435 protein-coding genes, 7 tRNA genes and 1 riboswitch (1 of these 443 only partly in view) are annotated in these 461,373 nt (G+C 33.4%); of the genes, 241 read left to right on the forward strand and 201 right to left on the reverse strand.

Annotation, left to right across the window (positions count from 1 at the left end):
- From N7277_RS02445 to N7277_RS02460, 4 genes are all read right to left on the reverse strand, one after another.
- On the reverse strand, positions 1–39 hold the 5' end (the start) of the coding sequence (locus N7277_RS02445) for a hypothetical protein (protein ID WP_274780176.1). 450 nt of this gene lie to the left of the window's left edge; the window shows 39 of its 489 coding nt (coding positions 1–39); its start codon is at positions 37–39; the stop codon falls past the left edge of the window.
- Between the two features lie 67 nt (positions 40–106).
- On the reverse strand, positions 107–1,306 hold the full coding sequence (gene lysA, locus N7277_RS02450; RefSeq protein WP_274780177.1) for a diaminopimelate decarboxylase: 1,200 nt from the start codon (positions 1,304–1,306) through the stop codon (positions 107–109).
- A gap of 98 nt (positions 1,307–1,404) precedes the next feature.
- Positions 1,405–2,625 carry a 3'-5' exonuclease gene (locus N7277_RS02455; RefSeq protein WP_274780791.1) on the reverse strand — a complete coding sequence of 407 codons (1,221 nt, stop codon included), beginning with the start codon at positions 2,623–2,625 and terminating at the stop codon, positions 1,405–1,407.
- Between the two features lie 70 nt (positions 2,626–2,695).
- Positions 2,696–4,231, reverse strand: a complete 1,536-nt coding sequence (locus N7277_RS02460; protein ID WP_274780178.1) for a helicase HerA-like domain-containing protein — start codon at positions 4,229–4,231, stop codon at positions 2,696–2,698.
- A gap of 130 nt (positions 4,232–4,361) precedes the next feature.
- Between N7277_RS02460 and N7277_RS02465 the strand changes: the two genes are divergently transcribed.
- The 15 genes from N7277_RS02465 to N7277_RS02535 all read left to right on the forward strand — a co-directional run bounded on the left by N7277_RS02465 (position 4,362) and on the right by N7277_RS02535 (position 14,797).
- Positions 4,362–4,730, forward strand: a complete 369-nt coding sequence (locus N7277_RS02465; RefSeq protein ID WP_274780179.1) for a hypothetical protein — start codon at positions 4,362–4,364, stop codon at positions 4,728–4,730.
- A gap of 93 nt (positions 4,731–4,823) precedes the next feature.
- Positions 4,824–6,824: a TonB-dependent receptor domain-containing protein gene (locus N7277_RS02470; RefSeq protein ID WP_274780180.1), complete on the forward strand. Its 2,001-nt coding sequence runs from the start codon at positions 4,824–4,826 to the stop codon at positions 6,822–6,824.
- A 179-nt stretch (positions 6,825–7,003) separates the two neighbouring features.
- Complete coding sequence (locus tag N7277_RS02475; RefSeq protein WP_274780181.1) at positions 7,004–7,447, forward strand: hypothetical protein; 444 nt, start codon at positions 7,004–7,006, stop codon at positions 7,445–7,447.
- Positions 7,448–8,065: a Crp/Fnr family transcriptional regulator gene (locus N7277_RS02480; protein WP_274780182.1), complete on the forward strand. Its 618-nt coding sequence runs from the start codon at positions 7,448–7,450 to the stop codon at positions 8,063–8,065.
- A gap of 62 nt (positions 8,066–8,127) precedes the next feature.
- A complete protein-coding gene (locus N7277_RS02485) occupies positions 8,128–8,913 on the forward strand; it encodes a sulfite exporter TauE/SafE family protein (protein ID WP_274780183.1) in 786 nt (261 codons plus the stop codon).
- Between the two features lie 154 nt (positions 8,914–9,067).
- Positions 9,068–10,480, forward strand: coding sequence for an MBL fold metallo-hydrolase (locus N7277_RS02490; RefSeq protein WP_274780184.1), 1,413 nt, complete (start codon positions 9,068–9,070; stop codon positions 10,478–10,480).
- Positions 10,480–10,776, forward strand: coding sequence for a cupin domain-containing protein (locus N7277_RS02495; RefSeq protein ID WP_274780185.1), 297 nt, complete (start codon positions 10,480–10,482; stop codon positions 10,774–10,776). The genes N7277_RS02490 and N7277_RS02495 overlap by 1 nt, the downstream gene beginning before the upstream one ends.
- Before the next feature lie 2 nt (positions 10,777–10,778).
- The gene (locus N7277_RS02500; RefSeq protein ID WP_274780186.1) at positions 10,779–11,372 is read left to right on the forward strand and encodes a methyltransferase; all 594 of its coding nucleotides are present in this window, start codon (positions 10,779–10,781) and stop codon (positions 11,370–11,372) included.
- A gap of 11 nt (positions 11,373–11,383) precedes the next feature.
- On the forward strand, positions 11,384–11,587 hold the full coding sequence (locus N7277_RS02505) for a YgaP family membrane protein (protein WP_213197254.1): 204 nt from the start codon (positions 11,384–11,386) through the stop codon (positions 11,585–11,587).
- A gap of 58 nt (positions 11,588–11,645) precedes the next feature.
- Positions 11,646–11,849 (forward strand): DUF6132 family protein, encoded by a 204-nt coding sequence (locus N7277_RS02510; protein ID WP_274780187.1) that lies wholly within the window; start codon positions 11,646–11,648, stop codon positions 11,847–11,849.
- 4 nt (positions 11,850–11,853) lie between these two features.
- Complete coding sequence (locus N7277_RS02515; RefSeq protein ID WP_274780188.1) at positions 11,854–12,165, forward strand: rhodanese-like domain-containing protein; 312 nt, start codon at positions 11,854–11,856, stop codon at positions 12,163–12,165.
- Between the two features lies 1 nt (position 12,166).
- Complete coding sequence (locus N7277_RS02520) at positions 12,167–12,364, forward strand: hypothetical protein (RefSeq protein WP_274780189.1); 198 nt, start codon at positions 12,167–12,169, stop codon at positions 12,362–12,364.
- Positions 12,365–12,419: 55 nt separating this feature from the next.
- Entirely contained in the window at positions 12,420–12,719 is a 300-nt protein-coding gene (locus tag N7277_RS02525; protein ID WP_274780190.1) for a thioredoxin family protein, read from the forward strand.
- 9 nt (positions 12,720–12,728) lie between these two features.
- Positions 12,729–13,610, forward strand: coding sequence for a helix-turn-helix domain-containing protein (locus tag N7277_RS02530; RefSeq protein WP_274780191.1), 882 nt, complete (start codon positions 12,729–12,731; stop codon positions 13,608–13,610).
- Positions 13,611–13,891: 281 nt separating this feature from the next.
- Positions 13,892–14,797, forward strand: coding sequence for a DUF4476 domain-containing protein (locus tag N7277_RS02535; RefSeq protein WP_274780192.1), 906 nt, complete (start codon positions 13,892–13,894; stop codon positions 14,795–14,797).
- A gap of 79 nt (positions 14,798–14,876) precedes the next feature.
- On the opposite strand, the gene N7277_RS02540 is transcribed toward N7277_RS02535, so the two are convergent.
- On the reverse strand, positions 14,877–15,455 hold the full coding sequence (locus N7277_RS02540) for a Tll0287-like domain-containing protein (RefSeq protein ID WP_274780193.1): 579 nt from the start codon (positions 15,453–15,455) through the stop codon (positions 14,877–14,879).
- A gap of 77 nt (positions 15,456–15,532) precedes the next feature.
- Here N7277_RS02540 and N7277_RS02545 point away from each other — a divergent pair, with 77 nt between their 5' ends.
- A complete protein-coding gene (locus N7277_RS02545; RefSeq protein WP_274780194.1) occupies positions 15,533–15,946 on the forward strand; it encodes a YybH family protein in 414 nt (137 codons plus the stop codon).
- On the opposite strand, the gene N7277_RS02550 is transcribed toward N7277_RS02545, so the two are convergent.
- A complete protein-coding gene (locus N7277_RS02550) occupies positions 15,924–16,682 on the reverse strand; it encodes an amidohydrolase (protein WP_274780195.1) in 759 nt (252 codons plus the stop codon). The two genes, N7277_RS02545 and N7277_RS02550, sit on opposite strands and share 23 nt — an antisense overlap.
- A gap of 132 nt (positions 16,683–16,814) precedes the next feature.
- Between N7277_RS02550 and N7277_RS02555 the strand changes: the two genes are divergently transcribed.
- From N7277_RS02555 to N7277_RS02570, 4 genes are all read left to right on the forward strand, one after another.
- Positions 16,815–17,246 carry a DUF6646 family protein gene (locus N7277_RS02555; RefSeq protein ID WP_274780196.1) on the forward strand — a complete coding sequence of 144 codons (432 nt, stop codon included), beginning with the start codon at positions 16,815–16,817 and terminating at the stop codon, positions 17,244–17,246.
- Between the two features lie 116 nt (positions 17,247–17,362).
- The gene (gene rseP, locus N7277_RS02560) at positions 17,363–18,706 is read left to right on the forward strand and encodes an RIP metalloprotease RseP (protein WP_274780197.1); all 1,344 of its coding nucleotides are present in this window, start codon (positions 17,363–17,365) and stop codon (positions 18,704–18,706) included.
- A gap of 77 nt (positions 18,707–18,783) precedes the next feature.
- A tRNA-Asn gene (locus tag N7277_RS02565) sits at positions 18,784–18,857 on the forward strand.
- Positions 18,858–19,228: 371 nt separating this feature from the next.
- On the forward strand, positions 19,229–20,803 hold the full coding sequence (locus tag N7277_RS02570; RefSeq protein WP_274780198.1) for an IS1182 family transposase: 1,575 nt from the start codon (positions 19,229–19,231) through the stop codon (positions 20,801–20,803).
- Between the two features lie 110 nt (positions 20,804–20,913).
- Here the strand turns inward: N7277_RS02570 and N7277_RS02575 are convergent, their stop codons facing one another.
- Positions 20,914–21,546 carry a hypothetical protein gene (locus N7277_RS02575; RefSeq protein WP_274780199.1) on the reverse strand — a complete coding sequence of 211 codons (633 nt, stop codon included), beginning with the start codon at positions 21,544–21,546 and terminating at the stop codon, positions 20,914–20,916.
- Positions 21,547–21,940: 394 nt separating this feature from the next.
- On the opposite strand from N7277_RS02575, the gene N7277_RS02580 reads away from it, so the two are divergent.
- Positions 21,941–23,023: a leucine-rich repeat domain-containing protein gene (locus tag N7277_RS02580; RefSeq protein ID WP_274780200.1), complete on the forward strand. Its 1,083-nt coding sequence runs from the start codon at positions 21,941–21,943 to the stop codon at positions 23,021–23,023.
- A gap of 330 nt (positions 23,024–23,353) precedes the next feature.
- The gene (gene menD, locus N7277_RS02585; protein ID WP_274780201.1) at positions 23,354–25,021 is read left to right on the forward strand and encodes a 2-succinyl-5-enolpyruvyl-6-hydroxy-3-cyclohexene-1-carboxylic-acid synthase; all 1,668 of its coding nucleotides are present in this window, start codon (positions 23,354–23,356) and stop codon (positions 25,019–25,021) included.
- A gap of 13 nt (positions 25,022–25,034) precedes the next feature.
- Here menD and N7277_RS02590 read toward each other — a convergent pair whose 3' ends face one another.
- Together N7277_RS02590 and N7277_RS02595 are read right to left on the reverse strand one after the other, a co-directional pair.
- On the reverse strand, positions 25,035–25,661 hold the full coding sequence (locus N7277_RS02590) for an aminotransferase class IV (protein WP_274780202.1): 627 nt from the start codon (positions 25,659–25,661) through the stop codon (positions 25,035–25,037).
- Positions 25,645–26,622, reverse strand: coding sequence for an aminodeoxychorismate synthase component I (locus N7277_RS02595; RefSeq protein ID WP_274780203.1), 978 nt, complete (start codon positions 26,620–26,622; stop codon positions 25,645–25,647). The genes N7277_RS02590 and N7277_RS02595 overlap by 17 nt, the downstream gene beginning before the upstream one ends.
- Positions 26,623–26,738: 116 nt before the next feature.
- On the opposite strand from N7277_RS02595, the gene N7277_RS02600 reads away from it, so the two are divergent.
- The 4 genes from N7277_RS02600 (at position 26,739) to N7277_RS02615 (ending at position 29,749) form a co-directional block, all read left to right on the forward strand.
- Positions 26,739–27,470: a hypothetical protein gene (locus N7277_RS02600; protein ID WP_274780204.1), complete on the forward strand. Its 732-nt coding sequence runs from the start codon at positions 26,739–26,741 to the stop codon at positions 27,468–27,470.
- Between the two features lie 58 nt (positions 27,471–27,528).
- Complete coding sequence (locus tag N7277_RS02605; protein ID WP_274780205.1) at positions 27,529–28,314, forward strand: hypothetical protein; 786 nt, start codon at positions 27,529–27,531, stop codon at positions 28,312–28,314.
- Positions 28,315–28,391: 77 nt separating this feature from the next.
- A complete protein-coding gene (locus tag N7277_RS02610) occupies positions 28,392–29,483 on the forward strand; it encodes an AI-2E family transporter (RefSeq protein WP_274780206.1) in 1,092 nt (363 codons plus the stop codon).
- Between the two features lie 14 nt (positions 29,484–29,497).
- Positions 29,498–29,749, forward strand: a complete 252-nt coding sequence (locus N7277_RS02615) for a DUF3820 family protein (RefSeq protein ID WP_274780792.1) — start codon at positions 29,498–29,500, stop codon at positions 29,747–29,749.
- Between the two features lie 12 nt (positions 29,750–29,761).
- Here the strand turns inward: N7277_RS02615 and uvrB are convergent, their stop codons facing one another.
- Positions 29,762–31,753, reverse strand: coding sequence for an excinuclease ABC subunit UvrB (uvrB, locus tag N7277_RS02620; protein WP_274780207.1), 1,992 nt, complete (start codon positions 31,751–31,753; stop codon positions 29,762–29,764).
- Between the two features lie 72 nt (positions 31,754–31,825).
- Positions 31,826–33,310, reverse strand: coding sequence for a S41 family peptidase (locus N7277_RS02625; RefSeq protein WP_274780208.1), 1,485 nt, complete (start codon positions 33,308–33,310; stop codon positions 31,826–31,828).
- A gap of 40 nt (positions 33,311–33,350) precedes the next feature.
- Between N7277_RS02625 and N7277_RS02630 the strand changes: the two genes are divergently transcribed.
- Positions 33,351–33,725, forward strand: coding sequence for a hypothetical protein (locus tag N7277_RS02630; protein ID WP_274780209.1), 375 nt, complete (start codon positions 33,351–33,353; stop codon positions 33,723–33,725).
- Positions 33,726–33,784: 59 nt separating this feature from the next.
- Entirely contained in the window at positions 33,785–34,291 is a 507-nt protein-coding gene (locus N7277_RS02635; RefSeq protein WP_274780210.1) for a DUF6646 family protein, read from the forward strand.
- 46 nt (positions 34,292–34,337) lie between these two features.
- On the opposite strand, the gene N7277_RS02640 is transcribed toward N7277_RS02635, so the two are convergent.
- The gene (locus N7277_RS02640) at positions 34,338–35,714 is read right to left on the reverse strand and encodes a tryptophanase (protein ID WP_274780211.1); all 1,377 of its coding nucleotides are present in this window, start codon (positions 35,712–35,714) and stop codon (positions 34,338–34,340) included.
- Positions 35,715–35,812: 98 nt separating this feature from the next.
- Positions 35,813–36,442, reverse strand: a complete 630-nt coding sequence (locus tag N7277_RS02645) for a DUF502 domain-containing protein (protein ID WP_274780793.1) — start codon at positions 36,440–36,442, stop codon at positions 35,813–35,815.
- Positions 36,443–36,577: 135 nt separating this feature from the next.
- Between N7277_RS02645 and N7277_RS02650 the strand changes: the two genes are divergently transcribed.
- Positions 36,578–36,784 carry a hypothetical protein gene (locus tag N7277_RS02650; RefSeq protein ID WP_274780212.1) on the forward strand — a complete coding sequence of 69 codons (207 nt, stop codon included), beginning with the start codon at positions 36,578–36,580 and terminating at the stop codon, positions 36,782–36,784.
- Between the two features lie 49 nt (positions 36,785–36,833).
- Here the strand turns inward: N7277_RS02650 and miaE are convergent, their stop codons facing one another.
- Together miaE and N7277_RS02660 are read right to left on the reverse strand one after the other, a co-directional pair.
- Complete coding sequence (gene miaE / locus N7277_RS02655) at positions 36,834–37,412, reverse strand: tRNA-(ms[2]io[6]A)-hydroxylase (RefSeq protein WP_274780213.1); 579 nt, start codon at positions 37,410–37,412, stop codon at positions 36,834–36,836.
- A 28-nt stretch (positions 37,413–37,440) separates the two neighbouring features.
- Positions 37,441–38,553 (reverse strand): acyltransferase family protein, encoded by a 1,113-nt coding sequence (locus tag N7277_RS02660; protein WP_274780214.1) that lies wholly within the window; start codon positions 38,551–38,553, stop codon positions 37,441–37,443.
- 126 nt (positions 38,554–38,679) lie between these two features.
- Here N7277_RS02660 and rplU point away from each other — a divergent pair, with 126 nt between their 5' ends.
- The 3 genes from rplU (at position 38,680) to N7277_RS02675 (ending at position 41,647) form a co-directional block, all read left to right on the forward strand.
- Positions 38,680–39,105 (forward strand): 50S ribosomal protein L21, encoded by a 426-nt coding sequence (gene rplU, locus N7277_RS02665; RefSeq protein WP_274780215.1) that lies wholly within the window; start codon positions 38,680–38,682, stop codon positions 39,103–39,105.
- Between the two features lie 30 nt (positions 39,106–39,135).
- Positions 39,136–39,393: a 50S ribosomal protein L27 gene (gene rpmA, locus N7277_RS02670; protein ID WP_069800488.1), complete on the forward strand. Its 258-nt coding sequence runs from the start codon at positions 39,136–39,138 to the stop codon at positions 39,391–39,393.
- Positions 39,394–39,532: 139 nt separating this feature from the next.
- Positions 39,533–41,647, forward strand: coding sequence for a prolyl oligopeptidase family serine peptidase (locus N7277_RS02675; protein ID WP_274780216.1), 2,115 nt, complete (start codon positions 39,533–39,535; stop codon positions 41,645–41,647).
- A 63-nt stretch (positions 41,648–41,710) separates the two neighbouring features.
- Here the strand turns inward: N7277_RS02675 and N7277_RS02680 are convergent, their stop codons facing one another.
- Complete coding sequence (locus N7277_RS02680) at positions 41,711–42,505, reverse strand: DUF2797 domain-containing protein (protein ID WP_274780217.1); 795 nt, start codon at positions 42,503–42,505, stop codon at positions 41,711–41,713.
- 180 nt (positions 42,506–42,685) lie between these two features.
- Between N7277_RS02680 and N7277_RS02685 the strand changes: the two genes are divergently transcribed.
- The 7 genes from N7277_RS02685 to N7277_RS02715 all read left to right on the forward strand — a co-directional run bounded on the left by N7277_RS02685 (position 42,686) and on the right by N7277_RS02715 (position 50,924).
- Positions 42,686–43,711, forward strand: coding sequence for a GDP-mannose 4,6-dehydratase (locus N7277_RS02685; RefSeq protein ID WP_274780218.1), 1,026 nt, complete (start codon positions 42,686–42,688; stop codon positions 43,709–43,711).
- Positions 43,712–43,831: 120 nt separating this feature from the next.
- Entirely contained in the window at positions 43,832–44,053 is a 222-nt protein-coding gene (locus N7277_RS02690; protein ID WP_002662059.1) for a DUF2795 domain-containing protein, read from the forward strand.
- A 107-nt stretch (positions 44,054–44,160) separates the two neighbouring features.
- Positions 44,161–47,235 (forward strand): preprotein translocase subunit SecA, encoded by a 3,075-nt coding sequence (secA, locus tag N7277_RS02695; RefSeq protein ID WP_274780219.1) that lies wholly within the window; start codon positions 44,161–44,163, stop codon positions 47,233–47,235.
- Positions 47,236–47,360: 125 nt separating this feature from the next.
- Positions 47,361–47,855 carry a DUF3575 domain-containing protein gene (locus N7277_RS02700; protein WP_274780220.1) on the forward strand — a complete coding sequence of 165 codons (495 nt, stop codon included), beginning with the start codon at positions 47,361–47,363 and terminating at the stop codon, positions 47,853–47,855.
- A gap of 42 nt (positions 47,856–47,897) precedes the next feature.
- Positions 47,898–48,536, forward strand: a complete 639-nt coding sequence (gene msrA / locus N7277_RS02705; protein WP_274780221.1) for a peptide-methionine (S)-S-oxide reductase MsrA — start codon at positions 47,898–47,900, stop codon at positions 48,534–48,536.
- Between the two features lie 78 nt (positions 48,537–48,614).
- Entirely contained in the window at positions 48,615–50,258 is a 1,644-nt protein-coding gene (locus tag N7277_RS02710; protein ID WP_274780222.1) for a tetratricopeptide repeat protein, read from the forward strand.
- A 3-nt stretch (positions 50,259–50,261) separates the two neighbouring features.
- Positions 50,262–50,924, forward strand: a complete 663-nt coding sequence (locus N7277_RS02715) for a response regulator (RefSeq protein WP_274780223.1) — start codon at positions 50,262–50,264, stop codon at positions 50,922–50,924.
- A gap of 607 nt (positions 50,925–51,531) precedes the next feature.
- Here N7277_RS02715 and N7277_RS02720 read toward each other — a convergent pair.
- The 3 genes from N7277_RS02720 to N7277_RS02730 are packed head-to-tail and all read right to left on the reverse strand — an operon-like array spanning position 51,532 to position 53,449.
- Positions 51,532–51,981, reverse strand: a complete 450-nt coding sequence (locus N7277_RS02720) for a GNAT family N-acetyltransferase (RefSeq protein ID WP_274780224.1) — start codon at positions 51,979–51,981, stop codon at positions 51,532–51,534.
- A gap of 33 nt (positions 51,982–52,014) precedes the next feature.
- Positions 52,015–52,635, reverse strand: coding sequence for a ribosome biogenesis GTP-binding protein YihA/YsxC (gene yihA, locus N7277_RS02725; RefSeq protein WP_274780225.1), 621 nt, complete (start codon positions 52,633–52,635; stop codon positions 52,015–52,017).
- Between the two features lie 52 nt (positions 52,636–52,687).
- Entirely contained in the window at positions 52,688–53,449 is a 762-nt protein-coding gene (locus tag N7277_RS02730; RefSeq protein WP_274780226.1) for an alpha/beta fold hydrolase, read from the reverse strand.
- Positions 53,450–53,694: 245 nt separating this feature from the next.
- Here N7277_RS02730 and mraZ point away from each other — a divergent pair, with 245 nt between their 5' ends.
- The 17 genes from mraZ to N7277_RS02815 all read left to right on the forward strand — a co-directional run bounded on the left by mraZ (position 53,695) and on the right by N7277_RS02815 (position 73,061).
- The gene (mraZ, locus tag N7277_RS02735; RefSeq protein WP_104792944.1) at positions 53,695–54,159 is read left to right on the forward strand and encodes a division/cell wall cluster transcriptional repressor MraZ; all 465 of its coding nucleotides are present in this window, start codon (positions 53,695–53,697) and stop codon (positions 54,157–54,159) included.
- Between the two features lie 40 nt (positions 54,160–54,199).
- Entirely contained in the window at positions 54,200–55,093 is an 894-nt protein-coding gene (gene rsmH, locus N7277_RS02740; protein ID WP_274780227.1) for a 16S rRNA (cytosine(1402)-N(4))-methyltransferase RsmH, read from the forward strand.
- A gap of 19 nt (positions 55,094–55,112) precedes the next feature.
- Entirely contained in the window at positions 55,113–55,481 is a 369-nt protein-coding gene (locus N7277_RS02745; protein ID WP_274780228.1) for an FtsL-like putative cell division protein, read from the forward strand.
- Positions 55,468–57,483 carry a penicillin-binding transpeptidase domain-containing protein gene (locus N7277_RS02750; protein WP_274780229.1) on the forward strand — a complete coding sequence of 672 codons (2,016 nt, stop codon included), beginning with the start codon at positions 55,468–55,470 and terminating at the stop codon, positions 57,481–57,483. Before N7277_RS02745 ends, N7277_RS02750 begins: the two co-directional genes overlap by 14 nt.
- A gap of 1 nt (position 57,484) precedes the next feature.
- Complete coding sequence (locus N7277_RS02755; RefSeq protein WP_274780230.1) at positions 57,485–58,945, forward strand: UDP-N-acetylmuramoyl-L-alanyl-D-glutamate--2,6-diaminopimelate ligase; 1,461 nt, start codon at positions 57,485–57,487, stop codon at positions 58,943–58,945.
- A gap of 51 nt (positions 58,946–58,996) precedes the next feature.
- Positions 58,997–60,235 (forward strand): phospho-N-acetylmuramoyl-pentapeptide-transferase, encoded by a 1,239-nt coding sequence (gene mraY / locus N7277_RS02760; RefSeq protein ID WP_274780231.1) that lies wholly within the window; start codon positions 58,997–58,999, stop codon positions 60,233–60,235.
- 92 nt (positions 60,236–60,327) lie between these two features.
- Positions 60,328–61,668, forward strand: coding sequence for a UDP-N-acetylmuramoyl-L-alanine--D-glutamate ligase (gene murD, locus N7277_RS02765; RefSeq protein WP_274780232.1), 1,341 nt, complete (start codon positions 60,328–60,330; stop codon positions 61,666–61,668).
- A gap of 23 nt (positions 61,669–61,691) precedes the next feature.
- Positions 61,692–62,921, forward strand: coding sequence for an FtsW/RodA/SpoVE family cell cycle protein (locus tag N7277_RS02770; RefSeq protein ID WP_274780233.1), 1,230 nt, complete (start codon positions 61,692–61,694; stop codon positions 62,919–62,921).
- A 67-nt stretch (positions 62,922–62,988) separates the two neighbouring features.
- On the forward strand, positions 62,989–64,089 hold the full coding sequence (murG, locus tag N7277_RS02775) for an undecaprenyldiphospho-muramoylpentapeptide beta-N-acetylglucosaminyltransferase (protein WP_274780234.1): 1,101 nt from the start codon (positions 62,989–62,991) through the stop codon (positions 64,087–64,089).
- Positions 64,086–65,438 (forward strand): UDP-N-acetylmuramate--L-alanine ligase, encoded by a 1,353-nt coding sequence (gene murC, locus N7277_RS02780; protein WP_274780235.1) that lies wholly within the window; start codon positions 64,086–64,088, stop codon positions 65,436–65,438. Before murG ends, murC begins: the two co-directional genes overlap by 4 nt.
- A gap of 27 nt (positions 65,439–65,465) precedes the next feature.
- The gene (locus N7277_RS02785; protein WP_274780236.1) at positions 65,466–66,287 is read left to right on the forward strand and encodes a cell division protein FtsQ/DivIB; all 822 of its coding nucleotides are present in this window, start codon (positions 65,466–65,468) and stop codon (positions 66,285–66,287) included.
- Positions 66,288–66,306: 19 nt separating this feature from the next.
- Positions 66,307–67,662, forward strand: a complete 1,356-nt coding sequence (ftsA, locus tag N7277_RS02790; RefSeq protein WP_274780237.1) for a cell division protein FtsA — start codon at positions 66,307–66,309, stop codon at positions 67,660–67,662.
- A gap of 52 nt (positions 67,663–67,714) precedes the next feature.
- A complete protein-coding gene (gene ftsZ, locus N7277_RS02795; protein WP_274780238.1) occupies positions 67,715–69,634 on the forward strand; it encodes a cell division protein FtsZ in 1,920 nt (639 codons plus the stop codon).
- Positions 69,635–69,655: 21 nt separating this feature from the next.
- Positions 69,656–70,102 carry a GatB/YqeY domain-containing protein gene (locus tag N7277_RS02800; protein ID WP_213197203.1) on the forward strand — a complete coding sequence of 149 codons (447 nt, stop codon included), beginning with the start codon at positions 69,656–69,658 and terminating at the stop codon, positions 70,100–70,102.
- Between the two features lie 193 nt (positions 70,103–70,295).
- Positions 70,296–70,706, forward strand: coding sequence for a BrxA/BrxB family bacilliredoxin (locus N7277_RS02805; protein ID WP_069797407.1), 411 nt, complete (start codon positions 70,296–70,298; stop codon positions 70,704–70,706).
- Between the two features lie 101 nt (positions 70,707–70,807).
- Positions 70,808–72,322: a GH3 auxin-responsive promoter family protein gene (locus N7277_RS02810; RefSeq protein WP_274780239.1), complete on the forward strand. Its 1,515-nt coding sequence runs from the start codon at positions 70,808–70,810 to the stop codon at positions 72,320–72,322.
- A 106-nt stretch (positions 72,323–72,428) separates the two neighbouring features.
- Positions 72,429–73,061 (forward strand): nitroreductase family protein, encoded by a 633-nt coding sequence (locus N7277_RS02815; protein ID WP_274780240.1) that lies wholly within the window; start codon positions 72,429–72,431, stop codon positions 73,059–73,061.
- Between the two features lie 53 nt (positions 73,062–73,114).
- Here N7277_RS02815 and hemE read toward each other — a convergent pair whose 3' ends face one another.
- The 5 genes from hemE to N7277_RS02840 form a co-directional block, all read right to left on the reverse strand.
- A complete protein-coding gene (hemE, locus tag N7277_RS02820; RefSeq protein WP_274780241.1) occupies positions 73,115–74,140 on the reverse strand; it encodes a uroporphyrinogen decarboxylase in 1,026 nt (341 codons plus the stop codon).
- A 23-nt stretch (positions 74,141–74,163) separates the two neighbouring features.
- Positions 74,164–74,841: a uroporphyrinogen-III synthase gene (locus tag N7277_RS02825; protein ID WP_274780242.1), complete on the reverse strand. Its 678-nt coding sequence runs from the start codon at positions 74,839–74,841 to the stop codon at positions 74,164–74,166.
- A 7-nt stretch (positions 74,842–74,848) separates the two neighbouring features.
- A complete protein-coding gene (gene hemC, locus N7277_RS02830; protein ID WP_274780243.1) occupies positions 74,849–75,757 on the reverse strand; it encodes a hydroxymethylbilane synthase in 909 nt (302 codons plus the stop codon).
- 55 nt (positions 75,758–75,812) lie between these two features.
- Positions 75,813–77,090, reverse strand: coding sequence for a glutamyl-tRNA reductase (hemA, locus tag N7277_RS02835; protein WP_274780244.1), 1,278 nt, complete (start codon positions 77,088–77,090; stop codon positions 75,813–75,815).
- Between the two features lie 68 nt (positions 77,091–77,158).
- Positions 77,159–77,575 (reverse strand): GNAT family N-acetyltransferase, encoded by a 417-nt coding sequence (locus tag N7277_RS02840; RefSeq protein ID WP_274780245.1) that lies wholly within the window; start codon positions 77,573–77,575, stop codon positions 77,159–77,161.
- Positions 77,576–77,775: 200 nt separating this feature from the next.
- On the opposite strand from N7277_RS02840, the gene N7277_RS02845 reads away from it, so the two are divergent.
- Genes N7277_RS02845 through rodA form a run of 5 tightly spaced genes read left to right on the forward strand, consistent with a single transcriptional unit; the run spans position 77,776 to position 83,395 of the window.
- The gene (locus tag N7277_RS02845; RefSeq protein ID WP_274780246.1) at positions 77,776–78,801 is read left to right on the forward strand and encodes a rod shape-determining protein; all 1,026 of its coding nucleotides are present in this window, start codon (positions 77,776–77,778) and stop codon (positions 78,799–78,801) included.
- Between the two features lie 19 nt (positions 78,802–78,820).
- Positions 78,821–79,672 (forward strand): rod shape-determining protein MreC, encoded by an 852-nt coding sequence (gene mreC / locus N7277_RS02850; protein WP_274780247.1) that lies wholly within the window; start codon positions 78,821–78,823, stop codon positions 79,670–79,672.
- Positions 79,662–80,168, forward strand: coding sequence for a rod shape-determining protein MreD (locus N7277_RS02855; RefSeq protein ID WP_274780248.1), 507 nt, complete (start codon positions 79,662–79,664; stop codon positions 80,166–80,168). The genes mreC and N7277_RS02855 overlap by 11 nt, the downstream gene beginning before the upstream one ends.
- Positions 80,165–82,162 (forward strand): peptidoglycan D,D-transpeptidase FtsI family protein, encoded by a 1,998-nt coding sequence (locus tag N7277_RS02860; protein ID WP_274780249.1) that lies wholly within the window; start codon positions 80,165–80,167, stop codon positions 82,160–82,162. Before N7277_RS02855 ends, N7277_RS02860 begins: the two co-directional genes overlap by 4 nt.
- Before the next feature lie 3 nt (positions 82,163–82,165).
- Positions 82,166–83,395, forward strand: a complete 1,230-nt coding sequence (gene rodA / locus N7277_RS02865; RefSeq protein WP_274780250.1) for a rod shape-determining protein RodA — start codon at positions 82,166–82,168, stop codon at positions 83,393–83,395.
- Between the two features lie 64 nt (positions 83,396–83,459).
- Here the strand turns inward: rodA and N7277_RS02870 are convergent, their stop codons facing one another.
- The 3 genes from N7277_RS02870 to N7277_RS02880 form a co-directional block, all read right to left on the reverse strand.
- On the reverse strand, positions 83,460–84,122 hold the full coding sequence (locus N7277_RS02870) for a C40 family peptidase (RefSeq protein ID WP_274780251.1): 663 nt from the start codon (positions 84,120–84,122) through the stop codon (positions 83,460–83,462).
- Positions 84,123–84,426: 304 nt separating this feature from the next.
- Positions 84,427–84,885, reverse strand: a complete 459-nt coding sequence (locus N7277_RS02875) for a GNAT family N-acetyltransferase (protein ID WP_274780252.1) — start codon at positions 84,883–84,885, stop codon at positions 84,427–84,429.
- Positions 84,886–84,932: 47 nt separating this feature from the next.
- Positions 84,933–87,128 (reverse strand): glutamine synthetase III family protein, encoded by a 2,196-nt coding sequence (locus N7277_RS02880; protein ID WP_274780253.1) that lies wholly within the window; start codon positions 87,126–87,128, stop codon positions 84,933–84,935.
- A 312-nt stretch (positions 87,129–87,440) separates the two neighbouring features.
- On the opposite strand from N7277_RS02880, the gene N7277_RS02885 reads away from it, so the two are divergent.
- The 3 genes from N7277_RS02885 to N7277_RS02895 all read left to right on the forward strand — a co-directional run bounded on the left by N7277_RS02885 (position 87,441) and on the right by N7277_RS02895 (position 91,910).
- A complete protein-coding gene (locus N7277_RS02885; protein WP_274780254.1) occupies positions 87,441–89,129 on the forward strand; it encodes a DUF6909 family protein in 1,689 nt (562 codons plus the stop codon).
- A gap of 105 nt (positions 89,130–89,234) precedes the next feature.
- Positions 89,235–91,076, forward strand: a complete 1,842-nt coding sequence (locus N7277_RS02890; RefSeq protein ID WP_274780255.1) for a M1 family metallopeptidase — start codon at positions 89,235–89,237, stop codon at positions 91,074–91,076.
- Between the two features lie 75 nt (positions 91,077–91,151).
- On the forward strand, positions 91,152–91,910 hold the full coding sequence (locus N7277_RS02895) for a type III pantothenate kinase (protein ID WP_274780256.1): 759 nt from the start codon (positions 91,152–91,154) through the stop codon (positions 91,908–91,910).
- Positions 91,911–91,913: 3 nt separating this feature from the next.
- On the opposite strand, the gene N7277_RS02900 is transcribed toward N7277_RS02895, so the two are convergent.
- The 3 genes from N7277_RS02900 to N7277_RS02910 form a co-directional block, all read right to left on the reverse strand.
- The gene (locus tag N7277_RS02900) at positions 91,914–92,345 is read right to left on the reverse strand and encodes a nucleoside deaminase (protein ID WP_274780257.1); all 432 of its coding nucleotides are present in this window, start codon (positions 92,343–92,345) and stop codon (positions 91,914–91,916) included.
- Positions 92,346–92,466: 121 nt separating this feature from the next.
- Positions 92,467–92,541 (reverse strand) — tRNA-Val (locus N7277_RS02905).
- A 52-nt stretch (positions 92,542–92,593) separates the two neighbouring features.
- Positions 92,594–93,778, reverse strand: a complete 1,185-nt coding sequence (locus tag N7277_RS02910; protein WP_274780794.1) for a bifunctional folylpolyglutamate synthase/dihydrofolate synthase — start codon at positions 93,776–93,778, stop codon at positions 92,594–92,596.
- 179 nt (positions 93,779–93,957) lie between these two features.
- On the opposite strand from N7277_RS02910, the gene N7277_RS02915 reads away from it, so the two are divergent.
- Positions 93,958–94,239 carry a GNAT family N-acetyltransferase gene (locus N7277_RS02915; RefSeq protein ID WP_274780258.1) on the forward strand — a complete coding sequence of 94 codons (282 nt, stop codon included), beginning with the start codon at positions 93,958–93,960 and terminating at the stop codon, positions 94,237–94,239.
- Positions 94,240–94,268: 29 nt separating this feature from the next.
- Here the strand turns inward: N7277_RS02915 and N7277_RS02920 are convergent, their stop codons facing one another.
- From N7277_RS02920 to N7277_RS02940, 5 genes are all read right to left on the reverse strand, one after another.
- Complete coding sequence (locus tag N7277_RS02920; protein WP_274780259.1) at positions 94,269–95,138, reverse strand: ferric siderophore ABC transporter substrate-binding protein; 870 nt, start codon at positions 95,136–95,138, stop codon at positions 94,269–94,271.
- A gap of 36 nt (positions 95,139–95,174) precedes the next feature.
- On the reverse strand, positions 95,175–95,570 hold the full coding sequence (locus N7277_RS02925) for an ExbD/TolR family protein (RefSeq protein WP_274780260.1): 396 nt from the start codon (positions 95,568–95,570) through the stop codon (positions 95,175–95,177).
- A gap of 33 nt (positions 95,571–95,603) precedes the next feature.
- Complete coding sequence (locus N7277_RS02930) at positions 95,604–96,287, reverse strand: MotA/TolQ/ExbB proton channel family protein (RefSeq protein ID WP_069797457.1); 684 nt, start codon at positions 96,285–96,287, stop codon at positions 95,604–95,606.
- A gap of 160 nt (positions 96,288–96,447) precedes the next feature.
- Positions 96,448–96,906, reverse strand: coding sequence for a hypothetical protein (locus N7277_RS02935; RefSeq protein WP_274780261.1), 459 nt, complete (start codon positions 96,904–96,906; stop codon positions 96,448–96,450).
- A gap of 155 nt (positions 96,907–97,061) precedes the next feature.
- Positions 97,062–99,755: a TonB-dependent receptor gene (locus tag N7277_RS02940; RefSeq protein ID WP_274780262.1), complete on the reverse strand. Its 2,694-nt coding sequence runs from the start codon at positions 99,753–99,755 to the stop codon at positions 97,062–97,064.
- A gap of 206 nt (positions 99,756–99,961) precedes the next feature.
- Here N7277_RS02940 and glmM point away from each other — a divergent pair, with 206 nt between their 5' ends.
- Together glmM and N7277_RS02950 are read left to right on the forward strand one after the other, a co-directional pair.
- The gene (gene glmM / locus N7277_RS02945) at positions 99,962–101,344 is read left to right on the forward strand and encodes a phosphoglucosamine mutase (protein ID WP_274780263.1); all 1,383 of its coding nucleotides are present in this window, start codon (positions 99,962–99,964) and stop codon (positions 101,342–101,344) included.
- Between the two features lie 83 nt (positions 101,345–101,427).
- Positions 101,428–102,798, forward strand: coding sequence for a tetratricopeptide repeat protein (locus tag N7277_RS02950; protein WP_274780264.1), 1,371 nt, complete (start codon positions 101,428–101,430; stop codon positions 102,796–102,798).
- 29 nt (positions 102,799–102,827) lie between these two features.
- Here the strand turns inward: N7277_RS02950 and N7277_RS02955 are convergent, their stop codons facing one another.
- The 5 genes from N7277_RS02955 to N7277_RS02975 all read right to left on the reverse strand — a co-directional run bounded on the left by N7277_RS02955 (position 102,828) and on the right by N7277_RS02975 (position 109,886).
- Positions 102,828–104,093, reverse strand: coding sequence for a DUF6080 domain-containing protein (locus tag N7277_RS02955; RefSeq protein WP_274780265.1), 1,266 nt, complete (start codon positions 104,091–104,093; stop codon positions 102,828–102,830).
- A 92-nt stretch (positions 104,094–104,185) separates the two neighbouring features.
- A complete protein-coding gene (locus N7277_RS02960; RefSeq protein WP_274780266.1) occupies positions 104,186–105,730 on the reverse strand; it encodes a protein adenylyltransferase SelO in 1,545 nt (514 codons plus the stop codon).
- Positions 105,731–105,795: 65 nt separating this feature from the next.
- The gene (locus tag N7277_RS02965; RefSeq protein WP_274780267.1) at positions 105,796–108,159 is read right to left on the reverse strand and encodes a penicillin-binding protein 1A; all 2,364 of its coding nucleotides are present in this window, start codon (positions 108,157–108,159) and stop codon (positions 105,796–105,798) included.
- Positions 108,160–108,166: 7 nt separating this feature from the next.
- Positions 108,167–108,634: a gliding motility lipoprotein GldH gene (locus N7277_RS02970; protein WP_274780268.1), complete on the reverse strand. Its 468-nt coding sequence runs from the start codon at positions 108,632–108,634 to the stop codon at positions 108,167–108,169.
- Positions 108,627–109,886 carry a PSP1 domain-containing protein gene (locus tag N7277_RS02975; RefSeq protein WP_274780269.1) on the reverse strand — a complete coding sequence of 420 codons (1,260 nt, stop codon included), beginning with the start codon at positions 109,884–109,886 and terminating at the stop codon, positions 108,627–108,629. The genes N7277_RS02970 and N7277_RS02975 overlap by 8 nt, the downstream gene beginning before the upstream one ends.
- A gap of 406 nt (positions 109,887–110,292) precedes the next feature.
- Here N7277_RS02975 and N7277_RS02980 point away from each other — a divergent pair, with 406 nt between their 5' ends.
- From N7277_RS02980 to N7277_RS03025, 10 genes are all read left to right on the forward strand, one after another.
- On the forward strand, positions 110,293–111,534 hold the full coding sequence (locus N7277_RS02980) for an OmpP1/FadL family transporter (RefSeq protein ID WP_274780270.1): 1,242 nt from the start codon (positions 110,293–110,295) through the stop codon (positions 111,532–111,534).
- Positions 111,535–111,545: 11 nt separating this feature from the next.
- Entirely contained in the window at positions 111,546–113,084 is a 1,539-nt protein-coding gene (locus N7277_RS02985) for an SGNH/GDSL hydrolase family protein (protein ID WP_274780271.1), read from the forward strand.
- 91 nt (positions 113,085–113,175) lie between these two features.
- Positions 113,176–114,114 (forward strand): ribose-phosphate diphosphokinase, encoded by a 939-nt coding sequence (locus N7277_RS02990; RefSeq protein WP_274780272.1) that lies wholly within the window; start codon positions 113,176–113,178, stop codon positions 114,112–114,114.
- A 54-nt stretch (positions 114,115–114,168) separates the two neighbouring features.
- The gene (locus N7277_RS02995) at positions 114,169–114,810 is read left to right on the forward strand and encodes a 50S ribosomal protein L25/general stress protein Ctc (RefSeq protein ID WP_274780273.1); all 642 of its coding nucleotides are present in this window, start codon (positions 114,169–114,171) and stop codon (positions 114,808–114,810) included.
- A 139-nt stretch (positions 114,811–114,949) separates the two neighbouring features.
- Positions 114,950–115,501, forward strand: a complete 552-nt coding sequence (locus tag N7277_RS03000; RefSeq protein ID WP_274780274.1) for an RNA polymerase sigma factor — start codon at positions 114,950–114,952, stop codon at positions 115,499–115,501.
- A 22-nt stretch (positions 115,502–115,523) separates the two neighbouring features.
- Positions 115,524–116,027 (forward strand): hypothetical protein, encoded by a 504-nt coding sequence (locus tag N7277_RS03005; protein ID WP_274780275.1) that lies wholly within the window; start codon positions 115,524–115,526, stop codon positions 116,025–116,027.
- 7 nt (positions 116,028–116,034) lie between these two features.
- Positions 116,035–116,556, forward strand: coding sequence for a hypothetical protein (locus N7277_RS03010; protein ID WP_274780276.1), 522 nt, complete (start codon positions 116,035–116,037; stop codon positions 116,554–116,556).
- Between the two features lie 88 nt (positions 116,557–116,644).
- Positions 116,645–118,441 (forward strand): translation elongation factor 4, encoded by a 1,797-nt coding sequence (gene lepA, locus N7277_RS03015; RefSeq protein WP_274780277.1) that lies wholly within the window; start codon positions 116,645–116,647, stop codon positions 118,439–118,441.
- A 79-nt stretch (positions 118,442–118,520) separates the two neighbouring features.
- A complete protein-coding gene (locus N7277_RS03020; protein ID WP_274780278.1) occupies positions 118,521–120,218 on the forward strand; it encodes a hypothetical protein in 1,698 nt (565 codons plus the stop codon).
- Positions 120,219–120,776: 558 nt separating this feature from the next.
- Positions 120,777–121,277, forward strand: a complete 501-nt coding sequence (locus N7277_RS03025) for a ferritin (RefSeq protein WP_213197166.1) — start codon at positions 120,777–120,779, stop codon at positions 121,275–121,277.
- Positions 121,278–121,308: 31 nt separating this feature from the next.
- Here the strand turns inward: N7277_RS03025 and feoB are convergent, their stop codons facing one another.
- Complete coding sequence (gene feoB, locus N7277_RS03030) at positions 121,309–123,351, reverse strand: ferrous iron transport protein B (RefSeq protein ID WP_274780279.1); 2,043 nt, start codon at positions 123,349–123,351, stop codon at positions 121,309–121,311.
- Between the two features lie 32 nt (positions 123,352–123,383).
- Positions 123,384–123,638 (reverse strand): FeoA family protein, encoded by a 255-nt coding sequence (locus N7277_RS03035; protein ID WP_069799908.1) that lies wholly within the window; start codon positions 123,636–123,638, stop codon positions 123,384–123,386.
- 206 nt (positions 123,639–123,844) lie between these two features.
- Here N7277_RS03035 and N7277_RS03040 point away from each other — a divergent pair, with 206 nt between their 5' ends.
- Positions 123,845–124,357, forward strand: a complete 513-nt coding sequence (locus N7277_RS03040; RefSeq protein ID WP_274780280.1) for a methylated-DNA--[protein]-cysteine S-methyltransferase — start codon at positions 123,845–123,847, stop codon at positions 124,355–124,357.
- 60 nt (positions 124,358–124,417) lie between these two features.
- Here N7277_RS03040 and N7277_RS03045 read toward each other — a convergent pair whose 3' ends face one another.
- A complete protein-coding gene (locus N7277_RS03045) occupies positions 124,418–126,538 on the reverse strand; it encodes a carboxy terminal-processing peptidase (protein ID WP_274780281.1) in 2,121 nt (706 codons plus the stop codon).
- 321 nt (positions 126,539–126,859) lie between these two features.
- Between N7277_RS03045 and surE the strand changes: the two genes are divergently transcribed.
- From surE to guaC, 3 genes are all read left to right on the forward strand, one after another.
- Positions 126,860–127,627, forward strand: coding sequence for a 5'/3'-nucleotidase SurE (gene surE / locus N7277_RS03050; protein ID WP_274780282.1), 768 nt, complete (start codon positions 126,860–126,862; stop codon positions 127,625–127,627).
- Positions 127,628–127,782: 155 nt separating this feature from the next.
- Positions 127,783–128,607, forward strand: coding sequence for an alpha/beta hydrolase (locus tag N7277_RS03055; RefSeq protein WP_274780283.1), 825 nt, complete (start codon positions 127,783–127,785; stop codon positions 128,605–128,607).
- A gap of 565 nt (positions 128,608–129,172) precedes the next feature.
- Entirely contained in the window at positions 129,173–130,216 is a 1,044-nt protein-coding gene (gene guaC, locus N7277_RS03060; RefSeq protein WP_274780284.1) for a GMP reductase, read from the forward strand.
- Positions 130,217–130,444: 228 nt separating this feature from the next.
- Here guaC and N7277_RS03065 read toward each other — a convergent pair whose 3' ends face one another.
- The 6 genes from N7277_RS03065 to N7277_RS03090 all read right to left on the reverse strand — a co-directional run bounded on the left by N7277_RS03065 (position 130,445) and on the right by N7277_RS03090 (position 135,636).
- Complete coding sequence (locus N7277_RS03065; RefSeq protein WP_274780285.1) at positions 130,445–131,023, reverse strand: 5'-methylthioadenosine/S-adenosylhomocysteine nucleosidase family protein; 579 nt, start codon at positions 131,021–131,023, stop codon at positions 130,445–130,447.
- 61 nt (positions 131,024–131,084) lie between these two features.
- Complete coding sequence (gene fabG / locus N7277_RS03070; RefSeq protein ID WP_274780286.1) at positions 131,085–131,828, reverse strand: 3-oxoacyl-[acyl-carrier-protein] reductase; 744 nt, start codon at positions 131,826–131,828, stop codon at positions 131,085–131,087.
- A gap of 104 nt (positions 131,829–131,932) precedes the next feature.
- Entirely contained in the window at positions 131,933–132,511 is a 579-nt protein-coding gene (locus N7277_RS03075; protein WP_274780287.1) for a YdeI/OmpD-associated family protein, read from the reverse strand.
- 11 nt (positions 132,512–132,522) lie between these two features.
- Entirely contained in the window at positions 132,523–133,197 is a 675-nt protein-coding gene (rsmI, locus tag N7277_RS03080) for a 16S rRNA (cytidine(1402)-2'-O)-methyltransferase (RefSeq protein WP_274780288.1), read from the reverse strand.
- Positions 133,194–134,561, reverse strand: a complete 1,368-nt coding sequence (locus N7277_RS03085; RefSeq protein ID WP_274780289.1) for a UDP-N-acetylmuramate--L-alanine ligase — start codon at positions 134,559–134,561, stop codon at positions 133,194–133,196. Before N7277_RS03085 ends, rsmI begins: the two co-directional genes overlap by 4 nt.
- A gap of 67 nt (positions 134,562–134,628) precedes the next feature.
- On the reverse strand, positions 134,629–135,636 hold the full coding sequence (locus N7277_RS03090) for a hypothetical protein (RefSeq protein ID WP_274780290.1): 1,008 nt from the start codon (positions 135,634–135,636) through the stop codon (positions 134,629–134,631).
- Between the two features lie 59 nt (positions 135,637–135,695).
- On the opposite strand from N7277_RS03090, the gene N7277_RS03095 reads away from it, so the two are divergent.
- The 6 genes from N7277_RS03095 (at position 135,696) to N7277_RS03120 (ending at position 144,300) form a co-directional block, all read left to right on the forward strand.
- The gene (locus N7277_RS03095) at positions 135,696–136,280 is read left to right on the forward strand and encodes a thymidine kinase (RefSeq protein WP_274780291.1); all 585 of its coding nucleotides are present in this window, start codon (positions 135,696–135,698) and stop codon (positions 136,278–136,280) included.
- On the forward strand, positions 136,280–138,727 hold the full coding sequence (locus N7277_RS03100; RefSeq protein ID WP_274780292.1) for a bifunctional UDP-N-acetylmuramoyl-tripeptide:D-alanyl-D-alanine ligase/alanine racemase: 2,448 nt from the start codon (positions 136,280–136,282) through the stop codon (positions 138,725–138,727). Before N7277_RS03095 ends, N7277_RS03100 begins: the two co-directional genes overlap by 1 nt.
- A 35-nt stretch (positions 138,728–138,762) precedes the next feature.
- Positions 138,763–140,919: a patatin-like phospholipase family protein gene (locus tag N7277_RS03105; RefSeq protein ID WP_274780293.1), complete on the forward strand. Its 2,157-nt coding sequence runs from the start codon at positions 138,763–138,765 to the stop codon at positions 140,917–140,919.
- 12 nt (positions 140,920–140,931) lie between these two features.
- Positions 140,932–141,342, forward strand: a complete 411-nt coding sequence (gene ybeY / locus N7277_RS03110; protein ID WP_274780294.1) for an rRNA maturation RNase YbeY — start codon at positions 140,932–140,934, stop codon at positions 141,340–141,342.
- A 203-nt stretch (positions 141,343–141,545) separates the two neighbouring features.
- Positions 141,546–143,411, forward strand: coding sequence for a tRNA uridine-5-carboxymethylaminomethyl(34) synthesis enzyme MnmG (gene mnmG, locus N7277_RS03115; protein ID WP_274780295.1), 1,866 nt, complete (start codon positions 141,546–141,548; stop codon positions 143,409–143,411).
- Between the two features lie 70 nt (positions 143,412–143,481).
- Positions 143,482–144,300, forward strand: coding sequence for a class I SAM-dependent methyltransferase (locus tag N7277_RS03120; protein ID WP_274780296.1), 819 nt, complete (start codon positions 143,482–143,484; stop codon positions 144,298–144,300).
- Between the two features lie 179 nt (positions 144,301–144,479).
- Here the strand turns inward: N7277_RS03120 and N7277_RS03125 are convergent, their stop codons facing one another.
- The gene (locus N7277_RS03125) at positions 144,480–145,670 is read right to left on the reverse strand and encodes a phosphoglycerate kinase (protein WP_274780297.1); all 1,191 of its coding nucleotides are present in this window, start codon (positions 145,668–145,670) and stop codon (positions 144,480–144,482) included.
- Positions 145,671–146,329: 659 nt separating this feature from the next.
- Between N7277_RS03125 and N7277_RS03130 the strand changes: the two genes are divergently transcribed.
- The 7 genes from N7277_RS03130 to tsaB all read left to right on the forward strand — a co-directional run bounded on the left by N7277_RS03130 (position 146,330) and on the right by tsaB (position 152,631).
- Positions 146,330–146,761: an RpiB/LacA/LacB family sugar-phosphate isomerase gene (locus N7277_RS03130; protein WP_104793017.1), complete on the forward strand. Its 432-nt coding sequence runs from the start codon at positions 146,330–146,332 to the stop codon at positions 146,759–146,761.
- 68 nt (positions 146,762–146,829) lie between these two features.
- On the forward strand, positions 146,830–148,977 hold the full coding sequence (gene rnr / locus N7277_RS03135) for a ribonuclease R (RefSeq protein ID WP_274780298.1): 2,148 nt from the start codon (positions 146,830–146,832) through the stop codon (positions 148,975–148,977).
- A 110-nt stretch (positions 148,978–149,087) separates the two neighbouring features.
- Positions 149,088–149,774, forward strand: a complete 687-nt coding sequence (locus tag N7277_RS03140) for a LysE family translocator (RefSeq protein ID WP_274780299.1) — start codon at positions 149,088–149,090, stop codon at positions 149,772–149,774.
- Positions 149,771–150,700 carry a S66 peptidase family protein gene (locus tag N7277_RS03145; RefSeq protein ID WP_274780300.1) on the forward strand — a complete coding sequence of 310 codons (930 nt, stop codon included), beginning with the start codon at positions 149,771–149,773 and terminating at the stop codon, positions 150,698–150,700. The genes N7277_RS03140 and N7277_RS03145 overlap by 4 nt, the downstream gene beginning before the upstream one ends.
- A 19-nt stretch (positions 150,701–150,719) precedes the next feature.
- The gene (locus tag N7277_RS03150) at positions 150,720–151,091 is read left to right on the forward strand and encodes a YraN family protein (RefSeq protein ID WP_274780301.1); all 372 of its coding nucleotides are present in this window, start codon (positions 150,720–150,722) and stop codon (positions 151,089–151,091) included.
- 23 nt (positions 151,092–151,114) lie between these two features.
- The gene (locus N7277_RS03155; protein ID WP_274780302.1) at positions 151,115–151,864 is read left to right on the forward strand and encodes an SDR family NAD(P)-dependent oxidoreductase; all 750 of its coding nucleotides are present in this window, start codon (positions 151,115–151,117) and stop codon (positions 151,862–151,864) included.
- Positions 151,865–151,947: 83 nt separating this feature from the next.
- A complete protein-coding gene (gene tsaB, locus N7277_RS03160; RefSeq protein WP_274780303.1) occupies positions 151,948–152,631 on the forward strand; it encodes a tRNA (adenosine(37)-N6)-threonylcarbamoyltransferase complex dimerization subunit type 1 TsaB in 684 nt (227 codons plus the stop codon).
- Positions 152,632–152,673: 42 nt separating this feature from the next.
- Here the strand turns inward: tsaB and porW are convergent, their stop codons facing one another.
- The 8 genes from porW to N7277_RS03200 form a co-directional block, all read right to left on the reverse strand.
- Positions 152,674–155,160 carry a type IX secretion system periplasmic lipoprotein PorW/SprE gene (gene porW, locus N7277_RS03165; protein WP_274780304.1) on the reverse strand — a complete coding sequence of 829 codons (2,487 nt, stop codon included), beginning with the start codon at positions 155,158–155,160 and terminating at the stop codon, positions 152,674–152,676.
- A 77-nt stretch (positions 155,161–155,237) separates the two neighbouring features.
- On the reverse strand, positions 155,238–155,798 hold the full coding sequence (locus N7277_RS03170) for a Maf family nucleotide pyrophosphatase (protein ID WP_274780305.1): 561 nt from the start codon (positions 155,796–155,798) through the stop codon (positions 155,238–155,240).
- Between the two features lie 24 nt (positions 155,799–155,822).
- Positions 155,823–156,341, reverse strand: a complete 519-nt coding sequence (locus tag N7277_RS03175; RefSeq protein WP_274780306.1) for a KdsC family phosphatase — start codon at positions 156,339–156,341, stop codon at positions 155,823–155,825.
- Between the two features lie 51 nt (positions 156,342–156,392).
- Positions 156,393–157,142, reverse strand: coding sequence for a Rossmann-like and DUF2520 domain-containing protein (locus N7277_RS03180; RefSeq protein WP_274780307.1), 750 nt, complete (start codon positions 157,140–157,142; stop codon positions 156,393–156,395).
- Positions 157,143–157,178: 36 nt separating this feature from the next.
- Positions 157,179–158,084 carry a glycosyltransferase family 9 protein gene (locus tag N7277_RS03185; RefSeq protein WP_274780795.1) on the reverse strand — a complete coding sequence of 302 codons (906 nt, stop codon included), beginning with the start codon at positions 158,082–158,084 and terminating at the stop codon, positions 157,179–157,181.
- Between the two features lie 44 nt (positions 158,085–158,128).
- Positions 158,129–158,548, reverse strand: coding sequence for a SufE family protein (locus N7277_RS03190; RefSeq protein ID WP_069799841.1), 420 nt, complete (start codon positions 158,546–158,548; stop codon positions 158,129–158,131).
- A gap of 9 nt (positions 158,549–158,557) precedes the next feature.
- A complete protein-coding gene (locus N7277_RS03195) occupies positions 158,558–159,661 on the reverse strand; it encodes a glycosyltransferase (protein WP_274780308.1) in 1,104 nt (367 codons plus the stop codon).
- Between the two features lie 12 nt (positions 159,662–159,673).
- Complete coding sequence (locus tag N7277_RS03200) at positions 159,674–159,892, reverse strand: uroporphyrinogen decarboxylase (protein ID WP_274780309.1); 219 nt, start codon at positions 159,890–159,892, stop codon at positions 159,674–159,676.
- A 160-nt stretch (positions 159,893–160,052) separates the two neighbouring features.
- On the opposite strand from N7277_RS03200, the gene N7277_RS03205 reads away from it, so the two are divergent.
- Entirely contained in the window at positions 160,053–162,569 is a 2,517-nt protein-coding gene (locus tag N7277_RS03205) for an ATP-dependent Clp protease ATP-binding subunit (protein WP_274780310.1), read from the forward strand.
- Between the two features lie 44 nt (positions 162,570–162,613).
- Here N7277_RS03205 and N7277_RS03210 read toward each other — a convergent pair whose 3' ends face one another.
- Entirely contained in the window at positions 162,614–163,138 is a 525-nt protein-coding gene (locus N7277_RS03210) for a hypothetical protein (protein WP_274780311.1), read from the reverse strand.
- A 108-nt stretch (positions 163,139–163,246) separates the two neighbouring features.
- On the opposite strand from N7277_RS03210, the gene mnmA reads away from it, so the two are divergent.
- Positions 163,247–164,434, forward strand: coding sequence for a tRNA 2-thiouridine(34) synthase MnmA (mnmA, locus tag N7277_RS03215; protein ID WP_274780312.1), 1,188 nt, complete (start codon positions 163,247–163,249; stop codon positions 164,432–164,434).
- Between the two features lie 137 nt (positions 164,435–164,571).
- Positions 164,572–165,801 (forward strand): DUF6051 family protein, encoded by a 1,230-nt coding sequence (locus tag N7277_RS03220; RefSeq protein ID WP_274780313.1) that lies wholly within the window; start codon positions 164,572–164,574, stop codon positions 165,799–165,801.
- Positions 165,802–165,889: 88 nt separating this feature from the next.
- Here N7277_RS03220 and N7277_RS03225 read toward each other — a convergent pair whose 3' ends face one another.
- The 8 genes from N7277_RS03225 to N7277_RS03260 all read right to left on the reverse strand — a co-directional run bounded on the left by N7277_RS03225 (position 165,890) and on the right by N7277_RS03260 (position 170,774).
- A complete protein-coding gene (locus N7277_RS03225) occupies positions 165,890–166,117 on the reverse strand; it encodes a hypothetical protein (protein ID WP_274780314.1) in 228 nt (75 codons plus the stop codon).
- Positions 166,118–166,125: 8 nt separating this feature from the next.
- Positions 166,126–166,866 carry a LytR/AlgR family response regulator transcription factor gene (locus tag N7277_RS03230; protein ID WP_274780315.1) on the reverse strand — a complete coding sequence of 247 codons (741 nt, stop codon included), beginning with the start codon at positions 166,864–166,866 and terminating at the stop codon, positions 166,126–166,128.
- A complete protein-coding gene (locus N7277_RS03235; RefSeq protein ID WP_274780316.1) occupies positions 166,863–167,174 on the reverse strand; it encodes a 2TM domain-containing protein in 312 nt (103 codons plus the stop codon). The genes N7277_RS03230 and N7277_RS03235 overlap by 4 nt, the downstream gene beginning before the upstream one ends.
- Before the next feature lie 2 nt (positions 167,175–167,176).
- Entirely contained in the window at positions 167,177–167,485 is a 309-nt protein-coding gene (locus N7277_RS03240) for a 2TM domain-containing protein (protein WP_274780317.1), read from the reverse strand.
- The gene (locus N7277_RS03245) at positions 167,476–168,819 is read right to left on the reverse strand and encodes a 2TM domain-containing protein (RefSeq protein WP_274780318.1); all 1,344 of its coding nucleotides are present in this window, start codon (positions 168,817–168,819) and stop codon (positions 167,476–167,478) included. The genes N7277_RS03240 and N7277_RS03245 overlap by 10 nt, the downstream gene beginning before the upstream one ends.
- A gap of 23 nt (positions 168,820–168,842) precedes the next feature.
- Positions 168,843–169,136 carry a 2TM domain-containing protein gene (locus tag N7277_RS03250; RefSeq protein ID WP_274780319.1) on the reverse strand — a complete coding sequence of 98 codons (294 nt, stop codon included), beginning with the start codon at positions 169,134–169,136 and terminating at the stop codon, positions 168,843–168,845.
- Positions 169,137–169,260: 124 nt separating this feature from the next.
- A complete protein-coding gene (locus N7277_RS03255) occupies positions 169,261–169,731 on the reverse strand; it encodes an AraC family transcriptional regulator (protein ID WP_274780320.1) in 471 nt (156 codons plus the stop codon).
- Between the two features lie 155 nt (positions 169,732–169,886).
- Positions 169,887–170,774 (reverse strand): GLPGLI family protein, encoded by an 888-nt coding sequence (locus N7277_RS03260; protein WP_274780321.1) that lies wholly within the window; start codon positions 170,772–170,774, stop codon positions 169,887–169,889.
- A gap of 127 nt (positions 170,775–170,901) precedes the next feature.
- Here N7277_RS03260 and N7277_RS03265 point away from each other — a divergent pair, with 127 nt between their 5' ends.
- Both N7277_RS03265 and N7277_RS03270 read left to right on the forward strand, forming a co-directional pair.
- On the forward strand, positions 170,902–171,399 hold the full coding sequence (locus N7277_RS03265) for a DinB family protein (protein ID WP_274780322.1): 498 nt from the start codon (positions 170,902–170,904) through the stop codon (positions 171,397–171,399).
- 95 nt (positions 171,400–171,494) lie between these two features.
- Positions 171,495–173,285, forward strand: coding sequence for a DUF885 domain-containing protein (locus N7277_RS03270; protein WP_274780323.1), 1,791 nt, complete (start codon positions 171,495–171,497; stop codon positions 173,283–173,285).
- Between the two features lie 30 nt (positions 173,286–173,315).
- Here the strand turns inward: N7277_RS03270 and nth are convergent, their stop codons facing one another.
- Positions 173,316–173,936 (reverse strand): endonuclease III, encoded by a 621-nt coding sequence (gene nth / locus N7277_RS03275; RefSeq protein WP_274780324.1) that lies wholly within the window; start codon positions 173,934–173,936, stop codon positions 173,316–173,318.
- 30 nt (positions 173,937–173,966) lie between these two features.
- On the opposite strand from nth, the gene bcp reads away from it, so the two are divergent.
- Positions 173,967–174,413: a thioredoxin-dependent thiol peroxidase gene (gene bcp, locus N7277_RS03280; protein ID WP_069799804.1), complete on the forward strand. Its 447-nt coding sequence runs from the start codon at positions 173,967–173,969 to the stop codon at positions 174,411–174,413.
- Between the two features lie 3 nt (positions 174,414–174,416).
- Here bcp and N7277_RS03285 read toward each other — a convergent pair whose 3' ends face one another.
- The 4 genes from N7277_RS03285 to N7277_RS03300 all read right to left on the reverse strand — a co-directional run bounded on the left by N7277_RS03285 (position 174,417) and on the right by N7277_RS03300 (position 178,794).
- The gene (locus N7277_RS03285) at positions 174,417–174,929 is read right to left on the reverse strand and encodes a GNAT family N-acetyltransferase (protein WP_274780325.1); all 513 of its coding nucleotides are present in this window, start codon (positions 174,927–174,929) and stop codon (positions 174,417–174,419) included.
- Between the two features lie 5 nt (positions 174,930–174,934).
- Complete coding sequence (locus tag N7277_RS03290) at positions 174,935–176,002, reverse strand: calcium:proton antiporter (protein WP_274780326.1); 1,068 nt, start codon at positions 176,000–176,002, stop codon at positions 174,935–174,937.
- A 17-nt stretch (positions 176,003–176,019) separates the two neighbouring features.
- Positions 176,020–176,496, reverse strand: coding sequence for a YdeI/OmpD-associated family protein (locus N7277_RS03295; protein WP_274780327.1), 477 nt, complete (start codon positions 176,494–176,496; stop codon positions 176,020–176,022).
- Between the two features lie 165 nt (positions 176,497–176,661).
- Positions 176,662–178,794 (reverse strand): S46 family peptidase, encoded by a 2,133-nt coding sequence (locus N7277_RS03300; RefSeq protein WP_274780328.1) that lies wholly within the window; start codon positions 178,792–178,794, stop codon positions 176,662–176,664.
- Between the two features lie 200 nt (positions 178,795–178,994).
- Between N7277_RS03300 and N7277_RS03305 the strand changes: the two genes are divergently transcribed.
- The 5 genes from N7277_RS03305 to N7277_RS03325 all read left to right on the forward strand — a co-directional run bounded on the left by N7277_RS03305 (position 178,995) and on the right by N7277_RS03325 (position 181,968).
- Positions 178,995–179,297: a SemiSWEET family sugar transporter gene (locus tag N7277_RS03305; protein ID WP_274780329.1), complete on the forward strand. Its 303-nt coding sequence runs from the start codon at positions 178,995–178,997 to the stop codon at positions 179,295–179,297.
- A 70-nt stretch (positions 179,298–179,367) separates the two neighbouring features.
- Complete coding sequence (locus tag N7277_RS03310; RefSeq protein ID WP_274780330.1) at positions 179,368–179,634, forward strand: SemiSWEET family sugar transporter; 267 nt, start codon at positions 179,368–179,370, stop codon at positions 179,632–179,634.
- A gap of 48 nt (positions 179,635–179,682) precedes the next feature.
- Positions 179,683–180,894, forward strand: a complete 1,212-nt coding sequence (gene hflX, locus N7277_RS03315; protein WP_274780331.1) for a GTPase HflX — start codon at positions 179,683–179,685, stop codon at positions 180,892–180,894.
- Positions 180,895–180,909: 15 nt separating this feature from the next.
- Positions 180,910–181,626, forward strand: a complete 717-nt coding sequence (locus tag N7277_RS03320; RefSeq protein ID WP_274780332.1) for a DNA alkylation repair protein — start codon at positions 180,910–180,912, stop codon at positions 181,624–181,626.
- Positions 181,627–181,680: 54 nt separating this feature from the next.
- Positions 181,681–181,968, forward strand: coding sequence for a DUF6122 family protein (locus tag N7277_RS03325; protein WP_446715120.1), 288 nt, complete (start codon positions 181,681–181,683; stop codon positions 181,966–181,968).
- Here the strand turns inward: N7277_RS03325 and N7277_RS03330 are convergent.
- A complete protein-coding gene (locus N7277_RS03330) occupies positions 181,963–182,349 on the reverse strand; it encodes a group III truncated hemoglobin (RefSeq protein WP_274780334.1) in 387 nt (128 codons plus the stop codon). The two genes, N7277_RS03325 and N7277_RS03330, sit on opposite strands and share 6 nt — an antisense overlap.
- Positions 182,350–182,428: 79 nt before the next feature.
- Between N7277_RS03330 and N7277_RS03335 the strand changes: the two genes are divergently transcribed.
- On the forward strand, positions 182,429–182,917 hold the full coding sequence (locus N7277_RS03335) for a YkgJ family cysteine cluster protein (protein ID WP_274780335.1): 489 nt from the start codon (positions 182,429–182,431) through the stop codon (positions 182,915–182,917).
- A gap of 71 nt (positions 182,918–182,988) precedes the next feature.
- Here the strand turns inward: N7277_RS03335 and gdhA are convergent, their stop codons facing one another.
- The 3 genes from gdhA to N7277_RS03350 form a co-directional block, all read right to left on the reverse strand.
- Positions 182,989–184,347 (reverse strand): NADP-specific glutamate dehydrogenase, encoded by a 1,359-nt coding sequence (gdhA, locus tag N7277_RS03340; protein WP_274780336.1) that lies wholly within the window; start codon positions 184,345–184,347, stop codon positions 182,989–182,991.
- A 185-nt stretch (positions 184,348–184,532) separates the two neighbouring features.
- Entirely contained in the window at positions 184,533–185,636 is a 1,104-nt protein-coding gene (dprA, locus tag N7277_RS03345; RefSeq protein ID WP_274780337.1) for a DNA-processing protein DprA, read from the reverse strand.
- 24 nt (positions 185,637–185,660) lie between these two features.
- Positions 185,661–186,431: a rhomboid family intramembrane serine protease gene (locus N7277_RS03350; protein WP_274780338.1), complete on the reverse strand. Its 771-nt coding sequence runs from the start codon at positions 186,429–186,431 to the stop codon at positions 185,661–185,663.
- Between the two features lie 165 nt (positions 186,432–186,596).
- Between N7277_RS03350 and N7277_RS03355 the strand changes: the two genes are divergently transcribed.
- Positions 186,597–187,700, forward strand: coding sequence for a DUF3078 domain-containing protein (locus N7277_RS03355; protein ID WP_274780339.1), 1,104 nt, complete (start codon positions 186,597–186,599; stop codon positions 187,698–187,700).
- A gap of 166 nt (positions 187,701–187,866) precedes the next feature.
- Positions 187,867–188,649, forward strand: a complete 783-nt coding sequence (locus tag N7277_RS03360) for a DUF4382 domain-containing protein (protein ID WP_274780340.1) — start codon at positions 187,867–187,869, stop codon at positions 188,647–188,649.
- 94 nt (positions 188,650–188,743) lie between these two features.
- On the opposite strand, the gene N7277_RS03365 is transcribed toward N7277_RS03360, so the two are convergent.
- The 3 genes from N7277_RS03365 to N7277_RS03375 all read right to left on the reverse strand — a co-directional run bounded on the left by N7277_RS03365 (position 188,744) and on the right by N7277_RS03375 (position 194,369).
- Positions 188,744–190,279, reverse strand: coding sequence for a YifB family Mg chelatase-like AAA ATPase (locus N7277_RS03365; protein ID WP_069799771.1), 1,536 nt, complete (start codon positions 190,277–190,279; stop codon positions 188,744–188,746).
- Between the two features lie 398 nt (positions 190,280–190,677).
- A complete protein-coding gene (locus N7277_RS03370) occupies positions 190,678–191,859 on the reverse strand; it encodes a hypothetical protein (RefSeq protein WP_274780341.1) in 1,182 nt (393 codons plus the stop codon).
- 383 nt (positions 191,860–192,242) lie between these two features.
- Positions 192,243–194,369, reverse strand: a complete 2,127-nt coding sequence (locus tag N7277_RS03375; protein WP_274780342.1) for an elongation factor G — start codon at positions 194,367–194,369, stop codon at positions 192,243–192,245.
- Positions 194,370–194,709: 340 nt separating this feature from the next.
- Between N7277_RS03375 and N7277_RS03380 the strand changes: the two genes are divergently transcribed.
- The 4 genes from N7277_RS03380 to N7277_RS03395 all read left to right on the forward strand — a co-directional run bounded on the left by N7277_RS03380 (position 194,710) and on the right by N7277_RS03395 (position 199,323).
- Complete coding sequence (locus N7277_RS03380; protein ID WP_274780343.1) at positions 194,710–196,110, forward strand: nucleoside recognition domain-containing protein; 1,401 nt, start codon at positions 194,710–194,712, stop codon at positions 196,108–196,110.
- 96 nt (positions 196,111–196,206) lie between these two features.
- Complete coding sequence (locus N7277_RS03385; RefSeq protein ID WP_274780344.1) at positions 196,207–197,556, forward strand: TolC family protein; 1,350 nt, start codon at positions 196,207–196,209, stop codon at positions 197,554–197,556.
- A 95-nt stretch (positions 197,557–197,651) separates the two neighbouring features.
- Complete coding sequence (locus N7277_RS03390) at positions 197,652–198,257, forward strand: SprT-like domain-containing protein (protein WP_274780345.1); 606 nt, start codon at positions 197,652–197,654, stop codon at positions 198,255–198,257.
- On the forward strand, positions 198,244–199,323 hold the full coding sequence (locus N7277_RS03395; protein WP_274780346.1) for a mannose-1-phosphate guanylyltransferase: 1,080 nt from the start codon (positions 198,244–198,246) through the stop codon (positions 199,321–199,323). The genes N7277_RS03390 and N7277_RS03395 overlap by 14 nt, the downstream gene beginning before the upstream one ends.
- A gap of 37 nt (positions 199,324–199,360) precedes the next feature.
- On the opposite strand, the gene N7277_RS03400 is transcribed toward N7277_RS03395, so the two are convergent.
- From N7277_RS03400 to N7277_RS03435, 8 genes are all read right to left on the reverse strand, one after another.
- On the reverse strand, positions 199,361–199,885 hold the full coding sequence (locus tag N7277_RS03400) for a DUF6973 domain-containing protein (RefSeq protein ID WP_274780347.1): 525 nt from the start codon (positions 199,883–199,885) through the stop codon (positions 199,361–199,363).
- Positions 199,886–199,994: 109 nt separating this feature from the next.
- Entirely contained in the window at positions 199,995–200,846 is an 852-nt protein-coding gene (gene accD / locus N7277_RS03405; protein WP_274780348.1) for an acetyl-CoA carboxylase, carboxyltransferase subunit beta, read from the reverse strand.
- A gap of 55 nt (positions 200,847–200,901) precedes the next feature.
- Positions 200,902–201,972, reverse strand: coding sequence for a class II fructose-bisphosphate aldolase (fbaA, locus tag N7277_RS03410; RefSeq protein ID WP_274780349.1), 1,071 nt, complete (start codon positions 201,970–201,972; stop codon positions 200,902–200,904).
- Positions 201,973–202,046: 74 nt separating this feature from the next.
- Positions 202,047–202,913: an NAD kinase gene (locus tag N7277_RS03415; protein ID WP_274780350.1), complete on the reverse strand. Its 867-nt coding sequence runs from the start codon at positions 202,911–202,913 to the stop codon at positions 202,047–202,049.
- A gap of 30 nt (positions 202,914–202,943) precedes the next feature.
- Positions 202,944–203,597 (reverse strand): CBS domain-containing protein, encoded by a 654-nt coding sequence (locus tag N7277_RS03420; RefSeq protein WP_274780351.1) that lies wholly within the window; start codon positions 203,595–203,597, stop codon positions 202,944–202,946.
- A gap of 185 nt (positions 203,598–203,782) precedes the next feature.
- A complete protein-coding gene (locus tag N7277_RS03425; RefSeq protein ID WP_274780352.1) occupies positions 203,783–204,658 on the reverse strand; it encodes a DMT family transporter in 876 nt (291 codons plus the stop codon).
- Positions 204,659–204,764: 106 nt separating this feature from the next.
- On the reverse strand, positions 204,765–205,427 hold the full coding sequence (aat, locus tag N7277_RS03430; protein ID WP_274780353.1) for a leucyl/phenylalanyl-tRNA--protein transferase: 663 nt from the start codon (positions 205,425–205,427) through the stop codon (positions 204,765–204,767).
- Between the two features lie 64 nt (positions 205,428–205,491).
- On the reverse strand, positions 205,492–205,872 hold the full coding sequence (locus N7277_RS03435) for a DUF3127 domain-containing protein (protein ID WP_213197088.1): 381 nt from the start codon (positions 205,870–205,872) through the stop codon (positions 205,492–205,494).
- A gap of 164 nt (positions 205,873–206,036) precedes the next feature.
- Here N7277_RS03435 and N7277_RS03440 point away from each other — a divergent pair.
- From N7277_RS03440 to N7277_RS03450, 3 genes are all read left to right on the forward strand, one after another.
- Positions 206,037–206,118, forward strand: a tRNA-Leu gene (locus tag N7277_RS03440).
- A gap of 14 nt (positions 206,119–206,132) precedes the next feature.
- Positions 206,133–206,205, forward strand: a tRNA-Gly gene (locus tag N7277_RS03445).
- A gap of 9 nt (positions 206,206–206,214) precedes the next feature.
- Positions 206,215–206,298, forward strand: a tRNA-Leu gene (locus N7277_RS03450).
- 58 nt (positions 206,299–206,356) lie between these two features.
- On the opposite strand, the gene N7277_RS03455 is transcribed toward N7277_RS03450, so the two are convergent.
- The gene (locus tag N7277_RS03455; RefSeq protein ID WP_274780354.1) at positions 206,357–207,100 is read right to left on the reverse strand and encodes an NUDIX hydrolase; all 744 of its coding nucleotides are present in this window, start codon (positions 207,098–207,100) and stop codon (positions 206,357–206,359) included.
- Positions 207,101–207,114: 14 nt separating this feature from the next.
- On the reverse strand, positions 207,115–208,233 hold the full coding sequence (locus tag N7277_RS03460; protein WP_446715121.1) for an MFS transporter: 1,119 nt from the start codon (positions 208,231–208,233) through the stop codon (positions 207,115–207,117).
- A gap of 273 nt (positions 208,234–208,506) precedes the next feature.
- On the opposite strand from N7277_RS03460, the gene N7277_RS03465 reads away from it, so the two are divergent.
- From N7277_RS03465 to N7277_RS03550, 18 genes are all read left to right on the forward strand, one after another.
- Entirely contained in the window at positions 208,507–211,287 is a 2,781-nt protein-coding gene (locus N7277_RS03465) for a SusC/RagA family TonB-linked outer membrane protein (RefSeq protein WP_274780355.1), read from the forward strand.
- 21 nt (positions 211,288–211,308) lie between these two features.
- On the forward strand, positions 211,309–212,760 hold the full coding sequence (locus tag N7277_RS03470) for a RagB/SusD family nutrient uptake outer membrane protein (protein ID WP_274780356.1): 1,452 nt from the start codon (positions 211,309–211,311) through the stop codon (positions 212,758–212,760).
- Between the two features lie 96 nt (positions 212,761–212,856).
- Entirely contained in the window at positions 212,857–214,269 is a 1,413-nt protein-coding gene (locus tag N7277_RS03475; RefSeq protein WP_274780357.1) for a glycoside hydrolase family 30 protein, read from the forward strand.
- An 11-nt stretch (positions 214,270–214,280) separates the two neighbouring features.
- Entirely contained in the window at positions 214,281–216,500 is a 2,220-nt protein-coding gene (bglX, locus tag N7277_RS03480; RefSeq protein ID WP_274780358.1) for a beta-glucosidase BglX, read from the forward strand.
- A gap of 49 nt (positions 216,501–216,549) precedes the next feature.
- Positions 216,550–218,472, forward strand: coding sequence for a sialate O-acetylesterase (locus N7277_RS03485; protein ID WP_274780359.1), 1,923 nt, complete (start codon positions 216,550–216,552; stop codon positions 218,470–218,472).
- Positions 218,473–218,492: 20 nt separating this feature from the next.
- The gene (locus tag N7277_RS03490) at positions 218,493–219,332 is read left to right on the forward strand and encodes an endonuclease/exonuclease/phosphatase family protein (RefSeq protein WP_274780360.1); all 840 of its coding nucleotides are present in this window, start codon (positions 218,493–218,495) and stop codon (positions 219,330–219,332) included.
- Positions 219,333–219,856: 524 nt separating this feature from the next.
- Positions 219,857–222,766 (forward strand): SusC/RagA family TonB-linked outer membrane protein, encoded by a 2,910-nt coding sequence (locus tag N7277_RS03495; protein WP_274780361.1) that lies wholly within the window; start codon positions 219,857–219,859, stop codon positions 222,764–222,766.
- Between the two features lie 12 nt (positions 222,767–222,778).
- Positions 222,779–224,281: a RagB/SusD family nutrient uptake outer membrane protein gene (locus N7277_RS03500; RefSeq protein ID WP_274780362.1), complete on the forward strand. Its 1,503-nt coding sequence runs from the start codon at positions 222,779–222,781 to the stop codon at positions 224,279–224,281.
- 10 nt (positions 224,282–224,291) lie between these two features.
- Positions 224,292–225,431: a hypothetical protein gene (locus tag N7277_RS03505; protein WP_274780363.1), complete on the forward strand. Its 1,140-nt coding sequence runs from the start codon at positions 224,292–224,294 to the stop codon at positions 225,429–225,431.
- Between the two features lie 8 nt (positions 225,432–225,439).
- Positions 225,440–226,408: a hypothetical protein gene (locus N7277_RS03510; RefSeq protein WP_274780364.1), complete on the forward strand. Its 969-nt coding sequence runs from the start codon at positions 225,440–225,442 to the stop codon at positions 226,406–226,408.
- Between the two features lie 67 nt (positions 226,409–226,475).
- Entirely contained in the window at positions 226,476–227,537 is a 1,062-nt protein-coding gene (locus N7277_RS03515; RefSeq protein ID WP_274780365.1) for a glycoside hydrolase family 16 protein, read from the forward strand.
- 11 nt (positions 227,538–227,548) lie between these two features.
- Positions 227,549–228,991, forward strand: a complete 1,443-nt coding sequence (locus N7277_RS03520; protein WP_274780366.1) for a glycoside hydrolase family 30 protein — start codon at positions 227,549–227,551, stop codon at positions 228,989–228,991.
- A gap of 19 nt (positions 228,992–229,010) precedes the next feature.
- A complete protein-coding gene (locus tag N7277_RS03525) occupies positions 229,011–230,438 on the forward strand; it encodes a glycoside hydrolase family 30 protein (RefSeq protein ID WP_274780367.1) in 1,428 nt (475 codons plus the stop codon).
- Positions 230,439–230,522: 84 nt separating this feature from the next.
- Entirely contained in the window at positions 230,523–231,239 is a 717-nt protein-coding gene (locus N7277_RS03530) for a class I SAM-dependent methyltransferase (RefSeq protein ID WP_274780368.1), read from the forward strand.
- A gap of 74 nt (positions 231,240–231,313) precedes the next feature.
- Positions 231,314–233,092, forward strand: coding sequence for a DNA mismatch repair endonuclease MutL (mutL, locus tag N7277_RS03535; RefSeq protein WP_274780369.1), 1,779 nt, complete (start codon positions 231,314–231,316; stop codon positions 233,090–233,092).
- A 15-nt stretch (positions 233,093–233,107) separates the two neighbouring features.
- Positions 233,108–233,815: a rhomboid family intramembrane serine protease gene (locus N7277_RS03540; protein WP_274780370.1), complete on the forward strand. Its 708-nt coding sequence runs from the start codon at positions 233,108–233,110 to the stop codon at positions 233,813–233,815.
- A 3-nt stretch (positions 233,816–233,818) separates the two neighbouring features.
- Complete coding sequence (locus N7277_RS03545) at positions 233,819–234,808, forward strand: endonuclease/exonuclease/phosphatase family protein (RefSeq protein WP_274780371.1); 990 nt, start codon at positions 233,819–233,821, stop codon at positions 234,806–234,808.
- A gap of 4 nt (positions 234,809–234,812) precedes the next feature.
- Positions 234,813–235,187, forward strand: a complete 375-nt coding sequence (locus N7277_RS03550; RefSeq protein ID WP_274780372.1) for a hypothetical protein — start codon at positions 234,813–234,815, stop codon at positions 235,185–235,187.
- A gap of 92 nt (positions 235,188–235,279) precedes the next feature.
- Here N7277_RS03550 and N7277_RS03555 read toward each other — a convergent pair whose 3' ends face one another.
- Complete coding sequence (locus N7277_RS03555; protein ID WP_274780373.1) at positions 235,280–235,873, reverse strand: hypothetical protein; 594 nt, start codon at positions 235,871–235,873, stop codon at positions 235,280–235,282.
- Positions 235,874–236,042: 169 nt separating this feature from the next.
- Between N7277_RS03555 and N7277_RS03560 the strand changes: the two genes are divergently transcribed.
- Positions 236,043–236,915 carry an AraC family transcriptional regulator gene (locus N7277_RS03560; RefSeq protein WP_274780374.1) on the forward strand — a complete coding sequence of 291 codons (873 nt, stop codon included), beginning with the start codon at positions 236,043–236,045 and terminating at the stop codon, positions 236,913–236,915.
- An 86-nt stretch (positions 236,916–237,001) separates the two neighbouring features.
- Here the strand turns inward: N7277_RS03560 and N7277_RS03565 are convergent, their stop codons facing one another.
- Positions 237,002–238,228: an aminotransferase class V-fold PLP-dependent enzyme gene (locus tag N7277_RS03565; RefSeq protein ID WP_274780375.1), complete on the reverse strand. Its 1,227-nt coding sequence runs from the start codon at positions 238,226–238,228 to the stop codon at positions 237,002–237,004.
- A 99-nt stretch (positions 238,229–238,327) separates the two neighbouring features.
- Positions 238,328–239,482, reverse strand: coding sequence for a serine hydrolase domain-containing protein (locus N7277_RS03570; RefSeq protein WP_274780376.1), 1,155 nt, complete (start codon positions 239,480–239,482; stop codon positions 238,328–238,330).
- A 141-nt stretch (positions 239,483–239,623) separates the two neighbouring features.
- On the opposite strand from N7277_RS03570, the gene N7277_RS03575 reads away from it, so the two are divergent.
- Positions 239,624–240,244, forward strand: a complete 621-nt coding sequence (locus tag N7277_RS03575; protein ID WP_274780377.1) for an OmpW/AlkL family protein — start codon at positions 239,624–239,626, stop codon at positions 240,242–240,244.
- 77 nt (positions 240,245–240,321) lie between these two features.
- Here the strand turns inward: N7277_RS03575 and N7277_RS03580 are convergent, their stop codons facing one another.
- Positions 240,322–241,863, reverse strand: a complete 1,542-nt coding sequence (locus N7277_RS03580; RefSeq protein WP_274780378.1) for a glycine--tRNA ligase — start codon at positions 241,861–241,863, stop codon at positions 240,322–240,324.
- A gap of 298 nt (positions 241,864–242,161) precedes the next feature.
- On the opposite strand from N7277_RS03580, the gene N7277_RS03585 reads away from it, so the two are divergent.
- On the forward strand, positions 242,162–243,184 hold the full coding sequence (locus N7277_RS03585; protein ID WP_274780379.1) for a quinone-dependent dihydroorotate dehydrogenase: 1,023 nt from the start codon (positions 242,162–242,164) through the stop codon (positions 243,182–243,184).
- Positions 243,185–243,217: 33 nt separating this feature from the next.
- On the opposite strand, the gene N7277_RS03590 is transcribed toward N7277_RS03585, so the two are convergent.
- Positions 243,218–243,724, reverse strand: coding sequence for a hypothetical protein (locus N7277_RS03590; RefSeq protein ID WP_274780380.1), 507 nt, complete (start codon positions 243,722–243,724; stop codon positions 243,218–243,220).
- A gap of 34 nt (positions 243,725–243,758) precedes the next feature.
- A complete protein-coding gene (locus tag N7277_RS03595; RefSeq protein WP_274780381.1) occupies positions 243,759–245,003 on the reverse strand; it encodes a DUF445 domain-containing protein in 1,245 nt (414 codons plus the stop codon).
- Positions 245,004–245,099: 96 nt separating this feature from the next.
- Between N7277_RS03595 and msrB the strand changes: the two genes are divergently transcribed.
- A complete protein-coding gene (gene msrB / locus N7277_RS03600) occupies positions 245,100–245,618 on the forward strand; it encodes a peptide-methionine (R)-S-oxide reductase MsrB (RefSeq protein ID WP_274780382.1) in 519 nt (172 codons plus the stop codon).
- 133 nt (positions 245,619–245,751) lie between these two features.
- Positions 245,752–246,492 carry a murein L,D-transpeptidase catalytic domain family protein gene (locus N7277_RS03605; protein ID WP_274780383.1) on the forward strand — a complete coding sequence of 247 codons (741 nt, stop codon included), beginning with the start codon at positions 245,752–245,754 and terminating at the stop codon, positions 246,490–246,492.
- 54 nt (positions 246,493–246,546) lie between these two features.
- On the opposite strand, the gene N7277_RS03610 is transcribed toward N7277_RS03605, so the two are convergent.
- The 3 genes from N7277_RS03610 to N7277_RS03620 form a co-directional block, all read right to left on the reverse strand.
- Complete coding sequence (locus tag N7277_RS03610; RefSeq protein ID WP_274780384.1) at positions 246,547–248,928, reverse strand: TonB-dependent receptor domain-containing protein; 2,382 nt, start codon at positions 248,926–248,928, stop codon at positions 246,547–246,549.
- Between the two features lie 73 nt (positions 248,929–249,001).
- The gene (locus N7277_RS03615) at positions 249,002–249,373 is read right to left on the reverse strand and encodes a hypothetical protein (RefSeq protein WP_274780385.1); all 372 of its coding nucleotides are present in this window, start codon (positions 249,371–249,373) and stop codon (positions 249,002–249,004) included.
- A 78-nt stretch (positions 249,374–249,451) separates the two neighbouring features.
- Complete coding sequence (locus N7277_RS03620) at positions 249,452–250,279, reverse strand: GLPGLI family protein (RefSeq protein WP_274780386.1); 828 nt, start codon at positions 250,277–250,279, stop codon at positions 249,452–249,454.
- A 143-nt stretch (positions 250,280–250,422) separates the two neighbouring features.
- Between N7277_RS03620 and N7277_RS03625 the strand changes: the two genes are divergently transcribed.
- Genes N7277_RS03625 through sufD form a run of 4 tightly spaced genes read left to right on the forward strand, consistent with a single transcriptional unit; the run spans position 250,423 to position 254,282 of the window.
- The gene (locus N7277_RS03625; RefSeq protein WP_274780387.1) at positions 250,423–250,752 is read left to right on the forward strand and encodes a HesB/IscA family protein; all 330 of its coding nucleotides are present in this window, start codon (positions 250,423–250,425) and stop codon (positions 250,750–250,752) included.
- Positions 250,753–250,754: 2 nt separating this feature from the next.
- Positions 250,755–252,203 carry a Fe-S cluster assembly protein SufB gene (gene sufB / locus N7277_RS03630; RefSeq protein ID WP_274780388.1) on the forward strand — a complete coding sequence of 483 codons (1,449 nt, stop codon included), beginning with the start codon at positions 250,755–250,757 and terminating at the stop codon, positions 252,201–252,203.
- A gap of 24 nt (positions 252,204–252,227) precedes the next feature.
- Positions 252,228–252,971, forward strand: a complete 744-nt coding sequence (gene sufC, locus N7277_RS03635) for a Fe-S cluster assembly ATPase SufC (RefSeq protein ID WP_104793115.1) — start codon at positions 252,228–252,230, stop codon at positions 252,969–252,971.
- An 18-nt stretch (positions 252,972–252,989) separates the two neighbouring features.
- The gene (sufD, locus tag N7277_RS03640) at positions 252,990–254,282 is read left to right on the forward strand and encodes a Fe-S cluster assembly protein SufD (protein WP_274780389.1); all 1,293 of its coding nucleotides are present in this window, start codon (positions 252,990–252,992) and stop codon (positions 254,280–254,282) included.
- A gap of 108 nt (positions 254,283–254,390) precedes the next feature.
- Here the strand turns inward: sufD and N7277_RS03645 are convergent, their stop codons facing one another.
- From N7277_RS03645 to N7277_RS03660, 4 genes are all read right to left on the reverse strand, one after another.
- Positions 254,391–255,554: a M20 aminoacylase family protein gene (locus N7277_RS03645; protein ID WP_274780390.1), complete on the reverse strand. Its 1,164-nt coding sequence runs from the start codon at positions 255,552–255,554 to the stop codon at positions 254,391–254,393.
- Between the two features lie 42 nt (positions 255,555–255,596).
- On the reverse strand, positions 255,597–257,057 hold the full coding sequence (locus N7277_RS03650) for an MFS transporter (RefSeq protein WP_274780391.1): 1,461 nt from the start codon (positions 257,055–257,057) through the stop codon (positions 255,597–255,599).
- 68 nt (positions 257,058–257,125) lie between these two features.
- Positions 257,126–257,896: a hypothetical protein gene (locus N7277_RS03655; protein ID WP_274780392.1), complete on the reverse strand. Its 771-nt coding sequence runs from the start codon at positions 257,894–257,896 to the stop codon at positions 257,126–257,128.
- Between the two features lie 19 nt (positions 257,897–257,915).
- The gene (locus N7277_RS03660; RefSeq protein WP_274780393.1) at positions 257,916–258,716 is read right to left on the reverse strand and encodes a hypothetical protein; all 801 of its coding nucleotides are present in this window, start codon (positions 258,714–258,716) and stop codon (positions 257,916–257,918) included.
- A gap of 402 nt (positions 258,717–259,118) precedes the next feature.
- Between N7277_RS03660 and N7277_RS03665 the strand changes: the two genes are divergently transcribed.
- Together N7277_RS03665 and N7277_RS03670 are read left to right on the forward strand one after the other, a co-directional pair.
- Entirely contained in the window at positions 259,119–259,817 is a 699-nt protein-coding gene (locus tag N7277_RS03665) for a 3'-5' exonuclease (protein ID WP_274780394.1), read from the forward strand.
- 35 nt (positions 259,818–259,852) lie between these two features.
- Positions 259,853–260,182 (forward strand): SUF system Fe-S cluster assembly protein, encoded by a 330-nt coding sequence (locus tag N7277_RS03670; protein ID WP_274780395.1) that lies wholly within the window; start codon positions 259,853–259,855, stop codon positions 260,180–260,182.
- 76 nt (positions 260,183–260,258) lie between these two features.
- On the opposite strand, the gene N7277_RS03675 is transcribed toward N7277_RS03670, so the two are convergent.
- Both N7277_RS03675 and N7277_RS03680 read right to left on the reverse strand, forming a co-directional pair.
- Positions 260,259–261,098 carry a sulfurtransferase gene (locus tag N7277_RS03675; protein ID WP_274780396.1) on the reverse strand — a complete coding sequence of 280 codons (840 nt, stop codon included), beginning with the start codon at positions 261,096–261,098 and terminating at the stop codon, positions 260,259–260,261.
- Between the two features lie 225 nt (positions 261,099–261,323).
- Positions 261,324–262,169 (reverse strand): hydroxymethylglutaryl-CoA lyase, encoded by an 846-nt coding sequence (locus N7277_RS03680; protein WP_274780397.1) that lies wholly within the window; start codon positions 262,167–262,169, stop codon positions 261,324–261,326.
- A 146-nt stretch (positions 262,170–262,315) separates the two neighbouring features.
- Here N7277_RS03680 and pepT point away from each other — a divergent pair, with 146 nt between their 5' ends.
- Positions 262,316–263,566, forward strand: a complete 1,251-nt coding sequence (gene pepT, locus N7277_RS03685; protein ID WP_274780398.1) for a peptidase T — start codon at positions 262,316–262,318, stop codon at positions 263,564–263,566.
- A 133-nt stretch (positions 263,567–263,699) separates the two neighbouring features.
- Positions 263,700–264,551 carry a UDP-2,3-diacylglucosamine diphosphatase gene (locus N7277_RS03690; RefSeq protein WP_274780399.1) on the forward strand — a complete coding sequence of 284 codons (852 nt, stop codon included), beginning with the start codon at positions 263,700–263,702 and terminating at the stop codon, positions 264,549–264,551.
- Between the two features lie 31 nt (positions 264,552–264,582).
- Here the strand turns inward: N7277_RS03690 and thiL are convergent, their stop codons facing one another.
- Both thiL and N7277_RS03700 read right to left on the reverse strand, forming a co-directional pair.
- Entirely contained in the window at positions 264,583–265,635 is a 1,053-nt protein-coding gene (thiL, locus tag N7277_RS03695; RefSeq protein WP_274780400.1) for a thiamine-phosphate kinase, read from the reverse strand.
- Positions 265,636–265,695: 60 nt separating this feature from the next.
- A complete protein-coding gene (locus tag N7277_RS03700) occupies positions 265,696–266,196 on the reverse strand; it encodes an acyl-CoA thioesterase (protein ID WP_274780401.1) in 501 nt (166 codons plus the stop codon).
- A gap of 147 nt (positions 266,197–266,343) precedes the next feature.
- On the opposite strand from N7277_RS03700, the gene N7277_RS03705 reads away from it, so the two are divergent.
- Entirely contained in the window at positions 266,344–267,552 is a 1,209-nt protein-coding gene (locus N7277_RS03705) for an NAD(P)/FAD-dependent oxidoreductase (RefSeq protein ID WP_274780402.1), read from the forward strand.
- Here the strand turns inward: N7277_RS03705 and N7277_RS03710 are convergent.
- Together N7277_RS03710 and mutS are read right to left on the reverse strand one after the other, a co-directional pair.
- Positions 267,549–268,904, reverse strand: a complete 1,356-nt coding sequence (locus N7277_RS03710) for a DUF4403 family protein (RefSeq protein WP_274780403.1) — start codon at positions 268,902–268,904, stop codon at positions 267,549–267,551. The two genes, N7277_RS03705 and N7277_RS03710, sit on opposite strands and share 4 nt — an antisense overlap.
- An 8-nt stretch (positions 268,905–268,912) precedes the next feature.
- Positions 268,913–271,492: a DNA mismatch repair protein MutS gene (mutS, locus tag N7277_RS03715; RefSeq protein ID WP_274780404.1), complete on the reverse strand. Its 2,580-nt coding sequence runs from the start codon at positions 271,490–271,492 to the stop codon at positions 268,913–268,915.
- Between the two features lie 221 nt (positions 271,493–271,713).
- Here mutS and N7277_RS03720 point away from each other — a divergent pair, with 221 nt between their 5' ends.
- A complete protein-coding gene (locus N7277_RS03720) occupies positions 271,714–272,250 on the forward strand; it encodes an RNA methyltransferase (protein ID WP_274780405.1) in 537 nt (178 codons plus the stop codon).
- Between the two features lie 70 nt (positions 272,251–272,320).
- Here N7277_RS03720 and ypfJ read toward each other — a convergent pair whose 3' ends face one another.
- From ypfJ to N7277_RS03785, 13 genes are all read right to left on the reverse strand, one after another.
- Positions 272,321–273,169: a KPN_02809 family neutral zinc metallopeptidase gene (gene ypfJ, locus N7277_RS03725; protein WP_274780406.1), complete on the reverse strand. Its 849-nt coding sequence runs from the start codon at positions 273,167–273,169 to the stop codon at positions 272,321–272,323.
- A 45-nt stretch (positions 273,170–273,214) separates the two neighbouring features.
- Positions 273,215–275,299, reverse strand: coding sequence for an LTA synthase family protein (locus tag N7277_RS03730; RefSeq protein ID WP_274780407.1), 2,085 nt, complete (start codon positions 275,297–275,299; stop codon positions 273,215–273,217).
- Between the two features lie 36 nt (positions 275,300–275,335).
- On the reverse strand, positions 275,336–275,824 hold the full coding sequence (gene ribH, locus N7277_RS03735) for a 6,7-dimethyl-8-ribityllumazine synthase (RefSeq protein ID WP_069799988.1): 489 nt from the start codon (positions 275,822–275,824) through the stop codon (positions 275,336–275,338).
- A gap of 9 nt (positions 275,825–275,833) precedes the next feature.
- The gene (locus tag N7277_RS03740; RefSeq protein WP_274780408.1) at positions 275,834–276,544 is read right to left on the reverse strand and encodes a tetratricopeptide repeat protein; all 711 of its coding nucleotides are present in this window, start codon (positions 276,542–276,544) and stop codon (positions 275,834–275,836) included.
- A gap of 99 nt (positions 276,545–276,643) precedes the next feature.
- Positions 276,644–277,555, reverse strand: a complete 912-nt coding sequence (locus N7277_RS03745; RefSeq protein WP_446715122.1) for a potassium channel family protein — start codon at positions 277,553–277,555, stop codon at positions 276,644–276,646.
- A gap of 235 nt (positions 277,556–277,790) precedes the next feature.
- A complete protein-coding gene (locus N7277_RS03750) occupies positions 277,791–278,327 on the reverse strand; it encodes an adenine phosphoribosyltransferase (protein WP_274780410.1) in 537 nt (178 codons plus the stop codon).
- 16 nt (positions 278,328–278,343) lie between these two features.
- Complete coding sequence (locus N7277_RS03755) at positions 278,344–279,492, reverse strand: DUF6694 family lipoprotein (RefSeq protein ID WP_274780411.1); 1,149 nt, start codon at positions 279,490–279,492, stop codon at positions 278,344–278,346.
- Positions 279,493–279,567: 75 nt separating this feature from the next.
- The gene (locus tag N7277_RS03760; protein ID WP_274780412.1) at positions 279,568–280,902 is read right to left on the reverse strand and encodes a quinol:cytochrome C oxidoreductase; all 1,335 of its coding nucleotides are present in this window, start codon (positions 280,900–280,902) and stop codon (positions 279,568–279,570) included.
- Positions 280,903–280,917: 15 nt separating this feature from the next.
- The gene (locus tag N7277_RS03765; RefSeq protein WP_274780413.1) at positions 280,918–281,610 is read right to left on the reverse strand and encodes a c-type cytochrome; all 693 of its coding nucleotides are present in this window, start codon (positions 281,608–281,610) and stop codon (positions 280,918–280,920) included.
- The gene (locus tag N7277_RS03770) at positions 281,603–282,124 is read right to left on the reverse strand and encodes a DUF3341 domain-containing protein (RefSeq protein WP_274780414.1); all 522 of its coding nucleotides are present in this window, start codon (positions 282,122–282,124) and stop codon (positions 281,603–281,605) included. Before N7277_RS03770 ends, N7277_RS03765 begins: the two co-directional genes overlap by 8 nt.
- On the reverse strand, positions 282,111–283,508 hold the full coding sequence (gene nrfD, locus N7277_RS03775; RefSeq protein WP_274780415.1) for an NrfD/PsrC family molybdoenzyme membrane anchor subunit: 1,398 nt from the start codon (positions 283,506–283,508) through the stop codon (positions 282,111–282,113). Before nrfD ends, N7277_RS03770 begins: the two co-directional genes overlap by 14 nt.
- 20 nt (positions 283,509–283,528) lie before the next feature.
- On the reverse strand, positions 283,529–286,564 hold the full coding sequence (locus N7277_RS03780) for a TAT-variant-translocated molybdopterin oxidoreductase (RefSeq protein ID WP_274780416.1): 3,036 nt from the start codon (positions 286,562–286,564) through the stop codon (positions 283,529–283,531).
- A 22-nt stretch (positions 286,565–286,586) separates the two neighbouring features.
- On the reverse strand, positions 286,587–287,930 hold the full coding sequence (locus N7277_RS03785) for a c-type cytochrome (protein ID WP_274780417.1): 1,344 nt from the start codon (positions 287,928–287,930) through the stop codon (positions 286,587–286,589).
- Between the two features lie 180 nt (positions 287,931–288,110).
- Here N7277_RS03785 and N7277_RS03790 point away from each other — a divergent pair, with 180 nt between their 5' ends.
- The gene (locus N7277_RS03790; RefSeq protein ID WP_274780418.1) at positions 288,111–288,626 is read left to right on the forward strand and encodes an SPOR domain-containing protein; all 516 of its coding nucleotides are present in this window, start codon (positions 288,111–288,113) and stop codon (positions 288,624–288,626) included.
- A gap of 55 nt (positions 288,627–288,681) precedes the next feature.
- Here the strand turns inward: N7277_RS03790 and N7277_RS03795 are convergent, their stop codons facing one another.
- The 6 genes from N7277_RS03795 to N7277_RS11940 all read right to left on the reverse strand — a co-directional run bounded on the left by N7277_RS03795 (position 288,682) and on the right by N7277_RS11940 (position 295,023).
- Positions 288,682–289,368, reverse strand: coding sequence for a response regulator transcription factor (locus N7277_RS03795; protein WP_274780419.1), 687 nt, complete (start codon positions 289,366–289,368; stop codon positions 288,682–288,684).
- A gap of 25 nt (positions 289,369–289,393) precedes the next feature.
- Complete coding sequence (locus N7277_RS03800) at positions 289,394–290,938, reverse strand: sensor histidine kinase (RefSeq protein ID WP_274780420.1); 1,545 nt, start codon at positions 290,936–290,938, stop codon at positions 289,394–289,396.
- A 138-nt stretch (positions 290,939–291,076) separates the two neighbouring features.
- On the reverse strand, positions 291,077–291,436 hold the full coding sequence (locus tag N7277_RS03805) for a hypothetical protein (protein WP_069800021.1): 360 nt from the start codon (positions 291,434–291,436) through the stop codon (positions 291,077–291,079).
- A complete protein-coding gene (locus tag N7277_RS03810) occupies positions 291,423–293,474 on the reverse strand; it encodes a S9 family peptidase (protein ID WP_274780421.1) in 2,052 nt (683 codons plus the stop codon). Before N7277_RS03810 ends, N7277_RS03805 begins: the two co-directional genes overlap by 14 nt.
- Positions 293,475–293,613: 139 nt before the next feature.
- Entirely contained in the window at positions 293,614–294,357 is a 744-nt protein-coding gene (locus N7277_RS03815) for a uroporphyrinogen-III synthase (RefSeq protein ID WP_274780422.1), read from the reverse strand.
- 21 nt (positions 294,358–294,378) lie between these two features.
- Entirely contained in the window at positions 294,379–295,023 is a 645-nt protein-coding gene (locus N7277_RS11940; protein ID WP_446715123.1) for a DUF4271 domain-containing protein, read from the reverse strand.
- Between the two features lie 113 nt (positions 295,024–295,136).
- Between N7277_RS11940 and N7277_RS03820 the strand changes: the two genes are divergently transcribed.
- The 4 genes from N7277_RS03820 (at position 295,137) to N7277_RS03835 (ending at position 298,521) form a co-directional block, all read left to right on the forward strand.
- The gene (locus N7277_RS03820; protein ID WP_104793148.1) at positions 295,137–295,853 is read left to right on the forward strand and encodes a polyprenol monophosphomannose synthase; all 717 of its coding nucleotides are present in this window, start codon (positions 295,137–295,139) and stop codon (positions 295,851–295,853) included.
- Positions 295,854–295,942: 89 nt separating this feature from the next.
- The gene (locus N7277_RS03825; protein ID WP_246501385.1) at positions 295,943–296,221 is read left to right on the forward strand and encodes a DUF4296 domain-containing protein; all 279 of its coding nucleotides are present in this window, start codon (positions 295,943–295,945) and stop codon (positions 296,219–296,221) included.
- A 26-nt stretch (positions 296,222–296,247) separates the two neighbouring features.
- Entirely contained in the window at positions 296,248–297,381 is a 1,134-nt protein-coding gene (gene tgt / locus N7277_RS03830; RefSeq protein WP_274780424.1) for a tRNA guanosine(34) transglycosylase Tgt, read from the forward strand.
- Positions 297,382–297,423: 42 nt separating this feature from the next.
- Positions 297,424–298,521 carry an LptF/LptG family permease gene (locus N7277_RS03835; protein WP_274780425.1) on the forward strand — a complete coding sequence of 366 codons (1,098 nt, stop codon included), beginning with the start codon at positions 297,424–297,426 and terminating at the stop codon, positions 298,519–298,521.
- On the opposite strand, the gene N7277_RS03840 is transcribed toward N7277_RS03835, so the two are convergent.
- Positions 298,515–299,225: a biotin--[acetyl-CoA-carboxylase] ligase gene (locus N7277_RS03840; RefSeq protein ID WP_274780426.1), complete on the reverse strand. Its 711-nt coding sequence runs from the start codon at positions 299,223–299,225 to the stop codon at positions 298,515–298,517. The two genes, N7277_RS03835 and N7277_RS03840, sit on opposite strands and share 7 nt — an antisense overlap.
- A gap of 79 nt (positions 299,226–299,304) precedes the next feature.
- On the opposite strand from N7277_RS03840, the gene rsfS reads away from it, so the two are divergent.
- The 5 genes from rsfS (at position 299,305) to N7277_RS03865 (ending at position 304,007) form a co-directional block, all read left to right on the forward strand.
- Positions 299,305–299,667, forward strand: a complete 363-nt coding sequence (gene rsfS / locus N7277_RS03845) for a ribosome silencing factor (protein WP_069800040.1) — start codon at positions 299,305–299,307, stop codon at positions 299,665–299,667.
- Between the two features lie 66 nt (positions 299,668–299,733).
- Positions 299,734–301,713: an ATP-dependent zinc metalloprotease FtsH gene (gene ftsH / locus N7277_RS03850; RefSeq protein WP_274780427.1), complete on the forward strand. Its 1,980-nt coding sequence runs from the start codon at positions 299,734–299,736 to the stop codon at positions 301,711–301,713.
- 134 nt (positions 301,714–301,847) lie between these two features.
- Complete coding sequence (locus N7277_RS03855; protein WP_274780428.1) at positions 301,848–302,429, forward strand: LUD domain-containing protein; 582 nt, start codon at positions 301,848–301,850, stop codon at positions 302,427–302,429.
- Between the two features lie 26 nt (positions 302,430–302,455).
- On the forward strand, positions 302,456–303,328 hold the full coding sequence (locus tag N7277_RS03860; RefSeq protein WP_274780429.1) for a phosphatidate cytidylyltransferase: 873 nt from the start codon (positions 302,456–302,458) through the stop codon (positions 303,326–303,328).
- A 25-nt stretch (positions 303,329–303,353) separates the two neighbouring features.
- On the forward strand, positions 303,354–304,007 hold the full coding sequence (locus N7277_RS03865) for a phosphatidylserine decarboxylase family protein (RefSeq protein WP_274780430.1): 654 nt from the start codon (positions 303,354–303,356) through the stop codon (positions 304,005–304,007).
- Between the two features lie 60 nt (positions 304,008–304,067).
- Here the strand turns inward: N7277_RS03865 and N7277_RS03870 are convergent, their stop codons facing one another.
- From N7277_RS03870 to N7277_RS03880, 3 genes are all read right to left on the reverse strand, one after another.
- Complete coding sequence (locus tag N7277_RS03870; RefSeq protein ID WP_274780431.1) at positions 304,068–304,367, reverse strand: hypothetical protein; 300 nt, start codon at positions 304,365–304,367, stop codon at positions 304,068–304,070.
- 1 nt (position 304,368) lies between these two features.
- Complete coding sequence (locus N7277_RS03875) at positions 304,369–306,201, reverse strand: ABC transporter ATP-binding protein (protein WP_274780432.1); 1,833 nt, start codon at positions 306,199–306,201, stop codon at positions 304,369–304,371.
- A 136-nt stretch (positions 306,202–306,337) separates the two neighbouring features.
- Positions 306,338–306,727 (reverse strand): DUF4293 domain-containing protein, encoded by a 390-nt coding sequence (locus N7277_RS03880; protein ID WP_274780433.1) that lies wholly within the window; start codon positions 306,725–306,727, stop codon positions 306,338–306,340.
- Positions 306,728–306,872: 145 nt separating this feature from the next.
- On the opposite strand from N7277_RS03880, the gene rho reads away from it, so the two are divergent.
- Complete coding sequence (gene rho, locus N7277_RS03885) at positions 306,873–308,666, forward strand: transcription termination factor Rho (protein WP_274780434.1); 1,794 nt, start codon at positions 306,873–306,875, stop codon at positions 308,664–308,666.
- 178 nt (positions 308,667–308,844) lie between these two features.
- Positions 308,845–309,444, forward strand: a complete 600-nt coding sequence (locus N7277_RS03890) for a superoxide dismutase (protein WP_274780435.1) — start codon at positions 308,845–308,847, stop codon at positions 309,442–309,444.
- Positions 309,445–309,514: 70 nt separating this feature from the next.
- Here N7277_RS03890 and N7277_RS03895 read toward each other — a convergent pair whose 3' ends face one another.
- Positions 309,515–309,934, reverse strand: coding sequence for a DUF6146 family protein (locus N7277_RS03895; RefSeq protein ID WP_274780436.1), 420 nt, complete (start codon positions 309,932–309,934; stop codon positions 309,515–309,517).
- Between the two features lie 94 nt (positions 309,935–310,028).
- The gene (locus N7277_RS03900) at positions 310,029–311,234 is read right to left on the reverse strand and encodes an endonuclease/exonuclease/phosphatase family protein (RefSeq protein WP_274780437.1); all 1,206 of its coding nucleotides are present in this window, start codon (positions 311,232–311,234) and stop codon (positions 310,029–310,031) included.
- A gap of 252 nt (positions 311,235–311,486) precedes the next feature.
- Here N7277_RS03900 and N7277_RS03905 point away from each other — a divergent pair, with 252 nt between their 5' ends.
- On the forward strand, positions 311,487–314,324 hold the full coding sequence (locus N7277_RS03905; protein WP_274780438.1) for a carboxypeptidase-like regulatory domain-containing protein: 2,838 nt from the start codon (positions 311,487–311,489) through the stop codon (positions 314,322–314,324).
- A gap of 18 nt (positions 314,325–314,342) precedes the next feature.
- Positions 314,343–316,391, forward strand: coding sequence for a DUF5689 domain-containing protein (locus N7277_RS03910; protein ID WP_274780439.1), 2,049 nt, complete (start codon positions 314,343–314,345; stop codon positions 316,389–316,391).
- 234 nt (positions 316,392–316,625) lie between these two features.
- Here the strand turns inward: N7277_RS03910 and N7277_RS03915 are convergent, their stop codons facing one another.
- The 5 genes from N7277_RS03915 to N7277_RS03935 form a co-directional block, all read right to left on the reverse strand.
- A complete protein-coding gene (locus N7277_RS03915) occupies positions 316,626–317,096 on the reverse strand; it encodes a DUF6702 family protein (RefSeq protein ID WP_274780440.1) in 471 nt (156 codons plus the stop codon).
- Between the two features lie 79 nt (positions 317,097–317,175).
- Positions 317,176–317,895 carry an LOG family protein gene (locus N7277_RS03920; protein ID WP_274780441.1) on the reverse strand — a complete coding sequence of 240 codons (720 nt, stop codon included), beginning with the start codon at positions 317,893–317,895 and terminating at the stop codon, positions 317,176–317,178.
- A gap of 10 nt (positions 317,896–317,905) precedes the next feature.
- The gene (locus N7277_RS03925) at positions 317,906–318,625 is read right to left on the reverse strand and encodes a nucleotidyltransferase family protein (RefSeq protein WP_274780442.1); all 720 of its coding nucleotides are present in this window, start codon (positions 318,623–318,625) and stop codon (positions 317,906–317,908) included.
- A gap of 29 nt (positions 318,626–318,654) precedes the next feature.
- Positions 318,655–319,068 carry a RapZ C-terminal domain-containing protein gene (locus tag N7277_RS03930; RefSeq protein ID WP_274780443.1) on the reverse strand — a complete coding sequence of 138 codons (414 nt, stop codon included), beginning with the start codon at positions 319,066–319,068 and terminating at the stop codon, positions 318,655–318,657.
- The gene (locus N7277_RS03935; RefSeq protein ID WP_274780444.1) at positions 319,058–320,080 is read right to left on the reverse strand and encodes an aminoglycoside phosphotransferase family protein; all 1,023 of its coding nucleotides are present in this window, start codon (positions 320,078–320,080) and stop codon (positions 319,058–319,060) included. The genes N7277_RS03930 and N7277_RS03935 overlap by 11 nt, the downstream gene beginning before the upstream one ends.
- 55 nt (positions 320,081–320,135) lie before the next feature.
- Between N7277_RS03935 and xrtF the strand changes: the two genes are divergently transcribed.
- Both xrtF and N7277_RS03945 read left to right on the forward strand, forming a co-directional pair.
- A complete protein-coding gene (gene xrtF / locus N7277_RS03940) occupies positions 320,136–320,663 on the forward strand; it encodes an exosortase family protein XrtF (protein WP_274780445.1) in 528 nt (175 codons plus the stop codon).
- On the forward strand, positions 320,647–321,081 hold the full coding sequence (locus tag N7277_RS03945) for an exosortase F system-associated membrane protein (protein ID WP_274780446.1): 435 nt from the start codon (positions 320,647–320,649) through the stop codon (positions 321,079–321,081). Before xrtF ends, N7277_RS03945 begins: the two co-directional genes overlap by 17 nt.
- On the opposite strand, the gene N7277_RS03950 is transcribed toward N7277_RS03945, so the two are convergent.
- From N7277_RS03950 to N7277_RS03990, 9 genes are all read right to left on the reverse strand, one after another.
- Positions 321,078–322,085: a cation diffusion facilitator family transporter gene (locus tag N7277_RS03950; RefSeq protein ID WP_274780447.1), complete on the reverse strand. Its 1,008-nt coding sequence runs from the start codon at positions 322,083–322,085 to the stop codon at positions 321,078–321,080. The genes N7277_RS03945 and N7277_RS03950 overlap by 4 nt on opposite strands.
- Positions 322,086–322,147: 62 nt before the next feature.
- Positions 322,148–323,155 carry an aspartate-semialdehyde dehydrogenase gene (locus tag N7277_RS03955; RefSeq protein ID WP_274780448.1) on the reverse strand — a complete coding sequence of 336 codons (1,008 nt, stop codon included), beginning with the start codon at positions 323,153–323,155 and terminating at the stop codon, positions 322,148–322,150.
- 194 nt (positions 323,156–323,349) lie between these two features.
- A complete protein-coding gene (locus tag N7277_RS03960) occupies positions 323,350–323,787 on the reverse strand; it encodes a hypothetical protein (protein ID WP_274780449.1) in 438 nt (145 codons plus the stop codon).
- 78 nt (positions 323,788–323,865) lie between these two features.
- A complete protein-coding gene (locus tag N7277_RS03965; RefSeq protein WP_274780450.1) occupies positions 323,866–326,301 on the reverse strand; it encodes a TonB-dependent receptor in 2,436 nt (811 codons plus the stop codon).
- A gap of 175 nt (positions 326,302–326,476) precedes the next feature.
- Positions 326,477–327,349 carry a carboxylating nicotinate-nucleotide diphosphorylase gene (nadC, locus tag N7277_RS03970; RefSeq protein WP_274780451.1) on the reverse strand — a complete coding sequence of 291 codons (873 nt, stop codon included), beginning with the start codon at positions 327,347–327,349 and terminating at the stop codon, positions 326,477–326,479.
- A gap of 35 nt (positions 327,350–327,384) precedes the next feature.
- Positions 327,385–328,959, reverse strand: coding sequence for an L-aspartate oxidase (gene nadB, locus N7277_RS03975; RefSeq protein WP_274780452.1), 1,575 nt, complete (start codon positions 328,957–328,959; stop codon positions 327,385–327,387).
- Between the two features lie 116 nt (positions 328,960–329,075).
- The gene (gene rnhA / locus N7277_RS03980; RefSeq protein ID WP_274780453.1) at positions 329,076–329,552 is read right to left on the reverse strand and encodes a ribonuclease HI; all 477 of its coding nucleotides are present in this window, start codon (positions 329,550–329,552) and stop codon (positions 329,076–329,078) included.
- 57 nt (positions 329,553–329,609) lie between these two features.
- Positions 329,610–331,175: a replicative DNA helicase gene (dnaB, locus tag N7277_RS03985; RefSeq protein WP_274780454.1), complete on the reverse strand. Its 1,566-nt coding sequence runs from the start codon at positions 331,173–331,175 to the stop codon at positions 329,610–329,612.
- A gap of 164 nt (positions 331,176–331,339) precedes the next feature.
- Positions 331,340–332,575 (reverse strand): MFS transporter, encoded by a 1,236-nt coding sequence (locus N7277_RS03990; protein WP_274780455.1) that lies wholly within the window; start codon positions 332,573–332,575, stop codon positions 331,340–331,342.
- 59 nt (positions 332,576–332,634) lie between these two features.
- Between N7277_RS03990 and N7277_RS03995 the strand changes: the two genes are divergently transcribed.
- Complete coding sequence (locus N7277_RS03995; protein WP_104793176.1) at positions 332,635–332,970, forward strand: DMT family transporter; 336 nt, start codon at positions 332,635–332,637, stop codon at positions 332,968–332,970.
- On the opposite strand, the gene N7277_RS04000 is transcribed toward N7277_RS03995, so the two are convergent.
- The gene (locus tag N7277_RS04000; RefSeq protein WP_274780456.1) at positions 332,971–334,473 is read right to left on the reverse strand and encodes a GH3 auxin-responsive promoter family protein; all 1,503 of its coding nucleotides are present in this window, start codon (positions 334,471–334,473) and stop codon (positions 332,971–332,973) included.
- Positions 334,474–334,609: 136 nt separating this feature from the next.
- Between N7277_RS04000 and mfd the strand changes: the two genes are divergently transcribed.
- Both mfd and pth read left to right on the forward strand, forming a co-directional pair.
- Positions 334,610–337,963: a transcription-repair coupling factor gene (gene mfd / locus N7277_RS04005; RefSeq protein ID WP_274780457.1), complete on the forward strand. Its 3,354-nt coding sequence runs from the start codon at positions 334,610–334,612 to the stop codon at positions 337,961–337,963.
- Positions 337,964–338,016: 53 nt separating this feature from the next.
- Entirely contained in the window at positions 338,017–338,580 is a 564-nt protein-coding gene (gene pth / locus N7277_RS04010) for an aminoacyl-tRNA hydrolase (RefSeq protein WP_274780458.1), read from the forward strand.
- 63 nt (positions 338,581–338,643) lie between these two features.
- Here the strand turns inward: pth and N7277_RS04015 are convergent, their stop codons facing one another.
- The 14 genes from N7277_RS04015 to N7277_RS04080 all read right to left on the reverse strand — a co-directional run bounded on the left by N7277_RS04015 (position 338,644) and on the right by N7277_RS04080 (position 351,859).
- Entirely contained in the window at positions 338,644–339,768 is a 1,125-nt protein-coding gene (locus N7277_RS04015) for a hypothetical protein (protein ID WP_274780459.1), read from the reverse strand.
- Entirely contained in the window at positions 339,752–340,621 is an 870-nt protein-coding gene (locus tag N7277_RS04020) for a phosphatase PAP2 family protein (RefSeq protein ID WP_274780460.1), read from the reverse strand. Before N7277_RS04020 ends, N7277_RS04015 begins: the two co-directional genes overlap by 17 nt.
- A 128-nt stretch (positions 340,622–340,749) precedes the next feature.
- The gene (locus tag N7277_RS04025; protein WP_274780461.1) at positions 340,750–341,385 is read right to left on the reverse strand and encodes a carbonic anhydrase; all 636 of its coding nucleotides are present in this window, start codon (positions 341,383–341,385) and stop codon (positions 340,750–340,752) included.
- Between the two features lie 99 nt (positions 341,386–341,484).
- Positions 341,485–343,074, reverse strand: coding sequence for a SulP family inorganic anion transporter (locus N7277_RS04030; RefSeq protein ID WP_274780462.1), 1,590 nt, complete (start codon positions 343,072–343,074; stop codon positions 341,485–341,487).
- A 148-nt stretch (positions 343,075–343,222) separates the two neighbouring features.
- The gene (locus N7277_RS04035) at positions 343,223–343,516 is read right to left on the reverse strand and encodes a hypothetical protein (RefSeq protein WP_069800120.1); all 294 of its coding nucleotides are present in this window, start codon (positions 343,514–343,516) and stop codon (positions 343,223–343,225) included.
- A 13-nt stretch (positions 343,517–343,529) separates the two neighbouring features.
- Positions 343,530–344,207 carry a carbonic anhydrase gene (locus N7277_RS04040; protein WP_104793183.1) on the reverse strand — a complete coding sequence of 226 codons (678 nt, stop codon included), beginning with the start codon at positions 344,205–344,207 and terminating at the stop codon, positions 343,530–343,532.
- A gap of 125 nt (positions 344,208–344,332) precedes the next feature.
- Positions 344,333–344,884: a serine O-acetyltransferase gene (locus tag N7277_RS04045; RefSeq protein ID WP_274780463.1), complete on the reverse strand. Its 552-nt coding sequence runs from the start codon at positions 344,882–344,884 to the stop codon at positions 344,333–344,335.
- Between the two features lie 68 nt (positions 344,885–344,952).
- Complete coding sequence (locus N7277_RS04050) at positions 344,953–346,122, reverse strand: glycosyltransferase (protein ID WP_274780464.1); 1,170 nt, start codon at positions 346,120–346,122, stop codon at positions 344,953–344,955.
- Position 346,123: 1 nt separating this feature from the next.
- Entirely contained in the window at positions 346,124–347,038 is a 915-nt protein-coding gene (locus N7277_RS04055; RefSeq protein WP_274780465.1) for a glycosyltransferase family 2 protein, read from the reverse strand.
- A 64-nt stretch (positions 347,039–347,102) separates the two neighbouring features.
- Positions 347,103–348,269 carry a glycosyltransferase gene (locus N7277_RS04060; RefSeq protein ID WP_274780466.1) on the reverse strand — a complete coding sequence of 389 codons (1,167 nt, stop codon included), beginning with the start codon at positions 348,267–348,269 and terminating at the stop codon, positions 347,103–347,105.
- A complete protein-coding gene (locus N7277_RS04065; protein ID WP_274780467.1) occupies positions 348,269–349,234 on the reverse strand; it encodes a glycosyltransferase family 2 protein in 966 nt (321 codons plus the stop codon). Before N7277_RS04065 ends, N7277_RS04060 begins: the two co-directional genes overlap by 1 nt.
- Before the next feature lie 47 nt (positions 349,235–349,281).
- Entirely contained in the window at positions 349,282–350,085 is an 804-nt protein-coding gene (locus N7277_RS04070) for a glycosyltransferase family 2 protein (protein ID WP_274780468.1), read from the reverse strand.
- 8 nt (positions 350,086–350,093) lie between these two features.
- Positions 350,094–351,206: a glycosyltransferase family 4 protein gene (locus N7277_RS04075; protein ID WP_274780469.1), complete on the reverse strand. Its 1,113-nt coding sequence runs from the start codon at positions 351,204–351,206 to the stop codon at positions 350,094–350,096.
- Between the two features lie 98 nt (positions 351,207–351,304).
- Positions 351,305–351,859 (reverse strand): acyltransferase, encoded by a 555-nt coding sequence (locus N7277_RS04080; protein ID WP_274780470.1) that lies wholly within the window; start codon positions 351,857–351,859, stop codon positions 351,305–351,307.
- Between the two features lie 82 nt (positions 351,860–351,941).
- Between N7277_RS04080 and N7277_RS04085 the strand changes: the two genes are divergently transcribed.
- Positions 351,942–352,940 (forward strand): glycosyltransferase, encoded by a 999-nt coding sequence (locus N7277_RS04085; protein ID WP_274780471.1) that lies wholly within the window; start codon positions 351,942–351,944, stop codon positions 352,938–352,940.
- Here N7277_RS04085 and N7277_RS04090 read toward each other — a convergent pair.
- The 4 genes from N7277_RS04090 to N7277_RS04105 are packed head-to-tail and all read right to left on the reverse strand — an operon-like array spanning position 352,937 to position 356,462.
- On the reverse strand, positions 352,937–353,614 hold the full coding sequence (locus N7277_RS04090; protein WP_274780472.1) for an NAD-dependent epimerase/dehydratase family protein: 678 nt from the start codon (positions 353,612–353,614) through the stop codon (positions 352,937–352,939). The genes N7277_RS04085 and N7277_RS04090 overlap by 4 nt on opposite strands.
- Positions 353,611–354,414: a glycosyltransferase family 32 protein gene (locus tag N7277_RS04095; RefSeq protein WP_274780473.1), complete on the reverse strand. Its 804-nt coding sequence runs from the start codon at positions 354,412–354,414 to the stop codon at positions 353,611–353,613. The genes N7277_RS04090 and N7277_RS04095 overlap by 4 nt, the downstream gene beginning before the upstream one ends.
- The gene (locus N7277_RS04100) at positions 354,411–355,451 is read right to left on the reverse strand and encodes an acyltransferase family protein (RefSeq protein WP_274780474.1); all 1,041 of its coding nucleotides are present in this window, start codon (positions 355,449–355,451) and stop codon (positions 354,411–354,413) included. Before N7277_RS04100 ends, N7277_RS04095 begins: the two co-directional genes overlap by 4 nt.
- Positions 355,452–355,460: 9 nt before the next feature.
- Positions 355,461–356,462 (reverse strand): glycosyltransferase family 2 protein, encoded by a 1,002-nt coding sequence (locus tag N7277_RS04105; protein ID WP_274780475.1) that lies wholly within the window; start codon positions 356,460–356,462, stop codon positions 355,461–355,463.
- A gap of 69 nt (positions 356,463–356,531) precedes the next feature.
- On the opposite strand from N7277_RS04105, the gene glf reads away from it, so the two are divergent.
- Positions 356,532–357,641 carry a UDP-galactopyranose mutase gene (gene glf, locus N7277_RS04110; protein ID WP_274780476.1) on the forward strand — a complete coding sequence of 370 codons (1,110 nt, stop codon included), beginning with the start codon at positions 356,532–356,534 and terminating at the stop codon, positions 357,639–357,641.
- Here glf and N7277_RS04115 read toward each other — a convergent pair.
- The 4 genes from N7277_RS04115 to N7277_RS04130 form a co-directional block, all read right to left on the reverse strand.
- A complete protein-coding gene (locus tag N7277_RS04115) occupies positions 357,638–358,720 on the reverse strand; it encodes a glycosyltransferase (RefSeq protein WP_274780477.1) in 1,083 nt (360 codons plus the stop codon). The genes glf and N7277_RS04115 overlap by 4 nt on opposite strands.
- Positions 358,720–359,745, reverse strand: a complete 1,026-nt coding sequence (locus tag N7277_RS04120; protein ID WP_274780478.1) for a hypothetical protein — start codon at positions 359,743–359,745, stop codon at positions 358,720–358,722. Before N7277_RS04120 ends, N7277_RS04115 begins: the two co-directional genes overlap by 1 nt.
- Positions 359,742–360,593, reverse strand: coding sequence for a glycosyltransferase family 2 protein (locus N7277_RS04125; RefSeq protein WP_274780479.1), 852 nt, complete (start codon positions 360,591–360,593; stop codon positions 359,742–359,744). The genes N7277_RS04120 and N7277_RS04125 overlap by 4 nt, the downstream gene beginning before the upstream one ends.
- Before the next feature lie 134 nt (positions 360,594–360,727).
- Positions 360,728–361,363, reverse strand: a complete 636-nt coding sequence (locus N7277_RS04130; RefSeq protein ID WP_274780480.1) for a DUF6266 family protein — start codon at positions 361,361–361,363, stop codon at positions 360,728–360,730.
- A gap of 653 nt (positions 361,364–362,016) precedes the next feature.
- Here N7277_RS04130 and N7277_RS04135 point away from each other — a divergent pair.
- A complete protein-coding gene (locus N7277_RS04135; RefSeq protein WP_274780481.1) occupies positions 362,017–362,577 on the forward strand; it encodes a helix-turn-helix domain-containing protein in 561 nt (186 codons plus the stop codon).
- Positions 362,578–362,615: 38 nt separating this feature from the next.
- On the opposite strand, the gene N7277_RS04140 is transcribed toward N7277_RS04135, so the two are convergent.
- From N7277_RS04140 to N7277_RS04175, 8 genes are all read right to left on the reverse strand, one after another.
- Positions 362,616–363,554 carry a glycosyltransferase family 4 protein gene (locus tag N7277_RS04140; protein WP_274780482.1) on the reverse strand — a complete coding sequence of 313 codons (939 nt, stop codon included), beginning with the start codon at positions 363,552–363,554 and terminating at the stop codon, positions 362,616–362,618.
- Between the two features lie 188 nt (positions 363,555–363,742).
- Positions 363,743–364,585, reverse strand: a complete 843-nt coding sequence (locus N7277_RS04145; protein ID WP_274780483.1) for a glycosyltransferase family 2 protein — start codon at positions 364,583–364,585, stop codon at positions 363,743–363,745.
- Positions 364,586–364,588: 3 nt separating this feature from the next.
- Entirely contained in the window at positions 364,589–364,759 is a 171-nt protein-coding gene (locus tag N7277_RS11945) for an alpha-1,2-fucosyltransferase (RefSeq protein WP_446715124.1), read from the reverse strand.
- Positions 364,760–365,252: 493 nt separating this feature from the next.
- On the reverse strand, positions 365,253–366,563 hold the full coding sequence (locus tag N7277_RS04155) for an ABC transporter ATP-binding protein (RefSeq protein WP_274780484.1): 1,311 nt from the start codon (positions 366,561–366,563) through the stop codon (positions 365,253–365,255).
- A 170-nt stretch (positions 366,564–366,733) separates the two neighbouring features.
- Positions 366,734–367,582: an ABC transporter permease gene (locus N7277_RS04160; RefSeq protein WP_274780485.1), complete on the reverse strand. Its 849-nt coding sequence runs from the start codon at positions 367,580–367,582 to the stop codon at positions 366,734–366,736.
- A 116-nt stretch (positions 367,583–367,698) separates the two neighbouring features.
- Complete coding sequence (gene rfbA / locus N7277_RS04165) at positions 367,699–368,556, reverse strand: glucose-1-phosphate thymidylyltransferase RfbA (protein WP_274780486.1); 858 nt, start codon at positions 368,554–368,556, stop codon at positions 367,699–367,701.
- A 1-nt stretch (position 368,557) separates the two neighbouring features.
- The gene (rfbB, locus tag N7277_RS04170) at positions 368,558–369,637 is read right to left on the reverse strand and encodes a dTDP-glucose 4,6-dehydratase (RefSeq protein ID WP_274780487.1); all 1,080 of its coding nucleotides are present in this window, start codon (positions 369,635–369,637) and stop codon (positions 368,558–368,560) included.
- 2 nt (positions 369,638–369,639) lie between these two features.
- Positions 369,640–370,950, reverse strand: coding sequence for a UDP-glucose dehydrogenase family protein (locus N7277_RS04175; protein WP_274780488.1), 1,311 nt, complete (start codon positions 370,948–370,950; stop codon positions 369,640–369,642).
- Positions 370,951–371,140: 190 nt separating this feature from the next.
- Between N7277_RS04175 and rimP the strand changes: the two genes are divergently transcribed.
- The 7 genes from rimP to N7277_RS04210 all read left to right on the forward strand — a co-directional run bounded on the left by rimP (position 371,141) and on the right by N7277_RS04210 (position 385,141).
- Positions 371,141–371,608: a ribosome assembly cofactor RimP gene (gene rimP, locus N7277_RS04180; protein ID WP_274780489.1), complete on the forward strand. Its 468-nt coding sequence runs from the start codon at positions 371,141–371,143 to the stop codon at positions 371,606–371,608.
- A gap of 57 nt (positions 371,609–371,665) precedes the next feature.
- A complete protein-coding gene (nusA, locus tag N7277_RS04185; protein WP_104793187.1) occupies positions 371,666–372,901 on the forward strand; it encodes a transcription termination factor NusA in 1,236 nt (411 codons plus the stop codon).
- Positions 372,902–372,961: 60 nt separating this feature from the next.
- Positions 372,962–375,835 carry a translation initiation factor IF-2 gene (gene infB / locus N7277_RS04190; RefSeq protein WP_274780490.1) on the forward strand — a complete coding sequence of 958 codons (2,874 nt, stop codon included), beginning with the start codon at positions 372,962–372,964 and terminating at the stop codon, positions 375,833–375,835.
- Positions 375,836–376,128: 293 nt separating this feature from the next.
- Entirely contained in the window at positions 376,129–379,017 is a 2,889-nt protein-coding gene (locus N7277_RS04195; protein WP_274780491.1) for a SusC/RagA family TonB-linked outer membrane protein, read from the forward strand.
- A 12-nt stretch (positions 379,018–379,029) separates the two neighbouring features.
- Positions 379,030–380,625 (forward strand): RagB/SusD family nutrient uptake outer membrane protein, encoded by a 1,596-nt coding sequence (locus N7277_RS04200; RefSeq protein WP_274780492.1) that lies wholly within the window; start codon positions 379,030–379,032, stop codon positions 380,623–380,625.
- Between the two features lie 302 nt (positions 380,626–380,927).
- Positions 380,928–383,726, forward strand: coding sequence for a SusC/RagA family TonB-linked outer membrane protein (locus tag N7277_RS04205; protein WP_274780493.1), 2,799 nt, complete (start codon positions 380,928–380,930; stop codon positions 383,724–383,726).
- A gap of 11 nt (positions 383,727–383,737) precedes the next feature.
- The gene (locus N7277_RS04210; RefSeq protein WP_274780494.1) at positions 383,738–385,141 is read left to right on the forward strand and encodes a RagB/SusD family nutrient uptake outer membrane protein; all 1,404 of its coding nucleotides are present in this window, start codon (positions 383,738–383,740) and stop codon (positions 385,139–385,141) included.
- 56 nt (positions 385,142–385,197) lie between these two features.
- Here N7277_RS04210 and N7277_RS04215 read toward each other — a convergent pair whose 3' ends face one another.
- Positions 385,198–385,893 (reverse strand): hypothetical protein, encoded by a 696-nt coding sequence (locus N7277_RS04215; protein WP_274780495.1) that lies wholly within the window; start codon positions 385,891–385,893, stop codon positions 385,198–385,200.
- Positions 385,894–386,070: 177 nt separating this feature from the next.
- On the opposite strand from N7277_RS04215, the gene N7277_RS04220 reads away from it, so the two are divergent.
- From N7277_RS04220 to pckA, 6 genes are all read left to right on the forward strand, one after another.
- Positions 386,071–387,990, forward strand: coding sequence for a putative porin (locus tag N7277_RS04220; protein ID WP_274780496.1), 1,920 nt, complete (start codon positions 386,071–386,073; stop codon positions 387,988–387,990).
- Between the two features lie 9 nt (positions 387,991–387,999).
- Complete coding sequence (gene bshC, locus N7277_RS04225) at positions 388,000–389,568, forward strand: bacillithiol biosynthesis cysteine-adding enzyme BshC (protein ID WP_274780497.1); 1,569 nt, start codon at positions 388,000–388,002, stop codon at positions 389,566–389,568.
- Positions 389,569–389,605: 37 nt separating this feature from the next.
- Positions 389,606–391,504, forward strand: coding sequence for an amino acid ABC transporter substrate-binding protein (locus N7277_RS04230; RefSeq protein WP_274780498.1), 1,899 nt, complete (start codon positions 389,606–389,608; stop codon positions 391,502–391,504).
- Positions 391,505–391,564: 60 nt separating this feature from the next.
- On the forward strand, positions 391,565–392,440 hold the full coding sequence (gene fabD / locus N7277_RS04235; protein ID WP_274780499.1) for an ACP S-malonyltransferase: 876 nt from the start codon (positions 391,565–391,567) through the stop codon (positions 392,438–392,440).
- Between the two features lie 66 nt (positions 392,441–392,506).
- Positions 392,507–393,409: a GYDIA family GHMP kinase gene (locus N7277_RS04240; protein ID WP_274780500.1), complete on the forward strand. Its 903-nt coding sequence runs from the start codon at positions 392,507–392,509 to the stop codon at positions 393,407–393,409.
- A gap of 129 nt (positions 393,410–393,538) precedes the next feature.
- A complete protein-coding gene (gene pckA / locus N7277_RS04245) occupies positions 393,539–395,143 on the forward strand; it encodes a phosphoenolpyruvate carboxykinase (ATP) (RefSeq protein ID WP_274780798.1) in 1,605 nt (534 codons plus the stop codon).
- Positions 395,144–395,195: 52 nt separating this feature from the next.
- On the opposite strand, the gene aroQ is transcribed toward pckA, so the two are convergent.
- The 5 genes from aroQ to N7277_RS04270 all read right to left on the reverse strand — a co-directional run bounded on the left by aroQ (position 395,196) and on the right by N7277_RS04270 (position 397,499).
- The gene (gene aroQ, locus N7277_RS04250) at positions 395,196–395,615 is read right to left on the reverse strand and encodes a type II 3-dehydroquinate dehydratase (protein WP_274780501.1); all 420 of its coding nucleotides are present in this window, start codon (positions 395,613–395,615) and stop codon (positions 395,196–395,198) included.
- Between the two features lie 59 nt (positions 395,616–395,674).
- Positions 395,675–395,749: transfer RNA gene (locus N7277_RS04255), tRNA-Glu, on the reverse strand.
- A gap of 12 nt (positions 395,750–395,761) precedes the next feature.
- On the reverse strand, positions 395,762–396,016 hold the full coding sequence (rpsT, locus tag N7277_RS04260) for a 30S ribosomal protein S20 (protein WP_069800821.1): 255 nt from the start codon (positions 396,014–396,016) through the stop codon (positions 395,762–395,764).
- 80 nt (positions 396,017–396,096) lie between these two features.
- Positions 396,097–396,168: transfer RNA gene (locus N7277_RS04265), tRNA-Glu, on the reverse strand.
- Between the two features lie 59 nt (positions 396,169–396,227).
- Entirely contained in the window at positions 396,228–397,499 is a 1,272-nt protein-coding gene (locus N7277_RS04270; protein ID WP_274780502.1) for an N-acetylmuramoyl-L-alanine amidase family protein, read from the reverse strand.
- A gap of 44 nt (positions 397,500–397,543) precedes the next feature.
- On the opposite strand from N7277_RS04270, the gene N7277_RS04275 reads away from it, so the two are divergent.
- From N7277_RS04275 to N7277_RS04285, 3 genes are all read left to right on the forward strand, one after another.
- A complete protein-coding gene (locus tag N7277_RS04275) occupies positions 397,544–400,135 on the forward strand; it encodes a putative LPS assembly protein LptD (protein ID WP_274780503.1) in 2,592 nt (863 codons plus the stop codon).
- Between the two features lie 75 nt (positions 400,136–400,210).
- Complete coding sequence (locus N7277_RS04280; RefSeq protein ID WP_274780504.1) at positions 400,211–400,591, forward strand: RidA family protein; 381 nt, start codon at positions 400,211–400,213, stop codon at positions 400,589–400,591.
- A 3-nt stretch (positions 400,592–400,594) separates the two neighbouring features.
- A complete protein-coding gene (locus N7277_RS04285; protein ID WP_274780505.1) occupies positions 400,595–401,038 on the forward strand; it encodes a hypothetical protein in 444 nt (147 codons plus the stop codon).
- A 58-nt stretch (positions 401,039–401,096) separates the two neighbouring features.
- Here N7277_RS04285 and N7277_RS04290 read toward each other — a convergent pair whose 3' ends face one another.
- Complete coding sequence (locus tag N7277_RS04290) at positions 401,097–402,623, reverse strand: trypsin-like peptidase domain-containing protein (protein WP_274780506.1); 1,527 nt, start codon at positions 402,621–402,623, stop codon at positions 401,097–401,099.
- Positions 402,624–402,883: 260 nt separating this feature from the next.
- Here N7277_RS04290 and N7277_RS04295 point away from each other — a divergent pair, with 260 nt between their 5' ends.
- From N7277_RS04295 to N7277_RS04305, 3 genes are read left to right on the forward strand one after another with little or no spacing between them, the layout of a single operon-like run.
- A complete protein-coding gene (locus tag N7277_RS04295; protein ID WP_274780507.1) occupies positions 402,884–404,179 on the forward strand; it encodes a peptidase U32 family protein in 1,296 nt (431 codons plus the stop codon).
- A gap of 10 nt (positions 404,180–404,189) precedes the next feature.
- Positions 404,190–404,420 carry a ferredoxin gene (locus tag N7277_RS04300; RefSeq protein WP_069800836.1) on the forward strand — a complete coding sequence of 77 codons (231 nt, stop codon included), beginning with the start codon at positions 404,190–404,192 and terminating at the stop codon, positions 404,418–404,420.
- A gap of 1 nt (position 404,421) precedes the next feature.
- Positions 404,422–405,003 carry a 5-formyltetrahydrofolate cyclo-ligase gene (locus N7277_RS04305; RefSeq protein ID WP_274780508.1) on the forward strand — a complete coding sequence of 194 codons (582 nt, stop codon included), beginning with the start codon at positions 404,422–404,424 and terminating at the stop codon, positions 405,001–405,003.
- Here the strand turns inward: N7277_RS04305 and N7277_RS04310 are convergent.
- Both N7277_RS04310 and N7277_RS04315 read right to left on the reverse strand, forming a co-directional pair.
- Positions 404,943–405,524 (reverse strand): hypothetical protein, encoded by a 582-nt coding sequence (locus tag N7277_RS04310; protein ID WP_274780509.1) that lies wholly within the window; start codon positions 405,522–405,524, stop codon positions 404,943–404,945. The two genes, N7277_RS04305 and N7277_RS04310, sit on opposite strands and share 61 nt — an antisense overlap.
- On the reverse strand, positions 405,508–406,677 hold the full coding sequence (locus tag N7277_RS04315; protein WP_274780510.1) for a hypothetical protein: 1,170 nt from the start codon (positions 406,675–406,677) through the stop codon (positions 405,508–405,510). The genes N7277_RS04310 and N7277_RS04315 overlap by 17 nt, the downstream gene beginning before the upstream one ends.
- Positions 406,678–406,848: 171 nt before the next feature.
- Here N7277_RS04315 and N7277_RS04320 point away from each other — a divergent pair, with 171 nt between their 5' ends.
- Both N7277_RS04320 and N7277_RS04325 read left to right on the forward strand, forming a co-directional pair.
- Positions 406,849–407,061 (forward strand): hypothetical protein, encoded by a 213-nt coding sequence (locus N7277_RS04320; RefSeq protein ID WP_274780511.1) that lies wholly within the window; start codon positions 406,849–406,851, stop codon positions 407,059–407,061.
- A gap of 314 nt (positions 407,062–407,375) precedes the next feature.
- Positions 407,376–407,624, forward strand: a complete 249-nt coding sequence (locus N7277_RS04325) for a hypothetical protein (protein ID WP_274780512.1) — start codon at positions 407,376–407,378, stop codon at positions 407,622–407,624.
- Between the two features lie 51 nt (positions 407,625–407,675).
- Here N7277_RS04325 and N7277_RS04330 read toward each other — a convergent pair whose 3' ends face one another.
- The 3 genes from N7277_RS04330 to N7277_RS04340 form a co-directional block, all read right to left on the reverse strand.
- Positions 407,676–408,446 (reverse strand): TrmH family RNA methyltransferase, encoded by a 771-nt coding sequence (locus N7277_RS04330; protein ID WP_274780513.1) that lies wholly within the window; start codon positions 408,444–408,446, stop codon positions 407,676–407,678.
- A gap of 3 nt (positions 408,447–408,449) precedes the next feature.
- Entirely contained in the window at positions 408,450–409,835 is a 1,386-nt protein-coding gene (gene rmuC / locus N7277_RS04335; RefSeq protein WP_274780514.1) for a DNA recombination protein RmuC, read from the reverse strand.
- 95 nt (positions 409,836–409,930) lie between these two features.
- Positions 409,931–410,407 carry a Dps family protein gene (locus tag N7277_RS04340; RefSeq protein WP_274780515.1) on the reverse strand — a complete coding sequence of 159 codons (477 nt, stop codon included), beginning with the start codon at positions 410,405–410,407 and terminating at the stop codon, positions 409,931–409,933.
- Positions 410,408–410,668: 261 nt separating this feature from the next.
- On the opposite strand from N7277_RS04340, the gene rpsL reads away from it, so the two are divergent.
- The 5 genes from rpsL (at position 410,669) to N7277_RS11950 (ending at position 414,353) form a co-directional block, all read left to right on the forward strand.
- On the forward strand, positions 410,669–411,073 hold the full coding sequence (gene rpsL / locus N7277_RS04345) for a 30S ribosomal protein S12 (protein WP_274780516.1): 405 nt from the start codon (positions 410,669–410,671) through the stop codon (positions 411,071–411,073).
- 23 nt (positions 411,074–411,096) lie between these two features.
- On the forward strand, positions 411,097–411,573 hold the full coding sequence (gene rpsG / locus N7277_RS04350; protein ID WP_213196900.1) for a 30S ribosomal protein S7: 477 nt from the start codon (positions 411,097–411,099) through the stop codon (positions 411,571–411,573).
- A gap of 7 nt (positions 411,574–411,580) precedes the next feature.
- Positions 411,581–413,698 carry an elongation factor G gene (gene fusA / locus N7277_RS04355; protein WP_274780517.1) on the forward strand — a complete coding sequence of 706 codons (2,118 nt, stop codon included), beginning with the start codon at positions 411,581–411,583 and terminating at the stop codon, positions 413,696–413,698.
- A gap of 17 nt (positions 413,699–413,715) precedes the next feature.
- Positions 413,716–414,021 carry a 30S ribosomal protein S10 gene (gene rpsJ / locus N7277_RS04360; protein WP_069800872.1) on the forward strand — a complete coding sequence of 102 codons (306 nt, stop codon included), beginning with the start codon at positions 413,716–413,718 and terminating at the stop codon, positions 414,019–414,021.
- A 119-nt stretch (positions 414,022–414,140) separates the two neighbouring features.
- Positions 414,141–414,353, forward strand: coding sequence for a DUF1294 domain-containing protein (locus N7277_RS11950; protein WP_446715133.1), 213 nt, complete (start codon positions 414,141–414,143; stop codon positions 414,351–414,353).
- Here the strand turns inward: N7277_RS11950 and N7277_RS04370 are convergent, their stop codons facing one another.
- Together N7277_RS04370 and pta are read right to left on the reverse strand one after the other, a co-directional pair.
- Complete coding sequence (locus N7277_RS04370) at positions 414,354–415,559, reverse strand: acetate/propionate family kinase (protein WP_274780519.1); 1,206 nt, start codon at positions 415,557–415,559, stop codon at positions 414,354–414,356.
- Between the two features lie 33 nt (positions 415,560–415,592).
- The gene (gene pta / locus N7277_RS04375) at positions 415,593–417,680 is read right to left on the reverse strand and encodes a phosphate acetyltransferase (RefSeq protein WP_274780520.1); all 2,088 of its coding nucleotides are present in this window, start codon (positions 417,678–417,680) and stop codon (positions 415,593–415,595) included.
- Between the two features lie 392 nt (positions 417,681–418,072).
- Between pta and rplC the strand changes: the two genes are divergently transcribed.
- From rplC to rplQ, 28 genes are all read left to right on the forward strand, one after another.
- The gene (gene rplC / locus N7277_RS04380) at positions 418,073–418,699 is read left to right on the forward strand and encodes a 50S ribosomal protein L3 (RefSeq protein WP_104793859.1); all 627 of its coding nucleotides are present in this window, start codon (positions 418,073–418,075) and stop codon (positions 418,697–418,699) included.
- Positions 418,690–419,319, forward strand: a complete 630-nt coding sequence (gene rplD / locus N7277_RS04385) for a 50S ribosomal protein L4 (RefSeq protein ID WP_274780521.1) — start codon at positions 418,690–418,692, stop codon at positions 419,317–419,319. The genes rplC and rplD overlap by 10 nt, the downstream gene beginning before the upstream one ends.
- Before the next feature lie 3 nt (positions 419,320–419,322).
- Positions 419,323–419,613, forward strand: a complete 291-nt coding sequence (rplW, locus tag N7277_RS04390) for a 50S ribosomal protein L23 (RefSeq protein WP_274780522.1) — start codon at positions 419,323–419,325, stop codon at positions 419,611–419,613.
- A 23-nt stretch (positions 419,614–419,636) separates the two neighbouring features.
- Positions 419,637–420,458 (forward strand): 50S ribosomal protein L2, encoded by an 822-nt coding sequence (gene rplB / locus N7277_RS04395; RefSeq protein ID WP_069800887.1) that lies wholly within the window; start codon positions 419,637–419,639, stop codon positions 420,456–420,458.
- Positions 420,459–420,460: 2 nt separating this feature from the next.
- Positions 420,461–420,739, forward strand: a complete 279-nt coding sequence (gene rpsS, locus N7277_RS04400; protein WP_069800889.1) for a 30S ribosomal protein S19 — start codon at positions 420,461–420,463, stop codon at positions 420,737–420,739.
- A gap of 2 nt (positions 420,740–420,741) precedes the next feature.
- A complete protein-coding gene (gene rplV, locus N7277_RS04405; protein ID WP_274780523.1) occupies positions 420,742–421,146 on the forward strand; it encodes a 50S ribosomal protein L22 in 405 nt (134 codons plus the stop codon).
- Positions 421,147–421,154: 8 nt separating this feature from the next.
- Entirely contained in the window at positions 421,155–421,850 is a 696-nt protein-coding gene (gene rpsC, locus N7277_RS04410; RefSeq protein WP_069800893.1) for a 30S ribosomal protein S3, read from the forward strand.
- Between the two features lie 96 nt (positions 421,851–421,946).
- A complete protein-coding gene (gene rplP, locus N7277_RS04415; protein ID WP_069800895.1) occupies positions 421,947–422,372 on the forward strand; it encodes a 50S ribosomal protein L16 in 426 nt (141 codons plus the stop codon).
- A 10-nt stretch (positions 422,373–422,382) separates the two neighbouring features.
- Complete coding sequence (gene rpmC, locus N7277_RS04420) at positions 422,383–422,568, forward strand: 50S ribosomal protein L29 (RefSeq protein ID WP_069800897.1); 186 nt, start codon at positions 422,383–422,385, stop codon at positions 422,566–422,568.
- A 9-nt stretch (positions 422,569–422,577) separates the two neighbouring features.
- Positions 422,578–422,835 carry a 30S ribosomal protein S17 gene (gene rpsQ / locus N7277_RS04425; RefSeq protein WP_104793860.1) on the forward strand — a complete coding sequence of 86 codons (258 nt, stop codon included), beginning with the start codon at positions 422,578–422,580 and terminating at the stop codon, positions 422,833–422,835.
- Complete coding sequence (gene rplN, locus N7277_RS04430; protein WP_069800901.1) at positions 422,835–423,203, forward strand: 50S ribosomal protein L14; 369 nt, start codon at positions 422,835–422,837, stop codon at positions 423,201–423,203. The genes rpsQ and rplN overlap by 1 nt, the downstream gene beginning before the upstream one ends.
- Positions 423,204–423,223: 20 nt before the next feature.
- Positions 423,224–423,544, forward strand: a complete 321-nt coding sequence (rplX, locus tag N7277_RS04435; protein WP_274780524.1) for a 50S ribosomal protein L24 — start codon at positions 423,224–423,226, stop codon at positions 423,542–423,544.
- 2 nt (positions 423,545–423,546) lie between these two features.
- The gene (gene rplE / locus N7277_RS04440; RefSeq protein ID WP_069800905.1) at positions 423,547–424,098 is read left to right on the forward strand and encodes a 50S ribosomal protein L5; all 552 of its coding nucleotides are present in this window, start codon (positions 423,547–423,549) and stop codon (positions 424,096–424,098) included.
- A 3-nt stretch (positions 424,099–424,101) separates the two neighbouring features.
- Complete coding sequence (rpsN, locus tag N7277_RS04445; RefSeq protein ID WP_069800908.1) at positions 424,102–424,371, forward strand: 30S ribosomal protein S14; 270 nt, start codon at positions 424,102–424,104, stop codon at positions 424,369–424,371.
- Positions 424,372–424,481: 110 nt separating this feature from the next.
- Complete coding sequence (rpsH, locus tag N7277_RS04450; RefSeq protein WP_069800910.1) at positions 424,482–424,880, forward strand: 30S ribosomal protein S8; 399 nt, start codon at positions 424,482–424,484, stop codon at positions 424,878–424,880.
- 19 nt (positions 424,881–424,899) lie between these two features.
- Entirely contained in the window at positions 424,900–425,445 is a 546-nt protein-coding gene (gene rplF / locus N7277_RS04455; RefSeq protein ID WP_274780525.1) for a 50S ribosomal protein L6, read from the forward strand.
- Positions 425,446–425,456: 11 nt separating this feature from the next.
- Positions 425,457–425,810: a 50S ribosomal protein L18 gene (gene rplR / locus N7277_RS04460; protein ID WP_274780526.1), complete on the forward strand. Its 354-nt coding sequence runs from the start codon at positions 425,457–425,459 to the stop codon at positions 425,808–425,810.
- Positions 425,811–425,823: 13 nt separating this feature from the next.
- Positions 425,824–426,345 carry a 30S ribosomal protein S5 gene (rpsE, locus tag N7277_RS04465; RefSeq protein ID WP_069800916.1) on the forward strand — a complete coding sequence of 174 codons (522 nt, stop codon included), beginning with the start codon at positions 425,824–425,826 and terminating at the stop codon, positions 426,343–426,345.
- An 11-nt stretch (positions 426,346–426,356) separates the two neighbouring features.
- Entirely contained in the window at positions 426,357–426,536 is a 180-nt protein-coding gene (rpmD, locus tag N7277_RS04470) for a 50S ribosomal protein L30 (protein ID WP_069800918.1), read from the forward strand.
- 15 nt (positions 426,537–426,551) lie between these two features.
- Positions 426,552–426,998 (forward strand): 50S ribosomal protein L15, encoded by a 447-nt coding sequence (gene rplO / locus N7277_RS04475; protein WP_213190004.1) that lies wholly within the window; start codon positions 426,552–426,554, stop codon positions 426,996–426,998.
- Positions 426,999–427,007: 9 nt separating this feature from the next.
- Positions 427,008–428,387 carry a preprotein translocase subunit SecY gene (gene secY / locus N7277_RS04480; RefSeq protein WP_069800922.1) on the forward strand — a complete coding sequence of 460 codons (1,380 nt, stop codon included), beginning with the start codon at positions 427,008–427,010 and terminating at the stop codon, positions 428,385–428,387.
- Positions 428,388–428,396: 9 nt separating this feature from the next.
- Positions 428,397–428,612 (forward strand): translation initiation factor IF-1, encoded by a 216-nt coding sequence (infA, locus tag N7277_RS04485; RefSeq protein WP_004917349.1) that lies wholly within the window; start codon positions 428,397–428,399, stop codon positions 428,610–428,612.
- Between the two features lie 11 nt (positions 428,613–428,623).
- Positions 428,624–428,740 carry a type B 50S ribosomal protein L36 gene (ykgO, locus tag N7277_RS04490; RefSeq protein ID WP_004917354.1) on the forward strand — a complete coding sequence of 39 codons (117 nt, stop codon included), beginning with the start codon at positions 428,624–428,626 and terminating at the stop codon, positions 428,738–428,740.
- A gap of 9 nt (positions 428,741–428,749) precedes the next feature.
- Positions 428,750–429,127, forward strand: coding sequence for a 30S ribosomal protein S13 (gene rpsM / locus N7277_RS04495; RefSeq protein ID WP_274780527.1), 378 nt, complete (start codon positions 428,750–428,752; stop codon positions 429,125–429,127).
- Positions 429,128–429,143: 16 nt separating this feature from the next.
- Entirely contained in the window at positions 429,144–429,533 is a 390-nt protein-coding gene (gene rpsK / locus N7277_RS04500) for a 30S ribosomal protein S11 (protein ID WP_069800926.1), read from the forward strand.
- 18 nt (positions 429,534–429,551) lie between these two features.
- Entirely contained in the window at positions 429,552–430,160 is a 609-nt protein-coding gene (gene rpsD, locus N7277_RS04505) for a 30S ribosomal protein S4 (RefSeq protein WP_213190001.1), read from the forward strand.
- A 31-nt stretch (positions 430,161–430,191) separates the two neighbouring features.
- On the forward strand, positions 430,192–431,187 hold the full coding sequence (locus N7277_RS04510) for a DNA-directed RNA polymerase subunit alpha (RefSeq protein WP_213196882.1): 996 nt from the start codon (positions 430,192–430,194) through the stop codon (positions 431,185–431,187).
- A 9-nt stretch (positions 431,188–431,196) separates the two neighbouring features.
- Entirely contained in the window at positions 431,197–431,715 is a 519-nt protein-coding gene (rplQ, locus tag N7277_RS04515) for a 50S ribosomal protein L17 (protein WP_274780528.1), read from the forward strand.
- Between the two features lie 59 nt (positions 431,716–431,774).
- Here rplQ and N7277_RS04520 read toward each other — a convergent pair whose 3' ends face one another.
- On the reverse strand, positions 431,775–432,206 hold the full coding sequence (locus N7277_RS04520) for a DUF1655 domain-containing protein (protein ID WP_274780529.1): 432 nt from the start codon (positions 432,204–432,206) through the stop codon (positions 431,775–431,777).
- 203 nt (positions 432,207–432,409) lie between these two features.
- Here N7277_RS04520 and eno point away from each other — a divergent pair, with 203 nt between their 5' ends.
- Together eno and N7277_RS04530 are read left to right on the forward strand one after the other, a co-directional pair.
- A complete protein-coding gene (gene eno, locus N7277_RS04525) occupies positions 432,410–433,702 on the forward strand; it encodes a phosphopyruvate hydratase (protein WP_213196879.1) in 1,293 nt (430 codons plus the stop codon).
- 203 nt (positions 433,703–433,905) lie between these two features.
- Positions 433,906–435,192, forward strand: a complete 1,287-nt coding sequence (locus N7277_RS04530; RefSeq protein WP_274780530.1) for a citrate synthase — start codon at positions 433,906–433,908, stop codon at positions 435,190–435,192.
- A gap of 96 nt (positions 435,193–435,288) precedes the next feature.
- On the opposite strand, the gene N7277_RS04535 is transcribed toward N7277_RS04530, so the two are convergent.
- Positions 435,289–435,735: a hypothetical protein gene (locus N7277_RS04535; RefSeq protein WP_274780531.1), complete on the reverse strand. Its 447-nt coding sequence runs from the start codon at positions 435,733–435,735 to the stop codon at positions 435,289–435,291.
- A 191-nt stretch (positions 435,736–435,926) separates the two neighbouring features.
- On the opposite strand from N7277_RS04535, the gene N7277_RS04540 reads away from it, so the two are divergent.
- Positions 435,927–436,841: a dimethylarginine dimethylaminohydrolase family protein gene (locus N7277_RS04540; RefSeq protein WP_213189980.1), complete on the forward strand. Its 915-nt coding sequence runs from the start codon at positions 435,927–435,929 to the stop codon at positions 436,839–436,841.
- 81 nt (positions 436,842–436,922) lie between these two features.
- Here the strand turns inward: N7277_RS04540 and N7277_RS04545 are convergent, their stop codons facing one another.
- Positions 436,923–439,184 (reverse strand): glycoside hydrolase family 3 C-terminal domain-containing protein, encoded by a 2,262-nt coding sequence (locus N7277_RS04545; protein ID WP_274780532.1) that lies wholly within the window; start codon positions 439,182–439,184, stop codon positions 436,923–436,925.
- A gap of 243 nt (positions 439,185–439,427) precedes the next feature.
- Positions 439,428–439,537: riboswitch (SAM riboswitch) on the forward strand.
- A 137-nt stretch (positions 439,538–439,674) separates the two neighbouring features.
- Between N7277_RS04545 and N7277_RS04550 the strand changes: the two genes are divergently transcribed.
- From N7277_RS04550 to ctlX, 7 genes are all read left to right on the forward strand, one after another.
- Positions 439,675–440,970, forward strand: a complete 1,296-nt coding sequence (locus N7277_RS04550) for an O-acetylhomoserine aminocarboxypropyltransferase/cysteine synthase family protein (protein WP_274780533.1) — start codon at positions 439,675–439,677, stop codon at positions 440,968–440,970.
- Positions 440,971–440,999: 29 nt separating this feature from the next.
- Positions 441,000–441,938 (forward strand): homoserine O-acetyltransferase family protein, encoded by a 939-nt coding sequence (locus N7277_RS04555; protein WP_274780534.1) that lies wholly within the window; start codon positions 441,000–441,002, stop codon positions 441,936–441,938.
- Positions 441,939–441,980: 42 nt separating this feature from the next.
- Positions 441,981–443,171 carry a homoserine dehydrogenase gene (locus N7277_RS04560; protein ID WP_274780535.1) on the forward strand — a complete coding sequence of 397 codons (1,191 nt, stop codon included), beginning with the start codon at positions 441,981–441,983 and terminating at the stop codon, positions 443,169–443,171.
- A gap of 124 nt (positions 443,172–443,295) precedes the next feature.
- Positions 443,296–443,625: a hypothetical protein gene (locus tag N7277_RS04565; protein ID WP_274780536.1), complete on the forward strand. Its 330-nt coding sequence runs from the start codon at positions 443,296–443,298 to the stop codon at positions 443,623–443,625.
- A 17-nt stretch (positions 443,626–443,642) separates the two neighbouring features.
- On the forward strand, positions 443,643–444,116 hold the full coding sequence (locus N7277_RS04570; RefSeq protein WP_274780537.1) for a DUF6705 family protein: 474 nt from the start codon (positions 443,643–443,645) through the stop codon (positions 444,114–444,116).
- Positions 444,117–444,341: 225 nt separating this feature from the next.
- Positions 444,342–444,824 carry a hypothetical protein gene (locus N7277_RS04575; RefSeq protein ID WP_274780538.1) on the forward strand — a complete coding sequence of 161 codons (483 nt, stop codon included), beginning with the start codon at positions 444,342–444,344 and terminating at the stop codon, positions 444,822–444,824.
- A gap of 114 nt (positions 444,825–444,938) precedes the next feature.
- Positions 444,939–445,859 carry a citrulline utilization hydrolase CtlX gene (gene ctlX / locus N7277_RS04580; protein ID WP_274780539.1) on the forward strand — a complete coding sequence of 307 codons (921 nt, stop codon included), beginning with the start codon at positions 444,939–444,941 and terminating at the stop codon, positions 445,857–445,859.
- 102 nt (positions 445,860–445,961) lie between these two features.
- Here the strand turns inward: ctlX and N7277_RS04585 are convergent, their stop codons facing one another.
- The 5 genes from N7277_RS04585 to N7277_RS04605 form a co-directional block, all read right to left on the reverse strand.
- Positions 445,962–448,139 carry an outer membrane beta-barrel family protein gene (locus N7277_RS04585; RefSeq protein WP_274780540.1) on the reverse strand — a complete coding sequence of 726 codons (2,178 nt, stop codon included), beginning with the start codon at positions 448,137–448,139 and terminating at the stop codon, positions 445,962–445,964.
- A 423-nt stretch (positions 448,140–448,562) separates the two neighbouring features.
- The gene (locus N7277_RS04590; RefSeq protein WP_274780541.1) at positions 448,563–448,904 is read right to left on the reverse strand and encodes a DUF3817 domain-containing protein; all 342 of its coding nucleotides are present in this window, start codon (positions 448,902–448,904) and stop codon (positions 448,563–448,565) included.
- 54 nt (positions 448,905–448,958) lie between these two features.
- Complete coding sequence (gene nadD / locus N7277_RS04595) at positions 448,959–449,543, reverse strand: nicotinate (nicotinamide) nucleotide adenylyltransferase (RefSeq protein WP_274780542.1); 585 nt, start codon at positions 449,541–449,543, stop codon at positions 448,959–448,961.
- A gap of 53 nt (positions 449,544–449,596) precedes the next feature.
- Positions 449,597–451,306: a single-stranded-DNA-specific exonuclease RecJ gene (gene recJ / locus N7277_RS04600; RefSeq protein WP_274780543.1), complete on the reverse strand. Its 1,710-nt coding sequence runs from the start codon at positions 451,304–451,306 to the stop codon at positions 449,597–449,599.
- Positions 451,307–451,437: 131 nt separating this feature from the next.
- A complete protein-coding gene (locus N7277_RS04605; RefSeq protein ID WP_069800965.1) occupies positions 451,438–453,063 on the reverse strand; it encodes an ABC-F family ATP-binding cassette domain-containing protein in 1,626 nt (541 codons plus the stop codon).
- Positions 453,064–453,436: 373 nt separating this feature from the next.
- Here N7277_RS04605 and smpB point away from each other — a divergent pair, with 373 nt between their 5' ends.
- The 3 genes from smpB to N7277_RS04620 all read left to right on the forward strand — a co-directional run bounded on the left by smpB (position 453,437) and on the right by N7277_RS04620 (position 456,230).
- Positions 453,437–453,895, forward strand: coding sequence for an SsrA-binding protein SmpB (gene smpB / locus N7277_RS04610; protein WP_274780544.1), 459 nt, complete (start codon positions 453,437–453,439; stop codon positions 453,893–453,895).
- A gap of 67 nt (positions 453,896–453,962) precedes the next feature.
- Complete coding sequence (locus N7277_RS04615) at positions 453,963–455,396, forward strand: OmpA family protein (RefSeq protein ID WP_274780545.1); 1,434 nt, start codon at positions 453,963–453,965, stop codon at positions 455,394–455,396.
- Positions 455,397–455,489: 93 nt separating this feature from the next.
- On the forward strand, positions 455,490–456,230 hold the full coding sequence (locus N7277_RS04620) for a YebC/PmpR family DNA-binding transcriptional regulator (RefSeq protein ID WP_274780546.1): 741 nt from the start codon (positions 455,490–455,492) through the stop codon (positions 456,228–456,230).
- A gap of 35 nt (positions 456,231–456,265) precedes the next feature.
- On the opposite strand, the gene N7277_RS04625 is transcribed toward N7277_RS04620, so the two are convergent.
- The gene (locus tag N7277_RS04625) at positions 456,266–456,556 is read right to left on the reverse strand and encodes a GNAT family N-acetyltransferase (protein ID WP_274780547.1); all 291 of its coding nucleotides are present in this window, start codon (positions 456,554–456,556) and stop codon (positions 456,266–456,268) included.
- Positions 456,557–456,652: 96 nt separating this feature from the next.
- Between N7277_RS04625 and N7277_RS04630 the strand changes: the two genes are divergently transcribed.
- From N7277_RS04630 to N7277_RS04645, 4 genes are all read left to right on the forward strand, one after another.
- Positions 456,653–457,909: a 3-phosphoshikimate 1-carboxyvinyltransferase gene (locus N7277_RS04630; RefSeq protein WP_274780548.1), complete on the forward strand. Its 1,257-nt coding sequence runs from the start codon at positions 456,653–456,655 to the stop codon at positions 457,907–457,909.
- Positions 457,910–457,935: 26 nt separating this feature from the next.
- The gene (locus N7277_RS04635; protein WP_274780549.1) at positions 457,936–458,724 is read left to right on the forward strand and encodes an SDR family oxidoreductase; all 789 of its coding nucleotides are present in this window, start codon (positions 457,936–457,938) and stop codon (positions 458,722–458,724) included.
- Between the two features lie 37 nt (positions 458,725–458,761).
- A complete protein-coding gene (locus N7277_RS04640) occupies positions 458,762–460,366 on the forward strand; it encodes a hypothetical protein (RefSeq protein ID WP_274780550.1) in 1,605 nt (534 codons plus the stop codon).
- Between the two features lie 272 nt (positions 460,367–460,638).
- Positions 460,639–461,355, forward strand: a complete 717-nt coding sequence (locus N7277_RS04645; protein WP_274780551.1) for a hypothetical protein — start codon at positions 460,639–460,641, stop codon at positions 461,353–461,355.
- Positions 461,356–461,373: the final 18 nt, after the last annotated feature.

The following is a 461,373-nucleotide window of genomic DNA, read 5'->3' on the forward strand; positions in this document are numbered from 1 at the left end:
AGAAAACAGTACCATTACTAATAATAAAAACTTTTTCATTACTTAAAATTTGAAAGTAAATTTACAAAAAAAAGGTTGTAAATGAATTACAACCCTTATTTAAAATTTATAAAACTTCGATTTGATTTTTCAATAAATCATCGAATTCTTCTCTTTTTCTGATGAGATGAGCTTTCCCGTCTAAGAATAAAACTTCGGCAGGTTTCAATCTAGAATTGAAATTAGAACTCATTTCGAAACCATAAGCTCCTGCATTTCTGAACACTAAAACATCTCCTTCTCTTACTTCGTGTAGTTTTCTATCCCAAGCAAAGGTATCTGTCTCACAGATATTTCCAACTACGGTGTAAATTCTTTCAGTTCCTTTCGGATTGGTCAGGTTTTCGATGATGTGATATGAATCATAGAACATAGGTCTGATTAAATGATTAAAACCAGAATTTACCCCTACAAAAACCGTAGCGGTAGTTTGTTTAATCACATTAGATTTCACCAAAAAATGCCCAGATTTAGAAACCAAATATTTTCCTGGCTCAAACCACAATTCAAATTCTTTACCAGTTTCTTTTTTGAACTGAGCCACTGCTTTTTCTACTTTTTTCCCTAGTGCTTTTACATCTGTTTCTAATTCACCTTTTTGGTAAGGAACTTTGAAACCGCTTCCCATATCAATATATTTAAGATTTGGGAAACTTTCTGAAAGCTCAAACATAATTTCTAAACCTTGTAAGAATACTTCTGGGTCCTTAATCTCGCTACCAGTATGCATGTGCAAACCTTCAATGTTAAGATTGGTAGATTTCATCACACGTTCTATATGACGCATTTGGTGAATAGAAATCCCAAATTTAGAATCAATGTGTCCCGTAGAAATTTTATAATTTCCTCCTGCAAAAATATGTGGATTAATTCTTAGAAAAACCGGGTAAGAATCACCATATTTAGTCCCGAATTGCTCTAAAATAGAGATATTATCAATATTAATATGAACGTTTAGAGACATTGCTTCTTCTATTTCGGCAAGGTCTACACAATTGGGCGTAAATAAAATTCTTTCTGGCGAAAAACCAGCTTTCAAGCCTAATTTTACTTCGTTTATAGAAACACAATCAAGATTAGCTCCTAATTTTTCTACATATTTTAGGATGTTGATATTGGTGAGTGATTTACAAGCGTAGAAAAACTTAGTGCTCTCTGCAAAAGAAGTGGTGAGTTTCTCGTACTGAGATTTTATAGAATCGGCGTCATAAACATAAACTGGTGTTCCGAATTCTTCCGCAATCTGAAGCAAATCTTGATTTGTCATAATAAAAATTTTACTGCAAAAATATAAATTTTAGATTTTAAAACCAAGCAATAATTTTATTTAGTAAAAATTATCTATTTTAATGCGTTTTTTTAGATTTATTTAGGTAATTTTTCTATTTTATACTCGTTTTTCAGTAAAGATAGTTTTAAATCGTTGATGATTTCTGGCGAAACTTTCTTCACTTCAATCTGCAATTTATTTAATTTCTTCCTAGACTGAATCTGATGGAACAATTCATAATACCCGAATGAAATCAATTTTCCTTCTTCTATGATGAGAAAAGATTTCTCGCCGAGATTTCTGCCTTTTCCTATCCAAAGTTCATTTCTACCTTTCAGCGTAATAAGCTCTTTCAGCGTTTTATAATCGCTAAGCAATTCATTTTCGGTGATATAATGCTTCACTTTGCTGCCTTGAGAAAAGTTTTTGAATTTCAACAAAGGTTTTTCAGTGTGAAGAGAATTTTTTTCAACCATAAATTTTCCATCAATGTAGTACAAACCATATGGTAAAAACTGCTTCTTCGATTTATTTTGATTCAACAACATTAGTCTCGCAATCGTATCTGTTCCCGTAAGTTCGTAGTTAATTTGGGCAACTTCTTCCTGAATATTTTGCCATTTAACAGATTTAGAATTGAATAATTTTTTAGAAACTCTAAAAATATCATCTACATAATCTTCAAAAAGAATGGCTCCAGAAGCATTTTGAAAATACACAAAACCTTTCTCTGAAGGTAAATCTTGCGTAAGTTCTTTTATTTTATTGATATAAGATTTTGCGTTGCTTTCTTCGTGGTGCTGCTGAATAATTTCGTGGCTGTTGTCTTTGGTTTTTAATAATTTAAAAAGTTCCAAAGTAGCTCTTGCATCACCAGAAGCTCTGTGTTCATCTACCAAAGGAATCCCAATAGATTTACATAATTTCCCCAGAGAATAACTCTTTTCATGAGGAATCAGTTTTTTTGCCAAAGGAATGGTATCTAAAGTATTGATTTTAAAATCAAAACCTAACCTTTTAAAACTTTGACGAAGCATCCTGTAATCAAAATCTATATTATGTCCTACTAAAATGGTTCCTTCTGTAATTTCTATGATTCTTTTCGCGATTTCATGAAATTTTGGGGCGGTTTTTACCATTTTTGGGGTAATTCCTGTCAGTTTTTGTACAAATGGAGATATTTCACTTTCTGGATTGACAAGTGAAATAAATTGGTCTGTGATAACGTGGCCATCATATCTGAAAATCGCAATTTCTATAATGCTTTCTTTTCTATAAGGCGCTCCGTTTCCTTCTATGTCTATTATGGTATACAAAACGAAAAATAAATATCCCACAAATTTACGGTTTATAAATTGGTGGGATTTATAAAATTATAAGATTTTTTTACCTTCTCATCTTCAAACCAAACATTCCGAGGACAAATTTGGCGCCTTCTCTGGCTAAAGTGGTAGTGAATGTTCTTCCAGCTCTAGACTTCATCACTTGCTCGAACATTCCTGGTTCTTCTTTGGGTTGTCTTGCCGTAGATTTTTCTTGTGCTACTTCTTTTTCTACTTCCGCAGCTTGTTCCATGCGTTTCGCTAAAATTTCGTAGGCAGATTCTTTGTCTACCTCATTTTTATATTTTTTAACCAAATCAGAAGAATTAACAAAATCATCTATTTCTTCAGAAGTCAAAACATCCATTCTAGACTCTGGCGAAATCAAATAAGTATGAACCAATGGAGTTGGAATTCCTTTCTCATCAAGCGCTGTGACGAAAGCTTCACCAATTCCTAAATTCTGAATTAAATTGGCTGCGTCATAATATTCGGTAATCGGATAATTTTCTACTGCTTTATCAATTTCTTTTCTGTCTTTTGCTGTGAAACCACGCAAAGCGTGCTGAATTTTAAGCCCTAACTGAGAAAGCACATTTTCTGGAACATCTCCTGGAATTTGAGTAATAAAATAAATTCCTACTCCTTTTGAACGAATAAGTTTCACCATCGTTTCTATCTGCGAAAGCAAAGCTTTACTCGCTTCATTGAAAATCAAATGCGCTTCGTCTATAAAAAGAACTAATTTTGGTTTTCCGCTGTCTCCTTCTTCTGGAAAAGTCATGTAAATTTCTGCAAAAAGCGAAAGCATAAACGTAGAAAACAATTGCGGTTGGTTTTGAATATCTGAAACTCTCAAAACGTTTACTACGCCTTTTCCGCCTCTGGTTTGCAGTAAATCTTCAACATCAAAACTTGGTTCACCGAAAAAATTCGTTGCTCCTTGTTGCTCCATCGCTACAATCGAACGAAGAATCGCACCTAAAGAAGCTGGTGAAATAGAACCGTAATTGTCTGCTAATTCTTTTTTGCCATCAGCATTATCGGTTACATATTGCAAAACTTTTTTCAAATCATCTAAATCAATGAGCGGCAATGCTTTATCATCTGCATATTTGAAAACGATAGACATAATACTTGACTGCGTTTCATTCAATCCTAAAATTTTAGAAAGTAAAACTGGACCAAATTCTGTAACGGTAGCTCTCAGTTTCAAGCCTTTCTCCGCAGAAATAGTCATGAGTTCTACTGGAAAAGATTGCGGCTGATATGGCAATTGCGTTTTCGCATATCTTTCGTTGATTTTATCATTTTGTTCGCCTTCTACAGCAATTCCAGAAAGGTCACCTTTTATGTCCATCACTAAAGTTGGAATGCCTTTATGCGAAAGTTGTTCTACAAAAACTTGTAGCGTTTTGGTTTTTCCTGTACCTGTTGCTCCCGCAATCAGACCATGTCTATTGACTGTTTTTAGAGGAACTGTAACATCTACTTCAGTAATTACTTCTCCGTCTAACATTCCCTTTCCTAGAACGATATATTCTCCTTTTGGTTGATATCTAGAGTTAAGTTCTTCTATAAATTTTGATTTGTTAGCCATTTTTACTTTTTTAATTTTTAAATTTAAAAAATTTTCGAAATACTTCTGCGAAATTATTTTTTAAATGTATTTTTGCCCTGATTAAAATCATTTGCTTAATAAGACAAATTTGTCCTATTTTTGCAATGCAATGAAAAGTGCGATTTCTTTCATATTATCTTCTATCATATTTCTGGCAAGTTTCCAGAACTCACTTTTCTATGTAGATTATCAAATCAATACAGAATTCTACGAAACATATTGTATTAACAAACAAAAACCAGAATTAGACTGTAACGGTAAATGTCAGGTAAAGAAAGCAACAGAGCAATCTCAAAATCCAGCTTCACAGATTAAATACGCTTTTGAACTGAACATTCTCCCTTCTAAACCGATAGAAACGGAAATAAAAAATCCTTTTTCTTTGGAACTCAAATCTAAAAAGTTTTCATATCACCATATTTTCACTTTAGATGGTTATACTCATATTTTACCGGATCCTCCGAAAAATTTAGCTTAAACTTAATCACTTTTTTCGCTCAGAACATTTCTCTTTATCATGATTTGATGAAGTGCAGTGACACATGATTATTTAATCTAAATTTTAAAAACAATGAATATTAAACTTTATAGCATTGCTGCAATATTTTTTGCAACAACCCACACTTTATTCGCTCAACAAGAACAAGACAGCACTTACCGAAATATAGAAATTGTAAAAATTACCAAAGTTTTACCTAAATCTCAAAACAAACAAAACTTAGAAACCAAGCAATCTGATTTACTGAATCACGATGCTGGAAAATTCCTGAATTCTATTCCAGAAATTAACGGAATTAAAAAAGCAGGGAATTATGCTACAGACCCTGTTTTGAGAGGGTTCAAATATGAGCAGTTGAATATTGTTATTGACGGTGCAGCTCATGCCGTAAATGCGTGCCCAAGTAGAATGGATCCTGCAGTTTCTCAAGTCAATATGAACATGGTTCAAGAAGCTGAAATTTACAAAGGTCCTTATCATTTTCGATACGGAAATTCTTTCGGAGGAACCATTAATTTCGTAACCCTTGCTCCTGAATTTTCAGAAAATTTAAAATTAGGAGGTAGGATTTCATCAGGCTACGAAAGCAATGGAAACGTTTTTAGAAATGAATTGTTTTCTCAACTTTCACACAAAAAAATTGTTTGGGATTTATTCGGTTCTTATCAAAAAGGAGACCGTTACAAAGACGGAAACGGTGACGAAGTGCGTTCTGCTTTTCTAAGATACAACATGGGAACCAAAGGAAATTTCAAATGGAATGACCAAAATGTAACCACATTACAAATCAATACCAACCAAGGAAGAGATGTAGAATTTGCTGCACTTAACATGGATTTAATTTATGACAAAACATGGATGTTCCAGCTAAAACATTTGGCAGAATTCAACCAAAAATATTTAAAACATTTAGATTTTAATTCTTACTACTCTTTCGTAGACCATTCTATGGGAACCCCTGATAGAAAAATGATTTCTGACGTACAATCTACCACTTATGGAGCCCGATTAGAATCTAAATTCGCTTTCGGGAAAAACATTTTCTACACTGGCTTAGATTATAAACATGAAGGCGCAGAAAATATCAGAATGATTATGCCTGCCATGATGCCAATGAGAGACGGAACTTCTTGGCAAGATTCTTCTATTGACCAAATCGGTTGGTTTAATGAATATCAAATGAATTTTAAAAATTCAAAATTAGTAACTTCTCTTCGTTTAGATTACAATAAAGGTGATGCGAAAGCACTTTCTAATCTATTCAAAACACTTTACGGAGACGGAAAAGCAGAAAACTTGAACCACAGCTTAAGTTTAGGATATAATAAAAATTTGTGCAACCATAATCAGCTGGGAATTTGGCTAGGAAGAGCACAACGAAGTGGAAGTTTAACCGAAAGATATATCAATAGATTTGCTGTAGGAATAGACGCTTACGAATTGGTAGGAAATCCTGATTTAAAACCTGAAACCAACAACCAAATCGACCTTATTTTCACCCACAAAAAAGATAATATTTTCTTCCAAGCAGACGTTTTCTATTCTTACTTAGAAAATTATATTTCTGGAGTGATTGTTCCCATCAAACCGTATTCTATGACGGCACCAGGAACCAGACAAATCCAAAATATAGAAAAAGCATTCAAAACAGGAGTGGAAACCAGATTTAATTGGCAATTTTCACCAAAATTCCGCACAGAATTGGCGGCAGCTTATACCTATGCAGAAGACTTGAGCACTAATAGTCCTTTGCCAGAAATCGCTCCGCTAGATTTCCGTTGGAATGTGTTAGCAGATTTTTCACCAGTAAGTTTGGGACTTCATTACAGATATTCTGCAAAACAAAGTAGAATCAATCCAACTTTTGGTGAATTTACCACTCCAGAATTTTCTGTGTTTGATTTCACCTCAAAATATAATGTTTTCAAAAATGCTACTTTAAGTTTTGATGTTTTAAACATCTTTGACCGTGCATATGCAGAACATTTAAACAGAACACTTTCTACCAATAAAAAGCAAAGAATTTTAGCCGTTGGTAGAAGCTTCAACATTGGTTTTAGCTATAATTTTTAATTTTTTTCTTTTGTGTTTAAATATTCTTAGACACAAAAGTTTTATTTTTTTTGTCCCATAAAGCCTAGCCAATATCCCTAGGCTTTATTTTTATAAGATTGACAAACCTCATCTCTTTTTACGCATGGGAATGTCAATATTTTTGCTTAAATTTGTTTATCATCAAAAATCCAAAAATCATGGATAAAGCATTTATTTTATCTAGCATTATAGATGAGTATCAAAAAGTTATTGACAACCTAAAATCTTCTGTAGAACGCTATAAGCATGAATCTGATATTGACGAAGATAACACGTTAGACCCAGAAGATTATGCCAGACAAACAGAAGCTAAAGACATGCAGCTTCGTTTTGAGAAAATGCTGAATGAGGCCAAACAAAATTTGAAATTCTTAGAAGATTCTATTTCAGAAACCAAGGAAATTGCAGAAGCTGGTGCTGTTTTAGAAACTGAAAAAAATTATCTATTCATAGGTGTTTCTGTTCCAGCATTTAAATTAGGAGACAAAGATGTAATTTCGTTCTCAGATGACGCTCCTATTTATCAAAATGTAAAAGGCAAAAAATTAGGCGAAATCATAGAAATGGGCAGTAATAACTTTGAAATTAAAAATATTTTTTAAATGTCAAAAACTACAGAATTTAGTGCAACACCAGAACTTCTTAATCAATTATACGAATACAGCACTGTAAAAAATTACGAAGCTGGCGATGTGATTCTAGACGAAAACGCAAGAATTCGCTCTATCCCTATCGTTACTAAAGGAAGCATAAAAGTAATGCGAACTGAAGAAGACGGTAGAGAAATTCTACTCTATTATATAAAAGCTGGTGAAAGTTGCGTAATGTCTTTCCTTGGCGGTTTACACGGAGAAACCTCTAAAGTAAAAGCCGAAGTAGAAGAAGATGCAGAAATATTATTCTTGCCTACTGAAAAAGTAGCGCAACTCATTAAAACGCATCCAGAATGGCTAGACTATATTTTCAAATTATACCATAAACGTTTTGAGGAATTGCTAGAAATGGTAAATGAAGTAACTTTCAAAAAAGTAGATGATAGACTACTCTCTTTGCTTCAAAAAAAATCAGAACTTACCGATTCTAAAATTATTCATACCACACACGAACAGTTGGCCAATGAATTAGGAACTGCCAGAGTAGTGGTTTCCAGACTACTAAAATCTCTGGAAGAAGACGGCAAATTGAAATTAGGCAGAAATAAAATTGAACTTTTATCATAAAAATGCAACTTAAGTTGCATTTTTTTATTTTTACAAAACAGAACTTTGCAAAAATTTGATTAATGGAAATCTTAGGATACTTTTTCGCACTTATCATCGGGCTAATTATGGGAATAATTGGCGGTGGTGGCAGTATTTTAGGCGTTCCTATTTTTGTATATTTGTTTGACATGAACGCATTAACCGCAACAACTCTTTCTCTTTTTGTAGTAGGTGTTGCGAGTGCAGTAGGTGCTACAGGAAACGCCAGACAAGGAAATGTAGATTTTAAAACCGCTTTATTATTCGGGATTCCTTCTGTATTTTCTGTGATTTTTGTTCGCAAAATCATTTTACCTCATCTTCCTGATCCTATTATCAGTATAGGAACATTTCATATTGAGAAAAATCTATTCATTTTAGTTCTTTTTGCTGCTTTAATGCTCATTTCATCCATTAAAATGATTGTAGGAAACCAAAAAATAGAAACTACGAATCAAAACCCGCAATATCCTATGCTTGTCACCCAAGGAATTGCTGTAGGTATGATTACAGGCATGATTGGAGCTGGTGGTGGTTTTCTCATTGTTCCCGCATTAGTCATGCTGCTTAATTTAGAAATGAAAAAAGCCATCGGAACTTCTATGATGATTATTTCTATGAATTCTCTTTTGGGTTTTTTAAGCTCTCAAAAAACAGAAATTAATTGGCAATTTCTTTTGATTTTCACTTCAATTGCTGTCGTTGGAATGCTCATTGGAATTCAATTAGCTAAAAAAATAGATGGCAAAAAACTGAAACCTATTTTCGGTTGGTTTGTTTTGATCATGGGAATTTATATCATCATCAAAGAAGTCTTTTTTCACTAAATCTCCTTAATAGTGATTCTCTATCGAACTATGTGATTTTTGTTACAGAAATCTATTAAAATTTACCCCATTTTTGTACTACAAATTACGAAGAAAAAAAGTCATAGATTTTTTGTTGTAACTTCGTAGTGTAGTAACATATAAAAATATTAAGATGAAAATAGAACAAATTTATACCGGTTGTTTAGCTCAAGGAGCTTATTACATCGTTTCTGAAGGAGAAGCAGCCATCATTGATCCATTAAGAGAGGTACAACCTTATCTTGATCGATTAGCAAAAGACAATGTAAAACTCAAGTACATTTTTGAGACACATTTCCATGCAGATTTTGTATCTGGTCATGTAGATTTATCTAAAAAAACGGGAGCTCCTATTATATATGGACCAACTGCCGCGCCAGAATTTGAAGCCATCGTAGCAGAAGACAATCAAATTTTTGAAATTGGAAAAATAAAAATCAAAGTTCTTCACACACCTGGCCACACCATGGAAAGTTCTACCTATTTGTTGATAGACGAAAATGGTAAAAACCATGCTATTTTCTCTGGTGACACTTTATTCTTAGGAGATGTAGGAAGACCTGATTTAGCTCAAAAAGCAGCAAATCTTACACAAGAAGAATTAGCAGGTTTGCTTTATGATTCACTGTACCACAAAATTCTTCCTTTAGAAGATGACATTACAGTTTATCCAGCTCATGGTGCTGGTTCTGCATGTGGAAAAAATATGCAAAAAGAGACTGTAGACACTTTAGGAAATCAAAAACAAACCAATTATGCTCTAAAACAAACCTCTAAAGAAAGTTTTATCGCTGCAGTTTTAGACGGTTTAACCGCTCCACCGAAATATTTCGGTATGAATGTAGCGATGAATAAGAAAGGTTATACCAGTTTTGATGAGGTTTTAGCAAAAGGTAAAACAGCGCTTTCTGTAGATGAATTTGAAACTGCTGCCGAAGAAACTGGAGCTTTAATATTAGACACTAGAAATGCTGCAGAATTCCATAAAGGATTCATTCCTCAATCGATTAATATCGGGTTGAAAGGAGATTTTGCACCTTGGGTTGGAAGTATGATTGTAGATGTACAACAGCCTATTCTTTTGGTATGTGATGATTGTACCGAAGAAGAAACCATTACCAGACTTTCTAGAGTTGGGTTTGATAATGTTTTAGGATACTTAAAAGGTGGCTTTGAAAGCTGGAAAAATTCAGGAAAAGAAATAGATACTGTTCATAGAATTTTACCAGAAGAATTTGCGGAAAAATTCAATGAAAACAGTAAGGTTATAGACGTAAGAAAAGAAGGAGAATATGCGGCAGAACATGTAAATGATGCTTATAGCAAACCATTAGCTTACATTAATGATTGGGTAGGAAACATCAATCCAGATGAACACTTCTTCTTGCATTGTGCAGGTGGTTACAGAAGCATGATTGCCGCAAGTATTTTGCAAGCAAGAGGTTATAGAAATTTCACAGAAGTAGAAGGTGGTTTTAACGGAATTAAAAAAACAGAAAAAGTTCCTACTACAGATTTTGTGTGTCAAAGTAAAACTGCATTGTAATGAATATTTTCGAAAAAACAGGCTTCACAGGAGATAAACCTTCTGTAGTAAGCATCAAAAAAACGGATAAAGTCAACCTTTTTACCGTTGGCTTATCAGAAAAACAAGTGTTAGCAAAGCATATCACAACTATTCCTGCGACTTTAGTTTTGCTAAGAGGGAAAGTAGACTTTAACATCTCTGGAGAAACCATCGTTTTAAGAGAAGGAGATGTTTACGAAATCCCAGTAAATGTAGAACACGAAGTGGTAGGAAGAGATATAGAAAATGTATTCTTAATTATAAAAGAGTTATAAAATTGAATCAATTCGATCAAAATTTTTGGAATTCTCGTTGGGAAAATGGCGAAACAGGTTGGGACATAGGCGAAGCCTCTTCACCTATCGCAGAATATTTTTTGCAAGTAGAAGATAAAGAGGTTAAAATATTAATTCCCGGTTGCGGAAATGCTCACGAAGCAGAATTGCTTTTAGAAGAAGGGTTTACAAACATCACGCTTCTAGACATTGCTCAGAAAGCTTGCGAAGTGATTTCTCAGAAATTTTCTCACCACGAAGTAGAAGTCATCTGCAAAGATTTTTTCGAACACCAAGGAAAATATGACATCATTGTAGAACAAACATTTTTCTGTGCACTTGACCCAGTGTTAAGAGCAAAATATGTAGAAAAAATGCACGATTTACTTGCCGAAAATGGCAAAATCATTGGGGTAATGTTCAATAAAGATTTTGGGAATCCGTTTCCTCCATTTGGTGGAAATATAGAGGAATATAAATCTCTTTTCAGCGAAAAATTTGAGATTAAAACAATAGAAAACTGCCACAACAGTATAAAACTGAGACAAAACACTGAAGTATTCATTAACTTCACTAAAAAACAAAACTCACCATAAAACAAAAAAATATGAAAAAAAACATGGGAGCAACAGACAAGTACATTAGACTTTTCGTTGCATTAATTTTAGCCGTTTTGGTTTACCTAAAAGTAATTGAAGGAACTTGGGGAATCGCAGCAACCGCAGTTGCATTCGTTTTTCTATTAACTGGAGCCATCGGCTTTTGTCCGCTTTATACTTTATTTGGCATTAACACTTGCAAAAAAGAGTAAAAATTAAATTTTTGCCAAAGTTAACTTTTAAAAACTTTGGCAAAATTCATCAAAAATTATGGAAAATTTTATCAAAAAATACAAACTAGGACTCATCGGAATCGTATTAGGCGGCATTTTAGGTTATGCTTATTACCATTTTATTGGGTGCAATACAGGAACTTGTGCCATCACTTCTAAACCATTCAACAGTTCAGTTTATGGTATGGTAATGGGCTATCTTATTCTTTCAACTTTCGAAAAAACAAAAGAAAATAAATAAAAACATGTTAGGATTTTTAAAAAACTTATTCGGCGGTAAAAGTGTAGACTACGCAGAGTTAGTAAAAAATGGTGCACAAATTATAGACGTAAGAACACCTGCAGAATTTAATGGTGGTCATGTAAAAGGGGCTAAAAACGTTCCGCTACAATCATTAAACCAAAATCTGGGGAAAATCAATAAAAACAAACCTGTAATCACATGTTGTGCAAGTGGCGCAAGAAGTGCTGCCGCAAAAAGCATTTTACTCAATAGCGGATTTACAGAAGTTTATAACGGCGGCGGCTGGATGAGCCTTAAAAACAAATTATCATAAAATGAGAAATTTCTTTAACGATTGGAATCTGAGAAGAATTGTTTATCTGATTGGTGGTCTGTGGATTATTGCACAATCATTTATGGATAAAATGTGGTATCTAATTCCATTTGGGTTATATTTTGTTGCCATGTCTGTGTTTAAATTTGGTTGCGCATCAGGAAATTGTACTGTCAGAAATCATAAAAACTCAGCATAGTTTCTCTTTCTTTTTTTAGTAAATTTGTTTTTAACATTTTATAAAACAAAGAGATATGTCACAAAAATTTCAAGAAATCATCAGTTCTGAAAAACCAGTGTTAATAGATTTTTTTGCAGTATGGTGCCAGCCATGTAGAGTACAATCCTCTGTATTAGTCACTGTAAAAGAACAAGTAGGAGATAATGCCAGAATTATAAAAATAGATGTAGACCAATATCCAGAAATCGCTTCTCAATATAATGTAAGAGGAGTTCCTACCCTTGCTCTTTTTAAAAAAGGTGAAATGCTTTGGAGAGAAAGTGGCGTACATGATGTAAATACATTGGTTAGTCTTATCAATCAACATAGCTAATTCATTTTAATGAATAATTTTCCTGTTTATAGCGCTTGTGATTTAATTTCTACTGAAAATTCAGAAAGTGAAATAGTAGTTCATGAATTGCAAGATTTATTGACAGAAAAAAGCTTTATTCCAGAAAAACCACACCGTCACACTTTTCATCAGATTTTGTATGTAGAAGAAGGCGCAGGAATTCATAAAATAGATTTCGAAGACTATAGCATGAATGCACCAATTATCTATTTCATTTCTGCGGGACAAGTACATAATCTGGAATTCAAAAAACAATTTGCCAAAGGTTATTTAATTAACTTCAATGCAGAGTTTTTCACCTCATTTCTTGCAAAATCTCACTGTATAGACCAGTTACCATTTTTCAGAATTAATGGAAACTTCACTTCTTACCAAATCAAAAAAGAAAAAGCTGAAGAACTACAAGAAATTTTTGATAAAATTAATTTTGAATACAAACAACAAAAAAGAAAATCCGAAGATTTAATCAGGATTTATCTTCTCGAACTGTTTTACTTCATCTTAAATGACGAAGAAAACACAGACGAAAACGTAAATATTACCAATCAAAGAATTTTAATCAATAAATTCCAAAAGCTAGTAGAAGAAAACTACTCTGCCGAACATTATCCCAAATTTTATGCAGACAAGCTTGCTATTACCGCAAATTACCTCAATTTCGTGTGTAGAACCTTTTCCGGCAAAAAAGCTGGAGAAACCATCAGAAACAGGATTATTCTAGAAGCTAAAAGACTGCTCATCAACTCAGAATTAAGCATTTCACAGATTTCATTTCAATTAGGTTTTGAAGACAATTCTTATTTTACAAAGTTTTTCAAAACCCACGCTAAGATTTCGCCTTCCGAATTCAGACAGCATATTAATAAATAAAAATTACCATTTTCCGAAGATTTTTTACAAGAATTTATTGCAATTCTTAGCATACCTTTGTACTGTAAAATTACACACAAGACAAACGCAAAACTTTTCATATTTTTATAAAAACGCAACTAAAATCATAAAATTTTGTTGCGTTTTTCCTTTACAAACCCCTTCTATAAAGCGTTTTCTGACTTTGGCACGGAAATAGAATACCTCATAACAGCAACCCTAAGTTTTTCAATGCAAGACTTTAGAAGCAGCCAAGAAAAACTTATTTAAACATATATAATATGAGAAAATTTTATTTTTTATTAGCCGCTTTCATCGCATTAGGATTTAGTGCACAAGAAGCAGGAAAAGCTGGAGAATTATTAAAAAACGAAGCGAGCAAAACCGAAACTTCTGCAAAAAATGAAGCTTTCGGCAGAAATAACTCTCAAGATAAATCTTCAGTTTTTAGAAATGATAATGGTTTTAGAAATTCTACAGAAAAATCAAGACCTAATTATAATTGGAACCAAAATTACGCTTATGGTTACGCCGAAGTTTTCTTAAGAATTCCAGAGCAAGGTTACTTTAGCATAGAAATTGGTGACCAAAAAATTTCTAACGCATCAGGTAAATTTAGATTTTTTGACTTGATGCCAGGAAACAACGTCATTTCTATCTATGAAAGAAATTTCCTAGTTTACAGAACCAGAATCAATATTAAAAATAATACCAGATTGGTTTTAGACTATTTCACACATCAAGGTTTATATCTTCTAGGAACTTACAACCTAAGAAACAACCACGGAAATGTTTGGAATGACACTTGGAACAGTCCTTACGGAAATGGAAACGGAAATTCTTGGGATCCTTATGATGATTATCAAAACGATTACGGATACGGAGATGCTTACGGAAATGTAATGAGCGATAGAGAATTTTCTTCTTTCATACAAATGTTGAAAAAACAAAGTTTTGATGACAGAAGATTAGATTTTATAAAAAGCCAACTCAATAAAACTGATTTCAACACAAGACAAATCAAAGCGATGATGAAAGAATTTAGTTTTGATAAAAACAGATTAGAATTTGCAAAAATGGCGTATAGAAATTGTGTAGACAAAAGAAACTATTTTGAATTATACGACGCATTTGACTTTGAAAGTTACGCCAGAGATTTGAACAAATTTGTTCAAAACCAAAGATAACCCAATCATTCATTCATATATACAAAAAGTCGGTTTCAGAAACTCTGAAGCCGACTTTCTTTATAGGGAAATACTTCATTTAGTTCGGTTTAATCACCATCAAACCTCGCATTTCATTCTCTTGATATCCTGTTGCTTTATCATTAGGATAGAGTGATTTTATTTTCGCTAAGGTTTCTGGTTTTATATCTTTTTCAGAGCCATGACATTGCAAACACATACTGTTTGTGGTAATTGGCGCATAAAAAACTCCATTATCAAATTTTGCTTCTAATTTTTGTTTCAAAACAAGTTGTTCTTTAAAAAAATCAATATATTTTCTTTCTGTTTCATTTGCTGCATTATCAGGATTTCTATTTTTATCAGAAACTCTTTTTATCGTGACATTATGCTGGTCTTCCAACTGTTTGGTGAGCGGAATGGCGTTTACATTACAAAATTCTAAAGCATTTTCGGCTCCTTTTTCAGAAATTTTCTGCGTAAGATTGGTCACCAAATTCTTTTTGGTTTCTTCGGCGATTTTTTTAAAATCAGCTTTCGTTAATTGTTTTTGCGGAATAATTTCCTTGGGCAAAACACCTTTATTTCCCGTTTCTTTGGAACATTGAATCAAAAACATTCCTGAAACAGCGAGCGTTAAGTAAATTCTGGTTTTCATAATTGTTTTTTCAAATTTGTGAATTTAATGTTTTATTGAGCGTAACTTTTGTTACTTTTACCCAAAGTTAATGAATTATGAAAAATTTTTTTACAATTATTTTGTTATCAAGTTTCGGCATCTTTTTCTCTCAAGAAAAAGACATGTTGAAAGTTTTACATGAACAACAAACCGCTTGGAACAATGGTGACATTGAGGGCTTTATGAAAGGATACTGGAAAAATGATTCACTGCTTTTTATCGGCTCGAAAGGCCCGACTTACGGTTGGCAAAAAACATTAGACAACTACAAAAAAACTTATCCCAATAAAGAAATGATGGGTATTCTAGAATTTTCTGACATTCAAGTGAAAATGCTGGGCAAAAAACATGCTTATGTTTTTGGAAAGTGGAAACTCATCCGTGCAAATGACACTCCTAATGGAATTTACACTTTGGTTTTTCAGAAATTTAATGACGGCTGGAAAATTATTTCAGACCATACAAATTAAATTCATCTGCATCATTTAAAAAAGGAAACTCTTTTCTGAAAGCTTCTAATTTTTGCAAATCTAATTCTGCAAAGATTAAATCTCCATTTTTAGTAGAAACATCTGTTCCATCTGCAAAAAAACAATGGCTACTTTCTTGATATTTCAAGTTATTTCCGTCTTCACCAGTTCTATTTAAGGCAAAAACATAGGCTTGATTTTCGATTGCTCTTGCTCTATTTAATGTTTCCCACGCAAGAACTCTGGTTTCTGGCCAATTCGCGACATTTAGAACTACATCATAGTCTTTTCTGTTTCTCGCAAAAACAGGAAATCTCGCATCAAAACAAACTTGTAATAAAAATCTGAATCCTAAATATTCTACCACTACTCTTTCCGTTCCTGCAGTGTATACTTTATCTTCACCAGTGTAAGAAAAAAGATGTCTTTTATCGTATTGATGGTAAGTTCCGTTTGGTTTTACATAATAAAATCGGTTATAGAATTTGCCATTATCCTTTACAGAAACGCTTCCGCCAATTGCAGCATTTTTAGATTTCGCAAAATTCTTCATCCAAGTCAGTGCAAGTCCTTCTTCGTCTGCTACTTCCTGAGCTTTCATGTAGAAACCAGTGGTAAACATCTCTGGAAGCAAAAATAAATCTGCTTCTAAATCTTTAAATTTTTCTTCTATCAAAAGAAAATTTTCTTGTTTTTCTTTCCAAATAATATTTTGACTTAAACCGATGATTTTCATAATGCTTAGGTTTCAGAATTTTTAAAATGTTTTACAAAATTACCACAAAAGTCTTTTCATAAGGCAACATTACTATAAATTTGTCGTTAGAAAAAACAGAAATTCAAATAAAACTTAAAAATAAATATTCTTATGAAAAAATTAGTATTAGCATTCGCAATGTTGTTCGCAGGACAATTAGCATTTGCTCAAGCATGGCAAGGTAAAGGCGACCAAAAATTACAAATTGGTTTTAATGGTTACGGTAACGGAACTGGCATTACAGGGACTTATGACTACGGAATTTCTAACGTAGTTTCATTAGGAGCTGGAGCTAATTTTTACTTCGATGGTTATGAAGATGACCACAAAGCTTTCGTTTTCGGTAGAGTAAATTTCCACCTTCAAGATGCTCTTAATATGCCAAGCAAATGGGATTTATACCCTGGTTTAGATGTAGGTGTATTAGGAAACACATTCGGTCTAGGTGCACACTTAGGGGTGAGATATTTCTTTAACAACAATGTAGGTGCATTTATAGAAGCTGGTAATAATGGTAGCATAGGTTTATCATTTAACTTCTAGTAAAAACTTAACAATATTTAATGTAAAAGACGCTTTTTGGCGTCTTTTTTTATTTGGTACAGTTTTAGTGAGAGAGAATTATTACATTTGCATAACTTTAAAAAAATTAAAATTTAATGGAATTAGCAACACAGATATTTCAGTTTATATTAAGTATTTCAATTCTCGTTATTTTACACGAACTAGGCCATTTTTTACCCGCAAAATGGTTTAAATGTAGAGTAGAAAAATTCTACTTATTCTTTGACCCATGGTTTTCTTTGGCAAAGAAAAAAATTGGTGAAACCGAATACGGAATCGGTTGGTTACCATTTGGTGGTTATGTAAAAATCGCAGGAATGGTAGACGAAAGTATGGATACAGAACAACTGAAACAACCCGCTCAACCATGGGAGTTCAGAAGCAAAACTGCTTGGCAAAGACTTATCATCATGCTAGGTGGTATTTTCGTGAATCTTATTTTGGCTTGGGCTATTTACACAGGGTTGAACTTATCTGTAGGCGAAAAATACCATGATTTAGCAAAGTTTGAGAATGGAATTGCGGTTTCTGAAGAAGGCGCAAAAATGGGATTGATGAACGGCGACAAAATCTTAAAAATAGATGGAAAACCTGCCGTAAGAATGGAAAATTCTATGATTAATATGCTTCTTGCAAATGAAATCACGGTACTTAGAAATGGTAAAGAAGTTGCTTTTGCACCAAAAGAAGACGGAATTGCCCATATTTTAGGTTCAAAAACGGCTAAATTATATATTACCAACAGATTTGCTCCAGTAGTAGATTCATTGACAGAAGGCCCAGGAAAACAAGCGGGCTTACAAAAAGGAGATCAAATTGTAGCACTTAATGGCAAAAACATTAGATTTTATGATGAATTGACTGACGGATTGGCGGGAAAGAAAAACCAACCCATCACGATAGATGTTCTTAGAAACAATGAGGTTAAAACATTTAGCTTAAATACAGACAAAGACGGGAAAATAGGTTTCAGACCAGATTTTAAACCAGCTGAAGCTGCTTTTGAAAAAACAGTTACCAATCAAGAATACAGCTTTTTACCAGCAGTAGGTAGGGGTTTTGAGAGAACTGTAGAATCTCTTACGATGCAGATTAAGCAATTTAAATTAATGTTTAACAAAAAAATTAAAGGTTACAAAAATGTTGGCGGACCAATTGCAATTGTGAAAATGATGCCTAAAGAAATCGATTGGGTTGCATTTTGGAGTTTTACCGCTATGTTTTCTGCTTGGTTAGCGTTCCTTAACCTGTTGCCAATTCCTGGATTAGACGGTGGTCACGCGTTATTTACGACTTGGGAAATCATCACAGGGAAGCCAGTTCCGCAAAAAGTTTTAGAAAATGCACAAATGATTGGAGTTATCTTTTTAATGGGACTAATGCTATTAATCTTTGGTTCAGATATTTACAAATTTATCATTTCACCATTTTTAAAATAATGTAAATTTTTTCAAAAAATATTTTGCGCAAATAGAAAAAACGTATTATATTTGCACCACTCAAAACAACAAGAGTAGCCTTTTTAGCTCAGTCGGTTAGAGCATCTGACTGTTAATCAGAGGGTCGCTGGTTCGAGCCCAGCAAAAGGCGCCCATCACAAGAGAGTTTTCGATTAGTTTCGAAAACTCTTTTTTTATTTGAGCATGTTTTGAGCAAGGTTTTGGGAGAAGTTCCTGTAAATTTAAAGGAGGGTTAAGTTTAAATAATAAAACCCTATCATTTTTTGACAGGGTTTATTTTGTTTTATTATTAGTATTGAATACCTAGCTGATATTTCTTTTATTAGTGTCTAAAAATATACTTAAAATGAGTTGTAGAAAGAAACGGATTAGAAATCTGAGGCATCGGGGGCTTTTCAATTCAGAGGTAAAACCCGCCTTTTGCAAATACTATGTGCATGTTGCACAACTCAAATATACAAATAAACTTGTATAAAAACGGGGTATTTCGTAAATTTATGTATGCAAGGCAAGAAGAGTTTTAGACCACAATTATTTGTATCGGTCAATTTATTAGACCTAGTTCCCGAGGATAATTTTTACAGAAAATTGCAAACCGAACTCGATTTAGATTTCATTTATAAAGCAACTCAAAAGTATTATGGTAAGGAAGGACAGGAGAGTATAGATCCTGTAGTTTTCTTTAAGATATTGTTGGTGGGATATTTAAACAATATCAATTCAGATAGACAATTAATTGCTTTTTGTAGTGATAGCTTATCGATACGCTTGTTTTTAGGTTATGATGTACATGAGCAACTTCCTTGGCACAGTACCATTAGCCGAACTCGCGGTTTATATGGCGAAGAAGTGTTTTTAAACTTGTTTAAAGAAGTCTTGAAAATGTGCGTTTCTAAAGGCATGGTTCGTGGAAAACGACAAGCGGTGGACAGCGTTTTCATCAAAGCCAACGCCAGTATGGATAGTTTAGTAGAGAAGGAAGTTTTGGAAGATGTTAGTGCTTTTGTAAACGAATTAGAAGAAAACAGCGAATTTAAAACCACCAGTGCAAGGAAGAAGTTGGTAGAGCAGCACCACGCTTGGAAAGCAGAAGCGTATAAAGGAATGCCTAACGCTACAGGAAAAGACAAAATAGATGAATTTGGGAACATCATTCGTCCAAAATATGTATCGAATCATACGCATTATTCACCTACAGATAGCGATGCTAGAGTGAGTGTAAAACCAGGCAAAGCGCGACAATTAAATTATTTTGGACAAATCGTAGTAGACGATGCGCACCATGTCATTACAGGAGCGTGTTCAGATTTTGCGGATAAAAGAGACAGTCAGTGTTTAGAACAAATTGTAGAACTCACAGAAGAAAACCTAAAGGAAAACGGAATAAAGTTACAAGAACTTTTAGCCGATGGTGGTTACAGCAGTGGAGAATCGTTGGCGTATTTACACGAAAAAAATATCAACGCCTACATACCCAACTTTGGACAATACAAACCCGAGCGCGAAGGATTTACCTTCCACAAAGAAGAAAACTATTACCAATGCACAAAACCCGAAGGCAACCAAGCCAAACTGCTTTTCAAAGGCGAAAAAACCGATAGTAAAGGCTACACCAAACGCACCTACCGAAGCAGTGAAACAGATTGTAAAAACTGTCCACTAAGAGAACCTTGTTGTGGTAAAAGCACCAAGTTCAAAAAGCTAGACGACAGCATCCATAAAGAACATTACGACCGCATGCATCAAAAGCTTACACAGAATGAAAAATATGCCAAAAAAATGTCGAGAATAAGAAGTAAAACAGTCGAACCTGTGATTGGAACGTTAGTCAACTTTACGAACATGAAGAGAGTCAATACACGAGGAATCAAAAACGCAAACAAACACGTATTAATGGCAAGTTTAACGTACAACTTGAAAAAATACTTGCGCTTTACCATCAAAAAATCGAGTATTTTAGCTCAAGTTATTTCCCTAAAACAAGGGAAGTGCTTTGCTTTTATGAAAACAGTCTTTCAAAGCATCAACAACTCAATTTTAAGCACCCCAAATTTTATAATTTTGACCGTTAACTAAAAAACAAACCTCTCTAAAATTGCTTCTAAAGAGGTCAAAATTTTATGTTTTTGAAATAGTATTTCTAAAAATGGGAGTTGTGCAACAGTTACCTATGTTATACGCAGTTTTTATTCAACTTTTTCTACTATTCCAAACTGAACTTGATTTTCCTCTATTTTTTCGTATAAATATTTATTATTTTCTATTTTTAAAATTCTGGTTAAAAATTTTGGATTTTCAGTCATCATTTTTTCAGTGTCTTCCGTTGGAATTATAGTGTAGTCGCCGTTTTTATACCAAATGATTTTACCACTGTAAACTTTGCCTTCAAAATTCTCATATTGAACATTATTTCTGCGCTCAAATTCATATTTTGTTGAGTCTTTTGTCTTGTCATCTAAAATTTGGAGAGTAAATTTCCCTGTTTTGAAATTTTGAGGATTTAATTTTGGATCATAATTGATGCATTTTTCCGCATAAACTTTTTTAGGATAATCATTGCCACCAAAAAATATTGAATTAATTAAATTTTGGCAACCTTTTTTATCTTCTCCAATTATAATTTGAGAATAGCCTTTAAAATAAAGTGCACTCCAATTGTTTGGAACAATTTTTAAGGATTTGTCAAGGTTTATAATTGCATTTTTAAAATCTTGATTTTGAATATTTTTCATTGCGGTTTGCATCGCATTTGACCAATCGTCTTTTTGTTGGCTAAAATACAAGAGTGGAAAAAATATAAAAATTAAAATCTTTTTCATTTTTGCGGTATCTGTTTATAAAATTGCGTACAACACTCAAATAGACGAAGTATAAATGTAACACACTTATAACCAATTAAATATTAGTTTGTAAATGATTGTAAGTATTTTGTTCGGTGATTGAGTTTCTGCTTATTAGTTTCTAACAAATTTAATTAAAATAAATGATTTAAGTTTTGGAGACTACTCATCATTGGAATTTAACCAATATTTTATTAAATCGGTAAACTTTTTTGAACACAAGTCTAGGACAACTTCCTGTAAATTTAAAGGAGGGTGAAGTTTAAAATTTACTATTTAACGAATAATAAATCGTTCATTAACAACCTTTTATGTTTTTTATCATGTTTTTTTTCCTGCTGAAAACACGTAAATTTATAGAAACAAAACTTTTATGAAAACAAAACTACTTAATTCTTTTATCCTGTTTCTATTCTTGTTTTTCATCAATGGATTAACAGCACAATATTTCACTGAAAATAATATCTATTATCAAATAACTTCTTCTACTGCGCCTCTTAAAGTAAAGGTAATGAACCCCAATGGAACTAGTGGTGGTGGTTACACAGGAGATATAACAATCCCATCTACTGTTTCCAATGGAGGCAACACATACATTGTCACTGAAATCGGTTATCGAGCATTTTATGCTTGCGCAGGATTAACATCTGTTACCATTCCCAATTCGGTTACTTTTTTTAATTCGGAAGCATTTTCTAATTGCACAGGATTAACATCTGTTTCTATTCCTAATTCTGTTACTTCTATTTGGGATTGGGCATTTTACAAATGTTCAGGATTAACAACTATTACTATTCCTGATTCGGTTACATTTATTGGGGATTATGCTTTTTCTGCTTCAGGATTAAGCTCTATTTCTATTCCTAATTCTTTTACTTCTATTGGTAGAGGCATATTTAGATATTGTACAGGATTAACATCTGTTTCTATTCCTAATTCTGTTACCTCTATTGGTAATGAGGCATTTAATGGTTGTACTGAATTAACCTCTATTTCTATTCCTGATTCAGTTACCTCTATTGGGAATTTAGCATTTTATAATTGCAATAAATTAACATCCTTTACATCTTTGGCAACAACTCCTCCAAGTCTTGGAAGTAATGTGTTTTACGGGACATGGCAGAAAAATTGCGCCCTTTTTGTTCCTGAGAATTCTAAAACAGCTTATGCTGCAGCCTCTCAATGGAATGGTTTTAAAAATGTAAACACTTATCTATCAACAACAGAAACAAAGAATAATCTTTTGAAAGTTTATCCTAATCCTGCAAAAGACTATGTGGTAATTTCTAACATTTCAAAAGGAGAAAATATTAGTGTTTACGATTTATCTGGTAAAATATTGTTTCAAACTAAATCTATCGGAAACTCTGTAAACATTAATACATCAGCTTACAAAAATGGAATTTACTTGGTTAAAGTAGGAGAAAACACAACAAAAATAATGGTGAGCAAGTAACAAAACTTTAAAAATATCAACAATAAAAAAAGATTTGCCGATTTATCTGGTTAGAGCCCAGCAAAAGCACCAAAACCATCACAGTAATGTGGTGGTTTTTTGTTTTTATTTAATTCTCAGTATTATATATAATTATAAAATATAGAATTCGTCATTTAAGAAGACTTTTTGGTTAAAAAAGGTATACTTTTCGGTAAACTCAAAATAGCTTTTTAAAAATTATTTTTCTTCCCAGAATTTGAGAAAATTAATCTCAGATATAGCAAATATCATCTGCTGAACTTGCTTCGAAATTTAAAAAACTCCAAAAAATCTCATACCTTTGTAACTATGAAACAATTCTCATCAAAACGCAGCATTCAGATTTTAGGGCACGTTCTTCAGCAATATGGTATAAACAAAATGGTAATTTCGCCAGGAAGCAGAAATGCTCCACTTGCTATTCATTTTTCAGAGCTAGATTCTTTTGAATGCTTCAGCATCGTAGACGAAAGAAGCGCTGCTTTTGTAGCGATGGGAATGGCAAAATCGCTTAAACAACCTATTGCAATTTCTTGTACCTCTGGTTCTGCTGCTACCAATTATTATCCTGCTGTGGTAGAAGCATTTTATCAAAACGTTCCTCTTCTAGTACTTACTGCAGACAGACCTACAGATTTTGTGGATTTATTTGATGGGCAAACGATTCGTCAAAAAGATTTGTTTCAACAGCATTCTTACGGAGATTTTCAGCTTTTGGAAGATGACAAAGAAAATGCTGAAGAAGAGAACTTAAAAATCGTAAAAACAGCGATAGAACTGTGTTTCGAGAAACAAGGGCCGGTTCATATCAATATTCCGCTTACAGAACCATTATACCAGTACGCTACAGAATTGCCTGTCTTTCCTAGCATAGAGAAAACCATTCAGAAAAGAGATTTCGAGATTTCCTCTACCCTAGTTTCTGAATTTAATGTAGCTAAAAGAATTTTGATTTTAGCAGGAACGCTTGACAAAAATCCTAAACTCCAAAGTTTATTGTCGCAATTCGTGAAAAATCATTCTGTGGTAGTGCTTACAGAAGCGAATTCTAATCTCTATCACGACAAGTTTTTCAATCATATTGACCGATATGTCTTCAACTACAGCGAAGAAGATTTCAAAACCTACGCTCCAGATTTACTCATTACGATTGGTCAAAACGTAGTTTCTAAAAAAGTGAAAGAATTTTTGAGAAAAGCAAAACCTCAAAATCATTGGCATATTGATGAATTTTGGCAACCGAATACGTATTTTGCTTTAACTCAAGAAATCAAAACAAAACCAGAAATTTTCTTCAGTCAGTTGTTGAAATTTGCCAAGTTAGAACCTTCAGCTTATTTCAATCTTTGGGATGTTCTTCGTGATAAAAAAGATGCAAAACACGATGAATATTGCAAAACAATAGATTTTTCAGATTTTAAAATTTTCCAAATTTTAGAACAAAAAATTCCGAGTAATTACAATATTCATATTTCTAATTCTTCGGCGATTCGCTATGCAGAATTGTTCCCATATTCACAAAATCACAACATTTATTGCAACCGTGGAACCAGCGGAATAGATGGTTCTACTTCTACTGCGATGGGTTTTGCGATGATGAACGAAAATCCTACGATTTTGATTTCTGGCGAACTTGGATTTTTCTATGATATTAATGGACTTTGGAACAATTACATTCCGCCGTACACTAGAATTATCGTGATGAATAACGGTGAAGGAAATATTTTTAGAATTATTCCCGGACCTACAACTTCTAATGCAATAGACGAATTTATTGCGACCAAACATCAGAAAAACTGCGAAAATCTAGCTAAACATTTCGGTTTTGGATATTTTAAAGTGGAAGACGAAGATACTCTGTTAAGAGTTTTAGACAATTTCTTTAAGCCAGAAGCTAAACCAAAAATCTTAGAAATCAACACTGCCGATATTCAAAACGCAGAAGTTTTGAAAGAATATTTTAAGTTCTTGAAGTAAGGTTTCCTGAAGTTTAAACGTCTAGATAATCAGAACTTTCTGGTAAATTTACAATTCTTTCGATGGGATAAATAAACATATCATCGAAATCATTCATGGCGTTAATCAACTGAAAGTGAGAAAATTCCTTAATGTTTTGAAGCGTAATTTCGGTTTCTTTTATCTTCTTTTCGTGAAGCAAATGTTGGCGCATCACACCGTTTAACAGATAAGTAGTCGGCGTGAACCATTCTTTACCTTTCAAAAAAAGAATATTGGTATAAGAAGTATCCGTAATGTGATTATTCTTCACCACAATGATTTCTTCTGTTTTAGCTTTGGTTTTCATTCGTTCAAATTCCTTTCTATCTTCAAATTTGAAAGAATAATCGTAAGAATTATTTTCCACCAACTGAAAATTTTCTATTTCGGGAATCGCATAAGGAATGAGTTGTGTAGTGAATTTTTTATCTAAATCATACACGATGCGCAGTTTGTACAAACCATCTTCATCATGTTCTAAATTTTTAAAAATTTTAGCCAAATCTATAGAACCTTCTTTGCCAAAATGCGCAAAAGTTTGGTTCACTCGTTTTTGATGTAAGTCTAGCAAAAAGGCTTTTTGGTCTTCTATTTTAATGCTTTCAATGAATCGGGACATAAATTTTGTTTTTCATTTCTTGGTATTCATCTGCTAATTTACTCAAATGTGTAATTCCACCGCCACTTCGGAATGTTAAATTTCCACCATTTTGTTGAATAAACCGAATCATCACACAAGAATCTAAATTCTCCCCATCAAAATAACCGCAAACTCCTGTATAAAAGCCTCTTTCATAAGTTTCGGCTTCTAATATAATTTCTAAGGTTTTGGGTTTTGGAGCGCCCAAAATACTTCCTGCAGGAAGTAAGGTTTTCATCAAACTTCCTATTTTATTTTGAAATTCTGGCTTTACTTTTCCCGAAATTTCAGAACTCATCGCATAGAGATTTTTGTTTCGGGTTTTTAAGAAATCTATCCTCTGGAATTCATCTAATTTTACCCATTCTGCAACCATGCTCAAATCGTTTCTAAGCAAATCTACTACAGTGTAATGTTCTGCTTTTTCCTTCACCGAATTTTTTAGTTCATATACAGCATTTGGAACAGAAGCTTCAATAGTTCCTTTCATAGGATGAGTAAAAATCTCATGATTTTTAATTTCTACAAAAGTTTCTGGCGAAAAAAAAGTAAAATTCTCTGGGAATAAAATTTTGTACTTTGCTTCAGATTGATAAAAAATTTCTTCTAAAGAAAGATTAGTCTCAATTGCCGTTTCACAAGTGTAATTAATCAAATAAGAATCTCCTAATTTCAAATGATTTTGCACGATTTCGAAGCCTTTTTGGTAATCTTCTTTGGATTGAGGAAAAGATTTCCACGAGACTTCTTTTGGTTCAAAAGTTGATTTTTGAACATTTTTAAAACTAGGAAAATCCACTAAAATTTTCTTGGCTCTCAAATCTTCTTCATTGAAAATGAGCACATTCTCCATTAAAAAATCAATCACAAAAAAGAAAGGAACTTTCTGCAGAGAAAGCTCATCCATTTCTGAAAATTTCTGTTTGTTGATTTTTAACATCGCGCAAATTTACAAATTAGAACTTGAGATTTTAGATTTTTAAAAAAATAAGCCGTTTCTCTTTTTACGATTTTACGATTGCTCTACTTTACATCAAAAAACATTACTTTTGCAGCATGAATCAAGAAAATTTACCAAAGGCAAAAATCACTTTAGACGAGGTGATCAATCAGTCTTTTAGATATTGGAAAGCTACGCTTTCGTTTCAGTTTGTGGTGACCGTTTTATATTTTGGGATAATTTTTATTTCAGGATTTCAGTTAGTGCAGTATTATTTCGGAGATCAATTACACATTTTCACGCCAGAACTTTTACAAGATCCTATAAAATTTAATGTGAAAATAAGAGAACTTCTCGCAACGGAAAACGGAAGTTATTTCCAAATTGTTCTATCATTGTTAAAAGCATCACTTTTCCCATTATTTATTGGGCTTTTAAGAGTATATACTTTAATTGATGAAGGCAAAAAACCTAGTATATCAGAAGTTTTAGATGGTTATAAAGGAAGTAATTTCTTTAAACTTTGGGGTTATGCAATTTTCTGGAATGTTATTTTCAGTTTTGGAGTTTCATTCTTTTTCATTCCTGGTGTTTTATGGGTATTTCTTACTGTTTTTGTAGGTCCGTTACTCTATTTCACGCCTATGAGAATGCTAGAAGCCATCAACATCAGCGCAAAAGTAGCTTGGGCAAACTGGACTATCGTTTTACCTTGTGCCATCATCGCATTTTTATTCAGTTATAGCGGATTTATCTTGTTTTTCGTAGGATTTTTATTCACTTATCCTTTTTGGAATGCTATTATTTATACTTTATTCAAAAGATTCTTCAGCATTAAATTTGTATAAAATGTAACGAAACTTTGAGAAAATTAACTAATTTTGGTAGAACTCAATTGAAAAAACTATGGAAAATTTTACCGAAGTAAACCAACCTATTACACCCAAAAAGGAAATAGGAAGTATTCTTTCTCATGCATTCGAAAATTTTACGGGAACTTTTTTATATGCATTAGTCTTTGTAGTCATTTATCTTTTAGCGTATTTCATTTTTAATGGCGCACTGTCTTTATTGATTCCAGGCGGTAGCGATTATCAAAATGAAGTCATGAAGGTGATGAATGATTTCGTAGAGAAACAAAAATATGACCTCAACGCTATTACTGAGCTACAAAATAGTTTAGATGCTGCCAAAACTACTGCAGTAATGATTTCTGAAGTGATTTCTAAAAGTATTACTTCGGCATTATTAGCTCCTTTAGTGGTAGGAATTATTTACATTTCTTATCAGTTCAGCGCTAAAAAAGAGGTAGAATTTGGAGATTTATTCATCGGTTTCAGACAGAATACCGTACAAATCATCATTTATGGATTCATTACTACAGCGCTTATTCAAACTGGTTTAGAAATCAACATGCTGATTGGTGTATACCTTTCTTTTGCATTCTTTATAGGATTACCGATTGTGTTTTTCGAAAACACCTCAGCAGTAGAAGGTATTAGAAAATCATTTTCTCTGGTTCATGCTAATTTTATAACCGTTTTGGTATTGTGGATTTTAGCAGGAATTATAGCTTGTGCAGGTGTTTTATTTTGCTTGGTTGGGATATTATTTACTTACCCATTCTTCTTTACAGCAAGATATTCTATCTATTCTGCAATTTGCGGAGCGCCATACGAAGTAAAATCTTAAAATTTTATAAACAATTTACAGAAAGCAACAGATTTTACTGTTGCTTTTTTTATTAAATTCGCATTAAAACAAAACAAATGCACCCAGACCAAATCAGCAATAACAAAATCCGTCAAGTTTTCATGTTGGCGGTCATTATAATTCTTTCAGCGATAATATTATACAATCTCAGTGATTTTTTGCCATCATTATTAGGAGCCATCACATTGTATATTATTTCTAGAAGTTGGAATTTTAAACTCGTAGAAGAAAAAGGCTGGAAACCTTGGGTTGCTGCATTGGTCATTATCTTAATTTGTCTAGTCATCATCGTGATTCCCACGTATTTCACTATTGAAGTTTTAGTCAATAAAATAAGTGATGCAAAAGCTTATACAGAGAGTATTACAGATTTCTTTTTAAAAATAGAAAGTTATATTCGTGCCAAAACAGGGTTTGAAATTTTAAGTGGCGGAAATCTAGAAAAAATCACAGGATTTGCTACGCAAGCTTCCACTGCTATTCTGAATACTACAGTTAATATGATTAGTATAATTGTAGGTATGTTTTTCATTTTGTACTTCATGCTTACTAAAGGAAGATTATTCGAAAGAATTCTTACCTCTATTTCTCCTCTAAAGAAAGCGAATGACCAAAAAATTGGCGAAAAATTTACGAAAATGGTAATTGCTAATGCGGTAGGAATTCCAGTTGTAGCACTTGTTCAGGCAATAGTTGCATTGATTAGTTATTTTATTTTTGGCGCCCCAAGTCCTTTATTGTTGTTTATCCTTACTTTTATTGGCAGTATGATTCCGATTGTAGGAGCTGCTATTATTTATGTACCAGTCGGTTTATTTATGCTTGCAAGTGGTGATACTTTTGGCGGACTCGGCATTCTAGCTTATGGATTTTTAGTAGTGGGATTGGTAGATAATGTTTTCAGATTTACTTTTTTGAAAAAACTAGAAAACATCCATCCATTAAATACCGTTTTTGGAATTATTTTAGGACTAAAGATTTTCGGCTTTTTTGGTTTAATATTTGGGCCGATTTTAGTTTCTATCACTATTCTACTGATGCAAATTTATGGAGACGAATTTTCTGAAGAAACAGAAGATTCTCCGAATGACATCGTTCTTCCCGAAAGCGAAAGCCCACTTCAATCAAAAATTGATATTGATATTTAAAAAAAATGCAAGGAATTAACCCCGAAATATTAAAAGAAATCTGCGAGGTAAAAATGCCTTTCGGAAAACATGCTGGAATCGTTTTGGCAGATTTGCCTATTTCTTACTTAGAATGGTTTCACCGACAAGGAATGCCAAAAGGAAAACTCGGCATGCAACTTTCTACGATTTATGAAATAAAAATCAATGGTTTAATGGATTTACTTACTCCAATTCGTGATGAAGTGAATTATGAAAAATCAAAGAAAAGAGTTTATAAATTTTAGATTGAATCTTTTTTAAGTTTTCAACGCAGCAATCTCATCTCGCAATTTTGCAGCGGTGATGAAATCTAGATTTTTCGCAGCCGCTTCCATCGCTTTTTGTTTTTCGGCGATGAGTTTTTCTACATCTACGCTTCCGTAAGCAGCACGTTCTTCAGCAACTTGACGAATAATTTCTTTTTGGGTATAAGAAGTATCAGGGAAATCTTTGGCTCTTCCCACCAAATGTTCAGAAATTTTCTTGTTAAGTGCAGTCGGAACTTTATTGTGTTCTAAATTGTATTGTGTTTGTTTTTCACGGCGATAATTGGTTTCATCAATCGCTTTTTGCATAGAATTGGTAATTTTATCGGCGTACATAATTGCTTTTCCGTTGATATTTCTCGCGGCTCTACCAATGGTTTGGACCAAAGAACGACGAGAACGCAACATTCCTTCTTTATCCGCATCGAGAATTGCTACCAGTGAAACTTCCGGTAAATCTAAACCTTCTCTCAAAAGATTTACGCCCACCAAAACATCAAATAATCCCGTTCTTAAATCTTGCATGATTTGGATACGCTCCAAAGTTTCTACATCTGAGTGAATATAACGAGTTCTAATACCAAATCTGGTAAAATATTTAGTGAGTTCTTCTGCCATTTTCTTGGTTAAAGTCGTCACCAAAACACGTTCGTCTTCTTCTACCCTTTTTTGAATTTCTTCGATTAAATCATCGATTTGATTCATGGTAGGCCTTACTTCGATAATTGGGTCAAGAAGTCCAGTCGGTCTTATAATTTGTTCGGTATAAATTCCTCCAGATTTTTCCAATTCATAATCAGCAGGAGTCGCAGAAACGTAAATCACTTGATTCTGCATTTCCTCAAATTCTGGAAATTTCAGCGGTCTGTTATCCATTGCAGCGGGAAGTCTGAATCCGTACTCCACCAAAGCCTCTTTTCTGCTTCTATCACCACCATACATTGCGTGAACTTGCGGAAGTGTAGCGTGAGACTCATCAATCACCATCAAATAATCTTTCGGAAAATAATCTAACAAGCAGAACGGTCTAGAACCAGGCATTCTTCCGTCCATATAACGAGAATAATTCTCAATTCCAGAGCAATAACCGAGCTCTTTTATCATTTCCAAATCCAATTCGGTACGTTCTTGCAAACGCTTGGCTTCAATTGGCTTATCAATAGAATTAAAAAAGTCGACTTGTTTTACCATGTCGTCCTGAATCTCTCTAATTGCCGAATTTAAAGTTTCTTTGGAGGTAACAAATAAATTGGCTGGATAAATATTTATTTGGTCAAAACTAGAAGTTACGTTTCCTGAAATGACATCAAAACTTTGAATTTTTTCGATTTCATCTCCGAAAAATTGCACTCTAATTCCGTTATCAGCATATGCTGGATAAACATCTATCACGTCTCCTTTTACTCGAAATGTACCTCTCGCAAATTCATTTACACTTCTAGAGTACAACGCATTTACCAATTTATGAAGAAAATCTGTTCTAGAAATTTTAGAATTGACTTCTAATTCTATCAAAGATTTATTGAACTCTGTAGGATTTCCAATACCGTAAATACATGAAACTGAAGCAACTATTAAAACATCTCTCCTTCCGGAAAGTAAACTTGCCGTAGCCGAAAGCCTTAGTTTTTCTACTTCTTCATTAATAGACAAGTCTTTTTCTATGTAGGTCCCAGACGAAGCAATGTAAGCTTCTGGCTGATAATAATCGTAGTAAGAAACGAAATATTCTACCGCATTATCTGGAAAAAACTCCTTGAATTCCATAAAAAGTTGAGCCGCCAAAGTTTTATTATGCGCTAAAACTAAAGTCGGTTTTTGAACTTTTTCAACCACATTTGCAATGGTAAAAGTCTTACCAGAACCAGTAACACCTAGCAAAGTCTGATATTTCTCTCCGTTTTGTAAACCTTCGGAGAGTTTTTCAATAGCTGCGGGCTGATCACCTGTTGGTGCAAATTCTGAGTGAAGTTTGAAATTCATGAGTGTGAATAAAGAGCAAAGATAACAAGAATAGAAAGAAAAAAAGAGCAGAAATTTCTGCTCTTTTAAAAATTATCTAAAATTTTGAAAATCTTGAATATATAGTCCTTTTGCAGCATTCGTAGGATTAAATCTTTGCAGATTTTTATTTTCAAAACTGCTGGTAGCAGTATTACTCATTCTGAATGTTTGACCTGTAATAAGCTCTAAGGCTTTTTTCAAAAATGGGTCTCTTACATCACCAAAAGCGGTCAGGTTGTTAAAAATAGAATAAGGATTGATGGCATAATCTGGATTAATGTATGTGGGATTTACATCTTTATCTTTGTTATAATAAGAAAAAGTAATTGGCTGTAATTGCCAGTTATGCTTCGTATTTCTGTTTGCATAAGAAGTATAATCTTGAGAAGGTGAATCATATAATGTAATAGAACCTACAAATTTCCCTACTGTATCATAACCAATAGTTACCACATTTACGTATTTTTTAAGACACTGAACAGTAAGCTCGCTTGCTGATGCTGTTTGAAAATTCACCAATACATACACCTTGGTAAGATTAAGACTGTTTATAGCTTGTGTTCCAGATTTTTCTGGCCTGTTATTAACCAGGCTATAAGTATTTACTTGATTGCTCAGATAATCAAAGCCGTCCTCGCTATTATGTTTATTATTAAAATCTAAATAAACATACGGACTGCCGCTAAAATTATTATTAATCATTCCTGCTAACGCTATCGCAGTTTCTAGAGAACCACCTCCGTTATATCTTAAATCTAGAACCAATTCATTGATTCCATCTGTTTTCATTTGTGCAAAAGCAGCATTTAATTCGTCATTATAATCTGCTTTGAAGGCATTAAATACTAGATAACCAATATTTTTAGTGCCGTAAACTTTTTTCTCGTAATAAGCGACAGGATTTTCATCTATGTCAGCTTGAGTAATGGAAATAGAAGAGGTTTTATCTGTAGTAATAATCCCTGTGCTTAACAATTGTACAGTAGCAGCAAGTGTAATATTTACTTGACTATTATATAGTAAACTTGAATTACTAAGCGTTAAAGGAGAACCGTTTACTTTAGTAATTACATCACCTCGTTTTAAACCAGCTAAAGCTGCAGGTGAATTAGGCACCACGTAATTTACAAGAGCAACAGCATTAGTATTGGTATTGTCTTTAGGGTAAATTCCTATATCAAATCCTCCACTTTTCTCTACTTCAGCAATTTTAGAAGAATATACAATTTCATTATTATTTTCAATCCAAGAAAATCTATCGACTGTCTCTCTCTGATAAAGTAAAGAATAAAACAACTTGTCTGGAGTCTTTCCATTTAAAAAATTAGCATATGAGGTGAGATTATCATCAAAAGAATCTGCTAGATTAGGAACATTGGGTTGCCAATAATACCAAGAGTTCATTGCCTTCCAAACAAAATTATTAATTTCATCAGGCTTAGTAGTAGTAGAACCAGAGTCATTATTGTCATCTCTAGAACAAGAGATAAATACTAATGTCAAAAATAGTGCGTTAAATAGGTATTTAAGTTTCATTTTTTTGAATAGATTTGTAAATTAATTAAACGATAAATTTATGAAAATTAGTATAATAAAAACATTTTTAGCCGCAATCTTTATCACAATTATAGCAACTTCTTGTAAATCAAGTGCTTTACCAAAGGTGAAAAATGCTACATACTCTTCTTATTCTAATGCTGATCAAAAAGGGTATTGGGTAGAATTTGAACTAAGTCATGATTCTATTGCTCCTAAATCAGTAGTTCTTAATAATATTTTACAAGAAATAACTCCAGAAAACAAAACAAATAAAAAATTCAAAGTCAATGTAATAGCTCAATCTACCGCAATTTTTGGATTCAAACCTAAGTTAGTAGAAAAAGAAAATGGCATTTATTTTGTTACAGATACGGCAGATGTTTTTAAACCGGTAAATTTTAAACTAAAATAATTTTTTTTTAAAATAGATTATTTTTGCGCCCGTTTAAATTACATGTAAAAAGTATTATTATGAAAAAAATTTTAGCAAGCGCGATGATTTTAGCAATAGGTTCTGCAAGTGCTCAAACTGTTGCTTACAAAGGAACTGGTGATGTAAAAGTGAATATTGGAGCTAATTTACAAGATGGAGGAACAGGAATAGTTTCTTCTGTAGATTATGGCTTAGGAGATAGTTTTTCTGTTGGCGCACAGGCCGGATATCTTCTAGGTGTTAAAGAAATCGGTGGAGAAATCCCAAAATTCGGTGCTAGATTTGATTTAAAGGTAAGATTAAACGCTAATCTTGGAAGTGTAATGAAATTGCCTTCAAATGTAGATGTATATCCAGGATTAAACCTTGGAGTTAAAAATTTCGGCGGACATCTTGGAGCAAGATATTTCTTCGATAAAGGTTTTGGACTCTATACAGAAATGCAATTCCCAATCGCGAAATACAAAAAATCTGAAACCGTTTTCGATGATTTAAACAATCAATTTGCTGTAAATATTGGAGTATCTTTTGATATTGACAACTAAAAAACTTTATAAAAAATACAAATGCCGAGAAAAATCTCGGCATTTTTTATGCTTGTTCTAGCTTTACTGTAAAATGTCTTAAAATTTCTGATTCCCAAGTGATTTTGTACCCTTTTGTAATCTCATCTCTTCGGTCAAAAACATTCTTAAGCGCTGCTGCAATATACTGAATATGATTATCGGTATACGTTCTTCTTGGCAATGCCAATCTTACCAATTCTAGTTTTGGATAACGATTTTCTCTGGTTTCTGGGTCTCTATCTGCTAAAATAGTTCCTATTTCCACCCCTCTAATTCCTGCCTCTTTATAGATTTCTAAAGCCAATGTTTGCGCAGGAAATTCTTCTCTTTTTATATTCGGAAGAAACTTCAGCGCATCTAAGAAAACAGCGTGACCGCCAATTGGTTTCTGAACAGGAATTCCGTATTCTATCAAGAGATTTCCCAAAAGTTCTACTTGAGAAATTCTACTTTCTAGGTATGGAAATTCAGTTGCTTCGTCTAAACCTTGCGCAAGTGCAGCCATATCTCTTCCCGCCATTCCACCGTAAGTGATAAAACCTTCATAAATAATAGTGAAATTAGACGCTTTTCTGAAAATTTCCTCGTCATTTAAAGCGATAAAACCACCAATATTTACCAACCCATCTTTTTTAGAACTCATGGTCATCCCAATTCCGTAAGAAAACATTTCTCTACAGATTTCTTTGATGCTCCAATTTTTGTAATTTTCTTCTCTTTGCTTAATGAAATAAGCATTTTCGGCAAATCTTGCAGCGTCAAAAATCACTGGAATCCCATATTGATCCGAGAGATTTTTAACCGCTTTTATATTTTCCAAAGAAACGGGTTGTCCGCCAGAAGTATTACAAGTAATGGTAATCAAACAAAACGGAATTTGTTCTTTTGGATAAGATTGATAAACTTTTTCTAATTTTTGAATATCTAAATTTCCTTTGAAAGGATGAAGGTTTTCTATATCAAAAGCCTCATCAATCGTACAATCCACTGCATGAGCTTTTCTGAATTCTATATGCCCTTTGGTGGTATCAAAATGAGAATTTCCAGGAATAATGTCATTTTCTTTAATCATCGTAGAAAAAAGCACATTTTCTGCAGCTCTACCTTGATGAACGGGTAAAAGAAACTGAAATCCCGTTAATTTTTCGACTTGTTTTTGGAGTTTTTCGAAGGAGCGAGAACCGGCATAAGATTCATCTCCAGTCATGAGTTCTCCCCATTGTTTATCACTCATTGCTCCCGTTCCTGAATCGGTAAGCAAATCGATAAAAACCTGAGAAGATTTTAAATTAAATAAGTTATAGTGCGCTTCTTGAAGCCAAAGCTCTCTTTGTTCGCGTGTAGATTGATAGATTTCTTCCACCATTTTTATGCGGAAGGGTTCTGCGTAAGGAAGTTTCATTAAATGAATAATTTAAAATTAAATAATTAAATTTTGAGAATTCTAAAAATGAAAAGCAACCATTGACTCTTTCATTTTTTAATTATTTAATTTATAAATCATTCCGGTGCTTTGAAAACGTTTTTATCACTGTGGAAGCCTGCCACTCCACCAGAAACTGCAAATTTCATAGCTTCGGCAGCGTTCATTCCCACTACAGGTTTTATGTTTTTTTCTTCGGTGACAATTACCCAGCCAGAAATAGCGTAAGAATGAGGCAAATACACCGCCACAAAATTGTGTTTTTCTACTTCGCCCATTTCTTTTTGAGTCAAAAATCCAATTCTCCAGATTTCTGGATTTTCATTGGTTTTTACCCAAACTGGCGTGTTAAATTTTTTCTTATCTCCTACAAATGAAGACATTACATCTTTAGTAGGTGTGTAAATATGTTTTACTCCTGGTGTTTTTTCTAAAAAATGGTCTAAACTTTCGAAAACTACTTTACCAAAAACAAATTTGTTAAAGAAATAACCTACTCCAGAAATAAATAGAATTAATGACAAAAAGCCAACACCTGTTCTATTGAGATAGGGAAAGAATTTTTCAAACGGAATGATATTATCAATGGTGTCAAAAACCAAAAAAATGAGATACAAAGTAGCCGCGATAGGACCAATGATAATCAGCCCTTTCAAGAAAGATTTCACGAAAAGATTTAAGTAGTCTTCGGGTTTTGGCTTTTTAATTCTCACTTTCTTAAAAATATCGCAGTAAAGATAATAATTTCATAAACTTTCTGATAAAAAATGTAAACTAAATTTTAATGTTTCATTCTACTTTTACCACACCAAAATATTAACAACTATTAAATCACAAAACCTATGAAAAATTTACAGAAAATGAGTGCAAGTTTATTTGCATTATTGGTAAGCTTTTTAGCATTTGCTCAAGAAAAAGCAGTAGAGGTAACCACTTCTACCACTACCACCACAGAAGAATGGTACACTAATCCGCTATATTGGGTTATAGGAGCAGTAGCTCTTATTGCAATTATCGCGATTGTATCAAGAGGTAGCAACAAAGATTAATCTCCTTTGATTAAAAAAGCTCATCAAAATTTGATGAGCTTTTTTATTTTTAACCATGAATGGTTTCTTTATTTCCGTAAGATTTTATGATTTCGCCTTCATATTGCAACCATTCTTCCCAGCGTTTGTTTACTTTTTCTGGGTCGCCTAATTGTCTTGCAAAACTGATGAAAGTAGTGTAATGATTGGCTTCAGAAATCATCAATTCTTTGTAGAATTCTTTCAGTTCTTCGTCTTTTATGTTTTCTGTCAAAACTTTAAAACGCTCACAACTTCTCGCTTCAATCATCGCTGCAAAAAGCATTTTGTCTATAATTAAATCTTCTCTACTTCCTTGAATAATGAATTTAAAAAGTTGATTTACATAATCGTCTTTTCTGGTTCTTCCTAAAATATAACCTCTCTTTTTGATGATCTCGTGAACTTGATTGAAATGGTCCATTTCTTCTTGTGCGATTGCCAAAAGTTCGGTCACAATTTCTGTATGTTCAGGAATCATTGTGATTAAACCAATCGCATTGGTGGCAGCTTTTTGTTCGCACCAAGCGTGATCTGTAAGGATTTCTTCTAAATTTCCTTCTGCTATATTTGCCCAACGTGGATCTGTAGGTAATTTTAATTTGAACATTTTATTTCTAATTTTTTGCAAATTTACATTAATTCTCGGCAGTTTTCTTTCTTAGAAACTCTAAAACTTTCCAGCCATAATCGTCTACTTTCTTCAAAACTTCTGCGAAAAGGATGGCTAAAATTACATTCAAAACATAAACAATCACCATCAAAACCCAAATATTTATGCTGTCTTTGAGTGGCGGTATTAAAAAATACACTACTGAAGAGCTCATTCCTTGCGCAAAATAATAGAAAATGGCGTTTTTACCAATGTAGTTAATGAAATTGTCTTTAGTGATTTTCAATCGGTTATACAATACAAAAATGGTCACCAAAGAAAGTAAACTCCACACGATGTAAGGGATTTTTGGCGGAAACTTTTGCTTATTAAATTTATAGAAAACTTCGTTCCCGAAATACCAGAAAACCAAAACCAAACTCAGTGCAACTAAACCATACAACATTGGAACGAAAACATTTTTAATTCTTTTTCCTTTCAATTGAGTAGCGATTAAGAAAATGGCCAGATAAAAAGCAACGTAACCTACTTGTCCGCTAGGATAATACGGCGCAAAGTTTTTCATCACATCATTATCAATATTGAAATAAACCGTGAGCGCTAAACAAACTCCTATTAACCATTTGATATGTTTAGGGAAAAATTTCAAGGCTAAAACTCCAAAAACGGTTACGATGTAATAGACTTTAAGATACCAGAAGCTCCCCATCACTACAGGAAAACTATCACAATTGCTATAGCTGTGAAGCCACCAATTACCGAGCATATCCCAATTAAACGCGGAATCTAAATTTGGCACACCATATTTAGTCCCGAAAACCGTATAATAGGACTGCATTCCTTCTGCTCCAAAAATATTGAAGATTCCGAGCTTCATAAATCCATCAAGGAAAAACAAGAACGTCACGAAAATCATATACGTCACCTGAAGTTTCAGTAATCTGTACAAAGTTTTCTCTACATTATTCCCAGAAGTTAAGCCACTTAAAGCAAAAAATACGGGAACGTCTATGAGTAGGCTGAGCGTTCTCACTTCCGAAGGAAGGTAGAGCTGACCGCTCCAAAAAGCAGTATGAATAAAAATAATAGAAAGAGTAGCCAAACCTTTGGCAAAATCAATGTAGAGGTCTCGTTTCATATAGTTTATTAAGTAATTTCAAATTTACAATTTATCAGTGTAAATAAAAAATTTTAGCATTATTGTGGATAACTCAAAAATATTTCTTACTTTTGCACCCTGAATTAACTAAAAAAATTATAAACAATGTTAGCAATCGTAGAGATAGCAGGGCTTCAATACAAAGTTGAGCAAAACCAAAAGTTGTTTGTAAACCGTCTAAAAGGAGAAAAAGGAGACAAAGTTTCTTTTGATAAAGTTCTTCTTACTATTGACGGAGCAATCACTGTAGGTGCCCCAGCTGTAGAGGGAGTTTCTGTACAAGCAGAAATCCTAGACCATGTACAAGCAGATAAAGTAATCGTTTTCAAAAAGAAAAGAAGAAAAGGTTACAAAGTGAAAAATGGTCACAGACAACAATTAACTCAAATTCAGATTGTATCAATCGGTGGTGCTGAAGCTCCAAAAGCTAAAAAAGCTACCAAAAAAGAAACAACTGAAGAAGTAGTAGCAGAAGAAAAACCAGCTAAGAAACCAGCTGCTAAAAAAACTGCTAAAAAAACAGAAGAATAATTTTTAAAAACCAAAAAACCTTAAAATAAAATGGCACACAAGAAAGGAGTTGGTAGTTCCAAAAACGGTAGAGAATCTCACTCTAAAAGATTAGGTGTGAAGATTTTCGGTGGACAAAGCGCTATTGCTGGTAATATTATTGTAAGACAAAGAGGTACTCAACACCACCCAGGTGAAAACGTGGGAATGGGTAAAGACCATACTTTGCATGCATTAGTAGACGGTAAAGTAGTTTTCACTAAGAAAGCAAACAACAGATCTTTTGTATCTGTAGAACCAAACGCATAATTTAAGCGTTATAAAAATTTAGAAACCTCAGCTTTTCGCTGAGGTTTTCTTTATCTATTTCATTTAATAAAAAATAATTCAATACAAACCGAAGAAGTTCTTCGGTTTTTTTATTTATTTTTGGGAAAATTCCCAACAAATGAAAATTATTACATTCACCATGGCATTAGCAGGTTTATTCCTTGCCTCGTGCTCATCTCAAATTATGAAGAATTCATTCAATTATCCTGAAACCAAAAAAGTAGAACATACTGACGAATATTTTGGGACTAAAGTAGCAGATCCTTACCGTTGGTTAGAAGACGATCGTGCAGAAGACACTAAAGATTGGGTTCAGCGTGAAGTGGCTTTTACACAAAATTATCTTAATCAAATTCCTTTTCGTGAAGAAATTCGTGCACAGTTAAAAAACATTTGGAATTACGAGAAAATTTCTGCTCCTTTTAAAGAAGGAGATTACACGTACTTCTATAAAAATGATGGTTTACAAGCACAATCTGTACTGTATAGAACTGATAAAAATTGCAACACCGAAGTTTTCCTTGACCCTAATAAATTTTCAGAAAAAGGAACTACTTCTATGTCTGGCTTAGCTTTTAACAAAAAAGGAACGCTTGCTGCTTACAATATTTCTGAAGGAGGAAGTGATTGGCAAAAAATTGTCATCATCAATGCGATTACCAAAGAAAAAATAGACGAAACCATTACCGATGTTAAATTTTCTGGAGCTTCTTGGCTAGGAGACGAAGGTTTCTTCTACTCTACTTATGGAAAAGTACAAGGCTCTGAACTTTCTGTAAAAACGGATATGCACAAAGTATATTTCCATAAATTAGAAACCAAGCAGTCTGAAGACAAACATATCATCGGCGATGAGAATTTTAAACGCAGATATATGAACATTGGCGTTTCAGATGACGAAAGATTCTTGATTCTAAATGCTTCAATTGCAACTAACGGAAATGAATTATACATCAAAGACCTTAAAAATAACACCGATTGGATTGCTATTCAAAAAGGATATGATTACAATACAGATGTTTTAGACACCAAAGGAGATTTTATCTACATTATGACAGATAAAAATGCTCCAAATATGAAATTGCAGAAATTTGACATTAAGAACCCTTCTGTTTGGACAGACGTTATCCCAGAAACTGAAAACGTTTTAAGCGCTTCAACTGGTGGTGGTTATATCTTCGCTAAATACATGAAAGATGCTGTCTCTTATATGAAACAGTTCGATTATAACGGTAAATTAATTAGAGAAATCACTCTTCCTGGAATTGGCACCGCTTCTAATATTGGCGGTAAAGAATCTGCAAAAGAATTGTATTACTCTTTCAGCAATTATATCACGCCGGGAACTACTTATAAATTTAATGTAGAAAATGGAACTTCTGAAATTTACCAAAAACCAAACGTAAAATTCAATCCAGAAGATTATGTTTCTGAGCAAGTATTTTTCACTTCAAAAGATGGAACAAAAGTACCGATGATGATTTCTTACAAAAAAGGAATTAAACTAAACGGTAAAAACCCAACCATTTTATACGGTTACGGCGGTTTCAATATTTCTGTAACCCCAAATTTCTCTGTAGTGAATGCAATCTGGATGGAAAACGGCGGAATTTATGCCGTTCCGAATCTTAGAGGAGGCGGTGAATATGGCAAAAAATGGCACGTAGCCGGAACACAAATGCAAAAGAAAAATGTTTTTGAAGATTTTATAGCTGCAGGTGAATATTTACAGAAAAACGGTTACACTTCGCCAGAATTTATGGCACTTTCTGGCCGTTCAAACGGTGGTTTATTAGTAGGCGCAACCATTACGATGAGACCTGATTTAGCGAAAGTAGCCTTCCCAGGAGTTGGCGTTCTTGATATGCTCAGATACAATAAATTTACAGCAGGAGCTGGTTGGTCATTCGACTACGGAACAGCGGAAGATTCAAAAGAAATGTTCGAATATTTAAAATCATATTCACCTGTTCACAATGTGAGAAAAGGTGTTTGTTATCCTTCTACGATGATTATTACGAGTGATCATGATGACAGAGTAGTTCCGGCTCACTCTTTTAAATTCGGGGCAGAATTACAAGAAAAACAAAGCTGCAACAACCCTGCTTTAATCAGAATCGAGGTAAACGCAGGCCACGGAGCTGGTAGAAGTACAGACCAAGTCATCGGCGAAAACACAGATTTAATGAGTTTTGCACTCTATGAAATGGGAATTAAAGAACTGAAAAAATAATTTCTAATCTACCATAAAATGAAACCGCAGAAATTTCTGCGGTTTTTTTATTTGAATTACATATCAATTAATTTCCAACTCAATCACATACCCTTCGTGACTTCTTACATTGATGAAATCTCCTTCATTAAAATACAAATACTGTCCTTTAATTCCTTTTAAAACCCCTTCAAACTCTGGTTTAGAATCTAGCGTGAAAGAATTAATTTTCGCAGGCGCTTCATACGGAAAGTCTAAACGTACCATTTCTTGACCATCAATCGCAAAATTTTTAAAATCTTTAGGAAAAAGTTCCGCAATCTGATTTCGAAAATCCAATAAATCTACATCGCTTTCTCTGTCGTCTTGAAGCATTTTTCTCCAATTGGTTTTATCCGCAATATGTTTTTTGAGTTCCACTTCTATCATTCCCGCTTCGTAGCGGTTTTCGGTCTTTGCAATCGGCAAGGCAAAAGTTGCACCTTGATCAATCCAACGAGTTGGAACTTGACTTTCGCGCGTTACGCCAACTTTTACATCACCAGTGTAAGCCAAATAAACAATATGCGGCTGCAATTGTATCTCTTTTTCTACTTCTAAATCACGCTCTTCAATCCCGAGATGTGCTGTAGAAAGTTCTGGCTTCAGAATCGTATCACTAGCATAAGGACTTTCGAAAAAACATTTTTTACAAAATCCCATTCTATAGATTTTTTCATCTTTACCACACTCTACACACTGATAACCAATATGTTTTATGGTGAATTTTTTACCAAAAAGCTGATTCATAGAGATTAAATCTCCAGAAAGATTAAGGTAATACTGAATTGGATTTCCGAGAACGGAAGACATTTTGAGAATTTGTCCTTTAAATTGCATTGCGAAAATTTTGAGTAAAAATAAGGAAAAGATGTTAAACCTCTCGTTGATTTTTCTTAATGAACAGATATAAATTAGAATCTTCCTTATATGCGTTATCTGGCAATAAAATTTATTTTATATTTGATTTGTAATCAGTTTCAAATTCTTAAATTTGCTCTTCTTTTGAAAATTTCACAAATGAATTATTTAGTTACTGGCGGTTCCGGATTTATAGGTTCACATTTGGTAGAACATTTGTTGAAAGATGGACATTTTGTCATTAATATTGACAATTTTGATGATTTCTATGATTATAAAATCAAAATAAAAAATACACTAGAAAGTGTAAATCAGCTTACAAATTTTGAGTTTTCTGATAAAGAAAATGACATTCAAAAACTGGTAAAACAAACCCAGTCAGAAAATTACATTCTTTACTATACCGACATTCGTGATAAAGAAGCTTTATCTAAAATTTTTAAAAATCACAAAATAGATGTTTTAGTTCATCTTGCAGCTTTGGCTGGAGTTCGCCCTTCTATAGAAAGACCTATGGATTATGAAGAAGTGAATATCAAAGGAACCATGCATCTTTGGGAATTATGCAAAGAATACAGCGTAAAGAAAAACGTAATTGCATCATCATCAAGCGTTTATGGAAACAACGAAAAAATTCCGTTTTCTGAAACAGATAATGTAGACAGACCTATTTCGCCTTATGCTGCAACCAAAAAATGCACAGAAATTCTAGGTCATGTTTATCATCATTTGTACGGAATAGACATGATTTTCTTAAGATTTTTCACGGTTTTCGGCCCAAGGCAAAGACCAGATTTAGCGATTCACAAATTCACGAAACTGACTTCTGAAAACCAAGAAATTCCTTTCTACGGAGATGGTTCTACAGCTAGAGATTATACTTTTATAGACGATATTATCGATGGCGTAGTAAAATCTGTAAAATATGTAGAAGGTCATCATAACGTATACGAAACCATCAACTTAGGAGAAAGCGAAGTGGTAAACCTAAACGAAATGGTGACAGGAATAGAGCAAGAACTTGGAAAATCTGCCATCAAAAAAAATCTGCCAATGCAGCCTGGAGATGTAGAAAAAACCAACGCAGATATACAAAAAGCGAAAAATCTCCTCAATTATTCCCCCAAAACAAAATACCAAAATGGCATAAAAATTTTTGTGGAATGGTTTTTGAGAAACAGATAAAACAATTATATTAGAACATTATTAAAAATTAAGTTTAGATTTTATAAATCTGTTGAAAATCAGATAGAAAAATTTTGAAATCTCACCTAATTTTATACTTTTGCAAAAAATTTAAATATTATGTATTGGACATTAGAATTAGCTTCATATTTAAGCGACGCACCTTGGCCGATGACTAAAGCAGAGCTTATCGATTATGCTATTAGAACAGGTGCACCAATGGAAGTAGTAGAAAATCTTCAAGCCATTGAAGACGAAGGAGAAATCTATGAAAGCATAGAAGAAGTCTGGAGTGATTATCCTACAGACGAAGACTTCCTCTGGAACGAAGACGAATATTAAAAAATGCAGTCGGCTGTCGGCAATCGGCAATCGGCTTTTTTTTGAATTTCTATAAATTTAACATTAATATGGCTGAAGCGCATTGCTAGTAGCCAAAAGCAATTATTATGAGTTTTTTAAATAAAATTCTTCAAGGATTCTTGGGCGACAAAAATGCTAAAGACCTAAAAGAAATCAAAAAAGTTGTAGACAAAATTAAGAAAGTAGAGCCAGCAATTGCCGAGCTTTCGGATGATGAATTGAGAGCAAAAACTCAAGAATTCAAAGATAAAATTGATGCAGCTACAGAGCACATTACCAATCAAGTAGTAGAAGTTCATGAGCAAATTGCAAAATCTTCTGACATAGACGAAAAAGAAAAACTTTTTGGGCAAATAGAAGCACTGAAAAAGGATTCTTATCAAATTGAGGAAAAAGTATTAAACGACATTCTTCCAGAAGCTTTTGCAGTAGTCAAAGAAACTGCAAGAAGATTGGCTCAAAACGGTGGACTTACCGTTACAGCAACTGAGCATGACCAAGAATTAGCTGCTGCTAAAGATTTTGTTGAAATTAAAGGAGATAAAGCTTTCTGGAAGAACAAATGGGATGCTGCTGGTAAAGAAGTAGTTTGGGACATGGTTCACTATGACACCCAATTTATCGGCGGGGTTGCGCTTCACAGTGGTAGAATTGCCGAAATGGCGACTGGTGAAGGTAAAACTTTAGTAGGAACGCTACCTATTTACTTAAATGCACTTCCTGGTCGTGGTGTTCACGTAGTTACGGTGAATGATTACTTGGCAAAAAGAGACTCCGCTTGGATGGGGCCTATTTATCAGTTCCACGGTTTAAGCATAGACTGTATTGATTTGCACCAGCCAAATACAGATGCAAGGAGAAAAGCTTATCAAGCAGATATCACTTATGGAACCAATAATGAGTTCGGTTTTGACTATTTAAGAGATAACATGGTTTCTTCGCCTGAAGAATTAGTTCAAGGTGAATTAAACTTTGCGATTGTAGACGAAGTAGACTCTGTATTAATTGATGATGCTAGAACGCCACTCATTATTTCTGGACCAATTCCTCAAGGTGACAGACAAGAATTCGATGTTTTAAAACCATCTGTAGACAGAATTGTAGCCGTACAGAAGCAAATCGTTTCTAATTTATTAACCGAAGCAAAGAAACTAATTGCAGCAGGTAATAAAACAGACGGCGGGTTTAAACTTTTACAAGCATACAGAGGTTTGCCTAAAAACAAACACTTAATCAAATTCCTTTCAGAAGAGGGAATAAGAGTACTTTTACAAAAAACAGAAGGGGAATATATGCAAGACAATAGCAAGAGAATGCGTATTGTAGATAAAGACCTTTATTTTGTAATCGACGAGAAAAATAATCAAATAGACCTTACAGACAAAGGTGTAGAATATATGTCTCAAGGTAACCAAGATGCTAATTTCTTCGTTTTAGAAGATATTGGAACTTTGATTGCTGAATTAGAGGCAAAAAATCTTACTAAAGAAGAAGAATTTGCTCAAAAAGAAGAACTTTTCAGAAATTATGCAGTAAAATCTGAAAGAATTCACACTTTAAGCCAGTTATTAAAAGCATATACATTATTTGAAAAAGATGATGAATATGTAGTAATCGACGGAGAAGTAAAAATCGTAGACGAGCAAACCGGTCGTATCATGGAAGGAAGACGTTATTCAGACGGACTTCACCAAGCGATTGAAGCTAAAGAAAATGTAAAAATCGAAGCAGCTACTCAAACTTTCGCTACCATTACGTTACAGAATTACTTCAGAATGTATAACAAATTAGCCGGGATGACGGGTACTGCAGAAACTGAAGCAGGAGAATTCTGGCAAATTTATAAATTAGATGTAGTAGTAATTCCTACCAACAGACCAATCATCAGAGATGATAGACAAGATTTAGTTTACAAAACCAACAGAGAAAAATTCAATGCGGTAATTGATGAAATCGAAAGACTTACTGCAGCAGGAAGACCAATACTTGTAGGTACTACTTCTGTAGAAATTTCTCAGTTCTTGTCAAAAGCGCTTCAATTAAGAAAAATTCCGCATAATGTATTGAATGCGAAATTGCACAAGAAAGAAGCAGACATCGTAGCTGAAGCTGGTAGAGCTGGTGTAGTAACCATTGCTACCAACATGGCTGGTCGTGGTACAGATATTAAACTACAAGGTGAGGTAAAAGAAAACGGAGGTCTTGCCATCATCGGTACAGAAAGACATGATTCTAGACGTGTAGACAGACAGTTAAGAGGTAGAGCTGGTAGACAAGGAGACCCAGGAAGCTCACAATTCTACGTTTCTCTGGAAGATAACTTAATGAGACTTTTCGGTTCTGAAAGAATCGCAAAAATGATGGATAAAATGGGACACAAAGAAGGCGAAGTCATTCAGCACTCTATGATTACCAAATCTATCGAAAGAGCTCAGAAAAAAGTAGAGGAAAACAACTTCGGTATCAGAAAAAGATTGCTAGAATATGATGATGTAATGAACAAACAACGTGATGTAATCTACAAACGTAGAAAAAATGCATTGTTTGGTGACCATTTAAAATATGACATTATCAATACCATTTATGATGTAGCAGCATCTATCGTAAGCAATACAAAAGGTGGCAACCAATTCAAAGAATTTGAATACGAAATCATCAAATTCTTCACGATGGAAGCTCCACTTACTGAAGCTGAATTCAAGGTAAAAACTGAAAGAGAAATCACAGATATCGTTTTCAAAAAAGCAGAAGAAGATTACAAAAACAGATTGGTTTTATTAAAAGAAAACTCATTCCCAATCATAGAAAATGTGTTTAAACAGCAAGGTCACATGTTCAAAAACGTACAAGTACCTTTCTCTGACGGAACCAAAACACTTACCATCGTTACTGATCTTAAGCAAGCTTATGAAACTCAGTGCGAATCTATGATTAATGATTTTGAGAAGAATATCTGTTTAACCATTATAGACGAAAACTGGAAACATCATCTTAAAGAAATGGATGATTTACGTAAATCTTCACAAGGTGCAGTTTATGAGCAAAAAGACCCATTGGTAATCTACAAACAAGAGTCTTTCCATTTGTTCAGCGAAATGATGGATAAAGTAAACAAAGAAATTATTTCTTTCCTATTCAAAGGAGAAATCCCAACTTCTTAGTCCACTTAACATTATATACATTAAAATCCGAAGAGCTTTTCTTCGGATTTTTTTTATGAAATTAATTGTAATCAAGATATTCTGAGAAAAATTTTAATACTTTAGCAGTAATTAAAAACAATACAATGAAAAAACTGATTACAATTTTAGCTTTTATATGTAGCACCTTTGCATTTTCTCAATCAGAAAACAATGAATTTAAAGTAAACATTCTTTACACAGCTATCGGAATGCCTGAACTATCTTACGAAAGACTAATTTCTGACAATTCGTCTCTTGGTGCGTCTGTAGCATTTTCTCTTGATAAAAAAGAAGATATGGATTTGAGATTCAGTTTCACTCCTTATTATAGAATGTTTTTTGGACAAAAGAAAGCAGCAGGTTTCTTTATAGAAGCTAATTCTATCGTTGTAAATTATGTAGACACTATTTATTACAATGGAAGCACAAATACTTATGAGACGAAGACTGGTTTCGGTTTAGGAGCAGCAGCTGGAGCTAAATTTCTTACCAAAAACAATCTAATCGGAGAAGTTTATGGCGGAGTAGGAAGAGTTTTCGGAGATAATTCTTTAGGTGCTTATCCAAGATTCGGGATTACTCTCGGCAAAAGATTTTAACTATTATTAAAATAAAAATTAAAACAACAACGTTATTTCTAAATGAAAAAGTTTTTTATATTTTTGATGAGTATTTTACTGATTTCTTGCAACGGACAAGAAAACAAAGTTTCAAAGAAAAAAAATCTTAAAATGGAAAACAAAAATCTAGAATATGCTACGTTTGGTGGCGGGTGTTTTTGGTGTGTAGAAGCATGTTTTGACATGTTAAAAGGCGTAGAATCTGTAACTTCTGGCTATTCTGGCGGTCATAAAGAAAACCCTACTTACGAAGAAGTTTGTACAGGAGAAACTGGTCATGCAGAAGTGGTACAAATCGCTTTTGATCCTTCTGTAATCTCTTATTCACAATTGTTAGAATCATTTTGGTTCCTGCACGATCCTACACAATTAAACAGACAAGGTGAAGACATCGGCACACAATATCGTTCAGTGATTTTCTATCATTCTGAAAAACAAAAAGAAGAAGCACAAGTTTCTATGGAAAATTCAGAAAAATCTGGAAAATGGAATGGTAAATATGTAACTCAAATCGTTCCGTTTGAAAAATTCTGGGGCGCAGAGAAATATCACCAAAACTATTTTGAAATCAACCCAAACCAGCCCTATTGTAGTGCTGTAGTAGGGCCAAAAGTAGCCAAATTCAAAAAACATTTCGGTGAACTTGGTTTATTAAAATAAAAAATAGAAAAAATACTTATGGAGCAGACTTTTTTTGTCTGCTCTTTTTTTTGTAATTTAGGATAAAAATTTTATCCATTGAAAAAACTAATTCCATTTTTAATTTTAACCATTATACTTTCGTGCACCAAAAAAAATTCAGAATCAGACTCATCTAAAAATAAAATTTATTTAAAAGCCTCAGACTATAGAGATGCTGGTGAAAAAGATTCTGCATATGTTTATTATGCCCTTGCTAAAAGTGAGTTTTTGAGAAAAAACGACTCGCTTTTTGCTGCAAAATGTTTAATAAACATGGCCATTATCCAAACAGATCAAGGAGATCATTTTGGTGGAATAGAAACTTCCCTAGAAGCCGAAAAAATGCTGAAAAAAAATGACAGCATTACCAAACAGCTTAAATCATCTAATTATAATAACTTGGCTTTGGCTAGCGCAAAACAAGAAAACTATAAAAACGCTGAAAAATATTATGATTTAGCCCTTCAAAATTCCTCCGAGCAAGAATCTCAATACATCTATTATAACAATATTGCGAATAACTATTTGGATTTAAAGAACTTCGCAAAGGCAAAAGAATTTTACAACAAAGCTTTAAAAACAAAAGATAGTCTTTCTTACGCTAGAACGCTCAATAATCTTGGCAGGTGTTTGCTCATCGAAAATAAAAACATTAATGTCTTAAACTATTTTTTACAATCACTTAAAATCAGAGAATCTAAAGAAGATTACTGGGGGCTGAATTCTAGCTATGCCACTCTTTCTGATTATTACAAAGAAAAAGACCCTCAAAAAGCACTTTTCTACGCAGGAAAAATGTATACAATTGCTCAAAAAATAAAAAGTCCTGATGATAGATTAGAAGCTCTAGAAAAATTAATTTTCCTAGAAAAGTCAGACCATTCAAAAAAATATTTTTCGGAATATCAAAAACTCAATGACAGCCTGCAAACCTCAAGAGCAAAAGCTAAAAACCAATTTGCACTGATTCGCTACGAAACCGAAAAAGCCAAAACCGAAAATATAGAAAACGAGAATCACATCTTTAGACAAAAAGTAGCGATTACATTTCTTATTATAGGTTTAATTACAGGATTATTTTGGTACATGAGAAGGAAAAAAAGATTAGAACAAGAAAAAGAAATTGAAATAAAAAACACGCAGATAAAATATTCTAAAAAAATACATGATGTAGTAGCCAATGGACTTTACCAAACCATGATTGAAGTAGAGAATCAAGATAAACTAGACAAAGAAAAGCTACTCAACAAATTAGAAAAAATGTATGAAGAGTCCAGAGATATTGCACATGAAGAACTCTACGAAAAAGCAGAGAAAGATTTTTCGGTAAAACTTTTTGAAATGATTTCTTCTTATTCTTCACCACAGCAAAAAGTTCTAGTTATAGGAAATGAGCAAAATATTTGGCAGAATATTTCTAAGAATGCACAATCAGAGATTTTTTATTCAATCAGAGAGCTTATGATTAACATGAAAAAACACAGTCAAGCTACCCTAGTTTCCGTTAAATTTGAAAAATCTGAAAATATTTTGAAAATAAAATACAGTGACAATGGCCTTGGAATGGACAATATAGAAAACAAAAAAATTTCCGGGATTAAAAATACGGAAAACCGTATTGAATCCATTGGCGGAGATATTAACTTTGAGAAAAATATAAATAAAGGATTACTGGTAAATATTTCTATTCCAATACTTTAAAAAATGTTTAGCAAAATACTAATAGCCGAAGACCACGAAATTAGAAATCTAGGAGTCATCAAAACTCTAGAAGAATTACAAATTAAAAACTATGAATTTGTAAGCTACTGTGATGACGCAATTACTAAATTAAAAACTGCAATTTCAGAAGAAAACCCATATGATTTACTGATTACCGATTTATCTTTTGATGGGGATTCTCGCGTACAAAAACTCACTTCTGGTCAGGAGCTTATCACCGAAGTAAGACAATTACTGCCCGATATTAAAATCATCGCTTTTTCTATCGAGAAAAAACCTTCAATCATTGATGAACTTTTTAAAAAACACCATATCAATGGCTTTGTGAGCAAAGGTAGAAATGACGCCAAAGAATTAAAAAACGCCATCAAAAAAGTATATGAGGATAAAATTGTTATTCCTCAAGAAATTATTAATTCTATTAGGAATAATTCATTTGAATTTACCAATTATGACGTGCATTTAGTAGAGCTTTTGGCTAAAGGATGGCGTCAACAAGAAATAGAAGATCATTTTAAAAGCAACCATATAAAGCCTGATAGCAGAAGTTCTATAGAAAAACGTTTGAGTGAATTGCGTGAAAATTTAGATGCCAAAAACAATATAGAAATGGTAGTGATTTGCAAAGATTTAGGGATTATTTAGCTTCATTAAATACAATCCTTTAATTTATTAATCTGATAATGATAATAAAAATATAGAAGGAATATGAAATTCTCAAAAAGCCACATATTAAAATTTTTTGCTTCATTTATTTACTTCGTTTTTATGATGTCTAATTTTGCATTAGTTGCAGAAATTATCTTGAATTTGGTTATTAGGAACAAAGTTTTTAATGCTAACATTCTCTATTTTTTCTTTATTGCTTTGAGCTTTCTACTCATCATTTTACAATACAGAATTCAATTAGAGAAAAAAACTTCACCATAAAGTTCTATTAACTAATTAACTAATTTATACTTTAAAAATATAATTTATTGAAAATTACGGAAAACCGTAATGAAATAAATTTTAATCAGAATATCTTTGCAGGAGTAATCTTCTTTATACTCGATTTTAACGGATGCAAAAAAAATTACTTATTAGACTAATAACTATTTTTTATATTACAACACATTTGCATTCTGAGTAAAGTAAGTTTTAAACGGGGAATGGTGGGAGCAATCTCACCATTTATTTTATAGCTTATGTTTTGGAGATTTTAATCTAAAGCAAAAGAAGAAAACACGAACGAAAAAAGAATGGCGAGAAATTATTTTCTCGCCATTTCTGTATGTGGAATATCATCTTCCAAATATTTTTTCCCTGTATCTTGGAATCCAAAATCACTATAAAATTTAATGAGATAATCTTGTGCAGAAATTCTGCATTCTGTAGTATTAAATCTAGTTTTTATAGCTTCTAAAGCAAAACTGATAAGGGTTTTTCCTAGTTTTAAATTTCTGAAATCAGGATGCGTCAGAACTCTTCCAATAGAAGTTTCTGGATATTTTATCCCTTCGGGGAAAATCCTGCAATATGCAACCACTTTTCCTTCTTTTTCAGCAAAAATATGAAGCGCTTTCTGGTCATAACCATCAGCATCTAAGTAATAACAAGTTTGCTCTACCACGAAAACCTCTTGTCTCACTTTCAAAATTTCATACAACTCATGAATAGATAACTCTTCGAATGATTTTATTTTCCAGATAATGTCTTTCATTTTAATAGAAATCTTTAAGCTTATAAACTCTTTTTAGGAGAACTTCACTTTATTTTTAACCAAATAAACATTAGTTTTTTCGATGAATTTCAGAATTTCATCACCACCCATTTTCTTTTCGGCAGAAGTAATATAAATATCAGGTAAATCTTCCCAAGTTTCTAGAAGTTTGGTTTTATATACTTCTACATTTCTGTCGGCAGCTCCAGGTTTTAGCTTATCTTGTTTCGTGAAAACAATAGAAAACGGCACGCCATTTTCTCCGCACCATTCCATAAATTCTAAATCTATTTTTTGGGGAGTATGTCTTATATCAACTAAAACAAAAAGGTTTACCAAATTTTTTCTATTCAGAATATAATTGGTGATGAGTTTTTCAAAATCTTTTCTCAAACTTTTAGAAACTTTAGCATAACCATAGCCAGGTAAATCGGTAAGATACCAATTTTCATTTACCAAAAAATGGTTAATCAGCTGTGTTTTCCCAGGAGTTTGAGAGGTTTTTGCCAAATCTTTATGATTCATAATGGCATTGATTAACGAAGATTTCCCCACGTTACTTCTCCCGATAAAAGCATATTCAGGAATCGTAGGTTCTGGGCACTCTTGCCATTTCCCACTAGATTTTACAAAGTTTACAGTCTTTACTATCATATTCAAAAAATGGAAGCTTTTCAACTTCCATCATTATTTTTTCAACTTAATTCTAAATTTTATCTTTTAACCAGTTGTAAAGAATTTCATTAAACTCTTCTGGTTTTTCCATCATCGCAGCGTGACCGCATTCATCTAACCAGAACAAGTCTGAATTAGGAATTTGCCTATCCATTTCTTCTGCCACATCTGGTGGAGTTACTCCATCTTGTTTTCCCCAAATAATACAAGTTGGCTGTTTTATTTTTGGCAAATCATGGAGCATGTTATGCTTAATAGCACTTTTCGCTAAAAGCACTGTTTTAATGCCTTTCATTCTATCATTTACCACTGCGAAAACCTCATCTACTAATTCATCTGTAGCTACTTTCGGGTCAAAGAAAACTTCTTCTGTTTTCTTTTTGATATAGTCTCTGTCACCTCTTCTTGGAAAGGTTTCTCCAAAACTTTTTTCGTATAAACCAGAACTTCCTGTTAAAACTAAAGAATGGACTAACTCTGGATTAGCTAATGTTAGAATAAGGCCAATATGGCCTCCCATAGAATTCCCCATTAAAGTTACGGGTTGTCCTATTTTATCTTTTATAAATCTTGCTACATATTTTGCAATGCTGGTAAGATTAGTATTCAGCACTGGCAAATCATAAATAGGAAGCTGCGGAACATAAACTTTGTAACCTTTTTCTGAGAAATAAGTAATCATTTTATCAAAATTACTTAAGCCTCCCATCAATCCATGTAGAAGTACCATAGGATGACCTTCTCCGCTTTCTATAAATGTATATTTCTTCTCCTTTTTGGTATTAAAAATCATATAAAGTATCTGTCAAACGCAAAAATACAAAAAAAATAGAATTTTGACCCGTTTTTATCATGTTAATTTCATTTAATACATATCAATTACCCTTACATCTAGCCTTATATAACATCCTTTCATTAACATTTTACTAATCAATCAGTTAGCTACAAAAAGCTCTGCGATTAAAAAGTTATCAACATTAAGTTAAAAAGTGGGAAAAAGTGGGAAATTTTAGAAAATAATAAATAAATTTGCTCCAAATGATTCATTTCTACGAAACATATGAATGCAAGATTGATGACAAAGGCAGAATAAAGCTTCCTTCGTCATTAGTAAAACTATTGCAAAGTTCTGAAGATAAGAACTTTGTAATTAAGCGTGCTGTGTTTCAGAATTGCTTAGAAGTTTACCCGATGCAGCCTTGGGAAAAACTGATGAAAAAGATAAACGGACTGAACCGTTTCGTGAAAAAGAATGCAGATTTCATCAGAATGTTTACCGCCGGTGTAAAAAACGTAGAGCTAGATTCTTCTGAGAGAATTCTTATTCCAAAAGATTTAAAACAATTTGCCAACCTTCATAAAGAAATCGTGATTTCTGGGGCGGGTGAACTGTTTGAAATTTGGGATAAAGAAGCGTATGAAAAAGTAATTGCTACCAACGAAGTTGATTTCGGGAAACTAACCGAAGAGGTGATGGGCGAAATCAATTTTGACGAAGAATAATCTCTACACCTCAATTTTATAATTTTTTAAATCTAATAGAATGTATCACAATCCTGTATTATTAAAGGAAAGTATAGACGCTCTCATCACTAATCCTGATGGAGTTTACGTAGATGTAACTTTCGGAGGAGGCGGGCATTCTCGTGAAATATTAAAAAGACTTTCCAGCAAAGGAAAATTATACAGCTTCGATCAAGATTTAGACGCACTCAACAATTCAATTGATGATGAGAGATTTACATTAATCAATCAGAATTTTAGATTTTTAGAAAACTCACTATTGATGTACGGAGTTACCGAAGTAGACGGAATTTTAGGAGATTTAGGCGTTTCTTCTCATCAATTTGATGCTGCAGAACGTGGTTTTTCTACCAGAAGTGATGCGCCTCTAGACATGAGAATGAACGTGATGCAACATCTAGATGCCAAAAAAATAGTAAATGAATATGAAGAAGAACATTTGGCAGATATTTTCTACTACTATGGTGAAATAAGAGAAGCCAGAAAACTGGCGAGAGAAATTGTACACGCTAGAAAATCAAAGGAAATTGTAACGACTCAAGATTTAAAAAATGTGTTCAGTTATATTCCACAATTTAAGCAAAATAAATTTTTTGCACAGTTATTCCAAGCGATTAGAATAGAGGTAAACCAAGAGCTAGAAGTTTTAAAAGAAATGTTGCTACAATCTTATAAAATCTTGAAAAAAGAAGGAAGATTAGTGGTGATTTCTTATCATTCCTTAGAAGACAGACTGGTAAAGCGCTTTCTAAAAAACGGAATGTTCGAAGGCGAACCAGAACGCGATATTTATGGAAATTATGCTAAAGCTTTTGAATTGTTAAAAAGCAAAGCCATCATTCCAACAGAAGAAGAAATAGAAGAAAATTCTAGAGCAAGAAGCGCTAAAATGCGAGTAGGAATTAAATTATAATTAAAATCAGACAAAGTCTGTGGCAAAAAGAGTAACATATAATAAAAAACCGAAGAAACTTACTTTCATGGATATCATGAAGGGGAATTTCTTAAACCGTGATGAAGTAAAAGTTCATTACAAATATTTTTTACTCATTTTTTCCTTGTTAATGATTATGATTTATAGCAATCACTTGGTCAACAAAAAAATAGAAACCGTAAATCAACTTAAAGAACAGGCAGAAGAATATAAATCTAGAAATGCTTACGCACAGAGTAGATTGATTAAAGTAAGAATGGAAAGTGAGCTAAGCAAAGAAATGGAAGAAGATTCTCTGATGTCTTTAGAAAACCATCCACATAAACTTTTAATAAAAGTAGACAGTTTAGAAAATGGCAATGAATAGTAATGAATATGATATCAAACGCGGCAGAGCGTTAAAATGGGGTTACCTTTTTGCAGGGGTAGCTTTCATCGTATTTGTTATGTTTCTGACAAGAATTATTTTTTTACAAAATACCAATGTAGAAGAATTTGAAGACAATTATATCAGTAAGAATTACAGAGAAGCCACTTTAAAAGCTGCTCGTGGAAACCTTTTTGCGTCAGATGGTTCTATTTTAGCAACCACTGTAATGAGATACGATGCATATATCGATTTTAAAACCATCAAGGATTCTGTTTACGATAATAATATTGGCGCATTAACTGATTCTTTGAGCCAAATGTTTGGTAAACCAAGGGTTCATTACAGAAAAATCTTTGACGAACAAAAAAAGAAAAAAAATCAATATTTTTCTTTGGTAAGAGGTTTAGACTTCGACCAATATGACAGAATTAAAAAATTCCCGATTTTCAGTAAAAAAGATAAAAAAACAGGGAAATTTAAGAAAAACAGATGTTTAATTATCGATAGAAAATTCCGCAGAGAACTGGCAACTGCTCAAATTGGTGCAGGAACAATAGGAATGGATAACGAGATTGGAAAATCTGGACTTGAAGGCGCTTTTTCTAAATATCTTTCCGGAACAGACGGAAAAAGATTAGAGCAAAGAATCAATTCATCTCAGTGGAAACCAATTGATTATTGGAAAGTACAAGATCCTATAGACGGTCAAGATGTTTACACCACAATAGATTTAAGAATTCAAGATATTGCCCATTCTGCTCTAGAAAAACAATTGTTACACTATGAAGCAGATCATGGTTCAGTTCTCGTAATGGAAGCTGCCACTGGCAAAGTAAGAGCCATGGTAAACCTTAGAAGAAATGAAGAGGGAAATTATATAGACGCTTACAATTACGCGCTGAAAGATGCTACAGAACCAGGTTCTACATTTAAGACGGTTTCGCTTTTGGCTGCAATGGACGATGGTTTCATAGATGAAAATACCAAAATCAACATTGGTGGAATTTCTTGGACTTATTATAGTCAGAGAATTACAGATTCTCACGCAGGTGGAACGTATGACATCAGTGATATTTTAGCACAATCAAGTAACATTGGTGCGGCAAAAATCATCACCCAGCATTATGCAGATAAACCAGATGTTTTCTTAAAACATTTGAAGAGATGGAAACTTTTTGAAAAATTAGAAATCGAACTTCCAGGTGTTACCAAACCTTCAATTGTAACACCAGAAAATAAAAGATGGAACAAGGCAACATTGGCTTCTCTAGGATATGGTTATAGCGTGAGCCTCAATTTATTACAGCTTACCACTTTCTATAACGGAATTGCCAATAAAGGAAAAATGGTGAAACCGCTTTTCATAGAAAAAATCATGAAAGACGGTAAGGTTTCTTATCAAGCAGAACCTCAGGTTTTAGTAGATAAAATGGCTTCTACTGAGGCTATTAATCTAATGACTGCGATGCTTACCAAAGCGGTAGAAAAAGGAACAGCAAAAAGTATTTTCACTCCAAACATCAAATTGGCAGGAAAAACTGGAACCGCAAGGTTTGAATATTGGAAACCAGGACCAACAAAATATCAGGCGAGTTTTGCAGGGTTTTTTCCAGCTGATAATCCTAAATATACTTGTATAGTAATGGTAAACCAACCAAACACTTCAAAAGGATATTATGGATCCGTGGTTTCGGCGCCAGTTTTTAAAGAAATTGCAGGAAAAGTGTTCCTTAAAACACCGCTGAATGTAGAAAAAGAGCTTTTAGTAGATAAAAAGGTGAACCTTAATAAAATGCTAGAACCCAATGTAAAGGTAAATGTGAAAAACGGAGTTCTGCCTAATCTAAAAGGTTTAATGGGGAAAAACATTATTCCTCAATTAGAAAACCAAGGATACCGAGTTGATTATAAAGGTGTTGGGAAAATAAAAAATCAGTTCCCAATGGCTGGAACTGTCATTAATAAAAACCAAAGAATTTATTTGGAATTACAGAATTAAAATGATTTTATCAGAATTATTACATAAAATTCCCGTTTTAGAAACTTTTGAAAATTTAAATTCTGAGGTTTCAGAACTCGTTTTCGATAGCAGAAAAGTTACCGAAGGTTCGCTCTATGTTGCTATAAAAGGAACCGTTTCAGACGGACATTCTTATATTTCTTCGGCGATTGAAAAGGGAGCGAAAACAATTGTTTGCGAAGTTTTACCCGAAAATTTAATCGATGGAATTAACTATATTCAAGTTAAAAATTCATCTAAAGCTTTAGGCAAACTTGCTTCTAATTTTTATGGAAATCCTTCTGAAAATCTAAAGTTAATCGGAATTACAGGCACCAACGGAAAAACCACCGCTTCTACTCTACTTTTTGATATTTTCAAAAATTTAGGTTACCAAAGCGCACTCATTTCTACCGTAGAGTACAGAATTGGAGATGAAATCATTCCATCTACACATACCACTCCAGATGTAATTCGTTTGAACCAAATGTTGGCAAAAGCTGTAGAAAACGGTTGCGAATATGCTTTTATGGAAGTTTCTTCACACGGAATTCATCAAGACAGAATTGAGGGTTTACACTTTGCTGTAGCGGGTTTCACCAATCTTACTCATGATCATCTTGATTATCATAAAACGTTTGAAGAATATCTTAAAACCAAAAAAAGATTCTTCGATGAGTTGCCAGAATCTGCAGTAGCGATTACCAATGCTGATGATAAAAACGGTGATGTAATGCTACAAAATACCAAAGCGAAAAAGAAAGATTACGCTTTGAAAACTTTGGCAGATTATCATGGGAAAATTTTGGAAGTAGACTTCAATGGAATGCTTCTGAATTTCAACGGAAAAGAATTTTGGACGACTTTAACGGGGAAATTCAATGTTTATAATTTACTTCTAGCTTTTGCTATTTCAGTGGAATTAGGATTCAATGAAGAAGAAGTTTTACAAGCGATTTCAACTCTAAAAAGAGTAAACGGAAGATTTGAAACCATAAAATCTGATGGCGGAATTTTCTTCATCGTAGATTATGCTCACACTCCAGATGCTTTGGAAAATGTATTAGATTCTATCAACGAAATCAGAACCAAAAACGAAAGATTAATCACTGTTTTCGGTTGTGGCGGAGACAGAGATCAAGCAAAGAGACCAGAAATGGGAAAAATTGCAACCAGAAAATCTACTTTGGCCATTATTACCACAGACAATCCGAGAACTGAAAATCCTCAAGATATTATCAAAGAAATTGAGGCGGGTGTAGAACCGCAGAATTTCAGCAAATACACTTCTATTCCAGACAGAAGAGAAGCGATAAAAATGGCGATAAAATTCGCTGAGCCTAAAGATATTGTTCTCGTAGCAGGAAAAGGCCACGAAACGTATCAAGAAATCAATGGAGTGAGACATCATTTTGATGATAAAGAAACGATTGTAGAGTTATATAAATTAATGAGTAAATAATTTTAAAGGCAAAGAAAAATTCAAAGCGTTTAAAATCTAAAACTAGAAAATATGTTGTACTATCTATACGAATATCTTACCAATCACGGAATTCACATTCCTGGATTAAACTTACTGAAATACATCTCTTTCAGAGCGGCTTTTGCTGTGCTTTTTTCATTGCTGATTGCTCTGGTTTATGGTAAAAAAATCATCAATTATCTGCGTAACAAACAGATGGGAGAATTGGTAAGAGATCTCGGGTTAGAAGGACAAAAACAAAAAGAGGGTACACCAACTATGGGAGGCTTAATCATCATTTTTGCCACCATTATTCCTGTACTTTTATTTACAAAATTTAATATTTACGTTCTTCTGTTGATTGTTTCCATGCTTTGGATGGGCGCCATCGGCTTTATAGACGATTATCTCAAAAAAGTAAAGAAAAATAAAGACGGCTTAAGCGGAATTTTTAAAATTATAGGACAAGTTGGTTTAGGATTAATCGTAGGAGTAACCATGTATTTTCACCCAGACATTACCATCAAAAGAAAATATGCTGATGCTCACGAAATCAACAGAACAAGCGTTTCTCAAAACTTTGCTCCAGCAGAAAGAGAAACCATTTCCACTGTTCCATTTATGAAAAACAATGAGTTTGATTACAGCAAAATTCTTTTCTGGATGGACGAATCTTCACAAGAAGAATGGGCTTGGATTATTTTTATCCCACTGGTAATTTTCATTGTGACAGCGGTTTCTAATGGAGCCAATATTACAGACGGAATTGATGGACTTGCTGCAGGAACAAGTGTGGTGATTTTAGGAACACTTGCATTTTTTGCCTATCTATCTGGAAACATCATTTTCGCTGATTATCTGAATATTATGTTCCTACCAAACATGGGAGAAACCACCATTTTCGCAGTTGCTTTAATTGGAGCAACCATAGGATTTTTCTGGTACAACACTTATCCAGCTCAAGTTTTTATGGGCGACACTGGTAGTTTGATGTTAGGAGGTGTAATTGCTGTTTTGGCAATTATTTTAAGAAAAGAATTATTGATTCCAGTTTTATGTGGAATTTTCTTAATCGAAAATCTTTCAGTAATGCTGCAAGTAGCGGTTTTTAAATACAGAAAGAAAAAGTACGGATTAGAGTACGCTCAGAATAACAGATTGTTTAAAATGTCTCCACTTCATCACCATTATCAGAAAAGTGGTTTCCATGAAAGCAAAATTGTTAACAGAATGATTATCATAGGAGTTATGTTGGCGATTATTTGTTTAATAACACTGAAAATTAGATAAAAATTAAGTTCCACAGGAACGAAAGATATTATAACGTTGGTTTTTAATCCAACAAAATAAAAAGGTTTGAAATAAAAATCGAAATGGAAAAAATGAAAGTCGTAATTCTAGGAGGAGGAGAAAGTGGAGTGGGCGCTGCAATTTTGGCTAAAACTAAAGGTTTGGAAGTTTTTCTTTCAGACAAAGGCGAAATTAAAGAGAATTACAAAAAAGTTTTGGTAGAAAACGGAATCGAGTTTGAAGAAAAAAACCACGATGAAGAAAGAATTCTTGCTGCAGATTGGGTCATAAAATCTCCGGGAGTTCCTAAGAAAGCTGAAATGGTTCAAAAAATCAAAGCGAAAGGAATCAGACTTTCTTCGGAGATAGAATTCGGTGCAGAATTTACCAACGCCAAAATCATCGCCATCACAGGAAGTAATGGGAAAACCACTACTACATCGCTCATTTATCACATTCTGAAAAATGACAACTTGAATGTAGGTTTAGGTGGAAACATCGGCAAAAGTTTCGCAATGCAAGTTGCGCAAGAGAATTTTGATTATTATGTACTGGAAGTTAGTAGCTTCCAACTGGATGATATTCAGAATTTTAGACCATATATTTCTTTATTATTGAATTTGAGTCCAGACCATCTTGACCAATACAATTACAATTACGAAGAATATGCTTTGGCAAAATTCAGAATTGCCGAAAATCAAGAAAATGACAACTATTTCATCTACAATAAAGATGATGAAATGAGTCAAAAACTGCTTCAAAAATTAGATTTAAGAGTGAAGCAAATTCCATTCTCTATGAAGGAAAAATTTGATGAAGGAGGTTTTACAGAAGAGGAGAAAATTGTGGTAAAACTTCACGATGAGTTTTCTATGAAAATAGAAGATTTATCTCTGATGGGAACGCATAATGTTGCCAATAGCCTAGCAGCATCTATCGCTGGTAAACTATTGAATATCAGCAACGAAAGCATTAGAAATTCTCTGATGACTTTCCAAGCGGTAGAACACAGATTAGAAGGTGTGGCAGAAATTAATGGTGTGAAATTCATCAACGATTCTAAAGCAACCAATGTAAACGCTACCTACTATGCTTTAGAAAGCATGAAAACCCCAACGATTTGGATTGTTGGTGGAACAGACAAGGGAAATGATTACACAGAAATAGAAGATTTAGTAAAAAGAAAAGTAAAAGCGATTATTTGTTTAGGGCTTGACAATGCTAAAATCATTAATTTTTTCAAAGACAAAAAAGATATTATCGTAGATACTTCTAGCATGGAAGAAGCGGTGAAAACTGCGAAATCTTTAGCAGAAAAAGGCGATACCGTTTTACTTTCTCCTTGTTGTGCAAGTTTTGATTTATTCAATAACTATGAACATAGAGGACAATTATTTAAAGAAGAAGTTTTAAAAACAGAAAATTCAAAGTAAGGATTTGAATTTTAAATTATAGAATGGAACAACAAGAAAACAAATTTGAACTTTTAAAAGGCGACAAAGTGCTTTGGATGGTGATTATTTTAATCTCCTTCTTTTCCGTGTTCCCTGTATATTCTGCAAGTTCTAACTTAGAATACATTGTGCAGAATGGTACAACTACGGGACACGTTATCAAGCACATGTTTTTTGTTTTCTTAGGTTTAGCCATTATGAGAGCTGTAGGAACAGTAAAATACGAACACATCGGAAAACTAAGCAGTATCCTTCTCGGAATTATGGTGATTTTACTTTTTGTAACCATGTTTACAGGACAAAAAATCGACGGAGCGTCTGCTTCTCGTTGGTTAAAAATCCCAGGAACCCCTATTTCTTTTCAGCCATCAAGCTTTGCATACCTCATGTTAATTATTTATTTGTGTAGATATTTAACTAAAAAAATTAAAAGAGAAAGACTTCCGATAGAGAACATATTTTACATTTTCGGACCTGTTTTATTGGTTTTCGGATTAGTTGCCAAAGATAATGGGTCTACTGCATTGATGATTCTAATGGTTTCATTAGCAGTAATGTTAATAGGTCAACTTTCCTCCAAATACATTCTGGGATTTTTAGGAATATCAGGGCTTTTTGTGGGAGTTTTCTTGTTTTTGGCTTTAAAAACAGATTTAATTGGCAGCAATCGTGTTCATACTTGGGTAAGTAGAATAGAAACTTTTGCCAATTCTAAGAAAAACGAAAATGTAGAAGACGAAACAGTTAAAGCAAAAAACTATCAGGTAAACCAAGCAAAAGCAGCAATAGTTCACGGCGGAATTACAGGAATGGGACCAGGGAAATCTGCCTTAAAACAGATGCTTCCACAGTCTGCTTCGGATTTTATTTTCGCCATTATTGTAGAGGAATATGGTTTTTTTGGAGCATTAGTTCTTATCACTTTATACATGATTATGATGATAAGAATTGTGATGATTGCCAGTAAAATGCGGGCATTTTTTGGAAGTTTATTGGTGCTCAGTTTAGGAATTATGATTTTCGTGCAATTGGCAGTAAATATTGCTGTAGCGGTAAATCTTATTCCAGTAACAGGACAGCCACTTCCTTTGATTAGTTATGGAGGAACTTCAATGCTGGTTACTTATCTTCAATTAGGAATTATTCTGAATGTAAGTTCAAGAATTCTCACTTTCGAAGAAGAAGGAATGGGCAAAAAACAAAATGTAGAAGAAATAAATGATATAGCGTAAAATTAAACGATTGAACGAGTTGTAATCTTTAAATATTTCAATTCTTAAATCTTTAAATCAAGATAATATGAGCAAAAAATTAAAAGTTTTAATGAGTGGTGGTGGAACAGGTGGTCACATCTTTCCAGCTGTTGCCATTGCGCAGGAAATACAAAAACGTTTTCCTGATGCAGAGTTTTTGTTCATGGGTGCCAATGGAAAAATGGAGATGGAAAAAGTTCCGCAAGCTGGTTTCAAGATTGAAGGATTAAACATCGCAGGATTTGACAGAGGAAATCTTTTGGCTAATATTAATTTACCGTTTAAGGTAATTTCTAGTTTGCTTAAAGCTAGAAAAATCATCAAAGAATTCCAGCCAGATTTTGCTGTGGGAACAGGAGGTTTTGCAAGCGGGCCAGCTTTATTCATCGCTGCGAGAATGGGAATCCCTACTTTTATCCAAGAGCAGAATTCTCTTCCTGGGAAAACCAATATTTTCAATGCTAAAAAGGCAAAAACTGTTTTCACCGCCTATCCAAATATGGAAAAATTCTTCCACGGAACGAAAACATTATTTTTAGGAAATCCTATCAGAAAAAACATTATTACTGATATCATTGACAGCGATTTAGCCAAAGAAAAATTAGGTTTAGAAAAAGGGAAGTTAACGATACTTTCAGTAGGCGGTTCATTAGGTTCTAGAACTTTGAATAACGGCTGGAAAGAAAACATTAATCAAGTTTTAGAAAAAGATTACCAACTCATTTGGCAAACAGGTAAACTAGATTATAAAAATATTTTAGAAGAAACGAAAGACATTCACAGCAGAAACATTCAAATAGTAGAATTTATTAAAAACATGGAAATGGCTTATTCTGCGGCAGATGTAATTGTTTCTAGAGCTGGAGCGATAGCGATTTCGGAATTGGCAATTGCTAAAAAGCCAGTTTTGCTAGTTCCTTTTCCGTTTGCAGCAGAAGATCATCAAACCAAAAACGCTCAGACTTTGGTTGAAAAAAATGCTGCTAAAATGGTGAAAGACACAGAGATGAAAGATAAATTCTGGAACACGCTTTCAGAAATTTGCGAAAACGAAGATTTGAGAACGGAAATGGCTCAAAATTTAGAATTTTTTGCAAAACCAAAAGCGACAGAAGAAATTGTAGATGAAATATTAAAGACATTATGAAAAACTATCAAAACTTTTACTTCGTAGGAATCGGTGGAATCGGTATGTCTGCTTTGGCAAGATATTTCCATGCTGCCGGGAAAAATGTTTTGGGCTATGATAAAACCGAAACCAAACTCACTACAGAGCTTCAGAAGGAAGGAATTTCTATCACTTTTGAAGATATGGTAGATGAGAAAATTTCGTCTTTGAAGAAAGAAGAAACATTAGTGATTTATACACCTGCGATTAAAGTTTTAGGAATTTTAGATTATTTCAATGAAAATGGTTTTGAAGTTTTAAAACGCGCAAAAGTTCTCGGCATGATTACCGAAGATACCAATTGTATCGCGGTAGCTGGAACGCATGGCAAAACAACTACCTCTAGTTTGGTAGCACATCTTTGCAAAGTGGCTGATCTTCCATTTTCAGGATTTTTAGGTGGAATTGCAGAAAATTATAAGTCAAATTTCATCTTTAACGGAACAGAAATGTCTGTTTTAGAAGCAGATGAATATGACAGAAGTTTCCTCAACCTTTCACCAGATTGGGCAATTATTACATCTATTGATGCAGACCATCTTGATATTTATGGAGATACTGAAACCATAGAACAAGGTTTCAGGGATTTTGCAGATTTAGTGCCAGAAAACGACCAGCTTTTCGTGAGAAAAGGAGTAAATATTGGCAGACCGTGTAAAACATATGCGGTAAATGAAGAAGCTGATTATTATTCTGATAATCTGCATATTGTAGATGGTTGGATGATGTTTGATTTTCATGCAGGCGAACAAACAGTAGAGTTTGCATGGCAAATTCCGGGAACGCATAATGTAGAAAATGCAACTGCTGCTATTGCTGTTTTGCACAATTTAGGAGCAGATTTTACAGCTTTACAAGAGGGGATTTCTAGTTTCAAAGGAATTAAAAGACGTTATACCAAACATATTTTTGAAAACGGTAAGATTTATGTAGATGATTATGCACACCACCCTACAGAACTGAATGCGGTAATGGGTTCTATCAGAACTTTTAACCCAAATAAAAAACTGTTGGTTGTGTTTCAGCCACATTTATTCAGCAGAACCAGAGATTTTGCAGATGGTTTTGGAGAAAGTTTAGCTGCAGCAGATGAATTGTTATTATTAGACATTTATCCAGCAAGAGAATTACAGAAAGATTTTGACGGTGTAACTTCTGATTGGTTGTTAGAAAAAGTACAGTTAGAGAAAAAAGAAGCGTGCAGTTTAAGCGAAGCTTTTGAAAAAATCAAAGAAAAAGATTTTGACATTTTGCTTACAGTAGGTGCAGGAAACATAGACACTTTGTATGACCCAATTATGAATTGGATTGGTACATTGAAAAATTAAAAATAGAAAAAACTCGGAAGTAAGTTTATGAAAAACAAGTGGAGAATTCTCAAAATTTTTGTCACAGTAGTCATCTTCGGATTTCTATTGAGCTTCTCTTTGAAGAGATTCAATGACAGAAAAATTGATGAACAATCTATCATTGTTAAGTTAAATGATAGCTCAACACCTGTTTATTTTGTAGACGAAAAAGACATTAGAACCATTGTAGAAAGGTATAATTCTACAAAAAAAGTGGGCGATGTAGACATCCCGAGTTTAGAAAAAAAATTAAACGAATTGCCTGCTGTGGATAGTGCAAACGTATACCTCAATCTGAACGGAAAACTGAATGTAGATATCAAACAAAGAGTTCCCGTTTTTAGATTAAATAATGGTGGAAAAGGATTTTATGTAGACAAAAAAGGAATAGAATTCCCAATTTCTAAAACATACTCTCATCCTTGCATGCTGGTTTCTGGCGATGTAAAGAAGAAAGAGTATAAAAAACTCATTGAGTTAATAGAAAAAATAAACAAAGATAGTTTCTGCAAAAATTTCTTTGTAGGAATCACAAAAGAAAACGGAAACTACAATCTTGCAACAAGCGACGGAAACTATAAAGTAGAAATCGGTGATTTAGATAGAATAGATTTTAAAGTAAAAGGTTTTAAAACATTTGTAGAAAAATATTTGGTCTATCAAGCTCCAGAAAAATATTCTAAAATTTCTGTAAAATATGATAACCAAATCGTAACCACTCTTAATTCCGGTTATAAACCCGAAGAAGACAGTTTACAAACAAATGAACAAACCACAATAAACACCGTAACAGGAACACAAAAAACCGAAGAAAAAACAATTAATTAAAAAAAGAGAACAGCAATATATGGAAACACATGATTATTCAGTAGGTTTAGACATTGGTACCACGAAAATTGTTGCCATTGTAGGCAGAAAAAATGCCCACGGAAAAATTGAAGTTTTAGGCGTAGGTAAAGCCAAAAGTTTGGGCGTTCACAAAGGAATTGTGAATAATATTTCTCAAACGATAAGCTCTATCAAAGCTGCTATTTCAGAAGCAGAAAAATCTTCAGGAGTTCCTATTCATAGAGTAACCGTAGGTATCGCAGGCAAACACATCCGTAGTCTGCAACACTCAGATTACATTATGAGAGAAAACCCAGATAAATATATCACAGATGAAGATATAGAAATCTTAAAAGACCAAGTAAAAAAACTGGTCATGCTTCCTGGCGAAGAAATCATACACGTGCTTCCACAAGAGTACAAAGTAGATTCTGAAGGCGAAATCCAAGAACCAATCGGCATGCACGGAAAACGTCTGGAAGCAAATTTCCATGTGGTAGTTGGTCAAATGGGAAGCATCAGAAATATCGCACGCTGCGTTCGCGAAGCTGGTTTAGAAATGGAAGCCCTTACTCTAGAACCTCTTGCCTCTTCAGAAGCTGTTCTTACTACTGAAGAAAAAGAAGCAGGAGTTGCCATCGTAGACATCGGTGGTGGTACTACAGATATTGCTATTTTTAAAGATAACATCATTCGTCATACTTGCGTCATTCCTTATGGTGGCGGAATTATCACAGATGACATTAAAGAAGGCTGTTCTATTATAGAAAAACACGCAGAGCAACTGAAAGTAAAATTCGGGTCTGCCGTTCCAGATTTAGAAAAAGATTCTACGTTTGTTACCATTCCAGGTTTACACGGAAGACCAGACAAAGAAATTTCTCTTAAATCATTGGCAAGTATTATCAATGCAAGAGTAGAAGAAATTCTCGAAATGGTAAATACAGAATTAAAAGCCTATGGAGCTTATGAACAAAAACGTAAATTGATTGCAGGAATTGTTTTAACGGGAGGCGGTTCTAATCTTAAAAACCTTCGCCAGTTAGCCAATTATGTAACAGGATTTGATGCGAGAATTGGTTTCGCCAATGAATATATTGCCAATGACAAAAACCAATATCTGAAATCTCCTGAGTTTGCTACCTCAATTGGTTTATTGATGGAAAGTTTAAAAATTCACGACAAAAAACCTGTTGAAAAACCTGTAGAAGAGCCAAAAGTAATAGAAATTCCTCAAACAGAAAATACAGTAGAAGATGTAAAAACCGAGGAACAAGAAATTGCAAAACACATCGAAGAGGTGAAGAAAAACAAACCTACTTTTGGACAATCAATCCTTGAAAAAGTAAAAAAATTCTTCGAAGAAGTAGAATAATTAAAACGAATAACACTAAAATAAGTAAGTAACTTTTATACATCGAAAATATATGGAAAATACATTAAATACAGGGTTTTCATTCGATTTACCAAAAGGGAATTCATCTATCATAAAAGTAATTGGTGTAGGTGGTGGAGGTAACAATGCGTTAAAACACATGTACGAAAAAGGAATACATGGAGTAGATTTTGTCATTTGTAACACCGATGCACAAACACTAGATAATAACCCAATTTCTACAAAAGTTCAGTTAGGAGCTGCAATCACAGAAGGTTTAGGCGCTGGAGCAGACCCAGAAGTTGGAGAAAAATCTGCCTTAGAAAGTATTGATGAAATCAAAGCTGTTCTAGGTCATAATACTAAAATGGTTTTCATTACCGCAGGAATGGGTGGCGGAACAGGTACTGGTGCTGCTCCTGTTATTGCAAAAATTGCCAAAGAAATGGGAATTTTAACCATTGGTATTGTTACCGTACCTTTTAGTTTTGAAGGTAAAAGAAGACTAGAACAAGCTGAAATTGGTCTAGAAAAACTTCGCAATAATGTAGATTCTTTGATTGTAATTAATAACGATAAACTTCGTCAGCAATTTGGTAACCTTGGCTTCAAATCTGGTTTTGCTAAAGCAGATGAAGTGTTAGCCAATGCTGCTAAAGGTATGGCAGAAGTAATTACAGGATATTTCGATGTAAATATAGACTTCCGTGATGCACGTTCAGTTTTACAAAACTCTGGCACCGCACTCATGTCTACAGGAACGGCTTCTGGCGAAAACAAAGCAGAAGAAGCAGTGAAAAAAGCACTAGACTCTCCATTATTAAATGATAATAAAATTACAGGAGCTAAAAACGTGCTTCTACTCATCAGAAGTGGAAACGAAGAAGCTACTATGGATGAAATCGGCTTAATTAATGACCACATACAGCGCGAAGCAGGTAACACAGCAGATATTATCTTCGGCGTGGGAACAGATGCAGAATTGGGAGATTCTATCAGCGTATTGGTTATTGCCACTGGTTTTGCAGCGGATGATCAAAAATATGCAGGTCCTACCGAAAAAATTAGATATTCATTAGAAGACACTCCTTCTTCTTCTAAAGCTAAGAGAGAGTCTCCATTTGGGAAAACTTCTTCTGAAAAATTTCAAGAAAACCCAATGCAAAACTCATCAAAAAGCATGTTTTTCTTAGATGATTCTAATGATAGCAGCACTCCAGACTTCCCTAGTAATTCTGTGAATCAATTTGCAGAAACACAAGCAGCTGTAATGGAAGAAAGAATTGAGGAACTTAGATTTTTTGAAGACGAAAGTTTAAGCATCGAAAGCAGTCATCAAACTTTTGAAGTAGAAGAACAAGAAAATAATGTTTTAGAATTATTTTCATTTGATGATGAAGATGTCTTAGAATCTCAATCTTTCACTTTTGAAACAGAAGAAAAGAAAACAACTATTATAGAAGAAACTCAGTTTAATGCTGCGCAAGAAGTAGAAAATGTAAAACTTTCTGTGGAAGAAACCAAAGAAGAAATTTCATTCATTGTAGAAGTAAAAACAGTTGAAACTTATAGACCAAAAGCAGAAACGAAAACTTTAGTTGAAGAAAAACCTATTGAATTTACCTTTAAAATTGCAGAAGAAATAGAAGAAGTAAAAACCGTTTTTGAAAATCACACTGAAGAAAAAATCACTTTTACAGAAACTAAAATTGAAGAGGAATTTAAATTTATAGAAAAAAATACCGCTTCAGATAAAGTTCAGGCAAGAAGAGATAAACTGAAAGAGTTTAACTCTCGTTATCAAACGATAGAAAACGAAAATGAATTCGAAAATATTCCTGCTTTCAGAAGAAAAAACATCAATATAGGTCACGAAAATGCTTCTCAACAGCAAATTTCTAGTTTCCTTTCTGAAAACAACGGAAGAGTACAACTCAGAGAAAACAAGTTTTTAAACAAAGACGTAGATTAAAATTTTTAAAATTTAGAAAAAATGAGTTTAGAACTTACCATAAACGAAGCGATTAAAACCGCAATGAGAGAAAAAGACAAAGTAGCTCTTGACTCTCTAAGAGCAGTAAAATCTCAAATTCTCTTGCTTAAAACTGAAGCAAAAGGAGCTGATGTTTCTGCAGAACAAGAAATTGCCATTCTCCAAAGAATGATTAAGCAAAGAAAAGATTCTTACGAACAATTTGTTGCTCAAAATAGAAATGATTTGGCAGAAGTGGAAATGGCACAAATGAAAGTGATTGAACAATTTTTACCTGCTCAACTTTCTGCGGAAGAATTAGAAGCAGAAATTAAAAAAATCATTGCCGAAGTAGGCGCAGAATCTCTAAAAGACTTAGGAAAAGTTATGGGAACTGCTTCTAAAGCTTTGGCAGGAAAATCAGATGGAAAATCCATCTCAGAAATGGTGAAAAAACTATTATCATAATTAAATTTTCATATTAACGATAAAGAGCCGGTGAAAAATTCATCGGCTTTTTTTCTCTTTAAAAGGAGTCATTTTGTCTTAATAGATTTTTGGCATATTTTTGATAATAGAATTAAATAGAATTTTCCAAATTTTAATTATAAATTTGCATAGAAATAAAAAATTATACTTTAATCTTAAAACTATATATATTATGTATCCAGCAGATTTAGTAATGCCAATGAAGGCAGAACTCACAGATAAAGGTTTCCAAGACCTTACCTCAGCAGAACAAGTAAATGATGCCCTTAAACAACCGGGAACTACCCTAGTAATGGTAAATTCGGTTTGTGGTTGCGCAGCAGGAGCAGCAAGACCAGGTGTTATTTATTCTTTAACTGGTGATAAAAAACCAGACCATTTAACTACTGTTTTTGCAGGTTTTGATACAGAAGCTGTAGCAGAAGCTAGAAAACACTTTGCGCCATTCCCACCAAGTTCACCTTGTGTAGCACTTTTCAAAGATGGAGAACTAGTTCACATGCTAGAAAGACACCACATCGAAGGAAATCCTGCAGGTGCTATTGCAGCAAATTTACAAGCAGCTTACGAAGAGTTTTGCTAAATTTTTCTCTAAAAATAATCCTCAATCCGTTCTAAATTTTTAGAGCGGATTTTTGTTTTCATTAGGTATAAGATTCTCAAAAAAATTATTAAATTTGAGCAATGGCAACAAAGGCTCTCTTCAATATGGCTGTAAACTGGTTTATTCGACAAAGAATAGACCAAATTCAGAATTTCATGAAACATCCTATTGAAACTCAAAACGGAGTTTTATTTTCTCAGCTTTTTCATGCAGAAGAAACAGAATACGGCAAAAAATTCGGTTTCAAAGACATTTCTTCTTACCGAGATTTTCAGCAACAAGTTCCTATCCTAAACTATGAAGAATTTGAACCCTACATAGAAAAAGCAAGACAAGGTCAAAAAGATGTTTCTTGGCCGGGAGTTATCCGTCAATTTGCGAAATCTTCCGGAACGACCAATGCCAAAAGCAAATTCATCCCTATTTCAGACGAAAGTTTAGAAGAGTGTCATTACAAAGCGGGAAAGGATTTAATTTCCATTTATGCAAACAATCACCCTGATAATCAATTATTTCTCAATAAAAATTTAAGATTAGGGGGAAGCGCAGAATTGTACGAAAGTTTCAATACCAAGTTCGGTGATTTATCTGCAATTTTGATAGAAAATCTTCCTTTTTGGGTAGAAATTACCACGGTTCCTAGCAAAAAAACTTCCCTAATGTCAGAATGGGAAACCAAACTGAAAGCCATCGTTTCAGAAGTTAAAAACCAAGACGTAGGAAGTTTAACCGGCGTACCAAGTTGGATGATGGTTTTACTTCAAAGAATTTTAACCGAAACAGGAAAAGGCAATATTTCTGAAATTTTCCCAAATTTAGAAGTGTTTTTCCACGGTGGAATAAGTTTTAAACCGTATAGAGAACAGTATAAAAAAATCATAGGCAAAGACATTAATTACTACGAAATTTATAATGCTTCTGAAGGTTTCTTCGGGATTCAAGACAGAAGTGGCAGTGACGAAATGCTTCTGATGCTAGATTACGGAATTTTCTATGAATTTATTCCGATGGATAAATTTGACAGAAACCATCTAGAAGCGATTCCTTTGGAAGAAGTAGAACTCGGCAAAAATTATGCTGTAGTTATTTCTACCAATGGTGGACTTTGGCGCTATTTAATCGGTGATACCGTAAAATTTACTTCTCTTTCTCCGCATAGAATTCAGATTTCTGGCAGAACCAAACATTATATCAATGCCTTTGGCGAAGAATTAATGATAGACAATGTAGAAACAGCCCTTAAAAAAGCTTGTGAAGCTACTGAGGCGCACGTTTTAGATTACACAGGAGCACCAGTTTTTATGAGCGAAGGAAAATCTGGAGCACATGAATGGCTGATTGAATTTGCCAAACATCCAACTAATTTCGAAGCGTTTTCTAAAATTTTTGATGATACTTTGAAATCAATCAATTCTGATTACGAAGCGAAGCGTTACCTCAATATGACACTGAATCCGCCAATTATTCACACCGCTAAAGAAAAACTTTTCTATCAATGGATGGAATCTAGAGGAAAACTGGGCGGACAAAACAAAGTGCCGCGATTGAGCAACGACAGAGAATACATCGATCCTCTTTTGGAGTTGAATAAATAAAACCGTTCTATTTTTTGAATGGTTTATTTTTTCTATGCTTTTCTTAACATAAATCAATGATAAAACCGATCACCATAGCTTATCTTTGCAAAAAAATTTTTATAAAATGGATTTATTAGATAAATTAAAATGGAGATACGCTGCAAAAGCGATGAACGGAGAAAAAGTAAGTGATGAAAAACTTGAAAGAATTTTAGAAGCAGCTCGTCTTGCTCCTACTTCTAGCGGTTTACAGCCTTTCGAAATTTATGTAGTGTCTAATCAAGAGGTTAAAAATCAATTAAAAGAAGCAGCAAATAATCAACCACAAGTTGCAGATGCTTCTCATGTTTTGGTTTTTGCAGCTTGGGATACTTACACTGCAGAAAGAATCAACTACATGTTTGATTTAACGAATGAAGTAAGAGGTTTTACAAATGATGGTTGGGAAAACTACAGACAATTTTTATTGAACACTTATGTTCCTAAATCTGCTGAAGAAAACTTCGTACACATTGCAAAACAAGCTTACATTGCATTCGGTGCTGCGATTATTGCAGCTGCTTTCGAAGGTGTAGATGCTACACCAATGGAAGGTTTCAACCCAGAAAAAGTAGATGAAATTCTTGGTTTAAAAGAAAAAGGATTAAGAAGCGTTTTACTTTTACCAATCGGTTACAGAGACACTGAAAAAGACTGGTTAGAAAAACTTGAAAAAGTAAGAAAACCAAAAGATAAATTTATCACAGAAGTGAAATAATAAAAAAATCCTCAGAACATTCTGAGGATTTTTAGTTTATATAAAGAAGGATTTTAACCTTTCCATTCTACTACTGCTCTAATAAAAGCTTCGGCATTTTCTAAAGGAATGTTTGGCAAAATTCCGTGACCTAGATTTGCAATATATTTATCTTTGCCAAATCTGTTAATCATTTCATGAACCATTTTTCTAATCACTTCTGGCGAAGAGTGTAATCTTGCAGGATCAAAATTTCCTTGAAGGGTAACAGAATTATTGGTGAATTTTCTTGCCAATTCTGGAGTAATCGTCCAGTCTACACCAAGCGCAGAAACTTTCGATTTTGTCATTTCTTCTAGAGCATACCAACAACCTTTCGCAAAAACTACAACGTGAGCTTCTGGAGCCAAAGCTTCTACAATTTGGTTAATGTATTTCCAAGAAAATTCTTGATAATCTTCAGGAGAAAGCATTCCGCCCCAAGAATCAAAAATCTGTACCGCAGAAACTCCACTTTGTACTTTTCTCTTTAAATAAGCGATGGTTACATCTGTAATTTTTTGTAAAAGCAAATGTGCTGCTTCTGGTTGAGTAAAGCAAAATGACTTCGCAATGTCAAAAGATTTAGAACCTTTTCCTTCAACACAGTAGCAAAGCAAAGTCCAAGGTGAACCAGCAAAACCAATCAAAGGAATTTCGTTTTCTAATTTCTGTAAAGTGATGTCTATCGCATCATAAACATATTTCAAATTTTCTTCTGCTCCTTCTACTTGCAGATTTTGTACTTGCTCTAGGCTTCTAATTGGTGTATCTAGCCATGGCCCAACGGATTCTTTCATTTTGAAATCAATTCCCATCGCTTGTGGAACTACCAAAATATCAGAAAATAAGATTGCTGCATCTAGCGGAAATCTTCTAATCGGTTGAACAGTAATTTCAGCTGCCAATTCTGGAGTTTGACAACGCGTGAAGAAATCATATTGGTCACGAAGTGCAATAAATTCTGGTAAATATCTACCTGCTTGTCTCATCATCCAAACGGGTGGTCTTTCTACAGATTCGCCTCGTAATGCTCTTAAATATAGGTCGTTTTTTATCATTTTTTTCTATTTGCAATAAGCTTTTATAAAATAGCGTTTTGCTTTATAATGGTTAACAAATCTTCTAAATTGCTTTCTTTACTAGTGTAAATTTTATTTTGTGTAAATTTTCTCAGTTCATTTTCTGTAGTTTGTCCGATAGAAAAGATTTTTAAATTTTCTAAAGAATTAAACTTCGCAAAACTACGAACTCCACTCGGACTAAAAAAAACTACAGCCTCATATTTTTCATGAATTTCTGGATGGAGAATTTTGGTATTGTAAAGCACTACTTTTTTATACGAAATATTCTGTAGTGGCAATGCTTTATCTAAAATATCAAGTGCTAAATTTCCGCAGAAATGAATAAATTTTTCTTTTTGGCTATGTTTGAGAATAAATTCAGACAATTCATTGAGATGTCTTTTTACCTTAAAGGTTCCAAAGCCATTATTTCTCAATTCTTTTTTTGTTTTAAGACCTACTGCGTAGATTTTATTATAATGGGCTTCTTGAAAGTTTTCATTCGGCTGAAAGCCATTTTCAAAGAAAGATTTTACAGCGTTTACGCTTGTGAAAATGAGTGAAGAATTCTTAAGCGGAAAAGGTTTAGTTTTAATTTTTTCAATGGCGATAAAATCCTTAAAATCACAAGAAAAACCGGTTTCTAATTTCTCTGATACCTCATGTTCGATTCCTGTTTTCGTGAAAAGGATTTTCATGATTACTCTATTCCTTTATTTGTTTCTTAATCTCCTCCATCATTTCTTTTCCTCCGTTTTCTAGCACAAATTCTGCAAATTTTTTCCCGTAGTTTTTAGAATGGTCATATTCAAATTCTTCAACTACATTTATCGTTTTACTTCCGTCTAAAGAATTTAATCTTCCAGAAAATTTGATTTTATTTTCTTCAAAAACCGCGATGGCTCCAATTGGCGCAGTACACCCACCTTCTAAAGTTCTGAGGAAATTACGTTCTATTTCAACGCAAATTTGAGTGGTTTTATGATTTATTTTTTGCAAAATTTCTTTGGTTTCCTTATCATCTACCCTACTCGAAATCGCCACAACTCCCTGACTAGGAGCAGAAATCATAAAATCTAGTGGTTCATACTCCAACTCCATTTCCATTCTTTTAATGCCTGCCAAAGAAAAAAGTGTAGCATCAAAATCTCCTTCTTCTAATTTCTTTAATCGCGTTTGTACGTTTCCACGGATGTCTGAAAACTGTGTGTTCGGAAATTTTTCTGACCAAAATGCTCTTCTTCTCAAACTGCTGGTTGCGATTTTAAGTTCTGATAAATCTTTATTTTTAGAAGAAGATTTTCTCACCAAAACATCTTGCGGAAAATCTCTTTCCAAAACCGCAGAAACTTCTATATTTTGAGGTAAAATGGTAGGAACATCTTTTAGGGAATGCACCGCAATATCTATTTCATTGTTAAGTAAAGCGATGTCTAAATCTTTGGTAAAAACGCCAGTAATTCCTAGGGAATAAAGTGGCTGATTAAGGTTTTTATCCCCAGAAGAAAGCACAGGAACCAGCAATGTTTCGTAGCCTAAATTTTGTAATTTTTGTTCTACTTCTTTTGCTTGCCACATTGCAAGAGGCGAATTTCTGGTACCTATTCTAATCATTATAAAAATTTATTTTCTTGAAAACTTCGTAAATCCCCAATCGTAAATCCTAAATTTACTGATGTTTTTTGTTGAACTCTTCTTTGGGTTGTTCTACCAAAATTTCGTTCATCAGTTTAGTAACTTCTTCAGCACGAAGCGGATTTTCGATGATATATTTCGCAAATCTATTGGTGATTTTTTGAATCAATTTTTCGGTGAGCTCCATGTCTTCTATATCCACATATCTGTGTTTTCTGTGGAAATTATGCATTTCATGGTCTTCTATGTGTTTCAGCGCAGCTTTGAACTGATGAATATTCGGTGCGAATTTTCTTTTTCTTTCCCAAGCCAAAAATTCTTTGGTCATTTCCTTGATGATTTTCTCCGCTTTAGGAATTTCTTTCTTGCGTTGCTCAATGGTTTCTTGGATATGCTTAGACAATTCGTCTACATCTACCAATTGTACCGCTTTATTTTCCGCCACTTTTTTATCAACATTATTCGGAATAGAAAGGTCTATCACCAATGTTTCTTTTCCGTTTGGAAAATGTTTCTGATGAATGATCGGATGCGAAGCGCCAGTTGCAACGATAAGAATGTCTGTAGATTTCAGTTCTTCTTCAAAATTTTCAAAAGCAATTTGCGGAATGTTATACTTTTCTGCAATTTTCTCTGCTTTTTCATAAGAACGGTTGGCGATTTTTACTTTTGGCTGATAAACATGTTTCACCAAATTTTCTACAGTATTTTGACCGATTTCGCCAGTTCCCAAAAGAAGAATATTCTTTTCTGAAATCTGTTTTTGAGTTTTTAAGATATAATGAACCGCTGCATAAGAAACAGAAGCTGCTCCGTTTGAAAGTGCGGTTTCGTTTTTAATTCTTTTAGAAATTTGAATCGCCGAGTTGATGGCTCTCTCTAAGTAAGGATTGCTAAAACTTTTATGTTTTTTGAATCGATGGTAAGCATTTTTTATCTGACCGATGATTTCGAAGTCTCCTAAAATCTGACTTTCTAAACCTGCAGAAACTCTGAAAAGATGATAAAGTGCTTCTTCGTTTTTCTGAACATTTACAAACTGCATAAAATCCATCAAACTTACTTCTACACTCTTGCAATACATCTCTGCAATGGCCATGTAATTACTTGAAGTTGTGTAAATTTCGGTTCTGTTACAAGTAGAGACTACAAATGCATCACCCAGTTTCTTTTCATGAATTTCTTTTACAAAGTGTTTTACGTGTTCATCAAAAAACGCGAATTTTCCTCTGATTTCGGCATTGGCTTTTTCAAAACTAATGCTTAAAACAGTGAAGTTCTGTGTATTATATGTTTTTGCAAGAGAATTCATTTCAAGTCTGCAAATTTAATCATTATTATGATATAAAATTTCTAATTTTCATCATATTTTAATAGATGTTATGAATGGAAATATTTGGTCATTACATAATGAAAACCGATGGGTTTTATATTAAACAATTCACCTTCAATTTTATACCCTAATTTTCTGTAAAATTCTGATGCAGTTTCTCTGGCATTCATCCAAATTTTTTGAATTTGAGCTTCCCTAAGAATTTCCTCAGCTTTTTCTACCAATTTTTTTCCTATTCCTTTTCTTTGATAATCTTCTGAAACTGCCATTCCTCTAATTTGAGCGATTTGGCCATTTTGCAAGACCGTGATAATGCCCACAATTCTATCTTCTACGAAATAACCTAGATGAAAAGTTTGGTCGTCAAAATCACCACTGAACTCATGAGATTCTTGCGGAAGGTTTTTTCTGAGGATTTCTCTCCTAAGAAAATAAGTCTCTTCTGGAGTAATTCTATTAATCATTTGAAAATCTGAATATTAAATTATTTTAAGAATTGAAATTAATTAAATTCTCAACAGAGAAAAATAATTTTTAAAGTTTCGAGTTTAAAGTTACAACAAGCATTTAAAAATTTATAAAATTTTAACGATATTTTTTGTTTTTCATTATTTTTAAATGCTATGAAATTTATATCTTTGTCACTTAAAATTTATAGAAGAAAATGGGGTTATTTGATATGTTCACGCAAGAAATTGCGATAGACTTAGGAACAGCGAACACACTTATCATACATAATAATAAAATCGTGATTGACCAGCCGTCAATCGTGGCGATTGAGCGTTCATCTGGAAAAGCAATTGCTGTGGGAGAACAAGCAAAACACATGCAAGGAAAAACGCACGAAGATATTAAAACGATTCGTCCGCTAAAAGATGGTGTAATTGCAGATTTTGCTGCATCAGAACACATGATTAAGGAATTTATTAAACAAATTCCTGGCATCAAAGGAAAATTAATTCAGCCTTCTCTCAGAATTGTTATCTGTATCCCTTCAGGCATTACAGAGGTAGAAAAAAGAGCAGTAAGAGATTCTGCTCAAAAAGTAAATGCTAAAGAAGTAAGATTAATTTTCGAACCTATGGCTGCAGCAATCGGTGTAGGCATTGATGTACAAAAACCTGAAGGTAATATGATTATCGACATAGGTGGTGGTACTACAGAAATTGCAGTGGTAGCTCTTGGAGGTATTGTTTGTGATAAATCTGTAAAAATTGCTGGTGATGTTTTCACGAATGATATTGCTTATTACTTAAGAACTCATCACAACTTATACATCGGTGAAAGAACAGCAGAAAGAGTAAAAATAGAAGTAGGTTCTGCCGTGGAAGATCTAGACCTAGACATAGAAGACATACCAGTACAAGGTAGAGATTTAATTACCGGAAAACCAAAAGAAATTATGGTAGGTTATAAAGAAATCGCTAGAGCTCTAGATAAATCTATCATTAGAATAGAAGATGCAGTAATGGAAACGCTTTCTCTTACTCCGCCAGAATTAGCAGCAGATATATACAAAACTGGTATTTATTTAGCTGGTGGTGGTGCTTTATTAAGAGGGTTAGCAGATAGACTTCACAAGAAAACAGGATTACCAGTTTTCGTAGCAGAAGACCCATTAAGAGCTGTTGTTCGTGGAACAGGCATTGCTCTTAAAAACATGGATAAATTTAACTTCCTTATAAAATAAGTAAAAACCTAGTTATAAAATGGGGTTTTTGATAAGATTATTTAGCAAGAACGGATTATTTCTGTTCTTTCTTTTTTTACAAATAATTGCCGTGACTTTGATTTTCAGTAGAAACTCAATGCAGCAGTCTTTTATTGCTGCACAGACTACTGCGTTTAACGCATGGGTTTCTGGTTACATAGACGAAGGAACCAGCTACTTAAAACTGAAGCAAATTAATGAAGAATTAGTTGCTCAGAACAAAACACTGATGCAGGAATTATACGGTAAAGAAAAAATTAAAAATCCTAGTTTTGTAAGAGTTACGGATACCATCGGTGGTGGACAGATCTACACTTTCGTAGATGGTGAAATTGTAAACAACTCTATCATTAGAAAAGATAATTATTTTACCATTAACAGAGGAAAAAGACATGGGGTTTTCCCTAAAATGGGGGTGATTGCACCACAAGGAATTGCAGGAATTGTCATCAATACCACTAATAACTATGCATTGGTACAATCTGTACTTAGCATGAACAAAATTAGAATTAATGCGGCGCTCAAAGATTCTGGATTTTTCGGAACGCTTACTTGGAGAGGCGAAAATTCTAGAACCATGCATTTATCAGACATTCCTAAATATGTGCCGATTAAAGTAGGCGACACTGTAGTTACAGATGGTAAATCTGCAATTTTCCCTCAAGGAATTATGATTGGTAGAGTTGCGGGCTATGAGGTAGATTCTAAAACAGGATATTGGGATATTTCTGTAGAGTTAAGCCAAAAAATGGGGCAACTTAACAAAGTTTATGTTGTAAGAAATTTAAAAAAATTAGAAGTAAAACAAATTCAAGATACCCTTGATGCCACAATAAACAATGATCAGTAGAAATTTATTTACAGATTTTTTATCAATCGCAGTGTTAGTCACATTGCAAATATTTTTATTTAACAGAATAGATATTGCTGGTAAATATACTCCTGTCATCTACATTATTTTTGTTTTGTTTTATCCTTTTTACAGAAATCTCTATATTTTCCTATCGGCGAGTTTTATTTTAGGATTATCTATAGACGCATTTTTAGGAACTTGGGGTATCAATGCATTTGCTACTACACTTATCGCCTATTTTAGAACCATTATTTTCAAAACTTCCACAGAAGTCTCTTCGGATGTATTTTCTTTCCATAATCTTCAGTGGTCACAGTTTCTATTTTATATTTTTTCAAGTATTTTTGTGCATCAACTATTAGTTCAGAGTATAGAATTTTTTAAATTCGACAGGTTTTTTGAAGTAATACTTAATATTTTAGTAACCAGTGTTATTTCTATAATATTTGTACTCCTCTATTCGTTAGCATTTAAAATCAAAGAAAAAGTTTGAAAACAGCCTATTATAAAATTACCTTATTTCTCTTTCTCATTGCCGCAATTTTTGTGGCAAGATTGGTCTATTTACAGTTGCTTACAGATAGATATGCGCTCAATGCCGCCAATACTTCTATCAAAATAGACTATGTCATTCCTCAACGCGGAATTATCTTTGACCGAAACGGAAAAATTTTAGTAGGTAACCAACCTTCTTATGAAATTTCTTTTACCCAAAGTCAAATGACTCCAGATTTTGATACCCTAGATTTTTGTAACTTATTGAAAATAAGCAAAAAAGATTTCATCAAAAAAATAGAGTCTATTAAAAAAGAAAAATATTACTCTAAACTCACTCCTATGACTTTCAAAAGTGATATGAGTAGAGAAGAAATCGCTAGAATTCAAGAAATTATATTCAAATATCCCGCTTTTAACATTGTAGAAAGACCTCAGCGTAAATATGAAGTTTCTACCTCTGGGAATTTACTTGGTTACACCAATCAGGTCAACGAAAATTACATCAAAAAAGATTCTCTTTATTATTTGCCTGGTGATATTGCTGGGATTACAGGAATAGAACGTGCTTACGAAAAACAGTTACGCGGTGAAAAAGGAATGCGCTACATTCAGAAAGACATTAAACTGAGAAATGTAGGCCCTTATAAAAACGGCGAACTAGACAAAGAGGTGGTTTCTGGTAAAGATTTAACCCTTACCATAGACTATGATTTGCAAAAAATTGCCGAAGAAATGCTCGTAAATAAGCATGGCGCAATTGTAGCACTTGACCCCAATAATGGAGAAATTTTAGCTCTCGCAACTGGTCCAGACATAGACCCAAATCTTTTTACAGGTCCTAACAAAAAAAGAAATATTTATAGATTGGCAAATGACACCATCTATGATAATAAACCTACTTATGACCGTTCAGTTCAGGCAGCTTATCCTCCAGGTTCGCCTTTTAAACTGTTGACCGCATTAGCTGGTTATCAAATGAAAGTCATCAGTGATTCTACCAAATTTACTTGTAGACACGGTTATAGAATGGGAAGACATACAATCGGTTGTCACTGTGGAACTTTTTGGCCTATTGGAATGGAAAAAGCCATAGAAAAATCTTGTAACAACTATTTTTCTAGTGTTTATTATAAAATCACCGAAAAATACGGTCCAAAAGGAAGAAACAGAGCTATAGATGAATGGAAAGAAATCATGAACAGCTTCGGTTTAGGAGAGTTTATGAATAACGACTTAGCAGTTGGGGCAAGAGGGAAAATTCCTTCTGGAGAATTTTACACAAAAAGATTAGGGGAAAAATGGCATCCATATCAATCTGCTATTTTTAATGGAATGGGACAAGGAGACGTTTTACTTACTCCGCTTCAAATGGCCAATTTTACTGCAGCTATTGTAAATAGAGGTTGGTATTTCACCCCACACATTGTAAAATCTATTGACGGAAAACCCAATCCCGACGAAAGATTCAATAAAAAACATGTTACCAAGGTAGAGCCCAGATATTTTGATGTTGTTCTAAAAGGAATGAAAGACGTTTTCATCGGCGGAACTGCAAGAGGCCTTGCTTCTAAAGAATTCACACAACTAGGAAAAACAGGAACAGCGCAGGTTCCAGGCGGAAAAGATAATTCTATTTTTGTAATGGCAGCACCTGCGGACAAACCTAAAATTGTAGTCGTTGCGGTAATAGAACACGCTGGCTTTGGGGCAACTTGGGCGGGACCCGCTTCTACTATTATTGCAGAAAAATATTTATTGGGAGATATTAAGAGGCCTCATCTTTATGATAGAATGATAAAATCTAGTTTCATGGGAGAGTACAAGCGAATGTATATCAATCATCTTACGAAAAAAGGTTGGTATACTGCGCCAAAACCAGACCCCATTCAATTGAAAAAACTAGAAGACAGCCTTCGATTACTCAATGAAAAAAAGGCAGCACAAAACCCTCAAAAATTAAAAGATACCACTAAAAATAATAAAACGTAAAAGATGAAATGGGCAGAAGGAATTGATAAACTTGGCATTTTTCTATACTTAGCTATTTCACTTTTTGCAATAGCAAATATTTATAGTGTAGATGAAGGATTAGGAACCAAACAATTTATATTTTTTGGGATTTCGCTCATGGTAGGACTTCTAATTTTCACTATGAGAACAAAGTTTTTTGAAAACTTTGCAGGCATCTTTTTCATATTGGGAGTGCTTTCATTAGCAGGATTACATGTTTTTGGAACTGAAATTTTGGGTCAAAAAAACTGGTACAAGTTTGGTGGTTTTACTATGCAACCCGTAGAATTTGCAAAAATCGGAACAGCACTTATGCTCGCCAATTACGTTTCTGGACCAGATTTTAACCTGAAAATGAGAAAATCACAATTGACGGTTTTAGCGATTGTAGGTTTACCTGCATTAGTTGTTTTATCTATTCCAGATGTAGGTTCATTATTGGTTTTTACAGCATTTGCGATTGCTTTATACAGAGAAGGATTAAATGGTTGGTTATTTATAGTAGGATTTGTTTTAGCAGCTGTTTTTCTTTTGTCAATCGCTTTTAACCCTCTATACATTACTGGAGCTTTAGTAGTTTTAGTACTAATTTTCATCCTGTTTAATTATCAAAAAATTCATTGGAGTATTCCTACTATTATCACCATAGTAGGAAGTTTGGGGATTTTAGCAGGAATAAGTTTTGGGACACCAAAAATTATGGAAAAGCTGCCAAAACACCAGCGCGAAAGAATAGAAGTTCTATACAAAGGCGAAAAAGCCTTCAGGGATACTTCTGGTTACAATTTACTGTATTCTAAAACAGCTATTGGCTCTGGCGGATTTTGGGGAAAAGGCTATAAACAAGGTTCTGTAACTCAGGGAAAATTCGTTCCTGAACAAGAGACAGATTACATATTCTGTACCGTAGGAGAAGAATGGGGCTTTTTCGGGAGTTTTCTTTTGGTGTTATTTTATGCTATTTATATTGGTAGAATATTTTATTTAGCCGAAACCCAAAAAAATACATTTAATAGAGTTTTCGGTTATTGTTTTGCTGGGATATTGTTAATGCACTTTTCCATCAATTTAGGAATGGTAATGGGATTATTTCCTACAGTGGGTATTCCACTGCCGTATTTCAGTTACGGAGGGAGTTCATTTTTAGCTTTCTCTATTATGACTGCTATTTTCTTTAAATTAAATTACGCAGATAAGAATTCACTCGTATAAATAAAAAAACCTCCGCAACTAGTTGCGGAGGTTTTTTATCACTATTTAATTTAATTAATCTATATTAATTCGTTGCTTCTGCTGTAGCAATATTTTGATCTTCTTTTAGAATTCTTTTAGCAAATCTATATTTTGGTCCCCAATAAGAATCGTTAAGTGAAGAAACCATAACGCCTTTAGATGTAGCTGCGTGAATAAATTTAATTTCTCCTTCTGGTGTAACTTCTTGTACTATTCCAACGTGAGAGATTCTTCTGTTGTGTGCAAAGAAAACTAAATCTCCTTTTTGCAATTGCTGTCTCTCTACTCTTTCTCCTAACTCAGCTTGTTCTGCAGCAACTCTCGGTAATTCTAAACCTGTAGTTTCTTCGTAAACATTTAAAACAAAAGCAGAACAATCTATTCCACTTCTGGTAGACCCACCAAATCTATATGGTGTTCCTAAATAAGTGTTTGCTTCACTTAGAATATCATCTATTGCCTTAGCATGAGAAATCGCTCCTGTAATCAAAGCAGCCATTTCTGATTTTTTTGCCATTTCAAAAGTTGCATTATAGCTATCATACGAACTTTTGCTTGCAGAATTTAGATTTCTAGTATTAATTTTATCTAGTTTGGTACTAGATTTGTATTTTGTAGGTGTAGAAACAACGTAGTTTGTTACACAAGATTGCAACGAGAAGATGGAAATAATTGCAACCAAACTTAGCAAAACTCTTTTCTTCATATTTATTTGATTATCTGTGTAGATTTCTTTTTTAGACAAGACAAAAGTATATCATACAAGTTTTTTAGGACTTGATAATTGTCAGCTAATCAAAAAATTTAACATTTTTTAACATTTGTCTCTCATATGTTAAAAAAAAATTTCCGCGAGGCTCCTATTTTGGAAATCCTGCGGAATTTTTTTTTAAGACTTTTTAACAAAATATTGTCAGAATCTATAAATTATATAAGACTCGTCTATAATGATGTAAACTTTAACGGAGCAAATTCTTTATCATTAAATTTTCTTTGTAAATTTCTTAAAATCAGTACACTAACTGTTTTAAGAAACAAATACTGTCTTCTACATTTTCATAAGGTTCATAATTTGGAATACGAGAATAGCCGGACTTTTCATAAAGATGAACCGCCGAAACTTGCTGAACTCCAGTTTCTAAAACAGAAAAATTGTAACCTTCTTCTTTTGCCCATTTTTCTAGAAGCAATAGAACCATTTTAGCATAGCCTTTTCCTCTATATTTTTCTTTGGTAAACATTCTTTTAACTTCGATGGTTTGGTCATCATATTTTTTATAAGCACCACAAGCAATGGGTTCTTTGTCTATATAAATAATAATACAGTTTTTTATAGCGTCTAGCTTATTATATTGAGCATAAAAAGAATGGTCTTCTCCGTCTATTTCTGCAAGATAAAGATCTAATTCGTAGACTAATTTTTGGAAATCTTTGTGATGGGATTCGGTTTTTAGGATGTCTATTTTCATATTAATATTAAAAAAAATCCCTCTCGAAATGGAGAGGGAAGTTGTGATTATCTAGTGAATAATAATTCTCTGTATTTTGTGAGTGGCCAAAGCTCATCATCTACCATCATTTCTAATGCGTCTGATGCTTCCCTAATTTTATCAAACAATGGCTTCACTTCGTTACAATAGGCTTCTGCCTGTTTCTGTGAGCTAGAAATTGATTTTGCTTTATCTTTTGCTTTTAACAATTCTTCTACTCCCAATTTAATTACTGAAACATTATCTGAAATCTGTGTAATTAAACTCATTTGTTCTTTTGCTAAAGCCTTGAATTCTTTTTCTCCGAAGATTTCTTTTAACCCTTTTACATTGTCTATCAATCTGTTCTGATAGTTTAATGCAGCTGGGATGATGTGATTTCTAGCGATGTCTGCCAAAACTCTAGCTTCAATATCAATTACCGTAGAATATTTTTCTAACTTAATTTCGTTTCTTGCTTCTACTTCTACATGAGAGAAAACGCCCATTTCTTCGTAAAGTTTCACGAATTTTTTGTCCATTTCTCTTTCTAAAGCTTCTGGAGTTGTTTTAAGGTTGGATAAACCTCTTTTCTTAGCTTCTTTCGCCCAGTCATCAGAATATCCATCACCTTCGAACATGATGTTTTTCGATTGTTTGATGTATTCTCTTAACACATTGAAAATAGCTTCATCTTTTTTAAGCCCTTTTTCAATTAAAGCATCTACTTCTTTTTTGAACTCTTTTAATTGTTTTGCAGCGATGGTGTTCATAACTGTCATAGATTCTGCGCAGTTTGCAGAAGAACCTACTGCTCTAATTTCAAATTTATTTCCTGTAAATGCGAAAGGCGAAGTTCTGTTTCTATCTGTATTGTCTAATAAAATTTCTGGAATTTTACCTACTACATTTAGTTTTAATTCGGTCTTTTCTTCTGGAGAAAGTTTACCATTAGTCACTTTTTCTAATTCAGAAAGCACACTGTATAATTGTGAACCAATGAATACAGAGATAATTGCTGGTGGTGCTTCGTTTGCTCCTAATCTGTGGTCATTACTTGCAGAAGCAATGCTTGCTCTTAATAAATCTGCATATTCATGAACCGCCTTAATAGTATTTACGAAGAAGGTCAAAAACTGTAAGTTTTTCTTAGGGTTTTTCCCTGGGCTCAATAAATTTTCGCCAGTATCTGTAGAGAGTGACCAGTTATTGTGTTTCCCACTTCCGTTTACTCCAGCAAATGGCTTTTCGTGGAATAAAATATGAAAATGGTGTTTATGAGCTACTCTAGCCATTACATCCATTAATAATGAATTATGGTCTACTGCTACGTTTGCTTCTTCATACATTGGAGCCAACTCAAATTGATTTGGAGCCACCTCATTATGTCTTGTAGTAACAGGAATTCCTAATTTCATACATTCTATTTCTAGCTCCTTCATAAAATTCATTACTCTAGTAGGAATAGAACCGAAATAATGATCATCTAACTGTTGACCTTTTGCAGGAGAATGTCCCAATAATGTTTTACCTGTTAATACTAAGTCTGGTCTTGATTGGTATAATGCAGAGTCTACTAAAAAGTATTCCTGTTCCCAGCCTAAAGTAGGGATCACCTTCGTTACATTTTTGTCAAAATATTGCATTACTTCTGTTGCGGCTTCGTCTACTGCATGTAAAGCTCTTAATAATGGTGCTTTGTAATCTAATGTTTCACCAGTATAAGAAATAAAAATGGAAGGAATACAAAGTGTAGTTCCCATAATAAAAGCTGGAGAAGTAGGATCCCAAGCGGTATAACCTCTCGCCTCGAAAGTATTTCTAATTCCTCCATTCGGGAAAGAAGAAGCGTCTGGCTCTTGCTGAATAAGCATTCCTCCGCTAAATCTTTCGATTGCTCTTCCTCCTTCTATTGGAGTAAAAAATGAATCATGCTTTTCTGCGGTAGCACCTGTTAATGGCTGAAACCAGTGAGTGTAGTGAGTCACTCCTTTAGACAAAGCCCAATCTTTCATTGCTACAGCAACTTGATCTGCAATATGTCTTTGGATTTTTGTTCCTTTTCTTATAGCATCTAATATAGACTGAAATGCTTCTTTGGTTAAATATTCTCTCATTGTTTCTTCTGAGAAAACATTTTCGCAATACAATTCTGATAATTTCGAAGGTATTTCTACGTGATTATCTTTTCTAAAGTTTTTAAAAGGAAGCGTTTCTAACGCTTTAAATCTTAATGTTGACATATAGGTGTTGAAATTTTGAGCAAATTTAAGAAAAAAAAATGAATTTTAAACAAAACACCCCTAAAATTTTAGGGGTTAATTAAATTTTATATAGATTTTTGAATAGTAAATCGATAAAACCGATAACTTAAATCTATTTTAATGTAAAATTAACTCTACAAGAATGCTTTTATCTTATCTTAGAAAAAAATTGTCATCGGGTATAAAATAAAAACACACTAAACAACTCAAAATCAATACAATTACACCACCACATCTCTAAATCAAAATAAAAATTGTATCTTTGTAGACTTTTTTAAAAACAAAATATATATGGCAAATTCTAGAGCAAGAGAAACAACAGAAGCGATCGAAAGAATTTATGTCTCTATGAGACATTTGTTTTACAGAGGATTTTTTAAACCTTCAGGAGTTTCGGGTGATAGCATTAGAAGCCTTCTAAAAATCATCAATCCAGAAATTTACGGAACCATGAACGTTCCTAATAAGGTAGAACTAGATGGTTTATTATATGTATTAGATAGATTACCAGAAGGCATAGAAGAATGTGCATTTATTCACCTTACTTCAGACGAAGGTTTTGACAAGGGAAGTTTTGAACCTATAGTACCAAAAAAACGTAGAAGAAATTGCTATAGAATAGATGAACACCAGATGAACATAGAAGTTCTACTTGGCCGTTCAGAAATTTATGATATTCTTACTCACCTTACTTTCTTATATATAGAAGCAGATAAAATAAGAAACATTGCCTTCTTAATAGATGAAGACGGAGAACCAAAACGCTCTTGGAAAATTATAGAACAAGTAGCAAAAGGCGAGAAAAAATTCAGCAGAAAAGAAAAAGAAGTTGCGCTTATTCATCTTTCTTCACTCTTAGGAAGAACTTTCGAAGAAACGCTTAATGCTTATAATAATTTCGGCGAAGACAATAATCCTGATAGACTTTTCAAAATCATTTATCACTTAGGAAAAGTAAGTTTTGACGACTTGAAACAAGTGAGAGAAAGAGAAATTCATTTCAGTGCAATTCTAAAAGAAAGAGTTGGTCACCATTATTTCGGCGAAAAATGGGCAAATCACGTAAAACAAGTTTTAGGAGATAACAATTTATTAAACAGACCTTTACATATTATTTCTGCCAATATGCACTCGGTGAAAAATATGCTCTTCGCCAATGATGCACTGAAGAAAAAGAATACTAAAGAAGTAGATTATTCACTTTACGAAGAAATTTCTAACAAGAAAGAACTTAGAGATAAAGTTCTAGACTATGCTATTTCTAAAGAAATGATCTACATAGATGATAATTCTGGTAGTAATATAGATGTACAGCTGATTGATTTATCAAAAGTAGACCTTAAAAACTCTCCATTTACCAATTCTGGATACAAAGGAGATGATGTTCTAATGGTTTTCGATTACGCTTTTGGTGAACAAGCTTATGAAGTGATGGATGAGTTGTTAAGACCATTCGAATACGAAGGAAATGTGTACACCATGAATGTAAAATCTGTTTCTATCATGGGCAAAGCAGGTATTCTTACCGGTGAAAAAGGAGACATCATGATTCCTACTTCTCACATTTTCGAAGGAACTGCAGATAATTATCCATTTGAAAACGCATTGAAATTAGAAGATTTCCAAGACGACGAATTAAGAGCTTTCGAAGGAAGCATGATTACCGTTCTAGGAACTTCTCTTCAGAATAAAGATATTTTAACCTATTTCATGACCACTTCTTGGAAATCAATCGGTCTAGAAATGGAAGGGGCACATTATCAAAAAGCCATTCAAGTAGCTTCTAAAATCAGAAAACACATTTCAGAAGATTTATTTGTAATGTATGCGTATTATGCTTCTGATAATCCATTAGAAACAGGTTCTACACTTTCTTCTGGTGGATTAGGTTTAACCGGTGTAAAACCTACTTACTTAATCACACTAAGAATTTTAGAAAAGATTTTACAATCTTCTTCTAAAAACAAGACAAAGAAGTAAAAATCATAAACTTTTAATAAAATCCTTCCAAACTTTGCTTTTGGAAGGATTTTTATTTAATATAGCAGTCTAAAAATTTGATTTATATTTGAAAAAATTTATGATATGAAGAATAGACTCGTTGCTATATTTTCTTTAATCGTAGGATTAATTACAGCACAACAGCAAGCTTACTACCAACAAGAAGCTTCTTACAAAATGGAAATCGATGTAGATGCTGCTAATTACTCTTATCACGGTAACCAAGAAATAAAATATACCAATAATTCTCCTGATGAACTTTCAGTAGTGTACTTTCACTTGTATTGGAATGCTTTTAAACCCAATTCTTTGATGGATCAAAGAGTGCAAAACCAAGGAAAAAATGCAGACGGAAGATTAACTGAATTCGGAAATTCTAAATTAGCTTCTATTCCTAAAAACGAAGAAGGTTCACAAACCATAAATTGGATTAAACAAAACGGAAAACTTCTAAAATTTGAAGTTCAAGAAACCATTATGAAGGTTTACCTCAATGAAAAAATAAAACCAAACTCTACCACCTCCTTCACGATGGATTGGGATTCTGTAGTTCCTAAACAAATCCGAAGAAGCGGCAGAAATAACAGAGAAGGTGTAGAAATGACCATGACGCAATGGTTCCCAAAACTAGCCGAATATGATTATGATGGCTGGGCAACTTTTGATTATGTAGGTAGAGAATTTCATGCTCCTTTTTCCAATTTTGATGTAAGCATCAAGATTGATAAAGAATATGTAGTTGGTGCAGGTGGCGTTTTAGAAAACCCTACAGAAGTAAAAGGCTACACCGAAAATCCTACGATAAAAACAGATAAAAACGACAAAGCAACTTGGCGTTTTACAGCAAAAAACATTTTAGATTTTGCTTGGGCCGCAGATAAAGACTATTCCGTAGAAACCTTCATCGTTCCAGATGGCCCAAAAGTGAATTTTGTATACCAAAAATCGGAAAAAACACAATTCTGGAGTGAGGCACAACCTTACATTACCAAATATTTCCAACTGATGAATGCCACTTTTGGCAGATACGTTTACCCTACTTATAGCTTTATACAAGGTGGAGATGGCGGAATGGAATACGGAATGTGTACTATGATTCTGGGCGAAGCTAGAAGTTTAGAAAATTTATTAGGATTAATGATTCATGAAGGAGCGCACTCTTGGTATCAGCAAATGCTTGCCACTAACGAAAGTACAAAACCTTGGTTAGATGAAGGCTTTACCAGTTATGCAGAAGATTTCGTGATGAATGCACTTTTCCCAAAAGAAGATATGCCAAATCCTTTTTACAATGCAATTCAGTCTTATGTAAGATTCGTAAAATCTGGCAAAGAAGAACCTGCAGTTTGGTTAGCAGACCATCATGATAACGGCACCGCTTACACCGTAGCTTCTTACACCAAAGGCGAATTGTTCTTAGTAGAATTAGGATACATTGTTGGCGAAGAAAACCTATCTAAAATTTTGAAAAAATATTACCAAGACTGGAACCTTAAACATCCTACAGACCGAGATTTTCTCCATATTGCACAGCAAATTTCTGGCATGGACTTGAAATGGTTTCACCATTATTGGATTAACACGACCAAAACCATAGATTACGCTATAAAAGATGTAAAATATAACGAAAACTCTACCACAATTACCCTAGTAAACAACGGTGAAGTTCCTATGCCAATTGATTTTAGCATTTTTACAAAAGAAAAAAAAACGGTGAATTATCACATTCCGCTCAATATGATGAGAGCTCCTAAAACCAAAGATTATTTTGGAGACTTCCAAACCTTAAACTATTGGAACTGGACTACCAAAGAATACACTTTGACCATTCCTTACAAAAAATCTGATTTACAAATTTTAGGAATAGACTTCTCTCAAAGATTAGCAGATGTAAACCCCGAAAATAATTTTTTAGAAGTAAAATAAAAGTTGAGAAATTTCTCAACTTTTTTTATGCAGAAAATGCTTAACTTTCGGCTCTAATTTTTCTTTTAAAAATCAATGACGAGCATTGTAATAAACATTGGCAATACCAATATTAGATTTGGCCATTTTATTGATGGCAAATGTGATGTATCTTGGATTATTAACACCAAACCTTACGGAACTAGAGACGAACTTTTCGCTCAATTTTCTATGCTGTATCAAACCTACAATATAGATATAGAAAAGGTAGATAAAATCATTATTGGCTCTGTGGTTCCCCAGCTTACACACATTATCAGCAGTGCTTTGTATAAAATTCATGGAATAGACGCTATAGTAGTAGATAGAAAAACACACTCTCCTATTCATCACAAGTCTAATCAAATGGGAACTGATATTTTTGCCAATTTAGTAGCGGCTCATTTTCTCTACCCCAACAAAAAGAAAATTATTTTGGATTTCGGAACTGCACTTACCGCAAGTTGTGTAGCCGAAGATGGTGAAGTTATGGGGGTTATTATCGCTCCAGGAATTATTACTTCTCTCAACTCTTTAGTGAAACAAACCGCACAACTTCCTGAAATAGAACTCACTAAACCAAAATCTGTTTTGGGACATGATACGGTTTCTTGTATGACTTCGGGGATGGTTTATGGATTTTTAGGAATGGTAGAAGGTTTTATTGACCGTATAAACGAAGAAGTAAACGATGAATGTTTCGTTATTGCAACAGGTGGCGTTTCTCATGTTTATCAACCTTTGACCAATAAAATAGACATCGCCGATAAATTACACACTTTAAAAGGTCTTTATTTCCTAGGAAAAGACAAATAAAGGTTATCTTTTTTCTTTAAAGAAATTTTTAATGATTTCTGAGCATTCGTTTTCTAAAATTCCTGAAACAATTTCTGTTTTAGGGTGAAGTTTTACGTTTTGATTGATAAAACCTCGGTTTTCATCTCTCGCTCCGATAACTAATTTAGAAACTTGTGACCAAGTTAAAGCGCCAGCACACATTACACAAGGCTCGAGTGTAACATACATCGTACAATCTTTTAAATATTTCCCTCCCAAAAAATTAGCAGCAGAAGTAATCGCCTGCATCTCTGCATGTGCTGTCACATCATTTAATTGTTCTGTGAGATTATGCCCCCTCGCAATAATTCTATCTTTGAAAACAATGACACAACCAATAGGAACCTCGTCTTTTTCCTTGGCAATTTCGGCTTCTTGCAAAGCCTGCTTCATAAAATATTCGTGAGAAAACATATTTAATCTACACTTTTTTAATTGGTAGAACACAAAAATAAGAAGAAAAACTACAACTCTTTAATGGTAAGAATCTTTTAAACAAAAAAAATCTCACATTTCTGTGAGATTTCTATTTCTGTGGGTCCTGAGGGATTCGAACCCCCGACCCTCTGGGTGTAAACCAGATGCTCTGAACCAACTGAGCTAAGAACCCTCTTTACGATTTCTCGTTTTGAGTGGTGCAAATATACAACTTATTGCGATTACTACAAATTTTTTTCTAAAAATTCTCCCACCACAAAGTTACTTCCGCCCACAAAAATCATTTCTTCGGGTTTACATTTTATTTTAGCTGCCTGAAAACCAGCATCTACTGTTTCAAAAATTTGAAAACCTATTTTTGCTGAAACCAGTAAACCTTCATACTCTTTTGGGCTTCTTCCTCTGCTAATAGAGGGCTTTACAAAGTAATATTGAGCATTTTTAGGTAAAATTTTCAATACCTCATCTATTTTTTTATCATTCACAAAACCAAGGACTATATGTTTATACTTTTCAATGGCATTCAATTGGGCAAAAACCATTTCTAAACCAGCTTGATTATGAGCGGTATCACAAATAATCAATGGATTTTCTGAAAACTGAAACCATCTTCCAATAAATTTAGTGTTTTGGTGAACTTTCATCAAGCCATTTTCAAGAGAACTTTCAGAAATTTCTATGTTTTGTTTCCTCAACTCATCTACCAAAGCCTGAACCACTCTTATATTTTTCTTTTGATAATTTCCCTTCAAATCAGTTTCTAAATCAGTAGAAATTACGGTTGCATCTATAAATTCTGACTTATTTTCGATGGCTTTTTGTTGAATAATATTTTTAACCAAATCTCTTTCATCACCAGAAATAATGGGAATATTGGGCTTTACAATACCTGCTTTTTCTGTGGCAATTTCTTCCAAAGTTTCTCCCAAAATATTCTGATGATCCAAATCTACATTCGTAATGGCTGCAACCAAAGGTTTTATAATATTGGTAGAATCTAATCTACCGCCCAAACCTACTTCAATAATGGCATAATCTATCTTTTTTTGATAAAAATATTCAAATGCCATAATCGTGGTAAATTCAAAAAAAGAAGGAAGAATTTCTTCTGGGATATCCCTCAATTTTTGAATAAAATCAAAGACAAATTCTTTCTCACAATTGTCTCCATTAATTTTAATTCTCTCTGTAAAATCAATTAAATGAGGAGAATTATACAAACCTATTTTGTATCCTTGTTCTTGTAAAACTGAAGCAAGCATATTACTGGTAGAACCTTTTCCATTAGTTCCGCCAATATGAATCATCTTCAGTTTTTCCTGAGGATTCCTGAAAAAATCACAAAGCTTTGTAATATTTTCTAAGCCTGGTTTATAAGCTTTTTGACCATCAATTTGGTAATTAGGCATTTGTACAAAAAGCCAATCTAACGCTTCTTGGTAAGCGTCTGGAGTAAAAGGAATTGGAGTATTTTTTGACACAAAAAATTTTTGTTCAAAGATAGGGAAACCCCATTTTATTTTGAAGTTTTAAAAATAAAAACTCAATATTTTTTGTTACATTTGAATAAACCACAAAATATTAAAAAATGGAAATTCAACATCAAGATAATGGTAAAAAGGGTGTTTTTTTCATAGAAGAAAACGGAGAAATCATTGCAGAAATGACCTATGTTTGGTCTGGTGAAGACAAAATCATCATAGACCACACTGAAGTTTCAGAAAAATTAGGAGGAAAAGGAATCGGGAAACAATTAGTTCATAAGGCAGTAGAAATGGCTCGTGAAAAACACATTAAAATCCTTCCACTTTGTCCATTTGCGAAAAGAGTTTTTGATAAAATCGAAGAATATCAAGACGTACTTTTTTAAATTTTTAAAAACTATACGCAAATAATTTGTTAGAACGTAATTTTATACGTTCCTGTAGAATTGGTGCTTGCTTTTTCGGCTTTTACGTATTTTTTCACCCAAATTACCGCAGCAGTAACTACACATGGATCAGAAATCCCACTGCTTCTGCGCGCTGAAATCACGTTTCCAGCTTTGTCAACCGTATAAGAAATGGTAATGGTCCCGTTTGCTGTACAGTTATGAGAGGGCTGTTCGCCACCTTTTCCCATGGTTCCAGGAATATAAGAAATAAGTTTTCTGTCAACACCTATTTTGCTGTCGCCATCTCCTTTTCCACCAAGAGGATCGCCAGCATTTCCGTCGGTTCCATTGGTTCCTTGCGTTCCGGTTTTAGTCCCTCTTCCTTTGATAAGATTGCCAATTGCAGCCGTTCCTTTTCCATCACCTTGAGCATTTTTGGTAGTGGTATTGCTGGTAGATAATGTTTTAGAAGTAGTGGTTTTAGACGCTGTAGTTTCGGTAGTTTTTGTAGATTTTTTTTCGGTTTTCTCCGTTTTTACTGCAGTAGTTTTTTCAGATTTTCCTGTGATGATTTTTTCTGTAGGTTTTTCTACAGCTTTTGGAGTTTCTACTATTTCTTGAGGTTGTGGTTCAGGAGCTTTTAATTCTTCAGGGATATAAATATCTGCAGAAGCTAAACTTCCTTCTTGATTAACAGGTTCTTCTGCTCCGTTTCCGTTTCTATTATCTCCGAAATTAATGAGCATAGTGGTCACTTTCTCTTCTTTCGGGATTTCTCTCACGAATTGGTAATAAAAAATCAACAAAAACAGCAATGCCGAAATCAGCGCAGTGAGTGTTGCACTTTTTAGCTTGTCTATTCTTTCGTCTCGTTTATGTTGAGTTATAGTTTCCAAATTTTTTAACGCTAGATGCGTACTCTTTTATTCGTTTTATTCTTGAACCGTAGCAATTGCTAAACCATATTTGTGCTTTTCTGCGATTTCCATTGCATAAACTACGTCTTTATGCTTGCAATTTTCGTCTGCTCTAATCGTGAAAGTAGGATTAGGTGAACCCTCTACCAATTTTACAATATCTTGTTCTAATTGTTCTTTTGGCGTTTCTAAATCATTTACAAAATACTTGCCATCTGCGTTTATTGTAACAGTTGTAGGATCTGTAACGCTAGGATCTTGAGCTGCAGCTTTTGGTAAATTCACATCTATTGCGCTTTGGCTGATGGCAGAACTAGTAATCATAAAGAATATCAATAACAAAAAGATAATATCTGTCATCGAAGCCATACTGAACTCGGCGCTTACTCTATTTCTTCTTTTCAATTCCATACTTAAAAAGTTTGAGGTTAGGTTTTAGAAGAATTAAAGTGGTTTGTTTAGCGTATCTAAAAACTCATTCACATGGGTTTGAATTTTCAGAACCAGTCTGTCTACATTAGTCACCAAAATATTATAGAAAAAATAGGCTGGAATTCCAACAAATAAACCAACTGCTGTAGTAGCCATCGCAGTATAAATTCCCGATGCTAATAGTTTAGGAGAAACCGCTCCCGTAACATTAGAAATCTCGAAAAACGCCATTATCATTCCCACTACCGTTCCCAAGAAGCCTAACATAGGCGCTGCTCCAGAAGCTGAAGCAAGAATATTCAGGTTTTTCTCCAGTTTAGAAACTTCTAACTGACCTTGGTTCTGCATTGCATTTGAAATATCAGAAATGGGTCTTCCTATTCTGGTTAAGCCTTTTTCTATCATTCTGGCTTCTGGCGAATCTGTTCTTCTGCATAAATCGATAGCAGATTGTATTCTTCCGTCATGAATGCAGTCTTTAATATTTTCTAAAAAATTAGGAGTTTCTTTAGAAGCTCTTTTGATGAAAAAATATCTTTCGAAAAAAACATACAATGCTAAAATTCCCAAAAGGAAAATGGCAATCATAATTGTATTTCCTATAATTCCTCCGCTGAAAAGTACATCCCAAAGTGAAAATACTTGTTTCTCTGTCACTTTATTGTTAATGATAGTAGTCGTGGCTTGTAAAAACATAATGAAAAATGTTAAGTTCGAATTTCTAAACGATAAATTTAGTGAAAAATTGTAGAATTCTTCGCTGCAATGAATGTTTTTTGAAAAATACTTTTCAAAAAAAATCTAAAAATAAAATAAGATTCTGATGGTTTTAAATGGAAAAGAAAACAGAAGAAAGTTACTCTTCTATTTCTATATCATCTGCTTTGAAATGACATTTCAATTTAAAAGGGATTGGCTCATCAGAACCTGTATAGAAATCATCTATTTTCCCTTGCCAGAATAATTGTAGCTCTCCTTCGTCATCTTTAGAAAAAGAAAGTTCATTCTCGTAGAGATAGGCTTCTTCGTCGTCATAAAGATCTACTTCTGTATAGGTTTCTTCGTCTGTATCTTCTATACGGAATGTTTTTCCTTCTAATTCATTAGAATCTATAGGAAATTCAAATACGTCTAAGGATAGCTGAGGAAAGTTATATTGTAGAGAATCGTCTTCTACATGGTCTAAAGAATCATCTGTAATGATTTCTACTTCCAGAAAATTTTTTGAATTGAGATAAACCGCCTTGCAATATGTGCTAGAAATATGGTATTTAAGGGTTTCTTCTGGGTGATAGATTTTTAAAATCCCTTTCATGATGGTGTGTTAAAAAGAATGTTTGTTTTTAAGTTTTTTAAAATTGTAATTGTCTTCGAACAAAGATAAAAAATTTATAAAACCACGAAAGATTTTTCGTTAAAAATCATAAAAAACGCAGTAAAAAAATTACTGCGCTTATTATTTTGAAAAATTTATTTGAAGTTAAACTTCAGCGTGAGTACCACTTGTCTTGGTCTAATGTTTACTGTGGTGTAAGAAGTTTGATTAAAGGTAGAGTTAAAAGTTACATTTTCGAATACGTTATTATTGGTAATATTCAGCACTTTTAGTTCTAAATCTATTTTTTCTTCCGACATAGAATATTGGTAAGAAAGGTCAAAGAAAGCATTTTTAGCAGTTCTTTCTCTGTTGCTAGAGTGCAATTCGTCCCAAGTGAATCCTAGTGTGTGATTTTTGAAAGGATAAACATATGCAGAAAGTGCGTGGTTAAATGAATTGGTCTTGTTATTAAATCTTGCATCGTCTGGAGATTTTGTATTATTAAAACTCCAATTGGCATTATAATCTAAACTTAACCAAGAGAAATAATTATTATTAAACTTAACACTTACTCCTTGATTTACGCCTTCTACATCTATAAAACTAGATTCTGTAGGGGTAGAATTGGCTGGTAATTGCTGATAATTACTTAATGAATAATTATATCCTACAGACGCATTGGTTTTTAACTTAGGGAAATATTTTCCGAGTTCTGTTTTTGCAGAATTGGTTTTGCTGTTGTTTTCTAAATTGTATCCTTTTATAATAAATTGTTGACTGTTCTCATCTAACTGATTAAGGAAAGTTACGTTATTTGTTCTGTCATTAAAGTTATAACTTACATTAAAGAAAATGTTATTCAATGGATTTCTGTACTCTAATCTTGAACCCACATAATTAGACCTTGTTTGCTGAATATCAGTATCTCTGGAAGACAAATTCTTAGCAGACAAAAGAATAAAACCATTATAAACATCATTGATGCTTCCGAATGAATTAGTAATTCCCGCGAAAGTTGAAAATTTCCAGAATGAGGTTAAATCATATCTCATGAATAATCTTGGTTCATAAGTCACTTTATTCAGAGTTTTGTCTAAATTATTGGTTCCATTTGCAGAAATATTATTAAAATTCACAGGGAAACTTAAATTTACATCTAAACCTTCTCTCTTATAGTTCACCATCATTTGTGCATAAGGCTTTAGATTTTTAAAATTAATGTCATTTTCTAGTGCAGTTCCATTAAACTGATAATCCTGAATAGAGTTTCCTGTAACACCATTTACATCTGTAAGTAGCTTATTATTGGTGTAATTAAGACCAACTTCTGGTGTAAAAGTCCAATTCTTTTTTGATAAACCAATTGATGCAGAATGTACCGCTTCGAAAGTTTTAAGATTAAGGAATTGATGTACCAATTCGCTATTATTTCCTCCATCTACATTTTGTAAATTCACCACATAACTCGCTGGATTGATGAATAAATCTTGCTTGTCATCTCTATAGCTGATGAAAGACATTGCGTTTACTAATCTTTCTTTCCAAGGAATAATAGCACTTAATGAGTTTTGGAAACTATTAGATGGCGTTTTAGTTCTTTGGTTAGAAGCATTATTATTATTTTTAGTATTCGCTAAATCTCCATTCCAAAGTCCGTTATAAGTAGTGGTATTTTTAAAGAAACTTTTATTGGCGTTTTTAGAGAAAATAATTTCACCTTTTGCTTGGTTAGTATAGAAATTATTAGACACTAAAGAAGTGTTGCTCAAATCATTATTCGCATTGAAGGTTTTCACCGTACTTTCTCTTTCTATGGCGTTATTACTATAACTTGCGTTGGCTTTAAATTCCCATTGCTTCGAGAGATTGGTCAAAACATTTGCAGATAAATAATGTACATTATTAAATAAATATCTTTTTACAGGAACGTTTTGAGGAGTAGAAGCATTTTCTACAGAAAGCCAAGAATTTTCAGAAAAATTTCTTCTCATTCCTTCAAATCTATTCCCAAAAGCCAAAATATTATTCTCTTTTTCTACTTCTTCTCCCATATTATTGGTTTTGTAATTTAAAACCCATTGGTATTTTTGAGTAAAGAGCATCGGAGAAAGTTTTACATTCCAAAGAGAAGGCGCTACGCCAAGTGAAGTTTCTCCTCTTCCTGTCATGGTAATAGATTTTTTGAGCTGTACATTAATCGCCGCATTTTCCGAAGAAAGTTTATCCTGTAGAATTTTTACAGGTTGATGGTTTTCAAGCACTTCTACTTTTTGCACAGCATCTTTTGGGAGAGAATTATTGATTACACCGTAACTTCCTTCCATTAAATCTTTTCCGTTTACATAGAATTTATTAATCGGTTCACCTTGATAGAGAATAGAACCATCTTTATTTACTTCAATCCCAGGAATTTTTTTCAAAACATCGGCTAAACTTCTATCTGCTTTGCTTTCGAAAGATTTTAAATCATATGAAATGGTGTCACCACGTTTGGTAATAAGTTTAGTTTTCAGTTTTACTTCTTTAATTTCTGTGGCTTTTTCTTGAAGCACAAAATTCAAAGTCTGAGTTGTGTTATTATAATTTTCGGTGATGGTTTGATGGTTAAAAGCTTTTACCTTCACTAGAATTTTTTCGTCACTACTTGTAAAAGTCACTTTATAATTTCCTTTGGCATCGGTAATTGCATATTCTAAAATGACATTTTTCCCTATTTCTTCTATGGTTACACTTGCACTTGCAAGCGGTTTTCCATCATCATTTTTTACAGTACCAGAAATGGTTTTTTGAGCAAAAATTACAATTGAAAATAATAAAATAAAGATAAATGAAAGTGTTTTTTTCATGTTTAAAAGTTTATCACTAAAGTATTAGTAAAAGAAAAGGATATTGTGTTACAAAATTTTTAGATAATCATTTCGGAAAAATGTTAAAGCGAACTTTTTTGCCTATTTAAATTGGTTTATTTTTCCACAAGAAACGTATTCCTGTTGCTAAATTCAGTAATTTTGCAGAAATTTAATTTTCAAATAAAAATTTATCTCAACATCATATGTCTTTAATCAAAAGTATCTCAGGAATCCGTGGAACAATCGGTGGTAAAGTAGATGATAATCTTACACCTGTAGATGTGGTAAAATTTACTGCAGCTTTCGGAACTTGGCTTCAAAAAAATAAAAATAAAAAAGATTTAACCTTAGTTATTGGTCGTGATGCCAGAATTTCTGGTGCTATGGTTAATTCATTGGTCACCGCTACTTTACAAGGATTGGGAATTCATGTAGTAGATTTAGGACTTTCTACTACGCCAACCGTGGAAGTGATGGTTCCAGAACTCAATGCTGATGGCGGAATTATCTTAACCGCTTCTCACAACCCAAAACAATGGAACGCTCTGAAATTGCTCAACGAAAAAGGAGAATTTATCAGCGGAAAAGATGGTGTAGAAATGCTAGAAATAGCCGAAAAAGAAGATTTCAACTTTGCCGAAGTTGACGATTTAGGAAAATACGAAACCCGAACAGACGCTTTTGACATTCATATTCAGAAAATTCTAGATTTACCAATGGTAGATGTAGAAGCTGTAAAAGCTAAAAAATTCAAAGTAGTCTTAGACGCTGTAAATTCAACAGGAGGGATTTCTCTTCCGCCACTTCTAGAAAAATTAGGCTGCGAAGTGGTAAAACTATACTGCGAACCAAACGGACAATTTCCACACAATCCAGAACCTTTGAAAGAGCATTTGACAGACATTTGTGATTTGATCAAAAAAGAAGGTGCAGATGCAGGAATTGTAGTAGACCCAGATGTAGACAGATTGGCACTTATTGACGAAAATGGCGAAATGTTCGGTGAAGAATACACTTTGGTAGCTGTGGCAGACTATTTGCTGAGGCATAAGAAGGGAGTTGCTGTTTCTAACCTTTCTTCGAGCCGAGCTTTGAGAGATGTTGCTAGAAATCTAGGTTCAGAATATTTTGCAAGTGCTGTAGGAGAAGTAAATGTGGTGACTTTAATGAAGGAGAAAAATGCAGTCATTGGTGGAGAAGGAAACGGCGGAATTATTTATCCAGATTTGCATTACGGAAGAGATTCTTTAGTTGGCGTTGCATTATTTTTAACACATTTGGCTAAAGAAAACAAAACCGTTTCTGAGTTAAGAGCTACATATCCAGCTTATTACATGGGTAAAAAGAAGATAGAACTTACTCCAGAAATAGATGTAGATGCATTATTAATAAAAATGCAGGAAGAATATAAAAATGAAGAAATTTCTACTATAGATGGTGTGAAAATTGATTTTCCCGAAAATTGGGTTCACCTCAGAAAATCAAACACAGAACCTATTATTAGAATTTATACAGAAGCCTTTTCTCAGCAAGAAGCAGATGAACTGGCAGACAAAATGATAGCAAAAATTAAAAGTTTAATTTAGAATCAAGAATTAAGAACCGAGAATCAAGAATTTTTTAAAAATCTTGTTTTTTGAATCTTGTTTCTAAAAATCTATAAAATAATTTGGAAGAATTTTTTGAAAATGAGCTTGCTAAAAAGTTCGAAGACATGATAGAAAATAACGAACAGTTCTACTTTGACACAGAAGAAGTAGAAGACATTGTTATTTTTTATTTAGAAATGGGAGACATTAATTTTGCAGAAATGGCTGTGAATTATGGCTTAAATCTTCACCCTAATTCTATCGAACTGAAAGTTAAGCAATTAGAAGTCTTTTTAGAACTCGAAAAATATGTTCAAGCTCGCCAATTAATTGAAGAGTTGAAACCTTCATGTTCAGAAAGCACCGACTTTTTGGTTTGTTGTGCCAAATATTATTCCAACAACGGAAATCCTAGAAAATCAATAGAATTTTGCGAAAAAGCATTAGAACTTGAAGAGGAAGAAAGTTTCCTGCATAATTTCATTGCAGATGAATATTACAACCTCCAAGACCCTTTTAATGCATTGAAAAACTACAAATTAGCATTAAAACACGATCCTCAAGATGAATATGCGCTAGAAAGTGCGATGATGTGTTATGGCGAAATGAATCGTCATGCTGAAGCAGAAGAATTTTTGCAAAATTATATCAATCAGTTTCCTTTTTCAGAAACCGCTTGGTTTGAAATGGGACAATTCTATTTCAACCGAAAAAACTACGAAAAAGCGATTCAGTCTTTTGATTATTTACTAGCTATTAATTCTGATTCGGCTGGAGTTTATGCAAATAAAGCAGCGTGTTATGAAGCTATGGAACAATGGCAAAAAGCGATTGAGGTTTATCAGGAACAGCTAGAATTAGAATATACCAAAGCTTTTACGTATTACAAAATTGGATTGTGCTATAAAGCGGCCAAAAAAAATATGGAAGCGCTTCGTGCTTTTCAGAAATCTTTAAGAGAAGACCCTCAGTTTTATCTTTCGATGATGGAGCAAAGCGACATTTATTTGGAAATGGGAAGCATGAAAGAAGCTTTACACTTTGCTAAAGAAGCAGTTGCGCTGAATGAAAATAACCTAGAATTCCAGAAGAAATTAGCCTTTCTTTACATAGATTCTGGCAGATTCGAAGAATCGCTTTCTTGTCTGAAAAAATTAGTAGATGTAGAGCCAAAAAGATTCTACAATTGGTATGCATACAGCGAAGTGATTATGCTTATCGGAGAATATGAAGATGCGATTACCGTTTTAGAACAAGCCACTAAAATTCACCAAAGGGCAGAATTGTATTATCAGCTCAGCAATTCTTATCTTCACTTAAATGATGTGGAAAACGGACAAAAAGCATTGCAAAAAGCCCTAGAATTAGATGAAAGTCTTTCTAGCGATATGCAAGAAAAATATCCTTTTATTAAGGAGCAAATTTCTAAAGAAAAGAGTAAAAATAAATAGCAAATCCCGAGAAATTCTCGGGATTTTTTTTATTTATAATTCTGCTCTAAAAACCAAATAAATTCCTCCATTCTGTAAACATTATTCGCAACCAAGAAAACGAATAAAATTCCCACAAAAACCGTCAGAAAAGAAAGCGTTTTTGGAGAATTTTTATACCCGAAAAACAACCATCCCAACATCATCGGAACTACAAAAATGAAATGCCCACCATAAATATAAGAAGTATGCAAACCAAACTTCAAAACGCAATGAATGATGATATCTACGAAAAATGAAAGCATTAAAATCTGTACAAATTTGTTTTTGAAGTTTTTAAAATAACTCCAAAAAACAAGAACCAGAACTGCGCCAACGAAAATATACGGAGCTACTGATGTGAAAACATCCATAAATAGGGCGTTGTAATGGAAGCCTTTTTTATTGTGATAGTCTCTCACCACAAAATTAGAAAAAATCATATTTCCCCCTAAAAACCAAGACGAAATCATGTCCCAAAGTGGTGTAACCTTCGGTTTTGAGAATTTCTCGTATTGTTCACCTGTTTTAGTGAAAATCCTCATGTAGTCCCAATCTAATCGGTATAAAAATAACAACACGAAAACCGCTGCTGAAATCACAACTCTAATCGCGGCATTGAAAAAGTTTTTAAAATTCTTGAATAAACCTTTCTCAAAAAGGATAGGAATGTAGACTTTTACAATATTCGTAATGGTTAAACCACCTACTAAAACCGAAGCAAAAGTGAGCGGAAATAGAGAAATTTTCTTTTCTTTTTTGAGTTTTGCCGCTGCGTAATAATTAAAAGCTACCAAAAACAGCAAAGTATAAGTATAAGTTTCTGGCGTGAACGAAAGCAGAATTGGAGTTGTAAAAAAAGCAAAGAAAAAGGTAATTAATACATTGATTTTCAAAGGAATCCTTACAATATTTCTTAAATATTTAAACAACTGAACCAAAGCCAAACTCACAGCAAAATTACTGCACCAAGCCAAAACCAAACGGAAAATTTCATTCTTTTTACCATCCGAAATCCAAAGAGCAAATTCTCTGATAAAATCGAAGAAATAATTAGAAAGCGGATGTCTCTCGAAACCACCACCTGTCATTACAATCGAGCGATTATCAAAACTGAAATAAGCGTCCCAAGGAATTCTATCATCATATATAATTCTATAATTCAGGGCGATATAGCTTCCTAAAATTCCGTAAGAAGTGAGGAAAATAACAAACAAAACCCATTCTACCCCATTGCTTGGGAATATCAGTTTTAAAGTGTCTTTGAATTTTTTCAAGGATAAAATTTTTGCAAAAATATGGTTTTTAAATGCAAAGAGCGCAAAGAATATTTTACAAATCAACTGTTTTGATGTTCGCAAATATACTTCTACGAAGAACAAGAAAGTGAACTGCAACCCACTACTCCTTCATATTTTTCTGGTCTTTTCACTGAAAATTCTGGGTAGATTTCTTTATAAGGTTTTTGTAAAGCTTTCCAAAGTTTGTCAAAAAGTTCTGTTTTGCCTTCTTCCATTTCTGCAATGCAATCGTAAAGCAGATAGTTTCTCAAGACAAATTTCGGATTGGCTTTTTGCATGATTTTTCGGCTTTCTTCTTTGGAAATTTGATTATAAGAAAGTCTTTGTCTGTAATTTTCAACAAATTCTATAACCAAAGTTTCTTGTTCTTTATTCAAGTTTTGATAGAAAGATTTTTTGAAATGCTCATCGATATTTGTACCTTCTTCAAGGCTTTCTAACTGACTGAAAAACAACGTATAGTCTATAGAAATTTCTTCCATTAATTTTTGCCAAGAAGTAAAGAAATCTGCATCGTATCTTTCTAATTTTTCAAACCCGAATTTCTTCGCCATCATTTCATCATGCTTTTTCCAAAACATTTCGCTATAATCAATTAAGATTTTTTCCAGCGCTGCTTCATCTTTAATTAATGGGAAAAGTGCATTCGCCAATTGAATTAAATTCCAATGGGCTATGTGTGCTTGCTTACCGAAAGCGTATCTTCTTCCTGGTAAATCGGTTGTATTTGAAGTGAAATTCAAATTATATTCATCTAAAAATGAGAATGGGCCGTAATCTATCGTATTACCAATAATGCTCATATTATCAGTATTCATTACGCCATGTGTAAATCCTACTCTAATCCATTCTACAATCATATCGGCGGTTTTTTCGCCCACTATTTTGAAAAATTCCAGATATTTTTCGGTTGAGTTTTTATCAATTTCTGAGAAATAATTTTCGATGGTAAAATCTGCTAATTTTTGTAAAGTATCCAATTCATTTCTTGCTGCTAACAACTCAAAATGCCCAAAACGAAGAAACGTTTCCGAAGTTCTGATGACAACTGCTCCTTGCTCGAAATCTACATTTCCGTTGTACATGATATCTCGAGCCACTTTTTCTCCAGAAAGCGAAAGAGAAAGCGCTCTTGTAGTAGGAATTCCCAAGTGAAACATGGCTTCACTCATGAGATATTCTCTGATAGATGAACGCAACACGGCTCTACCATCAGCATGACGAGAGTAAGGAGTTGCGCCCGCACCTTTCCATTGAATTTCTGTTGATTTTCCTTCAGAATTTTGGATTTCTCCGGCATAAATGGCTCTTCCGTCACCTAATTGACCAGCCCATTGTCCGAACTGATGACCTGCATAAGCGGTAGAAAAAGTTTTCACGTTTTCTGAAAGTTTGGTAGCATTCAAAAAGTCTGTATCTTCTTGGTTTTCAATTTTTCCTAAGCCTATTTCTTCGGCTAGATTTTCGTTAAAGTGCAATAACTGCGCTTTTTTGAATCCATAAATATCGGTAAGTGCAAAAAAGAAATTGGGAGTTTGTCTTTGCGCAGGATTTCCTGAAAAGTCTCCTGGAAAAAGATCTAAATATTTCTGTGTAATTTTATCTAAATTCATTTTGCAAAACTAAATGATTTTCAAGAAAAAACCGCTTCAAATAAGATTGAAACGGTTTATAAGTTTTATTGATTGAAATCTACTTCGTCTTTGTTCAGATTTTCGTTGAGATTTTCTTCTTTTGGTTTATTGCTTTTAGGCTGATTGTCTTTTGGTTTAGGATTTTTTATTTGGTCTATGGTTTGTAATCCGCCATCATCTCCATAACCTCCAAGTCCCTGTAAATCTGCACAATCACCCGTCCAATTAGAAGGTTTGGCAAATTTATCATCTGGTGTAATTCCCAGTTTTTTATCTGCCCAAATTTTCTTCATGAAAATTCCCCAAATCGGCAATGCCATTCTAGCACCTTGACCTTCACCTGTACTCCAGAAGTGGGTTGCTCTGTCTTCCCAGCCTACCCAAACTCCTGTTGCTAGATTAGGTGTAATTCCCATGAACCAACCATCTGAGTTGTTCTGAGTAGTTCCTGTTTTACCAGCTATTTCTACAGTATCAGGAATTCCCATTCTTCTTAACTGCCCAGAAGCTGTACCGAATCTTGTAACGCCTTTCATCAAGTCTATCATGGTATAGGCGTACATTTCGTTCATGACTTCTTTGGTTTCGTTTTTCACCTCTTTAATCACTCTACCATTTGCATCTTCTATACGCCAAACCATTTCTGGTTTTATGTAATTTCCATAATTTGCAAAAGTACTGTATGCTCCCAACATTTCATAAATGGTAATATCTGTAGAACCTAGAGCGATTGCATATTCATTAGGCATTTCTTCTGTTACTCCTAAATCTCTAGCCAATTGGATTACTTTTTTAGGACTTACAGATTCTATTAGTCTTACTGCAACTGGGTTTTTAGAATGTGCCAATGCGTCTCTCAAAGTAAGATTACTGCCGTTACCTTCTACTACCCAATCTCCTTTAGTGTATCTAGCATTAGACACGGTAGAACAAGGGGTCATTCCTAAATTCATAATGGCAGTAGCGTATACAAACGGTTTAAATGTAGAACCTACTTGTCTTTTTCCTTGCTTTACGTGGTCATATTGAAAATGTTTCCAGTCGATTCCTCCTACCCAAGCTTTAATATCACCTGTTGCCGGTTCCATAGACATTAAACCTGCTTGTGCAATTTGCTTATGATATCTGATTGAATCATATGGAGACATTTCGGTTTCTTTTTCTCCTTCCCAAGTAAAGATGGTGGTTTTGGTTGGCGTTTTGAAATCCATCATAATAGAATCTTCTGAAACACCTTCTGCAGCCAATTGTTTATATCGACCTGTTCTTTTCATTGCAGCCAACATAATGCCGTCAATTTGATCTTTTTTCAAGAAATAGAAAGGTCTATTAGGATTTCTGCGTTGTTCTTCGTCAAAGCTTTTCTGAAGACTAGTCATATGTTCCTTAATGGCTTCTTCTGCATATTTCTGCATTTTAGAATCTAAGGTTACAAAGATTTTAAGACCGTCTCTGTAAATATTTACATCTTTACCTGTCTCTTTTTCGTATTCTTCTAGGTAATTATTGATTTCTTTTCTTAAATAATGCTTATAGTAAGCAGAATATCCTTCGTCTACAGATTCTACAGGATGGAAATCTACTACAATGGGTTCCGCCACCACTTTGTCATAAGTAGCTTGGTCTATATAGTTGGTTTTAAGCATTTGCTCTAGAACCACATTTCTTCTGTCTTTGGCCTTTTCAGGATATTTTATCGGGTTATTTCTTACTGGATTTTCGAGCATTGCTACAAAAGTAGCTGCTTCTGAAAGCGTAAGTTCTTTGGTTGATTTATTGAAATAAATTTTAGAAGCGAGTTCTATTCCATTTGCATTGTGCAAGAAATCAAACTTATTAAAATAAAGCGTGATGATTTCTTCTTTGGTATATCTTTTCTCCAAACTTACTGCAACAGACCATTCTTTTAATTTTTGGAAAGCTCTTTGAAATTTATTTTGAGAAGCTCCTTTAGTAAACAACAATTTTGCCAACTGCTGAGAAATGGTAGAACCTCCTCCTCTTTTCCCACCATAAGCTACCGCTCTTGCAAAAGCCTGTAAATCAATTCCTGAGTGCTCACGGAAACGTTCATCTTCTTTTGCCATTAATGCATACACTAAATGCGGTGGTAAATCTTTATAAGTAACCGGAATGGTTTTTTCTTTCTCGAATTTTCCTAAGGTAACGCCATCAGATGAAATGATTTCTGAAGCTACGTAAATATCTGGATTTTCTAGTTCATTTACATCTGGCATATCTCCCACAATTCCTTGAGATACAGCAAAAAACAAAAATGCTGTTCCTAGAATTATTCCTCCTAAGCCAAGCCAAATGAATTTCACCCATTTTTTATAACCAAAGTTTTTTTGCTTTTTGGGTGGCAACGGAAAATTAAGTGTGCTGCCTTGTTTTACAGTGTTTTCCATATAATGATTATGGTTGTGTTGAATTTTCTAATTTTACGCCCAAATCTTCAATCCCTACCAGACTATTGGTTCTCATTCCTTGTTTTACACCAATAATATATTTCCCTTTTTTCGGAAATTTATATTGGTTTTTATATTGAAACAATATTTCTTTAGTCTCGCCAAAACCTTTTCCTAACCATTCTCCATTAGGTTTTGCTATGATGTAGTTAAGCGTATCTATTTTAAAATTTTTCTCATTTTCAGCTTTGAGGTAAGTAATTAAAAACAGATTACTGTATGGATAATCGTTATTATTTCTTACAACAAATATAATGTTTTTAGGAGTGCTGATGTCTTCTATATTCATAGTGAACAGCAGTTCCTTTTTCTTATCCCAAGTTCCGTTTACTTCATTCATAGAAACCACTTCATTATTATAGGAACATGAAATAAGCATTATAGAAACGAAAAATATTTGAAAATATTTAATCATTATTATTTCTTTTTGGAGGAAATCTTTTTTTGTTTTTATTAAACTTTTTAGGAGCATTGGTTTTTTCAGGTCTATTATTATCCTTTTGAGCTTCTGGCTCTTTGGTTACCTGCTCTGCTCTATTATTTCCTGTATTTTTATTTCTATGCTTGTTTGGTTTCTTTTTCTCAAATCTATCCAGATTATTCTCTTGAATCAAATCTACAGTTTCTACCTTGTCTGCTCCTGTGAAGGATTTCAACTCTTCTAATGGAATTGATTTCTGACCTTTGCTATTGATTTTCATCATTTTTTTAACCTCAGCTACGTCTAAATCATACCAAGCCATAGAATTATCTACATAGGCAAACCACATTTTCTTTTTGAAAACGTCTATTTTAATGCAAAAAGCTCTTCCTTTTTCGGTTTCTAGAATAGTATTAGAAGAAGGAAAATCTGATAATGCATCTACATAACTGTCTAATTCAAAATTAAGACAGCATTTTAATTTACCACATTGTCCTGCTAGCTTCAGCGGATTGATACTTAACTGCTGGTATCTTGCCGCATTGGTATTTACTGAACGGAAGTCTGTGAGCCAAGTAGAACAGCATAATTCTCTACCACAAGAACCTATTCCGCCTACTTTGGCAGATTCTTGTCTGTAGCCTATTTGCTTCATATCAATCTTTGTTTTGAAAGATGAAGCGTATTCTTTAATCAATTGGCGGAAATCTACTCTACCTTCTGCGGTATAATAAAAAGTAGCTTTCGAACCATCTCCTTGATATTCTACATCAGTGATTTTCATTTCCAAACCTAGATTTTTAGCAATTTTTCTTGCCTGAATCTTTGTTTGATCTTCTTTTTTTCTAGCATCTTGCCAAATCTCTACATCTTTTTGTGTAGCGACTCTATAAATTTTAAGGGCAGCGTCTTCAGAAAAATGTTTCTTTTTCATCTGAATTTTAACAAGTTCTCCTGTTAAACTTACTACTCCTATATCGTGACCCGGATTAGATTCTACTGTAACTACGCTACCAATGTGAAGTGGTAACTGGTTTACATTATTGTAATAGCATTTTCTATCATTCTTAAATCTTACTTCTACAAAATTGCACTTATTCTGTTTAGGTGCTTGTATTGTAGATAGCCAATCAAAGACGCTTAATTTATAACTATTCCCACAGGTATTGACATTTTCGCAACCTGTAGTGCTCTTAGTAGCACAAGAATGTTTAGAATCTCCGGATGAATTACATCCACAACTCATAATAATATTTTAATTCTTGCAAATTTAGTATAATTTTTAAACTATGTAACATAAAACAATAAGTCTATCATCACGAAGTCTAAATTATCATATTTATAAACGATATTTATTTTTAACATAAAAATAATAAATTTTAAATAATATTATTATATTATTCATATTTTATTTTTTGAGCTTTACATGCAATACATAATTATTGTTTAATATTATTTTAATTAAACAATTGTTTAAATGCTATTATTCATCTTTTCTTTAACTAACTGTTTATCAATGTTTTATTTTTTTTTAAAAAAAATAAAAATTATAAACATTATTTAATTTCACATTTTCGTTTAATTTTTTTAATAAAATTTTAACATTTATATTTAAATAAATTCTATATTTGACCCAATAATTATTAATTAACATGAAAAGAATTTTAATAACTACAGCTCTTTTAGCTGGCGTATTTTCTTACGCAGGAGGTTTTAGAGTTTCATTACAAGGGGTAAAACAACTTGCAATGGCTCATACAAGCGCGCATACAGACGATGCGAGTGTTGCTTTTTTTAACCCTGCAGGTATCTCTTTTATTCCTAGCAAATTGAGTGTTGCAGTGGGCGGTTTTGGTGCTATTTCAGAAGTAGAGTACCAAAGTCTAGAAACTTTACAATCTTACAAGACAGAAAACCCAGTGGGAACTCCACTTTATGCAGCGATTGCATATAAAGTTACAAATAATGTTTCTGTAGGTTTAAGCGTAACTACTCCATTCGGTAGTACCGTAAAATGGGCAGATGATTGGACAGGTAGAGAAATTGTTCAAAAAATGGAACTGAAGAGTTTCTTATTCCAGCCTATGATTTCATATAAATTTAACGATTGGGCTGCTTTTGGTGTGAGCTACATTTATGCAAAAGGTATGGTAGATTGGGACAAAGCGGTTACCAACCTAGGCGGAACTCTTAATATTAATGACGAAAAAGCTACAGGATCTGGATTTGGAGTTGGTTTTTATTTAAAGCCATCTAGTAATTTAGATTTCAGCGTTGCATACCGTTCGCCTGTTATCATGAAAGCAGATAATGGTATAGCTACATTTACTGGAGTTCCTGCAGCAGTACTTTCATCTCCTCAATTAAATGTAGGAGCAGATGGTCAAGATGCTTTCAAAGCAAAATTACCTCTAGTTGATGAATATACCGTTGGTATAACTTATAAAATTACACCAAAATGGTTAGTCTCAGCTGATTTCAACTATCATGGCTGGGAAAGATACAGCAAGTTAACATTAGACTTCGAAAACGCTCTTGTAGGAAACCAAGCAGACAAAACGATTCTAGTATCTCCTAAAAACTTCAAAAATACTAAGACATTTAGAGTGGGTACTCAGTACATGTTAACAGATAAATTCGCTGGTAGATTAGGTTATTATTATGACGAATCTCCTTATACTGATAAGTATTTTATTCCTGAAACGCCTTCATTTGATGCAAGTGTAGTAACTGCAGGTTTTGGATATAAATTTGGTAAGTTAGGAGTAGATTTAGCAGCTGCGCTATCATTCCCTGAAGCAAGAAAAGTTGATAACTCTTATCTGAACTTCTACGGACAAGCTAAAGCTAAAGCAATGTATCTAGGTTTAGGTTTCACTTACAATGCATTTTAATTAAAAGAATTATGAAAAAAATAATATTATCAGCTTTCGCAATTTCAGCTTTAACTCTTGTAAGCTGTAACACAGATTTCGAAAGAGACGTAAATAACGTTACGGTTTCTGCAGGAAATGCAGATTTTTCAAAATTTGTTTCAATAGGAAACTCACTCACTTCAGGATATAGAGACGGTGCATTATACCTAGATGGGCAAAAAGAATCTTTTCCTTCTATGATTGCTAAACAAATGGCTCTTGCAGGAGGTACACAAACTTTTACACAACCATTAATGCCAAATAACGTAGGTGGATTCACTGATTTATTTGCCGCTTCTGGTAACAAAGAGTTTTATGGAAAATTAACGCTAAGCGCAACCCTTTCTCCTACACCTTCAGCTCCAGGTGCTAACCTAGACATTATTGGGGGTACAGGAAAATATTTTAATAACATGGGGGTTCCTGGTGCTAAATCTTTCCATTTAGTAACTCCTGGTTATGGTAGTGCTGCTAATTTAGCTACAGGAAAGGCTAATCCTTACTTCGTGAGATTTGCAACATCTGCAACCACTACAGTTCTAACAGATGCAGCGGCACAGCAACCTAGTTTCTATACATTATGGATTGGGAATAATGACGTTCTTTCTTACGCAACTTCTGGTGGTTCTGGAGTAGACCAAAAAGGAAACTTAGATCCATCTACTTATGGTTCTAACGATATTTCTGACCCTAACGTTGTAGCAAATGTAATTAAAAACGTTATCTTAGGTTTAAAAGGTGCAAATGCAAAATCTAAAGGAGCAATTGCAAATATTCCGTATGTTACCACAATACCTTATTTTACAACCGTTCCTTACAATCCATTAACCCCTACATTATTAGGATCAAATCTTGCTACTCTAAACGCAAGTTTATATGGCCCGCTTAAGCAAGCGCTTACAGCATTTGGAGCTGGAAGCAGAATTAATTTACTTTCTGCCACATCTACAAACCCTGTTTTGATTAAAGATACATCTTTAACAGATTTATCTGCTCAGCTAACTGCAGCCTTAACTCCATCATTAGGATTAGCAACAGCTACTGCATTTGGGCAAATTTTTGGTCAGGCTAGACAAGCTACAGCAGAAGACTATATTCTTCTTACTACAAGTACAGTTATTGGGTCTACCAATTCTAGTGCTCCTGCACCAGTAAATGTATATGGTATTTCTTACCCACTAGAAAACAAACATGTTTTAACTAAAACCGAGGCTGCTACTGTAAAAACAGCTGTAGATGCTTATAACGCTTCTATTTCAAGCTTAGCAACAACTTACGGCCTTGCATTAGTTGACGCCAATGCAAAAATGAGAGAGTTAGCAACTGCATCAGGAATTCAATACAATGGAGTGAAGTATAGCGCATCATTTGTAACAGGAGGTACTTTCTCTTTAGATGGAGTACACCCTAATGGTAGAGGTTATGCATTAATTGCAAATACTTTCATCGCTGCAATTAATAATACATTCTACTCTACACTTCCATTCGTAGATGTTAATGCTTATTCTGGGGTAACTTTCCCAAAATAGTAATAATAAAAAAATAATTTTTATAAAAACCACCTGATATTTTTCAGGTGGTTTTATTTTTTTTAAATTTGCAAAACCAAAAAAAGTAAAAATGGCTGATCAAGCAACCTATTTGTTTTGCACCAGAACAAGTCGAGATTTAGCAGAAAAAATCGCTAATCACTATGGGCAAGAATTAGGGAAAATTAATTTCCAACAGTTTAGTGACGGGGAATTCGAACCCGTATTAGATCAATCTGTAAGAGGAGGAAGAGTTTTTCTTATCGGCTCTACCTTTCCGCCAGCAGACAATCTTTTAGAACTTCTTTTAATGATTGATGCTGCAAAAAGAGCATCAGCAAAAAGCATTACCGTAGTGATTCCATATTTTGGATTGGCTAGACAAGACAGAAAAGATAAGCCTAGAGCACCAATCGGAGCAAAATTAGTAGCTAATCTATTAACTGCAGCTGGCGCTACAAGAATCATGACTATTGATTTACACGCAGACCAAATTCAAGGTTTCTTCGAAATTCCTGTAGACCATCTTTATGCTTCTACAATCTTTGTAGACCACATTAAGTCTTTAAACTTAGATAATCTTACCATTGCTTCACCAGATATGGGAGGTGCAAAAAGAGCGAAAAATTACGCGGGTTACCTAGGTGCAGAAGTAGTAATTGCCTACAAAGAAAGAAAAAAAGCAAATGTAGTAGAGGAAATGTTCTTGATTGGCGATGTAAAAGACAGAAATGTTATCCTAATTGATGACATGATAGACACTGCAGGAACACTTTGCAAAGCAGCAGAAATTTTGATGAAAAACGGAGCAAAATCAGTAAGAGCCATGGCAACTCACCCAGTTCTTTCTGGTAAAGCCTATGAAAATATAGAAAACTCACAGATTAGCGAAGTAATTGTAACTGATACTATTCCAGTAAAATCAGAGCTTTCTTCTAAAATTAAGGTCTTATCATGTGCCAAACTATTTGCAGATGTAATGAAGATGGTACACGAGCATAAATCAATTAGTGATAAGTTTATTATATAAATTTTTTCACTATATTTGCAGCCTGAAAAATTTAACACACTTAAATATTTTTAAATGAAATCTATTACAATTCAAGGTACAAAAAGAGAAAGCGTGGGCAAAAAGTCTACCAAAGCTCTACGTGATGCTGAATTAGTTCCTTGTGTTGTTTATGGAGGTGAGCAACCAATCAATTTCTCTACTACAGAGAAATCTTTCAAAGACTTGGTTTACACTCCAGATGCACACACGGTAGTAATTGAGCTAGATGGTCAAAAAATTGATGCTGTTTTACAAGACATCCAATTTCACCCAATTACAGACAAAATTCTTCACGCAGACTTCTATCAATTAAGCGCTGATAAACCAGTAGTTATGGAAGTTCCTGTAAGAATTACCGGTCGTGCAAAAGGTGTTTTAGCGGGAGGTGTTCTAAGACAATCTTTCAGAAAATTAAGATTAAAAGCTATTCCTTCTAATCTACCAGACGAAATCGTAGTAGATGTTACTCCACTTAGAATTGGTAACAAATTATATGTAGGAGACATCAAAAACGATCAATACACTTTCTTACATCCAGATAACGCAGTAGTAGCTGCTGTGAAGATGTCTAGAAATGCTATGAAAAATGCTGGTGCAATGGTAGAAGATGATGAAGATGAAGAAGAAGTTGCAACTGATGCAGCTCCAGAAGCAGAAGCTCCTGCAGCAGAATAATTAGAGAATCTTTATTCTACATATAAAACCATTCCGATGTTCGGGATGGTTTTTTTTTATTTTTAAAACTTTTGTAATTTTTTTATTTTTAAATTTAACTTTCCTTAAAAAGAACAATCAAACCACTGAAAACTAAATTATGAACTGTAAAGACGACGAAATCATCAGCTTGATGTTACAGCCCAATTCTTTGGAAAAAGGACTTCGTGCGATGATGGATACGTATCAAAGTCGGCTTTATTGGCATATCAGAAGGTTAATTGTGCAACATGACCTTGCGCAAGATGTGTTGCAAGACACTTTTATTAAGGCTTATAATAATTTTGGTCAGTTTAAGAGAGACAGTAAACTGTACACTTGGCTTTATAGAATTGCTACTAATGAAGCGCTTCAACAATTGGCAAAACTGAAAAAAATGCAAAAAACAGACGAAGATGCAGAATATTACATGCAAAACTTAGTCGCCCAAAATGCAGAGCGTGATGCAGAAGAAATTCAGATTTTATTGCAGAAAGCCATTCAAACATTACCAGAGAAACAAAAATTAGTTTTCAATATAAGATATTATGATGAATTGCCTTTCGAAGAAATAAGTAACATTCTAGAAATGAGCGTAAGTACTTGCAAAACCAATTACCACTACGCCAAAGAAAAAATAGAAAACTACATCAGAGAAAACTACGAATCATAAGAAAATTTAAAAAAATTAGAAAATGAAAGATTTTAATATAGAACAATTAGCTAAAAAAACACCCTACAAAATTCCCGAAAACACTTTCGAGGAAATACAGGAAAACGTGCTTAATAAAACTGTAAGAAAAAAAGAACATCAACCGAAGATTTTTAAAATTAATTTTTCAATGGTAACTTCTATTGCCGCAGCTTTAGCATTAATTTTTGGCTTTACTTTCTTATGGAAAACGAACCAAACTGAAATTTCAAAGCCTAATCAAGATTCTGCACAAATCATTACCAAAGTAGAAACTACACAACCAAAACTAGAACAAAATAACACCCAAAATTCATCACAAAATATTGCCAAAGAAAACAATACAGAAGTTGCTCATACCCAAACTCCAGAAATTACAGAACAGATTGTGAATTCTAAAAACACTGATGAAAATTATGAGCAACTTCTTAATTCTTTGACTCAAGAAGAATTGGCAGAATTATCAAAAAACACCAGTCACGACATCTATTTAGACCTTTATAACTAAATCAATTATGAAAAATTTTATCTATATCTTTCTGTTTTTAGGCACTTTTATGAGTTTTAAAGCCCAAGAAAAGCCTAATTTTAGAAACATGACACCAGAACAGCGCAGAGAATACATGAGACAAATGTCTCCTGAGCAAAGAAAACAATTGATGGAAGACGCAGCTACCATGATGGCCATCAAAAATTTACAAGTTCCCGCAGAAAAGCAAGAAGTTTTTAAAAACCTTCTTAAAGAATATATTGAAAGTCAAAAAACCATCAAGAATAAGTTCAGAGCAGATTTCTCTCAAGAAAACCTTTCTGATGCAGAAGCTAAGAAAATGCTGAACCAAAGCTTTGATTTAGGCCAACAATTGTTAAACAACAGAAAAGTTTATGCTGATAAATTTCTCAAAATTTTAACACCTCAACAAGTACTTAAACTTTTTAGTCAAGAAGGCAGAATGCGCGAAAAATTTATGGAACGCAGACAACAAATGGGGCCACCAAAAGGTAGAGGGCCAATACCAAACCACGAAAATCCTTAAAAATATACTCCGAAATTCAATTCGGAGTTTTTTATTTTTAGGATTTTACCTTAAAATCAATATCTTTGCAAATCATTGAAAAAGAAGAATGAAGAACATTAGAAATTTTTGCATAATCGCACATATCGACCACGGGAAATCTACCCTTGCAGACAGGCTTTTAGAATATACCAATACGGTTTCTCAAAGAGAGTTGCAAGCGCAAACCCTTGATGATATGGATTTGGAAAAAGAGCGTGGAATTACCATAAAATCTCACGCCATCCAAATGGATTATGAATATAAAGGCGAAAAATATATTCTCAACCTTATCGATACACCGGGACACGTAGATTTTTCTTACGAAGTATCTCGTTCTATCGCTGCTTGTGAAGGAGCACTACTTATTGTAGATGCTGCACAAAGTATTCAAGCACAGACTATTAGCAACTTGTATTTAGCGCTAGAAAACGATTTGGAAATTATTCCAATTCTTAATAAAATAGACTTGCCTTCTGCTAATCCAGAAGAAGTTACAGATGAAATTGTAAATCTTCTCGGTTGTAAGCCAGAAGATGTTTTGCGTGTTTCTGGAAAAACTGGAGAAGGTGTTCATGAATTGCTTGAACAAATCGTAGAAAGAATTCCTGCTCCAAAAGGTGATGAAAACGCGCCACTTCAAGCATTGATTTTTGACTCTGTTTATAATCCTTTCCGTGGAATTGAGGCTTACTTTAAAGTAGTAAACGGTAAAATTTCTAAAGGAGAGAAAGTAAAATTCATGGCGACTGATAAAGTCTATGAAGCAGATGAAGTAGGAACGCTGAAACTAAAACAAGCTCCAAAATCTGAAATCAAATGCGGAGATGTAGGCTATATTATTTCGGGGATTAAAGATGCTAGAGAAGTAAAAGTAGGTGATACCATTACTTCGATGGTAAATCCTGCAAACGAAGCTATTGATGGTTTTGAAGATGTAAAACCAATGGTTTTCGCGGGAATTTATCCTATTGAATCAGAAGATTTTGAAGAATTAAGATTTTCTCTAGAAAAATTAAGACTGAATGATGCTTCTTTGGTTTTCGAGCCAGAAAGTTCTGCAGCACTTGGTTTCGGTTTCCGTTGTGGTTTCTTAGGAATGCTTCACATGGAAATTGTACAGGAACGTCTAGACAGAGAGTTCAACATGAACGTAATTACTACGGTTCCTAACGTTTCTTACTATGGTTATTCTAAAAAAGAACCGAATGTTCCGATTTTGATTAATAACCCGTCAGAAATGATGGATCCTATTGCTCTAGATCGTGTAGAAGAACCTTACATCAAAGCTACAATTATTACAAAATCTGATTTCGTGGGTGCGGTAATGACGCTTTGTATCGAAAAACGCGGCGAAATTGTAAACCAATCTTATTTGACTTCAGACCGTGTAGAGCTGGTATTTAACATGCCGCTTTCAGAAGTTGTTTTTGATTTTTATGACAGATTAAAATCTATTTCTAAAGGTTATGCTTCATTTGATTACCATCCAATTGGCTTTAGAGCTTCTAAATTGGTGAAAATGGACATTTTAATCAATGGAGATATGGTAGATGCACTTTCTTCATTAATTCACGATAGCAACGCGTATTACATTGGTAAAAAAATGTGCGAGAAACTGAGAGAATTAATTCCTCGTCAACAGTTTGATATCGCGATTCAGGCAGCTCTTGGTGCAAAAGTTATTGCCCGTGAAAACGTAAAAGCGTTGAGAAAAGACGTTACCGCAAAATGTTACGGAGGTGATATTTCCAGAAAGCGTAAGCTCCTAGAAAAACAGAAAGAAGGAAAGAAAAAAATGAAGCAAATTGGTAGAGTCGAAGTTCCACAATCTGCATTTATGGCAGTTTTGAAATTGAATGATTAAGCATCAAAGATGCATTTATTAATACAAATCCACAGAGTTTTCTGTGGATTTTTTTATATTCGTTTAAATTTTCCTCTCAATGAAAAAAATCACGCTACTTTTCCTCGTTCAAACCGTATTTTCTTTTGCTCAAGATTTTAAAACACCTTACGAAAAAGGCAACGGAAATCAAACCACCACTTACGAAGAAATGGTGAAATTCTATGACGATTTAGATAAAAATTTCGAAAGTATTTCCGTAGCAGAAAAAGGAAAAGATGACAACGGAGAACCAATTAGAGTAGTGATTTTTGATAACTCTAAAAATCAAAATGCGTCTGTAATTTTCATCAATAACGGAATTCATCCTGGTGAACCAGACGGAATAGATGCTACTATGATGCTGATACGTGATTTAGCTTTAGGAAAAATAAAAGTGCCACAAAATACCAAAGTTGCCGCGATTGAAGCCTATAACATTTCGGGGATGTTGAGAAGAGGCAAATTTTCAAGAGCCAATCAAAACGGACCAGAAGAATACGGTTTTCGGGGTAATGCCAGAAATTTTGATTTGAATAGAGATTTCATCAAAAATGATACAGAAAATGCCAAAGCTTTTCAAGAGATTCTCCATTGGTTAAAACCTATTTATTTCATTGATAATCACGTAAGTAATGGTGCAGATTATCAGTACACTTTTACCTATATTTCTACCAATAAAGAAAGATTAGGAAATTCTCTCGGAACATACTTGCATCAAGAAATGCAGCCGAAATTGATTCAAAATATGGAGAAATCTAAAATTTTGAGTGTTCCTTATGTGAATATTCACGGAGATTCTCCAGATGAAGGTTTCCCAGCGTTTATGGATTCTCCACGTTATGCAACGGGTTACACTACCCTTTTCAACATTCCGGGAACGGTGGCAGAAACGCACATGCTAAAACCTTACAAAGACCGCGTAAAAGCAACGTATGAATACATGAGACATTCCATCAATTTTGTAGATGAAAATTACACAGAAATTTCTAAAAAAATGATGGAAGAATTCACGAATTATTTGCCAAATAAAAAATACGCAATTCGTTGGAAATTAGATAGTACCAAATACAGTTATATTGATTTCAAAGGTTATGAAGCAGGGAAAAAACCAAGCGAAATTTCAGGAAAACCAAGACTTTTTTACGACAGAAATAAACCTTTCACCAGAAAAGTGAAATTCTTTGATACTTATAAATCTGATAAGGAAATTACAATTCCAACTTATTACGTGATTCCAAAATCTGAAGGGAAAATCATAGAAAATTTAAAACGCAATCAAATCAAAATCAAAGAATTACAATCTGATTCTTTAATCACAGTTGAGTCTTATAAAATCGTAGATTTTAAAACCGTAAAAAATCCTTATGAAGGTCATTACTTGCATTTCGATACTCAAGTTTCATCAGAATTAAAGACTAAAAAATTCAGAAAAGGAGATTATTTGGTTTCTACAAAACAATCTGGCGTTAAATTTCTTTTAGAAACGCTAGAACCAGAAGCAGTAGACTCTTACTTCAACTGGAACTTTTTTGATGGAATTTTGGGACAAAAAGAGTATTTTTCTGACTACGTTTTCGAAGATACTGCCGCAGAATTATTGAAAACCAACAAAGCGTTAAAAACCGCTTTTGAACTGAAAAAAGCTTCGGATGCTAAATTTGCAAAAGATGGAGCAGCACAATTAGATTGGGTATATAAAAATTCAGAATATTACGAAGGTACTGTAAATCAATATCCTATTTATAGAATTCGGTAATTTAAAAATAGATTTTAAAACCATTAAGCAAAAATTAAGAGATTAAGTTTATTAAGAAAAAAACTCGAAGAATTAAAACTTATTTTTCTTAATTCCTTAATAAACTCTTAATGTTAGAAAAAGGTTTTCAATGTTTTAAAAATCATGAACAGCCACAATCTTTATCGCAATGCGTTCTTTTACTAGCAAATTTTTTTGGAGAAAAAGTTTTTTTAATGATTTTATAAATAGAATAAGATGCTGCTAATAAAGCTGCAAAAATGATAACGTATTGAAGGACTAAACTTTCCATGACAAAAATCTTATTACAAAATTACATAATTATTTTGAACTATTCTAAATAAAGATTAATTTTGTATCATGGATTTCAGAACTAACCCTTATTTCAATCTTGTTGTTCCAACTTTGGAGAGCAAAAACTACGAACAATATTGTGGTAAAAAGAAATGTTGCAAGAAATTTAAGAAAGGGAAAAGATGTAAAAAATGCCCAGGAAGAGATAAAATTTCATAAACCTAAATCACATTTCTTTCTTATCTTTGAATAAATTCATTTATTATGAACAGAGATTATATATTTGATTTGCTGAATCAGCAAATTGCAAAAGAACAATATGCGGCGCAATTGTATCTATCTATGAGCGCTTGGTTTTTAGAACAAGATTTAGACGGAATTGCCAATTATTTCAGAGTTCAATCTAAAGAAGAACTGATGCATTCAGAAAAATTCTTTGATTATTTGAATGATATCGGTGGAAGAATTGTACTACAAGAAGTAAAACAACCTCCTCATGATTTCAAAGATGCTTTAGAAATTTTTGAAAAAGCTTTAGAGCACGAAAAATTAGTAACCAAAAGTATTTTTGACATTGTAAAAGCTGCTAATGATGCAGGAGATTACTCTACTGCTGCTTTCTTACAATGGTTTGTAAATGAACAGGTAGAAGAAGAAGCCAATGCTTCTCAATTGATTTCGAAAATTAAAATGGTGAAAGACAATCCTTCTGCTTTGTATCTTTTTGATCAAGAACTGGCGAAACGCGTTTTCGTAGCTGAATAAAATGAAAAACTGCTTTTAAAAGCAGTTTTTTTTATTTGAAAAATTGGTAAACCAACATGGAAGCTAGATAAGCTAAACCAGACATGCAAACCAACTGAATAGCCGTCCATTTCCAAGATTTTGTTTCTCTGTAGACTACAGCAATCGTAGAAATACATTGCATCGCAAAAGCGTAGAATATAAGTATGGAAAGTCCGGTTGCAAAACTGAAGACTTTTTCGCCATTCGGTTTTACATCACTTCTCATTTTTTCGATGACCGATTTTTCTGGAGCATCATCATCAAGACTGTAAAGCGTTGACATTGTGCCAACAAACACTTCTCTCGCTGCAAAACTGGTAAGAATTCCCACTCCCATTTTCCAATCGTAACCCAATGGTGAAATCACAGGTTCCATTTGTTTCCCGATTTTAGCCAAATAAGAATTTTCTAACTTCACATCTGAATGATGTTCTAAAATATGGAAATCATCTTTCGGTCCGAAATAACTTAAAAACCAAAGAATTACACTTACTGCCAAAATAATTTTTCCAGCGCCTGTAATAAATTCCCAAACTTTACCTAAAACCAATTTGAAATCATATTTCCAAAGCGGCATTTTATAAGTCGGTAAATCCATTACCAAGAAGGTTTTTCCTTTATTTTTAATGAAATATTTTAAAATAAATGCAGCTAAAAGCGAAGTCGCAAATCCTAAGAAATACATTCCCAGAAGCGCAATCGCTTTATATTTTACACCAAAGAAAGTTCCATCAGTAAAAATAAGCGCAATAATGATACTGTAAACCGGAAGTCTTGCAGAACACGTCATAAAAGGTGTAATGAGAATCGTGATGAGTCGCTCTTTTACGTTTTCGATGTTTCTGGTACTCATAATTGCAGGAATGGCGCAAGCTGTTCCCGAAACGAGCGGAACAATACTTTTTCCGTTTAAACCAAACGGTCGTAAGAATCTGTCCATCAAGAAAATAACTCTTGCCATGTAACCAGAATCTTCTAATAAATACAAGAAATATAAAAGAATCCCGATTTGTGGGGCAAAAATCACAATTCCGCCAATTCCTGGAATAATTCCGTCAGAAATTAATGAATTCAATGGACCTTCTGGAAGCCAAGTTCTAGAAGTTTCAGACAACCAAGCAAAAGCGGCTTCAATCCAATTCATAGGATATTCTGCGATGAAAAATACACTTTGGAAAATGGTAAGTAAAATAATCCCAAAAACCAAATATCCTAAAACAGGATGTACTAAAACTTTGTCTAATTTTTCGGTGAGAAGTTCCTTGAACTGAGGTTTTTTAGAAATCGTTTGAGAGATAATTCCGTCAATTTGCTGGTATCTTCTGATGGTTTCCTGCACTTGTAAACGCTTCGGAACCATACATTTTCTGTCTTCTTGATTCAATTGTGTTTTTACACTTTCTAATTTGCCGAGATAAGTATCTGCAGCAATAAGCGTCCAAACTTTATAGAAATTTTTCTCTTCGATTTGTCTTGAAATCTTGAAAACCAATCCTAAATTTTCCGAAGGAATATCAAAATAAGGCTTATCCGAAACCGAAAATTCATCTTTAAAAATTGATTCTCTTATTTCATCAATCCCAATATTCTTTTTGGCATTGGTTTCCAGAATATTTTGACCTAGGAGTTCGCTCAGTTTTTTAGAATCGATGTGTAAACCTCTTTTTTCCGCCAAATCTACTTGGTTAATCACCATCAAAACAGGAATTCCCAAATCTTTAATTTGCTGATAAAGCAGTAAGCTTCTTTTGAGATTCAGCGCATCTGCAATATAAATAACACCGCTATATTTTTCTTGTTCTTCAATCAAATATTTGGTGAAAATAGCTTCGTCTTCTGAAGTGGGATAAATGCTGTAAGAACCTGGCAAATCTACAATTTCTACTTCTTCGTCTTTGTAAAGGTAAGTTCCTTCGTGTGAAGCAACAGTAACGCCAGCGTAATTGCCGGTTTTTTGGTTTTTGTTACAAAGCAAATTGAAGATGGTAGATTTTCCTACATTGGGATTTCCTACCAAAAGAATATGTTTTTGTTTTTTTGCTGAGTTCGGCATATAATTTTCCAAATTTCAGTAGAAATTTTGGTTTAATTTTCTGGTTCTACGAAAATAAATCTCGCTTCTTCTTCACGAAGGGCAACTCTCGTTTTTTCTTCTCCGTATTCTATGTACAGAGGACCGCTAAAAGGCGCTTGATGTAAGATCACGAATGATGTTTCTGGCAATAATCCCATTTCGATAATCTTATTGGGCATCTGCAAGTTTTCGTTATCATAACCTTTGATTTTCCCCTTTTTATTTCGAGGAAAACAGCACAATTTATTTGAAATATTTGTCTGCAAGATTTCTATAATTAATTGAGGAGCAAATATACTTTATTTATTTTAATTCTAAATAAGACTTCCATAGTTTTTTTCAAAAGAATTGCTGATTAAAAACATATTCTCACGAAAAACGATTCTCAAATTGATGAAATGAAAAAGTATTTTAAAAATTAAACCTTCTTTTCGCAAAAATTCTTCCTAAATTTGTTGAAAACTACTTCGTTATGAATATGCTGTACACCAAATCATTCGAAACTCCTCTGGGTAAAATGGTGGCTTTTGCCAATCAAAATGCCTTGCTTCTTCTCGATTTTGAAGATTCTAAATATTTTGAAAAGCACATGGAAGAAATTTCGCAAGGTTATGGCGTCATCAAAACATCTAATAACAGAGTTTTGAAACTTCTGGAAAAGGAATTGAGCCAATATTTCAAAGGAAAATTGACAAAATTTACCGTTCCTGTAGAATTTACCGGTACAAATTTTCAGAAAAAAGTTTGGGAAGAATTGCAGAACATCAATTTTGGAGAGTACAGAAGTTATCAATCTCAAGCCGATGCTATGAAACGCCCAAAATCGGTAAGAGCAGTTGCCAATGCCAATTCTAGAAATAAATTATGCTTAGTGGTTCCTTGTCACAGAGTAATTGGCAAAAACCTTTCGCTTACTGGTTATGCTGGTGGTGTAGATAGAAAAGCCGCCCTTTTAAAACTTGAAGGAATAGAATTGACGTTTTAAATAAAAAAACTCCTCCAAAAATTTGGAGGAGTTGTAAAGTTATAAATACATCAAAGATGTTTATTTTAGTTCAGAGATAATATTTACGGTTTCTTGCAGGTAAATATCTCTTTTCAGATTTTTCATCCAGTTTTCAGATTTTTTAGCAAAAACCTCATCGGTTTTTCCTCTGGCAACTTCGTCTGCGTGAAGCGCGAAGTTCAATCCGTTATTGTATTTAATCAATGGTTTGAATTTATCAATCTGTGCTTTTCTGGTTTTCATTACTGCTTCAAAATCTTTTAGATTAAGAGAAATCTTTTCTTCTTTGTCTAATTTTTCTCTCCACTGTGCAGATTCTAGCAACAATTGATAAAATTTATTTTGAGCCATTCTTGACTGACTATTTTTCGCCAAACCTGCTACATTTATCGGGTTGTTAACTGTAAAACTGCTAGAGTTTACTTGATCCCAAGGTAAAGCATAATTATCAAATCTTTCGCCAATTTCTTCATAAGAGAATACATCTTTCATCGGGATATCAGAATCTACACCTTTTAACTGCGTAGATTTTCCGTTGATTCTATAGAATTTCTGAATGGTTAATTTCAGTGAGCCGAAATCATCCGTACTGTTTAAAAATCTATTCAGTTCTACGAAAGTTTGCACCGTTCCTTTCCCGAAAGAATTAGGCGAACCAACAATTACTGCTCTTCCGTAATCTTTCATCGCACCTGCTAAAATTTCAGAAGCAGAAGCTGAAAGTTCGTTTTGCATGATTACCAAAGGCCCAGTCCAAATTGGGTCATTTTGTTTGTTTCTCATCACCTGAACTCTACCGTTTCCGTCTTTTACCTGAACAACAGGTCCGTTATTCATGAAAAGTCCCATAATATCTACCACTTCGGTAAGAGAACCGCCTCCGTTATTTCTTAAATCAAGGATAATTCCTTCTACATTTTGTGCTTTTAGTTTAATGAGTTCTGCTTTTATATCGTCTGAAGCATTTCTTCCTTTAGCATCTTCAAAATCTGCATTGAAACTTGGCAAATTGATGAATCCATATTTTTTACCATTCGCTCCATTGATGATGATACTTCTCGCAAAAGTATCTTCTATCGCTACTTCTTCACGAATCATTTTCACTTCTTTGATGGTTCCGTCTTTTTTCTTGAGCGTAAGAACTACTTCTGTTCCTTTTTCGCCACGGATAAAACGCACCGCTTCATCTACCAACATTCCCGTTACATTAATGGGTTCTTCTCCTTTTTTAGACTGAACTTTTAGAATTTCGTCTCCTTCTGAAATCTGTTTCGATTTCCAAGCTGGAGCGCCAACTACCAATGTTCCGATTTTTATTTTTCCTTTGCTTTCTTGAATCGTTGCCCCAATTCCAATTACTTTTCCAACGAAATTCACATCAAAATCTTCTTTGTCTTGAGGTGAAAAATAATTGGTATGCGGATCAAAAACTTCGGTGTAAGCGTTCATGTAAACAGAGAACCAATCCATTTTTTTACGTTTTTGGAATCTCTTAAACATAGAAGTCATTAAATCTTTTACTTCTTCCGTCGCTTTTACTTGTTTTTGCGCTGGTGTAAGAATTTCTAACTTAATGGTATCTTTCAGTTTCAGACGGTTTACACTGTCTTTTTTCTCACGTTGCGTTTCTTCTTTCGCATTCAGTGTTTCTATTTCTTGAAGAATATTGTACTTGATGAATTTTTTCCATTCGTTTTTTAATTCTTCTTGATTCTGAGGATATTTCTTCAGTTTTGGTTCCAGAATTAATTCATCATTTTCTTCAAAATTAATCGGTTTGCTCAAGATTTCCTGAGAATATTTTTCAATTTCTGCGGTTCTGTCGTATAATTTATCAACCGTCAACTTATAAAAAGTTAGGTCGCCTCTGTTCAGATAATCATCTAATTTGGTTCTGTGTTTGCTGAATTCATCTACTTCTGACTGCAAGAAAAATCTTTTTCCTGGGTCTATCATTTCCATGTATTTATCATAAACATCAGCAGAATAAGCATCATTAATCGGCTTAGGTGAATAATGCAGATAAGAAAGCGTATTTTTTACACTTATCATAATCGTTTGCATCTTCTCGTCATCATTCTGTGGTGCATTAAAACAGAACATGAGCGTGATTAATGGTGCGAAAAATAATAATTTATTGAGTTTGAAATTTTTGAACATATTGTTAAAAGTATTATTGGGTATAAGTTATATATTGATAAAGTTTGTTACAATGATTTAATGAGCATTCTATTTTTTTACACATAAGTCACATAAAGATTTAACATTGAAAATATACAATAGAACAAATAAGAAGAAAATCAAAGATTTTCAAAAACTAATGTGTTCTTATGTTTCTTTATCCAGTTTTTTTAATCTACTTACGTGTTAAGAAATAAATTTTTGACTGGTAAATTTATAACAAAATAAGCACCAAATTTAATGCCTTATTCAAAAATAGCGCTAATTTTTTAATTAAATTTGTCTAAAATTAAAATTTATATGAAAAAACCTTTGATATTGGTAACCAATGATGACGGAATTACCGCTCCCGGAATTAGAAATTTGGTGAATTTTATGAACGAAATAGGCGAAGTAATTGTAGTAGCGCCTAATTCACCTCAATCTGGAAAAGGACATGCCATTACCATCAATTCTACCCTTACTTTCGAAGAAATCAATTTAGAAGGACCTCAGCGTGATTATTCACTGAGCGGAACTCCTGTAGATTGCGTAAAATTTGCCTTAGATAAAGTCTTGACCAGAAAACCAGATTTAGTGGTTTCGGGAATTAATCATGGTGCTAATTCTTCGATTAATGTCATTTATTCTGGTACCATGTCTGCCGCAGTAGAAGCAGGTGTAGAAGGTTTACAGTCTATAGGATTTTCTCTGCTGGATTTTGCGTGGGACGCAGATTTCTCACAATGCAAAGACTATATCCAGAATATTGTAAAAAAAGTTTTAGAAAATCCATTGCCAAAAGGAATTGTGCTGAATGTGAACATCCCGAAACTGAAAAAAGAAGAAATAAAAGGCATCAAAGTTTGCAGACAAGCCCAAGCAAAATGGGAAGAGAGTTTTGACGAACGTATAAATCCTCATGGCAAAAAATACTATTGGCTTACTGGTTATTTTAACAACCAAGACGAAGGAAAAGATGCTGATGAAAACGCACTTGCCGATGGTTACATCTCTGTAGTTCCCGTGAAATTTGATTTAACTGCTCATGAATATTTACAGGAATTGGGAGAGGTTTTGAATGGGTAAATAAAGGTTTTTCTAAGCGAAAATTTTGTATATTTGGATGATATGAGAAAATCCCAAGAACGGAAGTAAACTTCATTCTCGGGACTTCGCAAATCCGCCGAACCGTTGGCTGCAAGTTTAACGCAGAATCGTAAATTCAATAACTTAATCAATAAATGAGAATACTAATTTTACTTTTATTTTTTATTAATTTTTTATTTTCACAAGAAATTGATGAAAATAAATATTATGCTGAAACCAAAACTGTTTATCTAAATTCTTTAGTTTTTAATAAATCAAGAGAGTTACAAATATTTTTACCTGACGAATACTTTAAGCAACCAGAGAAAAAATTTAAAACTATATATTTATTTGACTCACAGAACCAAAGAATTTTTAATTATGTAAAAGGCAATATTGAATTATTATCAATGAATCATATTGAACCTTTGATAATTGTTGGTATAGTAACAGAAGATAGATGGTTTGAATTTTTACCAGTGAATAATAATCCTGAAACGTTAAAAGAATACGAACCACCAATAGGTGGAGCTGATACTTTAATTAATCATATTAAAAATGAAGTTGAACCATATTTAAAAGAAAATTATAGAATTGAAAATTCAAAACTTGGAATTGGTCATTCATTAGGCGGAACTTTTTTAATGTATTTTAACATAAAAGAACCAACTTTTTTTGAATCAAATATATTATTAAGTCCTAACTTCACTTATGACAACGAACAACTAATTAAACTTACAAAAAAGTTCTATATTGAAAATAGTAAAGTGAGTAAAGAGTTTTTTATTTATAGTGGATATAAAGATAGTTATGAAGAAAAGTTTAATAAATCTCTATTCAAAATAAACAATTGGATTAGAAAAAATGAAAATGAAAACATAAAATGGGAATATGAAAAACTAAAGATAGATAATCATGGTAAAATATGGTTTGAAGGAATTTATAAAGGATTATTAAAAATAAAAAGTATAAAAACCTGACAGCCAACAGGCGTTGCTGTTGCACAACTCCACTTTTTAGAAAATAATCATTAAAAAAGATAAAATACAACCTCGTTTAAGTACTTTTAAGCGAGGTTTGTTTTTTAGTTAAAATTAAAAATGCTAAAAGTTTAGGTGCTTAAAATGGAGTTATTGAAGCTTTGAAAGACTTTTTTTACAAAAGCAAAGTTCTTCCCTGTCTTAGGAAAATAACTTGGTGCTGATATTTCAGATTTGTAATCCGTTACTTAGAAAAATATAAACTCTAAAATCCGCAAAAAGCGGATTTTTTTATGGGCAATCCTTTGAGTTTTCAAGCAGTCAAATTAGAGTTTTGCTTGGGGTTTGCTCGTGGTTTGTTCGTGTTTCCTTCGAATCAGCCTCGGAAAAGTACCATAAATTACGAATAAACCACGAACAAACGTAAAACTTGAGTCAACTTTAACCCAAATGAAACTCCAGAGAATTGCTCTGCTTTCTAAATCATTTTGAATTATACATTTGTCTAATTTTTCTGCTCATGAAATCCAAAAATTCCTTATTTTTAACAAAATAATTTTACCAAATGCGCATAGAATATGATATAAAATTGGGCTTCAAAGACGTGATGTTTCGCCCAAAACGTTCTACTCTTAAATCTCGTTCACAAGTAAGTCTAGAAAGGGAATTTATCTTTAGAAATTCTAAAAAAACTTGGCGTGGTGTTCCCATTATCGCTGCCAATATGGATACGGTAGGGACTTTTGAAATGGCAACGGCTCTTGCAGAAGAAAAAATCATTACCGCCATTCATAAGCATTATACGCTAGAAGAATGGTCGGCATTTCTAGAAAATTCGCCAGAAAGCATTTATCAATACATCGCCATCAGCTCTGGAACAGGAAGCAGTGACGAAGAAAAAATTAAAGAAATCATCAGTAAATTCCCAAAAATAAACTTCATCTGCATCGATGTAGCCAATGGTTATTCGGAACATTTTGTGAATTTTGTAAAAAAAGTTCGCGCAGATTTTCCAGATAAAACCATCATCGCAGGAAATGTGGTGACTGGCGAAATGGTAGAAGAACTCATTTTAGCCGGTGCTGATATTATAAAAGTAGGAATTGGGCCAGGTTCTGTGTGTACTACTCGAGTGAAAACTGGAGTGGGTTATCCTCAGCTTTCGGCGATTATAGAATGTGCAGATGCAGCGCATGGTTTGGGTGGACATATCATTGGTGATGGTGGTTGCAAAGTTCCGGGAGATGTAGCCAAAGCTTTTGGTGGAGGCGCAGATTTCGTAATGCTGGGCGGAATGTTTGCTGGTCACGACGAAAGTGGCGGTGAAATGGTGGAAGAAAACGGCAAAAAATTCAGATTGTTCTACGGAATGAGTTCTAAAACGGCCATGGAAAAACACAGTGGTGGCGTTGCAGAATATCGTGCTTCTGAAGGGAAAACTGTAAAAGTAAAATACAAAGGACCAGTTGTGGAAACGGTGAAAGATATTTTAGGCGGGGTACGCTCTACTTGTACGTATGTTGGCGCTTCTCAACTGAAGGAATTATCGAAAAGAACCACCTTTATCAGAGTGCAAGAACAGCATAACGAAGTCTTTGGCAACGAATAGCTTAGATAAAAAAACTTTTTATTCGCGCTAATGCAATTATTTTATTTGCAGCGAATTACGAAATGGTAATTATTATCTAAACAGCTGTTAATCAAAGGATTTCTAATCATTTTTTTTGGAGATAAAAAATATTCTTTTTATATTTGCACCCGAAAACACAAGTGCTCCAATAAAATATAATTCTTTGAATTATAACACCTTAATCCTCGATTAATTCGAGGATTTTTTTTATTTTAAAAGCGTTTCTCTCAATTTTTTCGCTGCTTTTTTTACTTCTGTGCTCCAATCGTCTACTGCGTTTCCATCTGCACCATCAGAAATATATTTAAGACACAAAAATGGTAATTTTTCTTCTTTGCACACTTTTGCCAGAGCATAAGCTTCCATTTCTATCACGTTGTATTCAGAATTACAGTGCTCCATTTCGAACTGGTCTCCACTTCCGCAAATTCCATTCGGAACTTCTTCTAAAGCAACGCCGTGTTCTAGAATAATTTCACCATTAGCAAATGGTGTTTCAAACTTTTGAAAACCAAGCGCCATCACCTCCATATCTCTTTGGATAAATTGCGTACAACACACCACATTTCCCTTATTAAAAGCCGTGCTTCCTGCGGTTCCCAAATTAATGATAATATCTGGATTGTATTTTTCTATACCTTTAAAAAGATGATACGATGCATTAATCTTCCCTACTCCAGTAAAAACTTTCTGAAAATCATTAAATTCTTCTTGTGCTTCTACTTCTAAGGCAAAAACTAAAAGCGGATTTTGGTAAATGGTTCCGTTGATATTTATTTCTTTCATAGCTAAAAATGAAAAGACTTCCGAAGAAGTCTTTTGTATTTATTAATTGATTTTCAATGTTTTAAGTAAGCATTCCGCCATCTACGTTCATAACTTGACCTGTAATATAAGCAGACATTTCACTTCCGAAGAACACACAAGCGTTTGCTACATCTTCTGGAGTTCCACCACGTTTTAAAGGAATGGCATCTCTCCAACCTTGTACGGTTTTCTCGTCTAAAACGGCAGTCATTTCAGTTTCTATAAATCCAGGAGCAATCGCGTTACATCTGATATTTCTAGAACCTAACTCCAAAGCTACAGATTTCGTGAAACCGATTACCCCAGCTTTAGAAGCTGCATAATTCGCTTGTCCTGCGTTTCCTTTTACCCCAACCACTGAAGTCATGTTGATAATAGAACCGCTTCTTGCTTTCATCATTGGTTTAATCACCGCTTTTGTCAAGTTGAAAACAGAATCTAGATTTACTTTGATAATGGTGTCCCAATCTTCTTTTGACATTCTGAGCATCAAATTATCTCTGGTAATTCCTGCGTTATTGATTAAAATATCGATTTTTCCAAATTCTGCCATTACATCATCTACCAATTTCTGAGCTGCTTCGTGGTCTGAAGCATCTGATTGATAACCTTTGATTTGGGTAACAGAACTTAATGATTTTTCTAATTCTTGTGCTTTTTCTACAGAACCAGCATATGTAAAAGCCACTTTCGCACCTTGAGCTGCAAAAACTTCTACAATTCCTTTTCCGATTCCGCGAGTTCCTCCTGTGATAAGAGCCACCTTTCCTTCAAGTAGTTTCATTTTATATCAAGTTTAATATTTCAATATGAATTTCTGCAAATGTAAGAGAATTTATTTATTCTGTATTTACTGCATAATGATAAGACTTTAAATTGCGTTATTGACTAATCATTTAAACCTTTTCCCTCAAAGATTTTTGGTTTTAGTTTTTCCATTCTTGAAATTCTAGTCGCTGCCTGTTTTGCAGACGAAAAATGCAGTAAATATGCGCGTTGTCTACCAGGAGTTAGAGATTTAAACGCCTTTTCAAAATCTTTATCTTGGCTAAAAATTTCTTCTAATTCTTCGGGTAATTTTTGTTCTTCTATTGTTTTGAAAGTAACTTTTGCTCCAGATTTTTCGAGGGCAATCATTTCTTTAATGTACTCTTTCAAAATAGACTCTAAATCATTGATTTGATGTAAATTAGTAAACTTTATGATTTTCGCAGATTGTGTGTTTTGACCTGCAAATTCTAAGATTTTATGTTCGTCTTTCAGCAAAACTCCTTTGAAAAAACTAAATGTACAAAACTCTTTGAAACTCCCCAAAATAATGAGATTGCTTCCATTAAAAGAATAACATGGTTGATACCATTTTACCTCCTCCGTTAAACCACACTCCAAAACAATAGAACGAAGTTTTGTAAGTTCTTCTTTCCAATTTTTATTTTTGACAATAAGTTCTTCTACGGTGGGTTTCATGTCAGAAAAATTTACAAAGCGTTATTCACAACCAAAACAATTTCGCCTTTCAGCGTTTTACTTTTAGAAAAAGCAATGAGTTCATCAATTGTTCCGCGCTTGGTTTCCTCGAATTTTTTAGAGATTTCTCGGCTTAAACTTACTTTGGTATTTTCTCCGAAAAATTCTTTAATTTGTTCTAAAGTCGTATTAATTTTATGCGGACTTTCGTATAAAACGATGGTTTTTTTCTCTTCAGCAAGTTGTTTTAGTTTGGTTTGTCTGCCTTTTTTTTGAGGCAAAAATCCTGCGAAATAAAAATCGTTATTTGGCAAACCCGAAACTACCAAAGCCGGAACAAAAGCAGTTGCTCCCGGCAAACAAATCATTTCCAAATCTTCATCTGCACAAGCTTTCCCAAGCAAATATCCAGGATCTGAAATTCCGGGAGTTCCTGCGTCAGTAATAATCGCGATGTTTTGTCCAGATTTTAAATCTGCAATTACTTTTTCCGTTGCAGTATGTTCATTATGAAGATGATACGATTTTAGAGGTTTTGAAATTTCGTAATGCTTTAACAAAATTCCCGAAGTTCTGGTGTCTTCACAAAGGATATAATCTACTTCTTTCAGCACTTTTATTGCTCTGAAAGTCATATCTTCTAGGTTTCCAATCGGTGTTGGAACAAAATATAGGATTCCGCTCATAACTTCTCATACAAATCTTTACAAAATTCCTCCAAGCTGGGATCTCTCGCTCCCATTAGAAGTAAAACTGAATTTTCTGATAATGAAGGTCTTACCGTTTCTAAAAACTGGTTTCTATCTTCCACGAAATACGCCTTTTTGCCTTTCGCTTTTATATCTTCAATTAAATCATTTGCAGAAATATCTTTCACAGCAGTTCCGCCAGCGTAGAAAATTTCGCTCATCCAGATTTCATCATTTTCACGCAACATATTCGAAATTTCTTCTACAAAATCTTGTCTCAAAAACCTTGTTGGCCCATAACCATGCGGTTGAAACCAAGCCACCACTTTCTCTGCCAAAGGTTGACAAGCCTTAATACTTGCAGCACATTTTGCAGGATTGTGAGCATAATCATCAATCACCCAAACTCCATTTTTTTGACCAAGAATTTGATGACGACGATAAATTCCTTCATATTTTAATAAACTTTCGGCGCAAGTTTTTAAATCTACACCAATTTGATTGGCCACGGCAACTGCAGCTGTAGCATTTTCTACGGTGTGCTGCCCAATTGCGTTCATTGTAAATTCTTGATTATCAATCTTAAAGCTTAATTTAAAACCTTCTTGTTTGAAATTTTTTGCAGTAAATCCTGCCTCGGTTTCAAAACCGAAATCGTTATTTACATTCGCCGACAAAGTTTTCGCCAATGCATTCGATTGATTTACAACGAACAGTCTTTGACTGTTCTTTTTAAAAGTTGTAAATAAATCCATTAACTCTTCTATTTCTTGATGGTCTTTATCTACGTTAAGTAAAAGTCCAATTTCTGGTTCATATTGAACAACCGAACCATCACTTTCATCAGCTTCTATAATGAGCCAATCTCCTTTCCCAACATAAGCGTTGCCGATTTTTCCTTGTTTGATAATACTCGTTAAACCCGCTCCAGAAATAATGGACGGCTCTAAACCTGCATCCAACAAAATTTGAAATAGCATTGCCGAAGTAGTTGATTTTCCAGAAGTTCCCGCAACTGCAACCGTTTTTTTGCTTTTCGCAATTATAGCGAGAAGTTGGCTTCTTTTAATAATAGGAATTCCGAGTTCCTTGGCTTTTTTTACTTCGTAAACGGTGTCTTCAATCGCAGTAGAAACCACTACCAAATCGGTTTCAGTAGTAATTCCGCTTCCATCTTGTAGAAAACACTTTATTCCTTCATTTTCAAGTTGTTCCTTGGTTTTATTGTATTCATCAGGATGAAAATATCTGTCGCTTCCCGATACATTTTTACCAATTCCCTGCAAGTATTGAGCAATAGCACTCATACCAACTCCTGCAACACCTATGAAAAAAGGATTTTTAAAATCTGAAATATTCATTATTTGTTAGATGTTAAATGTTAGATGTTGGGTGTATTTCAATTCAATCACCAACATCCAGCAATTTCTATAAAAATTTATTTTCTACTAAGCTCCACAATCTCTGTGCATATTCGTCTACATTTTCCCAACCTCTATCATAATAAACTTCGCTGAGATATTCTTTGGCTTGTTCTAAAGTAGTATAAGAATTCAGACGATTCACCATTTGATTGAGTTCTACCTGACTTCCGTTAAAAAGAACTTTTGTAAAAGCAATTCTGTCATTAATATCTAATTTAAAATCAGGAAGTGTTTTTTCGGCTTCCATATAATCAGTAGGAAGATTAGATTTTAGTAAACTCGGTGCTTTTTTCTCTTCTGGAAGGTGAGTAACGTCTATTTTTTCTTGAATATGTTCTAAAGGATCATCATCAAAAAGGCTTTGAACAGTTGCTTTCAGTCCTTTAATATGTGCCAATTTAAATTTCTTCTCGTGATGTTCCTTGGTTTCGTGATGAGATTCTTCTTGGCTCACAAATTTTTCTTCAGAAGTTGGCTCAGGTTTTTCTTCGGTATGATGAATAGGAACGGGAATGTCTATAATTTTTCTTCTTTCTTCATGAATTCTTTCTTCCTCTTCTTTTTTATCCATTTCCTCTTTAGCCAAAGTAATTTCAGAAATTTCTTTCTCTTTTTCTATTTCTATATTTTCTGCTAATTCATTAATATTCTGTTCTTTTTCAATGAAATATTCTTCGTCTATTTTTTCTGCCACAGCATTTTCTTCAACTGCAGGTTCCTCTTCTAATTTTTCTTCAATATCTACAACTGGTTGACTGAAATCATCTACTTTTTTAGTATCAATTTCAAAGTTTATAACCTGTCTTTCAACATCTTGTTCTACATTATCTTCGGCACGAATAACAGAAAGCATCTCTGAATAATTTTTCAAAGAAATAACCTTTTCCTGAAGCTCTGTGAAAACTCCTACTTCTACTATAAAATCTTCTTCATTTGAAAAAGATGAAATCTTTGAAATCAATTCTTTAATTTCAGCGAATAATCTTTCTTGTGTTTCTTGTAATTTTTGCATGGCAAATCTTTTAATTTTTGCGTAAATTTGAAACTTATTTATATCTGCTAATTTAGACAATGTTTTTAGAAAATACAATAAACCACTCAAAACAAAGTGGATGGATGGAAGTAATTTGTGGCTCAATGTTTTCGGGGAAAACCGAAGAATTGATTCGCAGATTGCGCAGAGCTGAAATGGCTGGACAAAAAGTAGAAATTTTCAAACCGAAGATAGATACTCGCTATGATGAGGAAGAAGTTGTTTCTCACAATCACAACAAAATTAGAAGCACTCCTGTAGAAAGTTCAAACGAAATTTTACTACTGGGTTCTACTTGTGATGTGGTAGGAATAGATGAAGCACAGTTTTTTGATGAAGGAATTATAGAAATAGCTAATCAATTGGCTAATAACGGAATACGAGTAGTAATTGCAGGTCTAGATATGGATTTTTTAGGAAGACCTTTCGGACCGATGCCTTTTTTAATGGCAACCGCAGAATACGTGACAAAAGTGCACGCCATTTGTAAAACCACAGGAAACTTGGCCAACTATTCTATGAGAACTTCTAGCAGCAAAGACTTGGTACAACTTGGGGAAACCGATAGTTACGAAGCCGTAAGCAGAAGAATTTTTATAGACGAAGTTTTGAATAAAAAATAATGAATTACACCACAAAAGAAATAGCAGAAATTACTCAATCTCAAATTATTGGGGATAAAAATCTGCAAATTCATCATATTGCTTTTGACAGCAGAAATATTTATTCTACCCTCAAAACTGCTTTTATCGCCATCAATACTCACAAAAATTCTGGTGAGAAATACATTTCGCAAGCGATAGAAAAAGGAATTAAAGTCATTATTTCTGAAAATTTTTATTCAGAATACGACGGAATTACATGGATTATTGTAGAAAATTCTGTAAAATTTCTACAAGATTTAGCACATTATCATATTGAAAATCAACCTATTAAAACCATAGGAATTACGGGAAGTAACGGAAAAACCATCGTAAAAGAATGGTTATACCAATGTTTATGGAATGAATTTCCAACCGTGAAATCCCCGAAAAGTTTCAACTCACAGATTGGTTTACCGATTTCTCTGTTACAAACTTCAGAGAAACATCAAGTAGGAATTTTCGAAGTGGGAATTTCTAAACCAAATGAAATGAAGACTTTAGAAAAAATTTTTTCTCCTAAAATTGGAATTTTAACTCACATTGGAACTGCTCACTCTTCTAATTTCGAAAATGAACTTCAGCTGATTAAAGAAAAACTGATTCTTTTTAAAAATTCAGAAATTATTATCTATAATGGTGATAATGAGCAAGTTTGTAAAGAAATAAAAACACAATATTCTGATAAAAAACTGATTAGCTTTGGTCTAAAAACTCATAATGATGTAAAAATTATCTGTGATTATAAAGATAGAAATCAAGAAATTTTAGTTCAGTATTTCTCGGAAAAATTGAGTTTTCCTGCGAACCAAAGAGACGAAGCTACATTGACCAATGCTTTGGCAGTAATCTGTATTTTAAAAGAATTTGGTTTTACCAACGAAAAAATAGTTGAAAAAATCAACAATCTGAAAGCGGTAGAAATGCGATTAGAAAGTGTAAATGGAGTTCGTAATAATCTGATTATCAATGACTCTTTTAACTTAGATTTAGACTCGCTCATTATTGCATATCAGTTTATTAATCAGTATAATAGAGATGAAAAAACCTTAGTTCTTTCGGATATTTTTGATGTAAAAAATGATGATGTTTCGCTGTATCATAAAGTGGCAGAAATTACCAATCAGCAAAATTTCAAACAGATATTTTTAGTTGGCAATCAAATTTCTAGATTTCAAGAAAAATTTAATGCTAAAACCTATACTTTTTCTACCACAAAAGAATTATTGGAAAGCCAACAACTCAATTCCCTTGAAAATCAATTGATTCTACTTAAAGGAGCTAGAATTTTTGAATTTGAGAAAATAAAATCACATTTAGAACTTCAAAAACACGATACTGTTTTAGAAATAAATCTCAATGCCATTCTGCATAATATTAACGTTCATAAGTCATTGCTAAAACCAGAAACCAAAATGTGTGCAATGGTAAAAGCCTATTCTTACGGACTTGGCGGTTATGAAATTGCAGAGTTTTTACAACATCATCATATTGATTATCTGGGAGTTGCATACGCAGATGAAGGAGTAGACCTTAGAAAAAATGGAATCACTACGCCTATTTTGGTCATGAATCCCGAACAAGGCAGCTATGATGTGATTATAGATTACAATCTCGAGCCAGAAATTTACAGTTTAAGAGTATTAGAACTTTTTGCTAACCAATTACAATTGAAGGGAATTCAGCAGAAGTATCCTATTCATATCAAGGTAGAAACTGGGATGCATCGTCTTGGTTTTAAGGAACATGAAATTGATGAATTGGTTGAAAATCTTAAAAAATACAATGTAAAAGTTGCCAGTATTTTCAGCCATCTTTCTTCTGCAGACGTTCCAGAGGAAGATGATTACACGATGGAGCAAATTCACACGTTCCAAAGAGTTTCTTCTAAAATTTCTGAAGCTTTGGGCTATCAACCTATCAGACACATTTTAAATACTGCTGGAATTACCCATTATGCTGATTATCAATTTGAAATGGTAAGAATTGGAATTGGAATGGTAGGAATTTCTGCCAATCCAAAAGTGAAAAAACAATTACAAAGTGCCGTAACTTTTAAAACCGTAATTTCACAAATTTCTGAGGTAAAAGAAGGAGATTCAATTGGTTACAACAGAAAATACAAGGCAGAAAAAGACACCAGAATTGCTACTATTCCCGTAGGTTATGCAGACGGAATTCCTAGATTAATTGGCAATAAAAAAGGATTTGTAGGCATTCAAAACCAAAAAGTATCCATCGTAGGAAATATTTGTATGGATATGTTAATGGTTGATTTACAGAATATTAAAGCCAAAGAAGGAGATGAAGTGATTATTTTTAACGGTAATCCTACTTTGGAAGAATTCTCTGGATATTGCCAAACCATTCCTTATGAGGTTCTTACTTCTATTTCCAGAAGAGTCAAAAGGATCTACATAAAAGATTAAAACACCACACCAAAACACCCAAATATTACCCACCAATGAAAAAATTAATATTCTATATATTATTGATTTTCTTCAATTTACACGCAAATGCTCAGGTGAAAGAAAATCTAAAAATTCCCAAAAATCCAAAAATTGGATTGTCACTTTCTGGAGGCGGAGCCAAAGGATTTGCGCATGTAGGCGTTCTAAAAGTGCTGGATTCACTCGGTGTAAAAGTAGATTACATCTCTGGAACTAGTATGGGAGCAATTGTAGGCGGTTTATACGCCTCTGGTTACACCGGAAAAGACATTGAAAAAATTATATTAGACACCGATTTTTATAATTTGATTTCTAATCAAAATAACCGTGCAGAAAGTTCTTTTTTCAATAAATCTGTAGATAAATATCTGCTAAAAGTTCCCATAAAAAATGGAAAAGCCACATTACCCTCTTCTATTTCTTCTGGTCAAAAAAATCTATACTTGCTCAAAGAATTATTCAAAAATGTATCTAATATAAACGATTTCAGCAAGTTACCAATACCTTTCATGTGTGTAGCGACCAATTTAGAATCTGGAAAAATCAAAATTTTTGAAAACGGAGATCTCTCAGAATCTATTTTGGCAAGTTCTGCATTTCCCTCATTAATGGATCCTGTGAAAATTGGCGATAGTATCTATGTGGATGGAGCTATGACGGTAAATTATCCTTCAGAATTTCTAAAGAAGAAGGGAATAGACATTGTAATCGGTGTAGATTTGAATCAAGGACTTAATAAAAGGGATAAAATCAATAGCATTGTAGATATTTTGAATCAAATCATTGATTTTGGGATTGTAGAAGAAACCAAAAATCAAATAAAATTTACGGACGTAAATATAAAACCTAATCTAGAAGGTTTAGGAGTAACCAGTTTTGATGATAAAGCCAAAATTCTAAAATCTGGCTACACAGAAGCGATGAAATATGTAGAAGTTTTTGACAAACTTCCTAAGAAAAGTTATGAATATCTTAGAATTCCTGTAAATCCAATCTATTCTAATATCTATAAAATTGATGGATTAGAATTAGAAAATAATAAAATTTACAGTAAATATTATGTACAAGGAAAGATGAATCTCTTGATTCCATCGGTACAAACCTATGGAAAGATTAATAAAATGGTTGATAAACTCTACGCTACCAACAATTATAAAATCATCAATTATGACATCATACAGCGTGATAATCGAAATATTTTAAAACTTAATGTAAGTGAAGATGACACTAGATTTTTCTTAAAATTAGGTTTGCACTATGATGAGATTTTCAAATCTGGATTATTGGCCAATATCACCATTAAAAGACTCGTTTTTAAGAATTCTAACATCTCTATAGATGGTGTTTTCGGGGACAGACCTAGATATTACGTCAATTATTTCATTGATAACGGCTATATTCCAGGATTTGGCTTCTATGCTTCTGGAATGAGCTTTGACACAGAAAATGCAAACGGAACCGCGGTCAACAAATGGAATTGGTACAGAAATGAAGCATTTATACAATCCATTTGGAAAGATAAATTTGCTTTTGGTCTAGGTTTAAGCCATGATAATTTTTCTACTACAGAAATTATCACCAATAATGAAAAATTCGGGAATTATTTCAACCCTTTCATGTTTATGAGAGCGGATAATCAAGACAGTAAATCTTTCCCAAAAAGAGGATTTTATACCAATATAGAAGCCAAAATTTATAATATTTTTGATGACGAACAGAATAAAAGAGCCTTTCAAATCAAAGCAGATTTACGAGGAAATTTCCCTATCACCAAATGGTTAACTTATCGTTTGTCTACTTTTTATGGAATTTCTATCAATCCTGTTAATGATTTTTACCAATATCATTTAGGAGGAGTTTTTGACCAAAGAATTGTTAATTTTGTAAGATTTAACGGGTATAATCTTGGCGAAGAAAAAGGAAATAATATTTTTACGGTTTCTAATAACTTCCAATTTAATTTTTACAGAAATTTTTATATGATTGCAGGAATTAATTCGGCCAATATTTTTGAAAACTTTGATGATTCTAAATTCCTTGATTTAAAATATAATTCAGCTGCAATTACACTAGGATATGACTCACCATTTGGTCAGGTGAAACTTAATTACAGTCACGCATTTAAATCTAAACCAGGAATTTTCACTGTAGTTCTTGGTCACTGGTTCTAAAAATATAAATTAATGATACACTTTTTTTACGAAAATATAGACGAAAATATAGACGAAAATCTTAAAAATTGGATCGAAAATATCATTGTTTCTGAGGGAAAAAAACTCGGAGAAATCAATTATATTTTCTGTGATGATGAATATTTGCTCAAAATCAATCAAGATTTTTTAGACCATGATTATTATACAGACATCATTACTTTCGACCAAGTTCGTGGAAAAACCATTTCAGGAGAGATTTTTGTATCTTTGCAGCGAATTAAGGACAATGCTAGTCTTATTTCAAAAAATTACGAAGAAGAAAAGAAAAGAGTAATTGCACACGGCATTCTCCACCTTTGTGGTTATAAAGATAAAACCTATGAAGAACAAAAAACAATGCGTGCAAAAGAAGATTTTTATTTGTCATTAAAAACAGAATAAAATTTTTAGAAGCTATTCCCGCTTTCCGCACTCGCTTTTTTATATTTTCCACACGCTTTTTGCCTATTCAAAAATATAAAAAGAGCTCAAAAAAAATGCTTCAATCGGGGCTAGTTACACTCCGTAATTTGTAGAAAAAATATATAATGTTTCACGTGAAACATTTAAAAGAAAAAAGAAAATTTATAAATAAATAGATATAAATGTTATTTAACGAAACATATGATGTAATCGTAGTAGGAGCTGGTCACGCTGGTTGCGAAGCTGCTGCTGCTGCTGCTAATCTAGGTTCTAAAACCATGCTTATTACGATGAATATGCAAACCATCGGACAAATGTCTTGTAATCCAGCAATGGGTGGTATTGCAAAAGGTCAAATTGTAAGAGAAATAGATGCAATTGGCGGTTTTAGCGGAATTGTAGCTGATAAATCTGCCATTCAATTCAAGATGCTTAACCTTTCAAAAGGACCTGCAATGTGGTCTCCTAGAACACAAAATGATAGAATGAAATTCGCAGAAGAATGGCGATATGTTCTAGAAAATACTCCAAATCTTGATTTTTTTCAGGATATGGTGAAATCTTTAATCATTAATAATGGAAAAGTAGAAGGCGTAATTACTTCTCTAGGTATAGAAATCAAAGGAAAATCTGTGGTTTTAACCAATGGAACTTTCTTAAATGGACTCATTCACGTAGGTGATAAACAGTTAGGAGGAGGAAGAATGGGCGAACCAAAAGCCTACGGAATTACTGAGCAATTAGTAGATTTAGGCTTTGAAGCTGGAAGAATGAAGACTGGAACACCAGTTCGTGTAGACGGAAGAAGTCTTGATTATTCTAAAATGGAAGAACAAGCAGGAGACAAAAATCCTCAAAAATTCAGTTATTTAGATACCCCTAAATTAACGAAACAACGCAGTTGTTACATTACTTATACTAATGATACTGTACACGAAATTCTAAGAACTGGATTTGATAAATCTCCTATGTTTAATGGTACTATCCAAAGTATTGGACCAAGATATTGCCCAAGTATTGAAGATAAAATCAATCGTTTTGCGGAAAGAAACCGTCATCAATTATTTGCCGAACCAGAAGGTTGGAATACAGTAGAAGTATATGTAAATGGCTTTAGTTCTTCATTACCAGAAGATGTACAATTGAAAGCTTTACACCATGTTCCTGGCTTTGAAAAAGCTAAAATTTTCAGACCTGGTTACGCTATTGAATATGATTACTTCCCTCCTACACAATTAAAGCATACTTTAGAAACTAAATTGATAGAAAACCTATATTTTGCTGGTCAAATTAATGGAACTACTGGTTACGAAGAAGCAGCTGGACAAGGTTTAATGGCAGGAATTAATGCACATAACAAAGTTCATGAAAAAGATGAATTTATACTCAGCAGAGATGAAGCGTATATTGGTGTTTTAATAGATGATTTAATTACCAAAGGAACCGAAGAACCATACAGAATGTTTACTTCTAGAGCAGAATATAGATTACTTTTAAGACAAGATAATGCAGACATTAGATTAACTGAAAAAGCATACAATCTTGGTTTAGCTAAAGAAGAAAGGCTAAAAAATATGGAAGAAAAAGTATCTAAATCTTCTGAACTTGAAGAATTTTTAAGAGAAACTTCTTTAAAACCTGGTATTATCAATCCTATTCTTGAAGCTAATGAAAGTTCACCTGTAGACCAAGCATACAGAGCAGCACAAATCCTTACAAGACCTAACCTTTCTTTAGAAAAATTAACTGCAATTGATTTCATCAAAGAAAAAGTAGAACAGTATAATGAAGAGCAGAAAGAACAGGCAGAAATCAATATCAAGTATAAAGGTTATATAGAAAAAGAAAGAGATAATGTAGCCAAATTACAAAGATTAGAAACCATTAGAATACCGGAAGATTTTGATTTTTCTAAAATTTCTTCTCTCTCTGCTGAAGCAAAACAAAAGCTCAATAAAATTCAACCTAAAACCATTGCACAAGCAGGAAGAATTTCAGGAGTATCTCCTGCAGATATTAATGTACTGCTTATATTTTTAGGAAGATAGTAGCAAAATGTTTCACGTGAAACATTCTAGAATTTTGTATCAAATTTAGATTGGACTTAGCAAATTATATATGAAAATTAAAGATCATTTTTTAAGCAAAGAAATTTTTGAAATTAAAGAAACCGAAATAGAAGGAATTTTTAAAACCTATCCAATTCCCGAAAATTTAGGTAAATATTATGAGAGTAAAGATTATATTTCTCATCACCAAGATTCTAATTCTTTAAAAGAAAAAATTTACAAATTTGCCCAATCTTTTAATTTAAATTATAAAAGAAATATTCTTTCTTCTGTAAGTTTTGAAAATGCTAAGGTTCTAGATTATGGCTGCGGTGCTGGTGAATTTTTGAAACATATAGAAAATGATGTTCAAACTTTCGGATATGAACCGAGTGACGCTGCCAGAAATTTTGCCAAACAAAAAACTACCAAAACAAAGTTTATAGAAAACTTAAATGAATTAGAAAACGGTAGTTTAGATGTTATTACGCTTTGGCATGTTTTCGAACATATAGAAAATCAGACTGAGATACTTTCATTATTTTATGACAAATTAAATCCAAACGGTCATTTAATTATTGCAGTTCCTAACTGTACTTCTTATGATGCAAACTATTATAAAGATTTTTGGGCAGCTTATGACGTTCCTCGTCACTTATTTCATTTCTCAAAAAAAGGAATGGAAAAATTTTTCAATACCGAAAATTGGAAATTAGAAAAAATAAAACCTCTCCTACTCGATTCTTATTATATTTCAATTTTGAGTGAAAAATATAAGAAAAATCCATTTTTTTGGATTTTTGGAGGAATTGTAGGAGCAATTTCGAACATAAAAGCATCAAAAAACGGAGAATTTTCAAGTTTGATATACATTATCAAAAAAATCTAGAAAATCGATTTTTAAACTATTTATGAAAGTCAATTTTCAGCTATTTTGATTAAAATTTCTAGTTTTTGGAAATTTTATACTTAAAAAATCTACCCTATTATAAAACAAAAAATCTTCAGAAAAATTTCTGAAGATTTTTTTTGGTCTTTAAACTTCAATAAAGTTTAAACTAAAATTTTTTAATTATTTATTGCAGCAACTCCTGGAAGTTCTAAACCTTCTAAAGATTCTAACATAGCACCTCCTCCAGTTGAAACATAAGAAACTTTATCTGCATAACCATTTTGTTTTACAAAAGCTACAGAATCTCCTCCTCCAACTAAAGAGAAAGCTCCTAATTGAGTTGCTTCGTCTATACTATCTCCTAATGCTTTAGTTCCAGCTGAGAAATTCTCCATTTCGAAAACTCCAATCGGTCCGTTCCAAAGAATTGTTCTAGAATTCATAATCACATCGTGGAAGATTTCTCTAGATTTAGATCCAGCATCCATTCCCATCATGTTTTCTGGAATGTGATAAATATCTACCTCTTCTCTATGCGCATCATTATTAAATTCATCTGCAGCAATTACGTCTACAGGCAAATAGACTTTTACATTATTATGTTTAGCTTTTTCTAAAATTTCTAAAGCCAAATCCATTTTATCAGCCTCTAATAAAGAAGTTCCGATGTTACCTCCTAAAGCTTTAATAAAAGTAAAAGACATTCCTCCACCGATAATTAAATTATCAACAGCTGTTAAAATATTTTCGATAATAGTGATTTTAGTAGAAACTTTAGAACCACCCAAAATAGCAGTAACTGGTTTTTCACCGCTTCCTAATACTTTATCTATCGCTTCTAATTCTTTAGCCATTAATAAACCGAAAAATTTAGTTGAAGGGAAAAATTTAGCTATAACAGCAGTAGAAGCATGTGCTCTGTGAGCAGTACCAAACGCATCATTTACATAAACATCTCCTAATTTTGCTAATTTTCCTGCAAATTCTTCATCACCAGCTTCTTCTTCATTATAAAATCTAAGGTTCTCTAGCAATAGAATTTCACCTGGATGAAGCTCTGCAGCTGCTTTTTCAGCAACTTCTCCTATACAATCAGAAGCAAATTTCACTTCTTTTCCTAATACTTTAGAAACTTCATCTACTATCTGAGAAAGAGAAAACTCTGGATTTACTTTACCTTTTGGTCTACCAAGATGCGTCATGATAATTACAGAACCTCCATCATTTAAGATTTTATCAATCGTAGGTTTAGCAGCAACTATTCTGGTATTATCGGTTACTTTTTTATTTTCATCTTGAGGTACGTTGAAATCTACTCTAATTAATGCTTTTTTTCCAGCGAAACTGATATCATTAATGGTTTTCATAAATTTTTTTCTTTTTAAAGTTTTTAGATTATTCTGCTTTTTTTAAAGCTTTACAAATTTAAGATTTCTAAAATGGCAAAAAGAAAAATCATGAGAAAAATTTCCACAAACTGACGAAAAACATTTTATAACATATTTTCTTCTTTTTAATAAAAAAAGAAATGAATACTATTGTTGTAGTTGTGAATAATGGGGAAAACTATTTTCTAATTTTTTTACGGAAAGAGTTGTAGTGCAATTCATAAGTTTTCCATATTGTAATATTCTCATAATCATATAAATAAATGCTTTACTAACAATTGTGAATAACTCTTATTTCATACATATATTGAAAAACTTGTTATGGAAAAACTAAAGAATTTGACCTCAAAAAAATATATAAACAAAATCTATAATATTGCAAGTTTTTTTCTATTACACAAAAATTCTTTAACTTTTTATTTTATTTAGCAGAAGTTTTAAACATAGTAATTAACATTCTGTTAATAATTGTGTAACATTCTATTAAAATACTGTAAATTAGTAGAATACAAATTAAAGTAATTTGCTGAGATTTTCTTAAACACTTGATTTTAAAGCCTATTAAATAATTGGATTTTAAAAATTAATCCACAATTCACATTTAAAGTGTTAATTTTGTAGAAATAATAAGAAATAAAATGAAAAAAATAGCAATCGCCGCAGATCACGCAGGCTATGAATACAAGGAATTTGCAAAGAAACAATTAGAAGGAAAATATGAATTGGTAGATTTTGGAACTCATGGTTTAGATTCTGTAGACTATCCAGATTTTGTACATCCTGCTGCAAGTGCTGTAGAAAACGGAGATTGTGAATTTGGAATTTTATTTTGTGGGAGCGGACAAGGAGTACAATTAAGTGCCAATAAACACCAAGGAATAAGATGTGCATTAGCTTGGATGCCAGAAATTGCAGAATTATCTCGACAACACAATAATTGTAATATGGTTGCAATGCCAGCCAGATTTATTGCCAAAGAATTGGCGCTAGAAATCATAGAGAAATTTCTCACCACCGATTTCGAAGGAGGAAGACATCAGAACAGAGTAGATAAAATCACTTGTAAATAAAGCCATCTCCGACGAAAGTTGGAGATTTTTATTTAAATTTATAAAAATTAAAAAACACTAAAACATATATGAAACAACAACATAAATCACAAAAACAAGACCAGAAACTTCGCGATATTGGGAAGCTCATTCTGCGTTTTATGAATAAAAAAGCTTCTAAAATCTACAATTACAAACAGATTGCAGACGGAATAGAATATAAAAATCCGAGACAAAGAGAACTCGTCATTCAGGCACTTCATAAACTGAAAGCCGAAGATAAAATTAAGGAAACAGAGAAAAATAAATACATCGTTAATCTATTGATTACTGATACTTTAACCGGAGTTATAGATTTTGCAGCCAATGGAAATGCCTACGTAAAAGTAGAAGATATAGAAGATGACATTTTTATTCATCAAAAAAATGTAAAAGATGCTTTACAAGGTGATACGGTTCTTATCGTAACCTATCATTTCAAAGGAAAAAAATTAGAAGGTTCTGTTTTAGAAGTTTTAGAACGTGCTAATGATACTTTTGTAGGGACTTTTCAGTTTGTTCCGCATAAAGATTTTGGATTTGTAGTCATTGATAAAAAACAAATCAATAATGACTTTTTCATTCCAAAAAATAAAATAAACGGTGCTAAAGATGGAGAAAAAGTAGTGGTAAAAATGCTGAATTGGGATGCAAATTCTAAAAATCCTGAAGGGGAGATTATCCAAGTTTTGGGACTTCCTGGTGAACATGAAACAGAAATCCACTCCATTTTAGCAGAATATGGTTTACCTTATGAATTTCCACCAGAAGTAGAAGCAGAAGCAGATAAAATTGATAGAAAAATTACTGCTGCAGAAGTGAAAAAACGAAGAGATATGCGTGAAATTCTCACATTTACCATTGACCCAAAAGATGCGAAAGATTTTGATGACGCCCTTTCTTTACAGAAATTAGAAAATGGAAACTGGGAAATTGGTGTTCACATTGCAGACGTTTCGCATTATGTAAGACCTGGGACTATTTTAGATGATGAAGCATATAACAGAGCAACTTCAGTTTATTTGGTAGACAGAGTGGTTCCTATGCTTCCTGAGGTTTTGAGTAATGATGTTTGTTCGCTTCGTCCAAATGAAGATAAATTCACATTTTCTGCAGTTTTTGAATTGAATGATAAAGCTGAAGTTCAAAATCAATGGTTCGGAAGAACGGTTATTCATTCAGACAGAAGATTTACCTATGAAGAAGCGCAAGAACGAATTGAAACGAAAACAGGAGAATTGGCAGAAGAAATAATGGTATTAGATAAACTCGCTAAAATTCTAAGGAAAAATAGAATTAAAAATGGAGCAATTACTTTTGACAGAAGTGAAGTAAGATTCAATTTAGACGAGAATAATGAACCTATTGGTGTTTATTTTAAAATCAGCAAAGATTCTAATCATTTGATTGAAGAATTCATGCTTTTGGCTAATAGAAAAGTATCTGAATTTGTTTCACTAACTAGAAAAGGGGAAACTACAGGAAATACTTTTGTGTATAGAGTTCACGATGATCCTAATCCTACAAAATTAGAAGCATTGCGAGAATTTGTAGGAACTTTCGGGTACAAAATGAATCTTGCCAATTCTAAAAAAGTGGCAGAATCACTCAATAAATTATTGAACGATGTAAAAGGAAAAAGCGAAGAAAACATGATTGAAACTCTTGCCATGCGAAGCATGAGCAAAGCAGTTTATTCTACCAATCCTATTGGACATTACGGATTAGGATTCGAATATTACTCTCACTTTACCTCTCCTATTCGTAGATATCCAGATTTAATAGCTCACCGTTTGTTACAGCATTATTTGGATGGAGGAAAATCTCCTTTTGCTGCAGAATACGAAGAATATTGCAAACATTGTAGTGATATGGAACGTCTCGCATCAGATGCAGAAAGAGATTCTATTAAATTCATGCAAGTAAAATTCATGGAAAAACATGTAGGAGAAGTTTTCGAAGGGGTAATTTCTGGAACTGCAGATTTCGGATTCTGGGTAGAAATTCCAGAAAACGGCGCAGAAGGTTTAATTAAATTGCGCGATTTAATGGATGATTCATACTTCCACGAACCAAAAACACATTCTATTGTAGGAATGAGAACAGGTAAAACTTATCAATTAGGGGACACTATAAAAATTAAAGTAATAAAAGCGAATTTGGTGGCTAAACAATTAGATTTTAAAGTGGTGGATTAAATTTAAAATCCCAAGGCTAAACAATAAAAATTATTGAAATTTCAGTTCAAACAATAAGCAAAATTTTAAAAAATATTAATCTTTAAATTGTAATTTCTTACCTTTGTTAAATGCTTGAACTTATACTTTCGGCAATCGGATTAGGATTTATGTTGAGTCTTGTTTTTATAGGACCAATATTCTTTTTATTGATTGAGACTAGTTTTTGTAGAGGTCATCGTCATGCATTGGCATTAGATTTAGGCGTGATTACTGCAGATATTTTGTGTATTGTTGCCGCTTATTTTGCCAGTGCAGATTTGGTAAATCTTATAGACAAACATCCAGGATTTTATAGAATCACAGCACTTATTATTTTGGTTTATGGAATCTTCATGATGGTTACCAAAACTCAAATGCATGTGGCTAATGAGAAAAAAATCATCAATCAAAATTATTTCAAAACCTTTGTGAATGGCTTCTTATTCAATATTCTAAATGTGGGTGTCATATTATTTTGGCTAGTTACTGTAATTTCGGTGAGAAATGAATATCCAGATTTGCAGAATTTCATGCTCTATATCGGTTTAGTAATTGCGACTTATCTTGCAATAGACTTACTCAAAATATTATTAGCCAAGCAATTTCACTATAAATTGACTCAAAACTTAGCCAATAAAATCCGAAAAACTGTAGGAATTATCCTTATCATTTTTAGTTTTTTCATCTTTCTGCAGAGTTATAAAAAATTCAATCAGTTTGACAAGCGTTTAGAAGAAGCAGAAAGCAAAGAAATACTCTATCAAAAAGCAAAATGAAAAATATTATTTTTCCTAAAACTTTAAAAAAAGGTGATCAAATAGCCATTATTTCTCCTGCAGGATTTGTAGAAGAAGCATCACTTCAGAGCACTATCAGTTTGATAAAATCAAAAGGCTACGAACCTATTTTAGGAAAATATACCCTTGGAAAATTTGAAAACGGTTACAACTATTCAGGAACCGAAAAAGAAAGAATTCAGGATTTAAATTGGGCTTTAAATAACCCAGAAATTTCAGCAATTTGGGCTTCAAGAGGTGGGTATGGTTGTCAGCATTTATTGAGACATCTCAAACTTTCAGAATTTAGAGAAAATCCGAAATGGTATATTGGTTATTCTGATAATACAGTCATTAACAGTTATTTACTGAAAAATAATTTTGCTTCTATTCACGGACAAACCATTAAAACAGCTAGTTTCGGGGTTTCTGAAGGTAGCTATGAAGATATTTTCAAAATTTTAGAAGGAAAGAAAATCCATTATTTCGTAGAAAAACATCAACTCAATAAAAACGGAAAAGCAGAAGGAGAAGTCATTGGCGGAAATTTAGCCTTGATTTATGCCCTATTAGGAACTCCTTATTCATTTGATTTCAAAGATAAAATTCTTTTCATAGAAGATATTGGCGAGAATTTTTATGCGCTCGATAGAATGTTGATAAGCCTTGATTTAGCAGGAGTTTTCAGAAAAATCAAAGGATTAATAATTGGTGGAATGACCAATATGGGCGATGCAAAAGAAAACAAAAACTATGATGAACCTTTCGATGAATTTGCTTACGAAATCATAGCTCAAAGAATAAAAAAATACAACTTCCCTACTCTATTTGGCTTTCCAAATGGGCATATTTTTGACAATAGACCTTTAATTATTGGTGCTAGAATAAAAATGGAAGTTGAGGAAAAAATAAAGATTGAATATTAAGTTATAAAACTTAAACTTCATGGCAGAACACAATGAATTTGGAAAACTTGCAGAAGAATTGGCAGAAAAATTTTTAGTTGAGAAAAATTATAAAATCTTAGCCAAAAACTTTCGTTTTCAAAAAGCGGAAATAGATATCATTGCAGAGTTTAATAACCAAATCATCATTGTAGAAGTAAAAGCTAGAGCTACAGATGCTTTCATGCTTCCACAAGAAGCCATTAACAAAAAGAAAATCCGACTTCTAGTGGCTGCAGCCAATCAATTTTTAGAAGAAAATAATATTCATCTAGATACCAGATTTGATGTGATTTCTGTCTTGCCAAACGATGATGGAAAATTAGAAATCAGTCACATAGAAGATGCTTTTCAAAGCTTTGATGCCAATTAAGAACATAAATCTATAATTATAAAATGAAAACAGTATTCATAACCGGAGCGACTTCAGGAATAGGAAAAGCTTCCGCAGAAACTTTTGCTAAACAAGGTCATAGATTGATTATTTGTGGTCGTAGAAAGGAGGTTTTAGAAAATTTACAAATCGAATTAAGCAATTTCACAGAAGTGTACAGCTTGGTTTTTGACGTAAGAAACCAGCAAGAAGTAGAAAATGCCATCAATTCGCTTCCAGAAGAATGGAAAATTATAGATGTTTTGGTAAATAATGCAGGAAATGCTCACGGATTAGAACCTATTTCCGAAGGAAATATTGCAGATTGGGACGCTATGATGGACGGAAATGTAAAAGGATTGCTCTATGTTTCTCAACCAATTATTAAAATCATGAAAGCGAGAAATACAGGTCATATCATTAATATTTCTTCGGTTGCTGCGAGACAAACTTATGCAAATGGTGTGGTGTATTGTGCATCAAAACGCGCTGTAGACGTTATTTCCGAAGGAATGCGTTTGGAACTTACAGAATTTGGAATCAAAGTCACCAATATTCAACCGGGAGCTGTAGAAACTGATTTTTCTAAAGTAAGATTCAAAGGAGATGAACAACGTGCTGCAACTGTTTATGCTGGTTATGATGCACTAAAAGCAGAAGATATTGCAGATGCGATTTCGTATTGTGTAAATGCACCAGAAAGAGTTTCTATTGCAGAATTATGCATTTATCCAAAAGCACAAGCAGAACCAAGAACTATTTTTAGAAAATAATGTTATAATTAGGTAATTAGATAATGTGATAATATCTTTGCAGAATTATCTAATTACCTTATTAGCAAATTATCTAAATTAAAATGAAAATCCTCCATATAGAAACCTCTTCTAAAAACTGTTCAGTTGCTATTTCTGATGGCGAAGAATTATTATGTCTTTGCGAAGAAGTTTCAGAAAACTATAAGCAATCAGAATCGCTACACACTTTTGTAGAATGGGCTTTAGAAGGCGCAGAAATTTCTTTGAAAGATATTGAAGCCGTTTCATTAGGAAAAGGTCCGGGTTCTTACACTGGACTCAGAATTGGCGCAGCTTCGGCAAAAGGGTTTTGTTATGGACTGAAAGTTCCTCTAATTGCTGTAAATTCTCTAGAAACGAAGATAGAGCCGTTTTTAGGTCAAAACTACGATATAATCATTCCATTAATCGATGCAAGAAGAATGGAGGTTTATTGCGCCGTTTTTGATGGAAATTCAGGTAAAATGTTGACGGAGACAGAAGCAAAAATCTTAGATGAACAATCTTTTAAAGAATTAGAAGGCAAAAAAATCCTTTTCGTAGGAGATGGAGCCAAAAAAGCACAAGAGATTTTACAGATTTCAGGAGCAGATTTTAATGAAAATGTGTATCCATCTGCGAAATATCTCATCAAAAAATCGGTGGAGAAATTCAACCGACAAGATTTTGAAGACGTGGCGTATTTTGAGCCGTTTTATTTAAAAGATTTCCATAGTGTAAAGAAAAAATCATCAGAAAATGCATAAATAAAAAGCGGAATTGATTATTTCAATTTCGCTTTTTATTATCTATTTTTTAGGATTAAGTGGTTGTAGACCCGGATCATTACTTTCCCAATTGGTCTTTAATTTTACTGGAGGTGTCTTTGGATTTTTTTGTGAAGAAGAATTTTCTAATGAATTGCCTCTTTGTGCTTCTGGATTTTGAATTTCCATTTTTGGTTTATTCAAAGCATTATTATTAATTAGGTTTCCATTAGAGTCGAATTGTTCCACTTTTAAATCGCTTTTCATATATTGTAACATTTCCTTCGCTTTTACTCCTTCAGGAGTTTTTGCATAATTCAGCATTAATTGTTCTAGTTGAAGAATCATGATTTCTTTTCCTGCAGTTTTTCCTGTGTTAAAAGCATTTAACAAAGTAAATTTAGGAACCAAAACATCTTTTGGATACTTCAGCAATGTTTCTTCAATCATTTTCCTAGAATCGTCATATTTTTCTTCTGCGTAAAGAGCAAAAGCCTGTGTATAGATTTTTTCTACCTCAGAATCAGAAGTGGTAAAATCTGCTTTTTTAGGATTTTTTACAAATTCTGCATAAGAAGTATAAGGGTATTTTTCTAAAATCAATTGTTTCGCACGTTCAGCAGCACTAGGCGTTTTTTCATAATTCATAGAAAAAATCTGATACAGTGCTTGTAATTCTGTTTCTTCATCGGTTTTAGAATCTACCAAATCGTAAAGTGTTTTGGTGGCTAAAGAAGTATTAGAAAAGAAGTTTTCGTACATTCTTCCCAAACCAAGACTTGCCGTATCTCTGTCTTTTTTGAGCGCTAAAATTTCTTCTGTTTTGGTCGGGATTTTCTCTATGTAGAAATCAGGTTCATATCTTCTAGGATCTGGAGCAGCCGTAATTCCGAGTGCTTCATTTTTAAGATCTTCTATAGAGTTCATCTTGGTAGAAGTTCGCCAATTGTCCGTAAGCGCTCTATTTCCCCAGATTTGTTTAAATTCTCTTTCACCTTTAGAAATCGTAGTTTGATTGGCAAAATAAAAGCCTTTGCTTGCATTGAAATCTAAGAAAGAATTGTTGTTATCTGTATTTCCTAGCAAGGCAAAATCTACGGTTTCTACTCTATTTTTGCTTTCTTTTTCTGCTTTTTTTCGTTCGAGTTCTTCCTTAGCTTCTTTGGCTTTTATGCCTTCAATATGTTTGTTAAAAAAGGCAATTCGCTCATCATTAGACATTTTGGTTAGTTTTAGAATGCTGTCGTTCTTTTTGATGAGATAATAATTTTTAGAAATGTCTTTTATGTTTTCGGTAAGCGATTTCAGTTCTTCTTTTGCAGGTGTATAATTCATCGCAGCATAAGCAGAATCATAGTAAACACCAGCGCTTAGATAGTCATTATCTTCGAAAAACTTTTTCCCGATTTCATAGTAAGCCAAACCTCTAACTTGAGGATCTGATATTTTTTCTTTGATAGATTTCTGGAAAAATTCTTGCGCTTCTTCCTTTTTACCAGCTTTTTTTGCCATTAAGCCCAGTGCATAATAGAATTCATTTTTTCTAGAAGCATAGGTTCCTTTTTTGCTTATTTTTTCTAGATATTCTTTTGCACCTTCGTAATCATCGTCTTTTCCGTTGAAAGTTTTGGCGATTTCTACTTGAGATTTTACTTCAAATTCAAAATTTCTGGCATTTTTATAAGCAGTCACGAAGCTTTCTCTTGCTTCTTCATTTTTGCCAAGATTGGCAAGTATTTGTCCACGAAGAAAAGCAATTCTGCTTCTTAATTTTTTGTTTTTATTGAGTTGGTAAGCACTTTCTAATTCTGTTACTGCTTCTTCTTTTTTACCAGCGTTTAAAAGCATTTCTGAATAGAAAATACTGAGTAATTTTTTTTCAGATTTTTTAAGTTTTTTATTCTCTTTCAGTTCACGGAAGGTTTCATCTGCACGGTAATAATCTTTCATTTTTCCGTAAGTGTACGCTTCGTAAACTTTGGCTAAAGAAAGTCTCTTATCTTTTTTATAAATTTTTTGAACTGTATTAAGCGCGTCAAGAGCTTCCAAAGGCTTATTTTGGAACAATCTGGCTTTTGCTAATACAAGATAAGCGTCAAAAATAGTTTTGTTTTTTTCTTCGCCTTTAAATAACATAGAATGCTTTTCAATCGCTTTTTGAGCCTTCATTTCTGCAATTTCTAAAGTACTAACTCTAGAGCCAGAAGACAAAGAATTTACATTTATATCATCATTATAAAACCCAGCAGGGGGGATTACACTTTCATCATCAGACATTCCTAAACTTTCCATTTGAGATGAAGAAATTTGCTCATCATATGTAAGTAATTTAATGTAAGGCGCATGAAAATTATCTCGGTGAGATTTATCTCTCTGTTTCAGTTCGGTATTGAGCGCTTCTTCCCCATTAAATAAAACATTGTAAAAAGTGGTGAAACCTTGATATTTGCGGTTCAAATAGCCATCTTTTCTTGGCGAACAAGCCAAAAAAATGAAGAAACCTAATGCAAGAAGTATATTTTTTTTCATGGAGTGTTTTAATAACTGAAATTGCCACAATTTATTGTGATTGAGGCTAAAAACATTCAGTAAAAATAAGGATTTTTTTAGAAACCTAAATCTTTTAGAGTTCCGTAAACCAAATGTGTAGGCAATCCCATAATTGTGTAAAAACTGCCATTGATTTTTGAGATTTTTGCCATGCCCAGCCATTCCTGAATTCCGTAGCTACCTGCCTTGTCAAAAGGATGATAATTTTCGATGTAAAAATTAATTTCTTGGTCATCAATTTCTGAAAATTCTACATTTGCTACATCAGTTTTAGTGATGATTTTTTCATCTGTTTTAAAAGAAACAGCGGTGTAAACTTGGTGTGTTTTTCCTGACAAATGTTGAAGCATTTCTACAGCTTCTTCCCTATTTTTAGGCTTTCCCAATGCTTTTCCTTCAAAGGTGACAATGGTGTCAGAGGTGAGTAAAACGTCATCTTTTTGTAGATTTTTGTAAGCATTTGCTTTAAGCTCAGAGAGATATCCTGCAATATTTTCTACGGGTAAATTTTCTGGAAAAACTTCGTCACAATCTATAGAAACCACCTCAAAATCAAAGCCTAAACTTTGTAAAAGTTCTTTTCTTCTAGGTGAATTAGAGCCAAGTAATATTTTCATTTTTTTTAAGTAGCTATAAGTTTTTTAAATAGACTGCGTATCATCATCAATCCAAGCTCCTTGTACTTTCATGACCTGTTCTATAACGTCTCTTACAGCGCCTTTTCCACCGTAAATAGGAGAAATATAGTCCGAAATTTCTTTTACTTCTGCTACAGAATTTGGCGGACAAGCTGCAATTCCAGAAATTTTCATCATTTTGATGTCTGGAATATCATCTCCCATCGTAAGAATTTCTTCGTTTTGAAGATTATATTTTGCTTTAAACTCTTCGAATTTTTCTAATTTATGATGCACTTTTGAATAATAATCAGTGATACCCAAATAATGTATTCTGTGACGAACCATTGGGTCATCTCCGCCTGTAATAACACAGATTTTATATTTCTTTTTCAATGCTTTTACCACTGCAAAACCATCTAAAACATTCATCACTCTGCACATGTTTCCTTCTGGCAATAGATAAACGCTACCGTCTGTGAAAACACCGTCTACATCAAAAACAAAGGCTTTTATATTTTTTAATTTTTCTAAATGACTCATAAAATTTACGATTTCTAACAAATTAACATCTTATATCTTAAGTCTGAAAATCTATCTATACATTTTCAGAATAGATTCGTTTAAGGTTTTATAGATTTTTAGTTTTTCTTCATCGGTTAATAAAGATTCATGAAGTTTCAGCACTTTTTCATCATTTCTGATGGCTGGTCCGGTTTGTGCTAATTTCGGTTCTAATTCATGAATTTTTTGGGTAGTTTCGTCAATTAATGGTAAGAAATAATCAAAAGGAATTCCCTGACTGTCAGAAATTTCTTTAGCTCTTGTGTACAAATGATTCACGAAATTACAAGCAAAAACCGCCGTCAAATGAATGTATTTTCGTTTTTCATCATTGGCAAGCATTACGTTTTTAGAAATCTTTGATGCTAAATTTTTCAAAATTTCTTTGTCATTTTTGTTTTCTGCATCTATGAAAAATGGAATTTTAGAATAGTCTAAATTTTTTGATTTTGAAAACGTTTGAAGCGGATAAAAAACTGATTTTCTGAAATTTCCACTTAATGCTTCACGTGAAACAGAACCAGAAGTATGCGTTACCAAAACATTTTCATTTTTGATGAGAGATGAAACTTCAGCAATCGAAGAATCACTTACCGAAATAATGTACAAATCAGCAGTAACTAGAGTTTCAGTAGAAAAAGGAATGGAAAATTGCTCTGAAATTTTCTGAAGCTCGGTGGTATTTCTTCCAAAAATTTGAGAAATAGGAATTTTAGCTTCTGTAAAAGCTTTTGCTAGGTGAAATGCCACATTTCCAGAACCGATGAGTACAATTTGCATAGAGCAAAGATAAGAAATAGTTATTTTCGGAAAATTTTAAATTTTCTTCAAGATTTCAGAAATTTCTATTTGATTAAGACAAGCATAATCCCCACGGAAACAAGGTTTATTGCCAAAAACAGAACAAGGCCTGCATGCTAAATCTGTAATTTCTACAATGTCATTTTCGGACTGTCCGTATCCTAAAAATCCAGCGAAATAATGGGTAGCTCCCCAAACCGAAACCACTCTAGTTCCCACCAAACTTGCCAAATGCATATTGGCAGAATCCATAGAAATCATGAGTTCTAATTTAGAAATTTTCTGAAGTTCTTCTTTTAGCGAAAGTTTCCCAGCGAGAGAAGTTACATTTTCTAACTCTTGCTCCCATTTTGATAAAACCGCTACTTCTTTTTTTCCGCCACCAAAAAGATAAACGGGATTATTTTTAGAAAGCGTTTTTACCAATTCTAAAGATTTTTCAATGGGAAGCATTTTCCCTGCATGTTGAGCAAAAGGAGCAAATCCAATTCCAGATTTTTGTTGAGATTTTGGGAATAATTGATGAGAAAGTTTTAGTTTAAAACCTAATTTTCTGAAAACATCTGCATAACGTTCTGTAGTTGGCTTCAGCGGGTTTTTAACCTTATTTTCCTTTCTCGTAAGTAATTTTTTTTCGGTTCTTCCTTTGTCAAGCGTTGCCGTTTTTTTGAAGAAAAAACTCAGAATTTTAGTGCGCAAAACATTGTGCAAATCGGCTACAAAATCTGGCTGAAATTCCTTTTTCAGTTCTAAAGCCAATTTTCTTAACCCGAAAAATCCTTTGTAATCATCTAGATTTACGCCACGAAAAGTCAATCGCTCTACTCCATCGAATAAATCGGCAAAGTTTTTTCTAGAAACGAAAACAATTTCTGTGTCAGGATTTTGTGCCAAAAATTCTTTCAAAACAGGCACAATCATTGCCACATCTCCAAAAGCGGAAAAACGATATGCTAAAATTTTTTTCACGATTTTAACTGAAATGCAACCGCGTAAAACTTAATTTGTTTGGTCATTGCCATCAAACCATTGGCTCTAGAAGGCGATAAAAATTCTTGCAAACCGATTTTTGAGATAAAATCAAAGTCAGAATCCAAAATTTCTTGGGTAGAATGACCGCTGTAAATTCTCACCAAAAGTGAAACAATTCCTTTCGGTAAAATCCCATCAGAATCTGCATTGAAGAATAATTTTCCGTCTTTAAATTCGGCGTCTAACCAAACTTTTGACTGACAACCTTTAATCAGATTTTCTTCTGTTTTTTTGTCTTCAGGCAAACCTTTCAGTTCTTTTCCAAGGTCTATTATGTATTCGTATTTCTGCTCCCAATCGTCTAGAAACTCGAATTCTTCTATGATTTCTTGTTGTTTTTCTTGAATTGTCATGGTACAAAATTAGTGAAAGTTTTCTATAATCACTTTTTGATAAAGTTCCAGAATTTTTGGAGCTTCATTTTCCCAACAAAGTTCTTGGGAAGCAATTTCCAGTTGAGGCAAATAAGAACTTCTCCCCTTTTCTAAAACAGTTTTTACTTTTTCTGCCAAATGTTTTGGTTCGTGAGAAGTGATAAATTCGCCTACATGATAATTTTCTATAATTTTCTGCATTTCGGGGAATTTAGAAACTACCACAGGAACTCTGGCTTGTATGTAATCTGAGATTTTATTCGGAAGTGAGTAGTAATAACTTAAGCCTTTATTTTCTTCAATGCTTATACCTACATCTGCTTTTTCGGTGATTTTTCTTAAATCATCAGGATGAAGATTTCCTAAGAATTTTACTTTATTTTCTAGATGCAAAGTTCTCGTAAGTTGTTGATATTCTTCTAAAAAAGGACCTCTTCCTGCAATGTGGAACTCTGCATTTTCAATAAATTGCATCGCTTCAATCATCTTATCAATTCCTCTAGAATAATTGATGGCACCTTGGTAAAGAATTACTTTTGGATGGTTTTCAACGAAATTTTTCGGTGATTCTGATTTTTGAGGGAAATTTCTAATGACAATAGGTCTCTTAGTCTTGTAAGTACCCTCAAACCAATTGGCATAAGAATCATTTGCCGTGATAAAATATTTGATTTTTCTAATCAAAGCATTTTCCAGAAGTCTCCAAACATACTGAACCCAACGGTTGGTTACGGTTGGCATTTCGGTAAAAATCTCGTGACTATCCCAAACTAAAGGAATTCCTTTGATTTTTGAAACCAGATAATTGGGTAAAAGTGCGTCTAAATCGTTGGCGTGAAGAACCGTTTTTCGGTCGGCTTTTTTCAGCAATTCAAAGAATAATTTCCAATGAAATTCTAAATAAGCGAAACGTAATTTTTTGGAATGTAAAGAAATTCTTGAAAATGGATAAGGTCTTTGCATTTCGGGATTTCCGCCCCAATTATTCCCTATTACTTCTATTTGGTAAGCATTTTCGTGCAAGGTTTTGCAGAATTTTTCCACACGCTGATCGGTGTATAAATTATTGAAAACGCTTACCAAAATTTTCATTATAAAAAACTTTTAATCGTGTTTTAATAAATGATAAAGTTGTATAACGCAAAGAATTGCGTTAGGAATAATGATAGGCCACAACATTCCGCTGAAAACACCATAAATTACAAAAGCAATACAACCGATAAGATTAATTACTCTGATTTGTTTAATGTTTTTAAGCATAAAGCTCAGCACTACAAAGAATGATGCAGCATAACCTACATAATTTGCCCAATTCGCGTCCATTTCAAAAAAATTTAAGACGACAAAATTACTAATTTCCTGCTATTAATTTTGTAAAATAATGTCATAAAGTCATAATATGAGTTTGGTAAAGTATTTGTAACTTTGATTTACGAAATCAATTCATATTGACTTCATTAGAATTTTATTGAGAGAAATTATCATGGAAAATAAATTTTCAGAAGGCTTAACCAAAGTCTTCAAACAAAGTAAAAGCGAAGCAAAACGTTTGCATAGCGAATTTTTATCTACAGAGCATTTCTTGCTGGGAATTATTCAAACGGATAATTCTGCTAAAGAAATTTTAGAAAATCTTCAGGCAGATCTTACTCAGATTCGCAGAAAGATTGAAAATATGAACGTAAATACTAATCCTTTTTCAGAAGAAAAGGAGAATATTTCTTTCACCAAATTAGCAGATTATGCTGTAAAAAGAGCAGATTTAGAATGCAGACAATATAGAGCTTCAGAAATTAATACTGTTCATCTTTTGTTAGGAATTCTCTATAAAATGGAAGATCCTACTACCAATATTTTAAGTGCTTACGAAATTGATTATGATAGCGTAGCCAGAGAGTATCAATCTATGCTTAAAAATACAGGTCAGTTGCCAAAAAGTTCTGCATATGATGATGACGAAGAACGTGAAGAATACGGTCAAATGAAAAAACCTACTGGAAATCTAGGAACAGGAAAAAGCAAAACACCAACTTTAGATAATTTTGGTAGAGACCTTACTGCACTAGCTTCTGAAGGTAAATTAGACCCTGTAATTGGTAGAGAAAAAGAAATTGAAAGGGTTTCTCAGATTTTATCAAGACGTAAGAAAAACAATCCGCTTTTGATTGGGGAGCCAGGCGTTGGTAAATCCGCTATTGCAGAAGGTTTAGCGCTTAGAATCATGCAGAAAAAAGTGTCTAGAGTTCTTTTCGGGAAAAGAGTAATTACTTTAGATTTAGCAAGTCTAGTTGCTGGAACTAAATACAGAGGTCAGTTCGAAGAGAGAATGAAAGCGATTATGACCGAGCTGGAGAAAAATAGAGACGTCATCCTTTTCATAGATGAATTGCACACGATTGTTGGCGCAGGAAGTTCTACAGGAAGTTTAGATGCTTCTAATATGTTTAAACCTGCTTTAGCAAGAGGCGAAATTCAATGCATCGGAGCGACTACTTTAGACGAATACCGTCAGTATATCGAAAAAGATGGTGCTCTTGAAAGACGTTTCCAAAAAGTAATGGTAGAACCTACTTCTGTAGAAGAAACCATTTTGATTTTGAATCAAATTAAAGACAAATACGAAGATCATCATAATGTAACGTATACAGACGAAGCGATTGCAGCGTGTGTAAATCTTACTTCGAGATATATTACCGATAGATTCCTTCCAGACAAAGCGATTGACGCGATGGACGAAGCAGGTTCTAGAGTGTATATCAAAAACATGAAAGTTCCTACTGATATTATTGAGTTTGAAAAGCAAATTGAAGAAATCAAGGAGCAGAAACAAAAAGCAGTAAAAGCCCAAGATTATCTAGAAGCGAGAAAGCTAAAGGATGAAGAAGAGCGTTTACAACTAGAATTGGCAGTGGCTCAAGACAAATGGGACAAAGAAGTGAAGGAGAAAAAAGAAGTGGTAACCGAAGAAAATGTAGCTGAGGTAGTTTCGATGATGTCTGGAGTTCCTGTAACAAAAGTGGGCAAAAACGAGATGGATAAATTAGCCAATATGGATAATTTACTCAACGGAAAAGTAATTGGCCAAGAAGATGCAGTGAAAAAAGTTGTGAAAGCCATCCAAAGAAATAGAGCAGGTCTTAAAGATCCAAACAGACCGATTGGAACATTTATTTTCTTAGGAACAACAGGTGTTGGTAAAACAGAATTGGCAAAAGTAATGGCTCGTGAATTATTCGATTCTGATGATGCATTGATTAGAATAGACATGAGTGAATACATGGAGAAATTCGCGGTTTCTAGACTAGTTGGAGCGCCTCCAGGATATGTAGGTTATGAAGAAGGCGGTCAATTAACCGAAGCGGTTCGTAGAAAACCTTACGCGGTAGTTTTATTAGACGAAATAGAAAAAGCACACCCAGATGTTTTCAATATTTTATTGCAAATTTTAGATGAAGGTCACGTTACTGATTCTTTGGGTAGAAAAGTAGATTTCAGAAATACAATTATCATCTTGACTTCTAACATCGGAACCAGAGATTTAAAAGATTTCGGTGATGGAGTAGGATTCGGAACTTCTGCTAAAAAATCGAATACAGATGCAAGAGCAAGAGCAACCATAGAAAACGCTCTGAAAAAAGCTTTTGCGCCAGAATTCTTGAACAGAATAGATGATATTATCATCTTCAATTCTCTTGAAAAAGAAGACATTAAGAAAATTATTGACCTTGAGTTAAATAAATTATACAAACGTCTAGAAAAACTAAACTACAAAGTAGAATTAACAGACGAAGCTAGAGATTTCATCGCAGAGAAAGGCTGGGACAAAGATTTTGGAGCAAGACCTCTAAAACGTGCCATCCAAAAATATATAGAAGATTTATTGGCTGAAATGCTTGTAAACAAACAATTCTCTGAAGGCGAAACCGTAATTCTAAAATTGAACGAAGCCAAAGATGCTTTAGAAGGCGAAACCCAAAAGAAATCTAAACAAAAAGCATAAACAAAAACCTCCGAATTTTCGGAGGTTTTTTATTTTTTTAAAGTTTACAACCCAAAAACCACTCCAATATTAGGTACAAAACCACTGCTGAAAATACTGCTGTTTTGTTTCCAAAGTACGTTGTACATTCCGCCAATCTGCAAATAAGAATTGTTGCCCATTCTTTGCATGTAACCGCCACCAATGTAAAGTGCAGCTTCGTTTGAACTATATTTTTCTTCTGAAGATTTTATTTTTTGACTGATAAAATATTCCTGAAATTGAGAACCCAAATAGAAATTTCTGCCCAAATAATAATTCACAAATGGTCCAATTCCAAACAAAGTGGAGTAAGAATAAGATGAGTTTTGCCAATTGAGACTTCCCATTAAACCTGTTTCTAAATTTTCAGAAATTTTATAACCTACTCTTGGTGCAATATGTACTGCAATACCGCTATTACTACCAAAACCGCCAGTTAAACCAGCATAACCACCAAAAGTCCATTTAGAGTTTTGTGTAGGAATTTCCACCTGTGAAAATGCCGAAAAAGACATCAAAGTCAGAAAGAATAGAGATAATTTTTTCATTTTTAGAAAATTTCTATGATTCAAATTTAGCAGAAAAATTTCAAATGAGTTTTTAATTCGTAATTTTGCAGTCGTAAAACTTTCCCTTAACGAAAGCGTAACTCAATTATGAAAATAGTAGTCGGTTTATCAGGAGGTGTAGACTCCAGTGTTGCAGCGTATTTGTTGCAGAAACAAGGTCACGAAGTCATCGGACTTTTTATGAGAAATTGGAATGATGCTTCGGTAACTTTAGAAGATGAATGTCCTTGGATTGAAGACAGTAATGATGCCCTTTTAGTGGCCAAAAAACTAGGAATTCCGTTCCAAGTGATTGATATGAGCGAACTCTACAAAGAACGCATTGTAGATTATATGTTTTCCGAATATGAAAAGGGTAGAACACCCAATCCTGATGTTCTGTGTAACCGAGAAGTAAAATTCGATGTTTTTCTAGAAACAGCACTTTCATTAGGTGCAGATAAAGTAGCAACAGGACATTACGCCAGATTAGATTCTTTTACCAATGAAAATGGGGAAGAAGTGTATCAACTTTTGGCAGGGAAAGATAATAACAAAGACCAAAGTTATTTCTTGTGTCAATTGAATCAAAAACAGCTTTCTAAAGCGCTTTTCCCAATTGGTGAACTCACTAAGCCAGAAGTAAGAGAAATTGCCAGAGAAATGGAATTGGCAACTGCGGATAAAAAAGATTCTCAAGGTCTTTGTTTCATCGGGAAAGTAAGTTTGCCTACTTTTCTTCAGCAACAATTAAAAGCCAAAGAAGGTGAAATTGTTGAAATTTTCAGTGATTTTGCTGAATATCACAAAGAAAAACCTGAATTTTCTTCAAAATTAGAAGAGTTAGAATATTTGTCTGCAAAAATCCATTACAAAAAATCAGACGGAAAAGTGATTGGTAAACATCAAGGTGCACAATTTTATACGATTGGTCAAAGTAAAGGCTTGGGAATTGGTGGTCATAAGGAGTCTTGTTTCCTCATTTCCAGAGATATGAAAAATAATTTGGTGTATGTAGGGGAAGGAAGAAATTTCCCAGGATTATTTAGAAAAGCTTTGAAAATTGATAATTCAGAATTGCATTGGGTTCGTGAAGATTTACGTCTTAAAAACGGAGAATCTATGGAAGTAATGGCAAGAATTAGATACAGACAGCCTCTAGAAAAAGCCACGCTTTATCAGTTTGAAGAAGGATTTTTCATAGAATTTGAAAATCCACAATCTGCTATTGCAGAAGGACAATTTGCAGCTTGGTATGTAGGGGAAGAATTGTTGGGAAGTGGAGTAATTTCTTAGAAATTTTAAAAATATAAAGGAAAAGCAGCCTATTACAGTCTGCTTTTTTTTATGTTTAGAATAAGAAAAAACCTTATCAATAAAAGCTTTTAAGCAATAAATACTTTTATTTTGAAGTTATAATTAAAATGATGCTTATGAATTACAATGAACTCTATGAAATTTTAAAAGAAAACTTTGAAAAAGAAGGAAATTTCAAAATAATTGAAGACTTAAATGTAACGATAGAAACCATTCATTTTCATTCTAAAAAAGCAGATTTACTGAACGGTTCTTTTTCTACCACATCCTGCGAAAAACACCAAACACAATTCAAGGAAAGTAATCAAAATAAAATACTTTACGGGTTTTCCAGCATTGATGTGAAAGATTTTGACATCGAAAGAAATAAGCATTTTGACTATTATATTCTCAAAAGAGCAGATGTAGAAATCGCCGAAGGCACCCTCATTTTTTTCCATGGATTGAACGAGAAAAAGTGGGATAAATATTTACCTTGGGCTTATGAATTGGCTCAAAAAACCAAAAAAGTCATCATTCTTTTTCCGATTGCTTTTCACATGAACAGAGCCGAAGAAATCTGGAGTGACAGACGCACAATGGTAGAAGTAGCAAAGTTCAGAAAGAAAAATTATCCCGAAAATACCAATTGCTCTTTTGTAAATGCTGCAATAAGTTCTCGTTTAGAAGCGCATCCTCAGAGAATTTTTTGGTCTGGTTTTCAGACGTATTCAGATGTAATACAAGTGGTTAAAGATATTAGAAATCAGAAGATTAAAAGCATTTCTCCAGAAACCTCTATTGATTTATTTGGATATTCTATTGGTTCATTTTTATCGATGATTCTAAAAATGGCAGATCCAGAAGGAATTTTTGAAAATTCAAAACTTTTTTGCTTCTGTGGTGGAATGACGATTGATAGAATGTTCCCAATTTCTAAATACATTATGGATGCAAGAGCAGCTATAAAAATGCAAACAGTTTTTGCAGAATTATTGAGTTCTGATTTCCAGTCAGATGAAAGATTAGGTCATTTTCAGGACGAGAAATTACATCCGCAGGAAAGTTGGTTCAAAATGATGTTGAGGTATAATTATTTCCAAAAAGAAAGGGAAGAAAGAATTAAAAAATTGCATCATCAAATCAAACTCTATGTTCTTGAAAAAGATGAAGTTGCACCACCAATGGAAGCACTCAATACTTTGCAAGGCGGTTACAGAAATATAAAAACTGAGATAGAAATTCAGGATTTTCCTTATGAATATTCGCACATGGTTCCTTTTCCTTTAACCAATAAAATTCAGAAAGAGGTTACGGAAGCTTTTCAGCATTTTATCAATTCTGCGAGTGCGTTTTATAATGGTTGATATTAAAAAGCATTAATAATAACCGCTCCACGTTTTTCTACGCCGTAAATTGTTTTTGCGCCACTTTCATTCAAAAGATTTACAGATTCTATTCTAGATTTTTTAAAGGAATTTTTATAGTGTCTAGATTTTCATCATATTTAAAGACTCCTCCGTTAATAATGATAAGGGGATTTTTAGATAAAATTCCTTCTGAATAGCCTCTTTTTACTTCTTGGTTGAGGAAAAATTTGTCATCATTTTTTTCTTCTATAACAAAGGTTTTTGGATGACAACTCATTAAGAATAGAACAACAAAAGCAGTCAATTTTTTCATATTTTCAATTATTTTACCAACCAATCTTTAAAATCTTTCACACGTTCTCTACTCACTGTAATTTCCTCGGCAGGTTGCGCTTGCAATTCTACTTTGTAATTCGGTGAAGTATGAATGTTTTTGATGCAATCTGAACTGATGATAAACTGTCTGTTTACCCGGAAAAACGATTTTTCGTCTAACACTTCTTCCAGTTCATCTAAGGTAAAATCTGTTGGGAAACTTCGCTCTAGAGTCTGTGCGTAAACAATTTTGTTTTCGGAATAGAAACAGCAAATTTCTTCAGTTTTGATGACCTTCAAATTATAACCAATTTTCACCAAAATTCTAGATAATTTCGGTTGATCTTCTTTGATTAAATATTTCATTTCCAAAGCATTGTGTGTTTCTTCGGAAGGCAAAAAACTTTTGAATTTTTCAATCGATTTGGCTAAATCTTCCTCTGAGATGGGCTTGAGAAGATAATCTATGGAATTGAGTTTGAAGGCTTTTAAAGTATATTGATCAAAAGCAGTCGTGTAAATAATGAAACTGTTGGTAGGAATTTTTTCAAAAATATCAAAAGACAAACCATCTCCCAAAACAATATCTGAAAATATGAGTTTAGGATGTTCGTTTTTACTGAACCAATCTACAGCATCTTCCACAGAATGGAGTGTTGCAACCATTTGTAAATCAGTGAAATTACTCAATAATCTTTCTAGTTTTCTAGCGGCTGGTTTTTCGTCTTCTATAATTACTACTTTCATACTTTCAAATTTCTATTTCTTTCCATCAATTCACGGATTTTCTTTTCTTCCCAGTTTTTTCCGAGGATAAAATTAGGTAAGAAAACGGATAAACCATGCGCAAAAAGTCCAATTCCCCAAAGTCCAATTCCCCAGAATTGATTTTGCTGGAAAAACGTTTCAAAAGAATCGTATTTAATGGATTTCGCGAGAATTAAAAACAAGTTGACCAAAACATAAACCAAAGCGTGAATATAGAAACCTTTAATCTCTTTCACTCTTTTTCTGGCTCTTTCGTATTGAATATTTTTATCGTTTACAGGTTCCATTTTTAATTTTTTTGTTTGTATTTCTCCATTAATTCTTTGGTTTTTCTTTCTTCCCAATTTCTGAAATAAGCCGTGAATAAATAAATTCCGTAACCCAAAAGAAAAATTCCCCATAAGATCACCATCCAAACGCTGTAATTTCTAGAAATATTAAGAAGATTTCCGTCATAATTTCGGCTAATAATGATATAACCTACCGCTAAATATCCCAAAACCATGTAATAATACGTTCTGATATCTTTTACTCTTTTTTGTGCTTTTTTGTAAGCAATTTCGTTGAATTTATCTTGATTTTCCATAGTTATTTCCATTTTCTAGCGTTTTCTTCTTCTTTTTCCATGTATTTTTTGATTTGGCGTTCTTCCCAATCTGTTCCGATACCGAAAGTCTTAATTCCGTGAGAAATTACGCCAATTCCCCAGCCTAACATCGGCCACCAAAACCAATTATATTTAGGTGAAGTTTGGAAATTAATAAAAATTAAGAATGGGATAAAGATGCAGTAAGAAATTAAGTTTCCGTAGAAACCTTTGAGTTCTTCTACTCGTTTTGCGGCTTTTTCGAAAGCCAATTGTTCTTGTGATGGAGTATATGGATTCATGGAGTTCAATTTTTCTGTTAAAATAGGGAGTTTCACGCGAAAGAAAGTTTCTGATTTTTCTACAAAGACATTCCTTTCGGTTAATAAATTATATCTCGAAACAATGTTCGCTAAACCTACGCCTGTAGATTTATTCGGCAATTCTCTGGTTTGCAAATTATTTTCGATGATAAGGTTTCCTTTTTCTGTAAATATGTTGATATTCAATGGTTTAGATGAGGTAGCAAAATTGTGTTTAATAGAATTTTCGAGCAAAAGTTGCAAAGAAAGTGGCACTACAAAACCTTTTTTGTCTTCCTCTGAAATGTTGAATTCAAAGGTTACTGCGTCTTCAAATCTGGTTTTCAGCAGTTCGCAATACATTTTGGCAAAGTCTATTTCTTCTTCCACCGAAACCAGTTCCTTGTCTTTTTGTTCCAAAACATAGCGATAAATCTTCGACATAGAATTGGTAAAACGTTGCGCTTGAACAGGATTTTCCTCAATCAAAGAGTCTAAAACATTCAGGGAATTGAATAAAAAATGCGGGTCTAATTGATTTTTTAAACTTTCGAATTGTGCATTGGCAGATTTGGCGATGATTTTTTGTTCTACTACTTCTTTTTTGGTAGAGTTTTTCCAAGCGGCCATAAAACCTCGAACGTGACCAATTGCCGAAATCATAATCGCAAAATTGATAAAAAACCAATTGATGAAGTTCATCTCACCGTTGAAGAATTTTTCTGGATTTTTGCCTTGTATAATAATGAAATTCAAATAATTACAAAAATAAACCAGCGCAATGTTCATCACCAAAGTTCCTACAATAGCAGCGATGGTTCTTTTGCGCGTTTCCTCTGTCCACGAGAATTTAGAATCTAGATAATCGTTTAAAAAACCGTTTCCTAAACCTATGAAAAACGTATACATTCCAGAAATAAGGAAAGTAACAGAGTACCTTTCGAAGGTTTTTTCTCCACCATCAATTAAGAAGATAAAAAGACTTACTATAATATTGATGTAGAGTAGGTTAAGCGCCGTTTTTTTGATTACCTCGAGTTTCATTTTCTAAAAATAATATTTTAAAATTATTTTTCGTTTAAAATTTCTTGGATTTTTCTTTCTTCCCAGTTTCTGCCTAAAAACAGCTCACCACCAAAAACCGATAAACCATGAGCCAATAAGCCGAAACCCCAGAAAAAAGCCGTGTAATAATTATCAATATCATTAAAACCTTTTCCGTCTACAATTGCATTAGAGAAAATAATAAATACGTTTACCAATACGAAAACCAAAGTGTGCGTGTAAAAACCTTTGATTCTTTTTACGTGCTTTCTAGCGTTTTCTAGTTTCTGTTCTTGTGTTGTTTTGTACGTTTCCATAAGTGTGAAATTTTATAAATTAATAGGGTATTTCTTTTTTGATGGAACAAAGGTATCTCTGCTCACTTCTGAAAAGAAATAAGTTTTACTGAACTGTAAAAAATAGAAACTGAATCGTAGAAAATTACAAAATAGGAATACAAAAATCTACCAAACACTTTTTCTGAGGGTGTTCTCGGTAATCATTATGGTAAATTTTATAAGGACATTCTTTTCTAAACTGATGCCCGTTTTCGTTCATCCAAAGGAAAAGTGCGTTCCAGGCAGTTTCGAATTCGGGGAGCGTAATTTCTTGTCGTGAAACGATATATTTCCCTTTTGGCAAAATTTCTAGGAAAACTTCGCCTTCATTTTTGATGGCTTCTTCTAGCAACATTCCTGCATGAATTCTCACTTTATTGGGAGCAGTAACTTTGAAACTATCGTGATAAACGGTAATCATTTTCACATTTTCTCTAGGGAAAATATTTTTAGAAATAGCCCAAGAAATAAGTGTGTTGTAAGCGTTTCCTATATTCTGCACACCTATGCTTAATACTGATGCAATCTGCATTTCTGGCATTTCTTTTATTTGGATATTGGCTTTGTTTTCCATAAAATTAGGCTAAAAATAATCTTCGTAAGTCAAGCAATTACTTTTACAAATATAGGGTTAAAAACCAATCAGAAGCCTCTTATTATAAAAACCAAAAAACTCGAAGACGAATCCTCGAGTTTTCTGTTACAAAAGTTTAATATGAATGGAAATTTTTATTTTTTTGCTTTTTCTGAAGTGTAGATTTCTACGGTATTATTACTTGCGTTGTAGAAATCTTTAATTGATTTTTCTTGATCATTCATCATTTCGCCCATCGTTTTATCATTTCCAGGCATCTTCATCGCTTTCATTTCTGGAGTGATTTGCGCTCTTATTGATGCAAAAGGATCTTTTTTATATTCCTCAAAAGAAGATTCAAATTTATCTCTGTTGATTATCGTTACATCATTTCTCGCACCGAATTGTGCCGATAGTTTTTCGCTGTAAGAAAGTTCTTCAAATTCTTTTAGCGGTTTATTAGCTGTTAAAAGCCAAGAGAAATTTTTCTCAGCATCTTCTATTTTTACAATTAATCCTGGCAAACCAGAGAATTTATACGGCCCATCTGGGAAAGGAATAGATTCTGTAAACCAAGCCGTCCATTTTCTACCACCGAACTCTGTGGTTGCTTTTTGAGCTTCGTATTCTCCTATTTTTTGTTTATCGTTAGATATTTTCCAGTTGAATTTTGGCTCTTCATTATATCCAAAAACAGAATTCAGCATTCTTTCACTAAAGTTTACCTTCATGGTAGGATATTCTTTCGTGATTTTATAAGCAAATTTTGGCATTTGGAAAGATTTTGATAAATCTTTGAACACACCTGCTTTTTGCATTTTTTCAACTTCAATTTTTAGGACAGAATCCTGTGAAACCGTCAAGTAATCTCTATAAAGTGATTTTTTATCGGCTACGTCTAGAATCATTACTGTTTTTTGTAAAGAGTCTATTCCTTTTTTGGGTTTAAAGGTCAATTCATAAAAAAATCTATTAGCAGACTGTGCATTTGCAAGAACTACTAAAAACAATAAAGCAAAGCTTAAAGATTTATACCATTTCATTTTTTAAATTTTATTAATTAGTAAGGGATTTTATACTTTGTTACAAAAATTTATGAAAAATTTAATAGCAACTCTTAGAAACGATTCTCTAAGTTGATGTAACTTCGTTCTACCAAACTCAAAAATTATGGACACCTTATCACAACTTAGACAAGAACTCGAACAAGAGTATCAAACCACTAAAAAGTTTTTCGAAAGATTTCCTGAAGGGAAAAATGATTATGCGCCGCATGAAAAAAGCATGAAGATGATGCCTCTTTCAGCACACATTGCCGAAGTTTTCGGTTGGCCAGATTTCATTGTCAAAACTTCTGTTTTAGATTTTGCAGCAGGAGATTATCAACCTACTTTTCTAGAAACTAGAGAGCAGCTTTTACAAAAATTAGAAGAAGATTATCAAAAAAGCAAAGCTACACTTCATGAAATTTCAGAAGACAAACTGAATGAAAGATGGCAAATGAAAATGGGCGAACAAGTTCTCGCAGATTGGGATAAATACGGAGCAATTCGTCATTCATTAAATCAAGCTACGCATCACAGAGCTCAATTGGGCGTTTATTATCGATTATTAGATATCCCAGTTCCTGGAAGTTATGGACCTTCTGCTGACGAGCAAGAAATGTAAATAAAACTCCGAAATTTTTCGGAGTTTTTTATTTTTTATGATTTTAAAATCCACATTTACAGATAATTTATATTTTTGTTTAAAATTTAAGACAAATGAGATTCTTTAGAACGCCTATTTTAGGAATATTTGCAATGATGCTTTTCGTAATCAGTTGTAAAAAAACAGACATTGCTTTGCCAAAATCCGAAGCCAATATAGACAGCATTGCTTCTAAATATTATGAAGGTTACCTAAAAATGTTTCCTCTAGAAGCCACTATGCAAGGTGATAATAGATATAATGACCAATTGCCAAATGCCATCAGTCAGGATTTTATTTCTAAGGAAATTGGATTTTATACCGAAACTCAAAAAAAGTTGCAAACTCTTGATTATGAATCTCTTTCTGATAAAGATAAAACCGTTTATGATGTTTTAGATTTTACCTTAAAAGATAAGATTGAAAAGTATGCGTATCATCCAGAACTGATGCCTTTTAACCAATTTGAAGGTTTGCCATTAGATTTTCCATTGTTAGGAAGTGGAGATGGAAATCAACCGTTTAAAACGACTAAAGATTATGATAATTTCTTGAAAAGAATAGATGCTTTTGCCGTTTGGATGAATACTGCCGAAAAGAATTTCAGAGATGGAATGAAACAAAATGTGGTGCTTCCAAAAAAATTGGTGGTGAAAATGATTCCTCAAATGAGAGGTGAAGAAATTATTTCTGAAAACTATGATAAAAATATTTTCTACGGACCTATCAAAAAAATCCCAGCCAATTTTTCTGCTGCGGATAAACAAAAGTATACCGTACTTTATCAAAACGCCATCAAAACGAAAATTATTCCTGCTTATAAAAGAATGGGTAATTTTCTAGAAAAAGAATATTTGCCAAAAGCGAGAAATACAGACGGAATTAATGCCATTCCTAATGGAAGCAATATTTACACGTATCTCGCAAAATCTTGGACAACGACTAATCTTACTCCCGAAGAAATCAATAAAATTGGGTTGAGAGAAGTAGCCATGTTAAGAGCAGAAATGGAGAAAGTAAAAACTCAATTAGGTTTCAAAGGAACACTCGAACAATTCTTAGTAAGCCTAAAAACGGATAAAAAAGCAATGCCTTATAAAACGCCAGAAGAAGTAATTGGTGCTTTTAATGGGATTTTAAAGAAAATAGAACCTAAGCTTCCAACGATGTTTAGTCAATCTCCTAAAACACCGTTTGAAATCAGAAGAACCGAAAAATTTAGAGAAGCAAGTGCAAGTGCAGAATACAAACCAGGTTCTGCAGACGGAAGTAGACCGGGAATTTTTTATACACCCATTCCAGATGCTACAAAATATAATGTAACCAATGGTTTCGAATCTTTATTCCTACACGAAGCTATTCCAGGGCATCATTATCAAGTTTCGCTTCAACAAGAAAATATGGAGATTCCTAAATTCATGAGATTTGGTTGGTTCGGAGCTTATGGCGAAGGTTGGGCGCACTATACCGAAACCTTAGGTCCAGAGTTTGGTTTGTACACCGATCCTTATCAAAAAATGGGTTATTTAAGTGATCAAATGTTACGTGCAGTTCGTTTGGTAGTAGATACAGGAATTCATACAGGTAAAATGACCAGAGAAGATGCAATTCAATATTATCTGAACAATATTTCTGATTCTGAAGAAGGCGCAACTGCCGCAATTGAGCGTTATATGGCAATTCCGGGACAAGCATTAGGCTACAAAATCGGTTCGCTTAAATTTTTAGAATTAAGAGCCAAATATCAAAAAGAACTAGGTAAGAAATTCAGTTTGGCTAAATTCCATGATGAAATTCTGAACCAAGGATGTCTTCCATTATCCGTTTTAGAAAGAAAGATGGAACTTTGGGTAAAGAAACAGTAAAAATATAAACCGCAGAATTCTGCGGTTTTTTTATTTCTCAAAAAGCATTTTCGTGAGGTAATCTTTCTCCTGATTTCCTCTGGCTGGAGAATATTCTCTGCCGTAGAAAATAATTTGAAGGTGAAGTTTATTCCAAGTTTCTTTTGGGAAAAGTTTTTTAGCGTCGTTTTCCGTTTGAACCACGTTTTTTCCTTCGGTTAATTTCCATTGTTTCATCAATCGATGAATGTGAGTATCCACTGGAAATGCAGGCACACCAAAAGCCTGACTCATCACTACACTAGCTGTTTTATGACCTACTCCTGCTAAATTTTCTAAATCTTCAAAATTAGAAGGAACTTCGCCGTTATGTCTTTTCAGAAGCTGATTGGCCATAATTTTTAGATTTTTGGCTTTGGTGGTAGAAAGTCCTATTTCTTTAATCAATTCCTTGATTTCTGGTTCTTCCAATACTGCCATTTTTTCTGGATTGGGAGCTACAGAAAACAATTTAGGAGTTACTTCGTTTACTTTTTTATCAGTAGTTTGTGCAGAAAGTGCAACTGCAACCAATAGTTCATAAGCATTTCTATGGTTCAGTGGAATAGGAACTTCGGGATAGATTTTTTCTAACTCAGTCATTACTATTTTTGCACGCTCTTTTTTAGTCATTTTCTGTAAATTTGAACAAAAATAAGCATTATGTTAAAAATAGGTGATACACTTCCTACGTTTCAATTGGATAATCAAGACGGAAATCTGGTAAAATCTTCAGATTTCAAAGGAAAAAAATTGGTGGTTTTCTTTTACCCGAAAGCCAATACGCCAGGTTGTACAGCAGAAGCTTGTAACCTTAATGAAAATATAGAATACTTAACGAAACAAGGTTTTACGATTTTGGGAATTTCTGCAGATCCTGTGAAAAATCAAAAGAAATTTCATGATAAATTCGGGTTTAAATATGATTTATTAGCCGATGAAAACCATGAAGTTTGTGAAAAATTCGGGGTTTGGCAACTCAAAAAATTCATGGGCAAAGAATTCATGGGAATCGTGAGAACTACCTTTTTATTTGACGAAAATTCTGTTTGTACAGAAGTCATCGAAAAAGTAGAAACCAAAAATCACGCAGCTCAGATTTTGAAGTAATCTTTATAAATCAGTTTCGAAATATAATAATTCTTCTGGATCACCATCCATGAAGAATTTTTTTTGGAATTTTAAACCTAGCTTTTCTAATAATTTTCTGGAAGCGTGGTTGTATTCTACCGTAATTCCGCCCAATTTGGTAATGTTGAAATCATTTTTAACCAAATTTTTTAGAAAACTAGCACTTTCATAGCCATAACCTTTTCCTTCAAATTCTGGTAAAAAAGCAAAGCCAATATCAGGAGCATTATCTGTGTTTTCTCTAGCGTAAACTCCACAAGTTCCCATTTTAGAAGAATCTTCCTTTAGAATTACGGTAAAACTTCCGTAACCTAGTCTTTCAAACTGAGGAAAACATCTATTGCGAATGTAGTTTTCGGTGTCTTCTATGGTTCTTACGTTTCTGTCACCAATATATTTGATGAAACTTTCAGAATTTAAAAGCTGAAGAATAAATTCGGCATCATCTAAATCTGTAGGTTTGAGTAAAAGTCTTTCGGTTTCGTAGGTTTTCATATCTATTAAGGATAAATTACAGTAAAAATATAAGCTGCTAAGTTCACAAGTAAAACCACACCATAAAGAATGTTGGTTTTTCCTCGACTTAGTGAAAGCATGGTGATAAAAATAGATAATCCCAGCAAAACCATCGATTTATAATCTAACCCTAAAACAAGGTCTAAATCAAAAATACTGCACACAACTGCAACTGCAGGAATGGTAAGTCCAATAGAAGCCAATGCGGAGCCTAAAGAAAGATTGAGGCTGGTCTGTAAATCATCTTTTCTGGCTGCTTTAATGGAAGCGATTCCTTCTGGTAATAAAATCACTGCTGCAATAATTACTCCGACCAAAGATTGTGGCAATCCTGCGTTTCTAATGATGGTTTCTATAGGTGTAGATAGTTTTTTTGCCATTAATACTACTATTCCGAGACAGACCAATAAGGTAATAAAGCTCAGAATACTTTCTTTCGCAGTAGGAACAGAAATGACTTCTTCTTTGTTATTGGGTAAGAAATAATTTCTGTGTCTCACGGTTTGAACCAATAAAAAAGTGCTGTAAATGGTAAGGCAAGCTATAGAAACAAAAATCAATTGAGGTTGTGTATAAACAGGACCATTTGCACTGGTGGTAAAATTAGGAAGAATAAGTGTAAGAACTAAAATAGCAATCAAAGAAACGAGTAGGGAATTGGCAGAGGTTCTTGCAAAAAACTGTTCGTGAAATTTCACACTTCCTACCAATAAACTTAAACCTAAAACACCGTTTAAAATAAGCATTACCGCTGCGAAAACAGTATCTCTGGCGAGATGTGAGGTTTCTTTTCCTCCTGCTGCCATGAGCGAAATAATAAGTGCTACTTCTATAATTGTAATGGAAATCGCCAAGACAATAGTTCCAAAAGGTTCGCCAATTTTATGTGCGATGACTTCTGAATGGTGTACTGCAGAAAACACACTTAACATTAAAAAAACACCACAAAGCATTAAAATAACTGTACTGTCTGAATCGGGGGTTAAAAAATAAATGGCCCAAGCTAGGATGGGAGCAATAACCGTCCAATGGAAAAGTTTTTTTAATTTCATACGTGTTTATATTTAAGTTATATTCCTTTTTTACCAGCTAAAATCATTTCTATCAATTTTACCTTTCGGTTTTCTCTGGTTTCTGGTTTTTTGGCATCGGTAATCCATCTCATATATTCTTTCCGATGGGTGTAAGACATTTTTTGATACATTTCAAAAGCCTCTTTGTTCTTTTCGAAAACTTCTAAAACATCATCAGGAATTTCTACAATTCTTTCTTCTTGGTCTTGCCAGAGTTTCACCGTAACCTTATCACCAAAAGTTTTCCCGAGTTGTTTTCTTACCTCTTGTGTTAATCCCAGTAGATGACAATCACTTTTCATTTTGGCAAGACTTCCTCTGTATTCTACTTTTTCGTCAAGCAAAGCTTTGATTTTTACCTGACCTTTTTTGCCAAATAATTCTTCTGTAGAGAAAGGAAAGTCTACAAAGGCAGCATTCATAGTGCCGTTTTGCTTAATTTCTGCTTCAAAAGTGATGTAATCCGTTGTCATTTATGTGAATTTTGAGGAAAAAAGAATGTTTAAAAATTATGATTTCCTAAAAATAAGAAAATTTGAGTTTTTATAAAAGTTTTTTAAAAACTAAACGGAGTAAAAAGTAATAAAAAACCTCGAAGAAATTTCTCCGAGGTTAATGTTAGAAGCAACAAAGTTGCCTTATTTTCTGATAGTCATTTCGTTTAATAAATAACCAGCTCCGTGATATTTATCCATTACCCAAAGTAAAAATCTTACATCTAGGTTGATGGTTTTTTGCCATTGTTTTTCGAAAACGATATCTCCTGAAAGTGCTTCAGAGTTACCATCGAAAGCAAGACCAATTAATTCGCCATTTCCGTTTAAGATAGGAGAACCAGAGTTTCCACCTGTAATATCATTATCTGATAAGAAGTTTACAGGCATGTAACCTTTTTTGTCTTTGTATGGACCGAAATCTTTTTTCTTGTATAGATCTAACAATCTTTGTGGTAAGTCAAACTCTGCGTCGCCTTTTTTGTATTTAGCCACCATACCTTTCATATCAGTATAGAAGTTATCTTTTACGCCATAATATTGTCTGTCTTTTCTGATTGGTAACCTATCTACTTTACCGAAAGTTACTCTCATAGTAGAGTTAGCATCTGGATAGAATTCTTTTTCTGGCATAGATTTTCTAAGACCGTCAAAGTATAATCTTGTGTTTTTAGCAAATTGGTCATCAGCTTTTACATATTTGTCTCCAAACATCATAGCTTCTGCTACCATAATTCCTGAGAATTTGTAAAGCGGATCATTTTCTAAAACAGCTAAACTAGGATTTTCGATGAATTTAAGTAGAGATTCTTTGGTGCTGAAAATAGAAGCGTCTGCTTGGTTAGCTAATTCTGCTGGATTAGAATATTTCATCACCGGAAGTTGATAATCAAACGGTACTTTGTTCTTATAAAGAGAAAGTAAAGTTTGTAACATATCTTTTTCTACTACTGGGTGAAACCCGTCGTAAGAAGCTTCTACACCAGCAAGAAGTCTAGCTTTCATAGCGGTTTTACCTGCTTCGTTTTGCTCAATATAAGATTTAAGAGCAGCGCCAATTCTGTAAGGAAGAACTGCATATTTAGCATTTCTTTGGAATTGAGTAGCGTAGTTTCTTTCTAAATTTCTATCAGCAATTAATTTGTAATATGCTTCGATTTCTGAAAGGACATTGCCATAAGTAGCTTTGTTTTCTGCTAAGTTTGCCCATTCTTGGAATTTAGCTTCTACTTTTTGTTTGTCTGCAACTGTTCCGTTTTTGTTTACAGATTCTATGGTTCCAGCTCTGTTTTTCCAGTAGTTTGCTACAGAAGCGTATTGAGAAGCGTAATCTAATCTGATTTGAGTGTCTTTGTCCATGTACTTCTTCATCACATCCATTGCAGATTTAGAAGCATCTACCCAACCGATATAATCTTTAGTCACCAATTGATTGATTCCATAAGAAGTTAAATATCTGTTAGTTCTACCAGGGTAACCCATAATCATGGTGAAATCACCAGGTTTTACACCTTTCATAGAAACAGGAAGGTGATATTTAGGTTTTAATGGAACGTTGTTTAATGAATATTCTGCAGGATTTCCGTTATCATCACCATAAATTCTGAAAACAGAGAAGTCACCAGTATGTCTTGGCCATTCCCAGTTATCGGTATCACCACCAAATTTACCAATAGATTCTGTAGGAGTTCCTACCAATCTTACGTCTTTATAATCTTGATATACGAAATAGTAGAATTCGTTCCCGCTGAAGAAATCTCTTACTACAACAGTATATTTACCATTTTCTGAATTTTCTTTTTGGATGGCTTTGTATTCTGCATCGATTACTGCTTTTCTTTCGTCAGCAGACATTTGAGGATTAAGTTTCCCATTAATTCTAGCCGTTACATCATCCATTCTTACTAAAAATCTCACATAAAGATTTTTTGCAGGAAGCTCTTCTTTGTTGCTCATGGCGAAGAAACCATCTTTTAAATAATTTTTTTCTGGAGTAGAAAGTGTTGCAATTGCATCATAACCACAGTGGTGGTTTGTGAAAAGCAAACCTTCTTTAGAAACTACTTCTGCAGTACAACCACCATTAAACTGTACGATGGCGTCTTTTAGGCTAGAATTGTTTACAGAATAAATTTCTTCTGCAGTTAATCTAAGCCCTTGTTTTTGTAAGTCTTTTCCGTTTAATCTCTTTACGAGCATCATCAGCCACATTCCTTCGTCTGCACGCATTTGTGCAAAGCTCAATAGAAATGTGAATAGTAAAAATATTCTTTTCATTGATTTAAAAAATTTTATGTGTAAATGTATGAATTAAAAGCGATTTTTGAAAATTGGTATCTGTTTTAGCCTTTCTGTTACAATTTAGAGATTATAAAATTCTAATTTTCTAACATTAGTATTTGTTTTAAAAAAAAAAATGAGGAAACCATAAAGTCAGTAGCTAAATATTGATACTGATAACGATCGATATTTAATAAATGATTTTTACATTTGTTATCAATTATTATCCAAATATTATGAATTTTAACCCAGAAATTCTCGGCTTGATTGCAGGAACACTGTCTTGTATTACCTTCGTTCCGCAAATTTTTAAAACTTGGAAGTCTAAATCTGTAAAAGATATTTCTGTAATGTCTTTTTTAATTGTAGTAACCAGTACTTTAATTTGGTTGGTTTATGGCATTATAAAGCAATTACCTTCTGTAATTCTCACCAATGTAGTGGTCTGTATATCTGCGATTATCATGCTTTTGCTCAAGTGGAAATATTCTGAAAAGTAAATTCTATAAAAGATTCTTTAAACCTTGAAATGTTCTTTTGGAGAAAAGAAATTTTCTTTGAAAGAAAAACATGAATATCAATCCAGAAGTGTTTGGATTTATAGCTGGTGGAATTTCCTCTGCGCTTTTTATCCCTCAAATTGTTAAAATTTTCAAGGAAAAATCAGCCGAAGAAATCTCTTTGCTCACTTGTATTATAGGAATAATCAGCAGTGTGCTTTGGTTGTATTATGGTGTGGTAAAAGACAGCATTTCTATGATGGCGACCAACAGTATTTCTATCGCCATCACCGTTTTTTTATTGATTTTAAAATGGAAATTCTCAAAATCTCTATGATAGGTGAATATATATTACCTTTGTAAAATAATGTAGTCAGTAAACCTTATGCTCGAAAAAAAAGAACATCAATACGAAAAAGCCGTTTTAGTAGGCTTAATTACACAACATCAAGACGAAGAAAAACTTACAGAATACCTAGATGAGTTAGAATTTCTCGCCTATACTGCAGGTGCAACTGTAGAAAAACGCTTTACGCAGAAATTATCTCAACCAGATTCTAAAACCTTTGTAGGAAGCGGAAAAGCAGAAGAAATCAAAAATTTTGTAAAAGAAAACGAAATAGGAACCGTTATTTTTGATGACGAACTTTCGCCTTCTCAGCTCAAAAATTTAGAGCGTGAAATGGAAGTGAAAATCCTCGACAGAACCAATCTTATCCTCGATATTTTTGCACAAAGAGCCCAAACTTCTTATGCAAGAACTCAAGTAGAACTCGCACAATACGAATATCTTTTGCCGAGATTAACCAGAATGTGGACGCACTTAGAGCGTCAGCGAGGTGGTATCGGAATGCGTGGTCCTGGTGAAACCGAAATTGAAACCGATAGACGTATCATTCGTGACCGAATTTCTTTGCTCAAAGAAAAATTGAAAACCATTGATAAACAAATGGCAACGCAGCGAAGCAATCGCGGAAAAGTAGTGAGAGTAGCTTTAGTAGGGTATACGAACGTAGGAAAATCTACACTCATGAATGCGCTTTCTAAATCAGAAGTTTTTGCAGAAAATAAACTCTTTGCAACGCTAGACACAACCGTTCGTAAAGTGGTGATTGGAAACTTACCGTTTTTGTTGACAGATACGGTTGGTTTCATCAGAAAATTGCCTACGCAGTTAGTAGAATCTTTTAAATCTACGCTAGATGAGGTAAGAGAAGCAGATTTACTCATTCACGTGGTAGATATTTCTCACGAAAGTTTCGAAGACCACATCGATTCAGTGAACCAAATTCTCATGGAAATTAATGCGCATCAGAAACCTATGATTATGGTTTTCAATAAAATAGATGCTTTTGCTTATGAGAAAAAAGACGAAGATGATTTAACTCCAACTACCAAAAAGAATATTTCTTTGGAAGAATGGAAAAAAACTTGGATGGCAAAATCTAAATATCCTACGGTTTTCATTTCGGCTTTGACTAAAGAAAATTTCTCAGAAATGAAGAAGATGATTTATGATGAGGTTCACAAAATACATATTTCAAGATTCCCATATAATGATTTCTTGTTTGAGTATTTTGAGGATGAAGAACGTTAATTTGAAAATTTAAAAATGACATTCCACAACCAAATCCTTGAAGCCTTACAATTTCTTTCCACACCAGAAAAGAGAGATTTTTTGCCGTATTTTTTTAAAACGGGAAAAGGTCAATATGCAGAAGGTGACCAATTCATTGGTGTAGTGGTTCCAGATTCTAGAAAGTTGGTGAAGGAGTATTGGCAAAAAGCCACTTTAGAAGATGTTCAAGAAATTTTGAAATCAGAATTTCACGAGATGAGATTAGTGGCACTGTTGATTTTGGTAACTCAATTTGAGAAATCCAAAGACGAAAAAGAGAAGAAAACTCTAGTAGATTTTTATCTGAAAAATACAAAATATATCAACAATTGGGACTTGGTAGATTTATCTTGTTATAAATTATTAGGAAGATATTGCTTTGAAAATCAGAAAGATGATATTTTGAAAAAGTTATCGAATTCTGAAAGCATGTGGGAAAAACGCATCGCAATTGTAGCTACGATGTATCATATTAAAAAAGGAAGTCATGATTTAACCATAGAATTGGCACTGAATAACTTGAATCATTCGCATGATTTGATGCACAAAGCAAACGGGTGGCTTCTAAGAGAAATAGGCAAAAAAGATGAAGAAAAATTATTGAATTTCTTGAAAACTCATTACCAGAATATGCCCAGAACTTCACTTCGCTATGCGATTGAAAAACTAGACGAAGATTTACGCCAAGACTTTTTAAAAGGAAGAATTTAAACTTTGGAAGTTGCAAAAATCATAACGCACTATTTTTTACACTTGATATTTCCAGTGTTTATAGCGCTTGTTTTCTATAGAGAAAATTGGAAAAAGGTCTATTTCATTATGTTAGCCACCATGTTGGTAGATGTAGATCATCTTTTTGCTACGCCAATTTTCCAAGAGGGAAGAAGCAGCATCGGTTTTCATCCTTTGCATACTTATCCCATGATTTTTTTATACTTTTTAGGCGTTTTATTTCTGCGAGGAAATTACAAAATCATAGCAATAGGATTGCTATTTCATATGTTTACAGATTTTCAGGATTTTTATTTCTGGAGATGGTTAATGAGATTATGATTTTCTCAACTTGGTATCCATTTCCATTTTATAGGCCATTAAATTAGCAATATTTTCGGCTTTAGATTTTGCAGATTCTGCGATTTCGCCTGAGAATAATTGGTCTACAGTAGATTTCCAAAGGTTCAACCATGTTTCAAAATGGCGTTTTTCCATAGCCATTTTTTCGTTGATAGGGAAGTGAGCTCCCATAGGGTTTCCGTCAAATTTTACATCAGCAAACAATAAGGCTTGCCAGAATAGATACATTTTTGGCAAATGCTTTTCCCAGTTTACCGGCACAATTTCTTCAAAGAAAAAACCGATTTCTGATTGTCTAACGCTGTCGTAAAAAGTATTGACGAGTAATTGTATGTCTTGAGTGTTGGTTATGTCTTTCATTTCACAAAAATAGGGCTTTATATCATGAAAAATTTATGATTTCAATCAATTAGTTTAATTTTGCAGGATTAACGATAAGATGGATTTAGAGTTTTATAAAAATCAAGCTTTACAGAAGCAAAAAGAATACAAAAAGTTTCTTGAAAATCTCAAAAAAAAACCGCCTAAAAATTTAGATTATGTGGTTCAAGAAGTGCATGATGAGGTTTTCGATGAGGTTGATTGTTTGTCTTGCGCCAATTGTTGCAAAACTACAGGTCCGCTTTATACTGAAAAAGACATCGAAAGAATTTCTAAACATCTTAGAATGAAACCAGCAGATTTTGAAGCAAAATTTCTAAGAATAGACGAAGATAATGACAAAGTTCTGCAAAATTTACCTTGCTTTTTCCTTAATGAAGATAACGCGTGTTCTATCTACGAAATAAGACCAAAAGCATGCAGAGAATATCCTCATACTGATAGAAAGAAAATTTATCAAATTAACAGCCTCATGCTGAAAAACACGGTGATTTGTCCTGCTGCATTTACGTTTGTAGAAAAAATGATGAAAAACCTTACCAAATAAAAAAGTCTCGAATATAATCCGAGACTTTCTACCGTTTTATGGGTCTTTATTTTGAAAAAATCATCAATTATTTATACTACACCTTGTGCAAGCATCGCTTCAGCTACTTTCACGAAACCAGCAATATTAGCACCTTTTACATAGTTTACGTATCCATTTTCTTCTTTACCGTATTTTCTACAAGCATTGTGAATACCAATCATAATTTCTTTCAGTCTAGCGTCTACTTCTTCAGAACTCCAGTTTAATCTGATAGAGTTTTGAGTCATTTCTAGACCAGAAGTTGCTACACCACCAGCGTTAGAAGCTTTTCCTGGGCTGAATAATACTTTATTATCTAAGAAATAGTTTATTGCATCTAGTGTAGAAGGCATGTTTGCAGCTTCAGTCACACAGATTACACCATTAGATACCAATTTTTGAGCATCTTCTAGGTGAAGTTCGTTTTGTGTAGCTGCTGGAATTGCCACGTCACATTTTACTTCCCAAGGACGTTTTCCTGCGTGGAATTCTGCAGAAGGGAATTTTTTAGCGAAATCTTCCGCTCTGTTGGTTCCAGAAGCTCTCATTTCAAGCATGTAATCAATCTTTTCACCAGAAATTCCGTCTTTATCGTAGATGTATCCGTCTGGACCTGAAATGGTAAGCACTTTTCCACCCAGTTCATTTACTTTTTTCACTACTCCCCAAGCTACATTTCCGAAACCTGAAACAGTGAATGTTTTACCTTTAACTTCTTCCCCAATAGTATGAAGCATCTGCTCGCAGAAGTAAACCACACCATAACCAGTAGCTTCTGGTCTGATTAATGAACCACCGTATGCTAAACCTTTACCAGTAAGAACTCCAGTAAACTCATTTCTGATTCTCTTATATTGACCGAAAAGGTAACCAATTTCTCTAGCACCTACTCCTATATCTCCTGCAGGAACATCGGTTTCTGGACCGATGTGTTTACACATTTCTGTCATGAAAGATTGGCAGAATCTCATGATCTCATTATTGGATTTACCTTGTGGATCGAAATCTGAACCTCCTTTTCCACCACCCATAGGTAAAGTAGTCAAAGAGTTTTTGAAAACTTGTTCAAATGCTAAAAATTTTAGCACTGATAGGTTTACCGTAGGATGGAATCTGATTCCTCCTTTATATGGCCCGATTGCAGAGTTCATTTGAATTCTGAAACCTCTATTCACCTGAATTTCACCTTTATCATCCACCCAAGGAACTCTGAAGATGATTACTCTTTCAGGCTCCGCCATTCTCTCTAGAAGCTTCATTCCTCGGTATTCTTCTTTAGTGGCAATAAAAGGAATAACTGTAACCGCTACCTCCTTTACTGCTTGTAGAAATTCTGGCTCATTTGGGTTTTTTGCTTCAATTTTTGCAACGAACTCTTGTATTTTTTGTTCGATAGTATTTTGTTCCATAGATGTTATGAATTATTACAGACAAATATAAATTTTTTTTCTATTCTCACAACAATTATTTTAACTTTAATGAAAATTATATAAATTATGCTAAAAATTTTATTAAATTCATAATTATAATGTTTCTATTAAGGAAAACATGATGTTATGTGAAAAATAATGAAATATTAAAAAATCATGAATTTTTAAATTACAGAATATTGCTTTCCAGAAAGTGCTTTGATGTATCCTTTTAACTCAAAATCAAGCAAAACGGGCAACAATTTGTAAGGAGGAATGTCTAATTTTTCACTCAAGTCGTCTAACGAAATTTGAGGCTGAGAAGCAATCGTGTTATAAATGGGTTGCAGCTCTTTATTCAACTTAATTTCTTTTGCTTCAAAAAGACTTCCTATCTTTTCTTTTTCTTTACCCAATTGCAATTCAACTAATATTTCTTCAAAATTTTGTAAAATTCTGGCTTTGTTCTGTGCGATAAGCAGATTACAACCTTGGCTGTACTTATCATTGATTTTTCCAGGCAGCGCAAAAACCTCTCTGTTATAATCATTGGCATAACTTACTGTACTCAAAGAGCCGCCACCAAAAGCGGTTTCTACCACAATGGTAACAGGCGAAAATCCTGCTACAATTCTGTTTCTTTGCAAAAAATGTTCTCGGTTTGGTTTATCATGAGAATTAAATTCTGTGAGCAAAGCGCCATCTTCTTCTAAAATATCTGCAGCTAATTTTTTATGCTGAGAAGGATAGATAAGATGCAAACCATGGGCTAAAACGCCCACTGTTTTGAGTTTGTTTTTCAAGGCTTCAGCATGAGCGCAGCCATCTGTTCCGAGTGCCAAACCACTTACTATGAGAACTTTTTTATTTTTTAAAATTTCTAAAAATTCTTCAATAAAATGTTTACCATAACCCGTCATGTTTCTAGTTCCTATAATGGAAACCGGAGTTAAACTTTCGTCTAAACTTCCTTTTTGGTAAAGTATTGCTGGAGCATCATCACAGTTAGAAAGCAGTTTTGGAAGTTCTTTTAGATGGCGAAGATTAATTTTAATGTTATTTTTTTGACAGAAATCAATTTCTTTTTCTGCGAATTGCAGATATTTTTCGTTACCAATTTCTTGAGTGATTTTCGAGCCAATTCCCGGAATTTCTTTCAGCAATTTCTTAGAAAGACGCCAAGTTTCTTTGGCAGAACCTGTAATTTCTACCAACTTCATAAAATTCACATCGCCAATGAGCGGAGTAGCGCGTAACGCTATGGAATAAAGATGTTCTTCATGTAACATTCTCAAAAATAAGAAAAAATCGCTTTACTTTTTTCTAAGTTTATCTAAATGTTCCCAGATTTCTTCTTTCTTTTTCTGCGGCATTTCTAGAAAATGCTCAGGGTGATTTTCGATGTACTCTTGCCAGAGTTTATCATCTTTTTCGCTATAATAATTCGGGAATTCCCAAATGAATTTTTTCTTTTTTTCTTGATGTTTTTTTCTAAAAATCAGTGCTAGAGAAATGCCTACCACAGCTCCAGAAAGGTGTGCTTGCCAAGAAATACGACTGGGTTCTTCTAATCGATAGAACAATTCTTCTGGAAAAATCCCCCAGATTAAACTTCCGTAATACAATGCCACTAAAAGTGAAACGGTAAGCAGTTTTTTATCTTTTCTGAAAATTCCACTGAAGAATAAGAAAAATGCAAGCATGTATACAATTCCGCTCGCTCCGATGATGCAGGTATAAGCTGCTTCTTGTCCGAAAAAATTCATAGGAGGCAGTAACCAAACTACGAGTCCCGTCACAATCCATCCATAGAAAAATACTGGATTGGCTAATTTAGGATAAAACTGATAGAGCAAGAAAAGCAATGCTGCAATGGGCACAGAATTACTGGCAATGTGTTCTAAATTCCCGTGTAAAAGCGGAGAAAATATTACGCCTTTTAAGCCTTCTGGAACCAAAGGAATAAGGGAGCCTTCACAATTTTCTACAAAACCAATATGTTGTAAAAAGAAACCTAACCACATGTCAGAGAGCATGAAGAGAGGAATTAAAAGCGCTTTGATGTGGATGGTGTTTTTTAGCATAAATAAAATGTGACTAAATAAATGCCATGACAATTTTATGGAAAATTTGACTATAAATTCCCGAATTTTTTAAAAATTATAGACAAAAAGTAAGATTTTTTCGTTTTCAAGACTTCCATTCGTTTTACAAATTGTATTTTTGGACTGGTTTTTTAAATTTTGAAAATGAAGAAGTTGTTAATTTTTGTGTTCGGTTGTCTATCTATACATGTGTATTACTCCCAAATTGAGAGTAAAAAAATACTAGATTCCATAAGCGCAGAAAACTGGAAAAAAAACATTCCTAACTTAGATTCTTTGGCAGAAATTAATTTACAAAAAATAGATGTAAAGCACAAAGACACCATTATTCTAAAAACCGATAAAATCATTGCAGAACTCGGCACAGAGATTCCTATTACACCGTTTCAATTGATTAAAACTAAGGAAGAAAAAAAATGGTATTTCTATGGTCAAAACAATATGGTTTTTAACCAAGCGAGTTTCAGCAACTGGAATTCTGGAGGAAATAACAACATAGGTGTTTTGGGAAAGATTAATTACAATATAAGTTTTAAAAAACGCAAACATTACTTAGAAAATAATTTCCAGATAGGATATGGGATTGTAGCAGCAAGTGGACAAACCACCAGAAAAACAGAAGATTACATTAATATCATGGCAAATTATGGTTATGATTTAGGAAGAAATTATTATTTGTCTTCTGGTTTGCAGTTTATTTCTCAGTTTGCGCCAGGTTATAACTATGTGAAAACCCCGAGCCCGAATTTTGATGACAGAATTTCTAAATTTTTAGCACCAGCATACATCAATACGGGTATTGGTATTTCGTATAATCCCAATGAGAATTTCCAAGTGATTTTTAGACCTATTAATGGTAAGTTTACCATTGTAGCCGATAAGCATTTGCAAAAAGTAGGTTTTTACGGTTTGGAAAAAGATGGGCAAAGCCTCAGAAAAGAGTTAGGAGCCATGGTGAATATTTTGTACAGACAAAAAATTTATAAAGACATTAATCTGGTGAATCAATTGAATTTCTTCACCAATTATTTATATCATACAGAACGAGTAGATTTCTCGTACAATGGTCAATTGAACTTTAGAATTAATAAATTGATTTCTACCAATGTAAATGTAGATTTATTGTACGATCATGACCAAATCAAAAGAATGCAGTTTAAGCAAACGCTTGGGATAGGTTTTACCTATAATCTTGGTATCGAAAATCAAGATAAACCCAAAATTAAAAAAGTAAAGCCTTTTTTATAATAATTGTCCGTAAACTTCGTTAATAAAATAGAAATTAGACTTTTTTATATATGGTGCAAAATTACGCTCAGTAATCAAAATGTTATAAGATTTTCAGATAATTCTATAAATTTTCTTTAGGAATGATTTTGAAAATTTGTACTATCAAAAAACAAAAAGTTTAATTGTGAAAAATTTATTTTTATCTTTCGCTGCCATCGCAGCTTTATCGTTGGTTTCATGTAATTCTTCAGATGATTCAGGAAACACAGCAAAGTTGAATGTTAAGTTAACAGATGCTCCCGCAAAATATGATGCGGTAAAAATCGACATTAAAAGCGTAGAAATTAACTCAGACCAATCTGGTTGGAATACTTTCTCTGTTATAAAACCTGGCGTATATAATCTTCTAGATTTCAGAAACGGAATGGATATGCTTCTAGCAGAAGCAGAATTGCCTGCTGGCACCATTTCTCAGATGAGATTGGTTTTAGGAACTAATAATTCTGTAGTTATAGACGGCGTAGAATATCCACTATCTACTCCTTCTGCAATGCAGAGTGGACTAAAATTTAACTGGCATCAAACACTTGCAGCTGGTGGCGCTTATAATGTTTGGATAGATTTTGACGCAGGCCGTTCTATCGTAAAACAAGGAAACGGAACCTATGCTTTAAAACCAGTAATCAGAACTTTTTCTGAATTAACAGACGGACAAATCAAAGGATATGTTTTACCACAAGATGCTAAATCATTAATTCATGTGATTAATGTAAATGACACCATAGCTACTGCTTTGCCGAATGCAGATGGTTTTTTCATGTTCAAAGGTTTACCTTCTGCTACGTATAAAGTTTCTTATGATGCAGATGCTTCTACAGGTTATGGAGATGTAAACAAAGAAAATGTATCGGTAACTTATGGTCAAGTAACTAATCTAGGTACTACTACTTTAGTAAAACCAAATTAATAAAAATACTAAAAGAGAAATCCACCAAATTTTTGGTGGATTTTTTATTTGATAAGTTAATAACAAGCAGAGACCTTCTTATAAGCCCTGAAAATTAAGCATTCCAAAATTCTCTATCCAGACTTCTGTATTGTATCGCTTCAGAAATATGATGAGAAAGAATATGTTCTGATTGTTCTAAATCTGCAATAGTTCTAGAAACCTTCAAAATCCTGTCATAAGCTCTCGCCGAAAGATTTAGTTTTTCCATGGCGTTTTTGATGAGATTTTTAGAATCTTCATTCAGTTCACAGTATTTTTCTAATTCTTTAGGGCCGATTTGAGCATTGTAACTGATGTCTAAATCTTGGTAGCGAACATTTTGCATTTCTCTGGCTTTCAAAACGCGTTCTCTTATTGCAATACTGCTTTCACCTTTTCTTCTGTCTGAAAGTTGCTCGAATTCTACTTTTTGAACTTCGATGTGAATATCAATTCTATCCAACAAAGGTCCAGAAAGTTTATTCATGTAGCGTTGCATTTCAAATTGAGACGAAGTATTATTAGGATCATCAGGGAAATAACCACTTGGTGAAGGATTCATACTTGCCACCAGCATAAAACTTGCAGGATAATTCACCGAAAATCTCGCTCTGGAAATCGTCACTTCTCGGTCTTCCAACGGTTGACGCATTACTTCCAGAACTGTTCTTTTAAATTCTGGCATTTCATCCAGAAATAAAACTCCATTATGCGCCAAAGAAATTTCGCCAGGTTGAGGATAACTTCCGCCACCAACTAGAGCCACGTCAGAAATCGTGTGATGAGGTGAACGAAACGGACGAACTGTCATCAAAGAATTATTGGCGCCCATTTTTCCTGCCACAGAATGAATTTTGGTAGTTTCCAAAGCTTCTTTCATGGTTAATGGTGGCAAAATACTCGGAACGCGTTTAGCGAGCATGGTTTTTCCACTTCCGGGAGGACCGATGAGAATAATATTGTGACCACCAGCTGCGGCAACTTCCATCGCACGTTTTGCGGTTTCTTGTCCTTTCACTTCAGAAAAATCAAAAGGAAAATGGTCTATTTTTTCTTGAAACTCTTTTCGGGTGTCAAATTCTGTTCTTTCCAGCGGAATATCTTCGTTAAAGAAATCAATAACTTGTTTAATGTTTTCTACGCCGTAAACTTCCAGATTGTTGACAATAGCGGCTTCTCTTACATTTTGCTTTGGTAAAATAATGCCTTTGAAACCTTCTTCTCTGGCTTTTATGGCAATCGGCAGAACGCCTTTTATCGGTTGCAAACCTCCGTCAAGGGAAAGTTCGCCCATGATGATATATTTTTCTAAATTTTCGGCTTTTATTAAGTCTGAAGCAGCCAAAATCCCAATAGCAATGCTTAAATCATAGGCAGAACCTTCTTTGCGCAAATCTGCAGGAGCCATGTTGATGGTGATTTTCTTACCCGGAATTTTGTAGCCTACATTTTTGAGTGCGGCATTAATTCTATAGCTGCTTTCTTTAATGGCATTATCTGGTAAGCCTACAAGATGATAGCCTACTCCGCCTGTGTCTACATTAACTTCTATAGTGATGGTTTGCGCCGATACGCCATGAATAGCGCTCCCGAAAATCTTTACTAGCATTTTGGTTATTAGTTTTTTACAAAAGTAAAAGTAAGGATTTTTTTGAAAAAGAAATATCACATTTTTAAATTTTAGGTTTTATTAAAAAATATCATTTCCTAATAAAACGAAAAAAAGGAGGAATTGTTCACTTATTTTTTATACAGATTTGCACAACTCATATTCGGGTTAAATTTGACTTAAGTTTTAGGTTTGTTCGTGGTTTGTTCGTAATTTATGGTACTTTTCCGAGTCTGATTCGAAGGAAACACGAACAAACCACGAGCAAACCCCAAGCAAAACTCCTATTTGACTGCTAGAAAACTCAAAGGATTGCCCATAAAAAAATCCGCTTTTTGCGGATTTCTAGAGTTTATTTTTTTGTTATAGTTACGGATTAGAAATCCGCCTATCGTTAGTTAAAATTTGTAAGCACGGAATCCATCAATTGATAATCCTCCAGTTAAATTGTTATAGGGCTGGGCTTCAGCCTCATTTCCCCATCTTTGTAATCTAGGAGAAGCGCCAGGGGTACATCCTCCGCTTGTAAACAAAATAGGATTTAAAGTTAAGTAAATATCTGTTGCTTGTGTTATGTTTAATATAAAAGAATTTGTAATAGTAAAAGAGCCCATACCGTTTTTTATTGCGTTGTATAGAGTATTCCATGTTCCAGGGATAGCCCTTCCACCACTTAGATCAGTGTTATTGCTGTATTGTTTAGTGGTTACTAATAATTCTACAGCTCCTGTATTACATGTGCCTGTATCTATAAGTCCATAGTCCCCTGATATGTATACACTATATGTTCCCACTTCTGTCAATGTTAATTTAGCAATGCTGTTATATCTAGAAACAGGAATGCTATTGTTTGTTGCTGCAGTAGCGTTATTCAATAACCAAGTACTTTCAACGATTGTTTTTGGTGCTTTGTCTTGCCATGTTGCCACCCCATTGGCATCAGAAGTCAATACTCTACCATTCGCTTCTGTACCATCTTTAATCTGCAGAGCGCCATTGGTGGTTCCGTTATTTACAATCAGTCTAGAGTTGGTTCCGCCGGTGGGAACTGTTGTGGCTCCTATAAGCACTTTACCTGTATTGGTAACTCTAGTACGTTCGGTATTATTGGTCTTGGTAACGAAGTCTACATTATCGGTAGTGCCAATAAAATTGGTAGTTGCAGAGGTTCCTGTATTTCCACTCGTTTTCCAAAAGTTACTGGCGCCTGAGCCTACCTTTTGCCATAAGCTTCCATCAAAAAAATAGTAGCCAGTATCAGTAATATTAGGGGTTTGTGTATTAGCAGCAGCTGCAGTAATCTCTGCTGCCGTAGCTGAGGTAATGTATACTAATGTACCTTTTTGGTTTGTTCCGTATAGGGCGGTTCCTTTGGCATTAAGCTCTGTAAGGGTGAGGCGTGGTGCCTGTATTCCTGTAATATCAGAAGTGAGTAGATTACCAAAAGCATCTTTTTTGCCACTTACATCTAGAGTAGAAGTAGGGGTGTTAGTGTTTACTCCCACTCTGCCATCTTGTGCATAAGCTTGTGTGGTAAATGACACAAGTAAAAATGCTGTTAAAAAAATATTTTTTCTCATTATTTGTACTTTTTTAGGTTTAGATTCATTATAAGTAGGGGCTTGCCTTACCATAAATACATCTGTTTTCAGATGTTTTTTTATAGCACAAATTAAAGATTTTAAGATGAGATGTGCAAACTACATATTTGTAGTTTGCATGTCTATATGTCTATGATTTTTGTCATAGAATGTGATATCGGGGTACGTAATTGATGGTACTTTTCCGAGTCTGATTCGAAGGAAACACGAACAAACCACGAGCAAACCACGAGCAAGACTCCTAAAAGACTGCTTTTTGAGTGCTACTTACTTGGTGAAATTTTTATCAAGAAAAAAGAAAATGCACCCAACAAAAAACCCCAACTTGCGCTGAGGTTTTCTTCGAAATTATATTAGAAAAACTATGCTTCTACTTTTTCAGCAGCATGTTTTTTCACGAGGTCTTGTTGTACATTGGCAGGAACCAATTGGTAGTCACTAAATTTCATTGAGAATTTTGCTCTACCTCCTGTTAATGAACGTAGTGTAGAACCGTAATCGTTCATTTCAGCCAATGGAACTTCGGCCATAATTTTTTGATAATGACCTTCGCTATCCATACCAGAAATCATGGCACGTCTGGTTTGTAAATCTCCCATTACATCACCAGTACATTCGTCTGGAGCTAGAATTTCTACATGATACATAGGTTCTAGCAATTGAGGATGCGCATTGTGGAACGCTTCTTTAAACGCGCCAGAAGCTGCCAATTGGAAAGAAATATCATTAGAGTCTACACTGTGCATTTTTCCGTCATATACAGAAACTCTGATGTTTTGGCAGTGTGAACCAGTTAATGGACCTTCTTTTAACTGTTGCATAATTCCTTTTTTAATTGCGCCGATGTATCGAGAATCTATCGCTCCACCTACGATACACCAGTAGAATGCAAATTTTCCGCCCCAAGGTAAATCTTCGAATTCTTTGCTTCTAATGTTTACACCTTCTGGTTCTGGCATTCCTTCGTAGTAGTTTTCTACTCTCATGTGAATTTCACCAAATTGTCCAGCTCCACCAGATTGTTTTTTGTGTCTGTAATCTGCTTCTGCTTTTCCAGTGATGGTTTCGCGGTAAGAAATTTTAGGATTTTTCATTTCCATTTTTACTCCGAAATCTTTTTCGAGACGATATTTTACCAAGTCTAGGTGCAACTGACCTTGTCCTCCTAAAATGGCTTCGTGAGTATCATGGTCTATTTCTACTTTTAATGTAGGATCTTCTTCTTTAAGTTTATTAAGTGCAGCAAAAAGTTTTTCGGTTTCTGCTGTATTTTCTACGAAAACAGCTTTTCTAAGTCTGCTTTCTGGGAATTTCATAGATTCTATTTTTCTATCAGTCCCTTTAGAATTAAGGGTATTGTTAGAATGTCCGCTTTTAAGTTTTACGGTAACGCCCAGGTCACCAGCAACTAATTTATCTACGGCGGTTCTCTCTTTTCCTTCTGCTACGAAAATTTGAGAAATTCTTTCGAGTTCACCATTATTGGCATTGATGAGTTCATCACCTGGTTTTATTTCACCAGAGAATACTTTGAAATAAGAAACTACACCAACTTGCGGTTCAGATTGAGTTTTGTATATGAAAATAGTGGTTTTGTCTGCAGAATTACAAGTTAAAACTTCTCCATTTTCTAGTTTGCTACCAAAACGGTCAGCTGGAGATGGAGCGATATCATCTATAAATCCCATAATTCTACCAGAACCCATATCTTTAGCACCAGATGCTACAAATACTGGGAAGAAATCATGTTTAGCTAGACCGATGGTTAAGCCTTTTGCTAATTCTTCTTCAGAAAGATTTCCTTCTTCGAAATATTTTTCCATTAATCCTTCTTCGTTTTCGGCAGCCATTTCTACTAGTGCATTGTGCATTTCATTGGCTCTAGCCATTTCAGATTCAGGGATTGGTTTTTTCTCTGGTTTTCCACCAGTTGCAGGAAACTCATACATTACCATTCTTAAGGCATCCACAATTTGGTTAAAACCATCACCAGAATTAAGTGGATATTGAATAGGAATAACTTTGCTTCCAAATCTATTTTTAAGTTGTTCTAGAGTAGTATCATAATCAGCTTTTAGGTGATCCATCTGATTAATCACGAAAATAGCAGGGGTTTGATAATCTTCTACATATTCCCAAACCAATTCAGTTCCTACTTCTACACCAGCAGAAGCATTTACCATAATAAGTGCGGTATCTGCTACTTTTAAGTTGGCAATAACTTCACCTACGAAATCGTCAAAACCAGGGGTATCTAAAATGTTGATTTTATTTTTTTTCCAATTCACGAACATTTGATGTGAGAAAATCGTGTTTTCGCGTTCGTGTTCTAGGTCGGTATTGTCGGAAACGGTGTTGTGTTGTTCTACAGTTCCTCTTCTTTTGATAGCTCCACCTTCGTAGAGCATGGTTTCTATAAATGTAGTTTTACCGCTTCCTGAATGCCCGAGTAAAACTACGTTACGGAGGTCTTTAGTGTTAGTGCTCATATCTTTTGATATTTTAAAATTATTTTCATCTATAATGTCTGATTTTTATTAAAATTCAGACGGAATGCACAATGCAATTCCTTATGAGGCGAAAATTTTTAAAATCAAGAATGTCTTAAAAGGCACTTTGAATGTAAAAATTTAGGTTATTAAAATTACAAAAGATTTTAATACAATGTAAATTTTGTAACATGATTTTTGAAAGGTTGAGAATTGCTGGGTGATGGAAGTTGGGTGCAAGGTGTTTAAATAAGGAAAATATATTTTCAAGAAAACATCCATCACCCATCTTCTAACTTCCAGCAAAATTTTACTACTTTTATCAAAATTTTTAAAGAAAATGGTTTTAAGTAGAATTTGGAGCGCATTTATTATTGTGGCCATTGTAGTGGCAAGTATTAAATATTTATTTAGCGATAACTACAAAGCAATTTATAATGATTTGGTGGTAGGAAAAAGTGGAGACACGGTTCAAATTGCCAAAGTTCCTGTTCAAAAACTTTCTGCGGAAATACAGAAATCTTTAACCGAAAATCCAGACACAGAAATTGCGAGAATTAATTACAAGAAAGATTCTATCAATCAAGTGGCAGTGTATAGAGTTCAAAAAGCAGATGGTGTAATCTCTACTAGTAAAACTGCGGTAGAAATTTCCCTTGGTTTAATAGGAATTATGACGCTTTTTATGGGTTTTATGAGCATCGCCGAAAAAGCAGGAGGAATCAATTTTCTTTCAAGAATGATACAGCCGTTTTTCTCAAAATTATTCCCAGAAATTCCGAAAAATCACCCTTCTTTCGGTCACATGACGCTTAATTTCGCAGCTAATTTATTAGGATTAGATAATGCTGCAACGCCTTTTGGTTTAAAAGCTATGGAAAGTTTACAAACCTTAAACCCTGATAAAGACAAAGCTTCTAATGCACAAATTATGTTTCTGTGTCTTCACGCAAGTGGATTAACGCTGATTCCGGTTTCCATTATTGCGATTAGAGCTTCCATGAATTCTGCAACGCCTACAGATATTTTCTTGCCGACTTTAATTGCTACTTTTTGTGCAACCATGGCTGCGATGATTATTGTTTCCATCAAACAAAAAATAAATCTTTTTCAACCTACACTTTTGGCTTTCGTGGGGGGAGTTTCGGCACTCATTGCATTGTTGGTTTGGTTTTTAGTAAGATTGAGCAAAGAAGAATTAGATGATGTAAGTAAGTTGATTAGTAACGGAATGATTCTGTTGATTTTCTTTGCAATTATCGCAGGAGCTGTTTACAAAAAAATCAATGTTTTCGATGCATTTATAGATGGTGCAAAAGAAGGTTTCCATGTCTGTGTGAAAATTATTCCGTATTTGGTAGGAATGCTGATTGCGATTTCATTACTAAGAACTTCTGGTGTTTTTGATGTGATTATAGACGGAATGAAATGGTTTGCCCAAATTGCTAATTTAGATACCCGATTTGTAGACGGTTTACCAACGGCTTTAATCAAACCGCTTTCTGGTTCTGGAGCAAGAGGAATGATGGTAGACACAATGAATGTTTTCGGGGTAGATTCTTTCCCTGCGAGACTTTCTGGGATTCTACAGGGTAGTTCAGATACTACTTTTTATGTAATTGCAGTGTATTTTGGAGCTGTTGGAATTAAAAATACTCGTTACACAGTTGGCGCGATGCTTTTGGCAGATTTGGTAGGAATTGTGGTTTCTATTTTGATGGCGTATTTGTTTTTTGGGTAGTATTTTTTCTAAATAAATGAACAAGAGAAGCAGAAATGCTTCTTTTTTTGTAACAAAAACCACCAATCTTCGTCTAATTGAGAAACTTTTCATCTTATGAAAAAAATATTTTCACTCGTATTGCTATCAGCATTTTCTTTAGGGTTTTCTCAAAAGAAATGGAGTTTACAAGAATGTGTAGATTATGCGGTTAAAAATAATTTACAAGTTATTAGCAATCAATATAATGCAGATATTCAGTCTAAAAATTTAGACATTTCAAAAAGACAAAAATTGCCTTCAGTTTCGGGTAGTTTTAACAATAATATGAGCTTTGGAACCACACAAGGCTTTCAAGGAAGTATCGGTAGAAATGATAATTTCAATAATAGTGCCTCAGTAGGCGCAAACATGCTGATGTATAATAACGGAAGACTGCAAAAATCTGCCGAAAAATCTCAGTATGATTTAGAAGCGAGTATGCTAGACGCAGAGCGCGTAAAAAACGATATTTCACTGCAAATTGCACAGCAATATTTACAAGTTCTGCTGAATAAAGAGGTAAAAAAGATAACCGATGAAGCAGTAGCAAATGCGGAAAAAGTATTAAGCAGAGCAAAAATTACTACAGAAGTAGGAACTACGCCTAAAACCGTAGAAGCAGAAGCCACTGCTGGTTTAGCAAGAGAAAAACAACGCCAGAAATCTGCCGAAATAGACATTCAGCGCTCACTTTTTTCATTAGCAATGTTGTTGCAACTAAAAGACTATCAAGATTTTGATGTGCAAGAAGTTCCTCTGCCAAGTTCTTTAGAGGCACCATTGAATTCTACCGAAAATATTGTAGAAAAAGCCTTCGAAAATCAACCACAAGTAAAAGCTGCTGAAACCAGAATTCTTTCTGCACAGAAACAAACCGAAATCGCAAAAACAGCTTTTTATCCTACAGTTTCTGCATTTGCAGGCTTAAATACCTTCTATTATTATAAAATATCACCTACGCTCAATCCTGCTACAGGAGAAGAAGTAGATGTGAAATACGATAGTTTTTTCCAGCAGTACAAAGATAATTTTGGTCAAAATGTTGGAGTAAATGTAAATATTCCAATCTTTAACAAAGGCATCACCAAATTGCAAGTAGAACAGGCTAAAATTTCTGAAAGCATTGCTAAAAATACTCTGGAACAACAAAAAGTAGAAGTTCAGCAAAATGTTCAGCGCGCTTACTTTGACGCCAATGCCAATTACGAAAACTATTTGGCTGCTTTAGAAGCAGAAAAATCAACTAAATTATCGCTTGAGTTTGCCGAAAAAAGTTATGAAGCAGGTAGAGCTACCATTTATGACTTGAACAATGCGAGAAATAATTACATCAATGCGCAAGGCTCTGTTTCTCAAGCAAAATACAATTTTATTTTCAGCACGAAACTGTTGAATTTCTATGCCGGGATTCCGCTTTCTTTGTAATCGTGATATGAGAGAAGGGTTTCGAGGTGTGATAAGTTTAATTAATTTGATTATTTTAGCATAAATTAACTCGTAGCACGCTCTTAGAAACTAAAATGTCTGTAACGGTTTTAGAAAAATTTTTGCCAGAAAATGCTCTTTCTTATCTCAAAGTTTGGTTTGGGAGTTATCCTTGTCATCTTAAGATTACCAAAAACAGAAACAGCAAACTAGGAGATTACCGAAAATTGCCCGATAAATCTCACCAGATTACAGTAAATGGAACCCTAGAACCGCAATTGTTTTTCTTTGTGCTTACACATGAGTTGGCGCACCTGATTGCTTTTGAAAAATATGGCAGAAGAATCTCTCCTCACGGAGCAGAGTGGAAGCAAACTTTTAGAGAGATGCTACTAGAAAGCATTACAGTTTATGCAGAAGATTTGCGCCCCATAATTCAGAAATTTTCAAAATCTCCGAAAGCTAATTTTATGGCTTCGCCAGATTTGGTAAAGTATTTCCATGTGCCAGAAGAAGATGAGTTGCTCTACCTAGAAAGCCTTATGGTAGGGGATGTTTTTGTCCTTAAAAATAAAGTTTTCGTAATAGAAGAAACAACAAAAAAGCGCTATCTTTGCCGTAATTTAAAATCAGGGCTTAGGTATAAGGTAAATACATTAGCTCGGGTAAAAAAAATGAATAATCATTATGAAAAAAAATAACTACTGCGTAATTATGGCGGGAGGTATTGGCAGCAGATTTTGGCCGATGTCTACTCAGAAATTTCCGAAGCAGTTTCAAGATATTTTAGGAACGGGAAGAACCATGATTCAGCAAACTTTTGACCGAATTAAGCAAATTGTTCCCACTGAAAACATATACGTTATTACCAATCAAGAGTACGTAGAACTGTCACATCATCAGTTGCCAGAGATTCCCCTAGAAAATATTGTTGGCGAGCCTGTAATGAAAAATACAGCAGCCTGTAATATCTATATGGTTAATAAAATTGCAGATAGAGACCCACAAGCAAATGTGATTGTTTTACCGGCTGATCATCTTATTTTAAAAGAAAATACTTTTTTAGAAAAGGTTGAATTGGCTTTTGATATAGCAAGCAAGCATGATTATCTTATCACACTAGGAATTACACCAACTCGTCCTGATACAGGGTATGGTTACATACAGTTCATGGAGAAAAAAGAGGATGATTTTTTCAAAGTAAAAACCTTTACCGAAAAGCCTAGTTTAGAAATTGCCAAAGCTTTTTTAGAAAGTGGAGATTTTCTTTGGAATGCAGGAATTTTTGTATGGAATGTAAAATCTATTCACAAGGCTTTCCAAGAGTTTTTACCAGAAATGACACATGAATTTGACACATGTGAATATAATAATGATAAAGAGTCTGTTTGTATAGAAACTATTTATCCAAAAGTAGAAAAAATCTCTATAGACAATGGAATTTTAGAAAAAGCGAAAAACGTATACGTAATACCAGCTGATTTAGGGTGGAGTGATTTAGGAACTTGGACTTCTGTATACGAAAACGCAGAAAAAGATGAGAACAATAATGCGGTAAAATCTAAGCATGTTCTTACCTATAATTCTAAAGGAAACATCATAAGACTTAGAAATAACAATAAAGCAGCTATTATTGACGGTTTAGAGAACTATATTGTGGTAGATACTGAGAAAGCTCTTCTGATTTGCCCAATTAGTAATGACCAGTTGATTAAAGACTACGTTTTAGATTTGAAAAACTTTAAAAAAGGAGAAAAATTCATGTAATTTTATTCTTTAACCCGATAAAAACTAAAAGAGAAACTTATACTAAAGTTTCTCTTTTTTCGTCTATCATAATCAGTTCAAAACCGAAAGTTTCGTCTACACTTTTTACAGTTTTAATCTCCTGAGTTAGTGCCAACAGTTGGTCTACAAAAAAACTGGTCTCAAAAAACTGGCGGTGAATAGTAGGTAATAATTGCATAAAATAATCACGCCCCACTTTATTATTATGCAAATCCATTTTGCGCTGCAGAGGTTCATTAGGAAATAAATCTTCGTGCATGAGCGTAATTTTTTCAGTCCAAATAAGCGCTTTTTTTGGGGAAGAAACCTTGCAACAATACATCATGATTAAACTGTTCCAAAGCGCATGTCTAAAGGCATTTCCTGCGCCTTGCAAACCATGGGTGTGCGGAAATAACTTTTCCGAAATTTTGTACGTTTTATAGGTTGCAAAAAAAGTGAGAACAGAAAAAATAGGATGACTAAACCCAGTGAAAAATAATTTCAAAAGGCTTTTTAGACTTAAGCTTTTCAAGACATTAAAAACAAGTTTAGGCGTCATTCTAACAAGTTATTCTAAAATTAGTAAGTGTTTTTTTGAAAATGTTTCAAACAAAAATCGTAAAACAATTAAGTTTTACGATTTAAAATTATTTCAGTGAATAAATATTCTATTTATTCATCAATAGTTTCACTGTTTTAGAAACCGTTTCTTTAATTTCAGTTCTTTTTACAATAAAATCTACAAATCCTTTTTCCTGAATAAATTCAGACGTTTGGAAACCTTCTGGTAAATCTCTACCAATGGTTTCTCTAATTACTCTAGGACCTGCAAAACCAATTAATGCGCCAGGTTCTGCCATGATTACATCTGCAGTCATTGCAAAAGATGCGGTAATTCCACCAAAAGTAGGGTCGCATAAATAAGCAATGTAAGGCAATTTTTTATCAGAAAGTTGAGCCAACTTAGACTGTACTTTTGCTAATTGCATAAGAGAGTAAGCCGCTTCTTGCATTCTAGCACCACCAGATTGGCAGATAATCATGTAAGGAAGTTGATGTTCTATACAATAATCTATAGCTCTTCTGATTTTTTCGCCCATAACAGAGCCTAATGAACCCCCGATAAACGCAAAATCCATACAAGAAATCACCATGTCTACACCATTTACATTTCCTCTTGCATTTCTGATGGAATCTTTAAGTTTTGTTTTAGATTTTACTTCTTTTAATCGGTCTGTATATGCTTTTGTATCTTTAAATTTAAGCATATCTACACTTTCTACATCAGGATGTAATTCTGTGAATTTCCCTTCGTCAAAAAGTATATCGTAGAACTCTTCGCTTCCTATTCTTACGTGGAAACCGTCTTCTGGAGAAACGTAATTATTTCTCTTAAGCTCGTCATGTTCTACAATCTTACCAGAAGGAGTTTGATGCCAAAGACCTTTTGGAACGTCTTTTTTCTCTTCGGTTCCTGTGGTAATATTTTTTTTCTTTCTTTTAAACCAATCAAAAGCCATAGTTATCTAATTTAAGGTTAAAATTGAGGTTTCGAATTTAGTGAAATCTTTGATTTTAGCCTAATGTATTTACGTTATTTAAATCTTCGAAGGCTTTTACTAATCTAGTAACGAAAGTTTCTTCCCCTTTTCTAATCCAAACTCTTGGATCATAGAATTTTTTGTTTGGTTTTTCTTCACCTTCAGGATTACCAATTTGAGTTCTTAAATACTCGATGTTAGAAGTCATGTAATCTCTAATTCCCTCTGTGTAAGCAAACTGAAGGTCTGTATCGATATTCATTTTGATAACTCCATAAGAAATCGCTTCTCTAATTTCTTCTAATGTAGAACCAGAACCACCATGGAATACGAAGTTTACAGGTTTTTCAGAAGTTCCGAATTTTTCTTGTACATATTTTTGAGAATTGTCTAAGATTTTCGGAGTTAATTTCACGTTTCCTGGTTTGTAAACACCGTGAACGTTACCAAAAGCTGCTGCAATTGTAAATTCTGGAGAAATTGCTTTTAATCTTTCATAAGCATATGCTACTTCATCTGGCTGAGTGTATAATTTAGAAGAATCTACATCAGAGTTATCTACACCATCTTCTTCGCCACCAGTTACTCCTAATTCTATTTCTAGAGTCATGCCCATTTTAGCCATTCTTTCGAAATATTTAGTAGAAATATCTAAATTTTCTTCAATTGGTTCTTCTGATAAATCTAGCATATGAGAAGAGAATAATGACTTACCATATGCTTTGAAGTGTTCTTCGCTGGCATCTAATAATCCATCAATCCAAGGAAGTAATTTTTTAGCACAGTGGTCTGTGTGAAGAATTACGGTAGCTCCATAAGCTTCTGCAAGGGTATGAATATGTTTAGCTCCTGCAACTCCACCTAGGATTGCAGATTTTTGATTTTCAGTAGTAAGACCTTTTCCTGCGTTAAATGCAGCTCCTCCGTTTGAAAACTGAATAATTACTGGAGCATTTAATTTAACTGCTGTTTCCATAGTAGCGTTTATGTTACTAGAACCCACTACGTTTACTGCAGGAAGTGCGTAATTATTTTCTTTTGCGTGTGCAAAAATTTCTGATACTAATGAACCTGTGGCAACACCTGCCGGAAATTTTCTGCTCATTTTCTTTTGTTTTATTATTGATTGTTAAGTATAAATTTCGAGATGTAAATTTAGTGAATTTTATGCTATTAATACTAATTTCTTTTGTCTTTACCCCAAAGGAGTTTTTGTCTTAAAGTTTTGAAAAAACTCAAGTCTTTTGGGTGCATTAAGATCAGTTGGAAGTCTGCTTTTTTTACCGTAATCACATCATCATTTTTCATATGATAGAGTCTAGAGTCTAGAGAAAGAGAATATTGTGGCACTCTGCTTTCTACTTTTAATGTAATTTCTATGTCATCTCTTAAAACAATAGGTCTTACGTTGAGATTATGTGGTGCGATAGGCGTAAGCGAAAGGATTCCGTTTCCTGGCGAAATGATAGGGCCACCACAGCTCAGTGAATATGCTGTAGAACCAGTAGGTGTAGAAATAATTAGACCATCTCCCCAATAATAGGTAAGAAACTGCTCATTAATATGCGTTTCTATAGTAATCATAGAAGTGGTTTCATTTCTAGAGATAGTAAGGTCATTTAGTGCATAAGGAAAATCAATAGGAGTGCCAGAAGAAGTCACTTTCAGAACGCTTCTCTTGCTCAAATTCATTTCTTTGGTGATGATTTCGTCTATGTGACTGAAGATTTCTTCTTTAGAAAAACTTGCCAAAAATCCTAATCTACCTGTGTTTACACCAATGATGGGAATTTCTAATTCCTTGATAAAGTTAAGGGCATTTAAAATGGTTCCGTCTCCCCCGAAACTGAAGAAAAAATCTATTTTTTGTTGTTTTACATCTTCATAGTTAGAAAAAGTGGAAAACTCTTTTGAAAATTCTAAATCTTTGAAGAGCTGTTCATATATAATGGCCTTTACACCTCTTTTGTTAAGTTCTGATATAAACTTACTTAAGTATAGAAATGTATCTAAGTCTTTTTTCTGTGAATAAATTGCAGCTTTCAAAATAAATCTTTTTAGAAACTCAAAAATACATTAAAATTCTAAATATTTTTGAAAATATTGATATCGGTCTTTGATGAGGTCTTCTTTTTCGTCGTTATAAAATTTATGAACTACGTGATATCCAAATCGGTCGAATGTTTCGTCTATTGAGCTTAGATTGTCATGGTTAATTTTCATGGTAACCTGTATTAGGTCTTCATTTACATGACTAATGAATGCTCCGTAAAATTTAGAGTTATTGCTCTCTACAATTTTGGCAATTTCGGTCATTGAAAACGATTTTAGGTTGTTTTCTACTGTTAAAACCGCTCCGTTTTCAGAAAACAAAGGATATTTCGATAGTTCATTAAAAACATCATCGTAAGCAATGTATCCTAGATATTCTTCGTTTTTATTGATAATAGGAATAATATTAGCATTAAAAGTATAGAATAATTTTACAGTATCTAATACGGTTCCGCCTTCTAAAATAGCAAATCGCTCTATATGAATAAGGAGTTCTTCTAAATTTTTATCAGGATTTTCTTCCAAAAATTCTTTGCAGATTCCTCCCAAAAAAAGGTTGTTTTTTTGTACAAATACATGGGTGAAACCAAATTCCGCTGCTATTTCTAGTGCTTCTTCTGCTGATGAATTGGCTTCAAAAGCGGGAAAATCTTTGGATATATATTCAGAAATTAACATGTTGCAAAGGTAATTAATTCTTATCAATCAGCTAAATGACGGAAATCATGAAATTTTTTCAAACAATTTTAAATTTTATTGAAAAAAAATTTTATCTTTGTCACCTTTCATTTTTACTTTTTATTAGATTTATTTCAAACTGCATTGCTTCTTAAGGAGTTATGCAGTTTTTTTATGCTAAAACATCAGCTTTTTTTCTTTCGTAGAAAAATTAATCCTCCCAGAATAATTGCACCACCTATTCCTTGTAAAAAAGTAAAACTTTCTCCGTCTATAATCCCCCAAGTTACCGCAACAATTGGCATTAATAAGGTAACGGTAGAAGCAAACAGCGGATTTGAAACGCTCATTAATCTATATTGCAACATCATGGCAAGTCCGGTTCCGAAGATGGATAAAGTAGCCACAAAGCCTAGTCCTATCATGTTTTCTCTTGTAAAAGAAAACTCGTGGAAGAAATTTGAGAAATATAAAGCCAATAAAGACGGCAAAAATAAAACATAGAAAAAAACAAAAGATGATAACAGCTTTGCGGGAATATAAGTAAGTTTAGCGCCTACGGTTGTGGTGCTTACGGCATACAAGAAAGCAGCGAAAAGCAATAGCGCTATATAAAATAAGTGCTCTATGTTATTATCATGCCCAGAACTCATCAATAAGACTACCCCGAAAAAACTGATGACAATTCCTAAAATTTGTCGAGTAGTAGTTTTAGTTTTCCAAAATGCAGCGCCTACGATAATCACAAAAAGCGGCATCGTAGAATTGATAATTCCGGCAATACTGCTGCTGACTTTGGTTTCCGCAATTGGGAATAAGAACATAGGAATAAAATTTCCACATAGTGCTGCAATAATCAGCCATTTTAGATGTGATTTAGGAAATTTTTTGATGTTCAATAAAGCAATCGGCGAGAGTAAAACCCCAGAAATAAGAACCCTAAGCGCTCCTACTTGATAAGGGTTAAAATGTTCTAGCGATTTTTTTATCAAGATAAACGAAGAGCCCCAAATCAGAGAGAGCAATACTAATAAAATCCATTTTTCTTTTTCAGGGTTCATACTTTTTTGATTTTTTTGGGCGCCAATTTCCTCGTTCCGCTCTCGCTTTTTTAAAATTGATGAATTTTAAAAAGAGCTCCGCTCAACTCGGGGCGCAATTTCTTTATTATTTTACGTTCTCGTTTGAGAAACTTTGTTTTAAAATTTTGAGAAACTCCTTTTTAGAAATTTCTGTAGCACCTAAAGAAGCTAAATGCTCAGTATAAACCTGGCAATCAATCAGCTGATAAAGATTTATATATTTTTCTACAAAATAAATAAAACCCGCTTTACTCGCATTGCTCACTTTGGCAAACATGCTTTCTCCGCAGAAGATGTGTCCTAAATCTACTCCATAAAAACCACCTACTAATTCATCATTTTCCCAAACCTCTATGCTTTTGGCTTTTCCATAGCGGTGAAGAGTGCTGTAAGATTTTATCATTTCATCTGTAATCCAAGTACCGTCTTGACCCTTTCTTTCAGCTGCTTGGCAGTTTTTCATCACTTCTTCGAAATATTTATTTTCAGTAAAAGTAAATTTCCCTTCTCGCAGAATTTTCTTCATGGATTTAGAAATTTTCAAATCTCTCGGAAATAATACGAATCTAGGATCGGGACACCACCATAAAATTTCGTCTTCGGGATTAAACCAAGGGAAAATCCCGTTCTGATAAGCAAACCAGATTCTTTCTGGAGATAAGTCTCCGCCCATTGCCAGTAATCCTCCTTCAAAATCATATAAAGCAGGGTCTGGAAAAGAAACTTCATCTGAATCTAGTAGAAACATATCTTTTTAAAAACGAAATCCTACTTATAAAGCAGGATTTCAAATGTATAAAATTTCTATTATTTTAGAAAGGTAAATCGTCATCTCCTTCGTCTGCGAAAGGATTTTCATTTGTAGTAGCTGGAGTAGCCACTGCAGATGGAGCAGCATAAGTAGGTTGAGCACCGTTATCTGCTACTTTTTCTAATCTCCAAGCGGTAATAGAATTGAAATATTTTACTTCACCTTGTGGGTTAGTCCACTCTCTACCTCTTATATTGATTCCTAATTTTACAGTTTCGCCTTCAGAAACATTATCTAATAAATTAATTTTATCTGATAAAAATTCTATTGAAATAGGCTGAGGATATTGTTCCTGAGTCAATAAAACCATTTCTCTTTTTTGAAAACCGCTTGCAAAAGTCTGGGTATCAAATATTTTCTTAACCGTTCCTTGTAATTCCATATCTATTAATCTTAAAGTTGTAAAAGTAATAAAAAGAGAAACAAAAATCTAATTTCTAAGTTTTTTTTTCAAAAAATTAAATTTTTCAAAAAAAAGTTGTGAAGATTAGGAAAAAGTTTCTATATTTGCACTCACAAAAAACGAACAAAGTTCTTTAAATACTAGCGGATGTGGTGTAATTGGTAGCCACGCCAGACTTAGGATCTGGTGCCGTGAGGCGTGGGGGTTCGAGTCCCTTCATCCGCACACGAAATAGAAATGCGAAAATAGCTCAGCTGGTAGAGCACAACCTTGCCAAGGTTGGGGTCGCGGGTTCGAATCCCGTTTTTCGCTCTCCATTTTGCCCTGGTGGTGGAACTGGTAGACACGCAGGACTTAAAATCCTGTGTCCGCAAGGACGTACGGGTTCAAGTCCCGTCTGGGGTACATTAAGAAGCCTTCTCAAAAGAGAAGGCTTTTTTGTTTTATAATATTTTCAAAAAAATTATTTTTTCTTAAAGGAATATAGGTAAGGTGCTTTATTTGCAGAGCCACTAAAAAGTTTTTCGTGTCTGTCTAATATGTTTAAACTGAGCATCTTACGCTGAAAATTGTTTCTTCTAAATGTTTCTCCTAAAATGGCTTCGTAAAGATTTTGTAAATCTTTCATCGTAAATTTCTCTGGCAGTAGGTTGCTTCCTACTATGTCATAGTCTAAGGTTTTTCTAAGATGTTCTAAGCCTTTTTCAATGATTTCTTTATGGTCAAAAGCCATATCTGGTAAATCATGTACATCAAACCAAGCGCATGTTTCATTAAAAGCATCTGGGAAAGTGTGTGAAAGTGTGTAATCTATTAGAGCATAATAGCCTATGGTAACGAATCGTTTATTGATCCAGTGGTCTTTACTAATTTCTATTCCTTTATTGGCTAATAATTGACGGTGAGGGTTGTTTTTTTCAGTTCTGTCTATTGCTCCGAATGCATAGAATTGTTGTAAATACACGTCTTCCAAATGGGTTCTTTCGTATAAAATTCTATGTGCAGCATCATCTAGGTGCTCATCTTCGAAAATAAAACCACCAGGAATTGCCCAGAGATTTAGTTCGTGATATTTTAGTAATAAAATTTTTAAAGATTTGTCGTGGAAGCCAAAGATGGCACAGTCTACAGATAATTGATTAATAAAGTTTTTGGTATTAATCAATTCTTGAAGGGTCATCTTATTTTTGGAGTCATCAAGTTTCATGATCGTTTTTTTATTTAATTCGAATGTTCTTTAATAGAAAAGAATGAAGAAATAACTAAAATCAAAATTAAGGGAATTGAAGCAAATAACAAGTAATAATGTTCTAAATTTTTTTGAAAAATATATGCAGTACTTATAGAACCTATAGAACCCCCTAAAGAAGTAAATAAAATGATGAAAGAAACCATTCTGCTTATTTTTTTTTCGGGGTACTTTGCTAGAAATTTAGAATTTAGCATAGGGTAAAGTGGCGCCATAAAAAACCCGATGAAAGGAAAGATGAACATCAATATTTTTGCTCCTATGTCATTTTCCTGACTAATGAAATATGCAGAAATAATTAAAATAATCCCTGAAACTAAACTAGCGAAGAAAATTTTCATGGGACTAAATTTATGTATGAACTTAGTCGTGACGATTCTTCCTAAAAATGAAAAAAAAGCTAAAAATGCAGAAGATTGTAATGCAAAAAAAGAAGAGGAGTTAAGAGATTTTTTATAAAAAGTAGGAAGCCAAGAGTTAAATATTTGTTCTGCAAAAATGATTAAAGATATTAGGAATAAAAAAAGTAAAGCATTTCTATCCGTCAATATTCTGAAATCTATTTTTGAAGACTTTACATCTGCTGGTTTATCGTTATTATGTCTTCTATGATGCTTGATGAATTGTACAGCACTCCACAAAGAAATGATGCCCACTAGCCAGAACCCAAATCTCCAAAATTCTTGATAATCACTGCTTAGAATAAGTGCAAACTCCATGTTCACAATGAAAATCCCGAGCATAAAAGCAGCTTCGGTTCGGCTCATGGTGATAGAAAATTCTTTTTCAGTATCTGTAGTGTTTTTGATTATACTAAAAACACAGATTTTGCCAATAGAAAACGAAATCCCGATAAGAACGAACCAAATTTTTAAAAACCAGAATTCAGTTAAAAATGGTATACTAAAACTACATACAGCGCAAATAAGCAGTGCAAAACCCAGTGAGAGGTAATAACTTTTCTTCTTGATATAATCTACCAAAAAAATAGAAACTAAAGCTACGGGAATATCTTTGAAAAACTCTAAGATACCTAGTCCTGTGTAGGTATGCTGTGCGTTTTGAGAGAGCTGCAGTATGATAATGCTCATAGAATTAAGCAGCATAGAAAAGACCATAAAACTTAACATTAAGTTAACATTAAGTGTTTTATTTTTCTTGTTTATTAACATAATGTTAAAACTTGACTCCTTTTTTAGTTAAAATTTTTTTGAAAAAATAAGAGTTTTTTCTCCTAAAATGGGTTTTATACCTCCTCAAAAGTACCTCAAATAAACGAAAAATTAAAATTATCTAGAAAAATTTTTTTTCTTAACTAAATTCATTTAAATTTATTGTCTCAAAATGAGATAAAAAAATGTATTATGAACATGAATATTAAAAAAGGGTTAGGGCTGATTGCGGTTCTTTATTTTACCTCAAGTTTTCAGGCTCAAATTAAAAGTGATTCTTCAGCGATTAAAGAGAAGAAAATTGATGAGGTAGTTCTAATTGGTTATGGTTCTGTAAAAAAGAAAAATGCCACGAGTGCAATTGAAAATATCAAGGCAGATGTTTTTGAAGACAGACCGATTTACAACGTTACACAAGCCTTGCAAGGGACTGCAGCGGGCGTGAGTGTAGTACAAAACTCTGGTAAACCAGGACAAGCTTTAAACATTAAAATTAGAGGGAATAACTCAATTTCTTCTGGTGTAGATCCTCTTTATGTAGTAGATGGAATCCAGACCAAAGATATCAGTGGGATTAACCCAGATGACATCGTAGATATTACAGTTCTTAAAGATGCAACCTCTACTGCAATCTATGGTATTAATGGTTCTGCTGGTGTTGTAATTGTTACTACTAAAAGAGGTAAAACAAATAAATCTCAACTTAACTTTAATGCATATTGGGGATTCTCTAAAATTTCTAATAATGTAGATGTACTTAATATTGACCAATATAAAGCATTAATGGCAGATATTAATGCAAATGGAGGAAATGATTATTTGCCAACGATTAATAATCCTAGATATGCAGGAATTAGTACAGATTGGGAAAAAGAAGTTTTCAAAACAGGTTTTGACCAAAACTATAATGTAAATTATTCTTTTGGTAATGAAGCTATAAAAGGGTATTCGGCTTTAGGATATCAAGGAATTGATGGTACAGTTGCTCCTTCTAGATTTGATAGAGTTTCTGCAAAAATTAATCTAGATGCAAAAGTAACGAACTGGTTAAAAGTAAATACTACTTTAAACTATTTTAATACCGATTTTAAAAATACCAACGATAATGCAGCGGGTGCTAGAGCAGGAGTTATCTTGAGTACTCTTACTACTCCTACATTTATGCCAGCTTACGCTAACCAGCTTAAAGTAAGAGACATAGATGGTTCTGGGAACTATATAGATGGTTATAAAGATGGTCAGTTTGCAATGAACCCATTCACTGCTGGTTGGGAAAACCCAGTGGCGTTCCAATACAGAGGGTATGATGATACTAATACTCAAAGATTTTTATCAAATATTGGTTTAGAGGTTAACATTCTTAAAAATTTAGTGTATAAACCAAGCGTTTCATTAGATTACATAGATGTAGAAAACGAAACGTTCATCGATCCTTTCAAATCTGTTTATGGTAGACAAGAAAAGGGTACAGGAAGTAGAACGAATAGTAAATTCAAAGATTTCAATGTTGAAAATACTTTAACTTATACTTTTAAAACAGGGGCTCATGATATTAACCTTATTGGAGGTCACCAAATGCACGAGCGTAACAATCAAGTGCAATATTATTGGGGTAATCAATTCCCTTCAGATGTAACTACATTTGAATTTGAAAAATCTCAAAACGGTAATAAAGTATACAGAGAAGAAACCCTAAGAGAATTATCTTTCTTCGGAAGAATGGTCTATACTTATGATAATAAATATACCTTAATGGGAGTATTCCGTCAAAACGGAAGTTCTGCTCTAGCTCCAGGGAAAAAATGGGGATTCTTCCCAGGTGTTTCTGGTTCTTGGTTAGTGTCTAACGAAGATTTCTTAAAAGATAACAACTCTATTTCTGAGCTTAAATTAAGAGGAGGTTGGGGTAAAACAGGTAACGCATCTGGTATTCCTTTCTATTCTTCATACAATTTAGAGAGATTAAATCAAGATGGAGGTAGCTGGTCTACTTATCAATGGGGAACAGACACAGGTTGGGAAGTTACAACAGATACCAACTTTGGTTTAGATCTAGGATTTATGAACAATAGAATTAAATTCTCTGCAGATTTCTATAAAAGAATCACTGATGATTTAATTATGCCAATTGAAATGGGTAGTACTATTGGTAACATCCTAAGAAACGTAGGTTCTATGGAAAATAAAGGGATGGAATTCACCCTTAATACTACCAATATTAAGAATGAAAACTTTACTTGGAATACTAATTTCAACATTTCATTCAATAAGAATAAAATTAATGAGTTAAAATATATGCCTACCATTAATAAAGTATTTATTGAAGGTATGGATAATTTAGTGAGATTCGCTGCAGGGCAACCAGTAGGTTCTTTCTATGGTTACCAAATGCAAGGAGTAGATCCACAAACAGGAGATATTGTATATAATGACCTTAATGGTAATGGAAACTTTGATACAGGTGACCGTACATTCATAGGAAATCCAAATCCTGATTATACATTTGGGTTCAGTAATAACTTTACTTACAAAAACTGGTATTTAGACACGTTAATTACTGGTTCTGTAGGAAATGATATCTACAATGCTTCTAGATTTGAATTAGAATTAATGAATGACTTCAAAAATCAATCTACAGCAGTACTTGATAGATGGACCACAGTAGGACAAGTGACAAATGTACCAAGAGCAAACTCTCTTTCTGCTATGGTAATTTCTGATAGATTCGTAGAAGATGGATCTTATGTGAAATTAAAAAGCATTACTCTAGGATATAATTTCAAAAATCCATTTAAAGGAGTAAGTAAATTAAATGTATACGCTACAGGACAAAACTTATATACCATTACAGATTACACAGGCTTTGATCCAGAAGTAAATGCTTTCGCTAGTTCTAATGGAATCTTAGGTATTGACTATGGTACATATCCACAAGTGAGAACAATTGTATTAGGACTAAAAGCTAATTTTTAATCATTATTAATATAAAATATTATGAAACTTAATAAAACCATAAATTATATAATTTTAGGCGCAGGTCTGTCTTTTGGAGCGGTTTCTTGTTCAGATTATTTAGATACTGAACCAATTACAGACAAACCGATAGAGTTAAGCGATACTCCTTATAAAACTGCTGCTGATGCAGAGGATTTAATGAATACTATCTATAATGATTTAGGGAATGAATATTGGCAGCTAGATTACTTCTTTAATGGGGATGCACAAACTGATATTGCTTATCAAGGTGGTGATAACCCTCAAAATGCACAACAGTCAGAATACAGAATTCTTGCTACCAATAGTAATGTAAGCAGAGACTGGAACTACATCTACGGGCGTATTAACAACTGTAATAAAGTAATCAACTATGTAGATAAAATTCCGGATACATCTCTTTCTACACAAAGAAGAAAAGAAATGATAGCAGAAGCTTCAGTAATGAGAGCCCTTTATTATTTCCATGCTGTACAACTTTGGGGAGATGTGCCATTAGTTACACAAGCTGTAATTGGAGTAACTGCTGAAAATTTTGAAGAAGTATATTCACAAGTATACCCAGCAAGAAAGTCAGCGAGTGAAGTATACTCACTTATCATTTCAGACCTAGAAGGTGCTTTGCCTAATGTACCTGCAAGTTCTAATAAATATAGAGCTTCTAAAGGTGCTGCACTATCACTTTTAGCACAGGTTTATGCTACTAAACCAAGCCCTGATTTTGCTAAAGTAGTATCTTACACAGATCAATTAATGACCCAAGGTTATAGTTTATTACCAGATTATGATCATTTATTTGACACTACACACGAAGCAAACGCAGAATCTATTTTCGAAATCAATGGAAATGGAAGCAGTGTTTGGTGGTGGGGAACTTTTATGTTCATCGGTACAGACTGGAAAAAATTCAATACACCATCTAATGATTTAATTAAATCTTTTGATGCTCAAGGAGATGCAATCAGAAAAGCTTCTACTGTTAAGTTTGAACCAGTTGGTTGGTCTGATAAATATTGGAGCAGCTCTAGCTATCCATTTGCATGGAAACAAAGAGAGCAAAGTGGTAATCAAAATGTGTATATTTTCAGATACGCAGATTTACTTCTTCTAAGAGCAGAAGCTAAAGTTAGACTAGGTGATTATACAGGAGCCGCAGCTTTAGTAAACCAAGTAAGAGCGAGAGTAAACTTAGCACCTATCACAATTACTGGAGAAACTGATGGTATAAACAAAATACTAGAAGAAAGAAAGTTAGAATTAGCATTCGAAGGACAACGTTGGTTTGACCTTAAGAGAACAGGAAAAGCTATTGAAATTATTAAAAATAGAAAAGATGCTAGCGGAAACCCTCTAGGTTATGCTGCTAACATTACAGAACAAAAATTACTTTGGCCTATTCCTCAATCTCAGATTGATAATAATCCTAATTTAACTCAAAACGCTGGTTATTAATCTTATATCAAATTAGAATTTATATAACCTCATTCTAAAAAAATTGCTGCGCATATTATCGTGCAGCAGTTTTTTTGAATATCAAAAATAAATGTTATGGTTCTAAAAAAAATTATCCCCGCCTTAGTTTTAGGCTCTATAGCTTCTCTTATCTCATGTAATTCTTTTACAAAAATAGAAGCTCCACAAACAATAGAATATTGGCAAACTAATGCTGATGAAACTTTAAAACTTCAAAAACAAAACAATCTTGTTTTTGACAATCCCCAAAATAATTTCCAAAACATTCTCATCAATCCTTCAGAAAAATTCCAAACTGTAGATGGTTTTGGCTACACCCTTACCGGAGGAAGCGTAGAGGTAATCAATCAATTATCTCCAGCGAAGAAAAAAGAACTTCTTCAAGATATTTTCGGAAAATCAGAACAATCCATAGGCGTAAGTTATCTTAGATTAAGCATTGGCGCATCAGATCTTAACAGTTCTGTCTTTTCTTATGATGATGTTCCCGCAGGTCAAACAGACGAAGACCTGAGCGAATTCAGCTTAGCAAAAGACCAGTTTGTGATTGATATGTTAAAAGAAATTTTAGCGATTAATCCAGATATTAAAATTATTGGCGCGCCTTGGTCACCACCTGTTTGGATGAAGGATAACGGAAATAGCATAGGAGGAAGCCTGAAAACAGAATACTATCAAGTTTATGCAGAATATTTCGTGAAATATATTCAGGAAATGAAGAAAAATGGAATCACCATTGATGCCATTACTCCTCAAAACGAACCACTACATCCTGGGAATAACCCAAGTATGTATATGACTGCAGAACAACAAAGAGATTTCATAAAAAACAATTTAGGTCCAGCTTTTAGAGCAGCAAATATTGCTACAAAAATAGTATTATACGACCATAATTGTGATAAACCAGAATATCCTATTACGATTCTCCAAGACCCAGAAGCTGCACAATATGTAGACGGATCAGCATTTCACCTTTATGCAGGAGATGTTTCAGCTCTTGGCACAGTAAAAAATGCATTCCCTAATAAAAATCTCTATTTCACAGAACAGTGGACGGGTTCTACAGGAACTTTTGCAGGAGATTTTATCTGGCATACCAAAAATGTAATCATAGGAACCATGAGAAATTGGAGCAAAATTGCATTAGAATGGAACTTAGCAAATGATGCACAATTCCAACCATTTACTCCTGGTGGATGTACCCAATGTAAAGGAGCAATCACTATCAATTCTTCTGAATCTTACACTAAAAATGTAGCGTATTACATCATTGCTCACGCTTCTAAATTTGTACCTCAAAATTCACAGAGGATAGGTTCTACACAAGTAGGAAATTTAAGTACATTAGCATTTAAAACACCAGAAGGCAAAATAGCTTTAATCGTTTTAAATGAAGGAGCAGAAGTTGAAAATTTTAATATTAACTTTGATGGTAAATCTGTAGCAGCATCATTGCCATCTAATTCAGTGGCTACCTACACTTTTTAAATATAAAATTTATGAAAAAAATATTTCTTTCAATGGTTTTAGTAGGACTGGGAATTACCGTCTCTGCTCAGAAATCAATTGACCAAAAAGTTACAGAGCTGATGGCGAAAATGACTTTGGAAGAAAAAATAGGACAGCTTAATCAGTATAATGATGATATTACAGCAACCGGTCCTATTACGAAAGATGCAGACAAAGCTGGTCAAGTTCGTGCAGGGAAACTAGGCTCTATTTTAAATGCTGTAGGCACTAAAAACACTAAAAACTGGCAAGACCAAGCCATGCAATCTCGTCTTAAAATTCCTTTGCTTTTTGGGCAAGATGTTATTCATGGTTTTAGAACTACTTTTCCTATTCCATTAGGCGAAACCGCTACATGGGATATGAATTTAATTGAAAAATCTGCTAGAATTGCAGCTACTGAAGCTTCTGCCTATGGAATTCATTGGACTTTTGCACCAATGGTAGATATAGGAAGAGATCCAAGATGGGGACGTGTAATGGAAGGAGCTGGTGAAGACACCTATTTAGGAACATTAGTAGGAAAAGCCAGAGTAAAAGGTTTCCAAGGAAATGGATTAGGAAATAAAGATGCAGTAATGGCTTGTGCTAAACATTTTGCAGCTTATGGAGCTGCTGTTGGCGGAAGAGATTACAATTCTGTAGATATGAGCCTTAGACAGTTGCACGAAACGTATTTGCCACCTTTCAAAGCGGTGTCTGATATTGGAGTAGCTACTTTTATGAATTCTTTTAATGATATCAACGGAATTCCTGCAACTGGAAATAAATACATCCAAAGAGACTTATTAAAAGGCGCTTGGAATTTTCAAGGTTTTGTAGTTTCTGACTGGGGAAGCATTGGCGAAATGATTCCTCACGGTTTTGCTAAAGACAATAAAGAAGCTGCTCTGAAAGCAATTTTGGCAGGTAGTGATATGGATATGGAAAGCCGTTCTTATACTAATCATTTAGCAGAATTGGTAAAAGAAGGAAAAGTAGATATTCAATTAATAGATGATGCGGTTCGCAGAATTCTAACTAAAAAATATGAGCTTGGGCTTTTTGATGACCCTTATCGTTTCATCAATGAAAAGAGAGAAAAAGAACAAGCCAATAATCCAGAACATAGAAAATTCGCAAGAGAAATTGGTGCAAAAAGTATTGTTTTACTAAAAAATGAAAATCAATTATTACCACTTTCTCCTACCACTAAAAAAGTGGCAATTATTGGTCCATTTGCGAAAGCTACAGTAGAAAATCACGGTTTTTGGTCTATTGCTTTTCCAGATGATAGCCAAAGAATTGTAACTCAGTTTGATGGAATTAAAGCTCAATTGGATAAAAATTCAGAATTGCTTTATGCGAAAGGCTGTAACGCAAATGATAATGATAAATCTATGTTTTCAGAAGCGGTAGAAATTGCCAAGAAAGCAGATGTAGTGATTATGACTTTAGGCGAAGGTCATGCAATGAGCGGCGAAGCAAAAAGTAGAAGTAATATCCATTTTTCAGGAGTTCAGGAAGATTTATTAAAAGAAATTGCCAAAACAGGAAAACCAATTATATTAATGATTAATGCCGGTCGTCCTTTGGTTTTTGATTGGGCTTCAGAAAACATTCCTACCATTGTTTACACATGGTGGTTAGGTACAGAAGCAGGAAACTCTATTGCAGATGTACTTTTCGGGAAAATAAACCCTGGCGGTAAATTACCGATGACTTTCCCTAGAACTGAAGGTCAAATTCCTATCTATTACAATCATTACAATACAGGAAGGCCTGCTAAAAATAATACAGACAGAAACTATGTTTCGGCGTATATTGACTTAGATAATGACCCAGCTTATCCATTCGGATTTGGCTTGAGTTACACTACATTTCAATATTCTGATGTAAACGTAAGTGCTACTCAACTGAAAGGTAATCAAACTTTTACGGCTTCAGTTACTCTTACCAATTCAGGAAATTATGACGGAGAAGAAGTAGTACAATTGTACATCAGAGATTTAGTAGGAAAAGTAGTTCGTCCTGTAAAAGAACTGAAAGGTTTTCAAAAAATATTCCTTAAAAAAGGAGAAAGCAAAACCATTTCTTTTAACATTACACCAGAAGATTTAAAATTCTATGATGATGAACTCAATTTCGATTGGGAATCAGGAGAATTTGATATCATGATAGGAACCAATTCTGCTCAGGTACAAACCAAAAGAGTAAATTGGGAGAAATAACATCCTTAAAAAATTAACCTTATAAGAAATAAATCTTAAAGGAATAAAAATGAAAAAATCAATCAGCGTATTCTTATTATTGACCATTCAATTATTGATGGCAAATGTTTCATTACCCTATATTTTCTCGGACAATATGGTGTTGCAGAGAAATTCTAAAATTCCAGTTTGGGGTTTTGCATCACCTCATGAAAAAGTGTCGGTAAGTTTTAAAAATCAAACCAAATCCACTGTTGCAGACCAAAATGGCAATTGGAAAGTAGATTTAGACCAAGAAAAAGAAGGTGGCCCTTTTACCCTAACAATTAAAGGAAATAATGAAATTGTTTTCAAGAATGTTTTGGTAGGAGATGTTTGGTTATGTGGCGGACAAAGCAATATGGAGTGGGCTCTTTCGTCTTCTGAAGGCTATAAAGAGGAATTAAACCAAAAAGAGTTCCCGCTCATTAGACATATTAAAATTGAGAGAAAAATAAATTCTTTACCTCAAAACAACGTTGCAAAAACAGAATGGAATGTTGCGAATGCTTCCACTATAGGAGATTTTTCTGCAGTAGCCTATTTTTTTGCTAAAAAAATGTATCACGAGAGACAAGTTCCTATCGGAATTATTAATTCTTCTTGGGGCGGAACCGTGATCGAAGCATGGATTCCTAAAAACGCATTCGAGCAATCTCCTTATTTCAAAGAAATGATTGCTAATATGCCACAAATAGACATAGAAAGTCTACAGCAGAAAAATTTTGATGCTAAAACCGCAGTGATTGAGAAAAAATTAAATGCTAAAATTGCAGATTTTAATCAAGAACAATTCTTGAGTGCAGATTATAACGCTTCTGCTTTAAAAGATTTATATGTTCCAAAAGCTTGGGAACAACAAGGTTTCGAAGGTTTAGACGGAGTCGCTTGGATTAGAAAAACAATCGTTCTTTCAGACGAAGACCTTTCAGGAAATGCAGTACTGTATTTAGGAAAAATTGATGACGAAGACCTTACTTATTTTAATGGAAAATTAGTGGGACAAATGAAACAATGGTCAGATGATAGAATTTATACCATTCCGAAAGAAATTTTAAAAAAAGGAGAGAATATCATTGCAGTAAAGGTTAATGACACTGGTGGTGGCGGTGGTTTGTGGAGTAATGATGATGAGGTGAAATTAGTCACTGCTCAAAAAAGTATTCCATTAGCAGGAAATTGGAAATTTGCTGTAGAAAAAATTTATGCAGCCATCAATCAAAATGAATTTCCTTCTTTGATTTACAATGCCATGATTCACCCGATTGAGGATTTCAAAATCTCGGGAATGCTCTGGTACCAAGGAGAATCAAATGCAGAGAGAGCTTATGAATATAACCAAAGTTTCCCATTGTTGATTAACAGTTGGAGACAGAGATTTGGAGAAAACTTACCTTTTTATTTCGTTCAATTAGCTACTTTTAATACTAAAGGCGATAGCAATGAAGGTTGCGATTGGTGTGAGGTGAGAGATGCTCAACTGAATACTACCAAAATGAAAAACACAGGAATGGTAGTAACTACAGATGTTGGAAATCCGAATGATATTCACCCAAGAAATAAAAAAACAGTAGGAGAAAGATTGGCTAATTTAGCCTTGAATAATGGACTTAAAAGCCCAATTTATCAAAAATCAACGGTAAAAGGAAATAAAATTACCATCAGTTTTAATACAAAAGAAAAATTAGTTTCTAAAAATAATGAAATCTTAAAAGGTTTTGAAATTGCAGGAAATGACCAAAAATTCTATCCAGCAAAAGCAGAAATTAAGAAAAATAAAATTGTAGTTACATGCGAAAAGGTAAGCAATCCCGTTGCTGTAAGATATGGCTGGAAAGGAGATGATTCAGAAATTAATCTTTTCACCGAAAAAGGACTGCCTATAGCGCCTTTTAGAACAGATTCTTTCAAGACTTCTACTGAAAACAAGAAATATCAGTTCGAGTTAAAATAATTTTAATCAAGAATTAAAATATGAAAACAAAAAACATTTCTACCATTGTGTTTATACTTTTTGCATCGTTTTTATTCTCACAAACCATCGATGTAATGAGTTTTAACATCAGATTAGCAAGCGTAGATGATGGCGAAAACCATTGGAACATTAGAAAAGATAAAGTAAAAGACCTTATTTCTTATTACGAAGCAGATTTCGTGGGCTTACAAGAAGCACAGAAGCCTCAGATTGATTATTTATTAGATAACATTTCGGCCTATAGTTTTTTAGGAAAACCCCGAACGGATGAAGCCGATGCGGAATATTCTTGCATTTTTTATCTGAAAAATAAGTATAAAGTTCTGGAACAAAATACGTTTTGGCTTTCAGAAAACCCCGAGAAATCAGGTAAATCATGGGATGCAGCATATCCTAGAATCGTTACGTATGCTCTTTTCGAAAATATAAAAACCAAAAAGAAAGTTTGGGTACTGAATACGCATTTTGACCATGTAGGTGTAATTGCAAGACAGAAATCTGCGGAAATCATTCTAGAAAAAATTAAAGCATTACAGAAGAAAAGAAATGTTCCCGTAGTTCTTACGGGTGATTTTAATTCCTTAGAAAGTTATTCATGGATGAAACCACTTTTTGAAAACTTACAAGAAGCCAGAAGCAATAGCATCACAAAACCTTACGCCGAAAAAGCAACTTGGAATGGTTTTAAATTCAATGAAAAACTTACCGAACAAATAGATTTTATTTTTACTTCAAAAACCAATACGAAAGTTATAAAATACAGAACAATCACAGACTTCTATGACCATAAATATCCGTCTGATCATTTTCCTATTGTAGCAAAAATACAATTGAAATAATCTAAAAAAATATAAAAAAGCCTTCTCAAAACGAGAAGGCTTTTTTGTTTTACAACATTTTGAAAATTCTTTTTTTTAAAAAAATAAATCAACAAGCAGCTCCCCTTTTTAATGAGTATACTTTTAAATTTTCAATATAAAAAATAGTAAATGCTATGAATTGCATAGGGGTGTATTGAAAAAATTCTCAATAAAACGTTGTCTGCATTATTTTTTTTGTATAGAGGTTGTAACATCATGATTTTCATGCAATTAAAAAGTAAATAAAATTTGAAGAAGAGAAATATGCCAGAAATTTGATATGTTTTTTTTAAAAATATTCAATTTCGTTAATCTAAGGTTAAAAAAATGTTAAAAATAGTTAAACCAAAACCAGAAAAATTAACCTTTTTTAACTCAGATGACACGCTTTAAAGCCCTATGAATAATGGGAAAATTAAAATAGTTTTTAGAAATTTTTTTTATTTACAAAAAAAAATTAACTTTTTTGTCTCAAATTGAGAAATAAACAAAAACTATATTGTATGAAAAAACAAATTGTTAGTTTAATCAGTCTCTCAATGGTTCTTTCAGCTGCTGTTTTACAGGGGCAAGAAAAAAGAGATTCTCTTAAAGAAAAAGCTATTGAAGAGGTTGTTTTAGTTAATGTAGGTTATGGTACGCAGAAAAAAAGCGTAGTTACAGGAGCTATTTCTAAGGTTACATCTAAGGACTTAGAAAAAGTTCCTAATGGTAGTGTAGGTCAGATGTTACAAGGTAGAACGTCAGGGCTTACCATTGCAAGTAATTCAGGAGCACCTGGTGCAGTGGCTACCATCAGAGTAAGAGGTATTACTACTTTTGCAGGAGCAAATGATCCTTTATTTGTAGTAGACGGAGTGCAAATGGATAATCCTCAGGATGTAGCTGCTATCAATCAAGCAGATATAGAATCTATGGAGGTTTTAAAAGATGCGGCTTCTGCGGCTATTTATGGGGTTACTGCAGCAAAAGGGGTAGTAATCATCACGACTAAAAAAGGTAGAAAAGGTAAAATGTCACTTAACTATAATGGTTATGTAAGTGCTTCATCTCCTTCTAAAGTAATTAAGGTTCTTAATGCAACAGAATTTGCAACGCTTATCAACGAAAGAACAGTTGCAGGTGGAGGAAACATAGTTTTCCCAGATTTATCTATCTTAGGTTTAGGAACAGACTGGCAAAAACAAGTCTTTAACACTGCTGCTATGGGTAATAACCATGAAGTGAGCATTAGTGGTGCTAATGACAAGTCTGATTACTTCTTATCTTTTGGTTTACAAGACCAAGAAGGTATCGTAGCGAGTGATATTTCTAAATTTAATAAGAAAACAGTTAGAATCAATTCTAATCATAAAGTAAATGACTTCTTAACCGTAGGGGAAAGCTTCTTCTATACCTATAGAAAAAGTGTAGGAATTGGTAATGAAAATAACGAATTTGGAGGGGTATTAAGTGATGCTATCATGTTTGACCCAACTATTCCTGTAATTGAAACAGATCCAATTAGACTTACTCAGGCTCCTTACAATGCATCTAATTATATTCTTAGAGATCCTAGTGGAAACCCTTATGGCATGTCACTTATTTCTACTCAAGAAATTGTAAACCCTGTAGCTTTCATTAAAACAAGACTTGGAAACTACGGATGGTCAGACGTATTTATTGGTAATGCTTATGCAGAAGCAAAATTATTAGACGGATTAAAATTTAGATCAACTGTTGGAGGGAAAAAAGCTTATTGGGGAGACCAAAACTTTAACCCTCTTTATTATTTAAATGCAGCGACCAATAACTTAGGTAAAAATGCATTGACTAGAAATTCATCTCAAGCTTTTGACTGGAATGTAGAAAATACATTAACATATAACAAAAAATTCGGTGAACATAGCTTGAACGTATTATTAGGTCAAGGTGCTTACGTTTACGGAATTGGAAACTCTATAGGAGTAGTTCATACCAGCCTCCCTACCAATAACTGGTACGAAGCTACTTTTAATATGGAGATTCCTGATACTGAAAAAGACGGGTATACTTACAATTATACTCCTAAGAAAAGAACTTCTTTATTCGGAAGAATTAATTATGACTACAAAGAAAAATATCTATTAACAGGTATCGTAAGAAGAGATGGTTCTTCATTATTTGGTCCAAATAAGAAATATGGTATTTTCCCTTCAGTTTCTGCAGGTTGGGTAGTTTCTAAAGAAGATTTCTGGAGTTCAAGTGTAATTAATAACTTAAAATTAAGAGCTGGTTACGGAGTTAATGGTAACGATGGTACCCTTCAACCAAACCAATATGAATCATTAGTGATTGGGGGTTTTAACTATTATGTAGGAAATGCTATTATTGTAGGAAATGCTCCAGAAACATTAGAAAACCGTGATTTGCATTGGGAAGAAACGATCCAGACAAACGTAGGGGTAGAAACAAGATTATTTAATGATTTCAGCTTCACTGCAGAATACTATAAAAAAAGAACAGAAGGAATCTTAGGTCAAGTAAGAATTCCTGGTTATGTAGGGGTTTCTGCTAACCCATTTGCTAACATAGCAGATATGGATAACGAAGGTTTTGAATTAGAACTAGGTTACAGAAAAAAATTAGGAGATTTTAATCTTTCCATCAATGGTAATTTTACTACCCTTAAAAACGTAGTAACTTCTACTGGAGATGTAGAATATTTCGAACTAGGTTCTTTCCAATCATTGGATAGAGGAGTTACCAGAGTAATGAAAGGAGAAGCTTATGGTACTTTCTTCGGTCTTAAAACAGCGGGAATTTTCCAGAATTGGGACGAAGTAAATGCATATAAAAATACTGCTGGAGGGCTTTTACAACCAAATGCACAACCTGGTGATTTCAGATGGACAGACGCTAACAATGATGGTGTTATTAATGATAAAGACGTAGTAAAATTAGGAGGTTCATTACCTAAATATACTTTCGGAGCAACTTTAAACCTTGATTATAAGAATTTTGATTTCAGTGTAATGTTCCAAGGAGCAGCAGGAAATAAAATTTTCCAAGGATTAAGAAGATTAGACGTAGGAAATGCTAACTATCAGTCAGTGGCATTATCTAGATGGACAGGAGAAGGAACTTCTAATGATTATCCTAGATTAACTAGTGATGACCAAAACGGTAACTTTACTAAAATGTCTGATTTCTATTTAGAAAATGGAGATTATCTAAGACTTAAATTAGCTTCTTTAGGTTATACCATACCAAGTGATGTAGTAAAAACTATAGGTGCAGAAAAAGTAAGACTATACGTTACTGGATCTAACTTAGTAACATTTACTAAATATACAGGATACGATCCAGAAATTGGAGGTGGTGTTTTTGGTATAGATAAAGGTTTTTATCCACAGCCTAGAACGTTTTTATTTGGGCTTAATGTTCAATTTTAAAAAATTAATATTATGAAATTAAATATAAAAAATCTAATTATCTTGGCTACTGCATCAGTATCTTTTGTTGCTTGTTCTGAAGATTTTTTAACTGTTCCGGCAGAAGGTAAAGCTTTGACAGGTAATTACTATAAAAACGAAGCAGAAGCATTTTCTGGATTAGTGGCTACTTATGATGTTATGAAGAAAAACTCAGGGGGCTTCGAAAACATGATAGCTATGCTAAATGCTGGTTCAGATGACCACTTTGCAGGTGGCGGTGGTGATAGTGACGGTAGAGGTATCCAAAGTTTCTCTAACTATTCTCAAGATGGTTATACTATTCCTCAAAGTTTTTGGAATGACCATTTCCAAGGAGTTTTTAGAGCAAATATTATTCTTCAGAAAGTTCCATCTACCACAATGGATGCGAATGTGAAGAAAAGATTCGTAGCAGAAGCAAAAGCACTTAGAGCATTATACTATTTTAATTTAGTAAGAATGTTTAAAAACGTGCCTCTTTTTACAGAACCAGTAGTACCTGCTGATATATATAATGTTAAGCAAGCAAAACCAGAAGAAGTTTATACTCAGATAGAAAAAGACTTAACCGAAGCAATTACAGATTTACCAGCTACTATACCAGCTACAGAAAACGGTAGAGTAACAAAAGGAGCTGCTAAAGCATTACTAGGAAAAGTTTATTTATATGAAGGTAAAAATTCATTAGCTGCAGCACAATTAGCAGAAGTAAATGGAACCCCTGGCGGAACTAGCCAATTCGGGTATAAGTTACTTGCTAATTTTAATGATTTATGGGTAGTAAATAATAAATTTAACACAGAATCTATTTTGGAAGCAGTACACACTAACCAAGGAAACTCATATTGGGGAATCTGGGGAAGTGGAAAAGACGAAGGAAACTCTCTAAACGTAATGGTGGGACCTAGAAACTATGTAAGAAAAGACAATAGTGCGCCAGATTTACCATCAGGATGGAGTTTTAGTGTATTTACTCAAGAGTTTTATGACTTCATGAAAAATGACCCAAGATTAGACGCTACTGTTTTAGACCTTAAAACTTTAAAAGCAGAAGGAAAAGCAGATTACGCTCCAGGTTATAAAGATACAGGGTATTTCTTGAATAAATTTATCCCTAGAATGGCAGATGTAACTACAGGATTAGGAGATGCTGTATTAAACTATCAACAAGATACTTACATCATCAGACTAGCAGATACTTACCTAATGGAAGCAGAAGCACTAGGAGGAACGGGAGCTAGAGCACAAGCATTACTTAATGCGGTAAGAGCAAGAGTAGGTTTATCTCCAGTAGCAGTTTCTATGGCAGCAATCAAAGCAGAAAGAAGAAGAGAGTTAGCAGGAGAAGGACATAGATTCTTTGACTTAGTAAGATGGGGAGATGCTGCTACAGCATTAGCAAGCAGAGGATTTAAAGCAGGAAAAAATGAAATTTTCCCTATTCCTTATGCAGAGCTTATTAATACTAAACTCGTTCAAAATCCTGGCTATTAAAATTAAAACTATGAGAAATTTTAAAATATTTTTTGGTTCACTATTTCTAATGCTTTTTATGATAAGCTGTGATATAGAAGGAATCAACAATGATACCCCTGATTTAACTTCAATCAGTGCAGATAACCTTAATAAGGTCATTGATATCAGCAAAGATAACTCAGGAAGAGTAAAAATTACCCCAACTGGTGAAGGGGTTGCAAAATTCTTAGTAGAATTCGGTCATGGAACTGGTGCAGCTGCTTCGGCAGTGGTTTTACCAGGAAGCAGTGTTACTCATGTATATCCAGAAGGTAATTATACTGTAAGTATTACTACTTATGATATGGCAGGTAATCAAACCAAGAAAACCTATCCATTTACCATCACTTATGTTGCACCTACTGATTTAGAAATCAATTCTAATTTGGCGGCATATACTCTAAATTTAGGAGCTAAAGCAAAATATGCAGCTGGTGGTTTCTTAGTATATTTCGGAGATGTTGCAAATGAAGTGGGAACCAAAGTACAAGGTACTTTAAACAGTACTACTGGAGAATACTCTTTTGCAGATGTTACACATACTTATGCTAGAGGTGGTAATTATACTATTAGGGTAGTAGCATTAAGTGGAGGTGCCGCTTTCACTACCAGTACTACTACTATTACAATCTTTGATCCTTATACTTTGCCAATTACTTATGAAACTCCAGGTCAGAACTATACCATAGGAGGAACATTTGGTGGTGTGAATGTAGGCGTGGTAGACAACCCATTCCCAGGAGGAATCAATACTTCTTCTAAAGTATGGCAATATACCAAAACAGTAGGAGCAGCAACTTGGAGCGGTACTTGGACACCAATGTCTTCCCCTAATTCTGTGCCAATTAATATTGACAATGGAGGTAAGATTAAAGTAATGATATACTCTACAGAAGCAGGTAAAAGTTTAAATGTAGAATTAGAACAAGCAACTACAGGAATTTCTAACCAAGTACTTAAAGTTGCTACTACAGTAGCTAATCAGTGGGAAGAATTAACCTTTGATTTTGGCGCACTAGGAACTATTCCTGCAGGAACAGAATTTAAGCAATTAGTGTTTAGATATAATGATTCAGCAGATGGTGCAGGAGAAGTAATCTATATAGATAACGTAAGACAAACAAATTAATATAAACCATGAATAAGAAAATTTCAATTATATTAGGGTTATTCTTCATTTTTACAGCAATTTTTACAGCTTGTAAAGAAGAAGAGTATTCAATGGGAGACCTAACCAAGCCAAGTAACTTGGTTATCACCGCCACTTTAGCAGGACAAAACACTGCTAATCCTTATGGTGATGGATCTGGTGTAGTAAATATTGTGGCTAAAGCAAATAATGCTCTAGCTTATAAGATAGGGTATTCAGTAATTTCTAAATTAGACAATAACCTAGAACTTATCCCTGTTACCAATACTGCACAAGGTTTAAAAGTGGTTAAAAAATTCACTGAACAAGGAGAAGTTGCTTACAGAATTACAGTAATCGCTTATGGTAAAGGAGGTACTTCTACAGTAGCTACTAAAGATGTAACTGTAAAATATGTATACGAAGCAGATCCTACTATTGTAACAAATCTTACTGCTAATTCTTCTAAAACTTGGAAAGTAGATCAGAGTGTAGCAGGTCATTTTGGAGTAGGACCATGGTCTACTACTTCTTTAACACCTGAATGGTGGGCTGCTGCTGTAAACGAAAAAGTAGCTTGCTGTAACTGTTTCTATACAGCTAGATTTACATTTAAACAACTTGACAAGTATAATTTTACTTTACAGATGTCTACCCCAGATGGAGCATTTACCAAAACAGGTAGCTTAGCATCTGTACAAGGAATTCCAGCATCTGGAGACGAAGGTTGCTATAGCTATGGAGGTGGAGCTTCTGTATTTAAATTTATGGATGCTACTTCTGGAATCGTAGGAACAACAGAAAACCCTACAACAGGGACAAGTATCGTTTTAGAAGGTAATAACACATACATTGGTTACGGATCTTTGAAAAAAGAATACGAAATCATGCAAATTACACCAGACTATATGTACTTAAGAGTACAAGGTACAGAAACTGGAAATGCTTGGTATATCAAGTTAGTTCCAGCTTTATAAAACAATTAGTTTCTTTAAAAAAATCACAGAGTTTAATTACTCTGTGATTTTTAACAATTGAATATCTATGAAAAATTATAAATTTTTACTCATAATTTCCATTTTTTCATTTCTATTTTTTAGCTGTGGAGGGAGTGGTTCTGGCTCATCAGACCCAGTAGTTACAACACCTACTAATTTAGTTATTAATAAATTAGTAGTGGGATCATCTACCACCATGCCAAATGGAGATGGAACAGGTGTAGTAAATTTTACTGTTTCTGCAAATAATGCAAAAGAATATAAAATGTCTGTAAACGGAGAAATTCTTACTTCTACTACAGGTAGTTTTACATATACATTTAAGCAGTCAGGGACTAATGAACATACTGTTTATGTTTCTGCATATAATGGAGATAAATTCATTTCAAGTAGTACAACGGTAACCGTTTATGTAATTCCAAAAGCAGTTTGGTTCGATGAATTTAGTGTAGATGGTGCTCCAGATTCTTCTAAATGGGGGTATGACCTAGGCAATAATAATGGCTGGGGAAATAATGAAGCACAATACTATACCAATGGAACTCAAAATGCCGTAGTAAGTAATGGAACTCTTAAAATTAATTTAATCAAAGAGGCATACCAAGGTTATAACTATACCTCAGCAAGACTTATTTCTAAAGGGAAATATTCTATGAAATATGGAAAAGTAGAAATTAGAGCAAAAATTCCATCTGGTGGCGGAACATGGCCTGCACTTTGGATGCTAGGAGACAATATTGATTCTGTTGGCTGGCCAGCTTGTGGAGAAATAGACATCATGGAGCATGTAGGCAACCAGTTAAATAAAATTTATGGAACTCTTCATTATCCAGGACGTTCTGGAGGAAATGCAGATGGAGCTACGATAATGATTTCTAATGCTACTACAGAATTTCACATTTACAGCATGGAATGGAATGCAAGTACCATAAAAATTTATGTAGATAATCAATTATTCTTTACTTATAATAATAACGCAAATTCACCTTTTAATCAAAACTTCTTCATCATCATGAATGTTGCGATGGGAGGTAATTTCGGAGGTGTCATTGATCCTAATGTGACCAATGCAACAATGGAAGTAGATTATATTCGGGTTTATCAATAAAATTTAAATCCATGTTTTTAAAAAAATCATATCTATTCATATGGGCCTTGGCAGGTATGAGTATAATTTCGTATTGCTCTAGAAGTACTACTTCACCTACACCAGAACCACCAAAACCTATTCCTACTAATGATATAGAAGTATGGCTCACCAAAGGAGATCAATCAGTAAAATTACAGAAACAAAATACCATTCTTAGTTTTACCGCAAACTCTAATTCATATCAAAACATTCAGATAGACGAAACCCAAACATACCAAACAGTTGATGGATTCGGTTATACCTTAACAGGAGGTAGTGTAGAAGTTATTAATAGTCTTACTGCTGCTAGAAAACAAGAACTCTTACAAGAACTCTTTGGCAGTAACGCTAATTCTATTTCTATAAGCTATCTTAGATTAAGTATAGGAGCATCTGACCTTAATAGCAGTGTATTTTCTTACAATGATCTTCCTGCTGGAGAAACAGATCCTACGCTTTCTAAATTCAGTTTAGAAAAAGACCGTCCTTTAATTGATATGTTAAAACAAATTCTTGCCATAAATCCTAATATTAAAATCATGGCAACTCCTTGGTCTGCTCCACTTTGGATGAAAGATAACGGGAATTCTATGGGAGGAAGTCTAAAACCAGAATATTACGGTGTATATGCACAATATTTTGTGAAATACATCACCGCTATGAAAAATGAAGGCATTACCATAGATGCAATTACTCCACAAAATGAACCATTAAATGGTAACAATAATCCTAGTATGGTGATGGCTGAAGGTCAGCAAGCAGAGTTTATAAAAAAACATCTAGGACCAGCTTTTAGAAATGCCAATATTACTACTAAAATTGTAGCCTTTGACCATAACTGTGATACACCATATTATCCAATTGCAGTTTTGTCAGATAAAGATGCAAATCCATATATTGATGGAACCGCTTTTCACCTGTATGGAGGTTTTATTACAGCTCTTGGAGACATAAAAGCTACTTTTCCTACTAAAAATATATATTTTACAGAACAGTGGACTTCTTCAACTGGAGACTTTGGAGGAGATTTAAAATGGCATTTGAAAAATATAATTATAGGCTCTATGAGAAACTGGAGTAAAACCGCTTTAGAATGGAACTTAGCCAATAATTCTCAGTTTAAACCTCATACAGAAGGGGGATGCTATATGTGTAAAGGAGCAATTACCATAAACTCTTCAGAAAACTTCGAAAGAAACGTAGGGTATTATATCATTGCTCATGCTTCTAAGTTTGTTCCACAGAATTCTGTTAGAATTGCGAGTACTCAATCAGGAAACCTTAATAATGTAGCTTTCAAGAGAGCCGATGGTAAAATTGTTTTGATTGTAGAAAATGATGGTGGCACACCAGAAACATTCAACATTAAAATCAATGGTAAAATTGCAACTACATCTCTAGATGCAGGAGCAGTAGCTACATATATTTTCTAATTTTTTTAAAAATAAAGAAATGAAAAACAATGCAGTTATTATGATGGCTGTTTTAGCATTCTGTGTTGGCTTTGCACAGCAAAAGAAAACACTCAAAAATGTTTCTATATACACCACTGCCAAAAACCAAACAGAAAAATTTGAACTCAGTAAAGGCAGTTTTCAGAATTTTCCTCAACCGAAGGAAACAGATATTTGCGTTTTTGTAGACCCAGATTTTAAATACCAAAAAATCACAGGAATTGGCGGAGCAATTACAGATGCTTCTGCAGAAACCTTTTATAAATTGCCTCAAGAAAAGCAAAAAGAATTTTTAGAAGCCTATTTTGGCAAAAATGGCTTACAGTATAACTTGATTAGAACCAGCATGAATTCTAGTGATTTCAGCAGTGGAAGTTATACCTATGTAGAAGAAAATGATAAGGCGCTTAAAACCTTCAATGTTCAACATGATGAGCAATATAAAATTCCGATGATTAAGGAAGCGCAAAAAATGATTGGCAAAAATTTCAAATTTTATTTCAGTCCGTGGTCTCCACCAGCTTGGATGAAAGATAACAATAATATGTTGAGAGGCGGTAAACTGAAAAAAGAATACTATCAGCCTTGGGCAAATTATTACATTAAATTCATCAAAGAATACGAGAAAAGAGGAATTCCAGTTTGGGGTCTTTCTGTACAAAACGAACCCATGGCTACACAGACTTGGGAATCTTGTATCTATACCGCCGAAGAAGAAGCAGAATTTTTAGGAAAATATCTAGGGCCTACCCTTTGGAAAAACGGTTACAAAAATAAAGAAGTCATCATTTGGGACCATAATAGAGATTTATTATACCAAAGAGCTACTACTACATTAAGTAACCCTTTGGCGAATAAATACGCTACAGGAATAGGTTTCCACTGGTATGAAACATGGACGAAATCTCAACCGCTTTTCGAGAATGTAGAAGAAACCGCAAAAGCCTTTCCTAATAAGTTTCTCATCTTCACCGAAGGTTGTGTAGAAAAATTTAAATTCGAGGAAATCTACGATTGGAGGTTGGGCGAAATTTATGGTAAAAACATGATTAATGATTTTAACAACGGAATTTCTGCTTGGACGGATTGGAACATTCTCTTAGATGAAAAAGGAGGTCCAAACCATGTAGGTAATTTCTGTTTCGCACCCATTATCGCAGACACCAGAACCGGAGAATTACATTACACTGCAGAATATTATTACATAGGACATATTTCTAAATATGTACAAATGAACGCAAGAAGACTAGGAACCGTTACCAATAGAGATTTTCTTCTCTCTACGTCATTTATGAATCCAAACGGACAAATGGTAGTAGTGGTGATGAATTCTTCTGACCGAGAAACCCAATATAATCTTTGGATAGAAGGTCAGTCTGTAAGCGTAACATCCCCTGCAAATTCTATACAAACTATAGTTATTTGATTCGTTTTTCAGACGAAGGCGCATCCTAGGATGCGCCTTTTTTTATTTATTTTTGTAATTTTATTGAACCAAACAGATTTTCAGATGAAGAAAGAAGAAGTTTCTCAGTTCTATGACCAGTTTTCCGAAAGACAAATAAAAATAGGAGTTAATGAAAGATTGATTTATTTGTTTAAAAAACTTAAAAAATTAGGACTTAATAAAAAATCTAAGATTTTAGAACTAGGTTGTGGAGTGGGAGCTTTTACCTATTTACTTTCAAAAAAAGTAGAACAAGGTTATGTAGAAGCGGTAGATTTAAGTGAAAAAAGTATAGAGAATGCACAGAAAAACATCCAAAAAAGTAACGTAAGACTTTTTGTAGGAGACGTAGTGTATTATCAACCGAAAGAAACCGATTTTGATTTCATCACGCTGTTAGATGTAATAGAGCATATTCCAGTAGAAGAACATTTTAATTTATTTAAAAATCTAAGCTCATTTATTTCAGAAAAAACACTTTTGCTTATTAATATTCCGAATCCAGAATACATTAAATATCTTCATCAGAATCTGCCAGATTCGCTTCAAGTAATAGACCAACCTATTGAGTTAACTACATTAGCAGAAAACCTCGATAAGAATGATTTAGAGATTATTTTCTTTCAGAAATATGGGATTTGGGAGCAAGAAGATTATCACCTTTTTGTAGTGAGAAAGAAACGTGAGTTTAAACTTCGTCATCTTGCTGACGAAAGAACACTAACCCAGAAAATCATTAAAAAACATCGTCAGAAAATAGACTTCATAAAATTTTCTTAACAATCAGGATTACTCATCCACAAATTCAATTTTTTTAGAAATTAAACACTATTTTTGGAGTTTCAATTATAGAAATGTCAGATATTATTCAACTTTTACCAGATCATGTTGCCAATCAGATTGCTGCAGGAGAAGTAGTGCAGAGACCTGCTTCTATTGTTAAGGAATTACTAGAAAACGCTATAGATGCTGGTGCTACTAAAATAGAACTGATTGTAGAAGAAGCGGGAAGAAATCTCATAAAAGTAGCAGATAACGGAAGCGGAATGTCTGAAACCGATGCTAGAATGGCGTTCGAAAGACACGCTACCTCTAAAATTAGAACTACAGAAGATATTTTTCATATCGCTACCAAAGGTTTTCGTGGTGAAGCATTGGCTTCTATTGCTGCGGTAGCTCAGGTAGAACTCAAAACCAAAAAACAAGACGCAGAAATAGGAACCGTTATCTACATAGAAGGCGGAGAATTACAATTTCAGGAGCCTGCACAGACCACAGAAGGTGCTGTGTTTTCGGTGAAAAATCTGTTTTTTAATGTTCCAGCGCGTAGAAAATTTCTGAAATCCAACAATATAGAATTCAGACATATCATAGATGAATTCCAAAGAGTAGCTTTGGCTCACGAAAATTTAGAGTTTTCGCTCCATCATAATGATGAGGTGATTTTTAACCTCAGAAAAGGGAGCCAAATGCAGAGAATTGTAGATATCTTCGGCAGAAAATTGCATCCACTTTTGGTTCCTATCAAAGAAGATTTAGGTTGGGTAAAACTCAATGGTTTCGTGGGAAAACCAGAAGCAGCTAAAAAATCTAGAGGCGAACAGTTTTTCTTTGTCAATGGAAGATATTTTAGAAGCCCGTACTTAAACAGAGCGGTTCAAGAAGCTTTTGAAGGACTACTGCAAAGCAATTACAGCCCTAGTTTTTTCTTGTATTTGGAACTTGACCCAGAAAAAATAGATGTCAACATACATCCGCAAAAAACAGAGGTAAAATTTGAAGATGAGAATCTCATTTTTGCATTGATTCGTTCTACGATTAAAAAATCTTTGGGAATTTATAATGTAGCGCCAAGTTTAGATTTTGAGCGAAATGAACAAATGGATTCATTTTTTCCACCAAAAGTAGATGCTGCGAAAAGTTATAACGCGCCAGGAATTCATATCGACAGAAATTTTAATCCGTTTAAAGATCAAATTCCTTCTAAAATTAATGATACTGCTATGGTAAATCTTACTGAAATGTATCAACAAGAATCATCAGCTTTGCCATCTAAAATTAACCTTTTTGATGAAGAAGATGAGGATTTAGAAGAAGATTTACTCAGACTGCCAAATGGATATTGGCTTTTCAATAAAGACCACAGAACTTTGATGCTCGATTTGGGAAGAATTCACCAAATTGTCTTAGCTGAAAACCGTAAAATTGTTTCTAAAAATAAGAAAAGTCAAAGTTTGCTGTTTTCTTTAGAGTATCATTTAAATGAAATCGAAAAAAATAAGTTTCGTTCGATAAAAAAATACTTGCCAGATTTAGGTTTTGATATAGTTCTTGCAGAAGATAATGTGCTGAGAATAAATGCAGTGCCCGAAGATGTGAAAGAATCTCAAGTAATTAAGTTTTTAGAAAATCTTTTCGAAATTTTAGAATACAAAACCGAAGAAGAATTTTTAGAAAATTATAATAATCAATGGATTAGAACCAATGCGAAATCTAAGTTTGACTTTCTATATAAAACCGAAGTGGAACAAATTTTGAAGGATTTTATTAAGCTAGGTTTCCCAGAATTTACACCAAAGGGTAACAGAACCTTTGTAGAAGTTCCTACAGAAGAATTAAAAAATAAATTTTAACACATTAAAATCAATATGTTTCAAAATATAACACCCATCACCAAAAATATTATCATCCTGAATGTGATTATTTTCATTCTATCGATGCTTATTCCGCAATCTTATCAATATCTAGCGGCTTTTTTCCCTACATCTCCTTATTTTAAATCTTGGCAGATTATTACACATATGTTTATGCATGGAGGTTTTATGCACATTGCTTTTAATATGCTTACTTTCGCGAGTTTTGGGCCAGTTTTAGAGAGGTTTTTAGGAGAAAAGAAATTTGTTATTTTATATTTTCTTTCTGGTTTAGGTGCTTTTGTGCTTTTTAATCTTTGGGAATATTATCAGTTATACAAAGATGCTCAGCCACTTATTGTAGAAGGTTTACAATTTTCGGATATTTTGAAGGGTGATTTTGGAAAATTTCCAGTAAGATTAGAAGGGAATGCACAGAATATAGTAAACATACTTTCTACACCTATGGTTGGTGCTTCTGGAGCTATTTTCGGTGTAATTGCTGCGTTTTCTTTGTTGTATCCTAACGCAGAAATGATGATTATGTTTATTCCATTTCCGATTAAAGCAAAGGTTTTATTTCCTATTGCTATTATTGTTTCTCTGTATTTAGGGTTTTCAGGAAGTGGAGGAAATATTGCACATTTTGCACATATTGGCGGCGCTTTAGTGGGGTATATTTTAGTGAAAATTTGGGGTAGAAACAGATATAGAATTAATTAATCAGTGGGGATTTTCAGAAGTATTTTTACCGTTGCTCATGTAGTAATTGTATTGCTTTTAGGAGCAACAATGCTTAATGCTTATATCCCACCAAAAGTATTTTCTCTACTCAATTTATTATCATTGGCATTTCCTATTTTAATGATTGCCAATTTGTTACTCTGTTTTTTCTGGATATTTTCTTGGCGTAAAAGAGCTTTTATTTTTCTGCTGATTTCTACATTATTTTTAACCCCTGTAAGAAGATGGATTAATTATTCTGAACAGAAAAATGTAAAGGAAGATTTTAAAGTCCTCACGTTTAATAATAAAGTAAATGAATACGGAAAAGAAGAGGTGGAAAGTTATATTAATTCTTTCGAGGCAGATTTTGTTTTTCTACAAGAAGCGGGCTATTCTCAATCGGGAAATCCTATTCTAGGAGAAATGAAATATTCTTTTCACAATCCTATCATCAGTTTTTATTCTAAATATGAAATTATAGAAAAAGGACCTATTGCTTTTGTGAATAATGGAGATGCCATCTATGCAGATGTAATAGTCAAGGGAAAAAGAATACGCTTTGTAAATGTTTATTTAGAACCATTTCAGCTGCATAAATCTATGGTAAAACCTACAGATGATTTAGAGGAGAACGGAGCCAAAGCCAAAAGTCTCGTGCGTAGATTTATTCCGGTTTTTAAAACACACGAAGAGCAAGTACAAATTTTGAAAAATTTTGTAAAAAAGTCTCCTTATCCTGTTATCTTGGCTGGAGATTTTAACTCGGTTCCTAATTCATATGAGTATTATACCATTTCAGAAGTTTTGAAAGACTGTTTTTTAGAGTCAGGTACAGGCCTTGCCACCAGTTTTCATGATTATAAAATTCCTATCAGAATAGATTATGTATTTTCTTCGGAGAATTTGAAATCAACCTATTACAAAGTAGACCGGAACCAAAAATTATCAGACCATTATCCTGTTTTAGTGAAATTTAATTTAAAGGATTAAGAATATGAAGAAAATAGCCTTTTTATTAGCCAGTTTTATATTGCTTTCTTGTTGGAAAAACAACAAAGAGGGAGAACAATATTACGCAGAAGATAATTCTCCTATTGATACAACTTTGGTAGATTCTGTAGTGGGGCAAACTTCTTTTTCGGTAGTGAATTCTGCTATAGAAGATGCTAAAAAAGCACCTGTTTTAAAACAAGATACTGCTAAAACTCCCGAACAGAAATTAGCCGAAGAAAAGAAAAAAATAGAACAAAAAAAGAAATCTGAATTAGAGAAAAAAATAGCGGAGCAAAGCGCTGCTAAAAATGCAGAAAAAGAAAAAGCTCAGCAAGAAAAAAAAGTAGATGAATTAATTACTTCAGAAAAAGAATAGTTCTTTTCTGTAATTTTTAGTTCTTTAAAAAACAAAAAGTCTCATAAAATGAGACTTTTTTTGATGTGATGTGAAAATATTAACCCTAAATTTTATTTTAGATATATGATTTTATTGAAGGTGTTATCGCCTTTTTCTACACTGATTATGTAAGCATCTGCATTTTCTGGGTTTAAATCAAATTGTACAATCAGTTCTCCATTGTTTGGAGCTAGGGTTTGGTTATAATAAACAGTATTTGTTAAATCTTGAACAGAAACTGTTACTCCATCAGTTAATTTAGGCATCAAAAGTTTTACATGATTACCTTCGATGGTGTATTCTGGCTTGAAAATTTCTGAAACAGGTGTTTTCTCTATTGAAGCATTGTTTTTGTCAATAGTAATTTTATATTTTTCGATTTTAGAATCAGATTCTGCTACTAGATAATAATTTCCAGCAGGGAAATTTTTAAAATCATACGTTCTAGAAACCTCATCATATTTTTTCACTTTTTCAGCAAAAAGTTCTCCTTTCTTGTCATTGTAAACATATAGCGCTACATTCTTTGCATTCGTCATTTGAAAGCTTAGTTTTTTTGCACTGATGTTGTCAATAGAGATGGAAAAATCTTTGTCATTGGCCATTACATTAGCCGAAATAAATAGAAATCCTATAAGGAAGCTGAATTTTAATAAATTTTTCATAATGATAATTGTTAGTGTGTTAGTCAATTAAGTACAATGCAAATCTAGACCTGAAATTTGGGTTATTTTACAAGATAATTTTCTTATATATGTTCTATTTTAACATTAATACAAAATTAACATTAATTTAAAGATAAAATAGTATATTTGTTTCTCGAAATACAACAAAATGAAGCAGTCAAGTCCTACATATGAAGCAGTTAACCCCAATATTGGAAGTAGTTTTTCTTGTTTCAAATTCCTTCAAAATGAAAATTTAAAATCTAATTTTTGGCACTACCACCCAGAAATAGAATTGGTTTTTGTAGGTGGAGGTTCAGGAAAAAGACAAATTGGTAGCACCATTTCTTATTTTACTAAGGGAGATTTGGTTTTAATAGGCAGTAATTTGCCGCATTGTGGTTTAACCAATGAAAATACCAGAAATGAGTACGAAATTGTAGTTCAGTTTTTGCCAGATTTTTTAGGAGCTCATATTTGGAAAACACCTGAAATGAAGAAGATTACGAATTTATTAGATGCTTCAAAAGGTGGAATTGTGTTTGGTGAATCTGTTAAAAAATTTTTAGAAAGTAAAATTTTAGAAATGTATGAGGCGACTTCATTAGACAAATTGATTAAATTTTTAGACATTTTAAATGTTCTTGCCAATACCGATGATTTCAAAATTTTAAATGCTGGAAATTTCTATATCCAAACTCAAGTGGAAGATAATGAGAGAATTAACCTCATTTTCAATCACGTAAAAAATAAATTCAAAGAGCAAATTACTTTAGAAGAGGTAGCAAATCTCGCCAATATGACGGAGCCTTCCTTTTGCAGATATTTTAAAAAAATTACCAATAAAACGTTTACACAGTTTGTGAATGAATATCGCATCATTCATTCTATGAAGTTATTGGCGGAGAAGCCTTTGAGCATTAACGAGATATGTTATGAAAGCGGATTTAATAACTTTAGTTATTTCAATAAAACCTTTAAAGAATATACGCAGAAAAGCCCATCTCAATACCGAAAAGAGTTTAAAAATATTATTGAATAATAACTTTTAGAAGCAATAAAAAACTCCCGAATATCAATTTTCGGGAGTTTTTATTTATATCAGTTCAATTTTGAAATTTTTAAAATTTACATCAGCATTCTTTGAGCTTTTTTTACCCCTTCTACTAAAGCATCTACTTCTTCTAAGGTATTGTACACTGCAAAACTCGCTCTTACGGTTCCTGCAATCTTGAAAAATTCCATAATAGGCTGAGTACAATGATGCCCCGTTCTTACAGCAATTCCCAGTTTATCCAGAATCATTCCAACATCCGAAGCAATTCCTATTCCTTCTAAATTAAAAGAAACTACACTGGTTCTATTCGCTTTTTCACCATAAATTTTGAGTCCATCTATTTCTAGAAGTCTTTTTTGAGCATAATTTAGTAGTTCATTTTCATGATTTCTGATATTTTCTACGCCTACTTTTTTCATAAAATCTATGGCTGCTCCTATTGCAATATTTCCGCCAACATTAGGTGTTCCCGCCTCGAATTTAAAGGGAAGTGCAGCATAAGTGGTTTTCTCAAAACTACAAGTAGCAATCATCTCACCACCACCATGAAAAGGCGCTAATTTTTCTAAAATTTCTTCTTTTCCGTAGAGAATTCCTACGCCCATTGGTGCGTACATTTTGTGACCAGAAAATGCAAAAAAGTCGCAGTCTAATTTTTGAACATCAATCTCGAAATGTGGAACAGATTGCGCTCCATCAATCATCATGAGTGCAGAAGAATTTTTTCTCACTTTTGTGATGATTTCTTCAATAGGATTGATGATTCCTAATGCGTTAGAAACGTGATTTACAGATACGATTTTAGTTTTTTCGGATAAGTTTTCATCTAAAAAATCCAGTTTAAGAATTCCGTTTTCGTCCATCGGAATAACTTTCAATTTTGCGCCAGTTCTTTCGCAAAGCATTTGCCAAGGAACAATATTGGAGTGATGTTCTAAATAACCGATGATGATTTCGTCATCTTTTTTTAAGAAATTAGAATTTCCCAAAGCATAGGCAACTAAATTGATGCTTTCTGTGGTTCCTCTGGTAAAAATTACCTCATAATCATGTTTTGCATTAATGAAATGTTGTACTTTTTTTCTGGAATTTTCCATTTCTTCTGTTGCCAATTGAGACAAAGTGTGAATTCCTCTGTGTACATTGGCATTGATTTCTTCATAATATCTTTTCCAAGTTTCAAGTACAGAAACAGGTTTTTGTGAAGAAGCTGCATTGTCTAAATAAACCAATGGTTTACCATTAACTTGCTGCTGAAGAATAGGAAACTGATTGCGTATGTCTTGTATATTAAACATTTTCTTTAGATTAAAAATAAAACCACTCTAAAACTTGTTTAGAATGGTTCAAAATTACGGAATTAATTATTAAAAATTCTAATAATTTCTTCTATTGCTTTAATTGGCAAACGTTTTCACAGCATTTTCGGCTAAAAATGCAGCTTGTACAGAACGGCCTTTTTCGTCTTTGGCTTCATTGTTAAACTTCCCAGTTCTTACCACTACCATATTTTTTTCAGGAATTACGATGATTAATTGGCTAGTAAATCCCCAGAAATGATAATACTTATAAGGCGCATCATTATTAATCCAAATTCCCAAACCATAGATTCCATTAGAATGTTGAGTTGGAGTAATCATTTTTTGAATGTAGGTAGAATCAATCAGTTGCTTTCCGTTCCAATTACCTTTTTGAAGCATCAATTGTCCTAATTTTGCATAATCACGAGGGATAGCATTGATACAGCAGAACGTTTTTTCCATTTTATTGTCTTCATCTACATTCCAGTAAGCGTCTGATTCCATTCCTAGAGGTTTCCAAAGTTTTTGAGAAGCATAAGTAGAAAGCGGAACATTAACCGCCTTTCTAATGGCAAATCCCAATAATTGCGTAGCTCCAGATTGATATTCAAATCTGCTTCCTGGTTTTGCCTCAAACTGAGGAGATTTTAAGAGTGCTTCTGCCATGTTTTTACCGTAATAGATTCTAGGATTCTGTAAAAAGGGGTTTCTGTAATCTTCATCCCAATAATAGCCAGCTTCCATTGCGGCTAAATCTCTTAAGGTTAACTCATTACCATGTTCTACTTCGTTAAAATTGGGGTAAAAATCAGTAAACTTTTGATTTTCTGATTGTATTTTGTGGTCTTCTATTGCCAATCCCATTAATAAAACGGTGATGGCTTTTGCCATAGAAAAAGAATTGGTTTGTGTGGTAGGTTTGTATTCTCCGAAATATTCTTCATGGACTAATTTTCCATCTTTTATCACCAAAAATGAAGCTGAATTGGTAGATTTTAAATTGTCAACGATGTTTTTCGGTAAAGAAGTTTTATTGTATAACGAATCTTTTTGCCAAGGTTGTGCAACTCCTTTTTCTATGTTTCTAGACGGAAAATCTACACCATCATCTATGGTAGCGCTGGTTTCTCCTTTGAGATAAGTAAGTGCAATGGCATTAAAAAGATGTTGATAATTAAAAGCATAAGCCAGAGCAATTACTGTTGCTAAAAAAAGTAGAATTCCAAAAAAGAGGTTCTTAAGAGTTTTCATAAATCATTTTTTTCAAATTTAAAAAATATTTTAAAGCAAAATTATATTCGCTAAAAATATGATAAAACTCAGTGATATAAATCATTTTGGGCGTTTTTCCTAAAATAATATCTTAGCCGCCATAACAAACAAAAAATAACAATGAGAAAACTTTTATTTTTAGCGGGAATACTATTTACCGTAAGCGTAAGTGCACAAAATTGGCAAGTAAGATTAAGAGGTGTAGCAGTTCAGCCAAACGAAAAATCTGAGGTGAGCGCAATTGGAGGAGATGTTAATATCTCTAATTCATTTATTCCAGAGTTAGATTTTACTTATTTCTTTAACAAAAATTTTGCCGCAGAATTAATCTTAGGAACTACAAAACACGATGTAGTAGATGAAAAATCTGCTCTAGGAGATGTAGACTTAGGAAGTGTTTGGTTATTGCCACCAACTCTTACTTTACAGTATCATTTTTATCCAACTAAAACTTTTAAACCTTATCTAGGAGCAGGTCTTAATTATACTATTTTTTACGGAGTAAAATCTGGCGCTGTAAAAGATGTGAAATATGATAATGCTTTAGGTTTTGCATTGCAAGGAGGGGTAGATTATATGTTAACTGATAAGTATTTCTTAAACATAGATATTAAAAAACTTTTCTTGAAAACAGATGTAGATGTAGACGCTTCTAATGCAGTTCCAGGTGCTACAAGTGTACCAGCTAAAGTAAACATCGATCCACTTTTAATTGGCTTTGGTGTAGGAATGAAATTCTAATATTTCACTATAAACTAAATTATGAAAAATCCCTAAGAATTTTCTTCGGGATTTTGTTTTAATATTTTTTGAAAGAATTAAATCTTAGAAAGTAATGTTCTGAAATTTACTTTTTCATCAATAATTCTGCGTAAATCTTCTACTTTCACACGCTCTTGCTTCATGGTATCTCTTTCTCTTAAAGTTACCGTTCCGTCTGCTAAAGAATCGTGGTCTATTGTAATACAGAAAGGCGTTCCGATGGCGTCTTGTCTTCTGTAACGCTTACCGATACTGTCTTTTTCTTCAGAAATAACATTGAAATCATATTTCAAATCATTGAATATTTTTTCTGCGAATTCTGGCAATCCATCTTTTTTCACTAATGGCAAAATCGCTGCTTTTACAGGTGCTAAAGCAGGCGGAAGTGATAAAACTGTTCTCTCTGAACCATCTTCTAGCACTTCGTCTTTCAAACAATGAGAGAATAATGCTAAGAACATTCTGTCTAAACCGATAGAAGTTTCTACTACGTAAGGCACATAGCTTTCATTTCTTTCTGGGTCGAAATATTGTAGTTTTCTACCAGAATGTTGCTCGTGTGCAGATAAATCGAAGTCAGTTCTTGAGTGAATTCCTTCTAATTCTTTGAAACCGAATGGGAATTTAAACTCAATATCAGCAGCAGCATTAGCGTAGTGCGCTAATTTTTCGTGGTCATGGAATTTATAATTTTCTTGTCCTAGCCCAAGCGCCAAATGCCAGTTGAGACGTTTTTGTTTCCATTCTTCATAGAATTTCAATTCCGTTCCTGGTGGTACAAAGAATTGCATTTCCATTTGTTCAAATTCTCTCATTCTGAAGATGAATTGTCTTGCAACAATCTCATTTCTAAATGCTTTACCAATTTGTGCAATTCCGAAAGGCAATTTATGACGAGAAGTTTTCTGTACATTTAAGAAATTCACAAAAATACCTTGTGCGGTTTCTGGTCTCAAGTATAAATCCATCGCACTTTCTGCAGACGCTCCTAACTTAGTCCCGAACATAAGGTTAAACTGTCTTACATCTGTCCAGTTTTTAGAACCTGTGTCAGGATCAGCAATTTCTAATTCTTCAATGAGTGCTTTTACATCTGCCAAATCATTATTTTCCAAAGATTTTGCCATTCTTGCAAGAATGGTTTTTTGTTTTTCTCTGTATTCTATAACTCTAGGGTTGGTAGACTCAAATTGTGCTTTATCAAAAGCATCACCAAATCTTTTTGCCGCTTTTTCGATTTCTTTTTGTGCTTTATCTTCTAGTTTTGCACAATAATCTTCAATCAAAACATCTGCACGGAAACGTTTTTTAGAATCTTTATTGTCAATCAATGGGTCGTTAAAAGCATCCACGTGTCCAGAAGCCTTCCAAGTAGTTGGGTGCATTAGGATTGCAGAATCCAATCCTACAATATTCTCGTTCAGTTGCACCATTGCTTTCCACCAATATTGTTTGATATTATTTTTCAGTTCTACACCATTTTGTGCATAATCATATACTGCCGAAAGTCCATCATAAATTTCAGAACTCGGGAAAATAAAACCATATTCTTTTGCGTGAGAAACTACCTTCTTGAAAACGTCTTCTTGTTTTGCCATAACTTTTGAATTGAATTGCAAAAATAGGGAATTTGTAGCAATTTTTTGCTTTTTTTCAGGAGCAACCTGTTTTGTGTATTCTTTGAAATTTGAGTCCCGCTTTCGCGACTCGCAATCCCGACAAATCGGGATGCGCTCAAACAAATCGCTCCATCGGGGCTAGAAACTTCGTTTTGGTTTTTCTTACATTCCCAAAAACCCAATCAGCGAGAGATTTTATTTTAATATTTAAAAAGTCAAAAGCTTTTGTGCTTTTTGCGTTTAAAAAAAACGTAAATTTGTAAAACCTTTTTTCAAAATGTACAAATCACTTCTTCGTCCGATTTTTTTCAAATTTGATCCTGAAAAAGTTCATCATTTCACCTTTTTTGTCCTCAAAAATTTCGGTTTCTTAACCAGATTATTTTTCCCAAAACCTATCGAAGATAAACGTCTCGAACGTGAATTATTCGGCTTGAAATTCAAAAATCCAGTAGGTCTAGCTGCGGGTTTTGATAAAAATGCAGTTCTTTTTAATGAATTAGCAGATTTAGGATTCGGATTTGTAGAAATAGGAACAGTAACACCAAAAGCACAATCTGGTAATCCGAAAAAACGTCTTTTTAGATTGATAGAAGATGAAGGAATTATTAATAGAATGGGCTTTAATAATGCAGGTTTAGAGCAAATTGTAAAAAACCTTAAAAGAGAAAAGCACCAGATTATCATTGGTGGAAATATTGGTAAAAACACAGACACTCTACCAGAAAACTATACTGCAGATTATGTAGAATGTTTCCGAGGTTTGCACGATTATGTAGATTATTTTGTACTGAATGTAAGCTGCCCGAATGTTTCTAGTCACGCCAAGTTAGAAGACGCAGAATATTTAAAGGAACTGATTACAGAAGTTCAAAAAGTGAATGCTGAATATGCTCATCCAAAGCCTGTTCTTCTGAAAATTGCTCCAGATCTCAATAAAATTCAACTCGATGAAATCGTAGAATTGGTTGCAGAAACCAAAATTGATGGAATTATCGCCACCAATACTTCTGTTTCAAGAGATAACTTAAAAATGCCAAAAGAAACTTTAGAAAAAATTGGAAACGGCGGACTTTCGGGGAAACCAATCCGTGAAAAAAGCACAGAAGTCATCAGGTATTTGGCAGAGAAGTCTAACCGTTCCTTCCCAATCATCGGCGTGGGCGGAATTCACAGTGCTGAAGATGCCATCGAAAAATTAGAAGCAGGTGCAAGTTTGGTGCAGATTTACACAGGATTTATTTACGAAGGTCCGGGATTGATGAATCAGATTAATAAGAAGATTTTAGAAAAATCATAAAAAAACAGAGTTAACGGCTCTGTTTTTTATTTTTTAGAAATGATAACTTAAGGCAATTCCATTTCCTGTCGATTGAAATTTAAAATAGGGATTAAAAGCAGTTTTTTCACCGTTTTCTATCTCTACAGCTTTTTTCAGTTTAGATTTTACACTCAGCGAAAAAGGTAGGGATAGTAAGGTTACTCCAGCTCCTATACCAAAAACACTCCAACCAGCATTTTTATAAGAATCTTGGTCTATGTTTGGGTCATTGCTTCCTGAAATCCCCATGATAAAACCAAATCCCATTAAAAATCCGCCAGTGAATCCTAGAACATTTCCTATAGATTTATTTGCTCTAGCACTTGTTAAAATGCTTTTAGCTTCTTCATTTTTAAAAATAATATTATAATGTTTTAAACCATAGGTTTGGTTATTGTAAATAAAGAAATTCCCATTTTCGGAAAGAGAAATTTTTTGAGTTTGATTTGTAAAAGTGTTTTCTTGCGAAAAAATAAATTGAATAAGGACTAAAGTAAATAAGGTAAATAGTTTTCTCATGAATAATAGTTTTGATTGTTCTAATTTAGCAAGTCTATATCAACTGCGAAATACTGTAAATTAACAAACCAACTAAGCCGCCAACTAAAGTCCCATTAATTCTAATAAATTGTAAGTCTTTCCCTACTTCTAATTCTAGCTTTTCGGAGAGTTCTTTTCCTTGCCAGTTTCCTACAGTATCTGCAATTAAATCACCAAATTTATTGGTGTTTCGCAAGATGTATTTATAAGCAGTAACTCTTACCCAATGGTCAATTTTATGCTGTAGTTTTTCGTCTGTTCTTAGGTTTTCAGAAAATTCAGCAATGTTTTTGTGAAGGTAATTTTTGAGCGAAGAATGTTCTTGGGTCAATTCTTCCGTCAATGTTTTTTTCAAAGAAACCCAAATATCATGGGAATATTGATGAATTTTTTCTGGTTGCAGAAAATCATCTTTCATCGCATTGAGTTCTTGTTCGTATTGAGGATTGATTTTGATTTCAGAAGAAAAATCGAATAATTTTTGAGTGATTTCTTTTCTCAAAGCATGGTTGGGGTCTTGCTCTACTTCCTCAAAATATTTAGAAAGTCCAGAAGTGATTTTCTCAGCGATTTTATCATCTACAAAACTTGGGATAAGTGTAAAACTTTCCTTCTTTACACGTTCTCTCACCATTTCGTGGTGTTCCAGAATATAGTTTTTGATTTGCGCAGAAAGACTGGTAATGAGTTTTTGATGGTCATTTTTTTCGAGAAGATATTCCATTCCATTTCCTAAAATTTGGTTGATTTTAATATCTCCCGTCATTTCTTTCGCTTTTTTGCTGATAAAATTTACCACAGCGTCATCTTCTAATTTATTGAGAATATCCAGTACGATTTCTGATAAATTTTTCACCAAAGCAGAGGCGTTTTTCTCTTTCTGAAGCCATTCTCCAATGAAATGAGAAACCTTCAAATTCTGTATGTAAGGTCTTATATTTTGCGGCGAAAGAAAATTAGTAACCACAAAATTTCCCAGATTATCGCCTATTCTTTCTTTGGATTGTTCAATTAAATTGGTGTGCGGAATTTTTAATCCAAGTGGATGATGAAAAAGTGCTGTCACGGCAAACCAATCTGCCAATGCGCCCACCATCGCTGCTTCGGAGAAGGCTTTTACATAACCTACCCAATGTCCGAAATTTTGATATTTCTGAAGATAAGTCATCGTCAAAAAAATACAAGTCATCAAAACGAAAAGTCCAGTTGCGAGCATTTTATGATTTCTGAGTTGGCGTTTTTTTATTTCTTCATTCATCTCAATAATGATTATCGAAATTTTTTATAAAGATACGAATCCTAAAAATTCTTTTCTTTCTATTTTTACCAAACTTTATTATAAAATTTTAAAAAAATGAAAAACTTGTTTTTTCTTTTAAGTTTAATTTCTTTGCAATTTTGCTCACAAGTACAAAAACCAAAGTCAATGGAAAATCAAACCGTCAAAAACCCATATTATTCTAGAACAGATAAAACGAAACTGAATGTTTCTAATGCAGAATGGAAAAAAATTCTTCCTACAGATTTATATTATGTAGCGAGAGAAGCAGATACGGAGCGTCCTTTTACTGGCAAATACAATGATTTTGACGAATTAGGGGAGTATTATTGTGCGGTTTGCGGCAATCATTTATTCAGAAGTTCTTCTAAGTTTGCATCTACTTGTGGCTGGCCAAGTTTCTTCGAAGCAGATAAAGAAGGCGTTTCTTACAAGAGAGATTCTTCTCACGGCATGGAAAGAATAGAAGTGCTTTGCAAGCGTTGTGATTCGCATCTCGGTCACGTTTTTAATGACGGTCCAGAACCTACAGGAATGCGTTATTGTATGAACTCTGTAAGTCTAGATTTTCAGAGAGATTCTGATAAAAAGTAGCATTTCTATAATTTCCAATCTCTATATATTATGTTAAATAGAGTTAAATAAAAGTTAATTAATTTTAATTTAACGTATTGGCTTTTAGTGTTTTGTATTTTTGCCCGACTAAAAATACCAAACCCCGAAATTGATGAAGAAATTATTAATAGTATTGACAGCAATATTGATTATTGCCATGTCATTTTACAAAAAACCAAACTCAGAAGTTAATTCTAAAAAACCCTTATCAACTAAAGTTGAAAATAATTCTGTTAAAACAACAGAACTTAGTGAAGCTGAAACTTTATACAATGCTATAGAATTCAACAACTCCAATAAACTTGAATTAGATGTTTTTGAAAAAGCAGTTATAGGTTTCAATAATTTAAAAAAAGCAGGGAAAATAGATGAAGACAGTCATCTTTTAACTGTTTGTGACTTTTCACTTTCGTCTACTCAAAAAAGACTTTGGGTAATAGATTTAAATGATAAAAAAATATTGTTTAATTCTCTGGTAGCGCACGGAAAAAACACGGGTGAAGAATTTGCCAGAAAATTTTCGAATACAGAAAGCTCTCTTCAAAGTAGCCTTGGTTTTTACGTTACAGAGTCTACTTATAACGGAAGTAATGGTTTTTCACTAAAGCTTCACGGAATGGATAAAGGCTTTAATGACCGAGCTTTACATCGTGCAATAGTGATGCATGGAGCAGATTACGTGAGTGAAGATTTTATAAAAACTCAGCGTAGAATTGGTAGAAGTTGGGGTTGCCCAGCTGTTCCGACAGCATTAGCAAAACCAATTATCAATACGATTAAAGATAAAAACGTAATATTTATTTATTATCCAGACGAAAATTATCTTTCATCTTCAGTGTGGCTAAATGCTTAATAATTGATATAAAAGAAAAAGGATTTCAAAATTTTGAAATCCTTTTTTATTTGTTTAAAAATTTACATCAAATCCCACATAAAAATTGGCAGGCATGATGGGCGCATAAACCATTCCTCCGTCAAAATAATTCCCGAAAGGATTTTGTGCATCTACAATCGGATTTTTTTGTCGAGTTCCAGTCAGGTTTTCGCCACCGAAATACGCTCTGATGTTTTTATTGAAATTGTGAGCAATTTGAGCGTTCCAAGTCATATAAGCATCAGAAAATTCTGGTAACTGTAAATGGGTTGGATTAGAAGCGGTATTCGGAATTCTCTGTTTCCCTACGTATTGAACGGTTGTATCAAAGGTCCAAAAAGCATCTTTTCCTTCTTTTTTAGTGCTATAAGCTGCATTAAAAAATCCCCTGTTTTTCGCCATGAAAGGAATTTCTTTTCTTCCGCTAGCAAAATCTGCTTGTACATCATAATACTTGTACGCTACTCTGAAATCTAGATTTTTTGCCACGCTAAAGTCTAATTGTGTTTGAAGTGAATTGGCAAATGATTTTCCGTCTAAATTATAGAAAACGATTTTCTGTGGATTTTCTAAATCTACTAAAACTTGATTTTGGAAATCTGTTCTGAAGAAATCTGTAATCCAACTTGCTTTTTTGCCAAAAAGTTTGAAATCTTGTTGTAGGCTTGCTCCATAATTCCAAGCGATTTCTGGTTTTAGACCGTATGTTTTCCCTCCGTTTTGTGAAATTTCTACACTTCTGTTTGATGCAAAAAACTGTTGGTTTTCTGCAAAAATATTGGCTGTTCTAAAGCCTTTTCCAGCAGAAAGTCTCAAAATGGTTTTTGGCGAAAAGTCATATTTGAAATTAATTCTCGGCGTGAATTGAGTTCCTGCTAAATTGTGAAAATCTACACGCGAACCCGCTACCAAAGTGTATTTAAGCCCTGTTAAAGTATATTCAAAAAACAACCCAGGAACGGTTTCTGTTCTTTGGAAATTTTGAGCTAAATAATCTTCATTATAATCATCATATAAAAAACTTGCTCCAGTTTTATATTTATGATTGGTATTCCCAAAAATAGATTCAAAAATTAAGTTAGAATAATAGGTTTTCTGTTCTCCAAAATAATTTCTAAGACCAAAAAAGCTGTTTTGTTTATGATACGTAAATTGGTTCATCAAACCGATGCTTTGGTAAGGTTTTCCTTTGAAAATATAACCGGTCTTGTTCCAAACTTGAAAACGATTGATGTCAATATTTACGCCATATTTATTCTGTGAAATTTGCGGGAGTTTTTCATCAAAACCAACTTGTCCTGCAATTCTTTTGTCTACTAAATATTGAATCCCAAAATGTGAACCAAAACCGGAGTTTTCTAAATCATTGTAATCCAATAAATAGGCTGCATTGATTTGATTTCCTTTTGGTCTGTCAAGGAAGGTGTCATTGTTATCATCCATTTCGCCCACGGTTGCATTTCCGTGCAGTAAAATAGATTGTCCCCATTTTTCATTTAGTTTAGAAGTAGAAACAATGTTCGCTTCGTATCTTCCATTAAAATCTGCAAAAAGATTCACAGAATTTTCTGGTTCTTTATTGAATTTTACAAATTCTGTATTGATTTGTCCTGTAATGCTTTCGTAACCATTTACTACGGTGCTTCCTCCTTTTGTTAATTGAATTCCTGAAATCCAACGACCGGGAATGAAGTTTAAACCATAGGCAGAAGCCAATCCTCTGATTTCTGGTAAAAGTTCTTTGGTGAGAGCGGTGTATTTTTGGTCTAAACCAAGCATTTTCAATTGTTTGGTTCCAGTAATAGCGTTAGAAAAAGAAACGTCTACTGTTGCATTGGTTTCAAAACTTTCAGAAAGATTACAACACGCTGCTTTCAATAATTCTTTTGAATTAATATTGAAAACCAAACCCGCTTCTTTTTTATTGAGAGTAGTTGCTTCTTGATATTTGGTAAGTTTTACACCTTCTATGGTTTTCTCTTTTTCGGTGTGTTGAGAATGGTCTTCAGTATGTTCTTCGGAATGACTTTCAGAAGATTCTGTATGTTCAGAATTTTTAGCAGCGATAGCCTCTTCGAAACTAGCGGCTCTATCATAATGACAGCATTCTGGTAAAGCAGTGTATGTATCTTCGTCTGTTTTATATTTTTCGTTGTCGTGGCCTACATCTGCAATGTTTTTCAGAAGTTTATCCAAAGAAATTTTAGAAATGTCAAATTCCACTTCTAAGGTTTGTGTTTCTGGCGACCAAGTTGCGGTTTTGGCACCAGATTTTAGTGCCGTTTTTTCTATTCTAGCTTTACACATTCCACATTCACCTTTTACTAAAGCTTTTTCTTTGGTGATTTGTGAAAAGGTAATTTGAAATACGAATAAAAGGAGTAAAGTCAGAAGACTTTTCTGTATATTTTTCATTTTTAATAAGTTAAATAAATTTTGTTGAAATAATTTTTCAGAATAAGCCACAGTTATGGCTGTAAAATTTTATTTAACCTATTTTAGGCGGTTGCCATATCGCAATAGAAAGTTGAGATAAATAAGGGGCTAAGTAGAAATTTTCTACCTTATTAGAAATAGCGTGCGAAGAAATTTCGCCCAAAGATTTATCCGTTTCTTCGCCAATGAACACTACGCTTAGTGAACAAGAGTTACATTTTGCACAATTGCTATTGCATGATTGTGATTTTTGGGAAGTGTCATGACACGGAGCCGATTTTTTCGATGAACTACAGCAGTCTTTATCTGATTTTTCTGTAGTGCAACAAGCTGTTTCTGTATTTTGGGCAAAGAGCATTTGATTAGGAACGATAAACATTCCCAATGCGAAAATCATTACAATTATTTTTAAATGCTTTGCCATTTCAGGAGCAAAATTATAAAAAAAAACTTTGCCAAAATACATTTGTTGAGTTTTTGACAAAGTTTAACTTTTTTGTGATTAATTTTTTTCCAGTGGATTATTGTTGGCTTTCGCTTCTTCTTTCAGCCTTTCTTCCATCATTTTTCTTCTCTCAGCTTCATTTTGTGGATTTTGGTTTCCTCCCATTCTCATCCCGAAACCGCCACCGCCGCCTTGATTTTGGAAAAATGACATTGGGTCTTTAGAAAATTTTTCTTGCTGTTTTAAGAATTCGCTTCTTTTCACTTTAATATTATTGCCAAATCTACTTTCGAAGTCAGGGAGTTCAGCAATTTTTTTGGTTTCTTTTAAGTCAAAAGAATAATCTCCATTTTCGTCTTCTATTTTTACGATTAATCCTGGCAGTCCAGAAAATTTATAAGGCCCATCTATAAAAGGAAGGTCTTGTGTAAACCAAGCAAACCATTTTCTACCCGCAAAAGTAGTTTCTGCTTTTTGAGTTTCGTATTCACCGATTTTTACGGTTTCGGGTAAGATTTTCCAATTAAATGTTCTGTCTTCATCATACCAATATTGGTCTCTAGCGATTCTGTCTTTGTAAGTAATGGTTTTGGTAGCGTGATTTTTTTCGATGGAATAATTGATAGCAGTTCTGAATTGCTCCATAGAATTTCTGTCAAAATTGAAATTTCTGGTTTCCATCGCTTTACGAATGGTAGAATCTCTTTTCATTCTTTTTTCGCCATAGAAAATAGATTTTTCTTTAGAGATATCTAAGTATGCATTTTCTATTTTAGGAGCTGCGGTAGAATCTGTCTTCATAGAAACTTGATATACAAAACGAGTATTTTGTGAAAAACTGAGTGCTGAAATGAGTCCTAAAAATAATATTCCTATTTTTTTCATGTATAAATTTTCTTTTTTGATGATAAAATTTTCCCAAAGTTAAAATTTATCTATGAAATTCATAGACAAATATTTCGCAACAAATTTGATATTGATTTGAAATGTAGTATTTTTGCAATCTAAAATCATTCTAAATAAAAATAATGATTAAAGTATCAGATTTAGCAAAAGAAAAAGCATCTCAATTAATGAAAGAAGATGGCTTCAACCCAGAAACTGACTATATTAGAGTTGGGGTAAAGAGTGGAGGCTGTTCTGGATTAGAGTATGTTTTGAAGTTCGACAAAGAAAAAACAGAAGCTGACCAAGTTTTTGAAGACAATGGGGTAAAGATTATTGTAGATAAAAAATCATTCTTATACCTTGTTGGGACCACTTTAGAATATTCTGGTGGTTTGAATGGAAAGGGTTTCGTTTTTAATAATCCAAACGCTGCAAGAACTTGTGGCTGTGGGGAATCATTTAGTTTATAAGTATGGCAAAATATACAGAAGATGATTTGAGGGAAGACCTCAAAACCAAAGAATACGAAGCTGGTTTTTATACAGATATTGAGTACGAAGATTTTCCAACGGGATTGTCTGAAGAAATTGTGCGCATGATATCTGCAAAGAAAAATGAGCCAAGTTGGATGACCGAATGGCGTTTAGAATCTTTCAGGATTTGGCAAAAAATGGAAGAGCCAGATTGGGCAAATATTCAATATGAAAAACCAAATTTTCAGGCGATTAAATATTACGCTGCTCCAAAAGTAAAACCAGAATTGGAAAGCTTAGACGAGGTAGACCCAGAATTACTGAAAACTTTCGAAAAGTTGGGAATCAATATCGAAGAACAAAAGCGTTTAGCTGGAGTTGCAGTAGATATTGTAATGGATTCGGTTTCTGTGAAAACTACTTTTCAAGCAACTTTGAAAGAAAAAGGAATTATTTTCTGCTCTATTTCTGAAGCGATTAAAGAGTATCCTGAGTTGGTTCAAAAATATATTGGTAAAGTCGTTCCTAGAGGTGATAATTTCTATGCAGCTTTAAATTCTGCTGTTTTTTCAGACGGAAGTTTCTGCTACATTCCAAAAGGTGTAAAATGTCCGATGGAACTTTCTACTTATTTCAGAATTAATCAGGCAGGAACTGGTCAGTTTGAGAGAACTTTGGTAATTGCCGATGAAGGAAGTTACGTTTCTTATCTGGAAGGTTGTACCGCTCCAGCAAGAGATGAAAACCAATTGCATGCTGCAGTGGTAGAATTAATCGCGATGGACAATGCAGAAATTAAATATTCTACCGTACAAAACTGGTTCCCAGGAGACGAAAATGGAAAAGGTGGAGTTTATAACTTTGTAACGAAGAGAGGTTTATGCGAGAAAAATGCTAAAATTTCTTGGACTCAAGTAGAAACAGGCTCTGCCGTAACGTGGAAATATCCTTCTTGTATTTTGAAAGGTGATAATTCTGTGGGCGAATTTTATTCGATAGCAGTGACTAATAATCACCAATATGCAGATACAGGAACCAAGATGATTCACATTGGTAAAAACACCAAATCTACGATTATTTCTAAAGGCATTTCGGCAGGAAAATCGAACAACTCTTATCGTGGTTTGGTTAAAGTAATGCCTTCTGCTAAAGGTGCGAGAAACTTCTCTCAGTGTGATTCTCTTTTAATGGGAAATGAATGTGGGGCGCACACTTTTCCATACATCGAAATCAAAGATCCTTCTGCACAGTTAGAACACGAAGCTACGACTTCTAAAATTGGTGAAGACCAAATTTTCTACTGTAACCAAAGAGGTATCGATACAGAAAAGGCAATTGCACTAATTGTAAATGGTTTCAGTAAAGAAGTTCTAAATAAATTGCCAATGGAATTTGCGATTGAAGCACAGAAATTATTAGAAATTTCATTAGAAGGTTCTGTAGGATAATTTTTAAATAAGAAAATATACAAAATGTTAAAAATAAATAACTTACACGCCAAAATTGAAGACGGCGTAGAAATTCTGAAAGGAATTAATTTAGAAATAAAACCAGGCGAAGTTCATGCAATTATGGGTCCGAATGGTGCTGGTAAATCTACCCTTTCTTCTGTAATTGCAGGAAAAGAAGATTACGAAGTAACCGATGGAGAAATTCTTTTCGAAGGAGAAAATATCATAGAAGACGCTCCTGAAGAAAGAGCGCACAAAGGAATTTTCCTTTCTTTCCAATATCCAGTTGAAATTCCGGGAGTTACGGTGACTAATTTCATCAAAGCAGCACTTAACGAAACCAGAAAAGCAAATGGTTTAGAGGATATGCCTGCTAAAGAAATGTTGGCCTTAGTTCGTGAAAAATCAGAATTATTAGGAATCAAAAAAGACTTCCTTTCTCGTTCGCTTAATGAAGGTTTCTCTGGTGGTGAAAAGAAAAGAAATGAAATCTTCCAAATGATGATGCTTAATCCTAAATTGGCTATTCTAGACGAAACAGATTCAGGTTTGGATATTGACGCGTTAAGAATCGTAGCTGATGGTGTAAATGCTTTCAAAAATGAAGGAAATGCAGTGCTGTTAATTACTCACTACCAAAGATTATTAAACTACATTCAGCCAGATTTTGTACACGTTTTAGCAGATGGTAAAATCATTAAAACGGGGGATAAATCTTTGGCATTAGAACTCGAAGAAAAAGGATACGATTGGCTCGTAAAATAATGAAAATTGTAAATTAAAATGAGTTTATTCGAACAAGTAGAACTTCAAAAACCTTCACTTTCTGGGAGCAAACTTCAGGCTTTAGAACAATTCTTGAGCAAAGGTTTTCCGACCAAAAAAGACGAAGAATATAAATATACCCATCTGAAGGAAATTGTAGAAAAAGATTACAATTTTTCTGCTTCAGAGCACCATTCTATTAGCAAAAAACAATTAGACGAGCTTCACTTAGGTGAAGAACATTTTGATTGGATTGTTTTTGTGAATGGAAAATTACATAAAGAATTATCTAATATTTCTGTAGAAAATGCGGAGTTTTTAACATTGAATTATGCACTTTCTCATGAATCTTATTCAGCAATTATTAAAAATCATTTGAATACAATTGCTAATCAAGATTTAGCTTTTTGTAATTTAAATGAAGCACTTCATGAAAATGGTTTCTTCCTTCACGTTCCGAAAAATGTGGTGATAGAAAAGCCAATTCATGTGTTCTATCTTTCTCAAAGTCAGGAACAGAACACTTTTTATAATACTAGAAATTTATTAGTAGTAGAAGAAGGTGCGAAAGTAGAAGTGATAGAGTCTCATCATAATTTTGATGAAACTTACGTGTTTACCAATTCTGTAACCGAAATTTTTGCAGGTAAAAATGCAAAAGCAGATTGGCATAAATTACAGAATGATAGTGATACTTCTTATTTGGTAGATCACACTTTTGCAAAGCAAGAAAGAGATTCTTTGGCAACCGTAAATACATTTTCTTTCGGTGGAAAATTGGTGAGAAATAATCTAGATTTCATTCATAACGGAGAAAACATCAACTCGTTTATGAACGGAATTACCATTATCGGTGGAGAGCAGTTGGTAGATCATCACACAGCGGTTCATCACAACCAACCGAATTGTGAATCTTATCAGAATTACAAAGGTGTTTTCAAAGATAAAGCTCACGGGGTTTTTAACGGGAAAGTTTTTGTAGATAAAATTGCTCAAAAGACCAATGCTTATCAGCAAAATAATAATATTTTGTTAGACGAAGGCGCTACAATTGATACTAAACCTCAGTTAGAAATTTTTGCAGATGATGTAAAATGTTCTCACGGTTGTACAGTTGGTCAGCTGAATGAAGATGCTCTATTTTATCTAAGAGCAAGAGGAATTTCTAAAAAAGAAGCGCAGGCTTTATTATTGTACGCTTTTGCAAATGATGCGATGCAAAATATTGATATTGAGCCTTTAAAGTTGAAAATTTCTAAACTTTTAGCAGAAAAATTAGAAGTAGAGATTGCTTTTGAGGATCTTGATTAGAAATTTATATTTCTGACTTATTTTCAAAAATCTTATAATTAAAAAACCAGAGGAAAAAACTGAAATTTCAGGCTTTCCTCTGGCGGATAATTAATTGGATTTTAAAGATTATTTAAGGTAGTTTTCTACTAGTGCTACCCAATATCTAGCTCCAATTGGCAGCAACTCTTGATTAAAGATATATTTAGGATGGTGTACCATATAGCTATCACCATTTCCTACCATACAGTAAGTTCCTTGTTTTTTCTCTAACATAAATGCGAAATCTTCACTTCCCATGTAAGGATGAGCGTCTGTATAAACGTTTTCTTCGCCAAAAGTTTCTTTGGCAACGTTAGAAGCCCAGTGCGTTTCTTCGTCAGAGTTTACAAGAACAGTTCCAGGAATTCCTTCGCGAATTTCATAACCACAGTTAAACGCTTCAGCTTGTGCTTTGGTAATTTTTCTAATTTTATCTAGCACCATTACACGATCTTCAGGATCCATATTTCTAATACTTAAACGGAGAATGGCAGTCTGTGGAACGGCATTTCCTGCGATTCCTGATTGGAAAGCTCCTACATTTACTACAGAAGTATGCCATGGAGAAAGATTTCTAGAAACGATAGTCTGAAGCGCCATTACTAAAGATGATCCGCAAACAATTGGGTCAATTCCTAATTCTGGCATAGAACCGTGGCTTCCTTTACCGGTTAATTCTATTTCCCAGTTGTCTACTGCAGCCATAAATTTCCCAGTATTGAAATAGAATTTTCCAAATTCTAATCCTGGCATATTATGCATTCCGTAAACAGAATCTACAGGGAATTTTTCGAAAAGACCATCTGCAATCATTGCAGGAGCTCCTTCCATTGTTTCTTCTCCCGGTTGGAAGAATAAACGAACGGTTCCGTTAAAATTCTTGGTTTCTGCTAAATATTTTGCAGCGCCCAAAAGCATAGTGGTGTGAGCATCATGACCGCAAAGGTGTGATTTGCCTTCTACTTTACTTTTATAAGATAAATCATTGTCTTCTACGATTGGTAGGGCGTCAAAATCTGCTCTTAGACCGATGGTTTTAGGACTGTCGCCAACCTTAAGAGATGCTACAATACCTGTTTTACCTACGCCTTCTACTATTTCCCAGTCACCAATTTCTTTCAGTTTTTCTACAATAAATTTTGCAGTTTCAGTTTCGCACATTGCCAATTCTGGCATTTGGTGCATATGATTCATCCATGATACTAGAGTATCTTTGGTGGTTTGTATTTTATCGAGAACTTCAGTGCTCATAACTTTATATTTTTACTTTATTAGATTTTAATTTTCAAACTACTATTCACCTTTTTTACCTTTAGGAACGGTCATCGAAATTGATATAATGGCCATAATTACCATAGCTAGGTTTACTCCTAAAGCAATCATAGCTGCTTCTCTGATGACTACATTGTCTTGTCTTCCTACAAAATCTACCATACCTGTTAACCATTCTATTGGGCTTCCAACTCCACTTAATGCTGTGAAGATACTTGCAGAAATAGCTACGCCTAATGCTCCACCTAGAGAAGAAGCCATTTTGTAAATTCCAGCTCCTGTTCCAGCTTGGTCTGCAGGAAGGTTAGAAAGCGCTGCGTCTGTAGAAGGTGTTGCATAAAAAGCTAAACCTAATCCAAAAAGAGTGTACGCTACAATAGCTAATATTTTATAAGTTCCGATTAAGGTATTGGTAAACATTAATAGAATGATTGATAATCCCACGATTAATGAACCCCAAATCATTGGTTTTCTTGCACCGAATTTTTGTAATAATTTTTCACCCACTCTAATGAAAGCTACAATTGCGATTGCGTATCCTAAAGTTAGCATTCCAGATTCTTGTGAAGTAAGACCTCCACCTACTTGAACTAAACCAAGAGATACAATTAAGATACCAGCAGTAGCATTTAGTAAGAAGTTAGAAATAGTAGCACCCGTGAAAATAGAATTTTTGAATAATTTAAAATCAACGAATGCGCTAGCGTTTTTAGATTCTAATCTGTAGAAAATAAATCCGAAAACTAAGAATGATGCTATAAGTCCTAAAGAAATTGGGCTAGACCAACCGAATGTACTTCCTTTAGTTAAGAAAAGCATTAAACCGATGATAGAAAACATGAAAGTGATAACACCAGCAAGGTCAAATTTATAATCAGCTTTTACTTCACCTTTACTTTCTGGAGTTCCTTTTACCATAAAGAAACCAATGATAGAAACTAATACGGTAGCCCAGAAAATGTATCTCCAACCAAAGTTAGAGGCTACTAATCCACCAAAAAGTGCACAAAATCCTGAACCTCCCCAAGAACCAATTGACCATAAACTAATTGCTCTTTGTCTACCAGCTCCGTCCCAATATGCTTTTACTAAAGCTAAACTTGCAGGCATTAATGAAGCGCCAGAAAGTCCCTGGAAAATTCTACCCAACATTAATACTGGAGTAGATAAAGCTCCTGTAGGAGTTAAAGCTACAAGTGCTGAACCTATAATACTGAATATAAAACCAATCTGTACCATTTTTACACGGCCTACTCTGTCTGCCAAACCTCCTAGTACCACAATAAAAATACCAGAGAATAACGAGGTAATAGAAACCGCAATATTCATCATATTTTGTTCCATTCCTAAATCTTTAGCCATTCCCACATTTATATTTAATGTAGTTTGTGCGAATAGCCAGAAAGCTAAAACCCCAAGAATTATACCGTATAGTAAACGATCATTACCTTGAAAAGTCTGAGTTGCTGCTGTTGTTTTCATAACGTTCTTTTTTTATTTTTTCTTGATTTATTTTTTTACTCTAATAGAGTCCTCTTAAAGTTACTACTTTATTTTAAATTTAAATTAACGGTGCATCCTGCAATAAAATGCTGTGTTTTAGCGATAGGATTGTGTGCTACTTTTATGAATACAGGAAACGGAACGTTCTTGTTAATCACAAAATTGTATTGCACTTTTCCTTCTAGATTGGTTATTCCTGCTTCTTTAGCATATAAACCTTTCCATGGAGTGCCTCCTACATAACCGTCAACTTGTAATTTGTTTAACTTAAAACCAGAAGAGATTTCTGCATAGCTGGAATAATTTCTATTTCCATCAGCATTGGGGTCTTTTCCTAAGAATACGGTAGCCCATTTTAATTGAACAGGAAAATCTTTGAAACGATATACCATATAGTAATCCACAAAATGTTTAGAAGTGTAAAGGTCAAAATCCAAAGGTTTTGAATCCCAGAAATGTGTACCAGGAGAATAAATATCTTGTACAGCTACCGAAAACTCTGGAGTTACTCTGTAAATTACAAAAGGCATTATTGTTTTGTAAATATTATCAAATGAAGCTCCTGCAAAAACCCCAAAAGTCCAGTTCTGATGAGTGAAAGTTACTTGAGGTTCTAGAGATGGTGCTTTTCCAAATAAGCCACCACGTCCTATTCCTCTCCAATAATGCTGAGTTACATAGGTAGCGCTTAAATTTATTTTCCAAGGGTGAGGATGAGGAACCACTACAGAATCTTTATGCTCGAATGCTACGGTTTGCTGTGTGAAGCCAAAACTGCTGATTAAAACGAAAAGCAGTAAAGAGAGATTTTTTTTCATTTTTACAATTATAATTTAATTAAAATAGATTAGCACTTATCTGCACTCTAGCAATTTTTTGAGAAGGATTCCAAAACGCTACTCCAGTTACAGGGAATTGCCAATTAGATACTTTCACTTTGCGAACAGCCATGAATCCTACGTTTACTACATTAAAATTCCCTTTGCCATTTCCGTATCCCATAGAGTTGCCTTGGAATGACATTCCTATTCCTAATAATGGGCCAAAACGCATTTTAGGAGTGGTAATCATTCTATACAAACCTTCAATATAAGTGGAATAAAGTCTAGTTTTTTTGCCAAAAGCATCAGTTTCGAAATCATTCCCATATAATGCGATATCACTTTGAAGACGAAGTGGAAACTGGTCTCCGAAATAATAAATCATTTCTAAATCTATATAATGTTTAGTAGAGTATTGGTTATAATCAAAAATATTGGGGTTGATTTGGTTTTTCATAGGAAACTGGTCCCAGATTCCCAAAGAAAATTTTGGAGTTACTTGATAAGTAATAAAATAGTCTATTTCTTTATAATGCACGCCAGAAGTCTCATTAGAAATAGCACTAGCACCCCAAATTCCCATTTGCCATTTTTTATTTTTGTCTAGATTTACCTTTAGCGTTCCAGTAATCGTTGGGCGGTCAGAAGAAGCATTTCCTCTCCATCTGTGCATACTTTCTATTCTTGCATTTAATTCTACAATATTTTGATTAGGAATTATAGAATCTTTTTCCAATTTAGGATTTACAGATTCTTGCCCCATTAATGAATTACTGAAGAAAAGGATAAAAATTAATAAAGAGGGAAAAAGTTTCATTTTTTTAAATTGTAGTATTTAATCTTTTTATGGAGAAAAACAATTATTAATTTCGCAATTAATTATGTGTTTCTTTCACGATGTAAAATTACTGCGTTTTAAAACCAGCTTAAAAAAAAGTTACGAAAACGATGTAGTAGATTATTTTGGAAGAAAGAAATGACCTCTTTGTTAATAAACATTCAATGAAAGAAACCTTTCGTAATGGGGCGTGTAATTAGATTGGTAAAAGCACACAAAATGAAAAATCTCTTCATTTTTAAAAATCAAGAAATTCGCAAGAATAAATGAAAACATGACATTCGTCATGTTTTAAAATTCTGAAAAATCGAGACACAGTAATTATGCAGATAATTTTAAAATGTATAAATTAGATTTTAATAAATTTTTAAAACTAAAATCATGATAAATTCCATTCCAATTGAGAGAGTTTTATTTTTAGACATAGAAACTGTCCCTAATGCTTCTGCTTGGGAAGAACTTTCTGAAACCGAAAAAAAACTATGGGACAAAAAAACATCTAACCAAAGAAAAGAAGACTTTACTGCCGAAGAATTTTATAGAGAAAGAGCTGGAATCATGGCAGAGTTCGGGAAAATCATCTGTATTTCTATAGGAATGCTCGAGAAGAACGGCTCTCTATTAATCAAAAGTTTTTTTGATGAAGACGAAAAAAAACTGCTCGAAGAATTTGGAGAAATTTTCAATAAACCTCAATTAAGAGACGTTATTCTTTGTGCTCATAATGGTAAAGAGTTTGATTTTCCTTGGATTGCCAGACGTTTTCTCATTAATGGTATGCAACCGCCGCTTCCTTTTCAATTGTATGGGAAAAAACCTTGGGAAATTCCTCATTTAGACACCATGGAATTATGGAAGTTTGGAGACTATAAAAGCTATGTTTCATTAGAATTATTAGCGCATGTTTTTAATATTCCTACTCCAAAAGATGACATAGATGGCTCAATGGTTTCATCTATTTATTACATAGAGAAAGATTTATTTAGAATAGTTAAATATTGTGAAAAAGATGTCTTAACTTTGGCAAATGTTTTCAGACGTATGCGTCAGGAAGATTTATTGAAAAGATATAACGATTAAATTTTGCCAAAAAACTTTGGCTGTGTTTAAAAATTATGAAATATACAGACGAACAAATTGCAGTTATAGGAGAAAATATCATTAAAGCATTAAAAACCGTTTTCGATCCAGAAATCCCTGTAGATATCTACGAATTGGGATTAGTGTATGATGTGCAAATTTCAGAAGATGGAGATGTAAAAGTAGTAATGACTCTTACTACGCCTAACTGTCCTGTAGCCGAATCTCTACCTCAAGAGGTAAAAGAAAAAGTAGCAGGAGTAGAAAATGTAAAATCTGTAGACTTAGAGCTTACTTTTGAGCCAAGTTGGAACAAAGACATGATGAGTGAAGAAGCAAAATTTGAATTGGGAATACTTTTTTAATCTCCGTTCATTTCACAGATAAAAATTAAAAACACCAAGTAATTGGTGTTTTTTTATGGTTTAAATTTAAAAATATTTAGACTTCTTTCGCGGTTTCCTTTCCTTCTCTTCGGCTCCACTCACTCCATGAACCCACGTATAAATTCGGGATGGGGAATCCTGCATAATCCAAAGCCAAAATCGTATGACAAGCAGTAACTCCAGAACCACAGTGAATGATTAATTTTTCTGGCTGGTGAAATAATAAGTTTTGATATTTTTCTTTCAAAATTTCAGGTGATAAAAACGCTCCATTTTCGTCTAAATTTTCAGAAAAAGGAATGTTAATCGCACCAGGAATATGTCCTGCTACTAAATCTATCGGTTCGCTTTCTCCACGGTATCTGTAAGCATCTCTTACATCTATGACGGTAGCAGAATTTTCGGCAATTTCTTTTTCTACCTCTTCTAAAGTTGAGGTTGGCCAACTCCAGTTTTCTTTCAAGATAAAAGAAGTTTTTTCAAAAAATTCTTCTCCAGATTTTAAAGGAATCCCTGCCTTTTCTGCTGTTTGAAATCCACCACTTAAAACATGGACTTTTTCAATTCCAAAAGATTTTAACATCCACCAACAACGAGCCGCTGCATTTGCGCCATTAGAAGTGTCATAAACCACAATGTAAGAATCCTCCGAAATCCCTAAATTTTGTAAAGTTTCTGCAAATTCTGAAATCTTTGGCAAAGGATGCCTTCCTCCGAAAGCGGCATCTTCGCCAATTTCTGCTAAATCTTTGTCAAGGTCGATAAACCTAGCACCTTTGATGTGATTTTGTAGATAATTTTCACGAGCGTCTTTTCCCGTTCTAGCATCAAGAATCACTAAGTTTTCTTGATTGAAAATTTCTGAAAGTTCGGATACGGTGATAATGGGTTTCATTGAAAGAATATTATATATGAAATTAAGAAAATGTGTATTAATAGTAGTAAACTTGGAATTAATATTGACAGTTTTTTATTGCCTCTTTTTTTGAAGAAATTATAGGTTGATATTATTACTATCACTGGAATTACAAACACAGAGAAGATAACAATGATGAAAGTAACTAAGCCTAAACTTGCTAAAACTGGACTTTCTTCAAAGGCTTCTATCATTATATTTTATTTAAAACTTAAAAATATCTTTTGCTCTATTCCAAGCTGCTTCAAAATTAAGAAGGTTCAGTTTATGGTCTATTTTTTCAGTTGCCATAAAATTAATGACTTGTTCCGTTGGCATATTTCCTACCAAATCATCTTTTGCATAAGGACAACCGCCAATTCCTTTAATCGCAGAATCAAATCTTCTGCAACCTTTATCATAAGCCGCTTTAAGTTTTACGTATGAATCTTCGTATTTGTTGTGAAAATGCGCTCCGAAATGAATATCAGGAAACTGTGTAGGAATTTTTTCAAACAATTGCGAAATTCGCTCTACGTTACCAGTTCCTGTAGTGTCTGAAAGCAATATATTTTTGATGCCAATTTCTGCAAATCTTTTTGCCCAAAATTCTACATCTTGCCATTTCCAGATTTCACCATAAGGATTTCCGAAAGCCATAGAAAAATAAAGGTTTAATTCTCTGTTTTCAGATTGTACCAACTCCCAGATTTTCACAATTTCTTCATACGCTTCTTCTTGGTTTTTATTGGTATTTCTGTACTGAAACGTTTCAGAAATAGAAAAAGGAAAGCCTAAAATATCAACGTTTTCATGCTTCAAGGCTCGTTCTGCACCAGAAACATTGGCTACAATGACAGAAATTTTGGTATTGTTTTTTTTATGGATTTCTGGGATTACGTCTTTAGTATCTGCCATTTGAGGAATGGCTTTTGGCGACACGAAACTTCCACAATCGAGTACATCAAAGCCTACTTCCATCAATGCATTAATGTAATCAATCTTTTTTTGAGTGGGAATAAATTCTCCCCAACCCTGCATGGCGTCTCGTGGACATTCAGTTAAAAACATTTCTAATTTTTAGATTTTATTTCTTGCCTAAAAATACGATTTTTTACGGATTTCAAAAATTTACGAATATCTCTAAAAAACTTCCAGCTTCCTTCTTCCAGCATCCAAACAAATGAAGTAAATTTGTAAGAAATAAAAATAAAGAAATGCAGACAATAGAATTCAATCACGAATGGAAAATGCGTCTTCTGAACCGTTTCCTGACTTATGTTAAAATATATTCAACTAGCGATGCAGAAAGTGAAACCACGCCTTCTTCTCCACAGCAATGGGACATCGCGAAATATATTTTTCAGGAATTACAAGATTTAGGACTTTCTGATGTTTCTATGGACGAAAATGGTTACATCATGGCGTATGTTCCTTCTAATATTTCAGAAAATGAGCCAACGGTAGGTTTTATCGCGCATTATGATACTTCACCAGATTTTAACGGGAAAGATGTAAATCCACAAATTTGGGAAGATTATAACGGTGGAGATTTGGTGCTCAACAAAGAAACAGGTTTCACGCTTTCTTCTGAAAAGTTCCCAAGTTTGAAAAAATATGTAGGAAAAACATTGATTACTACAGACGGAACTTCGCTTCTTGGGGCTGATGATAAAGCGGGCGTTGCAGAAATTGTAACTGCTGCAGAATATCTTTTGGCGCATCCAGATATTAAAAACGGAAGAATTGCGATTGGTTTTACACCAGACGAAGAAATCGGACGAGGTGCACACAAATTTGATGTAGCAAAATTCGGGGCAGAATATGCTTATACAATGGACGGAAGTGAAGTGGGCGAATTAGAATACGAAAACTTCAATGCAGCAGGAGCAGTGGTGAAAATCAACGGACTTTCTGTGCATCCAGGTTATGCTTTTGGTCAAATGAAAAATGCAGGACTTCTCGCAGCAGAATTTGCACAGATGTTACCTGCTAATGAAACACCAGCTACCACCAAAGGGTTTGAAGGGTTTTATCATTTAATGGAAATTAAAGGTGATGTTTCTGAAGCTAAATTGCAATACATCATCAGAGACCACGATGCTGATAAATTTGAAAATCGTAAAAAATTCATCACCGAAAAAGTAGCAGAATTTAATGTAAAACACGGTGAAAATACTGCCGAAATAGAAATTAAAGAGCAGTACCGTAACATGAAACAGCAATTTGAAGGCAAAATGCACATTGTAGAAATTGCAGAACAAGCGATGAAAGACGCCAACATAGAACCGAAAATTAAAGCAATTAGAGGTGGAACTGATGGTGCGCAATTGTCTTACATGGGATTGCCTTGCCCAAATATTTTTGCAGGTGGAGAAAACTTCCACGGGCCGTATGAATATGTGGCGCTAGAATCTATGGAAAAGGCTGTGAAAGTAATTGTGAATATCGCAAAAGCGAAGAAATAGTTTTTTTAAGGAAAAAATGAGGCGCAAAGAATTTTCTTTGCGCTTTTTTATTATAAATGAGGAAGTTACAAGAAATTTAAAACTCTGTTAATCACCAATTAATACTGCCAGATTAATTTTACAAAAACTATTTATGGCAAAACAAAAACGCGAAGTAGAAGTAGTAGTTTTATCTGATATACATTTGGGAACGTATGGTTGTCATGCTAAAGAATTGGTGGCTTATCTCAAAAGTGTTTCTCCGAAAGTGTTAATTCTCAATGGTGATGTTATCGACGGTTGGGCTTTTTCTAAAAGGTATTTCCCAAATTCTCACATGGCAGTTTTGAGTGAGTTTTTCAAAATGATGAAAAAAGGAACTCAGGTGATTTACATTACAGGAAATCATGATGAATTCTTAAGAAAATACACTGATTTATCGATGGGAAATCTTTTTCTTACCGATAAATATTTATTAGAAATTGAAGGCAAAAAACATTGGATTTTTCACGGAGATGTTTTTGACCATACCACTTCTGGCGGGGCTAAATTCATAGCCAAATTAGGAGGGATGGGTTATGATTGGTTGATTTTGGTGAATAGAGCCATCAATTGGATTTTAGAAAAATTCGGGAAAGGAAAAGTTTCGCTTTCTAAAAAAGTAAAAAATTCTGTAAAAAAAGCGGTGAAATTTATTGGTGATTTTGAGAAAAAAGCCACTGAAATTGCCATTAACAATCATTATGATTATGTGATTTGTGGGCATATTCATCAACCCGCAGATAAAATCTGGACAACGGAAAAAGGGAGTGTTCATTACCTAAATTCAGGCGACTGGATTGAGAATCTCTCTTGGCTAGAATACAACCATGGAGAATGGAGTTTAAAATTCTTTAACGAAAAAGATTTTGAAAAACCTATTATTGAGAAAAATGATATTTCAGTCAATATAGAAGAACTCATACACCCTAAAATATTAGCGAGTTTTGCTGAAGTGAAAATATAAAAAAAGCCACCTAATTTGGTGGCTTTCATTTTTATTTCTTCAAAAAAGCATCCCAACCTTGCGCAGTAATTTGCGCCAGTTCGTTGCTTCCTCGTAAAACCATAAAATTACCCTGTTCCAAATCTACAGCGTGACCAATCACCGTAAAATCTGGATGATTTCTCAGTTTTTCAAAATCGTTTGGAGAAATGGTGAATAATAGTTCATAATCTTCACCACCACTTAATGCACACATTGCAGGATTAAGGTTAAATTCATCTGCGGTAGTAATCGTAAGCGTGTCTAAAGGAATTTTTTCTTCATACAATCTGAAACCAACTTTACTTTGGTCAGAAAGATGCAGGATTTCCGAAGCCAAACCATCAGAAACATCAATCATAGAAGTCGGTTTTATGTAGAGTTCTTCTAACGTTTTCTTGATGTCTGTTCTTGCTTCAGGTTTTAATTGACGTTCCAAAATGTAATCATAGCCTTCCATTTCAGGTTGCATATTCGGATTGGTTAGATAAACGGTATGTTCTCTTTCCAAAATTTGTAAACCCATGTAAGCGCCACCTAAATCTCCGGTAACTACTAATAAATCGTTAGGTTTTGCACCATTTCTGGTAACTATATTTTCAGAATTTTCTAATCCAATAGCAGTAATGGTAATCACTAAACCAGAGGTAGAACTGGTAGTATCTCCACCCACTAAATCTACATTGTATTTTTCGCAAGCTCTGTAAATTCCATCGTAAATTTCATCAAGAGCTTCCACAGGAAATCTGTTAGAAACCGCCATAGAAACTAAAATCTGTGTAGGTACAGCGTTCATTGCGGCAATGTCGCTTAGATTTACAACAACCGCTTTGTACCCTAAATGTTTCAATGGAACATAGCCCAAATTAAAATGCACTCCTTCTGCTAAAACATCAGACGTAATCACTACTTTTTTCCCTTCAGGATTTATGATTGCGGCGTCATCACCAATAGAACATTCGGTGGAAGAATTCTTAATAGGGAAATTTTCGGTAAGATGTTTAATCAATCCAAATTCTCCTAATTCAGAAATTGGTGTTAATTGAGGTTTTTTATCTTCTAACATAATTGTAAAGGCTAAGTAAAATAAAATGAGCCAAAATTTTGACTCTTAATTTTTTAAAATTTAACGATTTAAATCCATTAAACTCGCATCTATATTTTCTGGACGGAAAGGCAATGCTTTAATGTCTTCTCTAGAAAGCAGTTTAGTATTTTCGGTCTTAAACTGATTCATCACCACCAAAATATCATCTGGCGGAGTGGTGGTTTTTCTGAGCATCATATCAATCCAAACTCCCATTGCTTCGGCAGTTGCACAATGTGTACCGTCTGGCAAATAGAACTTGTGCGTGAATTGGTAAATACTTGCATCTTCAGAGCTTCCAGAAATTTCTAATGAAACAATCACTTCTTGGTCAGCATGAACTTCCTTAAAAAAAGAATATCTTTCATGCAAAATTACAGGGCCAATTCCCCATCTGTTGAGTTGAGCAACGCCCATTTTATGTTTTGTCATAAAAGCCATTCTTGTTTGCGCACAATATTGCACATAAGAAGAGTTTGCTAAATGTCTGTTGGCATCTATATCGCTCCAGCGAACTTCGTGTTTATGGTAGTAAATCATTTTTAAGTTTTTTAGGCTTCAAAAATACGCAATAATCGTGGTTTTAAAAAATTTAACACAAAGGCGACAAGTTTTATTTATTTTTGCAAAGAATTCAAGTCCTGAACTTTTGGTTCTTTTGTCTTGAAGCAAGAGAACAGATAAAATATGAAAAAGAAAATCACCATCATTGGAGGCGGCGCTGCAGGATTTTTCTGTGCAGCAAACCTCGATGCAGAAAAATACTACGTTACTATTTTAGAACAAAATAATGAAACCCTCCAAAAAGTAAAAATCTCTGGAGGCGGAAGATGTAATGTAACTCATGCCTGCTTTGATCCTCGTGAATTGGTGAAATTTTACCCAAGAGGAAACAAAGAATTGCTAAGCGTTTTCAGTAAATTTAAACCAGGAGATACGATGGATTGGTTTGATCAACGAAATGTTTCGTTGAAGATAGAAGATGATAACAGAATTTTCCCGGAAAGTAATTCCTCCCAAACCATTATAGATTGTTTCTTGAAAGAAGTTCAAACTAAAAATTTTGAAATCAAAACACAATCAGTCGTTTTAGAAATTCAGAAATTAGAAGAAGGCTATAAAATCATCACCAAAGAAGGAGAAATTCTTACCGATTATGTAATTTATACCACAGGAAGTTCGCCGAAATCTTTGAAAATGATTGAAAATTTAGGGCATAAAATTGTTTCGCCAGTTCCGTCATTATTCACTTTTAATATAAAAAATGATGTACTGAATGATTTAATGGGAACGAGTTTTCCTCATGCAGAAGTTTCTATTCCAAAATTGAAAATGGAAGAATTTGGTCCACTTCTCATTACGCATTGGGGACTTTCTGGTCCTGCCATTCTTAAACTTTCTGCTTGGAAAGCCAGAGAACTTTCTGATTTAAAATATAATTTCGAGATTAAAGTCAATTTCATAGGCGTAGACAAAGAACAAGCGGAAGAACTTTTCAAAAATTACAGAGAAGAAAATCCCAAAAAAACAATTGGTAATGCGAAAGTTTTTGAAATTACCACTCGCTTTTGGCACCGAATTTTGTGGTTGTCTAAAGTAGATTTGGAGAAAAATATTTCTCACATCACAAAGCAAGAACTCCAAAAAATTCTAGAAAATCTTTGTGAAAACACAATGCAAGTCAAAGGAAAATCTACCTTTAAAGACGAATTTGTAACTGCAGGTGGTGTAGATTTGAAGGAGATAAATTTCAAAACGATGGAATCTAAAATTTTGGAAAATTTCTACATTGCAGGAGAAGTTTTGAATATTGACGCTGTAACTGGAGGTTTTAATTTCCAAGCTTGTTGGAGTGAAGCATGGCTGATTGCGCAGGATTTGAATGCTAAAAATTAAAAACTCATTCCCTCGATTTTCAATTCTACTTTTGCATAAGTATCAACTACCGTTGTAATATGTTCATCAGAAATTAAGAATTCTGTAGGTTTAAAATCCATTACTTTTCCCGAAAGTTTAAATCCTTTTTGGTATTCTTTGTTGAAGCTTTCTTCAATAGATTTTTTTGATGCGTTTTCGAGTTCTAAAAACGGAATTCCGTAGTCTTGTTCAATCATTCTCACTATTTTTCCTTCAAAAAGTGAAGTGATTGCTTTGTGAAAAATATTTTTGGTTTTCAGTTTAAAATCAGATTTGGTGAATCCTATTTTATGTTTTTGGGCGTCATAAATGAGTTTTCCTTTGATATAAGAAATGCCATTTACTTTTCCAGAAGTTTGAATTTCGATGACTACATTTTCGTTTTCTGCATAGACTTTTATGTCTTCTACTTTAATTTTTGATTTCCCTTCGTTAAAAGGAAATTCTTTCCCTAGAAATTGTTTTTGGGCAATCGTTGTAGCTTCAGAAAAAGGAATATTGGTGGTGGTTTTGAGCAGAAATTCTCTACCCAGATTTTGAGCAGAAGTAAAATAAGGAACCGCATTCACCAAAGGATTTTTCGAAGGTTTGGTTCCCACAAATGTTTCTGAGAATAAGTCAATAGAAACCGTAGTTTTCATCTTGTCAAGGTAAATTTCTAGGGGCGACATTTTTACGGTTTGCGGAGTGATTTTCAGCCAAGTATTGTATTCATCAGAAATCTTCATAGGTTCAGAAAAGTTATTCCAAACTTTGAGAATATACGGTTGAAGATTCATTTTTTGTTGGATTTGTGCATCAATCATGTTGGTAAAATCCTTTTGTTGTTTCACCAAAATTTTTTCAATGACACTAGCTAAAGGAAATTTTATTTTCCCAAAATCTAAGACCGGTTTTTCTCGCCAAACAAAACCAGCGGTAGAAGTAGTGGTTTTTACTTGCCAATTTTGTAGAAATTCTACCGATGAAATAAAATTCATCACCACTCTGAAATTGGTTTCTTGATAAGAGTATAAACCGAGCGTTCCAATGCCTTTTTCTGCCCAAATTTTAAGCGGAACAGAAAACATTAATCTATTATTGGTTAATGCTTTCATAACGATTTCGCCATCTTTTTCTACTTTGGTTTTCAGTTGGTCATTATCATTATTTTCATAGGATTGGTCTTCGTAAAGTGTTCCAGTGATGGATTGGTTCGTTAATCTTTGGATTTCAGAAATCGGCAAAGAAATCGGCACGGAAATACTAGAAGGAATCTTCGGAAACTGATGTGTTTCGGTTTGTGAAAAACTGAAAATGGATAAAAATATGAATAGGAGTGATATTCTCATTCTCAAATTTATTTCCCAATCATCTTTTTAATTGCATTCAACTTCATTAATGCTTCAATTGGTGTTAAAGTATTGATATCAATTTTAGTAAGTTCTTCTCTGATGTTTTCCAAAACAGGATCATCCAATTGGAAGAAAGACAACTGAAGATTTTCTTCAGTCACACGTTTTATTTTTTCGGTAGAACCACTTTGAGAGCGAGAATCTTCCAAAGTTTTCAGAATTTCAGAAGCTCTGTTTACTACTTTTGAAGGCATTCCTGCTAATTTTGCAACGTGAATCCCGAAACTGTGTTCACTACCGCCAGCAACCAGTTTTCTGAGGAAAATAATATTGCCTTTGTTCTCCTGAATTGTCACGTGGAAATTTTTGATTCTCTCAAAATTCACGCTCATTTCATTGAGTTCGTGGTAATGCGTGGCGAAAAGTGTTTTCGGTTGAGTAGAATGCTGATGAAGATATTCTGCAATCGCCCAAGCGATGGAAACCCCGTCATAAGTAGAAGTTCCACGCCCAATTTCATCAAGCAAAATCAAACTTCTCTCAGAAATATTGTTCAAAATATTCGCCGCTTCATTCATTTCTACCATAAAAGTAGATTCTCCAGCAGAAATATTATCGGTAGCGCCAACTCTAGTGAAAATTTTATCTAAAATGCCAATTTCGGCATGTTTTGCAGGGACGAAACTTCCAATTTGCGCCAGTAAACAAATAATGGCAGTTTGTCTTAAAATCGCAGATTTACCCGCCATATTTGGCCCGGTAACCATAATGATTTGTTGAGAATCTTTATCTAGAAAAACATCATTCGGAATGTATTTTTCTCCTAAAGGAAGTGATTTTTCTATAATTGGATGTCTTCCTTCTTTAATATCAATCGCAAAAGTTTCGTTGAGGACGGGCTTTGTATAATTTTCAGAAATAGAAAGTTCCGAAAGCGAAACCGCACAATCAATTTGAGCAATTAATCTAGAATTTTCTTGAATTTGGTCAATATACATCAGTACATTTTCACAAACCTGACGATATAATTGATGTTCAATCTGCGAAATTTTTTCTTCCGCTCCGAGAATTTGCGTTTCGTATTCCTTCAATTCTTCGGTAATGTAGCGTTCTGCGTTTACCAAAGTTTGTTTACGAATCCAATCTTCTGGAACCTTGTCTTTATGCGTGTTTCTAACCTCGATGTAGTAACCAAAAACATTATTAAAATCAATTTTTAGAGAAGAAATTCCCGTTCTTTCTATTTCTCTTTGGCACATTTCATCAAGAAAACCTTTCCCTTTGCTTTGAAGATTTCTCAATCTGTCGAGTTCTTCCGAAATTTCGGATTTGATGACATTTCCTTTGTTGAGGTTTACTGGAAGTTCTTCATTCAAATGATTTTGAAGATAAGAAATTAGTTCTTCCAAATTGTTCAGAGGTTCTAGCCAAGCCAAAACATCGTGATGAGAACTCAATAATTCTCTAATTTTCTGAATATTGATTAAACTCTGACGAAGATAGCCGAGTTCTTTCGGTGAAATTTTTTCGGCAGCTAATTTCCCAATCAATCTATCTAAATCTGAAATTCCTTTCAATAAATCTAAAATTTCAAATTTTAAAGAATCTTCTTTGTTGAAAAATTCAATTAAGGAAAGTCTGCGGTTGATTTCGTTTACTGATTTTAGAGGCAAAATTAATCTTCTACGAAGCAATCTTCCTCCCATTGCAGTGGAAGTTTTGTCAATTATATCGAGCAAAGATTTCCCTTGAAAATTACTAGAATGTACAATTTCTAAATTTCGCAAAGTGAAATTGTCCATCATCAAATAATCATCTTGCGGAATGCTCTGTATTTTTGTAATGTGTTGTAAAAGAGCGTGATGTGTATCTTCAACTAAATAAGCGAAAATCGCTCCAGCTGCAGTAATTCCCAATTTTTGTTCTTCAATTCCGAAACCTTTTAGCGATTTGGTTTTGAAATGGGAGTTCAGTTTTTCGTAGGCAAAATTATATTGATACGCCCAATCTTCTAGCTTGAAACAGTTTTTATTTTTAAGTTGGGAAGGAATTTCTGCAGTTCTTTGGTAAATAATTTCCGAAGGATCAAAGGTGTGAACAATGTGTAAAAGTTTCTCTAAGTTACCTTCTGCCACAAGAAATTCACCCGTAGAAACATCTACTAATGCGATCCCAAATTTCTCTTTTTCTTTGTGAAGAGAAAGCAAGAAATTATTTTTCTTAGAATTCAAAACCTGCTCGTTAAACGTAACTCCTGGAGTAACTAACTCTGTAACGCCACGTTTCACAATTCCTTTTACCATTTTAGGATCTTCTAGTTGGTCACATATTGCAACACGCATTCCTGCTCTTACCAATTTTGGCAAGTAAGAATCTACAGAATGATGCGGAAAACCTGCTAACTCAATATGACCTTCTCCATTGGCTCTTTTAGTAAGAACAATCCCTAAAATCTGAGAAGTTTTAATGGCATCTTGACCGAAAGTCTCATAGAAATCTCCCACCCGAAAAAGTAACAAAGCATCAGGATATTTCGCCTTGATGGTATTGTATTGTGTCATTAACGGAGTTTCTTTTTTTGCCATATGATTTATTCTTTAACGCAAAAGCGCAAGATATTGTTAAAACTATTTTATACAAAATTACTGTTTTTAAGTCGCAAAGATTCATCAGAGATGAATGATTTTGTTCAAAAAAATAAAAATTTTGTCAAAGACAAAATTCTTGCGACTTAAAAGCATTCGAAAATCAAGATTTATATTTCGCCTTTGTATTATAAAACCTTAATTTTGCCAAAAATACAAAAATGCAGCCTACCAAAAAACTGAAATTAGAAGAATTAGGAAGAATAGATGTAGAAACCTTCAAGAATACGGAGAAAATTCCGTTAGTGGTGGTTTTAGATAATATCAGAAGTATGCATAATGTAGGTGCGGCTTTCCGAACTGCAGATGCTTTTTTGGTAGAGAAAATTTTATTATGCGGAATTACACCAAAACCTCCTCACAGAGAAATCCATAAAGCAGCACTTGGCGCAACTGAAAGTGTAGATTGGCAATTTTACGAAAGCGTGAAAGAAGCAGTAATTGATTTAAAAACTTTGGGTTATGAAGTTGTTGGGATTGAACAAACTACTAATTCTGTGATGATTACGGATTTTAACATTGATAAAACTAAAAAATATGCTTTGGTTTTAGGCAATGAGGTTGATGGTATTTCAGATGAAATCCTTACAGATTTAGATGAATGTCTAGAAATTCCACAGTTGGGAACTAAGCATTCTCTTAATGTTTCGGTTTGCGGTGGAATCGTGATGTGGGAATTTTTTAAAAATTTGAAGTAGAAAGTCCGAAAAATTTGTATAAAAGTTCATTATAAAAAAATCCCGAAAATTTTCGGGATTTTAGTTTTTATTATTTTAAAAGTTGATCAAAAGTATTTCCTTGGGTAAAATCTCCAGAACTATAACCTTTCATAAACCATTCTACACGCTGTTCTGAACTACCATGAGTAAAAGCTTCTTGGTTTACATAGCCCGCCGTTCTTTTTTGGATATTATCATCGCCTACTGCTGCTGCAGCTTCCATAGCGCTTTGAATATCTTGAGGATCAAGGAATTTTTCTCTGTTATCGGTTTGTTTTGCCCATAAACCTGCGTAGAAATCGGCTTGTAATTCTGTAGCTACTGAAACTCTATTCATATCAGCTTCGGAATATTGTCCTCTTGTGCGCATTTTATCTACTTGCTGAGTAGTTCCTAAAATCGTCTGAATGTGATGCCCAATTTCGTGAGCTAAAACATATGCCACCGTAAATTCTGTAACACGAGCGCCAAATTTTTGTTGCATTTCGCCAAAGAAACTCATATCCATATATACCGTTTCGTCTGCAGGGCAATAAAATGGTCCCATAGCAGCTTGTGCAGTTCCGCAGTTAGATTGTGTTACATTTTCGAAGAGTACAATTTTTGGGTCTCTGTATTGCATTCCGTTTTCTGAGAAAATTTTATCCCATGTTTGGTTGTTTTCCGCAGAAAGCATTCTTATAAATTCTCTTACCTGAATTTCTTCTGATGTAAGTTTTCTTTGTTCCGTTTGAGGAGTGTTGCCAACGCCATTATTTAAAATAGCAGAAGGATCGCCTCCCAAGAAAAATATAATTGCAGCAATGATTAAAGTTCCTAATCCACCTCCTACTAGCATCCCTCCACCAGAACCTCTTCTATCATCTACATTATCTGCTCTGTCGTTTGTCCATCTCATGATTTTAATATTTTAGATTTAGTGATGGATAAATGTAATAAAAAATTATTTGTCGAGCATTTTATTTTTCAGCCAAAAGCTTGTACTTTGATAAGCCGAAATGGTTTGCTCTACCAAATCTTTTCTAGGATTGTTTTGTAAAAGATTTTCAGTGTAATAGATGTTAAACTCAGTTGTGGTATTAGTATTAGGTTTTTGTACTAATTGATATTGCTTAATATTTTTAGTAGGAGAAATCACGGTAAGGTAATTATCTTTTATAAATCCTAAATCCTGATAAGTTGCAATATACGCTCTAGGAACGAAATTTTTAGAGAAAACATCTTGACCTAAAAATTTAGATTGATATTTGAAGTTCAATAATCCCAAAACGGTTGGCATTACATCTATCTGAGAGGTAATTTGTGAGAATTTCTGTGGTTCCACAAATTCTGGTGCATAAATAATCGCTGGAATTCTGTATTTATCCATTGGGAGTTCTGTTTTACCAGCACTAGATGAACAATGGTCTGCTACAATCACGAAAACGGTATTTTTAAACCAAGGCTGTTTTTGAGCCATTTCAAAAAATTTCATGATAGAATAGTCTGTGTATTTTACGCCACCTTTTCTAGATTTAGAATCTGCAGGAATGTCTATTTTCCCTTCTGGATAAGTAAAAGGTCTGTGGTTAGAAACCGTCATCCAATGATGGAAGAAAGGTTTACCTGCTTTATAATCTTTGTTCATTTCGCTGATGGCTTTTCTGGCCATATCTTCGTCACAAACACCCCAAACATTTGCGAAAGTGATTTCTTCTGGCGTGAAATTATCTCTATCTACAATTTCGTAGCCGTTTCCTCCGTAGAAATCTTTCATATTGTCAAAATAACTGTAACCACCGTATAAGTATTTTACGCTGTAACCTTTTGACTTAAATACGCTTCCTGTGGTAAATTTATTTTTGTTTTCTTTTTCTCTTTTAATTACGCTTTCTCCTGCAGTTGGAGGAATACAAAGCGTTAGCGCTTCTAAACCTCTTACTGTTCTGTTTCCTGTGGCGTATAAATTGGTGAAAAATAAACTTTTTTGTGCCAGTTGGTCTAAGAAAGGAGTTACATTCTCTTCGTAACCATAAGCTTTCATGTAAGCTGCAGACAAACTTTCTATTGAAATGAGAACCACATTTTTTTGTAATTCTGGTTTCTCAGAAATGATAGGTCTGTTTAAAGTAGTGGTTCCTAAAGGAAGCAGAGTATTTTTTTCTGCGGTTTTTTGGTCAACAGTAGGATAGAATGTGAAAAAATCTAGCGTGTTATTGCTGAAAGCTTCGTAGAATTTTACCATTCCGTTCGCAGCGATTTCCTGTTGGAAGATATTTCCTTTTTTAAGGTTAATTTTCTCTGCAAAGCTTAAACTGATTCCCAATAAAACAGCAAAAACACCTAATAAGGTAAACTTTTGAACTAAATTAGGTAATTGTAAAAGGCTGTCTTTGGTCTTTTTGTAAATCCACCAAGTTGCCAATCCTGTTACTACGAAAATAGCAGTAAATAGAGGAATGATAGGATAACTTTCCATAATGTTTCCTATAACTTCGGTGGTGTAGATAAGATAATCTACAGCGATAAAATTATAACGAACCCCAAATTCATTGTAGAAGAAATATTCTGAAACGGCATTGAAAATAATCAAAAGCACGTACAAGAATAGCGTGGTAAAGTATAAACTGTTTCTGATTTTGAGCCTTTGTTTTGGTAAAAACAGCATCAGTGCAAAAAATAAAATTTTAAGTCCCAAAAATGCTAAAACAATTTTTACTACGCCACCTCCATATTGTTTGAAAATATTATTCGGGGTAGCTAAAATGTATATAAAAGCAAGAACCAGAACTCCTAGGATGATTTGTCCGTAAGGTTTTTGATATTTACCATTGGATAAGAATAAAAAATAAAGTGCTAAAAAGCTACTGGCAATTGTAAATACCAAAATGTCATTCACTAATCCTAGTGAAGTAACCTTCAGTACTTCTGCAAAAGAAAAATCTGCAGTGGTAATCGGGTGGAATACAAATACTAACCTTAATAAAAAGGAAACGATAAGGTAAAAAATTCCTAAATAGAGAAAAGGTTTTACTTTTTGAAGATACATTTTAATACAATTTTGAGATTTGTGTGTAGAATTTGATTATTTATTCAAATTTCTTCTGAATTCAATCATTCTAAGAGCAGTAACCGCAGCTTCTACGCCTTTGTTTCCTAGGTTTCCGCCACTTCTTGCCAAAGATTGCTCCTTGTTATCGTCTGTCAAAACACAGAAAATAGCGGGAACATCTGTCATTACATTACAATCTTTAATTCCTTGAGCTACAGCGCTGCAAACGTAATCAAAATGTGGAGTTTCTCCTCTGATGACATTCCCAATGGCTATTACTGCATCGTGGTTTTCAGCAGCGCACAATTGCATGCATGCATAGCTTAACTCAAATGCACCAGGAACAGAGAAAATTTCTATATTTTCTTTTTTTACGCCTTCTTTTTCTAGAATTTGTATCGCTGCATCGCGAAGGTTATATGTTACAAAATCATTCCAATCTGAAACAACAATGCCGATTCTAAAAGAATCAGCATTTGAGATTTGTAATGGTTTGTAATCCGAAAGATTTACAGTTGCCATTTTATATTTTTAAAAGTTTTTTACCATTTCTATATAAGCATCAGAAGTACCGCCGTCATAATCTGCATATTTTTCTTCGATGGTTTCGAAGTATTTTTTAGCTTCAGCGTTTTTCTTCATTGCAAGTGCTAGTAAACCAGCTTTTCTTGTAAAGTAATAAGAAGTGTAAGCATCATCAGAAGCAGAAGCAGCTTTGTCTAAAAGAGAAAGTGCATCTTCATTTTTGTTAAGATTTGCTTGTGCATCTCCCATTGCTCCATATTTTAGAGCCATTAAGATTTTATTATCAGAAGAAAATTTATCTAATAAATCGTAAGCTTCTTGGTATTTACCTTCTTTGAATTTTAGTAAACCTGCGTTATAAGCAGAAAGTTTACCAGCATCTGTACTAGCAAATTGCTCATAAGTACCTTTGAACCCTGGGTTTGCAGCAGATTTTCCACCTAGTGCGATGTCATCTTTTCCTTCAGAAAGGTTTTTTTGAGCAGCCAGATAGCTCATAGTAGCTTCTTCGTTTTTAGGATTTGCGATAAATTGCTGATAAGCAAAGTACAGTAAAACTGCTAATACTACAGCCGCAAAAATAATCCCAATTTGTTTAGCGTATTTTTCAATGAACATCTCTGTTTTGAGCGCGGTTTGGTCTAAATCTTGAAAAATTTCTACCGTTTCTTTTCCTTCGTTCTCTAGCTCTTTTTTGCTTTTATGCTTGTCTGTCATAATTTTGAAATTGAAATGCAAAAATAATAGTTTCTATTGTGATATACAATATTTATTTTCAGTGGTTTTCTGTTAGGGTTATTAAAAAAAATATTTGCCTTATTTTGGGTAAATGTTTTGAAGGTTTTCAATCTGATGAGGTTGCCCTAGAATGAAGATACAGCTATTAGACTCTATGAGTTTACTCTCGTCAGGATTGATGATGTATTCGCCATAAACGTCTTTGTAGCCTACAATTTTACAGCCTGTTTTAGGGAAAATCTTTAGTTCTTCTAGTTTTTTGCCAATAAATTCTTTGGGAAGTTTATCTGTATAAATTTCTAAAACATTAATTTTCTTAGTGCCTTCCAATACAATATTGTCAATAAATTCTACCAAATCTGGTGTAATAAGTAGAGAAGCCATGTGTTCACCACCAATTTTATCTGGCATAATTACATTTTCTGCACCCGCTGTTTTTAATTTTTTGATGGTACTGCTGTTAGACGCCCTGCTAATGACTTTAATTTTGGGATTCAATTCTTTTGAACTGATTACAATAAAGAGATTGTCTGCATCTGAAGGCAAACAAGCGATAATTCCATTTGCTTTTTCTACTCCAGCTTTTATCAGAATTTCATCTTCTACTGCATTTCCGTTAATAAAAATAGTGTCGCGGAACTCATCATCTCTATTTTCAAGAGGTTTTTTGTCAATAATTACAAAAGGTTTTTTGTGGAGAATAAGTTTTCTGGCGGCTTGTCTACCATTTCTCCCGAAACCACAAATGATGATGTGATTTTCTAAATTTTTCATGTTGCGTTTGATGAGATTTTGTTTGTATTCTTTAGCGAAATTTCCATTAAAAAACTCTAATGAAAGGGCTGTTAAGCCATAGAGCACGGCTCCCACGCCGAAAAGCATTAAAAAAATAGTAATTATTTTTCCTAAATCTGAGAAATTTTCGGGTACTCCAAAACCTACGGTTGTGAGCGTCATAAGGCTATACCAAACAGCGTCTAGAAAACTCATTTTTTCTGAATACATAAAAGCTAAAGCTCCTAGTATCACAAAAATGAGAATAGATACAACTAAAATTAATATTCTTTTATATAAGGCTGAAAACCTATTCATTGATAATGAATTCTTGTATAAATTTACGAAAATTACAATTACAATGAGATATTTGTAAAAAATATATTGAAATTACCTTCAGCATCATAAACATGAGCTGAAAGTTGTAAAATGGATAAGAAAATAATTAAAATTAGTAGTTCAGAATACTGTAAACTTCAGCGTCAAACTGTTTCAGTTTATCTTCGCCGTGTAAATCTTTTAGACCAATTAAAAAACTGAATTGGGTTACTTTTGCACCTTGTTTTTCAACCAATTTAGCGGCAGCTTCAGTTGTTCCGCCTGTTGCTAATAAATCATCATGAATTAATACTCTTTGATTAGGCTGAATTTGGTTCGTGCGCATTTCTATTTCGGCAGTTCCGTATTCTAAATCGTATTTTTCTGAAATAAATGGAGGAGGAAGTTTACCTTTTTTTCTAATTAAAACAAATGGAACTTCTAGGGCAACAGCAATTGCAATTCCGAAGAGGTAGCCTCTACTTTCTATTCCGCATACTACATCTACTTTTCCTCTGCTGAATTCTACTAAATCTGCAATTACGTCTTCGTATAATTTAGGATTTAAGAAAATGGGCGTAATGTCTTTGAATTGTATTCCTTCGATTGGGAAATCTGGAATATTCTGAATTGTGCTTTCTAATCTAGCGATTAAATCTTGCGTTGCCATTTTATGGGTTTTTAATTTATTTTTTTTGAGAAGAATTTATTTTATAGCTGGTGATTTTCCAACCTGTTTCTGTAGCTTTTAAACCATAAGAAACGTCAAGTGAAGTTGCGTTTCCAGATTTATCTGTTACGGTATACGTTGCATTCACACTTGCAGTGTTATTGGCATTCGCTTTAGTAGAAACGTTGGTTACGTCTATACTTTTTACGGTTCCGAAACCTGAAGTAGGATTAGCAAATGTTTCATATGAACCCCAGGTAGGATTTTCTGATTGGCTGTAAGCTGCTTTTAAGTTCTGACTGTTTAAGTTGCTTAAGAAATTCACAACGGTATTTTTTGGATCGCCAATTACTTTTGGAGAGTCGGTTCCCGTAGCATTTTCTTCTGGAGTTCCTTCAAGATTTTCAAGATTTTCTGTGCTTTGTGGCATCAAAAGAGCGTTAGGATTTACATCTACCCCCATTTTGGTCATTTGAATGGTTTTCTTAGAAGTCTTTACAGTAACTTTTATGTCAATTTTATTATCCATTACTTTCTCTTGAGGAAGAGAATAAAATCTCATATAAAATCCTTTGAAATTATTGTTTTGCATTAAATTTTTAGAAGTCAAAAGTTTTACACCTTGGCTAGAAACTTCTAAAGTGGTTTCTAAGGCTGCATTTTCGAAATCTACTTTATTTCCTGCTGCATCTAATAATCTTGGAATGATTTGTAAAGCTTTTGGTCCTAAAACACTATCTACAGAGACTTCACTGGTTGTAATTTGCAAAGAATTTGCGGTAATATCATTTACATCTGTTTCAGACGGCATAATATTTTGGAAGATATTCATTTCACCTAATGAAGGAGGAGCTGTACTCGCCCAGTTGATTCCATTTTCTTGTGCTACTTTGTCTGCCATTGCAAAAATTTCTGGCACTTTTTTCCCTTCAAGAAGTTTACCAAGAGCTTTTAACTCTTCGATATCGCCTTCTGCGTCTACCCCAAAGGTTTTTAGAATATAAAGGGCTTCATTAAACTTAATTTGTTTAATAGTAGGAAGCGAAGAAGACATATCATTGATACTTTCTTGGAAGGCTTTTGTACTGCTTGCATCTACTGCATCTTTTTTACAACCGATTAAAAAAAGCAATGAAAATATGCTTAGAAAAAGGAAACGTTTCATAAAATGAATATTTATATACAAAAATAAAAAAATCCCAACAATAAGTTGGGATTTATATGATGTTTCTTTCTGAAATTAGAAAGGATATTCAAAAATTTTAGATTCTTTTACTAGAGGATTTCCTTCAGGAATCAATTTAAGTTTAGATAATGCAGACATTACTACTAAAACGAATAAACCTACCATGAATAAGAATGCACCAACTACTAATAAGAATGTGTATGCATTATTCCAGAAAGGTCCTACTGTTCCTGGCATTACCATGTTGAAGAAATCTAACCAGTGACCTAGAATTACTAGAACAGCCATAGTAGTTACTACTTTGTAATTTCTCTTGATGCTAGAACTTACTAACACCAATAGTGGTATTAAGAAGTTGATGATAAGCATTGGTAAGAATGTGTACTTGTAGTAAGCAAATCTATCGAAGAAATATCTTACTTCTTCTGGGATGTTTGCATACCAGTAAAGCATAAATTGGTCAAAGAATAAATAAGTCCATAACATTGAAGTAGCAAATAAGAATTTAGCTAAATCATGTAAGTGGTTATCATTAAACTGTGGTAAAACTCCTTTTTTCTTTAAGTAAACTGCAACAATAATGATTACTGCAACAGCACTAGATAAAGTAGATACCATAGAATACCAAATATAAAGAGTAGAATACCAGTGAGGGTCAATAGACATTAAGAAATCCCAAGCCCAAGCTGCAGAAGCAAATCCGAAGAATGCTATGTAACCTACGCTCCAGTTGTATAATGCTTTGTAATCTTTTCTATCTTTAGTTTCATCTAATCTCTTAGAAACTTTCTTAATTTTCCAAACGAAGAACCAAGAACCAATTACATAAATAAGGATTCTCACTACATAGAAAGGAATATTTAAGAATTTTGATTTTTCGTAAAGGATAACATCAAAGTTTGGAGAATTAGGATCTACTAAATCTGGATCCATCCAGTGATATAAATGAGCAATGCCACCTACATTTAAGAAGGTTAAGATTAATAAAACAATCCCACCTACTGGAATGAAAGAAGCTACTGCTTCCATTACTCTTGTTACAATTACAGACCAACCAGCGTGAGCTGCGTGCTGAATTGATAAAAAGAATAAAGCACAAGCAGAAATTCCGAAGAATAACATAGCAGCAGTTAATAAAGCCGAGAACGGTGTATTATGAATCTGATGCGTAGCATGTTCTAAGTGTGCTGCATTATCTTGAGGTCCTACTAATTCTGCAGAGTTCATTGGGGTATGATGTTGTGTACCATGGTGTACATTATCCATCATTGTCTGAACAGCAGACTCATCTAAACCATGGTTTAACATGTAGCCAATACCGAATAGTACCAATCCAACAACTATCAGTATAATAGAATACAATTTTAATTTTGGTGAAAAACTATACATTTTTTTCTGTTTTTATTATTTAGTATTGGTTTGAGGTGTAGTTGCATCAGCAGCTGCTACAGGAGCTACAGCATCAGCTTTGAAAGCGCTCATTACATACATTGCTACTCTCCATCTATCTGCAGGAGCTAATTGACCTGCGTAAGATCCCATCAAGTTTCTTCCGTTTACAATTACATAATGAGTAGAACCCACAGTAATCTGTCTGTCTTTGTAATTAGGAACACCAGAATATGCACCACTTTGTACAATTGGGCCTTGTCCATCACCTCCCACACCATGACAAGCTGCACAAGTCATTTCGTATAATTTTTTACCTCTTGCTAGGTCCTTTTCTTTATTGTTAGGATTTAGAGGCGAAACAGTAACATTTTTTGACTCGTCATAAAATGCAGTATATTCTTCTACATTTTTAGGAGTTTTATCTTCTGGCAAAATTCCTTCCTTATCTTGAGGAACCGTACCTTCTACAGGAGAAAGTAGAGTAGAGCCGTAGTTATTTACAAAAGCCGGGATTTCGTTTTCTTTGCTTACATAATGACCATCTGCTTTGCTAGCAGTTTTAATCATTGGATCATAAGCTACTGGGAAATACATATCCGGAAAGTAAACTAATGGCGGATTATCTTTTGGCCCACAAGAATTCAGCGCGATAACTGAGATTCCCAAGATGGTTGTTATTTTTAAAATATTTTTCATATTACGCATCTTTTACAGTTATTTCTTCTACACCTGTTTCAATCAGCATCTGTTTAATGGTTTCTACATCGTCAGATACAAACTCCATCATAAACTTATCATCCGTAGTTCTAGGATCTGGATTCTGAGGAGCAGCACCAGGATACATTTTATTTCTTACTAAGAAAGTAAGAGACATCATGTGTGCAGCACAGAATACCATTAATTCAAACATTGGAACTACAAAAGCTGGCATGTTATGACCCCACCAGAAAGCTGGTTTACCACCTATGTTTTGCGGCCAGTCATGATTCATCATGTACCAAGTTGCTAAAGCACCAATGGTAACACCATAACAAGCATAAATGAAAGCTGCGTCTGAAATCCTAGTTTTCTTAAGACCTAAAGCTTTATCTAGCCCGTGAACTGGGAATGGAGTATACACTTCGGTAATTTCAATACCTTTATCTCTGAAAGCTTTAACGCCGTTCATTAAATCGTCGTCATCGCCATAAAGTCCATATATTCTTTTAGTGGTGCTCATCTCCTTCTTTTGCTTTATAAGTTTCACCTGAAATTTTCAAAATAGTCTTCAATTCAGCCTGTGCAATTACAGGGAATGTTCTAGCGTACAATAGGAATAATACTCCGAAGAAACCAATTGTTCCTAAATAAACTCCTACGTCTATAATCGTTGGTTTAAACATCGTCCAAGAACCTGGTAAGTAGTCTCTAGAAAGGTTGATAACAATGATGTCAAATCTTTCAAACCACATACCGATGTTAATGATTAATGCTACAAAGAAAGTCCAAATAATATTTGTTCTTAATTTTTTGAACCAGAAAGAAGCAGGAACAACTAAGTTACAGATAATTAGCGCCCAGAATGCCCACCAGTAAGGACCAGTAGCAGCACCTGGAGATAAATATGTAAAGTCTTCATATCTACTTCCTGAGTACCAACCGATGAAGTATTCTACAGCATAAGCTACTGTTACCATACCACCTGTTACGATGATTACGATATTCATAATTTCGATATGATACATGGTAATATAATCTTCTAAGTGTGCTACTTTTCTAGCAACTAATAGAAGGGTTTGTACCATTGCAAATCCTGAGAAAATCGCACCTGCTACGAAGTAAGGAGGATAGATTGTAGAGTGCCATCCTTTGATTACTGAAGTTGCGAAGTCAAATGATACGGTAGTGTGTACTGAGAATACAAGAGGTGTTGCTAAACCAGCTAATACAAGAGATAATTCTTCGAATCTTTGCCAGTGTTTTGCTTTACCACCCCAACCGAATGCTAGGAATGTATAAATCTTTTTAGTCCAAGGAGTTTTTGCTCTATCTCTAATCATTGCAAAGTCTGGGATTAATCCCATGAACCAGAATACGGTAGATACAGAGAAGTAAGTAGAGATTGCAAACACATCCCACAGTAGTGGAGAGTTAAAGTTAGTCCAAAGAGAACCAAATTGGTTTGGTAAAGGGAATACCCAATATCCTACCCAAACTCTACCCATGTGAATTACTGGGAAGATTGCTGCCTGTACAACTGCAAAAATCGTCATCGCTTCTGCTGAACGGTTTACAGACATTCTCCATCTTTGTCTAAATAATAACAATACTGCAGAGATTAAGGTTCCTGCGTGACCAATACCTACCCACCAAACGAAGTTAGTAATATCCCAACCCCAGTTAATGGTTTTGTTTAGTCCCCAAGCTCCGATACCGGTACCAATGGTGTAAGCAATACATCCAAAACCGTATACAAATAGAGCTAGAGCTGCCCAAAAAGAAATCCACCAGAGTTTTCCGGCTCTTTCTTCGATAGGTCTTGCAATATCTTCGGTGATATCGTGATAAGTCTTGTGACCAATAATTAGCGGTTCCCTAATAGGGGCTTCGTAATGTCCTGACATTTTTTACCTATTTATATTATTTAAACGTTGTTTTCTTTTCTGTTTCTCACTTTTGTATGGTAGAATACGTTTGGTTTAGTACCCACTTCTTCTAGCAATACATATTTTCTCTTGTCATTGAATAATGCTCTTACTTCTGATGATTTGTCATTCATATCACCGAATTTAAGTGCTCCTGTAGAACAAGCCTGTGAACAAGCTGTTTTAAGTTCTCCATCTTCAATTCTTCTGCCTTCTTTTTTAGCTTCTAGAATTGTAGCTTGAGTCATTTGGATACACATAGAACATTTTTCCATTACCCCTCTAGTTCTTACTACAACATCTGGATTTAGAACCATTCTTCCTAAATCGTTATTCATGTTGAAGTCAAACTTATCATTCAAGTTATAAGTAAACCAATTGAATCTTCTTACTTTGTAAGGACAGTTGTTTGCACAATATCTTGTACCGATACATCTGTTGTAAGCCATTTGGTTTTGACCTTGCTTACCGTGAGAAGTTGCAGCAACAGGACATACTGTTTCACAAGGTGCGTGATTACAGTGCTGACACATTACTGGTTGGAAAATCACATCAGGACTTTCGTTTGGTTCAATTAATATATCATAAAGGTTAGGAACGTTTAATCCCTTGTCTAAACCTTCTTTTACTTCTATTTTTTCTTTAGCAGAGTAATATCTATCGATTCTTAGCCAAGCCATATCTCTAGACATTCTTACCTCTTCTTTACCTACTACAGGTACGTTGTTTTCTGCCTGACAAGCAATGATACAAGCTCCACAACCGATACATGAGTTAAGGTCTACAGAAAGGTTAAAGTGAGGGCCATCAGTATCATCGAAAGCATCCCAAAGGTCTACTTTACCAATTGGTAGAGCACCTTGTAGTGTTTCCATTGTTAATGGCTTATTCCACTTGTTTACGTCTTCGTTTAAGTAAGTATCTAGTGTTACTTCTTTAGCGATTTCGTAACGACCCATTAATGTATTTTGAAGCTGTACACCTGCAAATTCATGATTATCTGCTGCTGATTTTTCAATAGAAACATTAGATATTACAGTGTTATATCCATCAAATAAAGGATAAGCGTTTACACCTGTTTCAGCTACTTTACCTGAGTCTTTTTTACCATAACCTAAAGCAAGACCTAATGAACCTTCTGCTTGACCTGGCTGAATGAAAACAGGAACGTTTTCTAATTTCACACCATTTACAGTAAGATTTACCACAGTACCATCTAACTGCATTCTAGCGTTTAATTCATTCTCGATACCAAATTCTTTAGCGTCTGCTGGAGAAATAGTAAGGTAGTTGTCCCAAGCCATTCTCGTAATTGGATCTGGTAACTCTTGTAACCAAGGGTTATTGGCTTGAGTACCGTCTCCCATTGCAGTAGTAGTATAAAGTACAAGCTCTAATTTAGAAGCTTTGAAACCTTGTAATTCTGAAACCGCTTTTGCAGCATCTCCACCTGTGTAAGATAGAGTTCCTGTAATGTTCCCTGCATTAAAACCATTATAAAGAGCTTGGTTAAATGAAGTTCCATTAAGAATTGTTGCAGCATTGGCTTTTAAATATTCATAATAGTTAGGAGTAAATCCTTTTCCGTTTATCCAAACAAGAAGTGATTCTTCGATTTGTCTAGATTTGAATATTTTTTGGATAGTAGGTTGCATTAATGAATAAGCACCAGTTTGAGGAGCGATATCACCCCAAGATTCTAACCAGTGTGCTGCTGGAATTACTACTTTTGCTGCTTGAGCAATTTCATTTTTCTTATCAGCTACAGCAACTACAGTTCCTACTTTGCTTAATGATTTTTTGAATTCTGCACCTTTTGCGTGAGAATAGATTGGGTTTACGTTGTTAGCAACTAAAACACCAACTTGACCAGCATTTACCCAAGTTAAAAACTCGTTAAATCTAGCGTTGTCATATTCTTTTAATAGGTTAGCTTTTCCAGTGAAAGCTACTGAACCTAATTTTTGATTGATTAAGTGAGCTAAAACATAAGAAGCTTTAGAACCGTCTGCAAAAACTACCGCTTTGTTTCCTTTAGCTTGTAATTCTTTAGCAATTTCAGAAGCTACTTTATCAGAAGTACCACCTCCTACGATTGCGTTATAAACTTCTACTAAAGTTTTATTTACAGCAGAAGGTTTTTGCTTAATTCTAGTATCAGCATTAGCACCAGTAAGAGACATGTTAGATTCTACTTGAATATGTCTAAGCATGTTAGCTCCTGGTTTTCTAGCAGCTGCGTATGATGTTTCTAAGCTATTTGCGTTATAATCTCCTAAGAAATCTGCTTGGAAAGAAACCACTAATTCAGTTGCTGATAAGTCGTAAACAGGTAATGCTCTATTACCGAAAACTTCTTGAGCAGCGTCTAATGCAGCAGCATAGGTATAAGCATCGTAAGTTACTAATTCTGCATTAGGATATTTGGTTTTAAACTCTCCGAATAATTTCTTGAATGTAGGAGAAGGATATGAATGAGAAAGAACTACAATTTTCTTATTTTCAGCTTGAGCTTTAGTTAGTGCTTCTAGAACTACAGAATCTACTTTGTCGAAAGTTTCGTCTTTACCGTCTAGTTTTGGTTGTTTAATTTTATCATTATCATATAATGACAATACACTTGCTTGAGCTCTAGCATTAGTTTTACCTAGATCATTTGCAGTTTTATTCGGTTCAATTTTAATTGGTCTACCTTCTCTAGTTTTTACTAAAACACTAGCAAAGTCAAACCCGTCAAAATAGGTAGATGCATAGTAATTAGGAATTCCTGGGATAATACTGTGTGGTTTTACCACGTAAGGAATTGTTTTGATTACTGGCGCTTCACACGCTGCAAGAGTAACTGCAGCTGTAGAGAAGCCTAATAATTTTAAGAAATCCCTTCTAGAAGTCCCAGAATTGTTCATTTTTTCTGCATCACCCAAGAACTCATCTACAGGAATTTCGTTTTGAAATTCTTTTTGAGCCAATTTCGCATTAAGCGATTGGTCTTTAAGTTCGTGAATACTTCTGAATTGTATTTTATTTGAAGCCATTTATACTTCTAATTTTCTGTTATTAATAATGACATTTACCACACTCTAAACCACCAATAGCATCTACGGTCATTTTAGTTTCTCCACCGTATTGTTTTTTCAACTTGTCGTGAAGTTTTTGGTAGTATTCTTTGTTATAACCGTTTGTCATGTCTACTTCTGTAGTTCTGTGACAATCAATACACCATCCCATTGTAAAGTTATTTGCCATTTGTACTTTGTCCATTTCTTGAACTTGACCGTGACAAGCTTTACATACTACGTCTACTTTTTTAGCTTTAATGATAGTTTGTTCACCAGCTACCACGTGTTGTGCGTGATTGAAGTATACGAAATCTGGCATATTGTGAATTCTCACCCACTCGATTGGTTTAGTTTTTCCAGTGTAAGACTGTGAACCTTCATCCCAACCAGCAGCTTCGTAGATTTTCTTAATCTCCGCAGTATAGAATTCTCTAGATTTTCCTTCTTCTATGTATTTTCCTTTGTATTCTGAAATACCTTTGTGGCAATTCATACAAACGTTTACAGAAGGAATTTCTGATACCTTACCATACTTAGCACTTGAGTGACATAATTGACAATCGATTTTATTCTCACCAGCGTGAATTTTGTGAGAGAAGTAAATAGGTTGCTCTGGTTGATAACCTTTGTATACACCTACCCACATTAACCAATTCCAAATTCCGTAAAGTGCAAATAGGGCTAATAATCCCATTAATGCTTTACCTAGCGTATTGTACTTCTCGTAGAATTCGCCAATTGAGTTGATTCTTGTAGCGTCTAGAGCAGAAATTTCTCCAGATTTTCTGTGTAAATTTACGAGTTGGGTTAATCTGAAAAGTAACCAAAGAAGTAATCCACCGATTGCAGCTAAAGAAATTAATAGAGCAGATGAATTATTTTTTTCATCTTGAGCAGCTTTGATGGCCTCTGGTGAGTTTACATCAGTTTCTGCTGCAGCAGGCTCTGCTTTTGGCGGATTAGTGGTGTATTCTAGAAGGTCTGCAATATCCTGATCTGTAAGATTCGGGAATTGAGTCATCTCTACTTTGTTGAATTTTAAAAAGACTTCATTCGCGTACTTATCGCCAGAAGCTCTAAGTGCTTTGTTATCTTTAATCCATTTTTGGAACCAATCTACACCTAAATTTTGTTCCTTTTTTAATCTGTCTACTACGCCTCCTAAAGCTGGGCCTACCATTTGTTTGTCTAGCGCGTGACACGCAGAACAATTGGTTTTAAAAAGGGTTTCTCCCTTCTTAGCGTCACCTTTTAGATCTTGAGCGTAAATAGAAGCACTGGTTGTTAAGAGCAAACTACATGCTAACAACACTCTCTTGTAATGCTTTCTCCAACTAATCATTTAAATAATCTTGGGTTAATACTATTGAGTTTACATTCAATTCCGCAAAAATAATACTTTAACACAATATTAACAGAAGGTTTGTATGTATTTTATCAATTTTTTTTAATTTATAATTATTCTAAATAAGAAAGATTGGTATAATTTTTATTTGTATTAACTTTGTCAAAAATAATTTTAATGAAAAACGTAATAAAAATACTATCATTATTAGCTTTTTTAAGTTTTAATTTCTCTAATGCTCAGGTAGTTGAGAAAAAAGAAACACATAATGGAACAGAGTTAAAAGTTTCTATGGACAGCAGAGTAAATGAGCTTTTAACGGATCTGGAAGGAAAATGTGATAAGATTAAAGAGGAAGAAGCGAGCAAAAATGAAGCTCCGAAAGTGGAAATTTCTACTAAACCTAAAACGAATGCCGAAATATGTAGAGATAATCCTAGAATTTTAGGTTACAAAATTCAGGTGGCGGTTGTAAAAAGTAATGAAGAAGCCAATAAAGTGAAATCTTATTTCCGTACGAAATTCCCAAATATGAAAGCAGAAACCGATGCTTCACTAAGACCAAATTATAAGGTTTTGGTGGGCAGCTATTTCAGTAAGCAATCTGCTAGTGGTGATTTAGCAAGAATTAGAAGTTATTTCCCTGCTGCAATTGCGGTACAATACAGAGTTTTCTGTGTAGAAGCCAAATAATTTCTACCATTTACTATAACAAAAAATCCACCAAAATTTTGGTGGATTTTTTTATTTAATTTTTTACTAAAAGTCTGAACCCTTCTCCGTGAACGTTGATGATTTCTAATCCTTCATCATCTTTTAAGAGTTTTCTCAGTTTAGCAATGTACACGTCCATACTTCTTGCAGTGAAATAATTTTCTTTTTTCCAGATTTTTCTTAATGCTAAATCTCTTGGCATGAAATCATTTCTGTGTAGGCAAAGAAGTTTTAGTAATTCATTTTCTTTTGGCGAAAGTTTGTATTCATTATCGCCTACTCGCAATTGTCTTAGAACAGAGTCGAAAAATACATTAGAGATTTTAAATTGCTCTTGTTCTTCGTCTTCTACTACTGCGCTTCTTTGTAAAATAGCTTTGATTTTGTATAAAAGTAATTCGGTGTCAAATGGCTTTGTGATGTAATCATCTGCACCAATTTGATAGCCTTTTAACACGTCTTCACGCTGGTTTCTTGCTGTTAAAAATATAATTGGAGTGTTTTTGTCAATTTTTCTCACGTCTTCAGCTAGTGAAAAGCCGTCTTTTTTAGGCATCATGACATCGAAAATACAAATGTCAAATTCCTTTTCTGTAAATTCTTTTAACCCTAATTCTCCGTCTGTAGCAAGGGTTACATCAAAGTTGTTAATGCTTAAATAATCTTTAAGTACCGCTCCGAAACTTTGGTCGTCTTCTACTAATAAGATTCTGTTACTCATAATATTTGGTGTTTTTTATTTGTTGTTATTTCATCGGCAGTTTGATGGTAAATGTGCTGCCTTTGTCTTTTTCTGATTCTACAATCACTTGACCGTGATGCAGTTCTACAATTTTCTTCACATAAGACAATCCTAAACCTTGTCCTTTTACATTGTGAATATTCCCAGTTTCTTCTCTGAAGAATTTTTCAAAAATTTTGGTTTTGTTGTGTTGTTCCATTCCCATTCCTTTATCAGAAATCGAAATAACATAAAACCCTGGTTCATTTCTAGTAGTAATTCTAATTTCTGGTGTTTCTGGCGAATATTTATTGGCATTGTCCAGTAAGTTGACCAGTGCGTTAGAGAGATGGAACTCATCTACTTTTACATGATAGTGTTCCGCTTTGAATTCTTCGGTTAATGTTCCGCCCCTCTCTTCTACAATGAGTCTAAATGACTGAGAAATTTGCTTAATGAGTTCTCTTACATTGGTTTCTTTTAAGAAGAGTTTCACCTCGTTTCTCTCTAATTTAGACATGTTGAGAACGTTTTCTACCTGTTTTTTCATTCTCAAGTTCTCTTGCTTGATGAGTTGAGAATAATATTTTACCTTTTCTGGATTGGTAGAGATTTTATCATTAGCCAAAGCATCTGTAGCCACAGAAATCGTAGCAAGTGGTGTTTTGAATTCATGAGACATGTTATTGATGAAATCAGTTTTTACTTCTGAGATTTTTTTCTGTTTCATCATGTAATTAATCGAGATAATGTAGATTCCTAAAATCGTCAATAATGACATGAATGTTCCTAATAGCATAGGCAAATTATTCATTGCCAAAGACGCATCTTTTCTTGGGAAAACGAGCGAAAGCGTAAAAAGCGTTCGGTCTTTATCGTCTGTAAAAAGTGGAAAATTATAATTGGTTTTGTCTCGTTGATCTAAATAGGTATTATTTGAAATCTGAGTCAATTTATTGTTTTTGTCTAAAATTCCATATCCGAATTTAGAGTTTATTCCATTGTTTTTCAATTCTTTAGCGAGAACTGAATCTAACATTTTTGAATTAACTCTTTGGTTGATAGGTAAGTTAGATGCATTAAATTTTGCAAACTCAGTCAAAGTAAATTGTCCACTGCTGATGTCTTGACTCTGAACCGAAGAAATAATTTGAGGAGTGCTTTCAGTTTTTTTAATGCTGTATAAGCCCTCGTCTTTGTAAAGTTTTATTTTGGTAATGCTGTCTCCCTTTTTAGAAATAGGAATATTTTGTTTTTCAATAATAGTTTTATTGAAAGTAAGCGTAGTTTTGTTAGCAGAATCCTGCGTTTGCTGGATTTGGAAAAGTGTAGGGCTTTTAGCGTTATTGGCTAAAGTTTTGTCGAAATTTTTAAACTTTTCGTTGTACTTCTGAATTTCTAATTCTTCAATTTTTTTACTTGAGCTTTCTAGCGCGGTGTACACTTTATTAGAAAAATCTTGCTCTAGTGCGGTGTAATATTCTTTAAGCCAATAAAATTGCAATGACACGAAAACAACAAGTGAAATCGTCATGAATACGGAGATTATTGGGATAAATTTATTATTCATTTTCGCCTAAAAGTTTTGTTAAAATTAGAAATTTAACACAAATTAAACAAAAAAATCACAGTATTTTTATATGATTTTTCTTAAAAACGAGAATTTTAACAAATTATTGTGAATTAATTTCCCATTTGTAGAAATTTTTTAAGAAACTTCTAACAAGTCTTCGTCTATAAAATATTGAATAATGGCTTTTTTCATGAGGAGTTGTTGCTCGTTCGGTTTTAGCTCTGGGAGTTCTTCTAATTGCTTGTACATTGGCCAACCGTCATCATCATAATCTTCGAATTCATAAAAACCGAAAGGTTCCAGCAATCTGCAAACCGCTATGTGAATAAGATTTACCTTGTCATCTTTAGAATATTTTTGTTTTCCACTACCTAATTCTTGGATTCCTATCAAAAACAAAAGCGTTTCAATAGGGGGATTTTTCTCCGTTTGAAAATTCTCAACGAAAAATTTTTCTACATCTTTCCAAACTTCTATTTCGTTAATTTCTTCCATTTTTTTCTAATTTTAATAAAAATGCATATTCTAGTGCGTCTTCTTTTAAGCTTTCAAATCTTCCAGAAGCACCACCATGACCAGACTTCATATCGGTCTTGAAGATGAGAATATTATTATCTGTCTTTAAATCACGCAATTTTGCCACCCATTTTGCAGGTTCCCAATATTGCACTTGGCTGTCGTGAAAACCAGTGGTGATTAATGTATTTGGATAATTTTTTGCTTCTATATTATCATAAGGAGAATAAGAAAGCATGTAATCATAATATTTTTTCTTTTTCGGATTGCCCCATTCATCAAATTCTCCAGTTGTGAGAGGAATTGTTTCGTCTAACATGGTAGTGACCACATCTACAAAAGGAACTTGTGCCACAATTCCGTTGAAAATTTCAGGTTCGTAATTCATAACCGCTCCCATCAAAAGTCCACCAGCTGAGCCACCCATTGCATAAAGATGCTTTGGTGAAGTATAATTTTCTGATATTAAAAACTTGGCAGCATCTATAAAATCAAAGAAAGTATTTTTCTTTTTCAGCATTTTTCCATTATCATACCATTCTCTTCCTAAATATTCACCACCACGAACGTGTGCGATAGCATAAAAGAAGCCTCGGTCTAAAATTGATAATCTTACATTAGAAAAACTTGCATCAATCGTGTGTCCGTAACTTCCGTAACCGTATAATAAAAGAGGGGTTTCAGCAGATTTTGGAGTGTCTTTATGATAGACTAAAGAAATCGGAATTTTCACTTTTCCGTCTCTGGAATTTGCCCAAATTCTCTCCGAAATATAGTTTTTAGCATCAAAAGTTCCGCCCAAAACTTCCTGTTGTTTCAAGAGTTTGGTTTCACCCGTTTTCATATTGTATTCATACGTAGAACTTGGCATGGTAAGCGAAGTGTAACCATAACGCAAAACTTCTGTGTCAAAATCTAAATTTAGCCCAACATAAGCCGTGTAAGTAGGTTCGTCAAAAGGCAAATAATGAAATTTTCCTGTAGAATTGTCTATAATTTTCAGTTGAAGTAAACCTTCAGTTCTTTCTTCAATCACGAAATAATCTTTGAAAATTTCAAAACCTTCCAATAAAGTTTCTTTTTTATGCGGAATTACCTCTTTCCAATGTTCTTTAGAAGGTTTATCCATCGAAGTTTTCATGATTTTGAAATTGGTAGCATCGCCTTCATTGGTGATGATGTAAAAATCATTTTGATAATGTTCTACTGCGTATTCTAAATCGTCTTCACGTTTTTGGATGACTTGCCATTCTGCAAAAACATTATCAGCAGGAATAAACCAATGTTCATCTGAAATGGTAGAAGAACTCGCGATAAAAATATATTCCAAAGATTTTGATTTATAAACGCTTACGTCAAAAGTTTCATCTTCTTCGTGGAAAACCAAAACATCTTCTTCTTGTGAAGTGCCTATTTTATGTCTATAAATTTGGAAAGCGCGTAACGTTTCGTCTTTTCTTATGTAGAAAAAATGTTCATTATCTGCTGCCCAAACTGTTTTACCGGTGGTATTTTCTATTTTGTCGTTTAGAAATTCTCCCGTTTCTAGATTTTTGAGCAAAATGGTATAGATTCTTCTTCCTATAATGTCTTCCGAAAATGCAGCCAACTGATTGTTAACCGAAACAGAGAAGCTTCCTACATCGTAAAAATCTTTACCAGCAGCCATTTCGTTGACATCCAGCATAAGTTCTGCTTCATTTTCTAGACTTTTAAAATGTCTGTAGAACAGTGGATACTCTTTTCCTTTTTGAAATTTTACCACATACCAATATTCATTGAAAAAATAAGGTAAGCTCTCGTCATCTTCTTTGTAACGAGCTTTCATTTCTTGGAAAAGTTGTTCTTGCAGATCTTCGGTGTCTTTCATCACGAAATTGCAATAAGTGTTTTCTTCTTCCAAATACTGTAAAACTTCGGGGTTTTCTCTTTCATTAAGCCAGAAATACGGGTCGTTTCTTTGGTGACCGTGAATTTCTATTGATTTATCTATTTTTTTTGCTTTGGGAGCATTCATTGTTTAGTTCAATTTGAGTGGAGTAATAAGTAATTTTATTTCTCTAAATTTTAAATTTTTGCAAATATAGGTTTTCTAAAAAAGAAAAAAATCACCAAAAATATTTTGATGATTTTGATAATATCTATAATGTAGAATTTTATTTATGATTGGCTCTGATGTATTTTTCAATTGCCATCGTCATAGATGGGTTTTCTTTAGTAGGAGCCATTACATCTATTTTTAGTCCAGCTTCTTCTGCGGCGTTTTGGGTAGTTACCCCGAAAACTGCAATTTTTCTATCTCCTTGTTGGAAATTAGGGAAATTATGGAAAAGAGATTTAATTCCTTGGTGAGAGAAGAAAACGAGCATATCATATTCTTCTATTTTTACATCAGATAAATCACTAGCTACTGTTCTGTACATAACAGCTTTGGTCCAATCAATTCCTGATTGATCTAAAATTTTAGTTGTTTCATCTGTTACTACATCAGAACAAGGTAGAAGATATTTCTCTTCATGATGTTTTTTGAAAAGTGGTAATAAATCTGCCATAGATTTTTCACCAAAAGAAATTTTTCTTTTTCTGTAAATAATGTGTTTTTGAAGATAATTTGCAATCGCTTCTGATTGGCAAATGTATCTCATGGTATCAGGGACAGAAAAACGCATTTCTTCTGCCAATCTGAAATAGTGGTCTATCGCATTTTTACTAGTGAAAATAACACCTGTATAATGAGAAAGGTCAATTTTTTGAGTTCTTAGTTCCTTAGCATCTACACCTTCAACATGGATGAAAGGTCTGAAATCAATTTTAATTTTTTCACTTTTAGCCATCTCTAAATAAGGTGAAGAGTCACCTTGTGGAGCAGGCTGAGAAACCAAAATAGATTTTATTTTCATTCTTTAACTTAATAAAACGATTTATAAAAACCAAAATTTCCAAAGTACCAATATCGGTAGAATTTGGAGAGTGCAAATATACAAAAATTTATAATACCATTGTCTAGGCAAAATTTGCTGAGGGTGAAATAGGTAAATTAATACTTTGATAATGAATGCGATAAAAACAATGCTACTATAGTAAATAAAGGCATTAGAAGTTTTAATATGCAAGTAATAATGAAAAACACTCATGACTAAAATCACGAGTGAATACACCATGAAATACTTCTGTGCAATAAAAGAATATCTGCCAAATCGTTCTAATTGATTGATGCTTCCGTAAAAAAGGTAGACAAAGATGTTTTTTATCCCATAAAACATGAGTAATGAGACAAAGATAAAACCAAATTTATTAAGAGTTACGTCACCAAAAACTAAGTTTTGACTTATAAATAAGGGAACGATTGGGATGAATTGTGAAAATAACACCGAAAAACTTATCGAAAAAAGAATAGTAGTGAAAACCCAACTGAGAATATTATTATTGGACTCTTCATAAGGTTGTAAAATGAATTCAATCAGTGTAACATCTCTGTGCAAGGTTTTAAATATGATAATATAAGACAGAATAATGCCTATAATACAGTAAATAACCCAGTCGTGATGTTCTACAACTCTTATCAATTTATTAGAATTTTTGCAAAAGTAAGAATTTTAAGGAATACATTTTGATATAAGGCTATATTAAATAATTATTTAAAACCTTAAAAACATTATCTTTGCATTTTCTTATCTCTATGAAAAAATTAGTCATTATCCCAACCTACAACGAAAAAGAAAATATAGAAAACATTATTAAAGCTGTATTTGCTTTAGAACAAGATTTTCATGTTTTGATTGTAGATGATTCATCACCAGATGGAACCGCAGAAATCGTAAAAAAAATGCAGCATGAATTTCCGCATTTGCTACATCTTACTATAAGAAAAGTAAAAGACGGATTAGGCAAAGCTTATATTCATGGTTTTAAGTGGGCATTAGAAAATGGTTATGACTATATCTTCGAGATGGATGCAGATTTTTCGCACAATCCTAATGATTTGCCAAAATTATTTGATGCCGCACAAAAAGGCGATATGAGCATCGGGTCTAGATATTGTAAAGGTGTAAATGTGGTAAACTGGCCTATGTCTAGAGTTCTATTGTCGTATTTCGCTTCTAAATATGTGAGATTCGTTTTAGGAATTCCTATTTTTGATACCACTGCTGGTTTTGTTTGTTTTTCTAGAAAAGTTTTAGAAAATATCGGTCTTGACCAAGTGAAAATGACAGGGTATGGTTTCCAAGTAGAGATGAAATACAGAGCCTACAGAAAAGGTTTTAAAATAAATGAAGTTCCTATTATTTTCACAGATAGAACAGAAGGAGAAAGTAAAATGAGTGGCGGAATTATTAAAGAAGCCATTTTTGGAGTAATTAATTTGAAATTAAAATCTATCTTCGGTAAAATATGAGAAAACTCCTCGTTTTTTTTATAATATTTTCACTGTTTTCCTGCGAAAAAATTATTGATAAGCCCCAAAATCTTATCGAAAAACATAAAATGGCAGAAATAATAGCAGATTTTGCTATTTATGACCAGACCTATACGGTAAAACCAGATGCCAATATGGAATTGGTAAGCAGATTTGTTTTGAAAAAACATAAAATAGATGCTAAAACTTACCGAGACAGCTATAAATATTATATTTCTAATCCAGAGGAAATGGATGACATCTTTGCCGAAGCTAAAGAAATTATCTTAGACAAAGACCCGAAATTAGAAGACTACATAGAAAAAAAGAAAAAGGAGAATCCTAATCTCCCAGAATTTTTAAGATAAAGTACCAAACTTACTTTTATAAAATAATGCAGAAATTTTTTGAAGTTGAAAAAAACACTTCCGGAAAAGCAAGAGCCGGAAAAATAACTACAGACCACGGCGAAATTCTTACTCCTATTTTTATGCCAGTAGGAACAGTAGCTTCTGTAAAAACCGTTCATCAGCATGAGCTAAGAGAAGACATAAAAGCACAAATCATTCTAGGGAATACCTATCATCTATACTTAAGACCAGGCATGGAAATCATGCAAGAAGCAGGTGGTTTGCATAAATTTATGAATTGGGAAAAACCAATTCTTACAGATTCTGGTGGTTATCAGGTTTTTTCACTTTCTTCGAGCAGAAAAATGACAGAAGAAGGCGTGAAATTCAAGTCGCATATTGATGGAAGTTACCATTTCATTTCTCCAGAAAAATCTATGGAAATTCAGCGTCAGATTGGGGCAGATATTTTCATGGCTTTTGATGAATGTACACCTTATCCTTGCGAATACAATCAAGCAAAACTTTCAATGGAACTTACGCACCGTTGGTTGAAAAGATGTATTGATTGGACCAATGAAAATCAAGAAATTTACGGTCATAAACAACACCTTTTCCCAATTGTTCAAGGATCTACGTATTCTGATTTGAGAAAAATTTCAGCAGAAGTAATTTCTGAAGCTGGAGCAGACGGTAATGCGATTGGTGGGCTTTCAGTAGGGGAGCCAGAAGAAGAAATGTACAGAATTACAGATGAAGTAACTGATATTTTGCCAAAAGATAAGCCGAGATATTTAATGGGAGTAGGTACACCTTGGAACATTATCGAAAGCATTGGTCTGGGAATTGATATGATGGATTGTGTAATGCCTACCAGAAATGCCAGAAACGCGATGCTTTTCACTTGGCAAGGCGTAATGAACATGAAAAATAAAAAATGGGAAAAAGATTTTTCTCCATTAGATGAATTCGGGACGAGTTATGTTGATAGAGATTATTCTAAAGCGTATGTTCGTCACTTATTTGTAGCCAAAGAATATTTAGCAAAACAAATCGCTTCTATTCATAATTTGGCATTTTATTTAGATTTGGTAAAAGTTGCTAGAGAGCACATTATTGCTGGAGACTTCTACGAGTGGAAAGAACAAATCATTCCACAGTTGAAGCAAAGACTTTAAAAACAATTTCGTAGTTTTATAATTGAACGATTTTAGAATTCAATGAAAATTTTAGATAGATACATCCTTAAAAAATACTTAGGAACTCTTGCTTTCATGCTGGTGTTGCTTTCTGTTATTATTGTGGTAATAGATGTACAAGCAAAATCTCCCAGAATTGAGAGTAACGGTTTTACGGTAGGCTATTTTTTGATAAATTTCTACCCATTTTTGATGGTGTATTATCTGATTACATTCTTTTCAATCTTGGTTTTTATTTCGGTAATTTACTTTACTTCTAGAATTGCAAATAATACAGAAATTGTAGCCTACATTAGTAGTGGTGCGAGTTTTCACCGTTTTGCGAAACCGTATCTTATTGCTGCGCTCATTATCGCCACAGCAATTCTTGCAGTGAACCATTTTATTTTGCCTTGGTCTAATATCAAGAAAAATAAATTAGAAATCTACACCATGAACACCACGAACCGTGAAAAATTTACGGCAAATGCACAGATTTCTACTCAACTGAATCCTCAGGAATATATTTTTATCAATAGTTATAACCGTCAAATGAACAGAGGTTCTGGTTACCTATATCAGAAATTTGATAAAAACAAAAAACTGATTTATCAAATAAATGGCATGGAAATTTACTGGGACGAGAAAAAGAAAAACTTCGTTATCAGTAATTATTTAGAAAAAAGAGTTGATAAAAATGACCACGAAATCTTGACGAATGGTGATACCAAAACACAAGATTTTAAACATACACCAGAAGAATTATTCCCGAATGAATTATTGGGTCAAAATAAAACTACTCCAGATTTAATTAATTTCATCGAAAGAGAAAGAGAAAAAGGAAATAGCAATATCAATACTTATCTCAATGAACTTCATCAGCGAACCGCGATGCCAGTCTCTATCATTATTCTTACCTTTTTAGCGCTTTCTCTTTCTTCACAGAAAAAAAGAGGAGGTCTAGGAATGAATTTAGCCATAGGGATTTCTCTGGCTTTCGTTTTCGTATTCTCATTTGAAGTGCTCAAAATTGTAGCATCTGGTAATAATTCTATTCCTCCACTTTTGGCGATGTGGTTACCGAATATTGTTTTCGGAGCATTGGCATTTTACCTCTACATGAAGAGAGCTAATCAATAAAGAAGTTCAATTTCTTTGTGGAAAAATTTTTGTAAACCTTCGTTTTCTAGGTCTATCCAAATATAACCATTTTCGTCTACGTTTTGAATTATGCCATTTTGTCGCACCTTGTTTTTTTCAAAAACGGAAACTTCATTTTTGCGATAAAGATGGAGATGATAAAGTTCTAAAATATTATTGGGAATTTCCTTTTGAACCAAATGTTCAAATAAATATTGATGAAGACTTTCTGCAAAGGCTTTCAGCTCAAAAGACAGTCCGGTTTGGCTTAGAACAGAACCTGCTTTTGGTAGGTTTTTGAAATTTTCTTGAAGAATATTAATGCCAATTCCCACCACGAAATAATTTTTATTCTTTTCGAAAAGCATTCCGCAGAATTTTTTGTTTTTGAGAATCAAATCATTAGGCCATTTAATTTTCACCTCAGTTTTTGTCAAATTGGCAATAAAATCTCTCACAAGAATTGCGGTATAGAAATTGAAGCAAGTATCAGAAACATTTATGTTTTTGGTTTTTAGAGCAAATGAATAGGCGAGGTTTTCCTCGGGTAGGTTTTCCCAAGAATTTCCGTACTGTCCTCTTCCTTTGGTTTGGTTAAAGGTATAAACCGCTAAAAAATCTTCAGAAAGATAATGCTGATTGAGAAAATCTATAAGCTCATCTTGCGTTGAAGCACAATTATTGAAGTAAATTAGACTGTTCATTTAACAAAACTTTAAGTAACCTTAATCACCAAAAACTGAATAAAAAACAATAAATTTGCAATTAAACATATATTTTTGAATGAGTAAAAATACAGAAAAAGAAGCATTAATCGCTAAAATTGTTGATGCAATACAAGACACAAAAGGTGAAGACATTAAAATACTAGACCTTACTAAAATAGAAAATTCTGTGGCAGATTATTTTGTGATTTGTAGTGGTAATTCTAATACGCAAGTATCTTCTATCGCAGGAAATGTAGAAAAAAAAGTACGTAACGAGCTTCAAGACAGACCTTGGCATGTAGAAGGAAGCGAAAACGCAATGTGGGTTTTAGTAGATTATATTTCTGTAGTCGTTCACGTTTTCCAAAAACATATCAGAGAGTATTACGATATAGAAGAGCTTTGGGGAGATGCCAAAGTGATTACCGTAGAAAATTAATATTAACCTAAAATAGTATCCTGATGAAGTTCTCTGAATTTCTATCAGGATTTTAATGATTATAAAATGAAAGAAAAAAGTAGTTTCAACTGGTTTTATCTGGTGGTTTTTGCAGTATTAGCTATCACCATTTATCCGTTGCTCAATCTTGATCCGCCTCAGTCTATAAATGAGAACGGATTTTTCACTTTGCTGAAAGAAAACAAGGTAGAAAAAGTAATTGTGTACACAGATACGCCTAGAGCAGATGTGTTTCTTACCAAAGAAGCTAGAGCTGCAATGGTGAAAAATGCTAAAAAAGACACTCAGAATCTTTTGCCAGCAATGCAAGAGCAAAAACCAGATTTTGATTTCAATTACGGAAATTTACAATACTTCCAAGAGAAATTTGACAATTTGAAAAAAGAAAATCCTCAGGTTAAAACGCAATATGATTTTAAAACTGCAGGTTCTCCTTTTCAAGATATTTTAATCCAAGCTTTAATTTGGTTTGGAATTATGGCAGTTATTTATTACTTCCTTTTCAGAAAAATGGGAAGCGGAGGCGGACCTGGTGGTCAAATCTTCAGCATCGGTAAATCTAGAGCTAAACTTTTTGACGAAAATGAAAAAGTTCAAGTAACCTTTAAAGATGTAGCAGGTCTAGAAGGCGCTAAAGAAGAAGTCCAAGAAGTAGTAGATTTCTTGAAAAATTCAGAAAAATATACAAAATTAGGAGGTAAAATCCCGAAAGGTGTTCTTTTGGTAGGTCCTCCAGGAACGGGTAAAACCTTATTGGCAAAAGCAGTTGCTGGTGAAGCCAAAGTTCCTTTCTTCTCGCTTTCTGGTTCAGATTTCGTAGAAATGTTTGTAGGAGTTGGTGCTTCTAGAGTACGAGATTTGTTTGCACAAGCTAAAGCAAAATCTCCAGCCATTATTTTCATTGACGAGATTGATGCGATTGGTAGAGCTAGAGGAAGAGGCGGATTACAAGGTGGAAATGACGAGAGAGAAAACACGCTGAACCAATTGCTTACGGAAATGGACGGTTTCGGTACAGATACCAATGTAATTGTAATGGCGGCAACCAACAGAGCTGACATTTTAGATAAAGCATTGATGAGAGCAGGACGTTTCGACCGTTCTATCTATGTAGATTTACCAGAAATGCACGAAAGAAGAGAAATTTTTGATGTGCATTTAGCTAAAATTAAATTAGCTCCAGATATTGATAGAGATTTCTTAGCAAAACAAACTCCAGGATTTTCGGGAGCAGATATTGCGAATGTTTGTAACGAAGCAGCGCTTATTGCAGCAAGAAACAATCATGAATTTGTTACCAAGCAAGATTTCTTAGATGCTGTAGATAGAATTATCGGTGGTTTAGAAAAGAAAAACAAAGCGATTAAGCCATCAGAAAAGAAAAGAGTGGCTTTCCACGAAGCGGGACACGCTACGATTTCTTGGCTAGTAGAACACGCAGCGCCTTTGTTAAAAGTAACAATTGTTCCAAGAGGAAGAAGTTTAGGTGCAGCTTGGTATTTACCAGAAGAACGTTCATTAACCACTACAGAACAAATGCTAGACGAAATGTGTGCTACCCTAGGTGGTAGAGCTGCAGAACAAGTAGCGTTTGGAAATATTTCTACAGGTGCGCTTTCGGATTTAGAAAGAGTTACTAAACAGGCTCAAGCAATGGTTACGATTTATGGTTTGAGCGAAAACATAGGTAATATTTCCTACTATGACAGTTCTGGTCAGTCAGAATATAGTTTTGGTAAGCCTTATTCAGAAGAAACGGCTAAGAAAATAGATGCAGAGATTAAAGATATTATCGAAAATCAGTATCAAAGAGCGGTAACCATTCTTCATGAGAATAGAGATAAGTTAGATGCTCTTGCTCAAAAGCTTTTAGACAAAGAAGTAATCTTCAGAGAAGACTTAGAAGAGATTTTTGGCAAAAGAGCTTGGGATCCTGAATTAACAGAGCGTCCAGTCACTGAAGCGGTAGTAGAAAATACTCCAGAAAACACTTCTAGTGAAGAGTCGCAAGAGTCTCAAAATTAAGTTTTTACATTCATTTATATAGAAGTTCCTAATATTTTTATTAGGAACTTTTTTATTTATATCTTTGATATATAGTTAGTTTCTAAATTATTTTATATTTTTGTTGTTGGCTAAGTTTAAAAATCTGAAGAAAATTGAGTTTATTTAAGAAAATTGTAAGTAAAATTCTTAATCAAGAGGAGCAGCAAGATGACACCAATGTTACCAAATTGGCAGATCAACTTAAAAATGCTGATCTTGATTATAAATTTGCGCAATTATTTACGGCTTCAGGTGGTTTTTTTAACTATTGCGGAGACGAAGCAGAAGCATTACAAGTCTTAAATCAGATTATCAAAATCGAGGGGATTAAGAATGTTTTTTGTTGTGATGATGACTTACAGAATTTTTTAAACGTTACCAAAACCAATTTCACCAAAAATTTAGATATTAATAATGATGCCGCTTTTATTACCTGCGAATTTTTAATCGCTTATGACGGCAGAATTATGCTTTCTTACAATAATATTTTGCACTATCATTCTTCTAGATTACCTGGTAAAATTATTATCATGGGAACCGTTTCTCAGATTGTAAGAGACTTAAATGAAGCCATGATGAAAATTAAGAGAAGAGGGAACGTAAGGAATCTTACTTCCATCAGCGGAAGCCAATCTAAGTTAGATGCTCCTACTCAAGATCAAACTAAACTTTTCTTAATTTTACTTGAAGACTAATTCTTTCTATTTTTAAATTTCACAAATTGGATAAAAATCTCATTCAGCGAGTTGGCTCTGGTCTCATCTACGGATTACTTACTTTTCTGTGTACTACAGAATACGGAGCAATACTTATCAATAAAATTTCGCCAGATTTAGTAAAACCTCATCAGCTTTTTTATGGATTAATCACATTTTTCTTAGTTGTAGGAGCTTATGAAGGCGTGAGAATTATGAAATTTCAAGGGAACTTGTATCAATGGTTGGTTTTGCCTTTAGTCGCATTGGTTTATTATAAATTTACGACTAGATTCTTTGGTTTTGGATTTTATTACACCTTTGATTTATCTGAAATTTTAGCACTTTCATTAATCGTAATTGCTGCTATTACCTTATTTAAATTCCCTCAAGAATTATATCAAGACGAAGGTAAGCTCATTTTCATCGTTATTTATACGGTTTTACCATTTGGTTTCGCATTAGGTTTGCCAAAATATTTCTTAAACGATAATGCTTTCACTTGGGAAGTTTTTCTTCTTTTTGTTTTGATATGGAGTAGCGATTCATTTGCTTATTTTACCGGAAGAATGTTCGGAAAACATAAAATGGCCCCGAAAATTTCACCAAAAAAAACTTGGGAAGGCTTTGCAGGAGGCGTTTTCTTTACCCTAATTTTAGGATATTTCATCGAGCAAAAATTTCCAGATTTACGTGGAAATTGGATTGTAGTAGGATTATTGGTCTCTATTTTTGCTCCACTTGGTGATTTGGTAGAAAGTCAACTGAAAAGAACATTCGGTGTAAAAGACAGCGGAAATATCATTCCTGGACATGGTGGCGTGCTTGATAGATTAGACAGTTTTATAATCGCAGCACCTGTTGTATATTTGTACTTTATTCTAGAAAACATATTCTAAAAACATAACTTATTAACTCATAAAAATGAAACTACATAAAGAAAGTAAAGGAACCATTTTAGTTGCTACCATTGCAGTAGCTGTATTAGGTTTTTTAGCAGTATATTTTCTAGAAATTTGGTCATTAATCATCCTTATTCCATTGTTAATTTTATATGGATTGGTTTTTTGGTTCTTCAGAGTTCCCAATAGAGATATTGTAGACCATAAAGAAAACGTAATTGCACCAGTAGACGGAAAAGTGGTGATGATAAAGGAAGTTTTCGAAGATGAATTTTTAAAGGAAAAAGCCATTCAGGTTTCTATTTTTATGTCTCCGCTGAATGTTCATATTTGTAGATATCCAGTTTCTGGGAAAGTGATTTATAAGAAATATCACCCAGGGAAATATTTAGTAGCTTGGCACGAAAAATCTTCTACCGAAAACGAGAGAACTACTGTAGCTGTAGAAAGTTTAACCAATCATAAAGTGGTTTTTCGCCAGATTGCGGGTTATGTAGCAAGAAGAATTGTTTTCTATTGTAATGAAGGCGATACTTCTAAGGCTGGTCACGAATTTGGATTCATTAAATTCGGTTCTAGAATGGATGTTTTCTTACCTCTTGACACCGAAATTACTTGTAAAATTGGGGATAAAACCAAAGGCGGAATAGATGTGATTGCTAAGATGAAAGAGTAATCTTTCACTTTATATGAATAAAAATTAAAAACCCGCAAAGATTATATAGTCTTTGCGGGTTTATTTTAAACTTTTTAGTTCTCTTTCAATATCATATTTATTTCTCTTCATTTGGTCATATTCTTTGTATATCAAATATGGCATAAAAATGAGAATCATAATTCCAAATAGCATTACTGCATTCCAATATCCTATTCCTGTTGCAAAATTAACTGATTTTTTCGTGGGAAAAAATGGTAATATAAAAGGGCAAATTATTGAAACAAAAATAGCCCAAATGATTTTTAATTTCTTTTTTGAATTTTCCTTTAATTTTTTTTCAAGAAAACTTTTTCTTTCGTCATTCTTTTGAGAAGTCATTTTACCCAAAATTCTGTAATTCTACTAGCTTTTTATAAACATTATTATTGGTAATCAACTCGTCATGAGTACCTTGTTCTACGATGTTTCCGCGTTCCATTACTACAATGTGATCTGCTTTTTGAATCGTCGAAAGTCTGTGTGCAATTACGATAGAAGTTCGGTTTTCCATCATGTGATCTAGAGCGTCTTGAACCAAACGTTCAGATTCTGTATCGAGTGCAGAAGTTGCTTCGTCGAGAATCATAATTGGCGGATTTTTAAGTACTGCTCTTGCAATAGAAATCCTTTGTTTTTGTCCACCAGAAAGCTTGTTCCCGTCATCGCCAATATTGGTTTGGTATTTTTCTGGTAAGTTTTCTATGAATTGATGAGCATTGGCAATCTTTGCAGCTTGAATCACTTCTTCTTCCGATGCTTCAGTTTTTCCCATCCAAATGTTATTATAAACACTGTCATTAAACAATACCGATTCTTGAGTAACCATTCCTAGAAGTTTACGGTATTCAGTTAAATTTAAGTCTTTAATATTGATGCCATCAATTAAAATTTCTCCATCTGTTACATCATAAAATCTGGCTAAAAGATTCGCAATCGTGGTTTTTCCGCTTCCTGATTGTCCTACCAAAGCCACTGTTTTTCCTCTCGGAATGGTCAAATTGAAATTCTTAAGAATTTGATTGTCTTTGTCATAATAGAAAGAAATATTTTTGAATTCTATTTGATGATTGAGGTTTTTGATTGAAATAGGATTGGCAATTTCTTCTACCTTTAAATCGTAATCTAAAACTTCCAGAACTCTTTGCACTGCGGGAATTCCTCCTTGCATGTTAGAAATAGCGGCAGATAATCTTTTGGCAGGTTCTAGAATTTGGAAAAAGATAGCGATGAATCCTATGAAAGTTACCGCATCCATAGTTTGTTTTTCTAGAATTTGGATTCCTGCAAACCAAGTAATTAACAAAATGGTTACCGAACCTAGAAATTCTGAACTTGGAGAAGCTAATTCTCTTCTTCGGCTCATGGCAATTGCATGATTTTTCCAGTTTTGCGTGGTTTTTTCAAAACGAGTATTCAGAATGATATCAGCATTGAAAATTTTAATGATTTTTGATGATTTCAAGGTTTCATCTACGATAGAAAAAAGATTTCCGAGTTCTTCTTGTGCTTTTTTAGACTTTCTTTTCAGGCTTTTTCCTACCCAAGAAATAATTCCGCCCATTACAGGGAAAACCAATAGAGAGAACAAGGTTAGACTTGGTGATAACGCAAATAGCGTAATTATAGAAGCCGTAATCATAAAAGGCGCATTAATTACGTCTACCAAACTTCCCATAATAGAATTTTCTATACTCCCGATGTCGTTTGAAATTCTACTCATCATGTCTCCTTTTCTCTGTTCTGTGAAGAAAGAAACGGGTAATTTTAGAAATTTTTGATAGACTTTGCTTCTTAAGTCTTTGGTAATGCCTACTCTGTAGTTCACTAGCATGAATGAACCAAAATATCTAGAAATATTTCTAAACAAGAATGAAGTTGCGGTGATAATACACAGCGCTGCCAAAACTTTTATGGCACCATATTCTGCGATGCTTTCTTGGATGTTGTAAAAAGCAGAAGTTTTGATGTAAGAAAAATATTCTGAAAACTTTCCGCTGTAAACAGGTTTGGTTATTTTTTCTTGGTCTACATTGAAAATCATTTGTAGCACAGGAAGCATGACCAAAACGGAAAAAATCTGAAAAACGGAATACAAAAGATTGAAAAATATACTTAAAAAAAGATATTTCTGATGAGGTTTTGCAAAAGCAAGTATTCTTTTTAGTGGACTCATTTATATTTAAAATAAAGTGCAAAATTACACTTTTTTAATTTGAAAATTTGAAAATGAAAGAATTTGAGGGAGGAAATAAAAAAAAACAGCTTCGTTTCCGAAACTGTTTTCACTCAAAATAAATCGTTGGTAAGATTTATCGAATTCTGTCTACAGATTTTACGAGTTTCTCATCTTTCTTAATATTCATGTTTGCCATAAACAAACCAAACAAAGAAATCAGAGGGAATGCTAACTCAATACCTTTCTCAGGAAAATCTATTCCTCCAGATAAATTTAGTAGCCAATAAATCAATAAACCAGTCAACAAAGCGTTTATGAAAATGTTGATATTATTCAACAGAATCTGTCTCATTCTCTTTTTGTAACTGAAAATAGATATTAAAGCCAATAAAAATGATACTAAACTTAGGGTAGCAATAACATAAATACTGCCAAAAAGCGCTACATCTAGACCTGTAAAATGCAGTGCAACTTGCGCCAATACTACAATCAGTAAAAATATAGTTTGTATTCTCTGTATCATTTCAGTGCAAAAATAATTTATTTTTTTGTATTTGTCAAAAAAAGTGTAGATTTGCAAGTAACAAGTTCAGCAAAAAAGAAGAATCGCCTGATTCAACTTTCTTACTTACAATTACTTATATTATTACAACTTTTTCACATATTTTATGTTTAATATTGAAACGTTAAGGTCTAAGTCCTTATCGGAACTGACCAAAATCTCAAAAGATTTAGGCGTTAAAATTCCCAGAAATAGTACTGAAGAAACCATCGTCTTTGCTATTTTAGATTTTCAGGCTTCTAATCCGAAAGTAACAAAGGAATATTTTAACGCTACCGAAAATACTATGGAAGAAAAAAAAGAATCTCCAAAACCAAAAGCGAAAACTCCTGTAAAAAAGAAAGTAGCGACAAAGCCCGCAGAAAAACCTGCAGAACTCTTTGAAGAAACTATTTCCGAAGCAAAGCCTGAAGAAGTAACAGAACCGAAAGTAGAAGCAGCAGAAAAACCTGCGGAAGCAAATACTTCTTCTAAAAAACAAAGGAAAAGAATTGCTCCTAAAACAGAAGAAAAAACTACAGAGCCAGAAGTTACTGCAGAAACCACAGAAACTGCAGTAGTCGCAAAAACCGAAGATGCAGAGCCAGAAATTCCACAGGCTACTTCTAATCAAAATCAACAGAAGCAAAAACAGCATCAACAAAATCAACAAAATCAACAAAAGAATCAAAAAAATAAAAACCGTAATCAAAACGGAAATGGTGCTCAAAATCACCAAAATCAAACTCAATCTCACGGAAATCAAGAAAACACCGAAGAAAATCCACCTAAAAAAGATTTTAACTTTGACAATATTGTAACAGTAGAAGGTGTTTTAGAAATTTTACCAGACAACTACGGTTTCCTTCGTTCAGCAGACTTTTCTTACATTTCTTCACCAGATGATGTATTTGTTTCTACACAACAAATCAGAAATTACGGACTTAAAACGGGTGATACCGTAAAAGGAATTGTAAGATTACCTAAAGAAGGCGAAAAATACTTTTCTCTACAGAGAGCTTTAGAAGTAAATGGTAGAGATTTAGACTTTATAAAAGACAGAGTAGCGTTTGAATACTTAACGCCGCTTTTTCCGCAAGAAAAATTTAATTTAGCAGGTAAAAATGCTACGATTTCTACCAGAATTGTAGACCTTTTTGCTCCGATTGGTAAAGGACAACGTGCCATGATTGTTGCACAACCAAAAACGGGTAAAACCATGCTACTGAAAGAAATTGCGAATTCTATTTCTGCAAACCATCCAGAAGCGTATATGATGATTCTTTTGATTGACGAAAGACCAGAAGAAGTTACAGATATGGAGCGTAGTGTAAATGCAGAAGTAATTGCTTCTACATTTGATGAATCAGCCGAAAAACACGTGAAAGTAGCAAATTTGGTTCTTGCAAAAGCACAAAGAATGGTAGAATGTGGTCATGATGTGGTGATTCTTCTAGATTCTATCACTAGATTGGCTAGAGCTTACAATACCGTAACGCCTGCTTCAGGGAAGGTACTTTCTGGTGGAGTAGATGCGAATGCAATGCACAAACCAAAGAGATTTTTCGGGGCTGCCAGAAAAATTGAAAACGGAGGTTCGTTAACCATTATTGCGACTGCACTTATTGATACAGGTTCTAAGATGGACGAAGTAATTTTCGAAGAATTTAAAGGAACGGGTAATATGGAACTTCAGTTGGATAGAAAAATTTCTAACAAGCGTATTTTCCCAGCTGTAGATTTAGTGGCTTCTTCTACCAGAAGAGACGACTTATTGCATGATGATGTTACGCAACAAAGAATGTGGATTCTTAGAAAATATTTAGCAGATATGAATCCTCTTGAAGCAATGGAATTTGTACAAAAACAAATGCAAACCACTAGAAATAATGAAGAGTTCTTAATGTCTATGAATAGATAAAAGACTTTCAATATAAAATTTAGATAAAAAGTAAGAACACGCAAAATGCGTGTTCTTTTTTTGTGAGGAAGGTAATATTTGGTTTCATCTATATTAAGTATAAAATTTTTAAAAAAAATTATAAATGAAAGTACGATGAGAATTTTTATCTTTGGACAAATTTAAAAACATAAACATTATGTCATTCGAATTACCAAAATTAAATTACGCTTATGATGCTCTTGAACCAGTAATTGATGCAAGAACAATGGAAATTCACCATACAAAACATCATCAAGCTTACGTAGATAACCTAAACAATGCTATAAAAGGTACAGCGCACGAAGGAAAAACAATTGAAGAAATCTGTAAAACAGCTTCTGATGTTCCTGCAATTAGAAATAATGGTGGTGGTCACTTTAATCACACTCTTTTCTGGGAAATTCTTACTCCAGGAGGAAGCAAAGAGCCTGTAGGAAATGTAAAATCAGCAATTGAAGCTTATGGTGGCTTTGAAAAATTCAAAGAAGATTTTTCTACAGCGGCTAAAACGAGATTCGGCTCTGGTTGGGCTTGGCTATGTAAAAAAGAAGATGGTAGCTTAGAAGTTTGTTCTTCGGCTAATCAAGATAATACTTTAATGCCTGGAGTGGGTTGTGGAAATCCTGCAATTCTAGGTTTAGACGTTTGGGAACATGCTTATTACTTGCATTACCAAAACAGAAGACCAGATTATGTTTCTGCATTTTTTGATGTAATCAACTGGGATAAAGTAGAAGAAAATTATAATAAATTATAATCACTTTTAATTTCAATAAAAAAAAGGTTCAGAGCTTTTCTGAACCTTTTTTATTTTCTTCGTATAGAAATTATCGTATTTCGGTCATGCTTAAACTTTGCAGTTTTAGACCGTATTTCCATTGTACATAGGCAAAAACCTGATACAGTTTATACTCGAATTTTAAGCCGTATTTTTCGTTTGGGTCATAATTAATAGAAGATTCTATGATGTTTCTGTATCTCCCAGAATAGTAATAATTGTTCCACTCATTAACGAGAAAGGTGTTTTTAGATTTCAAATATTCTTCGGAATAATAGCTCATTGGTTTTGCAATGGCGTTTAAGAAATAATCATATTGAGTATCTATCACGTCTAAATCCCATTCTCCATCATCATTTTTCTCTGGCTTCATTGCAGTTTGATTATTGGCATCTTTAGCAATATTTTGTGGGCTACTACAACTTATAATTAAGAATATTGTAGCAATAATTAGAATAACTTTTTTCATGATGAGGTGGTTTTATTTTAAAGTAAAGTTAATCATAAAAAACAAAAACCGCTTCAAAAGAATTGAAGCGGTTTAATTTTCATTTGTTTCCAGTTTATTGAGCTGGTGTAAATTCTTTTTGTAAAACTACTAAAGATGGGAAGTGGTCACTGTATCCTCCTGTAAAAGTGTCTCCAGCCCATGAACGATAAGGGTAGCCTTTATACTGTCCGTCTGGTGTTATGAGATAAGAAGGCGCGAATACTTCAGCTTTATAAACACTGTAGTTTTTCTGAAGTGTATCAGATAAAGCGTTTTTAGATACAATAATTTGGTCAAATAAGTTCGGAGCGTCTCTGTAACCTAATGATGCTACACCGCTTTTGAACATTTTATACATTAAATTATAGTAAGGCCTTTCTTCTGATAATTCTTTTTTATCACCTACAGCTCCTAAATGTTTAGTTAAACTCGCATTTACAGGGTCGTCATTAAAGTCTCCCATCGCAAAAAGAAGTCTGTCTGGTTCTTCGGCTCTTATTTTATCCATTTCTGCTTTTAGAACTGCCGCGGCTGCATTTCTTCTAGGTGCAGATGCAGCTTCGCCGCCGCTTCTACTTGGCCAGTGGTTCATGAAAACGGCTACTTTTTCTCCGTCTAATAAACCTTTTACTACCATAACATCTCTGGTGTAACTTCTTTTGCCTTCTTCATTATAATTTACCACTTCTTTTTTATAAGTATCTGTTACGGTAAATCTTTTCTTTTGGTAAATTACAGCTACGTCTATTCCTCTTGCGTCATAAGAATTGTAGTGTACGATGCCCCATTCTACTTTGTTAAGCGCAGGTTGTTTGACTAAATCCTGAACAACTTGTCTGTTTTCTACTTCTATTAAACCTACGATTGCGGGTAGAGTTTTGGTGTATTGATAACCTAGCTCAGAGATTACTTTAGATTCATTCGCTAGTTTAGTTTGGTAAACTTTAGAATTATAGTTTTTAGCACTTTTTGGGGTAAAATCATCTGCTAAGTTCTGATATCTGATTACTTTTTTCCCGATAAGAAGTTCATCACTCCATTGACCTTTGTATTCTTCTGTTACTGGTAAAAACTTTAGGGAATCAATTGGTACACTTCTGTGGAAAGCAGGGTTGTTGATTGGTAATGTTCCGTCAATGTAATCTGCAGATGGAATGGTATCCCAAAGGTTTTCAACATTTAGGAAGGCAATAGTAGCTCTTTTAACCTGAACTTGTGATTTTTGAGCAAATCCTATGAAGAAAATCGCTATTGCAATAAGGCTAAAATATTTTCTCATTTTATAAAATTAAAAAGTGGGTTACAAATTTAAAGCATTTCGTTTGAATAACGCATATAATTATTTGCAAATATATATCCAAAAAAATGCCAGATTGGCATTATATTAAACATTATTAAAAAAAATATGATAATTATTAGGTTTGATTTTTGTGAAAAAAAGATTAAAAAAAGTTAAAGTAAAGGAAATTTCACATAAATTTGTAGGTTCAATAGTTCACTATTGTAAAGAAGGAAAAAAATAAAATAAGTTATGATTAAGAAATTATCAATTATCTCAATATTTGGGATACTTTCTTTCTCGGCACTACAAGCGCAAACTACAGTTTATGCCTATCTTAAAGATGCACAAGGCAAACCAGTAGAAAATGCTGAAGTTGATTTGAGAGATTCAGACAATGATGTTAAGGCTGACAAAATTGGCTATTTCCAATTTGTGGATATGAAGCCAGGACATTATTCTATTACAATTTCGAAGCCGGGCTTTGACCAAAAAATCATTGAATTTGATGTTTATGCAAATGAGAGCAAAAAAGATTTAGGTTCTATTTCTCTTGCACCTGCACTAGACATGGCAGATTTAGGAGTTATTACTATTGACGATTCTGACACTCAAGACTCAGATAACGGTAGCGTTCAGCCTACTGTAGGTTTGTTAAGTTCTGGTAGAGATGCTTTTGCTAATGTAGCAGCATTCGAATTAGGGGCATATTGGTTTAGACCTAGAGGTGTAGATAACCGCTTTGAAGATATTTTATTCAATGGTGTTTCTATGTCTAAAAATGATGATGGTAGAGTAGATTTCAGTAACTGGGGAGGTTTAAATGATGTAACTAGATATCCATTAGAATATGTAGAAAACATTACTCCATCGGAATATACTTTTGGTAACTTAGGAGGTGTAGCTTACTATAACACAAGAGCTTCTTCTTATAGAAAAGGTACCTCGTTAGCATATTCTTTTACCAATAGAAGTTATTTCCACAGAGCGATGGCTACTTATAATAGTGGACTTAATAAAAAAGGATGGGCATACACATTCTCTGCAAGTAGAAGATGGGCAGAAGAAGGTGTGATAGAAGGCACATACCAAGATGCTTATGCATACTTCTTGTCTGTAGAGAAAAGATTAGGAGAAAGACATTCACTTAATTTTACTGCATTTGGAGCGCCAACTTATAGAGGCTCTAACAGCCCAAATACACAAGAGGTGTATGACTTATCAGGTAAAAACTATAACTCTTATTGGGGATGGCAAGATGGTGAGAAAAGAAACTCTAGAATCAGAAAAGTTTTCGAACCTGTATTCCAAATGGCTCATTATTGGAAAATCGGAAAATCATCTAACTTAAATTCTACTTTCTCTTACCAACAAGGTGAGGATGCTAGAAGCAGATTAGATTGGTTTCATGGTGCAGATCCTAACCCTACTTACTACAGAAAATTACCAAGTTATGTTTTCGCTCCAGCTACTTATGATGATAGTGACGGCGGATATAGTATTACTACTGAAGAATTTAATGCATACACACCATTATATAATGATGCAATTAACAGTTGGAGACAAAATAAAGCAGGACAACAAATCGATTGGGCTTCTCTTTACAATGCTAACTTAAACAATCTCGAAAGAGGTGCTGTTTATACAGTGGTGGAAGATGTAAATAGAGATAAAACATTAAATTTTGTTTCTCACTTTGATACGAGATTAAAGGATAACTGGAAATTAAATGTTAACTTTAATTACCAAAACCTAAGATCAGATAACTTTAGAAGAATCAAAGATTTATTAGGCGCTGCGTATGCTAATAATTTAGATGCTTTCGGTGGAGATAAACCATACAATCTAGACAGAGAAAGCACTATAGTTTATGAAGGAGATAGAACACAATATTCTTACCTTCTTAATAGAGATGCAGCTTCACTAAACATTTCTACAGAAATAGATTTAAAAAGATGGAACTTTATCTTATCTGGTTTCTCTTCTTATTCAGAATCATTTAGAGATGGTCACTACAGAAACCACTTCTACTTAAATAATTCTAAAGGTAAGAGTGATGTTTACACTTCATTAGACTATGGGGTAAAAGGTAAACTTACATATAAATTAGACGGTAAAAATTTCTTAGTATATAACGGCGCTTTCTTTACATTAGCACCTACACTTAATGAAATTTTCATTAACCCAAGAGTAAATGATTTTGTAACTCCAAATTTACAAAACCAAGAAATTGCTTCTTCTGATTTCAGTTACATTACAAGAGGTCAAGTTCTTAAACTAAGATTAACAGGTTACTATACTTCAATCAAAAACTCTACAGAAATTGCTAGATATTTTGCAGAAGGTATTCAATTAGGTACAGATGCTACAGCACAAGATGCTTTCGTAGCAGAAATCTTATCAGGAATTGATAAAAAATATATGGGAGCAGAATTTGCTGCAGATGTTAAAATTTCACCTACTTTAACTACAGTATTAGTAGTAAGCTACGGTGATTATACCATCAATAATAACCCTACTGCTTACGTTTCTATTGACTCAGATTTATATCCTAATGGTTATGACGAAATAGGGGCGGCAAAACTTAAAGGTTATAAAATTGCTGGAACTCCGCAAAAAGCCGCTTCATTAAGCTTCAGATATAATTCACCTAAATACTGGTGGTTTGGTATGTCTGCAAACTATTTGATGGATCAATATTTAGATTTCTCTGCACTAAACAGAACCCCTAACTTCTATACTAATCCAGAAACTGGTGATAATTATATTCACCCAATTACTGGTGAGGTAGTAACTCAAAGTGATGTAGATGCATTAAACAAGCAAAAGAAATTTGATGACCAGTTTATGCTTAATGCAAACGTTGGTAAGTCATTCTTATTAGGTAAATACAGAATGGGAATTAGTTTAAGTGTAAACAATATCCTAAATAATAGAGATTATGTAACTGGTGGTTTTGAACAAGGTAGAAAGTCTAACTTTACAGAATCATATGTAGATAATGTAATTTCGCCAGTTTCATTATTTGGTCCGAAATTATGGTATGACAGAGGAACTACTTTCTTTGCTAATGTTTACTTAAGATTTTAATTTTATTAATATTAAAACATGAAAAAATATTTTTCAATTATAAGAATTTTCATTTTGTCACTTACGGTCTTTTTAACCAGTTGTGTACAAGATGATGTGTATTCGACACCAGATTTACAAGGAAAGTGTCAAGATCTAACGCCTACTAAAACTATTGCTGAGGTAAAGGCAGCTTTTGCTTCTGCTTCAACTAATAATATTACCATTACAGAAGATATCATCATAGAAGGCTATGTTTCTTCTTCTGATGAAACAGGAAATGTTTATAAGACTATTTATTTACAAGACGCACCAGAAAATCCTACTCAAGGTTTAGTAGTAAGTGTAGACGCTGTAAGTACTTATACTTCTTATCCACAAGGTGCTAAAGTATACATTAAACTAAAAGGCTTAGCTTTTGGTAAATATGGTAACGTTTTACAAGTAGGTTATATGAACCTAGATCCTGTGACCAATACTACTACTTTTGGAAGAATTCCAGAAAAATTAGTAGCAAATCACTTAGTAAGATCTTGTGCTCCTAAAGCTAAAATTGTTCCTAAAGTAATTACTTTATCTCAATTGGCATCTTCTATCGATCCACTAATTGGAGCTTTAGTTCAAGTGAATAATGCAGAGTTCCCAGTAAATCTTCTTTGTAATGTTTATGCTCCAAACGGAACTTCTGTGGATAGAAGAATTGTAGACCCTACTAGACCTACCGATGCAAGTACTAGAGTAGTAAGAAATAGTGGCTATGCGTCTTTTGCATCAGATCAGTTGCCAGCAGGTAATGGTACTTTTGTAGGTGTTTTAAGTAAATATAACACTACTTATCAATTCTATATCAATAGAGTTTCAGATCTTAAGATGAATGGCCCTAGATTAGATGGTTCTACACCTTCTTGTTCTTTTAGCACTACTGGAAAAACCATGAAAACTGTAGCAGAAGTAAAAGCTTATTTCTCTGGTACTTTAGTGCAAATTCCAGATAATGCATATCTTAAAGCTCAAGTAACTGCTAATGATAAAACAGGAAATTTATACAAATACATTTATGTAGAAGATAAAACAGGTGGTATTAGAGTGAATATAGACATGACTTCTCTATATGCAGACCCAAGATTCTTTGTAGGTAAACACGTATTAATCAATCTTAAAGATTTATATGTAGGTGCTGTAAATGGTGAAGTACAATTGGGTGGATTATTTAATACAAACGTAGGTAGAGTTTTACCAAATGATATTTATAAACACTTCTTCCCAACTACTGATTTTAGTGAAGTTATCGCTACAGAAAAAACCATTGCAGGTCTTGCAGATTCTGATGTAGGTAGATGGATTAAAATTAAAGACCTTCAATTTATTGAAAATGATTTAGGAGAAACTTATTCTGGTCTTAGAACTTTAGAAGACTGTTCAGGTAAGAAAATTACACTAAACACTAGTAGTTTTGCTACATTCTCTGGTGATCAGTTAGATACAGGAAAAGGTGATGTTTATGCAATCCTTACTAAATATAACACTTCATATGAACTTTGGATTACCAATAGATTAGGAGCTGATTTAGATGGTAATAGATGTGATGGCACATTGCCAGTTTTCACAACTATTTTTAGTGATGGATTTACTAACCTTTCAAATTGGACTGCTGTTAATGTTACTGGTACAAAAGTTTGGACCACTACTACCTATGGAAATCCAGCGCCAAGTGCTTATATGGATGGTGGTCGTGCTGTCAATGAGGACTGGTTAATATCTAAAAAAATTGCAATTCCTTCTGATTATTCTACAATATCATTCTCATTTGAATCAGATGGTAGATATAATTCTGATCCAAATGTTCCATCGCTAGAAGTTTATGTTACTGATAATTATACAGGTAATGTAACAACTACAGCTTGGACTAAGAAAACAGTTAACCTAGATACAGATTTAAATGCATTTGCAGGATTTGTGGGTACTGGTAAAATAGATGTAACTTCTTTTAAAGGAAAAGATTTAGTAGTAGCATTCAAGTATAAGTCTGTAGCAGGCTTTTCTACAACCTGGGAATTAGACAACTTCTCTGTAAAAGGCATGAAGTAATAAAATTTCAATAAATAATTTGAAACAGCTCCAAGAAACGGAGCTGTTTTTTTATGTAAATATTGGTGATAGAATATAAGAAAATACTCATCCTATTCTTTGAAAAAGAATGGTGTTTTAGCATAAAGATAGCATTCCAAAAGACAACATCTACAAAATAGAATATATCATAATGTTATGGTTAAAAAAAAGCCTTACAAAATCTGTAAGGCTTTTTTATCGTTTAAATTGTTGTTAAAAAGAAATTTCGTTTACTTCTTTACCTCTCATAAAGGTCATGTTTTTTTGTGAACCTTTATAAGCAATGTTTACCAAGTTGAGCTGTTTAGGATAAGCCTCTAGTAAGATATTGTTCTTGATTTTTAAGCTAGAAATATCAGAAACACCATTTGCTTCGAAATATACCCAGACACTTTCTCCATTTACTTGGCTCCCTGTGAAAGTAAGCACTTTATTTTGACCATTTACATACACGTCAAAATGGTCATTTACATATCTTTTTACTTCTGCTTCAAAAGCAGTAGTATTAGGGTTAATTTTTAAAACTTCTGCAATATGCCCAGAATTTAATTTTGTGGTAAATTTAAGCGTTTTACTGCCTTCCACGTAATCTACCTTGGTCATAGAAGAATAAAAATCTGAGAGTGTAAAACTCATCAGCATTGTGATTAAACCTATTGCGATTATTCCTATAAATTTTTTCATTTTTTTCTTATTTAATGCTTTTTTCAAAGTTGTATTTTATTCAAATGTATATAAAAAATGTCAAATCCTGTGCCAAATTCTAGAAATTTACGCTTACTGAGTATTTGTCGTAGAAAGCTTTAATATGAGCTACTGCTTCATCTGCTGTATCTACCACTCTGAAAAGACTTAAATCTTCTTCTTTGATTAAATGATTTTTCAGTAAAGTTTCGGTAAACCAATCAAGAAGACCGCTCCAAAACTCAGTTCCTACTAAAACGATCGGGAATTTGCCAATTTTATGCGTCTGAATTAATGTTAGCGCTTCCGAAAGTTCATCCAGCGTTCCAAAACCTCCCGGTAAAACGATGAAGCCTTGAGAATACTTTACAAACATCACTTTTCTTACGAAAAAGTAATCGAAATTAATAGAATAAGGTTTATCTATAAAAGCATTAAAATTCTGTTCGAATGGCAATTCTATATTTAAGCCAATAGATTTTCCGTTGCCTTCTTTCGCTCCTTTATTCCCAGCTTCCATAATTCCAGGTCCTCCTCCAGTAATAACACCGAAGCCTATTTCTGTAATTTTTCTGGCAATATCTACCGCCATTTGATAATAAGGATCTTCTGGTTTTAACCTTGAAGAGCCAAAAATAGAAACACATGGTCCTATTTTGGCTAATTTTTCGTAGCCATCTACAAATTCAGACATTACTTTGAAAACCATCCAAGAATCTTTGGTTACGGTTTCGTCCCAAGTTTTTTGTCTTAAACTGTCTTGTAGTCTTTTATCTTCTGAAGTATTATCGTCTAGCATTTTTAAGTTTTTATTTAAAATATTTTTCTGCTTCTATCACAGATTCTGGCCTTCCTACATCTATTAATCTTGCCTCGTGCTGAAATCCTAAGATGTTATTTTCAAACATTAAATCCAAATATTCCTCCATGATAGAAAATTTTCCTCTTCTTTTTATTTTTTCAAAGATAGAAGAATTAATACAATGTATTCCGCTGAAAGCCAATTCTTTAAAATTATTGTTAAATTCTGCCATTTTGGTTTCCCCAGAATTTTTGTTCATCCAACCTTTTAAAACCATCTCTGAATTGAAGAAAAGTTTTCGGGAAGAATTTCTATCCGAAACCGCTAGAGTAGCTAATGGAAGATGCGTTTCATGAAATTTTACCAATTCATGAATATTCAGATCGGTAAGAATGTCAGCATTCATAATCAGGAAATTATTTTCGTTTTCCAGATATTTTTGAGCAAAAAGTAATCCACCTCCTGTTTCTAGAAGTTCATCTTTTTCATCAGAAATATCAATTTTAGCTCCAAAATGATTGTTTTTCTCTAAAAATTCTACAATTTGTTCCCCGAAATGATGCACGTTAATCACAAATTCTGTAACCCCAAAACTTTGCAGATATTTTATATTTCTTTCCAGCAGCGGAACATCATTTACCAAAGCCAAAGCTTTGGGATGGCTGTCTGTAAAAGGTTTTAAACGAGTACCTTTTCCTGCTGCGAAAATGAGAGCTTTTTTAATCATGTAGAATGAATATTGTAGATTTTATGATGTTAATTAAGTTGGGGTTGTTCGTTATGCGTTACCCTAACATTTACCAATTCTGGATATTTTTCCTGTAAAAATTCGCCTAGTTTAATGGCGCAATAAACACTTCTGTGTTGACCGCCTGTACAACCAAAAGCAATTTGCAAATGGTCAAAACCACGAGCGATATAATCATTGATGGTAATGCTTACTAAGTTTTTGATGAGGTCTATAAATTGAGGCATTTCAGTTTTGGTTTCTAAAAAATCCTGAACAGGTTTATCATTACCAGTTTGAGGTTTGTATTCTTCTATTCTTCCTGGATTGAGAATTCCTCTACAATCGAATACAAAACCGCCACCATTTCCGCTGTTATCTACTGGTATTCCACCTTTTTTATAAGAAAAACTGTAAATGTCTATGTTAAGTTTATTGTCCATCAATTAATTTTTGAATTTTATTTTTAGTTTCTGTTGTGTTCAGTTGTAGAATTAACTTTTTAAGCTCAGGATATTCATTCATTTCGAGTTCCGTTTTGGTGAATTCTACTAAATTCTGAATTCCCTTTTCTAAACTTGTAATAAAATGGGGCTTTCTCTGAATGAGTCCTCTAAAACCATACGCTCCTAAAACTTGAGTGAAACGAATCATTTTACAATATTTCAAAGATTTTTCTAAATTATTTCTTTTTTCTGAAGGATGAAAAGAGAAGTAATATTCTAGCATTTCATTTTTGAAATTTTCAGAAAAATTGGCCTTGGCTTGGAAAAGAAAAGAAACTACATCGTAAAGAGCCAGCCCTTCCATTGCCGCTTGATAATCGATGAAAAAAACTTCGTCTTTATCATTTACCATAATATTTCTTGCCTGAAAATCTCGTATCATCAATGATTTTGGGGCTAAATTTTCTATTCTTTCTGCAATTTTTTTGAATTCTTTTAATAAAGAAGATTTGTGATAAGGCAACTCTAGAATGTCTATCAAATAATTTTTGAAGTAGTACAAATCATGTATAATTGGCAGTTCGTCATACTTTTCGTACTCGAAAGTTTTAGAAAAATCTATTTTGTTTTGGGTTTTTTCTTGAAGTTGGAATAAATGGTCTAAAGTTTTTTTGACCATAGATTTCACCCTTTCAGATTCACCTTCTTGCGTAATGATGTCAGACAGTGTTTTGTCTCCTAAAAATTCCTGTATATAAAGTTTTCTTTCTTCGTTGATTTTAAAAATCTGAGGCGTGTTCAACTTTAAATCTGAAAAAACCTGTGTGAAATAGAAAAATGCTTCGTTTTCTAGAAGATTTTCATTGTAAGTAATTACGTAAGTTTCATTCGAAGATTTTCCTATAAAATTCATTCGCGCAGAGCCACTTTGGGGCAATGCCAAAAATGCGGTCGCCTTTTCGCTTAAAAATTCTTCGAAAAAAAGTTGTGCTATTTCTTGATTTGTCATTACAAAGCAAATATAATAATTTGAAAAGGGATTTTTTGTGTATTTTTGTTTTAATATGAAAGATTTCAAAGAAATATTGGGGGTTCTTCTAAGGTTTTTAGGGATTTGGTTAGTACTATTTCTCTTATACCAATTGTATTTGAATCAATATTCTAAAGACATCGATGGGTTTACCAAAGTCATTTCTGATCAAAGTGCCTTTTTCCTCAATTTTACAGGTTATGAAACGGTTACCAAAGATTTCCCTAGCCACGAAACCATTCAGTTTTATATCAATGGAAAATTGGCAACCAGAATGATAGAAGGCTGTAACGCCATTTCGGTGATGATTATGTTTCTATCTTTTATTTTTGCTTTTTACAAAGGAGTTAAAACTTTTTATTTTGCGATTGTAGGGATTATGCTTTTGTATGTTTTAAACCTTTTTAGAATTTATATTATCAATATGATTGTGGTAGATTTTCCTTCATTTACCAAGCCTGCACATGATTATTTCTTTCCTGCAATTATTTATGGTGGCGTAGTTATTTTGTGGTTAATTTGGATTAATAAATTTGTAATTACAGATGAGAAAAATTCTTAATTTGCTGCTAGTTTTCGTAGGGGTTTTGGGATTAATTTCTGTGCGTTTTGTAGAAGATAAAATTTTCTATGATCCTTTTTTAGCTTTTTTTAAAGGAGATTTCAAAGGAGCTGTAATTCCAGATTTTGACTCAGTGAAATTAATTACAAGCCATTTGTTTAGATTTTTGCTAAACTTGTTTTTTTCTGCAGTTGTCATTCACTTTTTGTTTCTAAATAAAAAATGGACAATTCAGGGTGTTGTTTTAATGACAATTGCCTTTTTATTTTTCTTCCCTATTTACATGTGGTGTCTGTATTCTAAAATGGAAATAGGCTATCTTTTTACCTTTTCGGTAAGAAGATTCGTGATTCAGCCGATTATTTTACTACTTATTATTCCTATTTTTTATTACAGAAAAAAGCTTGGAAAAGATTAAGGATTGTTTTCTAAACAATGTTTCGAAAGTTGAGAAACACTTTCAGGAGTCCATTCTATTTTCTTTTTAAAAGTATGAATTCTTTGAGCGCATTCTAATTGACAAATTTCGCATGAGTGTGGTTTACAATCATCCATATGAAAATTAAACTCTACGTGTCTTTCTGTTTCAGCAGCTAGAGTTTTGATGATGTTTTCCATTTCTTGGTGAGACTCTCTAAGCGTGTCATACCAAGGAAGCGTAATGTGTGCATCAATGTGTAGACCACTACCGTATTGTTGAATTTTCATGTTATGAATGTCAATCCACTCTTTTTTTCTGTTTTTAGCAAGAACTTCTACTACAGCTTTTAATAAATCTGGATCTGCTTCATCCATAATTCCACTTAGTGATTTTCTTACAATTTTGTACCCTACAATGATGATATAAGAACCAAAAACCAAAGCTACTGCTGCATCTATCCAATAAATTTTAGTGAAATATACCAAAACTAAACTGACAACTACACCTAAAGTAGTCCAAGTGTCTGATTGAAGGTGTTTCCCAGAGGAAATAAGAACCACTGAATTTTCTCTTTCTCCTTTTTTGATAGAAAAATATCCCATCAAATAATTGATAATGGCCGTAGCTAAGACAATAAGAATTCCATAATCTAATTTTTTTAAAGTATTGCCATGAAGCAAACTGTCTACCGCTTCTACAATAATCATAACCCCTGCAAAAATAATCAGCGAACCTTCTACTCCAGAGGTTACAAATTCTACTTTTCCGTGACCATAAGGATGGTTTTCGTCTTTAGGTTGAGCGGCTAAATACAAGGAATATAATCCCATGAAAGCCGAAATAATATTCACAATACTTTCCATAGCGTCTGAAAAAACAGCATCAGAATTGGTGAGATGCCATGCAATCAGTTTTCCTATGAATAAAATGACACCTACTATGGCTACATTTCTCTGGAAAGTAAATTTTTGTTTGTTTTTATTAATGGTAGCGACTTCCATGTATTTAATTTTAAAAGTTTGAAGGTTCTAACAAAAAATCCCGCTTTTCGCGGGATGTTATTTTATACTAATTGGTTTGCAATGAGATACTCTGCAATTTGTACCGCATTGGTTGCGGCACCTTTTCTCAGATTGTCTGCTACAATCCAGCAGTTCAGTGTATTTGGTTGAGAAAGGTCTCTTCTTATTCTTCCTACGAAAACTTCGTCTTTCCCTTCGGAGTAAAAACACATAGGATAAACTTTATTTTCTACATCATCCTGAAGAACTACTCCAGGAGTATTGGCTAGAATATTTTTAACTTCTTCTAAATCAAAATCATTTTCAAATTCTATATTTACACTTTCTGAGTGACCGCCTTGTACAGGAATTCTCACCGCAGTTGCTGTAATTTTAATAGAATCATCTCCCATGATTTTTTTAGGCTCTTTGATGAGTTTAAGTTCTTCTTTGGTGTAATCATCTGCATCAAAAACATCACATTGTGGCAATGCATTTTTGAAAATTTGGTAAGGATAAACAGCGTTTACTTCTACTGAACCAGGTTTTACAGCATTTGCAATTTCTGCGTTCAATTGGTCTACAGCAGCTTTTCCTGTTCCTGAAACAGATTGGTAAGTAGAAACGATTACTCTTTTTACTTTGTATTTTAAATGAAGAGGATTAAGAACCATCACCATTTGAATGGTAGAGCAATTAGGGTTTGCGATGATTTTATCTTCTTTGGTTAAAACGTGAGCGTTAATTTCTGGAACTACTAATTTTTTGGTAGGGTCCATTCTCCAAGCAGAAGAATTGTCAATCACGGTGCAACCTACTTCTGCAAATTTAGGAGCGTATTCTAGCGAAGTAGAACCTCCTGCAGAGAAAATAGCAATTTCAGGTTTCATAGAAATCGCAGTTTCCATAGAAACAATGTCATACTGTTTACTCTTGAAAGTGATTTTCTTTCCTACAGATTTTTCTGATGCTACAGGAATTAATTCTGTAATAGGAAGATTTCTTTCTTCCAAAACTTTCAACATAACTTGGCCTACCATTCCGGTGGCGCCGACTACTGCGATTTTCATAATTGAAATTGTTTTAAATTTTTTTAAAAGTTAAAGGTGTAAAATAATGTTTAAATCTAATATTCAATAAAATTCGTTATAAATAATCCTTTTGAAAATTGTTTAATGGAAAATTTATCTAAATTTTTTACAAAGATAGTAAAAATTATCTTTTGCGATAAAATGATTTAAATCAATTTTACACCTTTCCTTTTTTATGCTCCGAAAACTTTAGCCCAAGGGAATGCATAGCCAAATAATAGTAATGCTAAAACTCCCATGAATACTACTTTTAATGCTAGGGTTTCGTTCTTTTTTAAATATTTGTTGATAATGGTCAATAAAATAGCTGCTACCAACATAGAGAATGGGTGCTCTACGTAAGTTATTCTATTGTATGAGTCGCTCATTAATGTTCCGCTATCTAATGCTGCTTTTAATCCTGGAGAAAAAACAAGCATAGCAATCCCGATTAAGAATTGTAAGTGAAACAAAATCATGGTAAAAAGGGTAGATTTTTTTAATAGTTTGCTAATTTTACCAGAATAGCCGAACATAGCCATCAATAATGCTACGATGAAGACCAATGCTGCTACTAAAATTAAATAACCGAAACCTTTGTGAGCTTCTCTAATAATGTTAAATGTATCCATATTTTTTATTTGTTACAAATATAAAAAATCCCGGCAAATATAGCCGGGATTCGTGATTTATAAAATCTAAAATTGTTTTTAGAATTTGTAAGCGATTGAAGCGTTCCAAGTTCTACCAAATCCGAAATAAACTTGGTTATTCTTGTTAATACCGTTCCAGTTATTAGCTGCGTTTGCATCAGCAGCGATGTTAGTTCTCATATCAGAGATATAAGTTTCATCTAGTACGTTATTTACGTTTAATCTGAATGATAAACTCTTACCTACATTTGTTTTAGTAGATAATGTTAATCCTAGGTCAAGAAGTCCGAATGAAGGTAACTTAACTGCTGGAGTGTTTTTGTTAAGGTTGCTTGCTGGATCGAAACCAGAATATAGGTTGTCAGCATATCTATAAGTAGCATCAAATTTTAAATTTTCTGTTGCTCTTACGTCTGCACCTAAAGCCCAAGTTAATTGTGCCGCATCTCCTACTTTTAGGTCTTTGATAAGAAGGTTTCCTTCAGCTACTACAGTATTAGTTTCATCATTGATAAATGTAGCTTTTACATCTTTATCATAGTACCAATCTCCTGCAGAGAACATACCGTTAACAGTGATCCAATCAGTTGGTTTTACATTGAAATCAACTTCTACTCCTCTATGGATTTCTTTAACTCCTAATACGTTTGCGTAATATGTTACAGTAGAACCAGTTGGTCTATAAGAAACTCTTTTGAAGATATCTCCCCAAGAAGTGTTGTATAAGTTAACGTTTGCATTGAAAACAGATGATCTAAATCCGTACCCTAATTCTGCAGAGAATACTTTTTCGTTTTCTAAGTTAGGATTTACTCTGTTTGTGTTATCTAAGAATACTGCACCGAAGAATGGTTGTCTTTCATAGTAACCAGTGTTGAAGAACACATTATGGTTTGCATTAAGGTTGTAGTTAAGTCCTGCTTTTACGTTATACCCTAATTTGTTTACCATTTCTGTTTTTTGGTTAGCAGGTGCATATAAGAAATAGTCTACTCTTTGGAAACCTTGGTTTGAGATAGAACCTTGAGCAAATGCAGATAAATCACCGTTGCTATATTCTAATTGACCAAAACCACCTAACCAGTTTACGATACCATCATTGTTATAAGCGATTTTAACTTCATCAGTTTTTCCACCGAAAGGATTCCAGTTTGGAGATGCATCATAAGCATCTGTAATTTTTCTGTTAGGATTGTTGATGTCTGTATTGTCGATGATGTACTTAGCTCCAAGGAAATCACTCATTACTCTGTAATGGATACCTTTATAATATCTACCATCTACTCCGACAGTGAAGTTTAAGTTATCGTTAAGTTTGTGGTTTAAGCTAGAAATTGCTCCAATCCAGTTGTGAGAGTTGATAGAAGATCTTCTTACAAATACAGAGTTAGCAGAGTTTGAGTTTGGAGTTGCAATAGCGGCATTAGCAGCGTAAATTGCATCAAAATCTATACTTCCGTCTGCTTTTCTGAATCCGTTTTCAGTTTTGTTGTTTACTCTACCTAGAGTTCCTGTTCCACCACCTCTACCAAATGAAGCATAAACTACAGTAGATAATTTTGTAGCATCAGAGATTTTATAATCCCAGTTCAAAGACATTACTGGCTTGTGGTAGTAGTTTCTTGTGAAAGAATATTCTTCACCACGTAAAGTACCCCAGTTTAGATTGTATTTTCTGTTTGGTTCTCCATCTGTACCGTATTTTAAATATTCGTTAATTGTTGGAGAAAAAGATCTTTGGTTGTGCCATTGTGGAGCACCTGTGATTGTGAATTGGAAATCATGTTTACCTTTTTGGTATCCAAGTGCCCAATAATAGTTATATCCTTCAAATTCAGTTCCGTCAGCATACATGCTTCCTGCAGTTCTACTCATTAAGAAAGAAGAAGACCATCCTGTATTGCCTTTACCTGTATTGTAAGAAAATAAAAGTTTGTTGTAACCAGAGTTACCTAATCCAAACATTACATTTCCTTCTCTTTTTTTGTCTGCTGATCTTGTTAAAACATTGATAGTTCCTCCTACAGACGCGATAGCTAATTTAGAAGATCCTAAACCTCTTTGAACTTGCATAGCAGAAGTTACATCTGATAAACCAGCCCAGTTTGACCAATAAACAGCTCCGTTTTCCATGTCGTTAACAGGAACCCCGTTAATCATAACCGCAGTGTTTCTTTGATCAAAACCTCTAACGTTGATTCTTGAATCACCAAAACCACCACCTGCTTTAGTTGCATACACAGAAGGAGTGGTGTTTAGAACTTCAGGAAATTCTTGGTTTCCTAGTTTTTCTACAATTACAGTTTCTTTGATAGTAGAAACCGCTACTGGAGTTTTTCTGTCTTTAGCGATATCTGCCACCCCAGTTAGAACAACTTGTTCTATGTCTTTAGAGTTGATAGAATCTCTATTTTTTTGCGCAAATGCTACACTAGCAGCACTTAATACAATTACCACAGAAAGTCTTGACTTTCCTAAATAGTTGATTTTCATAAAGTTATATTATTTCGAACATTGTTTTATCGGAGTGCAAAATACATTATTTTTTTTTAACTAAAATTAACATAGTGTTAAAATTTAATAAAATTCATAAATTTTTATCCACAATGAAGTTTTTGATTTTCAAATTGATACAAAAAAACACGCTTATAGCGTGTTTTCATTATTTTTAATTTTTTATGGCTTTTAAGCTTAAATCTATATTTTCTGCCGAATGCGTTAGTGCCCCTGCAGAAATATAAGTGACACCCGTTCTAGCTATTTCATTTAATTGGTCTCTAGAAATTCCTCCTGAAGCTTCGGTTTCGCATTTTCCTGCAATTATTTTCACGGCTTCCGTCATGGTTTTTACATCCATATTATCTAGCATAATTCTATCAATTCCTTTTCCTGCGAGCTTTGTAGCTTCTTCTACTTCGGCTAGAGTTCTGGTTTCTACTTCTACCTTAAGTTTTAATTTATTTTTTTTGAGATACTCTTGTGTCATTTTCACTGCATTGGTTATGCTTCCATTATAATCTATATGATTGTCTTTTAGCATAATCATGTCATACAATCCATATCTGTGATTTGTGCCACCACCAATTGCTACTGCCCATTTTTCGCAAATTCTAAAGTTAGGGGTGGTTTTTCTCGTGTCAAGCAGCTTAGTTTTGGTTCCTAGAAGTCTAGAGTCCCATTCATGAGTTAAAGTAGCAATTCCGCTCATTCTTTGCATACAGTTTAGCACTAATCTTTCGGTAGAAAGGATAGAGCGCGCACTTCCTGTAACGATAAAGGCTACATCGCCAACTTTTGCATTTTCTCCATCTTTAATAAAAACCTCTACTTTTAAATCTTTATCAAAAGTTTTGAAAATAATCTCTGCCAATTCTACTCCTGCTAAAATGCAATCTTCTTTTACCAGAAGTTTTGCACTTTGTACCAATTCTTTAGGAATGGTAGAAAGAGTAGAGTGGTCACCGCTTTGAATATCTTCTTCTAAAGCAGATTTTATAAATTGTTTTAAGGCTTTATCGGTTACGTAGTGTGGACGTTTCATAGATGTAAATTTCAAGTTTTTATCTGTGATGAATCTTAGGCAAAATCTTTATTGTAAAAAGCACCTTTATTTTCTTTCATAGCCAATGAATGCTTAATAATAAGGTAAGAAACATTCACCAGATTTCTTAATTCTGATAATTCTGGCGAAATTACTGAATAATTATACAATTCTGTAACCGCTTTATAGATTTCTCTTTGTTTTTTTTGAGCCAGTTGCAATCTTTCGTTGCTTCTTACAATGCTTACCAAATCGCTCATCATTTCCTGAAGTTGTTTTCTGAGATAGGTAATGAGAACTTTTTCTTCCATCACTTTCATACCTTCTTCATTCCATTCTGGTACATTTTCTAAGTCGAAGTAATTAAATTCATCTTTGTGAAGTAATTCTACAGATTTCATGGCAGCATTATGACCATAAACCAAGCCTTCCAAAAGTGAATTAGATGCAAGACGATTTGCGCCGTGCAATCCAGAGTTGGTACATTCTCCTACTGCAAAAAGATTTTTAATTGAAGACTGTCCGTCTTTGTCTACCACAATTCCTCCCATTAAATAATGACTTGCAGGAACCACAGGAATAAGTTGTTTAAATGGGTCAATTCCTTCATCCATACATTTTTGATAAATGTTTGGGAAATGTTCCATAAATTTTTCTTTATCCATTTCTCTACAATCGAGGCCTACATATTCATCACCAGAAATTTTCATTTCGTTGTCAATGGCTCTAGCCACAATATCGCGCGAAGCTAATTCTTCTCGCTCATCATATTTGTGCATGAATTTTTCGCCATTTTTGGTTCTGAGTTTAGCACCATCACCTCTCACAGCTTCCGAAATTAAAAACAGCATGCCAGCTCGTTTAGAATACATTGCGGTAGGGTGAAACTGGATGTATTGCATATTAGAAACTTTACCACGAGCTCTGTGTACAAAAGCAATTCCGTCTCCTGTGGCAATTTTTGGATTCGTGGTGTTTTTATAAACGTGACCAGCTCCACCAGTTGCTACCATAGTTACTTTTGCGGTAATTTTTTTTATTTTTTTATTTTTTTGGTCTAGAACATAAGCTCCATAACAAGAAATATTTTCTAAATCAAAGTTTTTATTGGGAATATGGTGTTGGGTGATTAAATCGATGACGTAATGATAATCAAGAATTTCTATGTTGGTAGATTTATTGCAATAAGCAAGAAGCGCACGCTCTATTTCTGCGCCTGTAATATCTTTATGGTGAACAATCCTAAATTCGGTGTGGCCACCTTCTCTTCCGAGTTTAAATTCGCCGTCTTCTTTTTTGTCAAAATTTACGCCCCATTCTACAATTTCTCTGAAACGGTCTGGTCCTTCTTTGATGACCATTTCTACCACTTCTCTATTGTTTTCGTAATCTCCAGCGCGCATCGTGTCATCTATATGTTTCTGGAAATTATCCGTGTCTAAATCCATTACTACTGCTAAGCCACCTTGAGCATATTTGGTATTAGTTTCGTCTTCCTCAGCTTTGGTGACGATGGTGATTTTAGCATCTGGTAATTTTTCAGAAATTTTAATGGCATAAGAAAGTCCCGAAATTCCTGAGCCAATTACCAATACATCTGTTTTTATCATTTTAAAAATTGAGATTTGAAATTAGAAAGTCTGTAAAACTACATTCCAAATGTAAGGATTTTGAAAAGAATAGGGAGGATTCTGCTAAAGAAATTGACTATAATCTTTATTCATATTTAAAACAATCCGCCCTCTTTTTGACTCTCAAAGAAGGTGTCAATTTTTAAATTTGATGATTGAGAAGCTTTTACAGCAAGTTGGTCGCAGATTTCATTTTCAGGATGACCAGCATGACCTTTTATCCAGTGAAATTCTATTTTATGTTTTCTAAAAAGGGGAACAAATCTTTGCCACAAATCAGGGTTTTTTACATTTTTAAACCCTTTTTTTATCCATCCAAAAATCCAATTTTGGTTAATGGCATCGGCTACATATTTAGAATCAGTGAAAACATGAACGTTTTCTTCAGAATTTTTTAACTTTTCAAGTGCTTCAATCACCGCCAGAAGTTCCATTCTATTATTGGTGGTCAAACGAAAGCCTTCTGAAAAAGTTTTTTGATATTTTTTCTCGGGAACACGCATGAGAATTCCATAGCCACCTTTTCCAGGGTTGCCACTACAAGCGCCGTCTGTGTAAATTTCGATTTTCATGTAAGGTAAAGTCGTGAAATTGCTAGTAAAAATAAACTTTTACGATTTTACATTTTTTTAAAACGGCATTTCACCATCATCGTCGTCATCATTCATAGCAGAACCAGAAATATTTCCGTTATCTGGTAAGCCAAATGCTGCGCCTGGATCTATGGAAACACGCAATTTATCAAAACCACTTGGTTCATCTTGTTGTGCAAAACCAGAAGAATGATAGCTTCCGAAAACGTCTAAATCTGAGAATTTTGCTAAACTTCCGTGGAAACTTAACCTTACATCTGCTATAGAACCATTTCTATGCTTAGCAATAATAAGTTCTGCTTGGTTAGCAGAAGGAGTCTCGTCTTCCCAAGTATCAATTTTATAGTATTCTGGTCTGTAGATGAAAGAAACGATATCGGCATCTTGCTCAATCGCTCCAGATTCTCTCAAGTCAGATAGTTGAGGTCTCTTATTTGGACGGGTTTCTACGGTTCTGGATAACTGAGAAAGTGCAATAACTGGCACGTTTAATTCTTTTGCAATGGCTTTCAGTGAACGAGAAATTGTCGCAATTTCCTGCTCTCTGTTTCCTGCTCCTTTTCCTCCAGAATTTGCGGTCATTAACTGTAAATAATCCACCATGATGATTCTTACACCGTGTTGCATTACCAGTCTTCTGCATTTTGCACGGAAATCAAACACCGAAAGTGCAGGCGTTTCGTCTATATAAAGCGGAGCATTTTCTAAAGCGGCAACGTTTGAAAATAGTCTTTGCCATTCTTCTTCAGACATTTGTCCTTTTCTCAATTTTTCAGAAGAAATTCCCGTTTCTGAGGCAATCATCCTCGTGATAAGCTGTACTGATGCCATTTCAAGAGAGAATAGCGCCATCGGAATATTGTGGTCTACAGTGATGTTTCGCGCCATAGAAAGTAGGAAAGCGGTTTTTCCCATTGCGGGACGCGCCGCGATGATGATTAAGTCAGAACTTTGCCATCCTCCTGTTTCTTTGTCTACATCTCTAAATCCTGATGGAATACCAGAAAGTCCTTCTTTGTCTTTTAAGGATTTAATTTTATCAATGGCTTCTTTTACCAAGGAATTGGCGGTGTCAAAACCTTTTTTGATGGTTCCATTGGTAATTTCGAAAAACGATTGTTCTGCTTTGTCTAGCAATTCAAAAACGTCTGTAGATTCTTTGTAAGAGCTGTCGATTACATTCGCAGAAACATTAATCAAACTTCTGAGAATGAATTTTTCTAGAATTACACGAACGTGATATTCTATGTGAGCGCTCGAAGAAACGCCCATAGTAAGATCAATAATGTAATGGTCACCTCCAGCAAAACCTAGTTTTTCTTCTTTTTTGAGCTCTTGGATTACGGTCATTAAATCTACAGGCTCGTTTTTTTCGTACAATTTTAAAATTGCAGAAAAAATAACTTGATGTCTCGGGTCGTAAAAAACCTCGGGAGTTAATAAATCTATAGAATAATCTAGACCTTTTTTGTCAATCAAAAAAGTTCCAATAACCAATTTCTCGAATTCAACTGCATTAGGCGGCATTTTGCCTGCTGAAATAGAAAGTTCCTTCGCGAAATTACCATGTGTTAAACTTGATAATGTTTCCTTCTGTGCCATTTCACAAAGATAGAATTTTTAAATTTTTTTTGAGGTTAAATCTGCTTTTTGCGGATAATAATCTGCAAATGCTTTGTTAATGGAAGATGAGGCGAAATTCCGAATGTTGATAAGTTTTTGACTTATTGATATTTAAACTTTTTTAAAAATAATTCTAGGCTTTTTTAATATTCCATTTTTCTCAATTTTGGAACAAATTTTCCTACAGAAAGTGCAATGAGAACGGTCATGGTTCCGCCAAAAACTACGGATCTTACCACGCCTAAAAGTTTTGCTGCAACACCACTTTCAAATTGTCCCATTTCGTTACTAGACATAATGAAGATAGAATTTGCACTCATGACTCTTCCTCTGATGTGATCTGGAGTTTTCAGCTGTACGATGGTTCCTCTTATCACGACTGAAATTCCGTCAAAAATTCCGCTCAACATGAGGAATAAGAAAGATAACCAGTAGAGTTTTGACAAGCCGAAACCAATGATGCATAAACCAAATCCAGCCACTACACCGATTAAAATTTTGCCTTGATTTTTTCTTAAAGGAATAAAAGAAAGCGTTACAATAATCAGCATCGAGCCTATATCTGATGCAGCGTTGAGGATCCCGAAACCATCAGCTCCTACTTTTAGAATATCACTTGCGTAAACAGGAACCATGGCAACTGCTCCGCCAAAAAGCACGGCAAACATATCTAAACAAAGAGCTCCTAGAATTTCTTTCGTTTTATAAATATAAGTGATTCCTTCTTTCATAGAAGCCCAAATTTGTAACTCATTTTTATGGTATTCTGACTGTTGTTTATTGATAAGAAGGAAAAATAAGGAAGCCAATAAAATTAAAAATAAAATGACTACCAAAGTCCATTTTATAGTGATGAGAGCGATGAGAAATCCGCCAATAGCGTGACCAGAAACGGATGCGGTAAGAAAAGTCGCTTGGTTTAAGGTAATGGCGTTAGCTAATTTTTCTTGTCCTACAATTTTGGGAATCATTACTGGCACAATCGGACCAATGAAAGCCCTACAAATTCCTGTGAAAAATATAATTCCGTAGATGTAATATGTGATTTCGTGACCTGTAAAATGAAGGTTAGAAGCATAAAATGCAGGAATCAATAACAAGGCAATAAGCACAAAATATCCCGAAGTGCACAAGAGAAGCATTCTCTTTTTTTCTTTCATATCAATAACGTGACCAGCATATAATGCTGTAGAAACAGCAGGAATAACTTCCGAAAGTCCTATCAAACCAATTGAAAAAGGATCTTTGGTGAGCTGATAAACCCACCACCCTAATAAGGTGGCGAGCATTCTGAACGCTAGAATTAGAAAAAATCTTCCAGTAAGTAAGTTTCTAAACTCTTTGTTTTTTAGAGTTTTAATGGGCTCAAGAGAAATCATTGGGCAAATATAAAATAAATAGAAATATTTTTTTAATAGTTAAAGTCTATATTTGTGCAATGAATTGGTTAATACTCATCATCGCAGGATTATTCGAAACCGCATTTGCATTTTGCTTAGGAAAAGCACAAGAAACTACAGGCAAAGAAAACCTCTATTGGTGGTCTGGATTTGCAGTTTGCCTTTTTCTTTCTATGTTTCTCATGTACAAAGCTATTGCTGGCGAAAATGGTTTGCCAATCGGTACAGCTTACGCAGTTTGGACAGGAATTGGAGCAGTAGGAAGCGTTTTGATGGGAATCTTTTTCTTTAACGAACCAGCCACTTTTTGGCGTATCTTTTTTGTGTCAACTTTAATTATTTCAATCGTAGGACTGAAGTTTGTAAGTGAGTAATTAGATTTTAAATTTCTTTAAAAAATCGGCAATCTTTCTGTCATTTGCCAAACGTGGAATTTTATTTTGTCCGCCTAGTTTTCCTTCTGATTTCGCGTATTCTTGGAAAGCATTTTTCTGCAATTTGGTAATTTTTAGCACCTGCAAAATATTTCCAGCAATCAAATCATCATAATACGTGTTTCTTTTACGCATTTCTGCATCAAGGTTTTGACGGAAACTTTCTAGATTTTCTGGCTCTTTTTCAAATTCTATAAACCATTCATGGTATGGCAATTCTCCATTTTCAGGATTTACCTGTGGCGCGAGGTGAAACTCAGTAATTTGCGCTGGGAATTTCTCAACTGTTGCCTTCATTGCTTCTTCCACTTCAAAAGCAATCACGTGTTCGCCAAAAGCTGAGGTGAAATGTTTGGTTCTTCCAGAAACTAAAATTCTGTGCGGATTTTTAGAGATAAATCTTACTACATCACCAATAGAATATGCCCAAAGTCCCGAGTTTGTAGTTAAAATAAGTGCATAATCTTTATTGAGTTCTACCTCTTTCAATGTCAATCTTGGTGCATCTGGTTTTCCGTATAATTCCAGTGGAATAAATTCATAGAAAATTCCGTGATTAGATTGAAGTAGAAGTCCTTCTTTTTCATAATCATCTTGAAAAGCAAAAAAACCTTCACTTGCAGGAAACGTTTGAATGATATCTACTTTTCCACCCAATAATTCTTCCATTTTCTCACGATAAGGTTCGTAGTTTACACCGCCTGTTACAATGAGCTGAAGATTCGGAAATAATTGTTTTATTTTTTTGCCATTTCTTTCGATGAGCTTTTCAAAATACATAATTAACCAAGGCGGAATTCCCGAAATCAGCGTCATGTTCTCTTTTTCGGTTTCTTCTACAATTTTGTCCACTTTAGTTTCCCAATCTTCTATGCAATTGGTTTCGTAGCTCGGCAATCTGTTTTTTTGCAAATATTTTGGGATGTGATGCGCTACAATTCCTGAAAGTCTGCCTGTTTTTATATCGTTAATATCTTCCAGTTCTGGTGAACCTTGCAAGAAAATCATTTTCCCGTTTACAAAATCAGCATTATTTTTTTGAGCAATATAATGGAAAAGTGCAGATTGTGCAGCTTTTACCTGATAGTCCATTCCTTCTTTGGTCAAAGGAATATATTTCGTTCCAGAAGTGGTTCCAGAAGTTTTTGCAAAATATTCTGGTTTTTCTGGCCAAAGAATATTTTTGTCGCCGTGTTTTACTTTTTCTACAAAAGGTTTTAGGTCTTCGTAGTCAGAGATTTTCACATTTTTTTGAAAATCTTCTACCGATTTAATTTCCGAAAAGTTATGCTGAAGTCCGAAAAGTGTTTTTTCGGATTTTTTGACCAAATCCAGTAACAATTTTTCTTGAAGAACTTCGGCGTTATTTTTGAAGTCTTCCGTTTTGGCAACATGGTTTTTCGCCCAAATTTTGGCGATGTTTTTCTTTAAGAAATTTATCATTTGCCAAAGTTAAAAATAAGTTTTGAAAAAACTATCTTTGCACCATCAAACGATTTCGGAGCAACCCGAAATCGCTTTCGTCGTTTTATCAATTTTTGAAAAGCGATGAGAAAAATTACAATTTTACGATATTACAATGCTGAAAAATATTAGTCAAACGCTTATTCCTGATTTTTTAAGAAAGAATTTTGGAAAAGAAATTTTTGAAAATTTTGACCAAAGCCAACATATTTCTGTGAAAGGTTTTGCAGGTTCTGTTCCGTCTATTTTGGTGGCAGAATTATTTCTTACGCAGAAAAGAGATGTTCTTTTTATCATTGAAGATAAAGAATCTTCAAATTATATCACCTCAGAATTAGAGGAAATGATAGGCGAAGAAAACGTTTTGTATTTCCCTGAAACGCATTTAGAACCTTATCAAGTTGAGAAAACCCAAAATGCAAACATCGTTTTACGAACTGAAGTGCTCAATAGTTTAAATTTTGATAAAAAGAAAAAAATTATCGTTGCAACCGCTTCTTCGCTTTCAGAAAAAGTGTTGAAAAAGGAAGATTTCAAAGCGATTTCTCACACGATAAAAGTTGGCGACCAACTGGATTTTGATTTTACGGAAGAATTATTGAATCAGTTCAATTTTAATTATACAGATTTCGTTTCGGAACCTGGAGAATTTTCGGTTCGTGGCGGAATTTTAGACGTTTTTTCTTATGCTTACGAAAAGCCTTTCAGAATTACTTTTTTCGGAAATGAAGTAGAAAGCATTAAGGAATTTGACATCGAAACTCAACTTTCCACAGGAAAAGTTAATGAATTTGAATTGGTTTCTAATATGAATTTTGCAGTTTCAGGAAGCAAGGTTTCTCTATTGGATTTATTGCCAAAAGATAGTTTCATTGTCACTAAAAACGCTTACTTAACGATAAAAAAACTCAAAGATTTCTACGAAAAAGCAGAGCAGAAATTTGAAACGCTAAGCAAAGAAATCAAGCATCAAAAACCAGAAATTCTTTTCGTTTCTGATGATGTTTTTCTAAGAGATTTAGAAAAATTTAAAGTCATCGATTTTACATCTCAACAACTTAACGATTTTACGACTTTACAACTCAATCAAACCGCACAACCTACCTTCCATAAAAATTTCGAACTTCTTGCCGAAGATTTAAAAGAAAAAAAAGAAGAAGGTTATGAAACATGGATTTCTTTTTCAGGGGAAAAACAAAAGGAAAGGTTAGAAAATATTTTTGAGGAACTGAATCACGATTTACCGTTTAAATCTTTCAAATCTGAGCTTCATGAAGGCTTTGTAGATTATGAACTGAAAGTTTCGGTGTATACAGATCATCAGATTTTTGACCGTTATCAAAGATATAAAGCCAAAAATTCTTTTGCCAAATCTGAGCAATTAACCCTAAAAGATTTAATGTCTTTGAAAGTGGGAGATTACATTACGCACATTGACCACGGAATCGGGAAATTTATGGGATTGGTGAAAGTTACCAATGACGGAAAAACACAAGAATGTTTCAAATTGACGTATAAAAACAACGATTTGCTCTACGTTTCTATCCATTCGCTTCATAAAATTTCAAAATATAACGGACCAGATGGTAGAGAAATCGTTCTCAATAAACTTGGTTCTCCAACTTGGAAAACTTTAAAGCAAAAAACCAAGGCAAAAGTTAAGCAAATTGCATTTGATCTCATCAAATTATATGCACAAAGAAAGACAGCAAAAGGTTTTTCGTTCTCGCCAGATTCTTATTTGCAGAATGAATTAGAAGCAAGTTTCATCTACGAAGACACTCCAGATCAGGAAAAAGCTACGCAAGATGTAAAGAATGACATGGAAAATGATGGCGTAATGGACAGATTGATTTGTGGAGATGTAGGTTTCGGAAAAACGGAAGTGGCAATTCGTGCGGCGTTCAAAGCGGCAACCGATGGAAAGCAAGTCGCGGTTTTAGTTCCTACCACCATTTTGGCGTTTCAGCATTACAGAAGTTTCAAAGAAAGGTTGAAAGATTTTCCTGTAAGTATTTCTTATTTGAACCGCTTCCGTTCTACAAAACAAAAAAATGAAACCAAAGAAGGTCTCAAAAATGGTAAAATTGATATCGTCATCGGAACGCATCAATTGGTTGGCAAAGATATAGAATTCAAAGATTTAGGGTTATTGATTATTGACGAGGAACATAAATTCGGGGTAAATGTAAAAGATAAACTCAAAACGCTAAAAGCCAATATTGATACCTTGACTTTAACGGCAACACCCATTCCGAGAACTTTGCAATTTTCTTTGATGGCGGCAAGAGATTTATCGGTGATTAAAACGCCACCACAAAATCGACAACCAGTTGATACACAGATTATTGGATTTTATGAAGAAATTCTTCGTGATGCGATTTCTTACGAAATTCAAAGAGACGGACAGGTTTATTTCATCAATAATAGAATTGAAAATCTGAAAGATATTGCAGGTTTAATTCAGCGTTTGGTTCCAGATGCGAGAGTCATTACAGGTCACGGGCAAATGGACGGAAAAGAATTGGAAGCCAGAATTCTCGATTTTATGGAAGGGAAATATGATGTTTTGGTTTCTACCACGATTGTAGAATCTGGAGTTGACGTTCCGAATGCGAACACGATTTTTATAAATGATGCGCAGAAATTTGGGATGGCAGATTTGCACCAAATGCGTGGAAGAGTGGGGCGAAGCAACCGAAAAGCGTTTTGTTATCTGATTACGCCACCCTTTGATATGATGACTTCGGATGCTAGAAAACGTTTGGAAGCAATTGAACAATTCTCTGATTTGGGAAGTGGTTTTCAAATTGCGATGAAAGATTTAGAAATCAGAGGAGCTGGAGATTTATTGGGAGCCGAACAAAGTGGTTTTATTAATGAAATGGGCTTTGAAATGTATCAAAAATTGATGCAAGAAGCCTTGGAAGAATTGCAAAACGAAGATGATTTCCAAGATTTATTTGAGAATGAAGAAGACCGTAAAAAATTATTCAAATCTCAGAAAGAAGTCAACATTGATACAGATTTTGAGTTGATGTTGCCAGATTCTTATGTGAATTCTACGGAAGAAAGATTGTCATTATACCAAAAATTGGCAGAAATCCCAACCAAAGAAGAATTGCAAAAATTTGAAAATGAATTGGTAGATAGATTCGGAAATCTTCCGAAAGAAGCGATTAATTTATTGAAATCGGTAGAATTAAAATGGCTTGCTGCGGAAATTGGTTTTGATAAAATCGTCATGAAAAACGGAATTTTCTTAGGTTATTTCCCAGATAATCCTCAAGATAAATTCTACCAAAGCGAAAAATTCAGAAATATTATCGCTTACCTTTCTCAAAATCCACGAGAAGCACAACTCAAGGAAAAATCAGGCAAAGAAGGCAATCAGCTCATGATGAGAAAAGATGGTGTGAAAAATGTAGATGAGGTGAATGTTCTTTTAAATAGAATTTTGTCACATTAAAAATTAAAAAATTAAATTTGCGCTTAACAAGCATTAATTAATATCAAAAAAACGTGAAATACTTAATCGTAGGTTTAGGAAACAAAGGCGAAGAATACGCAGAAACGCGTCATAATATTGGTTTTAAAGTAGCCGAAAAAATTGCACAAACTTTAGAAGCTCCTTTTAAATCGGCCAATTTTGGTTGGGTTTCTGAAGGAAAATACAAAGGCAGAAAAGTTTTTGTACTCAAGCCAGATACCTACATGAATCTTTCTGGGAATGCCGTAAGATTTTGGATGCAAAAAGAAAATATTCCTTTAGAAAATGTATTGGTGATTACGGATGATTTGGCGCTTCCTTTTGGAACGTTGAGGTTGAGAAAAAAAGGTTCTGATGCTGGTCATAACGGGTTAAAAAACATTCAAGAAGTTTTACAAACTCAAGATTACGCAAGATTGCGTTTCGGTATTTCTGCAGATTTTTCTGAAGGAAAACAAGTAGATTATGTTCTTGGTAAATGGAATGAAGAAGAACTCAAAACTTTACAAGATAGAATAGATATTTTTGCAAAAGCGTGTCTATCATTCGTTTTCGCAGGAATGAATAATACAATGAATACTTTTAATGGAAAGTAGATTTTTGTAAAATCGTTGATTTGTAAAGTTGTTTTACTTTAAAAGTTTTATGACTTTACAATTTCAAAGTTTCTTTCTAAAAATACAATACTCTTTATATAGGTTAAAACCTTCCAATTTCTCAATTTCGCCACGCATTTTCAGGTTGTCTTTCATAATGAGATGAGAATCCACCGTTTTGAATCCTAATTTCAATGCAGAACCGAAAAGCATGGTTGCTAAAACTGCATCCAGACCTTTGTTTTGATAATTGGGATGAATCGCGCCCAATAAAAGTTGAAGCCTTTTTGAAGTCTTCATTGCCCATAAAATTCTTGCCCAACCAAAAGGTAAAATTCTTCCTTTAGAATTTTTTATCGCTTCGCTTAAGTCTGCCATTGCAATTACAAAAGCCAGCACTTCGCCGTTTTCATTGGTAATCATCTTGATGAGTTTTGGATTGAGAAGTGGTAAAAAACGTTCGGCAAATTCAGTCATTTCGTCTTCGGTGAGTTTCGTGAAGCCATAGATTTCAGTGTAGGTTTTGTTGATGAGGTCAAAAACAGGTTTTACATAAGGATTTACCGATTTTGTTGAGGTGAATTCTACCGTTTTTATCTTTAAATTTCTAGAAACTCTTTCATTGAAATTTTTATATCTGTTCAGAATTTGTGCAGTAATCGGAACGTCATATTGTACTAAATCTACAAAGTTTTCGTACTGGTTTTCCTTGATGAAATCTACCATAAAAGGAAAACTGTGATTGGTGACAAGCATTGCTTTTTCTTCGAAACCTTTGGTAAGAAAACCTTGAGGTTCTTTGTCTGAAAAAGCCATTGGTCCGATGATTTCTGTGCAGTTTTTAGATTTTGCCCAAGTTTCTACCGCAGTAATTAAAGCATTGAAAACTTCTTTATTTTCAAAACATTCAAAAAAAGAAAATCTGGCATCATTTTTCCCGTGAAATTTATTGTAATCGGTAGGAATTACGCCCATAATTCTACCAACAGCTTTTCCGTTTTCGTATGCAAGGAAAAGTACCGCTTCATTGTGTTTAAAGAGTGAATTTTTGTCTTTGTCAAAGAATTTTTCATCATCCATATACAAAGGATGAAGCCAATTTTTATGGTTTTTATGAATTTTTTCGGGAAGATAAATAAAAGATTTTAAGTCTTCTCTGGTCTTGACTTCTTTAATTGAAACGGACATCCAATGTATGGTTTAAAAATTTGTAGAATTTAAAGGTAAGAAAAAATACAATCGGCGCAGAAATAAATCCAGCAATTACATCTACAAAATAATGAGCCTTAATGTAAACCGTAGAAAACATCAATAGGACAACAAATGGAATGAAATATTTTACTGATTTCTTGAAATTTTGATAAAGCCAAAAAATAACTATCCAAGAAATTCCTACATGTGAACTGGGGAAAGCTGCGGTGGGAACTTCACCGTTTTTCTGTATGAGTTTGACCATATTTCCAAAGAATCCTTTGGCTTCAAGTGTGTTTTCTGGAAACGGAAAATAAAACTGCGGACCTTCTGCTGGAATCAATATAAAAGTGAAATAATACAGTAAAAATGAAGTGATTAAAACAAAACTAAACTCTTCAATTTTTTCTGGAATTTTCAGAAAAATAATTAAAAATGCAGCTAGTGGTAATAGGTAGTAAGAAAAATATCCAAAGTAAAATAATTCGCTGAAAAACCAAGAGTCAAAAGTTTCAGAAAATATTAATGAAGGCTGAAAGCCAAATGTTTTTTGGTCTAAATATGATAAAAAATTATCAATTTTTGGAAAAATTAAAGTATTTAAAATCGCAGTTTCTTTGTATAAAAAAGTCATCAAAGCATAAATTGTAACTCCTTCTACTAAGAAAAAAATATGGGAAGAAATTTTATTTTTCAAAATGAAAAATGCCAAGAATATGATTAAAAATAAAAACCGAACTCCAAAAAAATTGAGGTCTAGAAAAAGGCTAGGCTGTGTAAAAAGTACCACTAATTCTATTCCGCAGAAATAGAAAAGAACGGATAGCCATATTTTAGAAATGTTTTTCACGCCATGCAATATTTAATCAAAATTAAAAAAAAAGCCCCTAATTAAGGGGCTATAGCGAGAAAGTGTTAATTAAAAATCAAAGTTATATGAAGATATTCTCGCTTGTGTTATTCTATTTGTCGCAAAAACTAGAGCCATGTTACAACTCCGGTTTCCACATCGTAGTTGGCACCTACAATTTTTATTTTTCCTTCTTTCTCTAAATTTCTTAAAGTAGAACTTTGATGACGAATGTCTTCTATGGTTTTTTGGATGTTACAAAGCGTCAAACGGTCTAATAAATCTTCATTTTTAGAAGAGCGTTCTTCACCTTCTTTAATGATTTCGTGGATACAAGATTCGAAATGATAGATGAGGTGATTAAGATTGTCCATTCCCATATTTTCAATTATTGGAGCATCTAGTCCACCTTTTAGAGCGCCACATTTGGTGTGTCCTAAAACGACTACCAATTTAGAACCTGCCACATTACAAGCAAATTCCATAGAGCCTAAAATATCTTGATTGGCGAAATTTCCTGCAATTCTGATACTGAAAATATCTCCTAAACCTTGATCGAAAATGAGTTCTGCAGAAGTTCTACTGTCGATACAGCTTAAAACGGTAGCAAAGGGCCATTGGCCTTCTCTAGTATCGTTTACTTGCTCTAGAAGGTTTCTGTTTACTTTAAGATTGTTTACAAATCTTTGGTTTCCTTCTTTTAAAAATTGAAGTGCTTTTTCTGGATTAATGGTTGCTTGAGTTTCTGAAGTATGTGCTTTCATAATTTTTTCTAATTTTTTAAAAACCTTTTCGGAACGCTGAAGGTTGGTTCCGAAAAGGAAACAATGTTAATTTAATATGTATGAAGTTATGATATTTTTTTAAATAACCCTTCTGTGTGAAATAGTAATATGTGAATGTTGGTCGTTTTCATATTCTTTGTAAGAAGTTTTGAAACCTTCTAAAACTACTTCTATATCTTCTTCTCTGGCTCTTACATTAGCAAAATCAGAGATTAAGTCGATAATATCATCAGAGACATAAGAAGTTTTTTTAGCATTAATAATCACTCTAGAGTTGGGTTTAATATTTTTAAGCGTTTTTTTGATGGCTGCTTTGTTTAAGAAAGAAACTTCTTCTGCCAAATCAATGGTTATTTCATCAGCGCTTTCTAATTCTTCTCTACTTAAATAATAGGCCCGTTTCATATTTCCGAGCAACAAGAAAAGAATACTGATGGCTAAACCAATTCCTACCCCTTTTAATAAATCTAATGCCACCACCGCAATAATAGTAGCGATGAAAGGGATAAATTGATATTTTCCTTTGCTCCAGAAATGGCTAAGTTTTGCAGGACTTGCTAATTTATAACCTACCATTAATAAAACTGCTGCTAAAGTCGCCAAAGGAATTTTGTTCAATAAAAATGGAATAGATAAAACAGATACTAACAATAAAATACCATGAACAATAGCCGAAATTTTACTTGTTGCACCAGCATTAGCATTTGCAGAAGTTCTTACTACCACCGAAGTCATAGGTAAACCTCCAATAAAAGAAGAAACTAAGTTGCCAATACCTTGTGCTTTCAATTCTAAGTTAGTATCTGTTATTCTTTTGTGTACGTCCATTCTATCTGCAGCTTCTATACATAATAATGTTTCTATGGAAGCTACTACTGCGATAGTTGCACCAATAATCCAAACTTGCGGATTCAGAAATCCTGAGAAATCAGGAAAAGTGATTAAGTTTTTAAAATCTTCTACCGATTGCGGAACCGGAAGTGTAACCAAATGTTCTCTAGAAATTTCTAGCGCGCTTCCTCTGAAAACTTCATTGAACAAAATCCCAACAATTACCGCTACTAAAGCTCCTGGTAAAAGTTTTATTTTTTTGAGAAAGTTTACTTTTTTCCATGTAATAAGAATAGCCAATGAAATAATCGTTACCAAAAAGGCTCCAGGTGTAATGGCATTAAAAAGGTTGGTGAAATATTCTCCCAAGTTAAAACCATCAAAAATTTGTTGATTGCCTTCAAAATCTTTGTCGTATCCTAAAGCGTGTGGAATTTGTTTTAAAATGATAATAACACCAATTCCGGCTAACATTCCTTCGATAACGTTATTGGGGAAATAGTTAGAAATACTTCCTGCTCTTAGAAAACCAAGTGCTAATTGTATAAAACCTGCAATTAAACCTGCAGTTAAAAATAATTCGAAGCTTCCTAAATCGGTTATTGCTCCTAATACGATGGCTGCTAAACCTGCAGCTGGTCCAGAAACAGAAATGTGTGAATTACTGATGAATCCTATCACGATACCACCCACAATTCCTGCTAAAATTCCAGAAAGTGGTGGTGCACCAGATGCTAATGCAATACCTAAACAGAGTGGTAATGCTACGAGAAATACTACAATTCCCGAAGGAATATTTTCTTTTATTCCGCCGAATAAAGTGTTTGTTTTTTTCATTGTATGAATATCGATATGTATTTACAATCAATTACTTAGATGTAAGTAATCAATTCTAATGTTTGAAAATTTAATTTGTTAAAAAGCGTCAAGGAACAGCCCATTTTTTTTGAAAAAAGGGCATAATTTTCCTATGAAATTTTAGAAATTAAACTTCCGGAGGCGGAGAAAAAATCGATTTAAAAGGACTTAGATGAATAGAATCGTCCTTAAGGATGTATTTGCTGATTTTTTTATCAGAAAAGAAAACGCCAATAAAATCTTTAGAATTATAAGGTTTTGGCGGAAACTTTTCATTGTAATTGGCGAGATTATTTTTAACCTCTTCTTCTGAAATATTATTATTGAGCGTAGGAATTTCCCAATCAAAAATCACAGCGATACTTGGTAAAGCTGTAAAATTGATGAAAACTGCCAGAACAAAAATGCTCAAATACTTCATATCGTAAACTTTCTTAGAAGTTTTTATTATTTTTTCTGCTCATCACCCAATCAGAATTGGTTAGGTCATAAACTTTTTGAATATTTTTCAATATTTCTTCGAAATCTATATTTAAGTCAATTAATTTCCCTGTTTTGAGGTCGAAAACCCAACCGTGAACTATAGGATATTGGTCTAAAATATATCTTTCTTGTACGCAAGCCATTTTAATAACGTTGATGCATTGCTCTTGAACATTCAGTTCAATCAATCTATCATAGCGTAATTGCTCGTCTTTTATCGCGTCTAATTCTTCTTGGTGCAATCTGTAAACATCTCTGATGGTTCTTAGCCAAGGATTCATTAATCCAAAATCTTGAGGCGTCATCGCTGCTTTTACACCACCGCAACCATAATGGCCACAAACAATAATGTGTTTTACCTTTAAATGTTGTACTGCATATTGAATGACAGCAGTAGAACTCATATCAAGGGTATTCACTAAATTGGCAATATTTCTATGCACAAAAACTTCGCCGGGTTTCATGCCCATTAATTCTTCTGCGGTTGCACGACTGTCGCTGCAACCTATGTAAAGATATTCTGGACTTTGACCTTCTGCTAATTTTTTAAAAAAATCAGCATCTTGACCGAGTTTTTCTTCAACCCATTTTCTATTATTTTCGAAAATAGTTTCGTAGCTTTTACCCATAATTTTTCATTTACAAATGTAGAATAAAAAATTTCTAAATACATCTAAATTCCGATAGATAGCATCAATTTTTATTCCAAAATAAGGACTTTAAGACTTTTTAACAGTCTAATTCTCGTGCAAATTTATACTTTATGATTGATATAATCTTCAGTAGCATTAAGTTTTGATATAATTTGAGCAGGATTTCCTACTACTACAGAATTGTCGGGAACATCTGTGTTGAGATAAACATTTGGAGCGATTAAGACATTATTCCCAACTTTTATTTTTCCAACGATGACAGCATTTGTGCCAATCCAAACTTCGTTTCCAATTTCTGGAACGCCTACATGTTTTCCACGATTGGCTTGTGCGATAGTTACGCCATGCATAATATTACAGTTCTTGCCAATTTTCACTTTTGGATTAATTACCACAGTTCCCCAATGTCCTAGATAAAAACCTTCCCCAATTTGAGTTTCTGGATAAATTTGAAAACCGTATTTAATCTGATGGTGGCGCAAAACGAATCTCCAAAAAATCCCTAAAACCGATTTCTTGTAGTGTTGTTGGCATTTTCTCAAAAGATAAACGTAATGCAAATTAGGATTGATGCATTTTGCCCAAATTTCACCTGTTGAAAGCCATTTTCCGCTTTCTCTGTAAAAATCTTTTTGGATGATTGAGTAATTCATTTTTTAGTTTCGAGTTTCGGGATACGAGTTCCGTGGTAAATTTCGTAACTCGAAACTCGTATCTCGTATCAAATATAATCAATAATTTCCATAATTTTATTTACAGAATTTTCTAGGTTGAAAGGCATTTTATACTCTTTCAAGTTTTCTTGATATTGTTCAAAAAAATCAGGTTCAGTCAATGCTTTTTTCATGCCCTCGTAAATTCCTTCTTCAGAATTTTCTACGATGAGGCCAAGATTTCCATTTTCTAACATTTCTTGAACTCCCGAAACATCAGTTGCAATTATATTTTTTTTCAAGGTGATGGCTTCAAATAAAACGGTAGGGAAACCTTCGTATCTAGAACTCAATATGTAAAAATCTGCTGCTTTAATAGAAGGGTAAGGATTATCTGTAAAGCCCAACATTTCTGCAGTTTCGTTAACACCTAATTCCGTTTTTAAATTCTTAATGTTTTCAAAATCATATCCATCACCAATGATTTGAATCCGATGTTTAAACCCTTCATCAAGCAATTTTTTATGGACTTTCAACAATCTATCAAACCCTTTTTGTGGAAAAACGGTTCCAACAGAAACAAAGGTTGGTTGCTGTTTGTCAGTTGTCGTTTGTTGGTCTTGATTCTTGATTCTTGGATCTTGGCTCTTTAATAAGATTTCTTCAGTATCCAAAGGATTATAAATCCTCACAATTTTTGATTTTTCGACTTCGTTTTGGACTAAACTTTCAAAATCTTTTTGGATGTGTTCAGAAATCACCATGATTTTATCAAAGCCAAAAAACTTGCGAATTTCTTGGTCTGTGTAATTGTGAAATTTAGTTTTTCTTAAGTCATTGTGAATCCAAACAATTTTTTTAGAAGATTTGATAGGAGAATCCAGAATGTCATCTCTCATTCCGTGAATTGCAGCAAATTCTACATCATATTTCTTATTTTTAAGAACCGTGGAGTAGAGAATTTTCGGAAATTTCTTCAATAATTTTTGATACAAAACACGATACGCTTTCTTCGGAATATCCTGAATTCTGTTGGTGGTAATCATTTCACCTTTGTTCAGATAAAGTACACTAATCCAATCAGGAACTTCTGCAAGATATTTCCCAGAGTATAAATTCAGCAGTAAATCGATTTCATACTTATCTTTTGGAAGATTTTTAAGAAAAGTCACGAGAACTTTTTCTGCGCCACCGTGACGTAGAGAACCAATTCTGATGAGGATTTTTTTCTTTTCCAAATTATTTTAATTTTTTATAAATTATTGAAAAAGGGAGTGTTAGAATTCCTAAAACTTTAATCACAGGATTTTTAATCTCATTAAAAAGGGTAGGAATTTTTCTTCCACTTTTTAAAGCATAGGTTTGGTAGCCAATTAAGTTTCTGAGCAATGCTTTTGGATAAAAAAACAATTGATTTCCGTATGAATTGAGAAATGAAAGATGACCTTCTGTCAATCCAAAAAAATTTTTTCCGCTCCATCTTGTATTAGAAACAGAAGCTTCATCGTCATCATCTTTTAGGTAAAATCGCACTATTTTATTCGCAAATCTGGTCTTAATTCCTCTAGCGTCATACTCATTGAAAATCACACTTTGTGGAATGTAACCTTTGCCTTCATAATGACTAAAATCTTTATCAGAAACTTCTCTTTGATAGGTTTTGGTAATAAAAATCCCGAATTTATCTCCTCTAACTTTGTATTTGTAGCGCATCTCGAAAATGCTTCCATCAAAACCTTCGTTTGGATATTTATCACCAACAATTTTACCGTTTTCATCCGCCGAAAGTCCCATCACAGAAATATAATCGTCTTGATTTTCTATTTTTTCAACTTCTGAAATTAAATTTTCCAAAGCGTCTTCTGGATAAGCGTCATCAGAATCCACCACCATAAAATAAGGTGTTTTCACCATTTTTACGCCTTCTAAAACAGTTAGAAATTTATGGCGGTTTTTATCTTTTTTATAAATAATTTCAAAAAAAGGATTCATCAGTTGGAAATTTTCTACCACTGTGGAAGTATTATCCGTGGAACCATCATCTAAAACAATCCAAAGAAAATCTTTGAAACTCTGATTGAGAAGAGATTCAAAAACCTTTGGAAGCGTTTTTGCCCGATTGTAAGTAGGCGTGATAATGGTAATTTTTTTCATTGGAGATACGAGATACGAGATACGAGATACGAGGTTTTACTCGAAACTCGAAACTCGCATCAATTTATTTTATTAATTTTTTATATTGTTGTTCAAAAACTTCGGTGACTTGTTGATAGATTTTCTTTTCATCAAATTTTTTATCGGCAGACTGAGTTCCTTCTATAATTTTTTTGACCAATTCTGGTTCGGTAAGAAACCTTTTCATGGCTTCGAAAATTTCATTTTCATCAAAGTTAACTAAAATTCCGTCTTTTCCATCATCTATCATTTCTGGAATCCCGCCCACGTTGGTAGAAATAATCGGTTTGTGCAATCCCATTACTTCGCCAATCGTTAAAGGATAACTTTCAGATTTTGAAGGAAGTACAAAATAATCAGCCGCTTTTACATATGGCCAAGGATTTTTTTGAGAATCTAGAAGCAGAAAGGTTTTTTCTACACCTAATTCTTTTGCTTGATTTTTCAAATTTTCCATCTCGTTTCCGCCACCAATTACAGCGATGGAATGTATCAAATTTTCGTCTAAAAGTCTGCGATGGACTTTCATCAGTTCTGCATAACCTTTTCTATGGTGTAGTCTTCCAATAGAAATAAAAGTTGGTCTTATCTCGAAATCTGCTTGAAATTCTTCTGCTTTTTTTCTTACTTCTGGAAGTTTTATTACATTGTAAATCACAGAACTTTTCGGATAAGAAACGCCGTACAAATCTTCTATCACTTGTCTGGTTTGCGCAGCTCCAAAAATCATCCAGTCGAATTTTTTCATCAGATTGATGCGTTTCATGACTCTGTTTTGGTCTGTGTCATAACTTACATCTGTATGAAACCAGCCGATTTTTCTAGTTTTTTTGTTGGGAGAATTCAGCACCATTTCAAATTCTGAATAACCTGGCGAAACTTCTATGTCAAAGTCATCCTTTACTTTTAAAGCATATAAAACGGAAGGAAATTTGTCATAAATTTCTAGTTTCAGCCTTCTTAATCCGAGTTGAATTTTTTGGATAAAAGGATTTTTCGACATTTGTTCACGGCCTTTTTCTACCACGATGAGTTTAATGTCTTTCGGAATTTCTGTAACCAATTCGCCTTGATACAAATTGAGCATCAAGGTAAAATCAAATTTATCCTTGGGTAAATTTCTCAATAAATCGAGGATCACTCTAGGAACTCCGCCCATTTCTAATGAGCGAAGCCTAAAAAGAACTTTTATTTTTTTTTGATTCTCCATTATTCTACTTCGCAGCCTAAATTTTTGTACTGATTTTTAAATTTTAGCACCCAATTTCTAAATGCTGTTTTATCTATTTTTTCATCTAAAAATTTCTCAAAATATTCTAAAGAGAAGTCTTTAGGAAAATTTTGCATTTCATCAAAACTACCATTGAGCCAAGCCTGATTAATGAGATTATTAAAGTAATTCACATCAAAATCATCACCGTATTTATGGTAAGAATTGGTTGCCGAGGATTGGAAAGTGGTTTTCAGTGCTTCTTTTTCTAATTTTGCAATAAAATTAGGATTGTCTTGATGTTTTCGGTAGTAATTAGAAGCATTTCTGAGTTGTTGTTTTTCGTCTACTTTTCCTCTGGCGTTTTTCCAAATGTGTAGCCAATATTCTTTTTGCCAAAATCCCATCAAAATAGAATTGAGCGCCCAATATTTTTGTTTTGTGGTATTATCTACGATTCCTAATTTGTAAAGCATGGTGAAAAACTTGAATTTATTATAAAAGAATAAATCGTTAAAAAATTCTGGAAAAAGAAGTAAGTTTTTCGGTTCCACTCGAAGAATTTCTTCTGTTATTTCTGAAATTTCTATAAATTCATCATCCTTTTTGTTGCCTAGCCAACCTAACTTTAGCAGTGAAATTTGATTTTTTTCACAAGCTTCTTGTAAGTCATTTACGTTTATTTTGTGGGTAAACCAAACATCATCTTCTATCATGATAAAGTATTCCGAAGCGTTTTTTGCAGCTCTGTACCATAAATTGGTAGGAATAGTGAAGCCGTCAATTTCCTTTCCAGATTGTAAGTTTTCTGCAATTGCTGCAACTTTATTTTGATAATTTTCAGATTTTATGATTTCTATTTTTGGGTGCTTTTCTTTGATTTTAGAAAGATAGGTTTCTGGTGTTCCATCATCAAGCACTTTTACGCAAAAATCCCCTTCTACAAAGCTTTCTATGCTTTGCAAACAGCGATCTAAGTAAAACGGGCGGTTAAAAGATTTGATGAAGATATTTACCATGAAATTTTTCTCATTAATTTTTTGAAAAATGTATTTTGTTTGGAGAAGATAAAATGTTGAATATTTTTAATCTCGGAAGCATTTTTCCCATATATTTTTTTTATTCCTCTTCTTACTAAAGCCTTTTGAATAACTATATTCCAAGTTTGGTTTTTGAGTTCTACTTTTGCTTGGTCATGTGATAATCCTTTTTTATGAATTCTGTAGTAATAAAGAGGCTTTTCAATGAAATAGAAATTGCCAACTTCATAAAGTTTTAAAATGTAATCGATGTCTTCAGCAACTTTATAATCTGGATTTATTCCTTCAGTTTTGAGGTAAGATTCTTTCTTAAAAGTGAAGAAATGTGCAACTTCAAATTGTATGTTAAAAAATAATGGGTTATTATTTTTTATTTTTTTTGTGTTTTTGAAAACCTTCTGCACATTTAGATTTTCATCACAAAAATAAAGTTGAGAATATGCAGCAACACATTTATTTTCATGTGCTTTTACTGAAATTTCTATAGCATTTTCAGTAAGTGCATCATCTGGATCTACGAAACCACAAATTTCACCAGATGCTTCTTCTACACATCTTTTTTTGGTGAAGCCAACTCCTTTGTTTTCTGAATTTTGAAAAAATTTCACTCTAGAATCACCATCACAATAGTTTTGTATTTTTTCAAAAGAATCATCAGTAGAGCAATCGTCTACCACTATGATTTCAAAATCTTGATAGGTTTGTTTTTTCAAACTATCATAGCATTGTTTGAAATAATGAGCATTGTTGTAATGAGCTATGAGAATTGAGAACATAGGCTATCTTAAGTTAATTTTTCTATACACTTTCTTACTGTTTCTACATGTTTTCTCATGGAGAAGTTTTCAGAAATAAACTTACGCCCTTCTTTTCCCATTTCTTTTATTTTTTCAGGATTGTCTAGTAAATAAATCATTTTTTCTGCCATACTTTCCCAGTCGTTTTCTTCAACTAAAAATCCAGTTTTTTCATTAATAACAGTATCAATAATTCCTCCATGTTTCGTGGATACAATTGGTAGACCAGAAGCCGAGGCTTCAATAATTGCAACGGGTGTTCCCTCCGCATCGCCTTCTTCGGTGGTTATTGAATGTTGAACAAAAATGGTACTTCTAGCAAATAAATCTGTTTGTTGAGTTTGTGATATCCACCCTAAAAATTCGACAGAATTTTTAATATTAAGTATTTCAATTAAATTTACCATTTCATTATATAATACTCCGTCACCTGCAAAAAAAAGTTTAGCATCTGGGTGTTTTTGAAGTACAACATTGAACGCTTTTATTGTTGATAAGGGAGATTTCATTTTGACAAATCTTCCAACGGCCACAAAAACTTTAGAAGAATAATTAGGCATAATCTCGAAAAATTCATCTCTTGCTCCAAGAGGAGAATATACAATTTGTTCATCTTTATAACCTAATTTTTTAAGTTTAGGAATCATATTTTTTGCAACAGGAACCACAATGCTGTTGTAATTCGCTAATTTAGCATAACTTTCTGAGTATTGATTGTATTCTTTAGTGTTATTTATGTCATGACCTAAAACATTACAAACAATAGGAATGTTAAGTTCTTCGCAAGCTTTTTTGATTGAAGAGCCAGTGTAAAAAAACTCTGCTAAAACACAATCTATATTTTCCTTTTTCAAAATTTTTTTAAATCTGTTTTTTATTAATTTATCAATCTTTTTTTGATTTTTAAAAGAAATTAATGTGAAAAAATAACGAATAATTTTTTGATGAAATTTAGATGTACCTTTATAAAAATAAGGTAAAAACCCTCCAAATAAAGTTATTTTTTCAAAGGGTAGCAATTCTTCATAATTCTTACTGAATGTGCCCATTGGTTTAAATCTGTGAGAAGTTGCTATTGCTATTTTAATTTTTTTAGTCATTATATGGTTTAATTTTTTAAGAAAAAACTTATAAATCTTAGAATGGCATTAATATTCTATAATTGAAATAGTGTTACCATAAGGTTTACATTTGTTTTTCACATTGGTTTTATTACCAATTCTTGTTTATTAATCACGATAGAATTAGCAGGAATATCTTTGTGAATTACACAGCCCGCTCCAAGAATTACATTGTCGCCTATTGTTACTCCTTTTAAAATGATGCAATTAGCACCAGTCCAAACGTTGTTTCCGAGTTTTACAGGAGCGGTATTAAATTCTGTTTTAGATACAGAGAAAGGTTCGGTAGTATATTGATGATTATGGTCGAAAATTTTCATTCCCTCCCCCAAAATACAATTTTCGCCAATTTCTATTTTTTCATAGCACGCAATGGTAGCTCTTGTAATATAGGTGTTTTTGCCGATGATGAACTTACCATTTTTCTTGAGAGCAATATTATTGGATTCATTGATGGTTACTCCTTCTTCTATGGTAATTTCTGCGTTTTCAGAAATGTAGATATAATTGTTAGTGCCTAATTTAAAAGAAGAATGAACGCTACTTTTTTTGTTTTTAAAGAATTTTTTTCTCTGGTCTTCAGAAATTAATTTTTTTTGGAGATTATAGAGTTTAATCAGTAAAGATTTCATTTTTCATCGGTTTTCTATTACAAATTTATCAAAATAATTCTATTTTTGCTTATTAACAAATGTTTTAAACTAAGTCCCATCCATGAATCTTCCTTTAGTTACCATTTCTATACCCATTTATCAATGCGAAAATTATATTATTAATTGCTTGAAATCGGTAGTGAGCCAAACGTATCAGAATTTAGAAATACTTTTGGTGGATGATTTAGGAAATGATGACAGTATGCTTTTAGTAGAAGATTTTGTTCAGAAAAATCTTCATTTAAATTTCAAAATTTTAAAAAATAAGAAAAATTCTGGGCTTTCAGTCGTGAGAAATGTAGGAATTGATAACGCTCAAGGAAAATATATTTTCTTTCTAGATTCTGATGACGAAATTACGCCAGATTGCATCTCGAAAATGGTGGAAATTGCAGAACGTGAACAAGTACAAATGGTTTGCGGAAATGTAAAAACCATAAAATTAGACACAGGAGAAGAAACCGATGCTTTCAAACTAGCAATTACTGAGAAAAAAATAGAAGGAAATAAACAGATTTTTGACTTTTTTATTCAAGGTAAATTTCCTGTTCCGTCTTGGAATAAGCTAATCCTTATGGATTTTTTGAAGCAAAATCAATTGTATTTTACACCCGGACTTTTTGCGCAAGATTCACTCCAAAGTTTTGAAACAGCCTTGGTTTTAGAATCGGTTTGTTTTCTGCAAGATTACACGTATATCTACTATCTTCATCAAGATTCTGTGATTCATAATCGAAAGAAAAAACATTTTGATAACTGGATTACGATTTCACAAATTTTTGAAAAGCATTATCAAAAAGAGAAAAATCCTGAGCGTAAAAAACAAATTTTAGCGTATATCATCGATTATAAAGATTTGACGCTTCTCATGAATTGGAAGGCGCAGAAAAATGAGAAACTCTGGAAGTACAGTTATGATGCCTACAAAAAAATCGCTTCTCTAGCTTTTGCAGATTATTGGAGTTCTGACTTTTCTAAGGATACTAAAAAGAAGAACTTTTTACAAAATCTACCGACAGATTTAGGGTATAAAATTTTCAGAAAAAGATTTGGGAATTAGTAATACCTTTCTAAAATTCTCAGCAGATAATTTTCCTTGTTGGTCAGCTGATGTTTGATGAAATATTGCTCTACTTCTGGAATAGAGATTTTATACGTTTGTCCGCTTTTGTGTAGTTCTGTTTTGGCATTTTTAGAGAAGAATTTTTCTAAAATTTCTAAAATTTCTGAAGTTGAGAAATTTTCCAAATAAGCTACATTAATGATTTGGTTTAATCTTCCTTGGTCAATTAATTCTAACGTAATATTTTTAATGTCATCTGCGTCAATAAGGTTTCTGGTGGCCAAAGTATGTACATTGATGATTTTTTCTTCTTTCACAGAATTTACTAAATAATTCATCAAAAGGTTTGGGTTTCCACCTTTGCCAACTGCGTTACTCACGCGGAGAATTAAATATTTATGTGCCAAATCTTCTACCAATCGCTCCATTTTTAGTTTATGATTTACGTAGAGACTTCCATTTTTAGAGGAATCATAAATACTACAGGTAGAAAAGTAAATGAAAATTTTTTCAGGATTTTCTGTTAGGTGTCTTCTAAGAAGGTTTTCTTCTCGCAGAAATGCAGATTTTTCGGTTTCTAGAGAGTTAGAAACGCCACTTGCAAAGAAAACTACATTTTCTCTGTCATCGTTTTTAAATAAATTCGCAATGAGTCCGTTTCCTACAATCATTTGATTTTTAGTTTTTTAAGAATTTGATTTTTTACATATTTCACTAAATAAGAAAGCGGAATTTGATTTAAAATTTGGTCAATTTCCATTTTTTGATGATTGTACACTACGTTTTTTACATTGGCTTTTCCATCTGGAATTTCAGAGAAAAGTTTCATCAAACCATACGTATTGACTAGATTTTTATAGGTGTTTTTTTCTTCGCTCCATGCTCCATGCCAAGAACCAGAAAAATGATGTGCAATGTAATTCTTCGGTAAATCAAGCGAAAAATAAGTGGAAGGATAAAGTTTTACTCCGAATTTCAATTCCTGAAAAACGTCTTTTTCAGCATCAGCTCCATATTTTTTGACCAATAAATCAGAGAAAATTTGGGTATTCGGAATTTCCTCGAATGTATTTTTATCTAAATAATATTGTAGAATGTCTTTTGCCAATTTATGATTTTTTTCTACTCCCCAAAATGCAGAATAAGGAATTCCCTTCATTTCAAAGCCACAAATAGCTTGATTTTCTAAAAATTCATTGAGCGGAAGTTTCAGTTCCATGTCCGTATCTAAATAAAAACCACCATGTTCGAAGAGGATTTTAGCTCTTGCAAAATCTGAAACGTAAGCCCATTTTTTATTTTCGTAGGCTTTTTGGGAGAATTCGCATTGATTTACATCAAAGTTATCTTCTGTCCATTCTATGATTTCAAAATCAGGTTGGATTTTTTGCCAACTTTCTATACAATGCTTTACAAGAGGAGACTTTTCACCTCTTCCAAACCAGAAATAATGTATTTTTTTAGGAATCATTTTGTGTTTTTTGAAAATAAATTTTTATAAGTCAATGCTCTCTTTTCAATTAAGTGCCATGAAATATATCCTAAAACAAAGGTAATTAATAAACTGAAAACAATATGCTCTAGTAAACTGAGATTAAAAAAATAAAGTAACGTTTGCTGAATAGGAAAACCATAAATGTAAATTCCGTAAGATGTGTCACCAATTTTAGAACCAATTTTATTGATATATGGAGTAGAATAATTCCCAAAAAACAAAATTAATGGTGGTAAAAATAAATATTTTAAAATGTAAAATTGATTTAAAAATAAACTGATTGTCAGGATGATAATACATGTAAAGATGAGAAAATTTTTAAATTTAATTTTACTAAAATCTACATAAGAAAAAATAGAACCTGCTAAGAAAAAACAAGCCAAATCATAAAAATGAGTAGAACTTAGTAATAAACTAGAAAATAAAGTATGTAGAAAATTTTGCTTAAAATTAGCAAGCAATAAAAAACAAATGAATAAAAAGCTAATTATGAATAATCTATTTTTTTTACTGAAAATAATTAATAATGAGATAATGATGTACATGGTAAATTCATATGGTAAAGACCATAAACTACCATTGATTCCTTGAGTATGATTTCCTGCGAAAACACCTTTTATGGAATCTTGAAAAGGATATAAAAGAAAATTTTTAGGAAGATAAGTCAAGTATTCTGTGTTTTTTAACAAAGGAATGTGGTAATCATAAGTTAAAGGGATAATTATTAAAACTACAAATGTTAACATTGCTAATAAGCCGGGAAAAAGTCTTAAAATTCTTTTCCAATAGTAATCTATAAGATTTTTGCTTCTTTCTAAGCTCTGGAAAATAAGATAGCCACTAATGATAAAAAAACATTTTACTGATAGTGGTCCAACTCCTATTTGCTCATTAGACCAATCATATAGAAATTCTTTAGTTCCTAACATGTGAAATGAATGAGAATAAACTACTAAGCAAGAAAAGAGTAGTCTTAAAAAATCAAAATTATTTTCGCGGTAAATTTTGCTCATTATTTGAATTTAAGCATTCAATTTTAATCTCATATTTTTAAAAACATCAAAAAGATGAATTTTTCTATTTCTGAGCAATGAATAATCTATTTTCCTGAATTTTAAATCACTTTGTAAAAATTGAAGTGCAGCATTAGAAAGTTTTGAAATTTCTTTCAATTGAGATAATCTTTCTTCCTTGGAGACATCGTTTTTATACATTCTATCTAGAATATTAATTCGGAAATGCTTTTCAACTTCAGCGATTATTTTTTTCTTATCGGTTTCAGAAATTTGATAATTTTTAAGAGCGAAATCAAAGAATTTTGTTTTGAACTCAAAACGTGTAAGTTCTCTATCGAAAGGTCTTTTTTGGTTAGAAATAGAACCTGGATTATAGATGTAATGATAATTTGCCTTATCAATGAATTTCATTTTTTTGATGTAAACGAAATATTCAAAATTCCATTTTTCATCATCTGCTAATTTTATGGCAGGATCGAATTGCAGATTATTTTCTTTGATGATTTTAGCAGAATAAATTTTATTCCAAGGATAACCACCAGGAACGTAATGTGCGTTTTCGTGAAATAATTTCCCGAAATCTTCTTTTAAGACAAAAGATTTATTCTGAAATCCAAAAAAATGTGTTTCAGACTTCTCGTTATTATCACGATTACAATCTTGTATAATGAGCGTTTCGTAATCTTCTATGTGATCTACAAAATCTTTGAGATAATCTTTTTCTACCCAGTCATCAGAATCTACAAAAACATAAAAATCCCCAGTTGCGAGTTCCATTCCTTTATTTCTAGCTCTACAAACGCCGCCGTTTTCCAGATGAAGAACTGTAATTCTAGGGTCTTTTTCTTTAAACTCATCACAAATTTTTCCGCAATTGTCTGGTGACCCATCATTTACTAAAATCAGTTCAAAATCAGTAAAACTTTGGCCAAGAAGAGAAGAAATACATTTTTCTAAGTATTTTTCTACATTGTAAATGGGAACAATTACAGAAATTTTAGGATTCATAGGTAAATTTTAGCAAAAACAAATGTAAAGATTTAAAAAATAATATCTTTACAAAAATTTTGAGAAAGTATGAAAAAGTATGACTATCTAATTGTAGGAGCGGGGTTTTTTGGAGCGATTTCTGCGTTTGAACTGACTAAGAAAGGATATAAATGTTTGGTGATAGAAAAACGAAATCACATTGCAGGAAATTGCTATACCGAAAATGTAGAAGGCATAAATGTACACAAATACGGAGCGCATATTTTTCATACCAATGATCAAGAAATTTGGGATTATGTAAACGCTTTGGTAGAGTTTAACAGATATACCAATTCACCAGTGGCAATTAATAATGGGAAATTGTACAATTTGCCATTTAATATGAATACATTCTATCAAATTTGGGGCGTAAAAACCCCAAAAGAAGCTGCCGATAAAATTGCAGAACAGACAGAAAAGTACAAAGATATTACTCCCAAAAATTTAGAAGAACAAGCACTAAAATTAGTAGGAGATGATATTTATAAATTGCTCATCAAAGAATACACCGAGAAACAATGGGGAGTAAAAGCTACAGAACTGCCTGCTTTCATCATCAAGAGATTACCTGTGAGATTTACTTTTGACAATAACTATTTCAATGATAGATTTCAAGGAATTCCTATGGGTGGTTATACTAAAATTTTTGAAAAATTATTAGAAGGAATAGAAGTACAATTGGAAACAGATTTCTTTGAAAATACAGCGCACTTCGAAAATCTTACCGAAAATATTATTTACACAGGTCCTATAGATAAATTCTTTAATTATGAATTAGGAAAACTGAATTACAGAAGCCTAAGATTTGAGAATGAAACCTTAGATATGGAGAATTTTCAAGGAAATGCAGTGGTAAATTATACCTCTCACGAAGAAGCTTTTACCAGAATTATAGAGCATAAACATTTCGAATTCGGGACTCAGGAAAAGACTATTATTACGAGAGAATATCCACAAGATTGGAACGAAAATCTAGAGCCTTATTACCCTGTAAACGATGAGGTGAATAATTCGATTTACAGTAACTACAAGAAGAAAGCAGAAGTGTTAGAAAATGTGATTTTCGGAGGAAGGCTAGCGGAGTATAAATATTATGATATGCACCAAATTGTAGGTTCTGCATTAGCAAAAATGAAAAAAATTCCTGCTAAAAATTAACCTAAATATTCTATTTTTTGATAATCACCAATTCTGAAAATATATTTCACCCAGTTTTTGATGCTGTATTTTTCCAAAATTTCTGGAGGTAGTTTTTGATAAGGAACAGAGATGAAATGCTTAATTTGGTCTTGATATTCATCTATCTTGTTAAAGTCTACGATTAAAATATTTTCTGGTCGGTAGAAATCATAGTTTTTCACCGTTTCATTGTCTGTGATGAGTTTTACTTCGTAGTACATACATTCGAAGAAGCGAAAAGATAACCCAATGTGATGTTTTTTTCTAATATCTATTACAATTCTAGAAGACTTGGTTTTCTCCATCGCTTCTTGATAAGAAACGTAATCGTAGATGTATTCTATCTTTGGGTTTTTCAGTTTTTCTTCTTCATTTAAGAGGAAATTTTTCTCCAAATGAATTTTAACTTCGGTTTTTCCAGTGAAGTTTTTTAGTAATTTTTCTAGCAATACATCACGTCTTTGTTCAGGTAATTTACCGCCAAGAGCGCCTATGTAATATAAATCAAGTTTTTTAATAATGTAATTTTCTCTGTTTTTATCAAAAACATAATAATTGGTCAAAAAATCCATTTTCAGCTCTGGGAATTTCTTGATATCGTTTTGGTCAAAAGAATAAAGATACGTGAAATATTTTCTACTTTTATGTAGACTTTCTAAGAAAAAAGGTCTTATTCCGTCCCAAATGTAACCAGCAGTTATTTGGCCTAATTCAGATGCCTTTTTGATAAATTTTGGTGTAAATTCATCAGGTTTTATGATGAGAACAAAATCAAATTTTTGATTTTTAAATGCTTTTAATTTCTCTAAGTTGAAACGATTGTAATGCTTTTTTTCGGCTACATAAATGTAGGTTTTATCTATCTTTACAATTCTGTGATAAATATTTTTCAGTTTATCAGCCCAATTTTTATTATGAAATTTTGGTGGATTTTCTATCTCTAAAAACGCAACTTCTAGACCTAATTTTTTCAGATTTTCAATCATAGGGAGATGTAAACCTTCGGAAAATCTTCTCCAAGGCTGATAAATCACCAATATTTTTTTTAGTTTCAACATTAAGATTCAAAAGCATTTATTAGCCAATTGTCAAATCTATAGGGAGCTAGTTCTTCCTCTGAATAGGGTGTATATTTTTCTTTGATAAATTCAGGGATTTTTTCTAAATCATCTTGGTTTTCAATAAGTAAAAAATTCTCTTTTCTATAAAGTGGGAATTGTAGAATTTTTTTATTAGTTGTGATAAGTTTGGTCTCATAGTACATAGATTCATACACGCGAAAAGAAAATTCTTCATGATAACTAGGACTGAGGTCTAAACTAACTTTAGATTTTGCCATCATTTTTAGATAATGGGTATAAGGTTTTCTTATTTTGCTATACTGAATCCAGTTTTTATTTTTTATTTCAGAATTTTCTGTGTTAACATTGATGACTAATTGAAAATCCAAATTAAGATTTTGGGATAAAAAGTATGGAATCATCTGATCTATTAAGATATCTCTTCTCTCTGTAGTGATATGGCCAATGTATGAAACAAGATTTTCTTTTTTTAACCCCTTAAAAGAAGGTATTTCGTAAAAAAAATTAGAGCCTTTTATGCCATTAATTTGGGGATATTTCACTAAATCTGTTTCCTCAAAAACTAGGATTTTCTTTAGAAATTTTTTGGTTTTAATGAGCTCAGAATATTTGTAATCATTCATTGCATCCCACATGTAACCTATGTTATATTTTGTTTTTTTTTGAAGCGTTTTAAAAAATGCAATATCGAATGTGTCAGGTCTGATGATCAAGCAATAATCAAAACACTTATGATGTTTAAGAAATTTTTTTAGTTCGGAGACGTAGTGTTTCTTATGAGCTCTGTATTTTAAAGTATAGCTAAAATTTTTATTTCTAAGTACAATTCTTTGGAAAATATTCTCTATACGCTCAAATAAAGAACTTCCATAAACATGCTCCTTAGGTGTAGAGAATTGCAATAGTGTGGCATTTATTTCTTTAGAATGTAAAAAATTAATACATTCTTTTGGTAATACGCATAAATCTATGATTAAAATTCTATCTTGTTTCTTAATCATCTCTTCTGTTTAATATATTTTATAAAATTATCATAAGGCTTAAGAATAAATTCTAAAAATTTTAATTTTTTAGAGTTCACAAGTTTATTGTATTTCTTTAGGGTCCTCTCTTGTAATAGGAACAGTTCATTAAAATTCCCTAAATGTTCTAAAAAAAAATCTGTATGTTTTTTAGAAATGTAATTAAACATTTTATTAATTCTCTCACTCTTTAGATTGGTAAGCATAGAGTTTTCTTTTACTCTATAATAAAAAAGAGTCTGATGGAGTTTTTTTACTGTATTAGTTTTTTTATTTTTAAGTAGAGAAATCCAAAATTCATAATCCTCTAAACCATAAATCATGTTTATATCATACCCACCTACTTTTTTCCAATCTTCTTTTTTGTAAAAAGCACTACAAAAAATACAGTTTTTTTTGGCTAAATTTTCTAAACTGAATTCCGGGAGGTGCCATTTCCCAGTTTCATTACCAAAAAGCTCAGCCTCACAATAAATAACAGTGTAATCTTTTCCAAATTCTTTTTCTGCTAATTCTAGATATTGGTTACCTATTTTATCATCTGCATCTAGAGGAAGAATCCATTCTCCTTTTGCCATTTCTATCCCTGCGTTTCTAGCAGAAGAGAGTCCTCCGTTTTCTTTGTATAGGTATTTAAAACGAGTATCTTTTTCTGTCCATTTTTTTGCAACTTCTTCCGTATGATCTGGGCTGCCATCATTTACAATGATACACTCCCAATTTCGGTAGGTTTGGTCGAGTACAGATTGCAGACATTCGTCTAAATACTGCGCTTGATTGTAACAAGGAACGATTACAGAAATTAAAGGCATTGTTTTAAATTTCATCAAAAATAACCATTTTATTTAAATTAGTGGATATAGGAGTAGCTGCTCTTTGGTTTTCTACTCAAAATTAAAACAAAAACAACTCCCTAAGCAAAAGCCTAAAGAGTTGTTTTGTACACCACACCTTTTACCGATTAGAGAGCAATGTTCCCTAGATAAACCGAGTTGCTGGCTGTTTTAGAAGCTGAGTCATATAAGAATGCATAGACTTCTACATCATACCCTATGAAATTCTGTGGTAGCGTAACAGTGGCAGTAAGCCCATCTCTGGTCGCTATGTTTTCGAATACATAAAAGGTATTTACCTCCTCGCTATAGCACACCACATTTACGGTGTCTTCTGCTTTGGCATTACCGAAAATGGTATTGTCTTCCCATTGCAGAGCAATATTTGTATCTGCGTGTGTAGAGGTAAGGTTCTGGAACCCAAAAAGTGTTCCTTTGGCTACCAATACTCTAGAGTACAGAATTTGTGCTACCTCGTTGGTCACTTCTACCGCATTGGTAATGTGGTAAGAAGTAGCCATGTTGTACTTGCTTTTTACTCCAGTATCATTTCCAAAGTAAGTACTTAGGGTGGTTCTTAGCGGGTTGAGGAATTCGCTTACCGCTTTGAATTTTAATCGCTGAAGTTTTTGTAATTCAGAAGGCGCTTTTGCTGCTGATTTTGGTAAAGCTCTCATAATGCTTTCACCTCTCCATGTGGAACCGATTACCGTTCCTACTTTGCCTTGGAATCCTCCGAGGATTCCTGTTTTGATTTTTCCCACTGTTATTTATTTTTAGGGGTTGTACAAAAAAATTAGAGTCACTTGTATTAGCTCTGCAGCGCTATTACGAGTACAAATATATATCGCAAAACATTGTAAATCAACTATTTGTCTGCTTTTGTCGGGTATTGTCGGGGTTTAGCAAGTATTGTCTTTTAGTGGCGTTTTGGCTGGAGTGAGAAAAATGATTTTTCGGAAAGATTTCCTAAAAATTGAAAAATAGACAGGATAGAAATTGGGATTTTCTACCCCTCAAAATAGGGTTTTGTTCGAATCACGTTCGAATCAGGTTCGAGTCTGCTTCGGAAAACGGGTACTTTTTCCGAACAAAACTGCACTTTGACTGCACTTTGATTCAAGGGAAACTCTAAGGAGATTCTAGTGAAGAAATATCACTTTTCTCCATTGGTTATTTCATTATTCGCAAAATTATATACAATTATTTATATGTAATTTTATTTTTCATGTACATGTGGATAACTTTTTTTAAAAAAAATACATTTTTTATAACTTTTTACTAAAAACTATTTTGAGATTAAAAAATTAATTTCTAATTTTGAAATACACTTTTGGTCTATCCCTCTGATTTACAAAGAAAAAAAGGGGTGAACCAAAGCTAATAACTTATCTATATTTTTATAAAATTCTTATTTATGACGTATTTAATTAGCGGACAAGAATTACAAAAAGCCCTAGAGGTAATCGCAGAAGTAGTAAACCCTTTAAAAAAAGCAGAATCTGTTCTAGACAGACCATCTGATGAAGATTTATTGTTTTATGACAATGTCTCAATGATGGAAAAGCTAATGGTCTCTGAAAGAACCTTGCAACGCCGCAGAAAAAATGGCGAAATAAGATTTATTCGCTTTGGTGGTAAGATTTACTATCCTAAAAACTTTATGGTATTGCCTGCACATGAACCCGAAGTTCCTGAAGGTGAAAAAGACAATATAATCCCGCTTAATGAACATATCAGGCGACGTACTACGCCAAGACCGAGAAGCAGAATAATAGATGTAGACCGATTGGCCAAAAGACTGACCTATTTCCCGAGGGGCGAAAATAAACATCGTCCTAAAGAATTAAAAAAATACATCCAACACCTTAAGGTCAAACGAAAGCTGCACCACGCCACCCTACAACTTTGGCCAAAGAAAATAAAACTAGTTGGCTTGCCCAATATAAAAAGCAACATTATTCCCCTAAAATTTTAAATAAAAAGCTCCCCAATTATGGGGAGTTTTTTATTTAACTAATTATGAATGACTCGTCTTATTTCTTGTTGAAATTTATTCATGTTATAATTTTCAATTGCGTGATGATAAGCTTTGTCTGAAAGTTGTTTGAGTAAAGCTTTATCTGAGAATAATTGGGTAATTAATTTTACAAATTTATTTACAATTTCTTCTTCACTATTATTCTCTACAATAAACCCAGTTTTATTATTTAATACATGTTCAGAAATACTCCCTACATCTGTGGATATACAAACTACCCCATTTGCCATAGCTTCTTTTATAACTACCGGAAATCCTTCTCTATAAGATGTAATCAGTAAAACATCTGATATTTCATAGATTTGTTTGAGTTCATTTGGGTTAATAATATTTTTCTGATAAAATTCATCTATTCCTTCAATGTTCATTTCTTTATGCCCATAAATCTTTACATTGGCAATTTCGCTTACTTTTTTTGCAATTTCTACTACAAGATGTACTCTTTTTTCCTTAGCAATTCTTCCACAAAAAATAATTTCTAGTTTTTCTTTATTAAAGTTTTTAATAGGTTTTGACTCAGGAGTATCTACTGCTATGTTTATAATTTTTATCCGTTCAAGATACTCATCTGATATCCCTTTTTCTTTATATAAATTGATAAAATCGTTTTTTGTTTTTTGATTAATTACTATTCTCTTGTCTAAAAAAGGAATTTTTTTTAGGCTGTAAACTTCTGCACCACCAGGGTCTGGTAATGAAAAAGCATGAAGTAGATCTATTTTTTTTACTTTTAGGGGTAGATGATCTAGAATGTCATAGAAATAAGTATTGTTACACCCAAATATTGTTATTTTATTGCTGTTCTTTATGTTACTTAATATTTTTAGAATAATAATTCTATAATAATAGTTATGCTTAAAATTATGATAATGAAAAACTTTAGCATGTTTTTCAAATTCTTCTAAAAAATGCATATTGTAGGATTTGTTAGTAAAAATTACTAGATTATCCTTTTTAGGAAAAGATTTCACGATGTCTAGGTGCACTTTTTCAGCCCCTCCTGTGTGAAAAACTGGAAAAATAAAAATGTTTTTTTTGTGATAAATTTTAAGAAATAATTCAAAAACATTTTTAAGTCTTACTATTTTAGATATTATTTGTGTCATAGACCAGAATTTTTAAGTAACCCTAAAAATTTACCAAGCTTTATCCACTTTGAATTATTTAATTTGTTTATTATGATTTCTAGTTTATTGTTCTTATTTAAACAAAAGTTTTCATAAAATAAATTTTCTATGTTAATATTTCTTCTTTCAGCAGCTTTTATTACTGCAACCCAATGCCAAAAAAAATATTTTTCTGAATTAGAAAAACTTGACGCACCTCCTAGATGTCTTCTATACTTGTAAAGTGTTTTGTTAATATGAAATGAGGGTGCAATTTCCACCATTTTTAGATAAATATCTTGATCTTCGGCTCTTTTATTGTTCTCGTCAATGCCTGTAGTTTTTTTATAAATTGAATTTTTAAAGCAAGCGAAATGGCCTATACTCCAATCTAAATTAAAAAAATTATTATTAAATGAAACTTTTTTTCCATAGTGAACATCAATAGGATTTAAATTTTCATCACATATAAAATAGTTTGAAAAAACAAGTCCAATTTTAGGATTTTGATTAAAAGCATTTATGGATTCTTCTAATGCATCACATGTTAAAGCATCATCCGGATCTAACCTTGCAAAAATTGGAGCTTCTGATAGTTCAATGCCTCTAATTAATGATTTTTGGTAGCCTATATTTTTTTCATTTTTAAAAAACCTGAAACGTGAATCTTCTGCGATTAAACTTTTTATAATTTCAACAGAATTATCTGTAGAACAATCATCTATAACTATGGCTTCCCAATTTTGTTCTGTCTGATTAATTAGGCTATTAAAGCAATCTGTAAAAAAATGACCGTTATTGTAATTGGCTATAAGTATTGTTATTTTCGGTGTGTTCATATTTTATATTTTTATCCAATGAGAAGGTACAAAATCATCGATGTTAAATTGAGCTACTTCGGGATTAAACCATTTTTTGGGTGCAATATTAATACTGTCTTTATAGGTAGAAAGCCAAGCTCCCCACCAACTAAAACTACTGTTGGCAATAATGTGATGCTTGCAATAACTCATCAAAGCCATGTCTTTCCAAGCATTTTTTGAGTTTCCTTTTACGATGGTAAAGTTCTCTAAATTTCCATATTGTTTTATCGCAAAATCTTCGTCATCAATTTATCAAGTAAGAAAATGTTATTTTGAAAAAAAGGCATAAATGAAGCGTCTATCTTTACATTAGGGTTAGAAATTAACGATTCCCAATATTTTATTTTTTTTCTTTTATCCAGTTTATCAAGAAAAAAATCTATTATTTCCCACATTTTCTTTTTTATCATTTTAAATCTATATCAATTTGGTTTATAATTTAAAATATTTGTAAATTAAACTAATTTGTACTTTATAAACAAATCAACCTATTGAATAATATATCTTTGTTGGTTAAATTTTTATAATGGTTGATTTAAGGAGCTAAGCTTTTATTATTTTATAAATTCTGATTAATCTTTTAAAAACATTTTTTATACTTTCTTTATCAATTTTAGAAGGGTATTAAAATTAGAAAGTTTTGTTATTTATAATCGATGTTAAAAGATTGAAATTCTGTAGCTGAATAGCCATGTTGCATACCTTGTGGAAAATAATTCCATTTTCTTTCATTATTGATAAAATATTCTTCTTGAGCTTTTAGTACATTTATAGTCATCAACTCTTGTAGGTAAATACTCTTTTTTAAATTAGATAAAAGAGCATACAAATCAATATAATAATTGCCATCCCTTAAAATCAATTCATCATATGAAAATATAATTTTAGTATTTTTTTTTGCTTTTGCAATAATTTCTTGTCTTTGAAATTGATTTCCAGTACATGTAACTCCTTCACCATAAGAGTTTTTTATTTCAATATTAAACTCAATAGGTTCATCTGTTTCGCTGTTGTTTTTTATTTCAATTTCAATTGAAAAAGGCTTACCTTGTTCTAATTTGTTTGTAACTACATTATTTTGCTTAAAACAAAAAGTATTTAATACTAATCCTGTATTTTCAATTTTTTTTGAAAATTTATTTATTTCAATTTCGGAGTAGTTACTCTCGAGATAATTTTTTATTACTTCTGTACTCGGGCCTTGTTCAAGAATGTAGCCATTTTTGAGTGAAATAGCATTTTGACAGAGTCTAGACACTGCTCTCATATCGTGACTTACAAATAATACGGTTCTTCCTTCTCCTTTGGAGACATCACCCATTTTGCCAAGGCATTTTTTCTGAAATTCCGCATCGCCTACCGCAAGTACTTCATCTACAATGAGGATTTCAGATTCCAGATGTGCGGCTACTGCAAATGCCAAGCGTACATACATCCCAGAAGAATATCGTTTTACAGGTGTGTCTACATATCTTTCTACGCCAGAGAAATCTACAATTTCATCAAACTTTCGGGTAATTTCTTTTCGGGTCATCCCTAGAATAGCGCCATTCAGGTAAATGTTTTCTCTACCCGTCATCTCTGGGTGAAAACCTGTGCCTACTTCTAGCAAAGAGGCTATTCTGCCTTTGGTATAAATGGTTCCAGTGGTAGGTTTGGTTACTCGGCTCAAAATTTTAAGCAGGGTAGATTTACCAGCTCCATTTCTGCCAATGATTCCCACAGCATCGCCTTGTTCTATTTCAAAATTAATATCTCGCAGAGACCAAACGTAATCGCTGTCTCCCTTGGTGCTTCTATCATTGGTTTCCCCTATTTTGAGATAAGGGTCTTCTAAGCCTCTTATTTTATGCCAAAAACGATTCAGGTCATGAGAAATAGTTCCTGTGCCTACCTGCCCAAGACGATATTGCTTAGAAATGTTTTCAGCTTTTATGACGATGTTTTTATTCAATTTTTGTGAGGGTTATGGGGTTATGAGGTTATAAAGTTATGAGGTTATGAGGTTATAAAGTTATGAGTGATTTGTAATTAGTATTTGGTATTTGGTATTTCTTAATACTTTTTTTTATTCTTTTACTTCATTATCAAATTTTCAAATTATCACATTATCACATCACTTTTTTACACAGTGTCCATGAATCCTTTTTCTACTTTGTTAAAAATAACGGTGCCTACCGCGAGTAAAATTAGGATAATAACGGTACTGTACAACAACATAATAGGATGGAATTCTCCCACACCCATCCATGCGTATTTGAATCCTTCGAAAATGCCCGTTAGCGGATTGTATTTAGCATAAGGCTGAATTTTAGCAGATAACATAGAGGTGGGGTAGATAACTGGTGTAGCGTACATATACAAGCTAATCCCAAAAGACAAAAGCATGCTGAGGTCTCTGTATTTGGTAGTTAATGAAGAAAAAATCATTCCTACTCCCAATGCAAAAAGAGACATCAGTAGAATAAACACTGGGGTAAATAATACCCAAAGGTTAGGGGTTACTTCACCTAAATACCAATAGTATAAAAATACGACCAGAAAGAGTAAAAACTGTACCCCAAATTTCATGAGGTTAGAAATAACGATGGTGATAGGCATGACCAATCTAGGGAAATACACTTTCCCAAAAATACCTGCATTGCCCACAAAAACATTAGAGGTTCCGCCGAGTGAACTCGAAAAATAATTCCATAAGGTTACCCCAGCTAAATAAAATAAAATTTTAGGGGCACCATCTGTAGAGAGATTGGCGATATTACCAAAAACGATAAGGTAGACAACCGTAGTGAATATCGGGTTAATGAAAAACCAAAGAGGCCCTAGTATAGTTTGCTTAAAGCTAGATACAAAATCTCTTTTTACAAACATATAGACCAAATCTCGGTAGTCCCAAACCTCTTTTAAATTTAGTTTAAATAAAGAATGCTCGGAGCTAATGATATTAGTCCATTCTGTGTTTTTATTTTCCATTTGTGTTTTAATAATATGCACCAAAAAGAAGTTTAATTACAAAAATATAGAAAATCTTCCTAATGGTTGTAAAAAAATAGATGGACCTATTTCTACCTTATAATCAGGTAGTTTTTTTACAATAATTTTTTTAGATAATCGCCATAACCACTTTTGCCATATTTTTCGGCAGATTTTAGCAGTTGTTCTTTATTGATAAAGCCCTTCTTGTAGGCTATTTCTTCTATACAGGAAATTTTGAAGCCTTGTCTTTTTTCTAGAACTTTTACAAATTCTGAAGCTTCGTGTAGCGAGTCAAAGGTTCCGGTGTCTAGCCAAGCGGTTCCACGAGACATTACGCCCACTTCTAATTCTCCTTTTTCTAGATAAATTCTATTAACGTCTGTAATTTCTAATTCTCCTCTTGGTGAAGGTTTCAGATTTTTGGCAATTTCTACCACAGTGTTATCATAGAAATATAAACCAGGAACCGCGTAATTGGATTTCGGGTGTTGAGGTTTTTCTTCAATGGAAACTGCTTTGTAATTTTCATCAAATTCTACTACGCCATACCTTTCTGGGTCAGAAACTTGATAAGCGAAAACGCAACCTCCTTTTACGTCTGTTTTGCTTTCCAAAAGTTGAGGTAACCCACTTCCGTAGAAAATATTATCTCCCAAAACTAAGGCAACAGAATCGTTACCAATAAATTCTTCTCCCAGAATAAAAGCTTGTGCTAAACCATCTGGAGAAGGCTGAACTTTATATTCAAACTTACAGCCAATAGAAGAACCATCTCCCAATAATTTTTTGAAACTTTCTTGATCTTGAGGCGTGGTGATAATTAAAATCTCACGAATCCCTGCCAAAAGCAATACAGAAAGCGGATAATAAATCATAGGTTTGTCATAAACAGGCATGAGTTGCTTGCTTACGGCAATGGTAAGTGGATACAATCTAGTTCCTGAACCTCCTGCTAATATTATTCCTTTCATTTTAAGAATATTGTTTTTCGTAATATTTTTGATAATCTCCAGAAGTCACATTATTTAACCATTCTTCGTTTTCTAAAAACCAATCAATGGTTTTTGCCAAACCTTCTTCGAAAGTTACACTTGGTTTCCAGCCTAAATCTTTGTTCAATTTTGTAGCATCAATAGCATAACGCTTATCATGACCTGGTCTGTCTTTTACGAATGTAATCAGTTTTTCACTATAACCTGCTGGTTTTCCCAATTTTGCATCCATTTGTTTGATGAGTTCTTTAATCAAATCTATGTTTTGCCATTCATTCCAACCACCAATATTATATGTTTCTCCCGTTTTTGCTTCATGGAAGATTTGGTGAATTGCTTTAGCGTGATCTACTACATATAGCCAGTCTCTGGTGTATTTTCCATCGCCATAAATAGGCAAAGGTTTCTCATTGATGATATTGTGAATACAAAGCGGAATCAGTTTTTCTGGGAAATGATTCGGCCCGTAATTATTAGAACAATTAGAAATCACGAAAGGTAATCCGTAGGTGTTTCCGTAAGATCGCACGAAATGGTCTGAAGCTGCTTTGCTTGCAGAATACGGAGATTTCGGGTCATAAGGTGTTTCTTCGGTAAAGAATCCTGTTTCGCCAAGAGCACCATAAACCTCGTCTGTGGAAACGTGGTAGAAAAGATTTTCTCTTTTGCCTTCAGGGAAATTTCCGTGAGTATGTTCTGGATTTAGCGTCCAAAATTCTTTACATAAATTCAGAAGATTTGCTGTTCCAAAAACATTGGTGTTGATAAATGCATTTGGGTCTGTAATGCTTCTGTCTACGTGAGATTCTGCAGCCAAATGAATAACTGCATCAGGCTGATATTTTTCAAAAATTGGTCTTAGTTCTTCAGGTTTTGTAATATCTGCTTTCTCGAAAAAATAATTGGGTTTGTTTTCTATATCCTTTAAATTTTCGAGGTTCCCAGCATACGTTAAAGCATCTAGGTTAATGATATTGCATTCTGGATTGTTTTTTACAAATTCACGTACTACGTGCGAACCAATAAATCCCGCTCCTCCTGTTATGATGATGTTTTTCATGATTATTTTATAGTTTTTCTTCCAATGGATTTATAAAAGAAGCCAGTGTTTTCTACTTGCTCCATAGAGAACATATTTCTACCGTCAAAAATGACTTTGTTTTTTAATTTAGAAGCCATTAATTCAAAATTAGGGTTTTTGAATTCGCTCCATTCAGTAGCAATTAAAAGACAATCTGCGCCTTCTAGAGCACTGTACATGTCTTTGGCGTATTCTATTTTGTCTCCTAAAATATTTTTTACATTTTCTTCTGCTATGGCATCATAAGCTACCACTTGAGCACCTTTTTCTAATAAAAGTTCTATATTGTCTAATGAAGAAGCTTCTCTGATATCGTCTGTATTAGCTTTGAAAGCTAATCCCCACATGGCAATCTTTTTACCTTCTAGGTTTCCACCGAAATATTTTTCGATTTCGTCTACTAAGATTACTTTTTGTTTTTTATTGATGTATTCAGTAGCTTCTAGAATTTTAAAATCAAAATTTTCTTCTTTTCCTGATTTTATTAATGCTTTTACGTCTTTCGGGAAACAGCTTCCTCCGTAGCCTATTCCAGGGAAAAGGAATCTGTGACCAATTCTGTCATCACTACCCATTCCAAGACGTACTTTGTCTACATCTGCGCCCACTTTTTCGCAATAATTTGCAATTTCGTTCATGAAAGTAATTTTCACGGCCAAGAAAGAGTTGGCGGCATATTTGGTTAATTCCGAAGATTTTTCATCCATGAAAATAATAGGAATGCCTGTATTGGTAAATGGCTGATAGATTTTTGCCATAATATCTTTTGCCTTTTCCGAAGAGCTTCCTACCACTACTCTAGAAGGGTTCATAGAGTCTTCTACGGCAAAACCTTCACGTAAAAATTCTGGGTTAGAAACTACGTCAAAAGGGATTTGTGTTTTTGCAGAGATTACCTCTCTTACCTTGTCTGCTGTGCCTACAGGTACAGTAGATTTGTTTACAATGACTTTGTAATTGGTCATCATTTCACCAATTTGGTTGGCTACACTGATGACGTATGATAAATCAGCACTACCATCTTCTCCTGGCGGAGTAGGTAAGGCTAAATAAATCACATCAGACTTGTCTAATGCTTCTTTAATGTTGGTAGTAAAGAATAATCTCTCTGCCTGTATGTTTCTAAGGAACATTTCCTCTAAGCCAGGTTCGTAGATTGGGACGATGCCCTGTTTCATTCTTTCTACTTTATTTTCATCAATATCTACACAATATACTGTGTTACCAAGTTCGGCGAGGGTGGTGCCGGTTACTAGGCCTACATATCCGGTTCCTACTATTGAAATATTCAAAGCTTTATGATTTTAAATTTATGCAAAGTTAGTGATTTTTTGAGTTCTCGGGGAAATTCTTAATCTTTTGAAAACCAACAATCTTTGCGAAATTCAAAATTATTATGTATATTTGCATCGGATTTACGGAAAAGAAATGAGAAGGCTTCGAAAGAAAGCCTTTTTTCGTAGCGTAACCTCAAATGTGATTATGGATTTTAGAGCAAAAGTAGAGCAACTCGTTCATGAGTTTTTAGAAACTAGAAAAGACCTATATCTCGTTGATTTAAAGATTTCTGCAGGAGATGATATTACGGTAATTTTAGATGGCGATGAAGGTTTAAGTCTTCAGGATTGTCTAGATGCAAGTAGAGCAATAGAATTTAACCTCGATAGAGAAGAGCATGATTTTTCTTTGCAAGTCATGAGCCCTGGATTAAGCGAGCCGTTGAAACTTCCTCGTCAGTTTAAGAAAAATATAGGCAGAGAGATAGAAGTACTTCTGAATTCTGATGAAAAAATACAAGGTGAAGTAGTAGCGGTAGATGATGAAAAAGTAACTCTGGTATTGAGATACAGAAGGCCTAAATTAGTAGGGAAAGGGAAAGAAGATGTAGTAGAGAATAAAGAAATTCCTTACATTGAGATAAAAAAGGCTCTTGTAGTCATTAAATTTTAGTCTTTTTAGGGCTAAAACTGGTTTAAATAACATTAAAATTAATATAAAAAAATTAAAATGGACAATTTAGCGTTGATTGAATCCTTTGGTGATTTTAAAGACGAAAAAGGGATTAGTAAGATTGATTTAATGGCCATCATTGAAGATTCATTGAAAACTCTTTTGAGAAAAAGATATGATTCTGATGACCATTTTGACGTAATTGTAAACCCTGATAAAGGAGATTTTCAGATATTTCTAAATAAAACAATTGTGGAAGATGAAATGTCAGAAGATGATGATTTAGAAATAGAAATTTCAGAAGCGAAAAAAATAGACCCTACTTTCGAAGTAGGTGAAGAATATACTCAAGAAATTCCTGTAGCACAACTGGGAAGAAGAAATATATTAACTCTTAAGCAAATTCTAGCAACTAAATTGCAAGAGCATAACAATGCAATGCTTTATGAGCAGTTTAAAGATAGAATTGGTGAATTGGCCATCGGTGAAGTACATCATATTCGTCACAAACATGTAATTTTGCTAGATGACGAAGGGAATGAATATATTTTACCAAAAGAAAACCAAATTCCTTCTGACTTTTTCAGAAAAGGAGATAATGTAAGAGCGATAATAGAGACCGTAGATTTCAAAGGTTCTAAGCCTCAAATTATCGTTTCTAGAACTGCTCCTAAATTCTTAGAAAAGTTATTAGAACTTGAGATTCCAGAAATTCAAGATGGTACTATTATTTTGAAAAAAGTAGTGAGAATTCCTGGTGAAAAAGCGAAAATCGCGGTAGATGCTTATGATGATAGAATAGACCCAGTTGGAGCTTGCGTTGGGGTAAAAGGTTCTAGAATTCATGGCGTAGTAAGAGAATTGAGAAATGAAAATATAGACGTAATTCAATGGTCTAAAAATTCAGAAATTCTTGTGAAGAGAGCACTTGGTAATGTAACGATTAATAAAGTAGAAATCAATGAAGATGAAAACTACGCACTCGTTTACACGCCAGTAGAAGAAATTTCTAAAGTAATCGGTAAACAAGGTCAAAACATTAGATTGGCATCTTGGTTATCTGGTTTTGAAATAGATGTTTACAGAGAAAAACAAGCAGATGATGATGTGGAATTAACAGAATTTGACGATGAAATCGAAGCTTGGATTATTGCTGAGTTTAAGAAAGTAGGTTTAGAAACAGCGAAAAGTGTTTTAGATAAAGATACAGAAGCACTAGTAAACATGACCGACTTAGAGGAAGAAACGATAGAAGAAGTAAAAAGAATTCTAAAAGCAGAATTCGAAGATTAATATCTTTAATTTTATAACAAAAATAATTTGGCTTAATAGCCTAAAAGCAATTTACAATCAATGCCAAAAATTAGATTAAATAAAGCGGTAAAGGAATTTAATATCTCGATGTCTAGATTAGTAGAGTTTCTACAATCAAGAGGCTTCGAAGTAGAAAGCAATCCAAACGCTCAATTAGAAGAAGCGGCATATGCAGCATTAGAAGCGGAGTTTGCTAGAGATAGCGAACAGCGTAAAGCTTCTCATGAGGTAGTGATTTCTAAAGTTCCGGAAGAAAAATTAGAAATTGAACCTAAAAAACCAGAAGTAATCAAAGCGAAAGCTCCATCTATCGGTGAGGCTAGAGTTTTGGGTAAAATAGAATTAGAAAAACCTAAGGACGAAGTTCCTGCAGTAGAGCCTGTAGTTGCTCCAGAGGAACCGAAAAAGGAAGAAATTCAAAAAGAAGAGCCTAAAAAAGAAGAGCCTGTAGAGCTTAAAGTTTTGGATAAAATTGATTTAAGTAAAATAGAATCTAATAAACCAAAACCTTCTCCTAAAAAAGAAGAAAAACCAAAACAAGAGGCTCCAAAATTTGAGAAAAAGGAACTCCCGAAGCCAGAAGTGAAAAAAGAGCAACCAAAAGCTCCAGTAAAAGAAGAAACCACTTCTGTGAAATTTGATGAGCCTGAAAAAATTAAAACAGTTTATCAAAAATTAGATGGACCAAAAATTGTCTCTACAGAAAAAATAGACCTTTCTCAGTTCCAAACTAGACCTTCTAAACCAGACCCAAATAAGAAGAAACAGCGAAAAAGGATTAACAATGGTCCAGCTCCTTCACAAGGTCAAAACCAACAAGGTCAAGGTGGTGGTAACAATAACCAACAGGGAGGCGATAAAAAACCTTTTAACAGAGATAACAACAATCGTCCGAACCAAGGTGGCGGAAATAACAACCAAGGGGGTGCAAACAGAAACAGACCTCATAGCCCTAATTATAAAGGAGGTGCTAATAAAGGCAGAGAAAAAGTGATGCCTGTAGAACTTTCTGATGAACAAATTAAAAACCAAATCAAAGAAACTTTAGAAAAACTAACGAATAAAGGAGGTAAATCTAAGGGTTCTAAATATAGAAAAGAAAAGAGAACCTACCGTAGAGAGCAGGATGAATTACAGCAAGAACTAGAAGCAGCAGACAGAACACTTCGTGTTACTGAATTTATCACTGTTTCAGAGTTGGCATCTTTAATGGATGTAAGTGCTACAGAAGTAATTTCTGCATGTTTCTCTTTAGGTGTAATGGTTACCATGAACCAAAGATTAGAAGCAGACACTCTTACTTTGGTGGCTGATGAATTTGGTTACAAAATAGAATTTGCAGATGCAGATTTAGAAGCAGAATCTGAAGAAGAAGTACAAGATACTGAAGAAGATTTATTACCTAGAGCTCCTATTGTAACCGTAATGGGACACGTAGACCACGGTAAAACTTCATTATTAGACTACATAAGAAAAACCAATGTAATTGCTGGTGAATCTGGAGGTATTACACAGCACATCGGTGCGTATAACGTGAAATTAGAAAACGGCCAAAGAATTACTTTCTTAGATACACCAGGTCACGAAGCGTTTACCGCGATGAGAGCAAGAGGTGCACAAGTTACTGATATTGTAATTATTGTAGTAGCAGCAGATGATGATGTAATGCCACAAACCAAAGAAGCAATTGCTCACGCACAAGCGGCTGGGGTTCCTATGATCATTGCCATCAATAAAGTAGATAAACCGAATGCAAATCCTGATAACATTCGTCAACAACTTTCAGGAATGAATATCTTAGTAGAAGAATGGGGAGGAAATGTACAAGCACAAGAAATTTCTGCAAAATTTGGTAATAATGTAGACTTGTTATTAGAAAAAGTATTGCTTCAAGCAGAAATGTTAGAGTTAAAAGCTAATCCTAATAAAAATGCTAGTGGTGCAATTATAGAAGCATCTTTAGACAAAGGAAGAGGTTATGTTTCTACCGTATTGGTACAAGCTGGTACGCTTAGAATAGGAGATTATGTAGTAGCTGGTAAAAACCATGGTAAGATTAAAGCCATGCTTGATGAAAGAGGAAGACAGCTTACTGAAGCGGGTCCTTCTATTCCTGTAACGATTCTAGGTTTAGATGGTGCTCCAACTGCTGGTGATAAATTTAAAGTTTACGAAGACGAAAGAGAAGCGAAATCTATTGCGAACAAACGTGAACAATTACAGAGAGAACAAACCATCAGAACTAAAAAACATCTTACTTTAGATGAATTAGGAAGAAGAATTGCTCTAGGAGATTTCAAAGAATTGAACATTATCCTAAAAGGAGACGTGGATGGTTCTGTAGAAGCACTTTCTGATCAGTTACAAAGACTTTCTACTGCTGAAATCAGCGTGAATATTATTCACAAAGGTGTGGGGCAAATCACAGAGTCAGACGTTTTATTGGCTGCAGCATCAGATGCTATTATGATAGGATTTAATGTAAGAGCTGGTGCTAATGCAAAAGAATTGGCAGACAGAGAAGAAATAGAAATCAGAACATATTCTATTATTTATGCAGCTATAGACGATGTAAAAGAAGCGATGGAAGGTATGCTTTCTCCAGAAATCAGAGAACAAGTAATAGGAAATGTAGAAATTAGAGAAACATTCAAGATTTCTAAAGTGGGTACTATTGCAGGTTGTATGGTTCTAAACGGAAAAGTAACCCGTAATTCTAAAATTAGGCTTCTACGCGATGGAATTGTGAAATTCGATGGCGAGCTAGAATCTCTAAAACGTTTCAAAGACGATGTGAAAGAAGTAACCAAGGGCTATGAGTGTGGTCTTAATATCAAAGGCTATAATGATATAGAAGTAGGTGATATCTTAGAAGTTTATGAAGAAATAGAAGTAAAGAAAAAACTTAAATAGTTTATTTACAATAACCAATCCCGAGTAACATCGGGATTTTTTTTGCTTAATTTTTTATTTATAATTATTCTAAATAACAATTATTTTTTTTGCTGATTTTTTAAAAAACATGATAATAATCAGTCTTTGATAATTAAAAATTTAAGATTATACATTTATTAATATCTAGATTTAAATGTTGTTTATATTTTAAATAAAAATAATTTGTGTTATTGAAAATTTAACAAATTTAGCATTTGGCCATGTTAAAATTAATTAACATTTTTGTCGCAATAATATTAAATATTGTTAATATGAATGGAAAATTAAAAGTTTTAAGTGCTGGAGTACTTTTTTTTATAGGTGGACAGTTTGTTCAGGCTCAACAAAAAAAAGACGAGGCAAAAGAAAAAGAAATTGAAGAGGTGGTGATGGTAGGATATGGTACACAAAAGAAAACCGATGTAACATCTTCTGTCTCTACTGTAAAAGGTGATGCAATTGCTAACCTTAATACTCCAACTTTCGAGGCTCAGTTAGCGGGTCGTTCGTCTGGGGTACAAGTTGTAAATAACTCTGGTGAAATTGGTAGAGCTCCTGCAGTTAGAATTAGAGGTATTAACTCTATTACTTCTGGAACTGCTCCACTTTATGTAGTAGATGGAGTTCCTATCTTCTCTGGTGATACAGGAGGTGGTAATACTGCTGCAAACGCATTAGCTGATATTAACCCTGCGGATATTGAAACCATGACCGTTTTAAAAGATGGTGCAGCTACTGCAATTTATGGTTCTAGAGCAGCAAATGGGGTGATTTTAATTACAACTAAGAAAGGAAAATCTGGTAGATTTTCTGTAACGTACAATAATCAATTCAGTATTGCAAATGTTGTTAAGAAATTTGATTTATTAGAAACTCCTGATTTTATTACGATTTCAAATGAAAAAGCAGCAGCTGTAAATTCAATTTGGGCAAAAGGTGCAGATTTCAATACAGACTGGCAAGGTGCGGTTCTTAGAACAGGAACTCAATCAGACCATTTTCTATCTATGACAGGTGGTTTAGGTAATGGTAATTACTACGCTTCTTTTGGTTATACTAATCAAGAAGGGGTTATTAAACCAAACGGTATGGAGAGAATTTCTGTAAGAATGAATGCCGATCAAAAAGTTACCAATTGGTTGAAATTAACCTCTAGTTTATCTTATTCAGAAACTCAATACAAGGGTTTAAATAATGGTTATAACTCAATTTCTGGTGCTATGTTTAGTGCGGTAAGACAATTACCAAATACACCAATTTATGACGCAACTAAACCTACTGGGTATAACATCTTTACACAGGGTACTACAAGTATGGTAGGTCAATGGGACAACTACATTCCTATTACAAGTGCTTTAACCAACATTGCTTATATTGTAAACAATAATAAATATCAATCTGATTTAACAAGATTTATAGGAAGCTTAGCAGCAGATGTAAAATTAGCAGAATGGGCAAACTATAAATTGCAAGTAAGTAAAGATAGATCTGTAACAACTGGTTTCTTATATTGGAACAGAGTTCATGGAGATGGATTTTCAAGAGGAGGTTATATTGATAACAATTATTTAAATCTTGATAGATGGAATATCCAAAACATTTTAGATTTGAAAAAATCATTTTTGGATCATAACTTTAATTTGGTTTTGGTTAATGAATATCAAAAACAGAGAAGTACCTCATTCTTTGGAGATGGGCAAGGGCTTTCTACTGACTTTTTTGGTCAGATTAATTTGATTTCTGGTTCATATACTACACAATATTCTGGTGGAGGTGCCTCTGAGAATGGTTTAATTTCATATGCTGCTAGATTGAGCTATAACTATGCTAATAAATATTTCGTTCAAGGGACAATCAGAAGAGATGGATTATCAGCATTGCCAACAGCTAATAAATGGGGTAACTTCCCAGGGCTTTCATTAGGATGGACGGTTTCCAATGAAAATTTCTTAAAAGGAAACAAAGCGTTATCTGAATTGAAACTTAGAGCTTCTTATGGAAAAGTAGGTAACACAGATATCGGTAACTATCCTTATTTAGGCTTATATAGTAGCTATAAATATGCTGACTATACAGGGATTGGTTATTCTCAAGCAGGAAATGACCAGTTGAAGTGGGAGACAAACGTGAAGAAAAACGTAGGTGCAGATTTTGGTTTTATGAATAATAAAATTACTTTGAGTGTAGATTATTTCATCAACCAAAATGACGGTTTAATTTTGAACGTTCCTGTATCGCCTTCGTTAGGAGTTCCAAATAACTCTATCAATAAGAACATTGGTAGTATGGAGAATAAAGGTTTTGAATTCTCTTTGGGAGCAGATCTTGTTAAAAATGAAAACTTTAGCTGGAATGTAACAGGTAATCTTACTTTAATGGATAATAAAGTATTGTCTCTTGTAGATGGCAATGATATCATTGGTTCACAAAATGGGCAGACTTCATATTTAATTAGAGTAGGAGAATCACTAAGATCTTTATATGGATTTAAGTATTGGGGAGTAAATATGGCAAACGGAAACCCAGTTTACTATAAAGCTGATGGAAGTTTAGTACAAGGAAATATAGCGAATAGTACTTACTATGGTTTTGATCCTTCAAACCCTACTGCGCTTGGAGCTGCGTCATCTTTAAGTAATGCTGATAGACAAATTTTAGGAAATACTTTGCCTACTTATTTTGGAGCTTTGAACTCAACTATGAAATTTAAAAATTTCGATTTTGGTGTAATGGCTAGATTTAGTGGAGGTAATAAAATTTTCAACGTAACGAGAAGAGAATTGCTAAACCAAGATTTTTATAACAACGGTACAGAAATTCTTGGAAGATGGCAAAGTGTAAGCAACCCTGGAGATGGGTGGACTCCTAGACTTTATGGAACTAAAGGAAGCTTTATAAATTTAGAAGGAGTTGCTAACTCTAGATTTGTTGAAAAAGGAGACTTTATTAAGGTAGATAATATTACTTTAGGATATACTTTTGACAAATCAGTGATCGAAAAAGTAAGCTTATCTAAGTTTAGAGTATACGCAGTGCTACAAAATGCAATCATGTTTACAAAATATACAGGGATAGATCCTGAAATGGAAAGTACCGGTATGGATTACAATTCTGTGCCTAGACAAATGACATTTTCAATGGGTATTAACGCAACTTTCTAAAAATTAAAAACAATGAAATTAATAAAGTATAATAAATTAAGAACATATTTCTTCGGAGCATTATTGTCTTCTTTGTCATTAGTGTCGTGTACAGAAGAAAATATTATTGAATTAGAACCGTACAATCAACTGAGTGAAAACTCTGCTTTTGATACCAAAGAAAACATTTTGTTGTCTGTAAACGGTATGTATCAAGCAGCGCAGGTAGGATTGTATAATAATGGTGGCACCTCACAATCAGGTAGAGGGTATCCTTTTGGGGCAGCTTACTTTCAGCAAAATGATATGAGAGGTGAGGATATGGTAAATACAGCATCATTTTATGCGATTACCTATACTAATACTTGGGATCCTTCAGGAGCATTGAATACTGTTTATTACTGGATAGATACTTATAGATTGGTTAACAGGGCTAATCTTGTAATCGAAGGAGTAACAAAAGCAATAGAAAAAGGAGTAATTTCTGATGCAGAAGGAAAAGATATAATCGGTCAAGCGCTTTTCTTCAGAGCTTTTAGCCATTATGAATTGTTAAATTTCTTTGCTCGTCCATATAAATTTACTTCAGGGGCAAGTCACTCCGGAGTCCCATATAGATTGAAGCCAAGTAATTCAGTAGCTACTATAGAAGAAAATTCAAAATTAGGAAGAGGAACAGTTGCAGAAAACTATACTCAGTTGCTTTCAGATCTAGATACAGCAGAAAATTATTTATTATCTAAGACTACTAAGTCTGCAAAAAATGCAATCGTGTATGTTTCAAAAGAGGCAGCAATAGCATTAAAAACTAGAGTATATTTAAGCAAAGGTGATTATCCTAAAGTTATCGCAGAGGCAGATAAGCTTAATGGGAAATATTCTCTAACGTCTGACCCTAATGCACCATTTGCTAACAATTACGGAAATACAGAAAGTATTTTCTCTTTAGAAAATTCAGCTACTAATAACCCAAGTGTTAATGGTGCTTTAGCTTCACAGTATAATGGTAGAGCATTAATTGCAATTAGCCCAGTTATTTGGAACCAGTCTATGTGGTTAGCTACAGATAAAAGAAGAGGATCTAATCTTGTTAGAACACTGTTAAATGCACAAAATCAACCTATCTGTTACCTTTCTAATAAGTATAAAGATACAAGTACCTTGTCAGATGCTTCACCGCTGTTAAGATATGCTGAAGTGTTGTTAAATAGAGCAGAGGCAAAAGCTAGATTAGATGATCCTACTTATTTGGCAGATTTAAATGCTGTGAGAAACAGATCATTAGCAAATCCTGCTACTGAGCAATATACGGCATTTGCAACAAAGGCTGATGCAGTAAATGCGGTTCTTATGGAAAGAAGAATAGAGTTTTTAGCAGAAGGTCTAAGATGGAATACTATTCACAGATTACAGCATGATGATATTGCCCCTATGAATGGAGTACCTCAGAAATATAAAAATGGAGCGAATCCAGTATTTGCAGACTATAAAATTGGAACACCTTATGTATTCAAGACTGGAGATGTAACAGCATTACCATACTCTGATTACAGATATTTATGGCCTATCCCGACCTTAGAGACCAGTGCAAACCCTACACTAGCGGCTCAGCAAAACCCAGGTTGGTAGTAATTCATACAAATTATTTTTATAACCACTCTCTAGAGAGTGGTTTTTTTGTGCTGAGAAAATTATTTATATTGATTCTAAATAAAATAAAACTTTTTATAATATTTAGAGTAAATTAACAGTTAGCAAATAATTTAATTCAAAAAAGAATGAATAAATTATTTATTAGTGAACATTTTGTTAAAAAATCTAAAAAATCTGTAACAATAATAGAAATATTAAAAAAAATCTAGCAAATAAAAATTTGGTTATGTTAAAATTTATTAACATTTTTGTCAATCAATATATTAAATTTTGTTAATATGAATGTAAAAATTAAAGCGCTAACAGCGGGTGTACTTTTTTTTATAGGAGGAGCTACTGTTATGGCACAAAAAAAGAGTGATTCAATTAAAGATGAGAAAGTTATTGATGAAGTAGTAATCGTTGGGTTTGGTCAAAAAAAATCTGTTAAGGAAGTTACCGGTGCGGTTTCAAGTATTAAATCTGATGCTATTCAACAATTACCTGTTGCATCAATTGATAAGATGTTGCAAGGAAGAGTAACTGGTGTAATGACAGGTAATGCTTCTGGGCAGCCAGGAGGTATGGCTAGTGTTAGAGTAAGAGGTATTTCTTCAATCAATGGAGTTGTATCACCTATCTATATTCTAGATGGTGTGAGAGTAGCTAATGGAGACCTTACTACTGGTAACACTACCGCTAACATTTTGGCTAACTTAAACCCTGATGATGTTGAAAGTGTTACTATTTTAAAAGATGCAGTTTCTACAGCAGTATACGGTGCTGATGCTGGTGCTGGGGTTGTAGTAATTAATACCAAATCAGGTAAAAAAGGTAAACCTAAATTTAACCTATCATTTAACTATGGTTTTAATGATAAAGCTGTAAAACAACACGAAAGATTCAAAACATCTGACTGGTTAACATATATGGCAGATTCATATAACAACAGATATGGAACTACATATACAGGAGATACATTTGGGCCAGCTTTAGGTGTAGATAAAAACATTGATAGCGACTGGTCAGATGCTAGCCAGAAATTAGGATATCAGCAAAATGCAGATTTCAGTATGTCTGGAGGTAATGATAGAATGACATATTATACTTCTGCTAACTACTTTAATCAAGAGAGTATTGTAAGAAATTCTTATTTTAATAGATTAGCTTTCACCAATAAAATTGCTTATCAAGCTACTGATAAATTTAAATTGACTACTGATATTCAGTTTTCATTCTCTAAATTAAGTACATTGAGTGATGGTGGTGCTTTCGCTAACCCAATTTTAGCTCAATATTTCAATAGACCTACAGACCCATTGAGAAATGCTGATGGATCTTGGTATTGGATTGCTTCTACAGGTAGACTTTCAAACGGTATGTTTAACCCAGGTGCTGTATTAGACATGAATTACAGTAAAGCTGGAACTTTCAGAACTTATGCTAATTTAGGTTTAGAATATAAAATTCTTAAGAATTTAACTTACAAGTTCGTTTTCTCTCCTGAATACATCCAAATTGAAGAAGATAGATACTGGAATCCATTACATGGTGATGGTAGAAACTATGGTGGTTACCAAAGAACTTCAAACAACAGATATTTTAACTTCAACGTTCAGAATATCTTAGACTATAGTTATAAAGTAGGTTCACATAACTTCGGAGCTTCATTAATCCAAGAAGCATATAAAACAGATAACAAATTCTTATCAGCTACAGGTATTACTGTAGGAACACCTACATTAGAGACTTTATCTAATTTCGTAGTGCCATTTGGTTATGCTGGTTCTTCTGGTGTTTCTTCTAGATATGGTTACGCTGCAACTGGTCACTATGATTATGATAGATTACTATTATTAGATGCTTCATATAGAAGAGACGTATTGTCTCAGTTTATGCCTGAAAATAAAGCAGGTAATTTCTGGTCAGTAGGTTTAGGTGTAGACTTAGCTAGATTAGATTTTGTGAAAAACATCAATGCTATTTCAATGTTCAAATTAAGAACATCTTATGGTAAATTAGGTAACCAAGTTAGTGCAAACCCATACGCTTTATTTAATTATAATACTAATTATAATGACTATGCAGCTGCAACTTATGGTGGTGTAATGAACCCTAATCTAAGATGGGAAACTGTAAATCCTTTTAATGCTGGTGTAGATATAGGTTTATTCAAGGATAGAATTACCTTAAGTGCAGAATACTTTAATAAAGAAACTAAGGATTTGATCTATAATTTACCATTGCAAACTTCACAAGGTTTAACATCTTATCCAGATAACATTGGTTCATTAGTAAACAAAGGATTTGAATTTGCAATTAACTCAACTATTCTTAAAGGAAATAGAGATAGTGTAAATTGGACTTTAGGATTTAACTTATCTACATTAGATAATGAAATTACCGAACTTTATGGAGGTAATGTAAATGGAGGAACTACAACTCTAAGAGTTGGAGAAGGTGTAAGAACTTGGTACCTACGTAAATGGGCTGGAGTAGACGCAGCTACTGGTGCTCCTCTATGGTATATCAATGGAGTGGATGGTGCTACTACTAGTAATTATAACTCAGCTCAACAAGCTGTTCAAGGATCTATGCTTAATAAAATCTATGGAGGTGCTAACACTGCAATTTCATACAAAGGATTTGCTTTAGATCTACAGTTTGCTTATGGATTTGGATCTAAAATCTATGATGATTGGGCAGTTTATACTTATTCAGACGGGCAGTATACTTCTAATTATCCTGGTTATGGTGATGTATTTGGTGATTATTGGACTCCTACAAATACAGGTGCTTCTAATCCAAAACCAATCTGGGGTAACTCAACTTTATCTAACAGAGCATCTACCAGATTCTTATATGATGGTGATTACATAAGATTAAGTAATGCAAGAGCTTCTTACACATTTAATGGAGAGTTCTTAAAAGGAACTGGTTTAAATAGTGTTCAAATTTATGTAATGGCTAATAATGCTTATACATATATGTTTGATAAAAAACTTAAATTTGATCCTGAAGTAAATATTGCGGGAGCATCTAACCTTGGGTTACCAGTACTTAAGTCATATTTGTTCGGATTTAGCTTAAATTTCTAAAAAATAAGAAAATGAATAAGAAAAATAGATTATATAAAATTGCATTACTAGCGTTTGGTTTGACTATGGTTAGTAATTCGTGTAGTAACGATTTTGTTGATAGAGAATTCAGACAAGACGTTATTCAATCAGATTTAAAAACTCTTCAAGAAATTAAATCTTTTGTAAGAGGTGGTTATTCATCTATGAGATCATCTACTTATTATGGAAGAGATTTTCTAGCTTTCGGAGAAGTAAGATCAGACGAAATGTATAGTAATAAAGCATCAGGATATTACACTACTGTTCAAGATTATTCTATGACATCAAGTGATGCTTATGCTTCTGGTACATACAATCAGATATATACCTTGGTAGGTAAAATGAATATTGTAATCAATACAGATTTAACTGGTTTCTTAACTGCTGATTTACCTGCTGCTAAATATTATCAAGGGCAAGCTTATGCATTAAGAGCTCAAGGATTTTTTGATTTGTTAAGACTTTATGGTCAAAAATACACGGGGGGAACTCTAGGAGTAGTTTTACCACTTAAATTTGATCCAAAAGCAAAACAAGCTAGAGCTACTATTGCACAAACTGAAACTCAAATTGAGTCAGATTTCAATACTGCTTTAACTATGATGACTGCAAATGCAGCTATTGATGCTCCTTCTAATAAAACCGAGTTATCTATTAGTGCATTAAAAGTTTTAATGTCTAGATATTATCTTTACAAAGGTGATTATGCTAAAGTAAGATCACTTACTGCTGATGTAATTGGTAAATATTCTGTTATTCCTAAAGACTTATATCAAGAATCTTTCAGATATACTTTGAGAGGAGCAGCTTCTAACTCTATTTTCGAACTAGAAGTAGGTACAGATTCTTCACTTTCTACATCTTCATATGCTTATGTGATGAGTTATAATGGTTATGCAAACGTGGTTCCTTTCACAAGTGTTTATGCATTGTATGATGCTGCTGATATTAGAAGAACTTTAATTACTAGAGCTACTGCAACTGCTCATTATCTTTCATATACTAACGGACAAGGGGTAACTTTTGGTAAGTATACCAACACTGTAGGTGCTGATAATGTTAAGATGATTAGATACGAAGAGGTATTATTAAATGCTATTGAAGCAGAATTAATGCCAGGAGGTGATCCAGCAAAAGCATTATTATACTATAATCAAATCCTTACAAACAGAGGTCTAACAGCTGTAACAAGTGTTGATTTAGATATGCTTAAGAAAGAGAGAGTTAAAGAATTAGTAGGTGAAGGATTTAGACAGTGGGATTTATTAAGATGGGGTGTAACTTCATTTAAGCCTGCAAGTGTTAACATCAATAAACTTGCTTTCCCAATTCCTAGAGCTGAAACTGATTTAGCAGGTACGCTAGTAGAGTCAAATCCAGGTTATGATAATTAATATTATCAAAAACAATAAATAAAAAAAACGCCTCAGTCAAAGACCGAGGCGTTTTTCTATTTCAAACCATTTATAAAATTGAATAATCTAATGAGATCGCTTTCCTTTTTTAAATTAATTTTTTCTTCTTTAGCGAAGTCTAAAACAACTTTAGGATTAGTGATGTTTAAGAGAGAAGTTAATTCTTTTGTACTCTTAGGAACTTTAATATATATTCCATTGTTATTCACTAAGTAAACATCGTTCTCTTTTTGAAAATATGGATTTTTATCTTTAAGATAAGTGTTTGTAACATTATTATTGTATTCTATTACTTGTACTTTTTCCTTTTTATAAAGTTTATATTTACCTATACCCACTAATTCTACCAGATAACCATTGATGTTTTTGTTTTCGTAAATATAGTTGGTCAGAAAATAGACCTTTCCATTATCACTAAACTTAAATTTAAGATCATTTTGTTTGGTTACAAATTGTAGTTCATTATTCACTTTGAACTCCATTTCATCTTCGTAAGCATTATATCTTACAGAAGGTAGATTTTTATTATATCCATCAATTGTTATTGGATGAAAGTTTTCATCTAGATAAGGAATTCCATCTATGCCAGGATAGTGTTTTATATTGGTATTTGTTACTTCGAAAACACTACCTCTAGAGTTTCCAAATACCTCTAAATCGGTTTTCACTTGCGAATAATAATAACTCGGAATAAGACTTAATAAAAGAATGATTTTTTTCATTTGATTCAATTTTTTATAAAAATATAAAATTATAACGATTTGAAATATTTATTTGGTATTAATTTGTTTATCTTTTTTACTTTTGTACTTCAAAATATTAAAATGAAACACCCTTGTTATTTTTTTCAAACAACTGCATGGTTATGGGTGTTCCATCTGACATTAAAAATTAATAAATATAAACAGATGAAATACACTTTATTCATCATATTTTTTGCAGTACATTTTTTAGGCGCTCAAATTGTTAATAAAACAGATAGCAATGTTCCTACGGATACATTGATTGTTGACAAAGGAAGAAAAGATTCTTTGAAAATCTTTAAGCCAACCATAAATGACTATCAACATTATACTCAGTTTTCTGAGAAGAAAATTTTTGATACCGTTTTTACTATTGACAAATCTTATCAATTTACACAATACAATAACCAAGACAACTTTGGAAAAATCCAATTTGCCAACATCGGTTCTGGATTTCAAGATTTAATGTTCCGTGTCAATAAAGAACAAAATCTAGCTTTATTGCCTACCAGAAAATCGCATTTCATTTTAGGAATTGATAATATCAGATATTATGATGTAAAAACGCCTACTACATCTTTCATCTATCATAACGCTATGAAACAGGGAGCAGCTTTGCAAACTACCTATACCCAAAACGTAGGGAAAAATTTCAATGTAGCGCTAGAATATATGGGATTGCGTTCTCAAGGTGTATATCAGAGAGAACTAGCGTCTTCTAATAATTTCATTTTATCTTCTCGTTTTAATTCTAAGAACAATCGTTATAGATTTTTCACGCATTATATTCATCAGAATGTAAACAACGAAGAAAATGGTGGAATAGAAGATTTAAGCCTTTTTTTAGGAAATGACACCCGTTTTAATAACAGACAAAACCTTGCAGTAAATCTCAACTCTACAGATTCTAGATTCTCATACAGAAGATATTATTTCTCTCAGGAATTTCAGTTTGTGAATTCAGAGAAATATCCTTTTAAAGTAAGACATACTATTTTCCATCAAGCCAATAAATATTGGTATAAGCAAAAAGGATCAGAGTCTTTTTATAATTCAGACTTGGTAGATGGGTATGAACCATCTGCTTACAAATTTTCTAATAATTTAAGCAATACCTTCACCTTACTTTTTGATAAGTCTACTTTCAAATTAGAAGCAGGAGTTCGTCATCAAATGATTAATTTAGGAACAGATAAAGAACTTCCAGCCACTGTTGGTATCAATATTCCTTTAGATAATAAAGAAAACAGATTTGGTGCAGTAGGGAATTTAGAAATCAAATTATGGGACAAGGTAGATTTAAAATCTAATCTAGAATATTCTAACGGAAGTACTTTTGGCAACTTCCTTCGTTCAGAAAACAACTTGAAATTAGAACCGATTAAAGATTATATTCTAGATGCTCATGTAAATTTGCAAACCTCTAAACCGAGTTTTAATTATTTAATCAATCCATCTTTTTACCAAAATTTCAATTATAATTTCTTAGACGCTAAAAACGAAAGCACTTTAGAAATCGGAGGTAAAGTCAATCTGAAGTGGTTCCAAAGTTCAGTTTTTGCTAATTATTTTAGAATAGAAAATTACACCTACATTGGAGCTGATTATCAGCCTAAGCAAAGCGAATCATCACTCAATATTTCTCAAATCGGTGGCGAAGCTACTTTTTCTTATTGGAAACTTAATTTCAATACCAAATTACTTTTCCAATCGGCTTTGTCTGAGAAAAACCTTTACCCAATGCCTAGTTTTATCGGTAGATTAAATGCTTATTACCAATCAAAAGCGTTCAAAGATGCTGCGGAAATTCAAACAGGAGTAAAACTGTATTATTTCTCGAAATTTAATTCTAGAGAATATTTCCCAGTATTAAATGAATTTGCAGTTTCTGCAAATACCGCTTCTATTGGTGGTCAGCCTATTGCAGATGCTTATTTTAATATGAAGGTAAAAAGAATGCTTATTTATGCAGAAGCGCAGCATGTAAACACTACCTTTATGAAAAACAAATCATTCGCTGCTCCCAATTATCCTATTTATGATTTTCGATTGAATTTAGGAATTGTTTGGTATTTATTTCACTAAATTTGCTTCATGCCGAAGTTTAAATTTCCGTTTCAAGATTTAGAAACCATCCCGAAATTAATCAAGGACTTTCTTCAACAAGAAATTCCGCAGTTTTCTGCATATCAGTTTACCTTAGAAAACGCACTATTACAAGCAGAAAAGAAAGCACATAACTATACACAAGAGCAAAGAAAAGTATTGGTAGAAGTTCTTAGAGCGCAGCATCAGCATTTATATTTAAGTGCTAAGCAATCGCAGAATTTAGATTTGCTCTTATCCGAAAATACTTTTACTGTAACCACAGGTCATCAGTTGAATTTATTTTCTGGGCCAGTATTTTTTGTCTACAAAATTTTACAAACCATAAAAACAGCTGATTTTTTAACTCAAAATTCCGATAAAAATTTTGTTCCTATCTTTTGGTTGGCTACAGAAGACCACGACTTTGAGGAGATTAATCATTTTAAAACTGCAAATGGATTTTATCAAGTCAAAGGAAATTCTGGTGGCGCAGTTGGCAGAATTATTATAGAAGACAATAGTTTTTTAGAAGAATTCGAAAGAGAATTTAAAGATGATGTTTTCGGAACACAGCTTATTCTTCTTGCCAAAAAAGCTTATCAAAAAGGAAGAACTTTTGCCGAAGCTACTCAGATTTTGGTTCAAGAAATTTTTGCAGAGTTTGGACTTTTAATGATAGATGGCGACCATGTTTTGCTCAAAAATCAAATGCAAAATATCTTCAAAGAAGAATTGGTGAACCAAACAACCCATTATTTTTCTCAAGAAAATGTAAAATTCCTAACAGAGAAATACGGGAAAGTACAAGTAAACCCTAGAGAAATCAACCTTTTCTACTTGTCTGATACCAGAAATAGAATAGAATTTGATGGGGAACAATTTCAGATTGTAGATAAGAATCTCACGTTTACTTTAGAAGAATTAGCAGAAGATTGGTCTAAAATCTCACCAAATGCTTTGCTAAGGCCTGTTTTTCAAGAAAAAGTTTTGCCCAATATTGCATACATTGGCGGGAATGCAGAAATTATGTATTGGTTAGAAATGCCAAAAGTTTTTGAAAAATTTGGTGTAGAATTTCCTCTTTTGGTTCCTAGAAACTCTATGTTGTTCCTTAGAAAAAAGACTTTAGATAAAATAGAAAAATCTGGAGTAGCGTTACAATACTTTTTAGGAGATTTTCAGAAATTCTTAAATCAAAAATTGCTGAAAGAATCAGAATTGAATACCGATTTAGAAAGCCGAGAGCAATTATTAAAAGAAAATTTCGAAACTTTAAAAAATAAAGCTTCACTTACTGCCGTTACCTTTAGGAATATGGTAGAAGCAGAAGAAACGAGACAATTGAAGTCTTTTCAGAAATTTAAGAAAAGATTGTTACGTGCAGAAAAGATTCTTCACGCAGATAAAATAGATTATCTTCAGCGTTTGTATTCAGAAATTCACCCTGCTAATAACTGGCAAGAAAGAAGCCTCAATTTCAGTGTCTTTTTCGCAGAAAACGGCGAAAAATGGCTCGAAAATTGTTATCAAGAAATGGAGGTTTTAAATTCTGTCTTAATTGTTAGCGAATTTTAGCCCGAAAAACATTAATTTTGCAATTTAAATAACAAGGATGAAAAAATATCTTGTATTCATATATACGTTAATAGGTTTTGTAGCTTTTGCACAGAAAACACACACTGTAGCAAAAGGTGATACTCCGTATAATATTTCTAAAAAATATGGAGTAACACTAGACGAACTCACGAAGCTAAATCCTCAAATCAAAGAGGGTAAATTAGCGATTGGAGATGTTTTAATCATCACTAAGAAAAATTCAGAAGTTGTAAAAACTACTGAAAAAGCAGTGGCTACAACCAATCAAAAATTAGGCAAAATCGTTCTTCAACCGAAGCAAACGATTTACGGAATTACCAAACAATATCATATTTCTGAAGCGGATTTAAGAAAATTGAATCCTAACTTAGACCAGCATATGAAAATTGGTGACGAGGTAACTTTGCCTGCTGAAAATATCAAAAAATATGCAGATCAAAATGCATTTGCAAAAACAGAAGTTCCAGTAGAAAAACCTGTTGAAAAGGCAATAGAAAAGCCAAAAGCAGATGAAGGAACTTATGTGATTCAGCCAAAAGATAACTATTACAGAATTACCAAAAGTTTTAACCTTACTCAAGAGGAATTATTTGCCATTAATCCTGGTTTAGAAGAAAAAGGATTGCAACCTGGCGAAGTCATTAATGTGAAAAAACCTCAAAATTCTAAGGTTAAAGAACCAGTAACTTGGCAAGAAGATAAAAAAACCGAAAAAGCAGAAGTTCAGAATGTAGTTGCAGATGAATATCAAACGTACACGGTTCAGAATGGCGATACTGTTTTCGGGATTCTTAATAAATTTAATGTTTCTCTAGACCAATTACTAGAGCTTAATCCTAAACTTTCAGAAGGTTTAAAACCAGGAATGGTTCTAAAAGTGAAGAAGCTAGAAGCTGGCTATGTTAAAAAATCTGGTGATGAACTAAATGTAGTTTTAATGTTGCCATTTGGTTTTGATGATGGTGACAGTAAATACAGAAGTATGGCTGCTGATTTCTTAACTGGTGCAAAATTAGCCATCGAAAGAAATGCTAAAGCAGGTCAAAAACTAGATGTAAAAGTAGTAGATGCAGGAAGTGAAGCAAGTTTTAAAAATTCACTTACGCAAATCAATCAAAATAATACAGACTTAATCATAGGACCGTTTTTCAAGTCAAACGTTTTAGAAGTTTTAGACTATGTAAAAACTCAAAAAATTCCTGTGGTAGCTCCGTTTGCGAACTCTCCAGAGCTTAGAAACTATAGTAATCTGGTGATTATCGAAACTGAGCAAAGTGTTTTTGCAGACAGAATTGTAAAAGAAGTTTCTTTGGCTTATTCAGACCAAAAAATATATATATTAGCAGATGCAGATAAGACGTATGCTAATTATATGAAAAAACAATTGGGAAGCCAGTTGAAAAATGCAAACATCACTATAGTAAATTCTTCTGCAGATATCCAGTTAGATACAAATATGATGACCGGTCAAACCGCTCCTGTAATTGCTATTTTGGCGAATGATAATGATGATGCAGGAAGTGATTTTTCAAAAAGAATCATTGATTTGGCTAAAGAAACTAGCGGAATGAAATCATTCAGTATGTATTATCATCCATCTTTTGAAAAAAATATTGCAGAACTCAGCAACGCGAGTTTAGTTTATTTGATGGATAGAAAAATCAACACAGACGGTGACTTCGAAAAAGAAGTTCTCGCAGATTATAAGAAAAAATATTGCAAAGCACCTTCTAAGTATGCTGTAATAGGTTTTGACGTAGTTAATGATATGTTGACCAGAGAAAACAGCAAAGGAGAATTGTTTAAGCAAATGAATAAACCTCAAACTCAATTGGCTACCAAGTTTGAATTTGTACGAAACAAAAACGGAGCATACGTAAACCAGGGTTACAGAGTAGTAAGATTAGTTCCATAGTTGCGGAAACTAATACTAAAGAAAAAAAGAATAAGACTCAATTTTTATCGAAAAAAAATTATGAAAGCACTTGTATTTCCAGGGCAAGGTTCTCAATTCGTAGGAATGGGAAAAGAACTCTACGATAGTAGAAAAGAAATTAAAGACCTAATGGATTTCAGTAATGAAATTCTAGGTTTTGATATACTGAAAATCATGTTCGAAGGAACAGATGAAGACCTTAAAAAAACAAAAGTTACACAACCAGCAATATTTATTCATTCTGTAGCTGCTGTAAAGGCAATTGACGGAACAGGAGCTCAAATGGTAGCAGGGCATTCTTTAGGAGAATTTTCTGCATTGGTTGCCAATGGAGTTTTAAGTTTTGAAGATGGGCTTAAATTGGTTTCAGAAAGAGCTTTGGCTATGCAAGAAGCTTGTGATATCAATCCGTCTTCTATGGCAGCAATTCTAGGTTTAGATGATGCTAAAGTAGAAGAAATTTGTGCATCTATTGATGGAGTAGTGGTTCCTGCGAATTACAACTGTCCAGGACAATTGGTGATTTCAGGTGAAACCAAAGCGGTAGAAGAAGCGTGTAATGCTATGAAAGAAGCAGGTGCAAAAAGAGCTTTGATTTTGCCAGTAAATGGTGCGTTTCATTCACCTTTAATGCAACCCGCACAAGAAAGACTCGCTGCAGCAATAGAAAATGCAAAATTTAGAAAAGCAACCATTCCGGTTTATCAGAATATTACAACGACTGCAGTTACAGATCCAGATGAAATTAAGAAAAATCTAATTGCTCAGTTGACAGGACCTGTAAAATGGACGCAGTCTGTGCAAAATATGATTAAAGACGGTGCCACAAGTTTTGTAGAAGTAGGACCAGGAAAAACTTTGCAAGGACTAATAAAGAAGATTAATTCAGAAATAACAGTCTCGTCTGCAATTTAAAATAAAAGTAAGCCACAAATTTTTTTGTGGCTTTTTCTTTTATATTTTTGTTAAAAATAAAATCCTTTGAAAAATCACATATTTTCACCAGGCAAATTGCTTATTACGTCAGAATATTTTGTGTTAGATGGAGCTTTAGCATTAGCTGTACCTACTCGACTGGGACAAGATTTTTATTCAGAAGAAGAAAAAGATGGCGCTTCCATAGTTTTTTGGGAGGCTTTGCATGAGAGCAAACCTTGGCTTTCTATCCAAATAGATTATAAAAATTGGGATATTGTACAGACTAATCTTCCCGAAAGTGCAGCATTTATCTTAAAAGTACTTCAAAACGTACAAAAACTTTCTGCAGATAAATTTCATAGTGATTCTACCTACAAGATTACCACCAATTTACAGTTCCCTGCGAATTATGGACTGGGGAGTAGCTCTACACTGATGAATAATTTAGCAGAATGGTCTCATGTAGATGCGTTTCTTCTTAATGAACTTTCTTTAGGCGGGAGTGGTTATGACATAGCTGTAGCTCAAGAAAAATCTGCAATTCTTTATCAAAATAATCCTAGGAGAGTAAAAAGGGTAAATTTTAACCCAAGTTTTGCTGACGATTTAATCTTTATTCACCTGAATCAAAAGCAAGATAGCAGAGAAGGAATAAGAGTTTTTCAGTCTCAAAAAAAATCTTTAGTTTTAAGAACTGAGTTTTCAGAAATCACTCAAAAAGTATTAAGGTGTGAGAGTTTAGAAGAGTTTTCTAATCTTATGATGTTGCACGAGAGTAAGTTAAGTAAATTTTTAGGAATAAAAACAGCCAAAGAAAATTACTTTCAAGATTGCCCGAGTTTTATTAAAAGTTTGGGAGCTTGGGGCGGAGATTTCGTTCTAGCTTCAAAATTTGGGGATTACAAAAATTACTTTTTTGAGCGAAATTTTAAAAATATCATAGAATGGAAAGATTTAATATTCTGAAAATCAATTTATTGGAAATTGGTGATATGACCGATTTCAGTGACTTAAATCATTATTTATGATATAATAAAACTATATACTTTTGCTAATTTTGTAATACAAAAAAATATGAACAATAATATTTTAGTTATGAAAAACATTAAAATCATTCAAGAGCTACATGATCTAGGTATTACAGGTTATCACGAAGTAGTGTATAACCCAACCTATGAAGAACTTTTTAAAGCGGAAATGTCTGCTAAAAATAAAGGTTATGAAAAGGGTGCTCTTACAGAATCAGGAGCGGTTGCTGTAAAAACAGGTATTTTCACAGGTAGATCACCTAAAGATAGATATATCGTAAAAGATGATGTAACAAAAGATACTATTTGTTGGGATGGAAAAGTTAATTTTCCTACAACTCCAGAGATATTTAAATCTTGTAAAGAATTAGTTTTAGAACAACTTTCTTCTTCTAAAAAATTATATGTAGTAGATGCATTCTGTGGTAGCAATCCAGATACAAGACTTAAAGTAAGATTTGTAATGGAAGTAGCATGGCAAGCTCATTTTGTAACGAATATGTTTATTAGACCATCATTGTATGAGTTAGAAAACTTCGGAACTCCAGATTTCATCGTGATGAATGGTTCTAAAACAGTGAATCCAGATTGGCAAGCTCAAGGATTAAATTCTGAAAACTTTGTAATGTTTAACCTTACAGAAAGAATCCAAATCATTGGAGGAACTTGGTATGGTGGTGAGATGAAGAAAGGGATGTTTGCAATGATGAACTACTATCTTCCATTAAAAGGAATGGCTTCTATGCACTGCTCTGCAAACGTAGGTGAAGAAGGTGATGTAGCATTATTCTTCGGACTTTCTGGTACAGGTAAAACTACACTTTCTGCAGACCCAAAAAGATATTTAATTGGTGATGATGAACACGGTTGGGATGATAATGGTGTATTTAACTATGAAGGTGGTTGCTACGCAAAAGTAATTGACCTTACTGAAGAAAAAGAACCAGACATTTTCAGAGCGATTAAGAGAGATGCTTTATTAGAAAACGTAGTGGTAAATGAATATGGCGAAATAGACTATAAAGATAATTCTATTACAGAAAACACTAGAGTTTCTTACCCAATCTATCATATTAATAAAATTGTACTTCCTTCTAAAGCTGGTCACGCTAAAAAAATCGTTTATTTATCAGCAGACGCATTCGGAGTATTGCCTCCAGTATCTATTTTAAGTGATGATCAAGCTCAATACCACTTCTTATGCGGTTATACATCTAAATTAGCAGGAACAGAGAGAGGAATCACTTCTCCAGAACCTTCATTCTCTCCAGCTTTCGGTGAAGCTTTCCTTACATTACACCCTACCATGTATTCTAAAACATTAATTGGTAAAATGAAAGAACACGGTGCTAAAGCTTATTTAGTAAATACAGGTTGGAATGGAACTGGTAAGAGAATTTCTCTTAAAGATACTAGAGCAATTATTGATTCTATTATAGATGGTTCTATAGAAGGTGCGCCTAAAAATGTAGTTCCAATTATGAATTTAGAAATTCCTACTTCTTTACCAAATGTAACTGAAGGAATTCTAGATCCAAGAAATACTTATGCTGATGCTAGTGAATGGGAAGCAAAAGCTAAAGATTTAGGAGCTAGATACATTAAAAACTTTGAGCAATATTGTGATACAGAAGAAGGTAGAAGATTAGTTGCGGCTGGTCCTCAATTATAAAAATCAGAAAAATACCTAAATATAAAATCCTCAGCGTAAACTGAGGATTTTTTTATTTTATTGTAGAAATTAAATGAATAATCGCCAATCTGTAGCCTTCTGTGCCAAAACCAGAGAGTACAGCATCTGTATAAGCTGCGGTAACTGATTTCTGCCTGAATTCTTCGCGCTGATAAATATTACTAATATGAACCTCTATTTTGGGTTTTCTAAGGTTTTTAAGCGCATCTGCGATGGCGTAAGAATAATGTGTGAAAGCACCAGGATTAATGACAAGCGCATCAAAATCATTTTCTTGAATTTTCCCAATGATTTCCCCTTCAAAATTAGACTGGAAATACTCAATAATATGTTGTGTATTTTCAGATTTTAAATTCTTTAAAACATCTTCCATAGAAGTATTTCCATAGATGTCTGGTTCGCGAGTTCCTAGAAGATTAAGGTTGGCTCCGTTTAGTATTAGAATTTTCATATTCTCAAAGGTATGAAATTTTTAAAACAAAAAAAATCCTCAGATATTTCTGAGGATTTTGGTAGCCCGTAGGGGAATCGAACCCCTCTTGCAAGAATGAAAATCTTGAGTCCTAACCGATAGACGAACGGGCCAGAAATTTATTCTTAAGCTAACTTGTTAACGTGCTTAGTTAACTTACTTTTTAAGTTAGCAGCCTTATTTTTGTGAATAATATTCTTCTTTACTAGTTTGTCTAATAAAGAGATTACTTTAGGCAATTGCTCTGAAGCAGCTGCTTTGTTTTCTTCATTTCTTAATACTTTCACAGCTGTTCTAGCAGTTTTGTGATAGTATCTGTTTCTCAATCTTCTTTTCTCAGATTGTCTGATTCTCTTAAGTGCTGATTTATGATTTGCCATAATTGTTTCTGAAATGTGGGTGCAAAGATAAAAACTATTTTTTAATTTGCAAATTATTTTTTAAAATTTTTTAAAATTTGTAGCCTATAGGGGAATCGAACCCCTGTTGCAAGAATGAAAATCTTGAGTCCTAACCACTAGACGAATAGGCCATTCTTTTTTTGTGCGTGCAAAAATAAGAACTTTTTTAGAACTCGCAAAATTTTCTTGATTATTTATAAACTTTTTCTATCGTGGTATTGGTTATACCTTTTTCCTCTAGATCTTTTTGTAGTTTGATGGCTGCTTCTAGAGATTTTACATTGCCATAAGTGTAATAGAATATACCATTAGCTTTTACTTTTTCTACTTCTTTTAATGATTTTATAATGGGTGAAGAGTTAGGTAATTTATCTTTTCCAGTATATACTTCTAATCTGTAATAGCCCGTATTCATGTCTTGGTTAGGAATAAAACTTACTGCAGAAGCATTTCTAAATCCAGCGTCTTTGGCTGTTTTAAGATTGTTTTCTTTAATAGAAGCGAAATTAGTTACGCTGTAGTAATATTTATAAAGCCCGTTTTCTTTGATTGTTAAGATGTAATTAAGTCCTTTAAGGGCAGGGTCTCCCTCGGTATATTTGTTCGGGGTACTCATTAAAAGAATCCTGAAATCATTTTTAAGAGGTAGTTCTTTTGGCTCTTCTACTATTTTTTTCTGATTTCGATCTATGCGTTTTTTATAACTGGTAATAGCGTCATAAATAGATTCTGCGATTTCGTCTTGACCTTTGTTAGAGGCTAAATATTCTGCTTCTTCTGCATTACTAATGAATCCTGTTTCTATTAAAACAGATGGCATCGCGTTTAGGCGTAGTACGTGAAGGTTTTTTTGCATCACTCCTCTAGAATATCTTTTATCTTTTTTTACGAAATTTTCTTCTACATAACCGCCGAAAATCAAACTGCTTTCTAGGTATTTACTTTGCTGAATTCTTAATGCAATTAATGATTCTGGAGAAGTAGGGTCGTAAGAAGCAAATCTCTCACGGTCTTTTTCATCTAGAAGAATTACGTCATTCTCTCTTTTGGCAACTTCTAAATTGGTTTTGTTTTGGTCTGGACCTTGTACATAAGTTTCGGTTCCGTAAGGAGTAGATTTGGTACTGGCATTACAGTGTACAGAGATAAATAAATCAGCGTGGCTTCTATTGGCAAGATCTGTTCTGTCTGTTAGAGAAGGATATTCATCTATTTTTCTGGTGTAGATGATTTTGTAATCTTTATTTTTTTCGAGCATTCTGCCTAACTTCAATACAATGCCTAGTGTAACGTCTTTTTCTTGTACTAATCCTATGTTTTCGTATTTTCTAGTTGCTCCCACATCAGAACCGCCGTGACCAGCATCTAATACAATAACAAACTTCTTTTGTGCGCCTAATTGAGCGAAAATTAAAAATAATACTGTTAAAATTATATTAAATGCGTGTTTATGCGTCTTCATTTTTTAAAAATTATTAATTTTGGAGCCTGAAATTATAAGCTCCATTGATTAAAAACGGTCTCAAAAATACCTTACAAATTTTAATTATCCTAATTTTTAACAATTTTTTAGCACAAAATAAGCTAGAAAATGCGCCTAAAAATAGTGATAATGCTACTGCTGTTTCTAAAACAGATACCGTAAAAATAGAACAAGAACGTTTAGATGATGTTGTACGTTCTAAAGCGGATAATATTAGAAGCGAAGTTCCGAAAAAAATGTCTTATCTCAATCAAAATGCAGAAGTTTCATATCAGGATATGAAGATAAATGCTGATTATATCCAGATAGATTGGGACAAAGGACTCATTTTTGCAAGAGGAAAAGTAGATTCTACAGGAAAAATTACAGAACCTGCTGTTGCTACTCAAGGTGGAAAAAAATATGAATATTCTGAATTCAACTATAATTACAAAACTAAGCAAGCCATTGCTTATAACGCTAGAACAGAAGAAAGCGAAGGTGTAATCGTGGCTGAAAAAACCAAAAAAGTAAACGATTCTGTTTTTTATCTTAAGAGAGGAAAATATACTACAGACGAATATTTTCTCAAGAAAAAAGATACTATAGCAGATTATTATTTACTTGCGCCAGACATTAAATTGGTGAAGGGAAAAAGCAACTCTAAATTGATTACTGGTCCTATCCAAATGTATCTGGAGCAAGTTCCTACGCCACTTATTTTACCATTTGCCATTCTGCCGTTTTCAGAAAAAAGAATGGCGGGAATTCTCATTCCGAGTTTTGGGGAAAGACAAGACGTAGGTTTTTTTCTCAATAACCTAGGATATTATCTGCCTATTGGTGAGCATTTCGATGTGAAAACATACTTTGATTATTATACCAAGGGAAGCTGGAACTTTAGGCCGGAAGTTAGTTATCGTAAAAATTATAAATACAATGGTTCCTTCCGAGCAGAAATAGGAACTACCATCAGAGGAATTAAAGGTCTGGATAATTATACTAAAAGTAATGTTTATAACATTGCATGGACTCACGCTCAAGATTCTAAAGCCAATCCGTTTTTTAATTTTTCGGCATCTGTAAACATTACGAGTAATAAATTCTACAATAACACGGTTAATAACTCCCATATTTTTAACCAAAGTGCTCTGAATGCACAGCAGAACTCTACGGTAAGTTTTACCAAAAGATTTTTGAATTTGCCGATAACTATCACGGGAACAGGGAGTTATTCACAGAACTTTACTACGGGACTTACCGATATTAGATTACCACAGTTGAATGTTTCTACCAATCAGTTTTATTTATTTAAACCCAAAACGGGAATTAGAACGGGCTTATTAGAAAATATTGCGGTGAATACAGGATTACAATTCAGCAACTATGTTTCTGGTGTGAAAAATGGAGATTTATTTACCAAAACCATGTGGGAGAATATGCAAACTGGCGCTAAAAACAATATAGCACTAGCTACCAACACTACTGTTGCTAAATTTTTTACGTTTTCACTAGGTGCTAATATTGATAACGTAGCGACTACTAAAACGATTAGTAAAAATTATAATCCCGTCACCAATACTTTAGAAAGAAATTTGAATAAAAACCTTACTGGTTATTCTACTTTTTCTACTTCTGCGAGTTTACAAACGGTCTTGTATGGAATGATGAAGTTTGGAGAAAAATCAAAAATTCAAGCCATCAGACATATGATAACTCCGAGTATAGGCTTTACTTATTCTCCAGATTTTGGAGACCCAAAGTTTGGGTATTTCAAAAGCTATTATGACGAAAGAGGTGTTTTGACTACCTATTCTATTTTCGAAGGAGGAATGTTTGGCTCACCTAATCAAGGTTTAACACAGTCTATTGGTTTCAATATTAATAATAACCTAGAGATGAAGATGAGAAGTAAAACCGATTCTATAGGAACCAAAAAAATTAAAATTTTTGAGAGTTTAAATATTTCAGGAGGGTATAATTTTGCTGCCGAGAAATACAAATGGTCATTAATTTCAATTAGTACACAGACTTCTTTCTTCCAAAATAAATTAAGTGTCAATTCTAATATTTCGATTGATCCTTATCAAATTGTATTTATTCCGGGGCAGGAAAATGGCGTGAGAACTGAAAATTTTGGGCATTTTAATATCCAAAGTTTCAGTATGAATTTTTCTTTTCCTTTGAACAACGAAACTTTTGGAAAAAAAGAAGATTTAGCAACCAAGTATAAAACCAAAGGAGAAATACGAAACGAAGTCTATTATTTTGACCAAGATAATTATTCCCGATTTAATCAACCTTGGACTTTGAATCTTAATGCCAACTATGGTTATTCTAAAAGCAATACCAGATTTGGGAAAAGTGTAGCTTCACTAGGTTTAGATGGTAGCTTAAAACTTACACCGTATTGGAGTTTGACCGGAAATACGCATTATGATTTCGTATCAAAAAGTTTAGCGTACACCAGATTAGGATTTTCTAGAGACCAAAGAAGTTTCTCTTTTACCTTTAATTGGGTGCCTTTTGGTCAATATAAAGTATATGATTTCTTCATCAGTATAAAAGCTAATATTTTAAAAGATGCTGTAAAATACAAGGAAAGAAGTTTCCAGCAAAGTGGCAGTACTTTCTAAAAAACGAAGGAATCTCTGAACACTATTTTTTATTTGTTCAGAAATTTTATCTTTGCATGATAATTTTACAAAAATATGAAGAAGATAGTTTCTACTAACAATGCACCAGCTGCAATTGGTCCGTATTCACAAGCTAACCTTGTTAATGGTGTTCTCTATATTTCTGGTCAAATACCTATTGATCCGTCTACTGGGAATTTATTGGATGGAATAGAAATAGAAACACACCAAGTGATGAAAAATCTAAAAGCCATTTTAGAAGAAGCAGGAATGGGATTCGGGAATGTGGTAAAATCTACTATTTTCTTAAAAAGTATGGATGATTTAGCGGTGATGAATGAAATCTATGCGTCTTATTTCGAAGGAGGAAATTATCCGGCAAGAGAAACGGTAGAGGTTTCTTGTTTGCCAAAAAATGTGAGTGTAGAAATCTCCATGATTGCACATCAGTTCTAAGACATGAGTTTTTTAAGAAATACATTGGGCGTTTTATGTGGCTTGGCGATGGCAGGAGTCGTTATTTCGTTGGGTGTAAAAATTAATTCATCATGGGTGAATTATGAAGGTTTTTTTCCATTTAAACATTGGTGGGCTCTATTAAAAAGTGTAGAAAATAAGCCGGGTTTCTTTTGGACTTTACTTCTTTCTTCAGGTTTTGGTGCAACTATTGGTGGTGTAACTACTGCAATTATTGTAAAATATGCAAAGGTTGCTTATGCGATTCTTATTGGTTTTATTTTGCTATTTATTGCCATGTTAGACATTATTGTTTTCCCATATCATCCTACTTTTTATAAAATTTTAATCTTCATTACCTATTTCCCTTTTGCGTGGTTAGGAGGAAAAATAGTAGAAGTAATTTATGAACGAAATAAAAGGAAAGTACTTCCGAAATCTAAATAAAAAAAGCCTTTCAAAATTTTTTGAAAGGCTTTTCTTTGGAATTTATAAAAAAATATGATTAAGGCATTTTAAAACCTCTGGTGTACATTCTACCGTATTCGTCTACGTATTTTATTTGTACGGTTCCCTTATATCCATCTAAGATTTTTTCAACATCTTTCTGAGAATTTACAGGTTTCCCGTTTACTTCTATAATGATGTAATTGTCATAAACGCCTATTTTTTCTAATTCACCACCTTCTACTATGTTTCTTGCAATTACACCGCTGTTTAGGCCGTAGTCAGTTTTAAAACGGTCGCTTAAAACCTCGAACTCACCTCCTATTTTTTCGGTAACAGATAAGTCAGCTTTGCTTCGGAAAGAAGTGCTTCCTTTTTGGTCTTTAAGCGTTACGGTTTCTGTGTAGATTTTTCCATTTCTTGTATAGGTAACTGTTACTTTGTCTCCAGGTCTTTTACTTCCGATAGCAGCAGACAAATCAGCAAAAGTATCTACAGAAGAATTATCAATTTTTTTGATAATGTCTCCTTTTCTTAGTCCAGCATCTTCTGCGCCACTATTTTCAGTGATTTCGGTAATCATTATTCCACTGCTGGTTTTAATATTGGCTTTTTGGTTTTGATTATAAGCGGCAACTTGTCTTTCGTCAGAAAGGTCTAAACTTACAATGCCTAAGAATCCTCTTTGTACCAACCCGAATTTTTTAATGTCTTCAACTACTTTTTTAGCTAAGTTAGCAGGAACTGCAAAGCCATAACCTTCATAATAGCCTGTATTAGAAGAAATGGCAGAGTTGATTCCGATTAAGTCTCCGTTTACATTTACCAGAGCGCCACCAGAATTTCCAGGATTAATAGCTGCATCTGTTTGAATGAAACTTTCGATAGGCGTTCTAGATTGTTGGCTTAATAAGTCTATGCTTCTTCCTTTAGCAGAAACAATACCTGCTGTAACGGTAGAATTTAAACCCAGTGGATTTCCTACTGCCAGAACCCATTGTCCTACTTCTACCATATCTGAATTGGCAAAGTTAAGGTAAGGCAAACCTTTTTCTTCAATTTTTAAAAGAGCGATGTCTGTACTTGGGTCTGTTCCAATAAGATTAGCAACATAACTTTTTTTGTTGCTTAGAATAACTTCTAATTTATTAGCACCAGCAACTACGTGGTTATTAGAAATAATATAACCGTCTGGTGAAATAATTACGCCACTACCTAATCCAGAAGGAACATCTTTAGGTGGCTGTTGCTGTTTTTGGTTTTGTCTTTGGTTTCCAAAAGGATTTCCGAAAAATTGTTCAAATAAGTCTTGTTCAGACATTCTGTTTGAACTAGAGCTTCTGGATTGATAATTTTTAATGGTAACTACTGCGGGAACTGTAGTTTTAGCTGCTTTTACAAAATCATCACCCACATTTGTGGAATTTATACCTGCAAATTTTGCATTATCGTTTGCAGTATGGAAATAAGAAAAATCGCTGTTATTTTCATTTGTTTTGAAATACTCTATTGCACCAAAAGTTGTGGCACCAGATAATATACCTACAACAGCAAAAGGTAATAATTGTTTTAAACTGTTCTTCATTGTTAATTCTTCTTTTATAGTTTATGTATAACAAATTTAATGCAAAAATAGTGTTCACTAAATTATTAGTGTTACACTTTTAACAAAGTTTAACGAGTTTAAGAAAATTTTAGAATAGTATTGAAAACCAAATGTATTATGTATTATTTTTAATTCAGTTTAAAATAAATTAGATATCAATATAAATCGAATCTATCTATGGTAAGTTTTTTAGAATTATTCTAAAAAACATATCTTTGCAAAAAATTTCAAACTTAAAAATGACAAAAAGCGGAAGAATAGAATTAATGGCTCCAGCAGGAGATTTTACTTCTTTACAAGCAGCATTAGATAATGGTGCAGATTCAGTATATTTCGGAGTAGAGCAGCTCAACATGAGAGCTAGAGCTTCTATGAACTTTACCATTTTAGATTTACCAGAAATTTCTAGAAGATGTAAAGAAAAAGGTGTGAGAACTTATCTTACTCTTAATACGATTATCTACGATCATGACTTATCTATCATTAAAACCTTACTTGATAAAGCAAAAGAAGCAGATCTTACTGCTGTAATTGCAATGGATCAGGCGGTAATTGCTTATGCAAGACAAGTAGGTTTAGAAGTGCATATTTCTACTCAAATTAATATCACCAATATAGAAACGGTTAAGTTTTATGCACTTTTTGCAGATACTATGGTGATGAGTAGAGAACTTTCTATTACTCAAATCAAAAAAATCTGTTCTCAAATTGAAAAAGAACAAATCAAAGGACCTTCTGGAAATTTAGTGGAAATAGAAATTTTCGGTCATGGAGCGCTTTGTATGGCGGTTTCTGGGAAATGTTATTTGAGTCTTCATTCTCATAATTCTTCAGCAAATAGAGGAGCTTGTAAACAAAATTGTAGAAAAAAATATACGGTTATTGATCAAGAATCTGGCTTCGAAATAGAATTAGATAATGAATACATGATGTCTCCTAAAGATCTTTGTACGATAGGATTTTTAGACCAAATCGTAGATGCAGGTGTAAAAGTTTTAAAAATAGAAGGAAGAGGAAGAGCCCCAGAATATGTAGCGACGGTTACTAAATGTTATAGAGAAGCCATTGATAGTATTGCCGATGGAACTTTTTCTGCAGAGAAAGTAGAAGTTTGGATGAAGCAACTGGAAACTGTTTACAACAGAGGTTTCTGGAGTGGTTATTATCTTGGTCAAGAATTAGGAGAATGGTCTTCAAACTCTGGAAGCAGCGCTACACAAAAGAAAATTTACATTGGTAAAGGAAGACATTTCTATCCAAAATCAAATATTGCAGAATTTTTAATTGAAGCCTATGATTTAAATATAGGAGATAGAGTTCTGATACAGGGGCCTACTACTGGTTCACAAGAAATTGTAATTGAACATATGATGGTAGATGGTAAAGAAGGGGCTACTAAAGCTTCGAAATCTGATGTGGTTACCTTTAAAACAGAATTTAGAGTTCGTCCATCTGATAAATTATACAAAGTTGTAAAGGTAGAAGAACCTGGGACACAACAAAATAATGTTGAGGAAGGAGCTTACTCACACTAATTAAGTTATAATGGTAATTATTACACTACAAAGAGATAAATGCATTGGCTGTAATTACTGTGCCGAGTTTGCGCCAGAATATTTTCGTATGTCTAAGAAAGACGGAAAATCTGTTTTATTGAAATCTGCTGATAAGAAGGGTTTCTTTACACTTAAAACACCAATTCCTGATGCGTATGAACCGTGTGAAAAAGCAGCAAAAGCTTGTCCGGTAAAAATTATATCTGTAAAGGAAATCTAAAATGCTTAAAAAAGATTTACGTAAAAAATATATGGATTTGAGAAAGACCTTGTCGAAAGATGAGGTCTTGTCTTTATCTCAAAAAATATTTGAAAATTTCGTTTTACAATTTAATGTAATTGAAAATCAGAAAGTTCATATTTTTTTTCCAATTGAAAAATTGAACGAAATTAATACCAAAATCTTTATCAATTATTTTTTTGGAAAAAATATTCAGGTTTTTGTTCCAAAAATGGTTGGGAATAAAATTATTTCTATTCAGATTAAACCAGATACTGTTTTTTTGCAAAATTCATGGGGAATTCTAGAACCAGAATCTAATGAAAATGAATCTGATGCTTTTGATTATGTAATTACACCATTACTGTATTGTGATGCATCAGGAAATAGAATTGGCTACGGAAAAGGCTTTTATGACCAATTTTTTGCAGGGATTAATCTTGATGCAAAAAAAATCGGCGTGAATTATTTCTCGCCGAGTGATTCTATTGATGATATTTCCTTACAAGATGTAAGATTAGATTATTTGGTTACTCCTACAGAAGTGCTGTCTTTTGGTTTTACATCAATTTCTACAAAGTAAAATTTGAATTCTTTTTTGAAATTCACGGGTGATTTAAGGAGTTTATATTGAGATTTTTTATTGAATTCACCAATCATTCTTTGGTCTCTATCTTTATATTCTACCGTATAATTAGCATAATCTAAAGTATCTTTTCCTTTTATTTCAGTATTGATGCTTAGATTTTTCACTTTCACCAGTTTTACTTTTAGGCTATCTAATTCTTTCAAAAGTCCCATTACATTCGCTGAATCTTTTTTTACAAAATAGCCTTGAATTTGCTCATAATTAAGTGAGTCAATTGCTGTATTTTTATTTCCAGAAGAATAAAGTGCAGAAATGTCGTATAATTCTTGCAGTTTTTGCTGAGTTATACTTGCTATAGCTTGTGCACTGTCTAGTTTTGTGGTAGAATATACATCTTCATTATTGCCGTATCTCAATACATCTATATCACTTATTGGCTGCTCTTTTTTACAAGCAATAATCGTCATTAATGCTAGAATTAAAGTAAAGATTACATTTTTATTTAGTGATTTCATCAGGTTGTATTTTAAATTTAATAAGGATTATTTTTTTAGTTTCTGGACTCACTTTAGTCTCTATCATTTTAAAATTTTTCAAAGAAGTGGTAGGTGTCGTGACAAGCCCTATATATTTTTGTTTGTCTAAGGTTTCTACACCATACGTTTCATTGTCGAAAACTTGATAAATTAAAGCATTATTGCTAATGATTTTATCCAATTCTTCTCTCTTCTTATTAATATCATTAGTAGAATAGTAGTACAGTGCTTGTGCATAAACATCTGGTTCTAATTCTATCGTTTCATTAGTTCTTGCAGGATCTAGATTTCTATAAATAGTATCTTTTCTGTAAAATGGTGAATTGACTTCCATAACCAAAGTCTTGCTTTGAGTAGGAAACCTGAAAACCCCTAAATCATCATCTTCAATATCTTTGCCAGAATTGATAATATATCTAATAGGAGTTTCATTTTCTTTTAAAACTCTTATTTCTATGATGTCTTTGATTTTTGTATTTCTATCGGCGTCTATAAAAGTAAATTTATAATCTGTTGCAAAAATTCTTTGCCAAAAAACTAAAATTAAGACCATAGTCATTAATACTACAGAAGAAATAAGCCAAAAATATTGTTTAATGAGACTTATGAATGGATTTTTGAAAATTCTTTGTGATGGGGTAGACTTTGTGACGGTTGTTTTCGTATCCTCAAGAGCAGTTTGAACTTCTGCTACAGTAGCTTTTTCAATGGATGGAATAGCTTTTTCAGGTGTTGAAAATGCTACTTCTGCTGGTTTTTCATTAGGAGTTTCTAGTTTTTCTTCATCTGCAATAAGAATTTCTGAGGGTTTTTCATGATCAGAAATAATTTCATTAGCAAAAAGATGATTTTTCTTAAAATCATACCAAGATTGATACCCAGCATAGATTGCCAATAAATTGAGCATGTCTATTCTAGGTAATTTGCTAGAGGGAACCGTCTTAAAATAAGTATAGAAAGACTTTTCGCTAATGTTTCCCTTAGCTTTTTTTCGTAAATCCTCTTGAAAATAAATAATATCAATTCCTTTCCACTTCGAAATTTCATCGTAGGAAGGATGGTGATTTTTAAGATATTCCGCCTGAACTTCTGCTTTTAATTGCTCGAAATGCAATAAATCTAAATCTGCCAAAATCTTATAAGATTATTTAAGTGTTTGATTATCAGTATTAGTCTTTTGTAAAACTATTTTACAAATATATTACAATTAATTTTCTAAAACAAATTTTTTCTATGCCCCTATCTTTGCTCCGTTAAAAGTGAACAAAACAATTTTTAAACAATTTAATTAAATTAATTTATTATGAAAAAATCATTATTCGTAGCAGCTATCGCTGCATTAGCTGTTGTTGCTTGTAAAAAATCTGAAACTACTGAAGCTACTGAAACTGTAGATTCTGCTGCTGCTGTTGTTGACTCTGCTGCTGCTACTGTTGACTCTGCTGCTGCAACTGTTGACTCTGCTGCTGCAACTGTTGATTCAGCTGCTGCTAAAGTTGAAGAAGCTGCAAAATAATTTTTCTCAACAGAAAAAAAACAAAACGTTCCTCCCAGAGGAGCGTTTTTTTTATTTCTACAAATGTAAAATTAAAAAGATAGTCATCTAAATTTTTTTAGATGATTTTTTTGTAATTTAAAATGAAGTAAATGGTAATTGTTTTTAATTTAAAACACTTTATTTTTCTGATTTTCAAGACTGTACTTTTGTAAAATATCTTTACAAAAGTATTTACAATGAATTTTCAAACTTAATTTTTGTAGAGGTTATACATTTGTATCAACAAAATGAAACAAACAAATTTTTTAAACCCTTAAATTAAATTTATTATTATGAAAAAATCATTATTTGTAGCAGCTGTAGCTGCATTAGCATTAGTTGCTTGTAACAAAAAAGAAACAACTGAAACAACTGAAACTGTAGACTCTGCTGCTAGCGCAATGGTAGATTCTGCTGCGGTAACTGTAGACTCTGCTGCTGTAGTAGATTCAGCTGCTACTAAAGTAGAAGATGCTGCTAAAGATGTAGCAAAAGATGTGAAAGAAGGAGCTGAAAAAGCAGAAGAAGCTGTGAAAAAATAATTAAGAAATTAATTACAAACAGAACCGCCTCGTATTCACGAGGTGGTTTTTTTATTTGGTGAGTTTTTGTCTCAGTATTTCGTAGCAAGTAATAGCCACTGCATTGCTTAGATTTAGGGAATCTATGGTTCCAGACATTGGAATGAGTATGTTTTCTCCTTTATGAAGCCAAAAATCACTTAAGCCAGAATGTTCCGTTCCAAAAAATAAAGCGGATTTTTCATTGAAGTTTTTCTTGTATAGATCTTCGGCGGTTTCATCCATAAACGTGGTGTATATTTTGAAACTTTTCTCTTGTAAAAACGCTAAAGTTTCTTCATTGGTTGCAGAGAATACGTTCATCCCAAAAAAGCAACCTACGCTGCTTCTTAAAACGTTTGGGTTATAAAAATCTACTCTAGAATCGGTAACAATTAATGCATCTATTCCAAAAGCTTCACAACTTCTCAAAATTGCGCCTAGATTTCCTGGTTTTTCTACAGATTCTACTACAATAACTGAAGAATTTTCTTTTGGCTGATAATTTTTTAAATCAAATTCTTTGGTTTTGTAAATGCCAATAATACCTTCAGAAGTTCCTCTGTATGTTAGTTTTTCATAAACTTGACTAGAAACAAAATGTATTTTGCCTTCGGGATGATTGATGCCAAAAATAGATTCGCAAATAAAAAATTCTATATTTTCAAAACCGAACTGCAGAGCGCGTTCGTTTTCTTGTTTCCCTTCTACAACAAAAACACCAGATTTCTTACGAAACCTATTGTCAGTAATTAGTCTATTGAGGTTTTTTATTTTTTCGTTTTGTAAGCTTTCGATAATCATAAGTTATTCTTCTTCAAAGTTTTCAAGGCCTGCATTTGCTCTATTGATTATAGCATCAGGTAAAGATTTTTTAGCTTTTGCGCCCATTATTTTCAATTTCTGAACACTTGTAATCAGGTTCCCTTTTCCATCTACTAATTTATTCATTGCTCCTTCATATTCTGTTTTCGCTTCATCCATTTTTTTACCAATCTTCACTAGGTCATTTACGAAACCATCGAATTTATCATATAAAGCTCCAGCCTGTCTTGCGATTTCATAGGCGTTTTCTTGTTGTTTTTGATTCGTCCACATGCTATCAATGGTGCGAAGTGTTGCCAATAATGTAGAAGGCGTTACAATAACAATATTCCTTTCAAAAGCTTTATTGTATAATTGAGTGTCTTCGTTTAGAGCAATTGCAAATGCGGGTTCTATAGGAATGAAAAGTAAAACGAAATCAGGACTTTCCATTTGATATAGGTGCTGATAATTTTTACTTCCTAGTTGTTCTACATGTCTTTTTAGAGAATTTACATGCTCTTTTAAGAAGTTGGTTTTTTGTTCGTCATCTTCCTCATTGATGTATTTTTCGTAGGCAGTAAGAGAAACTTTAGAGTCTACAATCATTTTTTTACCATCAGGAAGATTGATGATTACGTCTGGCTGAACTCTATTCCCTTCTTCTGTGGTAAAACTTTTTTGGATTTCATATTCTCTTCCTTTTTCTAAGCCAGATTTTTCTAAAACTCGCTCTAGAACTAGTTCTCCCCAATTTCCTTGAATTTTGCTATCACCTTTCAATGCTTTGGTAAGGTTTAGCGTTTCTTTGCTCATTTGCAAATTCATTTCTTTAAGTCCAAGAATTTGTTGACGAAGAGCAGCGTGATAATCAATACTTTCTTTGTGCGTATTTTCTACTTTTTTCTCGAAATCTGTTATTTTTTCTTGTAGAGGATTGAGAATGTTCTTCAGGTTTTGTTGATTTTGTTCCGTGAATTTTATGGTTTTTTCTTCCAAAATTTTATTGGCTAAATTCTCAAATTGCAGTTTTGCTTCTTCTTGAATTTTTAAAATTTCTTCTTTTTGGGAATCTAGAAGTTGCTGAAGACTTTCGTTTTGAGCCGCCAGTTGAGATTTTAAACCGATTAAATTATTTTTATCATTTTGAAGGTCCTTAATTTCAAAGTTCTGTCCATTAATAAGTTCTTGTAGCTCTGTTATTTTCTGAATTTGAGCTTTATTTTCAGCAGAAATTTCCGCTATAATTCTATTAAGGTCGGCTTCTTTTTGAGTGAAATTTTGTTGTAATTCTTCATAGCTTTTTCTAGAAACCGAAGAAGATTTCAAAATAAAATATGCTAAAACTGCACCGAAAATGAATGCGAGAATAATGTATAATATTTCCATTTTTCAAAATTACAAAAGAAAAAATGAAATCAAATGTTTTGCGGAAAATTCAAATAATATTAATTATCCAGTTTTGTGAAAATTTCGGGAGGTAATTATTTGCCTAAATAAGCATTGTACATCCATATTAATTTTTCTTGTTCGGTAATATAGCCACTCATTTGCGCATTGGTTCCCTCGTCTCCAGCGGCTTCAGTGATTTCTAGGAGCTCTCTTTGGAGTTCAATAACAGTTTTGAAAGAATCTAAAATATTTAAGACACATTTATTGCCATCATTTACTTCTTTGCTTTCTTGAATTGCAGAAAGTTTTTGGTAGTCTGAGAAGTTGTGGTGAGGGGTATAACCTAAGGTAAGAATTCTTTCGGCGATTTCGTCTATTTTAAGAACCAAGCCGTCATATAATTCTTCGAATTTAAGATGTAAGGTAAAAAAATCATTTCCCTTAATATTCCAATGAGCGCCTCTCGTATTCTGATAAAAAATAGAATAGTTAGCAAGCAATACATTTAGTTTTTCAGCAATTTTTTTACAATCGGCTTCTTTTAGGCCTATAAGATTAGAATTTTTCATTATGTAAGATTTTATAAAATTAGTTTCTGTATAAATTTAAAAAATCTTATTGAGTCTTCCAAATATAGTGAAGAGTCTTTATCATTTGATTGGATTAAAACTCAAAAAGAATGACCCCTATATATAATATGATGTGGTAGATAAAGAAATCAATTAAATTTTTTTAAAAAATATTACAAATAATTCATAATCAATGCTTGTCAGTTTAAAAATAATTCATAATTTTGCACCCTAAAATAAAAAATAATATAAAGCAATCAAATGCCTACTATTCAACAATTAGTTAGAAAAGGAAGAGCCACACTTGCTAAGAAGAGCAAATCGGCTGCTTTGGATTCATGTCCACAAAGAAGAGGCGTATGTACGAGAGTATATACAACTACTCCTAAGAAACCTAACTCAGCACTTAGAAAAGTTGCGAGAGTAAGACTTTCAAACGGAAAAGAAGTTAACGCCTACATCCCGGGAGAAGGACATAACCTCCAAGAGCACTCGATAGTATTAGTACGTGGCGGAAGAGTAAAAGATTTACCGGGAGTTAGATATCACATTGTTCGTGGTGCTTTAGACACTGCCGGAGTAAACGGAAGAACGCAAAGACGTTCTAAGTACGGTGCGAAAAGACCAAAACCAGGACAGGCTGCGCCAACTGGTAAGAAAAAGTAATCATTAAATAAGGAACAAGAACAATGAGAAAAACAAAAGCAAAAAAGAGACCGTTGTTACCAGATCCAAAGTTTAATGATCAATTGGTAACAAGATTTGTAAATAACTTGATGTTTGACGGTAAAAAGTCAATCGCATTCAAAATTTTCTATGATGCATTAGATATCGTAGAAGCTAAAAAAGGAGATAACGAAAAATCTTCTCTTGAAATCTGGAAAGATGCATTAACTAACGTAATGCCTCACGTAGAAGTAAGATCAAGAAGAATTGGTGGTGCAAACTTCCAAATTCCTATGCCAATCAGAGCAGATAGAAAAATTTCTATGGCGATGAAATGGTTAATCAAGTATGCTACTGCTAGAAATGATAAGTCTATGGCTCAGAAATTAGCTGCAGAAGTTATCGCTGCTTCTAGAGAAGAAGGTGCTGCTTTCAAGAAGAAAACTGATACTCACAAAATGGCAGAAGCTAACAAAGCTTTCTCTCACTTTAAATTTTAATTAAGAAATGAGTAGAGATCTTAAATACACAAGAAATATTGGGATTGCTGCGCACATTGATGCCGGTAAAACTACCACTACAGAGCGTATTCTTTTCTATACAGGTAAAACTCACAAAATTGGAGAAGTACACGAAGGTGCTGCTACAATGGACTGGATGGAACAAGAAGCAGAAAGAGGTATTACCATTACTTCTGCTGCTACTACATGTAGCTGGAATTTCCCAACAGATCAAGGGAAAGCACTTCCTGAAACTAAACCTTACCACTTCAATATCATCGATACCCCAGGGCACGTAGACTTCACAGTAGAAGTAAACAGATCTCTTAGAGTATTAGATGGTCTTGTATTCTTATTCTCAGCAGTAGACGGTGTAGAGCCTCAGTCAGAAACCAACTGGAGATTGGCTGATAACTACAAAGTTGCGAGAATGGGATTCGTAAACAAAATGGACAGACAAGGAGCTGATTTCTTAAACGTTGTAAAACAAGTTAAAGAAATGTTAGGTTCTAATGCAGTTCCAATCGTTTTACCAATCGGTGCTGAAGAAGATTTCAAAGGTGTAGTAGACCTAATTAAGAACAGAGCTATCATCTGGGATGAAGCAGGACAAGGAGCAACTTTTGATGTAGTTCCAATTCCTGAAGATATGAAAGATGAGGTAATGGAATATAGAGAAAAATTAGTAGAAGCAGTAGCTGATTACGATGAAACTCTAATGGAAAAATTCTTTGAAGATCCAGATTCTATTACTGAAGAAGAAATCAATGCTGCACTTAGAGCTGCAACTATTGATTTATCTATCATTCCTATGACTTGTGGTTCTTCATTCAAGAATAAAGGAGTTCAGTTCATGCTAGATGCAGTTTGTAAATATCTTCCTTCTCCACTAGATAAGGATGATATCAAAGGAACTGACCCTAGAACTGATGCTGATATCGTAAGAAAACCAGACGTAAAAGAGCCTTTCGCTGCATTAGCTTTCAAAATTGCTACAGACCCTTTCGTAGGTAGATTAGCATTCTTTAGAGCTTATTCAGGAAGACTAGATGCTGGTTCTTATGTTCTTAACACAAGATCTGGAAACAAAGAAAGAATTTCTAGAATCTATCAAATGCACGCAAACAAGCAAAATCCAGTAGAATATATTGAAGCTGGAGATATTGGTGCAGCAGTAGGTTTCAAAGATATCAAAACGGGAGATACTCTTTCTGATGAAAAAGCACCTATCGTTCTTGAATCTATGATTTTCCCTGATCCAGTAATTGGTATTGCTGTAGAACCTAAAACTAAAGCAGACCAAGATAAGTTAGGTAACGCTCTTGCTAAATTAGCAGAAGAAGATCCAACTTTCCAAGTAAAAACTGACGAAGCTTCTGGACAGACTATTATCTCTGGTATGGGTGAGCTTCACTTAGATATCATTGTAGACCGTCTAAGAAGAGAATTTAAAGTTGAGGTTAACCAAGGTCAACCACAAGTAGAATACAAAGAAGCTCTTACACAAGTTGCTAACCACAGAGAAGTTTACAAAAAACAATCAGGTGGTAGAGGTAAATTTGCAGATATCGTATTCGAAATTGGTCCTGCAGACGAAGGTAAAACTGGTTTAGAATTCATCAACGAAATTAAAGGTGGTAACATTCCTAGAGAATTTATCCCTTCAGTTGAAAAAGGTTTCAAAGAATCTATGAAAAACGGTCCATTGGCTGGTTTCGAAGTAGAATCTATGAAAATTATCCTTAAAGATGGATCTTTCCACGCAGTAGACTCTGACCAATTATCTTTCGAATTAGCTGCTAAAATGGGTTTCAAAGCTTCTGGTAAAGCTGCTAAAGCGGTTATCATGGAGCCTATTATGAAACTTGAGGTAGTTACACCTGAAGAATATATGGGAGATATCGTAGGAGACCTTAACAGAAGAAGAGGTACTGTAAACGGTATGGATGATAGAAATAACGCTAAAGTTATTAAAGCTTTCGTTCCACTATCTGAAATGTTTGGTTATGTTACTTCTCTTAGAACTTTATCTTCTGGTAGAGCTACTTCTTCTATGGAGTTCGAGAAATACGAACCAGCTCCTACAAACATTGCAGAAGAAGTAATTGCTAAAGCAAGAGGTTAATCTTTAAAAAATTAAAAATGTCACAAAGAATCAGAATAAAACTTAAGTCTTACGATTACAATTTAGTAGATAAGTCTGCTGAGAAAATCGTGAAAACTGTAAAAGCTACTGGTGCTGTGGTAAACGGACCTATTCCATTACCAACTCACAAAAGAATCTTTACAGTTCTTAGATCACCACACGTTAACAAGAAAGCTAGAGAACAGTTCCAACTTTCTGCTCACAAGAGATTGATGGATATCTACTCTTCTTCTTCTAAAACGGTAGATGCTCTAATGAAATTAGAGTTACCTTCAGGTGTAGACGTAGAAATCAAAGTGTGATAATTAATCACTTTGCTATGATAAAAACTCCCAAACTTATTAGTTTGGGAGTTTTGTTTTAATTTGTAATTTTATTCAAAACGATATATTTTTCGCTTATTATTTCTATTCTCTGCTTCATCCTTTTTGGTTTTGACAAAAGAAACGCAACTCGTGGTGAAAATAGAATTTCTGAATTGGTCCTTTTATTGCTGTCATTTCTTGGCGGAAGTGTAGGTTCACTTTTAGGAATGCTCATTTTCCGACATAAAATATCTAAAACTTCCTTTAAAATAAAATTTGGACTAAGAATATTAGTCCAAATTTTTATCATTTTATTATTTAAAATCTAATTATTGAATCAATTCATACGTTTGCTGTGCAATTTCTAATTCTTCGTTCGTAGGAATAATCAGAATTTTCACTTTGCTTTCTGGCGCTTGAATTTCTACAGGAACTTTTGTGTGATTAAATTTCACATTCGCTTCTTCGTCTAGCTTTATGCCAAGCGCTTCTAAATTTTTACAAGACCAACTTCTTACCACAGCATCATTTTCTCCTAAACCAGCAGTGAAAATAATCGTGTCAATTCCATTCAGCGCAGCAAAATAAGAACCAATGTATTTTTTAATTCTATAGGTGTAAAGTTCCAGTGTAAGTTTTGCATCAGCATCGCCTTGTTCACATTTTTCGTTAATGTCTCTTGCATCGCTGCTTCCACCTAAACCAAGCATTCCACTTTCTTTATTCAAAATGTTTTTCACTTCTTGTAAAGAAAAACCTAATTCTTCTACCATGTAAAAAATTACAGAAGGATCTATATCGCCACTTCTGGTTCCCATAACCAATCCGCAAAGCGGACCGAAACCTAGTGTAGTATCTATGCTTTCTCCGTTTTTGTTAACAGCTGCCATGCTTGCGCCGTTTCCTAAGTGAATGGTGATGGCTTTTAGTTGGTCGTTTTTCAGGATTTTTTTCGCTTCGTTATATACAAATTTGTGGCTCGTTCCGTGGAACCCATAAACCCTAATTCTATTTTCTGTATAGAATTTTTTAGGAATAGCATATCGATAAGCCTGTTCTGGAAGGGTAGCAAAAAATGCAGTATCAAAAACAGCAACCTGTATAGCATTAGGAAAAAACTTTTCTGAAGCTTCTATACCAATTAAATTGGCTGGGTTATGTAAAGGTGCCAAAGGTATAAGAGCTTTTATTTTCTCTTTTACTTCTGGAGTAATGATTTGTGTCTTTGAGAATTTTTCGCCGCCGTGAACTACTCTGTGACCAATTGCTTTGATGCTTTCTGGATTTTCGATAACTCCAAAATCTACGTGCGTTAATAATTTCGTAATCGCCTCGAAAGCTGTAGCATGTTCTGGTAGATTTTCTTCTAAAATATATTCGCCGAAGCCATCATCTTTTGCATATTGATGCTTTATTCTACCACCATCAATTCCTATACGTTCTGCTAGACCTTTAGCCAAAACTTTTTGAGAAATAATATCGATGATTTGGTATTTCAGAGATGAGCTTCCTGCGTTAATAACTAATATGTTCATGTAATGATTTTTATTTTTTTGAAGTTTTAAAAATTAATTGTTGGTCGATTGGATAGCGGTAATAATTACGGTGTTGTAAATATCTTCAATAGTAGCACCACGACTTAAATCGTTAATTGGTTTGTTTAAACCTTGTAACATTGGGCCAACTGCTAATGCGCCAGTTTCTCTTTGCACAGCTTTATAAGTATTGTTACCTGTATTTAAATCTGGGAAAATAAGAACATTGGCTTGTCCTGCAACTGGTGAGTTTGGTAATTTGCTTTTACCAACTATTGGGTCTACCGCAGCATCATATTGAATTGGTCCTTCTACTAAAATATCAGGACGAAGTGATTTTACAATTTCTGTAGCTTTTCTCACCTTTTCTACTTCTTGGCCGCTTCCAGATGTTCCAGAAGAATAAGAAAGCATCGCCACTTTAGGCGTTTCTATACCAAATGTTTTGGCAGAATCTGCCGAAGAAATCGCAATTTCTGCTAATTGTTCAGGGTTAGGATTAGGGACTATTGCACAATCTCCATATACTAAAACTCTGTCATCTAGTAACATGAAAAATACTGATGAAACGGTATTGAAGCCAGGTTTTGTTTTTACGAATTGTAAAGCTGGTTTTATGGTGTGAGCTGTAGTATTTACTGCTCCAGAAACCATTCCGTCTGCATGACCTTTGTAAACCATCATGGTACCATAGTAAGAAGCGTCTAGCATTAAATCTTGAGCAGAAGCAAGCTCTAAACCTTTTGATTTTCTTAATTCGTATAAAGTATTGGCGTATTCATCATAGAATTCACTGGAGTGAGGGTCTACGATAGAAATTCTACTTTCGTCCCAGCTTAATCCGAGTTGCGCTACTCTAGATTTTACTTTTTCTGGGTCTCCTAAAATGGTAATTTTTGCCACTTTATCATTTGCAATTTGAGATGCAGCGGTTAGAATTCTATCGTCATTGCCCTCTGGTAAAACAATGTGCTTTTGAATTTTTTTAGCATTGCTCAAGAGATTGTATTGGAACATTCTCGGGGTGAGGCTTTCTGTTTTCACAGAGTTTATTTTGGTGTTGAGTTCTTCTACGTCTACAGAACTTTCAAACAAGTCAATACTTAATTTTATTTTTGATTTATTTTTGGCGTAAATTTTCGGTTTAATTCTAGAAATTGCAGTTGCTGTTTCAAAAGTTCCCAGATTCGTTGTAATGATAGGAATTGGTTTTTGATTATCTAGCATTAGTTTTATGATAGATCTTTCTGGTGTGAACCCACCTGTTAAAACAATGCCAGAAATATTAGGGTATTTTGGTGAAATATTTGCCAAAGATGTTCCTACGATAAGGTCGCTTCTGTCTCCAGGCATAATACAAAGGCTGTCTGGTGTAATTCTAGGCAAGAAATTTCCTAACTGCATTGCTCCAATAACTGTGGTTTTAGCAATATTGTCTAGCTTTTCTTTTCCAAATAAAACGTGTCCTTTTATATGATTGATAATTTCATGAATAGAAGGCTTTCCTAATTCTGGATTGTTTGGAATAACTGCTACGAAAATTCCTTTTTTTATCTCTTTGTTGATGAGTTTTTGAACTTCGCTTTGTTCTTTCTCGCAACGATTGACAATTACCCCTATCACATTTACATCTTTTTCTAAGAAAGAATTTACTTCTGCAATCACATTATTTACCAATTCAGAAACTGTTTCGAAACCGTCTTTAATAACAAGTAGAACAGGGATTCCTAAATTCTTTGCAATAGAACCATTGAAATCTATTTCAAAAACAGAACCTTCTTCTGTAAAATCACTTCCTTCTACCAATACAAAATCAAATTCATTTTCTAATTTTTTATATTTCTCAATGATGGTATCATAAACCTCATTTATTTTTCCTTGATTTTGATGTTCGGTAAACTCACTTCTAGAATATGAGTAAGCATCCTCATAATTCATGTTGACATTAAAGTGAGATAAAATAGTATCTATATGATTGTCTACTACATTTTTGTTTTCAATAAGAGGCTTAAAAAACGCCACATTAGGTGTGGTGCGTTTCAGCATTTGCATTAATCCGAGACTTACAATAGATTTTCCGCTTTGTGCAGATGAAGTGATTACATAAACTGAATGATTCATTTTTAGAAAGGATTAAATTTATTTTGCAAAAATACGGCTTTCAAAACGGTTATGAAAGTAAATTAAGTGTCGAAAAACATGCGATTTGACAGCTATTTTAAATTTATAGCAAAAATACAACCATAAAAAGGACTTCCGTTTCCTAATTACAAACATCATATTTTAGTTAATATTTATTATAGAATAAATATCGACTTATGGTTTCACGAGTGACTGAACATGAATGGATTAAAATAGAAAATAATTTTAACTTACTGTTTGTCAGTTCAAAAAATATTCTTACATTTGCACACTCATTTTAGGGAAAAAGTATGCCTATTTCAGACGTAGATATTACTAAATTCCTCTAAAATAGGGAGTTATAATAAACAATTTAAGTATATATATTAATAATGTCAGGTATTATTGGTAAAAAAATCGGCATGACATCTTTGTTTAACGAAGAAGGGAAAAACATTCCTTGTACAGTTATTCAAGCTGGTCCATGCGCGGTTTTACAGGTCAGAACCGAAGAAGTTGACGGTTACAAAGCGGTGCAACTAGGTTTCGATGACAAGAGTGAGAAGAACGTATCTAAAGCGTTAGCTGGTCATTTCAAAAAGGCTGGTTCTACGCCAAAGGCGAAAATCGTGGAATTCAGAAATGAATTCGAACACGAAGTGAAAGTAGGAGATCAAATAATCGTAGACATGTTCAACGAAGGTGAATATGTAGACGTAACAGGTACTTCTAAAGGTAAAGGTTTCCAAGGGGTTGTTAAAAGACATAACTTTGGTGGTGTAATGCAAGCTACCCACGGTCAGCACAACAGATTAAGAGCTCCAGGTTCAATCGGTGCGGGTTCTGACCCTTCTAGAGTTTTCAAAGGACTTAGAATGGCTGGTAGAATGGGAGGAAAACAGGTGACTGTTCAAAACCTTCAAGTGTTAAAAGTAGATACAGAACAAAATCTTTTAGTAGTAAAAGGTGCTGTTCCGGGAGCTAAAAATTCTTATGTAATTATCAAGAAATGGAACTAGTAGTATTAAATACATCAGGAAAAGAAACCGGAAGAAAAGTGCAACTAGACGAAGCGATCTTCGGAATTGAGCCAAATCAGCACGCGGTTTACTTAGAAGTGAAACAATACCTTGCTGCTCAAAGACAAGGAACTCATAAGTCTAAAGAAAGAAGCGAAATTAATGCTTCTACTAGAAAACTTAAAAAACAAAAAGGATCTGGTTCGGCTAGATATGGTGATATTAAATCTCCAACTTTCAAAGGTGGGGGTAGAGTATTCGGTCCTAAGCCAAGAGATTACAGATTCAAATTAAATAAAGCATTAAAAAGATTAGCTAAGAAATCTGTTCTTTCTCAAAAAATGAGAGAAAACTCTATTAAAGTATTAGAAGAAGTAACATTTGCTGCTCCTAAAACTAAAGATTTCATCAATGTATTTAATGCATTAGGTTTGGAAGGCAAAAAAGCATTATTCGTGCTTGCTGAAACAAACAAGAACGTATATTTATCTTCAAGAAACTTACCGAAAGTAAAAGTATTAACTTATAATGAGATTTCTTCTTATGATCTAGTTAATGCAGGTGAAGTAGTATTCTTCGAAGGTGCTGTAGAAAAATTTCAAGAAAATTTAAGAAAATAAGTCATGTCAGTTATCATTAAACCAATCATTTCAGAAAAAGCAAACAGCCAATCAGAATTGAGCGGAGTTTATACGTTTTTAGTAGATACTAAAGCTAATAAAATCCAAATCAAACAAGCTGTAGAAGCTGCTTATAGTGTAAAGGTAGAAGACGTAAGAACAATGATTTATGCTCCTAAAGTTTCTGCGAAATACACTAAAAAAGGACTTCAAGTTGGTAAAACCAATAAATTGAAGAAAGCTTTGGTTCAACTTGTAGAAGGTGAAACCATTGATATTTTTGCAACAAATTAATAATTTTTATATAATTAATAGTAATGTCTGTTAGAAAATTAAAACCTATCACCCCAGGACAGAGATTCAGAATTGTAAACAATTTTGAAGAAATTACTACCAACAAACCTGAGAAGTCTCTAACTGTAGGACTTTCTAAAAAAGGAGGTAGAAATAACACTGGTAAAATGACCATGCGTTATACCGGAGGTGGACACAAGAAAAAGTACAGAATCATCGATTTCAAAAGAAATAAGTTTGATGTAGCTGCTACTGTTTTATCTGTGGAGTATGATCCAAACAGAACTGCATTTATCGCTTTAGTAGAATACACTGATGGAGAAAAGAGATACATCGTTGCTCCAAACGGTATTAAAGTAGGTCAAACTGTAGTTTCTGGAGATAATGTAGAACCTGAAGTAGGAAATGCAATGAAATTGAAAAACATACCATTAGGTACTGTTATCTCTTGCATCGAACTAAGACCAGGACAAGGTGCAATCCTTGCTAGAAGTGCAGGTTCTTCTGCGCAATTAACTTCTAGAGATGGTAAATATGCAATCATTAAATTGCCTTCAGGAGAATCTAGAATGATTTTAGTAGAATGTATGGCTATGATTGGCTCAGTATCTAACTCAGATCACCAACTTACCGTTTCTGGTAAAGCAGGTAGAAGCAGATGGTTAGGTAAGAGACCAAGAACAAGAGCTGTAGCTATGAACCCTGTAGATCACCCAATGGGAGGTGGTGAAGGTAGATCTTCTGGTGGTCACCCAAGATCTAGAAACGGTAAACCAGCTAAAGGTTACAAGACTAGAAAGAAAAACAAAGTGTCTAACCGTTACATCGTATCTAAAAGAAAATAATTATGGCAAGATCACTTAAGAAAGGACCTTTCATCGCACATCATTTAGAAAAGAAGGTTCAGGCAAACATAGAACAAAATAAGAAGACAGTTATCAAAACATGGTCTAGAGCATCAATGATTTCTCCAGACATGGTAGGTCAAACTATCGCAGTACACAACGGGAAATCTTTTATCCCAGTTTATGTAACTGAAAACATGGTAGGACATAAGTTAGGCGAATTTTCTCCAACGAGATCTTTCAGAGGACACTCTGGTAACAAAAATAAAGGTAGCAGATAATCATGGGATCAAGAAAACAAGATAGCGCAATCGCAAGAAAAGAAGCTAACAAAGATGTTGTAAAAGCTTCATTAAACAATTGTCCGTCTTCTCCAAGAAAAATGAGACTCGTTGCTGATATCATCCGTGGAGAAAACGTAGATAAAGCCCTATATATCCTTAAATATTCTAAAAAAGATGCTTCTAACAAGTTAGAAAAACTTTTACTTTCAGCTATTGCTAACTGGCAATCTAAAAACGAAGGTGCTGACATAGAAGCTGCTAATCTTTTTGTAAAAGAAATTTATGTGGATAGTGCAAGACAACTTAAGAGATTAAGACCTGCACCACAAGGTAGAGGTTACAGAATTAGAAAAAGATCTAATCACGTAACATTAGTATTAGGTAACAAACAAGATAATCAATAATCAAAGGTATGGGACAGAAGACAAATCCAATTGGTAATAGATTAGGAATCATCAGAGGATGGGATTCTAACTGGTTTGGTGGAAACGATTATGGAGACAGAATCGCAGAAGACTACAAAATCAGAAGATACCTTGAAGCTAGATTATCTAAAGGTGGTATCTCTAGAATCTATATCGAGAGAACCCTAAAATTAGTAACAGTAACAATCACTACTGCAAGACCAGGTCTTATCATCGGTAAAGGTGGTCAAGAAGTTGATAAACTAAAAGAAGAATTGAAAAAGATTACTGATAAAGACATCCAAATCAATATCTTCGAAATCAAAAGACCAGAACTAGACGCAATTCTAGTTGCAGAAAGTATTGCTAAGCAAATAGAAAACAGAATCTCTTACAGAAGAGCTGTTAAAATGGCTATGACCAGCACTATGAGAATGGGTGCAGAAGGTATCAAAGTTCAAATCTCTGGTAGATTAAACGGAGCTGAAATGGCAAGATCAGAATCTTTCAAAGAAGGAAGAATCCCATTGTCTACTTTCAGAGCAGATATCGATTATCACATTGGTGAAGCACTTACTCAGTACGGTAAGCTAGGAGTGAAAGTTTGGATCATGAAAGGTGAAGTGTACGGCAAGAGAGAATTATCTCCACTTGTTGGTCAACAGAAAAAAGCACCAGCTGGTAAAAAAAGAGACAGAAAATAATTAAAATTTTAGATTGAAATTTTGTTTTTTAAATTACCGTTACTTTTTTAAAATCTAAAATCTAAAATCTGAAATCTAAAATCTAAATTAGAAAACATGTTACAACCAAAAAGAACGAAATTCCGTCGTGTTCATAAAATGAAAATGAAGGGAAATGCGCAAAGAGGATCTCAATTAGCGTATGGAACTTTCGGAATTAAAGCTATAGACGGTGCTTGGATCACTGCAAGACAAATTGAAGCTGCGCGTATCGCTGCTACAAGATATATGAAAAGAGAAGGTCAACTATGGATTAAAATATTCCCAGATAAGCCTATTACTAAAAAACCAGCCGAAGTAAGGATGGGTAAAGGTAAAGGTGCTGTAGAATATTGGGTAGCTGTAGTAAAACCTGGTAAAATTATGTTTGAAGTAGGTGGAGTTCCTTATGAAATAGCTAAAGAGGCGTTAAGACTTGCAGCTCAGAAACTTCCAATAGTTACCAAATTTGTAGTAGCTAACGATTTTGTTCAACCTCAATAATCTTTGAAAAATGAAAAAAGCTGACATCAAAAATCTAAGCGCAGGAGATATTAAAAATCAATTAGCTGCTCTTAAAGCTGATTACACCAAAATGAAATTAGCGCACAGAATTAGCCCGATTGAAAATCCTATTCAAATCAGAGATTTAAGAAGAACAATCGCAAGACTTGAAACTGAGTTAACTAACAAACAATAATTTCATTTTATCATGGAAAGAAATTTAAGAAAAGAAAGAATCGGAATCGTTTCTAGCAATAAAATGGAAAAAACCATTGTAGTTAGTGAAACGATGAGAATGAAACATCCAATGTACGGTAAATTCGTATTAAAGACGAAAAAATATACCGCTCACGATGAAAACAATGAGTGCAACGAAGGGGATAAAGTTCTAATCCAAGAAACTAGACCTTTGAGTAAAAATAAAAGATGGAGATTAGTAAGTATAATTGAAAGAGCTAAGTAATGTTACAAACCGAATCAAGATTAAAAGTTGCTGATAACACTGGTGCAAAAGAAGTACTAGTAATCAGAGTTCTAGGCGGAACTAGAAGAAGATATGCTTCTGTAGGTGATAAAATCGTAGTTACTATCAAAGATTCTACTCCATCAGGAAATGCAAAAAAAGGACAAGTATCTAAAGCAGTTATCGTAAGAACTAAAAAAGCAGTTAGAAGAAAAGATGGATCTTACATCAAATTTGACGACAATGCTTGCGTTCTTCTAAACGCTGCTGGAGAAATGAGAGGAACTCGTGTTTTCGGACCAGTTGCTCGTGAATTGAGAGACAAAGAATATATGAAAATCATTTCATTAGCTCCTGAAGTATTATAATTTTAAAAATTTTAGAAAAAATGGCAAAAGTTAAAATAAAAAGAGGAGATAACGTAATCGTTACTACTGGTAAAAACAAAGGTAGTAAAGGTGAAGTTCTAGAAGTGATTAGAAAAGAAAACGCTGATGCTAGAGTTATCGTAGCAGGAGTAAACGTTGTTAAAAAACACGTAAAACCATCTGCAGCAAATCCTCAAGGCGGAATCGTAGAAAAAGAAGCATCTATTAATATTTCTAACGTATCTCTTGTAGATGCAAACGGAAAAGCTACAAAAGTAGCATATAAAGTAGAAGGTGATAAAAAAGTAAGAATTGCTAAAACAACAGGTAAAGAAATCTAATTATGGAATACGTAGCAAGACCCAAAAAATTATATACAGAAAAAATTGTTCCAGCAATGATGGAAGAATTTGGGTACAAATCTATCATGCAAGTACCTAAATTAGAAAAAATTGTTGTGTCTCAAGGTTTAGGTGCTGCAACTGCAGACAAAAAAATCGTAGACTATGCAGTAGAAGAACTTACAGCTATCACTGGTCAAAAAGCAGTAGGAACTTTATCTAAAAAAGACGAGGCAGCTTTCAAATTAAGAAAAGGTATGCCAGTTGGTGCAAGAGTAACGCTTAGAGCAGAAAAAATGTACGAATTTTTAGATAGACTTACTTCATCTGCTTTACCAAGAATTAGAGATTTTAACGGTATCAAAGCCGATGGTTTCGATGGTAGAGGTAATTACAACTTAGGGATTACTGAGCAAATTATCTTCCCAGAAATCGTGATCGACAAAGTGAAAAAAATCCAAGGGATGGACATCACTTTCGTTACTACTGCTAAAACTGACAAAGAAGCAAAAGCATTATTAACTCATTTCGGTTTACCGTTTAAAAAGAACTAAGAAATGGCAAAAGAATCAATGAAAGCGCGTGAGCGCAAAAGAGAAGCACTAGTTGCTAAATATGCTGCTAAAAGAGCTGCCCTAAAAGAAGCAGGTGATTATGAAGCACTTCAGAAATTACCTAAAAACGCTTCTCCTGTAAGATTACACAACAGATGTAAATTAACAGGAAGACCAAGAGGTTACATGAGAACTTTCGGTATTTCGAGAGTTACTTTCAGAGAAATGGCTAACAATGGTCTTATCCCGGGAGTTAAAAAAGCAAGTTGGTAACAATTAGTTTTTAATCAAGATATTTAAGTTGCTTATGGCTTTTAGCCTCAAAATTAAAAGCCATCTGCAATACTGAATATCATTCACCAATAATAATTTAAAATAAAAAAATGGTAACAGATCCAATTTCAGATTTCCTAACTAGAGTAAGGAACGCACAAAGCGCAGGCCACAAAGTGGTGGAAATTCCTGCATCAAAAATCAAAAAGGAGATTACGAAAATCTTATTTGATCAAGGTTACATCTTAAACTACAAGTTTGAAGATAACGCTGTTCAAGGGACTATCAAAATCGCTTTGAAATATGATAAGCAAACTAACAAACCGGCTATTAAGTCTATCCAAAGAGCTTCTAGACCAGGTTTGAGAAAATACGCTGGTACAGAAGAATTACCAAGAGTATTAAACGGTTTAGGTGTAGCTATCATCTCTACTTCTAAGGGAGTAATGACTGATAAGAAAGCCAGAGAAGAAAAAGTAGGTGGCGAAGTAATCTGCTATGTTTATTAATTGTAAAAATTAGGAAGAAATGTCAAGAATTGGTAAATCAATTATAGAAATTCCTGCAGGTGTTACAGTTACTGTAAACGATAATGTAGTAACTGTGAAAGGTCCTAAAGGAGAACTTTCTCAAGAAATTACAGGCGGAATTACTCTTGAGCAAGAAGATGGTAAAATCACTGTAAGTAGACCATCTGAAGCTAAAAATCATAAAGCATTACACGGTCTTTACAGAGCGTTAATCAATAATATGGTGGTAGGAACCTCAGAAGGTTTCACAAAAAAATTAGAATTAGTAGGGGTAGGTTATAGAGCATCTCACTCTGGTCAAAAACTAGAATTAGCTCTAGGTTTCTCTCACGGTATCGTACTAGAACTTCCAAAAGAAATCACAGTAGATACTTTAACAGAAAAAGGTAAAAACCCAATCATCACTTTGTCTTCTTATGACAAACAATTATTGGGAATGGTGGCTGCTAAAATTCGCTCATTCAGAAAACCAGAACCATACAAAGGTAAAGGTGTGAAATTCGTTGGTGAAATAATTAGACGTAAAGCTGGTAAATCTGCTTAAAAATTAAGACAATGGCATTAACAAAAGTACAAAAAAGAGATAGAATTAAAAGAAGAGTAAGAGGCAAAATCTCTGGAACTTCTTCAGCGCCAAGACTTTCTGTTTACAAGAGTAACAAAGAAATCTACGCTCAATTAATTGACGATAAAGAAGGTAAAACTTTAGTAGCTGCTTCTTCTAGAGAGAAAGGAGTAGATGCTAATGGAACTAAAACTGAAGTTGCAACTGCAGTAGGTAAGAAAATTGCTGAAAAAGCTATAGCTGCTGGATTTGAAAAAGTAGTTTTTGATAGAAACGGTTTCGTATATCACGGTAGAGTAAAAGCTCTTGCAGACGGTGCTAGAGAAGGTGGTTTGAAATTTTAAAAATTAAAAAATTATGTTAGGATTAGATAATATAGAAAGAGTAAAACCAGGTGGTCTAGAACTTAAAGATCGTCTAGTTGCCGTAAACAGAGTAACTAAAGTAACCAAAGGAGGTAGAGCTTTCGGATTTTCTGCAATCGTAGTAGTAGGTAATGAAGACGGTGTAATCGGTTTCGGTTTAGGTAAATCTAAAGAAGTTGCTTCTGCTATTGCTAAAGCAGTAGAAGATGCTAAGAAAAATTTAGTGAAAGTTCCTGTAATGAATCATACAATCCCTCACCAAACTTCTGCTAGATACGGTGGTGCTGATATCTTCTTAAGACCAGCTTCTCACGGTACAGGATTAATCGCAGGAGGTGCGGTAAGAGCGGTACTAGAATCTGCAGGAGTACATGATGTACTTTCAAAATCTAAAGGTTCTTCTAACCCTCACAATGTGGTAAAGGCAACTTTCAAAGCATTGTTAGATATCAGAAGACCAGAAGAAATTGCAAGAATGAGAGGAATTTCTTTAACTAAAGTGTTTAACGGTTAATTTTTTATATCATGGCAACAATTAAAATCAAACAAGTAAGAAGTGCTATCAAAAGACCTAAAGTACAAAAAGATACTTTAGTAGCTCTTGGTCTTAAAAAATTAAACCAAGTTGTAGAACACGAAGCTACTCCATCTATCTTAGGTATGGTAGCTGCAGTGAGACATTTAGTAGAAGTACAGGAAAACTAATTAAATTTTAACAAAATGAATTTAAATAATATTCAACCAGCATCTGGAGCTACTCATAATTCAAAAAGAGTAGGTAGAGGACAAGGTAGTGGCAAAGGTGGTACATCTACAAAAGGTCACAAAGGTCAAAAATCAAGAGCTGGTTACTCACAGAAAATAGGTTTTGAAGGTGGTCAGATGCCTTTACAAAGAAGATTACCAAAATTCGGATTTAATAACATTAACAGAAAAGAATACAGAGCTATTAATCTAGATACTATTCAAGCATTAGTAGACGCTAAAAATCTTTCTGAAGTTACTAAAGAAGTATTGGTAGAAAATGGTTTATCTTCTAAAAATGAATTAGTGAAAATTATGGGTAGAGGAGAACTTAAATCTTCTGTTTCTATTTCTGCTAACAAATTCACTAAATCTGCTGAAGAGGCAATCTCTAAAGCAGGAGGTAAAGCGATCACTCTTTAATAAAAACAAATGAAAGGTTTTATTCAAACACTTAAAAACATCTGGAGTTTACAAGAATTGAGGGACAAGATTATTGTCACTCTTTCTTTGATTCTAGTATATAGATTTGCTTCTTATATTTCTCTACCAGCTATTAACATGGCAGAAGTAGGAAATTTATTAGATCATTTTCAAAAACAAGGTGGCGGTAAACAAGCTGCAGGTCTATTAGGTCTATTATCATCATTTACTGGAGGGGCTTTCAGTCATGCTTCAATCATGGCTCTAGGAATCATGCCGTACATTTCTGCATCTATTATTGTGCAGCTTATGGGAATGGCAATTCCTTATTTACAGAAACTTCAGAAAGATGGTGAAAGTGGTAGAAAAACCTTAAATCAAATTACAAGATGGTTAACAATAGGTGTTTGTCTCGTACAAGCACCATTTTACCTAGGTACTATTACACAGGTTTTTTTACCTTACGAACAATTTAGATCTGCGTATTATATTGATCCGCAATCTATTGCATTTTATGTTCCAAGTGTAGTGATATTAGTTGCAGGTTCTATCTTTGCAATGTGGTTAGGAGAAAAAATTACAGATAAAGGCATTGGTAACGGGATTTCTATCTTAATCATGGTAGGGATTCTAGCAGGTTTACCAACTGCATTTTTACAAGAATTTACTACTCAAACAGGAAACGGAGGTTTAGGAAGCATCATGATTCTAATCGAAGTTTTATTCTGGTTGGTAGTAATCTTATTAGCAATTGTACTATCAGTAGCAGTAAGAAAAATTCCTATTCAGTATGTAAGTAGAGCTCACGCAACAGGTGGTTCAAACAGAAATTTATTACAAGGAGCAAGACAATGGATTCCTCTAAAAGTAAATGCATCTGGAGTAATGCCACTAATTTTCGCACAAGCATTAATGTTTGTTCCAGGTTTGTTAACTAAATTCGATGATACCAATACTTTCTTAGCAGGATTTAAAAATCCATTCAGCTGGCAGTATAATGTATTATTAGTAATTTTAATTATCATCTTCTCTTACTTCTATACAGCCATCACTATTCCAGTGAATCAAATGGCAGATGACTTAAAGAGAAATGGAGGTTTAATACCGAAAGTAAGACCAGGACAAGAGACTGCAAATTACTTAGATGATATTTTATCTAAAATAACCTTGCCAGGTGCGTTTTTTTTATCTATCTTTGCAATCCTTCCAGCTTTAGTGCATGGAGGCTTTGTTCAGACTGAAGGATTCTCCCATTTTTTCGGAGGAACTTCTTTATTGATCATGGTAGGAGTAATTTTAGATACAGTTCAGCAAATCAACACGTATTTGTTGAACCATCACTATGATGGATTGATGCAATCTAAATTATCTAGAACATCAAACTTATAAAAAACATCTATGGCAAAACAAAAACATATAGAACAAGATGGCGTTATAGTGGAAGCACTATCTAACGCCATGTTCCGTGTGGAACTGGAAAATGGGCATGTTCTCATCGCTCATATTTCAGGGAAAATGAGAATGCATTACATAAAACTTTTACCAGGAGACAAGGTAAAATTAGAACTCTCTCCTTATGATTTATCAAAAGGAAGAATAACATTTAGATATTAAATTAAATACTAATGAAAGTTAGAGCATCAATTAAAAAAAGAAGTGCAGATTGCAAAATCGTAAGAAGAAAAGGCAGATTGTACATTATTAACAAGAAGAACCCAAAATTTAAACAAAGACAAGGCTAAAATTAAATTATGGCGAGAATTTCAGGTATTGATTTACCAAAAAACAAAAGAGGCGTTATCGGTTTAACTTACATTTATGGAATTGGTAGAAGCACAGCTTCTGAAATCCTTAAACATGCCGGTATCAGCGAAGACAAGAAAGTCAACGAATGGAATGACGATGAATTGGCTGCAATCAGAAATTACATCACTGAAAACATTAAAGTAGAAGGTGAATTACGTTCTGAAGTGCAATTGAACATCAAGAGATTGATGGACATAGGTTGCCAACGAGGAATACGTCACAGACTGGGATTACCTTTAAGAGGCCAAAGAACGAAAAACAATTCTAGAACCCGTAAAGGAAAGAGAAAAACAGTTGCTAACAAGAAAAAAGCAAGTAAATAATCTTTAGATTAGAATTATGGCAAAACAAACTAAAGTAGTTAAAAAAAGAAAAGTAAAAGTAGAAGCAATTGGTGAAGCACATATCCAAGCTTCTTTCAATAATATTATTATTTCTTTGACAAACAAAAACGGAGAAGTAATTTCTTGGTCTTCTGCCGGTAAAATGGGATTCAGAGGTTCTAAAAAGAATACTCCATTCGCAGCTCAAATGGCTGCAGAAAATTGCTCTTCAGTAGCTTATGAAGCTGGTTTAAGAAGAGTAAAGGTGTTTGTGAAAGGTCCAGGTGCAGGTAGAGAATCTGCAATCAGATCTATTCACAATTCAGGAATTGAAGTTTCAGAAATCATTGACGTGACTCCTATGCCACACAATGGATGTAGACCACCTAAAAGAAGAAGAGTTTAATTTTTAGAAATTTAACCTATGGCAAGATATATTGGACCAAAAACTAAAATTGCACGTAAATTTGGTGCTGCAATTTATGGAGACGATAAAAGTTTCGAAAAAAGAAAAAACCAACCACCAGGACAACACGGACCTAACAAAAGAAGAGGTGCTAAAAAATCTGAATATGCAGTACAGTTAGCTGAAAAACAAAAAGCTAAATATACTTACGGTATCTTAGAAAGACAATTTGCAAACCTTTTCGATAAAGCGCACAGAAGCAAAGGCGTTACAGGTGAGGTTCTTTTACAATTATGTGAATCTAGATTAGATAACGTAGTATACAGATTAGGTTTTTCTAAAACCAGAGCTGGTGCTAGACAGTTAGTTTCTCACAGACACGTAACAGTAAACGGAGAAATTGTAAACATCCCTTCATATTTATTAAAAGCAGGTGACGTAATCGCGATTAGAGAAAAATCTAAATCTCTAGAAGTAATTGCTGATTCATTAGCTTCTAAATCATCTTATGAATGGTTACAATTTAACGACGAAAAGAAAGAAGGTACTTTTATCTCAGCTCCTGAAAGAATTCAGATCCCTGAAGATATCAAAGAACAGCTAATCGTCGAATTATACTCTAAATAATTTTAATCAAATTTTTGCTCAACCCAATATTATGGCAATTTTACAATTCATAAAACCCGACAAAGTAATTCTACTTAATTCTACGGATTTCAAAGGTCAATTCGAATTTAGACCACTAGAGCCAGGATTCGGACTTACTATCGGTAATGCTTTGAGAAGAGTTTTACTTTCTTCTCTAGAAGGATATGCTATCACATCTATCAAAATAGAAGGAGTAGAGCACGAATTTTCAACAATTCCAGGTGTAATAGAAGATGTTACTGAAATCATCCTTAACCTTAAGCAATTAAGACTTAAAGCAAAAGTAGAAAACGCATCAGCAGAACAAGTAAGTGTGAAAATTTCTGGTAAAGAAGTGATCACTGCAGGTGATTTTGCTAGCTCGATGAATAACTTCGAGGTACTTAATCCAGACTTAGTAATCTGCAACTTGACAAAAGAGGTGTCTTTCGAAATGAATTTCAACATCGATAAAGGAAGAGGTTATGTTCCTTCAGAACAAAACAAATCTAACAATGCACCTATAGGAACGATTGCAATTGACTCTATCTTTACTCCTATTAAGAAAGTTCAATATAGCATTGAAAACTATCGTGTAGAGCAAAAAACAGACTACGAAAAACTTGTATTAGACATTGAGACGGATGGTTCTATCACCCCTCAAAATGCTTTAACTGAAGCTTCTAAGATATTAATTTATCACTTTATGTTATTCTCTGATGAGAGAATCACTCTAGAAACTGAAGCTGTAAAAGCATCAATCCAATACGATGAAGAAACCCTTCACACAAGACAATTACTTAAGTCTAAATTAGCAGATATGGATCTTTCTGTGAGAGCTCTTAACTGTCTAAAAGCAGCTGAAGTAGAAACTCTAGGTGAACTAGTTTCTTATAGTAAGTCTGATTTGATGAAATTCAGAAATTTCGGTAAGAAATCATTGACAGAACTTGAAGAACTTGTTCACTCAAAAGGACTAAACTTCGGGTTTGATGTTGCAAAATATAAGTTAGACGCTGATAAATAATCCTTAACAATGAGACACGGAAAAAAATTCAATCACTTAGGTAGAACAGCCTCTCACAGAAGCGCTTTGCTTTCTAATATGGCATGCTCACTAATTGAACATAAAAGAATAAATACTACTGTTGCTAAAGCTAAAGCTTTAAGAGTATACGTAGAACCTATCTTAACTAAAGCTAAAGAAGATACTACGCACAACAGAAGAATTGCTTTCTCTTACTTACAAAGTAAAGAAGCGGTTGCAGAACTTTTCAGAACTGTAGCTCCTAAAATTGCTACCAGAAATGGTGGTTATACTAGAATCATCAAGACTGGTTTCAGACCTGGTGATGCTGCAGATACTGCATTAATCGAGCTTGTAGATTTCAATGAACTTTACAATCCTAATGCTGAAGAGAAAAAAGCAACTAGAAGAAGCAGAAGATCTACTAAGAAAGAAGCTGCTGCTGTAGTAGCTGCTCCAGTGGTAGAAGAAACTGCTGTAGTAGAAGAGCCAAAAGCTGAAGCTACTGAAGAAAAAACTGAAGAATAATTCTCAGAATTTCTATAAATAAAAAACCATTCAGATTTCTGAATGGTTTTTTTTTATGCTTATTTTTTACGATTTAACTCGAAAATTTGTCCGTTTTGGGTAATGGTTAGTAAATCACCTTTAGATATTGCCTTTATGCCATCTTTTTCATAAATATCACTTTCGATTTGAGGCAATTCTATCTTGAGTTTATTTCTTTCAATAAGTATAAAGTTACCTTCCTTAGTTCCCGTAGTAAAAGTTACACTGGCTTCTGTTCCATCAAAAGCACGATAAACGTACTCCTGTTTTTCAATTTTATTTTCGGTTTTGGTAATCTTGTCCTCTAAATTGGTTTTTTCTAAAATTATAGAATCTGTTTTGCTTTCTCCATTAGCATCTATTGTTTTGATTACTTTTACTTGCTTTTCTATGGCAGTTTTGTTTTCTTTATCACAGCTGATAACACCTATGAAGACTAATATTAAGATATAGTTAAAAGATTTTTTCATTGCAATTTTTTAAAAATTAATAAGTATCTTTAAATAAAATTTGAAGGATTTTATGTTTTAAAAATACAAAAAATACCCTACAAAAATCATGAACTCACATTGCTAAATTATGCGTAAATTTGCAATGCAAAAAATAAGAAAAGAGCTGGTCTTCATTTTTTTGAAAGAGAAGCCCTACAATAGAAACTTTAAAATAGAATAATATGAGTTACATTTCATTTATTGAAGCAAGACAAATTTTGGATTCTAGAGGAAATCCAACTGTAGAAGTTGATGTATTTACCGAAAGCGGTGCAATGGGACGTGCAGCTGTTCCTTCTGGTGCTTCTACCGGAGAACACGAAGCAGTAGAATTGCGCGATGGCGGTTCAGAATATATGGGGAAAGGCGTATTGAAGGCCGTAGAAAATGTAAAAGAAGTAATCGCTCCAGAATTAGTAGGACTTCCAGTTTTTGACCAAAATCTTATCGATCAAATTATGATTGACTTAGATGGTACAAATAATAAAGGAAATTTAGGGGCTAATGCTATTTTAGGAGTTTCTTTAGCTGCTGCTAAAGCTGCTGCTGCTGAATTAAGACAACCTCTTTACAAATATATTGGTGGTGTAAATGCTAATACACTTCCTGTGCCGATGATGAATGTAATTAATGGTGGTTCTCACTCAGATGCACCAATTGCATTCCAAGAATTTATGATTATGCCAGTAAAAGCAGATTCTTTCTCTCACGCACTTAGAAAAGGAACTGAAATTTTCCATAATCTTAAATCTATTCTTCATGATAGAGGTCTATCTACAGCAGTAGGTGACGAAGGTGGTTTCGCACCAACTTTCAAAGGAACTGAAGACGCTTTAGATACTTTACTAAAAGCAATCGAAAAAGCAGGTTATAAACCAGGTGATGATGTAATGATTGCACTAGACTGTGCTTCTTCAGAATTCTACAAAGATGGAATCTACGATTATAGAAAATTCCAAACTCCAGATTCTGCACAATTTACGAGCAGCGAACAGGTTTCTTACTTAGCAGAATTGGTAAACAAATATCCAATTATCTCTATTGAAGATGGTATGCAAGAAAATGACTGGGAAGGTTGGAAAATGTTAACTGATAAAATTGGTGATAGAGTACAATTAGTAGGAGACGATTTATTTGTAACAAACGTAGAAAGACTTTCTAGAGGAGTTAAAGAAAATATCGCTAACTCTATCTTGGTTAAAGTAAACCAAATTGGTTCATTATCTGAAACTTTAGCTGCGGTACAAATGGCTCAGCATAATAAGTATACATCTGTAATGTCTCACAGATCTGGTGAAACTGAAGATGCTACTATTGCTGATTTAGCAGTAGCTTGCAACTGTGGCCAGATTAAAACAGGTTCTGCTTCTCGTTCTGATAGAATGGCTAAGTATAACCAATTATTAAGAATCGAGGAAGCTCTAGGCGAAAATGCTATTTTCCCAGGATTAGATGCTTTTAAAATTAAAAGATAATTTATCTCACATAAATCTGAAAAACCTCTTACTTTAGGAGGTTTTTTTATGAATCCCATATACTAAATTTATTTTTAAAAACAATACCTATATTAATTTAGCAAGTTTATTGCTGATATAGTAAAAATAAATAGGTTTGCATAACAGAAAGTTTTCTCTAAAATTCTTTTTTTCGTATTTTTACTGAAAATATATTCTAAAACATGTCAGATAATAAAGTTATACTCAATTACGACGGAAATTCTTATGAGTATCCTATCGTAGAAAGCACAATTGGTGATAGAGGGATTGATATTTCTAAGTTGAGAGATCAAACCGGACTTATTACCTTAGACTTAGGCTATAAAAATACTGGCGCTACTTTAAGTGATATTACATACTTAGATGGCGATTTAGGAGAACTTTTCTACAGAGGCTATCCTATAGAGCAAATTGCTGAGAAATCTAATTTTACTGAGGTAATGTACTTATTGCTTCACGGTGAATTACCAAACGCTTCTCAGTTTAACCAATTCGAGAATAACATTAAGAATTACAACTTCGTAGCAGAAGAAATGAAAAAAATTCTTGATGCTTTCCCACGTTCTGCGCACCCTATGGGAGTACTTTCAACACTTACTTCTGCGCTTACAGCATTTAATCCTAAAGCTGTAGACGTAAAATCTAAAGAAGAAATGGACCATGCTGCAGAATTATTACTAGCTAAGTTCGCTCATCTATGTGCTTGGACTTATAGAAAAACAAATGGCTTCCCTCTTAATCACGGGGATAACAGTCTAAACTATGTAGAGAATTTCTACAAAATGGCTTTCAGAAGACCATATGAAGAATTCGAAATAGATCCAGTAGTAGTAAATGCGTTAGATAAATTATTAATTCTACACGCAGATCACGAACAAAACTGTTCTACTTCTACAGTAAGAATGGTAGGTTCTGCTCACACTGGTTTATTTGCGTCTATTTCTGCGGGAGTTTCTGCATTATGGGGGCCACTTCACGGTGGGGCAAACCAAGCAGTAATCGAAATGCTAGAAATGATTGAAAAAGATGGTGGAGATGTTGCTAAATATGTGAAAAAAGCTAAAGATAAAGAAGACAGCTTCAGATTAATGGGATTCGGACATAGAGTTTACAAAAACTTCGACCCAAGAGCTAAAATCATCAAAAAAGCTGCAGACGATATCTTAAACAAACTAGGAATTCAAGACAAAGCTCTAGACATTGCAATGCAATTAGAAAGAGTAGCACTAGAAGATGATTACTTCGTAGAAAGAAAACTATATCCAAACGTAGATTTCTATTCTGGTATTATCTACAGAGCATTAGGAATTCCTACAGAAATGTTTACGGTAATGTTCGCATTAGGACGTTTACCAGGATGGATTTCTCAGTGGAAAGAAATGCGTCTTCACGGTGACCCAATTGGTAGACCGAGACAAGTGTATCAAGGTGCTCCAAAACGTGACTACATTGATATGGCAAACAGATAATTTTAATAAAATTATAAAAAGAAAACCTCTCAAATTTTGGGAGGTTTTTGTTTTTTATAAAGGAGAAGTATATTTGAAAATAGTGTAAATTTAATTTTATGGAATAACTAAAATTCCACAAAATTTTAATTTCCCATTTTTTGGTTTAAAATGTAATATTGCACTAGCGCCTTCAAAATCTGTTTTAGGATTTGGCTTCGCAGTTTGATATCCTAAAGTATATTGATTATTTTCAGAATCATAAATGATATTACTTTTTCTCAAATTTTTATAATTTATAATAGGAATTATATCTTGTAAATAGTTGTTAATTTCTTGAAACTTAATTGTTGATTCCATAGAATTATTTTCACAAACAGAGCAATAGAAATTTTCACAAAAAAAATCTAAAATTTGTTGATTATCCAAAGTTTTATTTTCATAATTTTTTTGTATTGTTTTTAAATTTATTAAAAGTTCTTTTTTAATTTCAGACAGATTTTGTTGAGCTTGAAAAGAAAAGAAGCTTGAAAAAAATATTAGAAATAAAAGTCGTTTTTTCATTTTATATATAGTTTTGTAAATGTTTCAGCGAATGTTCGAATTCTATAAAGTGGCTTACATCATTATACTCAAATGTATAAAAATTTATAAAACAAATAAAAACGCTCAAAAATCAAAACCCTCCTGATTTTTTATAAAAATTTCTTTACTTCAAAACCTTTATTTATATTTGCTTTAAGCAGAAATTATTTATGAAGCTCAATATAAAAAACGAAACAGGCAGATTAAAATCAGTAGTGCTCGGTCAACCAAAATCTATTGGCCCAGTTCCTACTTTAGAAGAAAGTTATGATGCTAAATCATATTACTCCATAGAAAATGGCATTTATCCTAAAGAAGAAGACATCATCGCAGAAATGACTGCCTTCGAAAAAGTGCTCAAAAAATATGATGTGGAAGTTTTCAGACCGAATATTATCAAAGATTACAATCAGGTTTTTGCGAGAGATGTAGCCTTCGTTATCGAAGATAAAATGATTATCTCAAACGTAATCAAAGATAGAGCAGATGAACAAGAAGCCTATCGCAAAATTTTTGAAAAAGTAGAATGGCGCAAAATCATCAATCTACCCGAAACCGCTCATATAGAAGGAGGAGATGTAATTGTTTGGGATGATTTTCTCTTTGTGGGAACTTGTTTCTCCGAAGATTACAGAAATTATAAAACGGCCAGAACCAATGAATATGCTATAGAAATTCTGAAAGAATATTTCCCGAAAAAACGCATCATAGACCTTGACCTTAAGAAAAATGACAAGGTTCCGTATCAAGGTGTTTTGCACTTAGACTGCACGTTTAACCCTATCGGAAAAGACAAATGTATTATATACAAAGACGGGTTTGTAGACGAAAGTGATTACCAACTCATCATAGATATTTTCGGGGAAGAAAACTGTTTCCATATTACACCAGAAGAAATGTTCGAGATGAATCCTAATATTTTCTCTATTTCACCAGAAGTAGTGGTTTCAGACGAAACTTTTACCAGAATGAATGACTTTCTGAGAAATGAATGGGGTTTTACGGTAGAAGAAATTCCGTATCGTGAAATTTCTAAAATGGGCGGTTTGCTCAGATGTTCTACCATGCCTTTGGTTAGAGAATAATTAGATTATTTTGATCAAAATAAAAAGGACAACTTCATTTAGAGGTTGTCCTTTCGATTTAAAGAAATAAGAAATAAAAAATTATTGTAATGAAAACTTGATTTTTGTTTTTATAGCGTCTGAAGAATTCCCAATAAGCGCTTCGAAATCACCTGGTTCTGCTACCCAATCGTGTTTTACAGGGTCAAAGAAACTTAATGCAGATTTGTCAATCGTGATGGTTACTACTTTTTGTTCACCCGAATTTAAGTATATTTTTTCAAAACCTTTCAATTCTTTTAATGGTCTTGGCAAAGAAGATTTTACGTCTCTTATGTATAATTGTACTACTTCTGCACCTGCTTTTTTGCCTGTATTTTTTACTGGAATTGTAAAGGTGATAGTCTCATCTTCGGTAATAACGGCTTTGTCTGTTTTAGCTTGACCAATTTCGAAAGTGGTGTAACTTAATCCATGCCCGAAACTGAAAAGAGGTTTAATGTTCTTAGTGTCATGCCAACGGTAACCCACGAAAATTCCTTCGTTATATTTTATGTTGATAGGGTTTTGTTGGTCTTTTCCTTTTCCTTGTGCCAATTCTTCTTTGTTACCCGGATATTCTCCTAATTGATGAGCAGAATTGTCTTCTAATTTCACAGGGAAAGTGAATGGCAATTTACCAGAAGGATTAGCATCACCCGCTAAAACTGAAGCGATAGCATGACCGCTTTCTGAACCTAAATACCACGCTTGAACAATGCTAGAAACTTCTTTTACCCAAGGCATTTCTACAGCATTTCCTGAAACTAAAACTACGGTGAAATTTTTGTTCGCTTTCGCCAAAGCAGAAATTAATTCATCTTGATGATAAGGTAAGCCCATATCTTTTCTGTCATTTCCTTCACTGTCTTGGAAATCACTCTTATTAAGTCCACCCACGAAAATTACAAAGTCAGAATTTTTAGCGAGTTCTACCGCTTCTTTGGTTAATTCTGCTTGTGAACGATTGTCAGTAAGGTCTTTTCCTGTTTTTACACCATTATATTCTCCACCTACATCTCCTACATAACCTCTTGCATAAGCAACTTCTGCATCTTTCCCGAATCTTGCTTTAATGCCGTCTAAAGGTAAAGTTTCATATTTTACTTTTAATGAAGAAGAGCCACCGCCTACGGTCATCATTTTGATAGCGTTTTCACCAATTACAGCAATCTTTTTAGTTTTAGAAACATTAATTGGCAATACATTTTTTTGGTTTTTTAGCAATACAATTCCCTCTTCACCAATTTCCTTGGCAATTGCTCTGTGTTCTTCAGAAGCAATGTTTCCAAAAGGTTTGTTTTTATTCATAGTGGTCAAGAAAGCTAGTCTTAAGATTCTTCTCACTTTATCATCCAATTCTTTAGTTCCTACTTCACCAGATTTGATGAGTTTTAAATAAGGATGCGCTAAATAGTAATTATCATAAGCATTGCTAGTTCCTTCAGAAAGTCCATTCGTCCAGCTACCGAATTCCATGTCAAGCCCATTCATTATGGCTTGCTTGGTATCGTTTACAGCACCCCAGTCAGAAACAACAACTCCTTTGAAACCCCATTCTTTTTTTAGAATATCATTTAATAAGTATTGATTTTGACTAGAAAATTGATTTTTATACATATCATAAGCTCCCATTATAGACCAAGTGTTTCCCTCTTGTACAGCTGCTTTAAAAGCAGGCAAATAAATTTCGTACAGCGTTCTGTCGTCTATAATTACATTGCTGGTATGTCTGAATTGTTCTTGATTATTAAGTGCATAGTGTTTTACACAAGCTGCTACACCATTAGATTGAACTCCTTTAATGTAAGGAACCACCATTTTAGAAGATAAAAATGGGTCTTCTCCCATGTATTCAAAATTTCTACCGTTTAATGGAGTTCTGTATATGTTTACACCAGGGCCTAGTAAAATGTCTTTTTTTCTATAACGAGCTTCTTCTCCTAAAGCTTTTCCATAGTTCCATGACATTTTTTTATTCCAAGTTGCAGAAAGTGCAGTAAGCGCAGGATAAGCAATGATGGAGTCATTAGTCCAACCAGCTTGCTCCCATTCATCCCATTTTACTTCAGGACGAATTCCGTGCGGCCCATCAGTAGTCCAAAATTCTGGGATTCCTAATCTTGGGACTCCCGGTGAACTAAATTTTGACTGAGCATGAAGCATCGCTACTTTTTCTTCTAAAGTCATTTTAGAAAGCGCATCTTCTACTCTGACTTCTATAGGTTGCGAATCATCTAAATAAATAGCGGTCTTTTTTTCTTGTGCTTTTGCTTGAAAACTCATTAACGAGACTAAGCAAACAAGTGCAATTTTCTTGAACATAAGAATTATTTTTTGGTTCAGTAAAACTACAACTTTTTATTATTATCTCAAAATGAGATAATGTATTTTTCCTAAAACTTATTTGAAAATTTAATTTTCAACTTAAAATTTGCTAAATTCCTTATAAATGAGAAGGTTATAATATTTTGAAAAAATAAAAAAATATTTTTTGTTCTAAAAATTTGTTTTTCTATAAAACTTGTCTTTATATTTGCAACACGAAAAACGTTCTTTTATACATGCAACTTATTAAGAAAGGTGGAGGGAATTGACCCTGCGAAACCTTGGCAACCTGCTAACAGAAATGAAAGTAAGGTGCCAAATTCAACCCCGATAATCGGGAAAGATAAGTCTGAAATCAGTTTAAAATAGTCATACACTATATCAAAAACTCTTTCGACTTGTCGGAAGAGTTTTTTTATGCTCTTTCGTCAAGAATTTTCTGCAAATAAGTTGCTCTAATATTTAACAATTAAAAATTATTAAAAAAATGAGCAATTTAAAATTTGAAACGCTTCAACTTCATGCTGGTCAAGAAATCGACCCAACTACCAATTCTAGAGCGGTTCCGCTTTACCAAACTTCATCTTATACTTTTAACAGTGCAGAACATGCTGCCAATCTTTTTGGTTTAAAAGAATTTGGGAATATCTACACCAGACTCATGAATCCTACCACAGATGTTTTCGAAAAACGTGTGGCTGCACTTCACGGTGGAGTAGCTGCTTTGGCTACCGCTTCTGGTCACGCTGCACAATTTTTGGCAATTACTAATATTTTACAAGCAGGAGACAATTTCGTGAGTTCGCCTTATTTATACGGAGGAAGTTATAATCAGTTCAAAGTTTCTTTCAAAAAATTAGGCATCGAAGCACAATTTGCTAAAGACGATGCTCCAGAAAGTTTTGAAGAACTCATTAACGAAAATACCAAAGCAATTTATTTAGAAACCATAGGAAATCCTACGTTGAACGTTGCGGATTTTGATGCAATCTCAGCTGTAGCTAAAAAACATAATATTCCATTAATCGTAGACAATACTTTTGGAGCAGGTGGTTATCTCTTCAGACCGATTGAACATGGCGCAAATGTAGTGGTAGAATCTGCGACCAAATGGATTGGCGGTCACGGAACTTCTATTGGCGGAATCATTATAGATGGAGGAAATTTTGATTGGGGAAATGGTAAGTTTTCACAGTTTTCTGAACCTTCGGACAGTTATCATGGTTTGGTTTTCTCAGATGTTTTTGGAGTAAATGGACCTTTTGGAAATATTGCTTTTGCTATTAAAGCTAGAGTAGAAGGTCTTAGAGATTTCGGACCTACAATTTCTCCATTCAATTCATTTTTATTGCTACAAGGTTTAGAAACATTATCACTAAGAGTAGACAGAACCGTAGAAAATGCTCAGAAATTAGCGGAGTTTTTAGAAAATCATCCGAAAGTAGAAAAAGTATTGTATCCAGGTTTGCCAAGTTTCCCAGATTATGAAAATGCTAAAAAATATTTGAAAAAAGGTTTCGGGGGAGTGCTTAATTTTGAAATCAAAGGAGGAAAAGAAGCAGCGGTAAAATTTATTGATAATTTACAATTGGTTTCACACTTAGCAAACGTAGGAGATTCTAAAACGCTTATCATCAATCCAGCTTCTACCACACACGAGCAGCTCTCAGATGAAGAAAGACTGAAAGCAGGAATTACTCCAGGGCAAATTAGATTAAGCGTGGGAATAGAACATATAGATGATATTATCGCAGATTTAGAGCAGTCATTTTCTAAAATTTAACTTACAGATTTTTGCTAAAACCTTAGATTTTGAAAAAATTAGAAGTCGGAAATTTTCTACTCGAAAGTGGAACAGAAATACAAAATGTAGAAATTGCTTATCATATTTTTGGTGAATTATCCCCAGAAAAAAAAGTGATTTGGGTTTGTCATGCCTTAACTGCAAATTCAGATGCGCAAGATTGGTGGCCTAATTTCATTGGCGAAAATTTAACCTTAGACACCGAAAAATATACCATAGTTTGTGCCAATATTTTAGGTTCTTGTTACGGAACGAGTTTCCAAAAACAAGAAAAACTTCCATTAATCACCATTCGTGATATGGTAAAACTTCACCAAGAGTTAGCAAAATTTTTACAAATTTCTGAAATAGAATTGCTTCTAGGAGGTTCTCTCGGCGGAATGCAATGTTTAGAGTGGGCGATTGCAGAACCAGATTTTATTAAAAAATTATTTGTAATTGCTACCAATGCAAAGCATTCTGCGTGGGGAATTGCTTTTAATGAAGTACAAAGAATGGCGCTGGAATTAGGTGAAAACGGAATAGATGCAGCAAGAGCTATTGCCATGCTTTCGTACAGAAACTATGCTACTTTTGAATCTACTCAAACTGATGAAGAAGAAAAATTAGAACAATATAGAGCAGCTTCTTATCAAAGGTATCAAGGCGAAAAACTCAGAAAAAGATTTTCTAAAGAAAGTTATTTCATGCTTTCTAAAGCTATGGATTCTCACCATTTGGGAAGGGGAAGAAATTCAGTGGAAAATGCTTTGAACCAAATTACCGCTGAAACTTTGGTGATTGGGATAGACAGTGATATTCTTTTCCCTGTTTCGGAGCAAAAATTTATAGCTGAACATATAAAAAACGCAAAGCTAGAAGTTATTTCTTCACTCTATGGTCATGATGGATTTTTAATCGAAACCGAGAAAATTTCAACATTGCTTAAAAAGCATTTCAACTTATAAGAAAGCAAGATAGATGATTTTAAAAAAATTAAAATTAAAAAAATGAGCAAAAAATTAACGATAGGATTGTTTGGTTATGGAGTGGTAGGAACTGGTCTTTATGACGTCTTACACAAGAGTAAAACGGTAGATGCCACCATCAAAAAAATTGTGGTAAAGCATAAAGATAAGCCTAGAAATATTTCGCCGGAGCATTTTCATTATGATAAAAACGAAATCCTGCAAGACGAAGAAATTAATCTAGTAGTAGAATTGATAGATGATGCAGATGCAGCTTTTGAAATTGTGAAAACCGCTTTAGAAAAAGGGAAAGCAGTGGTTTCGGCGAACAAAAAAATGATTGCAGAACATTTCGAAGAATTGTATGAACTGCAAAAAAAGCATCAGGTTCCTTTCCTGTATGAAGCGGCAGTTTGTGGCAGTATCCCGATTATCAGAAATTTAGAAGAGTATTATAATAATGACTTTCTGCAATCCATTCAAGGAATTGTAAATGGTTCTACCAATTATATTTTGACCAAAACTTTCCAAGATAATTTAAGCTATGAAGAAGCATTGAAAGAAGCCCAAGAAAAAGGCTATGCAGAGAGCAGTCCTATTTTGGATACAGGTGGTTTTGATGCACGTTCTAAACTTCAAATTCTATTGACGCATTCTTTCGGAATTACAACAAAACCAGAAGAAGTTTTCAATGTAGGAATTCAGAATTTGGGAGATTTAGAGCTCAAATATGCCAAAGAAAAAAATCTACAGATTAAATTATTGGCATACGCTCAAAAAAGAAATGAAGAAGAAGTCATCGCACTCGTGATTCCTAAATTTGTAAAATCTACCGATACTTTTTCTACAGTGAGTGATGTTTTTAATGGAGTAAAAGTGCAAACCGCTTTTGCTGATAAGCAATTTTTCTATGGAAGAGGTGCGGGTTCATTGCCTACTGCAAGTGCAGTTTTGTCTGATATTTCTGCGATTGCTTATGATTACAGATATGAATATAAGAAAATTGCCAACTCAGAAAATCTGAAACTGGCTCAAGATTTTCCTTTGAAAGTATTATTTAGACATAAAGCCAAAGACAGCAAAAATTTTGAAAATTATTTTGAAGAAATCGAAGAGTTTTATGGCAATAGAGAAGATGCTTATTTCGTAGGAAGCATTCGTTTTCAGCAACTAAAAGACCTTTTCACAAAGCATCAAGATGAGGTGTCATTTGTGTTGATTGATATTTTATAATTATTAACTTGTTTTTTCCTTAAGCGTTGTTTTTCTCTGAAAAATGACGCTTTATTTTTTGTATAAAGGACATTATTGCGTCTCAAAATCGTAATTTATGGTTCAGAAATTATAAATTTTATGATTGGTTTTTGGTACGGGTAATTATTTTATTAGATTTACTAGCGGAAGTGCAGAATTACCTCCTGAAATGACACAAACGGAAAAAGAGGCTTATCTTAAAAATATTGATTATGCATACAATACATTGATTTCATCTCTTTTAAGAGACCCTCAAAATAGGTATTCGAATGATTGGATAAACTTAAATCAAAAAGGAAATGAACGACTATTTTTTGATTTGTTAAAAGAAATGGGACTGGAAGGAAAGATACTACTAATAAAAGAAGAAAACGGTACAACATCTACAATCAATGAAAACTCAGATGGAACTACAACAACTAATCCTTGTTAACTATTAAAAATTAAATCATGAAAACCCTAATATTAAAAATTCTAATCATTATAACATTTATAATGATTAACTCATGTAAATCGCAAGAATACCCTTTAAATTCAGATATCACTCAATATCCAGCCAATTCATATTTTAAAGATATTGATAATAAATATGATGCTTTTATTGGAAATTGGAAAGCTGTATATGATAATAAAACTATAACTCTGAAGATTAGTAAAGTTATTAAAAAGTCTCTTATGTTTGGTTCAAAGTCATTTTTTCAGGATGTACTAATTGTTCAACATTTAATTAAAGACAATGCTGGGAATATAATAGAAAACAAAATAGTGAATGATTTGAACATATATGATATAATTAGCATTAATTATAACTACACCGCAAATATTGTTTATTTAAATTATTCTGGAGTAAACTGTCGTGTTGGTTCAGGAATGTTATTTTTCAAATTGGTGAGTTCTAATTCATTTATAACTATAAGTCAATGAGTACCATCATTACTAAAGAAAATTGTCCAGATTATACAGACGCTTCTACTACAGTGCACTTGCCACAAATTGAAAATTTAGTTTTCACAAAACAATAAAGCAAAAAATAGCAAGGAGATTTCTTTGCTATTTTTATTTTTTTTGATTAGAATTATAAGCAAATACAAATTATTAGAAGAAGAAAATGGAACAACTTCTACATCAACTTGTAAATAAAATTTTAAAATGAAAAACAAAATTATTTTATTTGTATTAGCGTTATTTTTAATACAAAATTGTTCAGCACAATTCAATGATTATAATAAGAAGTATAATGAATTATTATCTACATTGCAGAAAAGTGCTAATAATAAAAAACTTTATTATGGAAAAGAATTTTCTGAGTTTTACCAGAATTTTATAGTAAAAGATAAAATAGTGTCCTTTGGTTATGACGGTAAATATGCTAATAGTAGGAAACTCTATATTTTGCGGTTATATTTTTCAAGAATAGAAGAAAGAGGTCCTCTAATTGACAATAAGCTCCCAATTCCTATGCTTAATATTACGTTTCAAGATCAGATACCAGATGAGATAATACCCTTGACGAGGAAGTATGAAGGAATATGGAATGAAGATATGGTAAAATTCTTTTCTAAGCTTAAAATTGAAAAGATTGAATACTATGGAATAAATGGATGGGATAATAAGGATAGAATAGCTAGATAAATTAGAAAAAATATTTTCAGCAATAAAAGAATTCTAAAAACTCCTCACTTCTGTTGAGGGGTTTTTTAGTTTTCTGATTGTTTATTTGTATTTTTGGCAGACAACATACAGATTATGCAAACAACAAGCACCGTTTTAATGATAGAGCCCGTTGCATTTGGTTTTAATGCAGAAACGGCACAGAATAATTATTTTCAAGTGAATTCAGAAAATGCTGAAACACAAGGGAAAGCACTACAAGAGTTTCAAAATTTTGCAGAAAAATTAAGAAGTCATGGCATCAATGTGATGACGATTAAAGATACCGTAGAACCTCATACTCCAGATTCTATTTTCCCCAATAATTGGATTTCTATGCACCAAGATGGAAAGGTAGTGCTCTATCCTATGTGTGCGATGAACAGAAGATGGGAACGCAGAAATGATATTTTAGAAAAGCTTCAAGAGAAATTTGAAATAAAAGAAATCATCGATTTTTCGGCTCCAGAAAAAGAAGGAAAATTTTTAGAAGGAACAGGAAGCATGATTTTCGATCATGACAACAAATTAGCGTATGGTTCTGTTTCGCTGAGGTTAGACGAAAAATTGTTCAGAGAATTTTGTGAGAATTTTGGGTATACACCTGTCGTTTTTCATTCTTTTCAAACAGCTAATGGAGAAAGATTACCGATTTATCATACCAATGTGATGATGTGTGTAGCAGACCAATTTGTGGTAATTTGCCTTGATTGTATTGATGACGAAACCGAAAGAGTGAATGTAGTGAATACCATTTTAGAATCAGGAAAGGAAATTATAGAAATTTCTGAAGAACAAATGCAACAATTCGCTGGAAATATGCTTCAAGTGCAAAATGAAGATGGCAAAAAGTTTTTGGTAATGAGCGAAACCGCTTACAATTCTTTAACTCCAGAGCAAATTTCAGCTATCAAAAAGTACAATGAGATTATCTATTCTAATCTGGAAACCATAGAAATAAACGGTGGCGGAAGCGCAAGATGTATGCTTGCCGAGGTTTTCTTACCGAAGAAATAAAGTGTTTTAAAATATTTTACAAAGCTAAATCAAAAAAAAACGTCTAGAATATTCTAGACGTTTTACAATTAAAACTTAAATTAATATGATGGTTTTGTGAGATTAGTTTCCTGTTCTGTTTTTAATGTCTTTATTAGCTCCTTCTATATTTCTGGCTTTTTGAGTTTTTTGGTTTCCAAAAGTATAGGTTGCAGTAAGTGCAAGCATTCTTCTATAATCATTTTTTCTTACATTATTGTAATATCCATTGCTTTGTACATCGCTGATTTTGTACTTAGATGAAGTGCCGAACACATCATTCGCTTCGAATAAGAATGTCCAATTGTTCCAAATTTTTCTTACAGAAATATCAAGCGATTGAATAGTAGAAAGTTTACCAATCGAAATTTGCTGAGGTGCTAGATAAAAATAATTTACGCCCAAGAATAAGTCTTTTTTGCTCGAAAGTCTGATATTGTTATTCGCTTGAATATGAAATAAATTTGTAGACTTGTTTAGATTAAACGCTGGGAAAGTTTCACCTGTAATAGGGTCTGTATCTACGCTACCTTTGAAGACATTATGACCAAAAGTTGTGGTGTAATTGGCACTCCAAATTCCATTATAGAAATTCTTTTGGAATCCTAAAGTTGCACTGAATTCTTGTTTGTCGCCAAAGTTAGTTCTAATGTATCTCAAAACGGTATTTCCATTTTCTACTTTTTGTAAAGGAATTTGGTCTGATGCATCTTTTACAAGGCTAGTATTTAAAACCAAGAAATAAGTGTTTTTATACATATAGTTCAGTTCTTGATTGTAATACTGAGACGCTTTCATAAAAGGATTATTCTGTACATAATTGGTCTGAGTAAGATAAATTCTAGAAGGGTTGAGTTCCCAGAAAGAAGGTCTTCTTACACGGCTAGAGAATGAATACGTTACATTATGATTTTTATTAATGGCGTAATTTATAGAGGCATAAGGTAAAAAGCTGTTGTAATCTCTGGTAAAATGTTCGTCTTTATCTAATACACTTCCTTCGCTTTTCGTTAGTTCCAAACGAGTTCCTAATTTGGTGGAAACTTTATCATTGAAGTTTTTTTCTAGCGTAGCATATACTCCTACAATATTTTCATCATAAATAAAATGGTTAGATTGGTTATCATCAATTCCTGTTGGTGGTAAAATATTTACAAATTGAGTATCATTGTCAGTTTTGGTTTTGTTGTAACTTCCTCCTACAGAAAGAGTTAAATTCTTGTTGAATTTCTGAATGTAATCTGCCATAAAACCAAGATTATCAATTTGTTGAGGGATAGATTGGTTGAAATTGGCTAAAGTTACTCCATTTATATCACTGGTTTTATTTACATTTTCTGTCTTTTGATTGAAGTTAAGATACGCAGCATTCAGTGATAGTTTGCTTCCTAAAGTATCTGTTTTTATTTCATAATTCAGGTTGAGAGAATGGTTTGCAGAATGGTCATTTTGGTTATTTGTGGTGATGTTTTCTCTTGTAGAATTATTAGAATAATCAGTGATGATGTTTCTAAAATAAGAAGAACCGTCTTTGGTTTTATTAAGATTCAAGCTGTAAGAAATCCCTAAAATCTGTTTATCCGAAATTTCATAATCAGCATTAATATTTCCGCCTACATAAGCATTAGGATTTATGGTGTTTCCAACGGATAAATTACTAGAAGTATCTGTTCCGTTGCTCAAAGTATAGGTGTTATATTCAGACCATTTTCCTACATAAGTATTGGTGCTTACAGTAAGTTTGTCTTTTTTATAATTGAGTGAAACCGATGTGTTTGGATTGTTATAATAACCTTGTTTGTCTTCCAGTTTCCAAGTTCCGCTCATCCCATCATATTTCTTCTTTTTCATGACGATGTTGATGATTCCTTGATTGCTTTCTACCTGAAATTCAGACGATGGAACAGTAATGACTTCTATTTTCTGAATGTTTTCAGATGGCGTATTTTTCAGCATTTCTAGAACCGCTTCCGCGCTCATATTGCTTTTTCTACCATTAATGTAGATGATGGCGTCATTCTTTCCTAAAATTTTAAGGCTGGCGTTGTCACTAGTAGAAATAAGGGGTGTTTCTTTTAAAAGTTCAAAAGCATTGCTTCCTTTTGCAACTGGCGAATTGGCTACATCATAAACCATTCTATCAGATTTCTTGTGAAAAACCTTTTTGGTCATTTTCACTTCCTGAATGTCTTTCGTTTTTTCTTCTTGCGAATAAGAAAAAAGCGAAGTAAGAAGTGCTGCTGTAAATAATAATTTTTTCATGGTATAATTTTTAAGTTTAAATTCTGTAAAAAAAGAAAAGTCGCAGTGGGTTATTAGTTGAGTGATTGGGTGTGGTGATTAGTTTTTGTGGTTATTAATTTTTTCACTGCGACTTTTTCAAGTTTGGTTATTAGTTTTTAAATGGTTAAAAGTTTTTTTTAAAAGTTCTTCAATTTAGCTGAAGTATGTTTTGTTTAATAATTTACATTGCAAAGATATATAATTAATTTAGTATTATGCAATACAAAGTAGTAAATAAAATTTATTACTGAATTTAACTCGTTGATTTTCAGTGATAAAAATTTTAGTTAATGAATTGCTTTCAGAAATAAGACAATCGAAATGGAAAAAGTATTACATCAAAAAACAAAAAAAAGTGAAAATTACTTTCCACTTTTTTATAATATTTTAAAAATCAAACCTTTACTCTCGGTTGAATTTGGCTAATTTTTTGTCAATCCAAATGGTTGCCAATGGGAAAAACGCAGCTAAAAGTGCGAATATAGAATCTTCGTCATCCCATTGATAAATTTTTCTACAAGGAAAGGCTAAAATCAGGTATAATGTGAAAAATAAACCATGAATACTCCCCATAACACTAATGTAAATAATGGGTAAAATTCCTTCCTTGTCCTCACGAATCCATACCATAGCCGAGAAAAGCAAAAGCCAAGAAATTGCTTCTGCAATACAAATTTGCTTAAACCATTTGATGAGTTTTTCTTGAGAATATTTGGATAAAAAGAAATTTTCGATGACTTCCATTATATTGAGTGTTACGTGATTTGAAGTACAAAAATAAAGATTTATTAATGAATTTTACTTATAAAAACTACTTCCGTCTAAATATTCAAAAACTTCTGGTGGAAGCATAGGTCTTACATTTTTGCCTTCTTTAATCATATTTCTAATTTCTGTGGCAGAAAGTTCTATTATCGGTGCATTTACCATGCTGATGTTCTCGTGCTGTAAATATTCATTGTCTTTTTTCTCGCCTTCAAAAGTTCTAGGATAGACGATGATTTGATACTCAGACATCAGTTTTTCTGAGTTTTTCCATTTAGGAAGCGAGTCTAGATTATCTTCGCCCATAATCAGCGCAAAAGAATAATTGGGATATTTTTCCTTGAGATAAGTAAGTGTGTCAATCGTGTAACTCGGTTTTGGTAAAGAAAACTCTACGTTTGAAGCCCGCATTTTAGGATAATTTTTCACCGCAAGTTGCACCATATCAAGACGGTTGTGGTCTGTGAGCAATGATTTTTTATCTTTAAATGGATTTTGTGGAGAAACCACAAACCAAAGTTCATCCATATTAGAATTTTCTAAAATATAGTTTGCCAAAATCAAATGCCCAATATGAATGGGGTTGAATGAGCCGAAAAACAGTCCAATTTTTTTCATTAAAGGGTTTAGGAGTTAGGGATTAGTTTTTTACTCGTAACAAGTATCTATCTCTAATGAAATTTCACATCACGAATATTCAAATAATAGGTTACATTTCCTTTCCAGTGATTTTCTTCTACAGTAAAAGCAATGTCGAAATTTTTAGTTTTGAAATCATCCATATATTGACCTAATTTAAAGCCAATACATTCTATATTTCTGCCAGAAACGGGCTGGTGAATGTAGAATTTTAGGTGATTTCCGTCTTTGCCCATTTGTTTTACGTAACCAGAAACTTTTTGATTTCTCAGTTCTAAAACTGGCTTCATATTGTGTGGCCCGAAAGGTGATAATTTTCTATGAAAATTAAAGAAATCACGGTTTAAATCTTCTATTTCAATGACAGAATCTATCGTAATAGAAGGGAATTTTTGGTGTTCCTGAATTTTTTCGGCAACTACTTTTTCAAATTTTTCTTTGAAAGCTTCAAATTTATCTTTCTCCATCGAAAGACCAGCCGCAGCTTGGTGTCCTCCGAATTTTAAGAAATATTCGCTACAAGCTTCTAATGCTTCGTGCACATCAAAATCTGAAACACTTCTTGCAGAAGCTACCATTTCGCCATTGTTTCCATCGGTGAAAACTAAAGTCGGTTTGTAGTACACTTCAGTCAATCTAGAAGCTACAATCCCGATTACGCCTTTGTTCCATTCATTATGATAAACCACAGTGGTGAAATTATTTTCTTGCTGGGTTTCAATGACTTGGTTAAAGGCAGATTGAGTTGTATTCGCGTCTAATTCTCGTCTGGAATCGTTGAGATTTAAGATGTCATCTACAATTTGATGTGCGTGTTTCAAATTGTCTGAAATCATCAATTCTACCGCGGCTTTTCCATGAGAAATTCTTCCTGCAGCATTAATTTTCGGAGCAATTTCGAAAACGATGTTAGAAATATCAAACGTAGAAATTTTTTCTTCAGGAATCAGGAGTCTTATTCCTAATTTTCTGGTTTTTCTTAATGTTTTTAATCCCAGTTTTGCTAAAACTCTATTTTCGCCAGTCATTGCTACAATATCTGCAGCAATAGAAATAGCGAGTAAATCAGTAAGTTCGTAGAGTTCGTTTTCTGGAATTTTATAAATTGTATTAAGACCTTGACATAATTTAAAGCCCACCCCACAACCAGAAAGTTCTTTATAAGGATATCTACAATCGGTTCTTTTCGGGTCTAAAACGGCAAAAGCTTTTGGCAATTCTTCGCCTGGTAAATGGTGGTCGCAAATAATAAAATCAATGCCAAGAGAACTGGCATATTCTATTTTATCTAATGCTTTAATTCCGCAATCTAATGCGATGATAAGCGAGAATCCGTTTTCTTTAGCAAAATTAATTCCCTCATCAGAAATTCCATAACCTTCAGAATAACGGTCTGGAATATAGAAATCTAAATATTTTTTTTCTACAATTTTAGAAAGATAAAGATACATGAGCGAAACTGCAGTAGTTCCGTCTACATCATAATCACCGTAAACCAGGATTTTTTCACCGTTTTCTATAGCAGAGGCAATTCTGTCTACTGCCAATTGCATATCTTTCATCAAAAACGGACTGTGAATGTCTTCTAACTTAGGTTTGAAGAATTCTCTGGCTTTTTGGTAATCATCAATGCCTCTTAGAACCAAAATTTTTGATTCTAAAGTCCCGAAACCAATCGATGAACTGATGCTGTCTACAATTTCTTCATCAGGTGCTGGTTTATATATCCATTTTTGGCTCATAAATGCAAAGTTAGGGAAAAAATAATTGCTAATTTAATAGACATTTGTTATTAGTTCTATTTTAAAAACAAAAAAAACCGCTCAAAAATTTGAGCGGTCTATTTTTTAACTTTTGTCTTTCGACTTTCAGTTTAAGAATACATTTGTTGTTGTAATTCTTTGATTTTTTTGTCTTCTAGATATTCATCGTAAGTCATATCTCTATCGATAACACCTTTTGGCGTAAGTTCTATGATTCTGTTACAAACCGTTTGAAGCATTTCGTGGTCATGAGAAGCCAATAAAATGTTTCCTTTGAAATTAGAAAGTGAGTTGTTCAGCGTAGTGATACTTTCTAAGTCTAAGTGGTTGGTTGGTTCGTCTAAAAGTAAGACGTTTGCTTTTTGGAGCATCATTCTAGAGAACATACATCTCATTTTTTCACCTCCAGAAAGTACAGTACAAGATTTAAGCGCTTCGTCTCCTGAGAATAGCATTCTGCCAAGGAAACCACGCATGAATTCTTCATGTCTTTCTTCGTCATTTTTAGTAAATTGTCTTAACCAGTCTACTAAATTTAAGCTCTTATCTTGGAAGAAATCAGTATTGTCGAGCGGCATGTAAGATTGATTTGTAGTAACTCCCCAATTGTATTCTCCTTTATCTGCTGTTGCATTTCCTGAAATAATTTCGAAAAATTCTGAAATTGCCAAAGAGTTTTTAGAAATGATAGCTACTTTGTCACCTTTCTTCAACTTAATATCTACGTTAGAGAAAAGCAATTCGCCGTCTTTGGTTTTTTCTAAATCTTTTACTTCAAGAATTTGGTCACCTGCTTCTCTTTCCATTTCGAAAATAATTGCAGGATAACGTCTAGAAGTAGGTTTTATATCGTCAATATTCAGTTTTTCAATCATTTTCTTTCTAGCAGTTGCTTGTTTTGCTTTAGCAACGTTAGAACTAAATCTAGCAATGAAATCTTGTAATTCTTTTTTCTTTTCCTCAGCTTTTTTATTCGCTTGTTGACGTTGTCTTGTTGCTAACTGAGAAGCTTGATACCAGAAAGAGTAATTACCTGTGTAAAGATTTAATTTAGAATAATCTAAGTCACCAATGTGCGTACAAACGGTATCTAAGAAGTGACGGTCGTGAGAAACTACAATTACCGTGTTTTCATAATCTGCTAAGAAATCTTCTAGCCACGCGATGGTGTCAATGTCTAAGTCATTGGTAGGTTCGTCTAGAATCAAAACATCTGGATTTCCGAAAAGTGCTTGAGCCAAGAGAACTTTTACCTTGTCTTTGTTTTCTAGCTCTCCCATCATTTGCCAGTGCATTTCGTCTTTTATTCCCACGTTAGAAAGCATGGTTTGCGCATCTGATTCTGCATTCCAGCCTCCCATTTCGTCATAGATTACGCCGAGTTCTCCAGCTTTAATTCCGTCTGCATCAGAGAAATCCTCTTTAGCATAAAGCGCATCCATTTCTTCTTTGATTTCGAAGAGTTTTTTATTTCCTCTTAATACAGTTTCTAAAACGGTAAAATTATCGTAAGCAAAGTGATCTTGTTCTAGAACAGACATTCTTTTGCCTGGTTCTAGTGATACATTTCCTGTAGTTGGTTCTTGTTTTCCTGTTAAAATTTTCAGAAAAGTAGATTTTCCTGCTCCATTTGCTCCGATGATTCCGTAGCAATTTCCTTTGGTAAACATGATGTTTACCTCGTCAAATAAAACTCTCTTCCCGAATTGTAGTGATAAATTAGATACTGTTAACATATTGTTTCGTAAATTTGGCGCAAAAGTAAGAAAAGAATTTGGTATTTCGAGGCTAAGATTCGGATAAAGAATGAATTATTATAAAGGAAAATAGATTTCTAGGGTAGGTGAATTGACCTTTAAAATTATTTGATTCATAAAAAATTAATAAATTTTAATAAATGATTATCAGTAAGTTGGTTCTTAAATTAAATTAAAATGAGTGGAAAAACTGAATTTGGCACGTGCTTTGGTGCTTGTTTCAAGGTTTTTCAAGTCATTTGTCATTTTAATGAAGATTTCAGAATTCAATAAAAATGGTAAAATTTTATAAACTTTAATATAAATTATGTAAATTTATATTTTAGCAATAATTAGACATTTGCAGTATACAATGAAGATAGAAAAAACCATAAATATTTTAAATAAACGAGCAAAATTCGAATATGAAATTTTAGAACAGATAGAAGCAGGAATTGTTCTCACGGGAACCGAAATTAAAGCGCTTCGTTCGTCTAAAGCATCTATTACAGAGAGTTTTTGTCAGTTTATAGAAAATGAGTTGTTCGTTGTGAATATGAGTATTGATGAGTATAAATTGGGAACTTTTTATAATCATAAAATCAAAAGAGAGCGTAAACTCTTATTACACAAGAAAGAATTGCAAAAGTTTCAAAGAAAGTTGAAAGATGTAGGAATGACTGTAGTGCCGCTTAAGCTATATATAAATGATAGAGGCAAGGCAAAAATGCTTATAGCACTAGGAAAAGGGAAGAAACTTTTTGATAAAAGAGAAACAATAAAAAACAGAGAAAATAAAAGAAATTTAGACAGAATATTAAAGAAAACCTAAAAAAACTTTGTTTTTAACGATATTTTGTGTTTATTTTGCATTATCAATTATTTAATCATTTAATTCTATGAAAAATCTAAAATTAGGAATTTCAGCATTGGCACTTACACTTGCCTCTACTGCTTTCGCTCAAACTACTTCTAACCCATGGGTTATTGGAGTTGGTGCACATGGAGTGAATCATATGGGAGTTGCTAACGGTGGTGTTGACAAAGTATTTGACAACTTCGATCAAGTTTTCACACTTAACAACTATACTATTACTCCTCCATTATCAAAATTAACTATTGCAAGAAACCTTAACAAGTATTTTGTTCTTGACTGGCAGACTTCTGTAGGTAACGTAAATAACAAAAGATTTGACATGGGGAAAGAATTTTTCCTACAAACAGGTCTTGGTTTACAATTTAAATTTGCAAGTCTTTGGGATGAAGAGTCTTGGTTTGATCCATATGCAAGAGTTGGAGCTAACTATTTAAGACATGATTATTCAGGTCTTACTTTCCCAAGACATGACAATGCTAATGATGTTACACTAGGAAGCTATAATGGAGATGATTTAGTAGGTAAAGCTAATCACTTCACAGCTGCTGCTGGTTTAGGTTCTAACTTCTGGTTAACTAAAAACTTTGGTTTAAACTTACAAGGAGATTATGTAGCTACACCTGGAGATGATTCAAGTGTTGCTAACTTCTGGCAAGCTTCTGCGTCATTAATGTTCAGATTTGGTAACACAGATAGAGACAAAGATGGTATCAAAGATAAAGATGATGCTTGTCCAGATGTACCTGGTTTAGCTCAATTCCAAGGTTGTCCAGATACTGACGGTGACGGTGTTGCTGATAAAGATGATAACTGTCCTGAAGTTGCTGGTCCAGTAGAAAACAATGGTTGTCCTTGGCCAGATACAGATGGTGATGGTGTTCTTGATAAAGATGACGCTTGTCCATCAGTAGCAGGTCCTGCTGCAAACAATGGTTGTCCTTGGCCAGATACAGATGGTGATGGTATCCTTGACAAAGATGATGCTTGTCCTACAGTTGCTGGTTTAGCTCAATATAATGGTTGTCCAAGAACTGATGTAAACGTTGCTGATGATGTAACTAAAGCTTTAAACGATATCTTATTTGATTTCAACAAAGCTACCATCAGACCAGAATCTAAAGAAAAATTAGACCAAGCTGCTGCTTATATTAAAGATTTCCCTGCTGGTAAATTCTTAATCGAAGGTAGAACAGATAAAAAAGGTTCTGATGCTTATAACTTAAAACTTTCTAGACAAAGAGCTGCTTCTGTTGTTGCTGCTTTAGAAGCTAGAGGTGTAGCTCCTGAACAACTTAAATCAAGAGGAGTTGGTGAAGCTAAAGCTACTGTAGCTGAAACTGCATCAGACGCTGAAAGATTAGCTGACAGAAGAGTTGTTGTAGAAGCTATTTCTGCTGCTGCTTGGGATGCTATCCAAAAATCAGATCTTCCAGCTGCAAAAAAATCTAAAAAATAATCAATTATTTTAAGATAAATTTAAACACCCTTATTTTTAAGGGTGTTTTTTTGTGCTAATTTTCTTATTTTTGCAAACGTAAAATATCAAATTATGGGACGCGCATTCGAATATAGAAAAGCTTCAAAAATGGCTCGTTGGGATAAAATGGCCAAAACGTTTTCTAAAATTGGGAAAGATATCGCTATTGCAGTAAAAGCTGGCGGTCCAGATCCAGATTCTAACCCTGCTCTTAGAAGATGTATCCAAAATGCAAAAGGGGCAAACATGCCTAAAGACAATGTAGAAAGAGCGATTAAAAAAGCTTCTGGGGCAGATGCAGAACATTATGATGAGGTTACTTATGAAGGATATGGACAAGGAGGTGTAGCTTTTTTCGTAGAGTGTACAACGAATAACTCTACCAGAACGGTTGCAAACGTAAGAGCGATTTTCAATAAGTTTGATGGTAATTTAGGCAAGAACGGAGAGTTAGCTTTCATCTTTGACAGAAAAGGAATTTTCACCATAGATAAATCTTTAATCAAAATGGATTGGGATGACTTCGAGATGGAAATGATTGATGGTGGAGCAGAAGAAATTGATAGCGATGAAGAAGAAGTGATGATTACTACTGCTTTTGAAGATTTCGGTTCTATGTCTCATAAATTAGATGAGCTAGGAATAGAAGCTAAAAGTGCCGAATTACAAAGAATTGCTAATAATACCAAAGAGGTAAACGAAGAACAGTTCAAAGCTAATATGAAAATGCTAGAACGTTTCGAAGATGATGATGATGTGCAAAACGTTTACCACAATATGGAAATTACAGATGAACTGATGAATTCTCTATAAAAATAAAAAGCCGCAAATTTTGCGGTTTTTTTTTATTAAGGAAATACATCTTCTATATCTTTCATTCTCAGCATGACAGAACGAGCATAAGAACAATGTGGAACAATAGTCCAATCGTTTTCTCTCGAAAATTCTATGCCTTTTTCTACGAGTTTTTTCCCCATTCCTTGTCCCTCGAATTTAGGAAAAACCATAACATAAGAAATAATCAGTGTGTTTTTCTCTGGCTGAATCGTGTAAGTCAGCCTTCCGATTTCTTCGCTTTCATTTTTAAGAGAAATAAAGCCTCCGTTTCCGTTTTTATGATTTTCAAAAGTTAAATTCATAATCTAAATTTTTATAAAAGTAAGAAATTTTAAAATTCGAACATCATATAATTGCATTTGATTAAATTTCCTTATAATTTAGCATTTCTGTATATTATGAAAATTTCAAAATCACATCTTTTAGACGGAAAAACTATTTCCATTACAGGTTCGAAAAGTATCTCGAATCGTTTGCTTATTTTGGGCAAATTATTCGGAGATTTAAAATTAGAAAACCTTTCAAATAGTCAAGATACTCAACTTTTACAAAAAGCACTCAACGAAGATTCTGAAACAGTAGATATTCATCACGCTGGAACTGCAATGCGTTTTTTGACATCATTTTATGCCATTCAAGAAGGAAGAAAAACCATTCTTACTGGTTCTGCAAGAATGAAGCAAAGACCCATAAAACCATTGGTTCATTCATTAAGAGAATTAGGTGCAGAAATTAATTATCTGGAAAATGAAGGTTTTCCGCCTTTAGAAATTCAAGGAAGAAAAATTGAGAAAAATTTCGTAAAAATTTCTGCTAATATTTCTTCACAGTTTATTACGTCATTATTATTGATAGGGGCAAGTTTAGAAAACGGTTTAGAAATAGAATTACAAGGCGAAATAACTTCTCGTTCCTATATTAAAATGACACTTAAAATCTTAAAAGACATTGGGGGTGAAACACGTTTTGAAGGAAATACTATAAAAATATTAAGTGCTGCGTCGTCTTTATCGAATCAAAAATTAGATAGGCATTATCACTCTTCTAAGATTAAGCATTATACGGTAGAAAGCGATTGGAGTTCGGCTTCTTATTTTTATTCTTTGGTGGCAATTGGTAAGAAAAAAATGCATCTCAAGAGTTTTTACGCGCATTCATTGCAAGGGGATTCTGCCTTAAAGGAAATTTATTTGAAATTTTTCGGGGTAAATACCATTTCTGATGCAGGAGAGAATAAAATCACATTACTTCCAGATACCCATTTTAAATATCCAGAAAAATTCGTTTTGGATATGAATGATTGTCCAGATATTGCTCAAACAGTTTGTGTGACTTGTGTTGCGCTGAAATTGCCTTTTGAAATTTCAGGTTTAGGAACTTTGAAAGTGAAAGAAACAGATAGACTGGTTGCACTTCAAAATGAATTAGAAAAAATAGGTTGCAGAACAGAAATTACCGAAAACTCCATTAAATCTCTAGAGTTTTTTGAGCCGAAGAATGAGATTTCTATTGCAACATACAATGACCACAGAATGGCGATGAGCTTTGCGCCTTTTGCTTTGGTAAAAGAATTAGACATACAAAACGAAAATGTAGTAGAAAAGTCTTATCCAGATTTTTGGACGGATTTTTTTGAAATTACAGAGAAATCGTAATGACTTCTTAAATAAAATAATAGTCGATGACAATAATAATCACTGGAACTTCAACGGGAATTGGCTTTGCACTCGCTGAATATTTTGGCAAAAAAGGGTATAAAGTTTTTGGTTTAAGTCGAAAAAATGTGGAGAGTCAATATTTTACCACAATTCCAACGGATATTACAGATAATGCACAAGTTCAAGCTGCGATTTCAGAAATTTTGAAAACGGAAAGTAGAATAGATGTGCTCATCAATAATGCAGGAATGGGAATGGTAGGCGCTGTAGAAGATTCTACCAAAGAAGACATTTTGAAGTTACTCAATCTGAATTTAGTTGGGGCGGTACAAATGATGACTGCGGTAATGCCCAAAATGCGTGAACAAAAATTCGGTAAAATCATCAATGTATCGAGTATTGGTTCAGAAATGGGACTTCCGTTTCGTGGATTTTATTCGGCGTCTAAATCTGCGCTAGATAAAGTGGTAGAAGCTATGCGTTACGAAGTCTATCAATGGAATGTAGAGGTTTGCAGTTTGCATTTGGGTGATATCAAAACCAAAATCGCTGAGAATAGAGTGAAAACTCAAGTTTCAGAACCGTATAAAAATGTTTTTGATAAGGTGTATTCTTTGATGAATGCACACGTAGATGAAGGAACAGAACCTTTGGAAGTAGCACTATTTATTGAAAAATTATTAGAAAAAAAATCTTGGAAAGCGCATTATTATTTCGGGAAGTTCGGGCAGAAAATTGGTGTTCCTCTTAAATGGATTCTTCCTCAGAAAACCTATGAAAATCTGATGAAGAAATATAATAAAATGGATTGATTTCAGTTGAAAATTGTGAATTGAAAGTTGAAAATTATTGAAGTTATTCTTAAAAATATTTTTTGTTCTGTTTTGCGTTTTTTATAATGCGCAACAGAAACAATTCATCTTAATTGATGTTCAAACCAAAAAAGAATTCATTAAAAAAGATTCTCTCTCCGCAGCTCTATTTCTAGATTCTTTAGCCGAAAATAACTATTACTTTACCAAGATTTTAAATGTTGAAAAAGTAGACAAAATCACGAAAATAAATTTTGATAAAGGCAAGAATTTCAATGAAGCGAAAGTGCAATTTTCACCAGAGACTACTAAGTTTTTAAAGACCAAATCAGAAATTTTCACCAAAAATTTAGATTCTCTCAAACAAAATATCAACCAAAGATACATTAATGAAGGTTTTGCTTTTAACCGAGTGAAAACACAATTTTTAGGCTTTGAAAACGATGTTCCGAAAGTTGAAATTTCTGTTTTCAAAGGTGATAAAAGATTAATCAATGGTTTTGTTTTACAAGGTTTTACCAAGGTTCCGAAACGCTTTGTGAAAAATTTAGAAAAAGAATTTGTAGGAAAAACGTATGATGATAGTAATCTTCTTAAAATAAATTCAAGGTTAGAAAACCATCCTTTTTTGGTTCTAGAAAAAACTCCGCAAACCCTTTTTACCAAAGATTCTACACAAATTTATCTTACTTTTCAAAAGAAAAAAGCCAATAATTTTGATGGAATTCTCGGATTCGGGAATAATGATAAAAATAAATTTAGTTTCACAGGAAGTATTAATCTTAATCTGAAGAATGTTTTTAATAGTTTTGAAATTATCTCTCTGTATTGGCAAAGAAATCAACAGAGCGGACAAAACTTCGACTTCCAAACTGATATTCCTTACCTTTTCGGTTCTAACATCGGTACGAATCTCAATATGAATATTTACCGTCAAGATTCTACTTTTGCAAATGTTAAATTTCGTCCGGCATTGTATTTTCATCTTTCACCAAAACAGAAAGTTGGCGCAAGAGGAAATTTTGAAATTTCGTCTGTTTTAGATGATACTTATACTTCGGGACAAGACTTTAGCAAAAAAGGGATTGGTGCTTTTTATGAGTTTACAGAAACCTCAGAAGAAGCTCTTTTTGTTTACAAAACCAAAATTATTGGTGAGGCGGATTTACTCAGTTCTTTTTACCAAAATTTAGAAAAAACTTTTCAACAAACCCGCTATTTTGTTTTTGCAGAGCGCAATTTTCATCTTAAAGGGAATCATTATTTCAATGTGAAAGCTGAATCTGCAATGCTAGATTCAGATGGAGAGATCACTACGAATGAACTTTTCAGAATTGGTGGTTATAATTCGTTGCGTGGTTTCAATGAACAATCACTTTTTACAGATTTTTATGCTTTTGGTGGGTTAGAATATCGTTATTTAGTTAATAATCAAGCGTTTTTTGATGTTTTTGGGCAGTTAGCTAATGTGAGGAATTCTACACTGAAAACCACATCTAAACTCTATAGTTTCGGGCTTGGTTTTAATTTTTTATTACCAATTGGCTTGATGACTTTTCAGATTTCAAACGGGCAAGAGTTTAATAATCCATTTAAATTTCAAGATACCAAAATTCATTGGGGAATAATTAGTAAGTTTTAAATTAACCCCAAAAGTTTTCTCTAAACTGCTGTAAAATAAGGCGAAATTTCCAGAATGTTAAAATTTTTTAGAATCCTTGAGTTCTTCTAACAATTATTAACAGTTGAAAAAAAAGTTTAATAGAAGTTTAACTATAATACTAGTTTTAACTGTTTTATTTAATCCTAAAAACAAAGTATTTTTGCTCCATATTTATGAAGCGAATTTTACTACTTAGCTGTTTGCTGTTTTTTACATCAATAAGCGCTCAGACTTTTTCTGGAACTCTTTTTATGCGAGATAAATCATCTTTCTATCTCAACCAGATATACGTAACCAATTTAAATGAGCAGAGAACTTACCTTACTTCATACACTGGTGATTTTAAGATTCCAGCGAAAGTAGGTGATGTAATAAGGTTTACCTCAATTGTTTCTGAACGAAAAGATATTAAAATTACTCCTCAGTTACTCGAAAATCCTCGAAATTTAATAGAACTTGAGGTTGCTTACAGAGATATTCAAGAAGTTATTTTGAGTAGATTTAAGCCTACAGGAAACCTTAGAAAGGATGTTCGTGCTTTGGATTCTAAGAAATCTTCTCTAGAAGTGGCTAAAATAGTTGGCTTGCCAGCTCCAAAAGGTGACGGAACCCCTCCTGTTACTCCGATTGCAAGTTTAGTAAACGGTGGATTTAGCATTAGTTTAGAAAGTCTTTATGATGTAATTTCTGGTGAAGCAAAGAAAAAACAAAGACTTCAAGAATACGAAAGAATGCAGATAGGCATTAAAAACATTAAAGCTTATCTGGGCGATGATTATTTTACCAGATTAAAAGTGCCTCTTCATTTGGTAGATAATTTCTTACAATTTGTTTATACTTCTGATAATTTGAAAATCTATATAGATGTTGCTAATTATGAAGCAGTAAAGGTTTCCATCGAAAAATATCTGCCTATTTATCAGAAAAGACTTCGTAATTCTCATTTACAAGAAATTTTAACTAACTAATAGTTGTTAGTTAAAATT

Source organism: Cloacibacterium sp. TD35, assembly GCF_028864635.1.
GTDB lineage: Bacteria > Bacteroidota > Bacteroidia > Flavobacteriales > Weeksellaceae > Cloacibacterium.

What these genes read in the sequence shown, in the direction of transcription:
- lysA (WP_274780177.1), bottom strand. Translation starts at nt 1,306, where the DNA reads ATGACAAATCAAGATTTGCTTCAGATTGCGGAAGAATTCGGAACACCA.
- N7277_RS02460 (WP_274780178.1), bottom strand. Translation starts at nt 4,231, where the DNA reads ATGGCTAACAAATCAAAATTTATAGAAGAACTTAACTCTAGATATCAA.
- N7277_RS02465 (WP_274780179.1), top strand. Translation starts at nt 4,362, where the DNA reads ATGAAAAGTGCGATTTCTTTCATATTATCTTCTATCATATTTCTGGCA.
- N7277_RS02470 (WP_274780180.1), top strand. Translation starts at nt 4,824, where the DNA reads ATGAATATTAAACTTTATAGCATTGCTGCAATATTTTTTGCAACAACC.
- N7277_RS02475 (WP_274780181.1), top strand. Translation starts at nt 7,004, where the DNA reads ATGGATAAAGCATTTATTTTATCTAGCATTATAGATGAGTATCAAAAA.
- N7277_RS02480 (WP_274780182.1), top strand. Translation starts at nt 7,448, where the DNA reads ATGTCAAAAACTACAGAATTTAGTGCAACACCAGAACTTCTTAATCAA.
- N7277_RS02485 (WP_274780183.1), top strand. Translation starts at nt 8,128, where the DNA reads ATGGAAATCTTAGGATACTTTTTCGCACTTATCATCGGGCTAATTATG.
- N7277_RS02490 (WP_274780184.1), top strand. Translation starts at nt 9,068, where the DNA reads ATGAAAATAGAACAAATTTATACCGGTTGTTTAGCTCAAGGAGCTTAT.
- N7277_RS02495 (WP_274780185.1), top strand. Translation starts at nt 10,480, where the DNA reads ATGAATATTTTCGAAAAAACAGGCTTCACAGGAGATAAACCTTCTGTA.
- N7277_RS02505 (WP_213197254.1), top strand. Translation starts at nt 11,384, where the DNA reads ATGAAAAAAAACATGGGAGCAACAGACAAGTACATTAGACTTTTCGTT.
- N7277_RS02510 (WP_274780187.1), top strand. Translation starts at nt 11,646, where the DNA reads ATGGAAAATTTTATCAAAAAATACAAACTAGGACTCATCGGAATCGTA.
- N7277_RS02515 (WP_274780188.1), top strand. Translation starts at nt 11,854, where the DNA reads ATGTTAGGATTTTTAAAAAACTTATTCGGCGGTAAAAGTGTAGACTAC.
- N7277_RS02520 (WP_274780189.1), top strand. Translation starts at nt 12,167, where the DNA reads ATGAGAAATTTCTTTAACGATTGGAATCTGAGAAGAATTGTTTATCTG.
- N7277_RS02525 (WP_274780190.1), top strand. Translation starts at nt 12,420, where the DNA reads ATGTCACAAAAATTTCAAGAAATCATCAGTTCTGAAAAACCAGTGTTA.
- N7277_RS02530 (WP_274780191.1), top strand. Translation starts at nt 12,729, where the DNA reads ATGAATAATTTTCCTGTTTATAGCGCTTGTGATTTAATTTCTACTGAA.
- N7277_RS02535 (WP_274780192.1), top strand. Translation starts at nt 13,892, where the DNA reads ATGAGAAAATTTTATTTTTTATTAGCCGCTTTCATCGCATTAGGATTT.
- N7277_RS02540 (WP_274780193.1), bottom strand. Translation starts at nt 15,455, where the DNA reads ATGAAAACCAGAATTTACTTAACGCTCGCTGTTTCAGGAATGTTTTTG.
- N7277_RS02545 (WP_274780194.1), top strand. Translation starts at nt 15,533, where the DNA reads ATGAAAAATTTTTTTACAATTATTTTGTTATCAAGTTTCGGCATCTTT.
- N7277_RS02550 (WP_274780195.1), bottom strand. Translation starts at nt 16,682, where the DNA reads ATGAAAATCATCGGTTTAAGTCAAAATATTATTTGGAAAGAAAAACAA.
- N7277_RS02555 (WP_274780196.1), top strand. Translation starts at nt 16,815, where the DNA reads ATGAAAAAATTAGTATTAGCATTCGCAATGTTGTTCGCAGGACAATTA.
- rseP (WP_274780197.1), top strand. Translation starts at nt 17,363, where the DNA reads ATGGAATTAGCAACACAGATATTTCAGTTTATATTAAGTATTTCAATT.
- N7277_RS02570 (WP_274780198.1), top strand. Translation starts at nt 19,229, where the DNA reads ATGCAAGGCAAGAAGAGTTTTAGACCACAATTATTTGTATCGGTCAAT.
- N7277_RS02575 (WP_274780199.1), bottom strand. Translation starts at nt 21,546, where the DNA reads ATGAAAAAGATTTTAATTTTTATATTTTTTCCACTCTTGTATTTTAGC.
- N7277_RS02580 (WP_274780200.1), top strand. Translation starts at nt 21,941, where the DNA reads ATGAAAACAAAACTACTTAATTCTTTTATCCTGTTTCTATTCTTGTTT.
- menD (WP_274780201.1), top strand. Translation starts at nt 23,354, where the DNA reads ATGAAACAATTCTCATCAAAACGCAGCATTCAGATTTTAGGGCACGTT.
- N7277_RS02590 (WP_274780202.1), bottom strand. Translation starts at nt 25,661, where the DNA reads ATGTCCCGATTCATTGAAAGCATTAAAATAGAAGACCAAAAAGCCTTT.
- N7277_RS02595 (WP_274780203.1), bottom strand. Translation starts at nt 26,622, where the DNA reads ATGTTAAAAATCAACAAACAGAAATTTTCAGAAATGGATGAGCTTTCT.
- N7277_RS02600 (WP_274780204.1), top strand. Translation starts at nt 26,739, where the DNA reads ATGAATCAAGAAAATTTACCAAAGGCAAAAATCACTTTAGACGAGGTG.
- N7277_RS02605 (WP_274780205.1), top strand. Translation starts at nt 27,529, where the DNA reads ATGGAAAATTTTACCGAAGTAAACCAACCTATTACACCCAAAAAGGAA.
- N7277_RS02610 (WP_274780206.1), top strand. Translation starts at nt 28,392, where the DNA reads ATGCACCCAGACCAAATCAGCAATAACAAAATCCGTCAAGTTTTCATG.
- uvrB (WP_274780207.1), bottom strand. Translation starts at nt 31,753, where the DNA reads ATGAATTTCAAACTTCACTCAGAATTTGCACCAACAGGTGATCAGCCC.
- N7277_RS02625 (WP_274780208.1), bottom strand. Translation starts at nt 33,310, where the DNA reads ATGAAACTTAAATACCTATTTAACGCACTATTTTTGACATTAGTATTT.
- N7277_RS02630 (WP_274780209.1), top strand. Translation starts at nt 33,351, where the DNA reads ATGAAAATTAGTATAATAAAAACATTTTTAGCCGCAATCTTTATCACA.
- N7277_RS02635 (WP_274780210.1), top strand. Translation starts at nt 33,785, where the DNA reads ATGAAAAAAATTTTAGCAAGCGCGATGATTTTAGCAATAGGTTCTGCA.
- N7277_RS02640 (WP_274780211.1), bottom strand. Translation starts at nt 35,714, where the DNA reads ATGAAACTTCCTTACGCAGAACCCTTCCGCATAAAAATGGTGGAAGAA.
- N7277_RS02650 (WP_274780212.1), top strand. Translation starts at nt 36,578, where the DNA reads ATGAAAAATTTACAGAAAATGAGTGCAAGTTTATTTGCATTATTGGTA.
- miaE (WP_274780213.1), bottom strand. Translation starts at nt 37,412, where the DNA reads ATGTTCAAATTAAAATTACCTACAGATCCACGTTGGGCAAATATAGCA.
- N7277_RS02660 (WP_274780214.1), bottom strand. Translation starts at nt 38,553, where the DNA reads ATGAAACGAGACCTCTACATTGATTTTGCCAAAGGTTTGGCTACTCTT.
- rplU (WP_274780215.1), top strand. Translation starts at nt 38,680, where the DNA reads ATGTTAGCAATCGTAGAGATAGCAGGGCTTCAATACAAAGTTGAGCAA.
- rpmA (WP_069800488.1), top strand. Translation starts at nt 39,136, where the DNA reads ATGGCACACAAGAAAGGAGTTGGTAGTTCCAAAAACGGTAGAGAATCT.
- N7277_RS02675 (WP_274780216.1), top strand. Translation starts at nt 39,533, where the DNA reads ATGAAAATTATTACATTCACCATGGCATTAGCAGGTTTATTCCTTGCC.
- N7277_RS02680 (WP_274780217.1), bottom strand. Translation starts at nt 42,505, where the DNA reads ATGCAATTTAAAGGACAAATTCTCAAAATGTCTTCCGTTCTCGGAAAT.
- N7277_RS02685 (WP_274780218.1), top strand. Translation starts at nt 42,686, where the DNA reads ATGAATTATTTAGTTACTGGCGGTTCCGGATTTATAGGTTCACATTTG.
- N7277_RS02690 (WP_002662059.1), top strand. Translation starts at nt 43,832, where the DNA reads ATGTATTGGACATTAGAATTAGCTTCATATTTAAGCGACGCACCTTGG.
- secA (WP_274780219.1), top strand. Translation starts at nt 44,161, where the DNA reads ATGAGTTTTTTAAATAAAATTCTTCAAGGATTCTTGGGCGACAAAAAT.
- N7277_RS02700 (WP_274780220.1), top strand. Translation starts at nt 47,361, where the DNA reads ATGAAAAAACTGATTACAATTTTAGCTTTTATATGTAGCACCTTTGCA.
- msrA (WP_274780221.1), top strand. Translation starts at nt 47,898, where the DNA reads ATGAAAAAGTTTTTTATATTTTTGATGAGTATTTTACTGATTTCTTGC.
- N7277_RS02715 (WP_274780223.1), top strand. Translation starts at nt 50,262, where the DNA reads ATGTTTAGCAAAATACTAATAGCCGAAGACCACGAAATTAGAAATCTA.
- N7277_RS02720 (WP_274780224.1), bottom strand. Translation starts at nt 51,981, where the DNA reads ATGAAAGACATTATCTGGAAAATAAAATCATTCGAAGAGTTATCTATT.
- yihA (WP_274780225.1), bottom strand. Translation starts at nt 52,635, where the DNA reads ATGATAGTAAAGACTGTAAACTTTGTAAAATCTAGTGGGAAATGGCAA.
- N7277_RS02730 (WP_274780226.1), bottom strand. Translation starts at nt 53,449, where the DNA reads ATGATTTTTAATACCAAAAAGGAGAAGAAATATACATTTATAGAAAGC.
- mraZ (WP_104792944.1), top strand. Translation starts at nt 53,695, where the DNA reads ATGATTCATTTCTACGAAACATATGAATGCAAGATTGATGACAAAGGC.
- rsmH (WP_274780227.1), top strand. Translation starts at nt 54,200, where the DNA reads ATGTATCACAATCCTGTATTATTAAAGGAAAGTATAGACGCTCTCATC.
- N7277_RS02750 (WP_274780229.1), top strand. Translation starts at nt 55,468, where the DNA reads ATGGCAATGAATAGTAATGAATATGATATCAAACGCGGCAGAGCGTTA.
- N7277_RS02755 (WP_274780230.1), top strand. Translation starts at nt 57,485, where the DNA reads ATGATTTTATCAGAATTATTACATAAAATTCCCGTTTTAGAAACTTTT.
- mraY (WP_274780231.1), top strand. Translation starts at nt 58,997, where the DNA reads ATGTTGTACTATCTATACGAATATCTTACCAATCACGGAATTCACATT.
- murD (WP_274780232.1), top strand. Translation starts at nt 60,328, where the DNA reads ATGAAAGTCGTAATTCTAGGAGGAGGAGAAAGTGGAGTGGGCGCTGCA.
- N7277_RS02770 (WP_274780233.1), top strand. Translation starts at nt 61,692, where the DNA reads ATGGAACAACAAGAAAACAAATTTGAACTTTTAAAAGGCGACAAAGTG.
- murG (WP_274780234.1), top strand. Translation starts at nt 62,989, where the DNA reads ATGAGCAAAAAATTAAAAGTTTTAATGAGTGGTGGTGGAACAGGTGGT.
- murC (WP_274780235.1), top strand. Translation starts at nt 64,086, where the DNA reads ATGAAAAACTATCAAAACTTTTACTTCGTAGGAATCGGTGGAATCGGT.
- N7277_RS02785 (WP_274780236.1), top strand. Translation starts at nt 65,466, where the DNA reads ATGAAAAACAAGTGGAGAATTCTCAAAATTTTTGTCACAGTAGTCATC.
- ftsA (WP_274780237.1), top strand. Translation starts at nt 66,307, where the DNA reads ATGGAAACACATGATTATTCAGTAGGTTTAGACATTGGTACCACGAAA.
- ftsZ (WP_274780238.1), top strand. Translation starts at nt 67,715, where the DNA reads ATGGAAAATACATTAAATACAGGGTTTTCATTCGATTTACCAAAAGGG.
- N7277_RS02800 (WP_213197203.1), top strand. Translation starts at nt 69,656, where the DNA reads ATGAGTTTAGAACTTACCATAAACGAAGCGATTAAAACCGCAATGAGA.
- N7277_RS02805 (WP_069797407.1), top strand. Translation starts at nt 70,296, where the DNA reads ATGTATCCAGCAGATTTAGTAATGCCAATGAAGGCAGAACTCACAGAT.
- N7277_RS02810 (WP_274780239.1), top strand. Translation starts at nt 70,808, where the DNA reads ATGGCAACAAAGGCTCTCTTCAATATGGCTGTAAACTGGTTTATTCGA.
- N7277_RS02815 (WP_274780240.1), top strand. Translation starts at nt 72,429, where the DNA reads ATGGATTTATTAGATAAATTAAAATGGAGATACGCTGCAAAAGCGATG.
- hemE (WP_274780241.1), bottom strand. Translation starts at nt 74,140, where the DNA reads ATGATAAAAAACGACCTATATTTAAGAGCATTACGAGGCGAATCTGTA.
- N7277_RS02825 (WP_274780242.1), bottom strand. Translation starts at nt 74,841, where the DNA reads ATGAAAATCCTTTTCACGAAAACAGGAATCGAACATGAGGTATCAGAG.
- hemC (WP_274780243.1), bottom strand. Translation starts at nt 75,757, where the DNA reads ATGATTAGAATAGGTACCAGAAATTCGCCTCTTGCAATGTGGCAAGCA.
- hemA (WP_274780244.1), bottom strand. Translation starts at nt 77,090, where the DNA reads ATGAATTCTCTTGCAAAAACATATAATACACAGAACTTCACTGTTTTA.
- N7277_RS02840 (WP_274780245.1), bottom strand. Translation starts at nt 77,575, where the DNA reads ATGATTAATAGAATTACTCCAGAAGAGACTTATTTTCTTAGGAGAGAA.
- N7277_RS02845 (WP_274780246.1), top strand. Translation starts at nt 77,776, where the DNA reads ATGGGGTTATTTGATATGTTCACGCAAGAAATTGCGATAGACTTAGGA.
- mreC (WP_274780247.1), top strand. Translation starts at nt 78,821, where the DNA reads ATGGGGTTTTTGATAAGATTATTTAGCAAGAACGGATTATTTCTGTTC.
- N7277_RS02855 (WP_274780248.1), top strand. Translation starts at nt 79,662, where the DNA reads ATGATCAGTAGAAATTTATTTACAGATTTTTTATCAATCGCAGTGTTA.
- rodA (WP_274780250.1), top strand. Translation starts at nt 82,166, where the DNA reads ATGAAATGGGCAGAAGGAATTGATAAACTTGGCATTTTTCTATACTTA.
- N7277_RS02870 (WP_274780251.1), bottom strand. Translation starts at nt 84,122, where the DNA reads ATGAAGAAAAGAGTTTTGCTAAGTTTGGTTGCAATTATTTCCATCTTC.
- N7277_RS02875 (WP_274780252.1), bottom strand. Translation starts at nt 84,885, where the DNA reads ATGAAAATAGACATCCTAAAAACCGAATCCCATCACAAAGATTTCCAA.
- N7277_RS02880 (WP_274780253.1), bottom strand. Translation starts at nt 87,128, where the DNA reads ATGTCAACATTAAGATTTAAAGCGTTAGAAACGCTTCCTTTTAAAAAC.
- N7277_RS02885 (WP_274780254.1), top strand. Translation starts at nt 87,441, where the DNA reads ATGGCAAATTCTAGAGCAAGAGAAACAACAGAAGCGATCGAAAGAATT.
- N7277_RS02890 (WP_274780255.1), top strand. Translation starts at nt 89,235, where the DNA reads ATGAAGAATAGACTCGTTGCTATATTTTCTTTAATCGTAGGATTAATT.
- N7277_RS02895 (WP_274780256.1), top strand. Translation starts at nt 91,152, where the DNA reads ATGACGAGCATTGTAATAAACATTGGCAATACCAATATTAGATTTGGC.
- N7277_RS02900 (WP_274780257.1), bottom strand. Translation starts at nt 92,345, where the DNA reads ATGTTTTCTCACGAATATTTTATGAAGCAGGCTTTGCAAGAAGCCGAA.
- N7277_RS02910 (WP_274780794.1), bottom strand. Translation starts at nt 93,778, where the DNA reads ATGCCTAATTACCAAATTGATGGTCAAAAAGCTTATAAACCAGGCTTA.
- N7277_RS02915 (WP_274780258.1), top strand. Translation starts at nt 93,958, where the DNA reads ATGGAAATTCAACATCAAGATAATGGTAAAAAGGGTGTTTTTTTCATA.
- N7277_RS02925 (WP_274780260.1), bottom strand. Translation starts at nt 95,570, where the DNA reads ATGGAATTGAAAAGAAGAAATAGAGTAAGCGCCGAGTTCAGTATGGCT.
- N7277_RS02930 (WP_069797457.1), bottom strand. Translation starts at nt 96,287, where the DNA reads ATGTTTTTACAAGCCACGACTACTATCATTAACAATAAAGTGACAGAG.
- N7277_RS02935 (WP_274780261.1), bottom strand. Translation starts at nt 96,906, where the DNA reads ATGAAAGGGATTTTAAAAATCTATCACCCAGAAGAAACCCTTAAATAC.
- N7277_RS02940 (WP_274780262.1), bottom strand. Translation starts at nt 99,755, where the DNA reads ATGAAAAAAACACTTTCATTTATCTTTATTTTATTATTTTCAATTGTA.
- glmM (WP_274780263.1), top strand. Translation starts at nt 99,962, where the DNA reads ATGTCTTTAATCAAAAGTATCTCAGGAATCCGTGGAACAATCGGTGGT.
- N7277_RS02960 (WP_274780266.1), bottom strand. Translation starts at nt 105,730, where the DNA reads ATGAATTTAGATAAAATTACACAGAAATATTTAGATCTTTTTCCAGGA.
- N7277_RS02965 (WP_274780267.1), bottom strand. Translation starts at nt 108,159, where the DNA reads ATGGAAAACACTGTAAAACAAGGCAGCACACTTAATTTTCCGTTGCCA.
- N7277_RS02970 (WP_274780268.1), bottom strand. Translation starts at nt 108,634, where the DNA reads ATGATTAAATATTTTCAAATATTTTTCGTTTCTATAATGCTTATTTCA.
- N7277_RS02975 (WP_274780269.1), bottom strand. Translation starts at nt 109,886, where the DNA reads ATGAGTTGTGGATGTAATTCATCCGGAGATTCTAAACATTCTTGTGCT.
- N7277_RS02980 (WP_274780270.1), top strand. Translation starts at nt 110,293, where the DNA reads ATGAAAAGAATTTTAATAACTACAGCTCTTTTAGCTGGCGTATTTTCT.
- N7277_RS02985 (WP_274780271.1), top strand. Translation starts at nt 111,546, where the DNA reads ATGAAAAAAATAATATTATCAGCTTTCGCAATTTCAGCTTTAACTCTT.
- N7277_RS02990 (WP_274780272.1), top strand. Translation starts at nt 113,176, where the DNA reads ATGGCTGATCAAGCAACCTATTTGTTTTGCACCAGAACAAGTCGAGAT.
- N7277_RS02995 (WP_274780273.1), top strand. Translation starts at nt 114,169, where the DNA reads ATGAAATCTATTACAATTCAAGGTACAAAAAGAGAAAGCGTGGGCAAA.
- N7277_RS03000 (WP_274780274.1), top strand. Translation starts at nt 114,950, where the DNA reads ATGAACTGTAAAGACGACGAAATCATCAGCTTGATGTTACAGCCCAAT.
- N7277_RS03005 (WP_274780275.1), top strand. Translation starts at nt 115,524, where the DNA reads ATGAAAGATTTTAATATAGAACAATTAGCTAAAAAAACACCCTACAAA.
- N7277_RS03010 (WP_274780276.1), top strand. Translation starts at nt 116,035, where the DNA reads ATGAAAAATTTTATCTATATCTTTCTGTTTTTAGGCACTTTTATGAGT.
- lepA (WP_274780277.1), top strand. Translation starts at nt 116,645, where the DNA reads ATGAAGAACATTAGAAATTTTTGCATAATCGCACATATCGACCACGGG.
- N7277_RS03020 (WP_274780278.1), top strand. Translation starts at nt 118,521, where the DNA reads ATGAAAAAAATCACGCTACTTTTCCTCGTTCAAACCGTATTTTCTTTT.
- N7277_RS03025 (WP_213197166.1), top strand. Translation starts at nt 120,777, where the DNA reads ATGAACAGAGATTATATATTTGATTTGCTGAATCAGCAAATTGCAAAA.
- feoB (WP_274780279.1), bottom strand. Translation starts at nt 123,351, where the DNA reads ATGCCGAACTCAGCAAAAAAACAAAAACATATTCTTTTGGTAGGAAAT.
- N7277_RS03040 (WP_274780280.1), top strand. Translation starts at nt 123,845, where the DNA reads ATGAATATGCTGTACACCAAATCATTCGAAACTCCTCTGGGTAAAATG.
- N7277_RS03045 (WP_274780281.1), bottom strand. Translation starts at nt 126,538, where the DNA reads ATGTTCAAAAATTTCAAACTCAATAAATTATTATTTTTCGCACCATTA.
- surE (WP_274780282.1), top strand. Translation starts at nt 126,860, where the DNA reads ATGAAAAAACCTTTGATATTGGTAACCAATGATGACGGAATTACCGCT.
- N7277_RS03055 (WP_274780283.1), top strand. Translation starts at nt 127,783, where the DNA reads ATGAGAATACTAATTTTACTTTTATTTTTTATTAATTTTTTATTTTCA.
- guaC (WP_274780284.1), top strand. Translation starts at nt 129,173, where the DNA reads ATGCGCATAGAATATGATATAAAATTGGGCTTCAAAGACGTGATGTTT.
- N7277_RS03065 (WP_274780285.1), bottom strand. Translation starts at nt 131,023, where the DNA reads ATGAAAGAAATAAATATCAACGGAACCATTTACCAAAATCCGCTTTTA.
- fabG (WP_274780286.1), bottom strand. Translation starts at nt 131,828, where the DNA reads ATGAAACTACTTGAAGGAAAGGTGGCTCTTATCACAGGAGGAACTCGC.
- N7277_RS03075 (WP_274780287.1), bottom strand. Translation starts at nt 132,511, where the DNA reads ATGAAACCCACCGTAGAAGAACTTATTGTCAAAAATAAAAATTGGAAA.
- rsmI (WP_274780288.1), bottom strand. Translation starts at nt 133,197, where the DNA reads ATGAGCGGAATCCTATATTTTGTTCCAACACCGATTGGAAACCTAGAA.
- N7277_RS03085 (WP_274780289.1), bottom strand. Translation starts at nt 134,561, where the DNA reads ATGAATATTTCAGATTTTAAAAATCCTTTTTTCATAGGTGTTGCAGGA.
- N7277_RS03090 (WP_274780290.1), bottom strand. Translation starts at nt 135,636, where the DNA reads ATGCAAAAATTACAAGAAACACAAGAAAGATTATTCGCTGAAATTAAA.
- N7277_RS03095 (WP_274780291.1), top strand. Translation starts at nt 135,696, where the DNA reads ATGTTTTTAGAAAATACAATAAACCACTCAAAACAAAGTGGATGGATG.
- N7277_RS03100 (WP_274780292.1), top strand. Translation starts at nt 136,280, where the DNA reads ATGAATTACACCACAAAAGAAATAGCAGAAATTACTCAATCTCAAATT.
- N7277_RS03105 (WP_274780293.1), top strand. Translation starts at nt 138,763, where the DNA reads ATGAAAAAATTAATATTCTATATATTATTGATTTTCTTCAATTTACAC.
- ybeY (WP_274780294.1), top strand. Translation starts at nt 140,932, where the DNA reads ATGATACACTTTTTTTACGAAAATATAGACGAAAATATAGACGAAAAT.
- mnmG (WP_274780295.1), top strand. Translation starts at nt 141,546, where the DNA reads ATGTTATTTAACGAAACATATGATGTAATCGTAGTAGGAGCTGGTCAC.
- N7277_RS03120 (WP_274780296.1), top strand. Translation starts at nt 143,482, where the DNA reads ATGAAAATTAAAGATCATTTTTTAAGCAAAGAAATTTTTGAAATTAAA.
- N7277_RS03125 (WP_274780297.1), bottom strand. Translation starts at nt 145,670, where the DNA reads ATGAAAACCATTAATGATATCAGTTTCGCTGGAAAAAAAGCATTAATT.
- N7277_RS03130 (WP_104793017.1), top strand. Translation starts at nt 146,330, where the DNA reads ATGAAAAAAATAGCAATCGCCGCAGATCACGCAGGCTATGAATACAAG.
- rnr (WP_274780298.1), top strand. Translation starts at nt 146,830, where the DNA reads ATGAAACAACAACATAAATCACAAAAACAAGACCAGAAACTTCGCGAT.
- N7277_RS03140 (WP_274780299.1), top strand. Translation starts at nt 149,088, where the DNA reads ATGCTTGAACTTATACTTTCGGCAATCGGATTAGGATTTATGTTGAGT.
- N7277_RS03145 (WP_274780300.1), top strand. Translation starts at nt 149,771, where the DNA reads ATGAAAAATATTATTTTTCCTAAAACTTTAAAAAAAGGTGATCAAATA.
- N7277_RS03150 (WP_274780301.1), top strand. Translation starts at nt 150,720, where the DNA reads ATGGCAGAACACAATGAATTTGGAAAACTTGCAGAAGAATTGGCAGAA.
- N7277_RS03155 (WP_274780302.1), top strand. Translation starts at nt 151,115, where the DNA reads ATGAAAACAGTATTCATAACCGGAGCGACTTCAGGAATAGGAAAAGCT.
- tsaB (WP_274780303.1), top strand. Translation starts at nt 151,948, where the DNA reads ATGAAAATCCTCCATATAGAAACCTCTTCTAAAAACTGTTCAGTTGCT.
- porW (WP_274780304.1), bottom strand. Translation starts at nt 155,160, where the DNA reads ATGAAAAAAAATATACTTCTTGCATTAGGTTTCTTCATTTTTTTGGCT.
- N7277_RS03170 (WP_274780305.1), bottom strand. Translation starts at nt 155,798, where the DNA reads ATGAAAATATTACTTGGCTCTAATTCACCTAGAAGAAAAGAACTTTTA.
- N7277_RS03175 (WP_274780306.1), bottom strand. Translation starts at nt 156,341, where the DNA reads ATGAGTCATTTAGAAAAATTAAAAAATATAAAAGCCTTTGTTTTTGAT.
- N7277_RS03180 (WP_274780307.1), bottom strand. Translation starts at nt 157,142, where the DNA reads ATGCAAATTGTACTCATCGGTTCTGGAAATGTGGCATTTCACCTAGCA.
- N7277_RS03185 (WP_274780795.1), bottom strand. Translation starts at nt 158,084, where the DNA reads ATGATTGTGCCTGTTTTGAAAGAATTTTTGGCACAAAATCCTGACACA.
- N7277_RS03190 (WP_069799841.1), bottom strand. Translation starts at nt 158,548, where the DNA reads ATGACAATTCAAGAAAAACAACAAGAAATCATAGAAGAATTCGAGTTT.
- N7277_RS03195 (WP_274780308.1), bottom strand. Translation starts at nt 159,661, where the DNA reads ATGAAAATTTTGGTAAGCGTTTTCAATAATTTATACACCGATCAGCGT.
- N7277_RS03200 (WP_274780309.1), bottom strand. Translation starts at nt 159,892, where the DNA reads ATGGACGCGAATTGGGCAAATTATGTAGGTTATGCTGCATCATTCTTT.
- N7277_RS03205 (WP_274780310.1), top strand. Translation starts at nt 160,053, where the DNA reads ATGGAAAATAAATTTTCAGAAGGCTTAACCAAAGTCTTCAAACAAAGT.
- N7277_RS03210 (WP_274780311.1), bottom strand. Translation starts at nt 163,138, where the DNA reads ATGAAAAAATTATCTCTATTCTTTCTGACTTTGATGTCTTTTTCGGCA.
- mnmA (WP_274780312.1), top strand. Translation starts at nt 163,247, where the DNA reads ATGAAAATAGTAGTCGGTTTATCAGGAGGTGTAGACTCCAGTGTTGCA.
- N7277_RS03220 (WP_274780313.1), top strand. Translation starts at nt 164,572, where the DNA reads ATGAATTACAATGAACTCTATGAAATTTTAAAAGAAAACTTTGAAAAA.
- N7277_RS03225 (WP_274780314.1), bottom strand. Translation starts at nt 166,117, where the DNA reads ATGAAAAAATTGACTGCTTTTGTTGTTCTATTCTTAATGAGTTGTCAT.
- N7277_RS03230 (WP_274780315.1), bottom strand. Translation starts at nt 166,866, where the DNA reads ATGAAAGTAGTAATTATAGAAGACGAAAAACCAGCCGCTAGAAAACTA.
- N7277_RS03235 (WP_274780316.1), bottom strand. Translation starts at nt 167,174, where the DNA reads ATGGAACCTGTAAACGATAAAAATATTCAATACGAAAGAGCCAGAAAA.
- N7277_RS03240 (WP_274780317.1), bottom strand. Translation starts at nt 167,485, where the DNA reads ATGGAAATAACTATGGAAAATCAAGATAAATTCAACGAAATTGCTTAC.
- N7277_RS03245 (WP_274780318.1), bottom strand. Translation starts at nt 168,819, where the DNA reads ATGAAACTCGAGGTAATCAAAAAAACGGCGCTTAACCTACTCTACATC.
- N7277_RS03250 (WP_274780319.1), bottom strand. Translation starts at nt 169,136, where the DNA reads ATGGAAACGTACAAAACAACACAAGAACAGAAACTAGAAAACGCTAGA.
- N7277_RS03255 (WP_274780320.1), bottom strand. Translation starts at nt 169,731, where the DNA reads ATGGAAAACAAAGCCAATATCCAAATAAAAGAAATGCCAGAAATGCAG.
- N7277_RS03260 (WP_274780321.1), bottom strand. Translation starts at nt 170,774, where the DNA reads ATGAAATGGTATAAATCTTTAAGCTTTGCTTTATTGTTTTTAGTAGTT.
- N7277_RS03265 (WP_274780322.1), top strand. Translation starts at nt 170,902, where the DNA reads ATGGACACCTTATCACAACTTAGACAAGAACTCGAACAAGAGTATCAA.
- N7277_RS03270 (WP_274780323.1), top strand. Translation starts at nt 171,495, where the DNA reads ATGAGATTCTTTAGAACGCCTATTTTAGGAATATTTGCAATGATGCTT.
- nth (WP_274780324.1), bottom strand. Translation starts at nt 173,936, where the DNA reads ATGACTAAAAAAGAGCGTGCAAAAATAGTAATGACTGAGTTAGAAAAA.
- bcp (WP_069799804.1), top strand. Translation starts at nt 173,967, where the DNA reads ATGTTAAAAATAGGTGATACACTTCCTACGTTTCAATTGGATAATCAA.
- N7277_RS03285 (WP_274780325.1), bottom strand. Translation starts at nt 174,929, where the DNA reads ATGAAAACCTACGAAACCGAAAGACTTTTACTCAAACCTACAGATTTA.
- N7277_RS03290 (WP_274780326.1), bottom strand. Translation starts at nt 176,002, where the DNA reads ATGAAATTAAAAAAACTTTTCCATTGGACGGTTATTGCTCCCATCCTA.
- N7277_RS03295 (WP_274780327.1), bottom strand. Translation starts at nt 176,496, where the DNA reads ATGACAACGGATTACATCACTTTTGAAGCAGAAATTAAGCAAAACGGC.
- N7277_RS03300 (WP_274780328.1), bottom strand. Translation starts at nt 178,794, where the DNA reads ATGAAAAGAATATTTTTACTATTCACATTTCTATTGAGCTTTGCACAA.
- N7277_RS03305 (WP_274780329.1), top strand. Translation starts at nt 178,995, where the DNA reads ATGATTTTTACATTTGTTATCAATTATTATCCAAATATTATGAATTTT.
- N7277_RS03310 (WP_274780330.1), top strand. Translation starts at nt 179,368, where the DNA reads ATGAATATCAATCCAGAAGTGTTTGGATTTATAGCTGGTGGAATTTCC.
- hflX (WP_274780331.1), top strand. Translation starts at nt 179,683, where the DNA reads ATGCTCGAAAAAAAAGAACATCAATACGAAAAAGCCGTTTTAGTAGGC.
- N7277_RS03320 (WP_274780332.1), top strand. Translation starts at nt 180,910, where the DNA reads ATGACATTCCACAACCAAATCCTTGAAGCCTTACAATTTCTTTCCACA.
- N7277_RS03330 (WP_274780334.1), bottom strand. Translation starts at nt 182,349, where the DNA reads ATGAAAGACATAACCAACACTCAAGACATACAATTACTCGTCAATACT.
- N7277_RS03335 (WP_274780335.1), top strand. Translation starts at nt 182,429, where the DNA reads ATGGATTTAGAGTTTTATAAAAATCAAGCTTTACAGAAGCAAAAAGAA.
- gdhA (WP_274780336.1), bottom strand. Translation starts at nt 184,347, where the DNA reads ATGGAACAAAATACTATCGAACAAAAAATACAAGAGTTCGTTGCAAAA.
- dprA (WP_274780337.1), bottom strand. Translation starts at nt 185,636, where the DNA reads ATGTTACATGAAGAACATCTTTATTCCATAGCGTTACGCGCTACTCCG.
- N7277_RS03350 (WP_274780338.1), bottom strand. Translation starts at nt 186,431, where the DNA reads ATGCTAAAAAACACCATCCACATCAAAGCGCTTTTAATTCCTCTCTTC.
- N7277_RS03355 (WP_274780339.1), top strand. Translation starts at nt 186,597, where the DNA reads ATGAAGAAGTTGTTAATTTTTGTGTTCGGTTGTCTATCTATACATGTG.
- N7277_RS03365 (WP_069799771.1), bottom strand. Translation starts at nt 190,279, where the DNA reads ATGCTAGTAAAGATTTTCGGGAGCGCTATTCATGGCGTATCGGCGCAA.
- N7277_RS03370 (WP_274780341.1), bottom strand. Translation starts at nt 191,859, where the DNA reads ATGAGAAAAAATATTTTTTTAACAGCATTTTTACTTGTGTCATTTACC.
- N7277_RS03375 (WP_274780342.1), bottom strand. Translation starts at nt 194,369, where the DNA reads ATGAGCACTAACACTAAAGACCTCCGTAACGTAGTTTTACTCGGGCAT.
- N7277_RS03380 (WP_274780343.1), top strand. Translation starts at nt 194,710, where the DNA reads ATGGTTTTAAGTAGAATTTGGAGCGCATTTATTATTGTGGCCATTGTA.
- N7277_RS03385 (WP_274780344.1), top strand. Translation starts at nt 196,207, where the DNA reads ATGAAAAAAATATTTTCACTCGTATTGCTATCAGCATTTTCTTTAGGG.
- N7277_RS03390 (WP_274780345.1), top strand. Translation starts at nt 197,652, where the DNA reads ATGTCTGTAACGGTTTTAGAAAAATTTTTGCCAGAAAATGCTCTTTCT.
- N7277_RS03395 (WP_274780346.1), top strand. Translation starts at nt 198,244, where the DNA reads ATGAAAAAAAATAACTACTGCGTAATTATGGCGGGAGGTATTGGCAGC.
- N7277_RS03400 (WP_274780347.1), bottom strand. Translation starts at nt 199,885, where the DNA reads ATGACGCCTAAACTTGTTTTTAATGTCTTGAAAAGCTTAAGTCTAAAA.
- accD (WP_274780348.1), bottom strand. Translation starts at nt 200,846, where the DNA reads ATGGCTTTTGATTGGTTTAAAAGAAAGAAAAAAAATATTACCACAGGA.
- fbaA (WP_274780349.1), bottom strand. Translation starts at nt 201,972, where the DNA reads ATGAGCAGAAAATTTCCGGCAGGTGTTGCCACAGGTTCATTAGTATCA.
- N7277_RS03420 (WP_274780351.1), bottom strand. Translation starts at nt 203,597, where the DNA reads ATGTTAATTTCTGAATATATATCCAAAGATTTTCCCGCTTTTGAAGCC.
- N7277_RS03425 (WP_274780352.1), bottom strand. Translation starts at nt 204,658, where the DNA reads ATGAACCCTGAAAAAGAAAAATGGATTTTATTAGTATTGCTCTCTCTG.
- aat (WP_274780353.1), bottom strand. Translation starts at nt 205,427, where the DNA reads ATGTTTCTACTAGATTCAGATGAAGTTTCTTTTCCAGACCCTGCTTTA.
- N7277_RS03435 (WP_213197088.1), bottom strand. Translation starts at nt 205,872, where the DNA reads ATGGAATTACAAGGAACGGTTAAGAAAATATTTGATACCCAGACTTTT.
- N7277_RS03455 (WP_274780354.1), bottom strand. Translation starts at nt 207,100, where the DNA reads ATGAAACTTGATGACTCCAAAAATAAGATGACCCTTCAAGAATTGATT.
- N7277_RS03460 (WP_446715121.1), bottom strand. Translation starts at nt 208,233, where the DNA reads ATGAGCATTATCATACTGCAGCTCTCTCAAAACGCACAGCATACCTAC.
- N7277_RS03465 (WP_274780355.1), top strand. Translation starts at nt 208,507, where the DNA reads ATGAACATGAATATTAAAAAAGGGTTAGGGCTGATTGCGGTTCTTTAT.
- N7277_RS03470 (WP_274780356.1), top strand. Translation starts at nt 211,309, where the DNA reads ATGAAACTTAATAAAACCATAAATTATATAATTTTAGGCGCAGGTCTG.
- N7277_RS03475 (WP_274780357.1), top strand. Translation starts at nt 212,857, where the DNA reads ATGGTTCTAAAAAAAATTATCCCCGCCTTAGTTTTAGGCTCTATAGCT.
- bglX (WP_274780358.1), top strand. Translation starts at nt 214,281, where the DNA reads ATGAAAAAAATATTTCTTTCAATGGTTTTAGTAGGACTGGGAATTACC.
- N7277_RS03485 (WP_274780359.1), top strand. Translation starts at nt 216,550, where the DNA reads ATGAAAAAATCAATCAGCGTATTCTTATTATTGACCATTCAATTATTG.
- N7277_RS03490 (WP_274780360.1), top strand. Translation starts at nt 218,493, where the DNA reads ATGAAAACAAAAAACATTTCTACCATTGTGTTTATACTTTTTGCATCG.
- N7277_RS03495 (WP_274780361.1), top strand. Translation starts at nt 219,857, where the DNA reads ATGAAAAAACAAATTGTTAGTTTAATCAGTCTCTCAATGGTTCTTTCA.
- N7277_RS03500 (WP_274780362.1), top strand. Translation starts at nt 222,779, where the DNA reads ATGAAATTAAATATAAAAAATCTAATTATCTTGGCTACTGCATCAGTA.
- N7277_RS03505 (WP_274780363.1), top strand. Translation starts at nt 224,292, where the DNA reads ATGAGAAATTTTAAAATATTTTTTGGTTCACTATTTCTAATGCTTTTT.
- N7277_RS03510 (WP_274780364.1), top strand. Translation starts at nt 225,440, where the DNA reads ATGAATAAGAAAATTTCAATTATATTAGGGTTATTCTTCATTTTTACA.
- N7277_RS03515 (WP_274780365.1), top strand. Translation starts at nt 226,476, where the DNA reads ATGAAAAATTATAAATTTTTACTCATAATTTCCATTTTTTCATTTCTA.
- N7277_RS03520 (WP_274780366.1), top strand. Translation starts at nt 227,549, where the DNA reads ATGTTTTTAAAAAAATCATATCTATTCATATGGGCCTTGGCAGGTATG.
- N7277_RS03525 (WP_274780367.1), top strand. Translation starts at nt 229,011, where the DNA reads ATGAAAAACAATGCAGTTATTATGATGGCTGTTTTAGCATTCTGTGTT.
- N7277_RS03530 (WP_274780368.1), top strand. Translation starts at nt 230,523, where the DNA reads ATGAAGAAAGAAGAAGTTTCTCAGTTCTATGACCAGTTTTCCGAAAGA.
- mutL (WP_274780369.1), top strand. Translation starts at nt 231,314, where the DNA reads ATGTCAGATATTATTCAACTTTTACCAGATCATGTTGCCAATCAGATT.
- N7277_RS03540 (WP_274780370.1), top strand. Translation starts at nt 233,108, where the DNA reads ATGTTTCAAAATATAACACCCATCACCAAAAATATTATCATCCTGAAT.
- N7277_RS03550 (WP_274780372.1), top strand. Translation starts at nt 234,813, where the DNA reads ATGAAGAAAATAGCCTTTTTATTAGCCAGTTTTATATTGCTTTCTTGT.
- N7277_RS03555 (WP_274780373.1), bottom strand. Translation starts at nt 235,873, where the DNA reads ATGAAAAATTTATTAAAATTCAGCTTCCTTATAGGATTTCTATTTATT.
- N7277_RS03560 (WP_274780374.1), top strand. Translation starts at nt 236,043, where the DNA reads ATGAAGCAGTCAAGTCCTACATATGAAGCAGTTAACCCCAATATTGGA.
- N7277_RS03565 (WP_274780375.1), bottom strand. Translation starts at nt 238,228, where the DNA reads ATGTTTAATATACAAGACATACGCAATCAGTTTCCTATTCTTCAGCAG.
- N7277_RS03570 (WP_274780376.1), bottom strand. Translation starts at nt 239,482, where the DNA reads ATGAAAACTCTTAAGAACCTCTTTTTTGGAATTCTACTTTTTTTAGCA.
- N7277_RS03575 (WP_274780377.1), top strand. Translation starts at nt 239,624, where the DNA reads ATGAGAAAACTTTTATTTTTAGCGGGAATACTATTTACCGTAAGCGTA.
- N7277_RS03580 (WP_274780378.1), bottom strand. Translation starts at nt 241,863, where the DNA reads ATGGCAAAACAAGAAGACGTTTTCAAGAAGGTAGTTTCTCACGCAAAA.
- N7277_RS03585 (WP_274780379.1), top strand. Translation starts at nt 242,162, where the DNA reads ATGTACAAATCACTTCTTCGTCCGATTTTTTTCAAATTTGATCCTGAA.
- N7277_RS03590 (WP_274780380.1), bottom strand. Translation starts at nt 243,724, where the DNA reads ATGAGAAAACTATTTACCTTATTTACTTTAGTCCTTATTCAATTTATT.
- N7277_RS03595 (WP_274780381.1), bottom strand. Translation starts at nt 245,003, where the DNA reads ATGAATGAAGAAATAAAAAAACGCCAACTCAGAAATCATAAAATGCTC.
- msrB (WP_274780382.1), top strand. Translation starts at nt 245,100, where the DNA reads ATGAAAAACTTGTTTTTTCTTTTAAGTTTAATTTCTTTGCAATTTTGC.
- N7277_RS03605 (WP_274780383.1), top strand. Translation starts at nt 245,752, where the DNA reads ATGAAGAAATTATTAATAGTATTGACAGCAATATTGATTATTGCCATG.
- N7277_RS03610 (WP_274780384.1), bottom strand. Translation starts at nt 248,928, where the DNA reads ATGAAAAATATACAGAAAAGTCTTCTGACTTTACTCCTTTTATTCGTA.
- N7277_RS03615 (WP_274780385.1), bottom strand. Translation starts at nt 249,373, where the DNA reads ATGGCAAAGCATTTAAAAATAATTGTAATGATTTTCGCATTGGGAATG.
- N7277_RS03620 (WP_274780386.1), bottom strand. Translation starts at nt 250,279, where the DNA reads ATGAAAAAAATAGGAATATTATTTTTAGGACTCATTTCAGCACTCAGT.
- N7277_RS03625 (WP_274780387.1), top strand. Translation starts at nt 250,423, where the DNA reads ATGATTAAAGTATCAGATTTAGCAAAAGAAAAAGCATCTCAATTAATG.
- sufB (WP_274780388.1), top strand. Translation starts at nt 250,755, where the DNA reads ATGGCAAAATATACAGAAGATGATTTGAGGGAAGACCTCAAAACCAAA.
- sufC (WP_104793115.1), top strand. Translation starts at nt 252,228, where the DNA reads ATGTTAAAAATAAATAACTTACACGCCAAAATTGAAGACGGCGTAGAA.
- sufD (WP_274780389.1), top strand. Translation starts at nt 252,990, where the DNA reads ATGAGTTTATTCGAACAAGTAGAACTTCAAAAACCTTCACTTTCTGGG.
- N7277_RS03645 (WP_274780390.1), bottom strand. Translation starts at nt 255,554, where the DNA reads ATGAGCACTGAAGTTCTCGATAAAATACAAACCACCAAAGATACTCTA.
- N7277_RS03650 (WP_274780391.1), bottom strand. Translation starts at nt 257,057, where the DNA reads ATGAAAACAACAGCAGCAACTCAGACTTTTCAAGGTAATGATCGTTTA.
- N7277_RS03655 (WP_274780392.1), bottom strand. Translation starts at nt 257,896, where the DNA reads ATGAAAAAAAATCTCTCTTTACTGCTTTTCGTTTTAATCAGCAGTTTT.
- N7277_RS03660 (WP_274780393.1), bottom strand. Translation starts at nt 258,716, where the DNA reads ATGAAACTTTTTCCCTCTTTATTAATTTTTATCCTTTTCTTCAGTAAT.
- N7277_RS03665 (WP_274780394.1), top strand. Translation starts at nt 259,119, where the DNA reads ATGATAAATTCCATTCCAATTGAGAGAGTTTTATTTTTAGACATAGAA.
- N7277_RS03670 (WP_274780395.1), top strand. Translation starts at nt 259,853, where the DNA reads ATGAAATATACAGACGAACAAATTGCAGTTATAGGAGAAAATATCATT.
- N7277_RS03675 (WP_274780396.1), bottom strand. Translation starts at nt 261,098, where the DNA reads ATGAAACCCATTATCACCGTATCCGAACTTTCAGAAATTTTCAATCAA.
- N7277_RS03680 (WP_274780397.1), bottom strand. Translation starts at nt 262,169, where the DNA reads ATGTTTTTAACTGAATGTCCACGAGACGCCATGCAGGGTTGGGGAGAA.
- pepT (WP_274780398.1), top strand. Translation starts at nt 262,316, where the DNA reads ATGCAGACAATAGAATTCAATCACGAATGGAAAATGCGTCTTCTGAAC.
- N7277_RS03690 (WP_274780399.1), top strand. Translation starts at nt 263,700, where the DNA reads ATGGCAAAACAAAAACGCGAAGTAGAAGTAGTAGTTTTATCTGATATA.
- thiL (WP_274780400.1), bottom strand. Translation starts at nt 265,635, where the DNA reads ATGTTAGAAGATAAAAAACCTCAATTAACACCAATTTCTGAATTAGGA.
- N7277_RS03700 (WP_274780401.1), bottom strand. Translation starts at nt 266,196, where the DNA reads ATGATTTACTACCATAAACACGAAGTTCGCTGGAGCGATATAGATGCC.
- N7277_RS03705 (WP_274780402.1), top strand. Translation starts at nt 266,344, where the DNA reads ATGAAAAAGAAAATCACCATCATTGGAGGCGGCGCTGCAGGATTTTTC.
- N7277_RS03710 (WP_274780403.1), bottom strand. Translation starts at nt 268,904, where the DNA reads ATGAGAATATCACTCCTATTCATATTTTTATCCATTTTCAGTTTTTCA.
- mutS (WP_274780404.1), bottom strand. Translation starts at nt 271,492, where the DNA reads ATGGCAAAAAAAGAAACTCCGTTAATGACACAATACAATACCATCAAG.
- N7277_RS03720 (WP_274780405.1), top strand. Translation starts at nt 271,714, where the DNA reads ATGCAGCCTACCAAAAAACTGAAATTAGAAGAATTAGGAAGAATAGAT.
- ypfJ (WP_274780406.1), bottom strand. Translation starts at nt 273,169, where the DNA reads ATGAGATGGACAAACGACAGAGCAGATAATGTAGATGATAGAAGAGGT.
- N7277_RS03730 (WP_274780407.1), bottom strand. Translation starts at nt 275,299, where the DNA reads ATGTATCTTCAAAAAGTAAAACCTTTTCTCTATTTAGGAATTTTTTAC.
- ribH (WP_069799988.1), bottom strand. Translation starts at nt 275,824, where the DNA reads ATGGCAACTGTAAATCTTTCGGATTACAAACCATTACAAATCTCAAAT.
- N7277_RS03740 (WP_274780408.1), bottom strand. Translation starts at nt 276,544, where the DNA reads ATGACAGACAAGCATAAAAGCAAAAAAGAGCTAGAGAACGAAGGAAAA.
- N7277_RS03745 (WP_446715122.1), bottom strand. Translation starts at nt 277,555, where the DNA reads ATGAGTTTTCTAGACGCTGTTTGGTATAGCCTTATGACGCTCACAACC.
- N7277_RS03750 (WP_274780410.1), bottom strand. Translation starts at nt 278,327, where the DNA reads ATGGCAACGCAAGATTTAATCGCTAGATTAGAAAGCACAATTCAGAAT.
- N7277_RS03755 (WP_274780411.1), bottom strand. Translation starts at nt 279,492, where the DNA reads ATGAAACGTTTCCTTTTTCTAAGCATATTTTCATTGCTTTTTTTAATC.
- N7277_RS03760 (WP_274780412.1), bottom strand. Translation starts at nt 280,902, where the DNA reads ATGTATAGTTTTTCACCAAAATTAAAATTGTATTCTATTATACTGATA.
- N7277_RS03765 (WP_274780413.1), bottom strand. Translation starts at nt 281,610, where the DNA reads ATGCGTAATATGAAAAATATTTTAAAAATAACAACCATCTTGGGAATC.
- N7277_RS03770 (WP_274780414.1), bottom strand. Translation starts at nt 282,124, where the DNA reads ATGAGCACCACTAAAAGAATATATGGACTTTATGGCGATGACGACGAT.
- nrfD (WP_274780415.1), bottom strand. Translation starts at nt 283,508, where the DNA reads ATGTCAGGACATTACGAAGCCCCTATTAGGGAACCGCTAATTATTGGT.
- N7277_RS03780 (WP_274780416.1), bottom strand. Translation starts at nt 286,564, where the DNA reads ATGGCTTCAAATAAAATACAATTCAGAAGTATTCACGAACTTAAAGAC.
- N7277_RS03785 (WP_274780417.1), bottom strand. Translation starts at nt 287,930, where the DNA reads ATGATTAGTTGGAGAAAGCATTACAAGAGAGTGTTGTTAGCATGTAGT.
- N7277_RS03790 (WP_274780418.1), top strand. Translation starts at nt 288,111, where the DNA reads ATGAAAAACGTAATAAAAATACTATCATTATTAGCTTTTTTAAGTTTT.
- N7277_RS03795 (WP_274780419.1), bottom strand. Translation starts at nt 289,368, where the DNA reads ATGAGTAACAGAATCTTATTAGTAGAAGACGACCAAAGTTTCGGAGCG.
- N7277_RS03800 (WP_274780420.1), bottom strand. Translation starts at nt 290,938, where the DNA reads ATGAATAATAAATTTATCCCAATAATCTCCGTATTCATGACGATTTCA.
- N7277_RS03805 (WP_069800021.1), bottom strand. Translation starts at nt 291,436, where the DNA reads ATGGAAGAAATTAACGAAATAGAAGTTTGGAAAGATGTAGAAAAATTT.
- N7277_RS03810 (WP_274780421.1), bottom strand. Translation starts at nt 293,474, where the DNA reads ATGAATGCTCCCAAAGCAAAAAAAATAGATAAATCAATAGAAATTCAC.
- N7277_RS03815 (WP_274780422.1), bottom strand. Translation starts at nt 294,357, where the DNA reads ATGAAAATAAAATCTATTTTGGTTTCTCAGCCTGCTCCACAAGGTGAC.
- N7277_RS03820 (WP_104793148.1), top strand. Translation starts at nt 295,137, where the DNA reads ATGAAAAAATTAGTCATTATCCCAACCTACAACGAAAAAGAAAATATA.
- N7277_RS03825 (WP_246501385.1), top strand. Translation starts at nt 295,943, where the DNA reads ATGGCAGAAATAATAGCAGATTTTGCTATTTATGACCAGACCTATACG.
- tgt (WP_274780424.1), top strand. Translation starts at nt 296,248, where the DNA reads ATGCAGAAATTTTTTGAAGTTGAAAAAAACACTTCCGGAAAAGCAAGA.
- N7277_RS03835 (WP_274780425.1), top strand. Translation starts at nt 297,424, where the DNA reads ATGAAAATTTTAGATAGATACATCCTTAAAAAATACTTAGGAACTCTT.
- N7277_RS03840 (WP_274780426.1), bottom strand. Translation starts at nt 299,225, where the DNA reads ATGAACAGTCTAATTTACTTCAATAATTGTGCTTCAACGCAAGATGAG.
- rsfS (WP_069800040.1), top strand. Translation starts at nt 299,305, where the DNA reads ATGAGTAAAAATACAGAAAAAGAAGCATTAATCGCTAAAATTGTTGAT.
- ftsH (WP_274780427.1), top strand. Translation starts at nt 299,734, where the DNA reads ATGAAAGAAAAAAGTAGTTTCAACTGGTTTTATCTGGTGGTTTTTGCA.
- N7277_RS03865 (WP_274780430.1), top strand. Translation starts at nt 303,354, where the DNA reads ATGAAACTACATAAAGAAAGTAAAGGAACCATTTTAGTTGCTACCATT.
- N7277_RS03870 (WP_274780431.1), bottom strand. Translation starts at nt 304,367, where the DNA reads ATGACTTCTCAAAAGAATGACGAAAGAAAAAGTTTTCTTGAAAAAAAA.
- N7277_RS03875 (WP_274780432.1), bottom strand. Translation starts at nt 306,201, where the DNA reads ATGAGTCCACTAAAAAGAATACTTGCTTTTGCAAAACCTCATCAGAAA.
- N7277_RS03880 (WP_274780433.1), bottom strand. Translation starts at nt 306,727, where the DNA reads ATGATACAGAGAATACAAACTATATTTTTACTGATTGTAGTATTGGCG.
- rho (WP_274780434.1), top strand. Translation starts at nt 306,873, where the DNA reads ATGTTTAATATTGAAACGTTAAGGTCTAAGTCCTTATCGGAACTGACC.
- N7277_RS03890 (WP_274780435.1), top strand. Translation starts at nt 308,845, where the DNA reads ATGTCATTCGAATTACCAAAATTAAATTACGCTTATGATGCTCTTGAA.
- N7277_RS03895 (WP_274780436.1), bottom strand. Translation starts at nt 309,934, where the DNA reads ATGAAAAAAGTTATTCTAATTATTGCTACAATATTCTTAATTATAAGT.
- N7277_RS03900 (WP_274780437.1), bottom strand. Translation starts at nt 311,234, where the DNA reads ATGAGAAAATATTTTAGCCTTATTGCAATAGCGATTTTCTTCATAGGA.
- N7277_RS03905 (WP_274780438.1), top strand. Translation starts at nt 311,487, where the DNA reads ATGATTAAGAAATTATCAATTATCTCAATATTTGGGATACTTTCTTTC.
- N7277_RS03910 (WP_274780439.1), top strand. Translation starts at nt 314,343, where the DNA reads ATGAAAAAATATTTTTCAATTATAAGAATTTTCATTTTGTCACTTACG.
- N7277_RS03915 (WP_274780440.1), bottom strand. Translation starts at nt 317,096, where the DNA reads ATGAAAAAATTTATAGGAATAATCGCAATAGGTTTAATCACAATGCTG.
- N7277_RS03920 (WP_274780441.1), bottom strand. Translation starts at nt 317,895, where the DNA reads ATGCTAGACGATAATACTTCAGAAGATAAAAGACTACAAGACAGTTTA.
- N7277_RS03925 (WP_274780442.1), bottom strand. Translation starts at nt 318,625, where the DNA reads ATGATTAAAAAAGCTCTCATTTTCGCAGCAGGAAAAGGTACTCGTTTA.
- N7277_RS03930 (WP_274780443.1), bottom strand. Translation starts at nt 319,068, where the DNA reads ATGGACAATAAACTTAACATAGACATTTACAGTTTTTCTTATAAAAAA.
- N7277_RS03935 (WP_274780444.1), bottom strand. Translation starts at nt 320,080, where the DNA reads ATGACAAATCAAGAAATAGCACAACTTTTTTTCGAAGAATTTTTAAGC.
- xrtF (WP_274780445.1), top strand. Translation starts at nt 320,136, where the DNA reads ATGAAAGATTTCAAAGAAATATTGGGGGTTCTTCTAAGGTTTTTAGGG.
- N7277_RS03945 (WP_274780446.1), top strand. Translation starts at nt 320,647, where the DNA reads ATGAGAAAAATTCTTAATTTGCTGCTAGTTTTCGTAGGGGTTTTGGGA.
- N7277_RS03950 (WP_274780447.1), bottom strand. Translation starts at nt 322,085, where the DNA reads ATGGAAGTCGCTACCATTAATAAAAACAAACAAAAATTTACTTTCCAG.
- N7277_RS03955 (WP_274780448.1), bottom strand. Translation starts at nt 323,155, where the DNA reads ATGAAAATCGCAGTAGTCGGCGCCACCGGAATGGTAGGCCAAGTTATG.
- N7277_RS03960 (WP_274780449.1), bottom strand. Translation starts at nt 323,787, where the DNA reads ATGGATACATTTAACATTATTAGAGAAGCTCACAAAGGTTTCGGTTAT.
- N7277_RS03965 (WP_274780450.1), bottom strand. Translation starts at nt 326,301, where the DNA reads ATGAAAATCAACTATTTAGGAAAGTCAAGACTTTCTGTGGTAATTGTA.
- nadC (WP_274780451.1), bottom strand. Translation starts at nt 327,349, where the DNA reads ATGAAACGTCCACACTACGTAACCGATAAAGCCTTAAAACAATTTATA.
- nadB (WP_274780452.1), bottom strand. Translation starts at nt 328,959, where the DNA reads ATGATAAAAACAGATGTATTGGTAATTGGCTCAGGAATTTCGGGACTT.
- rnhA (WP_274780453.1), bottom strand. Translation starts at nt 329,552, where the DNA reads ATGAAAATCGAAATTTACACAGACGGCGCTTGTAGTGGCAACCCTGGA.
- dnaB (WP_274780454.1), bottom strand. Translation starts at nt 331,175, where the DNA reads ATGGCACAGAAGGAAACATTATCAAGTTTAACACATGGTAATTTCGCG.
- N7277_RS03990 (WP_274780455.1), bottom strand. Translation starts at nt 332,575, where the DNA reads ATGATTTCTCTTGAGCCCATTAAAACTCTAAAAAACAAAGAGTTTAGA.
- N7277_RS03995 (WP_104793176.1), top strand. Translation starts at nt 332,635, where the DNA reads ATGAATTGGTTAATACTCATCATCGCAGGATTATTCGAAACCGCATTT.
- N7277_RS04000 (WP_274780456.1), bottom strand. Translation starts at nt 334,473, where the DNA reads ATGATAAATTTCTTAAAGAAAAACATCGCCAAAATTTGGGCGAAAAAC.
- mfd (WP_274780457.1), top strand. Translation starts at nt 334,610, where the DNA reads ATGCTGAAAAATATTAGTCAAACGCTTATTCCTGATTTTTTAAGAAAG.
- N7277_RS04015 (WP_274780459.1), bottom strand. Translation starts at nt 339,768, where the DNA reads ATGTCCGTTTCAATTAAAGAAGTCAAGACCAGAGAAGACTTAAAATCT.
- N7277_RS04025 (WP_274780461.1), bottom strand. Translation starts at nt 341,385, where the DNA reads ATGAAAGCACATACTTCAGAAACTCAAGCAACCATTAATCCAGAAAAA.
- N7277_RS04030 (WP_274780462.1), bottom strand. Translation starts at nt 343,074, where the DNA reads ATGAAAAAAACAAACACTTTATTCGGCGGAATAAAAGAAAATATTCCT.
- N7277_RS04035 (WP_069800120.1), bottom strand. Translation starts at nt 343,516, where the DNA reads ATGAAGTATTTGAGCATTTTTGTTCTGGCAGTTTTCATCAATTTTACA.
- N7277_RS04040 (WP_104793183.1), bottom strand. Translation starts at nt 344,207, where the DNA reads ATGGGTAAAAGCTACGAAACTATTTTCGAAAATAATAGAAAATGGGTT.
- N7277_RS04045 (WP_274780463.1), bottom strand. Translation starts at nt 344,884, where the DNA reads ATGAATTACTCAATCATCCAAAAAGATTTTTACAGAGAAAGCGGAAAA.
- N7277_RS04055 (WP_274780465.1), bottom strand. Translation starts at nt 347,038, where the DNA reads ATGAAAAAAATTACCATTATCACGCCTACTTACAATCGGGCAAAAACG.
- N7277_RS04060 (WP_274780466.1), bottom strand. Translation starts at nt 348,269, where the DNA reads ATGGAGAATCAAAAAAAAATAAAAGTTCTTTTTAGGCTTCGCTCATTA.
- N7277_RS04070 (WP_274780468.1), bottom strand. Translation starts at nt 350,085, where the DNA reads ATGTTCTCAATTCTCATAGCTCATTACAACAATGCTCATTATTTCAAA.
- N7277_RS04075 (WP_274780469.1), bottom strand. Translation starts at nt 351,206, where the DNA reads ATGACTAAAAAAATTAAAATAGCAATAGCAACTTCTCACAGATTTAAA.
- N7277_RS04080 (WP_274780470.1), bottom strand. Translation starts at nt 351,859, where the DNA reads ATGAAATCTTTACTGATTAAACTCTATAATCTCCAAAAAAAATTAATT.
- N7277_RS04085 (WP_274780471.1), top strand. Translation starts at nt 351,942, where the DNA reads ATGAATCTTCCTTTAGTTACCATTTCTATACCCATTTATCAATGCGAA.
- N7277_RS04090 (WP_274780472.1), bottom strand. Translation starts at nt 353,614, where the DNA reads ATGATTGTAGGAAACGGACTCATTGCGAATTTATTTAAAAACGATGAC.
- N7277_RS04095 (WP_274780473.1), bottom strand. Translation starts at nt 354,414, where the DNA reads ATGATTCCTAAAAAAATACATTATTTCTGGTTTGGAAGAGGTGAAAAG.
- N7277_RS04100 (WP_274780474.1), bottom strand. Translation starts at nt 355,451, where the DNA reads ATGAGCAAAATTTACCGCGAAAATAATTTTGATTTTTTAAGACTACTC.
- N7277_RS04105 (WP_274780475.1), bottom strand. Translation starts at nt 356,462, where the DNA reads ATGAATCCTAAAATTTCTGTAATTGTTCCCATTTACAATGTAGAAAAA.
- glf (WP_274780476.1), top strand. Translation starts at nt 356,532, where the DNA reads ATGAAAAAGTATGACTATCTAATTGTAGGAGCGGGGTTTTTTGGAGCG.
- N7277_RS04115 (WP_274780477.1), bottom strand. Translation starts at nt 358,720, where the DNA reads ATGTTGAAACTAAAAAAAATATTGGTGATTTATCAGCCTTGGAGAAGA.
- N7277_RS04120 (WP_274780478.1), bottom strand. Translation starts at nt 359,745, where the DNA reads ATGATTAAGAAACAAGATAGAATTTTAATCATAGATTTATGCGTATTA.
- N7277_RS04125 (WP_274780479.1), bottom strand. Translation starts at nt 360,593, where the DNA reads ATGAAATTTAAAACAATGCCTTTAATTTCTGTAATCGTTCCTTGTTAC.
- N7277_RS04135 (WP_274780481.1), top strand. Translation starts at nt 362,017, where the DNA reads ATGACGTATTTAATTAGCGGACAAGAATTACAAAAAGCCCTAGAGGTA.
- N7277_RS04140 (WP_274780482.1), bottom strand. Translation starts at nt 363,554, where the DNA reads ATGCATTTTTTAGAAGAATTTGAAAAACATGCTAAAGTTTTTCATTAT.
- N7277_RS04145 (WP_274780483.1), bottom strand. Translation starts at nt 364,585, where the DNA reads ATGAACACACCGAAAATAACAATACTTATAGCCAATTACAATAACGGT.
- N7277_RS11945 (WP_446715124.1), bottom strand. Translation starts at nt 364,759, where the DNA reads ATGAGTTATTGCAAGCATCACATTATTGCCAACAGTAGTTTTAGTTGG.
- N7277_RS04160 (WP_274780485.1), bottom strand. Translation starts at nt 367,582, where the DNA reads ATGGAAAATAAAAACACAGAATGGACTAATATCATTAGCTCCGAGCAT.
- rfbA (WP_274780486.1), bottom strand. Translation starts at nt 368,556, where the DNA reads ATGAAAGGAATAATATTAGCAGGAGGTTCAGGAACTAGATTGTATCCA.
- rfbB (WP_274780487.1), bottom strand. Translation starts at nt 369,637, where the DNA reads ATGAAAAACATCATCATAACAGGAGGAGCGGGATTTATTGGTTCGCAC.
- rimP (WP_274780489.1), top strand. Translation starts at nt 371,141, where the DNA reads ATGGATTTTAGAGCAAAAGTAGAGCAACTCGTTCATGAGTTTTTAGAA.
- nusA (WP_104793187.1), top strand. Translation starts at nt 371,666, where the DNA reads ATGGACAATTTAGCGTTGATTGAATCCTTTGGTGATTTTAAAGACGAA.
- infB (WP_274780490.1), top strand. Translation starts at nt 372,962, where the DNA reads ATGCCAAAAATTAGATTAAATAAAGCGGTAAAGGAATTTAATATCTCG.
- N7277_RS04195 (WP_274780491.1), top strand. Translation starts at nt 376,129, where the DNA reads ATGAATGGAAAATTAAAAGTTTTAAGTGCTGGAGTACTTTTTTTTATA.
- N7277_RS04200 (WP_274780492.1), top strand. Translation starts at nt 379,030, where the DNA reads ATGAAATTAATAAAGTATAATAAATTAAGAACATATTTCTTCGGAGCA.
- N7277_RS04205 (WP_274780493.1), top strand. Translation starts at nt 380,928, where the DNA reads ATGAATGTAAAAATTAAAGCGCTAACAGCGGGTGTACTTTTTTTTATA.
- N7277_RS04210 (WP_274780494.1), top strand. Translation starts at nt 383,738, where the DNA reads ATGAATAAGAAAAATAGATTATATAAAATTGCATTACTAGCGTTTGGT.
- N7277_RS04220 (WP_274780496.1), top strand. Translation starts at nt 386,071, where the DNA reads ATGAAATACACTTTATTCATCATATTTTTTGCAGTACATTTTTTAGGC.
- bshC (WP_274780497.1), top strand. Translation starts at nt 388,000, where the DNA reads ATGCCGAAGTTTAAATTTCCGTTTCAAGATTTAGAAACCATCCCGAAA.
- N7277_RS04230 (WP_274780498.1), top strand. Translation starts at nt 389,606, where the DNA reads ATGAAAAAATATCTTGTATTCATATATACGTTAATAGGTTTTGTAGCT.
- fabD (WP_274780499.1), top strand. Translation starts at nt 391,565, where the DNA reads ATGAAAGCACTTGTATTTCCAGGGCAAGGTTCTCAATTCGTAGGAATG.
- pckA (WP_274780798.1), top strand. Translation starts at nt 393,539, where the DNA reads ATGAAAAACATTAAAATCATTCAAGAGCTACATGATCTAGGTATTACA.
- aroQ (WP_274780501.1), bottom strand. Translation starts at nt 395,615, where the DNA reads ATGAAAATTCTAATACTAAACGGAGCCAACCTTAATCTTCTAGGAACT.
- rpsT (WP_069800821.1), bottom strand. Translation starts at nt 396,016, where the DNA reads ATGGCAAATCATAAATCAGCACTTAAGAGAATCAGACAATCTGAGAAA.
- N7277_RS04270 (WP_274780502.1), bottom strand. Translation starts at nt 397,499, where the DNA reads ATGAAGACGCATAAACACGCATTTAATATAATTTTAACAGTATTATTT.
- N7277_RS04280 (WP_274780504.1), top strand. Translation starts at nt 400,211, where the DNA reads ATGAAGAAGATAGTTTCTACTAACAATGCACCAGCTGCAATTGGTCCG.
- N7277_RS04285 (WP_274780505.1), top strand. Translation starts at nt 400,595, where the DNA reads ATGAGTTTTTTAAGAAATACATTGGGCGTTTTATGTGGCTTGGCGATG.
- N7277_RS04290 (WP_274780506.1), bottom strand. Translation starts at nt 402,623, where the DNA reads ATGAAGAACAGTTTAAAACAATTATTACCTTTTGCTGTTGTAGGTATA.
- N7277_RS04295 (WP_274780507.1), top strand. Translation starts at nt 402,884, where the DNA reads ATGACAAAAAGCGGAAGAATAGAATTAATGGCTCCAGCAGGAGATTTT.
- N7277_RS04300 (WP_069800836.1), top strand. Translation starts at nt 404,190, where the DNA reads ATGGTAATTATTACACTACAAAGAGATAAATGCATTGGCTGTAATTAC.
- N7277_RS04305 (WP_274780508.1), top strand. Translation starts at nt 404,422, where the DNA reads ATGCTTAAAAAAGATTTACGTAAAAAATATATGGATTTGAGAAAGACC.
- N7277_RS04310 (WP_274780509.1), bottom strand. Translation starts at nt 405,524, where the DNA reads ATGAAATCACTAAATAAAAATGTAATCTTTACTTTAATTCTAGCATTA.
- N7277_RS04320 (WP_274780511.1), top strand. Translation starts at nt 406,849, where the DNA reads ATGAAAAAATCATTATTCGTAGCAGCTATCGCTGCATTAGCTGTTGTT.
- N7277_RS04325 (WP_274780512.1), top strand. Translation starts at nt 407,376, where the DNA reads ATGAAAAAATCATTATTTGTAGCAGCTGTAGCTGCATTAGCATTAGTT.
- N7277_RS04330 (WP_274780513.1), bottom strand. Translation starts at nt 408,446, where the DNA reads ATGATTATCGAAAGCTTACAAAACGAAAAAATAAAAAACCTCAATAGA.
- rmuC (WP_274780514.1), bottom strand. Translation starts at nt 409,835, where the DNA reads ATGGAAATATTATACATTATTCTCGCATTCATTTTCGGTGCAGTTTTA.
- N7277_RS04340 (WP_274780515.1), bottom strand. Translation starts at nt 410,407, where the DNA reads ATGAAAAATTCTAATCTTATAGGCCTAAAAGAAGCCGATTGTAAAAAA.
- rpsL (WP_274780516.1), top strand. Translation starts at nt 410,669, where the DNA reads ATGCCTACTATTCAACAATTAGTTAGAAAAGGAAGAGCCACACTTGCT.
- rpsG (WP_213196900.1), top strand. Translation starts at nt 411,097, where the DNA reads ATGAGAAAAACAAAAGCAAAAAAGAGACCGTTGTTACCAGATCCAAAG.
- fusA (WP_274780517.1), top strand. Translation starts at nt 411,581, where the DNA reads ATGAGTAGAGATCTTAAATACACAAGAAATATTGGGATTGCTGCGCAC.
- rpsJ (WP_069800872.1), top strand. Translation starts at nt 413,716, where the DNA reads ATGTCACAAAGAATCAGAATAAAACTTAAGTCTTACGATTACAATTTA.
- N7277_RS04370 (WP_274780519.1), bottom strand. Translation starts at nt 415,559, where the DNA reads ATGAACATATTAGTTATTAACGCAGGAAGCTCATCTCTGAAATACCAA.
- pta (WP_274780520.1), bottom strand. Translation starts at nt 417,680, where the DNA reads ATGAATCATTCAGTTTATGTAATCACTTCATCTGCACAAAGCGGAAAA.
- rplC (WP_104793859.1), top strand. Translation starts at nt 418,073, where the DNA reads ATGTCAGGTATTATTGGTAAAAAAATCGGCATGACATCTTTGTTTAAC.
- rplD (WP_274780521.1), top strand. Translation starts at nt 418,690, where the DNA reads ATGGAACTAGTAGTATTAAATACATCAGGAAAAGAAACCGGAAGAAAA.
- rplW (WP_274780522.1), top strand. Translation starts at nt 419,323, where the DNA reads ATGTCAGTTATCATTAAACCAATCATTTCAGAAAAAGCAAACAGCCAA.
- rplB (WP_069800887.1), top strand. Translation starts at nt 419,637, where the DNA reads ATGTCTGTTAGAAAATTAAAACCTATCACCCCAGGACAGAGATTCAGA.
- rpsS (WP_069800889.1), top strand. Translation starts at nt 420,461, where the DNA reads ATGGCAAGATCACTTAAGAAAGGACCTTTCATCGCACATCATTTAGAA.
- rplV (WP_274780523.1), top strand. Translation starts at nt 420,742, where the DNA reads ATGGGATCAAGAAAACAAGATAGCGCAATCGCAAGAAAAGAAGCTAAC.
- rpsC (WP_069800893.1), top strand. Translation starts at nt 421,155, where the DNA reads ATGGGACAGAAGACAAATCCAATTGGTAATAGATTAGGAATCATCAGA.
- rplP (WP_069800895.1), top strand. Translation starts at nt 421,947, where the DNA reads ATGTTACAACCAAAAAGAACGAAATTCCGTCGTGTTCATAAAATGAAA.
- rpmC (WP_069800897.1), top strand. Translation starts at nt 422,383, where the DNA reads ATGAAAAAAGCTGACATCAAAAATCTAAGCGCAGGAGATATTAAAAAT.
- rplN (WP_069800901.1), top strand. Translation starts at nt 422,835, where the DNA reads ATGTTACAAACCGAATCAAGATTAAAAGTTGCTGATAACACTGGTGCA.
- rplX (WP_274780524.1), top strand. Translation starts at nt 423,224, where the DNA reads ATGGCAAAAGTTAAAATAAAAAGAGGAGATAACGTAATCGTTACTACT.
- rplE (WP_069800905.1), top strand. Translation starts at nt 423,547, where the DNA reads ATGGAATACGTAGCAAGACCCAAAAAATTATATACAGAAAAAATTGTT.
- rpsN (WP_069800908.1), top strand. Translation starts at nt 424,102, where the DNA reads ATGGCAAAAGAATCAATGAAAGCGCGTGAGCGCAAAAGAGAAGCACTA.
- rpsH (WP_069800910.1), top strand. Translation starts at nt 424,482, where the DNA reads ATGGTAACAGATCCAATTTCAGATTTCCTAACTAGAGTAAGGAACGCA.
- rplF (WP_274780525.1), top strand. Translation starts at nt 424,900, where the DNA reads ATGTCAAGAATTGGTAAATCAATTATAGAAATTCCTGCAGGTGTTACA.
- rplR (WP_274780526.1), top strand. Translation starts at nt 425,457, where the DNA reads ATGGCATTAACAAAAGTACAAAAAAGAGATAGAATTAAAAGAAGAGTA.
- rpsE (WP_069800916.1), top strand. Translation starts at nt 425,824, where the DNA reads ATGTTAGGATTAGATAATATAGAAAGAGTAAAACCAGGTGGTCTAGAA.
- rpmD (WP_069800918.1), top strand. Translation starts at nt 426,357, where the DNA reads ATGGCAACAATTAAAATCAAACAAGTAAGAAGTGCTATCAAAAGACCT.
- rplO (WP_213190004.1), top strand. Translation starts at nt 426,552, where the DNA reads ATGAATTTAAATAATATTCAACCAGCATCTGGAGCTACTCATAATTCA.
- secY (WP_069800922.1), top strand. Translation starts at nt 427,008, where the DNA reads ATGAAAGGTTTTATTCAAACACTTAAAAACATCTGGAGTTTACAAGAA.
- infA (WP_004917349.1), top strand. Translation starts at nt 428,397, where the DNA reads ATGGCAAAACAAAAACATATAGAACAAGATGGCGTTATAGTGGAAGCA.
- ykgO (WP_004917354.1), top strand. Translation starts at nt 428,624, where the DNA reads ATGAAAGTTAGAGCATCAATTAAAAAAAGAAGTGCAGATTGCAAAATC.
- rpsM (WP_274780527.1), top strand. Translation starts at nt 428,750, where the DNA reads ATGGCGAGAATTTCAGGTATTGATTTACCAAAAAACAAAAGAGGCGTT.
- rpsK (WP_069800926.1), top strand. Translation starts at nt 429,144, where the DNA reads ATGGCAAAACAAACTAAAGTAGTTAAAAAAAGAAAAGTAAAAGTAGAA.
- rpsD (WP_213190001.1), top strand. Translation starts at nt 429,552, where the DNA reads ATGGCAAGATATATTGGACCAAAAACTAAAATTGCACGTAAATTTGGT.
- N7277_RS04510 (WP_213196882.1), top strand. Translation starts at nt 430,192, where the DNA reads ATGGCAATTTTACAATTCATAAAACCCGACAAAGTAATTCTACTTAAT.
- rplQ (WP_274780528.1), top strand. Translation starts at nt 431,197, where the DNA reads ATGAGACACGGAAAAAAATTCAATCACTTAGGTAGAACAGCCTCTCAC.
- N7277_RS04520 (WP_274780529.1), bottom strand. Translation starts at nt 432,206, where the DNA reads ATGAAAAAATCTTTTAACTATATCTTAATATTAGTCTTCATAGGTGTT.
- eno (WP_213196879.1), top strand. Translation starts at nt 432,410, where the DNA reads ATGAGTTACATTTCATTTATTGAAGCAAGACAAATTTTGGATTCTAGA.
- N7277_RS04530 (WP_274780530.1), top strand. Translation starts at nt 433,906, where the DNA reads ATGTCAGATAATAAAGTTATACTCAATTACGACGGAAATTCTTATGAG.
- N7277_RS04535 (WP_274780531.1), bottom strand. Translation starts at nt 435,735, where the DNA reads ATGAAAAAACGACTTTTATTTCTAATATTTTTTTCAAGCTTCTTTTCT.
- N7277_RS04540 (WP_213189980.1), top strand. Translation starts at nt 435,927, where the DNA reads ATGAAGCTCAATATAAAAAACGAAACAGGCAGATTAAAATCAGTAGTG.
- N7277_RS04545 (WP_274780532.1), bottom strand. Translation starts at nt 439,184, where the DNA reads ATGTTCAAGAAAATTGCACTTGTTTGCTTAGTCTCGTTAATGAGTTTT.
- N7277_RS04550 (WP_274780533.1), top strand. Translation starts at nt 439,675, where the DNA reads ATGAGCAATTTAAAATTTGAAACGCTTCAACTTCATGCTGGTCAAGAA.
- N7277_RS04560 (WP_274780535.1), top strand. Translation starts at nt 441,981, where the DNA reads ATGAGCAAAAAATTAACGATAGGATTGTTTGGTTATGGAGTGGTAGGA.
- N7277_RS04570 (WP_274780537.1), top strand. Translation starts at nt 443,643, where the DNA reads ATGAAAACCCTAATATTAAAAATTCTAATCATTATAACATTTATAATG.
- N7277_RS04575 (WP_274780538.1), top strand. Translation starts at nt 444,342, where the DNA reads ATGAAAAACAAAATTATTTTATTTGTATTAGCGTTATTTTTAATACAA.
- ctlX (WP_274780539.1), top strand. Translation starts at nt 444,939, where the DNA reads ATGCAAACAACAAGCACCGTTTTAATGATAGAGCCCGTTGCATTTGGT.
- N7277_RS04585 (WP_274780540.1), bottom strand. Translation starts at nt 448,139, where the DNA reads ATGAAAAAATTATTATTTACAGCAGCACTTCTTACTTCGCTTTTTTCT.
- N7277_RS04590 (WP_274780541.1), bottom strand. Translation starts at nt 448,904, where the DNA reads ATGGAAGTCATCGAAAATTTCTTTTTATCCAAATATTCTCAAGAAAAA.
- nadD (WP_274780542.1), bottom strand. Translation starts at nt 449,543, where the DNA reads ATGAAAAAAATTGGACTGTTTTTCGGCTCATTCAACCCCATTCATATT.
- recJ (WP_274780543.1), bottom strand. Translation starts at nt 451,306, where the DNA reads ATGAGCCAAAAATGGATATATAAACCAGCACCTGATGAAGAAATTGTA.
- N7277_RS04605 (WP_069800965.1), bottom strand. Translation starts at nt 453,063, where the DNA reads ATGTTAACAGTATCTAATTTATCACTACAATTCGGGAAGAGAGTTTTA.
- smpB (WP_274780544.1), top strand. Translation starts at nt 453,437, where the DNA reads ATGAAGATAGAAAAAACCATAAATATTTTAAATAAACGAGCAAAATTC.
- N7277_RS04615 (WP_274780545.1), top strand. Translation starts at nt 453,963, where the DNA reads ATGAAAAATCTAAAATTAGGAATTTCAGCATTGGCACTTACACTTGCC.
- N7277_RS04620 (WP_274780546.1), top strand. Translation starts at nt 455,490, where the DNA reads ATGGGACGCGCATTCGAATATAGAAAAGCTTCAAAAATGGCTCGTTGG.
- N7277_RS04625 (WP_274780547.1), bottom strand. Translation starts at nt 456,556, where the DNA reads ATGAATTTAACTTTTGAAAATCATAAAAACGGAAACGGAGGCTTTATT.
- N7277_RS04630 (WP_274780548.1), top strand. Translation starts at nt 456,653, where the DNA reads ATGAAAATTTCAAAATCACATCTTTTAGACGGAAAAACTATTTCCATT.
- N7277_RS04635 (WP_274780549.1), top strand. Translation starts at nt 457,936, where the DNA reads ATGACAATAATAATCACTGGAACTTCAACGGGAATTGGCTTTGCACTC.
- N7277_RS04645 (WP_274780551.1), top strand. Translation starts at nt 460,639, where the DNA reads ATGCGAGATAAATCATCTTTCTATCTCAACCAGATATACGTAACCAAT.